This window comes from Caulobacter sp. Root1455 (assembly GCF_001426905.1).
Lineage (GTDB): Bacteria > Pseudomonadota > Alphaproteobacteria > Caulobacterales > Caulobacteraceae > Caulobacter.
This window is the reverse complement of the sequence record NZ_LMFQ01000020.1, coordinates 112,167-556,649: the sequence shown is the minus strand read 5'-3', so window position 1 is coordinate 556,649 and position 444,483 is coordinate 112,167. Positions and strand designations below refer to the sequence as shown.

The window sequence follows — 444,483 nt, the reverse complement described above, 5'->3', positions numbered from 1 at the left end:
GTGGGCGACCGGCGAGGCCAGTTCGATGTGGCCCATGCGCTCGCGACGGACGCGGGCCAGGGTGACTTCAACACCGCACTTTTCGCAGATGATGCCCTTGTACTTCATGCGCTTGTACTTGCCGCACAGGCATTCGTAGTCCTTGGTCGGGCCAAAGATACGGGCGCAGAACAGGCCGTCACGCTCGGGCTTGAACGTGCGGTAGTTGATGGTTTCGGGCTTCTTGATCTCGCCGAACGACCACGAACGGATCTTTTCCGGCGAGGCCAGCGAGATGCGGATCTGGTCGAAGGTCGGAGCGGCCTGGACCGGATTGAAGATGTTCAGGACTTCCTGGTTCATCTTGGTTCCTTCTGCGGGTCTACCCGCGAAAATTCAAAGTTGGAGAGCGGGCTGACGGGGCCCCTCCCCGGCCTTCGGGCCAGGGAGGGAAATCCGGATCAGCTGTTCTCCAGCTCGACGTTCAGGCCGAGCGAGCGCATTTCCTTGACCAGCACGTTGAAGCTTTCCGGGATACCGGCTTCGAACGTGTCGTCGCCGCGGACGATCGACTCGTAGACCTTGGTCCGGCCGGCCACGTCGTCGGACTTCACCGTCAGCATTTCCTGCAGGGTGTAGGCCGCGCCGTAGGCTTCCAGAGCCCACACTTCCATTTCCCCGAAGCGCTGACCGCCGAACTGGGCCTTACCACCCAGCGGCTGTTGCGTGACGAGCGAGTACGGACCGATCGAACGGGCGTGGATCTTGTCGTCGACCAGGTGGTGCAGCTTCAGCATGTAGATGTAGCCGACCGTGACCGGACGCTTGAACTGGTCGCCGGTTTGGCCGTCGAACAGGATCGACTGACCCGACGGATCGACGCCCGCCATGACCAGGTGCTCTTCGATGTCGCCGATGCGCGCGCCGTCGAACACCGGGGTGGCGATCGGAACGCCCTTGCCGAGGTTGCGGGCCAGTTCGACCAGCTCTTCCTCGGTTTCCGGCAGTTCCTCGTCCGGGCCGTAGATCTCGGTCAGACGATCGACCAGGGCCTTCTTCTGGCCGCCGGCCTGCCAGTCTTCCAGCAGGACGGTGATCTGCTTGCCGAGGTTGGCGCAGGCCCAGCCCAGGTGGGTTTCGAAGATCTGGCCGACGTTCATGCGCGAAGGCACGCCCAGCGGGTTCAGAACGACGTCCACATGCGTCCCGTCGGCGAGGAACGGCATGTCCTCGATCGGCAGGATGCGCGAGATGACGCCCTTGTTGCCGTGACGGCCGGCCATCTTGTCGCCCGGCTGAAGCTTGCGCTTCACGGCCACGAAGACCTTGACCATCTTCATCACGCCCGGGGGCAGTTCGTCGCCGCGCTGCAGCTTGTCGACCTTGTCCTCGAAGCGACGGTCCAGGCGCTTGCGGTTCTCGTCGAACAGACGACGCAGGCTTTCCAGTTCGCCCATCGCCTTCTCGTCCTCGAGGGCGATCTGCCACCACAGACCCGGCTGGACTTCAGCCAGGCCCTCGGCGGTGATCGCGCCGCGCGACAGGCCCTTGGGACCCGACAGGGCGACGTTGCCGATCAACAGTTCGCGCAGGCGGCCCGAGATGTTGCGGTTCAGGATCGCGAATTCGTCGTCGCGGTCCTTGCCCAGACGGTCGATCTCGGCGCGTTCGATGGCCAGGGCGCGTTCGTCCTTGTCGACGCCGTGACGGTTGAACACGCGCACGTCGACGATCGTGCCGGCGACGCCCGGGGGCAGGCGCAGGCTGGTGTCGCGGACGTCCGAGGCCTTTTCGCCGAAGATGGCGCGCAGGAGCTTTTCTTCCGGCGTCATCGGGCTTTCGCCCTTCGGGGTGACCTTGCCGACCAGGATGTCGCCCGGCTGGACTTCGGCGCCGATCGCCACGATGCCCGCTTCGTCGAGGTTGCGCAGGGCTTCCTCGCCGACGTTGGGGATGTCGCGGGTGATTTCTTCCGGACCGAGCTTGGTGTCGCGGGCCATGACTTCGAATTCCTCGATGTGGATCGAGGTGAAGACGTCGTCGCGGACGATGCGTTCGGAGATCAGGATCGAGTCTTCGAAGTTGTAGCCGTTCCAGGGCATGAACGCGACGAGCGCGTTGCGGCCCAGGGCCAGTTCGCCCAGCTCGGTCGACGGACCGTCGGCGATGATGTCGCCGGCGCTGATGCGGTCGCCCACCTTCACCAGCGGGCGCTGGTTGATGCAGGTCGACTGGTTGGAACGCTGGAACTTGCTCAGACGGTAGATGTCGACGCCCGAACGGGCGGCGTCGGTCTCTTCCGTGGCGCGGACGACGATACGGGTGCCGTCGATCTGCTCCACGACGCCGGTGCGCTTGGCGATGACCACGGCGCCCGAGTCACGGGCGACCACGGCTTCCATGCCGGTGCCGACCAGCGGGGCGTCGGACTGCACCAGCGGCACGGCCTGACGTTGCATGTTCGAGCCCATCAGGGCGCGGTTGGCGTCGTCGTTTTCCAGGAAGGGGATCAGGGCCGCGGCCACCGACACGACTTGGCGCGGCGACACGTCCATCAGGTCGACTTGCTCCTTCTGGAGCAGGGTCGGTTCGCCGTTGATCCGGCCGGGGACCAGGTCGTCGACGATCTCGCCGTTCAACACCTTGATGTTGGATTGGGCGATGACGTGCTTCGACTCTTCCATGGCCGACATGTAGACGACCTCGTCGAGCGGCTTGCCGTCGGCGACGCGACGGTAGGGGCTCTCGATGAAGCCGTACTTGTTCACGCGGGCATGGGTGGCCAGCGAGTTGATCAGACCGATGTTCGGGCCTTCCGGCGTTTCAATCGGGCAGATGCGGCCGTAGTGGGTCGGGTGAACGTCGCGGACTTCGAAGCCGGCGCGCTCGCGGGTCAGACCGCCCGGGCCAAGCGCCGACAGACGGCGCTTGTGGGTGATCTCCGACAGCGGGTTGGTCTGGTCCATGAACTGCGACAGCTGCGAGCTGCCGAAGAATTCACGCACCGAGGCCGCGGCCGGCTTGGCGTTGATCAGGTCGTGCGGCATCACGGTGTCGATGTCGACGGACGACATGCGTTCCTTGATGGCGCGTTCCATGCGCAGGAGGCCGACGCGGTACTGGTTTTCCAGCAGTTCGCCGACCGAACGCACCCGGCGGTTGCCCAGGTTGTCGATGTCGTCGATTTCGCCGCGGCCGTCGCGCAGGCCGACCAGCAGCTTCAGGACGGCCAGCACGTCTTCCTTGCGGAGCACGCGCATCTCGTCCGAAGCGTCCAGCTCCAGGCGCATGTTCATCTTCACGCGGCCGACGGCCGACAGGTCGTAGCGCTCGGCGTCGAAGAACAGCGACTTGAACATCGCCTCGGCGGCTTCGACGGTCGGCGGCTCGCCCGGACGCATCACGCGGTAGATGTCGAACAGCGCGTCCTCGCGGACGGCGTTCTTGTCCACCCGCAGGGTGTTGCGCATGTAGGCGCCGACCGTGACGTGGTCGATGTCCAGCACGTCGATGGTGCTGAAGCCTTGGTCGGCCAGGGCCTGGATCGAGGTGACGTCCAGCTCGTCGCCGGCTTCGGCGTAGATCTCGCCGTTCTCGAAGTTGACGGCGTCGCGGGCCAGGTAGCGGCCGGTCAGGGCTTCCGGCGCCAGCAGCAGGGTCTTCAGGCCGCCGTCAGCCAGCTTCTTGGCCTGGCGGGCGGTGATCTTGGTGCCGGCCGGAGCCACTTCCTCGCCGGTGTCGGCGTCGATCAGGGCGAATTCCGGCTTCACGCCGCGCCAGCGCTCGGGCTTGTACGGGGTGGCCCAGCCTTCGGCGCCGGCCGCGGTGCGCTTCTCGAAGGGCACGACGTCGTAGAAGGTGGTCAGGATCTCTTCGCCGTCCATGCCCAGGGCATAGAGGAAGGTGGTGGCGGGCAGCTTGCGGCGGCGGTCGATGCGGACATAGACCACGTCCTTGGCGTCGAACTCGAAGTCCAGCCACGAGCCGCGATAGGGGATCACGCGGGCGGCGAACAGCAGCTTGCCCGAGGCGTGGGTCTTGCCCTTGTCGTGGTCGAAGAACACGCCGGGCGAACGGTGCATCTGCGAGACGATGACCCGCTCGGTGCCGTTGACGATGAAGGTGCCCTTGTCGGTCATGAGCGGGATGTCGCCCATGTAGACGTCCTGCTCCTTGATGTCCTTGACGGACCGGGCGCCGGTTTCTTCTTCCGTTTCGAACACGATCAGGCGCAGCTTGACCTTCAGCGGCGCCGCGAAGGTCATGTCGCGCTGGATGCATTCCTCAACGTCGTACTTGGGCTCTTCGAATTCGTACGAGACGTATTCGAGCACCGCGCGCTCGTTGAAATCCTTGATCGGGAAGACGGACTTGAAGACCGCCTCGATGCCCTCGTCCTTGCGCACGCCCGGACGGACTTCGCGCTGGAGGAACTGCTCGTAGGAGGAGCGCTGAACCTCGATCAGGTTCGGCATCTGCACAGCTTCGGGGATGCGGCCGAAAGACTTCCGGATCCGCTTCTTGCCGGTGAAGGATTGCGCCATGTTTTTTCCCTGGGCGCGGACGGACTCCGCGCGTGAATTCGAATGTACCTAGCGTCCACCCTCGCCGCTCTCCATCCAGGAGAACTGCGGACGCTGGAATTCCCCTGTCAGGGCAACCGGGACCGGAAGCCTGACGGGCGCCCCTTCGCGCTGGTCGGAGGGCGGCTGACCGCGCCTCGGGGCGTATCATGCGGACACACGCGTACGCGCTCCGCCGAATATCTTCGTGAGCCGGCGGATATAGGACAACCCGCCGGGGTTGGGAAGGGGGTTTATCCACAAAAGATCGCGCCCGCGCCGGGAACCGGCCGCGCGATCCTCATCTTAGGTCTCGGACCCAGGGCTAGGTCCGGTTCATCGCCTTGCCGACCACCGAGATCGCCAGCCCGACCAGGCAGACGAAGAAGGCGATCTTGGTGATGGCCACGGCCACATGCATGACGAAGCCGAGGATCCCGAACACGATCATCAGGACCAGCAGGATGGCGGCGAGCTTGAGCATGGGCAGATAACTCCGATAGGCGGCAAAGGTTGCCGCGCGCCGCTCGGGATTTGTCCTAGACGCTGAGGTCCACGAAGTTGGGAACGGCCAGGCCGCTCTTGGCCTGGGCCTTGGCGCCGTCCATGGCCTCCTTGATCTTGGCCTTCACGGCCTCGTCGACCTGCTGGAGCGCCGCGGTGCGCTGGTCGGGCGACATGGCCGCCAGGCTCTCCTCGGTCAGGCCCGCGTTCTTCATGGCCTCGGCCTTCCAGGCCTTGAGCTTTTCCTCCCAAGCGTCCTTCTTGGCTTCCTTGGCGAAGGCCACCAGGCCCTTGTCGCGGACCTTGTCCAGGTCGCTGGCGGTTTCGATCGCCGTCGTCGACACGCCGCGCGCCGATGCGGCGCTGAGCGGACTCCACGTCGAATAGCCCCCGCCCGAAATCCCTGAAATCGCCATCGCCAGCTCTCCTTTCGGTTCGCTCGAAGGTTGCAAGTCTCGTGCCAAAACGAGACGGCGACGGGCCAAAAGAAAACGGCCCCGGAGGTTTCCCTCCGGGGCCGTCAACGCGTGCGTCAGAAAACTGACGCCGGCAGGTCCCCCATGCGCCCACCCTTGAAGGCTTGGGCATGGGGACGTGAATTACTTCACGGTGACCTTGGCGCCGGCTTCGGTCAGCTTCTTGGCGACTTCTTCGGCGATTTGCTTCGAAACGTTTTCAACGACGTTCTGCGGAGCGCCTTCGACCAGGTCCTTGGCTTCCTTCAGGCCCAGGTCCGGACGAACGCCGCGGACTTCCTTGATCACGTTGATCTTCTTGTCGCCACCGTCCGTCAGGACGACGGTGAATTCGGTTTGCTCTTCGGCGGCTTCGGCCGGAGCGGCGGCAGCGCCGCCAGCGGCGGCGACGGCGACCGGAGCGGCGGCCGAGACGCCCCACTTTTCTTCGAGCAGCTTGGAGAGCTCAGCGGCTTCCAGGACCGACAGGGTGGACAGTTCTTCAACCAGCTTTTCGAGCTTGGACATGTGTAAGTTCCTTAGAGGATGAGGGATTTATGCGGAGATGACCGTTACGCGGCGTCTTTGGTCGCATAGGCGTTGAAGACGCGAGCCAGTTGGCCAGCCGGGGCCTGCAGGACGCCAGCGATCTTGGTCGCCGGAGCCTGGATGAGGCCGATAAGCTTGCCACGGATCTGGTCGAGCGACGGCAGCGTGGCCAGGGCCCGCACCGCGGTTTCGTCCAGAACGTTCGTCTGGCCCAGGATGCCGCCGACCAGCTTAAGCTTGTCGTTTTCCTTGGCGTACTGGGTGACGATCTTGGCGGCGGAGACAGGATCCTTGCCATAGGCGATGGCGACCGGGCCGGTGAACAGGGCGTCGCCCTTTTCGCCGATCGAGCCGTCGAGCGCCTTCTGGACCAGGGTGTTCTTCACCACCTGGAACGTGCCCTCTTCCTTGCGGAGGCGGGCGCGCAGTTCAGTCATTTCCGCAACGGTCATGCCCGAATAGTGGGTCACGACGACAGCGCCGGCGTCGGCGAACACGCTTTTCAGCGCCTCGATCGACTCCTGCTTTTGAGCGCGGTCCATTGCGGTCTCCTACTCAATTACAGCGGCCGGACCATTCCGGCAGCCAAATGCGCGTCACAAGCGGGATCGCTCCCGCACGCGAGTTGCATCAGCCTGTTCCAAGGAAAGTCAGCCGCGCGTCCCCATCCCGTAGGCGGAAAATAGCGTGGTCTTGTCCATCCCTGTCTCCCGACGGCGAGGAAGGGCTCTTCCTCGATTATGGCGTTGGTGACCCCACGCCCCGCTGTTCACAAACAGGTCTTCGCCGGGCGAACCCGACGGAGAAGGGGCGGCGTATAGACGGTTTGGGGAGGGATTTCAACAGGCCACCTTATCCTTCTCCCCTTGCGGGAGAAGGTGGCCCGCGAAGCAGGTCGGAAGAGAGGTCTCTCAAATCTGGCCACACGGACCGCCACCCTCTCCCGTAAGGGGAGAGGGGAAGCTCTGGCCTCGCCCCTCGTTTCCTGGATAACAAGGAGAACCGCCAAGGGGGATCACCATGAAGCGCACGCTCACCGCCGGCCTCGCCGCCCTGATGCTCGTCTGTCTCGCCGCGCCCGCCCACGCCGAGCCGCGCTTCGCCCCGATCCCCAAGGCGGTGGTGGCCGACCCTCCGCGCGACGCGGCCCACTCCGCCGACATGGCCGCCTTCACGGTCCCGACCGGCGGCGTGCGGGTCAATGCGCTGATGTACCTGGCCTCGGGCGACCAGCCGCATCCGACGATGCTGTTCCTGCACGGCTTCCCGGGCAACGAGACCAATATCGACCTGATGCAGGCCGTGCGCCGGGCCGGCTGGAACGTGCTGAAGATCAACTATCGCGGCTCGTGGGGCAGTCCCGGCAAGTTCTCGTTCGCCAACGCCCGGCTCGACGGCGAGGCGGCCACCGCCTTCCTGTTCGACCCGGCCAACGTCGCCAAGTATCACATCGACACCAGCCGGATCGTGGTGGCCGGCCACAGCATGGGCGGCTTCATGGCCGCCGACGCCTCGGCCGCCGAGCCGCGCGTGGCCGGGACGGTGCTGATCGACGCCTGGGACATCGGCAAGGAGAAGGCCGGGATCACCGACGCCGCCGCCCGCAAGGCCGCGATCAAGGGCATGACGCCCGACACCGTTCCATTGGCTGGGACCAGCGCCACCCTGCTGGTCACGGAGATCGAGACCACGTCCGCCAAGCTGGACCTGGAGGCGCTCAGCGCCCGCATCGCCGACCGGCCTGTGCTGATGATCGGGGCCGAGCACGCCGGCGCCCCCACGACCCGCAAGCTGGCCGCCGCCGCCCGCCAGGCCCGGGCCAAGGCGCTGACCGAAACCTACATGGACACCGACCACAGCTTCTCCGACAGCCGCATCGCGCTGGAGGCCGAGGTGCTGCGGTGGCTGGGCCGGTTCGATCCGGCCTCGGCCAAGCCCGGCACGCCGCAGATCCCGCTGAAGGCCGCCTATGACGAGACCAACCCGTTCGCCCGGATCCTGCGCGGCGAGCTGGTCGTGCCCAAGGTCTACGAAGACGACCAGGTGCTGGCCTTCATGGATCACGCCCCGGCCGAGCCGGGCCACGTGCTGGTGATCTCCAAGACCTCCAAGGCCCGCAACATCCTGGAGATCTCGCCCCAGGATCTGTCGCGGATCATGGCCGTGGCCGCCAGGGTCGGCCAGGCCCAGGTCGACGGCCTGGGCGTCGAGGGCTTCACGATCGTCCAGAACAACGGCGTCGGCCAGAGCGTGCCCCACCTGCACATCCACGTCATTCCGCGCGTGGCCGGCAAACCGCTGATGTTCGTCGAGAACGAGAAGGGCGATCCCAAGGCCATCGAGGCCGTGGCGGCGAAGATCAGAGGGGCGATGAAGTAGGCTGGGCCAGAGCTTTCCCTTTTGATCCGCTCATCCCGGCCAATGCAGGGATGAGCGGATTTTAAGAGAGCTTAGCGATCGCAGCCCGCGCCGCCGCCACGCCCGTCGCGAAACAGGCCTGCAGCAGGTAGCCGCCGGTCGGGGCTTCCCAGTCCAGCATCTCGCCGGCCACGAACACGCCGGGCGCGGCCTTCAGCTCCAGCCCGTCCAGCGCTTCGAACGACAGCCCGCCGGCGCAGGAGATCGCCCGCTCCAGGCCCTGCGCGCCGGTCAGCACGATGGGCGCGGCCTTGATCGCCGCCGCCAGGGCGTCGGGCGCGACCGGCAGGGCCACGCCGTGCGCCTCGCGCAGCAGGCCGATCTCGACCGGCGACAGATGGGCGGCCTTGCGCAGCCAGCTCGACAGCGACTGCCCGCCGCGCGGCCTGGACAGGCGCGCGGTCAGCTGGCCCAGGGAAACGTCCGGCCGCAGGTCGATCTCCAGCCTCGCCGAGCCCCGCGCCTCGATAGCGTCGCGCAGGGCCGCCGACAGGGCGTAGACCGCCCCGCCCTCCAGGCCGTAGCCCGCCGCCAGGGCGTCGCCGCGCGAACCGGCGCCCTCGAAGCTCAGCGCGATGTTCTTCAGGGGCGACCCGGCGAACCGCTCGCGGAACATCTCGGTCCAGGCCACGGTGAACCCGACATTGGCCGGCCGGAACGGCGCCACGGCCGCGCCCCGCGCCGCCAGCCGCGGGGCCCAGGCGCCGTCCGAGCCGAGCCTGGCCCAGCTGGCCCCGCCCAGAGCCAGGATCGTGGCGCGCGGCCGCACGGCGCGCGGCCCGTCGGGCGTGTCGAAGGTCAGGTCGCCCGCCGTGTTCCAGCCGGTCCAGGTCGAGCGGAGGTTCAGCCCCACGCCCCGCTCCTCCAGCCGCGCGATCCAGGCCCGCAGCAGCGGCGAGGCCTTCAGCGCCTTGGGAAACACCCGGCCGCTGGTGCCCACGAAGGTCGCCTGCCCCAGCCCCTGCGCCCAGGCCGTCAGGTCGGCGGGGGTGAACGCCTGCAGCATCGGCCGCAGCCGCTCGCTCGCGCCGCCGTAGCGGCCGACGAAGCGCTCGAAGTCCTCGGAATGAGTCAGGTTCAGCCCGCCGCGCCCGGCCATCAGGAACTTGCGCCCCAGGGTCGGCATCCGCTCGAACACCGCCACCGACAACCCGGCGCCGCTCAGCGCTTCGGCCGCCATCAGCCCGGCCGGCCCGCCGCCGATCACGGCGACGTCGAGAACTTGGGGATCGGTCACGCGGGCTGGATGTCCGTCAGCGAGATGAGGTCGTCGCTCTTATAGACCCCCAAACGCAAAGCGGGCGCTGGATCGCTCCAGCGCCCGCTCGCATGGTCTAGGTCGAAAGGCTTAGGCGTTGATCGAAGCGACGTCGATCTTGAAGCCCGGGCCCATCGTCGAGGACAGGCCGATGCGCTTGACATAGATGCCCTTGGCGCCGGTCGGCTTGGCCTTGTTGAGCGCGTCGACCATGGCCTTCACGTTCAGCAGCAGGGCTTCGTCGGTGAACGAGACCTTGCCGATGCCGGCGTGTACGATGCCCGCCTTCTCGACGCGGAACTCGACGGCGCCGCCCTTGGCGTCCTTCACGGCTTGGCCGACGTTCGGGGTCACGGTGCCGACCTTCGGGTTCGGCATCAGGCCGCGCGGGCCCAGCACCTTACCGAGGCGACCGACCAGGGCCATCATGTCCGGGGTCGCGATGACGCGATCGAAGTCCATGAAGCCGCCGGCGATCTTTTCGTACAGGTCTTCGGCGCCGACGTGTTCAGCGCCGGCCGCGGTGGCTTCGGCCGCCTTGGCGTCCTTGGCGAAGACGGCGACGCGGACGTCGCGGCCGGTGCCCGACGGCAGGTTCACGACGCCGCGGACCTGTTGGTCGGCGTGGCGCGGATCGACGCCGAGGTTGACCGAGATTTCGATCGACTCGTCGAACTTGGCCTTGGCGTTGGCCTTGACCAGGGCGATGGCGTCGGCGACGGCGTGGGCGGCTTCACGATCGCCGGTCCAGGCTTGGATGCGCTTGGGTTGCTTGGCCATGGTCTTAGGCCTCCACGATCTTCAGGCCCATGGCCTTGGCGGAGCCTTCGATGATCTTGGCCGCGGCCTCGAGATCGTTGGCGTTCAGGTCCTTCATCTTCTTTTCGGCGATCTCGCGCAGCTGGGTGCGGGTCACTTCGCCGACGGTCTCGCGACCGGTCAGCTTGGCGCCGGACTTCAGGCCGGTGATCTGCTTCAGATAGTGCGTCGCCGGGGGCGTCTTGGTGACGAAGGTGAACGACTTGTCTTGGTACACGGTGATCACGGTCGGCAGGGGGGTGCCCTTTTCGACGTTCTCGGTGCGCGCGTTGAACTCCTTACAGAAGCCCATGATGTTGACGCCGCGCTGGCCCAGTGCGGGGCCGATGGGCGGTGAAGGCGTGGCGGAGCCGGCCTTCACCTGGAGCTTGATATAGCCCAGGATCTTCTTAGCCATTGTATCCTCTCAAGAAAGCCGAGCTAACGGCCTTCGCTGGTTGGCCGTGGTGCGGGCTTGGCGTCCCTCCCACGGATTTGATCTCGCCATACTCGAACAGATAACGGCGAGCACGCCCCGGGACGGAGTCCTGGAGCGAGGCGGGGCGTGTAGCAGGTGGGGACGGGGGAGTCTAGCGATGGGTCCTCCTCCCGCGAGGAGAAGTCTAGGACTCAGAGCAGCTTCCGATAGACCAGGAACCCCGACTTCTCGGCCACCTGGTCGTAGAGCCGCATCGCCGTGGCGTTGGTCTCGTGCGTCTGCCAGTAGACCCGCGGCGAGCCGGCCGCCTTGGCCGCCGCGTAGACCGCCTCGATCAGCGCCCGACCCACGCCCTTGCCCCGCGCCTGCGCCGTCGTGAACAGGTCCTGCAGGTAGCAGCTGGGCTCGACCGAGATCGTGCTGCGGTGGAACAGATAGTGGGTCAGGCCCAGCAGGCGGCCGTCCTGCTCGGCGACCAGACAGTGGACGGGCTCGTAGGCGTCGAAGAACCGGGACCAGGTCATGGCCGTCGCCGCCGGATCCAGGGCCGTGTCGCCCGAGCGGCCGTAGAAGGCGTTGTAGCCGTCCCAGAGCGGCAGCCATTGCTCGCGGTCCGCGCGGGTGACGGGACGAATCACGATGTCGGCCATGGTCGGGTCCTACGAAGCGGCGGCGGGCGGCCGCATCCTCCCTATTCTCGGAAGCGATGCAATGACGCGGCGCGCGAGACCTTGGCGCGGTCCTCGCGACCGACCGTCTCGGTCAGGTCGAAGACCAGCTTGGAGGCCCCGGCGGCGCCCAGCCACAGGAAGGCCAGGATGCGCAGCAGCGGCGCGGCCTCCGGGTGCTGGGCGGCCAGGACCAGCAGCAGGACGAAACCGCCGACAGCGGCCAGGGCCAAGGCCAGGGAGGCGAGTCTGCAATGGAAGACGGACATCGGACGGATCCCGGACGGAAGACAACACAGCCTTTGTCGCGCCGAACGGCATAAGCGATCCATTCGGGTTCGGGCTCACGACATAAAGCCGGCATAAGGCTTACCGGAGGGGTCGCGCCGGCTAACACTTGCCCCCACCTCGCCGCTTCGCGGCCTGTCCGCCCCCACAGGGGGAGGAGGACGCACGCACCGCGACCCGTAGGGGGCAAGTGATCGAGCGTGCGGCGCTAGCTTTTGAATTCCGGACAGCAAAAACCCCGCGCCGTTTCCGACGCGGGGTTTTCGAAAACTCGGTCAGCCGTGACTGAAAATCAGCTGATCTTCTCGACCTGGCTGTATTCCAGCTCCACCGGAGTGGCGCGGCCGAAGATCGAGACGGTGACGCGCAGGCGGGCCCGCTCCTCGTCGACCTGCTCGACCGAGCCGTTGAAGCTGGCGAACGGACCGTCGGTGACGCGGACGTTCTCGCCGACCTCGAACAGCACCACGGTCTTGGGACGCTCGACGCCCTCTTCGATCGTGCCGATGATGCGCTGGACTTCCTTTTCGGAGACCGGCTGCGGCTTCGACGCGCTGCCCAGGAAGCCCGTGACCTTCGGGGTGTTCTTGATCAGGTGATAGGCTTCGTCCGAGAGGTTCATCTTCACCAACACGTAGCCGGGGAAGAACTTGCGCTCGGCGTTGACCTTGCGGCCGCGACGGATCTCGACGACGTCCTCGGTCGGAACCAGGATCTCGGAAAAGCTGTCTTCCAGACCGTGGCTCTTGGCCTGTTCGCGGATGCTCTCGGCCACCTTCTTCTCGAAGTTCGAGTAGGCGTGGACGATGTACCACTTGTGGTTCGGATTGGACGCGGTGTCGGTGCTCATGATGTTTCTTATCCCGCGGCGATCTTGAGGAGCAGGTTGGCGCCCAGGCCCAGGATCCAGTCGGCGAAGGTGAAGAACAGCGAAGCCAGCACCACCATGATGAAGACCATCACCGAGGTGATCCAGGTCTCCTTGCGGGTGGTCCAGGTGATCTTGCGGGCCTCGGCGCGGACTTCCTGCGCGAAGCGAACCGGATTGATCGGCTTTTTCGGCGGAGCCGGGGCCTTGGCGGCGGCGCCCTTGGCGGCCGGCGCCTGACCGGCGGGCGCGAGCGCCGCTGCCGTCTTCGCGGCGCGGTTCTTGATCGCAGACGGGCTAGAACCCGGTTTCCTGGCCATGACTTAAGAGGCTCGCGACTTTCGATAGGTCAGCCCGAAAACCGGGTGACCGATGACATATAGTGGCAGGAGTGGAGGGACTCGAACCCACGACCCTCGGTTTTGGAGACCGATGCTCTACCAGCTGAGCTACACTCCTGCGGAACCGCGACCCCCTTAACGGAGATTCCGGCTTTCCGACAATGAACATCGCGCCGGTAGGCTCTTTGAAGCCCGCCAGCGCGTTGGTCTCATCGCCAGAGCCGCGTCGTTTAGCAGGGTCGTTCGAGCCCGGCAAGCGGCCGGAGCGCGATCCGCGCTTTCGACGGCTTCGGCCGCGAAGGATCAGCCGTCGCCGCGACGCGTTAGGCCTTGGCGCCAGATCGAAGCCCGGAGGAGACGCGCCATGCCAACGCCCGCCAGCCCGAACCCGAACCGGCCGTCAAACCGAGAGGTGGAGAACGAGAACCAGCGCCCCGCACAGGGCGCCGATGGCCAGGCGCCGCGTCCCGCGACCGAGCCTAGCGGCGCGAAAGGCAGCTCGACTTCACCGAAAACCCGGACGGATCCGGGCTCCGGCGAAGCCTGAGACGATCAGCCGGCCTTTTCCGCTTCCGGCGCGGGCGCCGGGGTAAGGGCGGCGCATTGGATGTTCAGGTACGACCACTTCACGTCCGCGAGCTTGCGGCCGCATTGGGTGTTCTCACCCAGGTCGCGTCCTTGAAGGGAGATCGCCACGCCCTTGGCCGGATCCGGCGCCGGCGCGGCTCCGGAGATGTCGTAGTAGCCGCCGCCTGGGCCGCGAACCACGATGCACGAGGTCGATTCCACCGGCCGGACGCAGCCGGAGGCGGTGACCGCCTTGCCTTCGAGGGAGACTTGTTGAGCTTGCTGACCGGTGGCGCCGGTTTCCTGCCCGCAGGCAGCTACGCTTAACGCTAACAGACTGGCCGCCGCGGCGGCCTTTACGAACCTTACCCGCATACGTTCCTCCGTATCATTGGCCTCCGCGACGTCTTCTGACGCGGAAACAAGAGGAAGAGTGCGCCCCGTTTGGGGAGGCGGCAATCACAATTTTGACACGGTTCAAAAAACACGCGCCCGCCATTTTGACGCTTTTGGGGAAGATTTTCTCAAAGCCCTTTCAGACCACCAAAGTTGACATCCACGCGCCTGTGCTCACATGAGACGCAGTCGCTTCAGGGCCGTGGCGACGCCCTCTTAGAATCTCGCGGTCCGCCGCGCGTCCAGGACTTGAAACGCAGATTATGACGGCCATCGAAACCACCGCCGCCCCGCCCGCCCCCCCGGCCGCCAAGGAAGCCGCCTGGCACACCGAGACCGTGCTGTGGGTCAAGCACTGGACCGATCGCCTGTTCAGTTTCGCGATCACCCGTCCGGCCAGCTTCCGCTTCCGCTCGGGCGAGTTCGTGATGATCGGCCTGCCGCCCCGCGAGGAGCTGGGCGAGAAGAAGCCGATCCTGCGCGCCTATTCGATCGGCTCGCCGCACTTCGCCGAGGAACTGGAGTTCTTCTCGATCAAGGTGCCCGACGGCCCCCTGACCTCGCGCCTGCAGCAGATCAAGGAAGGCGACCAGATCCTGCTGGGCAAGAAGCCGACCGGCACCCTGGTGCTGGACGCCGTCCGCCCCGGCAAGCGCCTGTTCCTGTTCGGCACCGGCACGGGCCTGGCGCCCTGGCTGTCGGTGGCCCGCGACCCCGACGCCTACAGCCGCTTCGAGCAGGTGATCGTCGCCCATGGCGTGCGCGAGGTGAAGGAACTGGCCTATCGCGACCTGTTCACGTCGGAGATCCACGACGACCCGCTGGTCGGCGACGAGGCCAAGGCCCAGCTGGTCTACTATCCCACGGTCACCCGCGAGCCGTTCGAGCGCCAGGGCCGGTTCACCGACCTGATCAATTCGGGCCAGCTGTTCAAGGACCTGGGCCTGGACCAGGTGAAGTTCGATCCCGAGCACGACCGCGCCATGCTGTGCGGCTCGATGGCGATGATCAAGGACACCGCCGCCCTGCTGGAAGCCCACGGCATGAAGGAAGGCTCCAACGCCGAGCCGGGCGACTTCGTGATCGAGCGGGCGTTCGTGGGGTAATCCAAATCCTCCGCTCATCCCGGCGAATGCCGGGACCCAGATCCCTTGGCGGTGGGTCTGACGGGAAGAACTCGGAGCATTCTGGAGCCCGTCCCAGCTTTTCCATCTGGGTCCCGGCATTCGCCGGGATGAGCGGATTTAAGTAGAACTCTGGGCTCATGGTTGCGGGAGTGCGGGCGTGGGCGACGACAAGCTTCAACTGAAGAACCTGACCGTCGTGGAGGCGCGAGGCCGCATGCTGGCCGACGCCGCGCGGCTGGGGATCGAGCAGGTCGCCCTGGCCGAGGCGATCGGCCGGGTGCTGGCCGCGCCGATCGTCGCCGATCGCGACCAGCCGCCGTTCGACGCCTCGGCGATGGACGGCTGGGCGATCCGCCGGGCCGACCTGTCGCCCGACGCGCGGTTCCGGATCGTCGGCGAGAGCGCCGCCGGCCGGGCCCATCTCCGGCCCGTCGAGGCCGGCCAGGCGGTGCGGATCTTCACCGGCGCCCCCGTGCCGCCGGGGGCCGACCTGGTGGTGATCCAGGAGAACGCCGCGCGCGACGGCGACACCGTCAGCTTCACGATCGACCGCGACCCGCCGCCGGGCAACATCCGGCCGGCCGGCGGCGACTTCCGGTCCGGCGACGCCCTGCTGGCGGAAGGCTCGCGGATCGACGCCTGGCGGCTGGCGCTGGCCGCCGCCGCCGGGCGCGCCGACCTGGCCGTGGCGCGCCGCCCCCGCGTCGCCATCCTGGCCACCGGCGACGAGCTGGTCCCGCCCGGCGCGACCCCCGCCCCCGACCAGATCTTCGAGTCCGGTTCGTTCGGCCTGGCGGCCCTGGTCGCGGCCTGGGGCGGCGAGGCGGTCAGGCTGAAGGCCCAGGCCGACGATCTGGACGCCATCGCCCGCGCGGTCGACGCCGCCGAGGCCGACCTGATCGTCACCGTCGGCGGGGCCTCGGTCGGCGACCACGACCTGGTCAAGCCGGCCCTGGCGACCCTGGGCCTGGACCTGCGCGTCCAGACCGTGGCCGTCCGCCCCGGCAAGCCGACCTGGTTCGGGACCCTAAAGGACGGCCGCCGCGTGCTGGGCCTGCCCGGCAACCCGGCCTCGGCCCTGGTCTGCGCCGAGCTTTTCCTGCGCCCGCTGCTGGCCGCCCTGACCGGCGCCGATCCGACCCTGACGATCAGCGCCGGCGCCCTGACCGCCGCCCTGCCCGCCACCGGTCCGCGCGAACACTGGATGCGCGCCGCCCGCGCCGTCGACGTCGAAGGCCGGGTGTGGGTCACCCCCTTCCCCGACCAGGACTCTTCACTGATCGGCGTCTTCTCCCGCGCCGACTGCCTGGTCCTGCGCCCGGCCGGCGCGCCGGCGGTCGCGGCGGGAGATGTGGTGGAACTGCTGCCCTTGCCGCGGGGTTGATGCGCCAGGCCGACAGGGTGGTCGCCACGACTGGCGACGACGCACGCGGAGCGTGCTAAGCCGCGTTCGAAGCGGTTTCCCGACGACCGCGGCGGAGTTTGTGTTCATGGGTCGTATGGGCAAGATCGCGGCGCACATGGTGCTGGCCTTCGTGGCCATGCTGCTGGCTCAGGCGCTGACCACCGGCGCCACGCCCTTCACCCCTTCCAGCCTCGCCCTGTCCGCCCTGGCCCTCGCGGCCCTGTTCGCCGGCTGCGCCCTGCTGGTCGAGATCCTGTTCCAGGTCGAACGCTCGCCGTGGCGGTTCTTCGCGGCCAGCGACGGCCTGCGCCTGGCGCGCTCGGCCCTGCTGGCGGTCCTGACCTTCGCCCTGGTCGCCCGCCTGGCCGACGTGCGTCAGCCGGGCGGCCTGCGCACCCTGGCCGCCGCCTTCCTGCTGCTGACCGCCCTGCTGGCCGGACTGCGCATCGTGCGCCGCGCCCTGCACGAGCAGGTGCTGGTCGACGCCCTGACCCGCCTGCGCCCGGCGCCCGCCTCGGCCGCCCTGCCCCGCCTGCTGATCGTCGGCTCGGCGAGCGAGGCCGAGGCCTTCCTGCGCGCCCCCGCCGCCCTGGGCGAACGCTACGCCCCGGTCGGGGTGCTGACCCCCGAGGCCCGCGAGACCGGCGACGAGCTGGGCGGGGTCTGCATCCTGGGCGCCATCGACGATTTCGACGCGGTCATGGCCCAGCTGCGCGACGGCGGCCTGCAGCCGTCGGCCCTGCTGTTCCTGACCGACGGCCCGCTCAGCGCCTTCGGGACCGAGCGGCTGGGCCGGCTGAAGACCGAGGGCGTGCGCCTGCTGCGCCGCCAGGGCGGGCTTGTCGACATGGGCGCCCCTGGGGCCGGCGGCTCCGCCCTGCGCGAGATCAGCCTGGAGGAGCTGCTCAGCCGCGCGCCCGTCCGCCTGGACCCCGAGCCGGTCCGCGCCCTCGTGGCCGGCAAGCGGGTGCTGGTCACCGGGGCCGGCGGCAGCATCGGCTCGGAACTGGCCCGCCAGATCGCCGCCAGCGGCCCCGCCCAGCTGACCCTGCTGGACGCCGCCGAGGCCAACCTCTTCCATATCGACCGCGAGCTGGGCGAGGCCTGGCCTCAGCTGCCCCGCCGCGACGTGCTGTGCGACGTGCGCGACGCCGCCCGCCTGGACCTGGTGTTCGCCGCCGAGAAGCCCGAACTGATCTTCCACGCCGCCGCCCTCAAACATGTGACCCTGGTCGAGAACCACCCCTGCGAGGGCGTGCGGACCAACGTGCTGGGCAGCCGCAACGTCGCCGCCGCCGCCAAGGCCTGCGGCGCGGCCCACCTGGCGCTGATCTCCACCGACAAGGCCGTCGCTCCCGCCAGCGTGATGGGCGCGACCAAGCGGGTGGCCGAGGCCTTGGTCCGCCAGTTCGCCAGCGGGCCGAACGGCGCCGGCGGCGACACCCGCGTCAGCGTCGTGCGGTTCGGCAACGTGCTCGGCTCGGCCGGATCGGTGGTGCCGATCTTCCAGCACCAGATCGCCCGCGGCGGTCCGGTGACCCTGACCGACGCCGAGGTCGAACGCTATTTCATGACCATTCCCGAGGCCGTGCAGCTGGTTCTGCGCGCCGTGGCCCTGTCGGCCGGCGACGTCGCCCCGCCGACCGGGGTCCTGACGCTTGAAATGGGCGAACCGGTCAAGATCATCGATCTGGCCCGGCGGATGATCGAGCTGCAGGGCCTGGTTCCCGAGCGCGACATCGAGATCAAGATCACCGGCCTGCGCCCCGGCGAAAAGCTGACCGAGGCCCTGGTCGACGTCAACGAAACCGCCCGGCCCAAGGCCGAGGGCGTCACCGAGGCCACGCCGCTGACGCCGCTGACGCCGATCTCGTCCGAAGCCCTGGCCGCCCTGGAAGCCGCCGCCCTGGCCGGCGACGAGTTCAGCGTCCGCGTCCAGCTGTTCGCCCTGGTCGAACAGCTGCGGGCCGTGTCGCCCGACCAGGTCGCGTCCGTCAAGGCGAGCCCTAACAGAGCGAACAGAGGCAAGTCCGCCGCGGCCAAAACCCGGGTCTGATCCGGATTGATTCCCGGCCCTTCGTCTCCAGCCCTTCGCCCGACCCGTCGCCCCAATCCATCGCCTATGAGGCGAGCGCAAAAGCCAGAATCAGCTTCCCATGCTCTGGCTTGCCGCGCTTGCAAGGGCGAGTCGTCTCATCCTTGGGACATCAGTAGCGTCGGCGGGAACCTGGATGTTCGAACAGACGGTGGACGTCACCCGCCTGGACGGGTTCGTTCGATACACGCGCGGCATCGTGCGCGCCCGGCTGGTCCTGGTCGCGGTGTTCGTGGGTCTGCTGGCGCTCTACACCCGGGTGAACCTGGCCCTGTTCGGCGTGGTCGAGCTGGGCATCTATGCGACGCTGTTCCTGGCGACCGAGGCGGCGCTGCGCCATGCCGATCCCGTCGTGGCCTTTCGACAGCTGCGCTGGCGATCGATCAGTCTGGTCTTCCTGCTGTCGCTCAACGCCTGCATCCTGGCCGTCAAGCTGCGGCTCATGGGCGACCCGATCATGCGGATGGAGGCCGCCCTGCTGGCCATCTGCGTGCTGATGTTCGCCGCCCTGCGGGTGCACACCGGCAAGGTCAGCTACGTCACCGCCGCCGGGCCGCCGGTGGCGACGCTGCTGTGGATCGCCTTCGACCGCCACGCGCCGCTGACCGACAACCACTACGCGGCCGCCATGCTGCTGTTCGTCGTCGCCGTCCTGGCCGCCACCTGGCGCCAGCAGACCACCGACCGCGCCCTGGCCCAGGCCCTGCGCGACCTGGCCCGCAGGAACGCCGACCTGACCGAGGCCATCGCCGAGGCCAAGGCCGCCAGCCGCGCCAAGTCCGACCTGTTGACCGTCGCCAGCCACGAAATCCGCACCCCGCTCAACGCCGTGCTCGGTTTCGCCCACGCCCTGCGCCGCGACACCTTCCTGACCCCGACCCAGGCCGACCTGGCCCAGGGCGTGCTGGAGGGCGGTGCCCAGTTGACCCGGCTGCTCGACACCGTGCTGGACCTGACCAAGGTCGAAACCGGCCAGGCGGCGCTGACGCTGACGCCGGTCGACCTTCGACGCCTGGTCCGCGCGGTGGTGCGGGTGTGGAGCGCCCACGCCCAGGCCGTCGGCGTGGTGCTGAGCTTCGAGGACGCCGATCCCGACCTGGCCTACGGCCTGCTGGCCGACGAGGCCAAGCTGGAGCAGACCCTGGTCAATCTGGTCTCCAACGGGCTGAAAGCCTCGCCGTCGGGCGGCGCGGTGGTGGTCCGGCTGGCCGGCGTGGCCAAGGACCAGACGCTGAGCGCCCTGGTCGAGGTGCGCGACACCGGCGCGCCCGTGTCGCCGGAAGACCGCGCGCGGATGTTCGACGCCTTCGAACAGACCGAACGCGGCCGAAACCTGGGCGGCAGCGGGCTGGGCCTGTCGATCTGCGCGGCCAACCTGGCCCTGATGGACGGCGAGATCGGCGTGGACGACCTTCCGGGCGGCGAGGCCCGGAGGGGCCGGAGCGCCCAAGGCAAGAGCATCGGGCGCGGCGCGGTCTTCTGGTTCGCCTTCGAGGCCGCGACCCTGGCGCCGCCCGCCGCGGAACTGGCCGCGGGCTCGCCGGCGGAAGCCAGGGTGATCGCGCCGATCCGGGTGCTGGCGGCCGAGGACAACCCCGCCAACCGCCGGGTGCTGGCCGCCCTGCTGGCCGCCTCGCCGATCGAACTGGTGTTCGCCGAGGACGGGGCCCAGGCGCTGGACGCCTGGCGGGCCGAGGCCTTCGACCTGGTGCTGATGGACGTCAACATGCCGGTGCTCGACGGCGTGGCGGCCCTGGCGCGGATCCGCGAGCTCGAGACCTCGACGCCGCGCCCCCGCACGCCGGTCTGGATGCTGACCGCCAACGTCTTCGACGACGACGTCGCCCGCTACCGGGCCGACGGCGCCGACGGCGTGCTGCGTAAGCCGATCGACACCGTGGCCCTGTTCGCGATGCTGGCGCAGGTGGCGGAGAAGAAGGTTGGGGTTCTGGAAAACACTCCGGTCCTTACCCCCTAGATCCGCTCATCCCGGCGAATGCCGGGACCCAGATCCCAAAGCCGGGTGGCTGATTGGATAAGCTCAGCGCTCTTGGCGTCAGCCTCTAAGCCATTCCATCTGGGTCCCGGCATTCGCCGGGATGAGCGGATGTTGGGGATTCAATGGAAGTCCCGACTCCGCTGCAGCCGTCCGGACGTCCGCATCCGCACCGTCGGGGCCGGGGCCTCGGGGTCCTCCTTCATGCGGGCCAGTTCGGCCGACAGGTCGGTGAAGCCCTCGGCCACCACGTGGATCACCCCGTCGGCGGCCTGGACCTTGCCATGGACGATCAGGAACGAGGCGCTCATCACCGTGCGCCGGTGGGCGTCGAAGCAGTCCTTCCAGACCACCGCGTTGGCCACGCCCGTCTCGTCCTCCAGGGTCAGGAACACCACGCCCTTGGCGGTGCCCGGCCGCTGGCGGATCAGGACCAGGCCGCCGACGCTGACCCTGCGGCCGTCGCGGACGCCCTTCAGCCGCTCGGCCGTCGTGACGTTCAGCCGGTCCAGCATCGGCCGGAAGAACCGCAAGGGGTGCGCCTTCAGCGACAGGCTGGTGGTGCGGTAGTCCTCGGCCACGGCTTGCGGCAGGGCCATGACCGGCAGGGCGACGGCGTCCTCGAACAGCGGCAGGCCGGCCAGCAGCGGCGCCTGGCTGTCGGCCTTGACCTCGCCCTTCAGCCCCTTGACCGCCCACAGGGCGTCGCGTCGGGAGAGGCCCGCGGACGCGAAGGCGTCGGCCTCGGCCAGCAGCTCCAGCCCGCGCTGCGAGACCCCGGCCCGGGCGAAGTCGGCCGGCGACCGGGCCCCGGCGGCGCGGGCCGCGACCAGCAGCGTGGCGTCGTCCTCCTTCAGGCCCTAAAACGACTGTCATCCCGGACGAGCGCGCAGCGCGAAGATCCGGGACCGACGCGTGAACGCATGCGTTTCCGGCGGTCCCGGATCGGCGCCCGGCCGCCGCAAGACGCCCCCTCCGTCACGATGCGTATCCGCATCGCGCCACCTCCCCCGCTTTGCGGGTGAGGAGGAGTGGGCGGGTGAGGAGGAGTGGGCGGGTGAGGAGAAGGCGCGGTCCTCCAGCGTGCAGTCCCAGTCGCTCATCAGCACGTCCGGAGCCCGCACCTGCACCCCGTGCTCACGGGCGTCGCGCACCAGCTGGGCCGGCTGGTAGAAGCCCATCGGCTGGGAATTGATCAGGGCCGCGCAGAACACGTCCGGCCAGGCCCATTTGATCCAGGCCGAGACATAGACCAGCTTGGCGAAGCTGGCCGCGTGGCTTTCCGGGAAGCCGTACGAGCCGAAGCCCTCTATCTGCTTGAAGCAGCGGGTGGCGAAGTCGCGTTCGTAGCCGCGCGAGACCATGCCCTCGACGAACTTGTCGCGGTACTGCCCGGGATCGCCGTCGTGCTTGAAGGTGGCCATGGCCTTGCGCAGGCCGTCGGCCTCGTCGGGCGTGAACTTGGCCGCCTCGATGGCCAGGCTCATGGCCTGCTCCTGGAACAACGGCACGCCGAAGGTGTTGCCCAGGATGCCGAAAAGTTCGTCGGGCGGACCATGCTCCGGCGAGGGCGCGGGCCATTCCACGGGCTCCTGGCCGTTGCGCCGCCGCAGATAGGGATGGACCATGTCGCCCTGGATCGGGCCGGGCCGCACGATCGCCACCTCGATCACCAGGTCGTAGAACCGGTTGGGCCGCAGCCGGGGCAGCATCGACATCTGGGCCCGGCTCTCGACCTGGAACACCCCCACGCTGTCGGCCTTGGACAGCATGTCGTAGACGCCCTTCACCTCGACCGGCACGTCGGCCAGATCGACGATCGGCTGGCCATGCTCGGCCCGCAGCATGCCGAACGCCCGCTGGATGGCGGTCAGCATGCCCAGGGCCAGCACGTCGACCTTCATCAGGCCCAGGCTGTCGATGTCGTCCTTGTCCCACTCGATGAAGGTGCGGTCCTTCATCGCCGCGTTGCCGATCGGCACGGTCTCGTCCAGCCGCCGCTTGGTCAGGACGAAGCCGCCCACGTGCTGCGACAGGTGGCGGGGGTGCTGCAGCAGTTCGGTGGCCAGGGCGATGGCCCGGGCGATCTGCGGGTTGTTCGGATCCAGCCCCGTCTGCCTGATGTGCTCGTCGGGCAGGCCGTCGCCCCAGCTGCCCCAGACGGTGTTGGCCAGGATGGCGGTGATGTCCTCGGTCAGGCCCAGGGCCTTGCCGACGTCGCGGATGGCGCTGCGCGGCCGGTAGTGGATCACCGTGCCGCAGATGGCGGCGTATTCGCGGCCATAGCGCTCGTAGACGTACTGCATCACCTCCTCGCGCCGCTCGTGCTCGAAGTCGACGTCGATGTCCGGCGGCTCGCCGCGGTTCTCGGAGATGAAGCGGGTGAACAGCAGCCGGTGCTCGGTGGGATCGATCGCCGTCACCCCCAGGCAGAAGCAGACCGAGGAATTGGCCGCCGAGCCGCGCCCCTGGCACAGGATGCCCATCTCCCGCGCCTTGTGGACGATGTCGTGCACGGTGATGAAGTAGTTGGGATAGTCCATCTTGGCGATCAGCCGCAGCTCCTCGCGCAGCTGGTCGGCGACCTTGTCGGGAACCCCTTTCGGATAGCGCCAGGCCGCGCCCTGCCAGGTCAGGTCGGTCAGGTGCCGCATGGCCGTCTTGCCGGGCGGCACCGGCTCGTCCGGGTACTGCTCCTTCAGATCCCCCAGATCGAAGCCGATGCGTTCGACGATCTCGAGCGTGCGCTCCACCGCCTGGGGCCAGCGCTCGAACAGCCGGGCCATCTCGGCCGGGGTCTTGAGGTGCCGCTCGGCGTTGGCCTCCAGCCGAAAGCCCGCCTCGGCGATCGAGCAGCCTTCGCGGATGCAGGTCATCACGTCCTGCAGCGGCCGCCGTTCGGGGCCGTGATAGAGCACGTCGTTGGTGGCGACCATCGGGGCGCGGGCGTCGCGCGCCAGCTCGGCCAGCCGCGACAGGCGCTTGAGGTCCTGGGCGGCGTAGGCCCGGCTGGCGGCCAGCCAGACCCGGCCGCGCAGCTCGCCGGCGATGCGGGTCAGGTCGGTCTCGAAGGCCCCGTCCAGTTTCGCCGGCGGCACGATCAGGGCCAGCTGGCCGTCGGCGTGCTCGAGAAAGTCCTTCCAGAACAGGTGGCATTCGCCCTTCTCGGCCCGGCGCTGGCCCACGGTCAGCAGACGGGTCAGGCGGGCGAAGGCCTCGCGGTCGCTGGGGTAGCAAAGCAGGCTGGGCGTACCGTCCATGAAGTCCAGCCGGCAGCCGGTCAGGGCGCGGATCGCCAAACCTTGCTTCTTGAGCTCCTTGGCCGCCGTCCAGGCCCGCACCACCCCGGCCAGGCTGTTGCGGTCGGTCACGCCGACGGCGCTCAGGCCCAGGGCCTGGCCGGTCAGCATCAGCTCCTGGGCGTGGGAGGCCCCGCGCAGGAAGGAGAAGTTGGTGGTGGCCTGGAGCTCGGCGTAGGCGTGGGTTTTCATGGCCAGGCCCTCCCCCTGTGGGGGAGGTGTCGGCGAAGCCGACGGTGGGGGGAGTTTGCTGAGAGGGCCGACCACTCCCCCCGCCGATCGCTGCGCGATCGCCTCCCCCACGGGGGGAGGACCTGGTTAGCCAAACAAGCCATGCAACCACCACTTCGGGACCTTCTCCCCGTCCGCGTACAGCCCCGCCCGGAAGATCCAGAACCGTTCGCCCGCCTCGTCCTCCACCCGGTAATAGTCGCGCACCTTGCCCGGCCCGACCTCGTCGAAGGCCTTGCGCCACCATTCCTGGCCGATCCGTTCGGGGCCCTCGGCCAGGCGCACGCGGCGCGACTTGCCGCGCCAGCGGAACTGGACCGGCGGGTCGTCGGGCAGTTTGGCCAGCACCTCGATTGCCTCGGGGCGGCGCAGCAGGCGGGACGGCCGGGGACGGTCGGGGTCCCAGCCCGTTTCCGGCGCCGGGTCCAGCGGCGCGGCGCGGCGCACCGACCGCTCCGGCACGTGGCTCTGATAGGGATCGGCGCGCCACACCCGGTCCTCGCCCAGGCGGTTGATCAGCCGGTCGACCAGCGGCGCCAGCCCCTCCTCCAGGCTGATCCCGCCGTCGGCGTCCAGGCTTCGCTGGGCGACCGACAGCGGCTCGACGTCGGCCGCCCACAGGGTGACGATCTCGATCCCGAAGCCCGGGTCGACCGTGTCCAGTTTCGGTTTCAGCAGCTTGGCGATCCGGACGGCGTCGCGGCCGGGGCGCGACAGGCCGGCCCGCACCGGCTGATCCTTGCCGTCCAGGCGGTGGAACACCAGCTCGAACCGTCGCGCGCCCTGCCCCTCGGCCTCCAGTCGGGCGCACAGCAGGGCGCAGATGTCGCCGGTCACCCGCTCCAGGTCGGACAGGGCGCTGATCGGTTCGAAGAAGGCCAGGCGGTCGAACCACGGGGTGGCCGGGCGGCGGAAGGCCAGGGCCTCGCGGGCCGCGCCCAGGGCCTGGTCGATGCGCATCACCGCGCCCAGCCCGAACCGCTTGGCCAGCTGGGCGCGCGGCAGGGCCAGCAGCTGGCTGACCTGGAACAGCCCCAGGCGCGGCAGCTGGGCCTGGGCCGCCTCGTCCAGCCGCAGGGCGGCGACCGGCAGCGGGGCCAGCAGCGGGGCCTGGCCGCCGGGCGGGGCGATCGTGCGGTCGGGCGCGTAGCGGGCCAGGGCCCAGGCCGCGCCGGGGGTGTCGGCGATCGCCCCCCGGGCCGGGGCGCCCCAGCGCGCCAGCCGGTCCAGCAGGTCGTCGAGCATCGCCGCCTCGCCGCCCCACAGGTGCGAGACGCCCTCGACGTCGAGCAGCAGGCCGTCCAGCCCGTCCAGGGCCACGGCCGGCGAGAACCGCACGCACCAGTCGCAGAGGATCTCCAGCGCCGCGCGGTCGCCCTCGGGGTCGTGGTCGGCGGTGACCAGGTCGGGGACCAGGGCCGCGGCGTCGGCGGCCTTCTGGCCGACATGCAGGCCCAGGGCGGCGGCCGCGTCGTCGACGGCGGCCAGGCGTCGGGTCCCGCCCTCGGTGGCGATGAGGGCGACGGGGGGAACCGCCGACACAGATCCTCCCCCTGTGGGGGAGGTGTCGCCGCAGGCGACGGAGGGGGGAGTTTTAGGCCGCCGACCACTGGCAGGATCGACCTTCCGATCACTCCCCCCACCGGTCGCTTCGCGACCGCCTCCCCCACGGGGGGAGGGCCTATTCTCAGCCGACGAGCCGAAGTTCGGGTTCGCCCGCCGCCACGTCGTGATCGGCCAGTTGCGACACCAGACGGAAAGGATGCGGGCCATCGGCGGCCTCCGCTTGTTCGAGGATCCAGGCGCCGGGACGGCCGCCCCGGCAGCGTTCGAGCTCGACCCGCCAGCGCGGCGGGCCCAGGCCCGGCTCGCCGGGCGGCGGCTGGCTGGGGGCGGCGGCGATCCGCCAGCGGGTCTGGGCGGCCGAGCCGGAGACCTCTCGCGAGTTGCTCCCCCTTGGTCCGGCCGGTCCGCCATAGGGCCGACGCCGCAGCAGCACCCCGGTCGATCCCCGCCGTTCGCAGGCCAGCTGCAGGCGGCGTCCGGCCTTCAGGTCCGGCGCCTCGGCCTCGCCGATCGCGGCGGCGACTCCCACCGTGGCCAGGGCGTCCTCCAGCACCGACAGCACCTCGGCCTCGTCGCGGGCCCGGACCTGGATCAGGCGCTCGACCGGGAAGCCCAGCCCCATCAGGCCCGGCGCGTGCAGGTCGTCGCGCCGCATCACCCAGACCACCGCGCCCTTGGCGGCCAGCGGCCGCAAGAGCAAGGCCGCGAAAGCGGCGGGGGCCGCGCCCGTCTCCTCCTCCAGGCCGGAACCGCCGACCTCGTGCCAGCCGCCGCGTTGCAGGCCGCCGGCCGGGAAGCAGCCGTCGAGGCGCGGGTCGCCGAACGGCAGGACGGGAGGCGGAGTCCGAGTCCCCGCTTCCAGGGCGGCGATCTGGGCTCTCAAAGCCGAAAGGGCGGGTTTCGCCCCGGGCATGCTCCACACTCCAATGTTCCACTTTTGTTCTGATCTTCTCGGCTTGGAGAGTCAAGCAGAGCCGCTCATGGTGTCCGCCAGGACGCGCGGAGGCCCAAGATGACCGAAGTCGAACTCAGCACCGACGGCCCGGTCTGGACCGTCACGATCAACCGCCCCGAAAAGCGCAACGCGGTGAACCCCGACACCGCCCTGCAACTGCGGGCCGCGTTCGACGCCTTCGAGGCCGATCCGGAGGCCGCCGTCGCCGTGCTGACCGGGGCGGGCGGGACGTTCTGCGCCGGGTTCGACCTGGCCGTCGCGGCGTCCGGCGAGGGCGAGCGCTACGACCCGGTCGGCGAGGGTCCGATGGGGCCGACCCGACGTCTGCTGTCCAAGCCGGTGATCGCCGCCGTCGAGGGCCACGCGGTGGCCGGCGGGCTGGAGCTGGCCCTGTGGTGCGACCTGCGGGTGGCCTCGCAAAGCGCGATCTTCGGGGTGTTCTGCCGGCGCTGGGGCGTGCCGCTGATCGACGGCGGCACGGTGCGGCTGCCGCGCATCGTCGGCCAGGGCCGGGCGCTGGACATGATCCTGACCGGCCGGGCGGTCGAGGCGGCCGAGGCGCTGAGCTGGGGCCTGGCCGACCGCGTCGTGCCGGCGGGCGAGGCGCTGAACGCCGCCCAGGCCCTGGCCGCCCAGATCGCCGCCTTCCCGCAGGTCTGCCTGCGCGCCGACCGCGCCTCGGCCTTCGCCCAGTGGGACGTCTCGCTGGAGGAAGCGCTGAAGGTCGAGGGGATCGGCGGGCTGGAGCCGCTGCGCCGCGAGGCCCGGGCCGGCGCCGCGCGGTTCAAGGACGGCGAGGGGCGCGGGGGAAAGTTCTGAACCCTCCAAATGATCCGCTCATCCCGGCGAATGCCGGGACCCAGATGGAATGGCCGTGGGGATGACGCCAAGCGCGCATCGCCCTTCCAATCAGCCACTCAGCTATAGGATCTGGGTTCCGGCATTCGCCGGGATGAGCGGATTCTTGAGAACTAAAACCGCGCGGCCTTGCGCCACCACTGGCTGACCAGCATCGGCCCGAACGCGGCGCTGATGCCGCAGGCGTCGGCGAACAGGTCGAACCACGAGGCGTCGCGGCCGACCAGGCCCTGCAGGATCTCGATCCCCCCGCCGAACGCCAGGATCACCAGGCCGATGCGGTGCAGCCGGCTCTGCGGCAGGGCCAGGCTGGCCAGGACGCTCAACACATAGAAGACGATGAAGTGCTTGGCCTTGTCCCACGGGATCAGGCCCAGGCTGTCGTCGTCGGGCAGCAAGGCCCGGGCCAGGGCATAGGCCGAGGCGGCCAGGAAGACGATGAAGATCAGGCGGTTGATCTTGCGGGCGCGGATGGACATCAGGGCTCCTGGCTGGGCTCCCTCGCACCTAGCCGGTCCAGCGAGGCTTGAAAATGGCGAGACGGCGTCTTCGTCGCATCGCCTCGTCGGCTGCACGGACTCTGCACCAAGATCCCTCTCCCCTTGCGGGAGAGGGTGGCGTCCCAAGGATGCCGGGTGAGGGGTCGCACCAACACAAACGCCGCGCCCAGCGGTCGGGCTGGACGCGGCGGATGGTTTTGAGAGACCCCTCATCCGGCCCTTCGGGCCACCTTCTCCCGCAAGGGGAGAAGGATCAGAGAGCCCGTCAGAACGTCAGCGCTCGCGCTTCCTTGACGTGCGGCAGGGCCTGGATCTTGGCCAGCAGGGCGTCGTCCGGGGCCTGGTCGACGCCGACCAGGGCGATCGCATCTTCGTCAGCGGAAAGCCGGCCGAGGTTGAAGGTGGCGATGTTGACGCCCGCCTCGCCCAGCAGCATGCCCAGGGCGCCGATGAAGCCCGGCTTGTCCAGGTTGTTGATGTAGAGCATGGCCGGCGAGAAGCCCGCGTCCAGCTCCATGCCCTTGACCTCGACGATGCGCGGCGCGCCGGCGATCACCGTGCCGGCGAAGGCGCGCTTGCCCTTCTCGGTGGTGATGGTCACGCGCATCAGGCTGTCATAGGTGGGGCTGACCTCCTGGCGGCTCTCCGAGACGGTGATGCCGCGCTCCTTGGCCACGGCCGGCGCGGAGACCATGTTGATCTCGGCCAGCATCGGCTTGAGGATTCCGGCCAGGGCCGCCGAGGTCATCGGCTTGACGTTCAGCTTGGAGACCTCGCCCTCGAAGGCGATGTCGATGGCGGAGATGCCGAAGTCGACCATCTGGCCGGCCAGGGCGCCGATCTTCTCGGCCAGGGCCACGAACGGCTTCAGCTTGGGGGCTTCTTCCGCGGTGATCGACGGGCTGTTCAGGGCGTTGGTGACCGCGCCGGTCAGCAGGTAGTCGCTCATCTGCTCGGCGACCTGCAGGGCGACGTTCTCCTGGGCCTCGTTGGTGCTGGCGCCCAGGTGCGGGGTGGCCACGACCTTGTCCGAACCGAACAGCGGGTTTTCCTTGGCCGGCTCGGTGACGAACACGTCGAAGGCCGCGCCGCCCACGTGGCCGTCGTCCAGCAGCTTGCGCAGGGCCGCCTCGTCGACCAGGCCGCCGCGGGCGCAGTTGACGATCAGCACGCCCTTCTTGGTCTTGGCCAGGTTCTCGGCCGACAGGATGTTGCGGGTCTTGTCGGTCAGCGGGGTGTGCAGGGTGATGACGTCGGCGCGGGCCAGCAGGTCCTCCAGCTCGACCTTCTCCACGCCCATCTCGATGGCGCGCTCAGGGCTCAGGAAGGGGTCGTAGGCCACGACCTTCATCTTCAGGCCCAGCGCCCGGTCGGCGACGATGCCGCCGATGTTGCCGGCCCCGATCAGGCCCAGGGTCTTGGCGTACAGCTCCACGCCCATGAAGCGGTTCTTCTCCCACTTGCCGGCCTGGGTGCTGGCGTCGGCCGCCGGCAGCTGGCGGGCCAGGGCGAACATCATGGCGATGGCGTGCTCGGCCGTGGTGATCGAGTTGCCGAACGGGGTGTTCATCACCACCACGCCCTTGGCGGTGGCGGCCGGGATGTCGACATTGTCGACGCCGATGCCGGCCCGGGCGATGACCTTCAGCCGGTTGGCGGCGGCGATCACGTCCTTGTCGAGCTTGGCGCCCGAGCGGATGGCGATGCCGTCATAGTCGCCGATCACGGCGATCAGCTCGTCCTTGGTCAGGCCGGTCTTGATGTCGAAGTCGACGCCGCGGTTTTTGAAGATGTCGACGGCGGCGGGGCTGAGCTTGTCAGCGATGAGGACGCGGGGAGCGGTCATGGAGGTGTTCTCCGATTTCGAGCCCTTCCCCCTTGATGGGGGAAGGGTTGGGATGGGGGTGCGTGCTGAGGTGGCGGGGTTCACCCCCACCCCTGCCCCTCCCCCATCAAGGGGGAGGGAGGGCGCATTGCGAGCTTTAAGCGGCGGCCAGTTCGGCCGAGACCGAGGCGAACGCCCAGTCCAGCCACGGCGTCAGGGCCTCGAGATCCGAGGCCTCGACGGTGGCGCCGCACCAGATGCGCAGGCCGGCCGGGGCGTCGCGATAGCCGCCGATGTCGAGGGCCGCGCCCTCCTTCTCGAGCAGGCCGGCCAGCTTCTTGGCGAAGTCGGCCTGGGCGTCTTCCGGCAGGGCGGCGATCTTGGGATCGACGACCTTCAGGCACACCGAGGTGTTGGAGCGGATCTCCGGCGTGGCCGCCAGGAACTCGACCCACGGGGTGCGCGCGACCCAGTCGGCGATGACCGCCAGGTTCTGGTCGGCGCGGGCCTGCATGGCTTCCAGGCCGCCGATCGAGGCGGCCCACTTCAGGGCGTCCAGCGCATCCTCGACACAGAGCATCGAGGGCGTGTTGATGGTCGCGCCTTCGAAGATGTCGGCGGCGAGCTTGCCGCCCTTGGTCATGCGGAACAGCTTCGGCATCGGCCAGGCGGGGGTGTAGCTCTCCAGGCGGGCCACGGCGCGGGGCGACAGGATCAGCACGCCGTGCGCGCCTTCGCCGCCCAGGGCCTTCTGCCAGGAGAAGGTCACGACATCCAGCTTGGTCCAGTCCAGCTCCTGGGCGAAGGCGGCGCTGGTGGCGTCGCAGATGACGACGCCTTCACGGTCGGCCGAGATGAAGTCGGCGTTCGGGACGCGGACGCCCGAGGTGGTGCCGTTCCAGGTGAAGACCAGGTCCTTGGCCGGATCGACCTTGGAGGTGTCGGGCAGCTGGCCGTAGGGCGCGTCGAGCACCTCGACGTCGGGCAGCTTCAGTTGCTTGGTGACGTCGGTGACCCAGTCCTTGCCGAAGGACTCGAAGGCCAGCAGCTGCACGGGCCTGGCGCCCAGCATCGACCACATCGCCATCTCGACGGCGCCGGTGTCCGAACCGGCGACGATGCCGATCAGGAAGTCGGCGGGGACTTCCAGCACTTCGCGCGTCTGGTCGATGGCGGCCTTCAGGCGGCCCTTGCCCAGCTTCGAGCGGTGCGACCGGCCGAGCACGGCGTTTCTGAGATTTTCGGGGGTCCAGCCTGGGCGCTTGGCGCAGGGGCCGGAAGAGAACTCGGGGCGAGCCGGGCGGATCGCCGGCTTGGCGAGGGTCGTCATATCGATGTCTCCCATCCTTACAGATGGACTGCATCCCGTTGGGGGGATGTGGCCCGCCGGCGAGAAACCTCGTTTCGGCGGCGAAGGCAAGGAGAGATTTTGCCGCGCGGCGGACAAATCGTCCGACCCGGGAAATTATTTTGCGGCGCGGGTTCGGCGGCGCCAGGACGACACGATGCCCAGCAGGATGCAGATCAGCACGCCGATGGAGTTCAGATTGTTGACCATGCCGTAGGTGGTGTCGTGCGGACGTTCGCCGACGATATAGTAGGCGTGCAGGCTGAACTGGATCGCTTGCAGCAACATCGCGCCGCCCAGCCAGGGGCTGGTGTAACGCAGGGCCAACGTCAAGAAGGCGAAACCGTAGATTCCTTCGCACAACAGATTGACGACCGACTGAGAGGCGGGCGGCAGGAACAGTTGGATCAAGGAATAGACGATCGATCCGGCCAACACGATGAGCGAACCCCACCGCTCGGCCGGGCCGCCGCGAATCCAGGCCAAACCGCACACCGCTAAGGTGGCCGTCCATCCCAAAATTGCGACGAGCTGAATATGCATCCCTAGAGTCTCTAGCGCGAATTAGAGACCCTAGGGATTAAACTCTTGCAATATTGCTTAGCTGGCTTCGGCGACGCGCTCGTCGGCGACCTGGGCCGAGCCTTCCATCTTGTCCCAGCCCATCATCTTGGTGCGGACGCCAAGGCGCAGACGGGTTTGATCCAGTTCGGCGTGAGCATCGACCATCGCGGTGCGGGCTTCGGACAGGGCGGCCAGGGCGGACATGACCTTGGCGGTCGTGGTCGCGCCGACGGTCGCGGCCAGGCCCAGATCCTTACGAGCCTGAACCAAATCCGCCATCATTTCAGCGGCCTGCACCATCGCGGCGTCGATCGCCGCTTCCGTTCCATGCAGCTTCGCGGCCACACGTTTGACAACGAAAATCTTTTCCAACGCCCCATCTCCTTAATGAAAGACTAAGGGAAGAGGTAAACGAAAAGTTAAGACGGGCGCAATGAGAAACACGCGTTAGCGTTGTTTTGCGGTCGCAAGGCGGTATCTTGGAAGCGAAGCGTTAGTAAGATTGCGGGAAGATGGACCTCTAGGATTCTCCTGGGACGGGAAATGATCGACGACAGCCGCAGCTCCGGAGCCGCGACGCACGCGCCCTTGCAAGCGCGAATCTCGGCTGTCGCGCTGACCACCACCGTGGCCGCGCTGCTGGCCGCGTGTCTGTGCTTCATGCTCCAGCAGTGGAGCGTCGCCCGCCAGGAATCCCAGGCCAACCACGAGATCCTGGCCCAGATGGTGGCGGCCGGCGCCGCCGCGCCGATGGCCGATCACAATACGGTCGGCGCCTATCGCGCCCTCGAGGCCGTGGCCAAGGCGCCCAACGTCGTGTCCGTGCGGCTGACCGACATGAACGGCCAGGTGGTCGCCCAGGTCGGCGCGGCCAAGGACGCCGAGGTCGACACCCTGGTTCGCCCGATCAAGCTGGGCAACCGGCGGGTCGGCTCGCTGTCCCTGTCGGCCCGCCGCCCCAGCCTGGGCGACATCATGGCCCGCGACCTGGCCCTGACCGGCACCCTGTTCTTCGGCTCGGCCGGCCTGGCGATCCTTCTGGCCAACGGCCTGGCCCGCCGCATGACCAAGCCGATGGAGCGCCTGTCAAACGCCATGCGCGAGGTCGCCGCCGACGGCCGCTTCAAGCCGGTGGAGCAGGCGGCCGACGACGACGTCTTCCAGAGCCTGACCGACAGCTTCAACCACCTGGTCGCGCGGCTGGAGGTCAACGATCACGACCTGCGCGGGGCGATGGCCGAACTGGTCAAGGCGCGCGACGACGCCAACGCCGCCAACGTCCTGAAATCGCACTTCCTGGCCAATATGAGCCACGAGATCCGCACCCCGCTGAACGGCGTGCTGGCTATGACCGAGGTGATGGCCATGGGCGAGCTCTCCGCCGCCCAGCGCGAGCGCCTGTCGGTGATCCGCGAGTCGGGCGGCCTGCTGCTGTCGGTGCTCAACGACGTGCTCGACCTGTCGAAGATCGAGGCCGGCCGGCTGGACCTGATGGAGCGCGACTTCGACCTGGCCAGCCTGGCCCTGTCGATCCGGGAATCCTACGCCACCCAGGCGCGGGCCAAGAACCTGGAGTTCGGGGTCTTCGTCGCGCCGGAAGCGCTGGGTTCGTGGCGCGGCGACGCCGACCGTCTGCGCCAGATCCTGGGCAACCTGGTCTCCAACGCCCTGAAGTTCACGCTGGAGGGCAGCGTCTCGGTGCGCTTCGCCTCGGCCGACGACGGCAGCGGCCTGCGCGTCGACGTCGTCGACACCGGCATCGGCATCGACGCCGAAACCTTGCCGCGCCTGTTCGACAAGTTCGTCCAGGCCGACAGCTCGACCACCCGCCGGTTCGGCGGCTCGGGCCTGGGCCTGTCGATCTGCAACGAGCTGGCCACCCTGATGGGCGGCGGCGTCCATGTGCAGAGCCGCGCGGGCCAGGGCTCGACCTTCACCGTCGTGGTGGCCATGCCCCGCGGCGAGGCCCCCGCCCCCGCGCCGGTCCAGGCCGCCCCGCCGCCGATCGAATCCGAGCGCCGCCTGCGCGTGCTGGCCGCCGACGACAATCCGACCAACCAGAAGGTCATCGCCGCCGTCCTGGCCCCGCTGGGCGCCGAGGTCGAGCTGGTGGCCGACGGCGCGGCCTGCGTCGAGGCCTGGAAGCGCGGCGGCCACGACATCGTGCTGATGGACATCCACATGCCGGTGATGGACGGCGTCGAGGCCGCCCGCACCATCCGCTCGCTCGAGATCAGCGAGAACCGCAAGCGCATCCCGATCGTGGCGGTCACCGCCAACGCCCTGGTCCACCAGGTCGAAGGCTACTTGGCCGCCGGCATGGACGGCCACGTCGCCAAGCCGATCGAGGTCACCAAGCTCTACGACGCGATCGAGACCGCCGTGGCCGCCGCCCGGCGCGACAGCTCGAAGGTCGCGGCGGCTTAGGGGCCGCATCGCTCTCCTTTCAACCGTCATCCTCGGACTTGTTCCGAGGACCCCTGCTTCAGCCGCGAAGAAGGATGATCCGTGGAGCGTTGAGTTCGCGGACCAACCGGCGACGGCTGCTCGGCGGATAGAGGGGTCCTCGGAACAAGTCCGAGGATGACGGGCGGAAAATGGCCCAACAGCCCAGTTCACCTACCTGAACACAACATAACGAGCGGCTCAGAACCGCTTCAGCCTGGGTGTGGTCTCTTGAGGTCAACGTCGTCCCGTCGGGCGTCGGAAAACATTTCGAGAGGAACCGTACCGATGAAAAAGATCCTGCTTTCGATCGCCGCGGCCTCGGCCGTCGCCGCCGTCGTCCCCGCCGTCGCCTCGGCCCAAGCCTATGGCTATGGCCATGATCGCGGCTATGACCGCGGCTACCAGGATGTCGGCGGCGACCGCGTCGCCCGCCTCGACCAACGTATCGACGTGGGCATCCGCAGCGGCGGCCTGACCCGTGGCGAAGCCTGGCGCCTGAAGGGCGACCTGCGTGAAACCGCCCGCCTGGAAGCCCGCTATCGTCGCGGCGGCCTGAGCGGCTGGGAACGCGCCGACCTGGATCGCCGCTACGACCGCATCAGCGCCCAGATCCGCTACGAGCGCCACGACCGCGACTACGGCTACGGCCGTCGCTACTAAGACCCGGACGCCTCGAGAGAGGCCTAGCCGAGCGCCGGCTCCACCCTCAACCGGCTCTCGACCATGGTGAAGCCGCGGCCGCGCAGAAGAACGCGCGCGCCGCGGTTTTCGCACTCCAGGTCCCCGCCCCGGCCGGGATAGGCCTGATGGAACCGCAGGGTCGCCGCGCCCAGCCGATCGCCGAAGAACGGCATGAGAATGCAGTGGGCCGACCCCGTGGCCGGGTCTTCGGGAATGCCGCAGCCCGGCGCGAAGAACCGGCTGACCACGGCGTAGTCCCGGCCCGGATCGGCCCCAGGATCGGCCCCAGGATCGGCCAAGGCGGCGACGATCACCTGCCCCGCCCCGCCCTTGGCCAGGTCCGCCCCGATGGTGTTCAGCAACGCCAGGTCCGGCGACAGCCCCCGCACCGTCGCCTGGTCGGCGACCACGGCCAGCAGATACTGGCCCGCCCAGACCTCCAGCGGCGTCACGCCCAGGGCCCTGGCCAGGTCCGGCCCGGCCTCGACCCGGCGCGGCGGGTCGGCCGGGAAGTCCATCTCCAGCCCCGGCCCGCCGAACACCCCGTCCGCCCGGCGCACCGTCAGGTCACCCGCGAGGGTGTCGAAGGTCAGCAGCGGCGCGTCGACGCCCAGCTCCTCGAACAGGGCGTGGGCGCTGGCCAGGGTGGCGTGGCCGCAGATCGGCGCCTCGACGGTCGGCGTGAACCAGCGCAGGCCAAAGCGCGCCGGATCGGCGGTCTTCAGCAGGAAGGCGGTTTCGGCCTGATTGTTCTCGGCCGCCAGAGCCTGCATCCAGGCCGTGTCCGGCCATCCTTTACCGTCTTGGGCGTCGAACGGCTCGACCACGCAGGCCGGATTGCCCTTGAACGGGCCCGAAGCGAAGGCGTCGATGGTCCACTGGCGCATGGCGAGACTCCGGAAAACGGCGGCTCCCGCGGTCCTAGGGCCAAGGCGTCACAGGATCAAAGGCAACATTGTCTCGGATGACAATGTTTTCCGGACCCTATTGCCCCTCCACCGTGATCTCCGGCCACCGCGCCTGCGCCGAGCCGGTCGTGCGCTCCCAGCCGCCCGCGCCCTTCACCCTCAGGGGATTGGGCCGCAGGCGCATCGCGAACAGGTCCTCCAGCCCGAACGGCGCGAACACCGACAGGCTGTCGTCGGCTTCCATCCGCACGCCCACGCAGAAGGCCGTGGCCACGAAGCGCTTCAAGGCGTCGGCGCTGGTCAGCAGCGGCGGATAGGGCTCGTCGGCTCCGAACTTCTTCTCGAACCACAGGTGCACGCGGGCCTGGTTGCGCACCTCGACCAGACTCTTCAGCGGCTCGTCGAACTGGGCCGCCACGCGCCGGATCACCACGTCCTCGGCCTCGTACGAGATGTCGGAATCGTCGTGATAGGCCACGTCGTAGTCCTTGATCCCGTAGTCGGGTGCCCGGCCGGTCAGGTGGTTCCAGACCGGCTGGTAGACCGCGCCCGAGAAGATCATCCCGTCGGGCAGCTCGAGGTCGCGGACCGTCCGCAGCACCTGCATCGTGGTCGGCACGCCGCGGATGATGTCCACAAGGCGGGAGTCCAGAGCGTTCATTTGCGGGTCATCCAGGCATGGTCCAGCGGTCCGTGACCCGCGCCGAACCCCGGCGCGCGCAGCATGGCCTCGTGGACATAGTTCCAGGCCCGGGCGACCGACTCGGTCAGGCTCATGCCCTGGGCCAGGCCCGTGGCGCAGGCGCTGGCCAGCGTGCAGCCGGTGCCGTGGGTGTGGCGGGTCTCGATCCGCTCGCCCTCGAACGCGGTCTCGCCCAGGCGGGTGATCAGCAGATCCACCACGCGCTCGGCCCCTCTTTCGCTTTTTGGCACGTGCCCGCCCTTCATCAGCACCGCGTGGGCGCCCAGTTCCAGCAGGGCCTCGCCGGCCCGGCGCAGGTCGTCGGTGGTCTCGACGCTCAGGCCCGTCAAGGCGGCGGCCTCGGGAGCGTTGGGGGTCAGCAGGGCGGCGCGGGGGATCAGCAGGCTCTTCAGCGCCCCCACCGCCTGGTCGGTCAGCAGCGAAGCCCCGCCCTTGGCGACCATCACCGGGTCGATGACGGCCGGAACCTCCTTGGCGCTGTCCAGCACCCGGGCCACGACCTCGACCGTGGCGGCGTCGCCCAGCATGCCGGTCTTGAAGGCGTCGGCCCCGATGTCGTCGAGCACGGCGCGAGCCTGGGCCTCGATGACGTCCAGCGGGATCGGGTGGACGCCGGTCACGCCCAGGGTGTTCTGCACGGTGATCGCGGTGATCGCCGTGGCCGCGTAGCCGCCCAGGGCGGTGATGGTCTTGATGTCGGCCTGGATCCCCGCCCCGCCGCCGGAATCCGATCCGGCGAGAACGAGCACCCGGCCCTGGTGTGTTTGAGTCATGAGGGTGGTTCTAGCGGGAAGTGGGGGGTGCGGGGTAGGCGGTTTTAGGCAAGTGGCTCACTCACTTGCCCCCTACGGGTCGCTTCGCGACCGTCTTCCCCCATAGGGGGAAGAGGAGCCGCGGTCTGTCCGCCCCCTATGGGGCGGACAGACCGTGAAGCGGTCAGGTGGGGGCAAGTGGGTGTGATCCCACGTCCCTACTTCGCCCCGCTCTCGAAACTCCCCGCCGCCCCAGGAAACACCACCGGGCTCTCCCAGCCGTCGGCGCTGACCGACGACACGCCGAAGAACCAGTCGTCGATCACCACATTGGTCAGCACCGTCGAGGTCTCGGCCCCGACCGACCGCGCGTGGCTCCAGGTCGGCTCGGTCGTGCCGCGCCACCAGACGCGGTAGCCGGCCGCGCCCGCCGCCGGCGCCCACGAGACCTTGGTGTCGGCGCTGACCGCGCCCTCGATCTTGACGCCCGACGGCGGGGCCGGGGCCGAGGCCAGGGCGGCCAGGGTCACGGCGTTCAGGCGCGTCACCTGGGCCAGGTAGGGGAAGTCGACGCCCTCGACCACGTCGCCATAGGCCCGGCCGTTCTCGACGCGCACGGTCTGGTGCTGGCGGTCATAGTGCTCGGCCGCCTCGGTGACCCGCACCGCCGGATAGCCGGCCTCCAGGATCGGGACCTGGTCGCCGCCCCGGCCGAAGCGGTCGGTGCGATAGACCATCACGACGTCGAGGTCCCGCACATAGCGTTCGGCCAGGCCGTCCATGAACCGGGCCAGGTTGCGCGACGGGCTGTCGACCTCGCCGCCGTTGTAGCGCCGGGCGTCGGCCTGTTCCGGGGTCTCGACCGCCTTGGTGCCCTCTGAGAACACCCGCACGTGGGCGCGGTCGACCGCCCCGCCGATCCCGTGGACATTGCCGACGATGTCGTTGTTCAGGTCGGCCTCGACCTTCCAGCCCTCGGCCTTGGCGGTTTCGGCCAGCAGCTGGCCGCCGTAGAGGCCCTGCTCCTCGCCCGACAGCACCGCGTAGACGATGGTGGCGGGGAACCTGTGCTTGGACAGCACCCGCGCCGCCTCCAGCACCGCGGCCACGCCCGAGGCGTCGTCATTGGCGCCGGGCGCGTCGGTTACGGCGTCCATCACGTCGTTGACCCGGCTGTCGATGTGGCCGGCGATGATCACCACCCGATCGCGGTCGGTGGTCCCGCGCTGGATCCCCAGGACGTCGACGATCTCGACGCCGTTGGGGGCGCGTTTGCCGGTGAAGGTCTTGGTCGGCATCTCCACCGTGATGCAGCCGCCGCAGTCCTTGGAAATCGCCGCGAACCGCGTCGCCGTCCAGCGCCGCGCCGCCCCGATGCCCCGGGTGTCGGACCTGGTGTCCGACAGGGTGTGGCGGGTGCCGAAGCCGACCAGCGCGCGGATCGTCGCCTCCAGCGCCTTGGGATCGACGTCGGCGGCGATGGTCTTCAGGACGGGCTGCGGCTTGGCGGGGCTTGGGGCGGGGCTTGGGGCGGCGGCCGGCGCGGCCACGGCGGGACCGGCCAGGGCCAGGGCGGCGGCGAGGACGAGAACGGAACGCATGGAGTCTCCCCGGACAGACGAGGCAGCTTGGCGGTTCCGCCGCCGGACGCAAGGGCCGGATGGGGGATCAGCCGCGCGGTTCGCGCCACATGGCCGCCAGCGGCGGGGCGCCGGGCGCGGGCGCGAAGACCTCCAGCGTGCGAAAGCCCGCCCCCTGGTACAGCGGGGTGTTGAGCGGATTGCTGTTCTCCAGATAGGCTGGCAGGCCCGCCGCGTCGCAGGCCGCCAGGACCGGAGCCAGCAGCCGCCGGCCCAGGCCCTTGCCGCGCGCGGCGGCCATCACGCCGATGGAGAACAGATAGACGTGCGGCGCCTTGGGCTTGCGCCGCGTCATCTCGGCGTCGACGGCCAGGGCGCGGCCCATGGCCCGGGGGCCGCCGTCGACCAGCAGCCGGGCGGCCGCGCCCAGCAGCGACAGGGGCGGCAGCTCCTTGCTGAGTCCCGGCGGCAGCCACATGGTCGCGCCGACTTCGCTCCCATCGGCGCCGTCCGCCAGATGGCAGACGCCGCGCGGCAGGTAGACGTCGCGCGCCAGGCGCTGGAAGACCGGCCTCAGGCACGGCTTGCCGTCGAAGGTCCAGGTGGCGACCGGGTCCTCGGCGAAGGCCTCGGCGGTGATCGCCCCCAGCGTCCGCCAGTCGTCACGCGCCGCCTGGCGCAGCCCCTCGGCCGGTTCGATCCGAAGCATCAACGAGCCTCCCCCTCTTTTTGGGAAGGCTAGCATGGGCGCGGCGCATGGCCAGGCCGGGATGGGTCGTGAAAGTTATCCACAGGGGTGACCCTCTTGTTCTTTTCGCTTCGTCATCCCGGATCTTGTGCCCGGGATGACGGTGGGGAGGTGGGCGCGAAGGCGTCTATCCCCGCACACCTCGACATAAACCCACGTGAATCCAACCTCTTACACAAAAACGCACGTTTCCGATCCCCACCCTCCAGGACGGCCGCACACTCAGGGCATGACCCAAACCAACATCCCCGCCTGGTGCCAGGCCCTGCAAGCCAAGCTCATGGCCGCCCTCGACGCGGCCTGGGCGATCCTCGAACACAGCGACGACCCCGCCGAGATCCGCCGGGCCCGCGACAAGGCCAAGGCCTGCGGCGAGCTGGCCGCCGTCGCGCGGAAGGTGGCGCTGATCTTGCCGATGGCGCGGGCGGCGCCGGCCATGGCCGCCGCGGCGCCGGCGTTCGCCGACCTCGCCCCCGCCCTCGCCCCCGTCGCCGCTCAAGCCGAACAGGCCCGCCGGGCGTTCGAAAAGCTCAAGGGCGGACGGCGCGGGCGGTTGTGAGGGAGCAAGACTTCGCAGCGGCCCTTCCCTCCCCCTTTGCGGGGAGGGTGGCCCTGGCAGCGCCAGGGTCGGGTGGGGGGCCGCTGAGTCCGCGGTCCAGTCGACCTCCACCACCCTGCACCGCTCCCCACCCGTCGGCTTCGCCGCCACCCTCCCCGCAAGGGGGAGGGAAGCGCCCTTTACGGCAACGCCCGTGACGTTCTCCGCCAGGCCGCCAGAGGCCGCGCCTTGACTCGGTCTGACCCCGGAGCTCCCATCCGCCGAGGCTCTAAAGCGCGGCTCCATCCGGGGCCGGATGCGGGCTTTCGTCCAGCGGACCAGATCGTGATGACCAAGCACCGCCTCTACACGACCAGCTTCGCCAGCGTCTATCCGCTCTATGTCGCCAAGGCGGAGCGGAAGGGGCGCACGAGGGCCGAGGTCGATGAGATCATCCTCTGGCTGACCGGCTTCAGTCGGGCGGAATTCGACGCCCATCTGGCGAAGAAATCGGACTTCGAGACCTTCTTCGCCGAGGCGTCCGAACTGAATCCCGCGCGGACCGAGATCAAGGGTCTGGTCTGCGGCGTTCGCGTCGAGGAGGTGGCCGAGCCGTTGATGCGGGAGATCCGCTACCTGGACAAGCTCGTCGACGAACTCGCCAAGGGCAAGGCGATGGACAAGATCCTGCGACGCCAGGCGCCCGCCTAGGGCCGCGGGCGACCTTGGGCGGCGCCCCCGATCGCGCCCCACACCGCCAAGGCCTGGACCGTCTCGCGCACGTCGTGCGCCCGCACCGCCGCCACGCCCGCCGCCGCGCCGTGCAGATGAGCGGCCAGGGAGCCGCCCAGACGCGCCGTCGGCTCGGCCCCCAACGGGTCCAGCGTCGCGATGAACCGCTTGCGGCTCGCGCCCAGCAGCACCGGATAGCCCAGAGCCACGAAGCGCGGCAGGGCGGCTAGCAGGGCCAGGTTGTGGGCGGGGGTCTTGCCGAAGCCGATGCCCGGGTCCAGCCAGATCTTCTCGCGCTCGACCCCGGCGGCCATGGCCGTGAGGGCCCGGGCCAGCAGGAAGGCCTCGACCTCGGCGACCACGTCGTCGTAGCGCGGATCGTCCTGCATCGTGCCGGGCTCGCCCAGCATGTGCATGAGGATCACCTCGCAGCCCAGCTCGGCGGCGACCTCGGGGGCGCCCATTTCCGAAGTGCCCATCTCCGAAGTCCTCGGGGCGAAGCGCAAGGCGGCGACGTCGTTCCAGATCGTCGCCCCGGCGGCGACGGCGGCGCGGGCCACGGCGGGCTTCATGGTGTCGATCGAGATCGCCACGTCGCTGACGGCGCGGATCGCCGCGATCAGCGGCACGACCCGGGCGATCTCCTCGGCCGCCGGCACGGGCGTCGCGCCGGGCCGGGTGCTTTCGCCGCCGATGTCGAGGATGTCGGCCCCCTCGTCGATCAGCCGCCGCGCCTGGTCCAGGGCCGCGGCGGGATCGAAGAACCGCCCGCCGTCAGAGAAGCTGTCGGGCGTGACGTTGACGATCCCCATGACGCGGGGGCGGACGGGCTGGGCTGTCATGGTTGGGGTTTTAGGCCCGCGACGCCCCCTCCGTCACGATGCGTATTCGCATCGCGCCACCTCCCCCGCTTCGCGGGCGAGGAGGAAGCGGCGGCCTCTCCTCCCCCGTGAAACGGGGGAGGTGGCGGGCGAAGCCCGACGGAGGGGGCGTCTCCAGCCCTACCAGTCGATGAACTTGGTGAAATCCCCGATCATCCCCGTCCAGACGCCGAAGTCGTCATCCAGGCCCGAGATCGTGCGGCCGGCGTTCACATTGACGTCGTACTGGACGTAGGGGTCGCCGTCGTCGTCGAGATAGACCTTCAGATAGCGGTTCTTGCGGTTCCAGGTGTTGGCCTTCTCCAGCGCCAGCGGAGTCTTCAGGTCGAAGCCGGCCGAGAACTGCAAGGCCTTGCAGCGCTTGGCGTCGTTGCAGTCGTAGAAATAGATCTTGAAGGTCTGGCCCTCGGCGGCGCTGTTGATCATCGGATCGCCGCTGCCGTCCTTGGTCAGCTCGGCCTTGTAGCCGCCCTTCTGCAGCCACGCCGACACTTCGGGACCGGTCATGCCGTCCTTGTCGATGCTCTGGGCCTGGGCCGCGCCGGCGCCGGTCGAAAGCGCCATGGCGGCCGCCAGGGCGATCATCACCGTCTTCATCTCAAACCCCTCCCCCGCCGCTCGTCGCGGCCAAGGCGCAGGTTAGCCCCGTCGATGCGGCAGGCAAAGAAAAAGCCGGATCGGCGAACCGGTCCGGCTTTTCCAACGCTGTCTGGACCCAAGCCCTAGGCGGTGACGCCCGTCGACACCGGCACCGAGGCCACCGGCCCGGTCGGCATCTTGTTGCTCTCGTCCTCGATCCGGGTCGGCTGGACGCCCTTCATCACGTTGATGATCTCGTCGCCGCTGAGGGTCTCGAACTCCAGCAGGGCCTTGGCCACCAGGTGCAGCTCGGGGAGCTTCTCGGTCAGGATCTGGCGCGCCTCGTCCTCGCCGCCCTTGACCAGGCGACGGACCTCGCTGTCGATCTTGATCATGGTGTCGGGCGAGACGTTCTGGGTGCGGGCCACCGAGTGGCCCAGGAACACCTCGTCCTGGTTGTCGCCGTAGGCCACGGTGCCCAGCTCGTCGGAGAAGCCCCAGCGGGTGACCATGTTGCGGGCCAGGCTGGTGGCGGCGCTGATGTCGCTGGAGGCGCCCGAGGTGATCTTCTCCTTGCCGAAGATCAGCTCCTCGGCCACCCGGCCGGCCATCATGATGGCCAGACGCGAGGTCATCATGTCGTAGCTCATCGAGTAGCGGTCGCCCTCGGGAAGCTGCATGACCATGCCCAGGGCCCGGCCGCGCGGCACGATGGTGGCCTTGTGGACCGGGTCGGCGATGGCGACGTTGAGGGCCACCAGGGCGTGGCCGCCCTCGTGATAGGCCGTCAGCTTCTTCTCGTCCTCGCTCATGGCCATCGAGCGCCGCTCGGCGCCCATCATCACCTTGTCCTTGGCGTATTCGAAGTCGTGCATGGTGACCATGCGGCGGTTCTTGCGCGCGGCGGTCAGGGCCGCCTCGTTGACCAGGTTGGCCAGGTCCGCGCCCGAGAAGCCGGGGGTGCCGCGGGCCAGGGTCTTGACGTCGACGTCGGCGGCCAGCGGCACGTTCTTCATGTGCACGCGGATGATCTTCTCGCGGCCCATGACGTCCGGATTGGGCACCACGACCTGGCGGTCGAAGCGGCCCGGACGCAGCAGGGCCGGGTCCAGCACGTCGGGACGGTTGGTGGCGGCGATCAGGATGATGCCTTCGTTGGCCTCGAAGCCGTCCATCTCGACCAGCAGCTGGTTGAGGGTCTGCTCGCGCTCGTCGTTGCCGCCGCCCAGGCCGGCGCCTCGATGGCGGCCGACGGCGTCGATTTCGTCGATGAAGATGATGCAGGGGGCGTTCTTCTTGGCCTGCTCGAACATGTCGCGCACGCGGCTGGCGCCGACGCCGACGAACATCTCGACGAAGTCCGAACCGGAGATGGTGAAGAACGGCACGCCGGCCTCGCCGGCGACAGCGCGGGCGATCAGGGTCTTGCCGGTGCCCGGAGGACCGATCAGCAGGGCGCCCTTGGGGATCTTGCCGCCCAGGCGCTGGAACTTGGCCGGGTCCTTCAGGAACTCGACCACTTCCTGCAGCTCTTCCTTGGCCTCGTCGACGCCGGCGACGTCGTCGAACATCACGCGGTTCTTGTTTTCGGTCAGCAGTCGGGCCTTGGACTTGCCGAAGCCCATGGCGCCCTTGGTGCCGCCCTGCATCTGACGCATGAAGAAGATCCACACGCCGATCAGCAGCAGGATCGGCAGCATCTGGAACAGCAGGCCCAGCAGGCTGAAGGTGTTGCGCTGGTAGACGATCACCGAGTTGCGCGCCTCCAGGCGCTTGACCAGATCCTCGGAGTTCGGCGGCACGTTGACCGAATAGGGCTTGCCGGTCTTGGGCTCGACCTTGACGACGTCGCCGCTGATGTCGGCCTTCTTGACCTCGCCGTTGTCGATGTTCTTGAGCAGCTGCGAGTAGCTGACCTCGCCGTTGCCGCCGGGCTTTCCGCCCTGGCTCACGACGGTGTAGGCCATCACCAGCACCACCACGATCGTCGCCCAGATGCCCAGGGTCTTGAAATTCATACGCGTTGTCTTCCCAACGATAGTCTCTGACCTTCCAAGATAGGATGGTCCGGCCGGTTTCGCCACGCGCGGGATATCATGTCGCGGGCTCTTGATCGACACGGCCCGTCGCCGCCTCGAAACGATCCATCACAAGACAACGCGCGCGCGCCGCTTTCGCCTCTGCAAGGATCGGGCAACTGACCGTCCCGTCGGGGGCCAGCACCGCCGGCAGGCTGGGCCGGGCGGCGGCCGGGAGGCCTTGCAGGACCTGGCGTTGCGCGGCGGGCAGGCGGGCGGCGAGGCCTTGCAGGGGGCGAACGGTCAGGCCGGGCTCGGCGGCGGTGATCTCGTAGCGGCCGTCCCAGACGAGAGGTTGACCGGGGATCAAGGCCCTCCCCCCATGGGGGAGGTGATCCGAAGAATCGGTGGGGGCAGACGTCGGGCGCTCGACCACTCCCCCCTCCGTCGGCTTCGCCGACACCTCCCCCACGGGGGGAGGGCCTGGTGCGCGTCTGGCCTCGCCCGGTTCGCGGAAGAAGGACACGACGTCCCCCGCCTCGATCCGCGCCCCGGCCAGGGTGGCGGTGAAGGTCTCGCCGCGTCCGATTCGCTCGACCAGCCGCCGCAGCCGCTCGCCGCGCGGCGGCCGCGACGTGCCGGCCGCGCACAGGCAGGCGGCGGCGACCTGGGCGGCGGGGGCGTCGCGGGGGAGCGTCAGATAGCCCTCTCCTCCCCCGTGAAACGGGGGAGGTGGCGCGGCGCCGATAGGCGACGTGACGGAGGGGGCGTCCGGTGCTGGCGGGCGTCGGCAGGACGCCACCTCCCCCGTTCCGCCGCGCTCCTCGGGGGAGGAGAGCCGTCTCCGCGCCCGCGCCCGCGCCGACCCGGGATCCTCATTGGCGGGATCGTCCAGCCAGGTCTCGCCTCGCGCCGCCAGCCAATCGCGGATCTCGCCGCGTCCGACCGCCAGCAGCGGCCGCAGCACGAACACGCCCCGGCCCTGCGGCCAGGCGGGCGACGGCGACCATTCGCGGGGATCCGGCACCGTCGAGCCCTCGGCCCGCATCAGGGCGGCCTCGGCCAGGTCGTCTTCGGTGTGGCCCAGCAGCAGGACGCGCGCGCCGGCCGCGCGGGCGGCGTCGGCCAGCAGGGCGTGGCGGGCGGCGCGGGCGGCGGCCGACAGGCCCGAGGCGGGCTTGGGTCCGGTCCAGGCCAGGGCGCTGGCGCGCGCGCCGAGCGCGCCGGCCTTGGCGACCGCCCGCGCGGTCCAGGCGGCGCTGGCGGGATTGAGCTGGTGGTCGACGGTCAGGCTGACCACGGCCCGGCCTTGGGCCCGCGCCCAGTCCAGGGCCAGGATCAGCAGGGCCAGGCTGTCGCCGCCGCCCGAGAACCCCACCGCCAGGGGCGTGGCCGCGTCCGGGCGCAGGCGGCGGTCGAGGGCGGCGGTGAAGGCGGGGAAGGTTTCGGTCATGGCCCTCCCCTAATTCCGCTCATCCCGGCGAATGCCGGGACCCAGATCCAAAGGCGCTCGGGCTGGCCGGATAAGCGCTGAGCTCAAGGAACCCGCCACACCGCCATTCCATCTGGGTCCCGGCATTCGCCGGGATGAGCGGATCAATAGATCTAGAACCCTAGCTCGCGCACTTGGCCTGGACGCGCGTCGCCGTGGCCTTGGCGGTGACCGCGTTGGGCGCCTTGGGATAGCGGCGGGACAGCTCGTCCAGGGTCTTGCAGGCGTCGGCGGGCTTCTTCAGGGCCACCAGCGAGCGCGACAGCTTCAGCACCGCGTCGGGCGCCCAGCTGGTCTGCGGCCAGCCGCGCACCGCGCCCAGATAGCTTCCCGCCGCATCGGAATAGGCTTCGCGCACGAACTGGGTCTCGCCCAGCCAGTAGCGGGCCTCCGGCGCCTTGGCGCTGTCGGGGAAGGCCTCGACATAGCCGGCGAAGGCCTGTTCGGCGGCGCCGTAGTCGCCGTCCAGCAGCAGTTGGCGGGCCGATTTGAAGGCCTCGCCCGGATCGGAGGCGGTCGCGGCGGGGGCCGCGGCGACGGCGGCCGCCGCGGCGACCTCCTGGTCGGCGAGACGCTTTTCCAGGGCGGCCAGGCGCTGGTCCAGCGCGTCGGTGCGGGTCTTCTCGCTCTCGTTGGCCCGGCGCGCCTCGTCCAGGTCGTGGGTCAGGGTCTCGTTCTGGCCGTTCAGCTTGGTCAGGGTCTCTTCCAGATCGGTCAGCCTTTCCGACAGCGCCGCGATCTGGGCGTCGGTCTCGGCGGCCTGGACGACGACCGGCTTGCCGGTGTCGCGGCCCTGGAAGACGATCGCGCGCAGTTCGCGGACCACCTTCTCCATCTTGTCCAGCCGTTTGACCGAGCGGTCGTCCAGCGGATCGGGCATGGCGGTCTGGGCCATGGCCTTCGAAGGCAGGGTGATCGAGGTCAGGGCCGGGACCGCGGTCAGGGCCAGGACGGAGGCGAGCAGGGCGGCTTTCAGCATCATGTCGGCGATTATGCCCCGGTTGCGGACAAAAGTGCGGCGCCAAACAACGACGCGCTACCAAAACTCTGTCATCCCGGACGAGCGCGCAGCGCGAAGATCCGGGACCGATGCCCGAGCGCCGAGCTTCCGGCGGTCCCGGATCTTCGCTGCGCTGCGTCCGGGATGACAGCACGAGGATGCGCCCTTCCCCCGTCGAGGGGGAAGGGCGCTTTCCACTTACCGCGCGCCGTCGGTGATGGCGGTGCGGGCGTTGCGGTTCTTGGCCCAAGACTCGTCGCCCGTGCCCGGATCGATCGGGCGCTCCTTGCCGTACGACAGGCTTTCGATGCGCGAGCCCGAGACGCCCTGGCTGACCAGGATTTCGCGGACGGCGTTGGCGCGGCGGGCGCCCAGGGCCAGGTTGTACTCGCGGGTGCCGCGTTCGTCGGCGTTGCCTTCGATGCGCACGCGCACGGCCGGATAGCGGTTCAGCCACTGGGCTTGAGCGGCCAACACCGCCTGGGCGTCGCTGGTGACCTCGTAGCTGTCGGTGGCGAAATAGATCCGCTCGCCGATATTGATCACGAAGTCCTGGACCGTGCCCGGCAGCGGGCCCTGGTTGACCGGCGACCGCGGGGTCTGCGGCGTCTGGGCCGGAGGCATGGGCTGCGTCGGCTGCGTCTGCGGAGCCGCGGGGCCCGCGGGCTTCGGCCGCGAAGCACAGGCGGCGAGCGAGGCGGCCGCAAGACCGATCATCGCCAGTCTAGCAACGCGTTGGGTGTCGAAGCTCATCCAGTTTCTCCTCAAGTCCACGGCCAAGGTTCATACTTCTAGCGCTTGAAGCCTTCGCGGCGCCGCGCCAAATCGTACCTATCGCCTCACAATGGCGTCAGAATGTCGCACACCCACCTGTTTTCACCCGCGGGGTGAACGTCGGATGAACGACTCTAGGGCAACGCGCCTTTACGGTGAAGGTTGCGAGAAAGTCGCGGGGATTAGTCCAGCATTCCATCTCGGTCGTCATCCCGGGCCCTGTGCCCGGGCCCCCTCTGTCCGCCACAGGTGCGGAGGGGTGGCGCGCTGGCGCGCCAATCTATCTCACCGTCGGCTGAACCAGGGGTCCCGGGCACGAGGCCCGGGATGACGGCGCTTATTTGAGAGACGATCGAAGCCGAAACTCGATCATTCCAGCAGCGGCGACCAGGCGGGGTCGGAGGCCGCGCCCTGATAGGCGGCCGGGCGCAGGATCCGGCCGGTGATGTCCACCGTCCACAGACGCGAATTGCCGCTGGAGGCCTCGCGCGAGAACATCAGCACCCGGCCGTTGGGGGCCCAGGTCGGGCCCTCGTCCAGATAGCTGGTGGTCAGCAGGCGCTCGTCGCCGCCGTCGGCGCGCATCACGCCGATGTGGAATTCGCCGCCGGTCTGCTTGGTGAAGGCGATGAAGTCGCCGCGCGGGCTCCACACCGGGGTGGTGTAGCGGCCGCCGCCGTACGAGATGCGCCGCACGCCGCTGCCGTCGAGGTTCATGATGTAGATCTGGGCCTGGCCGCCGCGGTCGGAGTTGAACACGATCCGGCTGCCGTCCGGCGAGAACGAGGGCGAGGTGTCGATGGCCGGGTCGGTGGTGATCCGCGTCGACTGCCGGCTGCGCAGGTCCATCACGTAGATGTCGCTGTTGCCGCCCTTCTCGACCGAGAACGCCACCTTGCTGCCGTCCGGCGAGAAGCGCGGGGCGAAGACCATGCCGGGGAACTTGCCGATGGTCTCGGTGCGGGCCGTCTCCAGGTTGGTCAGGTAGATGCTCGACCCCGTGGGCCGCAGCGCCATGTAGGTGATCTCCTGGCTGGTCGAGGAGAAGCGCGGGGTCATGACGATGTAGGAGCCGTCGGTCAGGTACTGCGGGTTGGCGCCGTCCTGGTCCATGATCGCCAGCTTCTTGACCCGGGCCACCTTGCTGCCGCTCTCGGCGACGAACACCACGCGGGTGTCGAAATAGCCCTTCTCGCCGGTCAGCCGCTCATAGACCGCGTCGCTGATCTTGTGGGCCACGCGCCGCCAGTTCTCGGCGGTCGAGGTGAACTGCAGGCCCAGCAGCTGCTGCTGGCTGAAGGTGTCCCACAGGCGGAAGTCGACGCGCAGCACGCCGTCGGACCCGACCGTGACCTGGCCGTTGATCAGGGCCTGGGCCCCGGTCGCCTGCCAGTCGGGGAAGCGCGGCTGGACGTTCACGTCGGCCAGCTTGTCGGCGACGTTGGCGACGTTCAGCGGCTGGAACAGACCCGAGCGCTCGAGATTGCCGCTGATGACCTGCGAGATGTCGGCGCCGCGCCCGCCGCCCGAGAAGGCGGGGATGGCCACGGGCAGCGGCTTGACCGCGCCTTTGTTGATGTCGACCTCGATCTGGGCGCGGGCCGAGCCCGGCGCGGCGGCGACCATCGAGAGGGCCAGGACGGCGGCGCCAGCCAGGCCGGTGAAGACGGACTTCAGGTTCATGCTCGGTGTCCTCCCTATCGCGCCGCGCAAGCGTCGCGCGCCTTGAAGTTCAAATTGAGTTGCTGGCCATAGTAGTCCGGCGGCAGGCCCTCGAAGGGCGCCGACTGGTAGACCGCGCGGATGGCCCGGTCGGCGGCGGCCTTGACCACCGGATCGGACGAACGCCCGGCGTCGCCGGCGCTGACCTGGCCGACGATGCGGCCGCCGGTGGCCAGCTTGAAGCTGACCTTGACCTGGATGGCGGCCCCGCCCTCGACCTCGCAATTGGGATTCCAGCGCCGCTGGATCTCGTCCTTCATGCCGTTGATGGCGGCGGCCTGCTCGCCGGTCATCGCCCCGGCGCCGGGACGGGCCTGGGTGGCGGTCTCCGGACGGGTCGCCCCCTTGGGCGCGTTGGCCGCCGGCTTGCCGGTCGCCTTGGGCGTCCTGGCCAGGGTCTTCTCCAGCGAGGCGAAGAAGTCGGGCTCGGGCTTGGCCGGCTTGGTCGGGGTGGGCTTGGGCGTGGGCGTGGGCGTGGGCGCGGCGGTCTTGGGCGGCGCGGGGGCCGGGGTCGGAACCGGGGCGGGAACCGGGGCCGGCGGCTGCGGCTCGGCCTCGGGCGTCGGCTCCTCGGTCTGGGCCGACTGGTCGACGAGATCCTCGACCGCCGGGCGGACGTTGGTCGGCCCCTCGGTGACGATGGTCACCGGCACGCTCTCGCCGATGATCACCGGCTTGGACGGCTTCCATGGCCCGATCAGGATCGCGACCACCACCAGGGCGTGGAGGCCGATCGACCCCGCCAGGGCCGGAGAGAAGTTGGTTCTGTCGTCCCGACGGATCACCGCTCGGTCACCTCACTGCGCCGGACGCAGGGCGCCCGCGTCCGAAGCGCCCTCGGCGTCAGCCGCCTGCCGGGCCGCCGCGCCCGACGAGGGGCCGCCGGTGTCGGTCAGCAGGTTGATCTTGGCGAAGCCGGCGTTGGACAGGGCCGCCATCACCTGGGCGACCGTGGCGTAGTTCGCCTTGCCGTCGGCGCGCACGAAGATCGGCTTGTCATAGCCGTCGCCGGCGATCGACGAGATGCGCGGGGCCAGTTCGCCGAACGGGACCTCGCCCTCGCCGATGAACACCGCGCCGTCGGCCTTGATCGAGACGGTGATCGGCTCCTGCTGGTTCTGCAGGGCGGCGGCCTCGGTCTTGGGCAGCTCCAGCGGCACGCCGGCGGTCAGCAGCGGGGCGCTGATCATGAAGATGATCAGCAGCACCAGCATCACGTCGACCAGCGGGGTGACGTTGATCTCGGACAGGGCGCCCTTGCCCCGGCGGCCGCGACGACGGCGACCGCGACGGCCGCCGGTGGCGAAGGCGTCGTTGGCGGACATGGCCATGGGGTCAGACCCGCTCGCTGAGGCGGCGCTGGATGGCCGTCGACAGGTCGTCGGCGAAGTTCTCCAGGCGCCCGGCGTACTTGCCCGCGTCGGTCGAGAACTTGTTGTAGGCGATGTAGGCCGGAATGGCGGCGATCAGGCCGATGGCGGTGGCGAACAGCGCCTCGGCGATCGACGGGGCGACCACGGCCAGCGAGGTGTTCTTCGAGATCGCGATGTTCTGGAAGGCGTGCATGATGCCCCAGACCGTGCCGAACAGGCCGATGAACGGGCTGGCGGTGGCCACGATGGCCAGGCTGCCCAGCCCGTCCTCGGCCTTGCCGGTCTCGCGCGAGATCAGGGTGTCCATCATCCGGTCGATGCGCTGGATCAGGAACGCGGCCTGGGCCTCGCCCATCTGGCCCTTGGCCTTGGCGTCGCGCCATTCCTTCAGGGCGGCCTGCAGCATGCGCGGCAGCGGATGGCGCGGATTGGCCCCGGCCTGGGCCGCGACCTCCTCCAGTCCCTGGCCCGAACCGACCTGGTCCTCGAACCGATTGGCCGCGCTGTTCAGCGCCGAAAAGCGGAACAGCTTGTCGATGATCACCGCCCACGAGCCCAGCGAGGCCAGGATCAGCCCGATCATCACCGCCTTGACCACCCAGTCGGCCTGAAGGAACAGCGAAATGAAGGAAAAGCTCTGCGGGCCTGCGGCGGCGTCCATGCGGGGTCCTGCTCCGTTGGGGCGTCAGTATCGTGGAAGGTTGATAGCGCACCTTCCGGGGTTCCGTTGCGCCCTTACTGACATGAAGCGGGGCAATGGTGAAACTATGACAATCGGCGGGGGAGCGGGTTTTTTGTGGTTGCCGGCCTGAGCTTCACCTGGTTCTCCCTTTCGCTCCCCAAACACCCGTCATCCTCGGACTTGTTCCGAGGACCCCTGCTTCAACCGCGAAGAAGGAGGAAGCGTGGAGCGGTGCGGTCCCGGGCCGCCCCCGACCGACCGCACGGCGGACCTAGGGGTCCTCGGAACAAGTCCGAGGATGACGGACGGTGGGGGAGCGAACTCGAAACTCAAACTTCCAACCACGGCGCCATCATCGCCACCATCTCCGCCGTCGGCTTGCGAACGCGGCCGTCCAGGGTGATGCAGACCGCCTCGCCGGCCGCCTGGGCGATCAGCTCGTCGCCGCGGGTGATCCGCTGGCTGACGAACAGGCGCGGGCCCTTCACCCGGTCGTAGGTGGTGCGCACCAGCAGGGCGTCGTCGATCCTGGCCGCCCGCTTGAAGTCCAGCTCCATGCGGATGATCGCGAAGGCGGTGTCGGCCGCGTGCAGGGCGGTGTGCGAGATCCCGATCATCCGGAAGAAGTCGCTCCGCCCCCGCTCGAAATAGCGCAGGTAGTTGGCGTGATAGACGATGCCGGAGAAGTCGGTGTCTTCGTAGTAGATCCGGACCGGAAGCTGGTGCTCGCGGCCGTCGAAGACGCCAGCGGTGGGCTGAGGAATCTCGGTCATGGCGTTACTCCTCCCCGAACAGCCCGCCCTGCACGATCTTCGGCGCCGAGGCCGGCTCGGTCAGACCCAGGTGCAGATAGGCCTTGCCGCACGCCATCCGCCCGCGCGGAGTGCGCTGGATGAAGCCCTGCTGCATCAGATAGGGCTCGATCACGTCCTCGACCGCGTCGCGGGCCTCGGCGATGGCGTAGGCCATGGTTTCGACGCCGACGGGACCGCCGCCGTAGTTGTCGATCATGGCGCGCAGATAGCGGCGGTCCAGGCTGTCCAGACCGCTCTCGTCGACCTCGAGCCGGGCCAGGGCCAGGCCGGCGGCCTTGCGGTCGATCACGGTCGCCCCGTCGGCGGCGGCGAAGTCGCGCACGCGGCGCAGCAGGCGGCCGGCGACGCGCGGCGTGCCCCGGGCCCGTTTGGCGATCTCGTCGGCCCCGTCGTCCGACAGCGGCGCGCCCATCTTGCGGGCGGCGTGCAGCAGCACGTGGCGCAGCTCGGCCGGGGTGTAGAACTCCAGGCGGATCGGGATGCCGAAGCGGTCGCGCAGCGGCGTGGCCAGCATGCCCGCCCGGGTGGTGGCGGCCACCAGGGTGAACGGCGCCAGGTCGATGCGGATCGAGCGCGCCGAAGGCCCCTCGCCGATCACCAGGTCCAGCACATGGTCCTCCATGGCCGGATAGAGGATCTCCTCCACGGTCGAGGGCAGGCGGTGGATCTCGTCGATGAACAGGACGTCGTTGGCTTCCAGATTGGTCAGGATCGCCGCCAGGTCGCCGGCCTTGTTCAGCACGGGGCCGGAGGTGGCGCGGAAGTTGACGCCCAGCTCGCGGGCGACGATCTGGGCCAGGGTGGTCTTGCCCAGGCCGGGCGGACCGAACAGCAGCACATGGTCCAGGGCCTCGCCCCGGCCCTTGGCCGCCTCGATGAAGATGCGCAGGTTGCCCTTGGCCTGCTCCTGGCCGACGAACTCGGCCAGGGTCTGCGGGCGCATGGCGCGGTCGGAGGCGCCGGGGATCTGTTCGCCGTGTTGCGCTTCGCCGGAGATGATGCGGGTCACCGGCCCAGCTCCTGCAGCCCGGCCTTGATCAGCGCCTGAACGGTCGCCTCGTCGCCCAGCTTGGCGGCGGCGGCTTCGACCACGCGCCGCGCGTTGACCTCGGCCACGCCCAGGCCCATCAGCGCCGCCACGGCGTCGCCGCTCGGCGCCGGCTTGGCGGGCGCGGCGGCCGGGGTCGGGACGCCCATGAACACCGGCCCGTCGGTGATCGGCTTGTCCTTCAGCTCGGTGACGATCCGCAGGGCCAGCTTGGGCCCCACGCCCGACGCCCGCCCGACGGCGGCCTTGTCCTCGCGCGCCACGGCCGAGGCCAGCTCGGCCGGCGACAGCACGTCCAGCACCGCCATGGCCGCCTTGGGGCCGACGCCCTGAATGGCCTGCAGCAGTACGAAGGCCTTGCGGTCCTCGCGCGTGCCGAAGCCGTACAGCCGCAGGCCGGCGCTTTCGCTCCACTGGCTCTCGATATGCAGCAGGGCCTCTTCGCCCAGGGCCGGCAGCCGTTGCAGGGTCCGCGAGCCGCAGCGCACGACATAGCCCACGCCCATCACGTCGATCAGCGCCTCTTCCTCGCCGATCTCGGCGACGGCGCCACGAAGACGCCCAATCATAGCTTTTTGGCGATCATGCCACTCTCCGATTGGCGACGCGCAGGTTGGCGTGAGTGATGGCGACGGCCAGGGCGTCGGCGCAGTCGGCCGTGGTCTTGCCGGCCGTGGGCAGAAGGCGGGCGATCATGAAGCCGATCTGGGCCTTGTCGGCCGCCCCGGTGCCGACCACCGCCTTCTTGACCAGGCGCGTCGAATATTCCGCCACCGGCAGGCCGGCGCGAGCCGGGGCGATCAAGGCGGCGGCGCGGGCGTGGCCCAGCTTCAGGGTCGACTGGGCGTTGGTGTTGAGGAACACCTCCTCGACCGCCGCCTCGTCGGGGCGATGCGCGTCGATGACGGCGCAGATGCCCTCGAACAGGTGCAGCAGGCGCGAGGCGAAATCGGCCTTCTCGTCGGGGACGATGACCCCGTGGGCGACGTGGCTCATGCGCGAGCCCTCGACGCTGAGCACGCCCCAGCCGGTGCGGCGCAGGCCGGGGTCGAGCCCCAGGATTCGGATCGGGATGCGATTCGCGTTCATCATGTGTTCTCGCACCATCGCCGGTTTCGCCCCCAAGGAAAAGGCGCGACTTCGCTAACGAAACCTTAAGATTGGAGCCCGTCAGGCCGGGTTCAGCGCCGCCGCCTGGAACAGCCGGTCCGCCAGTAGGGCCTCGACGGCCGGCGCGTCGACCCAGAGACAGAGCTCGGCGTTCGGCTCGCCGTCGATCCGCTCGATCCGGCCCAGGTGCTCGCCGTCGGTCAGCACCCGCAGGCGCACGGGCTCGAAGGCGAACAGCGACGGGGCCAACAGGCTGGCGGCGACCACGGCGTCGTGCGGGTGGCAGCCGGCCTCCACGCCCCAGGCCCGCCGGTGGAAGGCCATGTACGGCCCCATGGCCTTGTTCAGCCGCGCCGACAGCGGCGAGCCGCAGGCCGCCGAGCCCTCGGCCATGGCCTGGGCGGTCAGGGTGACGCGCGAACTGATGTCCAGCGGCACGAGGCGCGGCATGACCCCGCGCTCCAGCACCCGGGCCAGGGCCTCGGCGTCGCTCCAGCTGTTGAAGTCGGCCCCGCCGCTAGCCTTGCCCTCGACGGTGAAGGCCCCGGCCATGATGGTCGGCCGCCAGGCGCGGAACGCGGCGGGATCCTCCAGCAGGCCGTTGGCCAGGTTGGTCAGCGGGCCCAGGAACAATCCCGCCACCTTGGCCCGGGCCCGGAAGGCCAGCAGGCTGCCGCCTTGCCCCCGGTCCAGCTCGGGCAGCTTCCAGCGTTGGGAGAAGCCGGCGCCGTTCAGGCCGTCGACCCCGTGGGCCGGCCGCATCCGCTCGACCCGCCGTTTGGCCACCCCCGAGCCGGCGCCGATATAGACCTCGGCCGGGCAGCCCGCGAGGCGCAGCACGCCGCGGGCGTTGGCGGCGGCCTGGTCGACATAGGTGTTGCCGAACACCGCCGAGACCGAAACGATCTCCACCAGGTCGCGCGAGCGCGCCAGCATGGCCAGGGCCAGGGCGTCGTCGACGCCGCAGTCGGTATCGATGTGCAAGCGCAGCGGCATGCGGCCAGCATAGCGCGGCCGCCCGGTCGCCGGGAAGCCGCTCCGCCGCCCGGGCCGCCGGTTTTCGCCCCGGCTACGGCCCGCGCGGCCCCAGGATCAGCAAGGCGGGCGGCAGGCAGCAGAACAGGGCCACGGCGAACAGCCAGGTCGCCGTCCGAAACGCCCGGAAGCTGCCCACCGCCAGGCGCCGGTGAAGCCAGCGGGTCTGGACGCACAGGTACCAGGCGACGGCCGCCAGGCCGATCGCCGCGCCCGCCAGCCGGGTCGAGGCGGTCGGCGAGGCGATCAGGATGACGGCGACGGAAAGCGACAGGGCGAACGGCGCGGCGCACAGGCATTGCAGCTCGAACGGCTCGCGCAGGGTCGCGTGGTCGACGGGGCGTCCCTGGCGCCGCAGCGTGCCCACCGCCATCACCAGCGGAAACAGGCTGAAGGCCACCGCGCGGAACAGCAACGGGCCAAGGCCCGAGGACGCCGCCGCCTCGCCCAGTTCGCCGCGCAGGAACAGGTCCAGGGCCTGGGCCAGCAGGATGGAGATCAGCAGGAACAGCGGCGGGCTGATCAGGTCGCCCTCCTCCCGCCCCGCCTGCGACGTGGCCGAGGCCTCGGCGGGCCACAGCAGCACGCGCCAGAGGGTGCGCGGGTAGAACAGCAGCCCGGTCATCAGCTCGTAGAGGATTTCCCCCATCGTGCGAAAGCGAAGGCGTTCCATGACGTTCCCCAACATGCCGGCCCGCGAACCAAACACTCCAGCTTGAGAAATCCGCTCAGGCGCCGGCGTGTCCGGAGACGAAAATCAGGGAAATCCCTGATTTTGAGTCTCCGCAAGGTTGGATTTGGAAATCTGGCACGCGGGGGTTGGTGGGCATTCCCCTCCCCTGTCCCCTTGCGGGCGAGGGTGGCCCGCGAAGCGGGTCGGGCGAGGGGTCGCGTGAACGCAAAAGCCGCGCCCCGCCTTTCGGCTGAGCGCGGCTTTCGATGCCTGAGAGACCCCTCATCAGGCGCTAGGCGCCACCTTCTCCCGCGAGGGGAGAAGGATCAGGTCAGCCCAGCTTGGCGGCGTCCTCGTCGCTGATCTCTTCGTTGGAATAGACGTCCTGGACGTCGTCGTCCTCGTTCAGGGCGTCGAGCAGCTTCATCAGGGTGGCCACGGCGTCGCCGGTGACCGGAACCTGGCTCTTGGGGCGCCAGGCGATCTTGGTGTTGCTGGCCACGCCGAACTTGGCTTCCAGGGCGGCGGCCACGTCGTTGAGGTCCTCGAAGGCGGTGTAGACCGTGTGGCCCTCGCCCTCCTCGTCCATGTCCGACACCACGTCGTCGGCGCCGGCCTCGATGGCGGCCTCCATCATCTCGTCCTCGGACGCGACCTTGGCCGGATAGCTGACCTGGCCGACGCGGTCGTAGTTGAAGGTCACCGAGCCGGTGGCCCCCATGTTGCCGCCCATCTTGGTGAAGTAGGAGCGGACGTTGGCGGCGGCGCGGTTCTTGTTGTCGGTCAGCACCTCGACGATGATTCCGACGCCGCCGGCGGCGACGCCTTCATAGCGGATCTCGGAATAGTCGGCCGCGTCGCCCATCTGCGACTTCTTGATCGCGCGGTCGATGACGTCCTTGGGCAGGCTTTCGGCCTTGGCGTTGTTCACGGCCAGGCGCAGGCGCGGGTTCATGTTCGGGTCGGGCAGGCCCGCCTTGGCCGCCACGGTGATCTCCCGCGACAGCTTGGAGAACAGCTTGGAGCGCGCGGCGTCGGCGCGGCCCTTGCGGTGCATGATGTTCTTGAATTTCGAGTGGCCGGCCATTCGGAGGCTCTTCTCTGATCTGCGAAGTGAAAGTTAGGCGGCGCTTCTAGCGCTTGGCGCCCCGTATTGTCATCCTCCAAGCTGCGAAGCCCGCGCTGGAGACCCTAGATGACCCCGTCCGATTTCCTGTCCGAACCGTTCGACCCGGCTCGCCTCGGGGCTCTCGAGGCGCAGGACCAGGACGCGATCCACGCGGCCCACAAGTCCCCGGCGGCGGCGGGGGTCGTGGCCGCCGGAGCCCTGTCGACGGGCGCGGCCGCGTTGGGCGGCCTGGCGGTCGGGGCGCTGGCGGTCGGGGCCTTGGCCATCGGCGTCCTGGCCATCGGCCGCCTGTCGGTCGGCAAGGCGCGGATTCGCCGGCTGGAGATCGACGAGCTGATCGTGCGACGCGTCTCGCCGGGAAAGCGGCGGCGCCAGGGTTGATCGACATTCTGCCTGGGAAGCGAAAACCTCGTCCTTCGACAAGCTCACGATGAGGTTTTCTAATGCCGAGGCCTCCACAATGGTCCTCATCCTGAGCTTGTGGAAGGACGAGGACCACGCACCGCGTCGACTATCGTGTCCCCTAAGCCACCTTCAGCTCGACCTCGATATTGCCGCGCGTCGCCTTCGAGTACGGGCAGACCTGGTGGGCGGCCTGCAGCAGCTTCTGGGCGGTGTCGGCGTCGAGGTCGGGGGCGTTCAGCGTCAGGCGGGCGCCGATATGGAAGCTGGTGTCGTCCTTGATCAGGTCGACCTCGATGTCGAGGCTGTGCTCGCCCAGCTTGACGCCCTGGCCGCGAGCCACCAGCCCCAGGGCGCCCAGGAAGCAGGCCCCGTAGCCGGCCGCGAACAGCTGCTCGGGATTGGTCCCCTCGCCGTTGCCGCCCATCGACTTGGGATAGCCCAGCTTGACGTCCAGGTGGCCGTCGTCGGTCTTGGCGGTCCCTTCGCGGCCGCCGACGACATGGGCGTGGGCGGTGTAGATGGCGTCGGTCATGGGGGTGCTCCTTCGGAGAGGTTTGGGGTCGCGCGGCGACCTTGTGACCGAAGGTATGACGCGCGCAAGCGCGGCCGGCTTCCTTAGGGGACCCTCTCCCCTCCGGGAGAGGGTTTCAAACCTCCGGCACGGTCTCCTTCAGCCGCCCGCCGACCCGGATCGGCTCGACGCGGACCGCCAGGCCCGTGCGGTCGTCGGTCTCGACGAACACGCCGCAGACCGTGGCCGGACCCGAGGCCGGGGTGTAGCGCCCGCCGCTGATCTTGGTGGTGAACCGCCGCAGCGGCTCTTCCTTCTGGTTGCCGATCACGCTGTCATAGTCGGCGCAGGCCCCGGCGTCGGTCTGGTAGGCGGTGCCGCCGGGCAGGATCTGGGCGTCGGCGGTCGGCACATGGGTGTGGGTGCCCACGACCAGCGAGGCGCGGCCGTCGCAATAGTGGCCCATGGCCATCTTCTCGGACGTGGCCTCGCAGTGCATGTCGACCACCACCGCGTCGGCCACCTGGCCCAGCGGGGCCTTGTCCAGCTCGCGGTCGGCGGCGGCGAACGGGTCGTCCATGGCGTCCATGTGCACCCGGCCCAGCAGGTTGACGACCATGATGGTCCGGCCGCCCTCGGTCTGGAACAGGTGGCTGCCGCGGCCCGGGGCGTCCGACAGGATCGGATAGTTGGCCGGACGGATCAGGCGCGGCTCGCGCACGATGTAGGTCAGGGCCTCGCGCTGGTCCCAGCTGTGGTTGCCCAGGGTCAGGCAGTCGGCGCCGGCCTCGAACAGTTCGCGCGCCGTGTTCTCGGTGATCCCGAAGCCGGCGGCGGCGTTCTCGGCGTTGATGATCACGAACTCCAGCTGCAGCTGGCGGCGCAGGGCGGGCAGATGGTCGGCCAAACCGTCGCGGCCGGATTTGCCGACGACATCGCCGAAGAAAGCAAAACGCATGAATTTCAGTCCTCTTGGACGGCGATATACTCGCTTTCCGTCAGGATGGCGTCCAATCGTTGGTCGTGAGGCTCATCGGGCAGCCCCTGTGTCTCCTGTCCCACATAGGCCAGGCCCAGCATGAACACCGGCCGGCGGGTCCGCAGCGCCGCCAGCGCCCGATCGTAGTAGCCGCCGCCCTGGCCCAGGCGCCGTCCCTGGCGGTCGAAGGCCAGCAGGGGCGCGACCACCAGGTCCGGCTCCAGCATCGGGCTCGACGGGTCGGGGGCGTTCAGGCCGATCTGGTCGTGGACCAGCGGGTCGCCGGGCGTCCACCGGCGGAAGACCATGTGGCCGTCCTCATCCTCGACGCTGGGCAGGGCCAGGGTCCAGCCCTGCTCCAGCAGCCAGTCGGCCAGGGGACGGGTCTCGACCTCCGAGCCCAGGCCGAAATAGACGGCCGCGACCTTGCCGGCCGGCTCCGGGAAGCGCGCGGCCAGGGGTTCGCGGGCGACGTCGACGACCATCCAGCCGGCCTCGGGATGCTCCAGGGCCAGTTCCTTGCGGCGGTTGCGGACGAACATCCGCAGGGCGATCTTGGCGGCGGCGGGATCGGCGATGACCATGGCCTCTCCTGCCATTTCAGGCGGCGAACCGCCAGCCGGTCAGCAGCCAGGGAACCAGCCCCGCCACCACGCCGGGGGCGACGACCAGGAACAGGGCGCTGCCGATCAGGGCCTTGGTCTTTCGCATGCGGATCTCACGCGTCGGAACGCTGGATCGCATCAGAATGGGGGAAGGTGGCGGCGCCGTGAAGAACCGTGAAGACGTTTCAATCCACTCGAACCTGTTTGTTACAGGTGGGCTCCGTGTTCCCGCAGCCACGGCCACGGGAGGGAACAGATCCCGATAGAGAGATTAAGGTCCCTGGGAATAGAAATCTTCGACGAGGGCCACAGCTGACCCGCCGTTGGAGAAGATAGGCGTTCGGGGCCCGCAATACCAGTGGGGTGTTGTCGCACTTGCCCCCTACGGACCGCTTCGCGGTCGTCTTCCCCCACAGGGGGAAGAGGTGCCGCCGCCAGCGCGGTGCGCGTCCTCCGCCCCCTATGGGGGCGGACAGGCGGCGAAGCCGCCAGGTGGGGGCAAGTGGGTGGGCCGCTAACCCTTCACCAGTTCCCCCATCACCGCGCTCCACCCCCGCTGCGCCTCCGCCCCCGCCCGGTCGAACGCCGCCCGCAAATGCCGCGTCTGGGCTTCGGTGAGTTCGGCTTCCAGCTTCCGGCCCTGGGACGTCAGGCGCAGATTCTTGACCCGGCGGTCCTGGGCGCCGGCCTCGGCGCCCACCAGGCCCATCTCCATCAGCTGGCGCAGGGGCGCGTTCAGGGCCTGCTTGCTGACGGCCAGCAGGTCGAGCAGGCCGCGCACCGAGACGTCCGGCCGGCGGCCGATGAAATACAGGATGCGGTGATGCACCCGGCCCAGGCCACGCTTGTCCAGAATTCGGTCAGCACGGTCGGTAAAGCCGCGATAGGCGAAATAGAATTGCTCGATCTCGGCGTGAAGATCGTCCGTCGGGGCAGGATTATCCAGGTCAACCATATTGACACAATAGGCGCCGCCGCCTCATGGTGTCGATAGGTCAAGATCATTGACGCTGTTGGGGAGAGGACGGCGATGGCGCGTCTGTCGATGCGGAGTGCGGACATCAAGCCCTCGCCGGTGCGCGACATGCTCAACGTGTCGCAGCGCCCGGGCATGATCTCGTTCGCCGGCGGCCTGCCCTCGCCCGAGACCTTCGCGGGGCTGGACCTGCCCCCGCCGCCGCGCGACCTGCTGCAGTACGGCCCCACCGAGGGCGAGCCGGCCTTGCGCGCCAGGATCGCCGAGGACCTGGCCGCCCTGGGCCTGGACACCGCGCCCGACCGGGTGATGGTGCTGTCCGGCTCGCAGCAGGGCATCGACCTGGCCGCCAAGCTGGTGGTCGACGCCGGAACCACCCTGGCCGTCGAGTCGCCGGCCTATCTGGCCGCCCTGCAGGTGTTCCGCTTCTACGGCGCCCGGTTCGAGATCATCGACAGAAGCGCCCCCGGGGCCGGCTGGGCCGAGGCGCCGCCCGCGATGGCTTACGTCATCCCCACCTTCCAGAACCCGTCCGGCCACTGCTGGACCGCCGCCGAACGCCGGGCCATGGCCCGGGCCTGCCAGGCCCACGACGTGATCCTGTTCGAGGACGATCCCTACCGCGACCTGGTCTATGAGCCCTCCGACCGCACGCCGGTCTGCGCCGGCATGACGGGCGGCTCGTGGATCTATCAGGGCTCGTTCTCCAAGACCGTCGCCCCGGGCCTGCGACTGGGCTACCTGACCGCCTCGCCCGACCTGTTCCCGCTGCTGGTCCAGCTGAAGCAGGCGGCCGACCTGCACACCAACCGACTGAGCCAGTGGATGGTGCTGCAATATCTGAACGATCCGGGGCGGGCCGAGCGGATGGACCAGGTCACCGCCCTCTATCGCAACAAGCGCGACGCCTTCGCCGACGCCCTGACGCGGCATCTGGGCAACAGGGCGTCGTGGTCGCTGCCGCCGGGCGGGCTGTTCTTCTGGCTGACCCTGGAGGACGGGATCGACGTCGAGGCGCTGCTGAAGCGCTGCGTCGAGCGCGGCGTGCTGTTCACGCCCGGAAGCCACTTCCTGGCCGAGGGCGGCGCCAGTTCGACGATCCGCCTGAACTTCAGCCTGGCCGAGCCGGAGGCGGCCGAGCGCGGGCTGGCGGTGATCGCGGCGGTGTTGCGGGAGATGGGCTGAGCGCTCACCGCCTCAAAGCACCGTCATCCCGGGCCTTGTGCCCGGGGCCTCTGGCTCAGCTGACGGTGAAGCGAAATGGCGCGCTGGCGCGCCACCCCTCCGCACCTGCGACGGACAGAGGGGTCCCGGGCACAAGGCCCGGGATGACGGTGGTCAGGGGGTTTGAGAAGGAGCGCGAACGCCCCTACCCCTGAACCAGCGCCTCGATCTTCTCGGAGGCGGCGTCCAGGGCCTTGATCGCCCGGATCTCGACGCGGGTCTGTTCGGTCTGCAGGCGGGCCAGTTCGGACTGGGCGTGGGCCAGGCGCAGCTTCAGGTCCGACAGCTCGTCGGCCAGCAGCAGGGCGCCCATCAGGAACAGGCGCGTCTCGCCCAGCTGGCCGACGTCCTGGCTGACCTGGCGGACCTGGCGGTCGAACAGGCGGGCGATTTCCAGCAGGTGGGCTTCCTGCCCGTCCTCGCAGCCGACGGTGTAGGGCCGGCCGTTCACCTGGATGGTCAGTTGGGCCATGGATCAGGCCTCCCTTTCCGTCACGCCGTCATCTAAGTCGAACAGGTCGCCGGCTTCGGGCCCCTCGTCGCCGAGGTCTTCCTCTTCGTCGTGCACGCCTTCGGTGATCAGGCTTTCGTCGCCCAGGGCGGCGCGGATCTCGGCGATGGCGCGGCCCAGGGCCTCGGAAGCCTGCTCGCCGGCCTCCTCGAGAGCCTTCTCGCGGGCCCGCGCGGCCTCGAGGTCGGCGACCAGGCGCGCGGCCTTGGACTCGGCCTCGACATCGAACAGGCCGGGATCGCCGGGCGCGGCGCCCGACGACGCCGCGGAAGCGGCGGCCGAGAACGCGGCCAGACGCGCGGTGCGCTCGGCCGTGATCTTCTGTTCCAGCTGGCTGACGGCGCGCTCAAGGCGTCGCGCGGCCAGCTCGAGAGCGTTCCCTTCGCCCGGGGTCATCGGCATCGTCCAATCATGCGGCGCAACATATAGACTGCCGTCCGCTTCGCCACCCGCCATGGCGACAATTGGGCGATGAAACGGCGCGGATAACAATAGGTCATCCAATGTGAGCGCTCGCGGAGGTTTCTTGGGGTTGACTTCCCCGCCCCGCACCGCAAAACGCGCTGCAAAATCAAGGTAACGTCGGTCGCCTGGACCGGACGCTCGTTAGGAGAAAGACCTCATGGCCATTCGCGTCGCCATCAACGGCTTCGGCCGGATCGGACGTCTCGTCCTGCGTTCCATCGCCGAGCACGCGCGCCGCGACATCGAGGTCGTCGCCATCAACGACCTGGGCCCGGTCGAGACCAACGCCCACCTGCTGCGCTACGACAGCGTCCATGGCCGCTTCCCCGGCGTCGTCACCTCGGGCGAGGACTGGATCGACGTCGGCCTGGGCAAGATCAAGGTCACGGCGATCCGCAATCCCGAGGAGCTGCCGCACAAGGACCTGAACGTCGACATCGCGTTCGAGTGCACCGGCATCTTCACCGCCCGCGACAAGGCCGCCCTGCACCTGAAGGCCGGCGCCAAGCGCGTGCTGGTCTCGGCCCCGGCCGACGGCGCCGACAAGACCATCGTCTACAAGGTCAACCACGAGACCCTGACCGCCGACGACATCGTCGTCTCCAACGGCTCGTGCACCACCAACGCCCTGGCCCCGGTGGCCAAGGTGCTGCACGACCTGGTCGGCATCGAGCGTGGCTACATGACCACGATCCACAGCTACACCGGCGACCAGCCGACGCTGGACACCATGCACAAGGACCTCTACCGCGCCCGCGCCGCGGCCCTGAGCATGATCCCGACCTCGACCGGCGCCGCCAAGGCCCTGGGTCTGGTGCTGCCGGCCCTGAAGGGCAAGCTGGACGGCTCGTCCATCCGCGTCCCGACCCCGAACGTCTCGGTCATCGACCTGAAGGTCGTGCCCTCGCGCGACACCACGGTCGACGAGGTCAACGCCGCCCTGAAGGCCGCCGCCGACGGCGACATGAACGGCGTGCTGTTCACCACCACCGAGCCGTTGGTCTCGTCGGACCTGAACCACATCGCCGCCAGCTCGACGGCCGCCCTGCCCCAGACCCAGGTCATCGAGGGCAAGCTGGTCCGCGTGCTCAGCTGGTACGACAACGAATGGGGCTTCGCGACCCGCATGGCCGACACGGCCCTGGTGATGGCGAAGTTCCTCTGATGACGGCGCGGCCCAAGCAAATCCTGCTCTGGGCCGCGACCGGCCTGATCTGGTTGGGCGCCTTTGTCGGCGGCCCAACCTTGATCGCACTCCCGTTCGTTCTGCCCTTGCTGAAGGGGCCCTGGCTCACGCCTTCGGGCATCGACCTTCTCCTGCTCATCGCTTTCTCCGCTCTCTGGTTGGCCGCCCTGATCTGGATCGGGCTTGTCCACCGGGGGAAGGCGCGCCTGGCGCACTTCGTCGTGGCCGGCGTGATCACTGGCGCGATGTTCTTGCCGGGCTTGTTCGCGCGGCCGCAGACCAATCCTACCGCCGAACTCTACCGCGTGCTTTGAGCACCGGGCCTCCTCTAACCACTGAGAAAACCCATGCCCTTCCGCACCCTCGACACCGCCGATCTCGCCGGCAAGCGCGCCCTGGTCCGGGTGGACTTCAACGTGCCCGTCGACGGCGGAGCGATCACCGACGACACCCGCCTGCGCGCGGCCCTGCCGACCATCCACTACCTGTCGACCAAGGGCGCCAAGGTCATCCTGCTGGCCCACTTCGACCGCCCCAAGGGCAAGGTCGTGCCCGAGATGAGCCTGGCCTTCGTCGCCGAGCCGCTGGGCAAGCTGCTGGAGCAGGAGGTGGCCTTCGCCAGCGACTGCGTCGGCCCGGCGGCCGCCGAGGTGGTCAACGCCATGGAGAACGGCGGCGTCGCCCTGCTTGAGAACGTCCGCTTCCACGCCGGCGAGGAAAAGAACGACCCCGACTTCGCCGCCCAGCTGGCCGCCAACGGCGACCTCTATGTCAACGACGCCTTCAGCGCCGCCCACCGCGCCCACGCCTCGACCGAAGCCCTGGCCCGCATCCTGCCCTCCTATCCGGGCCTGGCCATGCAGCGCGAGCTCGACGCCCTCGACGCCGCGCTCGGCAACCCCAAAAAGCCCGTGCTGGGCATCGTCGGCGGCTCCAAGGTCTCGACCAAGCTGGACCTGCTCAACAACCTGGTCGCCAAGCTGGACCGCCTGGCGATCGGCGGCGGCATGGCCAACACGTTCCTGTTCGCCCAGGGCCACGACATCGGCGGCTCGCTCTGCGAGAAGGACCTGGCCGACACCGCCCGCCAGATCATCGCCACGGCGCAGAAGTCGGGCTGCGAACTGCTGCTGCCGATCGATGTGGTCGTGGCCAAGAAGGTCGCGCCCGGCGTCGACGCCGAGACCCGCGAGCTGGCCGACGTCCAGCCCGACGACCTGATCCTGGACGCCGGCCCCAAGAGCGCCCAGCGGCTGATCGAAGCCATGGATTCGAGCAATACCCTGATCTGGAACGGTCCTTTGGGCGTTTTCGAGGTGCCTCCGTTCGACGAAGCGACGGTTTCGGCGGCAAAACACGCCGCGAAACTCGCTAAATCGGGTAAGATCGTCGCCGTGGCCGGCGGCGGTGATACCGTGGCCGCCCTGAACCACGCGGGCGTATCGGGCGATTTCACCTTCGTCTCGACCGCCGGCGGCGCGTTTCTTGAATGGATGGAGGGCAAGACGCTTCCGGGTGTCTCAGCCTTGGAAGCCTAGGAGGAGATACCCGCGTTCATGGCTCGCCCTCGTCCTTCGACAAGCTCAGGATGAGGGCTGAATTGAACGCGACGCCAACTTGAAATCCTCATCCTGAGCTTGTCGAAGGACGAGGATTTCACGCACGACCAGGGCAAAGAACGCATCAGCGTCGGGCCCCAAAAACAAGAAACGACCCAAATCACTCACGCTTGCAGGAGAACACCACGTGGCGAGGATCACGCTAAGACAGTTGCTGGATCATGCGGCGGAGCATGACTACGCGCTGCCGGCCTTCAACATCAACAACATGGAGCAGGGCCTGGCGATCATGGAGGCGGCGGAAGCCGTCAACTCCCCGGTCATCATCCAGGCCTCGCGCGGCGCGCGCAGCTACGCCAACGACATCATGCTGGCCCGGATGATCGACGCCCTGGCCGAGATCTATCCCAACATCCCGGTGTGCATGCACCAGGACCACGGCAACGGCCCGGCCACCTGCGCCACGGCGATCCAGTACGGCTTCACCTCGGTGATGATGGACGGCTCGCTGATGGAGGACGCCAAGACCCCCGCCACCTACGAATACAACGTCGAGGTCACCCGCAAGGTGGTCGAGATGGCCCACGCCTGCGGCGTCTCGGTCGAAGGCGAACTGGGCGTGCTCGGGTCGCTCGAGAGCGGCATGGGCGAGGCCGAGGACGGCCACGGCTTCGAGGGCAAGCTCAGCCACGAGGAGCTGCTGACCGATCCCGACCAGGCGGTCGAGTTCGTCGAGCGGACCGGCGTCGACGCCCTGGCCATCGCCATGGGCACCAGCCACGGAGCCTACAAGTTCACGCGCAAGCCGGACGGCGACGTCCTGGCCATGAACGTGATCGAGGAGATCCACCAGCGCCTGCCCAACACCCACCTGGTGATGCACGGCAGCTCCAGCGTTCCGCAGGATCTGCAGGACATCATCAACCAGTACGGCGGCGCCATTCCCCAGACCTGGGGCGTGCCGGTCGAGGAGATCCAGCGCGGCATCAAGCACGGCGTTCGCAAGGTCAATGTCGACACCGACAACCGCCTGGCCATCACCGGCGCGATCCGCAAGATCCTGACCGAGAAGCCGCACGAGTTCGACCCGCGCGCCTATCTCAAGCCCGCCAAGGAGGCCATGCGCAAGGTCTGCCAGGAGCGCTTCGTGCAGTTCGGCTCGGCCGGCCACGCCGACAAGATCAAGGTCCTGTCGACCGCGACCATGGCCAAGCGCTACAGCGCCGGCGAACTGAACGCCAAGTTCGGCGCGACGGCGAAGAAGGCCGCGGCCGAGTAGGCTAGCGGCTTTCGTGGATGCGAAGAGGCCTTCCGGGGAGACCCGGGAGGCCTTTTCGCATTTCACACCTCACGGCTGTCATCCCGGACCAGCGCGTAGCGCGCAGATCCGGATGACAGATTTCGGTGATGCGATCATCGGAAAGGCCTTTCCGTGCGCCCTGGGGCAACTCCCGTCCTCGCGGGCCGTTAACAGGCCCCATTGGTTCAAGGACACGCACGATGGTACTTCCCAAAGGCGCCCTGGTGGCCGTCGTCGACGGCGAGAAGCTGGTGCTGTTCAAGAACACAGGCGACCACGCCCCCGAACTGACCGCCCTGCCAACGCCGGACCTCAACGGCGGCGGCGGCTCGGGCGGCCATCCGTCCAGCGCGGCCAATCCCGACGACAGCACCCAGGCCGAGGACGGGTACGCCGCCGGCGTCGCGGCCCTGCTGAACCAGCAGGCGCTGACCAACCAGTTCGATGACCTATTCGTCGTCGCTGCCCCCAAGACGCTCGGCGAACTGCGCAAGCATTGGCACAAGGCGCTGCAGGCCAAGCTGGTCGGCGAACTCGCCAAGGACTTGACCGGCCAGCCGACCGACGCGATCGCCACGGCCATCGCCAACGCCTGACCGGTCCGCTTTCGCGACATGTGAAGAGGCCTCCCAGGGCGACCGGGGAGGCCTTTTTCGTTCCGCGCTAGGCCTCGGTCGCCGGCGTCAGGCGCGCCGGCTCGCCGTGCCGGGCCTCCAGCCGCATGGGCCGGCCGCGCACCCAGAGCCGGTCGATCCGGATCGCCTCCCAGCCGGCCGGCAGGACCACCGGGGCCTTGGACCAGGTTTCCGGCTCGCCCTCGCCGGGTTCCAGGCGCGGGAAGCCCAGCACCAGGCTCGACAGGAAGCCGCCCATGTTGGCGAAGAACGGACCGGCCCGCGGCTGTTCCGGGAACCGGTCGGGGCGGTATTCAAGGATCTGGGCGAAGCGGCCGCTCTCGAACCGGGCGTAGCCCTCGTCCAGCAGCTTCAGCGCCAAGGCGCGGTCGCCCGTCCGCGCCGCCCAGGCGCCGTACAGGGCCGACAGCATCGGGCTGCCGACATAGGCGTCGGCCTGGTCGAGATAGAACCTCAGGGTCGCCTGCTGGTCCTCGGGATCCAGTCGGTAGCCGAACGGCCACACCCCCATCAGCGGATCGGGCGTGCCGCCCTTCTCCTCGGTCTTGCGATAGCCGTCGTGCGAGACGACCACCCGATCGCGACGCGGCAGGACCATGCCGTCGGCGACGGCCCGCCAGCGCGGATCGATCGACCGGCCCAGGCGCTCGCCGATCCGCACGGCGTCGTTCAGCACCACCACGGCAGCCATGTTGGTGAAGGCGGCGTTGTCGACCGGCTGTTCGCGTTCGGCGATGCCCATGGACGCGCGGATCTCGTAGCCGTCGGCGGTCTGGTGGGCGCGCGAGACGATCCACTCGGCGACGCCCGCCAGGACCGGCCAGGCCTTCTCGCGCCGGAACTCGCCTTCGCCGGTCGCGTCGGCGAACAGGGCGAAGGCCCGCGCCACGTCCAGCGAGACGTGGTCCTCGTGCCAGCACGCCGTGCCCGGCAAGGGCGCGGCCTCTTCCCCCGCCGACGGCGAGCTCTCCCAGGGAAACTGCGCGCCTTCGCGGCCCATCAGCTGGGCGTTGGTCCGCGCGGACCGCAGGTTGCGGAAGCGATAGTCCAGCAGGGCGTGGGCCGCCTGGGGCTGGAGCAGGGTCAGGACCGGCGCCGCGAAGGCCTCGATGTCCCACATCACGTGGCCGTAATAGTAGTGATAGTCGTGCCAGGTGGCCAAACCGAAGATCGAGGTCGAGGCGCACGACGAGGCGTGGACCGAGGTGTTGAGATAGAAGAACGCCGCGTCGGCCAGGGCCTGCCAGCGGTCGTCGGCGCCTACCAGCCGCACCCGCCCCTTCCACAGCTCGTCCCAGGCCGCGCGGTTCTCGGCGCGGATCGCGTCGAAGCCGTCGTGCCGCGCCTTGGCGGCCATCCGCCCCGCGTGCTCGTCCGGACGGCCGTGCATGGCGCTGGGCACCAGGCTGGTGATCTGCCGCAAGCGATAGGTGGCGCGCGCTCCGCCGCGGAAGGCGTAGGTGGTGATCAGCCCCTGGCCGTCCAGGGCCGGACGCACGGGCTCGACACCCGCCGCCGCGCCGCCGGAGATCTCGGTGACATAGGCCATGCCCAGACGACCCAGGGCGCCGGCCGACTCCCACAGCAGCACGCCGTCGACGTCGGCCTTTCCTTCGCCCGGCGTGTCGCGCAGGAACCGCAGAGCCCGGCCCAGCACGCCGGTGGTCTCGACGCCCGCGCGCACCTGCAGGTCGCAGGCGCCGTCGACCTCCAGCGTGGTCTCCTGGCAGACCAGGGTCGGGTCCTCTCGGCTGGCGAAGGTCAGCACCGTGCAGGTCAGGCGGCGGGCGCCGGCCTGGAAGACGAACCGGCTGGTCAGCTCGCCCGTGGCGAAGTCGTAGGCCTGCTCCAGGTCGCCGACCTGGTGCGGCAGGTCGGACAGCCAGGCCCCGTCGACGGCGATGTCGCCGGCCAGGGGATAGGGCGCGGGCGTCGCGCCCTCGATCCGCCGCTCGGGGTCCTCGCCGGCGTAGCCGCCGACGATGGTCATGCCGGCCTGCAGCGGCTGGCAGCGCACGCGCAGGCCGATCAGGCCGTTGCTGACATAGGCGGGCAGTTCACGGCCGCCCGCGCCGGACACGGATGGCGGATTGATGGGACGAGACACGGCGGACTCCGACGACACCGACCCCGTTTCATGGGTCGGCGTGTCCCAAACACCTCGCTGGCCGGAAGGTTCGGAAAATCCGTTCGGGTCAGGTCTGGCTTGGCGGATAGGCGTGCGCCCCGCCGTTCGGATCCTCGACCTGACCGTCGACCGCCAGATAGTCCGGCCCGATCGGCACCTTGCCGTGGCCGTCGGGGATGTCGAGCACATAGGTCGGCTGGCACAGGCCCGAGAACCGGCCGCGGATGGCGCGCATCAGGGCGCGGCCTTCCTCCACCGTGGTGCGCAGATGGGCCGTGCCCGGCGCGTGGTCGCCGTGGTGCAGGTAGTAGGGCCGCACGCGGTTCTCGACGAAGCCGCGCATCAGGGCGCCCAGGGTCTCGGGATCGTCGTTGACGCCCTTCAGCAGCACGGTCTGGCTCAGCATCGGGATGCCGGCGTCGATGATCCGGGCGACGGCGGCGCGGGCCGCGTCGGTCAGTTCGCGCGGGTGGTTGGCGTGCAGGGCCACATAGACCGTCTTGCCGCCGGCCTTCAGGGCCTGGACCATGTCCTCGGTGATCGCCGCCGGATCGACCACCGGCACGCGGGTGTGGAAGCGCACGACCTTCACGTGGTCGATCCTGGCCAGCCGCTCGCCCAGGTCGCGCAGGCGGCGCGGCGACAGCACCAGCGGGTCGCCGCCGGTGACGATCACCTCCCAGATCTCCGGGTGGGCGGCGATATAGGCGAAGGCGGCGTCCAGCTTCTCGGGCGACAGGTTGGCCAGGCCCTCGGGCCCGACCATCTCGCGGCGGAAGCAGAACCGGCAATAGACCGCGCAGGTGTGGGTGGGTTTCAGCAGCACGCGGTCGGGATAGCGGTGGACGATCCCCTCGACCGGGCTGTGGGTCTCGTCGCCGATCGGGTCGGCGACCTCGCCGGGGCTTTCCAGCAGCTCGGCCTCGTCGGGCAGGAACTGGCGGGCGATCGGGTCGCTCTCGTTGGCCGGGTCGATCAGCGAGGCCATGTCCGGGGTGATCGCCACGGCGTAGCGCGCCGCCACGGCCTCGAGCGCCGGCAGCCGCTCGGGAGCGATCAGGCCGGCTTCGGCCAGGGCGGCGGCGCTGCGGAGGGTGCGGGCGGCGGTCATGAGGCGCGGGATATGGCGGATTAGGCGGCCCGGAGCAATGCGGCGGCTTAGCCGAGATCGTCGACGAACGCCCGGGGCCGCGCCTTGACCGCGCCCTTCAGCAGCCGCCGGAAGGTCGGGCACGCCATGTGGCTGGGCGCGGGACAGGCCGCGGCGTGGCGCAGGCCGTCGCGCAGCGCGGAGAGGCGGCGGATCGTCTGGTCCAGGTCGTCGGCCTTGGCCGAGAGCCGCGCGCGGTCCAGGCGCGGCTTGCCCGCCACGTCGAACATGCCGGCGATCTCGTCCAGCGAAAACCCCGCCGTCTGGGCCAGGGCGATCAGCGACAGGCGCTCGATCACGCCGGCCTCGAACAGCCGCTTCAGCCCCCGCCGGCCGATCGAGACGATCAGGCCCTTTTCCTCGTAGAACCGCAACCGGGAGGCCGCCATGCCCGTTCCCCGAGCCACCTGCGCGATGTCGAGAAGTTTCACGATTGACCTCAAGTCGGCTTGAAGTCGTAGCCTCGTCCATAGCCCGCTTGGAAAGCAAGGAGGACCGCGCGTGACGCAGCCGCAAACCGAGGCCAACAAGGCCCAGACCGAGCTCTGGAACGGCGGGGCCGGCCGCAACTGGGTCGAGCAGAACGCCATGCTCGACCGCCTGTTCGAACCGTTCGAACAGCCGCTGGTCGACGCGATCCGGGAACACGGGGCGCGCGCGGTGCTCGACGTGGGGTGCGGCGCGGGCGCCACCACCTTCGCCGTGGCGCGGAGCCTGAAGGGGCAAGGCCGCTCCACCGGCCTTGACCTGTCCGCGCCGCTGATCGACCTGGCGCGGCGGCGGGCGGCCGAACAGGACGTCGACAACGCCGATTTCGTGGTCGCCGACGCCCAGCAGCACGCCTTCCAGCCCGCGAGCTTCGACGCGGTCATTTCGCGGTTCGGGGTGATGTTCTTCGACGATCCGGTCGCCGCCTTCGCCAATCTGCGGCGGGCCGCGCGTCCCGAAGCGGGCCTGGCCTGCATCGTCTGGCGCGGGACCGACGAGAACCCGTTCATGGCCGCGGCGGAGCGGGCGGCCGGCCCGCTGCTGCCCGAGCTGCCCAAGCGCGCGCCCGACGCCCCGGGCCAGTTCGCCTTCGCCGATCCGGATCGGGTGGGCGGGATCCTGTCGGCGGCGGGATGGCGGGACGCGGACCTCCAGCCGCTGGACGTCGCCTGCGCCGTGCCGGCGGACGACCTGGAAACCTACGCGACGCGCATGGGGCCCGTGGGTCTGATGCTGCCGAGCCTGGAGGCCGGTCGTCGCGCCGCGGTGATCGAGGCCGTGCGGCGGGGCTTCGCGCCCTTTCTGGCCGACGGCGTGGCGCGGTTCACCGCGGCCTGCTGGCTGGTGCGGGCGCGGGGGTAGGGGTTTGTCGACATTCAGGCGCACCCAAAAATCTATCCGTCATTCCCGCCCTTGTGGCGGGAATGACGGGATAAAGGGGGAATGGCTTCGAGAGGGATTGAACGGCCGAAACGCCAAATATTGATCCCTACCCCGCCACCGGCGTCCACAGCACCTGGTCCACCCGCGACGCCCCCGCCGCCAGCATCACCAGGCGGTCGAAGCCCAGGGCCGAGCCCGAAGCGTTCGGCATGATCGCCAGGGCGGCCAGGAAATCCTCGTCCAACGGGTAGCGCTCGCCATAGACCCGGGCCTTCTCGTCCATCTCGGCCTCGAAGCGGCGGCGCTGTTCGCCGGCGTCGGTCAGCTCGCCGAAGGCGTTGGCCAGCTCGACCCCGCAGGCATAGAGCTCGAACCGCTCGGCCACGCGCGGGTCGCCGGGCTTGGGCCGCGCCAGGGCCGCCTCGGCGGTCGGGTATTCGCAGAGGATCGTGGCGCGGCCGATCCCCAGGTTCGGCTCGACCTTCTCGACGATCACCCGGCTGAACACGTCGGCCCAGGTGTCGTCGTCGGCCACCCGTATGCCGGCGGCCTTGGCCGAGGCCGCCAGGACGTCGCGATCCGTCGCCCCCGTCCCGTCGATCGAGGCCAGCAGATCGACGCCCGCGTGCCGCGCGAACGCCTCCGCCACCGTCACCCGCTCGGGGGCGGCGAAAGGATCGCAGTCATGACCGCGAAAGCGGAATTGGAGGGTTCCCACCGTTTCCGCCGAAAGCGCCAGCAACGCCGCGCAGTCGTCCATCAGGGTCTGGTACGGCGCGTCGACCCGGTACCATTCCAGCATGGTGAACTCCGGATGGTGCAGCGCCCCGCGCTCGCGGTTGCGCCAGACCTTGCCGAAATCGAAGATCCGCCGCTCGCCCGCCGCCAGCAGCTTCTTGCACGAGAACTCCGGCGAGGTGTGCAGGTAGAGCGGCGCGCTTTCCCCCGAAAGCGTCAGGGCCTGGGTCTCGAAGGCGTGCAGATGGGCCTCGTTGCCGGGCGAGACCTGCAGGGCCGCGGTCTCGACCTCCAGGAACCCCGCGGCCTCGAACCAGGCCCGGAACGCGGCCTTGATCCTGTTGCGGGCCAGCAGGAACGGCCGCCGGTCGGCGTGGTTTTCAGGCCGCCACCAGGGCGAAGGAGAAGCTGTCGGCACGGGGCGTCCCAGGTCGGGGGGTGGCGAACTTGGCGAGGATCGCTATAGGAGGGCGATATCTAACGCAATTCGCGGCCAAGGCCGCCGCGAGATCCAAGGACGCACTACGTGACCAAAGTCGCCGCCAGCTCGCTGAGGAAGGGTTCCGTCGTCGATATGGACGGCAAGCTCTACGTTGTCCTCAACGCCGAAAACATCCACCCCGGCAAGGGCACGCCGGTCACCCAGCTGAACATGCGCCGCATCTCGGACGGCGTGAAGGTGTCGGAACGCTACCGCACGACCGAGCAGGTCGAGCGCGCCTTCGTCGACCAGCGCGACCACACCTTCCTGTACCAGGACGGCGAGGGCTACCACTTCATGAACCCGGAAACCTTCGACCAGTTGGTCGCCTCCGAGGACGTGATCGGCGACCTGGGCGCCTATCTGCAGGAAAACATGACCGTCGTCCTGTCGACGCACAACGACGTGCCGATCGCCCTGGAACTGCCGCGCACCGTGACCCTCGAGATCGTCGAGACCGAACCCTCGGTGAAGGGCCAGACCGCCAGCTCGTCGTACAAGCCGGCCATCCTCAGCAACGGCGTGCGCACCATGGTGCCGCCGTACATCGCCTCGGGCACCCGGGTGATCATCCTGACCGAGGATGGTTCGTACCAGGAACGCGCGAAGGACTAGGCTTCGCCTAGAGCTTCCAAAAGCCTGTCATCCCGGCCGCGGCGCAGCGGAGAGCCGGGACCGACGCCAGAGCTCAGCGCTTCGGCCCGGTCCCGGATCTTCGCGCTTCGCGCTTCGTCCGGGATGACAGGCTTTTTTGCGTTTTCAGACGTGAAGGGCGCTCACCACCGCAGCGCCCACCGACCCACCAACGCCCCCAGCGCCCCGGTCCCCAGCACGCCCAGGGTGTACCAGGTGCCCACGAACACCATCGTGCTCTCGCCGCAGTGCAGGCCGTAAACCGTGGCCGCCACGCCGCCGGCGAAGGCGCCGGCCGCGAAGCCGGTCAGGGCCGGGCGGGTCGGGGCCATGCCGCGCAGCACCACCAGCGTCGCCGCCAGCCCCGGCAGAGCCAGGGTCAGGATGTAGCGGAAGCAGACCTTCCAGGATCCGCCCATCATCATCGACCGGCGATGCTCCCAGTCGGCGGCCAGCCATTGGCCGAAGCCCATGCCGACGAACAGCGCCAGCACCAGAGCCCCGAACAGCAACGCCTTGCGCGGCGCGCCGTCCGGCCGCGCCAGGCGCTCCAGGGCCCAGAAGCCCGCCACGCCCAGCAGGGCGGTGTAGATCGCCTTCATCCAGAACATCCGGCCGGTCATGGCCTGGGCCAGGTCCTCACGCGTGCCCAGCCAGGCCAGCACCATCACCAAGGCCGCCAGGCCTCCGGCCACGGCCACGCCGACGAACCGACGCTGCACCGCCCCGGCCGGGATGGCGCGCGGTCGCGCCGCCAGCTGATCGATCAGATCATCCGTCCGCACGGCCACGCATCCTTTCTCCGAGACTCTTCAGCGCGCGGTGCAGGGCGACCTTGGCCGCGCCCTCGCTGACGCCGGCCCGATCGCCGGCCTCGGCCAGGCTGAGACCCTCGATCTTGACGTCGCGCACCAGGTTGCGCTGGCGCTCGGGCAGGGTCTCCAGGGCCTTGTCCAGGTCCATGGCCGAGCCGGGTTCCGGCGCATAGGCGGCCAGGACCTCGACATAGTCGTCGATCGGCAGGGTCACCCGCACCTTCCGCCGCCGCCAGTGGTCGATCAGCTTGTAGCGCGCCAGGGCGAAGGCCCAAGGGGTGAACGGCTGGGCGCGATCGTAGGTCGCGCGCCGCGTATGCACCGCCATCAGGGTCTCTTGCACCAGATCCTCCACATCGCCGGAAGCGTCGCGCATGCGGCGCTCGAAATAGACGCGGAGCCGGCCGCCGAGTTGAGACAGCAACAGCCGATAGGCCGGGGCGTCGCCGTCCAGGCTCAACAGCATCAGCGCCTTCAGGGCGGCCTCGGTTTCCGTCACGCCTCCCCCTTGTTCGCGCGAGACGGCCTGATGGTTACACCGCGTCGCGGAAAGCGGGAACCGGGTCTGGCGCTGTCCGGCGTTTTTCGGCGCGCCGCTTTTTTGTTCGGATACCGGTGTAACCTTTCGCGGCGCCCGTCCGTAACTCCCCTTTGACCGCGCAGGACGGGCCGACGAACGGCGCCGGGCTCGGTCGCACCAGACGAAGGAAACGCCTCCATGAACCGCACCCCCGCTCTCGCCCTCGCCGCCGTGTTCGCCCTGAGCGCCGGCGCCGCCATGGCCCGCGACGACGCCAAGCCGGCCAAGATGGAAATGGAAAAGTGCTACGGCATCGCCAAGGCCGGCCACAACGACTGCAAGGCCGGCGCCGGCACCTCGTGCGCGGGCACCTCGAAGGCCGACTATCAGGGCGACGCCTGGAAGAAGGTCGCCAAGGGCACCTGCACCAGCATCAAGACCCCGAACGGCACGGGCTCGCTGACCCCGAAGACCTCGATGTAGGCCACGCCCGCCCCAACGCTGTCATCCCGGACGAGCGCGAAGCGCGAAGATCCGGGACCGACCCAGAGCGCATGCGTTTCCGGCGGTCCCGGATCTGCGCTTCGCTTCGTCCGGGATGACAGGCTCTTGTTGATTTGAAGAACATCCCATGTCCCCCACCGCCGGCCTCGGCCTCAAACCGCAGCACTACGCCGAAGCCCTCGCGGCCGAGGACGCGGGCCTGTGGTTCGAGGTCCATCCCGAGAACTACATGGCCGCCGGCGGGCCGCGCCTGCGCTGGCTGCAGGCCGTCCGCGACAGGCATCCGCTGTCGCTGCACGGGGTGGGCCTGTCCCTGGCCGCCGACGCCGATCCGGACCCCGCCCACCTGCTCGCCCTGAAGGCCCTGGCCGATCGGTTCGAGCCGTTCGTGATCTCCGAGCACCTGGCCTGGAGCACCCATCGCGGCGTCCACCAGCCCGACCTCCTGCCCTTTCCCCGCACCCGCGCGGCCCTCGACCGGATCGCCGGCAACATCGGCCGCACCCAGGACGTCCTTGGACGGACGATCCTGGTCGAGAACCCGTCGCTGTACCTGCCGCTGACCGGTCACGCGCTGGACGAGACCGATTTCCTGATCGACCTGACCCGCCGCACCGGCTGCGGCCTGCTGGTCGACGTCAACAACGTGTTCGTCAGCGCCAGCAACCTGGGCTACGCCGCCGAGACCTATCTGGACGCCCTGCCCGCCGAGGTCATCGGCGAGATCCACCTGGCCGGCCACGGCGCCGATGAGGGCGGCTCAAGCTTGCTGATCGACACTCACGGCGCCCCGGTCGCCGAGCCCGTCTGGACCCTGTACCGCCGCCTGGTCGACCGGATCGGCCCCCGTCCGACCCTGATCGAGCGCGACGACGACATCCCGGCCTTCGACGTGCTGATGGCTGAGCGGAACCGGGCGCATGGGATGCTGGCGAAGCGGGAGCCGGCCCATGTCTGAGCTGGGCCGTTTCCAGGACGCTTTCGCCGCCGCCCTCGCCGAGCGAGCATCCGCGCCGATCGCCGCCTGGCTGCCAAACGGCGAGGGCGACGGCGAGGCCGAGCCCGCCGGCCTGGCCGTCTATCGCAACACCATCGCCAAGGGCTGCGTCGACGCCCTGGCCGCCAACTTCCCGACCGTGGCCAGCCTGGTCGGCGACGACTGGTTCCGCGCCGCCGCGGCCCTGTTCGTCCGCGAGCATCCGCCGACCAGCGCCGCCCTGCTGGCCTATGGCGAGGCCTTCCCGGACTGGCTGGACCGCTTTCCGCCGGCCGACGACCTGCCCTACCTGCCGGCCATGGCCCGGCTGGATCGGATGTGGACCACCGCCCTGTTCGCGCCGGAGGCCCAGCCGCTGGCCGCCGAAGCCTTCGCCCTGGCGCCCGACGCCCTGGCCGCCGCCCGCCCGCGCCTGCATCCCAGCCTGGCCTTCGCCTGGTTCGACAGCGGCCTGCCCGGCCTGTGGCTGGCGGCCCGCGAACCCGAGCCCGGCGAGATGGCGCTGACCGACGACCCGCAGGGCGTCCTGATCGCCCGGCCCGACGACATGGTGCATGGCCGCCTGCTCGACGCCGCCGGCTTCGCCTTCCTGACCGCCGCCCGCGACGGGGCGAGCCTGGGCGAGGCGATCACCGCCGCGGCCCGGGCGAACCCCGCCGCCGACCTCGCAACCCTCTTCGCCGCCCTGATCGCCGACGGTGCGTTCAGCGGCCTCGACCTTGGAGACCTCGCGTGACCGACCAGATGCTCGCCCCCGCCCCCTCGCGTCCCTGGAGCCGTCCGTTCGACGCCCTGGCCGTCCTGGCCCACCGCGCCCTGCCCGACGGGGTCCTGACCCTGGTCGCGCGCCTGGGCGTCGCCTCGGTGTTCTTCCTGTCGGGACGCACCAAGGTCGACGGGATCCTGCACATCACCGACGGGACCTATTCGCTGTTCGCCGACGAATACGCCCTGCCGCTGATCCCTTCGGACGTCGCCGCCCACCTGGCGACCTACAGCGAGCACCTGTTCTCGATCCTGCTGGTGCTGGGCCTGTTCACCCGGATCTCGGCCCTGGCCTTCCTGGGCATGACCCTGGTGATCGAGGTGTTCGTCTATCCCGACGCCTGGAGCACCCACCTGTCCTGGGCCGCGATCCTGCTGTTCCTGGTGGCCAAGGGCGGCGGGAAGTGGAGCTTGGATCGGGTGCTGGGGATTCGCTGAGGCCTCCCAAGACGCCCCCTCCGTCGGGCTTCGCCCGCCACCTCCCCCGTTGCACGGGGGAGGAGAAAGACGCCGCATCCTCCTCACCCGCAAGGCGGGGGAGGTGGCGCGATGCGAATACGCATCGTGACGGAGGGGGCGTCCCGTCGCGTCACCACCCGCCATATCGCGGCCCGAACCGGCGCCGCAACTCGTCCACCTCGCGCTCGGCGTCGCGGGCGGCCCAGTCGGCCCGGCGGCCGTCCTCGACCGCCTGGCGGCGCTCGCTGCGCAGGCGGTTCAGCCGGTCGCGCAGTTCGTGCTTCTGCTCGTCGTTCAGCTGGGGATTCTTCAGTTCGTCCTCGACGCCCCGCGCCTCGCGGTCGCGCTTCTCGGCGCGGTGGTCGGCGCTCTGGCGGTCCGATTCCGCCTGGCTCAGGCGCGACACGGCCGCGTTCACCAGCTGGCCGTCGGCATAGCCGATCAGGAAGCCGCGCTCGGGTCCCTGCGGGCAAACCCCGGCATAGGCGTTGCCGTCGCGCCCTTCGCTGAAGCCGCGGTCCTGGGTGCAATACAGCTTCAGCCCCTGGTCGCGGGCCTGGAAATAGGGCGCGGCGTCGGGAACCACCCCGGCCTTGGCGCAGGCCTTGGCGTGGTCGTCCAGACGGCTTTGCGGACGCCCCGCCTCGCCGTCCTTGAAGCCCACCCCGGCCCAGTCGCCCTGCAGGCAGGCCTCCTTGCTCATGGTGGCGCAGCCGGCCAGCGCGCCGACCGTGACGACCAGTCCCAGAACCCCCAGTTTCCGAACCCAAAGACGACGCATGTGTAAGCTCCCCAAGGCATGGCCCTAAAGCGTGACTTGGGGGGAGCTAAAGCTTGGCCGTCTGAACGGCCGCTGAACGATGGTTTCCTAGTGGCCCGTACTCAATGAACCGTCACGCGGCGCGGACGCTTCCACAGCTCCTCGGTCAGGGCGTTGGCGAAGCCCAGCCAGCCGAGATAGGGGCTGGAAAAGCCCGAGGCCGGGGCCACCAGCTTGCGGGCCTGCAGGGCATAGGCGGCCGAGGCCGCCAGCGACGCGGTCGCCGCGCCAAGTTGTCCCCCGACGCGCTTGGCGCCGAGGGCCAACCAGAGGGCGTTGAAGCCCTGGACCAGGCTCCAGAGGGTGAGAGCCCGGGTGCGCGTGGGGCTGGACGGCGCGTTCCAGATCCGCAGTCCCGAAAGGGTCATGGCGATGAACAGCGGCGGCAGGATCAGGCTGGTCAGGGCCTTGGGCTGATGGGCGACCGGCTCGTGCATCTCGGCGTAGCCGACCGCGTATTCCTCGTCGTCGATCATCTTCTCGTGGCGGCGGCCCAGCAGGGTCGAGGCCAGGATCGCGCCGCCGGCCAGGGCCAGGCCCAGGAGCAGTTGAGCGCCGGCGGTGCTGGGGGTGTCGGCCTTGACGTCAATCTCGAACGACTCGCGACCGGCGTGAGTCCGCCTCCCGTGGGATCGGCCGTTCGGGATGTGCATGGCGGAACTCCTCGCTAAACATGCTTGTAACCCGCCTAGCTGGGCCTTGGTTCCAAGGCGGCGAAACGGTTTGAGGGTTCCCATGCTCGTTTTCCGCCCCGCCCGGCCCGAAGAGATCGAGACGATCCGCGCCCTCGAGCGCGCCTCGGCCCAGCGTTTCGTCGGGTTGATGGACGCCCTGGCCGCCGACGAGCCCACGCCGGCGTCGATCCTGGCCCCGCGGATCGCCGCCGGCGGCCTGGTCGTGGCGGTGGAGGACGAGGCGGTCGTGGCGTTCGTGATGTTCCGGCGGGTCGAGACCCGGGCCTATGTCGAACAGCTCGACGTGCTGCCCGCCTTCGCCGGCCGGCGGATCGGCGCGGCGCTGCTGGACGCGGCGGCCGAATGGGCGCGGACGGCGGGGCTGGACGGCCTGTCGCTGTCGACCTTCCGCGACGTGCCGTGGAACGCGCCGTACTACCGGCGGCTGGGGTTCGTGGAGGTGGCGGCGCTGACGCCGGGGATGGCCGCGATCCGGGAGGAACACCTGGCGCGAGGGCTGGATGAGAGCGCGCGGGTGTTCATGACGCGGGATTTTTGAGGGGACGGACGCCCCCTCCGTCACGATGCGTATTCGCATCGCGCCACCTCCCCCGCGATGCGGGTGAGGAGGATTACGCCCTCACCTTTTCCTCCCCCGAGCAACGGGGGAGGTGGCGGGCGAAGCCCGACGGAGGGGGCGTCCGTCCGCCGCGACCTAAGCCGGCAGTTCGCCCACGGCGCTCTGCAGGTAGTTCTGCTCGCCCAGCGCCTTGACCAGGCCCAGTTGCATCTCGAGGAAGTCGATATGCTCCTCGGTGTCGCTGAGGATCTCGCGCAGCAGTTCGCGGCTGACATAGTCGCGGGCCTGTTCGCACTGGATGATTCCGGGGATCAGGGTCTCACGGCCGCCGACCTCGACCGAGAGGTCGCTGGCCAGGCATTCGGGCACGGTCTCGCCGATCTTCAGCTTGTGCAGGTCCTGCAGGTTGGGCAGCCCCTCCAGGAACAGGATGCGGTTGATCAGCTTGTCGGCGTGTTTCATCTCGCCGATCGACTCGTCGTAGGTGATCTTGCCCAGGCGCTTGAAGCCCCAGTTGTCGTACATCCGCGCGTGCAGGAAGTACTGGTTCACCGCCGTCAGCTCGTTGGTGAGCACCGCGTTCAAGAGCCGGATGATGCCGGGATCGCCTTGCATGGCGGGTCTCCTCAGATTCGAATAGTCGGCGCGTAAAAGGGCTGCCTGAGTCCTTTGGACTCAGGCAGAGGGGGACCCTGAGCCATCGGCCAAGTTGCATCAACCGCTATGTCTGCAAGTGTTTCTCAGCCTCACGGAAAAGCGTGAAACCAGCTCGCGCGGCCTATTCGGCGGCGAAGGCCAGGGCTTCGCGGTTGTCCTGGATCATCTGGCGCATCTCGCAGACGCACTTGGCGCACTGGGCCTGGCAGCCCTTGTGACGGAACACGTCGGCCGGGCGGGTGGCCCCGGCGTCGATGGCGGCGCGGACTTCCCGCTCGCGAATGCCGTTACAGTTGCAGACGTACAAGGGACGCGCCCCATTGAATGATTGTCATTCTCATGTAGCGGAGGCGCGCGCCTTTTGCAACTGACTCGCAGTGCGACAAATAGCTCCTAGATCCTCCCCCTTGTGGGGGAGGTGTCGGCGAAGCCGACGGAGGGGGGAGTGATAGGCAGGCGGCCGGATTCCGGATCGACGATCCCAAAACTCCCCCCACCGGCCTTCGGCCGCCTCCCCCATAGGGGGAGGGTCTTGCCCTCTCGTCCCGCGCTGCAAATCGGCGTAATCCCGCCTGATGACCGACTGCCGCCTCTATCTGATCACCCCGCCGGCCTTGGACGACTTGGCCGCCTTCGGCCACGACCTGGCCGCGGCCCTGGACGGCGGCGACGTGGCCGCCCTGCAGATCCGCCTGAAGGACACCCCGGACGACGTGATCGCCGCCGCCGTCCAGGTGCTCAGCCCCATCGCCCGGTCGCGCGGCGTGGCGGTGATCCTCAACGACCGTCCCGACCTGGCCGCCCGGCTGGGCTGCGACGGGGTCCATGTCGGCCAGGGCGACACGCCCTACAAGGAGGCCCGCAAGATCATGGGGCCGAACGCCATGATCGGCGTCACCTGCCACGACAGCCGCCACCTGGCCATGGAGGCCGCCGAGGCCGGGGCCGACTACGTGGCCTTCGGGGCCTTCTTCCCGACCACCACCAAGGACGCTCCGACCACCGCCGATCCGGAGATCCTGTCGATCTGGCAGGAGACGATGGAAGTGCCCTCGGTGGCCATTGGCGGCATCACCGCCGACAACGCCGCCGGCCTGGCCGCGGCGGGGGCCGACTTCCTGGCCGTCTCGGCCGGGGTCTGGAAGCACCCCCAGGGGCCGGCCGCCGGCGTCGCGGCGATCAACGCCGCCATCGCCGAGGGCCTTGCGGCCCGCTTGGCGGCGCGAGGCGCATAACGCCGTTCGCGGAGCTTGCCGGTCAAGCTTGTCGGGCGTAGCGTCTTCCCAACGATAGAATACGGGGAGGACGTCCATGCGGCGGCTTGGTCTGTGTTTGCTTGGCGTAACCGTCCTGGGCCTGATGGCGACGGCCACCGCGACCCTGGCGGAAAGCTGGAAAGCGTCGCCCGGCGAGGCGAAAACCTTCTACGACGCGGACTTCATGCGGGTGGACCAGACGTCCGGCCTGATCGTGCTGCGCATCGCCGAGGGACGGCCCAACGGCCCCTACCGGAGCTGGCCGGCCGGCAAGGGTCCGATCCTGCTGTTCGCCCTGGACTGCGCGGCCGACAAGTGGATCGACCTGGGCATGGACTTCACCGGCGACCAGGGCCTGCCCAAGGGCTGGCGCAAGGGCGAGAAGATCGACGACATCAAGGGCGCCGCCGGCGGCGCGGGCCGCGTGGCGTGCGAGACCAAGGACACCTTGCCGAAGGTGGCGCTGCCCTAGGGGCACCCTCTCCCGGAGGGGAGAGGGAGGGGCCCACGCGAAGCGTGGGAGGGTGAGGGGTCACGCCCTCAGCCGGAGCGCCGCGCCGATGGCCTCGGCCACCCCTCCGGGATCGGCCAGTACGAATTCATTGTCGAACCGCAAGACGCGATACCCGCAGCGCTCAAGAACTTCGGTGCGAACCAGGTCATGCAGTTCGCGATCCTCGTGCGCCGGTCCATCGAGTTCAACGACGAGCTTGGCGTCCCAACAGGCGAAGTCCGCGAAATAACGATCGATCGGAACTTGGCGGCGAAACTTGAAGCCATCGAGACGGCGGCCGCGCACGATCGCCCAGATCTTTCCTCGGCCTGGGTCTGGCCGCGACGCAGGCGGCGAGCGTTGGGGATCTGGTTCATCTCGCGATGAAGCGGATCAAATCAAGAACGTGGCAAGCAAAGTAATCGGGGTTTCACTTTTGACGGTGTCACCCCTCACCCGCCCTCTCCCCTCCGGGAGAGGGTTTCAAGAATTCAACCGCGCCAGCTTCTCCGGATTGCGCATCGTGTAGACCGCGGCGATGCGGCCGTCGACGATCTCCAGGCCCATGGTCTGGAACACCACGCCGGCGTGGCTGAACACGATGCCGGGAGCGCCGTTGATCCGCGCCAGGCGGGCCACCGTGTCGTCGGGCGCGGGCCATTTCTTCTTGATCCCCAGCATCAGGCGCACGGCCTTCTCCAGCCCGAACACCGGGTTCATGGTCGCCTTGGCGAGGCCCCCGCCGTCGGAATGCATGACCACGTCCCGAGCCAGGACGCCGCGCAGCGCCGTCTCGTCGCCGGTCATCGCCGCGGCCAGGAAGGCGCCGGTCAGGCGCTGCTCCTCCTCGGCGCTGGGGCGGTAGCGCGGCTTGCCGGCCTTGACGTGCTCGCGGGCCCGGGCGGCCAGCTGGCGGCAGGCCGCCTCGGTCCGGCCCAGCGTCTTGGCGACCTCGGCGAAAGGAGCGTCGAACACGTCGTGCAGCAGGAAGGCCGCGCGCTCCAGCGGCGTCAGCCGCTCCAGGGCCAGCAGGAAGGCCACGGACAGGTCCTCGCCCAGGCGTTCGTGATCCTCGTCGACCACCGGCTCGGGCAGCCACTCGCCGACATAGACCTCGCGCCGGGCGCGGGCCGATTTCAGCCGGTCCAGGCACAGGCGGGTGACCACCTTGTTCAGGAAGCCGGCCGGGTTGGCCACTTCGTCGGCGTCGACGTCGCGCCAGCGGATCCAGGCGTCCTGCACCACGTCCTCGGCGTCGGCCCGCGAGCCCAGCATGCGGTAGGCCAGGCCGGTCATCGCCCCGCGGCGGTCCTCGAAGATCGCGTCCCGCCCGTTCTTGCCAAAAGCGCTCATGTCCGCACCGCCACCGCGCGGCCGCCGACCGTGACCTTGGAACAGGCCCTGCCGTAGCCCAGCGCGTATTTCACCGTCGGATAGACCCGCGCCGCCGCCAAGGCCAGGGCGATGGCGGCCAGGCCCTTCTGGCCCCAGCGCGAGACGATCTCCTCACGGAGGTCCTCGCTGCTTTCCAGATCGCGGGCCAGGCTGGCGCGGGCGAAGCCGAAGGCCAGGCCCGCGTCCGGTCCCATGGCCTCGCCGTCGCCGGCCAGGATTGCGGCCAGGATCGCGGGCAATACGCCCCGCTCCTCGGCCCGGCGCACGACGATCTGGGTGCAGGGGCCGCAGTCCTCGTTCAGCGTGCCGGCCAGGGCCGCGGCGGCGATCGCGGCCGGCGGCGCGCCCTCCAGAAAGCCCTGCAGCCGTCCGACGCCCGAAAAGGCGATCAGCGCCCTGGGGCTGGCCGCGGCCAGGGCGCGCAGATAGCTGGCGTCGTAGTCGTAGCGGCGCTCCAGGCGGCGCACGGCGCCCAGCATCAACCAGGTCAGCATGGCCGGGCCTCCGCTCGCATGGCGCGTCGCCGGCACGACCGCACGATCAGCAGGCTGATGATCGCAGGCAGGAACACGCCGGGGAAGTCGCGCAGCAGCAGCGGCCACGGCAGGGTCGTGCCGCAGAACGGCGTGATCAGGTGGATGGCGGCGTGCAGGGTCAGGAAGGTCGCCGAGGCGACCGCCACGCCCAGGCCGCGCGCCGGATCCTTCACCGCCCAGCCCATGGCCAGGGCGCAGGCCAGATAGGCCGCCCCGATGTCGCGCACGAAATGCTCGTTCAGCGGCCCGGTCTCGATCACCCCCGGCACGCGCGGATACCACCAGGCCGGGGCCAGCAGCATCACCGCGCCGTTGATCGCCAGGATGGTCGGCAGGATCCATTTCACCCAACGCATCGTCACCTCCTCCGTGTTTGGAGACAGGACGAGGCAGCGCGGGCGGATGTGACATGGCGCGCTGATTTACTCGGCCCCGAACCAAAATTCCGCTCATCCCGGCGAACGCCGGGACCCAGATGGAATGGCGGTGTGGCTGACGCCATGAGCGTTGAGCCCTTGCCAATCATCCACCCCGCTACGGGATCTGGGTCCCGGCGTTCGCCGGGATGAGCGGAGGTGGGGCGGGCCTGAAAAATCCCCTCGCCTTGCTTTCGGCCGCCCAGGCGACTAGGTATCGCGCCCACTTTCCCGATCTTTCTATCCGCCCGCATGCATATCCCCCGCCGTCATCCTCATGACGCCGCGCAGGGGGAACTATGAGGAACACCCGCCTTGGCCACCGCTTCCGCCCTCCTAAACGTGATGATCGACGCCGCCCGTAAAGCGGCCCGCGGCCTGGCCCGTGACTTCGGCGAAGTCACCGAGCTGCAGGTGTCCAAGAAGGGCCCCGCCGACTTCGTCACCGCCGCCGACCAGAAGGCCGAGCAGGTGATCTTCGAGATCCTCGAAAAGGCCCGTCCCGGCTACGGCTTCCTGGGCGAGGAACGCGGCCTGATCGAGGGCACCGACAAGACCCACACCTGGATCGTCGACCCGCTGGACGGCACCACCAACTTCCTGCACGGCATCCCGCACTTCGCGGTCAACATCGCCCTGCAGCGCGAGGGCGAGGTCGTCGCCGGCGTCACCTACAACCCCATCACCAACGACCTGTTCTGGGTCGAAAAGGGCAAGGGCGCCTATCTGGGCGCCGAGAAGCGCCTGCGCGTGGCGGCCCGCCGCCACCTGGACGAAAGCGTCCTGGCCACCGGCGTGCCGTTCCTGGGCAAGCCCGGCCACGGCCAGTTCCTGAAGGAGCTGCACCAGATCAGCCAGAAGGTCGCCGGCGTGCGCCGCTTCGGTTCGGCCTCGCTGGACCTGGCCTGGGTCGCGGCCGGCCGCTTCGACGGCTACTGGGAACGCAACCTCAAGCCCTGGGACGTGGCGGCCGGCGTGCTGATGGTCACCGAGAGCGGCGGCAAGGTCTCCACGATCGAGGAGCACGGCAACCCGATCGAAGGCGCCTCGATCCTGGCCACCAACCAGGAACTGCACCCGCTGGTGCTGGAGCGCCTGCTGGCGGCGCAGGGCTAACCTCACGACCGTCATCCTCGGACTTGTTCCGAGGACCCCTGCCGGGGCGGACAACTCAAACGAAAAGAAGGGGCGCTGCTGTGATGCAGCGCCCCTTCTTCATTTCGCCTTGCCAGCGGACCGAGGGGTCCTCGGAACAAGTCCGAGGATGACGGTCGTTGGAGGCCTAGCGGCAGACGGTCCGCGTGTACACCGCGTCGCGATAGGGGTCGTAGTCGCGGGTGGTCCAGCAGTCGCGGCCGTAGCCGTAACCGTAGGGGCGGGGGGCGTAGCCGCCGTAGTAGCGCGGGGGTGGCGGCGGCGGGGCGTAGCCGTGGCTGTAGCCGGTGCGATAATGGTTGTTGTTGTTGCCGGCGATCGCCGCGCCCAGGGCCAGGCCGACGATGCCCCCGGCGATGGCGACGCCGACGTCGTTGTCGTGGTGGCCGCGCCCGTGGCCGTAATAGCCGTGGTGACGGTAGGAGTCGGCCGAGGCGGCGGTCGCGCCCGCGACCATGGCCAGGGCCGCGACGCTCGCGGCGACACGGCCGATCGTGGTTTTCAGATGACGAGTCATGACGCTGTTCCTTCGTGGCGACGGCGTTCCGACACGTCCGTCTCCATGCTGGAGATCCTCGGTCCCGGCGGCTGAACGCAGGCTGAACGGGACCGTCAGCTTCACCGGCCGCGCCCGATCCAAATCCTGACGGCAACGCCGATTTATTCACCTTTCCGCGCGAGGGTGGGACCAGACGGCGCTCAGAACGGGCGACACACAGGCTTGAAGGCGACCAGGCGATGTCCAGGAACGTGGCTTACGCGGCCGGCGAGGATCTGCAGATCCTGTCGTTCGAAGTCGGAACCCAGACCTATTGCGTGCCCGTGGGCGCGGTCCGCGAGATCCGCGGCGTCACCCCCGCCACCCCGCTGCCGGACGCGCCGCCCTATGTGCGCGGCGTGATCAATCTGCGCGGCCAGGTGATGCCGGTGATCGACCTGTCCGAACGCCTGGGCAAGGGCGTCGCCGCCGACAGCGCCCGCCAGGTGATCATCGTGGTCGAGCACCACGACGACGTCGCCGGCCTGCTGGTCGACGCGGTCTGCGACAGCTTCATCGTCTCGGCCGACAGCATCAGCCCGCCCCCGCCGCTGGGCGAGGACATCACCTCGAACCTGGTCTCGGCGGTGATCACCACCGAGGCGGCCATGATCGTGCTGCTGTCGGTGGACGCCATCCTGCCCGAGCGCCGGGTCGACCTGGCGGCCTAGGCGCCCTGCCGCATCCTCGTCCTTCGACAAGCTCAGGATGAGGATGAATTCGAACGCGACGTATTGATTGTCCTCATCCTGAGCTTGTCGAAGGACGAGGACATCCACCGCTTCCAAACATTTGTTCGAATAACCCCTTCCTTCGGCCCCCGCCCTCCCGTTAGGGTCTCCCCAACGAACCAGGGAGATCGCCGATGAAGGCCGCCGTTCTGCGCGAAGTGGGCAAGCCGCTCCAGATCGAGGAGGTCTCGATCGGCAAGCCGGGCCCGCGCGAGGTGCTGATCCGCACCAAGGCCGCCGGCGTCTGCCATTCCGACCTGCACTTCGTCGAAGGCTCCTATCCCCATCCCCTGCCCGCCGTGCTGGGCCACGAGAGCGCCGGGATCGTCGAGGCGGTCGGGTCCGAGGTCCGCACCGTCAAGGTCGGCGACCACGTGATCACCTGCCTCAACCCCTATTGCGGCCACTGCGAGGTCTGCCTGACCGGGCACATGAACCTGTGCATCAGCCCGGAAACGCGCCGCGCCAAGGGCGAGGAGCCGCGCCTGTTCCGCGAGGATCTCTCGGGATCCGGCGACACCCGGATGGCCCAGTTCCTGAACCTGTCGTCGTTCGCCGAGATGATGCTGGTGCACGAGCACGCCTGCGTCGCCATTCGCCGCGACATGCCGTTCGACCGCGCCGCCCTGATCGGCTGCTCGGTGATGACCGGCGTGGGGGCGGTGATCCACACCTCCGGCGTCCGTCCGGGCGAGACCGTGGCCGTCATCGGCTGCGGCGGCGTGGGCCTGTCGACGATCAACGGCGCGGTCATGGCCGGCGCCGGCCGGATCATCGCCATCGACCGCATCCCGGGCAAGCTGGAGCTGGCCAAGGCGTTCGGCGCCACGGACGTGATCCAGGCCTCGGACGACACGGTCAAGCAAGTGATCGAGCTGACCGGCGGCGGCGTCCACCACAGCTTCGAGGCCATCGGCCTGAAGGTCACCGCCGAGCAGGCGTTCAAGATGCTGCGCCGGGGCGGCACGGCCAACATCATCGGCATGATCCCGGTGGGCACCATGATCGAGCTGCACGGCCCCGACTTCCTGGGCGAGCGGAAGATCCAGGGCAGCTACATGGGCTCCAACCGCTTCCCGGTCGACATGCCCCGCCTGGTCGACGCCTACATGGCCGGCAAGCTGAAGCTGGACGAACTGATCTCGCGCCGCATCAAGCTCGAGGACGTCAACTCGGCGTTCGACGAGCTGAAGCGCGGCGAGCTGGCGCGGTCGGTGATCGTGTTTGATTGAGGTTCACCCCTCCCCGCCCGTCATCCTCGGACTTGTTCCGAGGACCCCTCTGCCGGCCGCGCTGAAGGGTCCGAGCTTTCCGCCGTCGTTCCGTCCCACCTGCACCGCCACCTAAGCTGAAGCAGGGGTCCTCGGAACAAGTCCGAGGATGACGGCCGTCGGGATCTTCGTGCACTCTCCCCCAAACGGCCCGACGAGGCCCACCCCAGGGAGGAACCATCATGAGCATCGAAGGCGGCTGTCAGTGCGGCGCGATCCGCTACCGGATCGAGGGCGAGTTCATGGGTTCGGGCGCCTGCCACTGCCGATCCTGCCAGTACTCGACCGGCGGCGGGCCCAACTATGTGGGCCTGGCGCCGAGGGACGGGTTCACGGTCACCCGGGGCGAGCCCAAGCGCTACGTGCGGCCGGGCGGCAGCGGGGCGGACGTCGCCCGCGCCTTCTGCGGCGACTGCGGCACGCCGCTGTGGTCGGAGGGCCGCCTGCCCTTCTATCCGGTCAAGGTCGGCAGCCTGGACGATCCGTCGATCCTGGAGCCGGCCATCCATCTCTGGACGAGCGAGGCCCAGCCGTGGCATCGGATCGAGCCGGGCCGCCCGGCCTTTCCCGAGAACCCGCCGCTGCCCTGAGGACCTGAATGGCCGCCCGCTACGACTTCGCTTCGGACAACGTCGCCGGCGCCATGCCGGAAGTCATCGAGGCGATCGTCGCCGCCAACGCCGGGACGGCGTCGGGCTACGGGACCGACCATGTCAGCCAAGCCGCCGCCGACCGCATCCGCGCCCTGCTGGACGCCGACGCGCAGGTGCGGTTCACCGCCTCGGGCACGGCGGCCAACGCCTTCGCCCTGACCTGCCTGGCCCAGCCGCACGAGGCGGTGCTGGCCCACGAGCACGCCCACATCTGCACCGACGAGACCGGCGCGCCGGGCTTCTTCGGCCAGGGCGTGGGTCTGATCGGCCTGCCCGGCGCCTCGGGCAAGATCGCCCTGCCGGGGCTGGAGCTGGCCCTGAACGAGCCGGACGTCTCGTACCGTCAGCCGGCCGCCGCCCTGTCCCTGACCAACGCCACCGAGTACGGCACGGTCTACGGCGCCGACGACCTGGCCGCCCTGATCGCGCCGGTGAAGGCCAAGGGCTATGGTGTGCACCTGGACGGCGCGCGCCTGGCCAACGCCGTGGCGGCGGGTTTCGACCTGAAGGCCGTGCCGAAGATCGGCGTCGACATCCTGGTGATCGGCGGCACCAAGGCCGGCTCGACCCCGACCGAAGCCGTGGTGTTCCTGAACAAGGATCTCGGCCGGCGCCTGGACGCCCGCCTCAAGCACGCCGGCCAGCTGGTCTCCAAGGGCCGGTTCCTCAGCGCCCCCTGGCTGGGCCTGCTGGGCGAGGGCGCCGACGGCGGTCCGTGGGCGGCGCGCGCGGCCCACGCCAACGCCATGGCCCGAAAGCTGGCCGCCCTGATGCCCTTCCCCCTGCGCCACCCGGTCGAGGCCAACGGCCTGTTCGTCGACATGGACGACGCGGCGCTGGAGCGCCTGCGCGAGCGCGGCTGGTTCGTCTATCGCTTCCTGGACGGCACGGCCCGCTTCATGTGCTCGTGGGCGACGACGCCGGAGATGGTCGAGGAACTGGGCGAGGCGCTGAAGGCGGTGGCGTGATTCACGGGAGGGGGACACGCCCTTGCGGCGTGTTCCCAAACCTTGGCTCGGCGCTGGCGGATGGGGACACGCCGCGAGGGCATGTCCCCGACAGCGCTACTCCTCGACCGCCGCTTCCTCCCGCCGCGGTCCGTCCCGCACGATCTTCTCTTCCGCCGTGCGCACCATGCGGCGCTGGTCGTGGAACTTGGCCAGCTGGGCGCAGGCCGTGAAGAAACCGCCGGGGGCGCGAGTGTCGATCCCCTCGGTCAGGGTCAGCAAATGGATCCCGGCCGCCTCGAACCGCGCCAGGACCTCCAGCAGGTCGACCAGGTGGGCGGCGAAGGCGTGCAGGTTGATCACCGCCAGCACGTCGCCGGGCTTGAGGACGGCCAGGGCCGAGTCCAGCCCCGGCTTGTGCACCGCCAGGCCGTAGCAGCGATCATGGAACAGCTGGTCGCAGCCGGCCTCGAACAGGCGCTGGGACTGCGGCCCGTCGATCACCACGCCCCTGACGGGCGGAACTCTGAGATAGCCGACCATGCGCATGAGCCGGTGTGTGGCAAAGGCGAGGGCGCGACGCTAGGGGCGATGGCGGAAAGGTCGGGGATAATTCTGAAACCCTCTCCTTGAGGGAGAGGGAGGGACCCATCGTGAAACGATGGGAGGGTGAGGGGTTACGCCGCCGACGATTTCACTCAGCGCCCTGCCGGCGCGCCGGCTGGCTCGGAACCCCCTCATCCTCCCACGCCTGCGGCGCGGGCCCCGCCTTCTCCCCATGGGAGAAGGTTTCGGTTTGGGAGAAGGTGACGACGGACGCCCTGCCGGCGCTCTGGACCGTCACCCCCAGCATCGCCGCGATCTCGGCGGCCGGCTTGGGGCGGCTGATGAAATAGCCCTGGATCTCGCCGCAGCCCTGGCGGCGCAGTTCGTCCAGCTGCTCCACCGACTCCACCCCCTCGGCCGTCGTCGTGATGCCCAGGCTGGCGCCCAGGTCGAGCACGGCCTTGATGATCGCCAGGGCGTCGGCGTCGTCGAGGATGTCGCGCACGAAGGTCTGGTCGATCTTGATCTTGTCGAACGGGAAGCTGCGCAGATAGCTCAGCGACGAATAGCCGGTGCCGAAGTCGTCCATCGAGATCCGCACGCCCAGGGCCTTCAGGTGGTGCAGGACCGACATGTTGCCGACGCTGTCCTGCAGCAGGACCGACTCGGTGATCTCCAGCTCCAGCCGCTCGGCCGGCAGGCCCGAGACCGCCAGGGCCGAGACCACGATGCCGACCAGGTGCTTGTCGCGGAACTGGGCCGGCGACAGGTTGACGGCCAGGCGCACGTGCTCGGGCCAGCCGGCCGCCTCGCGGCAGGCCTCGCGCAGCACCCACTCGCCCAGCGGATTGATCAGGCCGATCTCCTCGGCGATCGGGATGAAGTCGCCCGGCGAGACCATGCCGCGGCTCGGGTGGTTCCAGCGCAGCAGGGCCTCGCACCCCATCACCTTGTCGGCGCCCAGGTTGAACAGCGGCTGGTAGTAGAGCTCGAACTGGCCCTCGGCCAGGGCCACGCGCAGGTCCAGCTCCAAGGCCCGGCGCGCCTGCAGGGCCTCGTCCATGGCCCGCTCGAAGAAATGGAAGGCCCCGCGCCCGTCGGCCTTGGCGCGATAGAGGGCCATGTCGGCCTTCTTCAGCAGTTCGCCGCTGTCCGACCCGTCGTTGGGCGACACCGCCACCCCGACGCTGCCGCCGATCATCACCTGGTGGCCCTGCAGTTCGAAGGTCTCGGCCAGGGCCTCGACGATGCGGCCGGCCAGACGCGTGGCGCCGGAAAGATCGGTCAGGCCGCACTGGACCACCGCGAACTCGTCGCCGCCCAGGCGCGCGACGGTGTCGCCTTCGCGCACGCAGGCCCGCAGGCGTTCGGCGGCGGTCTTCAGCAGGGCGTCGCCGATCGGATGGCCCAGGGTGTCGTTGACGGTCTTGAAGCGGTCCAGGTCGATGCAGTGCACCGCCACCAGGTCTTCGCGGCGCGCCGCGCGGCTGAGGGCCGCGGCCAGGTCCTTCTGGAACAGCAGCCGGTTGGGAAGATCCGTCAGCGGATCGTAGTGCGCCAGCCGGGCGATCTGGGCCTCGGCCCGCTTGCGCTCGGCGATGTCCTCGGAGACGCCCAGCAGGTATTCGGCCGCGCCGTCGGGGCCGGGAATGGCGATCTTCTTGGTGCGCAGTAGGGCCAGGGAGCCGTCCTTGCGCGGCACGTGGTCCTCCTCGATCACCCGCACCTCGCCCGAGGAGATCACCTCGGCGTCGCGCTCGCGATAGATCGCCGCCTGTTCGGCCGGGTAGAAGTCGGCGTCGGTGCGGCCGATCATGTCGGCGCGGGCGTGGCCCAGGATCTTCTCGCCGGCGCGGTTGAGGAGGACATAGGTGTGGTCGTCCGCCCGCTTGACGAACACCATCGACGGGATGGCCTCGACCACCGCGGTCATGAAGGTGCGGGCCTGCTCGGCGGCGGCCTTCGCCGAAGCCAGGGCCTCGACGCCCCGGCGGTTGGTCTCGTTGGCGGCCTGCAGCAGGCCCAGCACCGTGCCGACGCCCAGATAGCGGCCGCCGTCGGTGACGATGAAGCCGCGCAGCAGGTCGCTGGCCCGGTACGACAGGCTGTCGCTGGTGAAGGCCGCCAGCTCGACGTCGGCCTCGACCACCAGGGGGTCGTTGTCCATCAGCACCGAGATCGGCCGCAGGGCGTAGAGGGCGCGGCCGTATTCGGCGGCCATGCGCAGGAAGAAGGCGTTGCGCTCGACCAGGCCGATCGGCCGGTCGTCGGCGTCGAGCACCGGCACGATCAGGGTGTCGGGCTCCTCGCGGAACCGCTCGTACAGGGTCTTGCCCAGGCTGTCGGCGCGGGCCGGAACCAGGGAAGAAACGGTGTCTCGCAGGGTGAACATAGATACGCCTCCACTCGCGGGTGGAGGGACCATTTCTGACCTAACGACTGGCTAATCTGTGGGCCGAAGCGTTGCTATTTCGCGAAAACTTCACGTTGCTGTCACAGTGTTTGCGGGGGCGTTTACCGTGACCTTGCGCGGCGCTAGACGCCCCCTCCGTCACGATGCTGCGCATCGCGCCACCTCCCCCGCGATGCGGGTGAGGAGGAGGGCGGTCCAGCTTCCTCCTCACCCGTGAAACGGGGGAGGTGGCATGGCGCGAATACGCGACATGACGGAGGGGGCGTTCCGCGTAGCTAGGAGACCATCCCCGCCAACCGCCCGCGGATGATCTCCTCGGCCTCCGACACGATCCGGTCGATCAGCTCGCGCACCGTCGGCACGTCGTGGATCAGGCCCTGGACCATGCCGGCCGACCAGACGCCGTGGTCGGTGTCGCCGCTGATCAGGCCCTCGCGGCCGCGCGCGCCCTTCACCAGATCGGCCACGTCCTCGAACTTGGCGCCGCCGGCCCGCTCGATGGCCACGACCCGCTGGCTGATCGCGTTCCTGGCCACGCGGGCGGTGTTGTGCAGCGTCCGGAAGATCAGGTCGGTGGCCCGCTCGTCGTTGGCGACCATCTGTTGCTTGAAGTTGTCGTGGATCGGCGCCTCCTGCGTGGCGCAGAAGCGGGTGCCCATGTTGACGCCGTCGGCGCCCAGGGCCAGGGCCGCGACCAGGCCGCGCGCGTCGCCGAACCCGCCCGAGGCGATCATCGGGATCTTCACCTTCTCGGCCGCCACCGGGATCAGGATCAGGCCGGGGATGTCGTCCTCGCCGGGGTGGCCGGCGCATTCGAAGCCGTCGATGCTGATGGCGTCCACGCCCATCCGTTCGGCCGACAGGGCGTGGCGGACGGCGGTGCATTTATGGATCACCTTGACGCCGTGGGCCTTGAACTCGTCGACATGCTCCTGCGGCTTGTAGCCGGCCGTCTCGACGATCTTGATCCCCGCCTCGATGATCGCGGCGCGGTACTCGGCGTAGGGCGGCGGCTTGATGGCCGGCAGGATGGTCAGGTTGACGCCGAACGGCTTGTCGGTCAGCTCGCGGGTGCGGGCGATCTCCTTGGACAGGGCCTCGGGCGTGGGCTGGGTCAGGGCGGTCAGGAAGCCCAGGGCCCCGGCGTTGGCCACGGCGCTGACCAGCGGCGCGGTGCCCACCCACTGCATGCCGCCCTGGGCGATCGGATGCTCGACGCCGAACATCTCGGTGAAGCGGGTTTTGATGGCCACGGGCGTGCTCCCTCTGTGTTTCGCGGGAGTATGGCCGGGTGACGTTGGGGACGGGCAAGAGGGGAAAGTTCATCCTCCCGAAGTCCCTCCCCCCGTGGGGGAGGCGGTCCGAAGGACCGGTGGGGGGAGTTTTAGGCTCGTTCGATCCAGACGCGGGCCGACTGCCGATCACTCCCCCCACCGTCCCCTTCGGCGACACCTCCCCCACAGGGGGAGGAATTTAGTGCACCGACACGCCCAGGCGGTTCCACAGGTTGATCATCGCGATCACCGTCGTCAGGGCGCTGGCCTCGACGTCGCTGAAGTGGGTCCGCAGGTCGGCGCGCAGCGGGCCGAGATCGGTGTGGACGGGCAGCTGGGTAAGGGCCTCGGTCCAGGCCAGGGCGGCCTTCTCCTTGGCGGTGAAGTCCGACACGTGGCGCCAGACCACCAGACGGTCCAGCCGCTCGTTGGTCTCGCCGTCGTCGCGGGCTTCCTTGGAGTGCATCTTCACGCAGAAGGCGCACTGGTTCAGCTGCGAGGCGCGCAGCTTGACCAAGTGCACCAGGTGGCCGTCGACCCCGGCGCCCACCGCCGCGGTCTCGGCGGCGATGAAGGCCTGGTAGACGGCCGGAACGTTGACGTCGTGGCGGAAGGGGGCGGTTTCGACGCTCATGGTCTTGTCCTCGATTTGGCCCTGCGATCGGGCTTTCGGAACAAGACGAGGTTAGGCGGCCAGACGTGACATAGGGTCGGCGATTTTATCGGCGCCCGCCGAAAAATCTCTGCCAGGCAACGAAAACCACCGCGCAGAGACCTAGGACGGCGACGATGGGCAGGGCCAGCCAGCCGGCGTTGGACAAGCCCGCGTCGAGACCCGCGCCAAACCAATTATTGTCCGATTGCTTCCGCCGCCCGCCGACTTCCGCTCCGAGCAGAGGGTCGCGCGGGCCTGGATCGAACACTACTGCAGCCCCTCGCGGCCGATCGCGTAGAACCGCGCGGCCCGCTGCTTCTTCAGCTCGGCGGGCGACAGCTTCATCAGCTTCTTCAGTTCGTCCTCGACCGCGTCGCCGACGGCTTCGATGGCGGCGGCCGGGTCGGAATGGGCCCCGCCGGCCGGCTCCTCGACGATGCGGTCGACGATCTTCAGCTGGATCAGGTCCTGGGCGGTGATCTTCATGTTGGCGGCCGCGTCCTTGGCCCGGGCGCCGTCGCGCCACAGGATCGAGGCCGCGCCTTCCGGCGAGATCACCGAATAGATCGAGTGCTCAAGGATCAGCACCTTGTTGGCGCCGGCCAGGGCGATGGCGCCGCCCGAACCGCCTTCGCCGACGATGGTGGCGACCATCGGGGTGCCCAGCACCAGGCCGCGCTCGGTCGAGCGGGCGATGGCCTCGGCCTGGCCGCGCTCCTCGGCGCCCAGGCCCGGATAGGCCCCGGCGGTGTCGACGAAGGTGATGACCGGCAGGTTGAAGCGCTCGGCCATGTCCATCAGGCGGACGGCCTTGCGATAGCCCTCGGGGCGGGCCATGCCGAAATTGTGCTTCAGGCGGGTGGTGGTGTCGTGGCCCTTCTCGTGGCCCATCACGACCACCGGGACGCCGCGGAACCGGCCCAGGCCCCCGACGATCGCCTGGTCGTCGGCGAACTTGCGGTCGCCGCGCAGCTCGACGAACTCGTCGATCAGACCGGCGACATAGTCCTTCAGGTGCGGACGCTCGGGATGGCGGGCGACCATGGTCTTCTGCCAGGCGTCGAGGCCGGCATAGGCTTCTTTCCGAAGCTGCTGGGCGCGATCGCGCAGCGCCTGGATCTCGGTCTCGAACGCGCCGGGACCCGCCGTCTCGGAGAGCCGCGACAGCTCCTCGATCTTGCTTTCCAGATCGGCGATGGGTCGCTCGAAGTCGAGATAATGCGCGGCCATGGGTCTCTAACGTCGCCGTTACGGAAAGGTGGCGAACCTAGAGCGCGATAACCGAAAACGAAACCGCTTTTGGCGGTTCATCGCCTCGAAATCGCCAAACCTCGCTTTGTACGGGACTCACGCCGGACTCATTGGGGTTCCAGAAGAATACGCGGAGCCCTGGCCTGCGACTTGTCGTCGCAGCGACACCATGACTCGGCCGGAACCCCTGCGAGGCTCAGGGATTCGTCTTCGTGAGAGTCCTGTGGAGAGTCTTGTATCGAAACCCGCGCTCTCTGGTTAATCGCCAGGTTCTCACCTATATCCTTCTAGTCGGCTGAGAATCCAGCCGACGCCCGCGGCCCCGCCCATCGAATATGGACCCGGTCCCGCCTGATGCGAACGGATGTTCCCATGCAGGTGTTCACGTTTTTCTGTGTCGAGTCCGATGGCTCGGTGCCGCGTTTCGATGTCACCCCTTGCCCCGACGACCAGGCCGCGCGCCGTCGCGCCGAACAGCTGGTCGGCGTCCATCGCGGCTGCGACACCGTCGAGGTGTGGCGCGGCGCCACCCGCCTGTTCGAGGTGACCTCGCACCAGGTGGCGGCGGCCTAGTTCTTTCTCCCCCTCGAAGACTGTCATCCCGGACGTAGCGCAGCGAAGATCCGGGACCGACGCCTGAGCGCCGGCGCTTCCGGCGGTCCCGGATCGGCGCGCTACGCGCTTGTCCGGGATGACAGCGGAATAGAGCGATAAATCCGTACAAGACGGCCCGGCTTCACGGTAGCAAGTGGAACGCCAGCCGGAGTCCGCCCCATGATCGCCGTCCCCGCCCGCCCTTCCGCCATCGCCGACGACAGCGGCCACGGCGGCGTGCAGATCCTCGTCACCGCCGGCCCCATCCGCTTCGCGGCCGATCTGGCCCCCCTGAACGGCGGGCTCGACATCGGCCCCAATCCCCATGACCTGGTGGCCGCCGGCCTGGCGGCCTGCACCACCCAGACCCTGCGGCTCTACGCCAACCGCAAGGCCTGGTCGCTGGGCGCGGTGCATGTGGAGGTGACCTGGCGGCGCGACCCGTCCTCGCAGCCGGCCGACATCTTCGAGCGCGTGATCACCCTGGGCGGCGACCTCGATGACGCCCAGCGGGCGCGGCTGATGGAGATCGCCGAGGCCTGCCCGATCCACAAGATGCTGGTGGCGGGGTCGCGGGTGGTGACTTCGGCGGCCTGAAACCAGGCCCTCCCCCTGTGGGGGAGGCGATCGCGAAGCGATCGGTGGGGGGAGTTCTAGGGCCTTCGATCCGAACTCGCGGCCAACATCCGACCACGCCCCCCTCCGTCGGCTTCGCCGACACCTCCCCCACAGGGGGAGGACCTAAAACCCATAGAGCGCCGCATACTCCGCATCCTTGGCCGCGATCTGCCTGGCGCAATCGACCATGACCTTGGCCTGTTTCCAAGTCGCGTCGTCCTGCATCTTGCCGTCCAGCATGGCCACGCCAGTGCCGTCCGGCATGGCCTCCAGGATGCGCTTGGCGAAGATCACTTCGTCCGGCGCCGGGCTGAACACCGCCTTGGCGATGGCGATCTGGCTGGGGTGCAGGCTCCAGGCCCCGGCGCAGCCCATCAGGAAGGCGTTGCGGAACTGCTGCTCGCAGGCGACCGGGTCGTCGATGGCCCCGAACGGACCGTAGAACGGCTTGATGCCATGGGCCGCGCAGGCGTCGACCATCTTGGCGAAGGTGTAGTGCCACAGGTCCTGCTGGACGGAGACGCGGGGCGAACCGTCAGCGTGCGGGTCCTCGATCACGCGGTAGCCGGGATGGCCGCCGCCGACCCGGGTGGTCTTCATGGCGCGGCTGGCGGCGAGATCCGCCGGGCCCAGGCTGATGCCCTGCATGCGCGGGCTGGCCCCGGCGATGGCCTCGACGTTCATCACGCCTTCCGCCGTCTCGAGGATGGCGTGCAGCAGGATCGGCCGGGTGACGCCGTGCTTGGCCTCCAGCGAGGCCAGCAGCTGGTCCATGTAGAAGATGTCCCACGGCCCCTCGACCTTGGGGACCATGATCACGTCGATCTGGTTTCCCGCCTTCTCGACCAGGGTGGCCACCTCGTCCAGGTGCCAGGGCGAGTTGAGGCAGTTGATCCGCACCCACAGCCCCACGCCCAGGGCCTTGAAGTCGGTCTCGCGGGCCATGGCGATCGCGCCGGCCAGGGCCGCGCCCTTGGCGTCGGCGGGGATGGCGTCCTCCAAATTGGCCAGGATCACGTCGACAGTCGGGGCGATCTCGGGGACCTTGGCGCGCACCTTGTCCAGGTGCGGCGGCACGAAGTGGATCATCCGTTCGACCCGGGCCGGCGGTTCGCGCCACGGGGTCGGCGCGCCGATGGCCAGGGGTTTGAAAAAGCCTCGGGGGGTCTTCATGCGCGCTTCCCAGTTCGTTTCTTATTTCGCAGTTGCGAGAAGATTGCGGCGGCGCGGTAGCGGGGTCAAGACTGACGCGAAGGGAAGGGTCACGGTCCAACCTCAGGGCTTGCTGGGTGGCCCCTGGACCGGCAGCGGCGGCTCTTCGGGATCCTCGCGCTTGAGATCCTCGGCCGCGTCGTTCTTCGAGGCGTGGGCGGCCTTGGCCTTGGCCTTGCGGCCGGCCCGGGTCTCCAGGCGCAGGGCGGCGCGAGCGTCGTCGCCCTCCTCGCCGAACAGCCCACGCAGGCGCACGTCGCGTTGCGGATAGGGCACCTCGATGCCCGCCCCGCGCAGGGCGTCGTCGATCGCCCAGGTATAGGCCGCGAAGATCGCCGCCGGGCGGCGCACCGAGTCCACGGTCGGCCAGACGATCAGCTCGAACTTCAGCGACGACTCTCCAAACCCCACCAGCCAGACCTGGGCCTTGCGCACGGCGTCGTCGGGGGCGGTGAACGACACCGAGTGGGCCGCCGCCAACACCGCCTCGCGCACCTTCTCCTTGTCGACCCCGAAGGCGGTGACGAACGGCACATGGATGCGGCGCGTGCTGTGGTGCAGGGTCCAGTTGATCACCTGCTCGTTGACCAGCACCGAATTGGGCACGATCAGGTCGGTGCTGTCGTTGGTGCGGATGCGGGTCGAGCGCGGGCCGATCTCGTGAACCACGCCGCGGGAGCCATTCTGCAGTTCGACGAAGTCGCCCACCGCCACCAGGCGCTCGAACATCAGCGACACCCCCGAGGCGAAGTCCTTGACCAGGCCTTGCAGGCCCAGGCCCACGCCGACGCCCAGGGCCCCGGCGAACACCGCCAGCGAGGTCAGGTTCACGCCCATCACCGACAGGGCGACCAGCAGGCCGATCGTCCGCAGGCCGTAGGTGCTGAGCCTTTCGACGATGTACAGCGACGGGGCGGCGACCACCGACCGTTCGCGGAGCCGCCGCAGACCGGCGGCCACCAGCTTCGAGAGGTAGATCGAGGCCACGACGATGACGATCGCCGCCGCCACCCCGCCCAGGGTGATCGTGGTCTTGCCCAGCTTGACCAGTTCGATGGCGTCGGGGCGGTTGAACAGGTTTTCGGCCATGGCGGCGAGTGTGGGGGCGCCCGAGCACGGCGGGCAAGTCCCCAAAACCCTCTCCCATGGGGAGAGGGTGGGGCCCGCGCCGACAGGCGTGGGAGGGTGAGGGGGTGGTGAGTCGACGGCGCGCCGGCAGGGCGCCCGAGCGAAAATCGGTGAGGGCGTAACCCCTCACCCTCCCACCGCTACGCGGCGGGTCCCTCCCTCTCCCTCTGGGAGAGGGTGATCAGCGCCCCACCATCGCCAAGCCGGCTTCGCTGTAGCGCTCGCCTTCGACCGCCGTCTCCGGCACGGCGGCGGCGATCCTGGCCAAGTCGTCGGTGGACAGCACGACGTCCACCGCCCCGACATTCTCCTCCAGCCGGCCGATCTTGGTCGTGCCGGGGATCGGGGCGATATGGTCGCCCTGGTGGAGGATCCAGGCCAGGGCCAGCTGGGCCGGAGTGACGCCCTTGTCGGCGGCGATCTGGGTGAGGGCTTCGACCAGCGACAGGTTCTTGGCCAGGGCCTCGCCCTGGAAGCGCGGCAGGCCGCGGCGGAAATCGTCCTTGGCCAGCGGCGCGTCGGCCTTGATCGCCCCGGTCAGGAAGCCTCGGCCGAGCGGGCTGTAGGGCACTAGGCCGATCCCCAGTTCGGTCAGCACCGGCAGGGTCGTCTTCTCCAGGTCGCGGAACCACAGCGAATACTCGCTCTGCAGAGCGGCCACCGGCTGCACGGCGTGGGCCTTGCGGATGGTCTCGGGACCGGCTTCGGACAGGCCGAAATGCTTGACCTTGCCCTCGGCGATCAGGTCCTTGACCGTGCCGGCCACGTCCTCGATCGGCACGTCGGGGTCGACGCGGTGCTGGTAGAACAGGTCGATCACCTCGACGCCCAGACGCTTCAGCGACGCCTCGGCCACTTCGCGGATATGCGTGGGCCGGCTGTCGGTCCCGCGCATGCGGGCGTAGCCCTCGCCCGCGCCTTCCGGGGCGATGTCGAAGCCGAACTTGGTGGCGATGACGATCTTGTCGCGGAAAGGCTTCAGGCCCTCGCCGACCAGCACCTCGTTCAGATAGGGGCCGTAGACCTCGGCGGTGTCGAAGAAGGTCACGCCCAGCTCGACCGCCCGGGCCAGCACCTTGAAGGCGTCGGCCTTGTCCAGGGCCGTGCCGTAGACCTGGCCCATGCCCATGCAGCCGAGGCCGATGGCCGAGACTTCCAGCCCGTCGCCGAGTTCGCGCGTCTTCATGGGGAGCTCCTGATCTAGGGATGTCGCGTGGGAAGGTCCGCCTTCCACGAGGGAAGACGGGCCACGAAGGAAGATGGGCGCCGATCGCCGCGACGATAAGACCCCCAGATCGACGACGCAGGAATGGGCAAGACGTTCGCCGGATCGGGCAAACGGCCATGGGTCCGCCGAATGGGGGCCTCGATCAGTCGAACGGCGTCGCCAGGAAGGCCGGCGTCGCCTCGGCGCGCGCGGTCAGGGCGACCAGGGCGGGACAGGCCGGCGCCTCGACCGATTCCGGCAGGGTCCGGATCGCGAAGGTCCAGACCACGGCGCTGGTCAGCCCGGCCTGCGACCCCTCCAGCCAGGCCGGCGGCGCGGCGATCTCGGCTTCCAGCAGCCGCCAGGCGTGCGCCAGTTGCCCCCGCACCCGGTCGATCCAGGGGGCGTGCCGCTTCTCGTCGGGGCGCAGGTTGAACTCGTAGACCAGCGACACGGTCTTCTCGCAGGCGGCCAGGGCCAGGCCGAGGATGCGCTGGGCGCGGGCGTGGTCGGCGATGTCGTCCGGCGCCAGGCCTCGCCCCGCCAGCCGCTCCAGGTGCTCGATGATCAGGCCGGAGTCCATCAGCACCACGCCGTCGTCGGTGACCAGGGTCGGCGCCTTGACCACCGGATTGATCGCCGTGAACGCGTCGTAGTGGCGAAACACCGACACCGGCTCGTGCGTGAACGGCAGGCCCAGCAGCCGCGCCGTGATGGCCACGCGCCGCACATAGGGCGAATCCAGCATTCCGATCAGTCGCATCGCCGCTCTCCTGAAGACCCTCTCCCGGAGGGGAGAGGGAGGGGCCCATGCGCAGCATGGGAGGGTGAGGGGTGAAGGCGTCAACCGGCGTGCCGGCAGAGCGCCGTGAGAAATCGGTGAGGGTGTAACCCCTCACCCTCCCACGACTTCGTCGCGGGTCCCTCCCTCTCCCGCTGGGAGAGGGTTTCTTGAGGCGAACCACGGCGTGATCCGCCGCAGGGCCTCCTCGACCTCCGCCGTCGAGACCGCGAAGCTGAAGCGGATGAACCGTCGGCCGTCGACCGGGTCGAAATCGACGCCGGGCGCGGTGGCCACGCCGGTGTCGCGCAGCAGGGCCTCGCAGAAGGCCAGGCTGTCGTCGGTCAGATGGCCGATGTCGGCGTAGATGTAGAAGGCCCCGTCCGGCGGGGCGATCGAGGCCAGGCCCAGGGCCGGCAACGCATCGAGCAGCAGGGCGCGGTTGGCGCGGTAGACGGCCACGTGGCCCTCCAGCTCGTCCAGGCAGTCCATGGCCACCAGCCCCGCGTGCTGGCTCAGCGACGGCGGGGTCAGGAACAGATTGCCCATGAAGGCCCGGGCCCGCTGGATCTGCTCGCTCGGCACGACCGTCCAGCCCAGCCGCCAGGCGGCCATGCTGAAGTACTTCGAGAAGCTGTTGACGATCAGGGCGTCCGGCGCGAACGCCAGCATCGAGCGGGCCGGCTCGCCGTAGCTGAGGCCGTGATAGATCTCGTCGGAGACGACGCGAATCCCGCGCGCGCGGCAGACCTCGGCGATGGCCTCCAGCTCGGCGGCGGGGATGATGGTGCCGGTCGGGTTGGCCGGGCTGGCGATGATCACCCCGGCGGGCGCGGGGTCCAGCGCCGCCAGGTGGGCGGCGGTCAGCTGGAAGCGGCTCTCGGCCCCGCAGGCGATCTCGACCGGGACCAGGTTCAAGGCCTTCAGCGTATTGCGATAGGCCACGTAGCCGGGCCGGGCCAAGGCCACGCGGTCGCCCGGCTGGAAGTTGGACGCCAGGGCCAGCACCAGGGCCGGCGAGGCGCCGCAGGTCAGGATGATCCGCTCGGGATCGACGCTCACCCCGTCCAGCGTGGCGTAGCGCTGGGCGATCGCCGCCTTCAGCCGCGGGCTTTCCCAATAGCCCATGCCGTCGGTGTCCAGCACATGGTGCGCCGTGGCGATCGCCGCCTTGGGCGCGCCGGTCGAGGGCTGGCCGAACTCCATGTGGATGATCGATCGGCCCTCGGCCTTCATCTGGTGGGCCAGACGGCTGATGGCGATGGCGTGGAAGGGTTCGATCTCGGAAGCGGCCATGCAGCGTAACTAGTCGGCGCGGCGTCCGGCCGCAACGACCCGTCTCGAACCTTGTCCATCGCCTCGAACCGCCTTAGCGATCTTGAGTGTTTGGGGAACAGCATGACGATCATTGAGGCTCCGAGGCGGCTGGCGGGCCTCGTCATCGCCGCGACCTGGATGTTCTTCGCCGGACGGCTCCTAACGTTCAGTCTGTTCGGGGCGAATCTAGCATTGCTGGTCGGAAAGCCGCCGGAGGCCTTCCCATACTTAGCCTTCGCCCAAGTCCTGAAGCTTTCAACCAACATCGCCTTGTTCACCCAGGCTGTAGCCGGCGTCCTCGCCCTGATCTGGATTTACCGCGCCAGCCGCAACGCCCAACGCCTAGCGAATTACGGCCTGCCAATGTCAGCCGCTTGGGCGGTCGGCTGGTACTTCGTGCCGATCGCCGCGATCTGGAAACCCTTCGAGGGCATGGAACAGTTGTGGAAGGCTAGCACCGCGGGGACCGCATGGCGCTCGGTCACGACCCCCGCCCTGCTCCGCTGGTGGTGGGGCGCATGGCTGGCGGGCGGCGGCGTCGGCGGCCTGCTCGGCGTCCTCAAGCAGGTCGGCATTCATGACCGCGCGCTGCTCACCGGCATGATCATGCTGGGCGGCCTGGTCGTGATGGCGCAGTGCGTGCTGTTCAATCGGATCGTCCGCCACGTCACCGACCTGCAAGGCCGGGTCACCGACACGAGCGTGTTCGACTAGGACCTCGGCGACATCGGTCGCCCCTGGGCGGCGGTTCGTCGAAAAGCGCGGGCCGATGTCGGAACGGACGTGGCTTGATCGTCCTGGGTTCGACACCCGCTCAACGGAGGACGCCCCCATGCCCAAGATCACACCGTTCCTGTGGTTCGACACCCAGGCCGAGGAGGCCGCGAACTTCTACGTCTCGCTGTTTCCCAATTCGAGGATCACCAGCGTGGCGCGCTATCCCAGCGACTCCCAGCCGCCGGCGGGACCGCCCGGAACCGTCATGACCATCGGTTTCGAGCTGGAGGGCCAGGAATACACCGCCTTGAACGGCGGCCCAATGTTCCCCCTCACCGAGGCGGTGTCGTTCGTCATCCACTGCGCCGACCAGGCCGAGGTCGACCGCTACTGGGACGCCCTGCTCGCCGACGGCGGCCAGGCAAGCGCGTGCGGCTGGCTGAAGGACAAGTTCGGCCTGTCCTGGCAGATCGTGCCGCAGGCGCTGCTCGACCTCTATTCCAGCCCCGACAAGGCCGCCGTCGGCCGGATGTTCGCCGCCATGATGCAGATGGTGAAGCTGGACATGCCCAAGCTGAAGGCGGCGTTCGAGGGGGCATAGGCCTGGGCCCTCCCCCTGTGGGGGAGGCGGCCGAAGGCCGGTGGGGGGAGTTTAGGATCGTCGATCCGGGTTGTGGTCGTCCGCCGATGACGCCCCCTCCGTCGGCTTCGCCGACACCTCCCCCACGGGGGGAGGGACTAGGCGCCCTTAAGCCTTCTTCACGAACTCCACCCGCAGCACCAGGCCGCGCACCTTCTCGACATTGGCCTCGATCTCGTCGGTGTCGCCGGTCAGGCGGATGTTCTTGACCAGGGTCCCGCGCTTGAGCGTCACGCCGCCCGAGCCCTTGACCTTGAGGTCCTTGATCAGGGTGACGTTGTCGCCGTCGGCCAGGATCGTGCCGTTGCTGTCGCGGGTTTCGTCCGACATGTCGTTCTCCTGAAAAGGTGTGGGTGCTTAGCAGCGCGCGCGCCCAATACAAACACTGTCATCCCGGACGAGCGCGCAGCGCGCAGATCCGGGGTGACAAAACTATTTCCGCCCCAGCGGATGCTTGGACTTCACCACCTGGGCCAGGTGATCTCCCGCCACGTGGGTGTAGATCTGGGTGGTGGCGATGTCGGCGTGGCCCAGCAGGGTCTGGATGACGCGCAGGTCGGCGCCGCCCTCCAGCAGGTGGGTGGCGAAGGCGTGGCGCAGGACGTGGGGGCTGACGGTCTCGCGGTCGATGCCGGCGGCGATGGCGGCGTCCTCGAGCAGCTGCGAAACCCGCCGCGCCGTCAGCCGGCCGCCCTTGCCGCGCGAGGGGAACAGCCAGGGGCTCTCCTTGACGCCCTTTGGCAGGAATTGCGGCCTTGCCTCCAAATAGGCCTTCACAGCCGCGCGGGCCGCGTCGTTCAGCGGGGCCAGCCGCTCCTTGCCGCCCTTGCCCTTGACCATCAGGAAGGCCGGGTCGCGGGCGAGGGCCGCCAGCGGCAGGTTCAGCAGTTCGGAGATCCGCAGGCCCGAGGCGTAGAGCAGCTCGATCATGCAGGCCAGGCGCAGGCCCTGCCCCCCGTCCTTGGCGGCCGCCGCCGCGATCAGCCGCAGGACCGCGTCGCGCGACAGCACCTTGGGCAGGGGCCGGCCGGCCTTGGGCGCCTCGACCCGGCGCGAGGGGTCGTCGTCGCGCCAGCCCTCGCCCAGCACGAAGCGGTAGAACTGCCGCAGGGCCGAGCGCCGGCGGGCGGCGGTGGCCGGCGACAGGCCGCGCGCGCCCAGGTCGGCGAAATAGGCCTCGACGGCCTCGGCCGAGGCGGCGTCGAGATCGCCGCGCGAGGCCAGGAACAGCCGGGCGTCGGCCAGGTCCTTCTCATAGGCGGTCAGGGTGTTGCGGGCGGCCGCGCGCTCGACGGCCATCATCTCGAGGAAGGCGTCGATCCAGCCTGATGCCACGCTGCTCATTTCAGCTGCAGCGCCAGCAGCCCCTCCACGGCGAAGGCGCGGGCGTCGGCTTCCAGCCCGGCCTTCAGCAGGGCGCGGACCAGCCGGGCGCGATCGACCGGCCCCGGTCCGGCGGGCCCGGCGTCGGCGGCGATCGACAGGGCCAGCAGCGCCGCCTCGCCCTGGCGGCCGGCGGCGGCGGCGGCGTCCAGCACGATCAGTCGTCCGGCCGGCGCGGCGGACTTGCCCGGGTCGAAGATCGCGAACGACGCGCGGGCCTCGGGGCTCATGGGGCCGCCGAACGCGGCCAGGATCAGGGCGGCCGCCTGGGCGGGCGACTTGACGCCGCCCTGGACGCCGCGCTCGATCAGGCCGTCCAGGATCTGGCTGTCCTTCTTGCCCTCGGCGGCGGCCAGGGTCGCGTCCAGCAGGGCGAGATCCAGAGTGGTCGCGCCCGGGATGGTGTCGCCGGTCAGCTTGCCTCGGATCGCCTGGGCGGTGGCCAGGTCGCCGGCGGCCAGGGCGGCGCGGGCCAGCGGCACGGGGTCCTCCAGCGGCGCGGCGCCCCCGGCCAGGGCGGCGACCGCCGGCAGGGCGGCCTTGGCGGCGTCGGTGAAGGCGACCAGGCCCTTGGCGCCGCGCAGGGCGGCCAGGACCTGGGCCTGGGCGGCGGCCGGGTCGGTCGGCGCGGCCGCGTCGGCGGGCTTGAGCATCGCCTTCAGCGCCGGCGAGGCGCTGGCGACGGCGGCGGCCGACCCCACGTCCAGTCCCAGCTTGCGCGACAGGGCGTAGTTGATCCCGTTGGCCAGGTTGGCCGGCCCCGCCGGCGCGCCGGACAACAGGGCGCTCATCAGCCGGGCGTAATCGGCGTCCTGGCCCTGGGCCAGGCTGAGGGTCAGCTGGGCCGCGGCCTTCTCGCCGGCCAGGGCCTGGCAAAAGGCTCGCAGCCGCAGCCAGTAGGGCCCGCCGCGGTCGACGGTGAGCGCCTCGCCGATCTTGCAGGCCTTGTCGTCGGCGCCGGAAATCAGGGCCGCCTCGGCCGCCGCCAGCGACAGCGGGGCGCTGCCCGCCACGCCGGGCGCGCGGTCCAGCATGGCGTCGGCCCCCTTGGCCTCGCCCAGGGCGATCAGGGCCAGGGCCCTCATCGCGCCCAGTTCGGGGTCGTCGCCGATGCCGGGCGGGGCGTTGGCGCCGGTGGCCAGCACCCGCCGCGCCAGGCCGGTCGCGGCCGGCGACAGCGGCTTGGTCGCCAGCTTGGGCAGGGCTTCCTTGGCGACGCCCGGCGAGGCGTCCTTCCAGAGGTCGCCCGTCAGGTCCGTCTGCGCCGCCGGCGTCGAGAACAGGTCCGGGGCGGCCAGGGGCTGGACCTGCACCTGAGCCAAGGCCTGAACGGGGGTGGACGTGGCCGCGAGCACCGCCGCCAGGACGATGGCCGAAAGGGTCGTGAGTCGCTTGCAAGGAGCCATGGTTCAACTATGCCGCAGGACAGGGGTTGGCGAAACTTTTCGCCCTCCGCGACACCCTGGACGCGGCTTTGGTCCAAACCTTGGCGGGAGGCCTTGCGCTCGTGTAAACCGCGAGCAGGCCATGACCGACGATCCCGCCCCTTCCCGCCCTGACGTCCGAGCCCCTGAATCCCAGGGACCGGACCCGAGGGCCGCCCTGCGCCGCAAGACCATCGTCCTGGTGGGGCTGATGGGCGTGGGCAAGTCCAGCGTCGGCCGCCGCCTGGCCACGGCGCTGGACCTGCCGTTCCGCGACGCCGACAACGAGGTCGAGGCCGCCGCCGGCCGCTCGATCCCCGAGATCTTCGCCGAGATGGGCGAGGCGGCCTTCCGCGACGGCGAGCGGCGGGTGATCGCCCGGCTGCTGGACGAGCCGCCGCACGTGCTGGCCACCGGCGGCGGGGCCTTCGTCAACGCCGAGACCCGCGCCCTGATCAAGTCCAAGGCCGTCGCCGTCTGGCTGAAGGCCGACCTGGAGCTGCTGGCCCGCCGCGTCAGCCGCAAGGAGGGCCGGCCGCTGCTGAAGGGCCGCGACCCGATGGACGTGCTGCGCGAGCACGCCCAACTCCGTTACCCCGCCTATGGCGAGGCCCATCTGACCGTCGAGACCGGCGACACCGCCCATGGCGTGGCGGTCGAGGCCGTGATCCAGGCCCTGCAAAAGTACCTGAAGTCCGAAAGCGAGCTGAAGTGATCACCACCATCCCCGTGGGCCTGGGCGCGCGCGCTTATGACGTCGTGGTCGGAACCGGCCTGATCGATCGGGCGGGCGAGCACATCGCCCCGCTGCTGAAGCGCAAGCGGGTGGCCATCGTCACCGACACCATCGTCGGCGAGCACCATGGCGAGCGGCTGGCCAACGCGCTGGAGCACGCCGGGGTCGCCACCGACGTGATCCTGGTGCCGCCGGGCGAGGAGACCAAGAGCTTCGAGGGCCTGGCCGACCTGAGCGACCGCCTGCTGGCCCTGAACCTGGAGCGCGGCGACATGGTCGTGGCGTTCGGCGGCGGGGTGGTCGGCGACCTGACCGGCTTCGCGGCGGCGATCTACAAGCGCGGCATCGACTTCATCCAGATCCCCACCACCCTGCTGGCCCAGGTGGATTCGTCCGTGGGCGGAAAGACCGCCATCGACACCCCGCGCGGCAAGAACCTGATCGGCGCCTTCCACCAGCCGCGGCTGGTGCTGGCCGACCTCGACATCCTGGCCACCCTGCCGGCCCGCGAGCTGGCCTGCGGCTATGCCGAGATCATCAAGTACGGCCTGCTGGGCGACTTCCCCTTCTTCGAATGGCTGGAGGCCAACGTCCAGGCCGTGCTGGAGCGCGACACCTCGGCCCTGGTCCGCGCCGTCGGGCGCTCGGTCGAGATGAAAGCCGAGATCGTCGCCGAGGACGAGAAGGAAGTCGGCCGCCGGGCCCTGCTGAATCTGGGCCACACCTTCGGCCACGCGGTCGAGGGCGAGATGGGCTTCGGCGACGCGCTCAAGCACGGCGAGGCCGTGGGCCTGGGCATGGCCCAGGCCTTCCGCTTCTCGGCCCGCCAGGGCCTGTGCTCCAGCCAGGACGCCGTCCGCGCCGAGGCCGCGATCAAGGCCGCCGGCCTGCCGACCAGGCTGTCGGACATCCGCCCCGAGCCGTTCAGCGCCGACGCCCTGATCGCCCACAGCGCCCAGGACAAGAAGGCCGAGGGCGGACTTTTGACCTTCATCCTGGTCCGCGGCATCGGCGACGCCTTCGTGGCCAAGGACGTGGATCGGGACGAGCTGCGGGCGTTCCTGATCGAGGAAGGCGCGGTCTAGGGGCCGTCCTGACCTCGCCCCGCCTGAGGTCATGACCTCCGGGGTCATGGTTCCGCTTACGCCGCCATGCCAGCTTGCCCCGTCCGCTCAAGCGTCACGGAGCCCCCCGCCTTGCGCCCTCGTCTCACCCTCTCCGCCATCGCCCTATCACTCGGCCTCGGGTCGCTCGGCCTGGGTCCGCCCGCCGCCCAGGCCGCCGCGCCCGCCCCCGTCGACAAGCTGGACCACGCGCTGCTGTGGGGCCGCGACATCGACCAGGCCTCGGCGGTCCTGGCGGTCAAGCTGGGCTTCCAGGTGCGGCCCGGGCGCAACCCCGGCGGCGTCGCCAACCGCTATGTGCGCCTGGCCGACCAGGGCTATCTGGAGCTGCTGGGCATCACCCGTCCCGATCCGGAGCTGGACCCCGGCATGCAGGCCGACCAGGCCTCGCTGCACGGCGGATCGGGCGCGCGGGCGTTCGGCCTGCACGCCTCGGCGCTCGACCAGGCCCAGGCCGACCTCAAGGCCCAGGGTCTGCCGGTGACCCCGATCTTCACCGCCGCCGCCGACGATCCCGACGGCCAGGGGCCGGGCAAGCCGCCGCGCTGGCGGCTGTTCGCCTTCGACCGCCCGGTGCTGTCCAGCAGCGTCTTCCTGATCGACTACGCCGCGCCCCGGTCCGACCCGGCCAGCGTGGCGGACGACAAGACCGCCCGCCAGCACCCGAACGGCGCGCGGTCGCTGTCGGCGTTCTGGCTGCTGTCGGCCGACGCCGGCGCGGACAAGGCGAAGCTGGAAAAGCTGGGTCTGGCCGGGGCGGTTCCGGTCCGGGTCCCGCAGGTGGCGGCCAAGGGCTACTGCGTGGCGGTGGGTCCGAACGCCCTGCTGGCGCTGGAGCCGGACGGGCCGGGGATCGCCGCGGACGCCCTGCGCGAGGGCGGCCCGCAGGTGCTGGGCGTCAGCCTGGACGTCGCCGATCTGGACGCGGCCAAGCGGCGCGTCGAGCGCGGCTACGAGCAGAGCCTGGCCGGCTATGACGGTCTGTCGGGCGCCGCGTTCCTGGCCCCGACCCGCGCCGATCTGGGCCTGCTGATCGAATTCCACGCGGCGTCCGCCAAGGGGCCGTGCGAGGGGGTGAAGGGCTGAGGTCTATCGACATCCAGTCGCCGTGCTTGGTCCTCGTCCTTCGACAAGCTCAGGATGAGGACCATTGTCTAGGCCTGAGCGGTGGAAGACCTCATCCTGAGCTTGTCGAAGGACGAGGTTTTCGCATCCGGACCAACGCTAGGCGTCCGCCTCGGCCAACCGCGCGCAGACCGCCGCGGTGTGCTCGTCCGCCGGGAAGGCGCATTCGATGCGCATCTCGTCCAGGGTGACGTCGCGCGGCAGGGCGAAGGTGGTGATCGTCTCGAAGAACCGCAGCTCGCCCTCGGGGCTGCGGAACCGCATGGTCTGGATCGGCGACGGGGCCTTGTCGACGTCGCGGAACCGCCAGCGGGTGGGCACGTCCGGATAGCGCAGGATCTCGTCCAGCAGCTGCTGGGCGCGCGGGTCGGCGGGCGAGGCGGCGATCTGGTGATGCAGGTGACCGATGAAGCCCTCGGCCACCTCGTGCCAGTTGGCGATCACGGGGCGGAAGTCGTCGGGGTCGAACACCTGGTGCAGCAGGTTGGTGTGGCGGCTCGGCCGTCCCATCGTCAGCTGGTCGATGCGCGCCGTGGCCCGGTTGATCCGCAGCACGTCGAAATGGCGGTTGATCACGAAGGCGGGGTACGGCTCCTGCTTGGCCAGGATCAGTTCGATCGCCTTCTGCATCTGCTCCAGCTCGGGCGTGTCGAGCGTGGTCTCGGGATATTTCGGCGCGTAGCCGGCGGCGGTCAGCAGGGCGTTGCGCTCGCGCAGCGGCATGGCCAGGGCGTCGGCCAGGCGGGTCAGGATCTCGCGGCTGGCCTGGGCCTTGCCGGTCTCGATGCAGCTGAGGTGGCGGGTCGAGACCCCGGCCTCCATCGCCAGGTCCATCTGGCTGAAGCGCAGCGCCGCCCGCCATTCCCGCAGGAGCCTGCCGATCGGCGGCTGGACGGCCAGAGGACGCGACGCGACGGACGAAACGCTCATTCTGACCCTGTAAGCGAGGAAGAAGGCCTATCCGGCAAGCTGGCTATCCGGTCCATGACCTCCAAGGTCATGACCGGATGATTTGCAGCGTAGTTGAGAAGGCGGGGGCGATCTCCTTACATCGGCTTCATCATCGGTGTGTCGGTCGCGGGGCGTTGGAATGTTGAGGCGTGAGGTGTTGGCGGCCGGCGCGAGCCTGGTCGCCGTGGCGGCCGGTCCGGCTCTGGCCGCGCCGACGGAATGGACGGCCGGCCAGTTCCACGCCGCGCGGCGCTTCGTCGATCTGGAGGTCGGCAAGATCGCCTATGCCGAGCGCGGCCGAGGCCGGGCGGCGATCTTTCTGCACGGCTATCCGCTGAACGGCTTCCAGTGGCGCGGCGCCATGGCCCGGCTGGCCGATCATCGCCGCTGCATCGCCATCGACCTGATGGGCCTGGGCTACAGCGACGTGGCGGAGGACGCCGACCTGTCGCCCCTGGCTCAGGCCGCGATGGTGGTGGCCGCGATGGACAGGCTGGGCCTCCGCGAGGCCGATTTGGTCTCGAACGACAGCGCCACCGGCGTGGCCCAGCTGATCGCCGCCCATCATCCCGAGCGGGTGCGGTCGCTGCTGCTGACCAACGGCGACGTCGACACAAACAGCCCGCCGCCGCCGTTCATGGGCGCCATCGAGGCGGCGCGGAAGGACCAACTGGTCGGCTGGTTCGGCAAGCAGTTGGACGACAACGCCTTCGCGCGATCGCATGACGGCATCGGTCGCGGCTATTCACGGCCCGACCAGGTGTTGACCCCGGCCGTGGTCGAAACCTACCTGCGGCCGCTGGTCGGCCCGGACAAGCGTCGCCGCCAGGGCCAGGACTACGCGATCGCCATGCTGCCCAACCCGTTGCCGGCCGCCGCGCCGGCCCTGCACGGTTTCGACAAGCCGGTGCGGATGGTCTGGGCCCGGAACAACGAGCTGTTCGGCGACGAATGGGCGCTATGGTTGGACCATACGTTCCCCAAGTCGCGCGGCGTGCGCTTCGTCGAGGACGCCAACCTGTTCTTCCCCGAGGAGCGGCCCGATCTGATCGCCGAGGAAGCCCGCAAGCTCTGGGGCGTCTAAAGCTCCACTCCCCCGCCGGGCGCTCTCCCTGATTGGCCAGACGTGGCGTAAGAAGGATCCATGATCCTGACCGCCATCCTCGGCCTCGCGCCGATCATCATCGTCCTGCTGGCCGTCTCGGCGCTGTTCTCGGCCGCCGAGACCTCGCTGACCGCCGCCTCCCGGGCTCGCATGCACCAGCTGGAGCGCGAGGGCGATCGGCCGGCCAAGCGGGTCAACAAGCTGTTGGCCGACCAGGAAACGATGATCGGGGCGGTGTTGCTGGGCAACAACCTGGTCAACATCCTGGCCTCGGCCCTGGCCACCCAGGTGCTGACCGCGGCCATCCCCGGCCCCTGGGGCGTGGCGGCGGCCACCGGCGCGATGACCGTGCTGGTCCTGGTGTTCGCCGAGGTGCTGCCCAAGACCCTGGCCATCCTGAAGTCCGACGACGTGGCCCGCTTCCTATCGGCCCCCACCCTGGTCGTGGTGCGGGTGTTCGGACCGATCATCTACACCATCCAGTGGGTGGTGCGGCGCACGCTGCGGCTGTTCGGCGTCAAGCTGGACATGGGGGTCGACGTGCTGGCCGCCCACGAGGAGATCCGCGGCGCGGTCGAATACCACCACTCCGAAGGCGGGGTCGAAAGCGGCGACCGGCGGATGCTGGGCGGGGTGCTGGACCTGTCGGACATGGATGTCTCGGAGATCATGGTCCACCGCAAGTCGATCACCCTGATCGACGCCGACCTGCCGATCCGCGAGCTGGTGGCCGAGGCCCTGGAGGCTCAGCACACCCGCATCCCGCTCTATCGCGAGAACCCGGACAACATCGTCGGCGTGCTGCACGCCCGCGACCTGCTGCGGGCCCTGGCCGCCGCCAACGGGGCGATCGACGACATCGACGTGGCGACCATCCAGCGCGAGCCGTGGTTCATCCCCGACACCACCAACCTCAAGGACCAGCTGAACGCCTTCCTCAAGCGGCGCAGCCACTTCGCCCTGGTGGTCGACGAGTACGGCGCCTTGCAGGGCCTGGTGACCCTGGAGGACATCCTCGAGGAGATCGTCGGCGAGATCGAGGACGAGCACGACACCAAGGTCGAGGGCCTGCGTCCTCAGGCCGACGGTTCGGTGCATGTCGACGGCCATGTCACCGTCCGCGACCTCAATCGGGCCATGGACTGGCGCCTGCCGGAGGGCGACGCGGTGACGATCGCCGGCCTGGTAATCCACGAGGCCCAGACCATTCCGGAGCCGGGCCAGATCTTCATCTTCCACCACCACCGCTTCCAGGTGCTGCGTCGCCAGCGCAACCAGATCACCGGCCTGCGGATCAGCGGACGGCTGGATGAGAGCGTCCGCTAGCGGCTTTGTCGACAACCCGACGTAACCGCTTGTTTTGACGGCTTTCCGCAACGAACCCCTTTGAGGACGCCGTGGTCCGGCGCAGGATGAGCGCAACGGAACCATCAACGTGGCGGCGCGTTGGTGAGCGCGCACGACAACGGTGACGCTCGGGAGACGGGGGATCAAGGGTTGGTCAAGGCTATGGGCCGTGTCGAGGAGGACGGGTTCGAGAGCCTCGTCGCGCGCCTCGCGGCGGCCGAAGAGGCCTTGGCCGAGGAAGTGCGCCGGTCGCGCGCCCTCAACCGCATCGCCGAGGCCATCGGAGCCGGCCACGACGCCGGGAGCCTGGTCCAGACCGTGGTCGACGGCGGCGTCGAGCTGACCGGCGCCCAGTTCGGCGCGTTCTTCTACAATGTCGTCGACGAGGCGGGCGAAAGCTTCATGCTCTACAGCCTGTCGGGGGCGCCGCGGGCGGCCTTCGAAGCCTTCCCGATGCCGCGCAACACCGCCGTCTTCGCCCCGACCTTCAACGGCGAGGGCGTGGTGCGGTCGGACGACATCACCCAGGACCCGCGCTATGGCCGCAACGCGCCCCGCCGCGGCATGCCCGAGGGGCACCTGCCGGTGCGCAGCTACCTGGCCGTGCCGGTCATCACCCGCGAGGGAACCGTGCTGGGCGGCCTGTTCTTCGGCCATTCCATGACCGGCCGCTTCGACGCGCGGGCCGAGACCCTGCTGGTCGGCCTGGCCGCCCAGGCGGCGGTCTCGATCGAGTCCGTGCGGGCCCAGGAAGCCGCCCGCGCCGAGCTGGCCCAGCGCCGCGACGCCGAGGAGCGCCTGAAGTTCGCCCTGGATTCCGGCGGCCTGGGCTCGTGGGAGCTGGATGTCGAGACCCGCGCCTATCTGGCCTCGGACATCTGCAAGGCCAATTACGGGCGCGGCCCCGACGACGACTTCGGGTTCGCCGACCTGGTGGCCTCGGTGCATCCGGGCGACCGCGCGCGGATGACCGCCGCCATCGAGGACGCCATCCTCCACGGCGCGGAGTACGACATCGAATATCGGGTGCGCACGCCGGACGGCGACACCCGCTGGGTGCACGCGCGAGGCCGCGCCGCCCAGACCGCCGATCACGGCGGGGCGCGGCGCATGGCGGGCGTGTCGCTGGACGTCACCGAGCGCAAGCGCGCCGAGGAACGCCAGAGGCTGCTGGTCAACGAGCTGAACCACCGCGTGAAGAACACCCTGGTCTCGGTGCAGTCGATCGCCAGCCAGACCCTGCGCACCACCGAAACGCCCGAGGCTTTCCGCGACGCCTTCGAGGGCCGGATCATGGCCCTGTCGCACACCCACAACCTGCTGACCGAGCAGAACTGGGAAGGCGCCAGCCTGCGCGAGATCTTCGATTTCGAGCTGGAGGCCTTCGCCGCCCGCGACCGCATCGGTTTCGACTATGTTCGCGACCTCCAGCTGAGCCCCAAGGCGACGGTGGCCCTGGGCATGGCCGTCCACGAACTGGCGACCAACGCGCTGAAATACGGGGCCCTGTCGGTTCCCGACGGCGCGGTGCGGGTGGTCTGGGCGCTCGAGCCGGACGAAACCGGCGACGGACCGCATCTGCGCTTGACCTGGACCGAACAGGGCGGCCCTCCGGTCGCCCCGCCGACGCGCCACGGCTTTGGCGTCCGTCTGCTCGAAAAGGGCCTGGCGGGCGAACTGTCCGCCCAGGTCAACCTAGCCTATGATAGCCTCGGCCTCGTATGCACCATGAGGTTGCCGATCCGTGCTCTGGAGCCCTGAACAATGAAGACCCTCGCCGCCCTTAAGGTTCTGGTGGTCGAAGACGAGGCGCTGGTCTCCATGTTGGTGGAAGACATGCTCAGCGACCTTGGCTGCATCGTCGTCGGCCCCGCCGCCGAGCTGGAGGAAGCCTTGCGCCTGGCCGGCAGCGCCGACATCGACGCCGCCTTGCTGGACGTCAATCTGGGGGGGCGTCCGATCTTCCCGGTCGCCGACGCCCTCAGGGAGCGCGGCGTGCCGTTCGCCTTCGCCAGCGGCTATGGCGAGGCCGGCCTGTCGGAAGGCCACAAGGGCGCGACGGTGCTGCAGAAACCGTTCCGCGAAGCCGACCTGCGCAGGGTTCTGGAAGGCCTGGCCGCCCAGGTCGCCTGACGAGGCGCTCTAGGCGTACCCCAACAGGGCGCGCAGCCCCGGGGCATGAAAATCGACCAGGCGCTTCTGGATGTCCGGCAGGGTCCTGGGAAATTCCGCCGTCAGGTTGAGGTTCTCGCTGGCCGTGCGGCTTTCGCGGCGGTCGGCGCCGGCCTCGACCCGCTCGCGCCAGTCGGCCGGCAGGTCCAGCCCGCAGTCGTTCAGCAGCCGGGTGAAGAACGCCTCGGCGCGCCGGGAGTCCAGGTCGCTCAGGGCGTCGACGATGTCCTCGTAGCGGACGATCACGGCGTGCGTGCCCATCCAGGCCGCGGCGTTGTAGGTGTAGATGTCCAGCAGGGTCGGAACGTGGCCGTTCACCCCCAGGATCATCATGTTCATGACGTCCTCGGGCGCCACGGCGCCGCCCTTGATGTGGTTCAGCGAGCCCTGGAACTCGTCGGACACGTAGAACCGGGCCCGCGCCAGCACCCAGTCATAGGGGTCGCGGACCAGGACGATGTGCCGGACCCGGCGCAGCGCGATCGCCGCCTCGTCCGAGAACAGCAGGTGCCCCCAGCTGAGGAACGGCTTGTCCGGCGAGAACGCCGCCAGGCTGCGGCGCAGCAGGCCGTGCTGGATGTACTCGCTGGGCCAGTGCTGTTCCTTGACCACGAACATCCGCAGGATGTTGCGGATCAGGTGGGTTCCGGCCTTGGGAACGCTGTTGAGCAGGACCGGCTGGCTCAGCGCGGCCCGCTCGAAACGGGCGCCGATGGCGTCGAGATTGTCCGGCTTTCCACGGATGACGGCGTTCACGCGAGACGGATCCTGTGACCTGGCCGCGCCCTCCGGGGATGGAAGGGGCGACCGCAAGAAAAAAGCGGCGGATCGCTCCGCCGCTTGAACCTAGCGCCTGACGATGGACCGCGAAACGCCTTGTTGGCGCCCCGCGGTCCGGCCAGGTCTAGAACTTCGCCGTCATCCGCACGAACAGGCGGCGGCCGACATAGTCGTACTGCGAGGCCAGCACCGAGCGGCCGACCGTGTTGTAGTTGCCCTGGGCCAGGGTCATCTGCGGGGGATCCTCGCCGAACAGGTTGGCCACGCCGCCCAGGAAGGTCCAGCGGTCGAACTCCCGCTGCACCGAAAGGCTGTGATAGGCCGTGAACTCGGTGTGGATCTTGTAGAACGTGGTGCCCGCGGCGTTGTGGTCCGCCTCGGTCTCGGCGTCGGAGGCCTTGCCGATCATGTCCACGCGCCAGTAGCCGGTCCAGTCGCCCTTCTCGAGGGTGAAGCCCAGTTGGCCGGTCCAGTCCGGATCGCCCACGAAGCCGTTGGTGTCCTTCACGTCGTCGGCGAACAGGGCCGTGGTGTCCTCCAGCTGCCAGGTCGATTGCAGCTCGACCGACAGCTTGGTGTCCCACGGCAGGTCGTGCGCGTAGTTGATCGTCAGATCGATGCCGCGGTTCTTCTGCGAGGCGATGTTCAGGTAGTTGTCGGTGACCGTGGTGATCAGGTGCGACGGACCACGCTGGAACAGCGAGCACAGCTTGTCGGTCGGGAAGGTCGTCGAACGATAGCAGCCGCCGATGATCCGGCTCGCGCCCAGCTGGGTGATCTCGTTGTTCACCTCGATGTCGAAATAGTCCAACGCCACGTTCAGGTCGGCGAAGCTGGGGGTCCAGATCACGCCGTAGGTCACCGCGTCCGAGGTCTCGGCCTCGAGCGAGCCCGCGCCGCCGCCCGAGGTGATGGTCGCCGTGGCGCCGGCGCCGGTGTAGGCCGGCGGAATGCCGTCGGCGGCGCAGTTGTCGGCGACGCGCTGGGTGATGTTGCCGGCGGTCAGGTTCGACTGCCAGCGGATGCAGGGGTCGATCGAGCGCTGCGACGCGAAGCTGGTCTCGGCGTTCTTGTAGAGCTCAAACAGGGCCGGGGCCCGGAACGAGGTGCCTTTGGTGGCGCGCAGGCGCAGCGAGGAGATCAGCTGCCAGTTCAGGCCGACCTTGTAGGTCTCATCGCTGCCGTAGGAGTCGACGTCGGTGTAGCGGCCCGACAGCGACAGATCGACCTTCTGGGCCAGCGGCATATCCCTGAAGATCGGCACGCTCAGTTCGCCGTAGATTTCCTTGGTCTTGTCGCTGCCGGCGGTGATGCCGGCTGTCGACGAACCCCAGATGTTGCCCGCCATGGTGATGGGACCGGGGGTGTCGTTGATCTCGTCGCGACGATAGGCGGCCCCGAACGCGGCGCCGACCGGGCCGGCCGGCAGCTTGAACAGGTCGCCCGAAACCGAACCTTCGACGGCCAGCTGCTTGTAGATCGTCCGGCCGGTTTCGGTGTCGAACAGGAACTTCTTTTCGGCGTCGGTGTACTTGCCGGCCAGGAAGTCGGCCGACATCCAGTTCACGTCCACGCAGTCGCGGTTGCTGATCGGCGTCTTGTAGCCGACGCAGGAGGCGGTCGGGCGCGGGATCGAGTTGGCGTTGCCCAGACCGAAACTGCCGAAGTCGCTGCGGCCGTCGGCGCTCTTGACCGCGTCATCCAGGATCACGTCCTGCGAGTACTCGCCCTTGGAGTGGCTGTACTGGGCGAAGATGTCCCAGTCCCAGCCCTTCAGGAAGTCGACGCCGCCGAAGTCGCCGCGCAAGCCGCCGACATAGCGCTGGTAGTCGACCTTCTGACCGTCGCGGTTGAAGTTGGTGACCGGGGTCGGGCTCAGGACGAAGTCGCCGGTGAAGCCGGCGCTGAAGGGATCGCCGAGATCCTCGGTGTAGAGATAGGTCCAGAACTGGCGGTAGCCGTTGGTCTTGCTCGCCCGACGGTTCAGCAGCACCTCGCCATAAGCCTCGACGCTGCTGGTGACGTCGAACGAGCCCTGGGCGAAGATCGTGTTGCGCTCGGTGCGCGGGGTCAGCGACTTGGCCAGGTTGTAGGGGCTGTTGTAGTCCAGCACGCCCATGTCCGGATTGGCCGGGTCCAGGCTGTCGCCGACGATGAAGAAGCCCGGAGGGATGCCCGGATAGCCGCCGTCGACCGGATTGGTCGGCGTCTGCGGGATGAACTGGCCCATCTTGCCGGAATAGTCGTACTGGATCTTGCCGTTCCGGCCGTTGAAGTCCGGGTAGTCATAGAGCCAGACTTGATCGTACAGCAGGTCGCGGCACTGGATCTGGCCGGTGCGCGGATCGATGGTGTCCTTGCGCTTGCCCTGGGCGTCGAAGATGTAGGACTGGCCGCAGCTGGTGTAGTCCCGCTGGCCGTTCGTCTGCTCTTCTTTCTTGTAATAGTCGTAGGTGATGTTGAAGAAGCCGCGCGAGAACGTCTTGCCCCAGTTGGCGCTGGCGTGGAACTCCTCGCCGCCCTTGTCCTGGGGCTGGCTGACGAACATCTCCAGATTGACGCCGTCGGTGTCGCGCTTGGTGATGATGTTGACCACGCCGGCCACGGCGTCGGAGCCGTAGATCGACGAGGCGCCGTCCTTCAGGATTTCGACGCGGTCGATCGACGACAGCGGCAGCACGTTCAGGTCGAAGGCGGACACGCCGCCGCGCACGCCGGCCGGACCGGCGCGACGGCCGTTCAACAGCACCAGGGTGCGGTTGGCGCCCAGGCCCCGCAGCGAGATGGTTTCCGAACCCGGGCCGCCGTCGGTGACGAAGGCGCTGGAGATCGCCGAGGTGATCTGCGGCGAGCCCGACGCGATCGTCGACGACTGCAGCAGGCCCGCGGTGCTGGCGATGCCGGCCAGCTGGCCTTTCTCGGCCGAGATCACCTGGATGGGATCGGGGCTGGTGAATTCATTGCGCTTGATGCGCGACCCGGTGACGACCAGGGCCTCCACCTCGGAATTGTCGGCCGGCGGCGGCTGCGCCGTCGCGGTGGAAGCGGCCTCCTGCGCCAGGGCCGCGGCGGGCGCGCCGATGGCGGCCGCGATCGCCATGCCCGCGAGCACGGTCGTGTTGAGCAGATATTTCCGGCTGACAATCATGAAGCTGTGTCCCCATAACCACGAACATGTGGGGCCGTCCGATCCCCTCAGACCAACGGCAAGTCACAAGCTGACCATGCGTTGATCAAAACACGCAACATTGCTGACGCCGTTTTGTCGCATTTGCGCCAAACTGTGTCGTCCAGCCCTCACTTTAGGCAAAACCCCTGCAAAGCTTGACCTTGTCGGCCGGAGGGAACGCCGTTCGCCCTCTTTCTGGCCGATACAATGCTCGCTAAGGTCGCGCGGGCGTCGCGGGACGCTATTGAGGGCGCCCTCGGTCGGCGGCGTATTCGTGTGGGGCAACAGATGACGATTTCGATAGCCGGCGGCCTGCGCGCCGCGGCCGCGGTGCTCGCGCTGGCGTTTTCGGGCGCGCCGGTGATCGCCCGGGCCGGCGATCCTCCCTCCGCCTTCGCGCTGGTCCGCGCCCCGGCGATCTCGGACGTCAGCATCGCGCCGGACGGCAAGCACCTGGCCGCCCTGACCTCGGCCGACGGCAATGTCGTCACCATCTCGGTGTGGAACACCGACGATCTGAGCAAACCCTTCGCGGTGATCGGCGCGGGCAAGGTCCGCATCCAGGGCGTGCGCTTCCTGAAGAGCGACCGCCTGATGATCGACACGATCCAGGTCTTCACGGAAGGCGACGACCGCGGCCACCTTCGCCGCTCGTTCGTCTCGGACCTGCAGGGCAAGGAATGGACCGGCCTGCTGGCCCCCAGCCACGCCCGCTCGGCGGTCGACGAATACGTCGCCAAGTTCGACAACGCCATCTTGCTGGACAGCCTTCCGCAGGACCCCAGGCACGTCATCGTCCTGGACCGGCGCCTGCGCTCCAGCGGCGACATCCTCAAGCTCGACCTCTACAGCGGTGAGACCACCAAGCTGGAAAGCGCCTCGGAGAAGTACTTCTCGTACCGCGCCGACCTGACCGGCCAGATCCGGGCCCGCCAGTCGGCCGACTTCGAGGACGGCAAGCTCTATGTCGCCCAATGGTTCAAGGACCCGGCCACGGGGCAGTGGAGCGAGCACTTCCGCAACTATGCCAAGAACCGCGAGAACATGGACGTGGTCGGGTTCTCCACCGACCCGAACATCGTCTTCGTCCGCTCGTCCTTGGGGCGCGACAAGGCCGGCGTCTACGAATACGACCTCAAGCAGCGCAAGATCACCGAGCCGCTGTTCGAGCATAAGGTGTTCGAGGCCGGCGGCGTGCTAATCGACCGCACGCCCGCTCGCCTGGGGCAGATCCTGGGCTTCACCTACCAGGGGCCCAGCACCTCCATCTACTGGACCGACGACAAGCTGGCCGCCCTCGACAAGGGCGTGCGCGCGGCCCTGGGGATCAAGACCGTCGCCATGACCTGGACCGATCCGGGCTCGAACGCCCAGGTCAAGATCGGCGTGCCGTCGGGCGCCAACGCCATGGTGATCTCGCGATCGGACGACCTGAAGACCGTGATCGTCGAGAAGAGCGGACCGCGCCAGCCGTCCGAGTTCTACAGGCTCACCGATACGGGCCAGCTGAGCCTGCTGGGCAGGGCCAATCCAGACCTGGACCTGTCCACGCTCGGCGACACCACCCTGGTCGAATATGCGGCGCGGGACGGCCTGATGATCCCGGCCTTCCTGACCAGGCCGCCGGCCGACAAGTTCGGCCCTGGGCCCTATCCCGCCCTGATCGCCCCGCACGGCGGCCCGTGGGCGCGCGACGACCTGGGCTGGGACCCCACCGGCTGGACCCAGTATTTCGCCAGCCGCGGCTACGCGGTGCTGCAACCGCAGTTCCGCGGCTCGACCGGCTGGGGCCAGAAGCTGTGGCGCGCCGGCGACGGCGAGTGGGGCCAGAAGATGCAGGACGACAAGGACGACGGCGCCAAGTGGCTGATCGACCAGAAGATCGCCGCGCCCGACCGTGTCGCCATGTTCGGCTATTCCTACGGCGGCTACGCGGCCCTGGTCGCCGCCATCCGGCCTAACGGCCTGTATCAATGCGCTGTTTCAGGCGCCCCGGGCTCGCTGGCCAGCTTCAAGCGCGAGACCTTCAACAACCGCCAGCTGCGCGAGCTGCAGCGGCCGACGGTCGAGGGCCTGGACGCGGTGGCCCACGCCGGCGAGGTCAAGATTCCCGTGCTGCTGTATCGCGGCGACCGCGACGTCAACCAGGCGGTGTCCGACGGCGGCGAGATGAAGGGCGTGGCCGCCGCCATCAAGGCGGCGGGCAAGCCCTACCGGGCGTTCGAGATCAAGGACATGGGCCACACCCTGGACACCTGGACCCCCGCCATGGCGGTGCAGCAGCTGACCGAGATCGAGAGCTTCCTGGCCAAGGACTGCGGCCCGGGCGGGCTCTAGATCTTTGTTTCGGGCATTTTCTTCACGCGAACCGGAGTCCAATTCGCTTGAAAATGCTCTAGCCGAGGTCGCGGGGCCCGAACGAGTCGGGCAGCAGGCTCCAGAACGGCGTGCGGCGCGTGGCCTTGCCGCCCTGGACCGAGACGATCTCGCAGGCGCCGGTGGCGAATTCGGCGATGCGCTGACGGCAGGCGCCGCAGGGCTGGACCACCGCGTCGGAGCCGGCGGCGATCAGCACCTTGGCGATGCCGCGCCCGCCGGCCGTGACCATCGCCCCGATCGCCGTCTGCTCGGCGCAGGTGCCGGACGGATAGGCGGCGTTCTCGACATTGACCCCCAGGTGGGCGCGGCCGTCCGCGTCGATCACCGCGGCGGCCACCGTGAAGTTCGAATAGCGGGCGTAGGACCGCGCCAGCAGGGCCGGCAAGGCGGCCGCCAGGGCGGCTTCGCTGTCCTGGTCCAAAAAGATCGGGATCGGGGTGGAATTCTCTGTCGCGCTCATGCCGGCCTCGTTCGCCGGCGTTTCCTGCCGTTTTGCAGGGCCGCGCCGGGCGGAGAGGCAATCAGTCGCGGGCCGCCCTGGCAAGCCCGTTTTCGCGCGAAGGGATCAGGCCTCGCCCGGCGCCTTGGCGACGATCGACAGGGCATGGACCGGGCCCGCCATCTCCTCGGCCAGGGCCTGGAAAATCAGCCGCTGGCGGGCCACCCGGGCCTTGCCCGCAAAGGCCTGGGCCTCGATCAGCAGGTTGAAGTGGCTCTCCCCGCCCTCGCGATGCCCGGCATGGCCGTGGTGGCGGTCGCTGTCGTCGACGACCTCCAGCCTGGTGGGCGAAAAAGCGGTGGTCAGTTTGGCGGCGATGGCATCGGCGACGGCGCCCATGATGGCTTCCTTGCTTGTCAATCCTTGAACGGAAATAGCTGCGGCTTACTCTAAGCGCCATGAGCGCCGACTTCGAATATCGCCCCAAGTTTTTCGACATCCGTGTCCGCCCCCCCAAATCGCCTGAGGAGGCGGCTCGGGAGAACGACGTCTTCGCCCTGAAACCGGGCGAAGTGCGCTGCGATCACCCCGAGTGCCGCTCGGCCGCGACGGCCAAGGCGCCCAAGTCGCGCGACATGCCGGGGGTCTACTACAATTTCTGCCAGCGGCACGCGGCCGAGTACAACAAGAACTGGAACTTCTACGCCGGCATGAGCGAGGGCCAGATCCGCTCGCAGCAGGAGCAGGAGAAGATGACCGGCGGCCGACCGACCTGGTCGATGAAGGCCGATTCGCGCTCGCGCGAGGCCGCCGCCGCCGCCGCCCGCGACGCCCGTCACCTCAACGACCCGTTCGGCCTGTTCCGCGCCCAGCAGCGCAAGGCCGAATCGGCCTCGGCCGGTCGCGCCCTGGGCAAGCTGGAACGCCAGGCCCTGGCCGACCTGGATCTGGAAGCCGGCGCCGACGGCGCGGCGATCCGCGCCAAGTACAAGGACCTGCTCAAGCGCTGCCACCCCGACATGAACGGCGGCGACCGCAGCGCCGAGCACAAGCTCCAGCGGGTGATCAAGGCCTACAAGACGCTGCAGAAGTCCGGGCTGGCGAAGTAGGCCGCCCGAACCCGCCGCCGGCTACTCCCCGGCGCGGACGCATTCGACAAGGCGAAATCCGTCGCAGGTCGGATCGGCGCAGATCGCGCCGGTGGCGATGATCACCGTTCTGCCGATGTCCGGTCGCGGCTGAATGTGATCGGCCCGCGCATGGCCTTGCGCTCGACAGAAGGCGTCGGCCGCGGGCTTGCCGCATTCGGCCCCGTAGTCGCGGCACCAGTCCAGAGGGGCGGTTTCTCCCGTGGCGGCGGTGATCTCCGGATTCCGATAGATGACGCCGGTCATCTGGGCGACCGGCACATGGGTCGTGGTCGGCGGCGGCGCGGGCGCGGGCGCGGGGGATGGCGTCGGCGACGGCGTCACCGAGAGCGGCGGGCGAGGCGTGAACACCGATCCCGGGCCGGCCGCCTTGCCGCATTCGATGCTGCGGAAGCCGTCGCAGGTCGGGCCGCAAATGCGACCGTTGGCGATGACCGCCGTCACGCCGATCCGCGAGGCGGGCTCGAACCCCGTCGCCACCAGCTCGTCATGGGCCCGGCAGAAGGCGTTGGCGGCCGCCTGGCCGCAGTTGGTCCCGAACTCGCGGCAGAAATCGAGGCTGACGTCGTCGCCGCTGGCCGTGCGGATGGTCGGGCCGGTGTAGAGCCTGGTCCCATGCTCGGTGTCGCGGCTCGACATCGGGGGCGACGGACCAGGGGCGAACTGGCATTTGAGGTCGACCTCGGCGACATGAGCCCGGCCGACCGCCACCGAGATGCCGATCGCCAGCTCGCGCGGGCCGCAACCGTGGAAGGTCGGTCCCGAACTGGGCGTCGGCGAACCGCCTTGGCCGAACTGCAGGCGGCCGATCTGGACGATGTCGCGCGGCGGCAGGATGGTTCGGCATTGCGGCGCGACATATTGCAGGAACATGTCCTCGCCCTGGGTCACGTGGCGGATCTCGATGCCGCTGACGGCCGAGCCGCGCGGGCAGATCGCCACGCCCTCGCCGCCCCCCGGGACGCCCTGGGTTTGGCCGTTGCGGGTCGGGCCCGCGGTGCTGGTGGCGGGGTTCCAGCTTTGGCAGACCGGGCGGATGGCGTTGATGAAATCCCCGCCGCGGCCGCTGACGCCGACCATGTATTCGCCGGCGCCGCAGGTGGCCGGCGTCAGGCCGATCAAGTTGGCGACCGCGGGCGTGCGCATCAGCACCGCCCCGAGGACGAGCGCCGTCACGAAGACGGCCGTGGCCAGCTTTCGCATCTTCGCGCTCCCGCCGCCGGCGGCCGATCTCGACCAGGAGGGGCGTGAAACCATAACACCATCTTTACGATAGCGTCAGGGCGCGTTCGTCCCACGCGGGGAAATCGCCGGAGCGCCGAACCGCCGCTCCCACGCCCAGGCCGCCACCCAGCAGGCCATGGCCCAGGCCGCGCCCAGGCTCCAGCCGGCCAGCACGTCGCTGGTCCAGTGGACGCCCAGATAGATTCGCGAGGCCCCGACCAGCACGCTGAGCACCACCGCCGCCCCCAGGGCCAGGGCCTTGATCCGCTTGAGGGGCGCGAACCGGGCCGCCAGGGCGCCCAGGGTCAGGAACACCACGGCCGACAGCATGGCGTGGCCCGAGGGGAAGCTGGGATTGGCCGCCTCGACCGCGCGATAGACCAGGTCCGGCCGCTCGCGCCCGAACAGCTGCTTGAGGCCCTGGCTGATCGCCACCCCGCCGCCGGCGCCGACCAGCACCACCAGGGCCTCGCTCCAGCGCTTGAGGCAGAGCATCAAGGCCAGCGCCAGGACCACGATCAGCCCCAGCACCGTCACCGAGCCCAGGGCCGTGATGTCGGTGGCGGCGAGGTGCAGCCATTTGGGCCCGATCAGGCTGTTGGGATCGCCCGGCAGCCGCAGCGCCTTCAGCACCGCCAGGTCGAAGGCGCGGGTGTCGCCCTCGGCCACCTCGTCGGAGACGTGCAGGAAGGCCAGCAGCCCGCCCGCCACGATCAGCAGCGCCGCGACCGCGCCCAGTTCGCTCCGGGCGGCGCTTAGCAGTCGCGGCAAATCCCGGCGAGGCTGAAAGAAGGACAAATTCATCATGTGCAAGTGAACGCACAAAAATCGATTCCGCGCCGCACAAGTATTCCCCGTGGCTCACCAAATGTTGCGGCCCTGAAACAGGATGAACCATTCCTGACCAGCGCCGTTCATGTCCGGTCCAAACCACTCTCGCTAGTGTCGGACTATCGAAGAGGTTCGGCAGTGTCGGACTGCCACACAACAGGAAAGGACCTCGTTATGAAGCGTCTGATCATCACCACCCTCGCGGCGACCCTGCTGGCCGGTACGGCCTTGTCGGGCACGGCCATGGCCGCGGGCCAACGCTATGACGACCGCGGCCGCTACGACCAGCGTCAAGACAGCCGCTACGACCAGCGTCACGACAGCCGCTACGACCACGATCGTCGCGACTATGGCCACGACCGTCGCGACTACAGCCACGATCGCCGCGACGCCCGCCACGAGTATCGCCACTGGCAGCGCGGCCAGCGCCTGGACGCCCGCTACCGCGACCACCGCTACTATGTGACCGACTATCGCCGTCACGGCCTGCGCGCCCCGCCCCGCGGCTATCGCTGGCAGCGCGTGGACGACAGCTACATCCTGGCCGCCGTGGCCACCGGCCTGATCGCCTCGGTGATCATCGCCAACAACTAGGCCCTTTCCCAAGGACCTCATTCGAGCGCCCCGGACGGTTCCGCCGTCCGGGGCGTTTGCATTTTTCAAGCCTGAAAGGGCCCTCGCCCCTTCCCCTCCCCTGGGTCAAGGCGGTAATCCACAAAGCATGCCCGACCTGACCGACAGCCACGCCGCCGATCCCCTGATCACCCTGGCCCCCGACAAGTGGGTCACGCTTCGCGACGCGTTCGGCGTCGACAGCGACATGAAGGTTCCGTACTTCAGCCACAAGGACAGCCACGTCCCCGAGATCGACACGGCCTACAAGTTCGATCCGCAGACGACCAAGGCGATCTGCGCCGGCTTCGCCAACGACCGGCGGGTGATGGTCCAGGGCTATCACGGCACCGGCAAGTCGACCCACATCGAGCAAATCGCCGCCCGGCTGAACTGGCCGCTGGTGCGGGTCAATCTCGACAGCCACGTCTCGCGCATCGACCTGGTCGGCAAGGACGCCATCGTCCTGAAGGACGGCAAGCAGGTCACCGAATTCCGCGAAGGCATCCTGCCCTGGGCCCTGCAGCGCCCGATCGCCCTGGTGTTCGACGAATACGACGCCGGCCGCCCGGACGTGATGTTCGTCATCCAGCGCGTGCTGGAGGCCGGCGGCAAGCTGACCCTGCTCGACCAGAACCGGGTGATCCGCGCCAACCCCTATTTCCGGCTGTTCTCGACGACCAACACCATCGGTCTGGGCGACACCACGGGGCTCTATCACGGCACCCAGCAGATCAACCAAGGCCAGATGGACCGCTGGAGCATCGTCACGACGCTCAACTATCTGGACCACGACGTCGAGGCCGGCATCGTCCTGGCCAAGAACCCGTCGTACGACACCCCGGAAGGCAAGCGCACGATCGCCGCCATGGTCCGTGTCGCCGACATGACCCGCAACGCCTTCATGAACGGCGACATCTCCACCGTCATGAGCCCGCGCACGGTGATCACCTGGGCCCAGAACGCCGAAATCTTCGACAAGGACATCGGCCTGGCGTTCCGCCTGACCTTCCTGAACAAGTGCGACGAACTGGAACGCCCGACCGTGGCCGAGTTCTACCAGCGGGCGTTCGGGACGGATCTGCCGGAGAGCGCGGCGCGGGTGAAGGTGGCTTAGGGTCGCCCTACTAGACGGGCCCTCTCTTCCTTCTCCTCACCCGTGAAACGGGGGAGGTGGCGCGGCGCCATCGGCGACGTGACGGAGGGGGCGTCTCGGGCAGAGGCCGACGCCCCCTCCGTCACGATGCGTATTCGCATCGCGCCACCTCCCCCGCGTTGCGGGTGAGGAGAAGGCCAGCCCCCCTCCCTTCAAGACTTCCCGCTTGGAACCGCGCCCTTCGAGGCGCAGTTTCTCTGAGCAACCCGAACGGAGCCGCGCCCATGACCGACATCACCTACATCATCGTCGAGCACGACGGCGGCTGGGCCTACAAGGTGGGCGACGTGTTCTCCGAGACCTTCCGCACCCACGACGCGGCCCTGCATGCGGCCCAGCGCGCGGCCGGCGAACAGCGGGTGGCGGGCGAGGAGACGGGAATCTCGTACGAGGACGAGCGCGGCCAGTGGCGCGAGGAACTGTCGGCCGGGGACGACCGTCCCACGACCCACGTGGTCGACGGCAAGAAATAGGGCTTCAGCCCGGCGCGACCTCGCCGGTATCCGCGAGGTCGCGGCCGACCGTGAACAGGCGGACATGACCGTCCCAGACCTCGATCCGCGCGCAGCTGCGATGCTCGTCGAGCACCCCGCGGGCGTGGATCGCCGGATCCTCGCCGTTCTCGAACACGCGGATGTCGACAAACGGCGAACGGCCGTCCGCGCTCAAGCCCACGAAGGTGTAGGTCTTCCCCATGCTCGCCCGCCCCGAGCGAAGGGTCCGCCATGCCGACCAGCCATCGCCCGAGCGGAATCTAGCGCGACGGCGGATGCATCGTCGGTCAGCCAGCCGACACTGCCGTCGCGCGGGCCGGCCAGGCGCCCGGCCCATGGGGCGCCGCAAGGTCACACGACATTCGGCCCTAGGGCGCTGAACTGGCTCGCTTAAATCTTTATTCCCCGCACCCTTTCGCGGCGCCCGTATCCTTGTCTCACCTCGACGCAGGGAAAGGGCGCATGGCCAGCGACCGATGCGGCGGCGGGGGGCGATCGAGCGGGAAGCTCTGTCGGCGGTGTTGTCCGCGTGCGTAGGGACAGCATCAAACCTCACGTCTCCAGGGCCGGCCGGGCATGGAACACTAAAACGGCGTGGCGTGAGGGCTGGCTTAGCAACAGNGGGGGCGATCGAGCGGGAAGCTCTGTCGGCGGTGTTGTCCGCGTGCGTAGGGACAGCATCAAACCTCACGTCTCCAGGGCCGGCCGGGCATGGAACACTAAAACGGCGTGGCGTGAGGGCTGACCTAGCAGCAGGCGGACGGTGACACGTTCGCGGTCCGGGACCGGGGTTCGTTGACCTGGCCCGCCCGTCGGAAGCTTCAAGGCGGCGAGGCCCTAACAGGGCTCAGCGCCGCGGGCTTCCGGATAACGATGGCGCGGAGCGATCGGGCTTCGTCGAAACGGTATCTATTCAAAGTTCTCCGGACGGTGTCCGGCGCTCCGCGACCCTTTCCATCTCCTCAGCGGCTTGCCGCGTGAGAACGAGAGATCGTGCCCGCGAACACTTGCCCCAAACCTGACCGCTTCGCGGTCTGTCCGCCCCCAGAGGGGGCGGAGGATTGGGACTTCCCGCGCGATCCGTGCTAAGCGCGCGCCACCGAAGTTCACGAGAGATCCATGGCCCTTAAAGTCGCCATCGTCGGCCTGCCCAATGTCGGCAAGTCCACCCTGTTCAACGCCCTGACCCAGACGGCGTCGGCCCAGGCCGCCAACTATCCGTTCTGCACGATCGAGCCCAACACCGGCGAGGTGGCCGTTCCCGAACCGCGCCTGGACGCCCTGGCCAAGATCGCCGGTTCCAAAGAGATCATCCCGGCCCGGATCACCTTCGTCGACATCGCCGGTCTGGTGCGCGGCGCCAGCAAGGGCGAGGGCCTGGGCAACCAGTTCCTGGCCAACATCCGCGACTGCGACGCCGTGGCCTTCGTGGCCCGCTGCTTCGAGGATGGTGACATCGTCCACGTGGAAGGCCGCATCGACCCGATCAGCGATCTCGACATCATCGAGACCGAACTGATGCTGGCCGACCTGGAGAGCCTGGAAAAGCGCGTTCCCGCCCTGGAGAAGCGCGCCAAGACCGGCGGCGACAAGGACAGCGCCAACACCCTGCGCCTGGCCAACCTGGCCCTGGACCAACTGCGCGAAGGCCGTCCGGCGCGCGTCGCCAAGATCGACGCCGACGACGAGAAGGCCTGGCACATGCTGCAGCTGCTGACCGCCCTGCCGGCGCTCTATGTCTGCAATGTCGATGAAGGCAGCGCCGACAAGGGCAACAAGTACAGCGACCTGGTCGCGGCTCGCGCCGCCCAAGACAACGCCAACAGCGTGGTGATCTCGGCCCAGATCGAGAGCGAGATCGCCCTGCTCGACGCCGACGAGCGCAGCGAGTTCCTCGAGACCCTGGGCCTGGCCGAGCCGGGCCTGAACCGCCTGATCCGCGAGGCCTATAACCTGCTGGGCCTGCAGACCTATTTCACGGTCGGCCCCAAGGAAGCCCGCGCCTGGACCATCCATGTCGGCGACACCGGCCCGCAGGCGGCCGGCGTCATCCACACCGACTTCGAGAAGGGCTACATCCGCGCCGAGACCATCGCCTTCGACGACTTCGTCAAGCTGGGCGGCGAAAGCGGCGCCAAGGAAGCCGGCAAGATGCGGGCCGAAGGCAAGGACTACGTCGTCAAGGACGGCGACGTGATGCACTTCCGGTTCAACGTCTAGCGGCCTGATCCGCCGTCCTCGCCCGCCACGGCGTCGCGAGGACGGCCTCCGCCAGGATCACATCCCCGGGTTTTCCGTCGGCGACGCCCCAGGGCCGGCATTCCGACCTTGAAATCCGGCGCGCGACGAGTCTCGATAGCCGCCAAGCGTGGTGGGAGCCGCGCACGGCACAGTCACCTTGGGGGTTTTCATGAGAGCTTTGATCCTGTCGCTGGCGTTCGCCAGTCTCGCAACCGTGGCCATGGCGCAGGCGCCGGGCCTGCCGACCGCTTCGAACTACACCCAACGCGAGTTCACCGATCCGAACTTCGCCAACAAGATGAACGCCGCCGATGCGGCCGGGAAAGGCTTCCGCGAATCGGCCAACCCGCTGCAGCAGCGCGAAGCCCAGAGCCTGGCGACCGAGGCCGGCGTGGCCTGCGAACTGGTGGACGCCGGGTTGATCATGAACGCCAACCGCGCCGGCGTGCGCACCGTCAGCTACGAGGTCGCTTGCAAGAACGACTTCGGCTGGGTGGTCACCAAGACCGGCGCGGCGTTGACGGCCTATGACTGCGTGGCGCTGCTCTCCTCCGCCAAGGCCCAGAAGGGCCGGGGCCCGAAGCTGACCACCTGCCGCCTGAAGGCCAATGTCGGTTCGACCGACGGCCTGGCCTCGCTGACCAAGAAGGCCGGCCTGGCCTGCAAGCCGACCCAGGGCGCCTATCTGGGCGGCGGCGGCGATCCGGCCATCTCGCGCTACGAAGTGCTGTGCGACGGCGGGTCCGGCTATATCATCGACGCGCCCCAGCCGCGTTCGAAGGCCGGCCTTCAGGCCATGAGCTGCACCGAGGCCAAGGCCGCGGGCCTGGCCTGCTCGCTGAAGCCCGGCAAGGGCTGAAGACGGCCGTCGCGGAGGCTCGGGCCTCCGGAACAGAGACGATTGGTGTAGATCCCGGGGGTCGCGCGTCAGCGTGGCCCCCGATCGGTATCCGGAGCGCTTCCATGGCCCAGACGACGACCCTGACCTCCGCCCTCGACGGCTTTTCGTTCACCGCCGCCCATGCCGAGCCCGAGGGTGAGCGCCGGGGCGGGATCGTGGTGGTCCAGGAGATCTTCGGTCTGGATCAATATGTGCTGGCCGACGTGGCGCGCTGGTCGGCCTTGGGCTTCGAAGTGCTGGCGCCGTCGCTCTTCGACCGCGCCGCCCCCGGCTATGCCGCCGACCACGAGCCGGCCGCCTTCCCGATCGGGATCGGCCACGTTCAGACGATCGGGCTGGACAAGATGCTGTCCGACATCCAGGCCTGCATCGACGCCCTGGCCGCGCGCGGCCCGGTGTTCGCGGTCGGCTACTGTCTGGGCGGTTCGCTGGTCTGGCTGGCCGCTGGCAAGCTGAAGGGCCTGGCGGCGGGGGCGGCCTATTACGGCAGCATGATCGCGGCCAACGCCGAGCTGCCGCTGAACGCGCCGGTGATCGTCCATCTGGGCCGCAAGGACGGCCACATCCCCGCCGAGGCGGTGAAGGCCAAACTCGCCGCGGCCCACCCCGAGGTTCCGGTCCACATCTACGAAAACAGCGGCCACGGCTTCAACAACGACGGCCGGCCAGACTCCGACCTCGAGGACGCCAAGCTGGCCCGCCGACGCAGCCTGGACCTGTTCGCGGCTCACGGAGCGGCCTGACCATGGCCGGCGCCCGCATTGTCCTGACGACCGCCGACGGCGAGGCGGTCTCGGCCTACCACGCCCCGCCCGGCGAGGCGCGGCGGGGCGGGCTGGTGATCCTGCACGCCATCTGGGGGGTCACGCCGCACATCCGCGCCCTGTCCGACAGCCTGGCCGAGCAGGGCTACGAGGTGATCGCCCCCAGCCTGCTGGACGCGGCGGACGCCCCCTTTCCGGCCGACGACCTCGACCCACCGAACCTGGACGCCCGCATGGCCATGGGCCTGGCCAGCGGCTGGGGCGCGGCGGCCCTCCCCCGGGTGCAGGCGGCGATCGACCTGCTGGCGGACAAGGGCAAGGTCTTCGCCATGGGCTTCTGCTTCGGCGGCACGACGGCCTGGCTGGCCTCGGCCCGCTGCACCGGCCTGACGGCGGTGTCGTGCTTCTACGGCGGCGACATCGCGGGTTACGTCGACGAGCAGCCCAAGACCCCGACCATCCTGCACTTCGGCCGGACCGACCCGCTGATCCCGCCCGCCGAGGTCGAGACGATCACCGCCGCCCACCCCGACCTGCCCGTCTGGCTCTATGACGCCGGCCACGCCTTCGTCGCGCCCAACGGCTATCACGCCGACAGCGCCAGCCTGGCGATGCTGCGAACCCTGCAGCTGTTCCAGCGGGCGGGCGGCGCGCGGGGCGAGGCCTAGTTCGGCGGGATCGCGCCCGCCGCCGGCCAATCGCTGTCGCCGATCCGCTTGAGGGTCATCTCGAAGAACGCCATCGGGGGCTGGCCCTCGACCACCCGCTCGCCGACCTCATGCCAGACGCCGTCCTTGGCGGTGATCGTGTAGCGGATCGTCGCCGGCCCGGCCGGGATCGTCCAGACCGCGCCCGTCGGGGTCAGGGTCATCGGGAAGTCGCCGGCCTGGCCCATGGCGTAGGAGCGCATGCTGTAGGCGTCCTTGTCGGGGTCGTAGGAGATGATCCCCAGGGCGTTGAAGCCGGTTGAGCCATCGGCGTTGTAGCCGCGTCCCTCGACCACGTGCACCGCGCCGCCCAGCAGCGGCCCGCTGCGTTCGGTCTGGGTGATCGTGACCTTGACGCCGCCGGGCCGGGTAGTCACCGCCGGACCGCGCCAGACGCCGTCCATCCAGGACAGGGCCTTCATCGCCGCCTGCTGCTTGGCGACCCGCGCCGCCGGGTCGGGCGGGCTCTGGGCCAGGGCGGGCGCGGCCGCCGCGGCCAGGGTCACGGGGAGGACAAGGGCGGACAGGACTCGCATCGGACGACCTCTTGGTTGGAGCGGCTTATACAGATTACTCTGATATACAGAGTCCTCTGAGTCAAGCCTCACACGGATCGCGCGCGGCGGTCGCCCGCCACGCAAACCTTGGCTAGGATCGGATCATGCGTCGCGTCGTCCCCCTGCTGTTCCTGAGCCTGCTGGCGGCGCGCGGCGGCCCCGCCTTGGCGGGCGAGACCGCCTGCTGGTTCGAGAACGGCGCGGTCGTGGCCCCGGCCGCGGTCGGCGAGATCGCCGGCGACTACGTGATCGACCTGTCGGCGCCGCGCACCCTGCTGCACCTCGACGTCGCCCAGGCCGCCGGCCATGTCGAGACCGCCCTGACCCTGCCCGTGCGCCTGGCCGGGCAGCGGGTCGAGACCGCGCCCATCGTGGTCCAGAGCCTGGACTATCGCGCCGTCGGCTTCTCGACTCCGATCGTCGGGGTGATCGGCGCCGACATCCTGGACCGCTATGTGGTGACCCTGGACTTCTCGCCGTGCCGCCTGCGGCTGGAACGCCCTGGAGCGGCCGTGGACGGCCAGAACGGCGGCCTGCCGGTGACCATGGTCGGCGGCGTGCCCACGATCCTCGCGGCGGCCTCGGACGGCCTCAAGGGGGTCTCCGGCCCCTTCGCCCTGGACACGGCCTCGGGCGGCGGGGTGCGGGCTCGTGGGGCCGCCGACGGACCGCGCCAGAAGCCGGCCGGAATCCTGCGCGGCCTGTCGCTGGACGGTGTTCTGCGCCAGGACCTGCCGGCCGTTGTGGCCGGCGACCTGCCCGACGGCGTGGTCGGGGGCCTGGGCGTCCAGACGCTGGCCGGCTATCGCCTGCGGCTGGATCCCCAGGCCCTGCGCCTGTGGCTGACCCCCGCCCCGGCGACCCCGTAGACGGACAAAGAAAAAGGGCCCGGCGTCACCGCCGGGCCCTGATCTCTTCAGACCGTGGAACGGGTCAGTGCGACTCGTTCTTCCAGACCTTGCGGTAGCTGGCGTAGAGCAGGCCCGCGAACAGCAGCAGGTACAGCAGCACGGCGAAACCGGTCTGCTTGCGCTCTTCCAGCTTGGGCTCGGCGGCCCACATCAGGAAGGCCGAGACGTCCTTGGCCTGCTGGTCCAGCGTCGACGGGGTGCCGTCGTCGAAGGTCACCTGGCCGGCCTTGAGCGGCGGCGCCATGGCGATGAAGCCGCCCGGAGGCACGTGCTCGTGGCTGCCCGACCAGTACGAGGTCAGGTCGCCCGCCATGTACGGGTTGTAGTGCGACGTCGGATCGACCTTCAGGCCGGCCGGCGGCGCCACGTAGCCGGTGACGATCGAATAGATGTGGGCCGGACCGGCCTCGCGGGCCTTGGCCAGCAGCGACATGTCCGGCGGCAGGGCGCCGCCGTTGCTGGCGCGGGCCGCGGCCTCGTTCGCGAACGGCGCGGGGAAGCGGTCGGCCGGGGTGGCCGGACGCTTGATCGCGTCGCCGGTCTCGTTGTCGATGTCGGCGACCTCGTAGTCCTTGGCGATCGCCTTGACGTACGGGTTGTCGTTCGAGTTCGGGTACTTCTCGTCGTAGAACGGACCGCCCTTGTCGCCGAGGTTGCGGAAGCTGACCAGGCTCATCGAGTGGCAGGCCGAGCAGACCTCCCGATAGACCTTGTAGCCGCGTTGCAGCTGGGCCTGGTCGAACCTGCCGAACGGACCTTCGAACGACCAGTGGACGTCCTTGGCCTCCAGCGGGCCGTGGCCGGCCAGGGCCGGACCCGCGACGCCGGCCGTCAGGAGACCGGCGACCGCTGCGATGACGGAGAGTTTGCGCAGCATCGGGATCAGCCCTTCATTTCAGGCGCGGCGGTCGCTTCGACCGGCGCGGCGGCCGGATGCGACAGGGCGGGAGAGGCGATGGAGTCCGGCACCGGCAGGGTCTTTTCCGACAGCGGCAGGAACGGCATCACGATCACAAAGAAAGCGAAATAGTAGGCGGCCGCGACACGGCTGAGCCAGACGAAGCTGTTCAGGTCCGATTCCATCACCTTGAACGTGGTCAGGCCAGGAATGATCTGATCGTCCGGCAACTTGGCGCCGCAGACGCCCAGGATGCAGCAGGCCACCACGAAGATGAAGAAGTGGATCCTCGCGGTCGGGCGGTAGCGCATCGAGCGCACCTTCGAGCGGTCCAGCCACGGCAGGGCGAACAGGCAGGCGATGGCGCCGAACATGGCCAGCACGCCCATCAGCTTGTCGGGAACGGCGCGCAGGATCGCGTAGAACGGCAGGAAGTACCATTCCGGAACGATGTGCGACGGCGTCACCAGCGGGTTGGCCGGGATGTAGTTGTCGGCGTGGCCCAGGGCGTTGGGCATGAAGAAGACGAAGAAGGCGAAGAGGATCAGGAAGACGCTCATCGCGAACCCGTCCTTCACCGTCGCGTACGGGGTGAAGGGCACGGTGTCGGCCTTCGACTTCGGCTCGACGCCGGTCGGATTGTTCTGGCCCACCACGTGCAGCGCCCAGATGTGCAGGATCACCACGCCGGCGATCATGAAGGGCAGCAGGTAGTGCAGCGAGAAGAAGCGGTTCAGGGTGGGGTTGTCGACCGCGAAGCCGCCCCACAGCCAGGTGGTGATGCTCTCGCCCACGACCGGCAGGGCGCCGAACAGGTTGGTGATCACGACCGCGCCGTGGAAGCTCATCTGGCCCCAGGGCAGGACGTAGCCCATGAAGGCCGTGGCCATCATCAGCAGGTAGATCACGCAGCCCAGCAGCCACAGCACTTCGCGCGGCGCCTTGTAGGAGCCGTAGTAGAGGCCGCGGAGCATGTGGATGTAGACGGCGATGAAGAACATCGACGCGCCGTTGGCGTGCATGTAGCGGATCAACCAGCCGTAGTTCACGTCGCGCATGATGTGCTCGACGCTGGCGAAGGCGTGGTCGGCGCTCGGCGTGTAGTGCATCACCAGGATGATGCCGGTGATCAGCTGCGAGGCCAGGCACAGCGACAGGATGCCGCCGAAGGTCCACCAGTAGTTCAGGTTACGCGGCGTGGGGTAGTCGACGAAGCTGTCGTAGCCCAGGCGCACGATCGGCAGACGGGCGTCGAGCCAGCGCTCGAAACCGGTCTTGGGTTCGTAGGTCGAATGTCCGCTCATCTCGCTTAACCGATCTTGACCTTGGTGTCGGACAGGAAGGCGTACTCCGGAACGATCAGGTTCTTCGGAGCCGGGCCCTTACGGATGCGACCCGAGGTGTCGTAGACCGAGCCGTGGCACGGGCAGAACCAGCCGCCGTAATCACCGCCGCCGAAGGTCGGGACGCAGCCGAGGTGGGTGCAGTTGCCGCCGACGATCAGCCATTGGGCCTTGCCCGGCTTCACGCGCGCCGAATCCTTTTCGGGATCCTTCATCGACGCATTGTCATCCGCGACCGCCTTGGCGATCTCGGCCTTGGTGCGGTTGCGCACGAACAAGGGCTTGCCGCGCCACTTGACGACGACCTGCTGGCCTTCGCCCACCTTGGTCACGTCGAACTCGATCGAGGCCAAGGCCCGCGTATCGGCGGCGGGGTTCATCTGGTCGATGAACGGCCACGCGATCGCGGCCGCGCCGCCGGCGGCGACCGCCATCGATGCGATGTAGATGAAATCCCGGCGGCTGGGGTCTTCCCCATGCGCCGGATCTGTTTTTGCGCCCACGGCGGTGTCGGCCACCCAAGTCACCCTTCGATGCCGCCGCGCCGCCAAAGACGGCCCGGCCTGGAGAAACGCCTGTCGGCGCATACTGTCTGGACCCGCGAACGGGTCTTCGCCACAAGAGGCAAAAGCGGATCGTCCTATCGGACGCGCGGACGAAGTCCGCAAGCCCTTTCGATTCGCAGCAAATGCCCCTGCTGGCTCTATGGTGGTTCGCTTAGAATGCGGCTCGCGCTTTTTCAACCCGGCATTCCGCAGAACGTTGGGGCGGCGATCCGTTTGGGCGCCTGCCTGGGGGTGGGTCTGGACGTCATCGAGCCCTGCAGTTTCCCCTTGGACGACAAGAGCTTGAAGCGCGCGGCCCTGGATTATGGTCCGTTGACCCACATGATCCGCCACGCCTCGTGGGAAGCGTTTCTCGCCGCGCCGGAACGTCGCGAGGGTCGATTGCTGCTGTTCACCACCAAGGCGACCGCCCCGTTCCATAAGTTCGCGTTCCAGGCAGGCGACACCCTGTTGTTCGGCAACGAGAGCCGCGGCGCGCCACCAGAGGTTCACGAGGCGGCCTTCTCGCGCCTGACGATCCCTCTGCGGCCGGAGGCCCGATCGATGAACCTGGCCACGACGGCGGCCATGGCGCTCGGCGAGGCGCTGCGGCAGACGGACGGGTTTCCGGAGGTCTAAAAGCCCTCCCCCTGGTGGGGGAGGCGGCCGAAGGCCGGTGGGGGAGGTTTGGGATCGAAGATCGTAGGTCTGGCCATCTTCCGAACACTCCCCCCTCCGTCGGCTGGGCCGACACCTCCCCCACGGGGGGAGGACCTGGGACACACGGCTTCGCCGCCTGACGGGATGACCCGAAAGGTGGATGGGGAGGCGCGGAGCGGTCCGGGCCGAGCCCGGATGACCGTGGGTGTTGTGTGTGCGTTTCGGCTAGACCTGACCGCTCCGCCGAACCGTTTTGACCAAGGGACGTCGATTGAGGGCCTGTTTCATCCCGATCGACGTTCCCCCTCGGACGGGCAGGATCAGGTCGCCCGGAAGGGGCCGTCGGCGACTCCGACTGATGGCGGTGCAATTCGTGCTGATCTAACCGTTTTGACCGAGGGACGGCGACTGAGGGCCTGTTTCATCCCGATCGACGTTCCCCCTCGGACGGGCAGGATCAGGTCGCCCGGAAGGGGCCGTCGGCGACTCCGACTGATCCTGGAACAGGCCGGTTTGAACTTTCCAGCCCCGTCGACCCCGGCCGTCCGGCTTGCATCCACCCCGGGCCTTGGATCCTTCTGAGACCCGCTTCCCGCGACGATCCGCCCGCCAGGCCAGCCAGGCCCCGCTCGGTTCGATCTCCATCGCCTGCTTGGGCCGGTACCAAGAGCCCTCCCCCGCGATGGGGACGGGTTTATTGTGCNCCCGCCAGGCCAGCCAGGCCCCGCTCGGTTCGATCTCCATCGCCTGCTTGGGCCGGTACCAAGAGCCCTCCCCCGCGATGGGGACGGGTTTATTGTGCGGGAAGTTTGAACCCTGGCGCGTTGGTGACGCTGATTATTTTCCAGAGCCTTGAAAGAGCTCGGTTTTTTCGCGTCGCTGGCGGGGATGGACGCGGCCGGGTCCCCCTAGACATTCCCAATCCCCCCAGTTGATCGGAAGCAAGGCGCGACGCGGTTGGCCTCTACGCGCTCCTGCGTATTTGCGCCGCGCGCGGCGAACGCTTAATCGGCTTGGCCATGACCGACGCCCTGAACCTCGACCAGAAAAAAGCCACGGCCCGCGCCTGGTTCGAAAGCCTGCGCGACCAGATCTGCGCGGAATTCGAACGGCTGGAGGACGAAGCCCCCGACGACCTCTACGCCGGCGAGCCCGGCCGTTTCGTCCGCAAGCCCTGGGACCGCGAGGCCGGCGGCGGCGGGGTGATGTCGATGATGCACGGCCGCCTGTTCGAGAAGGTCGGCGTCCACGTCTCGACGGTTTTCGGGACCTTCACGCCGGAGATGGCGAAAAACATGCCCGGCGCCGAGGAAGACCCGCGGTTCTTCGCCACCGGCATCAGCCTGATCGCCCACATGACCAATCCGCGTGTGCCGGCCGTGCACATGAACACCCGCTTCATCGCCACCACCAAGACCTGGTTTGGCGGCGGCGGCGACCTGACGCCCCTGCTCGGTTACCAGCGCCGGCAGGACTTTCCCGACGCCGTCGACTTCCACGCCGCCTACCAGCGGGCCTGCGACGCCCATGACCCGACCTGGCACGCCAAGTACAAGGCCTGGTGCGACGAGTACTTCTTCCTGCCTCATCGCAACGAGCCGCGCGGCGTCGGCGGGATCTTCTACGATCACCACGACAGCGGCGACTGGGCCCGCGACTTCGCCTTCACCCAGGATGTCGGCAAGGCGTTCCTGGAAATCTACCCCGAGCTGGTTCGCCGCCGGATGGGCGAGGCCTGGACGCCCGAGGAGCGCGAGCAGCAGCTGGTGCAGCGCGGCCGCTATGTGGAGTTCAATCTGCTCTACGACCGCGGCACGATGTTCGGCCTGAAGACCGGCGGCAACGTCGAGTCGATCCTCAGCTCGATGCCGCCCGCGGTGAAGTGGCCGTAGGGCCCTAGGCCTTAGGACATTTCGCGCCCGTATCGATCCAGGCCTTCACCAGTTCGCCGAACTGGGCCTGCGTCCCCGGCGCGGGCCGGCGGCCGTCGCCTGGATTCCAGGCCCAGCCGACCAGGTGGTCCTGCGCCATGTGGTGATGCAGCTCGGCCAGCGAGCGGCCGCCGTTCTTGGCCGGGTTCTTGATCTGGGCGCAGATCGCGCCCAGCGACTTGCCCTGCCAAGCCATCTCGACCGGGGCCAGGGCCCATTTCGGATCGCCGGGGATCGACTTGATGTCCTGGCCCCAGGTCGCGAAATTGGCCGGGCCGTGGCAGGACGCGCAGGACAGGCCGACGGGTCCGTGACCGCTCTGGCCGGCCACCATCGGCGGGTTGTGCGGATGGCGATTGTCGCCCTGGGTCGGGGCGCGCTGGACCGGATGGCAATTCATGCAGCGCGGGCTGTTGATCACTTTGCCAGCCTCGGTGAACAGGGCCACCGAGCGGGCGGCCGGGTCCTGGATCGAGGTGAAATCGGCGACGCTCTTGAGGGTTTCGACCGGCGCCGCGGGCGGTGCGGCGGGGGCGGCCGCTCCAACGCTGGACAGCAGCGCTCCGCCGACCATCAGCGAACCGGCGGCAAGCACGATGGCGACAGCTCTCATGGTCCTGGTCTCCCGCGTTTCAGCCGGAACGGCTGGCTAGCGGTCCAGGTTGCCTGATTTCAGGCCTCGTGGGCGAGAAAGGCCTCGATCCAGCCGGCGACCCGCGCCCGATCGTCGACGCCGCCCAGGCTGGCGATGGCCGCGTCGGCCTGGGCGTCGGTGAAGCGGCTGCCGCGCCGGGCCTCGATCAGGGCGCGGGCATAGGCCGGGTCGAACTCGGGATGGAACTGCATCGAGATCGCCGGCCGGTCGTCATAGACCAGCACGCCGGCCGGGGTGAAGGCGCTGCCGGCCACGGCCCGGGCCCCCGGCGGGATCTCGACCACCTGGTCCTGGTGCGAGGCGGGGACGGCGACCTTGGCGTCCCCATCCATTCCAAAGTCCATCCAGGGCTGGAACTCGGCGACATCGTAGACGTGCAGGCCAACGCCCCAGCCCTTGTCGGACTTCACCACCTTGCCGCCGAACGCCTCGGCCATGACCTGGTGGCCGAAACAGACTCCGACCAGGGGTCGGTCCCGGACCTCGACCAGGAAGGACTTCAGCGGTTCGATCCACGGCAGGTCGTCATAGACCCCCGCCGACGAGCCAGTGACGATATAGGCCTCGCACTCGGCCGGATCGGCGGGCAGGGCCCCCGCCTGCACGTCGTAGACGACATAGTCGTGACCGGGCCCCAGCAGGTCCTGGAACATCGCGCCATAGCGGCCGAACTCGGGCTGCAGCGCCTCGGGCGGTTCGCCGGTCTCAAGCAAGCCGATCTTCATGGGCATGGGTCTCCACCGGGGCTGACGGGCATTTGTGGTCACGCGCGACCCAGTTCAACCACCCTTTCAGCCGTCATTCCCGCCCTTGTGGCGGGAACCCCTGGTTCAGCCGACGGTGAAGCGCCTTGGCGCGCCGGCGCGCCACCCCCCTGCCCCTGCGACGGATGGAGGGTTTCCCGCCACAAGGGCGGAATGACGGCCCGTGGGAGAGGCTTGATCAGCCCCTCTAGAACGCCATCCCCTGGGCCACGGCCTTCAGCCGCTCGATGGCCGAGAACTTGTCCTCGATGAAGTCCTGGTCGATCCACCAGATCTCGACCTCGCGCATCACCTCGCCGACCATCGGGCCCTTGGGCACGCCGGCCTTGAGAATGTCCTCGCCGCTCAGGGGGAAGGCCGGGGGCGTCCAGCTCTCGCCCAGGGCCAGCAGGCCGCGCCATTGCGGCGTGGTCGCCGACCGGCTGGCGGCCGCCCAGGCCAGCTTGACCCGATCGCTGAAGGTCTTCAGGCCCAGGGCGTAGACCGCGCGGCGGATTTCGCGCGGGCTCATCCAGCTGACGACGCGCGGCGATTTGCCGACCGCCTCGACCAGCCGTTCCTTCAGGGCGTTGGACAGCCGCAGCCGCTCGGCCATCTGCTCGGCGATCTTGGGATCGTCGGGGATCAGGGCCGCCAGGCGCAGCTCGGGATCATTCTCGAACAGTTGCTCGGTCTCGATGGCCATCAGCCCTTCGAAACGGGCCAGGGACTTCACGAACGGCAGGGTCGAGGACAGCACGCCGGTGGCCGCCATCAGCCGCAGGGCGGGGCGCGGATCCTCGGCCGCCAGCAGCTTCAACAGCTCCTTCTGGGTGCGCTCGGCGGCGCGGCCCTCGACCATGCCCTTCAGCGCCTTGCAGGCGGCCAGGGCCTTCTGGTCGGCGTCGCCCTTGCCGTACCAGGCGTGGAAGCGGAAGAAGCGCAGGATGCGCAGATAGTCCTCGCGGATCCGGGTCATCGGATCGCCGACGAACACCACCCGCCCCTCACGCGCGTCGTTCACCCCCTCGCCGGTCGGATCGTAGAGCCGGCCGTGGATGTCGACATAAAGGGCGTTGAAGCGGAAATCGCGGCGCTCGGCGTCCTGGTCCCAGTCCTGGGTGAACGACACCACCGCGCGGCGGCCGTCGGTCGAGACATCGCGGCGCAGGGTGGTGATCTCATAAGGCCGCCCACCCGAGATGGCCGTGACCGTGCCGTGGTCGACGCCGGTCGGGATGGCGCGCAGACCCGCCTCGCCCAGCGCCTCGATCACCTGGTCGGGGGTCAGGGTGGTGGCGATGTCGATGTCGTCGATGGGCTTGCCCATCAGGGTGTTTCGCACGCAGCCGCCCACGAACCGCGCGCAGCCGGGGAAGCCCCGGGCCTCGAGCGCGGCGATCACCGCCTGGGTCTCCGGCAGCGCCATCCACGGCGCCACGCCTATTGTCTCGGTGCTCACGCTAGTCCCCCGCGGTACGCAACATGCCCCGGCATGCGGGGCGAGGCATTTCAGACGATTATCGCGGGCGAACAAGCCCGTTGATAAGCTTAACTATAGATTCTTCCGTGGTTTACGCTGCGGAGGCCTTGGCGGGACTAAGGGGAATCCGGCGTTTCGTCCGGCGCGTGCAGGCGTTCGTACAGCCCCCGCAGCATGCCCGCCGTCGCGCCCCAGATGAACCGCTCGTTCCACGGCATGGCGTAGAAGAACCGCCGCTCGCCGTCCGGCAGGTCGCGGTGCTGGCGCTGGTGGTTGCCCGGATCCATCAGGAACGCGAACGGCGTCTCGAACACGTCGGCCACCTCGTCGGGGCAGGGCTCGAAGGTGGCGGCCGGGTCGATGAAGCCCACCACCGGCGTCACATGGAAGCCGGTCACCGTGCGATAGCCGTGCAGCAGGCCGGCCAGGGTGACGAAGGACGGGTCGAGGTTCACCTCTTCCTGGGCCTCGCGCAGCGCGGTCTCCCACGGCGTCTCGCCGGGATCGCAGCGGCCGCCGGGAAAGGCGATCTGGCCGGTGTGGCTGCGCAGGGTGTCGGACCGGCGGGTCAGCAGCACGGTCATGCCCGCCTCGCGCTCGACCAGCCCGACCAGCACCGCGGCCGGCCGCAGGGCGTGGGGATTGTCGGGCCGCAGGCCGGGATTGAGGTCGAAGTCCGAGCGGGCCGCGTCCAGGCTGGGATCGTAGCCGCCGATCGGATCGAGTTTGCTGACGATCCAGGCCCGACGCTCTTCACGGCTCAGGGTCATCCGCGATGCGCCCCGACCGGGGCGATCGGGAACCAGGCGCCGTTCGAGGTCACGCCCAGGCGCGGCCCGTCCGGCGTGTCGCGCTCGGCGGCCAGCTCGGCCAGCTCGTAGAACACCGGCCGGGCGATCAGCGCCTCCAGCCCGCGCCGCACGTGCAGATAGGGCCGGGGCTCGCCGGTCGCCGGGTCGGTCTCGACCCGGATGGCGTTGTCCGGTCCCGCCTCGACCACGTCGCCGACATTGGTCTCGAAGCGGAGCGTATCGCCCACCCCGTCCTTGCTTGGCAATGCGTCCACGCGAGTGGCGATAAAAGGCGCGTCCTCGACCTGGATCTTCAGCTTCTCGACCGGGGTGACCAGGTGATAGCCGTCCGGATCGAGCCGCAGCACGGTCGAGAACAGCCGCACCAGCGCCTCGCGACCGATCGGCGTGCCCTCGTGGAACCAGACCCCGTCCTTGCGGATGCGGATGTCGATGTCGCCGCAATGGGTCGGATGCCACAGATGCACCGGCGGCAGGCCCCGCTGGCCCGCTTCCTTGGCGGCGGCGGTGACGCCCGCGAGGCCGGAAGATGTGGGATCGACGGTCATGGGGTTCAGGTAGGCCAAGCCGGGCTCGGGCTCAAGGCTCGCTTGCCCTCCCCCGCGGGGGGAGGACCTAGGGAACCTTCAGCGGATGCGGATCGGCCCGACCAGGCCTTGATCCCCGCCCTCGACCAGGGCCTTGACCAGAACCCGGCGCTGGTCGGCCGGTCCGGGCATGACCGCGCGGGCGGCGGGCGCGGCCGAGAAGCCGACGCGGCCGAAATAGGGGGCGTCGCCGACCAGCAGCACCGCGCGCCAGCCGGCCTTGGCGGCGGCCTCGCAGGCGGCCTCGACCAGGGCCTGGCCCAGGCCGTGCTTGCGCTCGTCGGCGTCGACGGCCAGCGGGCCGAGGAAGGCGACGGGCTGGCCGCCCACCGTGACCGGCCAAAGGCGCACGCTGCCGATCACCCGGCCTTCGTGCAGGGCCACGAACGAGCAGTCGTCGAGCTTATGGTTGCCCTCGCGCAGGCGCTCGGAGGACTTGGCGAACCGGCCGGGGCCGAAGGCCCGGTCGACCAGCACCTCGACGGCGCGGGCGTGCTCGGGCCGCTCGATCAGGAGGGAGGGGGCCAGGCCGGGAGGCGGCGGCGAAGAGGCGACGGCGGAAAACGACATGGGCGCTAAACGATCCAAGACACGAAAAGGGGCATAGCCCCGGATCGTGACGCGGCCGAGACGGCCGCTTCCGGGGCGTTCAGACGCGGACTCCGGTCCGCGCGGCGCAGGTTCGTCGCAGGCGTCGCATGGCGGCGCTTCCTTCCGTTGGAGGGGCGCGAAATAGGGCCTGGGGGGCTTGGCGTCAATGAAATCAACCGTCGCATCAAACAATCTCAATTGCGGTGGCGCTCGCCGGAAGACATGGTCCGCCGCGATGACCCACCTCCCCCCCGATCCCGACTCCGTCCCTTCGGCCATCGAAGCGACGGATACGTCCATGCGCGCCCTGCTCAAGCAGACCGACTTCGTGTTCTTCTGGGCCGCGCGCTTCGTCGCCACCCTGGCGGTGCAGATCCAGGCGGTGACGATCGGCTGGCAGGTCTACACCCTGGCCCGGGAGACCGGACACAACGAGGGCCAAGGGGCCTTCCTGCTGGGCATGGTGGGCCTGGCCCAGTTCATCCCGCTGTTCTTCCTGACCCTGACCGCCGGCGAGACCGCCGACCGCCATGACCGCAAGATGATCGTGACCGCCGCGATCGGCGTCGACGTCCTGTGCGCCGCGGGCCTGGGGCTGCTGGCCTGGTCGGGACACACGGCGCTTTGGCCGATCTTCGCCATCGCCGTGCTGTTCGGGGCCGGCCGCGCCTTCCTGTCGCCGGCCTCCAGCGCCATGGGCCCGATGCTGGTGCCGCGCCCGCTGCTGCCGCGCGCCATCGCCTGGAACTCGCTGTCCTGGCAGAGCGCCTCGATCATCGGCCCGGCCCTGGGCGGCCTGCTGTGCGCGATCTCGCCGGCCACGGCCTTCGGGGCGTCGGTGGGCCTGTTCCTGCTGGGCGGCCTGCTGCTGACCTTCATCCGCCAATCGACCAAGCCGGTCGTGCAGCCGGGCTCGCGCTGGACCCTGATCAAGGAGGGCCTGGCCTACACCTGGGACAACAAGATCGTCTTCGGCTCGATCTCGCTGGACCTGTTCGCCGTGCTGCTGGGCGGGGCCACCGCCCTGCTGCCGGTCTTCGCCCGCGACGTGCTGCACGTCGGCGCCGAGGGCTTCGGAATCCTGCGCGCCGCCCCCGCCGTGGGCGCGACCCTGGTGGCGGTCTTCCTGGCCAGCCATCAGATCCGCCGCCGCGCGGGCCTGCTGATGTTCGGCGCCGTGGCCGTGTTCGGCGCGGCGACGGTGGTGTTCGGCCTGTCGAAATGGACCTGGCTGTCGGTGGCCGCCCTGGTCGTGCTGGGCGGGGCCGACATGGTCTCGGTCTATATCCGCCAGACCCTGGTGCAACTGGTCACGCCCGACCCGATGCGCGGCCGCGTCGCCGCCGTCTCGGGCCTGTTCATCAGCGCCTCCAACGAGCTGGGCGAGTTCGAGAGCGGCGTCGCGGCGCGGTTCCTGGGCCCGGTGGGCGCGGCGGTGTTCGGCGGCGTCGGGGCGCTGATCGTGACCGGGGCGTGGGCCAAGATGTTCCCCGAACTGCGCAAGGCGGACCGGCTGGCATAGGGCTAGACCCCCGCCAATCTCCGCAACGCCTCGCCCGTCATCCGCCGCACGATCCAGTCGTCCATCGCCGCCGCGCCCAGGCTGTCATAGAAGGCGATCGACGGGGCGTTCCAGTCCAGCACGGCCCATTCCAGCCGACCCAGCTTCTCGTCCAGGCAGCGTCGGGCCAGGCCGGCCAGCAGGGCCCTGCCCGCGCCGGAGCCTCGCGCCTCGGGGCGCACGAACAGGTCCTCCAGATAGATCCCGTGCCGGCCGACGAAGGTCGAGAAGTTGTAGAACCACAGCGCGAACCCGACAGGCTGGCCGTCGATCTCGGCGATGTCGCAGAAGACCCTGGGCGTTTCGCCGAACAGAGCGGCGGTCACGTCGCCTTCCGTGGCCTCCACCGTACTGAGTAGTTTTTCGTATTCCGCCAGATCGCGAATGAACCGATAGATCAGAGCGCTGTCTGTCGCGACGGCGGGGCGAATGGATACAGGCATGGCGGTCTCTTCGGACTATCTGGATTTCGTGCTCGAACAGCTGGCCCCGGTCGGACCGCTGACCTCGCGCAAGATGTTCGGCGGAGTCGGGCTCTACGCCCAAGGGCTGTTCTTCGCCCTGATCGACGACGACACCCTGTACCTCAAGGGCGACGACGCCCTGCGTCCTGACTTCGAAGCCGCCGGCAGCACCCAGTTCGCGCCGTTCGGCATGAGCCCGATGGCCTACTGGACCGCCCCGGCCGAGGCGCTGGACGATCCGGACCTGATGGTCGACTGGGCGCGGCGGTCGATCGCGGTGGCGGCGGCGCGGAAGACGCGCAAGCCGAAATAGATCCCAAAAAATCCGCTCATCCCGGCGAATGCCGGGACCCAGATCCCATGACGGTGTGGCGGATTGGAAAAGCTCGGCGCTTTTGGCGTCAGCCTTAAAGCCATTCCATCTGGGTCCCGGCATTCGCCGGGATGAGCGGAGAGTGGGTTACCCGATCACCACCCCCGGCGGCGGGACGCTGTCCTCCGGCACGAAGAAGTCGGGCATCAGGGTGGCGGTCGGATCGACGCGGTACGGGTCGAAGTCGCGCACGCCCTCGCCGTACAGGAACGTGTCGTCGATCACGAACTGGCCGGTGAATTCCCGCGACGGCTTGCAGAAGATCGCGTGCGCCGCGTCGGCCATGATCTCGACCGTGCGGCAGTGCTTGAGGCCTTCCTCGCCGGTCAGGGCGAACTGGATGGCGGCGGTGGCGATGGCGGTGCGCGGCCACAGGGCGTTGCAGGCCACGCCGTCGGCGCGGAACTCCTCGGCCATGCCCAGCATGCACAGGCTCATATTGTACTTGGCCATCGAATAGGCGACGTGCGGCGCGAACCAGCGGGGCTTGATGTCCAGCGGCGGCGACAGGGCCAGAATGTGCGGGTTGGCCGCCTTCTTCAGGTGCGGCAGGCAGATCTTCGAGGTCAGGAACGTGCCCCGCCCGTTGATCTGGTGCATCAGGTCGTAGCGCTTCATGTCGGTCGACAGGGTGCCGGTGAGCGAGATCGCCGAGGCGTTGTTCACGCAGATGTCGATGCCGCCGAACGTCTCGACCGCCTTGTCGACGGCCGACTGGACGCTGACCTCCTCGCGCACGTCGACCACCAGCGGCAGGGCCTTGCCGCCGGCCGCCTCGATCTCGGCGGCGGCGGTGTAGATGGTGCCGGGCAGCTTGGGATGGGCCTGCGCCGTCTTGGCGGCGATGACGATATTGGCCCCGTCGCGGGCCGCGCGCAGGGCGATGGCCAGGCCGATGCCGCGCGAGGCGCCGGTGATGAACAGGGTCTTGCCGGAAAGGCTGGTCATGCTTCTGCTCTCGATGCGGTTCTGGCCAGGATGACGCCGGCGGCGACGAAGCCCAGGGCGAAGCACCAGCCGGCCAGGCGATGGGCCAGACCCTGATCCTTCAGCGCCAGACCGGCAAGGCCAATGACGAAGGCGGCGATCCACAGGGCCGCGGGCGCGCGGAACGGTCCCTTCCCGGCCAGCAGCGCCGCCCCGACCACGACCATGCCGATCGACCAGACCGCCGAGGCCACGGTGTAGGACGCCGCGCCCCAGATTCCGGCCGCCGAACTGCGGACCAGCAGGACGCCGCTCACGGCGATCACGAAGCCGACCAGCCCCGGCCAGCCCATGACCCGTCCGGCCACCGACTGCATCCCCAGCATGCCGAACAGCAGCAGCACGTCGATCAGCACATAGGTCGACAGCCGGACCGGCTCGGCCAGGTGCGGATAGAGCAGCGGGCCGAACAGGTCGATCGTCCCGCCCAGGACGGCGGCCAGGCCGGCCAGCCGCCAGATGGTCTGCTGCCGCATCAGGCCCCCGCGCCGGTGGTTTCGACCGACAGGGTCCAGAGGCGTTCGGCCGCCTCGGGGTCCAGGGCGTGGGGCATGACGCCCGCCCAGGGGTGGTCCTTGACCCAGGGAGCGGCCTGGGCCAGGTCCTCCAGATAGAGCCCGCCCCGCCCCTCCAGCTCGTCGCCCACGGCGGCCCAGACGCTGGTCGAGGCGCCTTGCTCGGGGGTCTTGAAGCCCGCGCGCGGCTTGCCGTCATCGTCGAGCCAGCCCATCGCCTTCTGCTCCTCGATCGGCAGGTGGCGCTGCAGCGGGGTGAAGATGCCGCCCGGCATCACCGCGTTGGCGGTGACGCCCTGGTCCTTGAAGCGCCTGTTGAAGCCGACGGCGAAGAGGGCGTTGGCGGTCTTGGCCTGGCCGTAGCTCTCCCATTTCTCGTACGGGTGCGAACGGAAGTGCGGGTCGTCGAAGTTCATCGGCGCGCGGCGATGGCCGATCGACGACAGCGACACCAGGCGCGAGGTCTTGCCCGACTGTCTGGCCCCGGCGACCAGGTTCGGGGCCAGCAGCACCGACAGCAGGAAGTGGCCGAAGTGGTTGGTGCCGATCTGCATCTCCAGCCCGTCCTCGGTATAGGCGAGCGGGCAGGCCATGACCCCGGCGTTGTTGATCAGGATGTTCAGCGGCCGGTCGCCCCAGCGTTCGGCGAAGGCGCGGATCGACTTGAAGCTGGAGAGGTCCAGCATCGACCACGACACCTCGCCCTTCGCGGTCTTCCGGATGTCGGCGACGGCCGCCTCGGCCAGGTCCGGCTTGCGCACGGCGATCACCACCTCGGCCCCGGCCTCGGCCAGGGCGCGGGCGGTCTCGACGCCGATGCCGGTGGCCCCGCCGGTGACGATGGCGACCTTGCCGGTCAGGTCGTGGCCGGCGACGACGGCGCGCGCGTCCGTGAAGGCCCCGAAGGGCGATTTGATGCGGTCGACCATGTGTTCGCTCCCTTTGATTTTATCGTTGTGACCTTGTGGTCGTGACTGGGGCTACAGCTGCAGGATCAGAAGCCCCAGGGCGATCGCCAGGCACAGCGGCCCGTAAGCGCGGCGGTTGAGCGTCGCGAACGGCGTGCCCTCGGCATAGCGGAAGACGGGCGGGACGTAGGTCGCCAGGCCTCGACCGGCGAACACCGCGAACAGCCCCCAGCGCGCGACCTTCAACGCCGTGTCCCACGGGGTCGAAACCAGGGTCGCCGCGACCAGGGCGCCGCCCGCCGCCAGCGCCAGGGCCACCGCGACGCCGGAGGCCAGGCTCGGCGCGCGCATGCCGCGCGTGCGGCCGACGACATGCTCGACCATCGAGGCCTCGTCATGCCCTGGCCACCGTCCGCCGAACGCCCAGTAGAGGTGGATTCCCGCCAAGGCGAACAGCGCCGCCGCCAGGATCAGGGCGAGGGCCAGGGCCACTTCAGCCGACCTTGCTGAAGTCCGGCGCGCGGCGCTCGGCGAAGGCCATGAAGGCCTCGCGGGCCTCGGCGGTCTGCAGACGGGCGGCGAACAGCTCGCCTTCCTTGTCCATCAGGGCCGAGATCGTCTCGGCGTCGCGCATCAGGCTCTTGGTGACGGTCAGGGCGCCCAGCGGACGCTTGGCCAGCTGGTCGGCGGCGGCCCGGGCCCTGGCGCGCAGGTCGGCCAGCGGCACGCAGGCGTTCGCGAGGCCCCAGGCGGCGGCCGTCTCGCCGCTCACCGCCTCGCCCAGAGCGAACATGGCGTAGGCGCGGGCGTGACCGATGCGGGCCGGCAGCAGCAGGCTGGAGGCGGCTTCCGGCACCAGGGCCAGGTTGACGAACGGCACGGTCAGCCTGGCGTCGGGGCTGGTGAACACCAGGTCGCAATGCAGCAGCATGGTCGTGCCCACGCCCACGGCCTGGCCCTGGACGGCGGCGACCAGCGGCCGGGTGGCCTTGGCCAGGTTCTTCAGGAACCGCATCACATGGCGCTCGCCGGTGAAGGCGCCGGTGGCCTGGGCGGTGAAGTCCTGCAGGTCGTTGCCGGCGCTGAAGCTGTCGCCGTCGGCCTGGAACACCACCACCCGCACGGACGGATCGGTCTCGGCCCGCTCCAGGCTGTCGGCCAGCACGCCGTACATGGCGTTGGACAGGGCGTTCTTCTTGTCCGGACGGGCCAAGGTGATGGTCATCACGCCGGCGTCCACGGCGACCTGGACGTAGTCGGTCATGAGGGGTCTCCTTTGGGGAACTTCGATTGCAGGCTGGCCAGCCAGCGCGACACCACGGCGATCTCGTCGTCCGTGAAACCGTCGGTGAGGTGGGCGTTCAGGCCCTCGACCCCCGCCTTGGCCTCCTCGCGGGCCGCCTCGCCGTGGGGCGTCAGGTGCAGGCGGAAGGCGCGGCCGTCCTTGGGGTCGGGCCGGCGCTCGACCAGCTCGGCGCGGACCATGCGGTCGACCAGGCCGGTCATGGCCGAAGGGGCCAGGTCCAGCGCCTCGGCGGCCTCGCCGATCAGGGCGCCGTCCTTCTGGCCCAGCACGAACAGGGCCCCGGACTGGGCGGCGGTCAGCCCGCCCTTGGCGGCCATCTTGGCCTCGACGTAGCGCTGCACCCTGCGGTGCGCGACGTTGAGCAGGAACACCAGGCGGCGGTCGGGAGGCGTGGTCATGGGGCGAGGTTATAATTCGCGCACGAAATATCAAACGAATGTTTCGACTTTGATCGGAAATTATTCAACCGATCGGTTGACTCTCTGACGAGCGCCCTACACATTCAACCACATGGTTGAATTACTCACCCCTCAATTGGACAGCGTCTTCCACGCCCTCGGCGACGCCACCCGCCGCCGGATGCTGCGCGAACTGGCGAACGGCGAACGGACCGTGGGCCAGCTGGCCGAGCCGTTCTCGATCTCGCTGGCGGCCGCCTCCAAGCACATCAAGGCCCTGGAAAGCGCCGGCCTGATCCAGCGCGAGATCCGTGGCCGCACCCACCTGTGCCGCCTCGAACCCGGCCCGCTGGCCGGCGCCCACGAGTGGCTGAACTTCTACGAACACTTCTGGACCAGCCGTCTGGACGTGCTCGACCGGCTCCTTCGCGAGGAGGACGCCCGCAAGACCCCGCCCCCCAGACAAGGAAACGATCAATGACGGAACTCGCCACCCTGGACGCCTATGGCGAACTGATCGAGCCCATGACCCTGCGGATCCAGCGCCTGCTGCCCGGGCCGGTCGATCGCGTCTGGGCGTATCTGACCGAGAGCGAACTGCGCCGCCAATGGCTGGCCGCGGGCCAGATGGACGTGAAGGCCGGCGCGCCGTTCACGTTCACCTGGCGCAATGACGAACTCAGCGACCCGCCCGGCCGCCGGCCCGACGGCTTCGCCGCCGAACACAGCATGGAAAGCCGGATCCTCGACCTGGACCCGGGCCGCAAGCTGACCATCGCCTGGAACACCGGCGAGGTCTCGTTCGAGCTGGAGCCCGCCGGCGACAAGGTCTTGCTGACCGTCACCCACAAACGCGCGCCCGACCGCGCCACCCTGCTCAATGTCAGCGCCGGCTGGCACACGCACCTGGACATCCTGGCCGCGCGGATCGGCGGCAAGCCGCAGACGACGTCCTTCTGGGAGGTCTGGAGGGGGCTCAAGGCGGAATACGACAAGCGCCTGCCGGCCTGAGGCCGTCCGCGACGCCGTCGGGACAGGCGCCTGCGCCTGTCCCCGACTAGCCGGCCGCCCGGTACCAGTTCACCCCGTCGCCGTCGGTCTCGCGCGTGGCCAGCCCCCGGCCGATCAGGCAGTTGAGGTGGGCCAGCGCCTCGCCGGTGGCCATGCCCAGCAGGTCCGGACCGATCGGCCGGGCGAACAGGGCGCCGAACACGTCGACCGCGCGCTTGGGTTCCGACAGCTTGCCCTCCAGCCGTCCCAGGCCGCGCTCATGGCCGCCGATCAGGTGATCGATGCGGGCGTGCAGTCCCCGGAACGGGTCGTTGTGGGCCGGCAGGACCAGCACCGTGTCCGGCACGGCCGCCTTCACCTTGGCCAGCGAGGTGATCCAGTCGGTCAGGGGGTCGGCGTCCGGCTCGGTCGGATGCACCGAGACGTTGGACGAGATGCGCGGCAGCACCTGGTCGCCGGAGATCAGGACGTCCAGGTCCGGACACCACAGACAGGCATGATCGGGCGAGTGGCCCTGGCCGGTCACCACCCGCCAGTCCTGGTCGCCGATGCGGAAGGTCTCGCCGTCGCTCAGGCGGCGATAGCTGTCGGGCATCTGGTAGATCGCCTTGCCGAAGCCGCCGAACCGGGCCTTGTAGTTCTCGATCGCGTCGTCATCCCAGCCGGCGGCGTGGAAGAACCGCACCCCGTCCTCGGGCGCCTCGCGGCCGGTGTCGGCCACCAGCATCCGGCATTGGAAGTATTCCAGCCGGGTCATCCACAGCCGGACGTCGAACTTGCGGGCGATCCAGCCGGCCAAGCCCACATGGTCGGGATGAAGGTGGGTGCAGATCACCCGGGTGACCGGCCGCCCGCCCAGGGCTCCGGCGAACGCCGCCCGCCAGGCCTGCGAGGTCTCCTTGGTCTGAAGGCCGGTGTCGACCACCGCCCAGCCCTCGCCGTCGGCGATCGCCCAGACATTGATGAAGCCCAGCGAGCCGCCCAGCGGCTGGCGCAGCCACAGGACGCCCGGCGCGACCTCGATCGCCTGCCCCGACCCCGTCTCCGGCGCCGCTTCGAACGGATAGACCAGCCGCGGCCTGTGCGTTTTCTCGGGCGGTTCGGGCGCGTCTTCCTCGATCCCGTCTCGCATCTGGTCCTCCGCTCCCGGCCGTCGTCATGATTGCGCCCCCGTCGGACGACATCTTGACCCCCGATGCAAGCGGGCCTTAAGTCCGCGCGAGGAATTTACCCCAGGAGACATACCCCCATGAGGCCCATCGCGATCGGCCTGACGGCCGCCCTCGCGCTCGCCGCGCTCATTCCGGCCGCCGTGATCTCGGCGCCGAAGGAGAAGGCCGCCGCCCCCGCTGTCGACGCCAAATCCCGCGAGGCCGGCATGAAGGCCGCGCCGGATCTGATCAAGACCGCCGGCGTTTCGTGCACCGTCACGGACGCCCGCCTGATCGGCAACGACAAGAAGACCGCCACCGACTATTACGAAGTCGCCTGCCAGCAGGGCCTGGGCTTCGCGGTGCTGGCCAAGAAGGACACGGCTCCGCAGACCTACAGCTGCCTGGAGACCGCCGCGGCGGCCGCCGATGGCAAGCCCAGCGCCCTGGCCTGCATCCTGCCGGGCAACGCCAATCCCAAGGCCGGTCTGGCGCCGTACCTGGCCAAGGCTCAGACTCCTTGCGACATCGAAAACGCCCGGGCCATCGGCGCCGGCGCCAAGAACGCCTATTTCGAGGTCGCCTGTAAGGGCGGCGCCGGCTACATCGTCCAGACCTCGGCCCCGATCAATGTGGACCAGGAAGTCACGGTCAACAGCTGCCTGCTGTACGACGAAGGCGGCAATGTCAGCTGCAAGCTGACCGACAAGGCCACCCAACTGGCCGTCGTCGACACGCTGAACGCCGCCGCGGGCAAGAACTGCGCGATCAAGGACAAGCGCTACATCCTCAGCACCAAGACCGACAACTACTTCGAGGTCGCCTGCCAGGACGGCAAGGGCTACGTGCTGCAACAGGCCGCCGCCGGCGGCGCCTTCGTCAAGGCCATCGACTGCGCCCAAGCCGGCTTCGTCGGCGGCGGCTGCACCCTGAGCGACGCCGTGGCCGCCCAGACCGAGCAGGCCGGCCTCTACACCAAGCTGGCCACCAAGGCCGGCTTCGACTGCAAGGTCGAGAAGTACGGCATGCTGCCCAGCCCCGATCCCCGCAAGGAGATCGTCGAACTGAAGTGCTCCAACCGTCCCGACGGCGGCATCGGCATCTTCACCGCCACCAGCAACACGGTCTACGACTGCATCACCTCGGAAATGAACGGCTACCGCTGCAGCTTCACCAAGCCGGACGCCGCCTTCTCGCGCCTGACCAACGACCTGAAGGGCCTGGGCAAGGGCAGCTGCACCGTCTCGGGCGCTCGCATCATCGGCCAGACCGCCACCGACGGCTATGTCGAGGTGGCTTGCTCGGACGGCCTGCCCGGCTGGGTGATGGCCTATCCGCTCGCCACCACCGCCCCGCACGCCAAGGAAGTGCTGTCCTGCCTGCAGGCCAAGGGCGTGGGCGGCGGCTGCAAGCTGCCGACCAACAAGACCAAGAGCTGATCGGGCGCACAGCCTGAAACAGCAAGCCCGCCGGGAGCGATCCCGGCGGGCTTTTTCTTTGTTTCGAATTTAGAGACCTAGAGCCCCGCCCCGACCTTCTCCAGGCTCGAGGCCATCTGCTTCAGGCGCTTGTCCAGCTCCGCCATGGTGCGGTTCAGGGCGCCCTCGTCGTCACGCCAGACCTGCAGGGTGCGGCCCCAGACGGCCGACATCGCGGCCAGCCGAGCCGGCGTGGCGTCGACGCCGGCGGCTTCCAGTATGGCGCGGGCGGTTTTGGGGAAGCGCAGGGCCGAGATCACCAGGCTCTCGGAGCGGCTGATGGCGATCAGGGCGGCGCGGTGCGGCTCCATCGCCTCGATCCGGGCCATGGCGGCGTCGAACAGGCGGTCGTGGGTGGTGGCGTCCTCGGCCGAGACGGTGGCCAGGGCGGCGCGGTCGAAGCGGGCGGCCAGATGGTTCAGCACCGCGCCCTTGCCGTCGGCGCGCGCATAGAGCTCGGCGAACGGGACCTCGGCCTTCAGGGCGATGTCGCGCAGGCTGATCTGAGTCCACGGCCGGTCGGCGGCCAGGGACAGGGCCGCTGCGGCGGCGCGATCGAGGATGTCTTCGGCGGCGGTCATGGCTGCTGAAATGGCGGGTTTGGAAGACGCTTACAAGAACCCTCTCCCGTGGGGAGAGGGCTTCCTCCTAGCTCCCCAGCTCCACCGACCGCTTCACCGCCGCCTCGAGCGCGCGGGGCAACAGCTCACCGAACCCGCCCTCGCCCATCAGGACGCCCAGCGCCGCGGCCGTCGTGCCGCCCGGGGACGTCACCTGCTTGCGCAGTTCGGCCGGCTCCTCGCCGCCCTGGCCCAGCAGGGCCGCCGCCCCGACGATGGTGGCCCGCGCCAGCTTGGCCGAGGCGGCGGGGTCCAGGCCCTGAGCGGCGCCCGCCGCCTCCAGCGCCTCGATGAAGGCGTAGAGATAGGCAGGGGCAGAGCCGGACACCGCGGTCGCGGCGTGCATCAGCTCCTCGTCGTCGAGATCGACCGTGGTGGCCACCGGGTCGAGCAGGGCATGAGCCCGGGCCCGCGCCTCGGCGGTGTCCGCCACGATGCTGGCCGTGCCCAGGCCGATGGCGACGGCGGTGGTCGGCATCACCCGGGCCACGGCGCGGCCGCCGAACGCGGCGGAAATGTCGGCGGCGCGCACCCCGGCGGCGATCGAGACGATCACCGCGTCGGGCGCCAGGTGCGGGACGACGTCGGCCACGGCCTGCCGCCAGATCTGCGGCTTGACGGCCAGCAGCACGGTCTTGGCGGCGGCGAGGGCTTCGAGCGGCGGATTGACGCTCGCGCCGGGAAAGGCGGCGGCGTCGATTTTGGGATCGCGGACGATCAGGTCGGCGGCGGAAAAGGCCCCGGCCTTGGCCCAGCCCTCGATCAGGGCCCCGCCCATGCGTCCGGCGCCGAGGAGAAGGATGGGGGTCATGGCAGGATCTCCGCTCTACCTGATCCTTCTCCCCCTTGCGGGAGAAGGTGTCGCGAAGCGACGGATGAGGGGTCGCGCGGCGGCAGGCCAGCGACGCAGCTCAAGCGTCCGAGAAACCCCTCATCCGACCTTGCTTCGCAAGGCCACCTTCTCCCGCAAGGGGAGAAGGAAAGTCCAGTCCTAAGCCTGGCCCACGGTCTCGAACATGCACGCGGCCATGGCCTCGTCGGGCGTCTTGGCGCCGTGCAGCAGGAAGTCGAAGGCCGGATAGAAGCGGTCGGCGGCCTCCACGGCGGCGTCGATCATCGAGGCGGCCTGGGCCATGGTCGGGCGCTCGCCCGCCGGCAGGGCCAGGGCGTGGCGGAACACCACCTCGCCGTCGTCGGTCCAGACCTCGAAATGGCCGAGCCAGACGCGCTGGTTGATCATCGACAGCAGCTCATAGGCGCTGGCGCGCTTGGTCTTGGCGGCGCGAAGGTCCAGCGACAGGCACAGCTGCAGGCAGTCGGCCTCGGGCCGCCAGGCGAACCACAGCTCGTAGTCCTTCCAGTCGCCGGTCAGGGCGAAGGCCAGGTCGCCGTCCTCGGTGCGGTCGAACGTCAGGTTCTCGGCCGCCAGGACATGCTCGACGACCTCGAGGGGATCCATCGCCAGCAGGACGTCGTCTTCTTCCGGTTGGGTGTCCATAAGAACCTTTGGCCCCCGGGGAGAGACGGGTCGTGGGACCCGACCAAATCACCCACTCGAGGGAGTCTAATCTGCTTCGCGGGCGGCGTCACAACCGCCTTCACGTCGAACGGGAACGAAACTCGCCTATTCGGCCGCGTTATCGCTGCCAGCGGCGGACTTCTTGGCGGGCGCCTTTTTGGCCTTCAGCTCGGCGACTTCCGCGCGCAGGGCGGCGACCTCGGCCTTCAGGGCCTCGAAATCGTCGCGCCGGATCAGGTCGAATTCGGCGGCCAGGCGGTCGGCCTGGGCCCGCATCGCGGTCTTGGCCTCCTCGCCGGCGGTCTGGGCGATGCCCATGGCGGCCTGGGTCAGCTTGGCGAATTCGTCGAGGAAGGGGTTTTGGCTGTGCATCGAGATTCTCAAGGCGCCTCGGGGGCGCGGCGCGGTTCGTCGCGGCCCTTATATGGGAAAGGAAGGATGAAAGCGAAGAGCGAACGCGGTACAGGTGCGACCATCTGTCCGTCCGGAGCGCTCGCGGCGTGATCTTCCCCGACATCGATCCCATCGTTCACATCGGCAACATACCGCTGCAATGGGGCCCGCTGGCCCTGCGCTGGTACGCCCTGGCCTATGTCGCCGGCATCCTGCTGGGCTGGCAGTACGCGATCCGGTTGGTCCGCGACGCCAAGCTGTGGGGCGGCCGCAAGCCGACCGCCACCCCGGCGCAGATCGACGACCTGGTGCTGTGGATCACGCTGGGCATCATCCTGGGCGGGCGGATCGGCTACGTGCTGTTCTACATGCTGATGAACGACGATCAGCGGGCCGGACTGGCGGAAAACCCGCTGAGCGTCTTCAAGGTCTGGGAGGGCGGCATGTCCTTCCACGGCGGCTTCCTGGGGGTGTGCGCCGCGGTCGTGCTGTTCGCCCGCCAGCAGAAGATCGACATGCTGAAGCTGGGCGACCTGATCGCCCCGGTCGCGCCGATCGGCCTGTTCTTCGGCCGCTGCGCCAACTTCATCAACGGCGAGCTGTGGGGCCGGGTCACCGACCATCCGTTCGGCATGATCTTCTGCAACCACACGATCCAGAAGGCCAACAACGGCTTCTGCCCCGCCGGGCCCGAGCCGCGCCATCCCAGCCAGCTGTACGAGGCGGCGCTGGAGGGCGTGGTGCTGTTCCTGATCCTCAACTTCGCCGCCCACAAGCTGAAGTGGCTGCAGCGCCGGGGCGCGCTCGTGGCGACCTTCCTGATCTGCTACGGCCTGTTCCGCTTCTCGCTGGAAGGCGTGCGCAACCCCGACCGCGGCATGCCGGACTTCCCGCTGGGCCTGACCATGGGGATGATCCTGTCGGCGCCGATGCTGCTGGTCGGCCTCTGGCTTCTGTGGCGCGCCCTGCGCGAGCCGGTTCCCGCGCCGCTCACGGAAGATCATGAGCCTGCTTGACCGCCTGCGGGCCCAGATCGCCCAGGACGGCCCGATCAGCGTCGCCGAGTACTTCACCCGCTGCCTGCACGACCCGCGCGACGGCTACTACGCCACCCGGCCCGCGCTCGGGGAGGGCGGCGACTTCCTGACCGCGCCGGGCGTCAGCCAGATGTTCGGCGAGCTGATCGGCCTGTGGCTCCTGGAGACCTGGACCCGCATGGGCCGACCCTCGCCGGTGCGGCTGGTCGAGATGGGGCCGGGCGACGGGACGCTGATCTCCGACATCCTGCGCGCCGCCCGGCTGTTGCCCGAATTCCTCGAGGCCGCCGACCTGTGGCTGGTCGAGGTGTCGCCGCCGCTGCGCGCGGTCCAGGCCGCGACGCTGGCGAACGCGCCCCTGACGCCGCGCTGGGCCGACCGCCTGGAGGCCGTGCCGGCCGGCGCGCCGCTGCTGCTGGTCGCCAACGAGGTGCTCGACTGCCTGCCGGCCCATCAGTTCGTGCGGACGCAGAGCGGCTGGGCCGAACGCGTGGTGGGATTGGATGCGGCTGGGGCGTTGGCGTTCGGGCTGAAACCCCTGGGCCCTCCCCCTGTCGGGGAGGCGGCCCGAAGGGTCGGGGGAGGGAACCTGCCGAGTCGGCAAAATCCCCCCTCCGTCGATCTTCGATCGACACCTCCCCCACGGGGGGAGGACCTGCCCATTGGAACCCTCGTCGAATCCTCTCCCGCCCAGGCCGCCCTCGGCTCGGAGATCGGCCACCGCGTCGCCCGGGACGGCGGCGCGGCGTTGCTGATCGACTATGGCCGCGACGCGCCCGGGGCGGGCGACACCCTGCAGGCCCTGAAGGCCCACACCAAGGTCTCGCCCCTGGCCGAGCCGGGCCAGGCCGACCTCACCGTCTGGGCCGACTTCCCGGCCGTGCTGGCCGCCGCCGCCGAGGCCGGCGCGGCCGTGGGACCCATTCTGACCCAGGGGGCGTTTCTCGCGGGACTGGGGATCGAGGCCCGCGCCCAGGCCCTGGCCGCCGCCCAGCCCCAGGCAAACCAGGCGGACAAGCTGGCAAGACAGCTTGATCGCCTGACCGGAGCGGCGCAGATGGGGCAGTTGTTCAAGGTCGTCTGCCTGTCCGCGCCCGGCCTTTCTCCTCCGCTGTTCGAGGACCCGTGACGATGCACGACCTGCCCACCGTCCAGTCGCCGCTGCTGGCCGCCGTCGCCGGGGTCCGGCACGCGTTCTTCACGCGCCAGGGCGGCGTCTCGACCGGACTCTATTCCAGTCTCAACGTCGGCCGGGGCAGCAAGGACGAGCCGGCCGACGTCGCGGAAAACCGCGCCCGGGCCGCCGCCTGGTTCGGCGCCGCGCCCGAAGACCTCAACACCTGCTTCCAGATCCACTCGACCATCGCCATCGTCGCCGACGGCTCGTGGGGCGAGGTTCGCCCGGAGGGCGACGCCGTGGTTACGAAGACCCCGGGCGTGGTCTGCGGCGCGCTGCACGCCGACTGCGCCCCGGTGCTGATCGCCGACCCGGTCGCCCGGATCGTCGCCGCCGCCCATGCCGGCTGGCGCGGGGCGCTGGACGGCGTGGTCCAGGCCGCCGTCGACCAGATGACGGCCCTGGGCGCCCAGCCTTCTCGCATGGTCGCCGCCGTCGGCCCCTGCATCGGGCCCCGGTCCTACGAGGTGGGGCTGGAGTTCCTGCACCGCTTCGAGGCCGACAGCCCCGGCTCCGGCCGATTCTTTTCGCCGGGTGAAGCCGACGACAAGCGCCTGTTCGACCTGCCGGCCTTCGTCCTGGACCGTCTGGAAACGGCGGGCGTGGGCCAGAGCGAATGGGTCGGCCGCGACACCCGCGCCGAGCCGGACCTGTTCTTTTCGAACCGCAGGGCCTTCCTGGACGGGGAGTCCGACTACGGACGACTTCTCTCGGCGATCGCGCTTGAGGCATGAGCGGGTCGAATAACGAGACTCAGTGGAAACACGGGGTTGTTCCCGCGCCCGGGACTGCTAGAAGCCCCCGCAACGGCGACACCCCTCTCCGAGACCAAACCATGAAGCTGCTGTCAGGCAATTCGAACCGCACCCTGGCCCAGGCCATCGCGGAGTATCTCGACATGCCGCTGACCCGCGCCCAGGTGCGCCGGTTCGCCGACCTCGAGGTGTTCGTCACGATCGACGAGAACGTCCGGGGCGAGGACGTCTTCGTCATCCAGTCGACCAGCTATCCGGCCAACGACAACCTGATGGAGCTGCTGATCTGCATCGACGCGCTGAAGCGCGCGTCGGGCAAGCGGATCACGGCCGTGCTGCCCTACTTCGGTTATGCCCGCCAGGACCGCAAGACTGGCGGCCGCACGCCGATCTCGGCCAAGCTGGTGGCCAATCTGATCACCCGCTCGGGCGCTGACCGGGTGCTGACGATGGATCTGCACGCCGGCCAGATTCAGGGCTTCTTCGACATCCCGACCGACAACCTGCTGCCCTCGCGCCTGCTCGCCGACGACATCCACAAGCGCTACAAGATGGGCGACGACCTGATGGTCGTCTCGCCCGACGTCGGCGGCGTGGTGCGGGCCCGGGCCCTGGCCAAGCGCCTGAACGACGCCGACCTGGCCATCGTCGACAAGCGCCGCTCGGCCCCCGGCGAGAGCGAGGTGATGAACATCATCGGCGACGTGAAGGACCGTCGCTGCATCCTGTTCGACGACATCGTCGACTCCGCCGGCACCCTGTGCAACGCCGCCGCCGCCCTGATGGCCCACGGCGCCAAGTCGGTCTCGGCCTATGTCACCCACGGGGTGCTGTCGGGCGCGGCCGCCGACCGGGTCGCCGCCTCGGTGCTGACCGAGCTGGTGGTCACCGACTCGATCGAGGCCTCCGACACCGTCAAGGCCTGCAAGAAGATCCGCTACGTCTCCTGCGCGCCGCTGATCGGCGAAGCCATCCGCCGAATCGCCAACGAGGAATCGGTCTCCAAGCTGTTCGACTAGGACGCCCCTGGGAAAGCACCCAATAACGCCTCGGAGGGGAACCATCCGGGCTTCGAGCGCCTTTTCGATGGCGCCGCTTGTCAACAGGGGGTTAACGGGCTGACTGTCACAATCTCGCCCGCGCGCCGGTGCTAATGGCTGGCGCTCTATCATTGGGGATGTTTCCGGGATGCTTTCCACCACGCGTACGCGCGCCGCGCTGACGGCCATCGCCGTGGTCGCCGCCACCTTGCTGGCCAGCTGCGAAACGCCGCCGCCCCCGCCGCCCGTGGTCGCCGCTCCGCCCGCCCCGCCGCCGATCACCCTGTCGTCGAGCATCGTCGAGAAGGCCAGCGCCTTCCGCGGTTACATGCAGCGGGCCGGCGCGATCGGCGCCACCTTCGAGAACGGCGAGCAGATCCAGAGCTCGCTGAAGATCGCCGTCGCCTACGAGCCCAAGCGGTTCCTGTCGGGCGCCACGGCCTACGCCGCCGTCCTGGCGCTGCAGGATCCGACCTATGTGGCCTCGGTGCGCGCGTTCGCCGCCGATCCGACCCAGCGCCAGCAGGTCATCAACCAGATCATCTCCGACCCGGCCTACGCCGTCGGCTTCAAGGGCAGCGACACCGCCGCCGGCCTGATCATCGACACGCTCGGCGCCGACGGCCTGAAGGTCTACACCGCCGGCAAGGCCGTGAAGCAGGCGGCCTATGACGTCCAGCGCTCGAAGTGGTCGACGCTGCCGGTGCTCGACCGCGACGGCCGCCTGGCCTATGCCAAGACCATGTCGGCCACGCCCGGCCTGGCCGACAGCGCCGACATCGCCGTCCTGCAGCAGGCCTCGAGCGGCGCCGTTCCGCTGGTCATCACGCCCCGCTCGGCGCCGCCGCCCTACAAGCCGCTGGTCATCCGCGGCCTGGCCGTCGCGGCCCTGGCCGCGCTCGGCTATGCCGGCGACGACAAGCTGACCCTGATCGACGCGGTGATGGCCGAGCCGGCCAGCGCCATGTGCCTGAACATGGCCAAGCTGAACCTGTACCAGTGCCTGGCCGTGGCCAAGCCGCACTACGAGGACGTGTTCTGCCTGGGCCAGCACATCCTGATCGACACCGGCATGTGCGTGATCAAGGCGTCCGGCGCCGAGATGCCCTACGAGCCGCCGCCGCCGCCGCGCGCGATCCCCGTCAAGGAATCGATCTCGGCGGGCGGCGCGGGCCGCAACTCCAAGAAGGCCAAGGCCGCCGCGGCCAAGCCCGCCGCCAAGAAGGGCTGATCGCCCCACCCAGCGGCCCGCCGTTGCATCGGCGGGCCGTTCTGTGTATTTAGCCCCACCCCAAAACCACCGACCGGGCGAGACAATCCAGTCTTGTGCGGCGGTTTCGCATTTCGAGAGCACGGGGCTCTCCAGAGAGACAAGACATGGCCGAGATCATTCTCAACGTCGAAATTCGTGACCGCGCCGGCACCGGCGGTTCGCGCGAAACCCGCCGCCAGGGCAAGATCCCGGGCGTGCTGTACGGCGGCCCCGAGGCCCCGGTGAACATCGCCGTGAAGGGCAACGAATTCCGCAAGGCGCTCTACACCGGCAAGCTGCTCGGCCACCTGGTGACCCTGCAACACGGCGACAAGAAGCAATCGGTCATCGCCAAGGCCGTGCAATTCCACCCCGTCACCGACGAGCCGCTGCACTTCGACCTGTACCGCGTCGACGAGCACCAGCTGATCAAGATCGAAGTGCCGGTGCACTTCAAGAACCACGACATCTCGGTCGGCCTGAAGAAGGGCGGCACGCTGGAAATCATCCGCCACACCGTCGAGCTGGCCTGCCCGGCCGACAAGATCCCCGAAGAGCTGGTCATCGACCTGGCCTCGCACGACATCGGCGACACCATCCGCATCTCGGAAATCAAGCTGCCGGAAGGCGTGCGTCCGGCCATGGACCGCGACTTCGTGATCGCCAACCTGAAGGCCTCGGCCGCTTCGCAATCGAACGAAGGCGACACGGCCACCACCGAAGCCTAAGCGCTTTGGTCGGGTCTCCGATCTGATAAGCGAGAACGGGCGGGCTTCACGGCCCGCCCGTTTTTCGTTGCCCTGTTCTTCGCCATGGGCGTCCACTCTGGGTCTTACGCGATGCTGATCCTCGCCGGCCTCGGCAATCCCGAGCCGAAATACGAGAAGAACCGCCACAATGTCGGGTTCATGGCGGTCGACGCCCTGGCCCGTAAATGGGGCACGGCGCCGTGGCGTTCGCGCTTCCAGGGCCTGGCCTGCGAAGGTCAGGTTTCGACCCCGAACGGCCCGGTCAAGCTGCTGCTGCTCAAGCCCAAGACCTTCTACAACGAGAGCGGCCGCGCCGTGGGCGAGGCGATGAAGTTCTTCAAGCTGGCCCCGACCGACGTGATCGTCTTCCACGACGAGATCGACATGGCCCCCGGCCGCTTCCGGATGAAGGCCGGCGGCGGGGCGGCGGGCAACAACGGCGTGCGCTCGATCACCAGCCAGATCGGCGACACCTTCCGTCGCGGCCGGATCGGCGTGGGCCATCCGGGCCACAAGGACGCGGTCATGCACTACGTGCTGGGCGACTTCCACAAGGTCGAGCACCAGTGGCTGGACCCGATGCTGGACGCCTTGGCGGACGCCCTGCCCTTCGCGGCGGCCGGCGACGACGAACGCTACCAGGCCGAGGTGCTGCGCCTGGCGCCCGCCCCCAAGGCCGATCCCAAAAAAGCCGCGCGCCAAGCCGAGTAGGTCCGGCCGATTGACGGCGCCGGCTCCAGCCCACACATAGCGCTAAGCTTGGAGCGCCTCTTCCGATGATCCTGTTAGGCCTGTCGCTGATCTTCTCGATCGCCTTGTGCGTCCACGTGGTGCGCACGGGCCAGCAGATGTACTGGCTGATGATCATCCTGCTGTTCCAGCCGCTGGGCGGCCTTGTCTATCTGCTCGCCATCGTCGCGCCGGACTTCCTGGGCGGCGCCAAGGCCCAGAAGGCCCGGCACGCCGCACGGCAGGTCCTCGACCCGCAGCGCGAATACCGCGAGGCCGGCCAGGCCGTCGAGGATGCGCCGACCGTGGCCAATCGCAGCCGCCTGGCCGTGGCCGCGGCCGGTCTGGGCCGGCACGCCGAGGCCGAGCGCCTGTACGCCGAGGCCCTGCAGGGCATGTACGCCGACGATCCGCAGCTGCTGCTGGGCCGCGCCAACGCCCTGATCGAGCTGAACCGTTCGGCCGAGGCCCTGCCGCTGCTGGAGGGCCTGAGCGCCCAATCGCCCGCCGCCCGCACGCCGAACGTCGCCCTGGCCATGGGCCGCGCCTATCACGCCCTGGGCCGCCAGGCGGACGCCGACACCGCCCTGCGCTGGGCGGCGGCGCACCTGCCGGGCTTCGAGGGGATGGCGCGCTACGCGGTGTTCCTGGCCCAGACCGGCCGCAAGGACGAGGCTCGCGAGGCGCTGGTCGAGATCGACAAGCGCCTGGCCAAGACCCACTCGCACTTTCGCAAGGAAGCCCGCGGCTGGCGCGACCTGGCGGCGGCGGCGGTGGGGTGACCCCCAACAATCGTCATCCTCGGACTTGTTCCGAGGGTCCCTGCTTCAACCGCGAAGAAGGTCGATCCGGGAAGCGGTGAGATCGCGGTCCAACCCTCGCCGACAGCTCTACTGATAGAGGGGTCCTCGGAACAAGTCCGAGGATGACGGGCGATGGTTGTTAGGCCCGCTCCCGCCCGTCGCCGATCAGCAGGTGGCCCAGCCAGCTGACCACGCCGACCACCAGCGAGCCGAAGACTCCCGCCCACAGGCCGTCGACCACGAAGCCGTCCAGCATCAGGCCGACCAGGCCCAGCATCGCGGCGTTCACGACCAGCAGGAACAGGCCCAGCGTCACCACGGTGATCGGCAGGGTGAGCACGAAGACAACGGGCCGGACGATGGCGTTGACCAGTCCGAGCAGCACCGCGGCGATCAGCAGGCTCGTCCAGCCGCCCGGCACGGCGATGCCCGGCACGATCTCCGACGCCAGCCACAGGCCCAGAGCGGCGATCAGGGCTCGGATGATGAAGCGCGTCACGGGAAAGCCTCCTTGGCGTCAAGCGCGACCATTAGATGGGCATTGCCCCCATCTGGGCAAGCCCGCCGGGCCGCCTTCGCATGACGTAGCGTCGCAAGGCATTTTGCGCTTGAAATTATGAGAATGAACGTTCATTCTCACTTTCGAAGCGCCAATACCCGAGTCCGGGTGTCGGACATTACAAATACGTTATCGACCTTACCTTAGCCGCAACCCATTCCTATCTGACCCATTCGGTGGGGATGATGGCGCGCGGTTGACGGGCGGGTCCACACCAAGGGGATGGTTTTCCATGGCCGTGAATTCACTATCGGTGATGTCGCCGGATGGCGGCCTGTCGCGTTATCTCACCGAAATCCGCAAGTTCCCGATGCTGGCCAAGGACGAGGAGTTCATGCTCGCCCAACGCTGGAAAGAGCATCAGGATTCCGAAGCCGCCCACAAGATGGTCACCAGCCACCTGCGTCTGGTGGCCAAGATCGCCATGGGCTATCGCGGCTACGGCCTGCCGATCGGCGAGGTGATCTCCGAGGGCAATGTCGGCCTGATGCAGGCCGTCAAGAAATTCGAGCCCGACAAGGGCTTCCGCCTGGCCACCTACGCCATGTGGTGGATCCGCGCCTCGATCCAGGAATACATCCTGCGTTCGTGGTCGCTGGTGAAGATGGGCACGACCGCCGCGCAGAAGAAGCTGTTCTTCAACCTGCGCAAGGCCAAGAGCCAGATCGAGGCCTTCCAGGACGGCGACCTGCGTCCCGACCAGGTCAGCGCCATCGCCACCAAGCTGGGCGTGCTGGACAGCGAGGTCATCTCGATGAACCGCCGCCTGGGCGGTCCCGACGCCTCGCTGAACGCGCCGCTGCGCGCCGACGGCGAGAGCGAGTGGCAGGACTGGCTGGCCGACGAGGACCAGGTTTCGCAAGAGACCGTGGTCGCCGAGAACCAGGAAAAGTCGCTGCGGATGAGCCTGCTCGAGGAGGCCATGGTCGAGCTCACCGATCGTGAGCGCCACATCCTCACCGAGCGGCGCCTGAAGGACGACCCGACCACCCTGGAAGACCTGGCCTCGCAATACGGCGTCAGCCGCGAGCGGGTCCGCCAGATCGAGGTCCGCGCCTTCGAGAAGCTGCAGAAGTCGATGCGCGAAGCCGCCATCGCCAAGAACATGGTCGAAGCCTAGAACGGCTTGAACCCTAAGAACTGGAGCGCCCCGGATCGCAAGGTCCGGGGCGTTTTTCGATGATCGATCCCCGGCCCCAACTCCTGCTCCTGCCCGGCCTGCTGAACGACGCCGAGCTGTGGCGCGACCAGGTCAGCGGCCTGGCCGACGTCGCCCGCTGCCAGGTCCCCGACCTGACGCGCGGCGAGAGCCTCCGCGAACTGGCCGAGCAGGTGCTGGCCGACGCCGAGCCGACCTTCGCCCTGGCCGGGTTCTCTATGGGCGGCTACGTGGCCCAGGAGATCGCCCGCCTCGCGCCCGAGCGCATCGAACGCCTGGCCTTGATCGACACCGCCATCCGCGCCGACACCCCCGAACGCGCCGCCCAGCGCCGGGCCGTCAACGCCGCGGCCGCCCATGAGGGAGCCTTCCTGGGCGTCGCCGACCGGCTGATGGCCAGCTATGTCGACGCCTCGCGGCTCGAAGACAAGGACCTGACCGGCCGCATCCAGGCCATGACCCAGCGGCTGGGCCGCGAGGTGTTCCTGCGCCAGAACGCCCTGCCCCGCGAGGACGGCGCGGCCGCCCTGCGGGCCCTGCGCCGCCCGATCGTCATCATCTGCGGCGAGCACGACGCCATCACCCCGCTGGCCGGCCAGCACGAGATGGCCCACGCCATCGGCTGCTCGCACATGGTGATCATCCCGAACGCGGGCCACATGACGCCGATGGAAGCGCCCGAGGCGGTCAACGCCGCCTTGCGCCGCTGGCTGGCGCGCTAGGGACCGCTTCGGCGCCGGTCGCGCCCAGACTCGCCACGCCCTGGCCGCCCGGACCATCAGGGCACAGATTTCCTCAACCCTCACAAAACCGCAGCAAAAGCTTCAGACAAACATCACTGGAAGCCTAAGCACGGCGAAACTATGCCCCTTCGCGTGAAAACACGCGGACGACCCCGAAATCGGGACGCCGTGAGGGGGATGTCTCGATGAAGAAGACCGCACTGTTCGCCTTGGCCGCGCTCGCGCCCATGACCCTGGCCGCCGGAGTCTCGACGACCGCTTGGGCCGCCGACGCCGACGCGCCGATCGCCACGGCCGCCGAGGCGCCGACCATCGCATCGGAACTGGTCGTCCAGGCCCAGATCGCCTATCGCAACCGCACCGACCAGGCCGCCCCGGTCCTCGACTACGGCCTGGACTACTTCCAGCGCTTCGAGCCCCTGACCGCCGGCGACGCCCTCAAGCGCGTGCCCAGCGTGGCCTTCCTGTCGGACGTGCTGGAATCGGATGGGGTGCGCCTGCGCGGCCTGGACCCCGCCTACACCCAGATCCTGATCAACGGCGAGAAGGTCCCCGGCGCCGGCTCGGGCTCGGGCGCGTTCGGCTCGGGCGCGGACTCGGCCTTCTTCGTCGACCGCATCCCCGCCGAACTGATCGACCGCATCGAGATCGTCCGCAGCGCCTCGGCCAACCGTAGCGGCGACGCCGTGGCCGGCGCGCTGAACATCGTGCTGCGCGACGCCTACGCCCTGGACGGCGGCTTCGTGCGCCTGGGCGCCCTGATGTTCGACGACAAGCGCATCCGCGAAACCGTCGGCGGCGTCTGGGGCGGCCAGGTCGGCCCCGGCCGCCTGCTGGTCGGCGCCAACATCCAGGGCCGCCGCAACCCCAAGAACAAGCTCAGCCTTCGCTATGACGAACCGGGCGCGCCGATCAACAACAGCGAAGTCCAGACGGACGTGCGCAACGGCACCGACTACTCGTTCAACGCCAGCTACCAGACCCCGCTGGCCGGCGGCGACCTGGACCTGAGCGGCTTCTATGTCCACACCGACCGCTACCAGAACGAAGACTCGATCGAGTACAACAAGGGCATCCGCACCAACGCCAACCTATCGACCCTGAACGACAACGACGTCGACATCGATCAGGACAGCTACTCGATCAACGGCAAGTACAGCCACGAGATGGCCGGCGGCACGACCAGCGTGAAGCTGGGCTACGCTTCGTTCAAGGATCAGGAGGCCGAGTTCGAGGACGAAACGGAGTACCTGCGCGACGCTACCCCCTATCCGGACGGCGACCGCATCACTCGCGACAAGTCCAGGACCGACCTGGAGGACACCGAGTTCTCCGCCAAGCTCGAGCACAAGCGCGACCTCTCCGAAGGCGTGCGGCTGCAGTTCGGCGTCCAGTACGAGAAGAAGCAGCGCGACCTGCTGGTCACCGAGGTTCCGCGCAACCGCTACAACCTGCCCAACGCCAATCCGCCGCCCTTCGGCGCCTATGCGGCGATCGACGGCGGCGACGCGGCGTTCGAGCAGACCCGCCTGGACCCTTATGTGATGCTGGACGGCAAGTCGGGCGCGCTGAAGTGGGAAGCCGGCCTGCGCTACGAGACCACCGACGTCAGCCTGCAGGACCGCACGGTCCCCTCGACCACCGACACCGACTACAACGTCCTGCTGCCGTCGGCGTCGTTGCGCTACAACCTCACCGCCGACGATCAGCTCTACGTCTCGGGCGCGCGCACCATCCGCCGTCCCAGCTTCGACTACCTATCCCCGGCCCTGCTGACCGCCGAGCTGGGCGACAATGACTTCATCGGCAATCCGCAACTGAAGCCGGAAACCGCCTGGGGCCTGGACGTCGGTTACGAGCATCGGATGGACAAGCAGGGCGTGGCCGGGGTCAACGTCTTCTACCGCAAGGTCTCGGACCTGATCGAACTGAGCAACACCGGCGCGCAAGGCGACGAGGGTCCCGGCACGTTCGTCTACTCGGCCCGCAACACCGGCGACGGCAAGGTCTGGGGCGTCGAGTTCGACCTGTCGACGCCACTGACGGCGATCGGCCTGGAGAACACCGGCGTGTTCCTGAACTACTCGTGGCTCGACAGCGACGTGAACGACGAGTTCGGCTCACGCAAGTTCAACAGCCAGTCGGACTACGTGCTGAACGTCGGCTTCATCCAGGACATCCCGACGTGGGGCGCGGCGTTCGGGGCCACCTATCGCAAGCAGGGCGAGGCCTACAGCCGCGTCGTGGGCGAGGAAGTGACCACCACCTATGACGGCGACCTGGAGATCTTCCTCGAAAAGCGGATCGGCAAGGACCTGACCATCCGCCTGACCGGCTCCAACCTGCTGGACGCCGAGAAAAAGGAGACCTTCAACAAGTTCACCACCATCGAAGACCAGACCGACCGCGGCTTCGACGAGTACGAAATCGAGCGCGAGAACGCCGGTCCGGTGTTCCAGCTGATCGCCCGCCTGGCTTTCTAACCCGCGGCGCGATCCGGAACGACGAAGGGCGGCGTCCGCGGACGCCGCCCTTTTTCGTGGTCGATCCCCAGGGCGCCGCCGGAATTCTTGGACGGCGTCAGGCGACCTCGAGGGTCGCACGGCCGCTCTTGCCGTCATCGATCAGGAAACCCATCACGACGTCGATGCGCTTGACCAGTTCGACCCGCGCCGTACCGCCGGTCATGCAAGCGCCCAGGGCGGCGGCGGCCTCGACCAGACGCGCGTCCTTCAGCGTTTCCCCGACCTTCTTGAGCTCCACGGCCTGGGCGGCCAGGGCGCGCCGCGCCTGGGCCGGATCGCTGTCCAGCGCCTGGGCGGCCGACTTGACGATGCGCAGAGCCTGCGACAGGCGGGCCGCGGGCGCGCCGCTGGCGTCGGCCTTGCGCTTGCGTGGTCCATTGTACTCGGCCGAGTTGAAGCGGCGGCGATCGGGTCCGACATATTGCACCGCCTCGACCCAGTCGCGAGGCTTCAGCGTCACCGCCTCGAGCCGGCGTTCCAGATCCTTGATCGTGAACGGCTTGCGCATGAACTCGTGGATGCCCGCGTCGCGAGCCCCGAAGATCGCCTCGGCCGTCGCCTCGGCGGTGCACATGATGATCGGGTTCTCGCGGCAGGCCAGATCGCTGCGGCGGATCTTGCGGGCCAGGGCCAGGCCGTCGCAGCCGGAGGAGGCATGCTCGACGAAGAACAGCATCGGGTCGATGGTGCGGGCCATGCCCCAGCCGGCCTCGATGGTCGGGGCGTTGAAGATCTGGATGTGGCCGCCCACGTGGCGCAGATGGTCGGCGAGCAGGCGCCCGGCGGCCGGGTGCGGGTCGACGATCAGCACGCGCTGCATCTTCGCCGCGATACGCTGCAGGGTGCGGATATTGCCGTCGAACACGGGACCCGGGCGCTCCAAAAGTCTTTCGTCCGCATCTTAGGCGGCCGATAGTAAAAATCCGCTTGATGGCGACATGTCGCGCCAGGGCGTTCGTCAGACGGCCAAATTGGCGCTCAGGCCCGAGTCGAAGTCCTGCAGGATATCGAAGGCATCGTCGATGTCGGCGATCAGCGGCGCGCCTTGCGGGAACCGATAGCGCCAGAAGCTGGCGATATGGGCGATCACCCCGACCCGCTCGCCCAGCGACAGGAATCTCTCGGGCGCGCGCTGCAGGAAATCACGGAATCCGTGGGGATTGCCCTCATCGATCAGGCCGTCGAAGGCCCGGTCATAGACGGCCAACGTCCGCATGATCGCCTTGCGCTCGACGATGAGGCCTTGCCTTAGCCGCTTGCGAAGGTCGTCGATGGAGCGCTGGGCGTCGTCGTCGCGGTTGCCGTTGACCTTCAGCCGAGAGATCTCGTCGCCTACGGTCTCAAGTTCCGACCACAGCCGTGTCAGCGTCCATTTGTAGTAGAGGAAGCCCTTCCAGCTGAAGACGCCTTCCTTGAAGCTCTCGCCGTCCATCACCAGGGTCTTGCGCAGCGGCTCCAGCCGCTCGTCGACGTCGGTCGACAGCAGGGCCTCGACCAGGCGGGCGGCATGGGCCCCGGGCGCGACCCGGCCGGCGTGGCGAAAGGCCAGGTCGATGAGTTGCGAGATCTGGACCGACACGAAGCTCTGCATCTGCTCCATGTCCGCGCCCGACAGCGAAAAATAGCTGGGCGCCACCGACAGGCCGTGGCGGCGCAGATGCTCGCGCAGCAGGAACGGGTCCAGGGACGGAAGCTTGTCGATCAGGCGCAGCGTCGCGATATCGCGCGCCATGTCGGTGTGTTCGTTGCAGGCTTCGCGCAGCAGATCCGCCCAGCCGCGCTGCCCCACGAAGAACGACTGGCCGCCCAGGCCCAGGTCGCTGCGCTCGAACGGGATGATGACCTTGGTGGCGTTCGGCCGCACCTCGTCGAACAGGAAGATGTCGTCGGCCCGCAGGCGGTGCTTGACCAGCAGGGCGGAGTTGAGGATGCGGTTGCGGAACAACGGCGCCTCGGCGTGTTCCGGCCGGTGGCCGCTGCGGGTCTCGATGGCCAGCAGGTTGAGCACGCGGCTGGTCGACGCCTCGCGATCAAGCGCCCGCAGGCTGCGCGTCAGCCGATCCGCCTTGTTGGCGGACTTCATTAAACGACGCGCAACGGCCAATGACGGCGGACCTTCCCAAGAGAAGCCGCCGTCATAGGCCCGGGCCTGCTAAGCAATCGCTAATCGGACCCGAAATAGCTGGGCGGATCAGCCCTGGAACGGGTCGCGCATCAGGATGGTGTCGTCCCGCTCGGGGCTGGTCGACAGCAGGGCCACCGGGGCGCCGATCAGTTCCTCGACGCGGCGCACATACTTGATGGCGTTGGCGTTGAGGTCCTTGAACGAGCGGGCGCCGGCGGTGCTTTCGCTCCAGCCTTCCATTTCCTCGTAGATCGGTACCGCCGCGGCCTGGTCGCGCATGCCGGCCGGCAGATAGTCGACCTCGCGGTCGCCGATCCTGTAGCCGACGCAGATCTTCAGGGTCTTCAGGCCGTCCAGCACGTCCAGCTTGGTCAGGGCGATGCCGTCGATGCCGTTGATGGCCACCGACTGGCGCACCAGCACCGCGTCGAACCAGCCGCAGCGACGCGCCCGGCCGGTGTTGACGCCCACTTCGCGGCCCACCGTCGACAGGTGCTTGCCGACCTCGTCGTCCAGCTCACAGGCGAACGGGCCTTCGCCGACCCGGGTGGTGTAGGCCTTGACGATGCCCAGCACATAGCCTGGGCCCTTGGGACCCATGCCCGAACCGGCGGCGGCCTGGCCGGCGACGGTGTTGGACGAGGTGACGAACGGGTAGGTGCCGTGGTCGACGTCCAGCAGCGCGCCTTGGGCGCCTTCGAACAGGATGCGCTTGCCGGCCTTGTGGGCCTGGTCCAGCAGGCGCCAGGCCGGCTGGGCGTAGGCCAGGATCTTCGGCGCGATCTCCATCAGTTGGTCGAACAGCGCCTCGCCGTCGGCCTCCGGCAGGCCCAGGCCCCGGCGCAGGGCGCCGTGGTGGCTGAGCAGGCGTTCGATCTTGGGTTTCAGGGCCTCGGGATCGGCCAGGTCGGCCACACGGATGGCGCGGCGGCCGACCTTGTCCTCGTAGGCCGGACCGATGCCGCGGCCGGTGGTGCCGATCTTCTGGCTGGAGGCGGCCTCACGACCCTGGTCCAGGTCCTTGTGCAGCGGCAGGATCAGGGTGGCGTTGTCGGCCAGCACCAGAAGGTCGGGGCCGATGATCACGCCTTGCTCGGCGATCTTGGCGATCTCGCCCAGCAGGTGCCAGGGATCGACGACCACGCCGTTGCCGATGACCGACAGCTTGCCCTGCACGACGCCCGACGGCAGCAGGGCCAGCTTATAGACCTTGCCGTCGACCACCAGGGTGTGGCCGGCGTTATGGCCGCCCTGGAAACGAACGACGACATCGGCCCGGTTGGACAGCCAGTCGACGATCTTGCCCTTGCCCTCGTCACCCCATTGGGCGCCGACAACGGTCACATTGGCCATGTTCAGATATGCCTTATCACCTGCCGAAAGGCGCCCGCGGCCCTTCGACAGGACTCGGCGGCGGACGTTTCATCTCTTGTGATCGGCGTGACGGCCCGCCTTCGAAGGGGGCCGTCCGGTTCAGAACTTGTAGACCAGCCGGACCCCGGCGTCGTCAAGCCCCTGGTTCTTGCCTTGGTGGAAGACCTGGCCGTTCGACAGGTGGACGTAGCTGAGTTCGCCCGACCAGTGGTCGTTGAAGTCGTAGCCCAGGGCCAGTTCCGGCTCGAACAGCACCTTCGAACCGAAATCGATGCGGGTGTAGTAGAGCTCGGTGCGGCGGGCGCGCTCTTCCGGAGTCAGGTTCGGGGCGTTGGCGGGCGGCAAGCCGGCCTTGCCGTCGGTATAGGCCAGGCCCATGCCCGGACGCAGGTAGAAGCCGCCCGGCTTGCCCAGGTTGATCTTCCAGTCGAAGCCCGCGGCCACGAAGTTGGAGGTGTTCTCGCTGTTGACCGACAGCATGGCGTGCACCTGGGGCTTGCCCAGCCAGCGCAGGCTTTCGATCTTGTTGGTGCGATAGCCCAGATGGACGTCCACGCCGTCCTCGCGGCCCGCGGCGCCCAGGCCGACCGCGTTTCCGACGAAGGTGACGTCGTGCTTGTAGACGCCGATGAAGGCTTCCCCGGCGAAGGCGGGCGCGGCGACGGCCACGGCGGCGCAGGCCGCGGCGGCGAACAAGGCTTTCTTCACGGAAGGCTCCCCAGCGATATCGTGTGTCCTCTTATCCCGTGAACGACGCTGCTCGCAAAGGGTTTCGGCGCCGCTTTGGGGACGGTAGACGTTCCTGCATGAGCATCGACCTTTCCGACATCCAAGCCGCCGCCGCCCGCCTTGAGGGCCGGGCCGTCCGCACTCCGCTGATCGAGAGCCCGGCGCTGAACGAGCGCCTTGGGGGCCGGGTGCTGATCAAGCCCGAGACCCTGCAACGGGCCGGGGCTTTCAAGTTCCGCGGCGCCTACAACCGCCTGTCCCAGCTGAGCGGCGACGAGCGCAAGCGTGGGGTGGTGGCCTTCTCGTCGGGCAACCACGCCCAGGGCGTGGCCCTGGCGGCCCAGCTGCTGGGCTGCCCCGCCCTGATCGTCATGCCGTCCGACTCCCCGAAGGTGAAGGTCGAGGGCACGCGCGGCTTCGGGGCGCAGATCCGGTTCTACGACCGCTTCACCGAGGACCGCGTCGCCATCGCCAAGGAGATCGCCGACGAGCGCGGCTGCGTGGTCGTGCCGTCCTACGACGACCCGCACATCATCGCCGGCCAGGGCACGGCCGGACTGGAGATCGTCGAACAGGCGCGGGCGTTGGGCGTGGCGCTGGACAAGGTGCTCTCGCCCGTCGGCGGCGGCGGGTTGATCGCCGGCGTCTCGACGGCGGTCAAGGCGCTGTCGCCGGCGACGGAAGTCTGGGGCGCCGAGCCGGCCGGCTTCGACGAGACCCGGCGTTCTCTCGCCTCAGGCAAGCGGGAAACCATCGACGAAGGGGCCCGCTCGATCTGCGACGCCCTGCTGACCCCGATCCCCGGCGAGCTGACCTGGCCGATCAACAGCCGTAACCTCAGCGGCGTCGTGGCGGTCACCGACGCCGAGGTGGCCGAGGCGATGCGCTATGCGTTCTCGACACTGAAGTTGGTGATCGAACCCGGCGGCTGCGTGGCCTTGACGGCGGCCCTGACCGGCAAGATCGACCTGAAGGGCCGGACGGCGGCCATCGTCTGCTCGGGCGGCAACGTGGACCCGGCGTTGTACGCGCGCATCCTGAACGGCGAGCTCTAGAGGTCCAACGCGATCCAGGTCGGCGCGTGGTCGCTCGCGTCCTCCTCGCCGCGCGGCCAGCGGTCGACGCCTGCGTCGACCAGTCGCTCGGCAAGGTCCGGCGTCAGCAGCAGGTGGTCCAGGCGCAGGCCTTTGTCGTTGGGCCAGCGGTTGCGCAGATAGGCCCAGAACGTCCACAGCGGCCCGTCGGGATGGACGGCGCGGAGAGCGTCCGTCCAGCCCTGGTCGAGCAGGGCGCGGTAGGCGGCGCGGACTTCCGGCTGCAGCAGGGCGTCGTCCTTCCAGCTGTGCGGCTGGTAGATGTCGGCCTCGGTCGGCACGACATTGTAGTCGCCCGCCAGCACGACCGGCGCGCCCGAGGCGCGCAGGTCGGCGGCGTGAGCGATCAGCCGCGTGAACCAGGCCAGCTTGTAGTCGAACTTCGGACCGGGTCGCGGATTGCCGTTGGGCAGGTAGAGCGAGGCGACCAGCACCCCGTTGACGGCCGCCTCGATATAGCGGGCCTGGCTGTCCTCGCGATCGCCAGGCAAGGCGGTGCGGGTAACGACCGGCTCGGCCCCGCGCGCCAGGATCGCCACGCCGTTCCAGTTGCGCTGCCCCTTCCAGACCGCGTGGTAACCCATCTGGGCCAGCGGCTCGGCGGGAAACCAGCCCTGTTCGGCCTTCAACTCCTGCAGGCAGACCACGTCCGGCTCGGCCTCGGCCAGCCAGGCGACGAGGTTGTCGAGCCGCTTGACGACGTTGTTGATGTTGAAGGTGGCGATCTTCACGGGGTCCAAACGCGGCACGGCGCGGGACGGTCCCTCGCGGCGTTTTCGGACGAAGTCGGAGGATGACGCGCGCGGCGCCTGCGGCTAGGGTCCGCTCCAACGATCAAGATCTGCTCCAAAAGAGAGACCCGATGAAACGCCTGCTGCTCGCGACCGCCCTGTTCGCCGTTCCCATGCTGGCTTACGCGGCCGACGCGCCCAAGATCGACCCCGCCAAGCTGTCGGCCCACGTCAAGGTGCTGTCGTCGGACGCGTTCGAGGGCCGCGGCCCGGCCACGGCCGGCGAGACCAAGTCGGTCGGCTACATCGTCGACCAGATGAAGGCCATCGGGCTGGAGCCGGCCGGCGACCCCCAGAAGGACGGAACCCGCGCCTGGACCCAGGACGTGCCGCTGGCTAAGTTCGACATCAAGGGCCCGGTCGCCGCCCAGTTCACCGTCGGCGGCAAGGCCGTCCCCCTGGCCCAGGGCGAGCAGATCGCCATCCGCGCGGCCATGACCAATGTCGACAGCGTCGCCATCAAGGACGCCCCGATCGTGTTCGTCGGCTATGGGGTGAAGGCTCCGGAGCGCAATTGGGACGACTTCAAGGGCCTGGACGTGAAGGGCAAGATCCTGGTCGTGCTGATCAACGATCCCGACTTCGAAACGGGAACCGGCGACTTCGGCGGCAAGGCCATGACCTATTACGGCCGCTGGACCTACAAGTTCGAGGAAGCCGCCCGCCAGGGCGCCGCCGGGGTGCTGATCGTCCACGAGAGCGCGCCGGCCTCCTACGGCTGGGCGACCGTCAAGAACTCCAACACCAACACGATGTTCGACATCGTCCGCGAGGATCCGGCCAAGAGCCACCCCAGCCTGGAATCGTGGATCCAGCGCGACGTGGCCGTCGACCTCTTCAAGTCGGCCGGACTCGATTTCGACGCGTTGAAGACACAGGCCCAGAGCCGCGACTTCAAGCCGGTGGAGCTGAAGGGCGCGACCTTCTCGGCCGCCTACGCCGTCGACCATTCGGTGATCGTGTCCAAGAACATCGCCGGCCGGATCAAGGGCTCGGCCCGGCCCGACGAGACAGTGATCTACAGCGCCCACTGGGACCACCTGGGCGTCGGCGAGCCGGACGCCAAGGGCGACAAGATCTATAACGGCGCGATCGACAACGCCGACGGGATCGCCGCCATCCTGGAACTGGCCCGCGCCTTCAAGGGCCAGCCGGCTCCGCAGCGCTCGATCCTGTTCCTGGCGGTCACCGCCGAGGAGCGCGGCCTGCTGGGCTCGGAATACTACGCGGCCAACCCGCTGTTCCCGCTGTCCAAGACCGTGAGCGACCTGAACATCGACGCCCTGTCGGCCGCCGGCCCGGCCAAGGACGTCACCACCTCGGGCGACGGCAAGGTCGATCTGCAGGACCTGCTGGTCGCCAAGGCCAAGGCCCACGGCCGCTATTTCACGCCCGATCCCTCGCCCCAGGCCGGCCACTTCTATCGCTCGGACCACTTCCCGTTCGCCAAGCGCGGCGTGCCGGCCATCTCGGTCGGCTCGGGCGAGGATCTGGTCAAGGGCGGCAAGGAAGCCGGCCAGAAGGCGGAAGAGGACTACACCGCCAACCGCTACCACCAGCCGGCCGACGAATGGAGCGCCGACTGGGACCTGACCGGCCAGGCCCAGGACATCGGCCTGTTCTACGAGATCGGCGCCGACCTCGCCAATTCCAAGACCTGGCCGGAATGGCAGGCGGGCTCGGAGTTCAAGGCGCTGCGGGATACGACCAAAGCGGACCGGAAGTAGCTTCTCTGTATTGTCATCCCGGGCGAAGCGAAGCGAAGACCCGGGACCGACGCGTGAACGCATGCGCTTCCGGTGGTCCCGGATCGGCGCGCTTCGCGCTTGTCCGGGATGACAGGATTTGTTGGCGCTCCTCCCCACGCGGGATGAGCGGAGTTTGAAATGACAGCCTCCGTCTTCGATCTGTTCAAGCTGGGCGTTGGCCCGTCGAGCAGCCACACCATGGGGCCGATGACGGCCGCCGGCCGGTTCGTCGGCCGCCTGCGCGAGGCCGGCAAGCTGCCCGACGTCGCCCGGGTCGAGACGCGGCTCTATGCGTCGCTGGCCCTGACCGGCCGCGGCCACGCCACCGACCGGGCGGTGATCCTGGGCCTGATGGGTTTCGTGCCCGCGCGGCTCGATCCCGACGCCGGCGAAGCGGCCCTGGTCGAGGCCGCCGCCAGCCAATGGATCCATCTGGGCGGCGAGAGCGGGATCAAGTTCGACGCCGAGCGCGACATCGTCTGGGCCGGCCACGAACGCCTGCCCCAGCACCCCAACGGGCTCACCTTTACGGCCTTCGACGCCGCTGGCGTCGTCCTCGCCGAGCGCACCTATTTCTCGATCGGCGGCGGCTTCGTGCGCGACGAGAGCGAGATGGGCCGCAACGCCCCGCCGGAGCCGGGTCCCGAGATCCCCCACCCGTTCGAGTCCGGCGCCGACCTGCTGCAGCGGGCCGCCGACGCGGGCCTGTCGATCGCCGGGGTGATGGGCGCCAACGAGCTGGCGCGGATGGACCAGGCCGAGCTGGACGCGGAGCTCGACCGCATCTTCCAGGCCATGGAGGCCTGCATTGATCGTGGGATGCGCGAGACCGGCGTGCTGCCCGGCGGCTTGGCGGTCAAGCGCCGGGCCCGCCAGATCCACCAGACCATCCAAGGCCGCATGGAGCGCCAGATCAGCGATCCGCTGGCGGCCATGGACTACGTCAACCTGTGGGCCATGGCGGTCAACGAGGAGAACGCGGCCGGCGGTCGGGTGGTCACCGCCCCGACCAACGGCGCGGCCGGCCTGATCCCGGCGGTGCTGCGGTTCTACCACCGCTTCCACAACGGCACGCCGCAGGGGGTGCGGGTGTTCCTGCTGACCGCCGCGGCGATCGGCGCGCTCTACAAGCGCAACGCCTCGATCAGCGGAGCCGAGGTCGGCTGCCAGGGCGAGGTGGGGGTGGCCTGCTCGATGGCGGCGGCGGGCCTGTGCGCCGCCCTGGGCGGGACCAACGACCAGATCGAGAACGCCGCCGAGATCGGCATGGAGCACAATCTGGGCCTGACCTGCGACCCGATCGGCGGTCTGGTCCAGATCCCCTGCATCGAGCGCAACGCCATGGGGGCCATCAAGGCCATCGACGCCGCGCGCCTGGCCCTGCTGGGCGACGGGCAACACTCGGTGTCCCTGGACAAGGTGATCGCCACGATGAAGCGCACCGGCGAGGACATGAACGAGATCTACAAGGAGACGTCGCTTGGGGGCCTGGCGGTGGGGCTTTCGGTGAACCGGGTGGAGTGCTGAGGACCTGACCGCCGCAAGGCCCTCCCCCACGGGGGAGGGCCTTTGAACCGGGGGGCGCCTCTAGACGTTAAGCCTCACCATTCCCAACGTCGGAGTCTTCCCATGCGTCTCGCCCTGACCGCCGCCGCCCTCGCCGCCCTCGCCGCCGGCTCGGCCCAGGCCTCGACGCCCGGCTCCTGGAACGACCTACGCGCCCGCTCCGACAAGGCTTGCATCGCCGCCGCCCAGGAACTGCGCAACGTCCGCGTCGCCGCCTATGGCGACACGTTCCAGTCGGTCACCGTCTCCAGCCTCGAAGGCGTCTACAAGCCCCGCCACATGAGGGGCGCGCGTGGCAAGGCCACCTGCGTGTTCGACAAGCGCACCGGCCGCGCCGAGGTGCGGGAACTGCAGGTCCGCCGCTAGCGACCCGCGTTTTCCCGCTTGCCTGTTCTCCCGCGCCTCGCCTAGGGTGCGCGAGAACAGGAAGGGAACACCCATGACCGGAACCATTCGCTGCGGCATCGGCGGCTGGACGTTCGAGCCCTGGCGGGGCGGGCCCTTCTATCCCGACGATCTCAAGCAGAAGGACGAGCTGAAGTACGCCTCGTCAAAGCTGACCAGCATCGAGATCAACGGCACCTACTATTCGACCTTCAAGCCCAACAGCTGGCAGAAGTGGCGCGACGAGACGCCCGACGACTTCGTGTTCGCGGTCAAGGCCAGCCGGTTCTGCACCAACCGCCGGGTGCTCTCCGAGAACAACGACTCGCTGGAGAAATTCCTCGGCCAGGGGCTGGAGGAGCTGGGGCCGAAACTGGGCCCCATCAACTGGCAGTTCATGGCGACCAAGAAGTTCGACCCGGTCGATTTCGAGGGCTTCCTCAAGCTGCTGCCCAAGGAGATCGGTGGTCGGCCGGCGCGTCACGCGCTGGAAGTGCGCAGCCCGACCTTCGCCGACCAGCGGTTCTACGACCTGGCCGCCAAGTACGGGGCGGCCATCGTCTACGCCGTCGACGACGAGGAGCCGACCTGGCCCTGCATCGACGAGCCGACCGCCGACTTCACCTATGCCCGCCTGATGTCCAGCAAGCCGGACGAGCCCACCGGCATGACCTCGGACGAACTGGACGGCATCGCCAAGCAGGCCCAGGCCTGGGCCAAGCGCGGCGACGTCTTCGCCTACTTCATCGCCGGGGCGAAGGTGAGGAACCCAGCCGCCGCCATGGCGCTGATCGAGAAGCTGAAATAGCGCCCCTCAAGGGGTGAGGGCGCACTCCCTCACCCCTCCACCGCCACGCGGCGGGCACCGCCCTGTCGCGCTGGGCGAGGGTTTTCCAAGCACCCCAGCGCCCACAGGCTTGCCCCCACCGCGAAGTCCAGCGGCGTGTGCGGAACCTCCCCCAGGAACGCCTGGAGCTTGCGGTCGTCCAGCACCATCGGTTCGCGCCACAGGTAGCGCATCTCGGCCATCTCGCCGAAGACCCGCACCACCGGCGACAGGGCCACGACCAGCCACCAGGGGAAGCCCATGACCGGCAGCTTGGGCTGCCCGGTCACCCGGCGCACCGAGGCCGCCATCTCGCCCCAGGCCAGCAGGTGGCCGCCGAAGTGAAAGACCTCGAAGGCCGCCAGGCGGTCGGCGCGGTCCAGCAGCCGAGCCATGGTCTCGGCCAGGTCCGGCAGATAGGCCCAGGCGTGGGCCAGCCCCTTGGCGGCGGGTTCGGTCACCGACTTCACCGGCGCGCCCGGCTTGATCACCAGTTGCCCGAACCAGTTGTTGCCGGCGTGCGGCCCGAAGAAGTCGGCGGCCCGGACGATCAGCACCGGCGCGCCCTGCGTCGAAGCCGCCTTCAGCCGCCGCTCCATCTCGACCCGGATCTTGCCCTTGCGGGTGGTCGGGACCTGGGGCGCGGTCTCGTCGATCAGCGGGAAGGTCTCCAGGCCGAAATTGTAGACCGTGCCCGGCAGCAGGATCCGCGCCCCCTCGGCCTTGGCCGCGGCGATGGTGTTGTCGATCATCGGCAGGACCAGCTTGCCCCAGTTCCTGTAGCCGGGCGGATTAGCGGCGTGGACGATCAGGCCGACGCCGCGCGCGGCGCGGGCCACGTCGGCGGCGACCATGGCGTCGCCTTGGATCCATTCGACGCCCGCCAGCTTGGTGTTTTGGGCCGGCTGGGCGCGGCGGGTCAGGGCCCGGACCGTCCAGCCATGGCGGACCAGGGCCGAGGCGGCTTCGCCGCCGATGCCGCCGGTCGCGCCGATCACCAGGGCGATGCGTCGTTCAGTCGTGGTCATGTCGATCTCCGTCGGGTCCGTGAAGGCGGGCTTGATGGCGGGAAGATGCGTCGCGACAAGCCAAACGGGAATTGACGAACCTTCTTGATCTGCCATGCATAAATGCATGAGTGATCCCGACTGGAGCCTGTACCGCGCCTTTCTGGCGGTGATGACCGAAGGCAGCCTGTCGGCCGCCGCCCGGGCCCTGGGCCTGACCCAGCCGACCCTCGGCCGCCAGATCGCCGAGCTGGAGCGCGCCCTGGGCGTGGCGCTGTTCACCCGCTCGCCCCAGGGCCTCAAGCCCACCGACGCCGCCCTCGACCTCGCCCCCCACGCCCAGACCATGGCCGGAGCGGCCAGCGCCCTGGTCCGCGCGGCGTCCGGGGCCGGCGACACCGGGCGCGGCGTGGTCCGCCTGACCGCCAGCGAGATCATCGGCGCCGAAGTGCTGCCGTCGATCCTGGCCGATTTCCGCCCCAAGCACCCCGGCGTGGCGGTCGAGCTGTCGCTGGACAACCAGCAGCAGGATCTGCTGCGCGGGGCGGCCGACATCGCCGTGCGCATGGTGCGCCCCACCCAGGACGCCCTGGTCGCCCGCCGCCTGGCCGACACTCACCTGGGCCTCTACGCCAACCGCCGCTATCTCGAGGCCGAGGGGGTTCCCGGCGCGCTCCATGATCTGAAGGGCCACGCCCTGGTCGGCTTCGACCGCGAGACGCCGTTCCTGCGCGGCCTGATGCAGCGCCTGCCTCTGAACAGGGACGATTTCATCCTGCGGGCCGACAACGACCTGGCCCAGCTGGCCGCCGTCCGCGCCGGATGCGGGGTGGGCTTCATCCAGCACGGCGTGGCCCGCCGCGATCCGGACCTGATCCCCGTCTGTCCCGGTCAGGTCGGCTTTCGCCTGGAGGTCTGGCTGGTCATGCACGAAGACCTGCGCGCCACCCCGCGCATGCGCGCGATGTTCGACCACCTGGCCGAGGGGCTGAGCGCGTTCCTGGCGACGTCGCAGCCCTGAGCGCCATGATCCGCGGCGCGACTGGACGTCGAGGACCGGATCACGCCACTAAGCCAGCCAAGGCGCCACGGGGCGTGGTCCGTCGGGGGAAACGGAATGAAGGTTTCGCGCGCGCTTGCGATGCTGCTGTCGTTGACGGCCGGATCGGCCTTGGCGCAGGACGCGCCGCCCGTCCAGCTTCCCGCCCAGGTGAAGGCGCTGGCGGGATGTTGGGGCGGCGCGGGAGAAGTGATGGGCAAGCCGGTCACGATCGTCCTGTCGGCCAAGCCGATCGTCGAAGGCGCGATGTTCCAGATCGAGGCGGAGAGCCAAGCCAAGGCCGATCCGGCCGACCGCTACGCCGCCCACCTGGTGATCGGAGCCCGCGCGCCCAAGGGGGCCTTTCCGGCGACGCTGACGGGCTATTGGGCCGACAGCTTCGGCGGCGACTACACGGCGACCGGCGCGGGCGCGGTCCGCGAGGACGGCTTCGAGATCGCCTATCCCTATCCGCCCTCCAGCTTTCTGAACCGCTGGACCCTGGCGGGGGACCGGCTGGACTGGCGGATCACCGCGCGCGAGGGCGACAAGGAAGAGCCCTTCGCCCACTACGAGGCGACGCGCATAACGTGCCCCTCGGCCCAAAAACATGGTTAACCGAACCTCAACGCCGTCCCGCTAAACCCCTCACATGCGCCGCGCCCTCGCCAGCCTGCTGATCCTCGCCGCCCTGGCCGGCTCCGCCACGGCCCAGCCGGCCAAGCCCGCGCGCCTGTCGCCCGCGTCCGGCGGCGCCCCCGCCCAGAGCGACAGCCCCGCCCTGCCGCCGCCGTTGATCCCGTTGACCGGCGCATCCCCGAGCCGCGATCCGGACCAGTGCCGCTCGTCCTGCAACCGCACCTATTTCTTCTGCAAGGCCAACGGCGACGACGACGGTTGCCCGACCCAATGGATGCAATGCAAGTCACGCTGCACGGCGACCTATTCGCCGCGCGCCAACTGATCGCCCCGCTGACCCAACGGCAGTTTGACGCCTCGCATAACGCTGATACGTTCACCTGAACAACGATAAGTCAGGGAGCAGGCGATGACCTCGGCATTGCCAAAGGTCTGCATCATCGGCGCGGGCTGCAGCGGCTTCACCACCGCCAAGCGGCTGAAGGACGCCGGCGTCCCCTATGACTGCTTCGAGGCCTCCGACGACATCGGCGGCAACTGGTACTACAAGAACCCCAACGGGCTGTCGGCCTGCTACGAGAGCCTGCACATCGACACCTCCAAGTGGCGGCTGGCCTTCGAGGACTTTCCGGTTCCTCCCGACTGGCCCGACTTTCCGCACCACAGCCAGGTCCTGGCCTACTTCAAGGACTACGTGGCCCATTTCGGCCTGCGCGAGACCATCACCTTCAACACCAAGGTGCTGCGCGCCGAGCGCACCCAGGGCGGACTTTGGTCGGTGACCCTGTGGACCGGCGAGACGCGGCTCTACGACGTGCTGATCGTCGCCAACGGGCACCACTGGGACCCGCGCGTGCCCGAGTATCCCGGGACCTTCGACGGCGTCGCCTTCCACGCCCACGCCTATAGCGACCCGTTCGACCCGGTCGACATGCGCGGCAAGACCGTCGTCGTGGTCGGCATGGGCAATTCGGCCATGGATATCGCGAGTGAACTCGCCCAGCGCCCGATCGCCGGCAAGCTGATCGTCTCGGCCCGGCGCGGGGTCTGGGTGTTCCCGAAATATCTGAACGGCAAGCCGTCGGACAAGTCGGCCATGCCGCCGTGGATGCCGCGCGGACTGGGCCTGAAGATCGTCCGCTCGCTGATCCGCAAGCACGTCGGCAGGATGGAGGACTACGGTCTGCCCAAGCCCGACCACGAGCCGCTGGAGGCCCACCCCTCGGTCAGCGGCGAGTTCCTGACCCGGGCCGGTTGCGGCGACATCACCTTCAAGCCGGCGATCAAGGCGCTGGAGGGCAGGAACGTCCGCTTCGCCGACGACAGCGTCCTGCCCGTCGACGTGATCGTCTTCGCCACCGGCTACAAGATCAGCTTCCCGTTCCTGGACGACCCGGCCCTGGTCCCCGACGCGCACCACCGCCTGCCGCTGTTCAAGCGGATGATGAAGCCCGGCGTGCCCGATCTCTTCTATATGGGCCTGGCCCAGGCCCTGCCGACCCTGGTCAATTTCGCCGAGCAGCAGTCCAAGCTGGTGGCCGCCTATCTGACCGGCCGCTACGCCCCGCCGCCGGTCGCCGAGATGGCGAAGATCACCGCCAGGGACGAGGAGCGCCACACCGGCCAGTATTACGCCTCGGCGCGCCACACCATCCAGGTCGACTTCGGGGTCTATTGCGCCGATCTCAAGAAGGAGATCGCCGCCGGCCAGAAGCGGGCGCGGGCGTCTGGCGGCGTCTTGCCGGTTTCGGCGCGCGCGTCGGAATCCTTGCCTCTGGCGGCGGAATGAGGCTGAAATCGTGACGGGGCGTCATCTGGGCCTCGCCACGAGTCGCGTCCGATGTCGAACATCGCCTATTTCCCCGTCCGCCCGACCACCGACGACGCCCGCCCCGGCAAGCGCGAGCGCACCAAGGTCGCCAACCGCCAGGCGATCCTCGACGCGGCGCGCGCGGTGTTCGGCGAGCTGGGCTACGAGGCCGCCACGGTGCGCGACATCATCCGCCGCACGGGTTTGGCCTCGGGCACCTTCTACAACTACTACAAGTCCAAGGAAGAAGTGTTCGACGCCCTGGCCGACGACGGCGCGCGGCGCTTCCGGCCGATCCTGCGGGCCGAGTCCGACAAGGCGATCGACTTCGAAAGCTTCCTGCGCGGCGCCATCCGGGCCTATTTCGACTTCCTGGAGGGCGAGCACGAGAGCTGGCGGATCAACCGGCCGGCCGGCGAGGTCTTCCCCCACGCCCGCGCCACGCCCGAGATCCAGGCGGTGTTCGACGAGGTCCACGCCGCCTTCGCCAAGGTGCTGGAGCACGACCACGCCCCGGCCGTCGATCTCGACTACTTCGCCGCCGCCTGCATCGCCGTGGCCCGCGAGGTCGGCGACAAGATGCTGGAGCGCCGGCCGATCGACGTCGACGGCGCGGCCGACTTCGCCGTCCGGATGATCCTGGGCGGCCTGCCCGCCCTGCCTCGCCCCTAGACCTTCCGCAAGAACAAGAAAGAGCCCGAATGGCCGACCCCGCCGTCCAGAAGTTCATCCTCAAGGTCCTGCTGTCGCTGCCCAGCCCGGTGCTGCGGATGATGTCGGGGGGCGGGACGGTCTATCGCGGCGGGCGGACCCTGGATCCTCGCTTCCAGTTCCTGGCCGCGGCCGCCGCCAAGATGCCGTCCCTGACCAGCCTGGCGCCCGACGAGGCCCGGGCCGCCAGCGCCCGGGGCCTGACCGCCATGAGCGGTCCGCCCGAGCCGGGCGTGCGCAACGAGAGCCTGTCGATCGACGGTCCTAACGGGGCGATCAAGGCTCGAGCCTATCGTCCGGCCGACCAGGACAGCAGCGCGCCCCTGATCGTCTTCGCCCACTTCGGCGGCGGCGTGATCGGCGACCTGGAGACCTGCCACGCCTTCTGCGGGATCCTGGCCCGGATCGCCCGCACGGCGGTGATCTCGGTCGACTACCGCCTGGCGCCGGACCACCGGTTCCCGGCCGGCCTCGACGACGTCCTGGCCGCCTTCCGCTGGGCCCGCGACAACGCCGCCCGATTCGGGGCCGCGCCGGGCGTGGCCGCCATCGGCGGCGACTCGATGGGCGGCAACTTCTCGGCCATCGTCGCCCAGGAGATGAAGCGCCTGGGCGAGACCCAGCCGGCCCTGCAGCTGCTGATCTATCCCGCTGTCGACGTGGCCAGCGAGACGCCGTCGATGACCACCTACGGCGACGCCTATCCGCTGAGCCGGCCGATCATGGACTGGTTCATGGGCCACTATATGGGCCCCGACGCCGACCCGGCCGATCCGCGCCTGTCGCCGGACAAGACCGCCGACCTGTCGGGCCTGGCCCCCGCCGTGGTGATCACCGCCGGCTTCGACCCGCTGGTCGACCAGGGCGAGGCCTACGCCAAGCGACTGATCGCGGCCGGGGTGCCGACCACCTATCGCTGTTACGACAGCCTGGCCCACGGCTTCACGGCCTTCACCGGCGCGGTGCCGGCGGCCGACGCGGCCTGCCGCGAGATCGCCGGGCTGGTGCGGGCGGCGTTCGACGCACGGACCTGATTTTTAGGTCCGCTTGGCGGGATTCATGACCGACACCATGCGCGCCCTCGTCGTCGAAGAGCTCATCCCCGACTTCGCCGGCTGCGCGGTCCGCGACGTGCCCATGCCGCGAGCCGGCCCCGGCCAGGTGCTGGTCCGCGTGCGCGCCGCCAGCGTCAACTTCCCCGACCTGCTGATGACGAGGGGCGAGTACCAGTTCAAACCGCCCCTGCCCTTCACCCCGGGGCTGGATCTGGCCGGCGAGGTCGCGGCGCTGGGCGAGGGCGTGACGGGCTGGAGCGTCGGCGACGCCGTGGTCGGCGGGGCGCGGCTGGGCGGGTTCGCGGAGTATACGGTGCTGGACGCCGAAGCCCTCAAGCCCAAGCCCGCGCGACTGTCGTTCGCCGAGGCGGCGGCCTATGGCGCGGCCTATCTGACCGCCTATGTCGCCCTGGTCCGCCGAGCGCGGCTGGAGCCGGGCGAGTGGGTGCTGGTCCACGGCGCGGCCGGCGGGGTGGGCCTGGCGGCCGTCGACCTGGCCAAGGCCCTGGGCGCTCGGGTGATCGCCGCCTCGGCCTCGGACGAGAAGCTGGCGGCGATCCAGCGCCTCTACACCCCCGACGCCGTGGTCAACGTGACCGGCGGCTTCCGTGAGCGCGTGAAGGAGATCACCGGCGGAAACGGCGCCGACGTGATCTACGACCCGGTCGGCGGCGACGTGTTCGACGAGAGCGTCCGCTGCATCGCCTTCGACGGCCGGCTGCTGGTGATCGGCTTCACCTCGGGCCGCATCCCGACCGTCTCGGTCAACATGCCGCTGATCAAGGGCTTCTCGGTGATGGGCGTGCGGGCGGGGGAGTACGGCCGGCGGTTTCCGGAGAAGGGGCGGGAGAACACCGAGGCGGTGTGGAAGATGGCCGACGAGGGGACGATCCGGCCGCACGTGCATGCGGAGCTGGGCCTTGACCGTTGGCGCGAGGCGTTCGATCTGCTGGCCAATCGGCAAGTGATCGGCAAGGCTATCATTCGGCCAGATCTATAGCGGCGAGCACTTGCCCCCTACCGGTCGCTCCGCGGCTCCTCTTCGTCCTAGGCCCCCTATGGGGACGGACAGGCGGCGAAGGCGCCAGGTGGGGCAGGTTCGCACAAGCCCTTGGTTCGACTCATGTTGACAGCGACCGCCCCTTCCCTTATCCACCGCCCCTCACTCGCGGCGGCCCTCCGGCTGCCGCGTCCCATTATTATCGGAGCCACCTCGTGAAGCGGACATTCCAGCCGTCGAAGCTCGTGCGAGCCCGCCGTCACGGCTACCGCGCGCGTATGGCCACCAAGAACGGCCAAAAGATCGTCGCGCGTCGCCGCGCCAAGGGCCGCAAGCGCCTGACGGCCTAACAGCCTTCTACCCCGCTTCTTCGCAAGAACGGCGCGGGATAAAGACCATGATGGAAGCCGCCCTTTCCTCGAACCAGGCTCTGCGCCTGCGCCGGAAAGGGCGGCTTTTTTCATGACCGAAGCCCCCATCCCTTCTGGGCAGGTCATTCCCGTGAAGATCGAGCGGCTGAAGAAGCGCCCGGACTTCCTGAAGGCCGCCAAGGCGCCCAACCTGGCGCGCGGCGCGGTGTTCATGCAGATGCGCCCCCGCCACGACGACGACCCGCTGATCCGGGTCGGATTCACCGCCACCAAGAAGATCGGCGGCTCGGTCGAGCGAAATCGCGCGAAAAGACGCCTGCGCGAGGCCGCCAGACTGCTTCTCCCCCTTCATGGCCGTCCCAGTTGCGACTATGTGTTCATCGCCCGCGGCGGAACCGGCCAGCGGCCATGGGGGCGTTTGCTTGACGATGTTAAAACCGCGCTGATAAGCCTCGCCGCCGACCTCGATCGCGCGGGCCCGGGCCCTGAACCCGCTCCGCACGCCCCCGCCGCGTCCGATTCCTCCGTTTCTGGTTAAGTCATCTCATGCAGCCGAACGACTCCAACAAAAACACGCTGATGTTCCTCGTCTGCGCGTTCGCGATCCTGATCGGTTACCAGGTCTTCTACATGGGCCCGCAGCAGAAGAAGGCCGAGGCCGAGCTGCGCGCCAAGAAGATCGCCGAGGCCCAGGTCGCCGCCCAGCCGGGCATGACCCTCGGCGCCGACGGCCTGCCCCAGCCGCTGAAGCTGTCGCGCGACGAAGCCAAGGCCCAGAGCCCGCGCATCGCCGTCGACACCCCGGCCCTGGCGGGCTCGATCGCCCTGAAGGGCGCGCGGATCGACGATCTGTGGCTCAAGCGCTTCACCCAGACGGCCGACAAGAGCTCGCCGCCGGTCGAGCTGTTCCGCCCCGAGGGCGCCGAGCATGCCTGGTTCGCCGACTTCACATGGGCGGGCCCCGCCGGCATGACCGGCCTGCCCACGCCCCAGACCGTGTGGACCGCCGCCCCCGGCCAGGTTCTGCGTCCCAACACTCCGGTCGTGCTGACCTACGACAACGGCCAGGGCTTGGTGTTCACCCGCACCATCTCGGTCGACGCCGACGCCATGTTCACCGTCGCCGACACCGTCCGCAACCAAGGCGGCGCGGCCGTAACCCTGGCCCCCTTCGCTTCGGTTCAGCGCCAAGGCATCCCGACCGAAGGCCCGCACGGCCTGGGCAGGACCCAGATCGTCTATGAAGGGGGCATCGGCGTCTTGGGCGGCATCGAAGGCGTCAAGGACGGCAAGTACCTGCTGCAGGATCAGGCCAAGTATCCCAAGTGGAAGAAGGACAAGCCGATCCAGGACAATCTCGCCTCCAAGGGCGGATGGATCGGCATGACCGACAAGTATTGGCTGGCTGCCTTGGTTCCCGAGCAGTCCGAGCTGATCACGGGTCGCTTCCGGGTTACGCCGATCAAGGGCATCGATGTTTATGAGTCAGCCTTCCAAGGCTCGGCCCGCTCGGTCGCGCCCGGCGCCACCGCCACCAACTCCACCCGTCTGTTCGCCGGCGCCAAGACCGTGCCGCTGCTGACCCGCTATCAGTACGGCGGCAAGCCGGTGGTCTGGTGGCAGTTCTGGAACCGTCCGACCAGCGTGATCCCCAGCTTCGACAAGGCCGTCGACTGGGGCATGTTCTGGTTCCTCACCCGGCCGATCTTCAACATCCTGGAGATCTTCTACAAGCTGGTGGGCAACTTCGGCGTGGCCATCATGCTGCTGACCGTGACCCTGAAGCTGATCCTCTTCCCGCTGGCCGACAAGAGCTACGAGTCGATGGCGAAGATGAAGAAGATCGCCCCCGAGGTCGAGAAGCTGAAGGCCAAGTTCAAGGACGATCCGGCCAAGCAGCAGCAGGAGATGATGGGCCTGTACGCCAAGGAGAAGATCAACCCGATGATGGGCTGCGTGCCCATGCTCATCCAGATCCCGGTCTTCTACTCGCTGTACAAGGTGCTGACGGTGACCATCGAGATGCGGCACGCGCCGTTCTTCGGCTGGATCGTCGACCTCTCGGCGCCGGAGCCGACCACCCTGTTCAACCTGTTCGGCGCGATCCCCTGGGATCCGGCCACCCTGCCGTTCCTGGGCGCCTCGATCGCCCACCTGGGCGTCTGGCCGCTGCTGTACGGCTTCACCATGTGGCTGACCACGTCGATGAACCCGCCGGCCGGCGACCCGATCCAGCAGAAGATCTTCCAGTTCTTCCCGATCATCTTCACCTTCACCCTGTCGGGCTTCGCCGTGGGCCTGGTGATCTACTGGTGCTGGAGCAACGTGCTGACCATCATCCAGCAGTACATCATCATGCACCGCTACAAGGTCGAGAACCCGATCGACAAGCTGATCGCCCGGCTGAGCGGCAAGACCGTCGGGGCCACCTGATGGACGAACTGGCCTATAGCGAAGAGGACATCGAAGCCGCCCGCGTGCTGTTCGCCCAGCCGGCGACCTTCATGATGGGCGCGGTCAAGATGGACGGCATGCCCGCGCCGAGCCTGCCCGAAGTCGCCTTCGCCGGCCGCTCGAACGTCGGCAAGTCCAGCCTGATCAACGGGCTGGTCGGCCAGAACCACCTGGCGCGCGCCTCGAACTCGCCGGGGCGCACGCGGGAGGTCAACTTCTTCGTGCTGGCCGAGAAGCTGCGCCTGGTCGACCTGCCGGGCTACGGCTTCGCGCGGGTGTCCAAGAGCGTGGCCGACAAGTTTCAGGACCTGGGCCGCGCCTATCTGCGGGGTCGGGTGAACCTCAAGCGGGTCTATCTGCTGATCGACGCCCGCCACGGGCTGAAGTCGGTGGACACCGAGGCCCTGGACGCCCTGGACGTCGCGGCGGTCTCCTACCAGATCGTCCTGACCAAGGCCGACAAGATCAAGCAGGCCGAGCTCGACGCCACGATCGACAAGACCCTCAAGGCCATCGCCAAGCGCCCGGCGGCCTTCCCGAAGGTCCTGGCGACCTCGTCGGAGAAAGGCTACGGCCTGCCCGAACTGCGCGCCGAGATCGCGCGGACCTGCCTGACCTAGGGGCCGCCCTCGTCCTTCGACAAGCTCAGGATGAGGGCTAATTTCGACCCCGAAGCGGCTGTAGAAATCCTCATCCTGAGCTTGTCGAAGGACGAGGATTTCAGCACCGTCGGCTCAATCCGATCCACAACATTCCATCCAGGCCTTAACCTTCCAGCCCGAACTGCCGGCCAAGGCCACGCCTCCCGTTTCCGAGAATCTCCCCATGACCCGTCACGAACTGAAGACCTGGCCCCAGTATTTCGCCGCCGTGCGGTCGGGCAAGAAGCGCTTCGAGATCCGCCGCAACGACCGCGAGTTCGCGGTCGGCGACGTGCTGGTGCTGCGCGAGTTCGACCCGGAGCAGGACGCCTATACCGGCCAGGTCGAGGAGCGGCAGATCACCTTCCTGCTGTCGGAGGAAGACTACGGCGTGATCCACGGCTTCGTGGCCATCGGCTTTGGCGAAGTGGTCCATCACGGCGACCTGCCGGTCGACGGCGCGCTGACAGCGGAGAAGTTGGCCCACTGGCACGAGACCACCTCGGACAACGCCGCCCTGCGCGCCCAGGACGCCCGCAAGGTGGCCCAGAGCTACGCCGCCCCGACCACCGGCCGCGCGGCCATGCCGGTCGCCGCCGACCGCCACAACGCCGTGGCCGACGCCGCCGAGGCCGAGGCCGTCTTCCACGCCGCCGCCGCGAAGCTCGTGCGGGGGAAGTAGATCGGTTGGGGACGCTGAATCAAAAGGGGCGGACCTCGCGGCCCGCCCCTTTTTCGTTTCGCTCTGAAGCGCGACCTACGCCGCCTGGCTGACCTGGGCGGGGAAGACGTCGTCCATGCGCAGATAGGTGATCAGGCGGCTGTCCAGCGAGATGATCGCCTGGATGAAGCGCAGCTCGTCGGCCCCCAGGTCCGGGGTCGGCTGCAGGTGGTCGCGCGACACGGTGAAGGTCTCGCTGACCGCGTCGACCAGGATGCCGGCCAGGCGGTCCTGGCACTCGACCACGACGATGACGTGGCGGGTCTCCGGAACGGTGACGCCCAGGCCCAGGCGGTTGCGCAGATCGATGACCGGCATGATCGCGCCGCGCAGGTTGATCACGCCCTTAAGGAAGGACGGGGCGTGCGGGATCGGGGTGGCCGGGGTCCAGCCGCGGATCTCGCGGACCGTCTTGACGTCGATGCAGAACTCCTGCTCGCCGATGCAGAACGAGATCAGCTCCAGGGCGGGTTCGGCGTGGTCGGTCATGGTCGGGTCCCGAGGCTCAAAAGGTCTTGCGGCGAACGCCGAAAGCCGGTTTCGCGTCACCTGTCACAAGAGCTCGACCGCCGTTTAATAACGGTTAATGCAAAGCTTACCGGACGGCGTCGAATTGTCGCGTCCGCCTGATCTTCACCCTGCGGGGGAGGATCAGGGCTCCGACGCCCCGACATCGCCCTCGTCGGTCAGGTTGAACTCGTACCAGACGCCGTTCAGCACCCCGAAGGCCAGCGCCAGGCCCAGGCCGAGGATCCAGGTAAAATACCACATCGCGAGATCTCCTCAGTACGGGCCGTTTTCAGTAGAGAGCGGGGTCGGTCTTCAGGGCCGCCGTGCTGGTCCGGCCCCACAGCACCTTGAACACCCAGGCGGTGTAGAGCAGCACGACCGGCAGCAGCACCACGACGACGACCAGCATGATGAACAGGGTCATGTGGCTGGACGAGGCGTTCCACACCGTCAGGCTGGAATGGGCGTCTATCGTGCTGGGCAGGATGAACGGGAACATCGACAGCCCCACCGTGGCGATGATCCCCGCCGCCGACGCCGACGAGCCGCCGAACGCCAGGGGCGCGGATCGCCGCCACAGGCCCAGCAGGGCCACGATCGCCCCGCCGAAGCCCAGCACCGGCGCGATCAGCATCCAGGGATAGCGGCCGAAATTGTCGAACCAGGCCCCCGGCGCGGCGACGGTCGCCGTCCGCAGCGGATTGGACGGCGCGGCGGGATCGAACGCGCCCTCGACGCGGAAGCCCAGGCGCATGGCCAGCAGACCGCCGACCAGAAACAGCAGCAGAGTGGCGACGCCGGCGCCCGTGCCGAACCTGCGGGCCCGGTCCTGGACCGCGCCGCCCTCCTCGGCCTTCACCCCCAGCCAGGCCGCCCCGTGCAGCACCAGCATGGCCACGGACAGCAGGCCGCAGACCAGGGTGAAGGGCGTGAACAGGGCGAAGAAAGCGCCGTGATAGGTGCTGCGCAGGTCGCCATCCAGCTTGAACGGCGCGCCTTGCAGCACGTTGCCCACGGCCACGCCGAAGACCAGCACCGGCACGAAGCCGCCGGTGAACAGCGCCCAGTCCCAGAACGCGCGCCAGCGCGGGTCCGGCCGCTTGGATCGGTACTTGAAGCCGACAGGCCGCAGGATCATCGCCACCAGCACCAGAAAGATGGCCAGGTAGAAGCCCGAGAAGCTGACGCCGTAGACCAGCGGCCAGGCCGCGAAGATCGCGGCCCCGCCGGTGATGAACCACACCTGGTTGCCTTCCCAGGTGGCGCCGACGGTGTTGATCACCATGCGGCGCTCCTCGTCGGTCCTGGCGACGAAGGGCAGCAGGGCGCCCACGCCCATGTCGTAGCCGTCGGTCAGGGCGAAGCCGATCAGCAGCACGCCCAGCAGGCCCCACCAGATCAGGCGAAGCGTCGGATAGTCGAGGGGGAGTTCCATGATCCGGTTTCTCCTAGGCCACGGCTTCGCCGGCGGGGGCGAGCGGTCCGGACGGGAAGGTTTCCTGTTCGGCGAAGGGGCCCTTCTTGATGGTCTTCAGGATCAGCCCGACCTCGACCACCGCCAGGGCGCCGTAGAGCAGGGTGAAGACCACGATGCTGGTCAGGATCTGGGCCACGCTCAGCGACGAGGGCGCCAGGAAGGTCGGCAGAACGCCCTCCACCGCCCAGGGTTGACGCCCGACCTCGGCCAGCACCCAGCCCAGCTCGGTCGAGATCCAGGGCAGCGGAATGGCCGCCACCGCGATCATCAGGAACCAGCGGGTGTTCTGCTTGCGCAGGCTCACCAGCACGAAGGCCGTGGCGAACAGGGCGATCATCAGGAAGCCGATTCCGGCCATGATCCGGAACGACCAGAACATCACCGGCACGTTGGGCACGGTGTCCCAGGCGGTCTTCTGGATCAGCGCCTTGTCGGCCGTTCGCGGGTCGGCGACGTGGCGCTTGAGCAGCAGGGCGTAGCCGAGGTCGCGACGGTGCGTCTCGAACACGCCGCGCGCCGCCAGGTCGGTTGGATTGGCCTTCAGGGTCTCCAGCGCGTCGTAGGCGACCACGCCGCTCTCGATCCGCGTTTCGGCCTGGGCCACCAGTTCGAAGATGCCGGCGACGGGCCGGTCGAAGCTGCGGGTGGCGATCAGGCCCAGGACGTAGGGCACCTTGATCTCGGCGTGGGTCTTGCGGTCCTTCAGGTCGGGGATGCCGAAGGCGGTCAGGCCGGCGGGCGCGGGCTCGGTCTCCCACATGGCCTCGAGGGCCGCGAGTTTCATTTTCTGGTTGTCGGTCAGGGCGTAGCCGCTCTCGTCGCCCAGCACGACCACCGACAGGGACGAGGCCAGGCCGAAGGCGGCCGCGACGGTCAGCGATCGCTTGGCGACGCTGACATACCGGCCCTTCAGCAGATACCAGGCGCTGATCCCCAGAACGAAGACCGCGGCGATGGTGTAGCCGGCGCTGACCGTGTGCACGAACTTGGCCTGAGCCACGGGATTGAAGATGACGGCTTTGAAGTCGACCACTTCCATCCGCATCGTGTCGGGATTGAAGGCCGCGCCGACCGGGTTCTGCATCCAGCCGTTGGCGACCAGGATCCACAGGGCCGACAGGTTGGTGCCCAAGGCCACCAGGAAGGTGACAAAAAGGTGGGTCACGGGCTTGAGCTTGTCCCAGCCGAAGAACATCAGCCCCACGAAGGTGGCCTCGAGGAAGAAGGCCATCAGCCCCTCGATGGCCAGCGGCGCGCCGAAGATGTCGCCGACATAGTGCGAGTAGTAGGACCAGTTCATGCCGAACTGGAACTCCATGGTCAGGCCGGTGGCGACGCCGAGCACGAAATTGATCCCGAACAGCGTGCCCCAGAACCGGGTGGTGGTCCGCCAGATCGGCCGCTTTGTCATCACATAGACGCTCTCCATGATCACCAGCATGAAGGAGAGGCCCAGGGTCAGGGGCACGAACAGGAAGTGGTACAGGGCCGTCAGGGCGAACTGCAGGCGGGAGAGGTCGACGACGGCGGGATCCATGCAGCGCTCCGGTTGTCGTTGGCGATCGGTCGCCTCAAGGACCCTCCACCTCTAGACGCGTCCTGGCTAGGGTGCGTTGATCCCAATCAAGGATTTCCCGTTCGCCGAGTCTAAACACGGCCGATGACAGTCAGTTTCACCGCCGAGCTCGACGCCGTCGCGCGACCCTGGCTGAAGACCCTGGGCAAGGCCGGCGGGACAGACGCCAGGACGGCCCCGCTGTGGCTGCTGGCCGATGTTCCGGCCGCGATCGCCTTCGCCGCCGGCCTGGCCCTGGCCCTCGACGCCCTGCCGCGCGGCCTGGCCGCCGCCGCGCCGTGGCTGATCGTGCTCGCCCTGGCCGCCGCCGCGCGCGGACTGCTGGCCAAGCGCGCCGCCGAAGTCGGGGCCCAGGCCGCCGCCGGGGTGAAGGCCAAGGCGCGCGGCGACGCCGTCGCCTCGGTGCTGGGCGGCGCCCTGGCCAACGGCCGCGCCACCGGCGGCGAGGCCCTGTCGGCCGTGGTCGAGGGGATCGAGGCCCTGGACGGCCATGTCGCCCGTTTCACGCCGGCCCGACTAGCCTCCGCGGTCGCGCCCCTGCTGGTCATCGCCGCTGTCGCCGTCGCCACGCCCGTGGCGGCCGGGATCCTTCTGGCGACCCTGGTCCCGTTCGGCTTGGTCATGGCCCTGGCCGGCGGCGCCGCGGCGGAGGAGTCGCGGCGGCAGTTCCTGGCCTTGGAGCGGCTCTCCGGCCTGTTCCTCGACCGGGTTCGCGCCCTGCCTTTGGTGCTGGCGTTCCAGGCCGAGGGCGCGGTGACCCGCGACCTCGCCCTGGCCGCCGACGACCTGGCGCGGCGGACGATCCGTGTGCTGAGGGTCGCCTTCCTGTCGTCGGGGGCGCTGGAGTTCTTCGCCGCCCTGTCGGTGGCCCTGGTGGCGGTCTATTGCGGCTTCAACCTGCTGCGCCTGCTCCCCTTCCCCGTTCCCGAACAGCTGGATCTCAAGCGCGCCTTCTTCGCCCTGGCCCTGGCGCCGGAGGTCTATGTCCCACTGCGCCGTCTGGCCGCCGCCTATCACGATCGCCAGGCCGCCGAGGCCGCCGCCCTGACCCTGGCCGCCCTGCCCGCCCCCGCGCCCGCCCCGCCGGCCGTGATCTTCGCCGCGCCGCCGCCCATTCGCTTCCAGGCGGTGACCGTGACCTATGATCCCGGCGAGACCGCCGTGTTCGAAGGCTTCGATCTCGACGTCGCGCCGGGCGAGGTCGTCGCCCTGCTGGGGCCCAGCGGCAGCGGCAAGACCACCTTGCTGAACCTGTTGCTCGGCCTGGCGCCCCTGAGCGGCGGCGAGGTGTCGGTCGGCGACCAGCGCCTGTCGCATCTCGGCTCGATCGCGACATCGGTCGCCTGGGCCGGACAGTCGCCGGTGGTTCTGCCGGGAACCTTGGCCGACAACCTGGCCCTGGCCCATCCCGGCGCGACACGGGACGCTCTGGAACAGACGGCCCGCGCCGTCGGTCTGGCGGACGTGCTGGACGGCCGGGGCGGCTTGGACGCTCGGCTCGACGAGCGCGGCGCCGGCCTGTCCGGCGGCGAGCGACGCCGGCTGGGCCTGGCCCGGGCCATGCTCAAGCCCGCGCCCATCCTGCTGCTGGACGAGCCGACCGCCGATCTCGACGCGGCATCGGAGCAGGCCCTGCTGCCGATCCTTCGCCAAGCGGCGGCCGGCCGCACCACCCTGATCGCCACCCATTCCGAGGCCGTCGCCGCGCTGGCCGACCGGGTGGTGCGGCTGTGAGCTCCAGTCCCCTCGCCGTTCTGATCCGCCAACAGCGAAAACGCCACGCGGCCGGCCTGCGCCTGGCCGCCATCTCGGCCGCGGTCGTCGGGGCCGGATCGGTGCTGCTGCTGGGCCTGTCGGGCTGGTTCCTGACCGGCGCGGCGATCGCCGGCCTGGGCGGACTGGCGGCGGCCCAGGCCTTCAACGTGCTGCTGCCCAGCGCCGGCATCCGCCTGCTGGCCATCCTGCGCACCGCCTTCCGCTACCTGGAGCGCTTGTCGAGCCACGCCGCCGCCCTCAAGGCGCTGGCCGCCATCCGCCCGGCCCTCTACGCGTCCCTGGCCGCCGCCCCGCCCGCCCAGGCCCTGGCCCTGTCCCGCGGCGAGGCCTCGGCCCGGCTGGTGCAGGACGTCGACGCGGTCGAGACCCGGCTGATCCGCCTCTCCGCCCCCTGGGGCGCCGGGGCGGCGGTCACCGCCGGCCTGGCCATGACCGCGCCCGCCGGTTGGGGTCCGGCCCTGGTCGTCGCCGTGGCCGCGGCCGGCGCCGTGCTGAGCGGCCGCGCCCTGGCCCGCCGCCTGACCGCCCGCACCGGCCCCGCGATCCAGCAGGCGGCCGGCGACCTGAAGGACGCCCTGGCCGCCTACGCCGCCGCCGCGCCCGAGCTGCGGGTCTATGGCGTGCAAGACCGAGCGGCCGCCGAGATCGCCGCCAAGGGCGCGCGCCTGGACGCCCTCAGGCGCGAGGCCGTGGCGGCCGCCGGCTGGCTGATCGCGCTGCAGGGCGCGATCCTCGGCCTCGCCGTCGCCCTGGTCCTGGCCTTGGCCCGCGATGCCGCCACGCCCCTGGCGGCCATGGCCGGCCTGGCGACCGCCATGGCGCTGGAAGGCCTGGCCGGAGTCGGCAAGGCGTTCGAGCAGGACGCCGGAGCGGACGCGGCGGCCAAGCGGCTGGATACGATTTTGGTCCATGGACCGAACGCGGCGCGCGCCCAGGCCCCGCCGGATCGCCCCAGCCTCGACTTCGGCGGCCTCACCCTGACGGCGGGTTCGCGGCTGGTCCTGACCGGCCCCTCGGGTTGCGGCAAGACCACGGTGCTCGAACGGCTGCTGGGCCTGCGCGCTCCCCCAACAGCCGCTCATCCCGGCGAAAGCCGGGACAAACGGTTGTCATGCGGAGGCCAGGAGCCCGACGCACGAACCCGCGCCGCTTTCGCCCACGCCCCGCAGGACGCGGCGATGATCGCCGGGACCGTCCGCGCCAATCTCGCCCTCGCCGGAACCCGCGCCGACGAGGCCCTGTGGGACGCGCTGGCCGACGCCGCGCTGGAGGCCCGGGTCCGCGCCCTGCCCCAGGGCCTGGACACCTGGATCGGCGAGAACGGCGAGCGGCTGTCGGGGGGCGAGCGGCGGCGGCTGTCCCTGGCCCGGGCCCTGCTGCGGGACGCCCCCTGGCTGCTGCTCGACGAGCCTACAGAGGGGCTGGACGCCGCGACCGAGGCCCTGATCGTCGAGCGCCTGGACGCTCGCCTCAAGCGCACCGGCCAGGGCCTGATCCTGGTCAGCCACCGTCCCGCGCCGCGCGCCTTGTGCGATCTGAGACTGCCAATCGCCGCGCCAACGGCTATAGGGTAGCCGACCTTGCGCAGCGGAGACCGCTATCACGTGATGACCACGGTTTCGGCCGGCACGCTGCACAGCGATCTGCGGCCCCGGGCCTATCTGGCGGCCATGGCCACGGTCCTGGCCTGCGCCCTGATCCAGCTGGCCTTGCCCCCCGGCTTCACCGCCCCCTCGGCCTTCCTGTTGTTCGTGCCGGCCGTGCTGATCAGCGCCGCGGTCGGCGGCCTGGCGCCGGGCCTGTTCGCCACCGTGCTGGCGGCCGGAGCGGTCTGGCTGCTGAAGGTGCGCGGAACGCCCGACCAGGCCACGGCTCTGTCCAGCCTGGTGTTCGTGATGATCGGCTTCGGCATGTCGGTCGGCGGCGGCTGGTTTCACGCCGCCCGCTCGCGCGCCGCCGCCATGACCCATCACCTGCAGTCGATCCTCGACTCCGCCCCCGACGCGGTGATCGTCATCGACCCGGCCGGGGTGATGACCTCGTTCAGCCCCGCCGCCGAGCGGCTGTTCGGCTGGGCTTCGTCCGAGGCGATCGGCCAGAACGTCAGCCTGCTGATGCCCGAGCCGGACCGCGCCGGCCACGACGGCTTCCTGGCCAATTACAGCCGCAGCGGCGAGAAGCGGATCATCGGCACCGGCCGCGTGGTGGTCGGCAGGCGCAAGGACGGCACGACTTTCCCGATGGAGCTGGCGGTCGGCGAGACCCGGGGCTCCCAGCCGTTCTACACCGGCTTCATTCGCGACCTGACCGAGCGCCAGCACACCGAGGCGCGACTGCGCGACCTGCAGACCGAGCTGGTCCACGTCTCGCGCCTGACCGCCATGGGCGAGATGGCCTCGACGCTGGCCCACGAGCTGAACCAGCCGCTGTCGGCGATCGCCAACCTGCTGACCGGCTCGCGCCGCCTGCTCGACCGCGGCCGCCCCGAAGACCAGGCCAAGGTCCGCGACGCGGTCGACAAGGCTTCGGCCCAGGCCCTGCGAGCCGGCGACGTGATCCACCGCATGCGCGAGTTCGTGCGGCGCGGGGCCAGCGAACGCGCGCCCGAGAGTCTGTCCAAGGTGGTCGAGGACGCCGCCGCCCTGGCCCTGATCGGGGCGCGGGAGCATCTGGTGACCACCCGCCTGCAACTGGACCCCGCCGCCGACGCGGTCTATGCCGACCGCGTGCAGATCCAGCAGGTGCTGGTGAATCTGATCCGCAACGCCGTCGACGCCATGGCCGACTCCCCGCGACGCGAACTGACCATATCGAGCCAGCGGCTCGACAACGGTTCCGTTCAAGTCAGCGTCACCGACACCGGTTCGGGCATTAGCGACGATTTCCGCGAGCGGCTGTTCCAGCCGTTCATGACCACCAAGGCCGAGGGCATGGGTGTGGGTCTGTCGATCTCGCGCTCGATCATCGAGGCGCATGGCGGTCGGATCTGGGCGGACCCGAACCCAAAGGGCGGGACGGTGTTTCACTTCATTCTGCCGCCCAGACGAGACAACGAGGACGTGATCGATGAGTGAAGCCGTGGTCCACGTGGTCGACGACGACGAGAGCGCCCGCGAGTCCCTGGCCTTCCTGCTGGAGGCCGCCGACTTCGAGGTGGTCAGCCACGCCTCGGCCCTGGCCCTGCTGGAGGCCCTGCCCCTGGACGGGGCCGGCTGCGTGATCACCGACATGCGCATGCCCGACATGACGGGCCTGGAGCTGGTGCGCGAGCTGAACGCCCGAGGCTCCCGCGTGCCGATCATCATGATCACCGGCCATGGCGACATTCCCCTGGCCGTCGAGGCCATGCGGGCCGGGGTGGCCGACTTCATCGAAAAGCCGTTCGGCGAAAGCCGCATGCTCGACGCCCTGAACCGCGCTCTGGAAGCGGGCCCGCGGCCGGAGGCCGCCAAGGCTTCCGACGAGGCGGCCGTGGTCCGCCAACGGCTGGAGACCCTGTCGGAGCGCGAGCGTCAGGTGCTGGACGGCGTCGTCGACGGCCAGCCCAACAAGGTGATCGCCCGCGAGTTGGGGATCAGTCCGCGCACGGTCGAGATCTATCGCGCCAAGCTGATGGCCAAGATGCACGCCGACAACCTGGCGGCCCTGGTGCGGATGACGCTTTCGGCCAGGCGCGGCTAGCCGCGCGGGACGATCGCGTCGTGCAAACCGTCCTAGGTAGTCCTCCTTAGGCGTAGGTCCCGACTGTACCGCTTGGCTCCGGCGAAGGAGATTGGGCGGGAGAGAGATCGGAGACCTTGATGCTGTCCGTGGCCCAGACTCCCGCGCCCACCGCCCGCCAGCCGGCGGCGATCGTGCTCGACGGCCTGCACCACACCTATGGTCGCGGCGAGACGATCTTCGATGAGGGCGAACCGGCCGATCGAATCTACCAGCTGATCTCCGGATCGTTGCGCACCTGCCGGATCCTGCGCGACGGCCGGCGGCAGATCGAGGCGTTCCACTTCGCCGGCGACGTGTTCGGCCTGGAGAGCGGCGAGACCTATCGCGTGGCGGCCGAGACGCTGAGCCCGACCATAGTGCGGGTGATGCCCCGCTCGGCCCTGGAAGCCCTGGCCTGCGAGCGCGGCGACGTCGCCCGACGCCTGCTGGAACTGACCACCGACAGCCTGCGCCGCGCCCAGGACCACGTGCTGATGCTGGGCGGCCGCGCCGCCTGCGAGCGCGTCGCCGCCCTGTTGCTGGACCTGGCCGAGCGCACGGGTGCGCGGGCCCTGCTCGACGTGCCCATGACCCGCCAGGACATGGCCGACTATCTGGGCCTGACCATCGAGACCGTGTCGCGCACCTTCACCCAGTTCCAGCACGACGGCCTGATCGCCCTGCCCACCACCCGCAAGGTGCTGCTGCGCGACCGCAGCGCCCTGGAAGCGATGGTGGACTGAGCCTAATCCTCGGCCGTCTTCACGATCACGGCGTGGCCGTTCAGATTGTGCAAAGTCAGCGCGCCCCGCTGGGCCATGCGGTCGTTCACCAGCTGGGTGACCCCCGTGCAGGACGAAAAGCCGTAGTCGTCGAACACCACCACGCCGCCCACCGGCATGCGCGGCCAGACCCACTCCAGGACGTGCAGGGCGGAGTCGTAGACGTCGACGTCGATGTGGCAGAGGCAGAACCGCCGGTCGGCGACCTGGTCTCCGGTGTCGTCGGGGAAGATCCCCGTCAGCAGGCTGACGTTGGAAAGCCCGAGCTGGTCGGCGAGGTCCAGGACGATCCGCTGGGAGGTGTCGGCGTGCTCCCCGCCCTTGTAGTACCGGTCGGCCGGCCCGGCCTTCACCACGCCCGCGAACGTGTCGCAGAGATAGACCTTGGCGCTCGATCCCAGCGCCTGGACACGCTTGGCCATCAGGCAGCCGGTGCCGCCGCGCCAAACGCCCACCTCCAGGATGTCGCCCGGGACCTTCAACGCCTGATCGACCAGGCGCCACAGCTCGAAAGCCCGCATGTGGTCCACCAGGGTGTTGGGTTGGACGGTCTTGTAGACGGCCAGGAAATCGGGATCGTCCAGCCACGGCGCGTAGGTCGCCATGGGATGAATCGGTTCGTATCCAAACTGCATCGACCCAATCCTCGAAGCTGAACTCTCCTCCAATGCGGGCGCTCGCCGGGCGGCGTCAACCCGGATGGAGGCCGGTCTATGAGGACGCCACGTTCATCCACACCGACGCCGTCTCGCCCGGCGCCAGGATTCGGATGCCGCTGTCCTCGCCGTTGAACGGATCGGGGCGGTTGGCGACCGGCTCGGCGCAGACGAAATCGGCGCCCGGCGGCGAATAGACATGCAGCCAGCGGCAGTCCGGCGAGGCGGTCAGGGTCGTGCCGGCGCCGCCCGGCGCCGACAGGGTCGCGACGCCGTTCCAGCCCGTGTAGCAATTGTCGATCAGGGCCGAGACCGCCGTCGGCGCGCCCGCCGCCCAGTCCGAGCGCCATGGGCCCGCGACCTGGGCGGTGGGCAGGCAGTCGTCGTCGATCAGCCAGACGCCGCTCACCCCGGCCCGCAGGCGCTCGCCGTCACGGGTCGGGAAATAGGGATGGAAGCCCAGGCCGGCGGGCATCGGCTCGTTCCCGGTGTTGGTCACCGACAGCGCCTGGCGCAGGCCGTGGTCGCCCAGGGTGAAGCGCTGCTCGGCGCGATAGGCCCAGGGCCATTCGCCAGGCGCGTGGTCGAAGGCCAGCACCGCCTCGGTCTCGCCGGCCGACACCACGCGCCAGGCTCCGCGCCAGGCCTGGCCGTGCAGGGCGTGCGGATGGTCGCCCAGGTTCGGCGACAAGGCCACGTCGTGACCGCCGAAGCTGAAGCGCCCGTCACGGATGCGGTTGCAGAACGGGACCAGGGCGAAATTTCCCGTGTCCAGCACCTCGGTCGCCCCGGCCGGCGCCGGCCGCAGCACGTCACGGCCGTCCCAGACGAACCGGCCGACCGAACCGCCCAGGGCGGGCAACAGCTCGACACGAGCGCGGGCGGTTTGCAGGACGACGGTCATGGGGGCCTCGAAGCAATAGCGCTGACGCGGCCTGCCTACGCACATCGTCCCCCTGAAACAAGCGCCCTTCCCCAACGTCGCCCTAGGCGCGACGGGACGCCCGTCGCATCATCCGTCCGAATAGAGGCGGAGCGGATGAACAGACCCCTGGACGGCGTGCGCATCGTGGCGGTCGAGCAGTACGCCGCCGGGCCCTACGGCACCCAGCTGCTGAGCGAGCTGGGCGCGCGGGTGATCAAGATCGAGGCTCCGTCCCTGGGCGGCGACATCAGCCGGAGCCTGGGCCCCTACTTCCTGGGCGACCAGGACAGCCAGTTTTTCCAGACCTTCTCGCGCGGCAAGCAATCGGTGGCGCTGGAGATCAAGACGCCCGAGGGGCGGGCCGAGTTCGAGCGGCTGGCGGCCGGCGCCGACGCCGTGGTCAACAACCTGCGCGGCGACCAGCCCGAGAAGCTGGCGATCCGCTACGAGGACCTCAAGCACATCAATCCCGCCGTTGTCTGCGCCCATCTGTCCGCCTACGGACGAGGCAACAGCCGCGAGGCCTGGCCGGGCTACGACTATCTGATGCAGGCCGAGGCGGGGTTCATGACCCTGACCGGCGAGCCGGACGGGCCGCCGGTGCGCTTCGGCCTGTCGATGGTCGACTTCATGACCGGCTCGGTGTTCGCGCTCGGGATCGTCTCGGCGATCCTCGGGGCGCGGACCACCGGAGTGGGCTGCGACGTCGACGTGTCGCTGTTCGACGTGGCCCTGCACCAGACCTCCTATCCGGCGGTGTGGGCGATGAACGAGGGCCACCAGGTCGGCCGTCCGCCACGCGGGGCGCATCCCTCGATCAGCCCCTCGCAACGGGTGAAGACGAAGGACGGCTGGGGCATGCTGATGTGCCAGACCCAGCGCTTCTGGGAGGTCTGGTGCGGCCTGGTGGGCCGGCCTGAACTGAAGACCGATCCGCGCTTCCTCGACATGCCGGCCCGCCGCGCCCATCTGGACGCCCTGACCCCGATCCTCGACGCGATCATGGAGCAGCGGACCGGGGCCGAGTGGATGGCCTATCTGGGCGGCCGCGTGCCGTTCTCGCCGATCGCCGATCTGGCCGACGCCTTGGATAACCCGTTCGTCGCCGAGGTGGCCATGCGCGACCGCATCGACCATCCGGCCCGGCCCCAGGGCCTGGACATGCTGGCCTGCCCGATCAAGGTCGACGGCCAACGAATGCCCGCCGCCCGCGCCCCTGCGATGGGCGAGCACAACCACCTGCTGCTCGGACGGCCAAAAAGGCGGGAGGGAGCATGAAGCTCGACGGCGTCAAGGTTCTGGACCTGTCCCTGTTCCTGCCCGGTCCGATGCTGACCCTGATGATGGCCGACCACGGGGCCGACGTGATCAAGGTCGAGCCGGTCGGCGAGGGCGAGCCCAGTCGTCATATCGGCCTGTCGACAAACGATCTGACCGTCTGGTTCCGCAACACCCATCGTGGCAAGCGCTCGGTGCAGCTGGACCTGAAGAGCGCCGAGGGCCAGGCGGCGTTCTGGGCCCTGGCCGGCGAGGCCGACGTGCTGGTCGAGGCCTTCCGCCCGGGCGTGGTCGACCGGCTGGGCGTCGGCTACGAGGCCGTGAAGGCGGTCAATCCGGGCATTGTCTACTGCTCGATCAGCGCCTTCGGTCAGACCGGCCCCTATCGCGACCGTCCGGCCCACGACCTGGCCGTCGAGGCCCTGGCGGGGCTGGTGGCGCTGAACGAGGGCCAGGACGGCAAGCCGGCCATGCCCGGCCTGATGGCCGCCGACGCCCTGGCCTCGCTGACCGCCTTGTCCGGCGTGCTGATGGCCCTGCTGCGGCGGGAGAAGACCGGCCAGGGCGATCATCTCGACGTCGCCATGCTCGACAGCCTGATGGCCTGGACTCCCAACGCCACCGGCCCGGTGTTCGCCGAGGGCCGCGCCAACCTCCCCAAGGCCGAACGCTCGTGGGGCGGGGCCGCGATGTTCAATCTCTATGAATGCGCGGACGGCCGCTGGATCGTGCTGGGCGGCTCGGAGGTGAAGTTCGCGGCCAATCTGTTGGAGGCTCTGGGGCGGCTGGACCTGCTAGACTACGCCAAGCTGTCGCCGGGCCCGGGTCAGGAGCCGCTGCGGGCCTTCTTTCGCGAGACCTTCCGCACACGGAGCCAAGCCGAGTGGGAAAGCTGGTTCGAGGGCCGCGACATCTGTTTCGCGCCGGTCCGCAGCCTGAAGGCCGCCTTCGATGATCCGGCCGTGGCGGCGCGCGGGATGATCGCGCGGGACGCCGATGGAAACGCCGTGGTGGGCACGCCCCTGGTGTTTCGCGAGGAACCCGGGCACGTGGATCCCAGGGCGCCGGACCTGGACGAACATGCCGGCCAGGGATGGCATGCCGCCCGCCCGCGTCCGCCTGGATCGTGACAAGGCTGTCAGCGACAGTAGCGCGACGGCCGAACGCGGGGCACAACAGCGAGGCTTACGATTCCGGCGCCAGGAGCTTCGCCCGTGAACCCAGACTTCCCGATGACCCGTCGCGGCGCGGCCGCCTCGCTCCTCGCCCTCGCGGCCGCCCCCGCCCTGGCCCCGGGCTCGGCCAAGGCGGCGATGCAATCCTACACCGTCGTCGGCAAGGTCGAGCGCCTCGACCCGGCCCTGGACGCCCTGATCGACGCCGACGCGCCGGTCGAGCAGGTGCTGGACGGCTTCACCTGGAGCGAGGGCCCCGTCTGGGTCGGCGGCAAGGACGGCTTCCTGCTGGTCTCCGACGTGCCGGCCAACAAGATCATGAGCTGGTCGCCGGCGCGCGGCGGCGCGGTCTGGCTGTCGCCCTCGGGCTATGCGGGTCCTGAAACGATCAGCCTGCGCGAGGCCGGCTCGAACGGCCTGATCCTGGCGCGCGGCGGCCTGGTGATCGGCGACAGCGGCAATCGCTGCGTCTCGTTCATCGACCTGAAGACCCAGAAGAAGACGGTCCTGGCCTCCAGCTTCGACGGCAAGCGCCTCAACAGCCCCAACGACCTGGTCCTGGCCCGCGACGGAGCGATCTACTTCACCGATCCGCCCTGGGGCCTGAAGGGCGACTGGAGCTCGCCCTATCGCCAGACGGAGTATTCGGGCGTCTATCGCCTGGGGACCGACAACGTCCTGACAATGATCGACAAGACGATCGAGCCCAACGGGGTCGGCCTGTCGCCCGACGGCCGGACGCTGTACGCCACCGACCGCAAGTCGGGCTGGGTCGCCTGGGACCTGGACGCCAAGGGCGCGCCCACCGCCCGCCGACAGCTCGTCGACCGCGCCGCGACCGGCATCGACGGCGGCGACGGCCTGAAGGTCGACCGCGCCGGCAACCTATGGGCCTCGAGCAAGGACGGGATCTCCATCTTCACCCCGGCCGGCAAACGGATCGGAATCATCCGGGCCGACGACGTGATCTCCAACTGCGAGCTGGCCGCCGACGGCCACCTCTACATGTCGTCCAACCACCGCGTGATCCGGATCAAGGTGAAGGCCAGGAAGCTGGCGGCCTGAGTCCCGTCGCCGCCCTTCGGCCTATTGCTGCACCTCGCGGCGCCAGGCCGCCGGGCTGGCGCCGACCTCGCGGGTGAAGACCCGGGTCAGGTGGCTCTGATCGGCGAAGCCGCAGCTGAGCGCCACGTTCGACAGTGGCATGCGGCACGAGCGGATTAGATCCTTGGCCGCGTCCAGTCGCCGCTGGACCAGCCATTGGTGCGGCGTGGTGCCGAACGAGCGCCGGAACGATCGCGAGAAGTGGCCCACCGACAGACCGCACTGGCGGGCGACCTCGGTCAGCGGGACCGCGCCGTCGAGATTGGCGGCGAGGATCTCCTTCGCCCGGCGGGTTTGCCAGGGGGCGAGCCCGCCGCGCGCGCTCCGCGACATCGCGACCATGCCGCCGTAGCGGGTCGCCACATGGGTGGCCACGGCCAGGATCAGGTGGTCGACGAACAGTCGATTATGGACCGCGCCGTCCCGGGCGTTGGCCAGGATCGAAGCGCCAAGGCCGGCGATCGTCGGATCCACCAGGCCGACCCCCGGCGTGTAGTCGAGATCGCCGATCGGGACGGCGTTGCATTCCGCGGCGATCGCTTCGAAGGCGGCGCGAGGGATGTGGACGTGCAACGCGTGATAGGGCTGGTCCAACAACAGCCGAGGATCGCGCCGCAGGTCGTGGAACAGAACCTCGCCCGCCGCCACGTCGCGAACCGGGGCCGCCACGCCGCCCTCCCAGCACCGTTGCCTGGGGTAGTCGCTCAGCTGCAGGCGTACCACCAGGGTGTCGGTCCGCGGGGCGGGGGACGAGACGTCCTGTGTCGGCCGCAGCCGGACCTCCGCCGCGGCGACCTTCCACTTGCCCACGCCGGGCGGGGCGACAAAGAGGCCGGCGAGCTCGGATCCAGCCATTTCCGCGACGCTACGGACAATCATGACGCGCTCCCAACACTGTTCGGACGTGGCCAGACGATCGGCCGAACATTGGCGCCGGTAAATCCCGGATGGGTAGGCGTCGGACGCCCGATCGGGTGGTTGCCCTAGTCGTCAAGCCGGATCACGCGCCGGCCGAACAGCCGCGCATCCAGCGAATAGGCGCCGCCCCCGGTCAGCACGAGTCCGACGATATGCAAGGCGTTGAGCGCCAGCACCGCGGAAAGCGTCCCGTCCGCCTTGGCCGCGCCGAACATCACCAGGACCGCGCAGGCCGCCGCCGCGAAGCGGGTCAGCAGCCCCGCCGTCAGGGCGGCCGCCACGAGGAGGAAGGGCAGGGTCGACCAGGGCGCTTCCAGCGCGGGACCGCCCAGCGCGAATATCAGCACGGCCGCGGCGGCCAGGCGCCCGATCAGGAGCGCCACGCCGATCAGACCGCCCGGAAACATGGCGCCGAGAAACATGAGAAGCGTCCTGTTCGAAGCCACAGCGCTATCTCGATCGACACCCTTTCGTTAAGCTTCCAACGGGGGAGCCGCGCGTCACTCTTTCGAGATTTCGCGTGGGCTTGGCTCGTGAAAGCAAGGCTCGAACGTTCGCGGCCGGCGGAGACGATCAAGCATGAAGACGGCGGCCAGACTTCTGTTCGCGATCGCCGTTCTCCTGGGCCTGGCGCTGGGCGGTCCGGCCCGGGCCCTGGACCCGGCCCGGACGATCCCCCAGTTCAAGCACACCAGTTGGACGGCGGAGGACGGGGCGCCGACCAACATCTGGGCCTTGGCCCAATCGGCCGACGGCTATCTGTGGCTGGGCGCGGCCAGCGGCCTTTATCGGTTCGACGGCGTGACGTTCGAAGCCATCCCGCTGGCCGACGACCACTATTCGCACTCCCATCACATCAACGCCCTGCTGGTCACCCGATCGGGCGAGCTCTGGGCCGGTTATCGTCGGGGCGGCGTCGCGATCTTTCGCGATGGCAAGCTGCGGGAATTTCCGCAAGCCGGCAGCGAAGGAATATTGACCATGACCGAGGACCAGGACGGCGCCGTCTGGGCCGCGTTCAGCACGCCCAAGCACAATCTGGCGCGGTTCGTCGGCGGCAAGCAGCAGGACGTGGACGCGTCGTGGAACCTGCCCGAAGGTTACATCATGGACCTGAGGGTCACCCGCGACGGCACCTTGTGGGTGGCGATCGACGGCAGCCTCTCCTTCCTGCGGCGCGGTGCGAGACGCTTTGAACGCACCGATGTGGTGATGGGGGCCGGCGCCGGTCTGACGGAAGACGCGGGCGGGCGTCTGTGGGTCTCGGATTCCCTCGGGGCCCGCCCCCTCCCGAATGTCGCCAAGGGCGAAACGGCCAGGCGCGGCGCGCCGGCGGGCTATATCGTGTCGGACTCCGCCCGGTACGCCCGCATCCTGTTCGACCGCGACGGCAGCCTCTGGGGCACGACCTTCTCGACCGGCGCCTTTCGCGTCGCCAAGCCGGACGTCGCCTTCGCGACCAACGAACGGACATCAAGGCCGCGCGCCGAAACCTACGAGGCCAAGGACGGGCTGAGCTCCAACAAGGCCGTGCCGATCCTGGAGGATCACGAAGGCAACATCTGGATCGGCACCTCCGCGGGCCTCGACCGCCTGCGCACGGCCAACGTCGTGGTCGAGCCCGGGATCGCCCGGTCCTCACGCTTCGGCTACATGCAGTTCGTCGACCGTGACGGCGCGATCTGGACGGCCGACAGCGACACGGTCTACCGGGCCTCGCCCGGCCAGGCGCCCAGAATGATCCGCGACCGCCTCGACAATCCGACGGCGCTTTGCCAGGACAAGGCTGGCGCGATGTGGCTCGGCGCGAACAACAGCCTGACGCGGCTGGGCGGCCGGCCGCGAACGGTCAAGCCGCCCGTCGCCCGAGACGATCCCTACTCCGGATGCGTGGTGGACGACCGCGGAGACCTCTGGCTGGCCCTGTTCGCGACGGGCTATGGCCGGCTTGACGCCAGGGGCCGATGGACCGTGTTTCCGCCGCTGGCCCCCGAGCTGGTCCACAGCAATATCACGATCGATCGTCAGGGCCGCCTGCTGCTGCCGACGCCGAGGACGCTGTCGCGGGTGGCCGCGGACGGCGCCGTTCAGACCCTTCGCCCCTCGCCCAAGCTTGCCGTGGGCGGCCTGCGCGCGATCTATCAGGGGCCGAAAGACCTGCTGATCGGTTGCGAATTCGGATTGCTGCGCCTGACCGGCGACCGGTTCCAGGCCCTGCAGGTCGCCCGCTTTCCCTGGGCCAAGGGCGTCCAGGGCGTCGTTCAGACCCCAAACGGCGAAACCTGGATCCTCGGCGCGCTCGGCGTCGTCCAGATACGGACGAAAGACCTCGCGCGGGCGTTCGACGATCCCGCGCGACCGCTGAACTACCGGCTGTTCGATCTGAGGGACGGGCTGCCTGGCCCGCCCCAGCAAAACGGGGTCAGGGACGTCGTCATGGGCGGCGACGGACGCATCTGGATCCTGACGCTCGAAGGCGTGGCCTGGATCGATCCGGCCCACATCGCCCGCAACGCCCTGCCGCCGCCCGTCTCGATCCGCTCCCTGACGGTCGACGGCCGCGTCTATCGCGACCCCCGCGACCTGACCCTGCCCAAGGGCGCGTCCAAGCTGCAGATCGACTATACGGCCCTGAGCTTGGGCATCCCCGAACGCGTGCGCTTCCGCTACCGGTTGGAGGGCGTCGACAAGGACTGGGTCGATGTCGGCGGCCGGCGGCAGGCCTTCTACACCAACCTCAAGCCCGGCCGGTATCGCTTCCAGGTCGTGGCGGCCAACAATGACGGGGTGTGGAACGACCAGGGCGCGGCCCTCGCGATCGAGATTCCGCCGACCTTCATTCAGACCAATCTGTTCCGGGCCCTTTGCATCCTGGCTTTGATCGGCCTGCTCTGGGGCCTCTACGCCTTGCGGCTGCGGCAAGTGTCCGATCGCATCCATGGTCGGCTGCAGGTTCGGATGGCCGAGCGCGAACGCATCGCCCGCGAGCTGCATGACACCCTGCTGCAGGGCATCCAGGGCCTGATGCTGCGCCTGCAGTCGGTCGTCGATCAGATCCCCGCCGACCTCCCGGCCCGCCAGGCGCTCGAGGGCGCGCTCGACCGCGCCGACGACGTCATCGTCGAGGGCCGCGACCGGGTGAAGAGCCTGCGCGCCGACAAGGCCGGCGACTTGCACGACATCCTGGCCGAACTGGTCGAGCGGCTCGGCCTGGAGCCGGCGATCAAGGTCCGCATGGTGGTCGAGGGCACGCCCCGCCGCCTGCACCCCCTGGTCCGCGAGGAGATCGAGCTGATCGCCTCCGAGGCCCTGTTCAACGCCCAGCGCCACGCCCAGGCCCGCGCGGTCGAGATCGACGTCGGCTATGGCCGCGGCGCCCTGAACGTGCGCTTCCGCGACGACGGGGTCGGCCTCGACCAGGCCGTGCTCGACAGCGGCGGGCGCGAAGGCCATTTCGGCCTGACGGGGATGGGCGAACGGGCTCGCAAGATCCAGGCGGAGTTCGAGATCCGCAGCCGTCCGGGCGCCGGCGCGGAGATCGAGTTGACCATCCCGGCCGGCGTCGCCTACCTCAGTCTCGGTCGCCGCGCATGGCCCTTCGCCGCGCGCCGCGCCCTGACAAGCGAGCGCTGACATGACCGCCGCCCCCGCCGGCCAGCCGATCCGCGTCTTGGTCGTCGACGACCACCCGATGCTGCGCGAAGGCGTCGCGGCGGTCCTGGCCCTGCAGCCGGACATGGTGCTGGTCGGGGAGGCCGAGAACGGCGCCGAGGCCTTGGCGCGCTACCGGGACCTGCGGCCCGATGTGACGTTGATGGACCTGCAGATGCCGGGAATGAGCGGCCTGGAGGCCATCGAAGCCATCCGCGCCGAGTTCCCGGCCGCCCGGATCGTGGTGCTGACCACCTATGCCGGCGACGTCCAGGCCCTGCGCGCCCTGAAGGCCGGCGCCACCGGCTATCTGCTCAAGGGCGCCCTGCGACGCGAACTGCTGGACACGATCCGAAACATCCACGCCGGCCGGCGCCACCTGCAGCCCGAGGTCGCCCACGAGATCGCCATCCACGCGATCGACGAGACCCTGAGCGAGCGCGAGATCCACGTGCTGCGCCTGGTCGCCGCGGGTCGGGCCAACAAGCAGATCGCCTGGGACCTGTCGCTGTCGGAAGACACGGTGAAGGCCCACCTGAAGAGCATCTTCGCTAAACTCGACGTCGCCGACCGCACCCACGCCGTCACCGTGGCGGCCAGACGCGGCGTCATTGAAATCTAACTCCAGACAAACCTGGGCCGGGCTAGTGTAAAATCCGGGGGCGAATTGAGAATTCTCCCGATTGGTTCGCGGCCCTTCCAGGCTCAGCTTGACGGGCACACGCGGAGAGACGCCATGGCCCGATCGTCCACGAAGTCCTGCTTCCTGACGTCGGGGGCGGCGGTCGGAGCAGCCTTCGTCGCCTTCGCCTCTTCCGCCCATGCCCAGGCCCTGGACGATCGCTATTGGTTGCAGGCCCAGGCCTTCTGGCCCGACATCGACACCACGGTCGCCGTGTCGAACAAGACCGGGACCATCGGCACGAAGATCGACCTGGAATCCGACCTCAAGCTGAGCGATCGAAAGTCCCTTCCGGCCTTCTTCGCCGGAGCCAGGATCGGCGATCGCTGGTCGGTCGTCGGTGAATATTACGCCCTCAACCGCAGCGCCTCCGCCACCGCCGGCCGGGACCTCACCTTCGACGACGTCACCTATCCGGCCGGGGTGACCATCGCCAGCGAGTTCAAGACCGATGTCTATCGGGTGGCGGTCGGCTATGCCTTCGTCCGCAACGACAAGCTCGATCTGGGTGGGGTGGTCGGGCTTCACGTCACCCAGTTCACGGTCGGACTGGAGGGCCAGGGCCATGTCGGAAACGCCGCGGTCCAGACCGAGGCCCGCCAGCGCGACGCCCTCGCCCCCCTGCCGACGCTCGGCGCCTACGGAATCTACCAGGCGACGCCCAAGCTGACCGTGGGCGGGCGGATCGACTATCTGTCGCTGAAGGTCTCGGACTATGACGGCCGCCTGATCAACGCCCAGGCCAGCGTCTCGTATCGCGTGTTCGAGAATGTCGGGATCGGCGTGATGTACCGCTATGTCGACTACGAGCTGGGCATCGAGAAGGAACGCTGGGACGGCGACGTGGCCTACACCTTCAAGGGCCCCGCCCTCTTCCTGCAGGCCGCCTTCTAGCCCGCCACGCCCTCAAGCAAAGTAGACACCGGTTCGCGTGAAGACCTAGAGTCCCGGCCTGATGCAATCGGGTCGGGGGAGGCTCTAGCGTCCGGCCCGCGGTCGCGCGTTGAGCGCCACGCTGGCGTCCATCCGCGCCAATTGCTCGGGCGTCGCCGGCATCTGGTGGCGCGCCTTCCATTCCGATTGCGGCATGCCGTAGATCGCCTCGCGGGCCTGATCCCGGCTCAGCGCGCCCTCCGAGGCCTCGCTCACCCAGTCCCCCAGGCAGTTGCGGCAAAAGCCCGCCACGCCCATCAGATCGACGTTCTGGACATCGGTCCGCAGACGTAGATGCTCGACAAGCCTGCGAAAGGCGGCGGCGGCGAGATGGTCGTCGATCGGAAGGGTCATGGCGGCTCGCTTGGATTGTCCTGCGCCACCATTTGGCGGCTCACGGCCAGATCGGCAATCGCAGCCGACATCGCACGCCCAATGGAGCGGGATCCGTTTTCGATTTCCTGGAGGAAAGATGGCGCGCCCGGAACGATTCGAACGTCCGACCCTCAGATTCGTAGTCTGATGCTCTATCCAGCTGAGCTACGGGCGCGCACTGCCTTTCGGCGAGGCGGGGGAGATAGCCCGGACGATCCCGGGACGCAAGCGGCTTTTGATGCAGAATGCGCGAAGTTTGTGGAGAAGGGCTTGCGGGCCTTGACCCGCGAGGCTCCGCTCCCTTCTTGAGGAAGAGGGTCTGGCCGAGCGGGGATCGCGACGGCAAGCTCCCCGTTTCCGTGCCAAGCCTCCCATGACCGGGGTCCTTCGTCGAAAGTTCGCCATGCGCCTGATTGCTCCGCTGCTCCTCGCCCTGCTCGCCGGCTGCGCGCCGCTTTCGGCGGAGGCCCGACCTCCGGCCGCGGTTGCGGCGGCGGCCTACAAGCCGAGCGGCATGGTGGCGGCGGCCAATCCGCTGGCGGTGGAGGCCGGCCTGCGCGTGCTGCGCGACGGCGGCACGGCGGTGGACGCGGCCGTGGCGGTGCAGGCCGTGCTGGGCCTGGTCGAGCCGCAGAGCTCGGGCCTGGGCGGCGGTTCGTTCCTGATGTTCTACGACGCCAAGACCGGCAAGGTGACCGCCTATGACGGCCGCGAGAAGGCGCCGCAAGGGGCGACCCCGCAGCTGTTCATGGGTCCCGACGGCAAGCCGCTGAGCTTCGTGGCCGCCGTTCTTTCAGGTCGCTCGACGGGCGTGCCGGGGGCCGTGGGCATGCTGGCCCAGGCCCAGAAGGAGCACGGCAAGGCCGCCTGGAGCACGTTGTTCAAGGACGCCGAGGGCCTGGCCGACAACGGCTTCACGGTCAGCCCGCGCCTGGCGGGCATGATCAACAGCACCCGCATCCCGCAGGGCCAGGCGCCCGACGCGGTCGCCTATTTCACCAAGCCGAACGGCCAGCGTTACCAGGCCGGCGACACGCTGAGGAATCCGGCCTACGCCGCCACCCTGCGCGGCCTGGCCAGCAAGGGTCCCAGCGCCCTCTACGAGGGCCCGTTGGCCCAGAAGATCGTCGACCGGCTGCACCAGGGCGAACTGGCCTCCGCCATGACCCTGGCGGACCTGAAGGCCTACAAGCCGCGCTCGGCCGACGCCCTGTGCCGGCCGTGGAAGGTCTACACCGTCTGCGTGCCCAATCCGCAGTCGAGCGGGGTGGCGGTGATCCAGGCCCTGATGATGCTGGAGCACACCGACATCGCCCAGCGCGGGCCGAACGATCCGGTCGCCTGGACCCTGTTGGCGCAGGCCGAACGGGTGATGTACGCCGACCGCGACCGCTATGTCGGCGACCCCTCGTTCGTGAAGGTGCCCGTCGAAGGCCTGCTGGACCCGGCCTATGTCGCCGAGCGCGCCAAGCTGATCGGGCAGACCGCCGGTCCGGCCCCGAGCTTCGGCCAGCCCAAGGGCGCGCCGGTCGTCGGCCCCGACAAGACCCAGGAGCCGGCGGGCACGACCCACATGGTCATCGTCGATCCGATGGGCAACGTGGTGTCGATGACCACCACGGTCGAGAGCGTGTTCGGCTCGGGCCGGATGGTCGGCGGCTTCTTCCTCAACAACCAGCTGACCGACTTCAACTTCGACCCGCATGACGGCGACGGCGCGCCGGCCGCCAACGCGGTGGCCGGCGGCAAGCGGCCGCGTTCGTCGATGGTCCCGATCGTCGTCCTCGACAAGGACGGCAAGTTCCTGGCCGCGCTGGGCTCGCCCGGCGGCTCGGCGATCCTGTCCTATAATCTGAAGGCCATGGTCGGGGTGTTCGACTGGGGCCTGACGATGCAGCAGGCCGTGGCCTTGCCCAACCTGGTGGCGCGCGGCGACAGCTTCTCGGGCGACGTCGAGAAGTTCGGTCCGCAGATGACCGCGGCCCTGCAGGCGCGGGGCGTGGCGCTGAGGACCGGCCAGAACGAGAACTCAGGCCTGCACGGCGTGATCGTGCGGCCGGGCGGGGTTCTGGAAGGCGGGGCCGATCCCCGACGCGAGGGGGTTGCGAAGGGGCTGTAGTTCTTACATCCGCTCATCCCCGGCATTCGCCGGGATGAGCGGTGATCTAGATGCCTAGGGCTTGGACTTGGCCTTGGGCTTCACCGGCTCGGGCGGCGCTTCCGGCAGCGGCTCGGGCGTCCCCGCCAGCGTCAGGTCGAACACCGAACCGCCCGGTCCGGTCTCGACCAGGGCTAGGTCGCCGCCGTGGCCCTGGGCCAGCTCGCGGGCGATGGCTAGGCCAAGACCCGTGCCGCCGCGCCGCACCGAGCCCACGAACGGCTGGAACAGATTGTTGCGCGCCTTCTCCGGCACGCCCGGACCGTCGTCGGACAGCCGCAGGACGCTCATGCCCTCGGCCCGGCGCAGCTCGACGAACACCCGGCCCTTGCCGCCCCGGTCGGGCGCGCCCTCGATGGCCTCGCGGGCGTTGCGCAGCAGGTTGGTGAGGATGCGGTGCAGCTGGTCCGGATCGGCGATCACCTGCTCACGGCTGTCGATCACGGTCTCCAGGGCCACGCCGGAGGGCAGCAGGCCGGCGTCCTCGGCGGCCATGTCGAGGGCGGCGCGCAACGGCGTGGTGCGCAAGGCCGGGGCCGGCTCCTTGGATTTGCCGTAGGCCATCACGTCGCTGGCCAGGGTGATGGCGCGGTCCAGGGCGCGTTCCAGGCGCGGCAGGGCCTGGGCCACCTTGGGATCGCCCAGGGCGGCCAGGCGGTCGGACGCCATCTGGGCGCTGGTCAGCATGTTGCGCAGGTCGTGATTGATCTTGGCCACCGCCTCGCCCAGGGCCGCCAGGCGGGCCTTGGCCTGCAGGGCGGTGATCAGGTCGGACTGCATCATGTCCAGCTCGCGCTCGGCCCGGCCGATCTCGTCGCGGCGACGCGAGACCACGACCCGGGCGGCCGGATCCTCGGGATCGGCGCGGAACCGCTCCATGGCCTGGGTGATGCGTTGCATGGGCCGCACCAGCAGGAAGTTCAGCGACAGATAGATCAACCCGCCGGCCAGGCCCGCCACGAACAGCGTCACGGCGGCCAGGCGCCCCAGGGTGGCGACCAACTGCGCCTTCAGCTGGGCGTCAGGCAGGACGATCTCGACGAACTCGGCCTCCTGGCGGAAGCGCGGCTCGGCCATCACCCGCACCATGCTGCCCGGCGCGCTCTTCAGCGTGAAGAACGGGGCGGCCAGCCACGAGCCGGGGTTCTGGCGGCGCAGATCGACCAGATAGGGCGGCTTGATCTTCAGGCCGCGCGGTTCGGACGGCAGGACAAGGCGGCGGGCGCCGTCGACCTCCAGCGCCACGATCACCACCCCGGCCTGGTCCAGCAGCTGCTGGGAGACCTTGTCGGTCACCCGCCGCTCGGGATCGGCGTCGGCGATGGTCGAGGCCAGTTCGGCGGCTCGCACGCGGTCCAGCAGCCACTGCTCCTCGAAATAGGCCAGGGCGGGGGGCAGGATGACGGCGCCGGCCAGGGCCACGAACAGTGCGGTGAGCAGCAGCAGACGCGCCGACAGGCCGCCGGGCCATGGGAAGCGACGCCCTGGCTTGGCTTTTTCCGGAACGGACGGCGTGACCGGCTCGGTCATCTGTCTGGGTTACTTCAGGTCTGGGGCTTCGGCAACGCGTCGGCGTCGCCAATAGCGCCATAGCGGCGGCAAGAGAGCCAGGGCGCCCATCGCCGCGATCGGCAGATAGATGCGCGGCGAGAACAGGGTGTGCATCGTCACCGGCTCGCCGCTGGCGAAGATATGGCCCAGGCCCGCGCCGATGCCGGCATAGACGAACGAGCTGGGGATCATCCCCAGGAACGAGGCCAAGAGGTAGGTGCGCACGGGGATGTTCATCAGGCCCGAGGCGACGTTGACCAGCAGCAGGGGAAAGGCCGGAATCAGGCGCAGGGTCAGAAGATAGGAGAAGGCGTCGGCCTTGAACCCCTCCTCGACCCGGGCCAGCAAGGCGCCGGGCTTGCGGCGCAGGAAGTTGCCGAAGGCCGACCGGCTGACCAGATAGACCACGGTCGAGCCGCCGGTCGCGCCGGTCACCGCCGCCGCCCCGCCGCCGATCGGTCCGAACAGGAAGCCGCCGGTCAGGGACAGGATCAGCGCGCCGGGCAGCGAGATCGAGACGGTGGCGACATAGAGCAGGATGTAGATCGCGGCGGTCTTCAGCGGGTTCACCGCGGCGTAGTCCTGCAAGGCCTGGCCCTGGGCCTGCAGGGTCTCGAGGTTCAGCTTGCCCGCCAGGCCGGTGGCCAGGGCCACGACCAGCAGGATAAGCAAAGCGGCCAACGGCCCGAAGCGCCGCAGCCAGGCCAGGGTGGTGTCGGGCGTCATCCCGCGCCGACCGCGTCGGTCACCGAGGCGAAGCCCTCGGCGCGCAGCCGGGCGGCCAGGTCGGTCTTGATCCGCTGGACCAGGCCCGGCCCGCCATAGACCAGGGCCGAATAGAGCTGCACGGCGCAGGCTCCGGCGCGGATCTTGGCCAGGGCGTCGGCCCCGCTGGCGATCCCGCCCGCGCCGATCAGCGCCAGATGTCCGCGGTTGGCCGCGTGGAAGCGGGCCAGCATGGCGGTGGAGGCGCTCAGCAGCGGCTTGCCGGAAAGACCGCCGCCTTCGCCCTTGTGGGGCGAGACCAGGTCGGCGGGGCGGGCGATGGTGGTGTTGCTGACGATGACGCCGTTCAGGCCGTTGGCCGTGACCGTCTCGACAATGGCCTCGACCTCGCCGTCCTCCAGGTCGGGCGCGACCTTCAGGAAGATCGGATAGTCGACCGTGCCGGCCGCCTTCAGCAGACCGCGCGCCTCGGCGATCCTGCCCAGCAGCTCCTCCAGCGCCGCCTTGGTCTGCAGGGCGCGCAGGCCGGGCGTATTGGGCGAGGAGATGTTGACGGTGAAGTAGTCCGACAGGCCCCACAGCCGCGTCAGGCCGGTGACATAATCGGCGATCCGGTCCGTGGCGTCCTTGTTGGCCCCGATGTTGGCGCCGACGACCACGCCCCCAGCCCGCCGGGCTTTCAGGGCCGACAGGCGAGCGGCGAACGGCTCCAGGCCCTCATTGTTGAAGCCCATGCGGTTGATCACCGCCTGGTCTTCGGTCAGCCGGAAGAGGCGCGGGCGCGGATTGCCGGCCTGGGCGAGGGGCGTGACGGTGCCGCATTCGACGAAGCCGAAGCCGGCCTGGGACATGGCGGCGGGGACCTCGGCGTTCTTGTCGAAGCCGGCGGCCAGGCCCACGCAGTTGGACAACGGCAAGCCTGCGACCGTGCAGGCCAGGATGGGGTCGTCGACGTCCATCTGGCGCGGACCCAAACCCATCTTCAGGCCCTTGATCGCCCAGCCGTGGGCGTCCTCGGGGTCGAGCGCGTGCAGGGCGCGCGAGGCGATGTCGTGAAGGCTCATGCGGCAAGCTCGCCCAGCATCGGCACGCCGTCGGCGTCGAGTTCGAGCGCCCGCTCGGCGATCACCTCGTCCGCGTTCAGGTCGCGGAACAGGTGCGGAAACAGGGCCCCGCCGCGCGAGGCCTCCCATTTCAGGGCCTCGCCCAGGTCGTCGGCCTCTACGGTCAGCAGCATCAGGCCGGCCTGGTCCTTGAAGTAGAGCTCGGCGGTTCGCTGAGCGGTGTCCGGACCGGAGAAGTGGATGAAGCCGTCGGCCAGATCGACCGCCGAACCGGCGAAGGCCCCCGCGGCGCGGGCGGCGTCCCACTCGGCTTTTGGAAGGATCTTGTAGATCTTGCTCATTCGCCGCCGTGCCCGCCGTTTTCCGAAGCATAGAACAGGTGGCTCAAGGTCGGGGCTCCGTCGGGATCGATCGAAAACACCGCGACGGTCGCGGTGGGAAACTTGCCGCGCAGCTGGGCCAGCTTGGCGGGGTCGGCCGGGCCGCCCATGGCCAGGCGCAGGGCCAGTTCGTGCAGGCCGGGATTGTGGCCCACGACCATGACGGTTCCGGTATCGGGCGCGTCGTCGCGAATCGCCGCCAGCACGTCCTGGGGCTCGGCGTGATAGAGATCGCGGCGGGTCTCGACCCGCGCCTTGGAAAAGGCCGGCGCGGCCGCCTCCCAGGTCTCCCGGGTGCGGCGGGCCGAGGAGACCAGGGCGAGGTCAGGCGACAGGCCCGCCTTGGCCAGGACCTTGCCCATCAGGGCGGCGTCGTTCTGGCCGCGCGGCGCCAGGGCGCGTTCGAAATCGCCGCCCGAAGCGGCGTGCTGCTCGGCCTTGCCGTGGCGCATGAGGATCAGTCGGTCCATGATCCTCCATAGCCTTCACCGGAGCGCTCCGGAAGCGCGCGGTTGACACGGAAGGCGCCAAGCGGTCCAAGGCGGGCATGGCAAATCTCGATTTCGCCGGGGCTGTGCTGTCGGAGGGCGGAACCTGGCGGTTCCCGCCCCACCAGCCCTTGCGGCTCGACTCCGGCGCTCATCTGGAAAACCTGGAGATCGCCTACCGCACCTGGGGCACGCTGAACCCGGACGGCACGAACGCCATCCTGATCTGCCACGCCCTGACCGGCGACCAGCATGTGGCCGGAACCCACCCGGTCAGCGGCAAACCCGGCTGGTGGACCCGTCTGGTCGGCCCGGGCAAGCCGATCGACCCGGCCAAGCACTTCATCATCTGCTCGAACGTGGTCGGCGGCTGCATGGGCTCGACCGGCCCGGCTTCGATCAACCCGGCCACCGGCCAGCCCTACGGCCTGACCTTCCCGGTGATCACCATCGCCGACATGGTGCGCGGCCAGGCCATGCTCGTCGAAGCGCTGGGGGTGGAAACCCTGCTGGCCGTGGTCGGCGGCTCGATGGGCGGCATGCAGGTCCAGCAGTGGGCGGCCGACTACCCGGACAAGCTGTTCAGCGCGGTGATCGTCGCCTCGGCCTCGCGCCACTCGGCCCAGAACATCGCCTTCCACGAGGTGGGCCGCCAGGCGATCATGGCCGACCCCGACTGGAAGGCCGGGGCCTACGCCCAGGGCAAGTCGCGTCCGGAAAAGGGCCTGGCCGTCGCGCGGATGGCCGCCCACATCACCTATCTGTCCGAACCGGCCCTGCAGCGGAAGTTCGGCCGCGAACTGCAGCGCGACGGCCTGTCCTGGGGCTTCGACGCCGACTTCCAGGTGGAGAGCTACCTGCGCCACCAGGGGGCGACTTTCGTCGACCGCTTCGACGCCAACTCCTACCTCTACATCACCCGGGCGATGGACTATTTCGACCTGGCCGCCAGCCATGGCGGGGTGCTGGCCCAGGCCTTCGCCAAGGCGCGCCACGTGCGCTTCTGCGTGCTGTCGTTCACCAGCGACTGGCTCTATCCGACCGCCGAGAACCGCCACATCGTCCGCGCCCTGACCGCCGCCGGCTGCCGCGCGGCCTTCGTCGAGATCGAGAGCGACAAGGGCCACGACGCCTTCCTGCTGGACGAGCCGGTGATGGACGCGGCGCTGCAGGGCTTCCTGAGCTCGGTGGAACGGGAAAGAGGACTGTGATGGTTCGCGTGAACCAGGCCCTCCCCCTGTGGGGGAGGCGGCCGAAGGCCGGTGGGGGGAGTCTTCGGATCGTCGATCCGGGTTCCGATCACCTGCCGATCACTCCCCCCTCCGTCGGCTGCGCCGACACCTCCCCCATGGGGGGAGGAGCTTGATGATCCGCGAAGACTTCAAGGAGATCCTGCGCCTTGTCCGTCCGGGCTCCCGCGTGCTGGATGTCGGCTGCGGCGAGGGCGTGCTGCTGGACCTGCTGACGAAGGAAAAGCAGGTCGACGGCCGGGGGCTGGAGATCAGCGCCGAGGGCGTGGCCGCCTGCATGTCGCGCGGCCTGTCGGTGGTGCAGGGCGACGCCGACCAGGACCTGGACCACTTCCCCGACCGCACCTTCGACTACGCGGTGCTGTCCCAGACCCTGCAGGCCACGCGCCGGCCGCGTCACGTGCTGGACGAGCTGCTGCGGATCGCCGACCGGGCCGTGGTGTCGTTCCCGAATTTCGGCCACTGGCGCGTGCGCTGGTCGCTGCTGCATCGCGGGCGGATGCCCGAGACCGAGGCCCTGCCCCTGCCCTGGTGGGCGACGCCCAACATCCACCTGTGCACCCTGGCCGACTTCCTGGCCCTGACCGAGGACCTCGGCGTCCGCATCGACGCCTGCGCCGCCTTCGCGGGCAAGGGTCCGGCCCGGCAGATCGACCCGACCAAGGCCCTCGAGAACTGGCGGGCGGAAACCTGCCTGTTCATGCTCAGCCGCAATCCCGAGCCCGCCCAGCCTTTGTCATCGGCGGAACCTCCAGCGCCTTCAGGCGATCTCTTCGACGGATGAAGCTTCGTCTCATGACCTACAATGTCCACCGTTGCGTGGGCACGGACCGCAAGCTCGATGTCGAGCGGGTGGCCGAGGTCATCGCTGCGGAAAACGCCGACGTGGTGGCGCTTCAGGAGCTGGACGTCCGCCGGGCCCGCACCAAGGGCGTGGACCAGGCTCACCGCCTGGCCGAGCTGCTGAAGATGCGCTCGCACTTCCATCCGGCCATGGCGGTGGAGGAAGAGCTCTACGGCGACGCCATCCTGACCGCCCTGCCCGAGCGCAAGGTCAGGGCCGGCGGCCTGCCGCTGTATCCGCTCATTCCTGGCCTGGAGCCGCGCGGCGCGATCTGGGTCACCGTCGACGTCGGCGGCACGCCCGTGCAGATCATCAACACCCACCTGGGCCTGGTGCCCCAGGAGCAGAAGCGTCAGGCCGCGGCCTTGCTGGGCGAACAATGGATGGCGCACGAGGACTGGAAGGCTCCGGGCATCCTGCTGGGCGACTTCAACGCCACGCCCTATTCGGCCACCTACCGCTTGCTGAAGACCGTCCTGCGCGACGCTCAGACCCGGAGCGCGTCCTGGACCCGGACGCCGACCGCGACCTTCCCCTCGAACTTCCCGTTCATGCGCATCGACCACGTCTTCCTGACCAAGGGCGTGGAGACGGTGGGGGTGCGCTCGCCCTACGGCGCCCTGGCGCGGACCGCCTCGGACCATCTGCCGCTGGTGATCGACCTGGAGATCAGTCCTGCAGGTGACCCGGCAGCAGCGGCGACTGATGACCGTCCATCAGGCGGTGCAGCTCGCGCTTGAGGCGCTTGCGGCGGCCCCAGGGCCGCCAGGCGTCGATGGGCGAGATGGCGTCGCCCAGGCTCCAGTCGGCGATGAACTGCTGCACGCCGGTCAGCGCCTTGATCGGCACCGGGGCCAGGCGGCGCGGCGCCCCGCCCTTGCGATCCAGTTCGTTGATCGTCGCCGCCAGGCCGCCCAGGCGATCGTAGGTCTCGAGCACGTGCTCGGTCTCGTGGTCGAGGAAGTGGCCGATCAGCCGTCCCAGGAAGGCGCGAATCGCGGCGCGGCTGGTCTCGTCGGTTCCCTCGAAGGCGATGTCGCATTCGGTGTCGAGCCCGATCGAGCGGTTGTTGAGGTTGGCCGAGCCCAGCCGCAGCAAGCGGTCGTCGATGATCGTCACCTTGGAATGGACGATGATCGCCCCCCCTTTGGGCGTGCGGGCGCTGAAGGCCGAGAAGCGGCCGTGGGCGTCGACCTCGCGTAGGCGATTGATCGCCGAGGTGCGGGCGCTGTCCATGGTCATCTGGTCGAAATAGCTAGGGCTTTGAGCCGGCCCCACGGTCACCACCTCGGGGCCGTCCGGCTCGGCCAGGCGATCGGCCAGGGCTTCGACGATGATCGGCGAGGTCAGGTACTGGTTCTCCAGATAGATCAGGCGCTTGGCCGACCTGATGCTGGCCAGGTGCATCAGCATCGACTCGTTGATCTCCGGATCGCTCTTCCAGGCCGGCTGGGTGCGGCAGACGCCGACGGGCGCGTTGCGCAGGTCGGGGACCAGATAGTCCGGCCAGGGCGTCTCCTCGGGCTTTTCCGACCGCTCAAGCGCCTCGCCGGTCGAACGGTTCCAGCGGGCGATGAACAGGTCGCCCAGGGCCTCGGCCGCCTTGCCGTCGACCAGGGCCGCCACTTCGTGGCGAGCAGGATAATGATGGCCCGTGGGAAGGCGACGTCGCGGGTCGTTGTCCAGGTGCTGGGTGGTGTCCCAGCGGTCGACGCCGATGTCGCCGCCGCTGACCAGGGCCACCGAGCCGTCGACCACGACCACCTTCTGGTGATGGCAGGCGCTGGCCGGCAGGGTGTTGTCCAGGTGGTACTTGACCCGCGAGCCGGTGAAGAACACCTGGCCGCGATGCGGGCCGAACAGCTGCGAGGCGGCGATCGGGAACGGCATGTCCCAGACCAGGATCCGCACGTCCAGCGCCGGGTTCAGCGCCGCCTGCCGGCGCAGCAACAGGCCGATGCGGTCGACATGGGCCGGGTCGCGGCTCTTCCTGACCCGATCGGGGTCCAGTCGGGTCAGCGGGTCGAACACCCAGGCCAGGATCCAGATCGACTTCCTGGCCGACAACAGGATGGCCTTCAGGGCGTCGAACGCCTCGTCGTTGTCGATGAACAGCGCCAGCCGGTCGGCCTGCTCCACGCGCCAGCAGGTGGCGCCCGGTCGGAGCAGCGTAACGGAAGTCAGCGAGGATGCGTCGTCGGCCATATCGCCCCTTGTGCCATGGAAATTCGTCAACGCGCGGACCCATGTTATGGCTCCGCTTGGATAGAAGTCTCCCGCATGTTTGTTGGACGCCCATGACAACCCAGACGCCCGCCCACCACGTCCTCGCCGACCGCCAGCGCCTGTGGGCCTTCTGGCTGGGCTGCCTGGTGGTCACCACGGGCGTCGTCCTGCACGTGCCGATGTACCTGATGGGCGCCGACATCGGCTACCAGCTGTCCGGGATGAAGATGGACCTGGGCATGACCGTGGGCATGCTGATCATTCCGCCCGGCTGCGCCTTGGCGGGCTGGGGCCTGCTGCCTCGGCGCGGGATCGACCACCACCTGGAGCACACGATCGAGGTCACCCCGCCGGAGGACGCCCCGCTGGGACTGGCCCACTGGAGGTTGATGCTGGTGCTGGTCGTGGCCCTGATCATCGACATCATGAAGCCGGCCAGCCTGGGCTTCGTGGTGCCCGGCATGATCAAGGAATACGGGGTCAGCAAGGCCATGGTCGCCTGGCTGCCCTTCGCCGCCCTGACCGGCACGGTGACCGGATCGATCATCTGGGGCGCCCTGGCCGACGTCTTCGGGCGGCGGGCCTCGATCCTGCTGTCGGCGGTGATGTTCGTCGGCACCTCGATCTGCGGCGCCATGCCCGATTTCTGGTGGAACGTGATCATGTGCTTCATGATGGGCGCGGCGGCCGGAGGGCTGCTGCCGGTGGTCTACGCCCTTCTGGCCGAGACCATGCCCTCCAAGCATCGCGGCTGGGCCCTCGTGCTGGTCGGCGGGCTGGGCGCGGTGGGCGGCTACCTGGCCTCGTCCGGCTGTTCGGCCTGGCTGCAGCCGGAGTTCGGCTGGCGGATCATGTGGTTCCTCAACCTGCCGACCGGCCTGATCCTGATCGCCCTGTCCGGCGCGATCCCGGAATCGGCCAAGTTCCTGGTCACGATCGGCCGAACCGACGCCGCCCACGCGGTGATGAAGCGGTTTGGCTCGGTGGTCCGCGAGAAGGCCGACAACCCCGAGGATCATCATCACGTCCTGACGCCGCCGCCGGTCGAGCGGCGCTTCATCGGCAAGACGGTGGCGCTGAGCATCGCGGCGGTGGCCTGGGGCCTGGTCAATTTCGGCCTGCTGCTGTGGCTGCCGGCCGAGCTGGTCGCCGAGGGCCACAGCGTCGGCGTCTCAAGCCAGCTGCTGGCCAAGTCGGCCCTGATCGCCTTTCCGACCGTCTTCGTCTGCGCCTTCCTCTACAGCCGCTGGAGCACCAAGTGGGCGCTGGCGACGACCATCGCGATCAGCGCCCTGGGCGTGGCCGGGGTGCTGACCATCGGCCCCGGCGTCAGCCCGGTGCTGCCGGTCGCCCTGATGATCATCGGCACCAACGGCCTGCTGGCCATCCTGCTGCCCTATACGGCCGAGAGCTTCCCGCTGCGGATTCGCGGCCGGGCCACCGGCTGGGTGGCGGCGTGCAGCAAGTCGGGCGGGCTGATCGCCCAACTTCTGGGCATCCTGGCGGCGGTGCCGCCCCTGAAGATCGCCGCCCTGATGATCATCGCGCCGCTGGCGCTCGCCCTGGCGCTGGTCTCATGGTTCGGGACCGAGACGCGCGGACGGGACCTTCGGGAGCTGGAGGGGTAGGGGTAGGGGCTAGCCCGCGATCGCCGCGGCGTCGCGTTCGCCGGTGCGGATGCGCAGGGCCTGTTCCAGGTCCATGACGAACACCTTGCCGTCGCCGATCTTGCCGGTGTTGGCGGTGCGCTGCAGGGCCTCGACCACCGGCTCGACCACGTCGTTGGCCACGGCGATCTCCAGCTTGACCTTGGGCAGCAGCTTCACCTCGTACTCGGCGCCGCGGTAGACCTCCGTCTTGCCCTTCTGTCGGCCATAGCCGCGCACCTCGGTGACCGTCAGACCCGAGGCGCCCGCCTCGGTGACCGCCTCAAGCACGGCGTCCAGACGACTGGGCTTGATTACGGCGACGATCATCTTCATGGCGCGGCTCCCGCTGACGACGGCTTATTCTACGACCTGAGGCTAGGCCCGGGAATCGATGGCTCCAAGGGCTTTGCGGCATTTAGATTACGCGGCGCCTTTCGAACAGGCGCCGGACCGCCCGGCGAGGGCGAAAGCACGCCGGGCGCGAACACCCGCACCCGTTCACGGCTGCCGCGCGGCTTGACCGCGAAGGTTTGCTTGACCGCCTCCATCAGGATCAGGCCGGCGAAACGCGGCCACAGGCGGGCGCCCACCTGTTCGAACCCTTCGGCCCAGCGGGCCGCCACCGGCATGGGCGGGGCGTAGAGGGCTCTCGTCCAGCCGGCGGGCTCCAGGTCCGCCTCGCGCAGCAGGGCCTCCAGCTGATGGCGGCTGAACGGCCGGCCGTGGCCGAAGGGCGTGCTCTCGGCCCCGGCCCACAGGCCGTCGCGCGAGGCCACGGCGACGATCAGCCGGCCCGAGGGCGCCATGACCCGCCAGATCTCGCGCAGGACCGCGGCCGGGTCGTCGGCCTCCTCCAGGGCGTGGACGGCCAGGATGCGGTCGAACATGGCGTTGGCGAACGGCAGGGCGGTCTCTTCGACCAGCGTCGCGGCGTTGGCGCCGCCGCTGGGCCAGACCTCGACGCCCTGGGTGGCCGGCATGGCCGCCACCGCCCGGCGGGCCTGGGTGCGGGCCTTCTCCAGGAAGGGCGTGGCGTAGCCCAGGCCAAGGACGTCCAGCCCGCGCGCGTCGCCCCAGGCCTCCTCGACCTTGCGGCCCAGCATCTCGCGGGCCGCGCGTCCGAGCGGACTGGCGTAGAAGGCTCTGAGATCGAGCACGTCGCGGCGCATTGAGTCTCCCGATCGATCGCTTCATCTATGTAGGCGGGCCCGCCCTTCGCGTCACGCCCAACACTAAAGAGCATGGCTGCCCCTAGTTCGGAGTCGAGAGCATGTCGCTGACCGTCCACCAGTTCGCCTGCCTGTCGGACAATTACGGCTTTCTCGTGCGCGACGACGCCACCGGAACCACGGCGACGATCGACACGCCCGACGCCGACGCCATCCTGGCGCAGTTGGCCAAGCTGGGCTGGAAACTGGACCTGATCCTCAACACCCACTGGCACCCGGACCACGCCGGCGGCAACGCGGCCGTGCAGGCGGCGACCGGGGCGACGATCGTCGGCCCGCCGGAGGTGACCCGCATCGCGCCGCTGGACCGCGCCGTCGGCCAGGGCGACACGGTGATGCTGGGCGACACGCCCCTGGCGGTGATCGACACCGGCGGCCACACCCTGGGGCACATCGCCTATCACGACGCCCAGGATCATATCGCCTTCGTCGGCGACACCCTGTTCGCCCTGGGCTGCGGCCGATTGTTCGAGGGCACGGCCGAACAGATGTGGGGCTCGCTGTCCAAGCTGGCCGCCCTGCCCGACGACACCACCGTCTATTGCGCCCACGAGTACACCGCCTCGAACGCCCGCTTCGCCCTGTCGGTGGACGACGACCCGGCGCTCAAGGATCGCGCGGAGGCCGTGTTCGCCGCCCGCGAGCGCGGCGAACCGACCGTGCCGACCACCATCGGCCTGGAAAAGGCGACAAATCCGTTCTTGCGCGCGCCCCTCCTGCGTCCCCATCTGGCGCCCGCGGAGGCGTTCGGCGAGATTCGCGCCGCCAAGGACAGCTTCAAGGGGTGAGCATGTTGTCGGAAATCTCCAACGACCTGAGCGGCAACGAGATCATTCGCCTGCTGGACCTGCAGCCGCACCCCGAGGGCGGGTGGTACCGGCAGACCTTCAAGGACATGCCCGCCGAAGAGGGCCGCCCGTCCTCGACCGCGATCTACTACATGCTGCAGGCCGAGGAGCGGTCGGCCTGGCACAAGATCGACGCGGTGGAGGTCTGGCACTATTACGCGGGCGCGCCCCTGTCGCTCACCCTGTCGCCCCCCGACGGCCAGGCCGCGGCCAGCCACATCCTGGGTCCCGACCTGCGAGCCGGCGCCCGCCCGCAGATCGTGGTGCCGACCGGCTGGTGGCAGACCGCGGCCAGCCTCGGAGCCTGGACCCTGGTCGGCTGCACCGTCGCCCCGGGGTTCGATTTCGACGGCTTCGAACTGGCGCCCAAGGACTGGCACCCCCACTCCCAGAAGCCGCGACGTCCCTAGGTTGGCGCGGCTCTAGGGGCAGGCGCAGATCAGCGGATAGTTGGTCGTGTCGGCGATTGTGGTCATGCCGTAGTAGTCGACCAGCACCGACTCCGCCGTGCAGAACGCCCCCTCCACCCAGGCCTGGTCATTGGAATAGGCCTCGCCGATGATGAACAGGTTGGCGGCCGGGGCGCCGTCCACCAGGCCGGTGGGCTGGCGAATCCGCTGCATCACGTCGCAGATGTCGTAGTGCGCCGCCCAGGCGTGGTAGCCGGCTCCGAACGGGTTGAACGAGAAGTCGTTGTACACCGCCGAGACCGGATACGGGATCTTGTAGGCGTCGTCGGGGCTGCCGTAGTGCACCTTGGCCAGCTCCAGCAGCACCATGCGGATCATGGTCTCGTTGGCCGGCGCCGGCGCGTGCAGGACCTGGTAGTCCTCTTCCAGCGGAATGGTGCGGCGCTCGTCGACGTGAAGCTCCAGCTCCTGCCAGAACTGCACGTATTGCATGTCGTCGTACGAGGCGAGCACGCCGTAGACCGGGTTGGGATTGCCGTCGCTGTTGTCGCCAAAATAGTAGACCTGGCGCAGGGGCAGGTCGGTGATGGTCGGGCCGAACGTGTTGGGCAGGCCGTCGCTGGTCAGGTCCGGCGGATAGGGGCAGTCCAGCCACCAGGGGCTGTCGAAGAACAGCATCACCCGCATCGAAGGCTGGCGGATCACCCCGTCCATATAGAGCTGCACCGGCCGGGCGTTCATGACGTCCAGCGTGCCCTCCGGCAGGTCGGCGTAGCGCGTGGCCTCGGCCACCAGGTCCAGCGAGGCCGGCGGCATGGCCAGGAAGGCGTTGGGCGTGGTCAGGGTCGCCCCGCCCTTGAACGGGTCGGCGGCGCTGGCCAGGCGGTAGCTTATCACGCCGTCGGCCAGCCAAACCGAGTGCAACCGCGTATTGGCCTGCAGCGAGAACGCGACGCCGGCCGCCTGGGCCGCGGTCCGGGTCTGCTGGAACAGCTGGACGAAGACCTGGGAATAGCCGCCCTGCACGGTCTTGAACTGGCCGCCGGGCGCGAACTCGCTGTTGTAGACCGCGGCGTTGGCGGCGTTCCAGTTGATGACGTTGGACGTGTAGCCGCCGGCGTCGGAGGCGTATTCGTAGCCCTCGTTGCCGGCCTGGTCGTAGAAGATGTTCCAGTAGCCGATGTTGCCCGCGGTCGAGCCCGGCGCATAGACGAACGAGTTGAAGGTCGAGGGCAGGGTCCCGTCGCCATAGAAGGCGCACTGGGCCGTGCGGGTCGAGGGGGCCGGGACGCCGGTGATCAGGTTGGAGATGTTGGCGAACAGCGTCGCGGCCGGGGCGGCGTTGTTGCCCGGCGTGTTGTAGGGCGCGTTCTGGGTGGCCAGGTTCTTCTGGTAGATGTGCTCGCCGCGCAGATAGAGCAGCGGGTCGGTGGTGGTGTTGAACGGCACCACCTTGGGCGTCAGGCCCAGCATGTTGATCGTCAGGGTGACCAGCTGGTGGCCCTGGGTCCCGTCCCACTCGATGAACCGCATGCCGCCGGCCTCGACATAGGACTGGGTCGGGTCGTCGTCGCAGAAATGGGTCACGATCCGTCCGGCCGGCAGGCGGGTGCCCGAGCCCGGACCGTCGAAGGCGTAGTCGCCCCACTCGATCAGCTCGACGCTGTCGCCCGCCACGGCCTTGCCGCCGGTGATCAGCCGCCAGGCCGTGTAGAGGCCCGCCGGCCCCGCGCCGAAGATGGTGTAGGTGGTTCCCATGACGCCCTCCCGAGACGGCGGCTTCGCGCCGCTGAAGTCGACCCTAGCGTGCGCTGGCGAACATTTCGCGTCAACTTGGAGCTTGGGCGTCGGGCTTGAAAAAGGCCCCGGATCACTCCGGGGCCTTCGTCGTTAGGGGGCGATCGAGGCCGGCCCAGCGGCCGGCTCGGGGTTGGTGTCGTCCGAGCCGTGCGACCATTTCTTGAGGATCGGCGACAGGGCCAGGAACAGCACGCCGATGCCGATCGAGATCAGGCCGATGATCTTGAACACCAGCAGCGACTGGATCATGGCCGCGCCCGGATCCAGCACCTGGCCGCCGATGGTCTCGGACGAGGCGATCGCCGCGATCCAGCTGCCGAACAGGTTGGCCATGGCCAGCGCCATGTACCAGACCGCCATCACGAACGAGACGATCGACAGCGGCGACAGCTTGGTCATCTGCGACAGGCCGACCGGCGACATGAACATCTCGCCCGAGGTGTGCAGCATGTACATGACGACCAGGAAGATCAGCGGCATGCGGAACGCGCCGTCGGCGAAGTGGGCGCCGAGCAGCAGGATCAGGAAGCCCGCGCCGACCTGGATCAGCGACAGGCCGAACTTGATCATCGGGCCCGGATTGCGGCCACGTTTGCCGAGGACAGTCCAGAGGGCTGCGAAGACGGGGGCGAAAATCAGGATCCAGCCGGCGTTGATCGCCTGGGTCTGGGCGGCGTTGAACGAGGTGTTGACCCACAGCTTGCCGGACGTGCTCCAGCCCGCCGCGGCCAGTTGCTCGGGCGCGCCCAGCACGACCGCGCCGCCGAACCACTGAACCGGATGCGACAGCAGGACCAGGTTGACGTTGGTCGCCGCGAACAGGTTCAGCGACGAGCCGGCCTGCTCGAACAGGGTCCAGAACACCACCGCGCCCAGCACCAGCACCGTGGCCAGCAGCAGCCGCTCGCGCTCGACCTTCTCGCACTTGGCGAAGGCGAACCACAGGATGTAGCCCAGCGAGCCGAACATGCCGGCGATCAGGGTGACGTTCACCACGGGGGTGAATTGAACCAGGAAGAAGATCAGTCCGACCACGCCCAGCGAGGCGGCGTAGATCAGGCCCTCGCGATTGATCGGGCCCAGCACCGGGGCCTTCAGCTTGCCCATTTCCGGCGGCTCGCCCTTGCCCAGCAGCCAGGGCTTGCCCAGCACGAAGATGACGAAGCCGGCCAGCATGCCGATCCCGGCCATGCCGAAGCCCGCCGCCCAGCCCAGGTTGACGCCCAGCAGGCCGCAGAGGATGGCCGCCCAGAACGAACCCAGGTTGATGCCGTAGTAGTAGAGGGTGAAGCCCGGATCGCGGCGCGGGTCGCCCTGCGGATAGAGCTGGCCCACCAGGGTGGCGACATTGGCCTTCATGAAGCCCACCCCGACGATGATCAGCGACAGGGCCAGCCAGAAGATGTTCAGGTACAGCGGATCGCGGTCCTTCACGCCCAGCTTGTACTGGCCCTTGGCCAGGACGGCGGGCAAGGCGGCCTGGGCTGGCAGGTTCTTGATCTCGAAGTCGCCCTTGTCGTTGGCGGCGACCTCATAGGGCTTGTCGTCCACGACGATCCGGGCGACGCGGGCCTCGCCGCGGCCCTCGACCTGGAACTCGTAGGTCTGGTTGGCGTAGGTCAGCGTCTGGGTCGCCGGACGGCCCTCGACCGCCATGGCCAGGTGTCCCGCCACCAGCAGGATGGCGCCGAAGGCCACGGCCTTGCGGGTGCCCAGGTAACGGTCGGCCAGGAAGCCGCCGAGCAGCGGCACGATATAGACCAGCGAGGTGTAGGAGCCGTAGTGGCCGCTGGCGACCTTGGGGTCGAACAGGAAATGCTGCGTCAGATAGAAGATCAGCAGCCCGCGCATGCCGTAGTAGGAAAAGCGCTCCCACATCTCGGCCAGGAAGCAGATGATCAGGCCGCGCGGATGGCCCCGCAGCAGCTGAATAAGCACGGGAATACCGGTCACGAGGGTGACCAGGATGCCGGCGGCGACAACGATATTCATTCACGAACCTTGAAACGTACAAGTGGTCGGGCGACCGACAGGTGGTTTCGCCCTCCCCTCCCCAATTGGCGGGGAGAAGATCACGGCGCTTTGCGTTTCACAAGCAATGGCTTGCCGCTTCGGACCCGGGCTCCCCCGCCGCGCGTTTCCTAGGCGACGCCCCTGTCAGGCGGGAGATTCATCATGACCAATCCGACCCAGGACCATCCCATCACCTGCTCGCGCGAAGACGGGCGGGTGGAGGTGCTTTTCGAGGGCCACGAGATCGCCGACAGCGGCGATGTGCTGGTGCTCAAGGAGGCCGACTACGCCCCGGTGCGCTACTTCCCGCGCGCCGACGTGGCCATGGACTTCCTGCGGAAGACCGACAAGGTCACCTACTGCCCCCACAAGGGCCAGGCCAGCTACTACACGATCCATCGCGACGCCCAGATCATCGAGAACGCGGTCTGGTCGTACGAGAACCCCCTGCCCGGCGTCAGCCAGATCGCCGGTCGCCTGGCCTTCTATCCCGAGCATGTGGACTTCAAGCGCGCCGGCCTGACCGCGGCAGAAACCAAGGCCATCGACGTCAACGAGGTGGTCCGCCACACCGACAGCGGCTCCGGCGCCAGCCAGGCCGAGCACTGGGAGGCCAACGTCTCGATGCCCGACGACCAGGCCTGGGAGGGCGACGACATCCGCGAGGACGGACCCGGGACGGTGGCGCGGCCCTACGAGGGAACCGGATCGATCTGAGCCACGTTCCACCACCTGCAACTGTAAAGTGTTCGTTAACCTTTCAAGCGCTGCAATGGCCTGAACGCTGAAGCGTGAAGCCTCCCGCAGAGAGGCGCCCTGGGAGAAACGTCGTGGCTTACGTCGGTTATGATTCCGGTTTGCGGCCGTCGTCCGGCACGCTGTCACGCCCCGCTCGCGCGAAGCTGGCCTGGGGCCGGCTGGCGGTGGTGTTGACCAGCGTCCTGGCGTGGGTCGGGATCATCGCGGCGGTCCGCGCGATCTTCTGACCGCCGGGGCGCGCTCCCCGCGCCTCAGTACGCGAAGTCCTCGAACACCCGGTTGATGTCGCCGTTCCAGGCGCCGTTGTAGAGCGACAGCAGCCGCTCGGCCGGAGTGATGCCGCTGGCGGCGATCTCTTCGAGGTCGCCCAGATAGATCGCCTCGTCCAGGAAGCCGCCATTCAGCTGGGCGCGCGACTTCAGGCCCGACTTGGCGATGGCCACGAAATCCTTGGCCACGTCCTGGGCCGTGCGGCCGGCCACCACGGCCTTCAAGCCCAGTTTCGGCACGTCGCGGCGCAGGCCGGCGCGGTCCTCGGCCGTCCAATGCTTGCAGAGGTCCCAGGCCGCGGCCAGGGCCGCGTCGTCGTAGAACACGCCCGTCCACAGGGCCGGCAGGGCGCAGAGACGGCTCCACGGCCCGGCGTCGGCGCCGCGCATCTCCAGATAGGTCTTCAACCGCACTTCGGGGAACAGGGTGGTGGTGTGGTCGGCCCAGTCCTTGATCGAGGCGTGCTCGCCCGGCAGTTCGGGGATCTTGCCGTCGATGAAGTCGCGGAAGTTGCGGCCCGCCAGGTCGATGTACCTGTCGCCGCGCTTGGCGAAGTACATCGGCACGTCCAGCGCGTAGCGGGCGTAGCGCTCGAAATCGAAACCGTCCTCGAACACGAAGTCCAGCAAGCCCGTGCGGTCGGCGTCGGTGTCGGTCCAGACGTTGGCGCGGGCCGACAGGAAGCCATTGGGCTTGCCCTCGGTGAACGGCGAATTGGCGAACAGGGCCGTGGCAATCGGCTGCAGGGCCAGGCTCATGCGGAACTTGGCGACCATGTCGGCTTCGCTGGAGAAGTCCAGATTGGCCTGCACCGTGCAGGTGCGCAGCATCATGTCCAGGCCCAGCCCGCCGACCTTGGGCATGTAGTTGCGCATGATGACGTACCGCCCCTTGGGCATCACCGGCACGTCTTCGCGCTTCCACACCGGCGAGAAGCCCAGCCCCAGGAAGCCCAGGCCCAGTTCGTCGGCCACGGCCTTGACCTCGTCCAGGTGCTGGCCGGTCTCCTCGCAGATGTCGTGCATGGTCTTGAGCGGCGCGCCGCTGAGCTCGAACTGGCCGCCCGGCTCCAGGCTGACATTGGCGCCGTTGCGCTCAAGCCCGATGATCGTCGGACCTTCCATCACCGGCTTCCAACCGAAGCGCTGCAGGCCGGTCAGCAGAGCGTGCACGCCCTTGTCGCCCTCGTAGGGAACCGGCGCGTGCGAGCCCAGGTAGAAGCCGAACTTCTCGTGTTCGGCGCCCACGCGGAACTGGTCCTTGGGCTTGGAGCCCTGTGCGAAATAGGCGGTCAGATCGTCCAGCGTCAGCGGACGCTCCTGGCTCATGGCTTCGGCCATCGGCTTCCCTCCCAAACACGCTTCAAGAAGGGAGGGGACGTCCCTCCGACCAGGCCGCGAACTATCGTGCTGCGCAGTTGGGCGTTTTCTTAGCGAACCTCAAGGGGGCCGCCCAGCCTTTCGCAACAGACCCTGCTACCGCCAATCCCCGACCGCCGCCTGCCACAAGGTCATGGCGGCGATGGCGGCGGTGTCGGCGCGCAGGATGCGAGGGCCCAAGGACACCGGGATGACGAAGGGCAGCGACCGCAGGCGCTCGCGCTCCTCCGGCGCGAAGCCGCCTTCCGGACCGATCAGGATCGCGGCGGGAGCCGACGTCCCGGCCAGGGCCTCGATCATGCCCTTGGCGTCGCCGCCCTCGTCGCAGAAGACCAGGCGGCGGGCCGGATCCCAGGTATCGAGGATCTTGTCCAGCTTCATGGGGTCGTCGATGGTCGGCACGTCCAGGCGGCCCGTCTGTTCGGCGGCCTCGATGGCGATGGCGTCCAGGCGGCCCAGCTTGAGGAAGTCGACATTGGTCCGCCGCGTCTGGGTCAGGCGCACCCGGCGCGCGCCCAGCTCGGCGGCCTTTTCGACGATGGTCTCGACACGACCGCGCTTGACCATGGCGATCACCAGGTCGAGGTCGGGGGCGTGGTCCTGCGCGCGGGTCTGGGCCTCGCAGCGCAGCAGGCATCCGCGCTTGCCGGCCTCGGTCAGGCTGCAGCGCCATTCGCCGTCCTGGCCGTTGAACACCAGGATCTCGTCGCCGACATTGAGCCGCATCACGGCGGTCAGGTAACGCGACTGGTCGACGGTGGGCGCGACGCCGGCGCCGGCCTTGAGCGGATGGGGAACGAAAAGACGGATCATGCCGCTCTTCTAGCGCAACTGAACCGTCCGGGGGTAGGCTCGCGCCATGAGCAAGTCCGAAGACTACGAAGCCGAGCTCCGCGATCTGCAGCTGGCGCTGATCGGCCTGCAGCGGCAGGCGATCAAGGAGGGCTGGAAGACGGTGACCCTGTTCGAGGGCCGCGACGCCGCCGGCAAGGACGGGGCCATCGCCCGGGTGACCGAACACGCCCACCGCCGCGCCACCCGCGTGATGTCGCTGCCCGCGCCCAGCGACCGCGAGCGAAGCGAGTGGTACTTCCAGCGCTATGTCCGCCACCTGCCCGCCGCCGGCGAGGCCGTGGTGTTCAACCGCTCCTGGTACAACCGCGCCGGGGTCGAGCGGGTGATGGGCTTTTCCACGCCCCAGGAGCAGGAGCAGTTCCTGCGCGACGCACCGGCCTTCGAGCTGATGCTGGTGGAGAACGGGGTCAGGATGACCAAGTTCTGGCTCGACATCGACCAGGAGACCCAGGCCAAGCGTCTGAAGGCCCGCCGCGAGGAGCCGCTGAAGGCCTTCAAGGTCAGCGACCTGGACGCCGTGGCCCAGGCCAAGTGGGACGACTATACGGCGGCCCGCGACGAGATGCTGATGCGCACCCACTCCACGCCGGTCCCGTGGATCTGCGTGCGCGCCAACCACAAGAAGGCCGCGCGGCTGAACATCCTGCGCTGGATCCTGCATGTCGCGGCGCCCAAGAAGCTGCTGAAGGGCGTCAAGTCACCGGACCCGGAGGTGATCTTCAGCTTCGAGCCGACGGCGCTGACGGACGGACGACTGGCGCGGTAGATCCTTCCCCTCTGGTCGAGGGCCTCAATCCACGTCCCACGCGAACGCCGGATCCAGCCAGTTTCCCAGCCGCCCGTCCGGCCGGGCCAGGGCGAAGATCCGCGCCATCTCGGCGTCCGACAGGGCGAAGTCGAAGATGTCGAAGTTCTCGGCCAGGCGGGCCGGGTTGCGGGTCCGCGGGATGGTCGCGACGCGCTGCTGGACCTGCCAGCGCAGGGTCACCTGGCCCGGGGTCTTGCCGTGGGCCTCGCCGATCTCGATCAGCACCGGGTCGGTCGCCACCTTGCCCTGGGCCAGGGGCGACCAGGCGGTGATCGTCGAGCCCATCGCCTTGGCCTTGGCCAGCAAGGTCTTCTGCGACAGGTAGGGATGGTACTCGACCTGGTTGGTGGCGATCGGCGCTTCCGAGGCCGCCTGGGCCTTGGCCATCAGGACCGAGGGAAAGTTCGACAGGCCGATGGCGCGGGCCAGGCCGCGGGCGTGGACGTCGTTCAGCGCCGCCATGGTCTCGGCCAGGGCCGGCTTGGGCTTGGGCCAGTGCAGCAGCAGCAGGTCGACCTGCGGCGCCCTCAGGCGCTTGAGGCTCCCCTCGACCGACCGCTGCAGGTCGCCCTGGGCGAACTGGTCGACCCAGACCTTGGTGGTCAGGAAGATCTGGTCGCGCGGCACGCCGGTCGCCGCCAGGGCCGCCCCGACGTCCTGCTCGTTGCGATAGGCCTGGGCGGTGTCGATGTGGCGGTAGCCCAGCTCCAGCGCCTTCTCGACGATCGGCTGGGCGGCGCCATCGTCAAGCTGCCAGGTGCCCAGGCCGATGACCGGCATGGCCACGTCGCCCGCGCGGATGTCGGGGATGGAATGGGGCATGACGGATCTTCCAAGGGCGAGGGAGGAGGAGGTCTGCCGATATAGGCGCTCGCGCCTTCCGCGTCAGCCGCCCTTCGTCGCGTCCCGGGCCGCGTCGTAGGCCGCGAGCACCTTCTTCGGCGCCCGATCGCGCCACTGTCGCTCGAGGAACCGCTCCACCGTGGCGGCGTCGACCCGCGACAGGCGGATCAGCACATAGGGATAGCTCCGGTAGTGGTCGGTGACGAAAAAGGTCTCGGGCTCGGCCTCGATCAGCATCTCGCGCTCGTCGAACGTGACCCCCGGGCAGACCAGGGTGTCGCCATCATCCCACACGCGGGTCAGGAACTTGCCGTGCGCCTTCAGGCACGGATGGCCGTAGGCCGTCCCGTCGGCCACGCCGGGCAGTTTGAAGGCGAAGGCGCGAACATCATCGAAGGTCATGACCAAAGTCCTGGGTCGCCGCTTGCGGCGCGACTATAGGGGAAAGATGGACGCTGAAACCCTCCCCTCCCCTTCCGGCCTGACCTCGCCCGTCCTGGTTCTGGGGGCCACCAGCCTGATCGGCGAGTTCCTGCTGGCGCGGCTGAACGCCGTGGGGATCACGCCCATCTCGCTGAGCCGACGGCCGCCCAGCGACGACGTCTGCTGGGTGGACGGCGACCTGGCCGACCCGAACCTGGCCGGCGAGCTGCCGCCGATCGCCACGGTGTTCTCGCTGTCGCCGATCTGGCTGCTGCCCCAGGCCCTGCCCGCCTTGAAGGCGCGCGGCATGACAAGGCTGGTCGCCTTCTCCTCGACCAGCCGCTTCACCAAGCAGGATTCGTCGGAGGCCTCCGAGCGGGCCGTCGCCAAGGCCCTGGCCGAGTCCGAGGCCAAGGTCGAGACGTTCTGCGCCGAGCACGGCGTGGCCTGGACCATCCTGCGGCCGACCCTGATCTATCTCGAAGGGCGCGACGCCAATGTCAGCCGCCTGGCCGGCCTGATCCGCCGCTTCAAGGTGCTGCCGCTGTCGGGCAAGGGCGAGGGTCTGCGCCAGCCGGTGCACGCCGACGACCTGGCCGGAGGCGCGATCGCCGCCGCCAAGGCCCCGGCCGCGCGGGACAAGGCCTATGACCTGGTCGGCGGCGAGACCCTGACCTACCGGACGATGGCCGAGCGGATCTATGCGGGCCTCGGCCGTCGGCCGGCGATCCTGCCCCTGCCGGCCTGGCTGTTTCGCCTGCTGCTGACCCTGGCCAAGCCGTTCTATCCCGGCGCCACGGCGACCATGGGCGACCGCATGGCCCAGGACCTGACCTTCGACGACGCCCCGGCGCGAAACGACTTCGGCTGGGCGCCGCGGGAGTTCAGGCCGAAGTTCTGAGGGGGCGATTGCGAGAAGTCGCCCCTCACGGTTGTCATCCCGGAAGCCTCGTAGAGGCTGTCCGGGACCTAGGGGGCTGGGTGCGGTGGGGTTCACCTGGGTCCCGGACAAGCGCCGCGCGCTTTCCGGGATGACAACCCAAGAAGCTAGGAGGCTTCCGCCGCCTCTACGTCGCTCAGCACCATGGCGAACGGGACCTTGTCGCCGTCCTTGTCGACATAGCCGCTGACCAGCTTGTGGTCGGGATTGAGCACGCCCAGGTCGACGTCCTCGGTGGGGAACATCACCACCCGGCGGTCGCCGATGCAGATCAGCAGCTCGTAGCCTTCATAGGCCCGCTGCGACATGGCCTTGAGCCGCGAATAGTAGGGCTCGCGCCGCCACGACGCCGGCTTGCCCGGATCGACCACCACGTTCAGCCGCTTGCCGTCGCGGTCGGGGTACATCAGGAAGCCGGCCTTGTCGGGCCGCCAGGCGGCGTCCAGCCTTTCCGAGGTCAGCCACAGGCAGTGGAAGCTCCGGCAGGCCTGGGGCCGGCCCTCGTAGTCGCCGCAGCCCGCGCCCTTGCGGAACACGCCGCACCACTGGCCGGCCGGCTTGTCCAGCTCGCTGATGTGCAGGACCTTGCAACACATCCCGCAGTCGCCGCAGGTTCTGGCTTGCGTCGCCTCGCCCACCGTCCGCCACCCCATAAACATCCGGAGACGGATTTATCGCGGTTTCGTGACGGTTTTTCTGTTGCCCTCAATACCGCTCATCCCGGCGAATGCCGGGACCCAGATCCTATCGCGGTGTGGCTGATGGGAAGAGCGCTGAGCTCATGGCGTCAGCCTCAAAGCCAATCCATCTGGGTCCCGGCATTCGCCGGGATGAGCGGGTTTTAAGTCTCGCTCCACACCGCCAGCTCGTTGCCGGACGGGTCGTTGAAGTGGAAGCGGCGGCCGCCGGGGAAGCTGAAGATCGGCTTGGTGATCACCGCCCCCGCCGCCGTGACCTTGGCCAGCATCGCCTCGATGTCGTGGGCGTAGAGCACGACCAGCGGCCGGTCGGTCGAGCCTTCCTGCGGCGTGCAGAAGCCGCCGTCGGCGCCCTGCCCCTCGAAGGCCGCGTAGTCGGGGCCGTAATCGACGAAGCTCCAGCCGAAGACGGCGGTGTAGAAAGCCTTGGTGGCCGGCAGGTCGCCGGCGGGCCATTCGATATAGTCGATCTTGCCGTCTTCGCGCATGGTCGCGCCTCCCGGTTTGTTCTTATTATGTTCTAGAACGCCGTCAGGGCAGAGTCCAGACGCTGGTGCGCTTGACGGCCATGTCCTCCAGCTCCCGGGTGGTCGGCACCTGGTATTCGGCCAGCTTCACCAGCCCGTCCTTGGGGAAGTAGGTGCGGCCGGGATCGCCGATCAGCACGGTGGCCCCCGCCGCCCGGCCCTGGGCCAGCCAGGCCATCACGGCCTCGGCCATCGGCCGCTCGTAGCAGATGTCGCCGGCCAGCAGCACTTCGGCGCCAGAGGGGGGACCGACGGGCGGCGGGGCGCCCAGCAGGTCGACCTCGGTGAAAGCCGTCGCCACGCCGTTGGCCGCCGCGTTCAGGCCGATGGCCGCTTCGCAGAACACGTCGATGTCGGCCGCCAGCACGCTGGCCGCGCCGGCCTTCATCGCGGCGATGGCCACCAGGCCCGAGCCGCTGGCGAAGTCGATCACCCGCTTTCCGGAAACGATCGCGGGATTGTCGAGGATATAGCGCGCCAGGGCCTGGCCGCCGGCCCAGGCGAAGGCCCAGAACGGCGGCGGCAGGCCGATCTCGGCCAGGGCCTCCTCGGTCAGCCGCCAGATCGGGGTGATTTCATCGGCCAGATGCAGCACCAGTTCGGGCGTGTGCGGCGGGGCCTGGAGCCTTGTGTTCTCCAGGATAAAGGCTCGGCGGCCGGTCAGGGTCTGGTCGATATTCTGCGCTTTCAAAAACACCGGCTCAATCGAAGCTTGACGTAGTTCGACAACCCTATAGCGAAGGTTGTTAACCGTCCCATGGGCGGCCATTCGGGGGGAATATCATGAAGAAAATTTGCGTCGCGGTGCTTTGCGCATCGCTTGTGTCTGCCTGCGCGACTGCGCCGGATAAGATTTCCGCGAGCTACACATCTCCTCTTCAGTATGGTGGTTATGATTGCGATCAAATTCGCGAGGAAATGGTGCGAGTCTCGGCGAAAGTTCGCGAGGTTGCCGGCGTTCAACAGCGGCAAGCAAAGAATGACAAGTGGGCAATGGGTGTTGGATTGGTGCTTTTCTGGCCAGCGCTATTCTTTTTGGTTGGGAGCGACAAGAAGGAAGAGTTGAGCCATCTGAAAGGTGATTACGACGCACTCCAACAGGCCGCGATCCAAAAAAAGTGCCCCGTTGCTCAAGAGATTGAAGCGGCGAAATTGGCTCAGCCCGCTGGGAAATAAGCCCTCTTAGGCGGCGGCCGGCGCCTTGCCGGACGCCGCCTTCAGCACCGACAGATAGCCGGGCGCTGTCAGCATGCCGCCCGTCAGGCCCTTCTTCTCCAGCAGACGATGCGCCTTGGGCAGGTTCCAGCACGGCATGTGCATGAACAGGTGATGCTCGGCGTGGAAGTTGACGTGGTAGGGCGCGATCAGGGCCCGTTCGATCCAGTTGGCCTGGGTCGTCCGCGCGTGGCGGAACGGGTCGGGCTCGTCCTTGGCCACCAGGGCGTGTTCGGCGATGTTGCGCAGCCGGGTGACCAGCGGGAACCAGGTCGCCATCGGCACGATCCACAGCGCCAGCCAGGCCCACCACAGGCCCGCCGCGCTCAGCACGATCAGCAGGCCCAGATTCCACAACAGGAACGGCTTCTGCCGCGCCGCCTCGCCGGCGAACACCGCGCTTGCGGAGATTTTGGCCGACTGGCCGTCCGCCCGCCCCTTCAGCTTGCCCAGCAGCGGACCGAACCGCTGCTTGAAGAAGGTCTGGCCGGTCAGGTCGCGGACGATCTTGCGGCGCAAGCTGGCGCGGGTGGTGGGGAACGGCGCCGACAGCACCAAGTCCGGATCCTCGGCCTGCTGGGCGTATTTGTGATGGGTCAGGTGGTAGGGCCGGTACTTGGCCAGGGACGCGCCGGTCGGGGCGGCGCACAGCCACTCGCCGACCCAGTCGTTGATCTTGAGGTTTGGATGCAGGCCTCCATGCGCGGCCTCGTGCATCAGGATCGCCAGGCCCAGCTGGCGGGCCCCGATCAGCATCACCGCCAGGACGTAGGTCAGTGGGTTGGGCCAGATCACGAACACCGCGCCGGCCGCGACGATCACCGCCCAGGCGTGGGCGACCATCAGCAGGCCCTTCCAGGACGAGCGCGCCGACAAGGGCGCCCATTCGTCGGGCGTGAACAGTTCCTGCGGCTTGATCCGGGACGCGACGGCCATGGAACCATCATGCCACATTCACCTTCCGGCTTACAGAATGACCCGACGTCACGCTCTTTCGGAGACCGCCATGCGCCTGCTTCTGTCCGCCCTCGTCCTGGCCTTGGCCGCCCCCATGGCCGCGCACGCCGCCAGCTTCGATTGCAACAGGGCCCGCGCTCCGGACGAGAAGGCGATCTGCGCCAACCTGCCCCTGAACGACAAGGATGTGCGGATGGCGCTGCTCTACGACATCAACAAGCACACCCTGGCCATGGGCGGCCGCGGCGCGCTGATGGACGATCAGCAACAGTGGCTGCGAGACCGCCGCAGGTGCGGGGCGAACCGCGCGTGTCTGAACCGCGCTTATGACCGCCGGCTGGGAGAGCTGGAACGGAGCATGGAGCGGATCTATCGCAACGGGCCGTTCTGAGGCCGTGCGTCCTTCGAGGCCCGCTGCGCGGGCGCCTCAGGATGAGGAACCTTGTTGCTGAGTTCCTCATCCTGAGGTGCGAGCCCTTGGCGAGCCTCGAAGGACGCACGACGCCTAAAGCCCCGGCGGTTGCCACATCCCCGCCGCCAGGGCCAGGAACAGCACGAAGCCGGCCTGGGTGTTGGACTTGAACAGCGCCAGGGCCAGGGTCGGGTCGTCGGTCCGCAGCCGGGCCGCCTGACGCGACAGGTGGACGGCGAACAGGGCGGCCAGGGGCAGGAACAGCGGTCCCAGGCCGCCGACCCAGGCCGCCGCGATCACCAGCACGAAACAGGCGATGTAGAAGGCCAGCACCCCGATCTGCGTGTGCTCGCCCAGCCGCCGCGCCGACGACTTGACCCCGGCCAGGGCGTCGTCCTCGAGGTCCTGCACGGCGTAGATCGTGTCGTAGCCCAGGGTCCAGAAGAGGCCGGAGGCGTAGAGCAGCGCCGCCGACCAATCCAGCCGGTGCGTGGCCGCCGCGTAGCCCAGCAGCGCCCCCCAGTTGAAGGTCAGGCCCAGCCAGGCCTGCGGCCACCAGGTGATGCGTTTCATGAACGGATAGGCCGCGACGAGGGCCAGCGAGGCCACGCCCAGGCCGATGGCCAGCCAGCCCAGGCACACCAGGATCCCGAAACTGACCAGGCAGCAGCCGATCACGAACGCCCAGGCCTGCCTGACGCTGATCAGGCCGGCCGGGATCGGGCGCATGGCCGTGCGGCTGACCTGGGCGTCGAAGTCGCGGTCGACGATGTCGTTGAAGGCGCAACCGGCCGCCCGCATCAGGGCCGCCCCGACGAAGAAGGCGATCAGCAGCCACGGATTGGGCCACTGGCCCTTGCCGGCCGCCGCCAGGGCGACGCCCTGCCAGCCGGGCAGCATCAGCAGCCAGATCCCCGCCGGCCGGTCGAACCGGCCCAGCTTCAGCCACGGCCGCAGGGCCGGCGGCGCATGGCGGTCGACCCAGTTGCCGGCGGCGGCGTCGGGCAGGATGGCGGTGTGGGGCAAACTCATGAGGAAGGCTTAGCCCCCGCCTCCCGCCTCGCGCAACGGGATCGTGTCCCCGCCTGCCCCCCCGCCTAGCTCGGCGCCGCGACCGGCAGGACCAGGGCCAGGGCCAGCATCAGCAGACAGGCTAGCAGGAAAGCCGCCAGATAGGCGGCGACGACGATCCTCGCGGTCGCGGAACGCTCGATCCTCATGGGCCTCGGCTCCCGCCAGCAGGACAGTGGACGCCGGCAGGTTGATACCGGTCACGACAGCTCCACCATCAGGAGTTCCCTGGTTTTTCTCGGGTAAAACCCTGAGACGCCGGCGCGCGGCTTCGCCGCCTCACGCGGAAACCCGCTGGGCGAATGGGGAAGGTGCGAAGCGCCCGGGCCTCGCCCGGAAGAGCTTTTATGTAAGTACCGTTTCGACGAAGTTCAGGCGCTTCGCGTGGAACCGTTATTCGGAAGCCTTCGGATCGCGGATTTTTAACCCGCTCCGATGGAGGCCCCCGACGGGCGGGACGTTGGCGCGTCCCGGACCGCCTGGGCGATTTCAGCCCAGGCCTGCCGCGTTCGCCGATCCCTCGCCGCCAGGGCTTTGTCCCGTGTTGCAGGGAACCTGACCTGGACCGTCGCGAAGGTGGTCACTGAAGACCCCCGACGAACGCTTCCCGCTCGTCCACCGCCGAAAGCCGCATCGGTCGCCGTACGTGCGCCCTCCCCGTGCTTTCAGGTGGGATCATTATGGGGGCGGTCAAAAGGGGTGAGGACCAAATCAGGTCGAGAAAATTTAGAGCGTTGAAAACACGGGACTTTGCTCGCTATGCGCCGAGCACAAACCCCTTCCCTCCCCCTCGTGGGGAGGGTGGCCCTGGCAGCGCCAGGGTCGGGTGGGGGGCTGCTGAGTCAGCAGGCAAGCCCCGCGTCCGACACCCTGCACCGATCCCCCACCCGTCGGCTTCGCCGCCACCCTCCCCGCAAGGGGGAGGGACTGGGCCTTTTCCGGAAACGCCCCTGACGATCCGGCCGCCCAGACCGCGAAAAGGGGGGTGGCGGCCGGCGCGTGCAGCCGCCACATTCCCCTTGATGACCGACGCCCCTCGTTCGCCCCGCAAGCGCCTGTCCCGCCCGGTCCACTGGGTGCTGGACGGCCTGGGCGTCGCGCTGCTGGCCACCGGGGCGGTCGGGGCGTTCGTGCCCGGCATGCCGACCACGGTGTTCTGGATCGGGGCGGTGATGTGCTTCCTGAAGACCCGGCCCCACGCGGTGCGGCCGCTGCTGCGCACCCCGATCATCGGGCCGGCCATCCGCTGGTACCTGCGCTGGCGGCCGTTCGGCGGAGCGCGGCGCCGGAGCAACACCTCCCCGAAGGCTTGAGAGCCGCCGCTCGCCTCCAGGACGTCGAGCGCCTATCTACCCCCCACCATGACCGACGCGGCTGACCAAGATGAACACGGCGAACCTCGCCGCGCCCTGAGCAACGCCAGGGTGCTGGGCTTCATCGCGCGCTTCTGGCTGCGTCGGAAAGGCCTGTTCGTGGCCGGGGTGAGCCTGACCCTGGCGGCCATCGGCTTCGACCTGGCCCTGCCCTGGGCCTCGGGCCAATTGATCGACACCGTCACGAAAGGCCCGTCGGCCATCGACGCGGCCTGGGTCGCCTGGGCGGCCTTCGTCGGCGTCTATCTGGGCTTCTCGCTGATCCGCAACCTGGCCATGCGGTTCTGGATCCCGCTGGCCGCCCGCAACATGGAGGAGATGACCAACGAGGGTTACGCCCGCGTCCAGGCCTTCTCGTCCGACTGGCACGCCGACAGCTTCGCCGGGGCCACGGTGCGCAAGCTGACCCGCGCGATGTGGGGCTATGACAGCGTGACCGACGCGGTGACCATTTGGCTGGCGCCCAGCCTGATCGTGCTGGTCGGCCTGTCGGTGATGCTCCTGCTGCGCCAGCCCCTCGCGGGGGCCGTCGCCCTGGTGGTGGTCGCCGCCTACATCGCCGTGAACCTGGTGGTCACCACCGCCTATGTCCGCCCCGCCAACCTGAAGTCCAACGCCCTGGACTCCAGGATCGGCGGCAGCCTGGCCGACGCCGTCACCTCCAACCCGACGGTCAAGAGCTTCGGCGCCGAGGCCCGCGAGAGCGCCCGCGTGGCCGAGGTCACCGCCGCCTGGCGCGAGGCGGTGATGGTCACCTGGCACAAGTTCACCAATGTCTGGCTAGGCCAGAACCTGCTGCTGGTCCTGCTGCAGGGTGGGCTGACGGCGGCGATGATCCAGGCCTGGGCCAAGGGGACCGCGACCCCCGGCGACGTGGCCTTCGCCATCACCGCCTTCATGCTGATGAGCGGCTATCTGCGCAACATGGGCGAGAACATCCGCATGCTGCAGAAGGGCCTGGACGACACCGAGGACCTGGCCGCCTGGGAAGGCCTGGCCCCGCAGATCGCCGACGCCCCGAACGCGCCGGCGTTCAAGCGCGGCCTGGGCGCCATCGCCTTCGAGGACGTGACCTTCCGCTACAAGTCGGCCGGCGCGCCGCTGTACGACCATTTCTCGCTGAAGATCGCGCCGGGCGAGCGCGTGGCCCTGGTCGGGCCGACGGGCTCGGGCAAGTCGACCTTCGTCAAGCTGGTCCAGCGCCTGCACGACCTGCAGGGCGGACGGATCGTCATCGACGGCCAGGACGTCGCCCACGTGACCCAAGGGTCGCTCCGCCGCGCCATCGCCGTGGTGCCGCAGGACCCGGCCCTGTTCCACCGCACCCTGCGCGACAACATCGCCTACGGCCGCCCCGACGCCACCGAGGACGAGATCGTCTCGGCGGCGAAGAAGGCCCGCGCCCACGAGTTCATCCTGCGCCTGCCCCAGGGCTACGAGACCCTGGTGGGCGAGCGCGGGGTCAAGCTGTCGGGCGGCGAGCGCCAGCGCGTGGCCATCGCCCGCGCCTTCCTGACCGACGCGCCCATCCTGGTGCTGGACGAGGCCACCTCCTCGCTCGACGTCGAGACCGAGGGCCAGGTCCAGGAGGCCGCCGAGGCCCTGATGCACGGCCGCACGACCATCGTCATCGCCCACCGCCTGTCGACCGTGCGCGGCGCCGACCGCATCCTGGTCTTCCAGAACGGCCGCGTCGTCGAGGAAGGCCGCCACGGCGAGCTGAAGGCGGCCGGCGGGGTCTATGCGCGGCTGAACGCGGTCAGCGAGGGCGTTTAGTCGACGGGCCGCCCCGGCGTTCCGGCGGCGGCTGGACCTCCAGGTCGTCCTCGAACGCCTCGAGATCCTCGATCGGAATCTCGACCAGCAGTTCGCCCAGCTTGACGCCGGCCCCAGTCTTCTTGGGCGGGATCTTGGGCGCCGGGGTCTTCGGCGCGGTCTCGGGCGGCGGCGCGGGCGTCGACGGGGCGGGGCGCGCCTCGGTCTTGGGACGGACGATCAGCTCGATCAGCTTCTCCAGGTCGCCCGGGGTCAGGGGCCGCATGCCGGTGCGGATCAGATCGAGCAGGCGCGCGCGGAACACCTCGTCGACATTCGTGCCGCAGCACTTGTTCTTCAGCACGAAGTCGGCGGCCTCGGCCTCGCAGAAATCGACCACCTGGTTGCCGTCGAAGTCCTGGACGGTGATCACGAAGATCACCGTGCCGCCGTTCTTGAAGATCTCGGTGCAGGGCACGTCGATCGTGAACTGGACGTCGTAGCTGGCGTCCACCTCCTGGTCGTCGCGCTTGGGGAGCTTCGAGCCGGGATCGCCCGCCATGGTGATGCGCGGATAGGCCTGGGAGCCGGCCGGTCCCATGCTCTGCACCTGGATGAACCGGATCGGCTCTTCCTGGCAGACGACCTTCAATGAGAGCGTGAACTGGACGCTGTCGCCCTTGCATTCGGGCCGCAGGTTGTCGGTGACGAAGACGTCGGGGGCCAGGTCCTCGACCAGGTCTAACACGTCCTTCGGATGGCGGACGATCTTGCTGTACTTGTGCCCGCCCTGGTGCTCGGTCCGGTAGCGCTCTCCGCCGCCGACGAAGCGCTCGATCAGCCGGGCCAGAAGGTCGCGGGCCAGCGGGCCCAGCAGCTCCAGCAACAGCTTCAGCAGGTCGGGATCCAGGCCGGTGGCCCCGCCGGCCACGCCGCCGCCGAACTTGCCCAGGATGCGGCCCAGGGCGGCCGCGATATCGTCGGGGGTCGCACCGGCGCCGCCCGCCGGGTTCGCGCCGCCCGGTGGGTTGACGGCCTTCTTGAGGGTCTCGATCAGGTCCTCGACGGTGTCTTCGTCGAAGCCTTCCTTGAGCTTGGCGGCGATGGTGTCCCAGTCCATGGCTGTCCTCCCGGGGGTCGAACGCGCACGCTTCACCGGCCCCGCCGATGGCCGGGCCATTTCAAAGAACAGTGTTATCTTAACACAACCCGGACGCGCGGCTAGACGTCGAATCCCGCGAAGAGGGAGCCGAGGCGGCCAACGGCGAGCCTAAGCCGGCGCGGTCGGCGAGAGTCTTGGCTAGCGCTTGACGCCGCTCATGATCACCGCGTCTGTCCGGCCGCCGTCCTTGGCGCATGAGGGCGAAGGATCGATCCTCATCGACTTGCCGCCGATGACCAGGTCCTGGGCCGGCGCGGATGGCGCGACATGGACGTCGCCCGTCTCGAGCGCCTTGTCGAGGTCCCCGCAGAACATCGAGGTCTCGGCCGTCTTGGTCCAAACGCCGGCCGCATCGGCCTTGAAGATCTCGAAGGTCTGGCCGTAGGACAGCAGCACCTCGGCCACGCCGTCGCCGTCGGTGTCGGTCAACAGCGCCCGGCAGTCGAGATAGCCCGCGAGACAGGTGGGTTCATCCCCGCCGTTCCAGGTCTGGTCGACGAAGCCCTTGGGCAAGGCCTGGCCCTTCGGATAGATCTTGGTCTTCTTGAAACGGTCGGGGGCCGCGGTCAGCAAGGACGCATAGGGCTTGTTGTCGAGCTTGCCGACCTCGAGAGCCTTGGCCCTGATCGCCGGATTGGGATCACGCTCAAGGCTCTCCAAGGCCTTCCGGCCAAAGCGGCCGTCGTCGAAGCGCAGGGCGACGTAGTCGAATTGGTCGGCCGTGACCTTGCCGCTCTTCAGCCGCGCCACCTGGTCATTCACCGACAGCCGCCGGGGATCGGCGATCGGGGTGAACAGAGCCAGCAGCACGGCGATCACCACGAAGGCCATGGCGATGTTGACGGCTTCCAAGGTCTTCATCCAGGCGCCGGGCCGCACCGCGGCGATCCCGTAGCCCAGGGCGTAGCCCGCCGCGACCAGCACGCAGGCGGCGGCGACGATCCGGTCGGGGCTGAGGCCGTACTGGCCGATCCGCAAGCTCAGGCCATAGGCCGCCAGCACGGTGATCGGGATCAGCAGCAGGCCGGCCAGCCGCGCGGCCCATTTCAGGACCACCGCGGTCTTCTCGGTTCCGTCCTGGTAGGCGGCGTTGGCCAGCAGGATCAGGAAGGCGTCGGCGGTCAGCAGGATGGCCGTGGCGCTCTTGGTCTTCCACAGCGGCTCCAGGCCGGTGAAGGGCAGGGTCAGCAGGAAGGCCGCGGCGATCAGCGCCATCAGCGGCAGCAGCCAGGCCAGCAGGGTCAGGGCGACCGTGCGCACGCCGCGCACCAGGTTGGCCCGCACGTCGGTCAGCTGCACGGCGGCGGCGAACATCAGGGTGGTGGCGGGGTAGGCGAACCACTCGTGCCGGATCAGCTTCTGGATGGCGTCGACGCCGATCAGCTTGAACAGGGCCGCGGCCAGGAACAGCAGCAGCCAGAAGGCGCCGGTGAAGCCCAGCGACAGCACCGCCTGCACCCCGTGCTTCCAGGTGACGTCGAAATAGGTCGGGTAGCGGGCGATGCGCCGCCGCTCCATGTCGGCCGGCTGGACTAGGTGGTGGCCGATGAAGACCAGGGCCGCGATCGCCAGGAAGGTCTGCGGCCCCAGGCCGTCGACGCCCTGGACGGCGGGATCTCCGCTCCAGACCCCATAGGCGCCCAGGCCGGCGGCGAGGATCGCGGCCACGACCTTCCAGACCGCCAGGGTGCGCAGACGCAGGGCCGAGACCCCGGCCAGCCCCACGAACGGCACGAACAGGACGACCATCAGGAAGGCGGCATAGACCTCGTGCTGGGTGGCCGGCCAGACCTTGGACTTGTCGGCCTGCCAGAGGCCGTACAGCAGCAGGCCCTGGATCAGGCCGGTGGCCAGGCGGAGGATCGTCGCCTGCCGCACGGCGCGGGAATCGATGGTGTCGAGCGGGGCGCTGGAGGAAGCATCGGTCATCGTCGGACTCTTTCAACCTGAGCTGTCGGGGTGGACAGGATCACGTCGCGCGGGCGGCGCCTAGGGTTAAGCTTGCGGGGCCGCGCTTGCCGCGACGCGGGGCGGCCTCTAGGTTCCGCCGCGTTCAGGAGTTCCCCGGCATGGCCTATCGCTCGCTTCGCGAATTCATCGACGTCCTCGAGGCGAAGGGCGAGCTGGTGCGGGTGACCGAGCCGGTGTCGACCGTGCTGGAGATGACCGAGATCCAGACCCGGCTGCTGGCCACGGGCGGGCCGGCGGTGCTGTTCGAGAACGTGATCCTGCCCGACGGCACGCGCTCGCCGATGCCCGCGCTGGCCAACCTGTTCGGCACGGTCAAGCGGGTGGCCATGGGCGTCACCCTGGGCGGCGAGCCGCGCACCACGGCGGGCGAGCTGCGCGAGGTGGGCGAACTGCTGGCCTTCCTGCGCCAGCCCCAGCCGCCCAAGGGGCTGAAGGACGCCCTGGACATGCTGCCCCTGGCCAAGACCGTCATGGCCATGCGGCCGGGCACGGTGAAGAAGGCCCCGGTGCAGGAGGTGGTGCTGACCGGCGACGACATCGACCTGACCAAGCTGCCGGTCCAGACCTGCTGGCCGGGCGAGCCGGCCCCGCTGATCACCTGGCCGCTGGTGGTCACCAAGGGCCCGGGCAAGGACCGCGAGGACGACTTCAACCTGGGCATCTACCGCATGCAGGTCCTGTCCAAGGACCGCTGCATCATGCGCTGGCTGGCCCATCGCGGCGGGGCTCAGCACTATGCCCGCCACAAGAAGGCCGGAAAGCGCGAGCCCCTGCCCGCCTGCGCCGTGCTGGGCGCCGATCCCGGCACGATCCTGGCCGCCGTAACCCCGGTGCCCGACACCCTGTCCGAGTACCAGTTCGCCGGCCTGCTGCGCGGGGCCAAGGTCGACCTGGTCCCGGCCAAGACCGTGCCGCTGATGGTGCCGGCCCATGCCGAGATCGTCATCGAAGGCCACGTCCTGCTCGACGAGTACGCGGACGAGGGCCCCTACGGCGACCACACCGGCTACTACAACAGCGTCGAGAAGTTCCCGGTCTTCCAGGTGACGGCGATCACCATGAGGAAGGACCCGATCTACCTGACCACCTTCACCGGCCGGCCGCCGGACGAGCCGTCCGTGCTCGGCGAGGCGCTGAACGAGGTGTTCATCCCGCTGATCCGCCAGCAGTTCCCCGAGATCGTCGACTTCTGGCTGCCGCCCGAGGGCTGCAGCTACCGGATCGCCGTGGTGTCGATGAAGAAGGCCTATCCGGGCCACGCCAAGCGGGTGATGCTGGGCGTCTGGAGCTATCTGCGCCAGTTCATGTACACCAAGTGGGTGATCGTCGTGGACCACGACATCAACGCCCGCGACTGGAAGGACGTGATGTGGGCGATCAGCACCAAGATGGACCCCGCGCGGGACATCACGGTGATCGAGAACACCCCGATCGACTATCTCGACTTCGCCAGCCCCGAGAGCGGCCTGGGGTCGAAGATCGGCCTCGACGCCACCGACAAGCTGCCGCCCGAGACCCACCGCGAGTGGGGTAACGAGATCCGCATGGACCAGGCGGTGATCGACGCGGTCAGCGAGAAGTGGGCGCGGCTGGGGCTGCCGGGCGACGGCAAGCCGATCTGGAAGTAGCGGCCAGAAAATGTTATAACTCCGTTCTAACGGAGACGGCGTCATGCGATCCTCGGTGCGCAAGATCGGCAATTCGGCGGGGGTGATCCTGCCCAAGCCCTTCCTGGCCAGCATCGGCGCGGAAGCCGGCGACGCCGTGGACGTGACGATGGAGGACGACCGCATCATCATCGTCGCCGCGCCGAAGAAGCATCCTCGTGAAGGCTGGGAGGAAGAGGCCCGCGCCATGGCCGAAGCCGGGGCTGACGGGCTCGTCTGGCCTGAGTTCGGCAATGATTTCGATGTCGAGGAATGGGACGGCGAATGGTGACGCGCGGAGAGGTCTGGCTTGCCGACCTTGATCCGACCGTGGGCCACGAGATCCAGAAGACTCGGCCCTGCGTCATCATCTCGCCGGACGAACTCAATAAGGTCGTGCGGACCGTCCTCATCGCGCCGATGACCACCGGCGGCTGGACCACATCGTTTCGCGTGCCGGTCGTGTTCCAGGACCGGGACGGCCTGATCGTTCCCGACCAGATGCGATCCATCGATCGCCGGCGCCTGCGCAAGAAGTTGGGAATGCTGCCTGAAGACGACCTCCAGGCCTTGCTCGGCGTGATCCGGACCATCTTCGAAAACTAGTCGCATCCTGCCGTCCTCGGCCGATGCACCGCCGTCACCAGCACGTAGCTGAGCAGCATCAGCAGATACCAGGCCCCCAGCTTGCCGATCGGCACCATCGTCCAGCCGTGGCGCTGGCTGGGATAGACCCAGGCGCCGGCCAGGGTGCCGAGGTTCTCGGCGAACCAGATGAACAGGGCCACCAGCAGGCCGCCCAGCAGGAACGGCATGCGTCGCGCGACGCGGTCGGGCGTGAACAGGAACCAGGTCCGGCCGAAGATCACGACCGACAGCGCGAACAGGCCCAGGCGGATGTCGGGCCCGTAGTGGTGGGTGAAGAAGTTGGCGTAGGCCAGGATCGCCAGCACCCAGGTGGTCCAGATCGGCGGGTAGCGGACATAGGTCACGTCGAACAATCGCCAGATCCGCGCGATGTAGCTGCCGATGCAGGCGTACATGAAGCCGCTGAACAGCGGCACGCCGGCGATCTTCAGCAGGCCCGGCTCGGGATAGATCCACGAGCCGTGGGCGGTCTTGAACACCTCCATGATCGTGCCGACCCCGTGGAAGACGCCGATCACCGCCGCCTCGTCCCAACGTTCCAGCTTCAGGGCCAGCAGCGAGGCCTGGATGGCGACCGAGGCGATGACGAGAAAGTCGTAGCGCGCCAGCGGCGCGCCAGCGGGCCACCAAAGATGCGTGCCGACGATCAGCGCCAGCATCAGCCCGCCGAACAGACAGGCCCAGGCCTGCTTGAGGCCGAACAGCAGGAACTCGTAGGCCCAGCCGTTCAGCCGACCGCGCTCGGCCCAGGGCCGCGCCCAGGCGTCCAGCGCCGCGACCCGTTCCTTGATCCACGCTTTGACGCCCGGCGAGGGGGCGCCATATGTGCGTCCATGACCACCTCCTCGATCTTCCCGCCCGCCGCCGACAAGACCGCCCTGGAGCGCGGCGCCGCCATCGCTCCCCGCTTTGATGGAAGCGGCCTGGTCGCCGCCATCGCCCAGCACGCCGACACCGGCGAGATCCTGATGTTCGCCTGGATGAACGACGAGGCCCTGAAGCTGACCCTCGACACCGGGATCGCCCACTATTTCAGCCGTTCGCGGGGCAGCCTCTGGAAGAAGGGCGAGACCAGCGGCCAGTTGCAGATCGTCACCGAGCTGCGCATCGACTGCGACCAGGACGCGGTGCTGATCAAGGTCCGCCCGCAAGGCGACGGGGGCGCCTGCCACGTGGGTTTCCGCTCCTGCTTCTACCGCGTTTGGGAGAACGGGGCGCTGGTCGAGCGCGAGGCGTAGGGCTCTTCTCATCCCGCCAGCCTGCCCCGCCCGCGTGAAGCCGGCGGCCAGGGCGTGTGCAGGCGGCGTCAAGACCCCCTGGAGAACGCCGGTCGACCAAAGTTGCGAACGAGCGGATTTGTGTCATCGTCCTTCGGGGTTTCGAGGGGGCGACACATGGCCGAAGCGGCTTTGCAGACCGATGCGCGGACGAACGTCTCGCGCCAATTCTATTTCGCGATGGCGCTGACCTGCCTGATCATCGCCGTGCTCGGCTTCATGCCGACCTATTTCGTGCCGATGGTCGAGGGCAAGTTCAAGGGCCCGCCGCTGGTCCACATCCACGGCCTCGTGCTGTTCGCCTGGATGGCGTTTTTCTGCACCCAGACCTGGCTGGTGGCGCGGGGCAAGACCCTGGCCCACCGCACCTGGGGCGTGCTGGGCGTGTCCATCGCCACCGCCATGGTGTTCGTGGTCACCGCTATTGTCTCGCTGCGGATCTCCCAGGCCTCGCTGCCCGGCCAGCCGGAGGGATTGGCGCACGGGGTGCGGGCCTTCGCCTGGGTGAGCATCGGCGGCATCGGCTTCTTCATCGGCGCGTTCGCCCTGGCGATCATCGAGGTCAGGCGGCCGGAGACGCACAAGCGCCTGCTGCTGCTGGCCACGATCTCGCTGCTGGGCGCGCCGATCGCGCGGTGGTTCCTGACGCTGCTCGCGCCGTCGGCCCCGCCGCCGCCGGCCCCGCCGCCCGGATTGCCCGCGGTGTTCGCGCCGCCGGTTTTCGTCGCCGTTCCTCCCGCCCTGATCGGCGACATTCTGCTGTTCGTCGCCATGTGGGTGGACTGGCGCACCCGGGGGCGGCCTCATCCGGTCTACCTGATCGGCGGAGGGCTGATGCTGCTGCTCCACATCACCCAGGTTCAGGTCGCGGAATCGCCGGCCTGGCAGGCGATCGCCGCCGCCATCGGCCACATCACCGGCTGACGGGCCAGGGCGGCCAAGTCCGGCTTGCGCCCGCCGGCCGGACGACGCACAGGATCGACATGACCACCGCCCAGGCCCTGATCGCCTTCGCCCTCGCCGCCGGCCTGCTGACCATCACGCCGGGACTGGACACCGCCCTGGTGCTGCGCACGGCCGCCGCCGAGGGCTGGCGGCGCGCGACCGCCGTGGCGGTGGGGATCGGGCTGGGGTGCCTGGCCTGGGGCGCGGCGGCGGCGTTCGGAGCCGGGGCCCTGCTGGTGGCCTCACACACCGCCTACACGATCCTGAAATGGGCCGGCGCGGCCTATCTGGTCTGGCTGGGCCTGAACCTGCTGCGCAAGCCGCGCGCCGCCTTCGACGCGGACGCGGGCGCGGCCCCGCCTTCCAGAGGACTGGCCGCGGCGCTGGCCAAGGGTTTCTGGAACAACCTGCTGAACCCCAAGGTCGGGGTGTTCTACGTATCGTTCCTGCCGCAATTCATCCCGACCGGCGCCGGCCCCGCCGCCTTCGGCCTGCTGCTGGCGTCGATCCACGTGGTCATGGGCCTGGCCTGGGCCGGCGGCCTGATCCTGGCCACCGCGCCGATCGCCCGGGCGCTGAGGAAGCCGGGCGTGGTCAAGTGGCTGGACCGGGTGACCGGCGGGGTGTTCGTCGCGTTCGGCGTGCGGATCGCGCTGGAGCGGCGGTAGGGGGACGCCCCCTCCGTCGGGCTTCGCCCGCCACCTCCCCCGGTTCACGGGGGAGGAAAGGAACGCGGCATCCTCCTCACCCGCAAAGCGGGGGAGGTGGCGCGATGCGAATACGCATCGTGACGGAGGGGGCGTCCAACGTGGGAACTACCCCTCCGCCAGCGCCTTCACCCCGCCCTCGTCGCCCGGCGTGACCACGAACCGCTTCAGCACCCGGGTCTGGTACTTGGTGTCCAGGATCGTCGAGACGGCGACCAGCTCGCCCGTCGCCCGGCCGTGCTCGAGGGTCAGCAGCAGGAAGCCCTTGGCGCCCTGGTCGGTGAACTTCACCTCCTTGTTGCGCGCCACATAGGCCTGGTCCAGCGGCGCGCCCGGCAGGTAGTCGCTGTAGCCCGGCGAGGTCACCGAGGTGACGCCGAACTCGGCGGCCACCCGCGTCGTCCCCGCGTCGTCCCACAGCTCGTTGGCCCAGAAGGCGTGGCTGTCGCCGGCCAGCACGATCGGCCGCGCCTTGCCGGCCTTGAAGATGTCGTAGACCCGCGAGCGGTCGGCCGGATAGCCGTCCCAGGCGTCCAGGTTGCCGGGCGCGCCGGCCAGGGACAGGCCCCGGCTCTGCTCGACCGGCTTGGCGACATAGTCGGGCAGCTTGGCCAGCAGGGCCGCATAGGCCGCGTCGCCCATGGCCGCCTTCAGGTCGGGCGGGATCACCCGGGCCATGACCACCTGGTTGCCCAGCACCTGCCAGGCGGTGTCGGCCTTCATCGAGGCGTCGACCTCGCGGGCCAACCACTGCTCCTGGCCCTGGCCCATCATCCGCCGGGCCGGGTCGGCCAGCTTGACGGCGAAGGCCGCGAAGTCGGGCTTGCCGTCCTTCACCGGCAGGTCGCTGCCATAGTCCAGCTGGTGGCTGCGCGCCGTCAGCCGGGTCTCGGTCATCAGCAGGGTGGCGACGTCGCCGAACTGGAAGCGCCGCCAGGACGCCTCGGGCAGGGTCCCGGCCGCCGGCTCGCGGATCGGCATCCACTCGTAATAGGCCTTGATCCCGGCCGCCTTGCGCTTGGCCCAGTCGCCCTCGGTCTTGGGCTGATGGTTCTCGGCCCCGCCGATCCAGCTGTTGTCGGCGGTCTCGTGGTCGTCCCAGACCACGATCCACGGCGCGCGGGCGTGGGCGGCCTGCAGGGCGGGGTCGGTCTTGTACAGAGCATGGCGGCGGCGATAGTCCTCCAGGGAGAGGAGTTCGCGCGGCGGGTCCGGCACGCGGGTCTTGGCGGTGGGCGAGGCCATGCCGTAGTCGTCGGGCGCGGCGCCGTACTCGTAGATGTAGTCGCCCAGATGCAGGACGGCGTCGACGCGCGGCAGCCTGGCGATCGCGTCATAGGCGTTGAAATAGCCGTTCGGATACAGGCTGCACGAGGCCACCGCGAGGACGACGTCGCGGGTCGGGCCCTTGGGCAGGGTGCGGGTGCGGCCGCTCACGCCCTTGCCGGACGGCTTGCCGTTCTTCACGTGCCGGAAGCGGTAGAAATAGTCGGTCGCCGGCTTGAGACCCGTGACGTCGACCTTGACCGTGTGGTCGCGGGCGGCGACGGCCGTGGCCTGGCCCTGGCGGACGATGGTCTTGAAGGCCGGGTCGGCGGCCACATCCCAGCGCACGGCGATCGGGGCCGTCGTCGCCTCGGCCGTCGCCCGCGTCCACAGCACCACCCGGTCGTCCAGCGGGTCGCCCGAAGCGACGCCGTGAATGAACGCGACCCGGCCGGCGAACGGCGCCCGGGGCGTCGCCGCCATCGCCTCGCCGGCCGCGCCCGCGCCCCCCAGGCCAAAGAGGGCCAGGGCCCTGCGTCTGTCGATGGTCATGCTCAACTCCCCGGAAGGCTCACGGCGCCGCTTGGTCTTCTCGTGCGTTAGCCCCTAGAGACAACAGTAGGATGACAATGCATGTCCAGCGAAGGACTCCATGTCCCGCGAGAAAAGCTGCGCGGCAAGACGCTCAACCAGCACTACGCCATCACGTCGCTGATCGAGGAGTTGGAGGCGGTGGACTGGTATCGCCAGCGGGCCGACGACTGCGATGACCCGGAGCTGCGCAAGATCCTGCTGCACAACGCCCGCGAGGAGCTGGAGCACGCGGCCATGGTGCTGGAATGGCTGCGCCGCAGCGATCCGGAGACCGACGCGCAGCTGAAGGAATATCTGTTCACGGACGGATCGATCACCGGCCGCGAGGAAGAGGCGGAGACGTAGGGCTACGAACGGGGACACGCACTCATCCCACGATCCGCGCCCTAATCGCAGGGCGTCGAGTATGAGTGCGTGTCCCCGACGGAGCCCTACCGCCGCAGCGAGAACGTCACGCCGTAGTAGCGCGGGTTGCCGGCGATGAAGGTTGGGATGCCGAAGCCGTCGCCGGTGTTGCCCGCGTCCTTGACGTACTTCTCGTCGGTGGCGTTGGTCACGAAGGCCCCGACCGTCCAGTGGGCGAACGACGGCTGGTACTGCAGGCGCAGGTCCAGCAGGCCGTAGCTCTTCTGGAACTCGTCCTGCACCAGGTCGGGGATCAGATTGTTCTTCTGCAGGGCCGGGATGTCGTTGTCGTCGTCGAAGAACACCTTGGACTGCCAGGCGTAGATCGGCGTGAAGGTGAAGCGGCCGTTCAGCAGGTCGGCGTGCAGGCTGGTCCCCAGCGAGACCTTGTTGTCCGGCGACAGGCGGAAGCGGTTGCCGTCGCGGATGCCGGCCTTGAAGCGCCCGTGGTTGTAGCCGTAGGTCGCGAACACCTCGGCGAAGCTGGCCGCCTGCCAGGTGGCCTGGCCCTCGAAACCGTAGCTTTCGGCCTTGCCGGCGTTGGTGGTGATGATCTGGGCCCCTTCCTGCACCGACGTCTGGAAGTTGTCGTAGGTGTAGTAGTAGACCGCGCCCTCGACATAGAGCGCGCCGCCCAGCAGCCGGCTCTTGGCGCCGGCCTCGTAGCTGTCGACGGTCTCGGCCGAGACCGGGGTGAACTTGCCCGGCGACATCGGCGCGGCGGGCGCGGCCGAGGACAGCACCTTGGGGCGGCGGCCGCGGGCGTAGGACGCGTAGAGGCTGGCCTCGGGCGTGACCTCGTAGCGGCCCACCAGGCGCCAGGTCAGGCCGTCGTCGGTGAAGTCCTGGGTCGAGATCTGGCCGTTGCCGGTGGTCGGCTGGGCGAACAGGCCGAACATCGGAATCGGATAGCCGACCGAGGTCGGGATGTTGGCCGCGCCCGGAACGGCCAGGGCGCCGAGAATGGCCTGCCGCGTCGCCGCCGGCTGGCTGAGCGCGCCGATCGTTCCGCCCAGGATCGAGCGCTGGCTGACCCGGGACGCGATCCCGCTGGACTTGTCGTCATTGGTGTAGCGCAGGCCGGCCGACAGCTCGAAGCGGTCGCTCACATGCCAGGTGGCGTCGCCATAGACGTCCCACGACCGGGTCGTGCCGTAGTTGGTGAACTGCTCGGTGTGGACGCCCAGATTGTTGGCGATGCCCAGGGCCGTGGGACCACTGGCCGCGCCGCCGGTCAGGCCGGTGACCAGAGCCGCCAGGAAGGTGGTGTTGGTCAGCACCGCCGTCGGCTGCGGATTGGGCTTGCTGAGTTGTCTGGTCAGCAGGGCCAGGGCGTAGCGCTCGTCGAACTGCAGCGGCACGCGAGTCCGGGCGTCCTCGTCGAAATAGCTGACGCCGCCGAACCAGCTGATCTTGCCGCCGTTGTCGTGGTTCAGGCGCAGCTCCTGGCTGTACTGCGTGCCGCGCGCGTCCTCGGCGAACACGAACATCGGCAGCGAGAAGCCGTCCGGGTCGAACACCTCGTCGCTGGCGAAGTGGCGGGCCGCGGTGATCGACGACAGGGTCCAGGCGTCGTTGAAGCGATAGTCGACCAGGGCCGTCGCGCCCTGAACGAAGCGCTTGAGGCCCAGCGGCGCGCCGCCCTCGAAGCCGTAGCCGCTGGACAGGCCCGCCGGGCTGTTGGGGTCGCGGTCGCCCAGGGCCTGGCCCGTGGCGGTGTTGGTCGGGTTGAAGGCGTTGGACTTGAACGAGGTGCCCGTCGGATGGTCGGCCTCGTAGTTGAGGATCAGGTCGGCGTCGAGCTTGTCGGTCGGGGTCCAGCGGAACGACAGGCGGGCCGCGCCGGTGTCGGTCGAACCCAGGTTCCTGCCGCCCAGCACGTTCTCGATCGCGCCGTCGCGCTCCTTGTAGCGGCCGGCGAAACGGACCGCGAAGGTGTCGCTCAGCGGCACGTTGGCCATGCCCTCGAACAGGCCGTAGCCGTGGTCGCCCAGCTCGGCCCCCACGCGCCAGTCCAGGGCGTGCACGTCGGCCTTGTTCTGGATGATGTTGACCGCCCCGATCATCGCGCCGCGCCCGAACAGGGTCGACTGCGGGCCCTTGGCCACCTCGATGCGCTGGACGTCGAACAGCTCGACGTACGAACCGCGCGACTTGGAGATCGACACGCCGTCCTGGAACACCGAGACGCGCGGCTCGACCGTGGCCTCGCCGCTGTCGGAGGTGATGCCGCGCATCACGAAGCCGGGGTTGTTGGGCGACTGGTTCTGGACCTGGAAGCCCGGCACGAAGGCCGACAGCTTGTCGAACTCCTGCACGCCCAGCCGGTCGAGCATGGCGCCCGAATAGGCCGTCAGGGCGATCGGCACGTCCAGGGCCCGCTGTTCGCGCTTCTGGGCGGTGACGATCAGCGCCTCGACCTGTTCCGGGGCGGTGGCGTCCGGCTCGGCCGCGTGGGCGACGCCGGCGGCCAATCCGGCGCAGAGCGCCAGACCGCTGACGGCGGTCATGAGCAAGGTGGTGCGGATCGCGCGCATCGACTATCCCCTTCGGACGCTAGGCTTGAACCTGAGCCGTTAGGCGCGGGCGATGTCCCCGATACGACATAGCCATGACGGAGCCGTGAAGACGCCTTGATCCAGCCGCCCGACCCGAGCGAGACGCTGATCGACGACGAGATCGACGATCTGGGCGCCCCCGAAGCGGACGCCCGCGGCGACGTCGTGCGGATCGAGCTGGGCGCCGGCCTGGCCGGCCAGCGGCTGGACAAGGCCCTGGCCGCCGCCGCGCCGGACCTGTCGCGGGCTCGCCTGCAGGCCCTGATCGCCGCCGGCCAGGTGTCGCTGGTCGTCGAGGGCCGCGCACCGCGGGCCATGACCGACGGCAAGGCCAAGGCTCCGGCCGGCGTCTACGAGGTGCTGATCCCGCCCCCGGTCGCCGCCGAACCCGAGCCGGAGAACATCCCGCTCAGCGTGCTCTATGAGGACGCCTACCTGATCGTCATCGACAAGCCGCCGGGTATGGCCGCCCATCCGGCCCCGGGCTGCGAGACCGGCACCCTGGTCAACGCCCTGCTGTTCCACTGCGGCGACAGTCTGTCCGGCATCGGCGGCGTCGCCCGGCCCGGCATCGTCCATCGCCTGGACAAGGAAACCTCCGGCGTGATGGTGGCGGCCAAGACCGACGCCGCCCACCAGGGGCTGTCGGCGCTGTTCGCCAAGCACGACATCGACCGGATGTACGTCGCCCTGACCCGCGGCGCGCCGCATCCGGCGGTCGGGACGATCGTCACCCAGCTGGGCCGCTCGCCCGGCGACCGCAAGAAGATGGCCGTCTTGAAGTCCGGCGGCCGCGAGGCGATCACCCACTATCGCGTCGAGAAGACCTTCGGGTCGTCGGGCAAGGCCCAGAACGCTCCCCTGGCCGCCCGCGTCGCCTGCCGGCTGGAGACCGGCCGCACCCACCAGATCCGCGTGCACATGGCCAGCAAGGGCAGTCCCTGCCTGGGCGACCCGGTCTACGGCGCCGGCGCCCCGGCCGCCCCGGTCAAGGCGGCCCTGACCGAGATCGGCTTCTCCCGCCAGGCCCTGCACGCGGCCGTGCTGGGCTTCGTCCACCCGATCACCGGAGAGACCCTGCGCTTCGAGACCCCCCTGCCCCCGGACATGGCGGCGCTGGAAGCCGCGCTTGAGGCGCTGTGACGCCGCGAGCTTCGGCTCGCGCCCTCCTTGTCTTGCTTAAGCGATACATTCAGGCCCTAATTCGGTTGCAGACCGAGCCCACTGTGGCGGGGTCGGAGGTTTCGTCCATGTTCGCGTCCCGCATCGCCCTCGCCGCCCTACTGGCCTTGCCGCTGGCCCTGCCCGGCGCGGCGCTCGCCCGTTCGGCCGACGACGAGGTGGTGACCACCGCCGCCGCCCGCGCCACCCGCCCGCCGACCGAGGCCGAACTGGCCAAGGCCAAGGCCGACGCCCAGGCCCGCGACGCGGCCGAACGCGCCAAGCCGGCCGTCGTCGACCCGCTCTCCGCCTGGATGGCCGACGCTCCGCCGATCCAGGGGGGGCCGATCGACTACGCCCCGCGCGCCGACCTCGACGTCAACGGCTACCCCCTGGACAAGGACGGCAAGCGCCAGGTCCACGGCGAGATGGGCGTCAGCGTCGGCACCGGTGGCTATCGCAGCGGCTATGTCTCGAGCCTGATCCCGATCGGCGAGACCGGAACCCTGGGCGTCGCCGTCGGCAAGACCGACTACGGCAAGCACGGCGGCTACGGTTACGGTGGTTACGGTGGTTACGGCTATGGCGGCGGCTATGGCTATGGCTGGGGACCGCGCGGCGGATCCTCCCAATCCCTGGCCCTGTCGCTGGACATGCGCGGCGGCGGCAAGTCCGGCAAGTCCGACACGCCGGACGGCTGCGCCCCCGGATTCCGCGACGGCGACCGCTATGTCGAGCCCGTGTGGGTCACCGAAATGCGCGGCGACAAGGGCTGCGCGGCGGCCGCGGAACGCCCATAGGTCTCACCCCTGAGACGAATCGCCTCGGGGGCGAGCAGGCTGGTCTTGTTCGCCGATACTTAAGAGCTTCCGGTCAAGGTGCCCGCCTCAGGGCGTCATCGGACCGATCTATGCAGCCGGAAATCACCGCTTTCCACCACCCCGCCACCGGACGGGTCACCTATCTGATCGCCGATCCGGCCACCCTGCTCTGCGCGTTCGTCGACCCCGTCCTCGACTACGATCCGCTGACCCAGGCGGTCGACACCCGCTTCATCGACGCCATCATCGCCGACGTCCGCGCCAAGGACCTGGGCCCGACCTGGATCCTGGAGACCGGGCTGCATACCGACCACCTGTCGGCGGCCGGCCACGTGAAATACGAGACCGGCGCCTCGATCTGCATCGGCGCTTCGGTGCTGGACAGCCTCAAGCGCCTGGTCCCCGTGCTCGGCGGCGACGGCGTCGACCTGGACGGCTGGGACTTCGACAAGCTGGCCCAGGACGGCGAGGCCCTGCCGATGGGCGGGATCGAGATCACCGCCATCGCCCTGCCCGGCCGCCTGCCCGGCGCCACGGCGTATCAGGTCGGCGACGTGGTCTTCGCCGGCTCGGCCATCCTGCCGCCGGACCAGGGCCTGGACGACAGCGCCGCCCCCGGCGCCGACCCCGCCGGCCTGCACGCCGCCGCCCGCCGCCTGCTGAACCTGCCGCCGGCGACCCGGATCCTCGTCGGCTGGACCGGCGACGTCATCGACGCCTGGAGCACCACGGTCGCCGAGCAGAAGGCCCGCAACATCGACGCCGGCGACGCCGTCTCGGCGCAGGCCTTCGTCGCCCGCCGCGCCGCCGTGGCGGCCGCGCCCGGTCCGCTGGCCGCCCCGGCCCTGCAGGTCGGAATCCGCGCCTTCCGCCTGCCGCCGGAGGGCGAGGACGGCAAGCGGTTCCAGCCCGTCGATATCAGTTCTATTTAAAAACGGACTTGCCTCGACCCGTCCCGGCGCGTAGATGCTTCGCACGCGAAGAACTGGGCACGCGAAGGAGACGCCCCATGGCCGAAGACAACAGCGCCGCCCCATCCCCGCTCGAAGCCGCGCGGAACCTCGGCGACGGCGATCGCAGCGCCGCTCTGACAGCCGGCCAGAAGGGCCACCTGCCCGATCTGCTGGGCCTGGAATGGCTGGAAGCGGCGCCCGGCCGCGTGCGCGGGCGCATGACCGTGACCCAGCGCCACATGGCCCCCAACGGCTTCCTGCACGCCGCCAGCGTCATCGCCCTGGCCGACAGCGCCAGCGGCTACGGCTGCGTGGTCTCGCTGCCCGAGGGGGCCAGCGGCTTCACCACCATCGAGCTGAAGTCCAACTTCCTGGGCACGGTGCGCGAGGGCGGCGGCGTGGCCTGCGAGGCGACCCTGGTCCACGGCGGCCGCAACACCCAGGTCTGGGACGCCCTCGTCACCGCCGAAGCCACCGGCAAGACCATCGCGCTTTTCCGCTGCACCCAGATGGTTCTCTATCCCAAGGCCTAGGCCGGGCCCGCCCCGCGACGGGAAACCGCGCCCCGCGACACAAAAGCTTGTCACAGGCCCTTGCACTCTTTCGGCGGCGCCGCTAGGTATCCCGCCCTCACTCAAGGCCAGCCCCCGGGCAGGCCCCGAAGACCCCCTGGAGAGGTGGCAGAGTGGTCGAATGTACCGCACTCGAAATGCGGCGTGCCTGGAAGGGCACCGTGGGTTCGAATCCCACCCTCTCCGCCACCACCCCATCCCAGTCAGTGCCAGAACGCCCCCGGGCGTCCCGCAAATCCCTGAGCCATAAGGGATAATCGCGAAAACGTGTTTCGACACGTCTCACGCGATCCAACACGCTCCGAGTCTCATTTGTGGGACGAAGTGTGGGACAAAATGGCCCGACTTTGGGAACGCCTGACGGCGCTGCAGGTCAAAAGGACGACACGGCCGGGAATGCACCCGGACGGCGGCGGCCTCTATCTGATGGTCCAGAAGGGCGGCGGTAAGTCCTGGGTCTATCGCTACATGCTCCAGGGCCGCGCCCGCGAGATGGGGCTAGGTCCGGCCCATACGATCAGCTTGTCGGAAGCGCGCGCGATGGCGCGCGACGCCCGCCGCCTGAAGTTCGACGGCATCGACCCGATTGAACAACGTCAACTGGCTCGCACACGCTCAACGTTGGAAGCCGCCAAGGGCTTCACGTTCAAGCAGGCGGCGTCCGCCTATATCCGCGCGAACAAGGCCGGTTGGCGCAACGAGAAGCACGCCCAGCAATGGGAGAGCACCCTGACGACCTACGCCGATCCGATCTTCGGAAATCGCGGCGTCTCGGACATCGACACAGGGCTGGTGCTGGCCGTCCTGGAGCCGATCTGGTCCACCAAGCCCGAGACCGCCAGCCGCGTGCGAGGGCGCGTTGAGGCGGTGCTCGATTGGGCGACCGCCAGAGGGCTGCGCGAAGGCGAGAACCCGGCGCGCTGGAAGGGGCACCTTGAAAAGCTGCTGCCGGCGAAATCGCGCGTCCACAAGGTCGAGCATCACGCCGCCCTGCCCTACGCCGAGTTGAGCGCATTCATGGCTGCGCTGAAGGACCAACCCGGCACCGGGGCGCGAGCTCTTGAGTTCACGATCCTTACCGCCACCCGCACCGGAGAAGTCATCGGCGCCGAATGGAACGAGATCGATTTAGCCGCCCGTGTCTGGACCATCCCGGCCGACCGAATGAAAGGGCGCAAGGAACACCGCATCCCACTCACGGCGCCCTTGATAGAGATCCTTGAAGGGCGGAAGGCCGACTACGCCGCCGTGATCCGGCGCGTTCTCGAATCCAAAAGGCAGCCCATTCCAGATGATATACCACCCGTCGGCCCCCTCTTCTGGGGCACCCTGTTTGGCAAGAAGCTGAGCAACATGGCGATGCTGGCGGTGCTGAAGCGAATGAAGCGCGAAGACCTCACCGCCCATGGCTTTCGCAGCACCTTCCGCGATTGGGCGGCTGAGACCACCGAGTATCGAAGCGAGATTGTGGAAATGGCGCTCGCCCACACGATCGGGAACAAGGTCGAGGCCGCTTACCGGCGCGGCGACCTATTCGAGAAGCGTAAGTTGCTCATGGAGGACTGGGCAGTCGCCGCAGGCTGCGCGCAGCTGGCGGCAAAGCCTGCTCCAGACGCATATGATACGCCTGAAGCTCGCCCGATCTGATCCAGTACCGCACTATTCGGCACGGTAGGCCGACGGATCTGCGATCCAACGATTGATCGCGGATTCTCTCCATCCGGCACCATGCACGCTGATTGGCACCTGCCGTGGAAATGAACCTTCACCGATCTTACGGTAGAGGGTTGAGCGGCTCAGACCCGTGCGTAGCAGCACGGTTCGGATACGCAGAATACGATCAGGTTCAGCCATCGCGACAAGCTCCACAGACTGGGATCTCGGGGCATTCGATGGACCAGAATTGGATCGGCGGAAGAACACCGCAAGGGAGCGCGGGGCCAAAGCGTACTAAGGCGTGGAAAGACAGGCTCTGGGCGCCCTCTAGCGTAGGCTCACCGTGCCTGCGGTGGGTTCTGCACGGGCGAGGCCGTAGCTGGCCGTGGCTAGACCGGGCCGGTTAAGCCCTACTTCTTCAAGCGCACGCCTGGGCCAGCCGTATCGTCGGCCATCTGAAAGATGACACCGGCCGCCTCCAGCGCACGCTGTACGGCTTCCACGTTATCGACCGAACTACGACCAGGTCCAACGGCGCTTTCCATTCGGCGGATCGTCGGCAAGGACAGGCCCGCCGCCTCCGCGAGCTTGGGTCCGCTCCAATCGACAAGCGCCCGCGCCGCCCGGATTTGCGACGCCGTCAGCATGGCATTTTACTATTAGTAAAGTTCACGATACTTTTCGCTTGTCGAAAGAGGTCGTCGATGATACTAAAGGAGTAATACACACTCAGGATGACGAGTCATGAGCTCACGTCGAAAGGCGGGAAGCGCGCCTGCGCGCTTGCCTGAACCATCGAGGCGCACCGTACTGGCCGGAGCGTCGGCGGTGCCTCTGATCAGTGGCCTTGGGCCACATACCGTCAGAAGCGATCCCGACCTTGCCATCTGTCAGCAATGGATCGCCATGGACGTTGAGCATCGCCAACTTCTAGCCGAATGGGGCACCCTCGAAGGTTGGTTGATCAAAAACCGCCGATGGTTTCGCCTGTCGCCTGACGAGCGGGCCGCAGTCCCAGAGGGCGCGCGGTTTTCGCAGATCGAGGCGCGGCTCGATGAGTTGGAGACCGAAAGCCACGTACTTCTCAAGGCTATGCGCCCAGCCCCGGCCAAGAGCGTCGAAGCGGTCATTGCCAACCTCTCGGTGGCGGGGCGTCTAATCTTCGAGGAAGATCACCCAGAGGCGCACGGGCTGATCGTCCGGGCCGTCCGTGACCTCGCCAAACTCAGCGCGCCAAAATGAGCCGCCGGGCGCCCAGACGACGCGGCGGCGCCGATTGGCTGTTGGCGTACACCTTCCTCCGCAACGCAGCGGGCTTTCACGAGGCCGCCGAGACGGCGCAGGATCGCCACCCGGAGGTGACCCGCTACTTCCTCGCCATCGCGATCGAATTGGCGCTCAAGGCCTATCTGCTCGATCGCGGGATGAGCGACGACTGGAATCGGATTCACATCCGCCACGACCTGACCAAGGCGCTGAAGTGCGCTCGGCGCGCCGGCTTCATCGGCGCGCCTTTGGGGCTCTCCGCGCTCGCCGCGCTTCTCAGCCCTTACTACAAGGTCCACGCCGTTTCGGCGATGACGCCAGAGGCCGTCGCGTCGGTGTCCTGGCCCGAGGCCTGCGAAACGGTCCGGGACCTCATTGCCGGCGTAAGCGCCACCATCGACCGCGAGGCGTTAGACGACGAGCCCAGTCTGATGAACATGGAGGGCGAATGATGCGCCGCCATGGGAAGCTTTGGCTGCTCGATCCGACGCAGTGGTGGCGTTGCCGACACCGACGCCTGTGGCGCGGCAGCGGCTTTGATCCTCATAACAGCCAGCAAGTGACGTCCTACGCCGTGATGAACCTTCGTGGCGACACGCGAGACGTATTCCTGCTGTGCTGTGTCCAGGCGCTCGATTACGGGCTGATCGGCCGTCAATTGGGCCTCCCGGTTCAAGCGGTCGAGGCGCACATGGCGACGGCGCTTTGTCAGCTCACCTCAACCCTTGATCTCATTGAGCGCGTCCGGCCCCGACGCATCGCCGAATCCAGCCCGGAGGCTCGCCATGTCTGACAACAAGGATGACCCCTTCACCGTCTCCCGCCGGGTCTTGATCGGGGTGGCCAGCGCCACGCCGATTCTAGCCAATGTTGGTCCCGTTTCGCCGTCAGATGACGTCACGGCGCGGTGCGATGCATGGCTAGCACTCGACGCCGAGATCGACCGGCTGTTGTCGCGCTGGTCGGATCTGGAGAACGTGCTCGTCAAGGAAAGGCGGTGGCGCGAGATGACACCCGACCAGCGTGAGGCCTTGTCGCCGACCGAAGAAATGGACGCCATCGACAAGCAGGTGAAGGGGCTGTTTGAGCAGAGACGCCAAGGGCTCGACGCCCTCCCGGCCCTGGCCGCGCGTGACATGCGAGGTGTCGCCAGCAAGCTTCGGGTCGCCGTAAAGGTCATGGACCATGAACGCGGCGACGGCTTTGAGTTGTTTAAGGGCGCGGTGGCCGAGATGCAGCACGTCCGATGCGCTCATTGCGGCGCGCCGATTGTTGGAACCTAGCAGCGCCGAGATTGAGGTTTACGGGCCTTTCGCCCACACGACCTTTCCCTGTCATCAGGCACTGGGCTTTCGCCTGTAAAGACGCTGCAATAGATGCAGAGAATGTCCTCGATTTCGCGATAGCTCAGTCCATGGAACTCGGGGGGCAACCGCTCACGAGAAATAGAGCGGACGTTGCCGCCGAGACCATCAATCAGCGCCTGGGCACCTCGGCGTGTCCCGTTGTGGAGGTAGATCGCCTCTGGCTCACGTCGAAGACACAGCCCAATCCGATCGGCGGCGTCATAGTCGAGCATCTCTCCGGCGCCACGGACTGGATCAAGCGTCATTTCGACTTGGCTTAAAAGGGCGTCGAACGAGTTGGTGCCGCGCAGTCGTTCCTGATCTGCCAGCAATTTCGCGCGGCTGGCCAACAACACGGCAGGCGGTAATAATTGCTGGTGACTATGCTTCCCCCAAGGCGTCTCTAGCCCCACCGATCGATGGATGGCTTCGGCTAAGTCCTCTCCTGCCCGCCAGTAACTGTCCTCCTCGGCACGCTCGTCGGCTCGCAGTCGATAGTGCCGGACGATGGCGCGCAAAACGGCAGACGACGGGACAGCGGCCATAGTCACGCTCCAAGGCAATGCGAGAGCGACACGGTTTCAACCGTTAAACCAAACGTCAACGCGTCTTGCGTCGGAGACGTACCGCCTCGCCCGATTGCGTACCTGCTCGCGGGAGCTAGGACCGAAACGGTCGGTGCTCGCCCTGGAGCGCTTGGAGAGCCTCTGCCGGGCGGGCTGGTGCGGGTCAAGGGCGGCTTCGCCGTCGCTTCGCGATGCGCCCCGCAGGGCGCACCCTTGACGCGCGCCAGCCCGTCCGGCCCTTGTTCCACCAAGCGATCCAGGGCGGATTGTCTCCGAACGAAGGTTGGGGATAGCCGGAACGTCGGTTCAGATCTCCACACAATGCACTTCGACGCCGGTGATTTTTTCCAGATGCGTTACGCGGCCAAAAGGGAAGTTGGGGGCGTAGAAAAACGCGTAGCGATAAGTCTCAGCCGCGCCGGCCAATTTTTTAAGATCCTTCACCAGCTTGCCATTGTTGTTGGGGCTGACCGCCGCAAACGATTCAGCGCCAACCAAACCCGGCTCGACGCTCATTATGTCGAGGGGTTGGGCAAAGCTTGCTCCGGGCGCAAGGTGAAAACCGCCCGCGTCTGGATGGCGGTGAAGCAGCCACTCGGTCGCCTTCAGGGCCACCATGAACGTGAAGGTCTGATTGATCTGCTCTATCAAGTTCAGGGGCTGATGACTGATTGGATGAAAGCCGATCGGCTCGAATTTCATTCTCCTCAGGACCTCGCGCGGAGTTACGGCAGCCCGTAGCACCGTCATCGCCTTGGCCGTGGCGTCGTCTAGCGTCGCGAGATGCGCATTTAATTCGTCACTGGTATGGATAGTCAAAATCACCGCGCGTTCCCCCGCCGACAACTTCCGATGATCCACCGTCAAATGGATGCGAAGGCTATGAGGTAGGCGAAGATCTGGTCGGTTACGACTCTTCAAAGGCCCGCTTTCCGCCGCGTCGCCAGAGCGCCAGGGTATGTTCGCGGTCCTCGCCTTGGAGCATCATCGCCAGCGTCAGGAACGCGCCGTAGAGCGCGGCGCGGTCGTCGCCGGTCAGATCGACGAGGCCGGCCTTCTGCACCAGGCCGCCGAGTTCGATCAGGTGATGCGTCCGCTCGCGCCGCTGCATCACCCAGGTCCGCGTGTCCGTCCTGGCCCGCCGCGCCTCAAGCCTGTGTCGCGCCGCGTTGATTCGACGGACGGCGTCATTGTTCGCCGCCAGCAGCGCGCGCAGGTTCTGCCTTCCCGCTGCGAAAGAACCCCGCCCCGCGCTTGCGCCACTCCGCCTTGCGGGCAGCGTCCTTCGTCTCGACTAGGCCCAGCAGCCCGCCCGCCAAGGTCTCGACATCCAGCGCGTCGGCCCCTGTGGCGATCACCAGTTCGCCGAGCTGTTTGATCTTCCGCTCCTTCAGCGTTCTGGCCTTGTCTTCCAGCGTCTTCAGCTCTGCATCAAAGTCTCGGGGCTTGCGCATCGCAGTCTCCATGAGTGCGGGATGCGAAGAGGATAAAACAACGGCGCTCGGAAGGCTGTAAGGTCGGCGGAACACATTGGGACGGTCCGGTCCCTCCCGAGATTTTAATCTTGGAGGGCGCGCTTATACGTCGTGCCGACGTGCGCTCAGGATAGTAAGTGGTCTGTCGCCATGGCGATCTTCCACTTCTCCGTCAAAGTCATCAGCCGCGCCACCGGGGCCAGCGCCGTGGCCTCGGCCGCCTATCGCTCCGCCTCGCGGCTGCACGACGAGCGGTTGGATCGCGATCACGACTTCACCAACAAAAGCGGCGTCGTCCATTCCGAAGTGATGCTGCCGGACGGCGCGCCCGACCATCTGACCGACCGCGCGACACTGTGGAACACCGTCGAGGCCGGCGAGAAGCGCAAGGACGCCCAGCTCTCCCGCGAGGTCGAGTTCGCCATCCCCCGCGAGATGGACCAGGCCCAAGGCATCGAGCTGGCCCGCGACTTCGTCCAGCGCGAGATGGTCGATCGCGGGATGGTCGCCGATCTCAATGTGCATTGGGATATCGGCCCCGATGGCCTGGCCAAGCCCCATGCCCACGTTATGTTGTCGATGCGCGAGGTCGGCGACGACGGGTTCGGCGCCAAGGTCCGCAACTGGAACCGTACCGAACTGGTCGAGCATTGGCGCGAGGCCTGGGCCGATCACGTCAATGAGCGGCTGGCGCAGATCGACATCGACGCGCGGATCGATCACCGCAGCCTGGAACACCAGGGCATCGAGCTTGAGCCGCAGAACAAGATCGGCCCGGCCGCCGGGCGCAGGGCCGACGAGGGCCTGGAGGCCGATCGGCTCGACGAACACCACGAGATCGCACGGGCCAATGGCGAGCGGATCATCGCCGATCCTCGCATTGCCCTAGACGCCATCACCAAGCAGCAAGCCACCTTCACCCGCCGTGACCTGGCGATGTTCATGCACCGTCATTCGGATGGGAAGGAGCAGTTCGACCGGGCCATGGGCGCCGTGCAGGCCTCGCCCGAGCTGGTGGCCTTGGGCCAGGACGGACGCGGCCAGGATCGGTTCACCAGCCGCGAGATGATCGCGGTCGAGGACCGCCTGCACCGCGCCGCCGCCGTGATGGCCGAGCGTCGGGCGCATCGGGTCAGCGAACTGGATCAGCGCCGCGCTTTGGCGCTCGCGGAGCAGCGCGGTCTCGTCCTCTCTGGCGAGCAGAAGGCCGCGTTTGAGCATGTCACCCAGGCCCGCGATCTGGGCGTGGTGGTCGGCTACGCCGGCACCGGCAAGTCGGCGCTTCTTGGCGTGGCGCGGGAGGCCTGGGAAGACGCCGGCTATCGCGTTCAGGGCTTGGCGCTGGCGGGTATCGCCGCCGAGAACCTGGAGGGCGGCTCTGGCATCGCGTCCCGCACAATCGCCAGCCTGGAGCATCAGTGGAGCCAGGGGCGCGAGCTGCTCGACGCCCGCGACGTGCTGGTGATCGACGAGGCCGGGATGATTGGTTCGCGACAGATGGAGCGGCTGTTGTCGGCGGCCGAGAAGGCCGGGGCGAAGGTGGTGTTGGTCGGCGATCCCGAGCAGCTTCAGGCCATCGAGGCCGGAGCGGCGTTCCGGTCGATCGCCGAGCGTCATTCTCACGTCGAGATCACTCAGGTTCGGCGGCAGCATGAGGACTGGCAGCGCGACGCCACGCGGCATCTGGCCACCGGTCGGACGGGCGAGGCGCTGGCATCTTACGAGGCGCGTGGCATGGTCCACGCCGCCGAGACCCGCGACAAGGCGCGGGAGGATTTGGTCGAGCGTTGGGATCGCGACCGCGTGGCCGAGCCCGGCAAGAGCCGGATCATCCTGACCCACACCAATGACGAGGTGCGCGATCTCAACCTGACGGCCCGCGAGCGGCTGCGCCAGGCCGGCGCCTTGGGCGAGGACGTGACGGTCAAGGCCGAGCGCGGCGAGCGCGCATTCGCGGCCGGCGATCGGCTGATGTTCCTGAAGAACGATCGCGGGCTGGGGGTGAAGAACGGCATGCTCGGTGAGATCGAGCAGGTATCGGCCACCCACATAACCGTGCGTCTCGACGCCGGGCGTCCCGACGCAGGGCGCTCGGTCGCCTTCGACCTGAAGGATTACGCCCAGGTCGATCACGGCTACGCGGCCACCATCCATAAGAGCCAGGGCGTCACGGTCGATCGGACCCATGTGCTGGCGACGCCGGGGATGGATCGCCACGGCGCCTATGTCGCCCTGTCGCGGCATCGTGACAGCCTGCAGGTTCACTATGGCCGCGACGAGTTCGAGGATTTCGGCAAGCTGACCCGCGTGCTGTCGCGCGAGCAGGCCAAGGACATGGCCAGCGACTTCGCCGAGCGGCGCGACATTCATGTGCCGGCGTCGATGCGGCCCAAGGAGCCGCCGCAACGCGAGCGCGGGATGTTCGCCGGATTCCGCCCGGCCAGCCCCCCGCATCAACCGACGGCGCCGGCGCGTGATGACGATCAGGTTGTTCAGAGCCGGGTGATCGAGCGCCACGCGCGCGCCGCGGCCGACGTCATGCGTATGAACGACCGCGGCTTGCCGGTGCTCGCTCATCAGCGGCAGGCCCTGGAGCAGGCGCGCGAGGCCGTGGGGAAGATCGGTCGGTACGCCGCCAAGGATCTGGAGCGGGCCTACGTCCGCGATCCAGGCTTGGCCGGGGAGACTGCGTCGGGGCGCACTCAGCGAGCGATCCGCGTCCTTCAGCTTGAGGCCGAGGTCAGGGCAGATCCGCGTCTGCGCGCCGACCGCTTCGTCGAGCGCTGGCAGGGCCTGGAGCGCCAGCGCTCAGCCCTGCATCGCGCGGGCGACATGACCGGGGCCGGCCAGGTCCAGGACCGCATGGGCGCGATGGCCAAGAGCCTGGAGCGCGACCCGCAGGTGGAGTCGCTGCTGCGCGCCCGCAGGCCCGAGCTATGGCTCCCGGCCGAGATGGGGCGCAGCGTCGGCCAGGGACTCTCGGACTACCTCGGCATCGGGCGCGGCCGAGGACTTGGCATCTGAAAGCAGGAGGTTGGGATGGATCAGGATATCGGATCAGAAGCGCCGGTAGATCCGGCGGCGGTGGCGTTCGAGGCGTTGCGGCGGGAAGTGGCCTTGTTGAATGTCGCTCTGGCAGGGCTCGCCGCCGAACGAGCATCGGTCCCAGATTACAGCGAGACGCTGGGCGAGATCGCTCAAGGCGTGAGGGTCGCGGTTGGGCGGATAGGGAAGTTGGCGACGAGTCCGGCGTTGGCGGCTACGCCCGCTGAGATCGCGCAGCAGATTGCGGCGGCCGGTGATGAGGCCCGGCGACAGGACCGCGCGACGTTGCATCAGGCCCAGGAGATGCTTCAACGAGCGGCCGGCGATCTTCGCGGCTGGGTCGATACCGCGCGATTGGCCAGCGTGCAGAACTGGCGGCTTTTGCAGGCGGCGTTGGCCGGTGTGGTCGGCGGCGCGGTTCTCGGCGCGAGCTTTCCAGTCATCGTTGCGCAGGCGGCTCCAGAACAATGGGCTTGGCTCGAGAGGAGGGCGGCCCGCGTGCTTCACCGCGATATGTGGCCGGCTGGTGAGCGACTGCTGGCTGTCGCTGACCCGCAGCGTTGGCAGGAGATACAAACCGCGCGGCGGATCGTCGAGCAAAACCGTGATGTGCTGGCTCGGTGCGTAGCTGCCGCTCAAAAGGCCAAGGGCGCAAAGCGCTGTCTGATCAGCGTGGACTCCCTGAGCGCGTCATGATGCACGTGCTCTCGCCATTGAATTGGATAGCACTAAGTGCTACATATTTCTCATGACCGAGGCCAACGACGTCGCGCGGGTCTTCAAGACGGCTTGGTTCACCAAGGCGGCCAAGAAAGCGCTGATCAAGGACAGCGAGCTTTGCGCGGCGGTTGCGGCGGCCATGGCAGGCCAGGCCGATGATCTGGGTGGCGGGGTGTTCAAGAAGCGCCTCGACAAGAACCGTAGCCGCAGCATCATCCTGGCCAAAGGTCGAAGGTATTGGGTTTACGCCTATCTGTTCGCCAAGAAGGACAGGGCAAATATCGACGACGACGAATTGAAGGCCTTTCGTAAGTTGGCCGATCTCTACGCCGAAAAGACCGACGTGGAGATCGCCAAGGAGCTACGGGCCAAGGCGATTTTGGAGATCTGTCATGACCAAGCGCAAGTTTAAGAGCGACGCCTTCGAGGCGATCCATGACAACGTCGCTGGGATGTACCGGGCCGGCACGATCGACAAGGCCACGATGCGCGACTTCGACGCCACGTGCCTCACCGTGCCGCCGATGATCGAGCCCGCGCAGATCAAACAGCTCCGCGAGAGCAACCATGTCAGCCAGCCGGTCTTTGCCCGCTATCTCAACACCAGTGAGAGCACCGTGGAGAAGTGGGAGGCCGGGGCCAAGAAGCCCAGCGGGGCGGCGCTCAAGCTGCTGGCAATTGTCCAGAAGCACGGCTTGCAGATCCTCGTTTAACGGCGAGGGGTTTCGCTTCAGAACGCATCGCTACTTGTCGCGATTGACGTTGTCTTTCGTCGAGCTGTCGGGGTTGTCGCGAGCATATTCGCGCCCGTTAATCCTCACCGTGTGAGCGCCAGGGTGCTCGCCACGCTTAATTTCGGCCACAACGTTTCTGCGCGGAACGTTGGTCCTCGAACCAATGTCGTAGTGTTCGTTCCGCCCGCCCGGACCATCATTGCGCCCTCGGATCTTTGTCATCAGTTTTCTTCCCAAGCTGAAAGCCAGCTTCGCCATATGTACCTCAATCCGGGGGCGGTGAAAATCCGATACGGTTGACAAAATGAGAGATATTTCGGAAAAGGTTGCTGCGGAGTGGCAGGCGCAGGACTTAAGGACCCCACGTGGATCAGGCTGAAGCATTTCTTTTTGACCAGGTGCCGCCGAGCCGGCGGGCCTTGATACCCACGGCGCTTAAGACGGCTTACGCCGCCGCTGCCGCTCACATAGACGACACCCCGTTCCTCAAAGTGCCGAGCGTTCAGCGTGGGCGGATTGTGCAATGGGCAGTCGATTACGGCCTGGCTGGGCTGATCCAGAGCGGCCAGTGGGATGCGGACTTTCGGTGGCGGTATTTCGAGAAGCCGACCGGCCAATATCTCGAAGTTCTATTGTCGCACTCGGTTGTCACCGTGAGTCAGGTGGCCGAGCCCGAAAAGCAACCACGCGACGTTCGGTTTCGTGCTAACCGGCGGCTGAGGAACCAAGGCTGGCTGAAGGGACTTCCCGATCCATCTGGCAAGGTCGAAACGCTGGGCGTCCCGCACATCCTCCTGGTCCATGGTCATCAGGATCTGAACTTTGCGCATCTAGGCTTGCCGAACGAGGACCATGCGAAGGGTTATTTGTACCGGACGCCGAACTTGATGCAGATGCCGCATGAAGTCGCCGCGCCTTTGTATCCCATCGAGGATACGGACGTCGAAGCGGTGATGACACTGAAGGAAGAGATCGATAAGTGGCGTAGGGACAATGCCAACGACGCCTGACAACATTATCGCGTTCCCCGCCGCCGCCCGCGCTCTCACAGCCGGGCGGCGATTGATTCCGTCGCGCCTTCAGGACGGGCGCCGGGCGGTGCGGCTGACGCAGACCGAACTTGCCGAGCGCATCGGCGTTACTCGGCAATCGGTTTCGGCTTATGAACGAGGGGACAAATCCCCCGAAAGCGATACGTTCGCGAAGATCTGCGAGGCCCTTGGTCAGCCGCCGGCATTCTTCACCGCTGAGGACGCGCCTGACTTTGGCCGCTACAGCGTCCGCTTTTTTCGAAAGGTCGGGCCTGACACTCTTCGCCGAAATGAAGCTTGTGCGGTCCTGACCACTTGGTTCGCTCAGACCGCGCGCTACCTCGACGGCTTCGTCAACTATCCTGCCGTAGATATTCCGCAAGCGGCGCCGGCCGACCCATCCGGTCGCTACTCCGAAGACGAAATTGAAGCGATCGCTGAGGATTGCCGTCGCCAATGGGGCCTTGGCTTGGGTCCTATCTCCAATGTTGCAGCATTGATCGAGAGCAAGGGCGTGGCGCTCTGCCGTTATGAGATCGAGGGCGAGCGCATCGACGCCTTCTCATTTTGGAATGGCGATCGTCCCTTCGTGTTTATGGCCGCTGAGAAGGAGTCCGGCGCGCGTGTGAGGTTCGATCTCGCCCACGAACTGGGTCACCTAATCCTTCATCGTTGGATTGAAGCCGAAGAGATCGCCGACCCCAAAACCCTTAAGATCATTGAGCGCGAGGCAGATCGCTTTGCGGGTGCGTTTTTGCTGCCGCGACGCTCTTTCCCTAGCGAAGTATATTCCATTCGATTGGATGCGTTCTTAGAGCTTAAAAGGCGGTGGCGCGTTTCTGTCCAGGCGATGATCTATAGATCTAGCGATCTGGGCGTCATCGACGAAAACCAGTTTACCAACCTGTATAAGCAACTGTCCTTTCGGAAGTGGCGCACTAAGGAGCCACTTGACGATCCGAGGCAAATTGCGATCGAGCAACCTAAACTAATGCGCCGAGCAATGGAGCTTATCTTGGATGGTGGCAGGGTTCATCCGGACGAGATACTGGCCGACCTTGCGCTGAGCCCGCGCATAATTGAGAGATTTTGCGGCCTGCCGGATGGCTCGTTGGCGCGCGAGGGGGGAGAAGCCCCGGATCTCACTCTTAAATAATGCGCAGCGGCGAGCGGTAAGCCTCCCAGGCGGAGCATGTTACAACGCTTGTGGCATTACGTATTGGCGACATTTCCGATCAATGTTGCGGATGTCGGATCGTAGGTAAATTGAGTAATCGACCCATCCCTTACCTTCGCAACCGCCTCATCAATAGCTGCCAGGGGGACTAGATACCACTCTTTCGGTTGCACGGCTCGACCGAAGCGATCCTCTATTGTGAGGTCGATCCGAGCTGGCGCGAACACCCGATGAAGCAAGTTCTCTAGCTTGCCGCGATTAATATTGAACAGCTTGTAGGTCGCCACTATTTCGACCTCCGCCAGTAGATACGTGGCGTCGTTCACTGCCTGCGAAATCCGAGTTTCGACGGAGCCGCCGGTTACCCCAATCTTGTGGATTAGGTTCCGGTGGGCGGCAACATCTGGATGGTTAGATTTGCTTCGTAGAACATAAATCGTGCCGCTCTCGAGGTCTTCGCCCTCGCTTGACGCGCCGAAGAGCGGGCCGGCCGACGGCACCGTAATTCGCCGGCCAGTCTCGTCCTTGTAGAGCGCCCGTTGCAGCGACCGCCGTAGAAGGTTGCTTTGGGTTCCGTTGGCGAAAATGACACGTAAGCGCGCGTCTGATTCTCCATTGGGCGCCTTGATGGCCTCGCCCATGTCGGCGACGTAAACGACCTGCCCACTGAGAATGAAGAAGTCGCCCTGGGCCACACTCGGATCGCGACCGAACTCACGCGCCTCTCTGACGCCGGCCGCCAACTCAGCCTGCATCTGATCGAACAGTGGCTTGAACTGATCGAAATCCTCGCAGCGTTCGCGTTGGGCGATCTCCTCTGCGGCGCGGACTTCGTCACGTGACTTAACATGCCTCAGAACCGTGATGTCCACCTCGGCGGGCGGAACGACGCCGAGTTCCGCGAGTAAGCTCGCATCATCTTTAAATTCGGCCTGGCCTTCCGCAACGCCGACACCTCCAGAGAGTAGGCCGTGTGTATCCAAGTGGGCAACCAACTGTTGGCAATCGGCCTGGGCACGTATGCGCTCAAGTCGGACGGCACAAAGCCGCTCAAAAATATCCCGGTCCTCAGTAGGCTGCGGAGCGCGGCCGTGTTTATCGACGAATTTCAAGATGTCCTCGAAGCCCGCGATGATCCGTTCCTCGCGCGGCGTTCTGATCGCAACCGCCTTGGTTTCGACGGCGACGCCGAGCTCTTCGAGTAGCTCACGATCACTTAGCTCAGCCATTGGCGGACTGTGCCACGTGGCGAGCGAGGACAGCCACGCCTTCGGCCATACGCTGTTCCCAGGCGTCTTGTGACTTGATATCCGGTAGCCGGCCGCGCTCCTGTTTGAACTTCCGCGCGCGAAGCGCCAGATCCCGCGCCTCTTCCAGCGGGATGCCGGCACGCTTGCCAGCGATGGCCACTTCGACTTGCTTGAGCATCTGTTCGTTCATCGATTTGGCTAGCACCGCATAGGCCGCCTCAAAAGGATTAATCCCATCGATTAGGTCGATGTCTAGCTCGCGCACGCTGAGAGCAAACTTGCGCACACCATCGACGAAAGCGGTGCTCCCCCTCAGCTCGTCATTCCCCACTCCACCTGCCACCGCGTTGGCCTTCTGCGTTAGATTCAGCGCGGCAATAGCGTGTTGACGTACGGCCTCTTGATCCTCGTCGCTCAGTTCGGGGAAGCGGTCCCTCACGATCTTGCCCATACGCAGTTGGGTCAACTCCTGCGGCGCCGTCTCGTCGTCGAAAATACCTCGTTCAACAATGGTCTTGTCCTGCACGAAGGCAGTGATGATCTCGTTTAGATCTTCCTGGCAGATGCGCTTCGCCTCAAGACTTTTTGGCGCAACTAACCCCTTGATTTCCATGTGAATCTGGCCAGTCGCTTCGTTGACTCCGACGTTAGCACCACCTTCGTGATAGCCGTCAGGTCCATAGTCGAAGCCCTCTTTGGGGCCGAGATCTTTAGGGGTGAAGTCAAAGCGCGGAGCCAAGACCTGTTCCATGAGTAGGCTGGCCGCGATGGCTTTCAACGTGTCATTCAACGCATCGACCACCAGCTCCTGACTGGCATCGGGCTCGGCTATCAGGTTTGTGAACCTCGCCACCGCCTTACCCGGCGCGTCACGGGTGGCACGGCCAATAATTTGAATGATCTCAGTTAGGCTGGAGCGATAGCCAACGGTCAGGGCGTGCTCGCACCAAATCCAGTCGAACCCCTCCTTGGCCATACCCAAGGCGATGACGATATCCACATGGTCGCGGTCGGCCCGATGCATTGGGTTCTTCAACGCGCTGATAACCCGATCCCGCCTAGCGCTGTCATCATCCACAAGGTCAGCCACCTTCAGCAGGCGCCCATCCGCCCGGCGGATGAGATGAAAGCCGGTCACGGGGTCCTCGCCCTCCCAATCACCGAGGGCGCTCATGATCTCGTTGGCTTCCTTGATCTTGTCGGCGGTGCTCTCCCGAGAGTTGACGTTCGGAATGTGGACGATTGTCTTTAAGTCGGCATCCAAGACCTTCATGATGCTGTCAAGGTAACTTCCCGAATAGAAGAAGTAACTTATATCCAATGTCTTAAGATGATCGTAGCCGTTGAGTTGCTCGTGGTAGGTATAAGTCACAGTCACGAACCGCGCCTCGTCACCGGGGCTTAGAACTGCCTCGGCGTCACCTCGAAAATACGAGCCAGTCATCGCCACAATGTGCGCCTTGTCGCGGCTGATAAACTGCGCAAGTTGCGCGCCCAGCCGGTTGTCCGGGTTGGCACTGACATGATGGAATTCGTCCACTGCGATTAGGCAGTTATCGAATGCCTCAACGCCCAGTTCATCAACCGCGAAACGGAATGTCGCGTGCGTGCAGACCAAAATAGGGTCCGCGCTCGCGAGAAACTCACCCACTGCTTTGACTTTCGACTTGGCGACGCGCGGTTCATCGATGCCGGGCGCATTACAAAGGTTCCATTGGGGCTGGACCGTCCAGTCCCAATAGAAGCCATAGGTGGCGAGTGGCTCGTCAGCGAAGCTGCCGCCAATCGAGCGTTCGGGCACTACAATGATGGCCTTGTGGACGCCTTGGTTGTGAAGCTTGTCCAGAGCGATGAACATTAGCGCTCGCGACTTGCCCGACGCCGGCGGCGACTTGATAAGCAGATACTGCTCACCCCGCCTGTCATAGGCCCGCTCTTGCATGGCACGCATGCCCAGCTCATTGGCCTTCGTCGAGGCCCCGGTGCGGCCGGCAGTGAAGGCGACCGCAGGGATGGGCTTAGCTGTCGTCACGAGCAGCGCTCTTCAAAGTTCAAATCGACCATCAAAAAACCCCCCAATCACGGCCGCCATTCATTTCGAAGTATCCACCAATAGCTTTGCTTTTGCTTGTCCAGCGTGCCTTGTCGCCGGCGTTTGCTAAGGTGAGATGAATCCTATCCGGCTGCACGCGTTCCAACAATATCACGGCTTGATCATATGTATTTGGCCCCCCGTCACCCGGAATGGGGAGTGTCAACTTATCCATTTTATTATTACTGTAATATAACGTACAATCTTTGTATTCTTGACCTTCGTAGGAAATGGCGAAATGCCCCAGCATTGTATCAACTGGAACGTCAATTGCCGGCGCACCAAAGAATACACGAGTCATTCTCTTCAGCATCAACTGATTTCCAGGCACGTTTTTTCCACGGGTTTTCCCAATGTTACCCGCTGAAATCCACAAACGGCGAGCGGCCCTAATCTTCATCAGATCTGACAGAGAAAGCGCAGTCGCGCTTTTACTAGCGGGCAGAACGTCGTCGTCCGTTAAAGCCGGCGCTTCAAGGTTTTCTCTTTTGTCGTACTGCACCTTATAGCGAGCCAGGAGATTGGCATCCAAGGTGTCAGACGCTTTCCAAAGGCCGTCGAACCATTTGAAATAGCCATCAACTGACGGAGCGACCGGTGCCTTCCCGTTTGCATCCGTGACCAAGAATCCGGCCTCATGACCCCGCACAAGGCCGGAATAGGAGAGATTTCCGGAGCCGGACAATACCCGTTGCTGCCCCACACCCTTGAACATAAATACTTTCGGGTGAAACGGAACGCTAGGCATGCAGCTCGTTCCAAGAGCCTGAATACCACCAAATATGCGAATGCGGTCAGCGTGTAGATCAAGGAGGCGGCTCAAGCATGCAGGGTCGGTCCGCCTATAGTCGAAAGACGTAATCCATCTTATTGGAAATTTGTTCAGGCCACCGTCCAGTTCACGCTCGAACATGTTAAGCAAATTGAGGAGCCCGCTCGATGTAATGTAGGCTACCGCGACATCCGCCTGATCTGCAAATTTTGCAGCAACGCACGCCCTAAGTGTCTCCAAGGTTGAGTGAGCCCCTGGCTGCAAAACATGATCAACATTCATGCGGTTTTCCCCAAGACGACTTTACCGGTACTCTTGTCTGCATACATCTGGAATAGCTTCTCTAGACGCTCAGTATCGTTCTTGAATTTCCTCCCGATGTAGACTCGCTCCACGGTCTCGTCGTTAGCCTCGTGGGCTTTGCGCAAGTCTGATGGCATCTTGTCGGGATCATAGAGTTCGCCCACAGTTGCTGGAAAGTGCGCCTCACGCGCCAGCAGGATATTCTCTGCGGCCAGGGTCAGGGCGGCTCGATTCTGAGCAGTCAAAAATGGAACTGGGAAGGTATTCCAGCCAATTGTATTAGAATACCGGTAGTCCGTTTTGATTTTTCCGCAGACTGCTGCGACCCAAATAAGGTGAAGCTTCGACAATAAGATCGCGATGTTCCACAGCTCTGCGTCGTAGATCGCAAGAGCGCTATCGGCGACGATCACGTCGCTGTCGATCAATCCCACTGGGAGATACTCGCGGCGCTCGGATGAGTGGCGAGGAACGATGATGGCGCTACGTTGTGCGACACCCTGGATCTGCACGAAGCGATAGGGTTTGGCTGCGAAGGACCGGGTGGACTCGGCGTTAGATTCCAAACGCGTACGCTTCACCCCGTCGAAGCGCGCCGCCAATTCCGGTATCGCCGATGCCTCGGCGAAGCCTTTCTCGTCGACCCAAACGCACGCGCGATGCCGGCCAGATATGAAGTCATCCGCGCCTTGAAACCACTTGAGGTACTGGCCTGAGGCCGGATTTGTTCGGATTAGCTCTCGCCGCTCATCGTCATCCATTAGCAGGTAACCCGCGTCGCGGGGCATATTACCAAAGACCATTGGTGAGAGTGAATTGAGCGGCAACCTCGCAGCGTCAATCACAATGTTGGGAGCGGGTATAAGGTAGGCATTGATGTTATCGACTTGGCGCTCAACAAGCTCTCCGTCTGGCTGCATTTCAAACAACTTGCAGACGTCAATGTCGGCGTGAGTCATACCAACCACTACCACCGTGACTACAGCGTTGTGGCTCGCAAGATTTGCCCATTTGAACGAGTTGTATGCAAAGTGAATTCGTGCGCCCGTCTCCAAAATGGCCGGCCATAGCACTGGCACCAGCTGGCCTTGGCATATCGAGTTCGTGCTGACGAGGGCCGTAGCCCCTACGGTGTGTCTGCCGTAATCGGCCGCCTTCATGAACCAGCCCGCGACATAGTCCAGCGACTTCCAGCTTGAGATCCTGTGAGCAAAAATGGACGCGAGATCGGATTTTTGTTCGTCGGATTGCCACTTGCTGCCGAGATATGGTGGGTTTCCGCATATATAGGTTTCGCCGCCTTCATTTTCAAAATCGATTTGAGCTTGATCGAGCGGCGTCTCGAAAAGGTCGCTGGCGAGCAGTTTGACCCGTGTGCCCGTAGGCGGCCAAAGGCTAAGCCAGTCCAACCTTAGGGCATTGCCACAGGTGATCCAGTTCTGGGTATCCAGCGGCAGAAACGCGGCCAAGGCTTCCTGTTGACCGCGATAGACGACGTCGGATTGGTATTCTGCGATGATGAGAGCTAGTCGCGCAATTTCGGCCGGGAAGTCGCGCAGCTCGATGCCCCGGAAATTGGTGAGACGAATCTCCGTGCGTCGGTCGGCCTCGCCGCGACGCCGGTTGATCTCCGCTTCAATGGCCCGCATCTGCTTGTAGGCAATAACCAGGAAATTTCCGGAACCGCAGGCTGGGTCGAACACCCGGATTTTTGCAATTCGTTTGCGCAAGTTGAGTAACGAGCGTGCGTTGTCGCCTGCTTGCTCCAAATGAACGCGCAGATCATCAAGGAATAGTGGGTTGAGTACCTTCAGGATGTTCGGCACGCTGGTGTAGTGCATTCCGAGGGCTCCGCGCTCCTCCTCGTCCGCCACGGCCTGAATCATGGAGCCAAAGATGTCAGGATTGATCTCCTGCCAGTTCAGCGCCGCCGCACGCAGAAGGTAAGATCGCGCGATTTTACTGAATTTTGGGCAGTCGGCCGATCCGGAAAACAAACCGCCGTTGACGTAGGGCATCGCGTCCGCCCAAGGGCGAAAATTGGATGTCGCGCGCTCATCGAGCTTCGTGTTCATTGAGCGGAACAGCTCTGAGATGACTTCGTGGGTGTTGCTCGATTGACCGTCGCTCATACGCTCGACAGTCGCGGAGAACAGGCTGTTACCGAGAAAAATCCCCGTGTCCTCCGCAAACAGGCAGAAAATCAATCGGGCCATAAAGTGATTGAGGTCGTGGCGACGCTCTGCGCCAGCCCAGTCGGGATTGTCCTTTAGGAGCTCAATGTAGAGTTTGTTCAGGCGCCCGGTCGCCTTGATATCGACCGGATTGTCCTTGATTTGCTTGATCGTTGAGATCCCTGCCAGGGGCAGGAAAAACGCGAAATGGTCTGAAAACTTTGGATAGGCACAAGCTAGCGCCTCCCCCGTCATCAGCTCTTCAGCCTCGAACATGACGCCATCAGTTGCCAAGATAAACTTGACCTTGTTGATCGCTGTCTTTGGGCTGGTGCGCAGCGCGGAAAGAGTTTCGCTCACTCGGCCTTCCGCGCACACTGCCATGTGGATGTTGTTGCGTTGGAGGACACCACCCACGACGTCCGAAGCGTTACCCGATCCGGCTCGCAAGCGCTGGACCGTCACTTGTCGGTTTCCGAACGCGGCGAGAAAGGCAAACGGGAACTCAGCGGCGTCGAATGAGACGCTTGCAAGCTCCGATACGGCTTCTTCGATCTCGACGGCGTTCATAAGCGACCATGGTTTAAAACTGGTGCGTCGGTTCTAGCGGAGTCGATCCCGCCCGGCCATCGCCGGTCCTACATGGCTACGCCCCACGACAGTAGCTTCGGGAAAAATTTTTCTAGAAGCGCATTCTCGGCTCTTTGAGTTTGGCTATTATTTTAGTGTTTGCGGATCGATTTGTGGGACGAAATCCGCCGAAAATCGCTCTAACGCTTTGTAAAGTTGGGCAATTGACGACATGATCGCGTCCACCCTCTCCGCCACCCCCTTGTTTGCAGATGTTCGTAGACGGCCGTAGCCGTCTCGAAATCCGCTTGCCTGCAAAGGCCTCGCGGCGGCCTCCAGCCGATGGCGCCGATCAACGCGGTTCGCGGGCGGCGTCGGGGCCGAAGACGCCAGGCCGGACTCGGTCTTCCCGACTGACGAGAGGCACGACGCCTTGCGCGCCCCCGCCGGGGGCGGCCCGCATCGCCGACCATGGGCTGAACCTGGGTTCGACGTGACGCCGGCCTCAGCATTTCACCCTATGCCCCGTCCCAGCTAAAAATCGGACCGTCCACGCTCTTGAAGCCTTCGAAAGGTTCGGGGTGATGGCAAGCGACGTCGCGTCAGAAAATTCCAGTCCGGTTCCGCGATTGGACATGCGCGAACCTCCGGCCGGATCAGAGCGTCGCGCCTTCATGACGCGCGGCGCCAGGACCTTGTCGACCGGAGCCCTGACCGCCAAGGCCTCCCGAGGCGGTCTCGCCGTCTCCGTCAGGCTCGGCTGAGGCGGCGATGGCGCGACCGATCGCCAGTTCGGGGCAGGAGCCCGGGTCGCGCGATCGCCGCGGACGACGTCGCGCGCGCCTCGGGCTTTCCATCGCGGTCGGCGCCCTGACGACGATGGTCGCGACCGCCGCCCATGCGCAGGCGCCCGCGCGGCCGGCCACGCCCGCCGAACTGGAACAGCAGGTCACGGCGGTGCGAGAGCAGCTTCGCGCCATGCAGGAACAGCAAAAGGCGCTGACCGAGACGCTCGACCGGCTGGAGCAACAGTTGGACAGGCAGGCCGCGCCGGCGGCCGCGCAACCCGTCCCGCCGCCTGTCGCGGCCGCGGCGCCCGCGACAGCGCCGCTCCAGGTGGCGGCCTCGGCGCCGCCCGCCGCGACGGAACCGGAAGATTCAGTCACGCGGAAGCTTGTCGACCGCTACCAGGACGGCATCGTCATCTGGGAGAACCCCGACGATGCCAAGGTCCCGTTCCTGCTGAAGTTCAACGTCAACACCCAGGTCCGGTACCTCAACACCACCTCGACCGACGAAACCTTCACCGATCATCTGGGCGTCGTTCGCACCGTCAATCCGCGCAACGACATCACCGTCAACCGCTCGATGTTCATCCTGGGCGGCTACATTTTCGACCGGAGACTGCGCTACAGCTCCACCGTGTGGACGTCCGCCGGGTCGGCCTCGATCGTCGTGGCGGGGAACATCGGCTGGCAATTCAACAAGGCCTTCACGCTCTGGGGCGGCTATACGGGCGTTCCCGGCAGCCGTTCGTTGGTGAACACCTTCCCGTTCTTCCAGTCGACCGACCGCACCATGGCGGACAACTTCTTCCGTCCCGGTTTCACCCAGGGGATATGGGCCAACGGGGACCTCCCGCACGGCCTGCACTACCTGGCGTTCGTCGGCAACGGGCTCAACACGCTGAACATCTCGGCCGCCAAGATCGACACCAATCTGATGGGCTCGGGCAGCGTCTGGTGGGAACCGCTCGGCGACTACGGCCCGCCGGGCAAGTCGCGCAACATGTACGATGACTATTACGCCTCGTCGGATCTGCGCATTCGCCTGGGCACGTCGTACACGCGGTCGAGGGAAGACCGCTTCACCAACCTCGACCAGTCGAGCCCCGAGAACACGTCGATGTACAACTCGGACGGCGTGCTGACCTTCAGCACCGGGGCCTTCGCGCCGGGCGTGACCGTGGACAAGGCCACCTACGAAATGTGGGCGATCGACGGGGGCGTCAAACGGAACGGGTGGTCGCTCAACGGCCAGTACTACTTCCGCTGGGTGGATGACTTCGAGGCCGACGGTCCGATTCCCATCAAGCACATGTTCGATCACGGCTTCGAGCTGTCGGCGGCCACGTTCATCGCTCCCCAGAAGCTGATGGTGTACGGCCGCGGCTCGAGGGTGTTCGGAGAGTTCCGCGACTCCTGGGAGGCGGGCGTGGGCCTGAAGTGGTACTTCGTCCCGACCGAGCGCATGTGGCTGTCCGCGGAGCTGATGCGGACGGTCAACGTGCCCTATAGCGGCACCTTCACCCCCTACACGGCCGGCATGACGGCCTGGGTCCCGATGGTCCAGGCCATCATCGCGTTCTGATAACGGAAGGCGGCCGGCCCCCTCTGACCTCGGCGTCGAAATCGGTTAGCGTCGCCCGGGCCAGGCCTGGGAGAGACCGTTCGTGCGCGATGACCAACCGACACCGACCGCCGACCCAGCCCTCGGGCGCCCCTGGTGGAAGGACGCGGTCGTCTATCAGATCTATCCCCGCTCGTTCCTCGACACCGACGGCGACGGGGTGGGCGACCTGCCGGGGATCACGGCGAAGCTGGACTATCTGAAGGCTCTGGGCGTCGACGTGGTCTGGCTGTCGCCCCACTTCGACAGCCCCAACGCCGACAACGGCTACGATATCCGCGACTACCGCAAGGTGATGGCCCAGTTCGGGACCATGGCCGACTTCGACGCCATGCTGGCCGGCATGAGCGCGCGCGGCATGCGGCTGATCATCGACCTGGTGGTCAACCACAGCAGCGACGAACACGCCTGGTTCGTCGAGAGCCGCAAGGGACGCGATAATCCGTATAGGGATTATTATATCTGGCGTGACGGTCGCGACGCCAGTTTGGGTGGGGGCCCGCCCAACAACTACAGCGCCTTCTTCGGCGGGCCCGCCTGGACCTTCGATCAAAGCACCGGCCAGTACTACCTGCACTATTTCGCCGCCAAGCAGCCCGACCTGAACTGGGAGAACCCCAAGGTCCGCGAGGAAGTCCACGACCTGATGCGGTTCTGGCTCGACAAGGGGGTGTCGGGCTTCCGGATGGACGTGATCCCGTTCATTTCGAAACAGCCGGGCCTGCCGGACCTGACGCCCGCGGAGCGCCGCGCGCCGCAGTTCGTCTACGCCGCCGGCCCCAAGCTGCACGACTATCTGCGCGAGATGCGCCGCGAGGTCCTGGACCGCTACGACACCATGACCGTCGGCGAGGCGTTCGGCCTGCGGCCCGAGGACGCCCGCGACCTGATCGACAGCCGCCGCCGCGAGCTGGACCTGGTGATCAATTTCGACATCGTGCGGATGGACATCGACGGCTGGCGCAAGACCTCCTGGACCCTGCCCCGGCTGAAGGCCCTCTACACCGAACTGGACCAGGCCGCCGGGCCGTTCGGCTGGAACACCCAGTTCCTGTCCAACCACGACAATCCGCGCTCGGTCTCGCATTTCGGCGACGACGATCCGGCCTGGGTCGAGCGCTCGGCCAAGGTGCTCAACACCCTGATCCTGACCCAGCGCGGCACGCCGTTCCTCTATCAGGGCGAGGAGCTGGGCATGACCAACTATCCGTTCCAGACCCTGGACGACTTCGACGACCTGGAGGTCTGGGGCCGTTGGCGCGACGTGAAGCACCGGGTGTCGGAAGCGGAATACCTGGCCAACGCCCGCGCGATGGGCCGCGACAATTCCCGCACGCCGATGCAGTGGACGTCCGGGCCGAACGGCGGCTTCACGAGCGGCAAGCCCTGGCTGCCGGTCAATCCGAACGCGTCGACGATCAATGCCGAAGACCAGGCGGCGCGGCCGGGCTCGGTGCTGGCCCACACGCGCGCGCTGATCGCCTTCCGGCGCGGATCGGCCGACCTGCGCGAGGGCGGCTACCGCGACATCGACCCCGACCACGAACAGGTCTTCGCCTATCGCCGGGGCGAGCGCCTGCTGGTGCTGCTGAACTTCGGCCGCGAGACGGTGCGCTATGCGCTGCCCGACGGCCTGACGGTCGAGGGCGCGGCGTTCGGGGCCGCCGAGGTCGAAGGCCAGGTCGTGACGCTGGCGGGTTGGGCCTCGGTGATCCTGGCGGTTCGAGACGTCTAGCCGCGAAAACAAGGGGCGTATCGACATTCAAGCGCCGTGCACGACCTCGTCCTTCGACAAGCTCAGGACGAGGTCGAACTTAGAGCGCCTCGCTCCGTTGCAAGGCGTCCGCCATTCTCCTCATCCTGAGCCTGTCGAAGGACGAGGAGAACGCACGAAGCTTGAGGTTCGCCCCCCGCCCTAGGCCTTGATCCAGGCCAGCAGGTCCGGGTTCACGACCTCCGGATGGGTCGTGCACATGCCGTGAGGCAGGCCCGGATAGGTCTTCAGCGTGCCCTTCTTCAACAGCTTGATGCCGATCAGGGCCGAGTCGGCGATCGGCACGATCTGATCGTCCTCGCCGTGCATCAGCAGCACCGGCACGTCGACCGACTTGAGATCTTCGGTGAAGTCGGTCTCCGAGAAGGCCTTGATGCAGTCGTAGTGGGCCTTGGTCCCGCCCATCATGCCCTGGCGCCACCAGTTCTCGACCGTGGCCGGCGACACCTTCGCGCCCGGACGGTTGAAGCCGTAGAACGGGCCGGCCGCGACGTCGTGGAAGAACTGGGCGCGATTGGCGACCTGGGCGGCGCGGAACCCGTCGAACACCTCGATCGGCAGGCCGCCCGGGTTCTTGGCGGACTTGACCATGATCGGCGGCACCGCGCCGATCAGCACGGCCTTGGCCACGCGGCCCGGCTTGGCGCGGGCCACATAGTGGATGACCTCGCCGCCGCCGGTGGAGTGGCCGACATGGACGGCGTTCTTCAGGTCCAGGTGGTCGGCCAGGGCGATGACGTCGGCCGCGTAGGTGTCCATCTCGTTGCCGGTGTCGGTCTGGGTCGACCGGCCGTGGCCGCGACGGTCGTGGGCGATGACCCGGAAGCCCTCGGCCAGGAAGAACATCATCTGGTTGTCCCAGTCGTCGGCGCTCAGCGGCCAGCCGTGGTGGAACACGATCGGCTGGGCGGTCTTGGGACCCCAGTCCTTGTAGAAGATCTGCGTGCCGTCCTTGGTGGTGACGAAGCCGCTGCTCATGATGCTGTCTCCTGGAAGTTTGGGCGAGGCCTTGGGAGTCGCCGCCGACGATGTGGACGCGGAGAGGGACGGAAGCGCGCTCATCAGAGCCAGGCTCAGGCCGCTGGTGACCACGTGGCGCCGCGACGCCCCGTCTCGTTCACCCGGACCCTGTTCGCCGAAGCCCTGCTCGCGCGGACCCTGTTCACCGGAGGATGTGGCCATGCGTTCGCCTCGCTGTCGATCCGGCGCGTGTCGCCAAAATCCGTTGGAAGCTAGGCGTTTTCGCCAGCCCGGGCTTGGACATGCTTGCGGTGACTTGAAGGTTCCGCACGCCGGAGCGCCGCACGCCGCAGGTTCATGCAGACGCGCGCGATTAGGCTGGCGGTCAGGCGATCTCGAAGCGGAAGAAGGTGTTGGCCGTCAGCCGTCCGCGACGCGGGTCGAGGCTGACGGGGCGGTCGGGCAGCACACCGGCGTGCAGCAGGTTGCTGGCGTAGACGATGATGCGATTGAAGGCCGCCGCGACCACGCCGGTCTGTTCGTAGAGGGCGTTGGACGCGACGATGTAGCCGCCGCCGTCGGTGGCCGGCGCGGCCTGCATCTCCTGGCGCAGGGCGGCGAAATAGGCCTCGCCACGTTCGGGGCCGACCGCCTCGAAGCCGGTGGCGCGATGGCGATAGAAGGCTGTGCCGCCGTGATCGGGGCCGCACAGATAGTGCAGGATCGCCAGTTGACTGGGCGCGGTGGTGTCGATGTGCGGCAGGCGCTGGGCCAGGCCGGCCTGGTCGGCCGGCAGGGTGGCCATCGACAGGGCGCAGGTGAGGTGGGCCTTGCCGCCGGCGGGCGCGCCGAACGTCTCCGACAGATAGGGTCGCAGGGCCGTGATCAGCGCCGGCGCATAGCCCGGCGGCGCGGGGGCGCGAACGCCGGGATAGAAGTTGGCGGCGGCCCTGACCGGGGCCAGGACGGCCGTGTCGGCGGCGTAGTCGACCAGGCTTTCCGCGCCGGTCAGCAAGCCGTCGAGGATCAGCACCGGATGGGCCTCACGGCCGATACGCAGCAGCTCGACGCGCGGGTCGGGGCCGGGCGAGAAGGCGCTCACCGCCGGGGCGCCTCGCCGGCCTCGGCCGCGGCCAGGTCGGGAGCCTTGGTCGAGAAGCCCTTCGTATAGACGTCGGTCAGCAGGGCGCGATGGTCGGGCAGGCTGGCGGCGGCGCGCAGCCCCGCCTCGCGCACCCGGCCGAAGTCGGCCCGCGCCAGGTCGCCGTGGACGTGGGCGGCCGGATCGACCGTCGTTTCGAAGCCCATACCGTACAGAATGTACTGGTAATTGAAGTACTTGAAGCTCTCGTGCAGGTTCGGGAAGTCGAACACGTTGGGCGGCCGGTGCTTCCACATCGCCAGGTGGTCCTGGAGACTTTCGGGGATCGAGGCCGGGTCGGCGTTGTCGGTCCAGAAGCCGTTGTCGGTGCGTTGGCTGAGGCAGTAGTGCAGCTTGATGAAGTCGATGGCCCGCAGGTAACGGTCGGTCATCGCCGTGTTGAATTGGCGGGCCGCAGCCTCCATGCCGCCCCGGCGCGGCAGGTTGCGGGCCAGCATGTAGGCGGCGGCCTCGATCAGCACGATGCCGGTGGACTCCAGCGGCTCCAGGAAGCCGCCGGACAGGCCCACGGCCACGCAGTTCTTGATCCAGTGCCGGTCGCGGTGGCCGACCTTCAGCTTCAGCAGGCGCGGGTTCAGCCCCTCGCCCGCCTTGCCGACATAGCCGCGGAGGATCTGCTCGGCGCGATCGTCCGTGGTGTGACGACTGGAATAGACATAGCCCGTGCCCCGCCGTTCGGGCAGGCCGATGTCCCAGGTCCAGCCGGCCTCGTGGGCGGTCGAGATGGTGGTGGCGGCCACGGGGGCGTCGGGGCGGTCGTAGGGGACCTGCAGGGCCAGGGCGCGGTCGACGAACAGGGTGTCGCCCTTGTCGATCCAGGCCGAACCCATGGCCTCGCCGATCAGAGCCCCGGCGAAACCGGTGCAGTCGATATAGAGGTCGGCGACCAGGTCGCCGTGCTCGCGGGTCGTCACCGAGGCGATCGATCCGTCGTCTGTCTTGTTGACGCTCAGCACGTTGCCCAGCACGTGCTTGACGCCGGTGGCCTTGCCGACGTCGCGCAGCAGGCCCGCCAGCTTGCCGGCGTCGAAATGGTAGGCGTAGGTCATCGGCCCGCCGTACTGCGGATCGTCCAGCCGCTTGGGCCCGCGCATCGCGTCGCAGACCTTGTCCTGTAGGGTGACGGCGTCGGAGAACGGGATGTTCCCCGCCTCGCCCATCAGCCAGTAGGGCGCCAGGTCCAGGCCGCCGTTCAGCAGCCGGGGTTGGGCGAACGGGTGGTAGTAGTGGCTGTGGACCCCGTCCTGGGGCGCGGTCTTCCAGTCGACGAACTTGATGCCCTGCTTGAAGGCCGCCCCGGCCTCGCGCATGAACCGCGCCTCGTCGACGCCGATCGTCCGCATGGTGTTCTGGATGGTCGGGAAGGTGCCCTCGCCCACCCCGATGATGCCGATCTCGCTGGACTCGATCAGGGTGATGCGCACGCCGTCCGGCCGCATCGCGCCCAGGCGGCGAGCCAGGTAGGCGGCGGTCATCCAGCCGGCCGTGCCGCCGCCGACGATCAGGATGTGGTCGATCGACGGCGCGTCGCTCATCGCGCCGCCGCTCCCAGAGGGGTGGGACGCCGGAAACCGCTGCGGTAGATCTCGTCCAGCAGGGTCCGATGGTCGGGCATGGCCGCCGCCGCCCGTCCCGCCGCGTTCTTCAGCCGCGCGAACTCGCGCCGCGCCGCCTCCAGGTGCGGATAGGCGGAAAGATTGGCCGAGAGGTCGGTCTTGAAGCCCATGCCGTAGAGAACATACTGGTAGTTGAAGACCTCGAAACTGTCATGGACGGTGCCGAAGTCGAAAGGGTCGGGGGCGCGGGTCTTCCACATCTCCAGCAGGGCCCGCAGAGAGTCCGGGATGCTTTCGGGCCGCGCATTGTCGATCCAGAAGTCGTTGTCGGTGCGCTGGGTCAGGCAGTAGTGCAGCTTGATGAAGTCCAGTACGCCCTTGTAGCGCAGGCCCATCGCCTCGTTGAACTGGGCGGCGGTCGGCTCCAGTTCGCCCGAACGCGGGAACAACCGGCCCAGCATCCAGGCGGCCGCCTCGATCAGCATGATGCCCGTCGCCTCCAGCGGCTCCAGGAAGCCGCCGGACAGGCCGATGGCGACGCAGTTCTTGACCCACAGCTTCTGGCGATGGCCGATCGGCAGCTTCAGCTGGCGGGCGTTCAGCCCCTCGGCGGCCGGGCCGACATAGGCGCGCAGGACTTCCTCGGCGCGGTCGTCGCTGGTGTGGTTGTTGGAATAGACATAGCCGACGCCCCGCCGCTCAGGCAGGCCGATGTCCCAGGTCCAGCCGGCTTCGCGAGCGGTCGAGATGGTGGTGGTGGCCACGGGCGCGTCGGCCCGGTCGTAGGGGACCTGGATGGCCACCGCGCGGTTGACGAACAGCGTGTCGCTATCGTCGACGAACGCCACGCCCATCGCCTCGCCGATCAGCTTGGCCGAAAAGCCGCTGCAGTCGACATAGAGACCGGCGGTCAGCTCGCCGTGCTCGCGGGTGACGATCGCGGCGATCGCGCCGGTCTCATCCAGTCGCGCGCCCTCGACATTGCCGATCAGGTGGCGCACGCCCAGTTCCTTGCCGACGTCGCGCATCAGCGTCGCCAGCTTGCCGGCGTCGAAGTGGTAGGCGTAGCCGAGCGGGCTGGAATATTGCGGGTCGTCGATCAGCTTGGGGCCCTTGCCCGCCTCGCAGACCGTGTCCTGCAGGGTCACGGCCTCGGAGAACGGCGCATCGCCCGCGCAGCCCAGCATCCAGTAGGGGGCCAGGTCGAGGCCGCCCAACGTGTGGGGTCGGCTGAACGAGTGATAATAGTGACTGTGCGCACCGCCGACCGGCGCCGTGGTCCAGTCGACGAACTTGATGCCCTGCTTGAAGGTCGCGCCAGCCCCGCGCATGAATCGGGCCTCGTCGATCCCGATTTCGCGCATCGTCGTCTGGATGGTGGGGATGGTGCCCTCGCCCACCCCGATGATGCCGATCTCGCTGGACTCGATCAGGGTGATCTTCACCCCGTCGGGACGGTTGGCGCCCAGCTTGCGGGCCAGGTAGGCGGCGGTGATCCAGCCGGCCGTACCGCCGCCGACGATCAGGACTTCATTGATCGGCTTTGTCACGCCTTCCCCCCAAAGTGGCGCCGCTTCCATCAACCCGGCAGCAGGCAGCGCACAGCGTCGCAGATTCGCTCGGCGTCGGGACCCAGCACCACGTGCACGGACCGCTCACCGACCCGAACCACGCCGCGCGAGTCCAGCGCCGCCAGCGCCGCCTCGTCGACGATGGCGTTGTCGCGGACCACCAGACGCAGGCGGCTGGAGCAGGCCCCCACCGCCTCGACATTGGTCGAGCCGCCCAGGGCGAGAACCAGGGCCTCGGCCCTGCTGTCGTCGACGGCGGTCGGCAAGGCGGCGGCCTTGACCGCGACGGCGACCGGCTTGGCTGCTGGAGCCGGCGCACCCATGGCCGCGCGGATTTCGCCGGCCACGCCGTCCGCGATCGGGCCCAGCACCACCTGCAGGGCCTTGTCCGACGGCTTGACCACCCCGCGCGCGCCCAGGGCCTTCAGGGCCGGCTCGCTGACCGCGCCCTGGTCGACGACGATCAGGCGCAGGCGGGTGGTGCAGGCGTCGACCGACACCAGGTTGGCCGCCCCGCCGAGCGCCAGAACGAAGTCGGCCCCGCGGCCGCCGCCGGTCGTGGCGGCCTCGGCGGTGATCGCGTCGTCCGTCTCGCGGCCCGGCGTCTTCAGGTCGAACTTGACGATGAAGAACCGGAACAGGCCGTAATAGACGCCGGCGTACAGCGCCCCCAGCGGCAGCAGCCACAGCGGGTGGGTCGCCTTGCCGAAGTTCAGGACGTAGTCGAACAGGCCGGCCGAGAAGGTGAAGCCCAGCTTGATGTCCAGGGCGTTCATCGCCGCCATGGCCACGCCGGTCAGCACCGCGTGCACCGCGTAGAGCAGCGGGGCCAGGAACATGAAGCTGAACTCGATCGGCTCGGTCACGCCGGTCAGGAAGGAGGTCAGGGCCAGCGAGGTCAGCATGCCGCCGACCGCCTTTTTCTTCTCCGGACGGGCCGTGTGGTACATGGCCAGGCAGGCGGCGGGCAGGCCGAACATCATCACCGGGAAGAAGCCGCTCATGAAGCCGCCGGCGCTGGGGTCGTCGGCGAAGAACCGCCGCAGGTCGCCGGTGGCGCCGTGATAGTCGCCGATCACGAACCAGGCGATGTTGTTGAGGATGTGGTGCAGGCCGGTGACGATCAGGATCCGGTTCAGGAAGCCGTAGACTAGCAGCCCCAGCTCGCCCGAGCCGACGATGGCCCGGCTGGCCCCGTCGACCGCGCCGTTGATCCCGTCATAGCCCAGGCCGATCAGCACGGCGATCAGCAGACCGGCCACGCCGCTGATGATCGGCACGAAGCGCCGGCCGCTGAAGAAGGCCAGGTATTCGGGCAGCTTGAAGGTCGAGAAGCGGTTGTAGAACACTCCCCCTACAAGACCAGAAGCGATGCCGATCGGCACGCTGAGCTTGGCCAGGGCCTTGGCCTTGTAGGCGGCCGACGCGAGATCCGCATGGGCCTTGATCAGGCCGGCCGTGACGTCCGGCGGCACGTGCAACAGGGCCTTGGCGCCCTCGGTGGCGATCAGGAAACAGACCACGCCCGCCAGACCCGCCGCGCCGTTGTTCTCCTTGGCGAAGCCCACCGCCACGCCGATGGCGAACAGCAGGCCCAGGTTGGAGAAGATCGCGTCGCCGGCCGCGGCCATGAAGGCGATGTTCAGCAGGTCCGGCTGGCCCAGCCGCAGCAGCAGTCCCGCCACCGGCAGGACGGCGATCGGCAGCATCAGGGCGCGGCCCAGGGGCTGGAGGAATTCGAGCGGGGACTTCATCGCTTAGGCTCCAACCTTCAGGATTTGGGCCGCGAAGGCTTTGCAGAGATCTCGGACGGCCTCGGGCGAGGTCTGGTCCAGCGCCTGGCGCGCCAGGGCCCGGCAGGCCTCGACGTTCAGCGTCCGGACCAGGGCCTTGACCTCCGGCACGGTCGCGGCCGTGGCCGACAGTTCGGTGACGCCCAGCCCGATCAGCACCGGCACGGCGACGAGGTCGGAGGCCAGGCCCCCGCAGACGCCGACCCAGCGCCGATGCCTGGCCGCGCCGGCGCAGGTCTGGGCGATCATCCGCAGCACGGCCGGGTGCAGGGCGTCGATGCGGCCGGCCAGCTCCGGATTGCCCCGGTCCATGGCCAGCACGTACTGGGTCAGGTCGTTGGTGCCGATCGACAGGAAGTCGGCCTCGGCGGCCAGCAGGTCGGCGGTGACGGCGGCGGCCGGGGTCTCGATCATCACCCCCAGCTCGACGCGCTCCGTGACGCCCATCTCCCGCTTGGCCTCCTCGAGCACCGCGCGGACGGCGCGCAGCTCGTCGAGGCTGGCGATCATTGGGACCATGATCTTGCACTGGCCCAGCGGCTTCACACGAAGGATGGCCCGCAGCTGCGTCTTCAGCAGGTGCGGCCGCCACAGCGACACGCGCACGCCGCGCAGGCCCAGGGCCGGGTTCTCCTCGGCCGGGATCGGCAGGTAGGGCGCGGCCTTGTCGCCGCCGACGTCCAGGGTGCGGATGATCAGCGGGCGGCCGTCCAGGGCCGAGGCGATGGCCTGGTACTGGCGGGCCTGCTCGTCCTCGTCGGGCGGGGTCTCGCGCTCCAGGAACAGGAACTCGGTGCGCAGCAGGCCGCTGCCCTCCGCGCCGTTGGCGGCGGCGGCCAGGGCGTCGTTCAGCGAGCCGACATTACCGAACACCTCGATGCGGGCGCCGTCGGCGGTGCGGCTCTCCTGATGGGCGGCGGCCTTGGCGGCGGCCTTGCGCTCGTGGCGGGCGGCGATAGCGGTCTGGGCGCTGGCCAGCTGGGCGGCGTCGGGGCCGACGCGCAACGTGCCGTTCTCGGCGTCGAGGATCAGGCCCGCGCCCTCGGTGACGTCCAGCACGCCCGGGCCGGCGGCGACGACCGCCGGGATGCCCATGGCGGCGGCCAGGATGGCCACGTGCGAGGTCGGCCCGCCCTTGGCGGTGCAGAAGCCCGCGACCTGGCCGGCCTCCAGGCCCATCAGTTGCGAGGGCAACAGCTCGTCGGCCAGCAGGATGGCGCCGACCGGCAGGGTCCGGGCCTCGTCCTCCTCGCCGCTGAGGGCGCGCAGCACCTGGCGCTCCAGGTCGATCAGGTCGTCGACGCGCTCGGCCAGGCGGCGGTCGCCCAGGCCGCGCAGGGCCTCGACATAGCCGCCCACGGCGCGTCGCCAGGCGAAGCCGGCGCTCTTGCCGTCGGCGATCAGCCGGTGGGCCGAGGCGGTCAGTTCGGGGTCTTCCAGGAAGGCCAGGTGGGCGCCCAGGATGGCCTTGCGGGCGGTGTCGCCCTTTCCGGCGGCCTTCTCGATCCTGGCGCTCACCTGGGCCAGGGCGTCCTCCAGCGCGGCGCGTTCATGCCCGGCGCCCGCTCCGGCCTCGGTCACGACGATGTCGCTGGAGACGAAGCGCACGGCCTGGCCGATCGCCAGGCCCGGAGCGGCCATCACGCCGCGCAGCAGGCCGGGCTCGCTGGGCGGCGCCGCGCGGACGGCCTCGACCACGGCGGCCGGCGTGGCGGTCGGCGGCAAAGCCGCGCTCTCGCCCATGCCGCTCTCGATCAGCTCGACGATGGCGGCCACGGCGAAGTCGGCGTCCGGACCCGAGGCCACGACGCTGATGCGGTCGCCGTGGCGGATGGCCAGGGACATCACGCCGACCGGGCTCTTGGCGCTGGCCCGGCGGTTGACCGCGACCAGGGCCACCTCGGCGGCGAACTTGCGGGCGCTTTCGGCGATGCGGGCCGCCGGACGGGCGTGGACGCCATGCTGCAGGGGAACAATGACCTCGCGCGACACCTCGCCCTCGGCGATCGCCAGGACCGCGCCCGCGCCGCCCACCGGGGCCAGCTCCATCAGGAAGTCGCCGACGCAGGCGGCGTGGTCCTGCTCGCGCCGGACGATCTGGAAGGCGTCGGGATTGGTGATCACCACCGGGGTGATCAGGCTCTTGGCGCGCTGCGACAGCAGGTCCAGGTCGAAGCTGATCAGCGTGTCGCCGGCCTTCACCGCGTCGCCGTCCTTGACGTGGACCTCGAAGCCCTCGCCGCCCAGGCCGACGGTCTCCAGGCCCACATGCATCAGGATCTCGGCGCCGTTGTCGGCCCGCAGGGTGACGGCGTGGCGGGTGGCGTGCACGGCGATCACCCGGGCGTCGCAGGGGGCGTGCAGGGTCGAGCCCAGCGGATCGATGGCCAGGCCGTCGCCCAGCATGCGCTCGGCGAACACCGCGTCGGGCGCCTCGTCGAGCGGGGCGATCCAGCCCTTGAGCGGCGAGGACAGTACGAGATTGGCCACCGGTACGCTTCCTGCTTCCTGGAATTCTAGGTCTTGGTCTTGGTCGGGGTCAGCGTGACCTGGTCCAGAACCAGCGTCGGCTCGACCGTGCGCGCTGTAAAGGTCAGGCAGAGGTCATGGACGCCGCCCTGTTTGGGCAGCACGCCCGCCACCGTGGCCAGGCCCGGTCCGCGGGCGGCGGCGCCCAGCGGGATGGCGGCGATCCGCTGGCCCCCGCAGCCGTCGATCCGCACCTCCAGCTCCCCCTCGGGCGTGGCCGGGGCGCGCAGCGGGATCTTGGCCTTGTCGGCGCCGATCTGGAAGTTGAACGGGACCTGGCCGATGCGGGCGGTCAGGGTCAGGGGCGAGGACAGGTCCGCGCCCTTCCACACCCAGCAGGCGTTCATCAGGTTGACCGCGAACACGGCGCGAGGCCCGTTCAACGGCGCGTCGTCTTCAAGCGACAGGTTGATGCCGTCGCCGCAGAGCTCCAGTTGGTGGCTGTTGCGGGTGTTGGCCGCCAGCAGGCTGACGGGGTAGTCGCGGATCCGACCCAGGGCGTCGTCGCCCAGGAACGTCCGAGCCCGGACGGTCTTGCCCGGCGCGACGGCCAGGGCCGTTTCGTAGAGGCCGGACGCCTTGGTCGGGGCCTTGCCGTCGAGGGTGTAGCGGATCTCGCCCAGGCCCAGGCCAGAGGCCAGGGCGACGGAGACCCGGCCGCCGTCGGCGGGGCGCAGGGTGGCCTGAGGTTCGTAGGGCACGGTGTCGTGAGCCACGCCCAGCACGTCCAGCCGCGCGGTCTCGGCCGGCAGGCGGTCGGAGAAGCTCTTCCAGTCGCGCCTGGCCTCCGGCGTCCAGCCGTTCTCGGCCACGGCGATCAGGCGGGGGAAGGTCATCGTCTCCAGCCGCTCGTCGGTGCGCATGTGCTCGGTGAACGCGGTGGCCTGCAGGCCCAGGATGTGGGCGCGCTGGGCCTCCGTGAGCGCGGCGGGGGCGGCGTCGAAGTCGTAGACGTCCTTGAGGCTGACGATCTTGATCCGGCCGGGCGGCTCGTCGGCCGAGGCGCTCTGGCGGCGGTCCATGTAGAGCGTGCTGTCAGGCGCCAGCACCGCGTCGTGGCCCTGCGAGGCGGCGGCCACCGCCCCCTCGACGCCGCGCCAGGACATCACCGTGGCGTTGGGGGCCAGGCCGCCCTCCAGGATCTCGTCCCAGCCGATCATGCGGCGACCGCGGGCGTTGATGTGCTTCTCGGCCCGCTGGATGAACCAGCTCTGCAGGCCGTGCTCGTCCTTGACGCCCAGGGCCTGGATCTGGGCCTGGACCTCGGGGCTGGCCTTCCACTGGTCCTTGACGGCCTCGTCGCCGCCGACGTGGATGTAGGGCGAGGGGAACAGGTCCATGACCTCGTCGAGCACGTCGTTGAGGAAGCCGAACGTCTCGTCGCTGGGCTTGTAGAGGTAGGGGAACACGCCCCAGTCGCCCATGCTTTCGCGCGGCGGAGTCTTGGTCATGCCGAACTGGGGATAGGCGACCAAGGGCGCCAGGGCGTGGCCGGGCATCTCGATCTCGGGGACGATGGTGATCCCGCGCGCCGCGGCGTAGGCGACCAGGTCGCGCACCTGGTCCTGGGTGTAGAAGCCCTGGTACCGGATCGGCTTGCCGGTCTTGGGATCACGCCCCGCCGCCCCGGCCGGGACGCGCCAGGCGCCCTCGCTGGTCAGCTTCGGGTACTTCCTGATCTCCAGCCGCCAGCCCTGGTCGTCGACCAGGTGCCAGTGCAGGACGTTCAGCTTGTGGGCGGCCATGGCGTCGAGGATCGCCTTGATCGTATCGACGCTCTGGAAGTGGCGGGCGCTGTCCAGCATGAAGCCGCGCCAGGCGAAGCGCGGGGCGTCGTCGATGGCGACGGCGGGCAGTTGGGCGGGACCCTTGGCGGCGTCCTGCACGGCCAGCTGCCAGACGCTGACCGCGCCGTAGAACAGGCCGGCGCGCTTGGCGGCGGTGACGGTGACGCCGGTCGGGGCGACGCTCAGGGCGTAGGCTTCGGCCTTGTCGCTTGAGGTCGCGCCGCGCGCCAGGACGATGGCGGCCTCGCCGGCGGGCGGCGCGCCCTCCACTACGGCGGGCTTCAGGCCCCGGGCCTTCAGCAGCATGTCGGAGAGCTGGCCGGCCACGACGCGGGCCTCGACATCGCCCTTGGCGACGAAGATCCGGGTCCTGGCGGTCAGGGCGAAGGTCCCCTGCCCCATCGTCGCCTGGGCCGGCGCCGGGGTGAGGGTCAGGTCCGGTCCGTTCGTCGCGGGGGAAGCCGCGAACGCCGCGGACGCCAGGGTCAGCGCGGCGACGGACGCCGAAAGGACCGCCAAGGCTCTCAGGGCGCGCCCCCTGACGGTCGTCGGAGCGCATGGGGTCGGAAAGGTCATGAGGGATCGCTCACCCGCTGGCCGGCGGCAAAAAGCGGGCGGAGCGTTTGACCGCTCCGCCCCAGCTCCGTGCTTGCAGTCAGGAGGACTTTGGCTGCGATCGGCGGCGAGCAGGTCATGAGGTGATCCTGAACCATGCCGCCTCCGATGCAACGATCTCGGGAGGAAGGACGGGGCCTCCGGCGCGAACGCCGAAGGCCCCGGTACGCGGACTAGAACTTGAACCGGACGCCGCCGAAGACCATGCGGCCGTTCTTGTAGATACGGGCCGGACGGTTCTTGTCGTTGTCGTAGCTCTCGGTCAGCTTCTCGTCGGTCAGGTTGATCGCGTCGACGCTGAGCGAGATGTTCTCGGTCAGGTTGACGCTGGCCGAGGCGTCCAGCGACTTGATCGAGTCCGACCACAGCTCGCGGAAACCGCGCTCGGCGTCGTAGTCGACGAAGAATTTGGACCGGTAGTTGTACGAGAGGCGGGCGCTGAAACGCTCGTTCTCGTAGTAGCCGCTGACGTTGAAGATGTTCTTCGAGTTCGAAGGCACCGGCACGCCCGACGAGGACGAAGCGTCCGAGTAGGTGTAGTTGGCCAGCACGCCGAAGCCGTTCCAGACGGGCATCTGGAAGTTGATTTCGACGCCCTTGTTCTCGCCGCCGGCCACGTTGATCGGACGGCCGATGCGGTAGTTGCAGGTGTAAAGGTTGGTTCCGGTCAGCACGCAGTTGTTGGCCGGGTTGGTGATCCGCGCATCGGTCGGGTCGTTCAGCTGGAGCGGCTGGCGCTCCACGAACGCGCCCTGGACGATGTAGGTCGAGATGTCCTTGTAGTACAAACCGACCGCCAGGATCGACTGCGGCGCGAAGTACCATTCCACCGACGCGTCGTACTGGTTGGCGCGGTACGGATCGAGGTTCGGGTTGCCGCCGCTGCCGGTCAGCAGGGACTCGGTCAGCGAGGTGAACGCGGCCATCTGGGCGTAGTCCGGGCGCGACAAGGTGCGGCCAGCGGCCAGACGCAGGACCAGGTCGTCGCGCAGGTCGAACGAGAAGTTCGCGCTCGGCAGGACGTCCGTATACTCTTGGCCAGCGTCCACCGGAGCGATCAGGCCGAACGGGTTGTTGACCGCGCCCGGCGTGCCCGTCGGAACGCCGACCTTCCAGGCCGAGGTCTCGACCTTGGTCTGCACGACGCGCAGGCCAACGTTGCCGCGCCAGTTCTCGCCCTTGAGCTTGCCGAGGACATAACCGCCAACGGTCTTCTCGTTGAACGTGAAGCTTTCCAGCGGGCCGAAGTGGTCGCAGTTCAGCAGGCCGTCGCAGCCGGCGGCCTGGGTGGCGCCGATCGCGGAGTTCCACACCGCCGCCTTGGGCAGCGCGGCGTAGATCGCCTCGATCTTGTTCCTGTCGGCGGTCAGGTAACTGCTGATGACGCCCGGACCCTTGATGCCCTCCAGATAGTCGCTGGGGGTCAGGCCGCCTTGAACGTCGGCGAGCGAGCAGGGATGGCCGCCGCAAGCGGTGGCGCCCGGAGCGGTCCAGGGCAGGAGAGCGCGCCGCTGGCCATAGGTCTGGTCCACGTCGCGATCGTGGTCGGTGTATTTCAGGCCGAACTTGACCGAGGTGAAGACGCTGCCTTCGATGAACTTCTCGCCGTCGACGAAGGTGTAGAATTCGTTGTCGTCGTTGGCGGTGGTGTTGGCCGAGGCCCAGCCCAGTTCCATCTCATCATCGGCGGTGGCCGGATTGATGCTGCTGAACGACACCTTGGGCAGGCCGCCCGAGAGGTCGTAGCTGACGCCGGTGGCCGCGCTGGTTTCCCAGAACGGCTGCAGGTCGGTGGCGCCCTCGGCGTCGGTGTAGCCAACGCGAGCGTGGAACGTCCAGTCGTCGGCCGGACGATAGGTGGTGTCTAGGTCGATCGAGCGGACCTGGGTGTGGGCGATGCGGTCGATGGCGTCGAACACAACGCCCTGGCCACCGATCGCGTTGAACGTGCCCTTGGTCGCGGTGCCGTTGCTCAGTTGCTGGATGTTGAAGTTGGCCCCGGCGGCGCCCAGGCCCGAGATCTTGTTGGTGATCCAGGCCATGTAGTTCTGGTTGATGTTGTCGGCGTCCATCTTCGAATAGAGGCCGGTCAAATTCACGTCGAGCTTGTCGGTCGGCGACCACTGGACACCGATGTTCGCGCCCTTACGCTCGCGCGTCTGCTTGAAGTAGGACGAACCGATCAGGCTGGGGGTCACCGCCGTTTGGCCGGCGGGCAGGCCCGTGACGTTGCCCGAGGCGTTGGTGACGTTCTCGTAGCCCAGCACCTCGATGCCGTCGCGGCGGATCTCGCGCTTGTCGTAGATCAGGCCGCCCAGAACGCCGAAGGTCTTGGCGTCGTTGTGCCAGCTGAGCATGGCCGAGGCGCTCGGGGTGGTCTTGTCCGACTTCTCGTCCCACACGCCCTGGACCGAACCCGAGATCGAGATCGGCGCCAGGTCCAACGGATTGCGGGTATGCACGTTGACGGTTGCGCCCACGCCGCCTTCGTCGATGTCGGCGACCGGGCTCTTGAAGACCTCGACCTTGCCGACGATTTCCGACGGCAGCATCAGATAGTTGAAGCTGCGGCTGGCCTTGAACTGGTCGAGAATGAACCAGTCGGCGGTGGCGACCGCGTGGCCGTTCAGCAGGGTGCGGTTGAGGGTCGGGGCGGTGCCGCGAACCGAAATGCGCTCGCCTTCGCCGAACTCGCGCTGGATGGTGACGCCGGGAACGCGCTGCAGAGACTCAGCGACGTTCTTGTCCGGGAACTTGCCGATGTCTTCGGCGGTGATCACGTCGATCACGGCGTCGGCGTTGCGCTTGGCGTCGACCGAAGCCTGCAGCGAAGCACGAATGCCGGTGACGACGACTTCATCGACGGTGGTGGGCTTATCCTGCGCGAACGCGGGCGCGGCCGCCATCACCGCCAAAACGCTGGCGGACGCTGTTAGAATGGTCTTGTGGAAATTTCGCATACCCGGCTTCTCCCCTTTTTCCGGACCCTTGGGCCCGGAGCCGAACCCCAAGCCCAATCTGATACCAATTATCTGCGGACATCCGTAGAATGCGGTACTTCTCGGGCCTCGGAAGGCGACTGTGACGGAAATTTATCGGATGACAAGGCCAAAAAAGAACCAATTACAGACCATGTTCTTATTGGTACGAAAATGGTCATATGCTATCCCGGTGGTCATGGGGTGGCGCGGATTTGCGCGGGGGTGCCGAATTGACGATGTTTTCTGAACGGATCGGAGGGCTGGACCCGCAGGGCCAGGATCACGCGCCGCTCTACAAGCAGCTGCAGCGCGCGCTGCGCGAAGCCATCCAGAAGAAGATCCTCGCGCCCGACGACGCCCTGCCCGCCGAACGCGACATGGCCGAGGAGTTCAGCATCTCGCGCATCACCGTGCGCAAGGCCCTGGACGGCCTGGTCAGCGAGGGCCTGCTGACTCGTCGCCAGGGCGCGGGCACGTTCGTCGCCGCCCGGGTCGAGAAGAGCTTTTCCAAGCTGTCGTCCTTCACCGAGGACATGATCTCGCGCGGACGCACGCCGCGCAGCGAATGGATCAGCAAGGCCGAGGGCTCGGTCACCCCCGAGGAGTCGCTGACCCTGGGCCTGTCGCCCGGCACGCCCGTCTTCCGCTTCGCCCGCATCCGCTACGCCGACGGCGCGCCGATGGCCTTGGAGTACTCCACGATCGCCGGCTTCGCCCTGCCCTCGGCCGAGGTGGTGGGCGTCTCCCTCTACGAGGCGCTGGAAGCCACCGGCCACCGGCCCGCGCGCGCCCTGCAACGGCTGCGCGCGGTGCTGTTCACCGCCGAGCAGGCCGCTCTACTGGGCGTGCCGGTCAAGGACGCCGGCCTGCTGATCGAGCGCCGGAGCTTCCTGCCTGACGGCCGCACGGTGGAGGTCACTCAATCCTATTACAGGGGCGACGCCTACGACTTCGTCGCCGAGCTGAACGCCCTCTCCTGAGGGCCGCACTGAACGGGGTCCGCCCCGCGCGCTTATGTGAAGGAACGCGTCTTGGAGGCCAACGTCTTGACCCGACCCGCACCCCCCGCCGAACCCTCTTCCGGGCGTGGGCGGCTGACGGCGGAATCGACCCGCATGTTCCTCGAGGCCGGCCAGGCCTCGCAAGCTGTCGCCGCCCAGCTGAGCGCCAACGCCGCCCGCGCCGCCAAGATCGCCCAGCGCCTGCGCGCCAATCCGCCCCGCGCCGTCGTCACCTGCGCGCGCGGCAGCTCCGACCACGCCGCCACCTTCGCCAAGTATCTGGTCGAGACCCGCACCGGCGTTCTGACCTCCTCGGCCGCCCTGTCAGTCGCTTCCGTCTACGCCGCCCATCAGGACCTGGGCGACGTGCTTTATCTGGCCATTTCGCAGTCGGGCAAGAGCCCCGACCTGCTGGCCGCGGTGCAGGCCGCCAAGGCGGCCGGCGCCTTCGTCATCGCCCTGGTCAACGACACCGGCTCGCCCCTGGCCGCCCTGGCCGACGAAGTGCTGCCGCTGCACGCCGGCCCCGAGCTGAGCGTCGCGGCGACCAAGTCCTACATCGCCGCCCTGGCCGCCATCGTCCAGCTGGTCGCCGCCTGGACCCAGGACGACGACCTGACCGCCGCCCTGTCCACCCTGCCCGCCCTGCTCGCCGAAGCCTGGGCCCTGGACTGGACGCCGGCCGTCGAACGCTTGAAACTGGCCCGCAATCTGTATGTGCTAGGACGCGGCGTCGGCTTCGGCGTCGCCCAGGAGGCGGCCCTGAAGTTCAAGGAAACCTGCGGCCTGCACGCCGAGGCCTTCAGCGCCGCCGAGGTGCTGCACGGCCCGATGGCGCTGGTGAAGACGGGTTTCCCGGTGCTGGTCTTCGCCCAGAACGACGAGAGCCGCGACAGCGTCGACGCCATGGCCAAGGGCGTGACCGAGCGGGGCGGCGACGTCCTGCTGGCCGGCGCCGGAGAAACAGGCGCCGGCGTGCTGCCCGCCCTGGCCGCCCACCCCGTGATCGAGCCGATCCTGATGATCCAGAGCTTCTATCGCATGGCCAACGCCCTGTCGGTGGCGCGCGGCTATGATCCCGACAGCCCGCCGCACCTCAACAAGGTCACAGAAACCGTCTGATGCAGTCTGTTCTCGTCAATGGCCGCATCCTGACGCCGGAAGGGATCGTCGACGGCAAGGCCGTGGCGATCCGCGACGGACGGATCGACGGCGTCATGGACAGCGCTGACACGCCGCCAGGGTCGTTTGGCGGCGCCCCGCGCCACGACCTGGGCGGCGGCCTGCTGGTCCCCGGCTTCATCGACACCCAGGTCAACGGCGGCGGCGGGGTGCTGTTCAACGATTCGCCCACCGTCGCGGCGATCGCCGCCATCGGCGCCGCCCATCGGCCCTACGGCACGACGGGCTTCCTGCCGACCCTGATCAGCGACGACCTGGCCGTGGTCGACGCGGCCATGCGCGCGACCGAACAGGCCATCGAGGCCGGCGTGCCCGGCGTGCTGGGCGTCCATATCGAAGGCCCGTTCCTCAATGTGAAGCGCAAGGGCATCCACGATTCCAGCAAGTTCCGGACCCTCGACGACGAGGCCGTGACCCTGCTGAGCTCGCTCAAGCGCGGCAGGACCCTGGTGACCCTGGCGCCGGAGACCACCACGCCCGAGATGGTCCGTCGTCTGACGGTCGCCGGAGTGCGCGTCGCCGCGGGCCACACCAACGCCGCCTACGCCACGGTGCGCAAGGCGCTGGACGCCGGCCTGACCGGCTTCACCCATCTGTTCAACGCCATGTCGCCGCTGGCCAGCCGCGAGCCCGGCGTGGTCGGCGCGGCCCTGGAAAACCAGACCGCCTGGTGCGGGATCATCGTCGACGGCCGCCACGTGGATCCGGCCGTGCTGCGCATCGCCCTGCGCACCCGTCCGTTGGACCGGTTCATGCTGGTGAGCGACGCCATGCCGACGGTTGGCATGATCGACAAGAGCTTCGATCTTCAGGGTCGGCATATCCGGGTGGTCGACGGGGTCTGCGTCGACGATCACGGCACCTTGGCCGGCTCGGACCTCGACATGATCGGCGCGGTGCGCAACGCCATGTCGATGCTGGGCCTGTCGCTGGAGAAGGCCGTGTCGATCGCCTCGGCGACGCCCGCCGCCTTTCTGGGTCTGGCGGGCCAGCGCGGGACCATCCGCGCCGGCCTGGCGGCCGATCTGGTGCTGCTGGACGACGACCTCCAGGTGCGCCGGACCTGGATCGACGGCGTCTCCAACACCTAGGATTGCCGCCTGTCCGGCGAACGCCGGGATCGGCGGATCCAGAGAAGACAAAAAAGAAGGGCGCTGGTTTTCACCAGCGCCCTTTGGTCGTTTCGGGGAGGAAATGCGACCTAGAACTTGTACTTCACGCCCAGATAGTACTGGCGACCGAAGTGCACGTACTCTTCCGAGATGCGGCGGACCGAGTCGTCCAGCTTGCTGTCGGCCTGGTCGGTGAGGTTGATGCCCTCGAAGGTGACCGTGAACTTGCCGAACTCGTAGCTGACCTGCGTGTCGACGTTCATGGTGTCTTCCTTGATCCGAACATCGTTGTTGTTCGTGGCCGCCGGGGCGACCTGGATCAGGTACTCGTCGCGATACGACGCCGAGACGCGGGCCTTGAACGGACCATTCTCGTAGTAGAGCGTGGCGTTGTAGGCGTTGGGCGACAGGTTCACCAGCGGCTGGGTGAGCAGCACCGCCGGGGCGGTCTGGACACGGGGCGTGCCGCCGTACGTCGGGTTCTTGATGACGTACTGGATGTCGCTCTTGACGTGGGTGTAGTTCAGGATGCCGCCGAACTTGTCGAACGGCGCCGGCAGGAAGGTGAACGGACGCTGGATGCTCAGCTCGTAACCCTTCAGCTTGCCGCCGGGGGTGTTGATCTGGGTCGTGACCGTGAACGGCGTGTCAGCCGTGTTGCCGTTCGACAGCAGGCTGTCGGGCAGCTCGGTTTCCGACCACGGCATGACGACGGCCGAAGTCTGGATGTAGGACTTGATGTCCTTCTGGAAGAAGCCCGCCGACAGCAGGGTTTCCTTGTCCGGATACCATTCGAAGCTGAGGTCCAGGTTGTTGGACAGCATCGGGTCCAGCTCGGGGTTGCCGCGCGTCAGGGTCTGGTTGGACTGGCTGATGCCGGTGTAGCCTGGGGTCAGGTTCTGCAGCTGCGGACGGGTCATCGTCTTGGCGGCCGAGAAGCGGATGAAGAAGTTCTCCAGCGGCTGAGCCGAGATGTTCAGCGACGGCAGGGTGTTGGTGTATTCGCGCGACGTGGTCTGGACCGCGTCGACGGGCACGGTTTCGTTGATCACCGTGCCGTTGCCGAGCGTGACGGGGACCGGCGCCGTGCTGCCCTTGTTGTAGTGGCCCAGGGCGTCCTGCTGGGTCTTCACGTAGCGCACGCCGAAGTTGCCGCGCACGGGAATGTTGAACAGATCCTGGTCGAAGTCGGCCTGCAGGTAGAAGGCGTTGTCCTTCTCGGTGATTTCGCGCAAGGCGCCCAGCTGGTTCAGGACGCTCAGGCGGAAGTCGCCGTAGTTGTTGATGCAGTCGCAGTTGTAGCCGTAGACCGACTGCAGCTTGGCCAGGTCGGGGGCGATCCACGAGGTCGGGGTGCCGGCCGGCAGATCCAGACCGCGGCCGAAGCCGGTGATCAGGCGCGAGACGTCGGCCACCGTGGCGCCGCCCGGCAGAGCGAAGCCCGCCTCGGCGGTGTAGGTGCTGCCGGTCGCGGCCAGGTTACGCGAATAGAGGCGCTTTTCCCACGAGTTGAAGCCGAATTCCTTCCAGGCCGCGCCGGCGCGCAGCTTCCAGCCGTCCATGACTTCGTAGTCGACGTCGGCGCGGAACGTCTTGAAGGTGTTGACCGCCTTGCTGGGACGCATGCGCAGCAGCGAAGCGTCGCCCTTGGCGGTGCTGTTGCTGTACTGGAAGTTGGCGGGATTGGTCGGATCGAAGCCGTAGTTGAACGACGGCAGCTTGTCGTTGGCCGAGTAGTCGTAGCTGTAGCCGTCGCTGTCGTAGCGGTCGAACGAGAAGGTCGTCTGGACCGGGTTGTCCTGGATCGAACGCGACTGGCCGTAGATGGCGCTGAAGTGGCCGCGATCACCGAACCGGGTGTCGTAGGTCAGGGTGAACTGGTTGAACTCGGTCGACAGATCGTCGTGGCGATACTCGACGCGGGCGTCGACGTCGTCGAACGTGCCCTTGATCAGGTTGCCCTTGTTGTCGCCCGCGAAGTTGACCACGTCGGTCTGGGGCAGACCCTGGCCGCTGCGGCTGAACGAGATGATTTCCAGATAGGTTTCGTCGCGGTCGTTGGTGAACTTGGCCAGCAGGGCGTCCAAGGTCAGGGTCGAGTTCTCGGTCGGACGCCATTGCAGCGAACCGGTCACGCCCAGGCGCTTTTGGTTGTACTCCAGGCGGCCGTAACGCGGAATGCGGGGGTGCCACAGATTGTTGGCGGTGCCAGTTTCAGCCGCGTCGGTGACAGTGGTGCCGCCGGTGACGCCGCCGATCTGGGCGCAGGTCAGCGGCGGGCCGCTGACGGGATTATAATTGCCGTTGTTGTTGCAGACCGTCGGCGTGCCGGCCCCCGTCGAGCCGGCAGGGCCGGGGAACATGGTCGAGGAGTTGCTGCTGACGCTGGGGTTTTCCCAACGGCCGGTCGAGGAGCCTTCTTCCAGCGTCTTGCGCTCGGCGTAGGCCACCGAGATCAGGGCGCCGATTTCACCGATGCCGGTGTCCCAGCGGTTGCTGGCCAGGAAGGTGAAGCGGGGATCGGTCTTCCGCGACAGATCGTTCCAGCCGAGCTTGGCGCCCATGCTCATGGCCGGGCCGCTGAAGTCGAACGGGCGCGAGGCCTGCAGGTCGATGATCGCGCCCAGCGAGCCTTCTTCGTTCGAGGCCGAGGTCGACTTGCGCACGGTGACGCTGTTGAACAGTTCCGAGGCGAAGATGCTGAAGTCGAACTGACGGCTGCGGTTGGCGCCGCCGGAGCCGTCCTTGCCGCCCGTGGTGGCCAGGGCTTCCAGGCCGTTCAGGCGCACGACGGTGAAGTCGGCGTTCAGGCCACGGACGGTGATGGTGCGGCCTTCGCCGCCGTCACGGTCGATCGACACGCCCGGCACGCGTTGCAGCGATTCCGCCAGGTTCAGGTCGGGGAAGTCGGCGATGTCTTGCGCCTTGATGACGTCGACGAGGTCGTTTTCGCGACGCTTCACGTCAAGGGCGTTGGCCAGGCTGGCCCGGAAGCCCGTGACCACGACCGCCTCGACGGTGTCGTCGGCGGGCGCGGGCGCGGGCGTTTCCTGCGCGGCGGCGGCTCCGGCCATCGCCAGCGCCATGAGCATGGCGCCGCTGGAAGCACCGAGCTTCAGCGCGCGAACGCGCTGCTTAGAGACCTGAGACAATGTATCCTCCTCCCGTGACCACGTTTCTTTTGAACGACGCTCTCGCATCGCCCGGCCGAGGGTGCGTACGCGCTTCACTTCCCGCGCGACCGCCCCCAGGCCGTCATTTTGACACCGGTGTCACATCTCTGTGAGATGTTGTCCTGACACCGGTAGCAATGTCAGCGGTATCAAATGAAACCGGTATTCACAAGATGGCTGAAGCGTGGCGAAACGTAGCGGGTCCGCGATCGTGTCGTTTCGGTCACATTCAGGCCAAGCTTGGCCCCCGGCCTAAAGCCCCTCGGACGCCTTCGACCCGCGCTGGCTGACCTTGTTGAGCCCCTCGATCACCGCGCGCCGCTGGTCGGGACCCAGATCGGCCGTCCGCAAAAGCCGAAGCGCGTTGATGTGGACGTCGACGGCGTCCCAGCGCCAGGCGTCGGCCTCCGCGCAGTTGTCGACCAGCGCGCAGAACGAGATCGCCGCCTGATCGACGCAGGACCCCGGCAGGAAGCCCGACACGTCGATGATCCGCAGGGCCAGGGTGTAGAGGTCCTGATAGACGCCGGCGGCGCGGGTGGCCGCCGCCGACTTGCCGAACCGGCTCTCGATCTCGGCCAGGGCGGCGTCGAGCACCGCCAGCGATTCGGCGCGCAACGGCTCCAGCGCCGCGTCGGCGGCCGCCAGGGCGTCCTTGGCCATCACGCCGCCGTCGGCCCGGACCAGCATCGACAGCCGGTTGGGCGCTCGGAATTTGCGGACGGTGTTCATGGTTTCACTTTCTCGGGGTCGGCCCCGCCCTGGGCCTGCGCGCCCGGCGGCCGGAGCGCCTGCGGGGGATCCTCGCGACGGCGCCCCTTGGCGCCGGGCGGGGGCCCGTCGTTCTTGAACCGCCGGTCGGGGCCCAGATAGGTCGCGCATTCGATGAACTGGCGATCTTCCTTGGCCGCCCACAGGATGCGTTCCAGCACGATCTTGGGCGTGATCGGCTTGGCGATCGTGAAGTTCGCGCCGGCGTCGCGCGCCTTGAACACGTGCGACGGCGGGGTGTGGCCGGAAACCAGGATCACCGCCAGGTAGCGGTTGGCCTCCAGGGCGCCGCGGCGCAGCCATTTGACCAGTTCGTAACCGTCGACCCCGGCCATGTTGGTGGCGCTGATGACCAGGTCGAAGGTGCGTTCGCGCAGCAGGGTCTGGGCCGCCTTGGCGCTGTCGGCGCGCGTCAGGTTGGTGACGCCGAAGCCGACCAGCACCTGGGCCAGCAGGTTCAGGGACGGGACGCTGTCGTCGACGAGCAGCAGCTCGACCTTTTCGAGATTGATGCGGGTCGAAGCGTGAAGCGGTTCGCGCATGGTCTAGAAGAAGTCGAGTTCGCCGGCCTCGGCGTCCCAGCCCGAATGGTTTTCGGCGTCGCGAAGACGCACCACCAGATCAGCCAGGCCAAGCCCTTCGAGCAGCGGCTCGACGGCCATGCTCCATTCCCCGGAAGCATGCTGGCCGATGCGGGTCAGGACGTCCGACAGGCCGTGCAGGCGCTGGCTCAACTCGTCCAGGGCCTGCAGACGCGACAGGTTCTCCAACGCCGCGCCGCCGCCGGCCAGATCGCCGGCGATGTGTTCGCAGTCGCGGCAGATCGCCGCCGCCGCCATCAGTTCCGCCGCCAGCCGACGCGACAGCTCGCCCACCCGCAGTTGCCCGGGGGTCTCGTCAGCATGAGGCAAGGCGCGCGGCTGGGCGGTCATAGGATCAGAACAGCTCCAGTTCGCCGCTGTGGGCGGCGGGGACGGGCATGGGCGCGGGACGACGGACTTCCATCGGCGCGTTGTCGACGGCGACCAGGCGCTGGCGAACCCGGCCGGAAGCCGGCCAGAACTCGACGCGCCGGGCCGACAGGCCGCCGGTGCTGGACGAGACGATCGGAATCCCTTCGTCGCGCAGGAAGCGCTCGGCGAACGCGGCGTTGCTGGCGCCCACGTCCGAAAGGCCGTCGAACAGCTTGCCGCCGCCGAAGATCTTGGCCTCGAGTCGGTCGCGGCGCGCGCCCTTCTTCAGCAGGCCGTTGATCAGCAACTCCATGGCGTAGGCGCCGTAGCGGACGGCGTCGCCATTGTCGTTGTTGGCGCGGCCGCCGGTGTCGGGCAGCAGGAAGTGGTTCATGCCGCCGATGCCGGTGGTCGGATCGCGCAGGCAGGCGGCGATGCACGATCCCAGCACCGTGGTCATCACCACGCTGGGGTCGGCCGACACATGGCTCTCGCCCTGAGTGACGTGAACCTTGATCGCCGGACCCGCTTCGTCGGGGTGGGGATCTCGATGGATCATGTCAGCTGGCCAAAGACCTGTTCGATCTTTTCCTTCAGACCCTGAACAGTGAACGGCTTGACGCAGTAGTTGTTGACGCCGAACTGCACCGCGCGCTGCACGAGCTCGCGGTCGGCCCGGCCGGTCAGCATGACGAAGGCCGTCTGGCGGATCGGCGGGTGCGAGCGCACCGCGCGCAGCAGCGCCAGCCCATCCATCTTCGGCATGTTGAAGTCCGAGATGACCAGGTTGGCCGGCTTGGCCAGCAGGTTCTTCAGAGCCTCCTCGCCGTCGGGAGCCTCGCGGATGTCCTTGAAGCCGATCTGCTGCAAGGCGTTGCGGATCAACGCCCGCATGGTCAGCTGGTCATCGACGACGAGAACGGAAATGGTGCTTGCTTGGGGCATGGGTTCATCGCCTCGCGGAGGCCAGATCGAGAATGGTTTGGCCCATGGAGGACAGGGTGACCTGTTTCTCCACCGCGCCGAGTTCAAAAGCCGTACGAGGCATGCCGTAGACGACGCAACTCTGCTCGTCCTGGCCGATCGTGCGGGCGCCGGCCTTGCGCATGGCCAGAAGTCCCTGCGCGCCGTCGCGGCCCATGCCGGTCAGGATGGCGCCGACCGCCTTGTCTCCGACGGCCTGGGCCACCGAATTGAAGAGCACGTCGACCGAAGGCCGGTGACCGCTGACGGGGTCGCCCTGGGTCAGGCGGCAGCGCAGCCCGGCCGAGCGCACGACTTCCAGGTGGGTCGCGCCGCCCGGAGCGACATAGACCTTGCCCGGCTCCAGCAGGGCGCCGTCGACGGCTTCCTGCACCTTGGCGCCGCTGGCCCGGTCGAGCCGGGCGGCGAAGCTGGCGGTGAAGGTGGCCGGCATGTGCTGGGTGATCACCGTCGGCGGGCCGGTCTCGGGGTACTGGCTGAGGATCGACAGCAGGGCTTCCACCCCGCCGGTCGACGAGCCGATCGCCACGATGTCGCCCGAGGGCAGGTAGTTCTGACGGCGCGGCGTCGCCGGCGCGGCGTCGGCCTTGGTCCGCACCGAGGCGCGGGCGGCGGCCTTGACCTTGTCGGTCACCTCGGCCAGCGCCTCGGCCGTGCCGGTCGCCGTCGTGGGCTTGCCCACGCAGTCGACCGCGCCCAGCTCCAGCGCGCGCAGGGTCATCTCGGCCCCGGCCTGGGTGAGGCTCGAGACCATGACCACCGGCATCGGCCGCAGGCGCATGATCTTCTCGAGGAACTCGATGCCGTTCATGTTCGGCATCTCGATGTCGAGGGTGACGACGTCGGGGTTCAGGGCCTTGATCATGCCCCGGGCCTCGAACGGATCGCCGGCGGCGCCGACCACCTCGATCTCGGGGTCGCGGGTCAGGGCGGCCGTGATCAGGCCCCGCATGGTGGCGGAGTCGTCGACGACGAGAACGCGAATCTTGGCCATCAGCGACCTCCCACCTTGCGATAGGCGGTCAGGCCGGCGCTTTCGAACGCCGTGACCGACGCGCCCACGCGTTCGGAGTGGCCGACATAGAGCTTGCCGCCCGGCGACACCAGCGGCGCGAAGCGCTGCCAGACCCGTTCCTGGGTGGGTTCGTCGAAATAGATCACGACGTTGCGGCAGAAGATGGCGTCGAACGGGCCCTTCATCGGCCAGCTGGGGCCGTTCAGGTTCAGCTCGCGGAACGCCACCATCTGGCGGGCGGCCTCGCAGACCCGGAAGCTGCGACGGTCATCGGCGTCACGCTCGAAATACTGGCCGCGCATGTTGGGGGGGATGCCTTCGAGGAGTTGCTCCTCGTAGACAGCCGTCCGGCCGGTGGCCAGCACGTTGGTGTCGATGTCGGTGCCCAGGATCCGGATGTCCAGATCGGCGGCGTTCGGCCACACCGACAGCACGGTGAAGGCCATCGAATAGGGTTCCTGGCCCGACGAGCAGGCCGCCGACCACAGGCGCAGGCGCCCGCCGGCCCGCACCTTGTCGACCATGGGCTCCAGGATGTTGGCGCGCAGGTCGTCGAAGTGATGCGGCTCGCGGAAGAACCGGGTGACGTTGGTCGTCAGCGCCCGGAGCATGTTCTGCTGCTCTTCGACATTGCCGTCCTGCGCGACGAACGTGCAGTACTCGGCGAAGGTCTTCAGGCCCAGGGTGCGCAGGCGCTTGGCCAGGCGCGAATAGACCAGCGTCGCCTTGCTGTCGGGCAGGCTGATGCCGGCCTGATCGTACAGCAGGGCCGCGATCCGCTTGAAGTCGGCGCTCGTGAAGGCGAACTCGCCATCGACGAGGGCCTCGCGGCGATCCGTGAAGGAGGCTGAGGGTGTGGTCATCTTAAGCGGCCAGGGCCTCGCGCTCGGGGAGCAGGCGATCCAGCGAGATTTCGCTGATCATTCGCCCTTCGATGGAAATGATGCCGCGCACGAAGTGACGAACGTTTTCGCACGCGATGTCCGGGGTCGGCTGGCACATCTCGTCGGTGATCGACAGGATGTCGGACACCGCGTCGACCAGCAGGCCGACCGTGCGGTCGCCGGCCTGGACGACGATGAACACGCTGCGCACGTTCGGCTCGGTGGTCTGCATGCCGATCCGGCACGCCAGGTCCATGATCGGCAGGACCGCGCCGCGCAGGTTGATCACGCCCCGCATGTAGGCGGGCGACTGCGGCAGGGTGGTCGCCGGGCTCCAGCCGCGAATCTCGCGGACGGCCATGATGTCCACGCAGTATTCCTGCTCACCCACGCGGAACGAGATCAGTTCGCGGGTTTCTTTGCTGGCGATGTGTGTGGGTTCGTTCATCGGGCTATTCCGCGGCGATGAGAGTGGGATCGGACGGAAGCGGCGGGCCGCGGCGGCGCAGATTGATCACCGCGTCGACGTCGAGGATCAGGGCCACCCGGCCGTCGCCCAGGATGGTCGCGGCGGCGACGCCCTCGACCTGCTGGTAGTTTTGCTCCAGCGACTTGATGACCACCTGGCGCTGGCCGTGGATGGCGTCGGCCACCAGGGCGGCGCGCGAGCCGTCCTCGCCCTCGACCAGCAGCACCACGCCGTCGGTCGCCGGCGGCGAGGTCGTGCGGTAGTTCAGGGTCAGGCCGACATCGATCAGCGGCACGAAGCTGTCGCGCACGGCCAGGACCGAGCCCGTCGGGCCCAGCGGCCGGATTTCCTCGGCCTTGGGGCGCAGGCTTTCGACGATGCAGGCCAGGGGAATGACCAGGGTCTCGCCGGCCACGTCGACCACCATGCCGTCCAGTACGGCCAGGGTCAGCGGCAGGCTGAGGGTGAAGGTCGAGCCCAGGCCCGGACGCGAGGTGATCGAGATGCGGCCGCCCAGGGCCTGCACCGAACGCTTGACCACGTCCATGCCGACGCCGCGGCCCGAGACGTCCGAGATCTTGTCCGCGGTCGAGAAGCCGGGGAGGAAGATCAGGTTGTCGATCTCTTCGTCGGTCAGGGTCAGGTCGGGCGAGATCAGGCCCTTCTTGACGGCGATCGACAGCACCCGCTCGCGGTTGATGCCCTTGCCGTCGTCCTGGACCTCGATGACGATCCGGCCGCTGCGGTGCAGGGCGGCCAGGCGCACGACGCCTTCCGGATTCTTGCCGGCCGCCTTGCGCTCCTCGGGGCTTTCCAGCCCGTGGTCGATGGCGTTGCGCAGCATGTGGGTGATCGGATCGGCCAGACGCTCGATGACCGTCTTGTCGACCTCGGTGTTCTCGCCGTCCATCACCAGGCGGGCCTGCTTGCCCGTCATGTTGGCGACTTCGCGGACCAGGCGCGGCATGCGCTGGAACACCGACTTCACCGGCTGGGCGCGGATGGCCATCACGCTGTCCTGGATCTGCCGGGTGAGCTGCTCCAGCTCATCCAGACCCATGGCCAGGTTCGAGGACGGGGCGATGCCGTATTCGCCGACCCGCTGGGCCAGCATGGCCTGGTTGATGACCAGCTCGCCGACCAGGTCGATCAGGTGGTCGATGCGCTCGGGATCGACGCGGATCACCGACTGGCCTGGACCGGGGACGTCGATCTGCGCGGGCTTCGCCGCCGGGGCGGCCGGAGCGTTGGCGGCGACCGGCGGCGCGGCGGGGGCCGGAGCCGTGACGGGAGCCGGAGCGGCGGCCTCGACCACCGGAGCGAGCGCTTCGACGGGGGCTTCGATCAGGGCCGTTTCCGGCGCCGACGCGGTTTCGAAGGCCGTTTCGGGTTCGGGCGCCGGAGCGGCGACATTCAGCAGGCTCGCCAGCACGTCGGCCACCGGGGCCTCGCCGCGGGTGATCTCCAGATCGCAGTCGCCGTCGACGAATTCGAAGACTTCGCGGATGGCCTCTTCGCCCTGCTCGGTCTCGAGCCGGACGCTCCAGGTGACGTAGGCGGCTTCGGGGTCGAGGAATTCCAGGGCCGGCAGGGCGCTGTCGTCCAGCGTCGCCTGGACCGGACCCAGCCGGCTCAGCTCGCGCAACAGCAGGGCGGTCTCGTTGGCCTTGCGATAGAGGTCCGATTTCGGACGGATCGACACGGTCCAGACGTTGTCCTCGAGCACGGCGGCGTCTTCGGCCTGCGCGTCGAGGCTGATGGTCATCGGCTGGAAGTCGAAGCCCAGATCGTCGTCGTCCATGCCGTCGTCGTCAGCGCCGATGACGATCGGCGCGGCGTCGACATACTGGGAGGTTTCGACCGGCGCGGCGGCGGCGGGCGCCGGAGCGGCGTTGGGATCGGTCCAGATCTTCAGTTCGGCGGCCATGGCGGCCGAGGCGGCCATGTCGACCGTGCCCAGTCCGCGGGCGGCGCTGACATGGTCGGCCAGCACGTCCGAAGCGCGCAGCAGGACCGCGGTCAGGTCCGGCGTGCTGGGGATCTCATTGGAACGCAGCGCGTCGAGCAGGGTCTCGAACACGTGGGCGAAGCGCACCAGCGGTTCCAGGCCGAAGGCTCCCGCCCCGCCCTTGATCGAGTGCACGGCCCGGAAAACGGCGTTGACGGTGTCGCCATCGTCGTTGCCGTCCTGCATGGCCAAGAGCCCGCCTTCAAGATCCGCGAGGAGTTCCTCGCATTCCTGAAAGAAGGTGACCTTGATGGCCTCTAGCTCGTCCATTCCCCGACTTCCTACAAAGCGTCTTCAAAGTACCTAGAGCACTCGTGCGATCAGGCCGCGACGCGGCGGATCGCCTCAACGAGCTTTTCCGGGTTGAACGGCTTGACGATCCAGCCCGTCGCGCCGGCTTCCCGAGCCCGCTGCTTCTTGCTGGGATCGCTTTCCGTGGTCAGCACCAGGATCGGGATGGCGCGATAATCGTCGTCGATCCGCACCGCCTCGATGAAGCCGAAGCCGTCGAGCTTGGGCATGTTGATGTCGGTGATGATCACGTCCGGGCGATGGGCGGACAGAACTTCCAGCCCATGTTCGCCGTCGACGGCTTCGACGACGTTGAATCCGGCGCCGGACAGGGCCATGCGCAGCATGTCCCGCATCGTACGCGAGTCATCGACCGTGAGGACAGTACGCGTCACGATGCAGCTCCTTGGATGTCAGTCTGAAGCAAAGCCCCTTCGGCCCCGAACAGACGGATGGTTTCCACGAACGCCTCGGAAGGCGCGGTGATCAGAAAGGGTTTGCCGTCCTCGTCCCACGCCTTGCGGGCGGCGAGCAGGACCTGAAGGCACAGGCCGCCGAGACGGCGGACCTGGTCGGCATGGACTTCGATGTTCTGGCCGCGGCGTTCGACGAACGCCTGCTTGAGCGGCGCCGACGCTTTCAGATCAAGGGTTTCAGGCAGAGCGATCGCGGTCGACATCAAAACTCCTCCCAGCCATCGGCGGCGGGGGCGGTCGCGGCCCCGCCACGCCCGGGACGGGCGAAGGCGTTGAGGCGAGCGCGTTGTTCAGCCACCGGATTGGCGGCGGGGGCGTGCTGGGCGGGATCGGCCATCTGCGGACGCTCGTACGAGGCCGTCTGCTGGCGGCCGTCGCCGACCCGGAAGCGGCCGATCAGGCGCACCAGCTCGCCGGTCTCGCCCTTCAGCGAGTGGGTGGCGGCGGTCGACTGCTCGACCATGGCGGCGTTCTGCTGAGTGACCTGGTCCATCTGGTTGACGGCGGTGTTCACTTCGTTGAGGCCGGTCGCCTGTTCGGCGGCCGAGGCGGCGATCTCGGTGACCAGGGCGTCGATCTCGCCGACCTTGACCACGATCCGCTGCAGGGCCTCGCCGGTCTGGCCGACCAGGCTGACGCCTTGGCTGACCTGCTGGGTCGAGGACGAGATCAGCGTCTTGATCTCCTTGGCCGCTTCGGCGGAACGCTGGGCCAGGGCCCGGACTTCCTGGGCCACGACCGCGAAGCCGCGGCCGGCGTCACCGGCGCGAGCCGCTTCGACGCCGGCGTTCAGGGCCAGCAGGTTGGTCTGGAAGGCGATCTCGTCGATCACGCCGATGATCTGGTTGATCTGCTTGGACGAGTCCTCGATGGCGCCCATGGCCGAGACGGCCTCGTGCACGACCTGGCCCGAATGGGTGGCTTCGCCGCGGGTGCTGGAGACCACTTCCGAGGCCTGCTTGGCGCCGCTGGCGGTGCGGCGCACCGTGGCGGTCAGCTCGTCCAGGGCGGCGGCGGTCTCTTCCAGCGAGGCGGCTTGCTGCTCGGTGCGGCGCGACAGATCGTCCGAGGCGTGGGCGATCTCGTCGGCGCCGGTGCGCAGGCCGTCCGTCGAGGCCGCGATGACCTTGATGGTTTCCTGCAGCTGGGTGATGGCGGCGTTGAAGTCGTCCTTCAGCTTGCGGTAGTCGCCCGGGAAGTCGGCCTGGACGCGGAACGTCAGGTCGCCCTTGGCCAGGTGCTCCAGGGCCTCGGCCAGCGACGACACCACCAGGGCGTTCTCGCGGGCCGCGGCGGCGGCGGACTCTTCCTTGGCGCGACGCTCGTCGGCGGTCAGGGCGGCGTTCTTTTCCTGCTCGGCGCGCATCTGCTCGAGGTGGACCTGATTGTCGCGGAAGACCTTCAGCGAGCGGACGATGGCGCCCAGCTCGTCGCCGCGGGTCATCTTCTCCAGGTCGATCGTATTGTCGCCCTTCGACAGACGCTCGGTGGCGCCGGCGATGTCGCCGATCGACTTGCGGGTGGTCATGACGGTCATGAAGGCCAGGCCGGCGACCGCCAGCAGGGTGATCACCGACAGGACGATCGTGGCGCTCATCGCGGCGGCGGCTTCGGCCTGACGCTTGGCGGCCTGGGTCGTGGCGCGGGCGGCGGCGTCGTCGACGACCTTCTGCAGTTGGGCGGCCATCTTGACGTAGGTGTCTTCGAAGCTGCCGGCGAAGCTGTTGGCCATGCCGATGTCGACGTCGATCATGCCGCTGACCGTGTCGATGGCGCTGCGGCATTCGTCGAGCGACTTGACCAGGGACTCGATCTTCGGACGCTCCGAGGCGGGCAGCTTGGACGAGAGGCCCTTGGTTTCCTTGCCCAGGGCGTCGAACTCGGCCAGCAGCTCGGTGATGCGGGGTCCGGCCGGCGGGGCCATCGGATCGGCCTTCGAGGCCAGGATCTGATAGAGCGTGCCGTGCGCCTTGGTGATGCGGCGCGACAGCGACTGGATCTCGCTGTTGATCCGCATGTCCTGTTCGACGACCTGCTTGAGCGCCGCGGACTGGCTCTTCTGGACGACGATCGCCCCTCCGGCCATCAGGGCCAGCATGAGCAGGGCGAACGCCGGCGCGAAGCCGATTTTGATGATCAATGGAAGATCGACGAGCCGGAATCGCTTCATCGGATTGGTCCCCTCTAGCGGTGGTCCGTGCGCACGGATCACCAACGTCGAGGGGGATCATCACGACATATTCCTAATAGTTCCTGACTTTGGTTAAGAGCCTTTGCCGCAGGGCCTGTCGCACCCCCCGGAATTTCCCGCCGTTCGCCGTCCTCCAAGCCCTCCTGGCTCCGGGAATCTGGAATGAGCCCGCGCGCGCGCGTGAGTCCCGCTCGCGGGGGAGCGGAGTCTTAAAAGGCGAAATCAGAGTCTAGTTTCGAGTGAAACGAGCGTATTCGCCAAATAATCGTGGTTATCAATGAGTAAATAAAGCCATCTTTCGATGACTCAGAATATTTTAACTCGCTTATGCGAAAAAGCTCAGGCGTCCGGACGACGCGACCGTCCGAAGGGCGAGACAACACTACTAGGAGCAGCGGGATGAAATATCCGATCGCTATTGCCGCGGGAATCGCAGGCAGCTTTTTCGTCGCCCAAGCCGCCTCGGCGGCTGGTGGTTTCGAAGACCAAATGGGCCGTTGCCTGCAGCAATTCGCGAACACCCGCGACGCCGCTCAGGTGATGCTGGAATGCACCGCCGACGCGGGCAAGCTCACGGAATGCAAGGTCGTGGACAACAGCGCCGCGGGCAAGGGTTTCGACAAGGCCGCCATGTGCATCGCTGAAAAGCTGCCGATGGGCGCCAAGACCGGCACCGTGAAGGTGCCCTTCCGCTTCCCGGGCGGCGCGTAAGTTTTAAAGCTCCTTTCCCAGGCCTTGCCTGGGGGGACCTGAACACGCCTCCGCTGGCTCCGCCGGAGCGTCCTTACAGGGGACGTTCCGGCTAGGGGCCAGCGGGGGCGTTTTGCGTTTGGGGACCCCATCGGCGCCGATGGGGCGCGGCGAACGCTCGCCGGGCCGCCCGCCATTCGGCCGGGGAGAGTCCCCCGGCCGGACAAACGGGCGGTCGCGGTCTAGAATTCCTGCCACTCCTGTTTGACCGCGGTGTTGCCGGCCCGAGCCGCCGGGCGCGCCGTCGCGCCCGGGCGGGCCGTCGGTCGGATCGGCGCCGGTGATCGCGCCGCGGGCCGCCGCGCGGGGCTGGCCTCGGCCCGCTGGCCCACCGTGAACGCTCCGATCAGATTGACCAGCTCGGCCGTTTGACCCTTCAGGGAATGGGTCGCGGCGGTCGTCTGCTCGACCATGGCGGCGTTCTGCTGGGTGACCTGGTCCATCTGATTGACCGCGGTGTTGACCTGGGCCAGGCCCGTGGCCTGTTCCTGGGCCGAGGCCGAGATCTGCAGGATCAGGGTGTCGATCTCCGCCACCTTGTCGACGATCCCGCGCAGGGCTTCGCCCGTCTGCCCCACCAGGCCGACCCCGGCGGCCACCTGGGCGGTCGAGGCGCCGATCAGGGTCTTGATCTCCCGCGCCGCGTCGGCCGAGCGCTGGGCCAGGGCCCGCACCTCCTGGGCGACGACCGCGAAGCCGCGGCCGGCGTCGCCCGCACGAGCGGCTTCCACCCCCGCGTTCAGAGCCAGCAGGTTGGTCTGGAAGGCGATCTCGTCGATGACGCCGATGATGTTGCTAATCTCCCGCGACGAGGTCTCGATCCCGCCCATGGCCGCCACCGCCTGGTCGACGACGACACCCGAACGTTCGGCCTCGGTCTTGGCGCCGGCGACCACTTCGGAGACCTGCTTGGCGTCGGCCGCCGAGCGGCGGACGGTGGCCGTGATCTGGTCCAGCGCCGCGGCGGTCTCCTCCAGGCTGGCGGCCTGCTGTTCGGTGCGGCGCGACAGGTCGTCGGCGGCGGCGCCGATCTCTTCCGAGCCCGCCTGGATGCCGCCCGTCGCCGCGGTCACGCGGGACATCGCCACCTCGAGCGTATCGATCGCCGTGTTGAAATCGTCCTTCAGCTTCTGGAACTGCGGCTTCACCTCGGCCGTCATGCGGCCGACCAGGTCGCCCGCCGCCAGGCGCTCCAGGGCGCCGGCGAGCGCGTCGACCAGCGCCGTCTGGCTAGCCTCGTTCTCAAGCCGCGCCGCATCGAGTTTCTGGCGCTCGGTCTCGATGGCCTCGAGATAGGTCGAGATGGCGAAGTCCATGTCGAGCAGGGCCGCCTTCACAAGCGCGCCGACAGCCTCGCCAGCCTTGCTGGAATCGCCCTTCGACATCAGCCCCCGCGGCCAGAACGACTGGATCGTCGCCCGGATCAGGTGATCGACGACCACCGCGTAGCCGCCGATATACCAGCGCGGCTCCAGCCCGATCCGGGCGTGGACCTCGCCGACCGTGCGGACGGCCTGGATGTAGGAGTCGCTGAAATCGGCCTCGGCGATGGCGCCCCAGTGGTCTTGCTGGCGATCCTTGGCCGAGTCCATGTGGCGCTCGTCCTTGAAGAACGCGCGGGTCTCCGGCGTGTTCTGGACCTTGGCGTAGAACGCGGCGAGGGCCGGGCCGACCTCCTTCTGGATCAGCGGGCGAAGATCCCGCAACGCGGTCCTCGCCTTGTCGTCCAGGCCGATGAACGCAACCCTTTCACTGATCGTCCGGTCGTGCGTCATCGTCGGTCGTTCCCGTGCAAATTGGCGTGGGAGGAACCTCGGTCAGCATGGATAACGAGGTCTTAAGAATTCTCGCCACGCGCGCGGCAAGTCGACGCATTCACGAAAAGGTCGCGGCCGCACGGAGATCGGACCAGCCTACCCGCCCCGCTTGATCGTTTCCCGGGCGATGACCAGTTGCTGGATCTGGCTGGTGCCCTCGTAGATCCGGAAGATCCGCACGTCGCGATACAGGCGCTCGATGCCGTAATCGGCTACATAGCCGGCCCCGCCGAAGATCTGCACCGCCCGGTCGGCGACCCGGCCGACCATTTCCGAGGCGAACAGCTTGGCGGCCGCGGCCTCCAGGGTCACGCCCTCGCCGGCGTCGCGCTTGCGGGCGGTCTCCAGGACCAGCGCCCGGGCCGCCAGGGCCTCGGTCTTGCTGTCGGCGATCATCGCCTGGATCAGCTGGAAGCTGGCGATCGGCTGGCCGAACTGCTTGCGCTCGCTGGCATAGGCCACGCAGTCGACCAGCAGCCGCTCGGCCACCCCGACGCAGACGCTGGCGATGTGCAGCCGCCCCCGGTCCAGCACCTGCATGGCCACCTTGAAGCCCTCGCCCTCCTCGCCCAGCCGGTTCCAGGCCGGCACGCGGACATTGTCGAAGGTCACGTCGTGGATGTGGGCGCCCTGCTGGCCCATCTTCTTCTCGGGCTTGCTGACCGACAGACCGGGCAGATCGCGCGGCACCAGGAAGGCCGAGACGCCCGAACCGCCCTTGGCCTCGGGATTGGTGCGGGCCATCACCGTGAACAGCGAGGCCTTGCCGGCGTTGGTGATGTAGCGCTTGGAGCCGTTCAGCACGTAGTCGTCGCCGTCCAGCACGGCCCGGGTCTGGACCGCGGCGCTGTCGGACCCGGCCTCCGGCTCGGTCAGGGCGAACGAGGTGACGATCTCGCCCGAGGCGATGCCGGGCAGCCACTTGGCCTTCTGGTCGTCCGTGCCGAACATCACCAGCCCCTGGCTGCCGATGCCGACATTGGTGCCGAACGCCGAGCGGAAGGCCGGCGAGGCCCGCCCCAGCTCGATCCCGACCAGGCATTCCTCCTCCATGTTCAGGCCCAGGCCGCCGAAGTCCTCGGGGATGGACAGGCCGAACAGTCCCAGCCCCTTCATCTCCTCGATGATCTCGGCAGGCACGGCGTCGTCCTCGGCGACCTTGGCCTCGATCGGGCGCAGCCGCTCGGCGACGAACCGGCGCACCGTGTCGATCAGCTGCTCGCGGGTCTCGAGGTCCAGGGCCATGGCGTTCCTTCCGCTTCAAACACTTGTTTTGAGCAGACTGTAGCGGCGGAACGCCGGAAGGAAAGAGGTTAGGGCGGGTTCATCGCCAAGAAGCCGAACCCGCCCTGGCTTCTTGTTTGGCGCGGTTCCTCAAGCGAACCGGCGTCCACTTCGCTCGAAACGCCTCAGAACCGCGATCGCCAGGTCGCCAAGGCCCCGACCTCCGGCGCCGCATCGGCCTGGTGACCCGGCTGCAGGGCCAGGCTGGTGCGCACCACCAGCGAGCGCCAGGGGCCGAAGGCGCGCTCCAGGCCCAGGCTCAGATCGATCTCGCGACCGTCGGGCGCGGCGCTGAACCGGCGAGTCGAGAAGGTCAGCGGGTCGTCATAGGCCAGCGGCACGTCGGCCAGCATGGCCTGGAACCTGCCGCTTTCGATGCGCAGGGGCTGGGAGACGCCGAAGGTCAGGCGCGAGCAGGCCCAGCCGACCAGCCGGCAGTCGGCGCCGGCTTCCAGCCGCCAGGCGCTGCTGATGGCGCTGTCCAGCGACAGCAGGCCGCCCTCCACCCCCGTGCGGCCGATCGACAGGTCGGCGTGCAGCGTCAGGCCGGGGCGCGGATAGAGGTCCAGCGCCGCCGCCCCGAGCCGGGTCTTGGCCGGCAAGGCCAAGGTGGTGCCGGGCGTCAGGTATGAGCCCAGCGGCCCCAGCGGCTCGTCCAGCGCGCCGCCGGTCAGGCTGATCAGGGCGTCGCCGACCTCCATCATGCCCGTGGCCGAGGCGTAGCTGGAGCCCTCGATCTCGACGATCTGCAGCGGCCGGCGCGGATGGGCCGAGCCCTGTTCGGCCAGCAGGGCGAACCGGCCCAGGCGTACGGCGGCCTGGGTGCTGCGGTCGGGCTGGGCGATGGTCTGGAACGCGTCGCGGCCCGCCGGACCGGCCGGGGCCGCCGCCCCGCCCTCGCCGCTCCAGCTGGACAGGCTCAGGCGGCCATAGGCGACCTGCATCCGCATCGACCGCATCGGTTGGGGACCCAGGGTCAGCGACGGCTCGGGCTCGTGGGCGCGCTCGTCGAAGATCGGCCCCTCGACCGACACCGCCAGGTTCAGCCCGCCCAGGGCCGGTCCGCCCAGCACCACCTGGCTGGAGGCCTGGATCGGCGGCGGGGTCAGCAGGGCGCCGCGCCGGTCGCCCGGCAGGCCGTCGGCCAGGTTGACCGAGAACAGGCGATTGTAGTCGTCGTGGATCACCGTGCGCAGGCCGTCGGCGCGCCGCAGGGCCGAGCCGAAGGCCGAGGCGACATTGCCGCCCACGCCGGGGGCGGTCAGGGCCGTCGCGCCGCCGTCGGGCAGGGACAGGCTGCTGGTCCCCACCGGCGCGAAGGCGCGGGCCAGGTCCAGGCCGCCCCGGCCGTAGGTGGAGTCGGTTCCCGCCGTCCCCAGATCGCTGGCGGTGCGCAGCAGGATGTCGACCGCGTCGCGTCCCGAGAGATTGGGGAAAGCCTGCAGCAGCAGGGCCAGGGCGCCGGACACCTGGGGCGCGGCGTAAGAGGTGCCGGACACCAGCGAGCACCCCGAACCGTCGCATTCGGTCTGGATGTCGTCGCCGGGCGCGGCCAGATAGCCGTTGGCCGTCACGCCGGCCCGGTTGGAATAGCTGGCCATCGCCCCGGTCGAGGTCAGGGCGCCGACCGCGATCACCGAGCCGGCGTAGCGTGGATCGACGGCGTAGCGGGCCGGCCACTCCGGATCGGCGGCCCCGTCATTGCCCGACGAGACGGCGACCACGGTCCCGGCGGCGGCGGCCCGGGTCAGGGCCCCCTCGAACTTCGGCCCCTCCGGACCATCGCCCCCGAGCGACAGGTTGACCACCTTGGCGCCCTTGGCCACGGCGTAGTCCAGGGCGTCGGCCAGGTCGTCGGAATCGAAGACGCAGTCGGGGCAGCCGGGGGTGGAGTTGCGGCTGTCGTCGGCCCGGATCGACAGGATGGTCGAACCGTAGGCGACCCCCACGGTGCCGGCCCCGTTGAAGCGCGCGGCGATGATGTCGGCCACCCGCGTGCCGTGGCGGCTGGAGCCGACCAGGGCGCCGCGCCCGATGATGTCGGTGGAGTCCGGCGACACCGCGCCGACCAGATCGGGCTGGGTCGCGTCCACGCCGGTGTCGATGACCGCCACGGTGATCCCCTGGCCGCTGGCGCCCTTGGCGTAGGCGACGTCGGCGTGGATCGCCGAGAGGTTCCAGCCGCGCTGGTACTCGGCGGTTCCGGCGGTGGGATAGGTCGGCGGCGGCGGAGGCGGCGGGGGTGGTGGCGGTGGCGGCGGGGGAGGCGGTGTGACGACGCCCGGGGACGGTCCCGAACCCCCGCCGCCGCCTCCGCCGCACGCGACCAGCGGAATCGCGGCGAGCAGCACCCAGACGCTGGGCCGCCAGATCCTGGGGCGATACAGTCGAGACCAAATCAAGCGTCGCAAAATCACCCCCCGGGGTCTGTCGCGAGCAGCCTACCCCTTGCCGGCCTCGGCCCGCGCCAGGGCGCTGCGTCGCACCCCGTAGAGGAAATACACCGCCGCCCCGATCAGGTGGGCGTACAGGAAGTAGCGCTGGGTCTTGGCCGGCAGACTGTAGAACAGATAGAGACAGCCCAGGATGGCGCCGGGCGCCACCAATTGCCACAGCGGCGTGGCGAACACCCGCGGCCGGCTGGGATCGCGCACCCGCAGGACGATCACCGACAGGCCCACGGCGATGAAGGCCGCCAGGGTGCCGGCGTTGGCCAGCTCGGCGATGTCCTTCAGCGACAGCAGGCCCGACAGCAACGCCGACAAGGCCCCGGTCAGCAGGGTCATCAGCACCGGGGTGCCGGTCTTGGCGTTCACCCGCGACAGGGCCGGCGGCAGCAGGCCGTCGCGGGCCATCACGAAGAAGATCCGGCTCTGGCCGTACATGAAGGCCAGGATCACGGTCGGCAGGGCGACCACCGCGGCCAGGGCCACCAGCTGCGCCATCTTCGGATGCTGAAGGGTCTCCAGGATGAACACCAGCGGCGCCTCGCTCTTGGAGAACACCTCGGCCCGCGAGGCGCCGATCGCGACGGCGGCGACCAGCATGTAGATCAGGGTGCAGATCAGCATCGAGCCGACGATGCCGATCGTCAGGTCGCGCTTGGGGTTCTTGGTCTCCTCGGCGGCGGTCGAGACCGCGTCGAAGCCGTAGAAGGCGAAGAAGATCAGGCTGGCGGCGGCCATCACCCCGACCTTGATCGCGTCCGGTCCAGCCGCCCCCGCGACGGTATGGGCGGCGAAGCCCTGGGGCATGAACGGCGTGAAGTGGCCGGCGTCGAAGGCCGGCAGGCACAGGACCACGAACAGGCCCAGGGCCGCGATCTTGATCACCACCAGCACCATGTTGACCGTGGCGCTTTCCTTGGTCCCCAGGGCCAGCAGCCCGGCCACGGCGAACGAGATGATCACGGCCGGCAGGTTGACCAGGCCATGCGTGCCGTCGGCGAACTCGACGTGCGGTCCGGCCAGCAGGAATTCGGGAAAGCCGGCCATGCGGAACAGGCCGGTGGCGTGGGCCGACCAGCCCACCGCCACGGCGGCGCAGACCAGGGTGTATTCGAGGATCAGGCTCCAGCCGACGAACCAGGCGACCGGCTCGCCCATGGCCACGTAGCTGTAGGTGTAGGCGCTGCCCGAGGCCGGGATCATCGTCGACAGCTCGGCGTAACACAGGGCCGCGCAGGCGCAGACCGCCCCGGCGATCAGGAACGACAGCATCACGCCCGGCCCGGCCAGGCCCGCCCCGACGCCGGTCAGGGTGTAGATGCCCGTGCCGACGATGGCGCCGACGCCCAGCGCGATCAGGTGATACCAGCTCAGGGTCTTTTTCAGCGCGTGGGCGGGATCGCCGGCGGCGGTGTCGATCGCCTTGCGGCGATTCCAGAAACTCATCAAGTCCTCCCCGACTCCGGAGCGTGGCGGCCGAAAGCGGATGCCGGTTTCGGCGCCCGCCACGCTCTGAATGTTTGATTCGCGTCTGTCCCCTAGGGACAGGCACGGGCGGGGACGATGGGCTAGGCGCGCCGCGTCGCCAAGGGGGAGAATTTGCTCCGCCGACGACGTTTTCTGACAAGCTTGTACAGCTGACGCTCACATCGGGGTCGGAAGCCGCCTCTCGATCGAGGCGGCGTCAGGTTGATGTCGATCAAGGCCTCGATCGCGGCGGCGCGCACCGTCAGTCCCATCCAGCTCGCAAGACTGTTGGAAATCAAACAGGAGGACGTCCAATGCGCGTTTCCAAAATCGCCACCGGGGCGGCGATCGCCATGGCCCTGGCCGTGGCGGGCCTCGCCATCGCCCAATCCGGACCCGGCCTGGGCGCCGGGACTGGGGGCATGATGGGCCGCGGCATGATGGGTCCCGGCATGATGGGGCGCGGCATGATGGGTCCCGGCATGATGATGCACAACGGGACCTGGTGCGCCGGTTGCGGCTACATGGGCCCCGGCTGGGGCGCTCGCCAATCAAGCCTGAACCTCGGCGCGGCCGACGTGAAGGCCTACATGGAGAGCTACCTCCAGTACCAGGCCAATCCCCGTGTCAAGCTGGACGCCGTCAAGGAGACCGACGCCGACTCCATCACCGCCGACGTCGTGACGACGGAAGGCGGCGTTCTCGTGCAGCGCTACATCTTCGATCGCCGCACGGGGGCCTATCGTCCGGGCTAGCGGCGCCGCCTGAGCTCAGATCACCGCGTCGAAGGCCGCCCAGTTGGGAACCGGCGCGTCGGTCCCGGCCGACTTGCGGCCGCGATTGGCGATGCGGGTGTGGAGCAGCTTCACGCAGCGGCTGCCCGTGGTCTCGAACAGGAACGGGAAGATCCCGTGGACGAAACAGGCCAGGCCGCCCAGCAGCATCGGAAAGGCGAAGCTCCAGGCCACGGCCATGTGCTCGCCATAGGTCTCGTCGACCGAACGCGGATGGCGGGTGAAGGCGTCGAGCATCAGCATCCTCGGATTTGCGCCTTTCCATGATGCCGCGCTTCGAGAGAATGACATGGTCTGAAACACGGCTTCGTGGCAATTAGGGAGAATTGAATTCTCCAAATGGGCCGTGATATAGAATGATCTCGCTCGACCAGATCGACCGCCGCCTGTTGGCGATTCTGCAGCAGGACGCCACCGTCCCGATCGCCGAGTTGGCCGAACGGGTGGGCCTGTCCCAGACCCCGTGCTGGAAGCGGGTCAAGCGGCTGCAGGATAGCGGCGTGATCACCGCCCGCGTCGCCCTGATCGACCGCGAGGCCCTGGACCTGCCGCTGACGGTGTTCGTGGCCGTCAAGACCGGCCGCCACGACGAGGAGTGGCTTGCGACCTTCGCGGCCGGCGCCAAGGCCCTGCCCGAGGTGGTCGAGTTCTACCGGATGAGCGGCGACGTCGACTATCTGCTCAAGGTCGTGGTCCGCGACATCGCCGCCTATGACCGCTTCTATCGCCGCCTGATCGCCACCGCTCCGCTGACCGACGTGTCGTCGAGCTTCGCGATGGAGCAGATCAAGTTCACGACGGCCCTGCCGATCGCGATGGGGTGAGGCGCGACCTTGTTACCGCCGACAACCCGGCTGAACGAGGGGTTCGGAACAAGTCCGAGGATGACGGCTCCAAAAATGGAGGCGCAAGCGCGCGAGCGGATGCGAAGCGGCTGCTCTGGATTAGCGGGCGCGCCGGTAATGCATGGCGACGACGCCGTTACGGAGCGGCGTGGCCGAGATCAGCTCGAGCCGTCGCGTGCCGGGCAGCCCGCTCTGGTGGAGGGTTGGACCGTGGCCGGCGATCCGGGGGTGGACGAGGAACTTGTACTCGTCGATCAGATCCAGCTGGTCCAGCTCGGTCGCGAGCTTGCCGCTGCCCAGGAGCACGCCGGCCGGGGTCGCGTCCTTGAGCCTCTGCACGCCCGTGCGCAGGTCGCCGGCGATGTGGCGGCTGTTGGTCCACGGGAAGGCCGTTCGCGTCGACGACACCACGTACTTCGGCTTGGCCTCCAGCTTGACCGCCCACTCGCGTATCGCCGGCGGCGCCTCCACGTCGCCGCGGGCGACCGCCGGCCAGTAGCTCTCCATCATCTCGTAAGTGACGCGACCCCACAGCATCGCCCCGCCCTCGTCCATGAGGCGGGTGAAGAAGGCGTGCGTCTCGTCGTCGGCGATCCCCTCCCGGTGGTCGACGCAGCCGTCCAGGGTGAGGTTGAGGCTGAAGGTCAATAGTCCCATGCGGCGAGTCTAAGCCATGCCATGGCGTACGCCAATTGCTCGGGGTCGATGTTGAACGTCCGCAACGGGTCGAAAGCAGTCCCCGGCCCCTGCCCCGAAACAGACCTCCCGCCCCAGCTCAGTCCGGCCAAAGATCCTGCACATCCCCCTTGCGGTTCAGCATGTGCGTGGCCCGCTTGATCAGCATCAGCAGGCGCTCGCGCCGCCCGTCGCTGTCGTAGGTCAGGGTCGTCCGCGCCAGGCCTTCCAGCATGAACCGCGCCAGGTCCCGGCTGGCCTGGAACCGAGGGCCCGCCCCGGCGTGGAGGATCTTCAGGAAGTGGTCGCCGGCCTGGGCGCGATCGAACTCGGCCTGTGCCGGGGCCAGCAGGGCCTGGACGGCCGGGTCGGTGCGGCCGGCGGCCTCCAGCTCGGCGAAGGCCAGGAACGGCACCGAATGCAGCAGGTCCCAGTAGCTGTCGATCGCGTGCTCGGTGACGTCGGCGCCCGGCGGCAGGGTGTCGGCGGCGGCGCGGAACAGGGCCGAGCGCTCGGCCTGGACGTGGGCCACGGCCGCCTCGACCAGCGCCTCGCGGGTGGGGAAGTGGTAGAGCATCGCCCCGCGCGTCAGGCCGGCGGCGTCGGCGATCACCGGATTGGCCGCGGCGTGATAGCCGATCTCGGCGATCAGCCGCATCGCGCAGTCGAGAATGCGCGCCCGGGTCTTCAGCGACTTGGGCGTATCCTTGGCGAGGCGAGCGGCGTCCATGACCCTGATCTAGTCAATGCGATGTTGCGCCGCAACAGCACAGCGCCGGTAAAGCTTTGCCTTGCTCCCCATGATTTATCCAATGGTGAAATTTCGGGCGTTGGTGCGGCGCAGCGTCGCGCCTGGACGGGGGTGGGGGCGCGGAACGTCGTTTCACGAAAGCGACATGCAATCAGCTTAATCGCGGCCCATGCGCCCCCGACGGGACTTGGGGTCACCGCCGGTCCGGGGGGACCGGCGTCTAACGCCGACCAGAACCGCCGGAGGGGCTAGCATGGTCACCGAAACCGACACCGAGATCCGCGGCTACCGCTCGATCTTCATCAGCGACGTGCACCTGGGCACGCGCGGCTGCCAGGCCGAGCTGCTGCTGGACTTCATCCGCCACGTCGAATGCGACAAGCTGTACCTGGTGGGCGACATCATCGACGGCTGGAAGCTGCGCAGCGGCTGGTACTGGCCCCAGAGCCACAACGACGTGGTGCAGAAGATCCTGCGCCTGGCGCGAAAGGGCGTCGAGGTGATCTATGTGCCCGGCAACCACGACGACCGGGTCCGCGACTTCTGCGGCGTGCATTTCGGCGGCGTGGTGGTGGCCCGCGACGTGATCCACGAGGCCGCCGACGGCAAGCGCTACCTGGTGGTCCACGGCGACGAATTCGACGGGGTGGTGCAGCACGCCAAGTGGCTCGCCTTCCTGGGCGATTGGTCCTATAGGACCATCCTGATGCTGAACACCTTGCTCAACCGCGCGCGTCGGAAGCTGGGGTTCGGCTACTGGAGTCTTTCGGCCTATCTGAAGGTCAAGGTGAAGAACGCGCTGCAGTTCATCGAGAATTTCGAAGCCGCGGTCGCCGACGAGGCGCGCCGGCGCGGCGTCGACGGCGTGATCTGCGGCCACATCCACAAGGCCGAGATGCGCGAGATCGACGGCGTGCTCTATGTGAACGACGGCGATTGGGTGGAAAGCTGCACCGCGCTCGTGGAACATATGGACGGACGGCTCGAAATCCTGGAATGGTCCAAGCTTAGGTCCTGGTCGGTGATCGACCGGGCAAGGGCGCTCACCATCGAGCCCCCCATTGCGGAGCCTGCCGCCGCCTGATGCGGATACTACTCGCCACCGATGCATGGGAACCGCAGGTCAACGGCGTGGTTCGGACCCTCACCAAGGTGATGGCCGAGCTGAAAGCCATGGGCCATGAGGTCGATGTCGTCAGCCCCGACCAGTTCCCCACCTTCCCGCTTCCGACCTATCCGGAGATCAAGCTGGCCATCGGCGCCTACGAGCCGGTGATGGAGCGCTTCAAGTCGTTCGAGCCCGAGGCGATCCACATCGCCACCGAGGGTCCGATCGGCCTGGCCGCCCGCCGCATCTGCCTGGAATGGAAGCTGCCGTTCACGACCAGCTACCACACGCGCTTTCCGGAATACGTCTCGGCCCGCCTGCCGCTGCCGCTGTCGGCCGGCTACACCTACATGCGCTGGTTCCACAAGCCGTCGGGTCGGCTGATGGTCGCCACCCCGACCATGCGCGACGAGCTGATCCGCCACGGCTTCCGCAACATCTCGCCCTGGACGCGCGGCGTCGACACCGACGTGTTCAAGCCCCGCGCGGAGGGCGACGCCGACGTGTTCGCGGGCCTGGCCCGGCCGATCTTCCTCAATGTCGGCCGCGTGGCCGTCGAGAAGAACATCGAGGCCTTCGCCAGCCTGGACCTGCCCGGCACCAAGGTCATCGTCGGCGACGGCCCGCAACGCGAGGAGCTGGCCGAGAAGTACCCGGACGTGGTGTTCGCCGGCGCCAAGTTCGGCGAGGAGCTGGCCCGCTATTTCGCCTGCGCCGACGTCTTCTGCTTCCCGTCCCTGACCGACACCTTCGGCCTGGTGATTCTGGAGGCCATGGCCGCCGGCGTGCCGGTGGCGGCGTTCTCGGCCCCGGGGCCGATCGACATCATCCCGGGCTCCGGCGCCGGCGCCCTGGCCCCCGGCCAGACCGACGGCCTGCGCGAGGCCTGCCTGGCGTGCCTGGACATCGACCACGTCGTGGTCCGCAAATTCGCCGAGGGCTTCTCGTGGCGCGCCTGCGCCGAGGAGTTCTACAAGAACCTGCAGCCCTATCCCGAGCCGGAAAAGACCCGATTCTGGCGGCGGCTGCGGCGGCTGGCGCGGCTTAGGCGCAAGCCGGCGGCTTAGCACCGGCTAGCACTTGCCCCCTACGGGTCGCTTCGCGACCGTCTTCCCCCACGGGGGGAAGAGGAGCCCCGCGCGCGTCCTCCGCCCCCTATGGGGGCGGACAGACCGCGAAGCGGTCAGGTGGGGGCAAGTGGGTGAGCCACCGTTCCCAATCCGTCTCACCACCGAGACACCGCCCCCTGGCCGACCTACGCGCCTTCGCCTAGTCTGAGCCGTTCAGGGGTGAGCATCTCCACGTGTTGAACACGGCCGAACAGGAAGCCTGGAGCTTTCTCAGCAAGGCGCCGCACTACGCCGCGCCCGACGAGGTCGAGGCCCATTTCGGCCGGGCGATCGCGGCGTTCGGCTATGACCGCTTCTGCGCCACCCTGATCAACGCCGAGCAGCTGGGCCGCGAGCCGCCCACCCTGGCCCGCCGCGACTTCGACGTCTGGGACGCCCGCTACTGGGGCGAGCGCCACGTGGTCCACGATCCGTGCATCAAGCTGCTGCGGAAATCCGGCCGCAGCTTCGCCTGGACCGACGCCAAGCCGCTGGGCGACAACCGGGCCCGGGCGATGTGGGGCGAGGCCTCGGAATTCGGCATGAACGACGGCTATGTGGTGCGGGTGTTCGGCCCGGCCGGCCACGAGGTGCTGATCCGCATGGCGACGGAGGCGACGACCACCGACCCCACCGCCCGCGCCGTGCTGGAAAGCCTGGCCACGGTGTTCGGCACCATCATGCTCAAGCACTGGGAGCTGCAGGACGACAACCCCGACTACGGGGTGATCTCCCAGCGCCAAGCCCAGTGCCTGTACTGGGCCAGCCGGGGCAAGACCGACTGGGAGATCGGCGCGATCCTCGCCCTCTCGCCCCGCACAGTCCACCACCACATCGAGGCCGCCAAGAAACGCCTGGGCGTGGTCAAGCGGCAGGAGGCGGTGATGAAGGCCGGGGAGCTGGGGCTGCTGGTGAGGGTGGGATGAGCGGACGGGGACATGCCCTTGCGGCGTGTCCCCAAGTCTTGCTCCGTGGATGCCGATGGGGACACGCCGCAAGGGCATGTCCCCGGCTCAGTTCGCCAACCCCTTGCTCCCCGACACCGTAAACCGCGCCTCGACGCCCGCCGGCTTGTCCAGCCCCGGCCGCGCCACGGGCTGGCCGCCGCCGATCCACAGGCTGACCGGTCCGGACGCGATCGACCGCGAACCGTCGGCCGCCACCACGCTCATCGCCGCGCCGTCGAGCTGGAAGCTCACGCGGCGCGTCTCGCCGGCCTTCAGGCGCACCCGCTGGAAGCCGTGCAGCGACCGCACCGGCGCGCCGGTCACGTCGCGCGAGACGTACAGCTGCACCACCTCGTCGCCGTCGCGCGCGCCGCTGTTGGTGACGGCGACCGAGACGCTCTGGCTGTCGCCCGCCTTGACCGCCGCCCGCGCCAGCACCGGCTTGCCGTAGGCGAACCGCGTGTAGCTGAGGCCATGGCCGAACGGATACAGCGCCTCGCCGGCGAAATAGCGATAGGTGCGGCCGGCCATGCCGTAGTCCTTGAAGGCCGGCAACTGGTCGGCCGAGCGGTAGAAGGTCACCGGCAGGCGGCCCGCGGGGCTGAAGTCGCCCGCCAGCAGGCCGGCGACGGCGCGGCCGCCCTCGCCGCCCGGATACCAGGCCTCGACGATGGCCGGCAGGTGGGCGTCGGCCCAGTTCACGCTCATCGCCGAGCCGTTCATCAGCACAAGGACGACCGGCTTTCCGGTGGTCCGCAGGCGCTCCAGCAGCCCCTCCTGGGGCGCGGGCAGATCCAGGCTGGTGCGGTCGCCGCCGACGAAGCCGGGGGCCCGCACCGACATCTCCTCGCCCTCGAGCTTGGCGGTCAGCCCGCCGACGAAGACCACCAGGTCGGCGTCCTTGGCGGCGGCCACCGCGGCGTCGGCGCCGCGGCTGGGCCGGCTCCACTGCAGGCGCAGCTCGCCCCGCTCGCCCAACTGGTTGGCCTCGACGACGATGGCGCTGGCCTTGCCGGCCGTCAGGGCGACCTCGCCGTCCGGCGCGGAGTCCCTGGCCCGGGTCCAGGCGTCGACGACCGTCCTGCCGTCGACGATCACCCGGTAGCCGCCCTCGCCGCTGACTGTGAACCGGTGGACGCCGGTCTCGGTCGGGGTCAGCACGCCGGTCCAGCGCATCGACGTCGTTCGCGCCTGGCGCTGGGGCCGGCCCCAGCTGAAGCTGGCGTTGGCCGCCGCCTCGGCGGCGCTGGCCGGTCCGGCCAGGTCCAGCCCCTGGAAGGTCTCGACCTTGAGGTCCTTCAGCACCGCGTCCGGCACGTCCTCGCGCGGGGCGGCGGTCCAGCCCGTGCCCTCGACGAAGTCGATCCTGGCGTCGGGGAAGCGCTCGCGCAGCCCGGCCAGCACGGTGACCGGCTTGGACGGCGTGCCGTTATAGTTGCCCACCAGGGCGTCCAGGCTGTCGGCGTTGGGGCCGATCACCGCGATGCGGGCGGGCGCGGCCTTCAGCGGCAGCAGGCCGTCGTTCTTCAGCAGCACCATCGAGGCCTTGGCGGCCTCCAGCGACAGGGCGCGGTGGGCGGGCGTGTCGTTGTCGGCGGCGGTGATCTTGAAGTAAGGGACCTTGGCGGGCGGGTCGAACAGGCCCAGGCGCAGGCGGGCGACGAACAGGCGCTCGACGGCCTGGTCCAGTTCGCCCTGGCTGAGCAGGCCGTGGCGAACGGCGTCGACGATCGGCGCGATGTCGCTGCTCTTGTTGGGTCCGAACTCGGCGCAGAACAGGTCTGTCCCGGCCTTGATGCTGACGGCGGCGGCTTCCTCGGCGGTCTTCACATAGCCGTGCGAGGTGGGTTGGAAGACGTCGGCGATCGCCGCGCAGTCCGACACCACGTGGCCGGAAAAGCCCCAGTCGCGCCGCAGCCGGTCGACCAGCAGAGGCCTGTTGGCGCAGGCGGGCGCGCCGTCGACGGCATTGTAGGCGCACATCACCGACTCGACCTTGGCCCGGGTCACCAGCGCCTTGAAGGCCGGCAGGTAGGTGTCTTCCAGGTCGTGAGCCGAGGGGTGGATGTCGTCGCGGTGACGATCCGCCTCGGGGCCGCTGTGGACCGCGAAGTGCTTGGCCGTGGCCACGGTCTTGTAATAGGTCGGGTCGTCGCCCTGCAGGCCGGTGGCGAAGGCCACGCCCATCTCGGCCGTCAGGTGCGGGTCCTCGCCCCAGGTCTCCTGGCCCCGGCCCCAGCGCGGGTCGCGGAAGATGTTGATGTTGGGCGACCAGACGGTCAGGCCGCGATACTGGGCCGAGCCGCCGTCGGGGGCGCGTTTCTCGACATATTTGGCGCGGAACTCGGTGGCGATGGTGTCGGCGATCCCATGGATCATCGGCGCGTCCCAGGTGGCGGCCATGCCGATCGCCTGCGGGAAGACCGTCGCCTCCCCCGCCCGGGCCACGCCGTGCAGGCCTTCGCTCCACCAGTTGTAGGCCGGCACGCCCAGGCGCGGGATGGCGGGGGCGGCGTGCTTCAGCTGGCCGGCCTTCTCCTCCAGCGTCATGGCCGAGACCAGGGCGGCGGCGCGGGCCCGCGGCGTCAGGGACGGGTCGAGGAACGCCGTCGGGGCCTGGGCGCGGGCGCTGGAGGCCATGCCGGCGGCCGCCAGGGTCAGGGCCCAACCGGCGGCGATGACGAGCGCGCGGCTCGACGGATGGATCGCTGAAGCCTTCACGCGTTTCCCCTTGCCTCGCGACCCTTGCAGGGTCGTCTCTACCGGCGAGACACCGGTGTCAGGGACATCTTAGACACAAGCCGCGCCTTGGGGACAGCGAAAAGGTACCGGTACCTTTAGGGTGAAGGCAGAGCCATGTCCGCGCCGCGTCCAGGCGCCCTTTGGGACCTTCGGCTCATCGGCGCATCGGCCGCCTTGGCCGCCGTGGCCGTCACACGGAAGAGACCGGCTCCTCTTCGCCCAGGGTGACCTTTTCCCGCTTTCCGGTGTTCGGATCCGTCCGGTGAAGATGGAAGGTCCGTCCCTTGAAGGGGCCGTTGATCAGGTCGAGCAACATGATCTGGGTCAGCTTGTTCTCGGGCGTGGCGAACGGCGAGATCAGCTCGACGAGCCAGGTCCGGTCTCCAGAGGTCCAGTCGGCGGGCGCCAGGGGCTCGCCCGCCTCGAGCTTGGCCTCGGCGGCTTGCGACAAGCTGGCCCAGATCGCCACGCCCAGCGGCATGGCCTCGAGACCCTCCCGCGTCAGGCCGAACTGGGCGAACGAGGCCGGATCGGCGTCGCTCAGGCCCGGCGTCGGTCCGAACCGGAAGATCCGGAACTGTTCGCTGACCACGGCCGGCATGAACGACGATTCCAGAGCCTTGATCTTCAGCTCGCGGTGGAGGGACGACTGGCTGAGCAGCCAGACGATCTGGCCTATGGCTTCGGCGACCGTGCGCGGGGCGCCGTCGTGCTGAGCCGCGGAGGAAAAACTCGTCATTGTCGTCCTCGAATGTCAGGCGACGCCGTCAGCGGCGCCGGAGATTGGGCAGGGCCGCGCCAGGGAGCGTCGGGATCGAAATCACGGTCATGTCGATCTCCCTTATGGCTGTCCAGCAGCGTGGAAAATTTAGTCAGCAGGGTCATAAGCGTGGGCGTCAAAGACGACCTTCACGGACAAGTGCTCGTTCTCAACCTCCAGGGACGCCCCCGAACCGCGCCGCGGGGGGCCAGCGCGGAGCCCGCCCCTACCGCTCCCTGCCCGCCTCCTTGACCCGACGCGCCAGGGGCGACAGCAGGAACCCGATGATCCGGCGCTCGCCTGTCTTGATTTCGACCGTGGCCGACAGGCCCGGCGCCAAGGCGAGCCGGCGCCCATCCACGAGTATCCAGGGCTGGGTCAACTTCACCATCGCGGGAAAGACAAGCCCCTCCTTCTCGTCCTCGACCGCGTCGCGGCTGATATGTTCGATCACCCCGTGGACCACGCCGTAGCGGGTGAACGGATAGGCCTCGAGCTTGATCTCGACGGGCTGGCCCTCGTGGACGAAGCCGGCGTCGCGGTTCTGGACGCGGGCCTCGATGATCAGCTCGCCGCCGCGCGGCACCAGCACCATCAGGGGGTCGGCCGGCTTGACCACGCCGCCCAGGGTGTGGACCTGCATCTGCTGGATCACGCCGTCCATGGGGGCGGTCAGGACGGTGAGCCCGGCCTTGTCGCTGGCCTTGGACAGCTCCTCGCCGCGCAGGCGCTGGTTGGCCTGGGCTTCGGTCAGGGCGTCCAGCACCTCGCGCGAGAACTCGCCCTGAGCCTTGGCGATCTGCTGGTCGACCCCGGCCACGGCGGCCTCGGCCTTCAGGCGCTCGTCGCGGCGGATGGCCAGGTCCTGGCGCATGCCGACCACCTGCTGCTCCAGCTCCGAGACCTTCATGCGCGGCGCGTAGCCCTTGACGACCAGTTCGCGCATGCCCTTGAGCCGCTCCTCGGCCAGGGGGATCTGCTGGCTGAGCTTGACGATCTCGTTCTCGATCATGCCCAGCTCGCCCTGGCGCTGGAGGCGGTCCTGCTTCAGCCCGGCCAGGGTGGCGGCCTGTTCGCGGCGCTTGGCCTCGACGAAGGCGCGCTGGGTGGCCACCGAGGCGCGGTCGGCGCCCTGGGGAGCGCGGAACGCCGCGCCGCGACCGCCGGCGTAGTCGACCAGGGCGGTGGCGCGGGCCGCGTCGATGTCGGCGCTGAGCAGGGCCTGGCGGGCCTGGGCGACGTCGGCCGCGGTGGCGGTGGGATCGAGATCGACCAGGGGCTGGCCGGCCCGCACCGTCTGCCCCTCGACCACGTGCAGGGCCCGCACCACGCCGTAGTCGGCGGCCTGGATCAGCTTGACGTTGCCGCGCGGGATGATCTTGCCCGGCGCGGCGGCGACCATGTCGACCTTGCCGAGGATCGACCAGGCCAGGGCCAGGACGATGAAGCCCAGAATGGCCCAGAGAACGGCGCGGCCCAGCGGGTTGGGCGGGGTCTCCAGCACTTCCAGGGCGGCGGGCAGGAAGGCGGTCTCGTCGCGCGGCGTGCGATCGCGCTCGGCCGCCCGCTGCAAGCGCCAGCTCTCGACGAGAACGTCCCAGTGGCGACCCCAGTCGCGCCCCAAGTCGCGCAAGGCGGTGGCGATCATGCCCGCACTCCCATCTGCTTGGCGTAGAGCTGGGCGTAGCGGCCGCCCTGGCGCATCAGGGTCGCGTGCGTGCCCTGCTCGGTGATCCGGCCGCGTTCGATGGTGATGATCCGGTCGGCCTGGCGGACGGCCGACAATCGGTGGGCGATGATGATCACCGTGCGGCCGGCGGTCATGGCCTTCAGATTGTTCTGGATGATCTCTTCGCTCTCGGCGTCGAGGGCCGAGGTGGCCTCGTCGAAGATCAGCACCTTGGGCCGCCCGGCCAGGGCGCGGGCGATGGCCAGCCGCTGGCGCTGGCCGCCCGACAGGTTGCCGCCGCGTTCGTCGATCTGGGTGTCGTAGGCCTCGGGCAGCTCCAGGATGAACTCGTGCGCTCCGGCCATCTTGGCGGCGGCGACCACGGTCTCCATCGGCATGGCCGGATCGGTCAGGGCGATGTTCTCACGGACCGTGCGGTTGAACAGGATGTTCTCCTGCAGCACCACCCCGACCTGGCGCCGCAGCCAGGCCGGATCGACCACGGCCAGGTCGACGCCGTCGACCAGCACGCGTCCGCGCTCGGGCACGTGCAGGCGCTGGATCAGCTTGGTCAGGGTCGACTTGCCCGAGCCGGACGGGCCCACGACGCCCAGCACCTCGCCCGGCTCGACCACCAGGTCGATCTCGGACAGGACTTCCGGGCCGTCGATCTTGTAGCGGAAGCCGACCTTCTCCAGGGCGATGCGGCCGACGATGTCGGGCAGGGCCGAGCGCGATGGCGAGGACGACGGTTCGGTCGGGCTGTTGAGGATGTCGCCCAGCCGGGCCACCGAGATCTGGGCCTGCTGGAAATCCTGGGCCAGCTGAGCCAGGCGCAGGACGGGGCCGGCGACCTGGCCGGCCAGCATGTTGAAGGCCACCAGTTCGCCGACCGTCAGCTTGTCGCCGACCACCAGGCGGGCCCCGAAGAACAGCAGCGCCACCCCGCCCAGCTTGTTGATCAGCTGGATGGCCTGCGAGCCCCAGTTAGCCAGCATCCGGGCGTCGAAACTGGCCTTGATGTAGCCCGCCAGCTGGCGCTCCCAGCGCCCCTGCATCTGCGGCTCGACGGCCAGGGCCTTGAGGGTTTCGACGCCCGTCACCGCCTCGACCAGGAACGACTGGTTCTCGGCCCCGCGGGCGAACTTCTCGTCGAGCTTGCGGCGCAAGGCCGGCCCGACCAGCAGCACCACCAGGGCGTACAGCGGCAGGGTGATCAGCACGATCAGCAGCAGCCAGGGACTATAGAGCCACATCACCGCCAGGAAGATCCCGGCGAACAGCAGGTCGAGCACCGCGGTCAGGGCCGAAGAGGTCAGGAACTCGCGGATATTCTCCAGCTCGCGCACCCGGGCCACGGAGTCGCCCACCCGGCGGGCCTGGAAATAGGCCATCGGCAGCTGGGTCAGGTGCGCGAACAGCTTGGAGCCCAGCTCGGCGTCGACGCGGCTGGTGGTGTGCGAGAACAGGTAGGTGCGCAGGCCGCCCATGGCGACCTCGAACAGCGACACCACCAGCAGGCCGACGGCCAGGATCTCCAGCGTGGTCAGTCCCTTGTGGACCAGCACCTTGTCGATCACCACCTGGAAGAACAGCGGGGTGATCAGGCCCAGGACCTGCAGGAACAGGGAGGCGACGAGGACGTCGCGCAGCAGGTGGCGGTACTTGACCAGGGCCGGGATGAACCAGGTCACGTCGAAAGCGCGGGCCGCGCCGGCGACATGCTCGCGGGTGGTCATCAGCAACAGCTGGCCGGTGTGGACGGCGGCGAACTGCTCGATCGTCAGGGCGCGCGGGCGCTGCTCGCCGGGGTCGAACACCAGCACCCGGTCGGCGGCGGCCTGCAGGACGATCAGCCAGCCCCCGGTCACGCGGGCCATGGCCGGCAGCGGCTGGCGATGCAGCAGGGCCGGCGCGGCCTGAACCGCCTTGGCGCGCACCTGCAGGCGCTTGGCCAGCCTCAGCAGATCGTCGGCCGAGGCCTCTTCGGAGCCCAGCCCCAGGTCGTGACGGAGGTGATCCGGATCGGCCGGCTTGCCAAGAAAGCCCAGCATGGCGGCGAAGCAGATGAGCGCCGGCGCGCCCATCGGCGGCTCGCTGGCCGAGCCCATGGAGAGGTCGCCGTCAGCCCCCATGACGCGCGATCAGGTTCGCCGAACAGCTCACGGGCGGGAACGGGCGCCATACGGCGAAGACGATCGCCGCCTGGAAAACGGCTCGTCGACGCACTCTGTCGATACGCACTGAAACACACCCCCGAAGCCACCGACCCCATGTTGCAAATCGGAAATGACCGCCGCAACCACAATCTGACGATGATCGACGATAAGCTGTGCAATTCGCCCAACGAGCGAGTCCGCGCGGAGCCAATGGTCCGGGCGGGCGCGATGGCGGTTCGGGCGTGTCGCCGAACGTGCGGCGGAGGCTCGCCGAGCCATCCGGAAGCCGCTAGCCCGCCAGCCAGGCCGCGGCCCGCCGAAGCATGGCGACCAGACCCGCTCCGAACACCGCCAGCAGCACCCCGGCCGGAACCAGCAGCAGCAGGTTTCCCCAGTGCAGCCCGCCGCCGGTGCCGGTGGCGATCAAGGCCAGGGTCAGCAGCAGGGCGGCCACGCCCACCGCGGCCCATAGGCCCAGCCGCGCGCCGCCGGCCCGGCGCGGGACGCCTTGCCAACGCACGAGACCTCCGGTCCCGCGACCGCTCGTGATCCGCCTGCCCCCCTCGCCCGAGGCCCGCCGCCGTCGTCGTCCAGCCGAGGCGGTCATCGATGGTGCATGTCGATGACCCGGCAGCGAACGCTCCAGCCGTCGCCGCCGCGGTCGGTGAAGTCGGTGACCACCAGCTCGTAGACTTCGCCGTCCTGGCTGAGCGTGCAGACGTCGCCCACCCGCATCGGCCGGGCGTCGCGCGAGCGGATGTGGGCCTCGCGCAGGGTGACCAGGTTCTCGCACAGCAGTTCGTAGTCCTGCGACCCGAACGGCGAGACTGGAACGGGCGCGCGTTTGGCCATCAGCGGCGAGACTTGCGGGCCGCGTATTTGGCGTCGCGCTTGTCCTTGGCCTCGGCCTCGGTCGGGACCTTGGCGCGTTTGCGTTCGGCGCGCTGGCCGGCCACGGCGGCCGCGTCGGCGGCGGCCGCCGTGGCCGCCTCCTTCTTGACCGCCCTGACCGCCTGGCGTTCGGCGCGCACGGCCTTCAGCTCGACGGCTTCCTCGACGCCACGCTCGGCGAACAGCGGGTCGACCACCGCCGGCTTCGGCTTGAACTTGGCGAGCAGCGCCTGCTTGGCCTGCGCGGCGGTCTTCAGCCGATCGGCCAGCTTGGCGCCTTTGGTCTCGTTCATGGCGCGCTCTTAGGTCTTGGTGCCGCGCAGGGCGTCGGGATCGATCGGCCGGGGCCGCGAGGGCTGGCCGCCGGTCGAGCGGGGATCGTTCAGGCCCTTGGGGCCCGAAGGCCGGGTGCCGGGATAGGTCTTCATGGGGCTATTTCTTCTTGACGGACAGCGGGGACAGCAGGGTCGGCGCGGCGGCGGCGATCACCTTGGGCTTGGCGGTCTTGGGCTTGCGGACTTCGCGATTGCCTTTGGACAAGGGGCGTTCCTTCAGGGGGAGGACGCGCGCGATCAGGCGCTCGGGCCAGGCGGCCCGGCGCAACGCGCGCGGTGGAAGGCGATATCAGGTCCGTGAAGGGCGCTGGTCGTGGCGACTGACGGTCATGCGACCCCTTTCCGGGGTGCGTCGAGACGGCCCGCCAAGCGGACCGGCACTCGTCGACGGCGCGTCCTAGCGCCTTGGATTGACCCTATCACATCCGGAGGTCCGACCGGTGGAAATACGGCGGGGCCGCCCTACCCCCGCTTGAACAGCGTCGTGCGCTTGGCCATGAACGCCGCCACCGCCTCGCGGTGGTCGGCGCTGGCCACCAGGGCTGGCAGCTCCTTGTCGACCTGGGACCGGCCGTCGACCACCCGCTTGGTGGCCTCCACCGCCAGGGGCGCGCGCGAGGCGATCCATTCGGCCAGGTGGAAGGCTTCCGGCAGGAGCCGCTCGGGCGTGTGGACCGCCGTGACGATCCCGTCGGCCAGGGCCCGCTCGGGGCCGAACTGGGCGCCGGTCAGCAGATGGGCCTTGGCCCGCGCCACGCCGATCAGCCGGGGCAGGCGGACGACCGAGGCCATCAGCCCGATATTGACCCCCGAGGCGGCGAACACCGCCCGGTCGCTAGCCAGGCGGATGTCGCAGGCCAGGGCCAGCTCCAGTCCGCCGCCGAAGCACCAGCCGTCGATGGCGGCGATGGTCGGCACGCGCAGGGCCTCGATCCAGTCCATCAGCTGGTTGAAGTTCTCCACCGCCGCCAGGGCCTTGTCGGCCGGCCGGCCGTGCGCCTCGCGCAGGTCGTCGCCGGCGCAGAACACCCCGCCCCGGCCGGTCAGCACCACCGCGCGCGTGTCGCTGTCGCCGGCGATCTCGTCGAGGATCCGCGCCAGTTCGGCCCTCAGGGGCAGGCCCAGGGCGTTGGCCGGCGGGGCGTCCAGCTCCAGCAGCAGGATCGAGCCGGTGGGACGGCTGACGTGGATCATCGCGCTCATCGCGCGAACGTGGCCGATGACGGCGGGAATGGAAAGCTGAGCCACGGCGGGCGCCACCGTCGCGACACCGGTCGTTTCACGCGCAACCATGCTGCGATGCAACAACTTTCCCCTTGCCAGAGTTAAACACTTGTCACAGCTTAGGCGGCCTTCGGGACGGAATTTCCGCCGCGGAGCCCAAAACGATGGATCGACGCCGGGTTTCGACCCGCGCTGAACGGTCCACGGAGCGCAGAGAGCCAATCCGGCGTTTGTGTTGCAGCGCCGAAGACCCCGGGGAGTGAGATGAGCACAGCCACGCTGCAGAAGACCGAGTTGAAGGACCTGTACGAGATCGGCGAGATCCCGCCGGCCTTCCACGTGCCGAAAAACATGTACGCCTGGGCGATCCGCAAGGAGCGCCACGGCAAGCCGTCGGTCGCCATGCAGGTCGAGGTCGTGCCCACCTGGGAGATCGGCGAGGACGAGGTTCTGGTCCTCGTGATGGCCGCCGGCGTCAACTACAACGGCGTCTGGGCCGCCCTGGGCGAGCCGGTCAGCACGCTGGACGTCCACAAGCAGCCCTATCACGTGGCCGGGTCCGACGCCTCGGGCATCGTCTGGAAGGTCGGCGCCAAGGTCAAACGCTGGAAGCTGGGCGACGAGGTCGTCATCCACTGCAATCAGGACGACGGCGACGACGAAGAGTGCAACGGCGGCGACCCAATGTTCTCGGCCAGCCAGCGGATCTGGGGCTACGAGACCCCGGACGGCAGCTTCGCCCAGTTCTGCCGGGTGCAGTCGCGCCAGCTGATGATGCGCCCCAAGCACCTGACCTGGGAAGAGGCCGCCTGCTACACCCTGACCCTGGCCACCGCCTACCGCATGCTGTTCGGCCACAAGCCGCATGAGCTGAAGCCCGGCCAGAACGTGCTGGTCTGGGGCGCCTCGGGCGGTCTGGGCGTGTTCGCCGTGCAGCTGGCCGCCGTGGTCGGGGCCAACGCCATCGGCGTGGTCAGCGACGACGACAAGATCGACTATGTGAAGAGCATGGGCGCCAAGGCGGTGCTGAACCGCAAGGAGTTCAACTGCTGGGGCCAGTTGCCCAAGGTCAACGGCCCCGAGTTCAACGACTACATGAAGGAAAGCCGCAAGTTCGGCAAAGCCATCTGGCAGGTCACCGGCAACAAGGACGTCGACCTGGTGTTCGAGCACCCGGGCGAGGCGACCTTCCCGGTCTCGGTGTTCGTGGTCAAGCGCGGCGGCATGGTCGCCATCTGCGCCGGCACCAGCGGCTTCAACCTGACCATGGACGCCCGCTTCCTGTGGATGCGCCAGAAGCGCGTCCAGGGCAGCCACTTCGCCAACCTGATGCAGGCCAGCGCCGCCAACCAGCTGGTCATCGACCGCCGCGTCGACCCCTGTCTGTCGGAAGTTTTCCCCTGGGAAGACATCCCCGCCGCCCACGAGAAGATGCTGGCCAACCAGCATCTGCCAGGGAACATGGCCGTGCTGGTCTGCGCGCAACGGCCGGGCCTGCGGACGTTCGAGGAAGTGGTGGAGATCAGCGAGGGGCAATAGCGCCTGTCCCTCCCCACAAGGGGGGGGAAGGCCTAGGATGGTTTTGGGAACACCGTCAGCAGTCCCGCCACCGCGCCCGCCACGATCACCACCGGGACAAGGGCCCCGACCACCGCCGCGCCGCTGGCCCCGCCGCCGATCAGCTGGGCGGCGGCCAGGGGACCGAGGATCGAGCCCACGCGGCCGGCGGCCACGGCCGCGCCCACGCCGGTGGAGCGCACCGTGGCCGGGTAGTAGGGCGGGGTCAGGCCGTAGAGCGTGAACTGTCCGCCCATCAGCAGGAAGCCGGCGGCGAAGGCCAGGGCCGCGATCACCGGCTCGCCGCTCGCGCCGGCCAGCAGCACCAGCGCCACGGCCAGCCCCGCGAAGCCGGCCAACAGCGGCCAGCGCGCGCCCGACCGGTCGACGACCAGGCCGAACGCCAGGCCGCCGCTCATCCCGCCCAGATTGAACAGCGCCGAGACCAGGAAAGCCGAAGCCGGCGGCAAGCCGCGCGCCACCAGCAGGGTCGGCAGCCAGTTGAGCAGCAGGTGCAGGGTCAGGGCGACCAGGGCGTAGCTGAGCCAAAGGCAGGCCGTGGCCGGCCAGCGCCCGGCTCCGAACAGGGCGCGGGCCGCGTCGCCGCTCTGGTGGGCGGCGCGGTCGGGCCGCCCGACCGGCAGCACCAGATACAGCAGCGGCGCGACGACCAGGGGGACCAGGCCGCCGACCAGGAAGATGGTCCGCCAGTCGTCCAGGGCCATCGGCGTGCGGGCCACCAGACCGGCCACCGCCCCGCCCAATGGCATGCCGCCGGCGATCAGGGCCACCATGGTCGCCTTGCGGGCCGGGCTGGCCTGCTCCGAGGCCAGGGCGATCAGCATCGGCATGGCGCCGCCCAGGCCCAGGCCGGTCAGGAACCGCACGGCCAGCAGCGGCGCGAAGCCGGTCGCCAGGGCCGTAAGCAGCGAGAACACCCCGAACGCCGCCACCGAGGCGGTCAGCACGGGCCGCCGCCCGACCCGGTCGGCGATCACCCCGCCGAAGCTGGCCCCGACCATCAGCCCGATCAGGCTGGCGCTGAACGCCCACCCGGCCTGGCCCGGCGTCAGGTGCAGGGCCGGCAGCATGCGCGGCGCCGCCACCCCCATCGACTGGATGTCGAACCCCTCGATCATCGCCGCCAGCAGGCAGACGAGCCACACGGGCCAAGTCCTGGATGTCGTCATGAGCGCCCCTCTGATGGGAAGGTACGCCGTACGGCCACCGTCTTCTAGACGGTGGGTTCAGTGGCCGCCTTCGGCTGTTTGAGCGACGCGCAACTGGGCAGCGGCCGCACGGAGGTGTCGCCAGCGACGGCCAGATTCACGCCGACCCAGCCGCCAGCGTAGCTGCTTTCCGTAGGTCGGGGCCAAGCCATGTTGCGCACCGTGTCGGGGGTCACCTGATCCAGAATCGGGTTGCCGGAACTGACCACCACGACGGCCTCTTGGACATGATCCGGATCTTCGCCCCAGCGAATGCAGACGCCGACCGTCCCCTTCAGTGGATCCGGCTGAGGTTTTGGAGCCTGACCGGCCGGACCGGCGAGGAGGATCAAGGTCGCGAGCGTGGCGAGGGCGGGCATGGGCCGAGCCTGATGCATGCGTCGAAGAGCGGCAATAGGCGACCGTGCGTGTCGCCTTCTACCGCCTCATCTCGTCCGCCACCGTCCGGGCCAGGGCCTCGTCGAAATCGGTGACCTCGCAATAGCCCAGCCGGCGGCGGATCTTGGCGTTGTCGGCGAACAGCGGGTAGCTGAGGTCGAGCCCCGACACCGCCTTGGCCAGGGCGCCGCGCGCCACGTCGGGGTGGGCCAGCTGGACGTCGCCGGGCCAGTTCAGGTGCTCGGCGAAGCTGGCGGCCCAGGCCAGGTTGGTCGGGGTGTTGGAGCGGCCCAGGTTGTAGATCTCGCCGCCGGCCCGGGGGTGCGTGGCGGCCAGGGCGATGCCGGCGGCCACGTCGTCGACATAGCCGAAGGTCGCCCGCCAGCTGGCCCACGGGTGGGGGATCACGAAGCGCGGCCGGCCCTGGACCATCGGCCGGATCGCCCACGAGAACCGCCGCTGGCGGTCGCCGGGTCCGAACACCATCGGCAGGCGCAGGATGGTGGTTTCGAGCCCACCGGCGGCGCGAGCCGCCTCCTCAAGAGGTATCTTGTCGTAGTCGTCCATCCAGGCCTGGGGGTCGCTCGCGGCGCGCGGCTTGGCCAGTCGGTAGGGGAAGCGGCTGGCGCGTAGGGGCGCGTCCTCGGTCAGCCGGTCCCAGATCGGCGTCGGCCGGCCCTTGCGGTGCAGGCCCTCGTAGTTGCGGTAGACGTCGACCGAGCTGACCAGCACGTAGCGGGCGATCCGGCCCGACAGGGCGTCGAGCAGCGGCAGGGTGTCGGCCTGGGTGTAGGCGATCAGGTCGATCACCGTGTCGGCGCCCAGGTCCTTCACCGCCGCGAGCACGGCCGCGGGATCGCGGCGGTCCAGCACCACCGAGGCCGCCCCAGCCGGAACGGTGCGCGCGCCGTGATGCCCGACCGCCGTCTCGACGCCGTCGGCCAGCAGCCGCGCCACCGTCGGCCCGCCGATGAAACCCGTCCCTCCGAGCACCAGGACGCTCATGCCGCTCTCGCAAACTCCAGGTCGAATCGCAGGCGTCAGGCTATGCGGGAGGCGGGGTCACAAGGCAATGGAAGGACAGCCATGCCCAAGCACGACGGAGAGGTCTGGATCGCCCGGCGCACGGCCGAGTCCCGCGCCATGGTCGCCGACGTCCAACGGGCGATGCGCCTCACCCCGGTCCTCAACCGCCTGACCTTCGACGACGCGGACGAAATCCGGCGGCTGGTGGGCGAGCTGACCGGCCGGGACCTGGACGACCAGTTCCGCCTGCTGCCGCCGTTCTACACGACCTGCGGCAAGAACATCGCCATCGGCCGCAACGTGTTCATCAACCAGAACTGCACGTTCTACGACCTGGCGCCGATAAGCCTCGGCGACGACGTCCTGATCGGCCCCAATGTCAGCCTCATCACCGAGGGACACCCCGTCGCCCCGTCGCGGCGGCGTGACGGCGTCCTGGCGCGGCCCATCGTCATCGAGCGGAACGTGTGGATCGCGGCGGGGGTCACCATCATCGGCGGCGTCACGGTGGGCGAGAATTCCGTCGTCGCGGCCGGTTCGGTCGTCACCAAGGACGTTCCCGCCAATACGCTGGCCGGCGGAAACCCGGCCAGGGTCATCCGCTCCATCGCGGAGGAGTGAGCCCGCGCCGCATTCCCGCTTTTGGGATTGGCAGGGCCGCGATCGCATCGCACAGTCCCGCCAAACAAGCGTTCGCCTTAAGACGTCTCGGGGGAGTGAACCATGGGCTGGAAGAGCAAGACGGCGTTGACGGCCCTGGGCCTGGTCCTGGCGGTCGGGGCCGTGGTGGCGGTGAGGACGGCCACGTTCAAGGCGCCGGCGGCGGTCGACACCTCCAGCATCCGCCTGGCCTCGGCCCGTCCCTTCGACGCCGACCTGGCCGCCCGGCATCTGGGCGAGGCCGTGCGCTTCCAGACCGTCAGCCACCAGGACCCGGCCGAGGACCAGCCGGCCGAATGGGACAAGCTGCACGCCTGGCTGCAGGCGACCTATCCCGACGCCCACCGGGCGATGACCCGCGAGGTCGTGGCCGGCCACGCCCTGGTCTACACCTGGAAAGGAACCGACCCGTCCCTGGCCCCGATCGTGCTGATGGCCCACCAGGATGTCGTGCCGGTGACGCCGGGCAGCGAGGGCGCGTGGACCCATCCGCCGTTCGACGGCGTGATCGCCGACGGCGCGGTCTGGGGTCGCGGTTCGATCGACGACAAGGGCAGCCTGGTCACCCTGTTCGAGGCCCTGGACGGGCTGGCCAAGGCCGGCTTTGTTCCCCGGCGCACGGTGATCCTGGTCAGCGGCCATGACGAGGAGGTTCGCGGCGGCGGCGCGCGGGCCGCGGCGGCCCTGCTGAAGGCGCGCGGCGTCAAGGCCCAGTTCGTGCTCGACGAGGGCATGGTGGTGGTCGAGGACCATCCGGTGACGAAGGGCAAGGTCGCCCTGATCGCCACGGCCGAGAAGGGCTACGCCACCCTGACCGTCACCGCCCCGGCGGTCGGCGGCCACTCCTCGGCCCCTCCGGCCCAGACCGGGGTGACCACCCTGGCCAAGGCCGTGCTGGCCATCGCCGACCACCCGTTCCCGATGAAGTTCTCCGGCCCCGGCGCCGACATGCTGAAGAGCCTGGCCCCGCACAGCTCGACGACCATCAGGATGGCGGCGGCCAACACCTGGCTGTTCTCGCCGCTGCTGATCAGCCAGACCGCCAAGACCCCGGCGGGCGCGGCCATGCTGCACACCACCATCGCCCCGACAATGCTGAAGGGCTCGCCCAAGGAAAACGTCCTGCCGCAGGACGCCGAGGCCTGGATCAACTACCGCATCGCCCCCGGCGACACCTCGGCCGACGTGATGGCCCGGGCCAAGGACGCGGTCGGCGACCTGCCGGTCAAGCTGGCCTGGGTGAAGACGCCGGACGAGCCCAGCAAGGTCTCCTCGACCACCTCGGACGGCTGGAAGACCCTGGCCGCCCTGGCCGGCGACGAGAGCCGCGCGCCCGTCGCCCCGGCCCTGATGACCGCCGCCAGCGACAGCCGCTACATGGGACCGATCGCCGACGACATCTACCGCTTCCAGCCCCTGCTGCTGTCGGTCGACGCCACCAAGATGATCCACGGCACCGACGAGCACATCTCGGTGGCCAATGTCGAGCGCATGGTGCGGTTCTATCAGCGGCTGGTGGAGACGGCGGCGCGATAGGTTTTTCAGGCGCCACAAACTCTTCACGCAACGCAGGCGGGCGTTTGCTGGACGGCAGCTTCACAATGAGGCCTAGTGAGCCCCGGGGAGCAGCTTGTCGCGAAATCCTGATCCGGGGGCCGCCTTCGGGCGGGGACGGATTTTGCGCGAACAGGCTGTAAAGTCGGACGACTTACATGGCTGACGACGCGCAACTGCTGGCCTCGCGGCCGGCGCCGAAAGCCGTGAAATTCGGCGAAGGCTTCGTCATGGACGCCTGGTACGTGGCGGCCCTGTCGCTCGAGCTGAAGCCGGGCAAGATGGAAAGCCGCGAATATCTTGGCGAGCCGGTCCTGATCGGCCGCACCAGGGCCGGGGCCGTCTACGCCCTGCGCGACGTCTGCCCGCACCGCGCCGCCAAGCTGTCGGCCGGCAAGGTCCGCGCCGACGCCGACGGCCACGAAACGGTGGAATGCCCCTATCACGGCTGGCGGTTCCACACCGACGGGGCCTGCGCCAAGATCCCGTCCCTGACCGCCGACAACCCGCTGGACGTTTCAAAAGTCCGTGTACGGAACTATCCGCTGGTCGAGGCCCAGGGCCTGGTGTGGATCTGGATGTCGGCCGACCCGCGCTTCGACGGCGTTCCGCCCGAGCCGCCGCCGACGATCCCCGGCGTGGTCGGCGGCAAGCCCAAGCTGGTCGACCATCTGGACTACGACATCCATATCGACCACGCGGTGCTGGGCCTGATCGACCCGGCCCACGGCCCCTATGTGCACCAGCAGTGGTGGTGGCGCACCAGCGCCAGCCAGCACGAGAAGCGCAAGGCCTTCGCGCCGTCCGAGGCGGGCTTCACCATGGTGCGGCACGAGCCCAGCAAGAACTCCAAGGCCTACGCCATCCTCGGCGGCGAGCCGCTGACCGAGATCACCTTCCGCCTGCCGGGGCTGCGCTGGGAGCATGTGAAGGTCGGCGACCGGCAAGTGCTGGCCCTGTCGGCCATGACCCCGATCAACCCCGGCAAGACCCGGATGAACCAGATCATCTGGTCCGACCACCCGGCCTTCAGCCTGCTCTATCCGGTGATCCGCATGGCGGCCCGCGCCTTCCTGCGCCAGGACGGCAGGATCGTCGAGGCCCAGACCCGGGGCCTGCGGGACAATCCGGCCCTGATGTGGGTGGGCGACGCCGACCAGCAGGGCCGCTGGTACCATCAGCTCAAGCGCGAATGGAACGCCAGCCGGCGGGAACGGCGGGCGTTCAGCAATCCGGTGGAGGAGACGACGCTGAGATGGCGGACGTAGGGGCTTTCCCGGAGCCTCCCCACCTTTCAGGCGTCATTCCCGCCCTTGTGGCGGGAACCCCTCTCTCCACCGCAAGGGCGGAGGTGTGGCGCGCCAGCGCGCCAAGGCGCTTCACCATCAGCTGAACCAGGGGTTCCCGCCACAAGGGCGGGAATGACGGCGGGTATGGGAGTGACGAACCCGCCCGCAGCGGCGAGGCCGCGCCTTGAAACCTTGATGGCGAGCCTGCTCTGGCGTCTGGCCGTGTCAAGGACGGCGCGTCGCGCCGCCGCGACGCGGCCGCCAGGGGCGGTCCTTGACACGGCCAGACGCCAGAGCTCCGATCCACCAAGGCTTTAAGGCGTGGCCCCATCCGGGGCGGATGGGGCTATCTAACTATTGCCCGACCACGGTGCACGACCGGTAATTCGCAAAATTCCCCATGAAGCCAGACGGCCAATAAAGTGGCCGATCACCAATACCGCGGCGAGCACCAAAGCGCTCATCCAGAGAGGCATCCACTCCCTCCGAAGCGCTGGATCCCGCAAGCTCGTCCAACTGTTCCCCACGATGATGACGACGCCTACACCCCGCCATACGTAGGAAAACACGAGCGCACAGTACGCATTTATCGCGTAGTACTGACGCCGCCATCCAGTCGGCTTGATGTCCGATCGCGGACGGCGCCAAGCCCGTTCGATCTCCTCCATCGTCGGCTCGCGTGATGCGCTTTCGAGATCGTCAGCCGCCACCCCCTAATCTTTCCGTACGCACCGCAAGATCAGCTTGTCGATCCGCGAGCCGTCCATGTCGACGACCTCCGCGTCAAACCCGCCCAGCTCGACGATCTCGCCTTCGCGGGGGATGCGGCCCAGGCGGTCGAGGACCAGGCCGGCCACGGTGTGGTAGCCGCCCTCGGCCTCGAAGTTCTCGCCCAGGGCGTCGTTCAGCTCCTGGATGTCCAGGCGGGCGTCGACCAGCCAGGTGCCGTCCTCGCGGCGGAGGATACGGCTGTCGCTCTCGTCGTGGTCCTCGGGGAAGTCGCCGGCGATCATTTCCAGCAGGTCCAGCGGGGTGATCGCCCCCTGGATCGAGCCGAACTCGTCGACCACCAGGGCCATGTGCAGCGGCGTCTGCTTGAACACCGCCATGGCCCTGAGCAGCGACATGGTCTCCGGAATGGCGATCGGCTGCTGGACGTGGCTCTTGATGTCGATGACCTCGCCGCCCAGGCAGGCGTCCAGCAGGTCCTTCTTGAGGATCACCCCGATGTCGCCGTCCAGGTCGCCCTCGCTGGCCACCACGATGCGCGAATAGGGACAGTCGCGGATTTCCTGGAGGATTTCCTCCTGGTTGTCGGTCAGCGAAATCCAGAACAGGTCGCGGCGCGGGGTCATGGCCACCCGCACGGGGCGGTCGCCCAGGCGCAGCACCTCCTGGATCATCGAGCGCTCCTCCGGCTCGATCAGGCCGGCGTCGGCCCCCTCGGCCAGGACGATCTCGACCTCCTCGGCGGTGATGTCGTTGGTCCGCTCGTCGCGGATGCCCATCAGCTTGAGAATGGTGGCGGTCGAGACCGTCAGCAGCGTCACGAACGGGCGCAGGACCACGGCGACCACCGCCAGGAACGGGGCCATGCGGCGGGCGATGGCGTCGGGGAACAGCAGGGCCAGGCGCTTGGGCACCAGCTCGCCCAGGATCACCGAGACATAGGTCAGGCCGATGACGACGACGATGGTGGCGATCGCCTCGGAATGGGCGCCCAGCACCGGCTTGTCCTTGAGCCAGACGTCCAGGGCGGCGGCGAGCGTCGCCTGGCCGTAGGCGCCGGCCAGGATGCCGATCAGGGTGATGCCCACCTGCACCGCCGACAGGAACCGCGTCGGGTGCTCGGCCATGGCCAGGGCCAGCTTGGCGCCCTTGTCGCCCTTGTCGGCATAGGTCTGGAGCCGGGCGCGGCGGGCCGAGACCACCGCCAGTTCGGACATGGAGAACACCCCGTTCAACAGAACGAGGAGCAAGACGACGACGAGCGCGAGGAGGATCATGGCCCTTCAGGGTTGGCGCGGCCCAGCGGGCGCGGTTGGGCCACTATACAAAAGAAAACGCCGCGGCCCACCAGGGACCGCGGCGTCGTCTTGTCGAAGCGGTGTTCGGCTTACTGAGCCGGACGCGCCATCGCCGTCTTGTTGGCGGCGATTTGCTTCTGAGCGTCGTGCTGGCCGGGGGGCAGCGGGATCAGGCCGCGGCCTTGCAGGTAGCCGCCACGACCGCTCGCCGCGTCCGAGGTGAACTCGGAGACGAACTCGGCCAGGCCCGGCGTCACGCCGATATTGGCCTTCTTGACGTAGATGAACAGCGAGCGCGACAGCGGGTAGGAGCCGTCGGCGATCGTCTGGGCCGAGGGCTTCACGCCGTTGATCGAGGCGCCCTTGATCTTGTCCATGTTCTCTTCGAGGTAGGACCAGCCGAAAACGCCCAGCGAGCCGGGGGTCTTGGTCAGGGTGCCGACAATGGCGTTATCGTTCTCGCCGGCGTCGATCCAGCCGTCGTTACGCAGCGGATCGACCAGCGACTTGAACTTCTTTTCGTTGTCCGAACGGATGGCGTCGGCGGTCGGGAACTTGCGGGCGCCTTCCTCGATGGCCAGTTCCACGAAGGCGTCGCGGGTGCCCGAGGTGGGCGGCGGGCCGTAGACGTTGATGCGGTTGCCCGGCAGGCCCGAACCGACCTCGTCCCAGGTCTTGTAAGGGTTGGCCACGAACTGGCCGCCCTTCAGGACCTGCTTGGACAGGCCCAGATACAGGTGTTCGCGCTTGAAGTTGTAGTCAGCGCCGTCCTTGTCGGTGGCCACGACGATGCCGTCGAAGCCGATCTTGATGGCGACGATGTCCTTGACGCCCTTGGCGGCGCAGGCGTCGAATTCCGACTTCTTCATCGGACGCGAGGCGTTGGCGATGTCGGGGAAGCCTTCGCCCGTGCCCGAGCAGAACAGCTTGATGCCGCCGCCGGTGCCGAGGCTTTCAACCTTCGGGGCCTTCTTGCCGGACTTCTTGGCGAAGTTTTCGGCGGTGCGGGTGGCGAACGGGAACACGGTCGAGGAACCGGCGGCCCAGACATAGTCGCGGGCGGCGTGGGCGGGGGCGGCGGCGAGGCCCGAGAGGGCGACGGCGGCGGCCGCGCAGGAAAGAAGCTTCTTCATGGAGGACTCCTGGAGTCTCTGGGAGCGTTGAAAGAAGAATCCGGGCCGATCCCGAAGATCGGCCCGGAAGGGTCTTAGAAGTCCATCTGCGCGCGCAGTTGGAACTGCTTGACGTCGTAGTCTTGGTTCAAGCCGATGTTGTCGACCTTGCCGTCGGTATAGTTCGCCTGGAAGCGGACATAACCGGTCAGGTAGTAGTTCGCGCCCAGGGTCCAGGCGGTGTATTCGCCGGCCTGCGAGGTCGCCGGCTTTACCTTCAGGGTGTCGTAGGCGTCGTTCAGGTCGGCGAAGTCGTAGCGGACGGCCAGTTCCAGACCGCCCCAGCCGCCGGCCGTGATAGGGTTCAGGATCTTCGGACGGCCGAACTCGCCGGTGACGCTGTTGTAGTTACGGGTTTCGCCCGTCGGCCAGAAGCTGACGAAGGCGTAGCCGACCTTCACGGTCGGATCGCTGCCCGCCGTGCCGGCGCGGGTCACGTCGATGCTCGAATATTCGCCTTGCACCGAGAACGGACCGTGCATCCAGGCGCCTTCGAGGGCCCAGGTGTTGTCACGGTTGCCGATGCCGCCGGTCGTGTACAGCGTGCCGTTGCTGTAGGCGGTGTTGGTGCGGCCGGTATAGGCGAACATGCCTTCGTCGCCGCGGTTGCGGTAGCGGTACGAAGCGCCCAGGTGGACCTTGTCGGTGTCGGTGACGATCGGCGCCCAGTGGCCGCGACCGGTGATGACCAGACGTTCCTTGGCGTCGGCGTTGGCGGCCGTCACGTCGGCGTTGTTGAGGCTGCCGCCCTGCACGCCCAGAGTGGCGCTGTAGTTCGGGCCGACATACTTGCCCACGACGCCCAGCTGGTAGCTGTCGACGCCGAAGTCACCGTACGGGCCGCGGTCCATGAAGGTGGTGAAGCGGGTCGAGGTCAGGTTTTCCAGGCCGGCGACCTTGACGTTGCCGAACAGCAGGCTGGTGAATTCGGTCGGCTTGACTTCGAGGACCACGTCGTCCCAGCCCCAGGCTCCGCCGTTCACCGCGCCGCCTTCGACCTTATAGGCCACGTAGTTGTTCAGCTTGCCCTCGACGCCGATGAAGGCTTGGCGGCCGCGAACGTTGCTGGTCTTGTAGTCACCGGCTGAACCGCCGTCCTTATCCACGTCTTGGAAAACGGCGTCGAGCAGGATCCGGCCGCGGACCTTGAAGTAGACGTCGTCGTTGGTCCATTGCGGCGCGCCTTTCCAGGCGACCGTGGTGTCTTGCGCGTGAGCCGCGACGCCGAGGCCGCAGGCGAGCATGACGCCCAGCGCCGCGCCGCTGACCAGCGAGGTCTTGTTCCGCATGTGAGAATTCCCCTTAAGGCTTTGCCCCCTGCCCGTTGGTCCGGATCAGGTAGAAGCGCTTTACGGGGGTCCCGTGACGGTTCCGCCACCCTTTGATGACAGACCGATGACAAGCCTTTTCAAGGTGTTAATTGTGGCCCGGAGGCCACATAAATGCACCTCAGAGGAGACGTGTGCGGATGATCTGTGAAAGCAGGTCGATCAGCGAGACGGCCACCACGATGACCAGGACGATGCAGCCGGTCTGGTCGTACTGAAAGCCGTTGATGGAATCGAGCAGCACCTGGCCGACGCCGCCGGCCCCGATCAGGCCAAGGACGGTGGCCGATCGGCTGGACGACTCGAAGCGGTAGAGCGCGTAGCTGGTCCATAGGGGCGCGACCTGCGGGATCACCCCCCAGACCACTTCCTGCAGCTTGACGGCTCCGGTGGCGCGCACGCCCTCGACCGGGCCCTTGTCGATCGACTCGACGGCCTCGGCGAACAGCTTGGCCAGAACGCCGCCGGTGTTGAACATCAGGGCCATGACCCCGGCGAACGGGCCCAGGCCCACGGCGGTGATGAAGATCAGCGCCACCACCAGGTCGGGCAGCGAGCGGATGATGTCCAGCACCCGGCGCACGGGCTGCTGGATCCACCACGGGGTGATGTTGCGCGCGCCCAACAGGCCCAGGGGGATCGCCACCAGGATGGCCAGGGCCGTGCCCCACAGCGCCATCTGGATCGTCTGCCACATCTTGCCGATGTAGAGCGGCCAGTCGGCGGCCATGAACGCCTTGGGATCGGTGAACGGCGAGAAGAAGCCGCGGCCGAACTCCTGCATCTTGCCGGCCTCGGTGACCAGCTGCGGGAACTTGTCGATCTCGGCCGGCTTGAAGCTGATCACCAGCAGAGCGATCACCCCGCCCCACAGCAGAAGATCGAAGGCGCGCGCCGAGATCGGCTTGCTGGGCGGGGGCGGAATGACGTCGTTCATGGCGGGTCGGTCGTGGCGGGTCAGTTGACCGGCGCGGCGAGGCCGGCCTTGCCTTCGGCGGCCACGCGCTCGGCCTTGATGCCGGCCAGGGCCGTCTCGGCCGCCGCCAGCTTGGCCGCATCGCCGGACTCGCGGGCCAGGCCCACGTGCTCCAGGGCCTCCATCTCGCGCACCACCAGCAGGTGGGTGTCGTCGGCGGCCTTGAAGCCGCCCATCGACAGGCGCTTGAGGTTGGCGCGCTGCTGGGCCGCGACCGGGGTGTCGCCCTGGCCGTAGGTCAGGAAGAACTGACGCACCTTTTCCTTGACCACCGGATCCAGGTCCTTGCGCCAGACGATCGGATCCTCGGGCAGGGTCGGCGATTCCCAGATCACCTTGACCTTGTCGGCCTGGGCGCCGCCCTTGGCCAGGCGGTTGAGGCTGAGGGCCGTGGAGTTGTTGGTCGCCGCGTCCAGCTTGTGGTTGGCCACCGCGAACAGGTTGGCGTCATGGCTGGCGCTGAGCACGGTCTTGAAGCAGGTCTCGGGCTTCTTGTCGGCCGGGATGAACAGGTAGGTCATCGGGGCCAGGGTGCCCGAGGTCGACTTCTTGTCGCCGATGCCGAAATCCAGGGTCTTGTCGCACTTGAGCAGGCCCTCGACCGTCAGCTTGCTGTCGGCCGGCACGATGATCACCGACTTGTAGCCGTCGGTCCCCGACGGATCGAAGGTGCGGGCGAAGACCTCGCCGCCCGAACGGCGCACGGCCTCCAGGCCCGAGGCGTTGGAGAACCAGCCCACGTCGGTCTGCTTGGCGCCCATGGCCACGATCAGCGACGAGTAGTTGGACGAGAAGAACGGCTTCACCTTCATGCCGGTCGACGTCTCCATGTCGGCCAGGATGGGCTTCCAGTAGCTCTCCATGTTCTGGGCCGACTCGGTCGACAGGATCGAGAACACGATGGTGTCCTTGGCGGCCGGCGCGGCGGCCTTCTTCTCTCCGCACGCGGCGAGCGTCAGGGCGGCGACGAGGCCGAGACCGGCGACCACTCGGCGCGAGATTGGGGTGCGGCGGATCATTGCGGAGCTCCTTCCCAGAATACGTCCTCGAATTCCGGGCCGTAGATGTCGATGAGTTTGTCGCGGCCCAGGCCGTTGGTCGGGCCGTCATAGACCTTCTTGCCGGCCTTCAGCGCCACCACCCGGGCGCAATAGCGCAGGGCGTAGTCGACCTGGTGCAGGGTGACGACCACGGTCAGGCCGTCGGTCTTGTTCAGATCACGGAGGATCTCCATGACCTTGCGCGCCGAGACGGGATCGAGCGAGGCGACCGGCTCGTCGGCGAGGATGATCTTGGCCTTCTGGACCAGGGCGCGGGCGATGGCGCCGCGCTGCTGCTGGCCGCCCGACAGCGTATTGGCGCGCTGGGCGGCGTAGTCGGCCACGCCGACCCGATGCAGGGCGGCCATGACCGCGCCGCGGGTCTCGGCCGGCCAGGCGCCGAACAGGCCGCGCGCGAAACCGATCCGGCCCAGCGAGCCGAGGGCGACGTTGGTGAACAGGGTCAGGCGGCCGACCAGGTTGAACTGCTGGGCGATGAAGCCGATGCGGACGCGCGCCTTGCGCACCTGGTCGCTGACCTTGCCCTTGGCCTGGACCGGACCGCCGAAGGCCGTGATCGTGCCTTCACCACCCTTCTCCTGGGCTGGCGCGTCGATGGTCTGCAGGCCGTCGATCGAGCGCAGCAGGGTGGATTTGCCCGAACCCGAGGGACCGATGAGCGCGATCATCTCGCCGCGACCCACGTCGAGCGAAACGGCGTCCAGCGCCCTGCGCGACCCGAAGGTCTTGGAGGCGGCGCGGATCGAGAGAACTGGGTCCGACTTCATGGTCGGGGCGAATCCTTAACGTGGTTTCGAGTGCTGGGAAATGCGTTCGTCGGTTTGGGGCACGGACGCAACGGATTTGTGACGGATGTTGGATCGATTTCCCCGCCCGCGCCGACCGACGGGGAACGCGAACCGCGCCGGAAGCTTGGCCGGGACACGGTTCGCGCCCCCGCGGGAACCCCGGATCCAAAAGACTCTTTACATCCTCGGGGTATGCCCCTATCTCGCTCGCTCCGGCGGACCCGAAGTCCTCATAAGCGCTGCTAACGCCGGCCTGGGTTTAACTTCTGCAGGGGTCTACGTGAATTGCACACGTACCATACTCCCCTGGACCTGGTCCGTGAGCGGTCACCGGAACGTCCCGTCGCACTCGTGCGGCCCGACGCGGTTTCCGTAGCGGCGCGCTGGTTCCAGGCTGAATTCAAAGGCGACGTCTTTTACGCGGTGAAGGCCAACCCTTCGCCGTGGGTGATCCGCGAGCTCGCGGACGCCGGCGTGCGCTCCTTCGACGTGGCGTCGCTGAACGAGGTCGAGCTGGTCGCCCAGCACGCCCCCGGTTCGCGGATGGCCTTCATGCACCCGGTGAAAAGCCGCGTGGCGATTTCGGCCGCCTATTTCGATCACGGCGTGCGGACGTTCTCGTTCGACACCCATGAGGAACTGGCCAAGATCCTGGACGCCACCGGCCAGGCCAAGGACCTGAACCTGATCGTCCGCATGGGCGTGCAGGCCGAGGGCGCGGCCTATTCGCTGTCGGGCAAGTTCGGCGTCGAGCCGCACAACGCCCCGGCCCTGCTGCTGGCCGCCCGCCGCGCCACCCAGGACCTGATGGGCGTCAGCTTCCACGTCGGCAGCCAGTGCATGCGCCCCACCGCCTACCAGGCGGCGATGGCCCAGGCCTCGCGCGCCCTGGTGCGGGCCGGCGTGCTGGCCGACGTCGTCGACGTGGGCGGCGGCTTCCCGTCGATCTATCCGGGCATGGCCCCGCCCGAGCTGTCGGAATACCTGGCCGCCATCGACCGGGGCTTCAACGACATGATGGTCCACGAGACCACCGAGCTGTGGTGCGAACCCGGCCGGGCTCTGGTGGCCGAGGCCTCGTCCCTGCTGGTCAAGGTCGAGCTGAAGAAGGGCGACGCGCTCTATCTGAACGACGGCTCGTACGGCTCGCTGTTCGACGCGGCCCACATGAAATGGCCATTCCCGGTCAAGTTGTTCCGCAAGAACGGCGAAGTGGTGGAAGAGGGTCTGCGCCCGTTCCGCTTCTACGGCCCGACCTGCGACAGCGTCGACCACATGCCCGGCCCGTTCTACCTGCCGGAAAGCGTCGACGAGGGCGACTATATCGAGATCGGCATGCTGGGCGCCTATGGCGTGGCGATGTCGACCCGCTTCAACGGCTTTGGCGACACCGAAGCCGTCGAGGTCCAGGACGCCCCGATGGCCTCGATGTACGGCTTGGCCAAGCGCTCGATCCCAACCCCGCGGCCCGAGGCCGAGGAGCGCAAGATCGTCCGCTTCTCGCGTCCCAAGGGCGCGGCCGGCAAGAAGCGCCGTCGTCGGTAATGAACCTGGAAGGGCGGAGGACAAAATCCCCGCCCTTCGACAGGCTCAGGGTGAGGATTTTGACTGAACCGCCGCTGCAATAGCCCTCATCCTGAGCTTGTCGAAGGACGAGGGCGAGCCCACGACGTCAAAACGTCACTAAGCACCGTGACAAATCTGAGTTAAACCGCGCGCCGCATCCATCGCTTCAGCGTTTGGATACGAACCGCATTCCCCATCGCCCCCGTCGGTCGCTCCGTCCTGACGAAGGGTTTGTTTTCACGACGGGCGTCCAAAGTCAGGGAAACCGAAGCGATGAACGCTCCCGTTCCGAACAACACCAAGGCCGAGCTGCTGCAGAACGTCGTCGAGCACATCGACATCACGTCGTTCGACGCCCGCCCGATCATCGACGCCATGCGCAAGATGTCGTTCAGCTCGCGCGACACCGCCCGCGCCGCCGACATCTTCAACATGGCGCTGGAGGACAAGTCCTGCTCGCCGTGGCTGATCCTGGCCGGCTCGACCTCGGCCGGCGGCTGCATGCACGTCTACCGCGACATGGTGAAGAACGGCATGATCGACGCCGTGGTCGCCACCGGCGCCTCGATCGTCGACATGGACTTCTTCGAGGCCCTGGGCTTCAAGCACTACCAGGCCGCCGGCCCGGTCGACGACAACGTGCTGCGCGACAACTACATCGACCGCATCTACGACACCTATATCGACGAGGAAGAGCTCCAGAACTGCGATCACACGATCCTGGAGATCTGCAACCGCCTGGAGCCGCGCGCCTATTCCTCGCGCGAGTTCATCTGGGAAATGGGCAAGTGGCTCTCCGAAGGCAACGCCAAGAAGCCCGGCTCGCTGATCCAGACCGCCTACGAGGAAGGCGTGCCGATCTTCTGCCCGGCCTTCGTCGACAGCTCGGCCGGCTTCGGCCTGGTCAAGCACCAGAAGGAACGCATCGCGGCCAAGCAGCCCTATCTGATGATCGACGCGGTCGCGGACTTCCGTGAACTGACGGACATCAAGATCGCGGCCGGCACCACGGGCCTGTTCATGGTCGGCGGCGGCGTGCCCAAGAACTTCGCCCAGGACACCGTGGTCTGCGCCGAGATCCTCGGCGTCGAAGCCGACATGCACAAGTACGCCATCCAGATCACCGTGGCCGACGTGCGCGACGGCGCCTGCAGCTCCTCGACGCTGAAGGAGGCCGCCAGCTGGGGCAAGGTCAACACCACCCACGAGCAGATGGTGTTCGCCGAAGCGACCACCGTGGTGCCGCTGATCGCCTCGGACGCCTATCACCGCGAAGCCTGGAAGGGCCGCGAAAAGCCGCGCTGGCAAAAGCTGTTCGCCAAGTAAGGCGTCTTGATACGGATGCTTTGAAAATGCAGGGTCCCCGGAGTGCTTCCGGGGACCTTTTTTCATGCGCGCATCATGGATTGTCGCGGCGGCGGGTCTGGTGTTGGCGGGTTGCGCCGGTCTTGGCGGCGACGCCTACCTCGCCAAGGGCGCCTATGACGGGCGCCAGGTCGTGCCGCCGCCGCCCGTCCGGGGCTCGGCCGTCGACGATCAGGACCGCCGGACGTTCCTGGAAACCCGAAAGCTCAAGGACAGCCCGCGCTGGTCCCTGGCCAAGCAGGACGCCCATGAGGCCCGGATCATGGACGCCTACAGCTGCGCCCTCGGCGTCACGCCCAGCCGCCAGACCACGCCCCGGCTGGCGGCCATGCTGCGCCGGGTCGGCCGCGACGTGCGGCCGGCCATCGCCGGTCCCAAGCGGCTGTACGACCGCAGGCGCCCCTACCAAGTGGACCGCGGCCCGATCTGCGCCCGCAGCGGCATGATCGTGGCCCTGACCCCGGACTACCCTTCCGGCCACGCCACCTGGGGCTGGACCGTCGGCCTGCTCCTGGCCAAGGCCCAGCCGCAGCGCGCCGACGCCATTCTCGAGCGCGCCCGGGCCTATGGCGAGAGCCGCGTGGTCTGCGGCGTGCACAACGCCTCCTCGGTGGACGCCGGCCGGATCAACGCCGCGGCCCTGGTCGACGCCCTGAGCGCCTCGTCGGCTTTCCAGGCCGACCTGGCGGCGGTCGGCGCCGAGCTGGACGCCGCGCGGGCGGCGGGCCCCGCCCCGGGCAAGGCCCGATGCGAGACCGAGGCCGCGCTGCTGGCCCAGCCGCTGCCCTGAAACCCTCCCCCTGTGGGGGAGGCGATCGCGCGGCGATCGGTGGGGGGAGTTTTAGGATCGTGGATCGCAGATCCGGCCATCGCCTCATCACTCCCCCCACCGTCGTCCCGTGCCAAGTCCGGGACGACACCTCCCCCACAGGGGGAGGAACGGTTGCGCGAGGCCTTCCCGCCCTCTACCTCTTGGCCATGGCCCATCACGCCGCTTGCGATCACGATCACCACAACCACGGCGTCGCCGGCTCGGCGCTTGCGGCCGAACTCGCCGCCGCCGAGGCGCGCTGCGGGGCGGCCGAGCAACGCCTGACCGCGCCCCGCCGCCGGGTGCTGGAACTGCTGCTGCAAGCCGGCCAGCCGGTGAAGGCCTACGACCTGATCGCCAGCTTCGCCATTGATGGTCCGCCCGCGAAGCCGCCCACCGTCTACCGGGCCCTGGACTTTCTCGAGAAGCAGGGCTTCGCCCACCGCATCGAGAGCCTCAACGCCTATGTCGCCTGCCGCAAGGAGGCCGACGGCCACGCCGCCGCCTTCCTGATCTGCGACTGCTGCGGCGCCACGCGCGAGATCGAGCCCAAGGCCAGCGCCGAGATCATCGCCGCCGGCGCCTCGGCGGGCTACACCCTGACCGGCGTGACGATCGAGGCGCACGGGCTGTGCGCCGATTGCCGCGACGCCTAAGCGCCTAGGCGCCCTCGCCAAAGTCTGTACACTTTTAACGATCGAAGACCCGCCTCACCGCCTTTTGGGAGAGCGAGATGACCGATCGTGAACCGGCCAAGACGCACTGGTGGCACAGCGCGCCCGTCGTGCTGAGCGCCATCGCCGGCCTGCTCACGGCGATCACGGGCCTGGTCGTCGGCCTGCACCAGGCCGGCGTGATCGGCGGCGGCGGTGCGGAACGGTCGGCCGCGGCGGCGGCCGCGCCAGCCGCCACGCCCTCGACGGCGACGCCCGCCGCCACCCTGGCCGCGCCCGCTCCGTCCGTCGCCGCCGCGCCGCCGAGCGGACCGCCCCTGACCGGACCGCCCGGCCGAAACCTGCTGTCGCCGCAGAATGGCGGGCGCCTGGTCGCGGCGCCGACCAAGGCCTGGTCGTCGGCCAATGATGATGTCCTGGCGGAAGGCACGACCATCACCTTCGTCGACGCCTTCGCCATCTTCGGCTTTCAGGACGACCGGCCCGCCACCTTCGACCGCTTCGGCATCCTGGTCCCCAAGGCCGATGAAAATCCCGCCACCATCGAGATCGCCGTCGGCGACGCCATGACCGGTCCGTTCCGGCCGCTGGCCAAGGTGCAGATCCTGAACCTGTACGTCGCGGCGAATGACGGCTGGCAGTATTTCGACCTGCCCAAGACCACCGCCCGCTATGTCAGGATCACGACCAGCGAACGGCCCGACCATGGCGTCATGGGTTATCTCAGCGAGCTCAGCCTCGACGAGAAACCCACGCTCGACGAGAAGCCCCGGACGAGGTCCAAGGACTGGCGCTAGGCGGCCGGGGACATGCCCTCGCGGCGTGTCCCCATCACTGGCAAGGCGTCGGGGGTGTCTCTGGGGACACGCCGCGAGGGCATGTCCCCGGCGGAGATTGCGAACCTCGTACGAACCCCGGTAGACTCGAACGACCGTTCAACCCTCCCCGGAACCGCCGCCATGACGACCCAAGAAGCCGTCTTCCCCGGCGTCGAGATCTGGCGCGGCGGGGTGAACACCTGGGACTGCGACGAGATGGGGCACATGAACGTGCGCTTCTACGTCGTGCGGGCCATGGAGGGCCTGGCGGGGCTGGCGGCCGAGCTGGGCCTGCCGCACGCCTTCTCGCCCTACGCCAACGCCACCGTGGTGGTCCGCGAACAGCACATCCGCTTCCTGCGCGAGGCCCATGCCGGGGCGACCCTGCACATGCTGGGCGGGGTGATCGAGATTTCCGACACCGAGGCGCGGGTGCTGCAGCTGCTGGTCCACACCGCCACCGGCCAGCTGGCGGCCACCTTCCAGACCGCCATCGCCCACGTCACCCCGCGCGAGGGCGAGGCCTTCCCGTGGCCGCGCGTCGTGCACGCGCGGGCGGCGGCGCTGAAGGTCGAGGTTCCCGAGCAGGCCCGGGCCCGCAGCCTGGACCTGTCGCCGTTCGAAACGACGGCCAGCCTGGAGCGGGCCGACGCCCTGGGCCTGAAGCGGATCGGCCTGGGCGCCCTGTCGCCGACCGATTGCGACGTGTTCGGACGAATGCGCGCCGAGCAGTTCATCGGCCGGGTCTCGGACGGCATCGGCGCCTTCATCGGCCCGTTCCGCGACACCGTGGTCGCCCATGCCGAGGTCAAGCCGGCGCGGGTCGGCGGCGCGGTGCTGGAATACCGCCTTGTCCAACTGGCCTGGCCCCGGACCGGCGACCGGGTCGAGCTTCGCTCGGGCCTGGTCGGGACGCAGGGTCAGGCCATGCGCGTGGTGCACTGGATGCTGGACCCGACCACCGGCAAGGCCTGGGGCACCTCGGAGGCCGTGGCCATCACCTTCGACCTCGACGCGCGGAAAGTGGCGCCGATCTCGGACGCCGCGCGGGCCGAGCTGGCGAAGTCGGCGGTGGCGGGGCTGACGCTCTAGGAACCCCCTCTCTCTAGGAGAGAGTGTCTTGCCCCGCCGCCATCTCGAAGATCGCTTCCCGCGCCAGGTCCGGACGCTCCATCGGCAGGAAGTGGCTGGCGCCCGCCACCGTCTCGACGCGGATCAGGGGATGGCGGCGCATCAGGCCGGCCCCGTCGCCGACGTGGGTGGTCGAGCCCTTCTCGGCCTTGAGGATGCGCGCCGGGCAGCGTATGCGGCCCATGGCCCGCCAGGGATCGTGGGCCTGGGCGCTGTAGTTGGACGCTTCCCAGGCCGGGGCGCAGGCCAGTTCGACCTTGCCGTCGTCGCGATCCCGGAAGCCGCCGCCGACATAGTCGGCCAGCATCGTCTCGGGCCAGGTGCGAAACGCCCCGCGCCCGCGATAGGCGGTGAAGGCGGCCTCGCGGCTTTCGAACACGGCGCGGCGGCGCAGCGCGCCCTGCACCATCGGCAGGCGCCTCCACAGCGCGCCGGAGGTCCAGGGCATGTGGGCGTAGAAGGCCATGAGCCGGGGCATGATCACCGGGTCCAGCAGCACCAGGCCGCGCACGGCGTCGGGCGCCGCGGCGGCGGCCAGCAGGCTGACGGTGCCGCCCATCGAGTGGCCGGCCAGCACCACGGGCTGCGTCTGGTCCAGGGCGGCCAGCAGGGCCAGCAGGTCGTCGCGCAGGTCCAGCCAGTTGCGCCGGTGATCGGGGTCGGCCGCCAGGCGGCTGGAGCCGTGGCCGCGCTGATCGACCGCCAGGATCCGCAGGCCGGCCGACAGCGGGGCCAGCAAGGCGCGGTAGGTCTGGCCGTTGAAGCCGTTGGCGTGGACGAAGACCACGTCGACCGGGCGGTCGGTGGGCCCGAACTCCAGCACCGCCATCTCGCCGGCCCCGGCGCGGCTGGCGATCGGGATGAAGCGTCGGCGAGGGTCACGGAAGACGGCCGCGTCCATGGCGAGATGCTCCTGCTGCGGCCACTGGCTCCTAAGGTAGGCGCGCGGCGTTACCTCGTCCATGGAGAGCCCCATGAAACCGCCCGCAAGCCCGCCCCCTGGCCCCGTGGCCACCATCGGCTACGAGACCGACACCCTGGACGGCGTGATCGCCCGCCTGAAGGCCGCCGGGGTCGAGACGGTCGTCGACGTCCGCGCCGTGGCCGCCTCGCGCCGGCCCGGCTTTTCGAAGACCCTGCTGGGAAACAGCCTGAAGGCCGAGGGCATCGACTATGTCCACCTGCGGCCGTTGGGCACGCCCAAGGCCGGGCGCGAGGCGGCGCGGCGGGGCCGCACCGACGAGATGCGCCGCATCTTCCACGCCCACCTCGCCGAGCCGACGGCCCAGGTGGCGCTGGGCCAGGCGACCGCCCTGGCGGGCGAGAAGCGGATCGCCCTGCTCTGCTACGAGACCGACGCCCGGTGTTGCCACCGGGCGATCGTGGCCGACGAGATCCGGGCGCGGCTCAAGTGCGAGGTGGTGGATCTCTGAAGCCGTGCGGTGAACACTTGCCCCCACCTGGCCGCTTCGCGGCCTGTCCGCCCCCATAGGGGGCGGAGGACGCGCGCTCGGTTCCTCTTCCCCCTCTGGGGGAAGACGGTCGCGAAGCGACCCGTAGGGGGCAAGTGTTCGCTGACCTGATCTCGCCGAACTTACGCCGGCGTCAGCTGCCACTCGCCCTTGGTGTCCTTGCAGGCGCTGTAGCGCTCGCTGGTGGGCGCCGCGCCCTGGGTGCTGATCGAGGCCTTGATGATCCGGCAGCTGGGGGCCGGGCCGTAGCCGCTCTGGCTGAGCAGCCCGGCCGAGACGTAGCCGACGCCATAGCCGTCGCGGCCGATCAGCAGCCAGTTGCTGTTCGGCGCGCCGCCCAGCACCTGGACCCGATCGCCGGCCGCCAGCTTGCCGACCACCTTGCCGCTGGTCGAGGGACCCGAGCGCAGATTGGCGGTGGAACGGGCGGTGTAGTCGCCGCCGACGGCGTCGTAGCGGGGCAGCACCGTCACGCCGCGCCCGAAGCGCAGGCCGTCGCCGCTGATCGGCGGGCCGTACGAGGACGACACCACGTCGATGCGGCCCGAGGCGCCGGTGCGCGAATTGCTCCAGGTCTCCGACTGGCCGTTGTCGAGGGCCTTCTTGGTGGCCTGCTGGGCCATGGCTTGGTCGGTCGACTGCATGCGGCAGCCGATATAGGCCCCCGCCGCCGCCCCGGCCGCCGCGCCCAGCACCGTGCCGAGCGTCTTTTCGTTCTTGCTGACCTGGCGTCCCAGCAGGGCGCCGACCCCGGCTCCGATCAAGGCCCCGCCTTCCTGCTTCTTGCCCGAGCCCTCGCAGGCGAACAGCCCGCCGATACCTTTGGACTGGGCGGCCATCGCCGGCATCGGCGCGGCGATCATCGAGGCGAGAACGGCGCCGATCGAAAGGCTGGTGGCGATCGAATGTTTGACCATGGGGGAAGGTCTCCTTCGCAAGACTTAGAGCCCTCGGTTGAAGGCCCGTTGGCGCCCGACGCGCCCGTGATACAAAGTGATCAACGATAAGGGAGAAACGCGCGTGCAGGACAAGCCAGACTATAGCTGCTTCGATGTCGAGATCGAGACAGGCGTGGCGCATCTGCGCCTTAAGCGCCCGGAAGCCCTCAACACCATGACCCGGGCGTTCTGGAACGAGCTGCCGGCGATCATCCGCGACATCAACGATAACGCCCGGGCCCGCTGCATCGTCATCTCCTCGACCGGCAAGCATTTCTGCGCCGGCATGGACCTGTCGGTGTTCACCGACGGCGAGGGCGTGACCGGCGGCGAGCCGGCCGACCGCTTCGTGGCCGCCGAGAGCTTCCGACGCCATGTCCACCACCTGCAAGACACCTTCAGCTGCCTGGACGAGGCGCGCATGCCGGTGATCGCCGCCATCCAGGGCGGCTGCATCGGCGGGGCGGTCGACTTCACCAGCGCCTGCGACATCCGCTACGCCAGCGCCGACGCCTTCTTCACGATCCACGAGATCAATATCGGCATGACCGCCGACGTCGGCACCTTCCCGCGCCTGTGCAAGCTGATTCCGGAGGGCTGGGTGCGCGAGCTGGCCTACACCGGTCGCCGCCTGCCCGCCGCCCGGGCGCGCGACATCGGCCTGGTCAACGAGGTGTTCGCCACCCACGAGGAGGTGGTCGCCCACGCCCTGGCGACCGCCCGCGAGATCGCGTCCAAGTCGCCGCTGGCCGTGGCCGGCAGCAAGGTGATGATCAACTACGCCCGCGACCACACCATCAAGGACGGCCTGGACTACATCGCCACCTGGCAGACCGGCATGTTCTCGCCGCCGCACATGATGGAGGCCTTCCAGGCCAAGGCCCAGGGCCGCGAGCCGGCCTATCCGGACCTGGCGCCGCTGAAGAAGCGGATGTAGCGGGCGGGGCGCAGGTTCGTTTCGCCCCGCCTCCCTTCAAACCTTGTCCATAGTCGACGAAGCCTATCCACGGGTTTGCCCGCATTGGCGGGGCCCGCCGCACGGCTGACGCTTCCAGCGTCAAGGAGGCTAGGCCGTGCTCCGTTCCACCGCTGGCGCGCGCCAGGTTTCGAGAAACAGCGGCTTCGCCCGCTCTTCAGCGGCGGCGATCGCGGCGGCCTTCGCGCTGTCCGCGGCGCCCGCCGACGCGCAGGTTTCGGACGTGGCGGACGCCACCGTCCTGGGCTGGTCGCTGAGCAACCTGCGCATCGGCCTGCGCTTCGCGCCCGATTACATGGGCTCGGACGACTATCGCCTGCGGCCAAGCGGCAGCATCAACATTTCGCGGCGGGGGCGACAGCCCACCTTCGGCGCTCCGGACGACGGCGTGAGCCTTGGTCTGTTCGGCGGCCAGGACTGGTCGGCCGGCCTGTCAGGGCGCTGGCGCTCCGGGCGCGACGACGACGGCGACCTGAAAGGCTTCGCGAAGATCGATGGAACGGTCGAAGCCGGCGCCTTCGTGAACTACTGGCCCAAGGATTGGCTGCGCCTTCGCGGCGAGGCCCGTCACGGATTCGGCGGCCACGGCGCATGGGTGACCGACCTGGGCGCCGACTTCATCTGGCGCGAGGCGCCGCTCGTCGTGTCGGTCGGGCCACGGCTGTCCTGGGGCGAGGACAAATTCATCCGCACCTATTTCAGCGTCGATCCGGCCGACGCCGCCCGCAGTCCGTTCGGGATCACGCCCTACGCGCCTGACGGCGCCGCCTGGACCGCCGGCCTCGTGGTCAGCGCGGAGCGCCGCGTGAGCCGCCATTGGAGCGTGGCGGCCGTCGGTCAATATCGTCGGCTGCTCGGCGACGCGGCCGACAGCCCGATCGTCGCCGACCTGGGCTCGCCGGATCAGTTCAGCGCGACCCTCGGCGTCCGCTACACGCTGGGAAGGTGAGGGACCCGCATCGAGGGCGGATCCTAGACCTCGAACCCTTCCGGCAATTCGGCGCTGGTCAGGTCGCAGCCGTCGAGCTTGCACCGGGTCAGGTCCGCGTCGATCAGACGGACGCGGCGGGCGCCGGCGCCGGTCAGGTCGGCGCCGCGCAGCACGGCGCGGCTGAGGTCGGTGCGCAGGACGCGGCCCGGGGCGATGGCCAGCGGCCCCAGCTTGGCCCCGGAGAGGTCGGCCCGCGACAGCTGGGCGCCGACCAGCCGGGCGCCGCGCAAGTCGGCCCCGCGCAGATTGACCCCGCGCAGGTCGGCGTCGGCCAGGTTGGCCCCCTGCAGCTCGACGTTCTCCAGGTCCATGCCGAAGAAGATCGCCCCCGGGGCGGACAGGCCGGCCAGCCGTCGCTTGCGCAAGCGCTTCAGCGGCCGGAAGTCGACCATCGGGATCTTGGCGATCGCGCCGTCGGCGCCCTCGCTGGTCACATAGAGCTCGTGCGCCTCGAGCACCTCGTGCAGGGGCGCGTCGTCGACATAGATCAGCGGCGGCGGGGCGCGCAGCACCTCGGTCAGGTCGGCGCCGTCGAAGGTGGTTCCGGCTAGGTCGGCGCCGGTCAGCACCGCCCGGCGCAGCGACGCGCCGCTGAGGTCGGCGTTGTGGAGGTTGGCCTGGGTGAGGTTGGCGCCGTTCAAGGTCGCCCGGTTCAGCCGCGCGCCCTGCAGGCTGACCCCGGACAGATCCGCGTCGGTCAGGTCGGCGACCTGGGCGAAGCCCCCGCCCACCTGAGCGCCGTCCAGCTTGGCCCCGCGGATCACGGCATGGCCCAGCTCGCCGCGGCGGGCCCGGTGCTGCAGGATCTTGAAGCCTTCGACGCTGTCCTGGGTGGCGGTGACGCCCTCGCGCAGGTCGCAGCCGGAAAGGTCGGCGCCGCTCAGATTGGCCCCGCGCAGACAGACGCCGCGCAGGTCGCAGCGCGCGAGGTTGGCCTCGCGCAGGTCGGCGTCGCGCAGGTCGGCCCCGTAGAGCGTGGCCCGGGCCAGGACGGCGCGCGCCAGCAGGGCGCCGGACAGGCGGGCGCCGGTCAGGTCGGCCTCGGAAAGGTCGACGCCCTCCAGATTGACGTTGTCGAGATCGACATAGGAGAGGTTGGCCCGAGTCCCGGCCGGCAACCCCTTGAGGTAGCGGGCGTGCGCCTCGATCGCGGCCTTCAGCGCTTTGGGCGGAAGCGAACGGATCAGGCTCTGCGGGGTGGAGGGGACGGCGGACATGCGAAGGGCTCTATTTTCAGCGAGCCTGGCAGCACAGCTTTAAGGAAAGGTTCGGTTTGTCCCGAAAAGTCAAAGCCATCCGCGTCTTTTGAACCATAGCAGCGGCCCGGCCGCGGCGATGATCATCAGAAGCAGGGCGAACGGGTAGCCGTGCAGCCAGGCCAGCTCGGGCATGTGGACGAAGTTCATGCCGTAGATGCCGGCCACCAGGGTCGGCGGCAGGAACATCACCGAGAACACCGAGAAGATCTTGAAGATGGCGTTCTGCTCGATGTTGATCAGGCCCAGGGCCGCGTCGAGCAGGAAGGTGATGTTGCCCGACAGATAGCCCGAATGGTCGGTGATCGACACGACGTCGCGCTGCAGCGATTTGAGATGGTCGCGCAGTTCCTTTTCGCCGGCGAACTGGTCGGCCAGGGCGGCGAAGCTGAGCAAGCGAGCCAGGCTGACCAGGCTGTCGCGGGCCTTGGAATTGATGATCTGAGCTCGACCCAGGCGGTTGAGGATCGCCTCGAACGCCGTGCCGCGCGGCCGGCTGAAGATGATCCGCGACTGGGCCTCGACCTCGGCGGAGGTGCGCTCGAGGATGTCGGCGGTGCGGTCGATCATCGCGTCCAGCAGCCCCAGGAACGTCTGGGCGCCGCTGGGGCACAGGCTGGGCTGGCGCTCCGCCTGGGCGGCGAACACCGCGAAGGCCTTGGGCTCGACATAGCGGATGGTGACCAGTCGCTGGCCGGTCAGCACGAAGGTCACCGGCGCGGCCGTGGGCAGGTCGCCGTCGGCGTTGACCAGCACCGTGGCGGTCATGAACGTGCCGCCGTCTTCCTGGTAGAGGCGCGAGGAGGCCTCGATCTCGGACATTTCCTCGCGGGTGGGCAGCAGCAGGCCGATCGATTTTTCGACCGCCACCTCCTCGGCGCGGGTCGGATCGACCAGCTCGATCCACACCGCGTCGGCGGGCAGCGCCCAGTCGGGCGTCAAGCCGCCGGGCTCGAAACCCGGCGCGCCGTGGCGCAGCACCCTCAGCATATGGAAATGGCCTTGCTCACGCGCTGGGCATGGCCCAGAGCGCGCACGGCGTCAACGCGCGGCTTGCGGCTTGTCGGTGTCTTGTGACGACGACTGGGATTGCGACTGCGCGATCAGGGCGGCGATGCGGTCGGTCGAGTCGGCGGCCTGGTTGATCATGTCCAGCGGCGAGCTGGCGCGGACCGAAGCGGCGACCTGGTTGGCGGCCGACTTGGCCAGCGAGACCGCGGCGTTCTGGGCCAGGGCCAGCTTGCTGGTCGCGGCGGCGATCGTGACCGCCTGGTTGTTCTGGTAGATGAAGCCGTGGGTCGGATAGACCGTGGTGCCCAGGTCGCGGATCGGATCGTACCAGACCTTGACCTCGCTCCAGTCGCCGGCCGGCGAGACGTCGACCACGGTGACGTCCTGCTCGACCTGGCCGCGGCCGCCGTCGATGATCGACCAGTTGGCGTGGGTCACCTGGATCACGCGGTCGGTCAGCACCTGGCTGACGAAGGCGACGTGGCCGAGGTTCATGCGGGCCGTGGGCTTGAAGCAGAGGACGGCCCCGGCGCGGGGGACGAAACCAGTGTCGTACTTGCCGACGGCCTGGCTCCACCAGGTGCGGGCGTCACCGAAGATCTGGATTCCCGACATCAGACGCGCGAACGGAACGCACTGCCAATACCCGTCAGCGACCGCGCCGGACATCGGCACAAGGCTGATCATGGCGGCAGCGGCCAGGGAACCCCAGAGGGCTCTCGTCCGTTTCGTCATGCTGTGGGTACTCCCCGCGTCACTAGGGTTAAGGGATAACCCTCGCAGGGAAAGATGAAAAGTCTGTTTATCCGACTTTCGCCGTGGCAGGTCGTCGCTCCCGCCAGCCGTTAGCCCAAGATTTCATTCGTTCTCGCGCCGGTTTCTCGACCAGATGGTACGAGATCGCCGACAGCGGAACGAGTGCAGCCACCACCACCAGCCAAGCATAGAGCGGAAGCTGATCGCCCTCGATCTTCAAAAGCTTGAGCGCTGCATTGACCGCCAGGATCTTCCACGGGATGCAGATCATGTAGGTCGAGTAGCTGATCTCGCCCAGATACACGAGCGGGGCCTGAGTCGCGACGCGCGACCCGGTCGCGGCCAGGCCGGCCAGGGTCACGATCAGCCCGCCCAGCGTCATGACGATCACTTGATCGGGCGCGTTGAAGTGCACGGCCAGCAGCACGGCGGCGCCCGCCAAGCAGGCGCCCACCCCCGAAAAGCGGCCGGTGACCGCGCCCGAGCGCCACAGGGCGTGCAGGGCGCAGCCATAGGCGAAGCACGGCACGATCCGCAGGAAGCCCCAGCGGATGGTCGCCTCGGTCAGCGGAAAGCCCGCCAGGGTCTGAAAGACGGGATAGAGGATCGCGATCAAGGCCAGGGCCAGGCCGACGGCAAGGCGCGGCCGCGCCCGCAGCCGCCAGGCGGCCCAGCCGAAGGCCGGGAAGCAGAGATAGGCGAACCACTCGGCCGAGATCGACCACGACGGATGGTTCCAACCCGAGACCGGCGCGAAGCCCCAGGCCTGGACCAGCAGCAGATTGGCCGGCAGGGCGCTCCAGGCCAGCATGTTGCGGTCGACGGCGAGCCCGGCTAGGCCCGCGGCGGCGGCCATCAGCCCCACCCCCGCCAGGGTGACCAGGTGCAGCGGATAGACCCGCGCCAACCGGTTCCACAGGAAGTCGCCATAGCGGAACCGCCCGTTCCCGACGCCCTGCAGATAGACGTGGCAGAGGATGAAGCCCGACAGGGTGAAGAACGCCTCGACGCCCAGATAGCCCTTGCCGATCATCGCCGGCGGGACCGCCGCCGAGAGGTTTGGCCAATAATGGAACATCACCACCCAGAAGGCGGCGAAGAACCGAAGGGCCGTCAGGGGCTTGATATTGGCGGCGTCGGGCATCATGTCGACTCTCGGTTTGGCGAAGCCTGGGGGCTTCCGTCGCGTTCCTTGCATGAACGGCGCCTATCGAGGGGATAGGCGATGACGCGTTTTCCGAACCCGAACTTAGATCGGTCCGATGAACGAACTCCTTCTTCTCGCCGCGAGCCCAGCCGCCTGGGCCGCCCTGGTCACCCTGATCGTCATGGAAGTCGTGCTCGGCATCGACAACCTGGTGTTCATCTCCATCCTCTCCAACAAGCTGCCGCCCGAACATCGACAGAGGGTTCGCCGGATCGGCATCTCCCTGGCCCTGATCATGCGGCTGGTCCTGCTGTCGACCATCGCCTTCATCGTCGGCCTGACCGCCCCGGTGTTCGACCTGGGGATCGCCGGCCCGCTGTCGCACGGCGAACCCAGCTTCGAGACGGCCTTCTCGTGGCGTGACCTGATCCTGATCGCCGGCGGCATCTTCCTGATCTGGAAGGCGACCAAGGAGATCCATCACAGCGTCGATCCCAACGCCGACGAGTCCGCGCCGGACGTCAAGACGGCGGCGATCTCCAATGTCGGCGGGGCGATCTTCCAGATCATCCTGCTGGACATCGTGTTCTCGATCGACTCGATCCTGACGGCCGTGGGCATGACCGATCACCTGGCGATCATGATCGTGGCGGTGATCGTCGCGGTCGGCGTGATGCTGCTGGCCGCCGACCCGCTGGCCAACTTCATCAACGCCAACCCGACCGTGGTCATGCTGGCCCTGGGCTTCCTGCTGATGATCGGCACGGTGCTGATCGCCGAGGGCTTCGGGGTGCATGTGCCCAAGGGCTACATCTACGCCGCCATGGCCTTCTCGGCCGGGGTCGAGGGCCTGAACATGATGTCACGCCGCAAGGGCGGGAAGAAGGGCCACTAGGGAGCGTCGCCCCTCCCCCTGTCGGGGAGGCGATCGCGAAGCGATCGGTGGGGGGAGTTTTGGGATCGTCGATCCGGGCGGCGGCCGACTGCCGACCACTCCCCCCTCCGTCGGCCGCGCCGACACCTCCCCCACGGGGGGAGGGCCGTTCCGGCTTGCGAACCGCCAAGCTCGCCCGCATGAAGCGGCCCAGTGACGTAAGTGGGAACAGCATGACCGCCCAGACCTTCACCGACACCGAGCGCCGGCTGACCCTGGTCGGGCTGATGATCGTCTTCCTGCTCAGCGCCCTGGACCAGACGGTGGTCTCCACGGCCATGCCGCGGATCATCGCCGAACTGAATGGCCTGACCCTCTACGCCTGGGTGACCACCGCCTATCTGCTGACCTCGACGGTGATGGTGCCGATCTGGGGCAAGCTGGGCGACATCTACGGCCGCAAGCCGGTGCTGCTGGCCGGCATCGCCATCTTCCTGGCCGGCTCGTGGCTGTCGGGCCTGTCGGGCGAGTTCGGGACGGTGCTGGGCATGAGCGGCATGGTCCAGCTGATCGTGTTCCGCGCCCTGCAGGGGATCGGCGGCGGGGCGCTGTTCACCACCGCCTTCGCGATCATCGCCGACCTGTATCCGCCGCGCGAGCGGGGCAAGTTCGCCGGCATCTTCGGCTCGGTGTTCGGCTTGGCCAGCGTGCTGGGCCCGCTGATCGGCGGCTATTTCACCGACCACGGGACGGTGCACCTGGGCGGCCACGTGATCGCCGGCTGGCGCTGGGTATTTTACGTCAACCTGCCGCTCAGCCTGCTGTCGCTGTTCATGATCCTGGTGAAAATGCCGCCGCTGGAGCACCGGCGGACCGGCGCGGTCGACTATGTCGGCGCGATCCTGCTGGTCGCCGCCTTCGTGCCGCTGCTGCTGGCCCTCAGCCAGGGCGGGCACGACTTCGCCTGGAGCTCGCCCCAGAGCCTGGGCCTGTTCGCCTTCTCGGCCGTGGCGCTGGCTCTGTTCCTCTACGCCCAGACCAAGGTCAGCAACCCGCTGGTGCCGCTGCGCCTGTTCCGCAACACGGTGTTCGCCACCTCCAACCTGGCGGGCTTCCTGATCTCCATGGCCTTCCTGGGCGTGGTGACCTACCTGCCGCTCTACATGCAGCTGGGCCTGGGCGTGAACGCCACGACCAGCGGTCTGGCCATCCTGCCGCTGATGGGCGGGCTGATCGTCGCCTCGACCGCCGCCGGCCAGGTGGTCAGCAAGACCGGCCGCTACAAGCCGCTGATGATCGGCGGGGCGGTGCTGCTGCTTGTGGGGATCGGGCTGCTGACCCGGGTGACCGTCCACACCAGCCTGCCCGACCTGTGCTGGCGGATGGCCATCGTCGGCCTGGGGCTGGGGCCTGGCCAGAGCATGTTCAACATCGCCACCCAGAACGCCGTCGAGGTGCGCGACATCGGCGTGGCCACCAGCTCCAACCAGTTCTTCCGCCAGATCGGCTCGACGATCGGGGTGGCGCTGTTCGGCGCCCTGCTGACCCATCGCTTGGCCGACGAGGGCCAGGGCTTCGACCTCGGCTCCCTGCAGGGCCTGGCGCTGAAGGCCACAGCCCCCATTGGCGCCGGGGGCGCGGCCCGTCAGGCCGACGCGGGCCTGGCCCAGGCCCTGACCCACGCCATCACCGGCGTGTTCGCCGCCGGGTTGTTGGTGATCGCCCTGGGGCTGGTGGTGATCTTCCTGATCCCGGAGCTGCCGCTGCGCGGGCGTCAGCCGGGACCGGAGCCGGTGCTGGAGAAGGAACCGGTTTAGGCCGGAGACGCGACTGGAGACAGGCGCGGTGCTTAGAGAAAACTGTACGGGTCCACGTCGAACACCACCCGCACCGAGTTGGGGACCTTGGCCCGCGCCCGCCAGGCGGCCAGGAAGCCCTGCAGGTCCACCGACCGATCCGCCCGCACCAGGAAGCGCTTCCTCCGCCGGCCGCGCACCAGGGCCAGGGGCGCGTCGGCGGGGCCGAACACCTCCACCCCCTCGGCATTGGGCGTCGCGGCCGCCAGGGCGTTGCAATAGGCCTCCAGCGCCGCAGGATCGGGGCCGGTGGCGATCACCGCCGCCAGCCGTCCGAACGGCGGCAGGCCGGCTTCCTGGCGCATGGCCATCTCGGCCTCGACGAAGGCGTCGCGGTCCTGGGCCTTCAGGGCCTGCAGCACCCCGTGCTCGGGGGCGTAGGTCTGGAGCAGCGCCCGGCCCGGCTTCTCGTGCCGCCCGGCCCGGCCCGCCGCCTGAGCCAACAGCTGGAACGTCCGCTCCCCGGCCCGCAGATCGCCGCCGCGCAGGGAAAGGTCGGCGTCGACCACGCCCACCAGGGTCAGGTTCGGGAAGTTGTGGCCCTTGGCGGCGGCCTGGGTGGCCACCAGGATGTCGATCTCGCCGGCCGCCATGCTCTCGACCAGGGCCCGCGCGCCCGCCGCGTCGAACACCGTGTCGGACGAGAACACCGCCACCCGGGCGTCAGGGAACAGGTGGCGCGCCTCCTCCTCGACCCGCTCCACCCCGGGTCCGATCGAGGTCAGGCTGTCCTTGGCCCCGCAGTGCGGGCAGGCGTCTGGCTTCTTCATCGAGAAGCCGGTCAGGTGGCAGACCAGGCGCCCGGTATAGCGGTGCTCGACCAGCCAGCTGTCGGTGTCGGGCGACTTCATCTTCTCGCCGCAGGCCTTGCACAGCACCAGCGGCGCATAGCCCCGGCGGTTCAGGAACAAGAGCGACTGCTCGCCGCGCGACAGCGCCACCGACACCGCCTTGACCAACGGCGGCGACAGCCAGCGGCCGGGCTCCGGCGGGGTCTCGCGCATGTCGATCAGGTCGATGTCGGGCAGTTGGGCCGCGCCGTGGCGGGCGCTGAGCCGCAGCCAGCGATAGCGGCCCTGCTGGGCGTTCCACAGGCTTTCCAGCGACGGGGTGGCCGAGGCCAGCACCACCAGCGCCCCCTCGATCTTGGCGCGGGCCACGGCCAGGTCGCGGGCCTGGTAGATGAAGCCCTCCTCCTGCTTGAACGAGCCGTCGTGCTCCTCGTCGACGACAACCAGCCGCAGCTTGCGGAAGGGCAGGAACAGGGCCGAGCGGGCCCCGACCACGATCCGCGCCGCGCCGGTGGCCACGCCCTCCCAGGCCCTGCGGCGTTTGGGCGGCGAGACGCCCGAATGCCACTCGACCGGAGCCGCGCCGAACCGGCTCTCGAAGCGGGCCATCACCGCCTGGGTCAGGGCGATCTCGGGCAGCAGGATCAGCACCTGGCTTTCGGGATCGGCGGCCAGGGCGGCGGCCACGGCCTCCAGATAGACCTCGGTCTTGCCCGAGCCGGTCACCCCGTCCAGCAGGGCCGCCTGGAAGCCGCCGTCGCCCAGCATCTGCGTCAGCACGTCGGCCGAGGCCCGCTGGCTGGGATTGAGGGTCTGGGGCGGCAGGGACGGGTCGGGCTGGGGGAAGCTGGTGTCCGGTTCGATCCAGGTGACGGCCAGCACGCCCTCGTCGACCAGCCCCTTGACGACGCCCGTCGAGACGCCGGCGGCGGTCGCCAGGGCGCCGGACGCCATCGGGCCATGCTCGGCGGCCGCCAGCACCTTCAGCCGCGCCGGCGTCATCTTGGCCGGCTGGGCTCCGGTCAGGGCCAGGGCCTTGTCGGGCTTGGCGGGCGGATGGCGCAGGCCGCGCAGGGCCATGGCCAGGGGCCAGCCGGGGATGTCGACCGAATAGCGCGCCGCCCACTCGATGAAGGTCAGGACGCCCGGCGGCAGCGGCGGGTCGTCCACCCGCTCCAGCACCGGCTTCAGCGGCCGGTTGCCGCCCGTCCCATCGCGCAGGGCGGTGACCACGCCGCGAATCACGCGCGGCCCCAGCGGCACGGTCACGTGGTCGCCGACTTCCAGCCCCAGGCCTTCCGGCTCGGCGTAGTCGAACGCCTCGGGCAGCGGCATGGGCAGCAGGACGGAGGCTATGCGGGGCATGGGACCTGACACGAAGGGACTTGGGTTCTGCCTCGGAAAGATCCCCAGGTCGAGAGGAGCCGTCGCCGCCCTATCAAGCGGCTGTTAACCGAACTGGGGCTTCATCGACCCCGTCCCCGGCTGTGACCGCATATGGGGACGAAGTGTGAACGGAGTAGGCCCGCCCCATGACCGACGCGACGCAAGCCAGGCAGCCCCTGCCGGTCGATCCCGCGATCATCCGTGACTTCCTGCTGGCCGAGCCCGACTTCCTGCACGGCGATCCCGACCTGCTCAGCGACCTGGGCCTGCGTCCAGACGCCAGCAACATCGTCGACTTCGGTCCCGCCGCCTTGGCCCGGGTCTCGGCCGCCCACGAGCGCGAGGCCCTGGTCCGCCGCCAGATCGAGGCCACCGCCCGCGCCAACTTCTCGGCCCAGGCCCAGACCCACGCCGCGGTGATCGACCTGCTGGACGCCCGCAACCATTCCGACCTGGCCCGCCGGGTCGACGAGATGGCCATCCTGCGCTTCGGCCTGGCCGCCGGCGTCGTCGTTCTGGAAGGCCCGGGCCGGGTGCCCGCCGGCTGGCACGGCCTGATCGCCGGCCAGATCGACATGACCATGGGCGACCACGGCGTGGCCCGCATGGGCTTCCACGCCCCCGCGCTGGGCCTGTTCGGCGAGCGCATCGAAGAGATCAAGAGCATGGCCCTGGTCCGCATGGCCCTGTGGGAGCCGTCGCGCCAGGGCCTGCTGGCCTTCGGCTCGGCCGATCCCGAAGGCTTCACGGCCGACATGGGTTCGGACCTGGTGGCCTTCCTGGCCCGCGTCGTCGAGCGCACGGCCGAGCGCTGGCCGATCCTGTGAGGTTGCTCCTCCCCCGAGAAACGGGGGAGGTGGCGCGTCGCTATCAGCGACGCGACGGAGGGGGCGTCCGCGCCTCCAACCCTCCTGCCCGCCCACGCCCCCTCCGTCACGATGCGTATTCGCATCGCGCCACCTCCCCCGCTTTGCGGGTGAGGAGATGAACGCCCGCGCCGCCCTGACCGCCTGGCTGGACCACCTGGCCAACGAGCGGCGCGCCTCGCCGCGCACCGTGCGGGCCTATGGCGACAACGTCCTGGCCTATCTGAACTTCCTGGAGCGCCATCGCGGCGAGTCCCTGTCGGTGGCCGACATGGGCGGGATCACCGCCGCCGAGCTGCGCGCCTATCTGGCCTTCCGCCGTGAGCCCTCCTCCTCGAAGACCGACGACGGCCTCTCGCCGCGCTCGCTGTCGCAGAGCCTGTCGTCGATCCGCGCCTTCCACCGCTATCTCGACCACCGGCTGGACACCCCCAACGCCGCCATCGGTCTGGTGCGCGGCCCGCGCATCAAGGTCGGCGCGCCGCGGCCGGTGTCCGAGGACCAGGCCCACGGCCTGATCGCCGAGCTGGCGCTGGATCCCGACCGCGAGGACTGGGAGGTGGCCCGCGACGAAGCGGTGCTGACCCTGCTGTGGGGCTGCGGCCTGCGGATTTCCGAGGGTCTGTCCCTGACCCGTCGCGACGCCCCCTTGGTCGAAAGCCTGCGGATCACCGGCAAGGGCGGCAAGACCCGGATCGTGCCGGTGCTCGATATCGTCCGCGAGCGAATCGACGCCTATCTGGCCGCCCTGTCCTTCACGCTGGATCCCGACGATCCGCTGTTCCGCGCCAAGCGCGGCGGCCCGCTGTCGCCGCGCCACGTGCAGGCGACCATGCAGAACCTCAGGAGCCGCCTGGGCCTGTCGGACCGCGCCACGCCCCATGCCCTGCGTCACTCGTTCGCCACCCACCTGCTGGGCGCGGGCGCGGACCTGCGCTCGATCCAGGACCTGCTGGGCCACGCCTCGCTGTCGACCACCCAGCGCTACACCCAGGTGGACGCGGCCGGCTTGCTGGCGGCCTATGGCAAGGCCCATCCGCGGGCTTGAGCCTTTAGATCCGGGGTTGAGCGGCGTTTAGAGATCCCGCGCTTCCAGCTCCGCCAGCAGAACCGCCAGCCGATCAGCCTCGGCCTGGACCTTGGCCGCCACGAACGGTGACGGCAGGTCGGGCCGCGCGGTGGGCGGCGACCGCTTCACCTCGACCAGATTGACCGCCTCGTTGGGATCCAGGCGCAGGTCGTACATCTCCCATTCCTGATCCGCCTGGCCGGACGGATCGAAATAGCGGTTGAGCTTGTGGCGCGCGGTTCGCACCGAACGCACGTGGTTGGGCTGGCGCACCGAGCTGGGCCCCAGGTTCACGGCGGGATGGTCAAGGTTCACCTGCTCGACCACCAGGTTATAGACCTCGAACTCCTTGTCGCACTTGAGGTTGGCGGGATCGTCGTTCGAGGGCGAGGGGGCGGTGATCTCGTCGTCGGTGATGAACAGCACGCCCTGTCGCTCGCGGCCGTCCGGCTCGACCACCGTATCGGTCCGGCCCTTCAGCAGGCCCGACAAGTCCACGCCCGGCAGCGGCGGAACGGGGCGGTGACGGCCCAGGGTCTCGGCGATGGTCGTCCGCTGCTCGGGCGTGACCCCGGCCAGGCCCAGCACCGTGGGCAGGATGTCGATGTGGCTGGTCAGGGCGTCGATCTGGCGCGGGGTGAAGCCCAGCGGCCCGTCGGCCGCGCCGGGCTCGGACGGAACCTGAATCGAGGGCGGGAACCGCACGATCACCGGCACGTGCAGGGCCTCCTGATAGGCCGTGTGCCACTTCTCGATCATCATGCCGTGCGCGGCGCCGTATTCTCCGTGGTCGGCCAGGAAGATGACGATGGTGTTGGCGGCCTGGCCGGTGTCCTCCAGCGTCTTCAGGACGGCGGCCACGTGAGTGTCGACCACGGCGTGCAGCCAGGCATAGAGCTGCAGGAACTCCAGAGCGTAGCGTTCCGGCTGGTCGCTCAGTTGGAAGGGGATCGTGCCCTTCAGGGCCAGCTTGGCCGCGTTCTCCAAGGCCCGCTCGTCGTTGTCGGGCAGACGGGGGAACTTGGCCTCCAACTGGGAGCGGGCGCCGTTGACGATGTTGAAGCCGGTCTTGGCGTTCAACGCCAGGCCCACCTTGTAGGCGTAGTCGTGCTGGCAGCTGGGCTTGTCGGCCAGGGACTCGTTCTGGGTGGGCGACGGCAGGGCGCAGTCCTGCGGGAAGCCCAGGGCGTTCAGGGCGATCTGGATCGTGCCGGCGGTCGGCGGCGGGCTCAACTGCCCCTGCAGCGGCACCGTCAGCGGACCGAAGATCGACTGCGTGCCCGAATTGTCGGGGGTCGGCAGAGCCTGGGCGATCACCGCGGGATAGGTGGCGATGTCGTGGGGGTTGGTGAACGAGGCCACCGCGAACCACGGCGGGATGTCGCCGGGATCGGGTCCGTTGGCGTAGGGATCCTGGGCCTGCTCGGTCGCGGTCGCGCGGTTATAGTTCAGCGCCAGGGCCTTGCGGCGGATGAACGCGCAGGCCTGATCGGTGAAGCCTGCGTCGCGATAGACGCCCAGATTGTTGATCGCCGCCCCGTGGGGCTCGGGATAGGATTCCTCCCAGTCGTCGAAGCCGTAGCGGTCCAGCGAATGCTCGGGCGGATTGCTGACGTGCCACTTGCCGAAATAGTGGGTGGAGTAGCCCGCCGCGCGCATCCAGGTCCCCAGGGTGGGAATCCCGTCGGCGGCCAGCCAGGGGAAGTTGTAGGAGTCCCCGCTCTTGAACAGGCCGTCGGTCTGGGTGACGCCGGTCTTGGTTCCGTACTGGCCGGTGTAGATCGTCGCCCGGCTGGGCGTGCAGGCGCTGGCGGCGATGGTGTGATTGCGCAGCAACGCCGCGTTCTGACGCAGGGCCAGCAAGCCGGGGAAGAACTTGGCGTAGGGATTGTCGCCGTCGTCCTCGCGCTGGAAACCGAGGATCCGTTTCAGCGGCTCGGCGAATCCCGCCTCGGGTCCGTAGGAGAACCGCGGAAATCGGTATTGGTCGCAAGTGATCAGCAGGATGTTGGGCCGGGTCGCGTCGGTCATGTCCGTCTCCCCCAAAGGGCTTCCCAGGTCGGGCGGCGCGCTCGGCGCGGCTCGGCCTGATCATGCACTATTAGGTTGAAAGATGGATGTCGCAACCATCTATGGACGCAACTTGAGACCCCGCGCGCCGCCCCGACTGTGACATTCCGTCGCTCGTGGTCGGCCAAAGCCTTGCAGTTAACTGCGTTTTTACGGCGTTGGCGGCTTCTGGCCTCAAGACCGGCCCCCGCCTCCTCTTGGCGAGCGCTCCGGACATGGGGTTTGCGATGAAGTTCGACGATCTGAAGATTTCCACCAAGGTGGCCCTGCCGGCCGTCATCCTGACCGTGGTCGCCCTGGCCATCACGGGCCTCGGCGCCTGGCAATCGAAGGTGTCGGAGGCCGCCACCAAGGTGCTCGTCGAGCAGCGCGCCCCCGCCGAGCTGGAAGGCTCGCGGTTCAACCGGCGCGTCGCGACCATCGGCTACGCCGCCTATCGCACGATCGCCAACGACGCCGCCTCGCCGGAGGCCAAGCAGGCCAGCGACGAGATCGACAACGCCTACAAGGAGGGCAAGGTCGCCCTGGGCAAGATCAAGGCCGTCGACCCGACCGCCGCCAAGAAGGTGGCCGACTTCCAGGTTCGCCTGGACCGCATCTATTCCAGCGCCCGCCAAGGCGCGGACCTGGGCCTGCAGAGCGCCCCCGACGCGGCCAAGATGGTCATGGGCGTGATCGACCCGGACATCGCCAGCCTCAGCAAGGACGTCTCGACCTACACCAACACCCATAACGACCAGACCAAGGCCATGGTGGCCAAGGCCGCCAAGCGGGCCGCCGCCGGCACGATGATGTCGATGGCCTTCGGCCTGATCGTCTCGGCCGCCGCCCTGGTCTTCGCCCTTTGGATCGGCCGCTCGAAGATCTCGGCTCCGCTGAGCGGCCTGTCGCGCACCATGGAGGTCCTGGCCCAGGGCTCGGTGGACGTCGAGGTGGTCGGCGCTCAGCGCAAGGACGAGGTCGGCGCCATGGCCCGCTCGGTCCAGGTGTTCAAGGACAACGCCCTGGCCCTGCGCACCGCCGAGGCCGCCCAGCAGCGCGCCAGCGCCGAGACCGAGGCCGAACGCGCGCGCAACCAGGAGGCCGCCGAGGCCGCCGCCCGCGAGCAGGCCTTCGTCATGGAGCACATCGCCACGGGCCTGACCCGCCTGGCCGAGGGCGACCTGACCTATCGCGTCGACGCCGACTTCCCGCAGGCCTACCAGCGTCTGCAGAGCGACTTCAACGGCGCCATCACCCAGATGGAAGAGGCGATGCGCACCATCGTCCACGCCGCCAACAGCATCGGTTCGGGTTCGGACGAAATCGCCTCGGCCGCCGACGACCTGTCGCGCCGCAGCGAGCAGCAGGCCGCGAGCCTGGAAGAGACCGCCGCCGCCCTGGACGAGATCACCGCCACGGTGAAGCGTTCGTCGGCCGGCGCCGTCGAAGCCTCGCGCGTCGTCACCTCGACCCGTTCGGACGCCGAACGCTCGGCCGTGGTCGTCCGCAGCGCCGTCGAGGCCATGAACCAGATCGAGAAGTCGTCGCAGTCGATCAGCCAGATCATCGGCGTCATCGACGAGATCGCCTTCCAGACCAACCTGCTGGCCCTGAACGCCGGCGTCGAAGCGGCTCGGGCTGGTGACGCCGGCCGCGGCTTCGCGGTCGTGGCCCAGGAAGTCCGGGCCCTGGCCCAGCGCTCGGCCGACGCCGCCAAGGAGATCAAGACCCTGATCTCGACCTCCTCGCAGCAGGTCAGCCAGGGCGTGTCGATGGTCGGCCAGACGGGCGACGCCCTGCAGGCCATCGTCGGCAAGGTCAGCGAGATCGACGGCCTGGTCAGCGAGATCGCCGCCTCCGGCGCCGAGCAGGCCACCGGCCTCAACGAGGTCAACGCCGCCGTCAACCAGATGGACCAGACCGTCCAGCAGAACGCCGCCATGGTCGAGCAGTCGACCGCCGCCAGCCATGCCCTGAAGGGCGAGGCCAACGGCCTGATGCAGATGATCGGCCGCTTCCAGGTCAACGGCGCCGCCATCGGCCAGACCGCGACGACCCGTCGCGCCGCGCCGCCGCCCTCGATGTCACGTCCGGCGCCGCGTCCGTCCCTCGCCCCGGCCACCTCGGCCAACCGCCCCGGCGCCAACCCGGTGCGCGCGGCCCAGGCCAAGCTGGCCGCCTTCGCCGGCTCGGCCCAGCCGGTCTCGGAAGAGTGGGAAGAATTCTAGGGTTTTAGTAAGCGTACCGCTCTCGCGTGACTGAGGGCGTCTCCTCCCCCTCGAGGACCTAGGAAGCCCCGCCGGTTGCCCCCGGCGGGGCTTTTTCGTGGGCGCGGCTGGTGGAGCCGGGAACAGGCCCATAGGCCTGTCCCCAATCAATCCGTCACCGCCCGGCCGGGCGATCCACGTTGTAGCGGACAGTCGACGACACCGGGCAGCCGTCGACGCTGCGCAGCACGGTCAGGGTGTGGTTGGCCGGCGGCAGGTCGCCGAGCTTCTTCACCTCGGCTCGGGTCGCGGGCTCGGTGTTGACCGCCAGCTCGACGCCCGACGTCCGGCAGGCCGCTCGCACCTTGATGGCGTCGCGAACCTCTTCCATGGAACGATCGAATGTCGTCTGGCCCGCGGCGCCCTGGTCGCCCAACGCGGACGGGTCCGGCGTCGGCGCGGCTTGAATGGCGGCGGCCAGCAGCAGGGCGGACAAAAGCATGGCGGGGCTCCGTTCTCGAAACCCCGCCACGCTACGCCGGATTGCGCCGAAGCGCTTGTTAACTCTCGGACAGAGGCCTTAGGCCTGCATCGTCCAGCCTTCGACGCCCATCGCGGCCTGGCGGAACGCCTCCGAGCGGGTGGGGTGCGGGTGGCAGGTGCGGGCGACGTCTTCCGACGAACCGCCGAACTCCATGGCCACGCAGATCTCGGCGATCATGTCGCCGACGTTCGGGCCGACGGCGTGGGCGCCCAGGATGCGGTCGGTCTTGGCGTCGGCCAGCACCTTCACGAAGCCGTCGGTCTCGTGGTTGATCTTGGCGCGGCTGTTGGCCAGGAACGGGAACTTGCCGACCTTGTAGGCGACGCCCGCGGCCTTCAGGTCCTCCTCGGTCTTACCGACCGTGGCGACTTCCGGCTTGGTGTAGATCACGCCCGGAATGATGTCGTAGTTCACGTGACCGGCCTTGCCGGCGATCAGCTCCATGCAGGCCACGCCCTCGTCCTCGGCCTTGTGGGCCAGCATCGGGCCGCTGGTGACGTCGCCGACCACCCAGACGCCCGGGGCGGTGGTCTTGAAGTGGTCGTTGGCGATCATGCCGCGCTTGTCGGGAACAACGCCGACTGTCTCCAGGCCCAGGCCCTGGGTGAACGGGCGACGGCCGATGGCCACCAGCACGTAGTCGGCCTCGAGGGTTTCGGCGGGGCCGCCGGCGACCGGCTCGACGCTCAGCTTGACGCCCTTGGCCGAGGCGGTCGCGCCGGTGACCTTGGAGGCCAGCTTGAACTTGAAGCCCTGCTTGCCGAGGATCTTCTGGAAGGCGTTGGCCACTTCGGTGTCGGTGCCCGGCAGGATGCGGTCCAGGAACTCGACCACGGTCACCTCGGCGCCCAGGCGCTTCCAGACCGAGCCCAGCTCCAGGCCGATGACGCCGGCCCCGACCACGATCAGGCTCTTGGGGGCCTCGGGCAGGCTCAGGGCGCCGGTCGAGTCGACGATGCGCTTGTTGTCGACGGTCACGCCCGGCAACGGGGTGGGCTCCGAGCCGGTGGCGATGACGATGTTCTTGGTCTCGAGCACGGTTTCCGCGCCGTCTTCACCTTTGACGACAACACGCCCCGGGCCATCGATGCGGCCCCAGCCCTTGATGTAGTCGACCTTGTTCTTCTTCATCAGGAACTCGACGCCCTTGGTCAGGGCTTCGACGCTCTCGGCCTTCTGGGCCATCATCTGCACCAGGTTCAGCTTCGGCTTGACCTCGATGCCCAGCTTGGCGAACTCGCCGCCGCTGGCGGCTTCGAACATCTCCGAGGCGTGCAGCAGGGCCTTGGACGGCATGCAGCCGACGTTCAGGCAGGTGCCGCCCAGCTTGCCGCGTCCTTCGACGATGGCGGTCTTCAGACCCAGCTGCCCGGCGCGGATCGCGCCATTGTAGCCGCCGGGACCGCCCCCGATGATGACGACGTCGTATTGAGCCATGGGTCTTCGCCTTGAGACGCGCCGCGTTCGGCGCCGGACAGAAAATGGGACCTGTCCCCCGGTTTCCCAAGGGTGACTTGCTTGGGAGGGTGACTGGGCGCGGGTACTCCTAGCGCCTCTGCCTTAAGGATCAACCCAAGAGCAGCGTTAAAGGCTCAGTTCGTGGCGGTCTTGCCTGATACCGACCTCAAGGATGCGGCGGCGAGCCCCCGTGGCGGGCCGCGAGAACGCGGGTGATCGGGCCTTCATTGGTGGCGAACCACAGGCCGTTCGCTTGCTGGAGGTCGCCGTCGCGCAGGTCCGGGTGGGCGAACGGCGCGGCCAGGATCAGGGTCGGCAGATTCTGATGCGCCTCGCCCAGCAGGTCGACCACCGGATGGCGCGGGCGCGCGTGGGGCAGGTAGGCGATGTCGAGCGCGTCGCGCACCGCCGGGTAGTAGCCGAGGAAGCCCTCCACCGCCGCGCAGGCCATGCAGAACCACGGCCGGTCCTGGTCGATCCAGTCGGGGCGGAGGAGGAAGAGGCGGTCACGAACGGTGGCGGTCATGGCTGGCTCCAGTCCTGGATCTCAAGACCCTCGACCCGCGCGAACTCGGCGGCGTTCGACGTGACCAGGGTCCAGCCCCGCGCCAGGGCCTGTCCGGCGATCAGCACGTCATAGGGTCCGACCGGGCTTCCGCGCGGCTTGAGCTTGGCCCTGACAAGGGCGGCGGCTGTCACGTCGTCTTCGTTCAGCGGCTCGATGATGACTTCTTCCAGGACCTCGGCCACGTTCAGGGCTTCCCCGGCCGGATCGCGGCTTAGCGCCACGCCGAACTGAAGCTCATGATAGACGATCAGCGAGGTCACCAGGCCTTCACCCGCCAAGATCGCCTTGTCCCGGCGCTGACGAATGATCGCCTTGCGTCCCCGAATGAGGTCGACAAAGACGTTGGTGTCCAACGCCAGAGTCACCAGAACTCCCGTTCCTGCTCGGGCGGCTGTTCGCGGTCGGGAAAATCGGCGCCGCCTCGCGCGTCGATGCGCGCCCACATGGCGTCGAGATCGGCTTGCGTGCGGGGCCGCTTGGCGGCGACCGGCTCGAGGATCACCGCATCGCCCTCGCGGCGAACGGTCACCTCAACGCCTTCGAACCGGAAAGCCTTGGGCAGTCGGACAGCTTGGCTGCCGCCATGTGTGAAGAGCTTGGCGCGGGGCAGCTGGATATCGAGCTTGGTCATCGCGACCTCTTGTATCTACGTCATATAGATACATCAAAGGCGCCTTCGCTTCAACTTAGCGGCCCGCACGAAAAAGGGGGCCGCTCGCGCGGCCCCCCTTCCGTATTCATTCGATCGCTTGGAGCGACTAGAGCTCCAGCAGCAGGCGCTGCGGATCTTCCAGGGCTTCCTTGACCTTGACCAGGAAGGTCACCGCGCCCTGACCGTCGACCACGCGGTGGTCGTAGCTCAGCGCCAAGTACATCATCGGGCGGACCTCGATCTTGCCGCCGACCACCATGGCCCGCTCCTTGATCGCGTGCATGCCCAGGATGCCCGACTGCGGCGCGTTGAGGATCGGGGTCGACATCAGCGAGCCATAGATGCCGCCGTTGGTGATGGTGAAGGTGCCGCCCTGCATGTCCTCGATGGCCAGCTGGCCGTCGCGGGCCTTCTTGCCCAGGGCGCCGATCGCCTTCTCGATCTCGGCCAGGCTCAGCACGTCGGCGTCGCGCACGACCGGAACGACCAGGCCTTTGTCGGTGCCGACGGCCACGCCGATGTCGTAGTGGTTCTTGTAGACGATGTCCTGGCCGTCGATCTCGGCGTTGACGTCCGGCACGGCCTTCAGGGCGGCGACCACCGCCTTGGTGAAGAACGACATGAAGCCCAGCTTCACGCCGTGCTTCTTCTCGAACACGTCCTTGTAGGCATTGCGCAGCGCCATCACCGCGCTCATGTCGACCTCGTTGAAGGTCGTCAGCATGGCGGCGTTGTTCTGGGCTTCCTTCAGGCGGCGGGCGATCGTCTGACGCAGGCGCGTCATCTTCACGCGCTCTTCGCGCTCGTGGATCGGACGCGGCGCGGCCGGGGCGGCGACCGGCGCGGGAGCATTGGCGCGGGCTTCCAGGGCGGCCAGGGCGTCGCCCTTGGTCACCCGGCCGTCCTTGCCGGTGCCCGCGACCTTCGAGAGGTCCAGGTTGTTCTCGGCGGCGATGCGGGCCGGGGCCGGGCTGACCGGCGCGGCGGCGGCCGGAGCCGGAGCCGGAGCCGCGGCGGGCGCGGGAGCCGGGGCCGGGGCGGCGGCGGGCGCCGGCGCGGCCTTGGCGGGCTCGGCGGCCTTCGGGGCGGCCGGAGCGGCGGCCGCGCCGCCTTCGGTCACCACGCCCAGCACGGTGCCCGGAACCACGGTCGCGCCTTCTTCGGCGGCGATCGAGGCCAGGACGCCGTCGGCGGGCGCCACGACTTCAAGGCTGACCTTGTCGGTTTCCAGCTCGACGAGCAGTTCGTCCTTCTTCACCGCCTCCCCGGCCTTCTTGGTCCAGCGGGCCACCGTCGCTTCGGTGACGGATTCGCCGAGGGCGGGGGTCATGATGTCGGCCATGTGGGGTTCCGATGTCTCTGTTTGGTCCGGGCGGGTAGGAGCGCCATTCGATCCGATCGGACCGGATGGCGCTCCAGCTCATTTTCTTAGCGCATTTTCGGACGACGAACCGATGTCCGCTTCGTCCGAAAATGCTTGGGCTCTGGACGAAGCGATCAGGCGAAGGCTTCGTTCAGGAAGGTCTCGAGTTCTCTCATGTGGCGGCTCATCATGCCGGCGGCCGTGGAGGCCGAGGCCGGACGGCCGACATAGCGGGCGCGCTTGGCCTTGACGTTCAGCTTGGCCAGGCTCAGCTCCAGCCACGGATCGACGAAGGTCCAGCCGCCCATGTTCTTGGGTTCTTCCTGACACCAGACCAGCTCGGCGTTCTTGAACCGGCCGAGCACGGCCAGCACCGACTTCAGCGGCCACGGATAGAACTGCTCCAGGCGCACGATGTAGATGTCGTCGCGGCCGGCCTTGGCCCGGGCGTCGATCAGATCGAAATAGACCTTGCCCGAGCAGGCGATGACGCGGGTGATCTTGTCGTCGCTCTTCAGCTTGACGCCGCCGACGTCGCAACCGGCTTCGGCGCCGTCGATCATCACGCGGTGGAAGCTGGAGCCCTCGGCCATGTCGGCCAGGTTCGAGACCGCCTTCTTGTGGCGCAGCAGGCTCTTGGGCGTCATGACGATCAAGGGCTTGCGGAACTCGCGGTGCATCTGGCGACGCAGGGCGTGGAAGTAGTTGGCCGGGGTGGTGCAGTTGACCACCTGCATGTTGTCTTCGGCGCACGACTGCAGGAAGCGCTCGAGACGGGCCGAGCTGTGCTCGGGGCCCTGGCCTTCGTAGCCGTGCGGCAACAGCATGGTCAGGCCGCTCATCCTCAGCCACTTGCGCTCGCCCGAGCTGATGAACTGGTCGATGACCACCTGGGCGCCGTTCACGAAGTCGCCGAACTGGCCTTCCCACAGGGTCATGGTGTTGGGGTCGGCCAGCGAGAAGCCGTACTCGAAGCCCAGCACCGCCTCTTCCGACAGGGCCGAGTCGATGACCTCATAGTGGGCCTGGCCGGGGCGGATGTTGTTGAGCGGCGTGTAGTGCTCTTCGGTCGTCTGGTCGATGATGTCCGAATGGCGCTGGGTGAAGGTGCCGCGCACGCTGTCCTGGCCGGACAGGCGGACGGGGAAGCCCTCGTCGAGCAGGGTGGCGAAGGCCAGGTGCTCGGCGGTCCCCCAGTCGATGTTCTCGCCCTTCTCGATCGCCTCGCGGCGGTTCTCGATCACGCGCTTGACGGTCTTGTGGGCGTTGATGCGGTCCGGAATGGTCGTGATCTGACGGCCGATCTCCAGCAGCTTGGTCTTGGCGACGTCGGTCTTGCCCTTGCGCTCTTCGTCGCCGGGCAGGGCCAAGCCCTTCCACTTGCCGTCCAGCCAGTCGGCCTTGTTGGCCTTGTAGCTCTTGCCGGCCTCGAACTCGTTGTCGAGGAAGGTCTCGAACTCGGTGACCCAGCCGTCGACCTCGGCCTGCGTGGCCACGCCCTCGCCGACCAGGCGCTGGCTGTAGAGTTCGCGGGTCGAGATGTGGTCCTTGATCTTGGCGTACATCAAGGGCGAGGTCATCGTCGGGTCGTCACCTTCGTTGTGACCGAACCGGCGATAGCAGAACATGTCGATGACCACGTCCTTGCCGAACATCTGGCGATATTCGGTGGAGACCTTGGCCGCGAAGACCACGGCTTCGGGATCGTCGCCGTTGACGTGGAAGATCGGGGCTTCGACCATCAGCGCCACGTCCGACGGATAGGGCGAGCTGCGCGAATAACGCGGGCTGGTCGTGAAGCCGATCTGGTTGTTGACGATGAAGTGGATGGTGCCGCCCGTGCGGTAGCCCTTCAGGCCCGACAGGGTGAAGCACTCGGCCACCACGCCCTGGCCCGCGAAGGCCGCGTCGCCGTGCAGCAGCAGCGGCAGCACATGGCCGCGGCCGGCGTCGGGCTGTTCGCGCAGGGTGAACGCCTGCTTGGCGCGGGCCTTGCCGATCACCACCGGGTTGACGATTTCCAGGTGCGAGGGGTTGGCGGTCAGCGACAGGTGGACCTTGTTGTCGTCGAACTCGCGGTCCGACGAAGCGCCCATGTGGTACTTCACGTCGCCCGAACCCTCGATGTCCGAGGGGACGGACGAGCCGCCTTGGAATTCGTGGAAGATCACGTGGTAGGGTTTGCCCATCACGGCGGCCAGCACGTTCAGGCGGCCGCGGTGCGGCATGCCCAGGACGATGTCCTTCACGCCCAGGGCGCCGCCGCGCTTGATGATCTGCTCCAGCGCCGGGATGCAGGCCTCGCCGCCGTCCAGGCCGAAGCGCTTGGTGCCGGGGAAACGCTTGTGCAGGAAGCGCTCGAAGCCCTCGGCCTCGATCAGCTTCTTGAGGATGGCGACCTTGCCCTCCTTGGAGAACACGATCTCCTTGTCGCGGCCCTCGATGCGCTCCTGCAGCCAGGCCTTCTCGGTCGGGTCGGAGATGTGCATGTACTGCACGCCGACATTGTCGCAGTAGGTGCGGCGCAGGATCGACAGGATCTCGCGGATCGACGAGGTCTCCAGACCCAGCACGAAGTCCAGGAAGATCGGACGGTCGTAGTCGGCTTCCGAGAAGCCGTAGGTCGACGGATCCAGCTCGGGGGCCGCGGCCTTGGGCTCCAGGCCCAGCGGATCGAGGTTGGCGGCCAGGTGGCCGCGCATCCGGTAGGCCCGGATCATCATGATGGCGCGCAGGCTGTCCAGCGTGGCGGCGCGGACGGCTTCGGCGGAGGAGCCGGGAGCCTTGGCCTCGATGGCCTTGGTCATCTTGGCTTCGACGGCGGGGGCCACGGTCGGCCACTGGCCGTCGATGGCTGACAGCCACTCGGGACGAACGGCCGGCGCCTGGCGCGGCGTCCAGGCCGGATCCTGCGCGGCGCGCTTGACCTGGTCGGCCTGGTCCGAGAGCGTGGCGAAGAAGGCGCCCCAAGAAGGTTCGACCGATCCAGGGTTCTCCGCCCACCGGGCATAGAGATCTTCCACGAACGCCGCATTGGCGCCGTAGAGGAACGAGGTCTCGGTCAAGACCTGATTGATGATGCCTGCGTCGTCCGCCATCGTCTTTGCCTTACGATCCTTTTACGCCACCGCTAACCGCGTTGCGTAAATATAGTCTCTCAATCACCGGACGCCCGTATAACGAACGGGGCCCAGGTGATTTTTTCGGATCGTCGACTGGCGGTCGCAAAAAACCTGGGCCCCGCGCGGGGCGGGGTTTCGGTGTCGTGATTAGCCCTTGAGCACCTCGAGCAGGGTTTCGCCCAGCTTGGCCGGAGACGGCGAGACGCGGATGCCCGCAGCTTCCATCGCCGCGATCTTGTCTTCCGCGCCGCCCTTGCCGCCCGAAATGATCGCGCCGGCGTGACCCATGTGGCGGCCCGGAGGGGCCGTGCGGCCGGCGATGAAGCCGACCATGGGCTTCTTGCGGCCGCGCTTGGCTTCGTCGGCGATGAACTGGGCGGCTTCCTCTTCGGCCGAGCCGCCGATCTCGCCGATCATGACGATCGACTTGGTGGCTTCGTCGGCCAGGAACAGCTCGAGGATGTCGATGAACTCGGTGCCCTTGACCGGGTCGCCGCCGATGCCGACGGCGGTCGTCTGGCCCAGGCCCGCATTGGTGGTCTGGAACACGGCTTCGTAGGTCAGGGTGCCCGAGCGCGAGACGACGCCGACCGAGCCGGCCGAGAAGATCGAGCCCGGCATGATGCCGATCTTGCACTGGTTCGGGGTCAGGACGCCGGGGCAGTTCGGGCCGATCAGGCGCGACTTGCTGCCTTGCAGGGCCTTCTTGACCTTGACCATGTCCAGCACCGGGATGCCCTCGGTGATGCAGACGATCAGCGGGATTTCCGCGTCGATGGCTTCCAGGATCGAGTCGGCCGCGAAGGGCGGCGGGACGTAGATCACCGAGGCGTCGGCGCCGGTGGCTTCCCTGGCTTCGCCGACCGTGTCGAACACCGGCAGGCCGATGTGGGTCTGGCCGCCTTTGCCCGGGGTGACGCCGCCGACCATCTTGGTGCCGTAGGCGATCGCCTGTTCGGAGTGGAACGTGCCCTGGGCGCCGGTGATGCCCTGGCAGATGACCTTGGTTTCAGAACCGATGAGGATGGACATGAGAGTTACGCAGCCCCTTTGACAGCGGCGACGATCTTCTCGGCCCCGTCCGACAGGTCGTTGGCGGCGATGACGTTCAGGCCGCTTTCCGAAATGATTTTCTTGCCGAGCTCGACGTTGGTGCCTTCCAGGCGCACGACGAGCGGCACCTTCAGGCCCACCTCCTTCACCGCGGCGATGACGCCCTCGGCGATGATGTCGCAGCGCATGATGCCGCCGAAGATGTTGACCAGGATGCCTTTGACGGCCGGGTCGGCGGTGATGATCTTGAAGGCCGCGGTGACCTTCTCGGTGGTGGCGCCGCCGCCGACATCCAGGAAGTTGGCCGGCTCGGCGCCGTACAGCTTGATGATGTCCATGGTCGCCATGGCCAGGCCCGCGCCGTTGACCATGCAGCCGATCTCGCCGTCCAGGGCGATATAGGCCAGGTCATACTTCGAGGCTTCGATTTCCTTGGGGTCTTCTTCGCTCTCGTCGCGCAGGGCGCGGATGTCCGGGTGGCGGAACAGCGAGTTGCCGTCGAACGACAGCTTGGCGTCCAGGACCCGCAAGTGGTCGTCGGCGGTGACGATCAGCGGGTTGATCTCCAGCATGGCCATGTCCTTGGCCAGGAACGCCGTGTAGAGCTGACCCAGCAGGGTCGCGGCTTCCTTGGCCAGGGCGCCGGTCAGGCCCAGGGCCTTGGCCAGGGCGCGGGCGTGGGTCGGCCAAACGCCGGTCGCCGGGTCGATCGAGAAGCTATGGATCTTTTCCGGGGTGGCGTGGGCCACGTCCTCGATGTCCATGCCGCCTTCGGTCGAGGCGACCACCGAAACCATCGAGGTCTCGCGGTCGACCAGCAGCGACAGGTAGAATTCCTTGGCGATCGCCGCGCCTTCCTCGATGTAGAGGCGGTTGACCTGCTTGCCCTTGGGGCCGGTCTGGTGGGTCACCAGCACGCGGCCGAGCATCTCGGCGGCGTTGGTCTTGACCTCTTCCACCGACTTGACGACGCGGACGCCGCCCTTGGCGTCGGGGCCCAGGCCCTCGAACTTGCCCTTGCCGCGCCCGCCGGCGTGGATCTGGGATTTCACGACGAACACCGGACCGCCCAGCTTTTCGGCGGCGGCGACGGCCTCCTCGACGGTGAAGGCGGGATAGCCGCGCGGAACTGGAGCGCCGAACTCAGCGAGGACGGCTTTGGCTTGGTGTTCGTGGATGTTCATGAGGGACCGGTCTCAACGACGGCTTCTGAAATTGTGGCCGGGTTATAGGAGCGTGATTTCGCAGGCGCAACCGCGCTTGGACCGATTGTTCGGCCTATCTGAAAAAGTGGGCCCAACTGGCGCAAGCCCGGAACTCCTTGGGCTTTTTCACCGAACAAGGAGTTCCCAAGGGTCAAGCTGACCCTTGGTCATGACGAAAAAAGGTACCGCTACCACTCGCAATCGCGAATGACAGCCTTGTCATACCCCGGGCCTGACCGTCGCGGTCGCCCGGCGTTCGAGTTTTCCCCACCCCACGCGCCCGCCGCGCGCGGCGGTCAGCACCGATTTGACCACCACGTAGTACATCAGCTGGCGGTAGCCGAAACGCTGGACGGGCAGGTACGGCAGGTCGGCCCACGGCGCGCGCTTCTCCAGGGCCATGCCCAGGGCGCCGGCCGACAGGTCGACCAGGATGAACACCGCCCAGTAGAGCAGGCCGCGGATCGTGTCGTCGGGCGACCACTCCATCGGATGGGCGATCGCGCCGTAGAGGCCCGAGATCAGGCTCCAGACCACCGCCAGGTCGACCAGGGGCGCGGCGACCGCCAGCAGGATTTGGAACAGCCAGATCTGCGGCAGGGCCACGAAGCCGAGCGCGGGCGTTTTGGGGTTGAACAGGGCCGCGCGGTGCTTCCAGACGCATTGCAGGGTGCCGAACGACCAGCGGAAACGCTGCTTGAGCAGGCCGTTCACGGTGTCGGGAGCCTCGGTGAAGGCCTGGGCCGAGGGGTCGAAGGCCACCTTCCAACCCGCCCGCTGACAGGCGATGGTCAGGTCTTGATCCTCGGCCAGGGTGTCGGCCGGATAACCGCCCAGCTCGTCCAGCACGCTCTTGCGCCAAGCGCCGACCGCGCCGGGCACCACGGTCACCGCGCCGAGGGCCGCCAGGGCCCGACGCTCCAGGTTCTGAGCTGTGACATATTCCAGAGCCTGCCAGCGGGTGACCATGTTGATCCGGTTGCCGACGATGGCGTTGCCGGCCACCGCCCCGATCCGGGGGTCCTGGAACCAGCGTACGAGGCGCCCAATGGTCTTCGGCGGAAAAAGCGTGTCGGCGTCCAGGGCCACGACATAATCGCCCTTGGCCACGGCCAGGCCGCGATTGACCGCCCGCGCCTTGCCGCCGTTCTCGAAGCTGAGCAGGGTCACGCGCGGATTGTCGCCGTGGGTCCGGCGGACCTCGTCGGCAGTGGCGTCCGTGGACCCGTCATCGAGGACCAGGACCTCGATGTTCCTCCACTCCGACTCCAGGATCCGCGCCACCGAGGCGGCGATCACCTTCTCCTCGTTGAAGCAGGGGATCAGCACGCTGACCAGCGGTCCGGTCTCGGAATCCAGGTTCTCGGGGCTCTCGTGCGTCCAGCGATGGACCAGGGCCAGCCCCGCCAGGAACACCAGCCGCGCCAGGCCCAGGGCGATGGCGGTCAGGAACAGGGTGGTCAGCAGAACCTTCACGCCGCGGAACAGGCCAAAACCCACCCGGTCCAGACCCAGGGCCACCGGATCGCGGCCGCTGACCGGCATCGCCTGGGCCGGGCTCATGCCGGCCAGCTCGCCGACGGTGACCAGCCGGTAGCCCCGCGCCCGGATGGCGTCGATCAGGCCCGGCAGGGCCGCGACCGTGCGCGAGCGGTCGCCGCCCGCGTCGTGCAGCAGCACCACCTGCCCCGGCCGGTCGCCCGGATGGTCCAGACGCTGGAGGGTGCGGTCGATGATCGTCTGGGGCGTGGGCTTCTGCCAGTCGTCGGGGTCGATCCGCAGGCCGACGACCATGTAACCAAGGGTCTGGGCGATCACCAGCGGGGCCACCTCGTGCGGGGTCGACGGCTCGGCGTCGCCGAAGAAGGGGGGGCGGAACAGCCGCATCGAGCGGCCGGTGATCACCTCGAACAGCCGCTGGGTGGCGTTCAGCTCGACGTCGGTCTGGGCGATCGGCGTCTCGCCGATATTGGGATGGGTCCAGGTGTGGCTGCCGACGTCATGGCCCTCGGCGACCTCGCGCTTCACCAGGTCGGGCCGGGCCTGCATGTTCTCACCGATCACGAAGAAGGTGGCCGGAGCATTCTTCTTCTTGAGGATGTCGAGGATCTTCGGCGTCCAGCGCGCGTCGGGGCCGTCGTCGAAGGTCAGGGCCACCAGGCCCGGCTTCTGGCCATAGCGCTCGATCACGTAGGAGCTGGGCAGGACGTCGTAGGTCTGGTCGGCGATCAGGCCGGTGTCGGGGTCGAACGCCAGGGTCCGCTTGCCGGGCGTGGGCAGGGCCGAGACGCGCAGCACTTCGCCGCCGCCGTCGAAGTCGACGCTCGCACCGCTCGGGATGCGGGCCAAGCCGGCCGCCGAGGCCCGGCCGTAGGGCTTGCCCAGCACGCTCCAGACGCCCGGATCCTCCATGCCCATCCGCCACAGGCCATAGCCGCGCGGCTTCCAGGCGTCGGTGACCTTGACCTGGTTGAACAAGGTGGCGGCGTCCAGGAACCAGACCTCGTGGCCGTCGCCGCTGTCGTCGACATAGTCGTAGGTCGGGTTCAGCGCGTCGTCGTCCATGTCGATGGTCGCGCCGGCGTCCTGGGCGTTGCGGATCGCCTCGTGGAAGGTCGCCGGCGAGCCGGCGACGGCCTTGCCGGCCTTGTTCAGCGTCCAGTCATAGCCGTAGGCGCCCAGGGCCAGGACCGTGCGGCCCGGATCGAGCTTGGCGAAGCGCTTGGCCAGCTCGCTCTCGTACCAGTCCTGGCCGGCGTTGGGCCCAGGATCGCCGCCGGCGTAGTGCTGGTCGTAGGCCATCAGGACCAGGGTGTCGGAGGCGGCCTGCAAGGCCTTCAGCGGCCAGCCCTGCGCGTCGAACGGCGCGGTGACCCAGACCTCGCGGCCCTGCGCCTTGAGGACCGCCCGGGCCTCGTTCAGCAGCTTGGAATAGTTCGCCAGGCCCTTCGGCGACAGGTTCTCCAGGTCGAAGACATAGCCGCCGTAGCCGCGCTTGACCGCCAGGTCGGCCAGACCGGCGATCAACTTGGCCCGGGCCTTCGGATCGGCCAGCAGGGCGTCGGCCAGCGGTCCGTTGAAGGCGGCGTTGGCCGAGTTGTGGACCAGGGGCAGCACGGCCGGATGGTTGGGGGCGGCGGCGATCCGGGCCACGCCCTGGGGATCGTCGTCGAGGGCGACGTCGCCGTCGGAACCCCTCAGCGCCACCCATTGCGGCGAGACCACGTCCAGCTTGTCGATGTTGCGGCGCAGGGACTCGCGGGAGTCCTCGTCCCAGCTGACATAGAAGCCGACGCTGATCGGCCGCACCTGGGCCGCGCCCTCGCCTTGGGCGGCGGCGGTCGGCCGCGGAACCTTGCGCCAGGCCAGCTCGGGCTTCAGCCTGTGGGCCGACTCCTTGTGCAGCGAGGACAGGACATGCGGGTCCCGCAAGGTCACCGACGGCAGGCGCGGCGCGAAGGCCAGGGTGGCCAGGAAGGCCGCGACGATGGCGGCCAGGGCCGACAGGATGATCCCCAGGATCAACCGCATCCCCCGGTCGCGCCGTCCGGTGGGGTCGTGGAAGATATGCCGCTCGTCACTGCCCATGGTCGCGGTCCCGCGTTCGTCAGCGGGCTCTTGAAACCTGAACGTGTCGGAACGGTGGCGTTTTCGGCGGCGGGTCTATTCGAACCCCGGCTCACTCCACCCAGTCGCGCGCCAGGCGGCGCGAGGCCAGGAAGAACAGCAGGGCCGCGACCAGGTAGAAGCCCATGCCGGTATAGATCGACCACCGCAGGGATTCCTGGCCGAACGCCGGCTTCAGCAGGTCCGAGACCAGGCCGAAATAATAGGTGCCGACCGCGATTCCCAAGAGGTTGTTGATCAGCAGGAACAGGGCCGAGGCCGTGGTGCGCATCGGCGCGGGGGCCAGATGCTGCACGGCCGCCGTGATCGGTCCCAGCCACGCCAGGTTCAGCCCCGTGGGGATCAGGAAGATCGCGAAGGCCAGGGCCAGGGCCGCGACGCCGCCCCCCTGGCCACCCAAGCCGCCGACCAGCGACCCGCTGTTCATCGCCAGCAGGAAGCAGGGCACCGAGATCAGGAAGGCGACGGCCGGGGTCAGCGGATAGCCGGCCTTGGACTTGGCTCCCAGCCGGTCGGCCACAGCTCCGCCCAGCCAGATGCCCATCAGCCCGCCGAAGAAGGCGATGCCGGAATAGTACCAGGCCGTCTCGCGCAGGGTCAGGCCCAGGCTGCGCATGAAGAACGAGGGCAGCCACAGGGCCACCCCGTAGCCGCAGACCGAGGATGAGGCCGCCCCGAACGCCAGCAGCCAGAAGCTGGGCTTGGCGGCCAGCACGCGAACCACCTCGCCCAGCGGCGCGGCTGGGGCCTGGACGGTGGTGGTGTCGCCGGCGGCCATGTCGGCCCCGCCGCGGCGCGGGTCGCGCACGACCAGGCGGAAGATCGGGGCCAGGGCCACGCCCAGCAGGCCCACCACGATGAAGGCCGTGCGCCAACCGAAATGCACGGCCAGCAGGCCGCCCACCAAGGTCCCGGCCGCCGTGCCCAGGGGGATGCCGAAGGCGTAGGCCGCCAGGGCCCGGGCCCGCTGAGACTTGGGGAAATAGTCCGACAGCATCGAATAGGCCGGGGCCACCCCGCCCGCCTCGCCAATGCCCACGCCCATCCGGGCCAGGAACAGCTGCGGGAACCCGCCGGCGAAGCCGCACAGGGCGGTGAAGCCGCTCCACAGGGTCAGGGCCGTGGTCATGATCCACACCCGGCTGAAGCGGTCGGCCAGCCAGGCGATCGGTATGGCCAGGGTGGTGTAGAGCAGGGCGAAGGCCAGGCCGCTCATCAGGCCGAACTGACCGTCGGTCAGGCCGAACTCCTCCTTGATGGGCTTGGCCAGGATGCCGAGGATCTGCCGGTCCAGAAAGTTGAGCGTGTAGACCAGGATCAGCATGGCCAGCACGACGTAGCGGTAGCGCGAGCCGCCGGCGGCTTGGATCTTGGTGTCGCTCATCGGGGTCCCGCCGAGATTCGTAAGGTGGACAAAGAAACGGCGGCGGCTCGTTTCAGCAAGCCGCCGCCGGTCAGTCGAGGGGTGGAAAGGATCTAGAACTTGACCTCGAGCGAGGCCGAGTAGGTGCGCGGCGGGCCGTAGAAGCCGATCACCGAGTTGTTGTAGGTCGCGCCGGCGAAGTTGTAGCCGCCGATCCGATAGCGCTCGTCGGTCAGGTTCTTGCCGGCCACCGAGATGCGGTAGCGACCGCTCTCGGGCGCCCAGCTGGCGGTCAGGTCGATCAGGGTGAAGGCCTTCTGGTCGAGCAGCGGCAGGGGCAGTTCGAACTGCTGGTAGCTGTCGCGATAGCTGACCATCGGCGTGACCGTCAGCTCGCCGCCGGCGAGGGCCCCGCGCCAGCTCAAGCTGACATTGCCCGTCCATTCCGGGGTGTTCTGGAAGCCGTAGAGATCGGCCACGTTCACGACCTGCCCGCCGGCCGGGATCGTCTGCGACGGGTCGATGGGATTGGGCGCGCCGGCCGGAACGAAGCGGTTGAAGGTGTCGTACTTGGCGTGGATGTAGCCCAGGGCCACCGTGCCCGAGAAGTGCTGGTCGAACACCGCCTTGGCTTCGAACTCGGCGCCGTAGAGCGTCGAGGCGCCGGCGTTGTCGACCGAGCTGGCGATGCCCGAGGGCACGACCACCTGGGTGGTGACCTGCTGGTCCTTGTACTTCGACAGGAAGATGGCCGAGGCGAACGACACCCGGCGGTCGAACAGGTTGCCCTTCAGGCCCGCCTCGTAGGCGTCGACCGTTTCGGGATTGTAGCCGTTGACGGTCTGGGGGGTCAGGAAGGCGTCGCCGCGCATGTCCCAGCCGCCGGACTTGTAGCCCTTCGAATAGGAGACATAGCTGTTCAGCTCGTCGGTCAGCTCGTACGAGGCCGACAGGCGCGGGGTGAATTCCGAAAAGGTCTTCTCGGCGCTGTAGTTGGTGCGCACCTGCAGGATCGGCCGCGGCGTGCCGCCCTGGAAAGGCGTGCGCGTGGCGCCCAGGTAGTAGTAGCGGAAGGTGTTGCTGCGCTTGTGGTCGCGCGTGCCGCGGGCGCCTAGCGAGATCTTGAAGCGCTCGGTGAAGTTGGCGCTGACGTCGAAGAAGGCCGCGAAGCTCTGGGTGCTGACCTTGCCGCCGTCGGCGATCGCCACGCCCAGATTGCCGGCGATGGTGTCGAACTCGCCCGAGGCCTGGCTGTTCATGTAGTAGAGGCCAAACACCCCCTGGACGGTCTCGTCCGAATAGACCGCCTGCAGTTCCTGCGAGAACGAGCGGTCGTCATAGGTGCCCGGAACGTCGAGGGTGTTCACCGGCGTGCCGTCGAAGTCGATGACGGTGTCGGTGTGGCCCTTGCGGCTGGCGGTGATCGACTTGAAGGTCAGGCTCTCGCTGGCGTGATATTCGCCGGTCAGCGCCACGCCCTCGGTCTCGACCGAGTTGTCGTCGCCAAAGCCGGCCTGGGTGTCGTAGACGTCCAGCACCTTGTATCCGCCGACCAGGGCCGGCACTTCGCGGTGGCCGTGGCGGGGATTGGAGTCGTCCTCCACCTTGTCATAGGCCAGGCGGAAGAACAGGTCCTCGGTGGGCTTGTATTCGGCGCTCAGACGGATGGCCTGGACGTCCTTGTTGTAGTGCTCGGCGCCGGTGGTCAGGTTCTTGCCGTAGCCGTCGCGCTTGTAGAGGGCGTAGGCGCCGCCCACCGACAGACCGCCGGCGACCGGGGTGTGGCCCTCGACCAGCAGGTCGGTCTGATTGTAGCTGCCGTAGGTGGCGCGAACCTTGCCGCCGGCCTCGTCGCCCAGGCGATTGGTCACGTATTTGATCGCGCCGCCGATGGTGTTGCGGCCGTACAGCGTGCCCTGCGGGCCGCGCAGCACCTCGATCCGCGAGACGTCGAACACGTCCAGCACCGCGCCCTGCGGACGATAGATGTAGACGTCGTCGACATAGAGGCCGACGCCGGGCTCGTAGCCCCACAGCGGATCCTGCTGGCCGATGCCGCGGATGTAGGAGATCAGGGTCGAGTTCGAGCCGCGCGCGGTCTGCACGGTGATGTTCGGCGTCGTCTGCGACAGGGTGGTGATGTCGTTGGCGGCCTGGCGCTCCAGGGTCTCGGCGCTGAAGGCCGAAACGGCGACCGGCACGTCCTTGAGGGTTTCCTCGCGGCGACGGGCGGTGACGATCAGTTCCTCGACCTGCGCGGCCCCAGCGCTGGTTGGGGCGCCGGCGGGCGCTTCTTGAGCGACCACGGTGGTCGCGGCGGCCGACCAGGCCGCGCCAGCCAGCAACGCCAGCTTGAGCATCGTTTTCATTGGGTTTCCCCTCCCCTATGCGTTCCGTCCCGTGCCGGATCGGCCCGTTGAACGGACGCATTTCCCGGCCTCCGCGAATTCATTTGTCCGCGAATTGGATAACACTGTCACCCAGACCGGAGCTTTGCGCCAGCTTTTTTTCATCATCTGATGAAATCAAGACGCAAGGCTGTTCAAGCTTTTGGAAAGGTTGAGAAATCAGCCCTGCGGCGCGCGGGCGATCACCGCCTCGAAGCCGGCGGCGCAGTAGGCGAACAGCCGGGCCCGCACCGCGGGGAGGTCGCTGGAATGGCACAACCCCTCCGACAGGGAGTCGATGCGGCCGGTCTCCGACAGGGCCAGCATCATCGAGCCGGTCAGGAACTGGTAGCTCCAGTAGAGGTCGCGATATTCCGCGTCCGGACGCACCACCTTCAGGGTCTCGACCAGGCGGTGGACGACGGGGTCGAAGAACCGCGCCATGGTCTCGCCGCCCCAGGCCGGGGTGTTGTTCACCTGGGCCACCAGGGCGAAATAGCTCTTCCACCCTTGGCCGCCGTCCTGGGAGATGCGCAGCAGCGGCTCGATGAAGGCTTCGATCACCCCCTCGACGGTCATCGTCCCGGCGTGGCTCTTCTCGTAGGCGTCCATCGACAGGCCGCGGGCGGTGTTGAGGATCTCGGCCCGACGCAGGAACACCGAGTCGAACAGCTCGCGCTTGGCGCCGAAATAGTAGTGGATCAGGGCGGTGTCGACGCCGGCCTCGGCGGCGACCTGGCGGATGGTGACGCCGTGGAAGCCGTGGCGCGCGAACAGCCCCTCGGCGGCGTCGAGGATGGTCTCCTTCAGGTCCCGCCCGGTGGCCTTGGAGGGTCGGCCGCGTCCGGCCGGCTTGGCGGTAAGGGCCGCTTGGGCGCGAGGGGCTCGAACTTGCGACGTCATGCTCTGTGGTCCGCGCATTGCTTGACCGTTCGTAGGCCTCCTATCGCGGACCTGGCAAGCGCGGCGCGTCCCGGCCGCCCATTGGACCTCTAGCCGAACACGACCTGCCACATCAGCCGGCCCGGCAGGAAGGCGAAGGCGCCGGCGATCAGCAGGCCGCCGACGAACAGCCCGGTCATCGTCCGACCGTGCAGGCGGACCTTGTGCTTGCGGGCGGCGAACACGCCCATGGGCAGGGCGATCAGGGTCCAGCCCGCGAACAGGTGCAGGAAGCTGAAGCTTCCGGCGTTGGCGCGATGGATGAACAGCGACGAGATCGCCGCCGTCGCCATCGCCGTCACCCAGATCCAGCCGAGCGTGCGATGAACCGTATTGCCCTTCAGGCCCAGCATCAGGACGATCCCGATGGCCAGGGCCGTGGACACCGCCGCGACGTGAATCTTGATCTGGATCGGCGCGACCGCCAGCAGCCCGAAGTTTGGGGTGTGAAGTTGTCCCTTGAGATGCAGGAAGCCGGCCAGCATCGCGGCCGGCCCGTGACCTCGGGCCGCTCCCGCCGCCAGGATCAGGCCCACGGTGACGGCCAGGCCGACGACCACCATGCGCAGAAAGCGGGCCGGACCGATTGACAGGCTGGTGTCGGACATCTTGTTTCTCCCGAAGCGATCGCGCCGTGCTAGGGCGATCAAGGTCAGATCCGGCTTAGGATCGACGGCGGCAGGGGTCATCCGAAGGTGCGTGAGAAAGCGTCGGCAGTTCGTGAACGGCGGGCCGCCGCCAGTGGCGAAGCGCCAACGAACACGTCGGTCCCGGCCTTTCTGCAGATCTATGTCCGCCCGCTGGCCGTCGCCGTGGTCGCCGGCGCCTTCCTGGCGCTGATCGGCGCGCTGGGCACCCTCGACATGCCGCTGGGTCCGCGGCTGGCCTACTGGATCGGCCTGTCGGTCCTGGGCGCGGTGCTGGGCGCGACGACGGCCCAGATCGTCGGCCGCGTCTGGCCCGGCCTGGGCTCGACCTGGTGGCGGGCCCTGGTCATCGTGGCGGTGCTGACGCCGCTGTTCACGGCGCTGGTCTGGTTCGCCGGCGGCCACGCGCGCCTGACGCCGCGCGTGCTGGCGACCTATTTCGGCGTCACCCTGGTGATGACCAGCGGCATGACGGCCCTGATGACCCTGGCCACCCGTCGCCCGATCGAAACCCACGCCGCGCCGCCGGAGGCCCCGCCGCCGCGCTTCCTGGAGCGCCTGCCCCCGCGCCTGCGCGGCGGCGAGATCTACGCGGTCGAGGCCGAGGACCACTATCTGCGCCTGCACACCTCCAAGGGCCAGGACCTGATCCTGCTGCGGCTGTCGGACGCCGTGGCCGAGCTGGAGGGCATCGAGGGCGCCCAGACCCACCGCTCGTGGTGGGTGGCCAAGGCGGCGGTCCGCGACGCCAAACGCGGCGACGGCCGCGCCACCCTGACCCTGGCCAACGGCGTCGAGGCGCCGGTCAGCCGGGCCTATGCCCGGACGCTGCGCGAAGCGGGCTGGTACTGAGATAGGAAAAAGGCCCCCCGAGGGACATCGGGGAGCCTTCCGTCATCCGATCGTCGAGGGGACGCCGATCAGAATTCTTGCCACTCGTTGGCCTTGACCGCGGTCGCGGCGCCGCCCGACCTGCCGGGGCGTACGAAGGTCGCGGGCCGGGCGTGGGCCGAACGAGCGGCGGGCGGGCGCTTGGCCGGGGCCGCGGCGGACGCCTCGCCGACCTGGAAGCGGTCGACCAGGGCCGCCAGTTGGCTGGCCTCGTTCTTCAGCGAGTGGCTGGCCGCCGTCGCCTCCTCGACCATGGCGGCGTTCTGCTGCACCACCTGGTCCATCTGGTTGACGGCGTTGTTGACCTCCTGCAGGCCCGTCGACTGCTCGACGGCCGAGGCGGCGATCTCGGTGACCAGCTCGTCGATCGAGGCCACCTGGATGACGATGCGCTGCAGGGCGTCGCCAGTCTGGCCGACCAGGTCGACCCCGGCCCCGACCTGCTGGGTGGAGGTCGAGATCAGGGTCTTGATCTCCCGGGCCGCCTCGGCCGAGCGCTGGGCCAGGGCCCGGACCTCCTGGGCGACGACCGCGAAGCCGCGGCCGGCGTCACCGGCCCGGGCCGCCTCGACCCCGGCGTTCAGGGCCAGAAGGTTGGTCTGGAAGGCGATTTCGTCGATCACCCCGATGATCTGGCTGACCTGGGCCGAAGAGGTTTCGATCTCGGTCATGGCCTGAACGGCCTGGGCGACGATCCGCCCCGACCTCTCCGCGTCGGTGCGGGCGGTGGCGACCACGGTGGAGGCCTCCTTGGCGCCCGATGCGGTCTTACGCACCGTGGCCGTGATCTCGTCCAGCGCCGCGGCGGTCTCCTCCAGGCTGGCCGCCTGCTGTTCGGTGCGGCGCGCCAGGCTGTCGGAGGCGTCGGCGATTTCGTCGGAACCGCTGCGGACTCCGTTGGTGGAGACGATGATCGCCTCCATGGCTTCACGCAGCTTGACGACCGCCAGGTTGAAGTCCTCGCGCAGCTGGCGGTAGCGGCCGGTGAATTCGGCGTCGATGCTGCAGGTCAGGTCGCCCTGGGCCAGCCGCGCCAGGTTCGAGGCCAGCACGTCGACCACGGCGGTCTGCTCGGCGGCGACCAGGCGTCGCTCGTCGTCATTGGCGGCGCGCTCGCCTTCGGCCGCCAGGCGGGTCTCCTCGGCGGCGGCTTCCAGGCGGATCTTGGCCAGGGCGGCTTCCTTGAAGGTGACCACCGCGGCGGCCATCTGGCCGATCTCGTCCTTGCGGTCGGTCGCCGGAACGTCCACCCCGTTGTCGCCCGAGGCCAGGCGGCGCATGGCCGCCGTCATGGCCGACACCGGCGCGGCGATGAAGCCCGACAGCAGCAAGCCGCCGCCGAAGGCGATGGCGATGGCGATGGCGGTCCCGATCAGCAGAGTCAGGCGCGCTTCCAGCGACGACTTCTTCTGGGCGGCGGCTTCGGCGGCGACGACGGCTTCCGAGGTGTTGACGATCGCCTCGATGGCGTCCTCGACCACCGAGACCGCCTGGTCGGCGACGCCGTCATGCTTGACCAGGTCGACGGCCTGCTGATGGGTGGCCGGATCGCGGGCCAGGGTCTCGCCCGGCTCGATGGCCAGCTTGCGGTAGTTGGCGTAGCCGTCCTCGACGGCGGCGATCCGGGCCAGCTGAGCCTCGTCGCCGGCGGCCAGGGTCCGCAGTTGGTCGACGGCGGCCAGGAACTTGGGCTTGTGAGCCTCTTCCAGCCGCTTGACGTAGTACTCGTCGCCCGAGAGCAGGAAGCCTCGCAGCGAGTTTTCCTGGCGGGTCAGGCGGAAGGCGGCGGTGTCGGCGGCGCGCAGCGCCTGGTGCGCGCGCTCCGTGCGCTGGACCGAGCCTTCGTATTCCATCTGGTTGACGAAGAGCACCACGCCCATCACCGCGATGGTCGCAAGCATCACGGCGAAAACCGCCAGCAGCTTATGCGGAATTTTCAGGTCGCCGAACTTCATGGCCGCGCTCCAGATTGGACCGCGACGCAAACTTGATGGACCACGAATTTTTAAGCCGCAGCCAGAAGCAAGCGTCGCACGGTTAACCAGTGAAGGCGGCGAGGTTTCCGCGACATTAACCGTGCTGTGGCGCAACGTCGCACCTGCGGAATCTATTCCTCAATAATAACAACGTTCTGCGAGTAACACTCACCCAAGATTGCACAGAGTCGGGGATAGAGCGCCTTCTCTCGCGCGATCCAACCTCAAGTCGCGCATGTCGCCGGGACGAAAAATTTCGACCCAGCGAGACTCGTCAGTGGGCCTCGTCCCAGTTGGCGGCGGCTCGGGCCTCGACCGTCAACGGCACGGTGATGGCCACCGCCGGTTCGGCCGCGGTCTCCATGACCTGGCGGGCGACGGCGCAGGTGGCCTCGGCTTCGGCCTCGGGCGCCTCGAAAACCAGTTCGTCGTGCACCTGCAGCAGCATGCGCGACGACAGGCCGGCCGCCTTCAGCGCGCCCGGCATGCGGACCATGGCCCGGCGCATCACGTCGGCCGCCGCGCCCTGGATCGGGGCGTTGATCGCCGCCCGCTCGGCGAACTGCCGGTGGGCCACCGACTTGCCGCCGATGTCGGGGATGTTGATCTTCCGCCCGAAGATGGTGGTGACATAGCCGTGCTCGCGCACGAAGGCCTTGGTCGCCTCCATATAGGCCTGGATCCCCGGGAAGCGCTCGAAATAGGTCTTGATGTAAGCGCCCGCCTCGCCCTGCGGGATCGACAGCTGGTTGGCCAGACCAAACGCGCTGATGCCGTAGACGATGCCGAAATTGATCGCCTTGGCCCGGCGGCGCACCTCGCTGGGCATGCCCTCGATCGGCACGTTGAACATCTCCGACGCGGTCATGGCGTGGATGTCCAGCCCCTCCTGGAAGGCCTTCTTCAGCTGGGGGATGTCGCCGATGTGGGCCAGCAGGCGCAACTCGATCTGGCTGTAGTCGGCGCTGATCAACACCTTGCCCGGCGCGGCGATGAAGGCCTTGCGGATCTTGCGGCCTTCCTCGGTGCGGATCGGGATGTTCTGCAGGTTGGGGTCGGACGACGACAGCCGGCCCGTGGTGGTCGAGGCCAGGGCGTAGGAGGTGTGCACCCGGTTGCCGCCGCCCGGCGCGATCGCCGCGATCAGGTTTTCGGTATAGGTCCCCTTCAGCTTGGACAGCTGGCGCCAGTCGAGCAGCACGCGCGGCAGCTCGTGCTCCAGGGCCAGGGCCTCCAGCACGTCGCTGTCGGTCGACCACTGGCCGGTGGCGGTTTTCTTGCCGCCCTTCAGCGCCATCTCGCCGAACAGCACGTCGCCGATCTGCTTGGGGCTGCCCAGGTTGAACGGCCGGCCGACCAGTTCCTGCGCCCGGGCCTCGTACTGGACCATGCGCATCGAGAACTCGTTGGACAGCCGGCGCAGGGTCTCGGGATCGACGCGGATGCCGTCGTTCTCCATCGCCGCCAGCACGGCCGGCAGCGGGCGCTCCAGGGTCTCGTAGACCGTCAGCAGACCCTCGCGGGCCAGGCGCGGCTTGAGCACGTTGTAGAGCCGCAGGGTGACGTCGGCGTCCTCGGCGGCATAGGCGGTCGCCTCGTTCAGGCCCACGTGCTTGAAGCTGATCTGCGCCTTGCCGGTCCCGGCCACTTGCTTGAACGGAATGGGCTTGTGGCCCAGCCACAGCTCCGACAGCTCGTCCATGCCGTGGCCGTGCAGTCCGGCCTCCAGCACGTAGCTGATCAGCATGGTGTCCTCGATCGGACCCACATCGATCCCGTGACGGGCCAGGACGGCGATGTCGTACTTGGCGTTCTGGGCCACCTTCAGCACCGCCGGATCCTCCAGCAGCAGCTTCAGGGCGGCGATCGCCTCTTCCAGAGGAATCTGGACGAGGTCGGCGGCGGCCTCCAGGGCCAGGCCGTCCTTCTCGCAGTGGCCGACCGGGATGTAGCAGGCCTCGCCCGGCGCGATGGCCAGCGACACGCCGCACAGGCCGGCCGTGGCCGACGAGAGCGCGTCGGTCTCGGTGTCGAAAGCCACGATCCCCTTGGCCGTCGCCTTGGCGACCCAGGCGTTCAGGGTCTCGATGTCCTGGATGCGGACGTAGGAGGCGGTGTCGACGTTGGCCGGTTCGGCCACCGGATTGGCCGCCGCCCGGGCCGCGGCGCCCATGTAGGACACGCCGAGCACCGGCGCGGTCGGGGCGCTGGGCGGGCGATCGAGGGTGCGCGGCGCGGCGGCGGCGTTGCCGTCGCCGACCCGACGGGCCAGGGAGCGGAACTCCATCAGCTCCAGGAAGTCGGCCAGCACCTGCTTGTCCGGCTCGCGCACGACCAGGTCATCGATCGGCTCGGGCAGCGGGGTGTCGCAGTCCAGCTGGACCAGCTGGCGCGACAGGCGGATCTGGTCGGCGAATTCGATCAGGGTCTCGCGGCGCTTGGGCTGCTTGATCTCGCCGGCCCGGGCCAGCAGAGTGTCGAGGTCGCCGTATTCGTTGATCAGCTGAGCGGCGGTCTTGATACCGATGCCCGGGGCGCCGGGCACGTTGTCGACGCTGTCGCCGCACAGCGACTGCACGTCGACCACCCGCTCGGGATAGACGCCGAACTTCTCGAACACCTGCTCGCGGTCAATGCGCGCGCCCTTCATCGGGTCGAACATCGACACGCCCTCGCCGACCAGCTGCATCAGGTCCTTGTCGGACGAGACGATCACCGCCTCGCCGCCCAGGTCGCGGACCCTGCAGGCATAGGCGGCGATCAGGTCGTCGGCCTCGTAGCCGGGCAGCTCGATGGCCGGCACGCCGAAGGCGCGGGTCGCCTCGCGCACCAGCGGGAACTGCGGGATCAGGTCCTCGGGCGGCGGCGGGCGATGGGCCTTGTACTTGTCATAGAGATTGTTGCGGAACGTCTTTTCCGAATGGTCCCAGATCACCGCCAGGTGGGTGGGCGCGTCGCCCTGCATGTCGCGCATCAGCTTCCACAGCATGTTGCAGAAGCCCTGGACCGCGCCCACCGGCAGGCCGTCGCTCTTGCGGGTCAGCGGCGGCAGAGCGTGGTAGGCGCGGAACAGATAGGCCGAGCCGTCGACCAGGAACAGCCGCACGGCGGGGCCGTCCTGGGTCAGCGGACGGTCTGCTTCTGGCGGAGCGGCGGAATCGGGCGCGAGCGTGTCGGTCATGGTCGGGAAGATAGGCGGTCAGGAGCGAGGCGGGAACACCCGAGACGTACGTTGCCATACTGGCGCTCGCGACCGAGCCCCTTTAAACACGACCATGAGTTGGGAAGTCGCCTCGCGGGGTGCGTCGGAGCGCTGTGCGTTTGGGGGAATGATGCGGATTTGGATTCTGGCGGCGGTCGCGACGGCTGGAGCGAGCGGCGCGGCGATGGCCGAAGAGAGGGTCATGGCGCAGACGGCCCGCAAAGTGACCGACGCCGAACGCCAGGCGGCCTACCCCAAGGCCGCCTTCGACCAAAAGATTTCCGGCTCGGTCAGACTGGACTGCACGGCCGACGGGGAGGGCCGTGAGGTCGATTGCAAGGTCGCTGAGGAAGACCCCGTCGGCATGGGCTTCGGCGAGGCCGCCCTGACGCTGGTGACCAAGGAACGGGTCAAGACCCGCGACGCCATGGGCGTTTCGATCGTGGGCAAGCGGTTCGACAGCTGGTTCTCGTTCTTGGCGCCGGGCGATTCCAACGCCGATTGGGCGACCAAGCCCACGGCTTCGCAGCTGATGGGCGTCTATCCGGTCGCGGCGCGAAACAGGCCGCCGGCGAACGCCCGAGCCGAGATCAAGTGCAAGGTGAACGAAGAGGGCTTTCTGCGCGATTGTCAGGTCACTCTACAGTCGCCGGAGAACATGGGCTTCGGCGCCGCGGCCTTGGCGCTTTCGCCGCTGTTCCGCATGACGCCGAAGATCCGGGGCGGCAAGCCCGTGGAAGGCGAGGTCACCATCCCCGTCCACTGGGACGGCTTCGAAAACGCGCCCATGCCTAACGGCCCGGTGAACAGCCTAGTTCTGGATCCGCCGTGGACCAGCACTCCGACTAGCGCGCAGGTCCGCGCTGCCTGGCCCATCGAGGCCACGGGCGTCGCCAACGGTCAAGTGACGCTGCGTTGTGAACTGAACAGGACGGGCGGTCTGAAGTTCTGCCGGACCCTGTCCGAAATCCCGGCGGACAAGGGCTTCGGCAAGGCGGCGCGCTCCCTGGCGCCTGCCTTCGGGGTCGCCTTCGCCCCAGATCAGGTCAAGACCCTGAGCAGCTACACCGTCGATGTGCCCTTCCATTTCCGGGATCCGGCGGGTCCCGACACCCGCAAGATCACCAAGCCGAAATGGACTCGCACCATGACCGCCGAGGGCATGGCCCTGGCCTATCCCAAGGCGGCGCTGAAGGCCGGAGTCAGGACCGGCACGGGCGTGGTCGCCTGCGTCGTCGACATCCGGGGCGAGCTGACCGACTGCCAGGTTCGGCGCGAGGATCCTGTCGGCCTGGACTTCGGGGCGGCGGCCATGGAGGCGGCCAAGCTGATGGCGATGAACCCCTGGAGCAAGGAGGGCGAACCGCTGGACGGCCTGCCGATCGTGCTGCCGATCCGGTTCAACTGGCAGGACCCGCCCGCTGACGCGCCCTCAACCCCGCCCGCGCCCTCCGCCAAGCCTTAGCCGAACCGGTCGTTGAGGTCGGGCAGGTCCTTGCCCGAGGCCGCGAAACCGGTGGTGTCGCCGTCCTCCAGATAGGTCCGGGTCGCCGCCAGCATCGCGCCGTAGGCGGCGCGGAACGGGCCGGTGGCCGAGCTCAGGCGGCGCACGCCCAGCCGCGCCAGGCGGCTGGCCGAGGGCATGCCCGGGCGGCCCATGGCGTTGACCGGCAGGGCGATGCCGGCCGCCAGCTTCGACAGCAGGTCCTCCTCGACCGGCATCGGCACGAAGATGCCGCTGGCGCCGGCCTCGGCGTAGAGCGCCGCGCGGCGCAGAGTCTCGGCCAGGGCCGCCTCGCCCCCGGCCAGCCCCTTCAGATAGACGTCGGTGCGGGCGTTGATGAACAGGTTCACGCCCGCCTGGCCGGCGGCGGTTCGGGCGGTCTCGACCTTGCGGGCGTGAAGCGTCGGATCGCGGAGGCCGTCTTCCAGGTTGACGCCGACCGCCCCGGCCCCGACCACCGCCTTGATGGTCTCCGCCAGGGTCGGCAGGTCGTCGGTGTAGCCGCCCTCGATGTCGGCGGTCAGCGGAACCTTGATCACCCGGGCGATCCCGGCGACCACGTCGATCAGGACCGAGACCGGCAGGGCGTCGCCGTCGGCATAGCCCCGGCCCCAGGCCACGGCGGCGCTGGAGGTGGCGACCGCCCGGGCCCCGGCGTCCTCCATCAGTGCGGCGCTGGCCGCGTCCCAGGCGTTGGGCAGGACCAGCACGTCAGGACCGGCGTGCAGGGCGTGAAAGCGATCGGCGGTCGTGGTCATGACGGCGGCTCCCAGGGGATCAGGCGGCCGGATTATTGAGCAATCCAGCCCTAGTCGTCTCGCGGAAATCGGACCTTGATGACCCGCTGCTGACATCCGTTGGCGGCGGCTGCTCGCGAAGACGGCGTTCGGCGAAATGCGGCGAACGCGTCGTATTGCCGCCTTGGCGAGGTCGATTGCTTCACCTAGAGGCAGAGCGTCCGCCAGGGCTGAAAAACGGGAACCTCCTCCTCTCCCGGGCTTTGGTTTGGGCAACCAGAAAACAGCAGGATGTCCGTTTCCCATGGTTTCATGGAAGAAGATCCGTGTCGGTACGGCGCTCGTCGCCGCCACCCTGACCACCGCCGCCGTGCTGGCCGTGGCCCCCGTGCATCACGTCGCGCCGCCCGCGGACATGACCAGCGAGCCGGTCAAGCTGACCCCGCCGCTGATGCCCGCCGAGGCCGGCAAACCCCTGCCCAAAACCATCCTGACCTAGATTGCTCTAACTAGATTTTTGGCGGCTTTGGGCGCTATGGAGCGCCCATGCCGTTCACCGCCACCGTCCTGACCATGTTCCCCGAGGCCTTTCCCGGCCCGCTCGGCGTCTCGCTGATCGGCACGTCGTGGAAGGAGCAGGACCTGTGGCGATTGGAAACACTGGACATTCGGGGGTTTTCCAAGGATAAGCGCGGCTTCCTCGACGACACCCCCGCGGGTGGCGGCGTGGGAGCGGTGCTAAAAGCGGACGTCATCGCCGCCGCGCTCGACAGCGTGGAGGTCGGTGGGCGGCCGCTTTTGTACATGAGCGCCCGGGGTCGGCCCCTGACCCAGGCGCGCGTCAAGGAATGGGCCAAGGCTCCGGGCGTCATCGTCCTGTGCGGCCGTTTCGAGGGGGTGGACCAGCGGGTGCTCGACGCCCGGGGGTTCGAGGAAGTCTCGGTCGGAGACGCCGTTCTAGCCGGTGGCGAGGCGGCGGCGATGGTCGTGATCGAGGCGTGCGTTCGATTGGCTCCAGGGGTTCTGGGCAATTTCGAGAGCACGCAGGAAGAAAGCTTCGAGGACGGCCTCCTCGAGCATCCGCAGTACACGCGACCGCGGACGTTCGAAGGTTTGAATATCCCCGAGGTGCTGCTGTCGGGCGACCACAAGAAGGTGGCCCAGTGGCGGACCAGCATGCGTGAAGAAACCACCCGCGAGCGGCGTCCAGATCTCTGGGAAGCGCATCTCGCCAATCAACAGGCAAAAGGCGGCCCGAAAACGGGTAAGCCCAAAGGAGACTAGAGTTATGGCGATCAACATCATCAAGGAACTCGAGCGCGAAGAAGCCCAGCGTCTGCTGGCCGCCCGCGCCATCCCCGAGTTCGAGCCGGGCGACACCCTGCGCGTCAACGTCCGCATCAAGGAAGGCGAGCGCGAGCGCGTCCAGGCCTACGAGGGCGTCTGCATCGCCCGTTCGGGCGGCGGCGTGCACGAGAGCTTCACTGTCCGCAAGATCTCGTTCGGCGAAGGCGTGGAACGTCTGTTCCCGCTGCTCTCGCCGAGCATCGAAAGCATCGAAGTCAAGCGTCGCGGCGTCGTCCGTCGCGCCAAGCTGTACTACCTGCGCGACCGTCGCGGTAAGTCGGCCCGCATCGCCGAGCGTTCGAACGTCCGCAAGACCGAGGCCGCCGAATAGGGCTCGCTTCCAGCGAATTGAACGAGGCCCTGGCGGAAACGCCGGGGCCTTTTTCTTTGGGCGGTTTTTCGGCGAGCAGCCGGGGTTTGCATGGTCAAGCTTCAGTGCAACCGCACGAATATATTGACAAAACATCGTTCTTTGGTGTTTGGTGAATGCACCCCCACCGCTCTGCGACGGGCTTATAGACCGCCCCCTTGCAAGGGAGTGGCCCTCTTCAGAAACGGCGTCATGGCCACTGAAGGAAATTTGATATGAGGGCGCGCCACAGAGCGCGCCCTCTTTCCATTTCAGGCCCCGTGGCGGTGTTCAGAGGCAAGAAACTGCGTCAAAACGTCCGCATGCGGCGCCCTTGGGGCAGGATTGATCGCGTCACCGGCCGGTGAACGTGAATTTTCGGCGTTCCTCGCTTTACGCGCCCGTCCCCAGGGCCTAGATGCGCGGGTATCATGACCCGCGCACGCAAGACCCTCTACGACAAGATCTGGGACGCCCACGTCGTCAGCGAAACCAACGGCGAGGCGATCCTCTATATCGACCTGCACCTCATCCATGAGGTCACCACCCCGCAGGCCTTCGCCGGGCTTCGCGCGGCCGGCCGCAAGGTGCGCCGGCCCGACCGCACGCTCGCCGTGGCCGACCACAACATCCCGACCGAGGGCCAGGCCCTGGGCGTCGACGCGGTGGCGGACGAGGAAGCGCGCCTGCAGCTGAAGACCCTGGCCCGCAACGTCCAGGACAACGGCATCGAGTTCTTCCCCATGGGCGACATCCGCAACGGGATCGTCCACGTGGTCGGTCCCGAGCAGGGCCGCACCCAGCCGGGCATGACCATCGTCTGCGGCGACAGCCACACCTCGACCCACGGCGCCTTCGGGGCCCTGGCCCACGGCATCGGCACGTCCGAGGTCGAGCACGTCCTGGCCACCCAGACCCTGCGCCAGGAGAAGGCCCGGAACATGCTGGTCCGCGTCGACGGCCGGCTGGGCCCCGGCGTCACCGCCAAGGACGTGGCCCTGGCCGTGATCGGCGAGATCGGCACGGCCGGCGGCACCGGTTATGTCATCGAGTTCGCCGGCGACGTGGTCCGCGACCTGTCGATGGAAGGCCGTATGACCCTCTGCAACCTGACCATCGAGGGCGGCGCCAAGGCGGGCCTGGTCGCGCCGGACGACAAGACCTTCGCCTATATCCAGGGCAAGCCCTCGGCTCCCAAGGGCGCGGCCTGGGACATGGCGCTTTCCTACTGGAAGAGCTTCGTCAGCGACGAGGACGCCCATTTCGACCGCACCGTGGTGATCGACGGCTCGGCCCTGGTTCCGATGGTCACCTGGGGCACCTCGCCCGAGGACGTCATCCCGGTGACCGGCAACGTCCCCGATCCGGAAAGCTTCGCCACCCCGGACAAGCGCGCCGCCGCCCACCGGGCGCTCGATTATATGGGCCTGACCGCCGGCCAGCCGATCTCGGAAGCCCGTATCGACCGGGTCTTCATCGGCTCGTGCACCAACAGCCGGATCGAGGACATGCGCGCCGCCGCCGCCGTGGTGCAGGAAGCCTTCCTGCATGGCCGCCTGGTGGCCCCGCACGTCAAGGCCATGGTCGTGCCGGGCTCGGGCCTGGTCAAGGAACAGGCCGAGGAAGAGGGCCTGGACGCCATCTTCAAGGCCGCCGGCTTCGACTGGCGCGAGCCGGGCTGCTCGATGTGCCTGGCCATGAACCCCGACAAGCTGCAGCCGCAAGAGCGCTGCGCCTCGACCAGCAACCGCAACTTCGAGGGCCGCCAGGGCCGTGCCGGCCGCACCCACCTGGTCTCGCCGGCCATGGCGGCGGCGGCGGCGATCGCCGGCCACCTGGTCGATGTGCGCACCCTGCTCGAGGAGACTGTCTGATGCAGGCCTTCACCCGTCTCGACGGCCGCGCCGCGCCCCTGTCGCTGGCCAATATCGACACCGACCAGATCATCCCCAAGCAGTTCCTCAAGACGGTCGAGCGCGAGGGCCTGGCCAAGGGCCTGTTCTACGATTTCCGCTTCGACGGCGAGGGCAAGGAGAACGCCGACTTCGTGCTCAATCGGCCGGAGTACAAGGGCTCGTCCGTATTGATCGCCGGCGACAACTTCGGCTGCGGGTCGTCGCGCGAGCACGCCCCGTGGGCGCTGATGGATTTCGGGATCATGTGCGTGATCTCGACCAGCTTCGCCGACATCTTCAACAACAACTGCTTCAACAACGGCCTGCTGCCGGTGGTGCTGAAGCCCGAGGAAGTCGCCCAGCTGATGGACGAGGCCAAGGGCGGCAACCACATGGTCAGCATCGACCTGGAAGCCCAGACCGTGATCTCGCCCTCGGGCAAGAGCTTCCACTTCGACATCGATCCCGTGCGCAAGGACAAGATGCTCAAGGGCCTGGACTTCATCGGCGAGACGCTGATGCACGGCGCCGACATCGACGTCTATGAGAGCAAGCGGGCGCTGGATCGTCCCTGGCTGGAAGCCTGATGACCCTCATCCTGGCCGGAACCATCCGCGTCGCGCCCGAACGCCTGGCCGACCTGCGTCCGCACTTGAAGGCCCAGGTCGAGGGCAGCCGGGGCGAGCCGGGCTGCCTGGACTACGCCCTCAGCGAGGATCCCCTGGACCCTGGCCTGATCCGGGTGTTCGAGCACTTCGTCGACGAGGCGGCACTGGCCTTCCATCGCGCCAGCCCGCACATGGCCGCCTGGCGCGCCTGCTTCCCCGAACTGGGCGTCCACGACCGCCGCATGGCGTCGTATGACGTCTCCGACTACCGCGAAATCTAAAGAGAGCCTTCCGATGTCCACGCTCCTGCTCCTGCCCGGCGACGGGATCGGCCCCGAGGTCTGCGCCCAGGTGCGGCGGGTGGCTGCCGCCCTCACGCCCGACCTGAACCTTGAGGAGCGGATCTATGGCGGCGTCAGCTACGACGCTCACGGAACGCCGCTGACCGACGAGGTCCGCGACGCGGCCCTGGCCAGCGACGCGGTGCTGATGGGCGCGGTCGGCGGCCCGCAATGGGCCAACGCCCCGCGCCACCTGCGCCCGGAGGCCGGCCTGCTGAACCTGCGCAAGGCGATGGACGTCTACGCCAACCTGCGCCCGGCCTATTGCTTCGAGGCCCTGGCCGACGCCTCCAGCCTCAAGCGCGAGCTGGTCTCCGGCCTGGACATCATGTTCGTCCGTGAACTGACGGGCGGCGTCTATTTCGGCCAGCCCCGGGGAATCGAAGACCTCGGCAACGGCCAGAAGCGCGGCGTCGACACCCAGGTCTACACCACCGCCGAGATCGAGCGCGTGGCCCGGGTGGCCTTCGAGCTGGCCCGCGGCCGCGGCAACCGCGTCGCCTCGGCCGAGAAGTCGAACGTCATGGAAAGCGGCCTGCTCTGGAAGCAGGTGGTCACCGACCTGCACGCCCGCGACTACGCCGACGTCCAGCTGGAGCACATCCTGGCCGACAACTGCGCCATGCAGCTGGTCCGCGCCCCCAAGCAGTTCGACGTCATCGTCACCGACAACCTGTTCGGCGACATCCTGTCCGACGCCGCCGCCATGCTGACCGGCTCGCTGGGCATGCTGCCCTCGGCGGCGCTGGGCGCGGCGGGCAAGCCGGGCCTCTACGAGCCCATCCACGGCTCGGCCCCCGACATCGCCGGCAAGGGCGTGGCCAATCCGCTGGCCGCCATCCTGTCGTTCGAAATGGCCCTGCGCTGGTCGCTGAACCGCGCCGACGCCGCCGACGCCCTGCTGGCGGCGGTCAAGGCGGCGCTGGACGGCGGAGCCCGCACCCGCGACCTCGGCGGCTCGCTGACGACGGTCCAGATGGGCGACGCGGTGCTGAAGGGGCTGTAAGCCCCTTCCCCAACAGCCGTTCGAAGCCCTAGGCTCCTCCCAACAAGAAAAGGGAGAGGCGCCCATGATCCCGGGCCTGATGCAGACCGCACCGCTGCTGATCAGCGGCATCCTGCGCTATGCGGCCGCCGCCCACGGCGGGCGCGAGGTCGTGTCCCGGCTGATCGACGAGCCCGTCTGGCGCTACGACTATGCGGGCCTGGCCCGCCGCGCGGCCCAGGCCGCCAACGCCCTGACCCGGCTGGGGGTGAAGTCCGGCGACCGGGTCACGTCCCTGGCCTGGAACACCCATCGGCACCTGGAGCTGTTCTACGCCGTGCCCGGCCTGGGCGCGGTGCTGCACACCGCCAATCCCCGGCTGTCGGACGAGCAGATCATCTTCACGATCAACCACGCGGCCAGCGGGGTGCTGCTGTTCGACCGTAATTTCGCCGAGCTGGTGGCCCGCCTCGCCCCCCGCCTAACCACGGTGAAGACCTTCGTCATGCTTTCGGACGCCGAGCGGACCCATGACGCGGGGGTCGGGGCGACCTCGTACGAGACCCTGATCGCCGGGGAGGCCGAGACCTTCGACTGGCCCGGGCTGGACAAGGCGGGGCTGGACGAGAACGCCGGGGCCTTCCTCTGCTACACCTCGGGCACCACAGGGGACCCCAAGGGGGTGCTCTATTCGCACCGCGCCGTGGTGCTGCACGCCATGGCCGGAGGCCTGGCCAGCGCGTTCGGCCTGACCGCCTTCGACGTGGTGATGCCCTGCTCCAGCCTCTACCACGCCACCGCCTGGGGCGTGCCGTTCACCGCGCCGATCTGCGGCTCCAAGCTGGTGCTGCCGGCCGACAAGATGGACGGCGCCTCGCTGCATGAGCTGATCCAGGGCGAGGGCGTCACCTTCACCGGCGGGGTGCCGACGATCTGGACCATGTACCTGGCCTGGCTGGAGCAGACCGGCCAGCGGCCGGACAGTCTCAAGCGGGTTGTGATCGGCGGCAGCGCCGTGCCGCGCGCCATGGCCGAGACCTTCAAGACGAAGTACGGCGTCGACGTGCTGCAGATCTGGGGCATGACCGAGACCTGCCCGATCGGCGTGGTCGCCACGCCGACCCCGTCCCTGGCCGCCCTGGGCGAGGACGCGATGAACGAGGCGATCTGGACCCGCCAGGGCCGGCTGCAGTTCGGCATCGAGCTGCGGGTCGAGACCGAGGACGGGGCCGAGGCGCCGCGCGACGGCGAGACCTCGGGCGCCCTGAAGGTGCGCGGCCCCTGGGTGGTGCGCCGCTACTACCGCCAGGACGCCGACGCCGCCCAGGACGACGGCTGGTTCGACACCGGCGACATCGCCACCCTGGACGAGCACGGCTTCATGCGCATCACCGACCGCCAGAAGGATGTCATCAAGTCGGGCGGCGAATGGATCAGCTCGATCGACCTGGAAAACATCGCCGCCGGCTGTCCGGGCGTGAAGATCGCCGCCGTCGTGGGCGTGCCGCATCCCAAGTGGGAGGAACGGCCGCTGCTGGTCATTGAGGTCCACGAGGGGGCCGAGGTCGGCAAGGCGGATGTGTTGGCCTATCTGGCGCCTCGGATCGTCAAGTGGTGGACGCCCGATGACGTGGTGTTCGCGCCGGTTCCGCTGACGGCGACGGGCAAGATCGACAAGAAGGTGCTGCGGGGGGCTTGGCGGGAGCACCTCATGGGCTAGCGCGGCTGGCGCTTGCCCCCTACGGATCGCTTCGCGATCGTCTTCCCCCACAGGGGGAAGAGGCGCCGCGTGGGCGTCCTCCGCCCCCTATGGGGGCGGACAGACCGCGAGGCGGTCAGGTGGGAGCAAGTGCGTGCGCCCCTAAGCCAGCGTCCGCACCTTGGGCTCCCGATCCCAGAACCGCTTGGCCGCCGCCGCGATGAAGTCCGCGCCCAGGCCGACCACGCCTTCGTCCGGCTCGACGCCCGCCTTGTCCAGCAGCGGCTTGGCCGCATCGGTGGCGCCGATCGCCTTCAGATGCCCGAAGGCGTCCATCACGAACTGCACGGCCGCCGCCTCCTTCAGCAACGCCGCGCAGCCGGTGTCGGACAGCACCACGGCGATGGCGTCCACGGTCACCGAGGGCGTCCCGGCCAGTTGGCCGTCGGCCGGGATCAAGACCCCGTCCGCGCCTTTGGCTCCGCCGATTTTCGGGGCGATGACCTTGGACACGGCGCCGGCCTTGCTGATCGCGGCCTTCAGCTTGTCGACCGCCGCGCCGTCCGAACCGTCGGCGATCAGGATCCCGATCACGTGGCCCTTGATGTCCTTGGGCGCGCGCGGGCCGTTGACGATCCGCAGGGCCGGAGAGGGGTCCAGGTCCTGCACCGGCGCCGCCGACTTCGAGGCCTTGGGCACGGGCATGTTCAGGCCCGCCCCGACTCGCGTGGCCAGGTCCGGATCGACATTGACCAGGTTGGACATCATCCGCGTGCGCACCGCCTCGATGCCGACCTTCGAAAGCTCGAACACCAGGGCCGAGGCCAAGTGGGCCTGCTCGGCCGGATCCAGCGAGCGGAAGAACAATCGCGCCTGGCTGTAGTGGTCGGCGAAACTTTCGGGCCGGATCCGCAACTTGTCGCCCTGCTCGCTGGGGCCGTCGGCCGTCTGGAAGGTCGTGAACCCCGTCATCGGGCATTCGCGCGGCCCGGTCACCTCGCCCGCCGTCTCGGCCAGGCTGTTGGGCTCGTAATTGGCGCGGCCCTTGGGCTGCAGCATCTGCATCTGCCCATCGCGCTGGAAGTTCATCACCGGGCACTTGGGCGCGTTGATCGGGATCTGGTGGAAATTAGCCGTGCCCAGCCGGCTCTTCTGGGTGTCCAGATAGGAAAACAGCCGACCCTGCAGCAGCGGGTCGTTGGTGAAGTCGACGCCCGGCACGATGTTGGCCGGGCAGTAGGCCACCTGTTCGGTCTCGGCGAAGAAGTTGTCGGGCCAGCGGTCCAGCACCATGCGGCCGACGATCCGCACCGGCAGCACCTCCTCCGGAATGATCTTGGTGGGGTCCAGCACGTCGAACGGCAGGCCGTCGGCGAAGGCCTGGTCGAAGGTCTGGATGCCCAGCTCCCATTCGGGAAAGTCGCCGCGCTGGATGGCCTCGAACAGGTCGCGGCGCTGGAAGTCCGGGTCAGCGCCGGCCAGCTTCACCGCCTCGTCCCAGATCGTCGAGGCCACGCCCTGCTTGGGCTTCCAGTGGAACTTGACGAAGGTCGACCTGCCGGCCGCGCTTACGAACCGAAACGTGTGGACGCCGAAGCCTTCCATGGTCCGCAAGGACCGGGGGATGGTCCGATCGCTCATCGCCCACATGATCATGTGGGTGCTTTCCGGCATCAGGCTGATGAAGTCCCAGAAGGTGTCGTGGGCGGTGGCGGACTGCGGATAGCCGCGGTCGGCCTCCATCTTCACCGAATGGACCAGGTCGGGGAACTTGATGGCGTCCTGGATGAAGAACACCGGGATGTTGTTGCCGACGAGGTCCCAGTTGCCCTCCTTGGTGTAGAACTTCACCGCGAAGCCGCGCACGTCGCGCGGGGTGTCGACGCTGCCGGCCCCGCCGGCCACGGTGGAGAAGCGGGTGAACAGCGGGGTCTTCTCGCCGGCCCGCTGGAAGAGGTCGGCCTTGGTCAGGTCCGACAGCGACTCGTAGAGCTCGAAGAAGCCGTGGGCGGCCGAACCGCGGGCATGGACGATCCGTTCGGGGATCCGCTCGTGGTCGAAGTGGAAGATTTTTTCGCGAAGGACGAAGTCCTCCAGCAGCACCGGACCGCGCTCGCCGGACTTCAGCTGGTTCTGGTTGTCGGAGATCCGGATGCCCTGGTTGGTGGTCAGGTGGCCTTCGGGATCATGAGGCCCCTTTTCCGGCACGTGCTGGTGGGTCTCGCCGCCGTTGCCGACGTCGGTCTTGAAGCTGTCCATGTCCGCCACTCCTGATGCGCCCGGGGTGACGGCCAAACCCGGCTCGGAGCGGATCGTTCCAATGTCGGAAAGTCGAAGGAAGGCGCGATCTTAGGACAGCCGCAGCCGCCAGGTCTCGGAGATCAGGCCGTCGCCGAAGCCGTCATAGGGCCAGGTTTCCTCCAGCACGAAACCGGCGCGTTCGTAGAGACGGCGGGCGGGCAGCAGGTTGTTCTGTGTCCAGAGCACGACCTCGGCATAGCCGGCCAGCCGGGCGAAACCGACACATTCGGTCACCAGTTTCTCGCCGACGCCCAGTCCCCGCGCCGAGGGCTCGACCAGCAGCAGGCGGAGGCGCCCGACCGTGTCGCCTTCGCGGGCCAGCATGATCGAGCCGACCGGCCGCCCCCCATGTCCGTCATCGTGTTCGGCGATCCAGCAGGCCTCGCGGGCCGGGTCGAAGGTCTTGATAAAGTCTGAGACGACCCCGGCCACCACGCCTTCGAACCGGGCGTCCCATCCCTGTTCCTCCGCATACAGAACACCGTGCCGCTGAACGATCCAGCCGAAGTCGCCAGGGCGGGGTCCTCGGAGGGTGATCATGCTTCCAGCAAAGCCTTCAGTCTCGCCAGGTCCTGGGCGACCATGCCCTGGTCGCGCTCGAACGCCGCGTCGTCCATGCCCGGCGGGCGGAACAGGGTCAGGGTCACCTCGGCTCCGTCGCCGTTGGCCACGACCCGCAGCGGGATCGACAGCTCCGTCCCGTCCGGCGGGGTCACCCAATGATCGAGGACGCCGTGGACATTCTCGGGCGAGAACCGCACCTGGACGTCGCCGTCCAGGCCGTGGGCGATCCAGCGGTCGCCGTCGCGGGTCAGGCCCGCGCCGAGGCCGGCGGCCCACTTGGGAAAACTCTCGGGCCGCCGAGCGAAGGCATAGACCTCGGCGGCCGGGCGGGCGATCGATACGGTGATCGGACGGGTCTCGAACAGGGTCATGGCGGCGGCCTACGAAGCGTCCACCAGATCAATCGTCCGCGCCGAGCTTGGCCAGGAAGGTCTTGGCCTCGTCCTTGTGGCGCGGCTTGATGTTCTTGCCGAGGATGGCGATCAAGGCCGCGATGACGGCCGCGTCGTCCGTGAAGCCGATGGCCGGCAGCACGTCGGGAATGGCGTCGGTGGGCAGGACGAAATAGGCCAGGGCCGCCAACATCATGCCCTTGGCGGCGGTCGGAGTGGTCGGGTCCTTGGCGCACCACCACAGCGACAGGGCGTCGGCCGCGAACGGGATCTTGGACGCCACCTTGCGGATCTTCGGCCAGAAGCCGCGCGCCACTCGTTGCTCGTTGACCCGCACCGCGGCCGGCACGAGCGCCTTCTTCGGATCCAGCACCTCGCGGGCGTTGGCTTCGGGGTTGACGTCAGGGGATGGTTTGGCGTCGGCGCTCATCGGGTTAAACCGCTCCTCAAGGTTCAATTAAACGCAAGTCGTGAGGAAACGTCCATGAAACTCGATAGCACCGTCGCCGCCGTGGTCACTGGAGGCGCCTCGGGCCTCGGCGAAGCCACCGCCCGCGCCTTGGCCGCCCAGGGCGTCAAGGTCGCGATCTTCGACATGAACGAGGCCAAGGGCGAAGACGTGGCCAAGGCGATCGGCGGGGTGTTCTGCAAGGTCAACGTGACGTCGGACGCCGACGTCGACGCCGGCTTCGAGAAGGCCCGCGCCGCCCACGGCCAGGAGCGGATCCTGGTCAACTGCGCCGGCACCGGCAACGCCATCAAGACCGCCAGCCGCGACAAGACCACCGGCGAGGCCAAGCACTTCCCGCTCGACGCCTTCAACATGATCATCCAGATCAACCTGGTCGGCACGTTCCGCTGCATCGCCAAGTCGGCCAAGGGCATGCTGGACCTGGAGCCGCTGGCCGACGGCGAGCGCGGCGCGATCGTCAACACCGCCAGCGTGGCGGGCGAGGACGGCCAGGTCGGCCAGGCCGCCTATTCGGCGTCCAAGGGCGGCGTCATCGGCATGACCCTGCCGATCGCCCGCGACCTGATGAACGACGGCATCCGCGTCAACACCATCCTGCCGGGCATCTTCAACACCCCGCTGATGAACGGCGCGCCCGAGAATGTGAAGGCCGCCCTGGCCGCCTCGGTGCCGTTCCCCAAGCGCCTGGGCAATCCGGAAGAATACGCCCAACTGGCCCTGACGATGATCACCTGCGGCTATTTCAACGGCGAGGACGTGCGCCTGGACGGCGGCATCCGCATGGCCCCGCGCTAAAAGCGAAAAGGGCCTCCCCGCGAGGGGAGGCCCAAGATCGCGCGGTTCGAACTCGATCAGCCCGCCGGCGGGACCGGACGCAGGATCGTCGGAGCCAGATTGGTCATGATCTCGCGAGCGTCGTAGGCGCGCGGGTCCCCAGCGGGCTTGGGGCCCTTGTGGAGCAGGATCTCGGCGCTGGCCTGGAACTTCTCGATCGTGCGGATCTCGGTGGTCCCGCCCCAGAACGGGTCGCCCCACGGACCCCAATAGCCGCCGTAACCGCCGTAGTAGCCCCGCCAGGCCGGGCGCCAGTAGCCGTACGGATAGCCGCCGTAGCCATAGCCGTAACCGCCCCAGCCGTAGCCGAAGTTGTCGATCACGGCGCGGGCCGAGCGGTCGGTGCGGCGGTCGGCGGTCTCGAACCAGTCATAGCCCGCCTGCACGGTGACCTCGGCCGCCCGGTAGAGCAGGTAGCGCTCGACGGTTTCACGCGAGGTCACGCTGTTGCCGGCGAAATTGACCTGATAGCGGTCGCTCTCCAACCGCCTGTCGGAGAAGCCGCCGGCGGCCTTCTGACCGGCGACGTTCGGCTGGTAGGGAGTAGCGGTGGCGCAGGCCGTCAGGAGGGCGGCGAGCGCCAAGGCAGCGACCAACCCGGCCTTGCCGGCGATCGTCTTGCGAATAATCATGGCGCATCCCTTCACTAGGAAACTTGGCGAAAAGAGCCGTTTCGTCCCATCAGTATAAATGCATGGCGCAGCTTTGTGGTTTCGCCAAGGCCCTTGCGTTTCAACCTTGTGATCAACCGCGCGAGACGATCAGCCCGGCGGCGGTGATCAGCAGCACGCCGACGACAATCGCGAAGCCCTTCCGGAAGCCCGGCTCGTTCATCCGCGAGGCCAGCGCGGCGCCGCCCAGACCGTAGCTGCTCATGCTGATTAGATCCATGCCGATGGTGGCGGCGGCGAACATCACTAGCTGCGGGGCCAGCGGCCGATGCACGTCGATGAACGGCGGCAGGACCGCGGTGAAGAACAGCAGAATCTTGGGGTTGGCGATCTGCACGGCGAAACCGTCGCGGAACGCCGAGCGGCCCATGCGGAACGACCGGTGGGTTTCGCCCGCGCCGCCCTTGTCCTGTATTCCCGCGCGGATCGATTTGACGCCTAGCCAGACCAGATAGACCGCGCCGGCCAGGGCCAGCAGGTGGAAGGCTTTCGGGAAGGCGATGATCAGCGCGCCCAGGCCCAGGGCCGAACAGGCGAACCAGACCAGGGTGGCGACGTTCATGCCAGCCACGCCCAGCAGAGCCGCGCCCCTGCCCTTCTGCATGCCGGTGGCGATGGCGAACAGGTTGGCCGGCCCCGGCGTGATGGCCATGACGAACATCGTCACCAGGAAGGCGCTGTAGCGGGCGGGATCGACGGGCAGGGTCATGTCTGGCGTCATAGCCAAGCCTCGCCCGTCGGGCCAGCGCAAGCGTGACAGCCGAAAGTGGATGCCGGTTTCGGCTGTCACGCTCCAAGGAAGGTTCAGGCGCCGAGCGTCGCCAGCATCCAGATGACGCGGCCAAGGGCGCCGAACAGCAGGATCGCCGTCGCCAGGGCCTGAATGATGAAGCCGGCCTCGCGCTTGCCCGGATCGGCCACGTAGCCGAGGGCGTAGATGATCCGCCCGGCGATCCAGACCACGCCGAGGATGGTGGCGGCCAGGTCGCTCCAGTAGATCGCGAACAGCCACAGCGACGGCAGGAACAGCGGCAGCCATTCCAGGGTGTTGGCCTGAACGCGGACATGACGCTCGAGGACGGGGTCCCCGGTCATGGTCGGCGCGTCGATCCCGCATTTGCGGCGCGCCCCGACGACGCCAAGCGCCATCCAGACATAGACGAGCAGGGCGATCAGCGTGACGACGGCGACCCAGGAATGCGGTTGCATGTGCGTTTCTCCCCCGGCTCCCGTGAAGCGGAGCCTTTCGCATCCGCGACTACAGCGCTGTTCGCGCGAGATTGCACCCTAAACAGGCGCCTGACGGGCCCCGGGGAACCGGCCAAGGCGGATACGCGCTTTTCCGTCTGAAACCGATCCTCATGCGGAGGCTTTCAGCCATGCGTGTCGACTCCACGGCGATCCGCCAAATCGACTACGAGCCCGAGCACGGCAAGCTCTACGTGACGTTCCACGACGGCGACGAATACGTCTATGTCGGGGTGCCGCCCCGGGTGACCGAGGCCTTCGAGCGCGCGCCGTCCAAGGGTCGGTTCTTTCAGCGGATGATCCGCGACCGGTATCCGTACAATCGGGTCTGACCGGGAACGGGCCGCTTCGCCGCCGCGTTCGGGCGGCATGGCCGCGACGGGAACCCACAACAGCTCGACCATGGTCGTCTACGCGGCCCTGGCCGGCAATCTGGCCATCGCCGTCACCAAGTTCGTCGCCTTCGCCCTCACCGGCTCCTCGGCCATGCTGACCGAAGCGATTCACTCCAGCGTCGACACGGGCAACCAGGGCCTGCTGCTGCTGGGCCTGGCCAGGGCCCGCAAGCCGCCCAGCGAAACCCATCCGTTCGGCTACGGCATGGAGGTCTATTTCTGGGCCTTCGTCGTGGCCTTGCTGATCTTCGCCCTGGGCGGGGCCTTCTCGATCTACGAGGGCGTGCTCAAGATTTTCCGACCCGAGCCCATCGAACGCGCCTGGATCAATTTCCTGGTCGTCGGCCTGGCGACCCTGTTCGAGGGCGGCTCGTTCCTGGTGGCCTGGAAGGAGTTCAGGGTCCTGACCCGCGGCACGCCTCTCCTGCGCGCCATCCGCCGCAGCAAGGACCCCTCGGTCTTCGCCGTGCTGCTGGAGGACGGCGCCGCCCTGGCCGGCCTGGCGATCGCGGCGCTGGGCGTGGCGGGTTCGGCGGTGTTCGGGATCCCCTGGGCCGACGGCGCGGCCTCGGTGGCGATCGGCGTCCTGCTGGTGCTGGTGGCGATCTTCCTGGCCAACGAGACCCGCAGCCTGCTGACCGGCGAGTCGGCCTCGCCGCGCATCGTCGAAGAGGTGCGCCAGATGCTGGCCGCCGACCCGCGCGTCGACACCGTGGCCGAGGTGCTGAGCATGCATCTGGGGCCGCAGGAGATCCTGCTGGGCGTGACCCTGGACTTCCACGACGACCTGACCGCCGGCGAGATCGAGGACGCCGCCGACGACTTCGCGGTGCGCATCCGGACCATCGACGAGAGGATCACGCGGGTGTTCGTGCGCTCGGGCCGGGCCCGGGCGGCCTATGCGCGGCCGTTGGGAGCTTGAGCCCGCCGCGCCCTCCATTCGTCCGCGGTCTGCCCCCACAGGTGGATCTCGACGTCCTGGTAAGGCTCGGGCAGGTTTCCGGCTTCCAAGAAGCGCGAACCGATCCGTTGGGCCACCTTGATCGACGGCGTGTTGGCCGGGTCGATGCAGTGGACCAGCCGCGTCCAGCCCAGATGGTCGACGGCCCAGTCCATGGTCGCCGTCGTCGCCTCGACCGCATAGCCCTTGCCGTGGGCGCGGGGATGCAGGCTCCAGCCCACCTCGGTCCCCGGCCAGCCTTCGGGGCGCCACGGGCCCACGCGGCCGACCCATAGGCCGGTGTCCTTCTCGATCAGCGAGAACATGCCAAAGCCGTTCAGCGCCCAGGACCCGGCCATGGTCGCCATCATTCGCCAGGTCTGGGACCGGCTCATCTGCCCGCCGATGAAGCGCGCGGCGTCCGCATCGGCCATCAGCTCCGCCCAGCCGTCGAGATCCTCCGTGGCGGGAGGGCGCAGGATCAGCCGCTTGGTTTCCAGGGTCGGTCCGGGAGCGATCATGGCCTGTCCTTCCGCAAAACCTGTCATCCCGGACAAGCGCGTAGCGCGCCGATCCGGGATGACAACCGAAACTAAGCCACGCAGGCCGCCAGGCCGTCGCGGCGCACAGCGCCCGAAGCCTTGCCGATCCGGCTGGAGCGCTTCTTCACATAGCGTCCCGGATTGACCGCCTTCCACTTCAGGGGGCTGGGCAGGATCGCCGCCAGCCGCGACGACTGCTGCTGGGTCAACCTGTCGGCCCCGACCTTGAAATAGGTCCGCGACGCGGCTTCCGCGCCATAGATGCCGGGGCCGTATTCGATGGAGTTCAGATAGACCTCCATGATCCGCTTCTTGCCCCAGAACGTCTCGATCAGCACCGTGAACCAGGCCTCCAGTCCCTTGCGGAAATAGGAGCGGCCCTGCCACAGGAAGACGTTCTTGGCGGTCTGCTGGCTGATGGTCGAGCCGCCGCGGATCTTTTTTCCCTTGCCGTTGTTCTCGTAGGCCTTCTGCAGGGCCTCGAAGTCGAAGCCGTGGTGGTCGCAGAACCGGGCGTCCTCGGCGGCGATCAGGGCGCGCGGCAGGGCTGGCGAGACCTCGCCGATCGGCCGCCAATGGTGGTTCCAGCCCTTGCCCTCGGCCAGGCGGATGACCATCAGCGGCGTCGCGGGCGGCGGCACGAAGCGATAGACGATCACCGTCAGCACCGGCCCGGCGACCAGCACGATGAACAGCGCGACCAGGATGTTACGCAGCAGAACCCGCACGAAATCTCTCGCTTGCCTTGACGTTGCGGCCGGATGCTAACCAAGCCTCTGTCGCGGGGATAGCCGCGCATCCGTTAGCGAGGCCTTGATGACCGACTTCCGCACCGTGTCCAAAGCCGTCGAACGCCGGATGTCGGTTCGCGCCTTCAGGCCCGACCCGGTGCCCGGCGCGGTGGTGCGCGAACTGCTCGAGGCCGCCGCCCGCGCCCCGTCGGGCGGGAACCTCCAGCCCTGGGTGGTGCACGCCCTGGCCGGCGAGCCGCTGAAGGAGTTCAAGGCCCTGGTCGCCTCGCGGCTGATGGACCGCGACGAGCCGGAATACCACGTCTATCCGCCCAACCTGTGGGAGCCCCTGCGCACCCGCCGCTACCAAGTCGGCGAGGATCTCTACGGCGCGCTGAACATCCCGCGCGAGAACAAGCTGGGCCGACTGCAGCAGTTCGCCCAGAACGCCGAGTTCTTCGGCGCGCCGGCGGCCCTGTTCTTCTCGGTCCACCGTGACTGCGGCCCGCCGCAGTGGTCGGACATCGGCATGTACATGCAGACCCTGATGCTGCTGGCGGTCGAAAGGGGGCTGGACACCTGCGCCCAGGAGTTCTGGTCGGTCTACGGCAAGCTGGTGGCGACGTTCATCGACCTGCCGGCCGACCACATGCTGTTCTGCGGCATGGCCCTTGGCTATCGCGACGAGACCGCGGCCGTGAACAACTGGCGCTCGCGGCGAGAGCCGTTTGGGGAGTGGGGGACCATGCGGGGATTTGAGTAACGGCCCTCCCTGGGCGCAACCTATCCACGCCCGAGGCCGCCCGGCCTCTAAGGCCAAGCTCTGCGGCGTTCTGTCGCCAATTTTGCGTAACGTCGTTCAGCGCCCCTGATCCTATAAATCCAAACGGTTGTTGGACGGGCGGAACGACATGCGAGCTGCGCAAATAGGGGATCGACTCCGAAGCGACCCCATCAAGCTCGCGCTGATCGGACACGCGCATCGCAACGCCTCGGCGACGATGGCGGTGCAGGCCGCCGCCGCGATCGGCGTCTGCGCGGTCGCGCAGCCCGCGGAGCGACCCTTCCGACTGGTCTGGCTGGCGGTGGTCCTGACCCTGCTGGCGGCTCGCCTCGTGACCGACCGGCTGCTGGGTGGAGCGCTTCGCGGGCGCTTCCTGGCCGACCACCTTTCGCTTCTGGCTCAAGTCCACAGCCTGGGCCTGATCCTCAGCGCGGGATTGTGGGCCTTGCTGGCCTGCGTGAGGATTCCCCTGGACAGCGTCGACGCGCGCTACGTGCTGATCATCGTGCTGTCCGCCCTGGCCGGCGGCGCGACGGGCGTCCTGTCGCCTCTGAAGTGGACCGGCCGGATCTATGTTTCCCTGATCCTTCTGCCCGCCTCCCTGACCCTGATCAGCGTGCGCGGCGTGGACGCCACCCTGGGCGTTCTCGGCGTCATCTTCTGGGTGGTCATGATGCTGGGCCATCGCAACAACCACGCCCTGCTGGTCGACGCCCTGCGCTTGCGCGACGAGAACCGCGAACTGCTCGAGGACATCGCACGCCGCAACCACCAGACCAACTGCCTCAATCAGAACCTCGAAAGCAGCGTCCGGGCCCGCACGATCGAGCTGGAGCGCATGACCGAGGAAGCCCAGGTCGCCAACCGCGCCAAGTCGCAGTTCCTGGCCACGGTGAGCCACGAAATGCGCACGCCGTTGAACGCCATTCTCGGCGAGGGCCAATTGCTGGCCCGGGAGGATCTCACCCCGCCGCAGAGAACCCGTGTCGCGAGCATCCAGACGGCGTCTCGGGTCATGCGGCAGCTGATCGACGACATTCTCGACATTTCGCAGATCGAAGCCGGCGCGCTGCAGCTGCGGCCGAACGTGTTCGCGCTCGAGACGTTCGTGAACGATCTTCGGCAGATCTTCCAACCCCTGGCCGACGCCCGTGGCCTTTCGTTCCTGGTCACCGTGCAGCCGGACATGGCGCCGTTCCGGCGCGGCGACCCGGATCGGCTTCGCCAGATCATCGGCAACCTCATCGCCAACGCCTTGAAGTTCACGCGCCAGGGCGGCGTGACCGTCAAGATCGGCGGCGACGACGAACATCTCACGGTCTCGGTCATCGACACGGGGATCGGCATCGCCGCCAAGGATCACGAGACGATCTTCCAGCGCTTCGTTCAGGTCGACAGTTCATCGACGCGCGAGGTCGGCGGCATCGGCCTCGGCCTGGCCATCGGCCGCGAGCTCGCCGAACAGATGGGGGGCTCGCTGCGCGTGGCGTCGGCGCGGGGCATCGGGGCGCGGTTCGACTTCAGCGCGCCGATTCCGGCCGTGGTCGGCTCCGCCCCGCTCGTCGAAGTCGAGGACGTCGTGGCCCAGGAGGGCGCGCCGGCCTCGCTGCTGGTGGTGGACGACAACCCGGTGAACCGTCGCATCCTCGCCGCCCTGATGGAGCCCTTCGGCGTCGAATGCGGCTTCGCGGCCAGCGGCAGGGAAGCGGTCGAGGCCTGGCGTCGCCAGTCCTGGGACGCGATTTTCATGGACATCCACATGCCCGACATGGACGGCGTCGAAGCCACCCGGACGATCCGCGCCGAAGAGACGGCCGCCGGCCGCGACAGGACGCCCATCATCGCCGTCACCGCCAGCGTGCTCACCCATGAGGTGGAGGCCTATCGGCAAGCCGGCATGGATGACGTCCTGCCCAAACCTATCGAGGCGTCGGCCCTGGCCGACATGTTGTCGCGCGGCGTGGCGGCCTAGACAGCCTCAGTAGAAGCTCTCCCCCGCCACCAGGCGGTCCTGCCGCGTCGCGTCGCACAGGGCGTAGCTGAAGCCCTTCTGGATCGACCAGGCCCCGACCTCGCCGGTCTTGCTCAGCGCCAGGAACCCCACCTGGACGTCCTTGGCCCACGGCTTCTTTTTCAGGATCCGCGCCACGGCTTCCTTGCAGGCGTCCCGAGGCGAGCGGCCCTGGCGCATCAGTTCCACGACCAGGAAGCTGCCGACGTTGCGGATCACCTCCTCGCCGACGCCGGTGGAGGTGGCCGCGCCGACCTCGTTGTCGACATAGAGCCCGGCTCCGACGATCGGACTGTCGCCGACCCGACCGCGCAGTTTCCAGGCCATGCCGCTGGTGGTGCAGGCGCCCGACAGGTTCCCGTGGGCGTCGAGGGCCAACATGCCGATGGTGTCGTGATTGCCCTTGCCGCCGGGCGTGCCCAACTGGCCCGAGGTCTTGCCGTAGTCGCCGATCTCGCTATTGGCCTTGGGCGCGTATTTGGCCTCCTTGCGCCAAGCCTCCCAGGCGGCGCGGGATTCCGGCGTCAGCAGTTCTTCGCGCGGAAAACCCTGCTCCTGAGCGAACTGCAGGGCGCCGGGCCCGACCAGCAGGACGTGCGGGGTCTTCTCCATCACCGCCCGAGCCACAGAGATCGGATGGGCGATGTGCTCCAGGGCGGCGACCGCGCCGCAATTGCCCTGCTCGTCCATGATGCTGGCGTCCAGCGAGACGTGCCCGTCGCGGTCGGGATAGCCGGCGCGGCCGACGCTGTGGTTCTTCAGGTCCTGCTCGGGAATGCGAGCTCCGGCCTCCACCGCGTCCAGCGCCCGGCCGCCCTTGCTCAGGATCGCCCAGGCCGCCTGGTTGGCCGGCACGCCGAAGTCCCAGGTGGAGATCACGCAGGGCTTGGTCAGTTGGATGCCGCCCGCTTCATCGGCGGCGATCGCCGCGCCCGCGCCGATGATGGCCGGTCCGGCAAGGGACGCGCCGATTAGGCCTCTGCGATTCAGCATGGGTGTGCTCCAAGAACGCCGTTTCCGAATCCCTAGCATGAGCATCGGAGAGGCGAAGATGTCCGACCGCGTGATCCTGGAAGTCTGTGTCGATACGCCCGCCGGACTGGCGGCGGCGATCGCCGGTGGCGCGGATCGCATCGAACTCTGCTCGGCCCTGGCCCTGCAGGGCCTGACCCCGGCGCCCGGGCTGATGACCCTCGCCGCCGAGGCGGCGATCCCGATCTTTCCGATGATCCGGCCGCGCAACGGCGACTTCGTCTATGACGCCGGCGACCTGGACGCGATCTTCCGCGACATCGACGCCACGCGCGAGGCGGGGCTGGCCGGGGTGGTGATCGGCGCCAATCTACCTACAGGGGAACTGGACGCAGACGTCTTGTCGATGCTGGTGGCCCATGCCGAGGGCCTGGGCGTCACCCTGCACCGGGCCTTCGATCTGACGCCCGATCCGTTCGCGGCGCTGGAAGCCGCCATCGACCTGGGCTTCGAACGTATCCTGACTTCGGGCTGCGCCCTGAACGCCATGGCCGGGGCCGAGACGATCGCGGCGCTGGTCGAGAAGGCCGACGGGCGCATCGCCATCTTGGCCGGCGGCGGGGTCAATCCGTCGAACGTGGCCGAACTGGTGACGCGGACCGGGGTTCGCGAGGTGCACGGCTCGTGCAGCGGGCCGATGGCCTATGGCCTGGGCCAGGGCCACGAGGACCGAGCCTACAAGCTGGGCTTCGTGCAGGACGGGCTGCGCGACACGGACGAAGAGACGGTGGCGGCGGTGGTGAAGGTGCTGAGCGCCCTCTAACGTCACCCCGCCTTCTGGAGCGTGAAGTCTAGAACCGCGTGTCCATCGCCGGGATCGCGATGATCCCCGCCTCGCCGTCCTCGTCGCCCCAGGCCAGACGCGCGCCATCCGGCGAGACCGCCAGCGCACTGATCGCCGCGCCTTTTTCGGCCTTCAGGGTCTCGATGCGGCCGGACCGCATGTGGGCGCCCCAGATCTTGCCGTTGTCCTGGCCGGCGATGGCGACCGGCAGGGCCTCGACGCCGGCCACCCGCACCACCATCGAGTCGCGGGAGAAGCCGATCTCGGCGGCTTCCTTGCCCATCGGACCGTTGGCCCCGGCGAACGGCCAGACCACCGCGCCGTTGGCGCCGGCCGTGACCATCAGATTGCCCTTGTCGAAGAAGCCGAAGCTTTTGATCTTGGAGGGGTAGCCGCCCATCCGCATGTCCTTGCCGTCGGCCAGGCGCCAGCCGTGCAGTTGGTTCTCCTGCATCGACGAGACCAGGAACTTGCCGTCGGGGCTGAACATCACGGCGATGTGGCTGCCGGCCCACTTCATGACCTGCGGCTTCTGCCCTTCGATCTTGGCCCACCACAGGCTGACGCCGCCGTAGCCGGCCGCGGCCAGACGGCGGCCTTTCGGGTCGAAGGCCAAGCCCGAGACGGTCTTGTCGTGGGCGAAGACGCGCAGGAACTTGGGATCGGCCGCGTCGCGGACATGGGCCTCCTTGCCGGCGGTGAAGGCGATCAGGCCGGAGGCGGCGCTGGCGGCCACGTGCTCGATCCAGCGGCCCTTGACCTCGGCGATCAGGGTGGCGGCGACCTCGTCGCCCTCGAGCCGGCTCCAGACCACGCGGCCGTCGTCGCCGCCGGTGACGATCCCGCGGCCCGACGGGTGGACGGCGGCGGCCAGGACGGCGCCTTGGTGGGCCTCGACGGTGACGAAACCGGGCTCTGCGCCGATGGCGGCCTCGAATCGGACCGTGCCGTCGCCCAGCGCGAAAGCGGCGCGGCCGGCGCGGTCGAACAGGGCGGCGGTGACATAGGCGTCGAAGGAATAGATCATCCGCGCGCCATACCGCGCCCCGATGCGGGCGCCTAGTCGCGCGTCAGTTCTCGCGGGGCGCGAGCCGAGATGGAAGAACCCGTCATCCGAACGCCGTTCCGCTAAAAAGACTCACAAAAGGGGTTGCCATCGCGCCGCGTCGTCGGGCTTTACTTCCGCGCCCGTCTGAGCCAGACGTGGCGATCTAACATTTTCGGGACCGCGACGGACGCGGCCCTTAGGAGACAGTCAGGCAATGGCGGCTAAACTCTCCGGCGGTGGCGGCAGCAAATACTCGCTGGGCCAGAATGCCGACATCAACGTCACGCCCTTCGTCGACATTCTGCTCGTGCTGCTGATCATCTTCATGGTCGCCGTGCCGATGGCGACCGTGGCGATCAAGGTGGACCTGCCGCCGGCGGTCCCGCCGCCGCCGAACGCGCCGAAGCCGAAGGAGCCGGTGTTCATCTCGATCCAGGAATCGGGCGCGCTGTACGTCGCTGACAAGCAGACCAGCCTGGACAACCTGCAGTTCGACCTGGAGGCCAAGTTCGTGGCCAACGACCAGGCCGGCCCGAAGGACGACCAGCGCATCATGGTCCGCGCCGACGCCGACGTGACCTATGCCGACTTCATGGGCGTGCTGAACGCCCTGCAGACCGCCGGCTGGTACAAGGTCGGCCTGATCAACGAAGACATCCACTAAGGGTCTTCGGCGATCGCCGGAAAATCAGGGGCCGGACGCTAGCGTCCGGCCCCTTTTTCGCGCCCGCGACTTGGCGCTTTACAAATGTAAGAAAGCTCGCAAACTACGCCTGTAACTTCAATCAACCCCAAGGGTTCGAAGAGGAGACAGGCGATGGGGGCTAAACTCGCGGGCAACAGCGGCGGGCGCTATGCGATCCAGCAGAACGCGGACATCAACGTCACCCCGTTCGTCGACATCCTGCTGGTGCTGCTGATCATCTTCATGGTCGCCGTGCCGATCGCCACCACCTCGATCAAGCTCGACATGCCGCCGGCTTCGGACAAGGTCGCGCCGAAGGAGCCGGTGTTCATCTCGATCCAGAACTCGGGCGCTCTGTTCCTGGCGGGCCAGCCCACCAGCCTGAAGACCCTGGCCCAGGACCTGAACGCCAAGTTCGCCGCCAACGGCCAGAAGGGCCCTCGCAAGGACCAGCGGCTGATGGTCAGCGCCCAGGCCGACGTGCCCTACGAGGCGCTGATGGGCGTGATCGACCGGGTTCACACCGAAGGCTGGACCCAGATCGGGATCATCAACGAGGATCTTCACTAGGGGCCTTTTAGGCCCTCTCCCACGGGGGGAGGGCCTGCGCCCCTAAGCCGCCGTCGCCTCGAAGCCGGCCTTCAGCTCGGCCTCGTCCAGATCGCGGCCGATGAACACCATGCGGCTGTAGCGGTTGTCCTTGTCGGTCCACGGGCGCTGGAAGTCGCCCTCCAGGATCATGTGCACGGCCTGGAAGACCAGGCGGCGCTCCTCGCCCTTGACGTCGATGATGCCCTTGGCGCGCAGGATGTCCGGGCCGCGACGGGCCAGCAGGTCGTTGAGCCAGACGGTGATCTTCTGGCCGTCGACCGGCCTGTCCAGGGTCAGGGAGATCCCCTTCACGCCGTCGTCGTGGATGGCGCTCTTGGCGTCGTGATGATGATCGTGACCGCAGTGTTCGTCATGCACGTGGCCATGGTCGTGGTCGTGGCCATGGTGATGATGGTCGTGGCCGCAGTGTTCGTCGTGCACGTGGCCGGCCTCGCCGTGGGCCGGGTTCAGGAACGCCGGCTCCAGCTCGGTGATCCGCTCCAGGTCGAAGCTGTGCTTGCCGATGATCGCCTCGAGCGGGACGTTCGAGCGCTGGGCGCGGTGGATCGGGGCCAGCGGGTTGATCCGCCGGATGCGGGCCTCGACGTGGCGCAGGTCGTCCTCCGAGACCAGGTCGGTCTTGTTCAGCACGATCTGGTCGGCGAAGGCGATCTGCTCGACCGCTTCCTTGCTGTCGCCCAGGCGCAGGAGGATGTGCTTGGCGTCGACCACGGCGGTCACCGAGTCCAGATAGGTGCGGGCCTTGACGTCGTCGTCGACGAAGAAGGTCTGGGCCACCGGGCCCGGATCGGCCAGGCCCGTGGTCTCGACCACGATGGCGTCGAAGCCGCCCTTGCGCTTCATCAGGCCCTGCAGAACCCGGATCAGGTCGCCGCGCACCGTGCAGCAGACGCAGCCGTTGTTCATCTCGAACACTTCCTCGTCGGCCCCGACCACCAGGTCGTTGTCGATGCCCACCTCGCCGAACTCGTTGACGATCACGGCGTATTTCTTGCCGTGCTCCTCGGTGAGGATGCGGTTGAGCAGGGTGGTCTTGCCGGCGCCGAGATAGCCGGTCAGCACGGTGACGGGGATCTTGCCATTTGCGGCAGGCGATGAGGCGGGAGCGGTGTTGGTCATGGGCGCTATTTAGGGCTGATGGGCCCTCTGTGAAAGCACCCCCTAAAAGAGCGCTCTCAGGTCTTCAGGAAAGCCACCGCCGCGCCGATGAAGATCAGGGCCGCGCCGAGGATCAGTTCCTCGTACTGCTCCAGCCGGTCCAGACCCAGGCGGCTGAACCCGGCCAGGCTCAGGCCGGTGAAGATCAACATGCCCGCCGAGGTCGCGGTCAGCAGCACGGCGCTCAAGGTGACGAAGCCGATCACCCCGTGCTCCATGCCCGCCAGATAATAGGGAAGGAACGCCTCGCACGGCGACAGGGTCAGCAGCACCACCAGGGCGGTGATCGCCGCCTTGTCCGAGGTGAACTTGCGGGTCCCGTCCATCGTCGCGTGCCGGTGGCGGCCGCGCACCAGATAGAAGACGCCGATCGCCGCCATCAGCCCGCCGACGATCCAATGGAAGGAACCGCCCACATGCGGCTGGGCCACCAGGCCCGCGGCCACCACCGCCAGGCCCAGCAGGATCGTCAGGCCCACATGGCCCAGGCCCGCCAGCAGGGTGACGCCCAGGGTGCGCACGGTCGTCCACTTCTGGGCGCGGCCCACCAGCACGAACGGCAGCCAATGCGTGGGCAGGGCCGCGTGCAGGAAGGCCACGGCGAAACCCGTGGCGGCGACGGAGGCGAAGAAGGTCGTGTTCACGCCCGACCCTTAGACTGTTATAGTGTAACACGCCAGCCCCGATATGACTCGCAAAGGTTGCCGGAAAGCCGCATCCGGCCGTTGACTCACAGGGCTTGGCCTGTATAAGTCCGCCCCCTCGCCCGCTGGGTTTCCTCGCGGGCGTTCCCTATTTTGCGAACGCACGTTTCTTAAGGCGCTAACCTATGTACGCGGTGATCAAAACCGGCGGCAAGCAGTACCGGGTCCAAGCCGGCGACCTGCTGGTTGTCGAAAAGCTCGACGGTGAACCGGGCTCGGAAGTCGCTTTCGGCGAAGTCCTCATGCTTGGCGAAGGCGAGGCCGTGACGATCGGCGCGCCCCTGATTGAAGGCGCGGTCGTGACCGGCGCCCTGCTCGAAACCCGCAAGGGCGAGAAGGTCAAGATCTTCAAGAAGATCCGCCGTCAGGGCTATCGCCGCACCCGCGGCCACCGCCAGACCGAGTCGGTCGTGCGCGTGACCTCGGTGGCCGGCGGGGGCAAGGAAACCAAGTGGGAAGGCGTCATCGACCTGACCCCGAAGGTGATCCTGAACGCCCGCGCCCGCGGCCTGGGTGACGCCGCCGTCCCGGCGACGATCCCGAGCATGCCGGTGAAGGCCGAAACCGCCGCTCCGAAGAAGAAGGCCGCGCCGAAAAAGGCCGCGACCGAAGCTGCTCCGGAAGCCGAAGCCTGAGACCCTCGCGGGGCTCAACGAACGATTAGCTCGATCCAGGTCTCTTAAGAGAAACCGGGTCTAGGAACTAGGAGGCCACTATGGCTCACAAGAAATCTGGCGGCTCGTCCAGCAACGGTCGCGACTCGGCCGGCCGCCGCCTTGGCGTGAAGAAGTTCGGTGGCCAGAAGGTCGCCGCCGGCAACATCATCATCCGCCAGCGCGGCACCAAGTTCTATCCCGGCGTGAACGTCGGCATGGGCAAGGACCACACCCTGTTCGCCCTCATCGAGGGCGCGGTGGCTTTTGTCACCAAGCGCAACAACCGTACCTACGTGAACGTAGCCGCTCCGGCCCAGGCCGCCGAATAGCGCGAACCTCGTAGAAACCGGGTCGCGCTTTCCTCAAGAAAGACGATCCGGACAGACGAACCTAAGCGGGGAGTCCGGAACGCCGGGCTCCCCGCTTTTGTTTTGTCCGCTCGAAATTTCTCGGCCGCAAAAGAACCCCAGGCCTGAAATCCGAGCGTCACGGTCCCCACCTAGAAGGACCGAGAACGGGAGGCGCGCGATGTGCGTGATCGAGAAGAGTCCGATCATCGAGACGCGGCGGCTGACGCTGCGGGCTCCCAGGGTCGATGACGCGTCGCGGATCGCGGCGCTGTGCGGCGACTACGCGATCGCCAAGATGACCACCCGCATGCCCTGGCCCTACAGCCAGAGCGACGCCGACGGCTTCGTCGCCCGTTGCCAGGTCCAGGACAGGCGCAAGGACTCCACCTTCGTGATCGACCTGGAGGACGAGGGCGTGGTCGGGGTGCTGGGCTTCTTCACCCCGCCCGACGGTCATCTGGAGATCGGCTACTGGGTCGGCCGGCCCTATTGGGGCCGCGGCCTGGCGACGGAAGCCGCCCAGGGCGCCCTGGCCTGGGCCAAGTCCGACTGGCGCAAGAAGCTGGTCGTCGCCGGCCACTTCGCCGACAACCCCGCCTCGGGCCAGGTGCTGGTCAAGGCCGGCTTCCTCTATACGGGCGTCGTCGAGCACAAGCCGTCGACCGCCCGGGGCGAACCCGTGCCGACGCGGATGATGGTGTGGCTGGCTTGATCTGGCGCCCTTCCCTCCCCCTTGTGGGGAGGGAAGGAAGACGTCAGGCCGCGCGGTGCGTGGCGACGACCTTTTGCGGGCCTTCGCGGAAGCGCTTCTCGGCGACGATGATCCGCTCGCACAGGGCGTCCAGGTCGCTGAGCAGCGAATAGGTCGCGTAGATCGGGATTTCCATCATCGCCACCTGGGCGCGCGGCATGAACTCGCAGTACTTCTTCCACGAGACATTGCTGTCGCGGGCGTTCATGGCCCGCTGGCCCAGCGGATTCCACAGGTTCAGGCCCATCAGCTCGTCCCGGCACTCCTTCATCACCGGCAGGGCGATGTAGAGGAACAGGAAGGTCGGGGTGGCGGCGCGGGCGAACTGCGGCTGCACCTGCATGTGCCAGATGCGGAAGGCCTCGAAGAAGTTGGCCTTGCGGGTCGGGTCCGGCGGCAGCCACTGCAGATTGGGATTGATCAGCTCCTGGGCCGAGCCCGAGCGCTTGATCAGTTCGTCGGCCGAGCGGCCCTCGGCCATGGTCTTGTTCAGGGCGTTGATCGGGATCGCCAGGCGCTTGGCCACTTCGGTATAGGCGACCTGGCGGCCGGCCATCGGCGTCCACTGACCGAAGTTCTGGGCGTTCGGGGCCTGGGCGCGCTTCATCGCCGCGGCCTGGTGCATCAGCTGGTGGGTTTCGCGGCTCTTGGCGGCCTGCTGACGGTCGAACTCTTCCTCGTGGGCGGCCTGTTCCTCGGCCGTCATCCAGCGGACCTTTCCGGGTCCGTAGGTGCGTTCGTTGCGGTTGAGCAGGATGAAGTTGTGTTCTTCGGTCGGGCGGCGGCCGATGGCGGTCAGGAAGGCGCGGAAGTCGCGCCACTCCGGGGCCAGGCCCGTGCCCCGGCTCATCAGCATGTTCCGATGGAGCGACGCCTCGTGGGTGTACTTGCGACACAGGGTCGGCAGCGTCAGATCCTGGAGGTCATGCGCAAATTCGGCGTCAGAAATCGTCGTCAACGCCAACCCTCCCCGCGCAATGGTCCTGTCGGTTTCCTCATGGGATCCAATGTCACATGATCTGTTTTAACATTTCGTCACGACGCCAAACGCGGTTAAGCGCGGCAAAGCGACGCCCTCACCACCGGATTCAGGCCTCCAGACTCCTGTAACGCTTGGCTTCCGGCCGGTTTCGGCTCGACGCGAAAGCCGCCTTGCGACAAAAGACGCTCATGAAATTCTTGGACCAGTGCAAAATCTATGTCCGCTCCGGCAACGGCGGCGGCGGCGCGGTCTCGTTCCGACGCGAGAAGTACATCGAATACGGCGGCCCCGACGGCGGGGACGGCGGCCGAGGCGGCGACGTATGGATCGAGGCGGTCGAGGGCCTCAACACCCTGATCGACTACCGCTACCAGCAACACTTCAAGGCCGGGACGGGCGTCCACGGCATGGGCCGGGCGCGCCATGGCGCGGCGGGCGACGACGTGGTCCTGAAGGTTCCCGTCGGCACCCAGGTGCTGGAGGAGGACAAGGAGACCCTGATCGCCGACCTCGACACCGTCGGCATGACCCTGCGCCTGGCCAAGGGCGGCAACGGGGGCTGGGGCAACCTGCACTTCAAGGGTCCGGTCAACCAGGCTCCGAAGTACGCCAATCCGGGCCAGGAGGGCGAGGAGCTGTGGGTCTGGCTGCGGCTGAAGCTGATCGCCGACGTCGGCCTGGTCGGCCTGCCCAACGCCGGAAAGTCGACCTTCCTGGCCGCCGCCAGCGCCGCCAAGCCCAAGATCGCCGACTATCCGTTCACCACCCTGACGCCCAATCTCGGCGTGGTCGACCTGTCGACCAGCGAGCGGTTCGTGCTGGCCGACATTCCCGGCCTGATCGAAGGCGCCAGCGAGGGCGCGGGCCTGGGCACCCGCTTCCTGGGCCACGTCGAGCGCTCGGCGGTGCTGATCCACCTGGTGGACGCCACGCAGGAGGACATCGCCGGCGCCTGGACCACGATCCGCGGCGAGCTGGAAGCCTATGGCGACGAGCTGGCCGACAAATCCGAGATCCTGGCCTTGAACAAGGTCGACGCCCTGGACGACGAGACCCGCGCAGCCAAGGCCGCCGAGCTCGAGGCCGTGGCGGGGATCAAGCCGATGCTGGTCTCCGGAGTTTCCGGCGAAGGCGTCACCGAGCTGCTGCGCGCCGCCTACAGCCAGGTGCGCATCCGCCGGGGCGACGCGATCGAGGAGATCGAGGACGACGAGGACCACGTCGAGGAGACCCCCGGGGGCTGGAACCCGTAATGAGCGCTTCGGGGGGAGCGCTTACACGCGCCAAACGCATCGTCTTCAAGGTCGGCTCGGCCCTGCTGGTCGACGCCGCCACCGGCGCGGCCGACCGGGCCTGGCTGGACGCCTTCTGCGCCGACCTCGCTCGCCTGCGGGCCCGGGGACAGCAGGTGATCGTGGTGTCGTCCGGGGCCGTGGCCCTGGGTCGCCGGCGTCTCGGCCTGACCGGACGCAAGTCGCTCACCCTGCCCGAGAAGCAGGCCGCCGCCGCCGCCGGCCAATCGGTGCTGATGCGGGCCTGGGAAGAGGCGCTGGAGCCGCACGGCGTCGGCGCCGCCCAGATCCTGCTGACCCGGGACGACACCGAGGTGCGCCGCCGCTGGCTGAACGCCCGCGCCACCGCCGAGACCCTGATCGCCCTGAACGTCGTGCCCGTGGTCAACGAGAACGACACGGTGGTGACCGAGGAGATCCGCTACGGCGACAACGACCGCCTGGCCGCCCGCGTAGCCCAGATGGTCGGCGCCGACCTGCTGGTGCTGCTGTCGGACATCGACGGCCTCTACACCGCCGATCCGCGCCGCGATCCGTCGGCGACCCATATCGAGCGGGTCAGCGAGATCACGCCGAAGATCGCCGCCATGGCCGAGGGGGCCAACGCCTCGGCCGGGGTCGGCACCGGCGGCATGGCCACCAAGATCGCCGCCGCCCGCATCGCCAGGGCCGCCGGTTGCGCCACCCTGATCACCCTGGGCTCGCGCCCCGCCCCGCTGCGGGCCATCGAGGACGGGGCCCTGGCCACCGTGATCGAGGCCGGCGCCTCGCCGGCCGCCGCCTACAAGGCCTGGATCGCCGGATCGCTGGCCCCGCAAGGCTGGCTGACCGTCGACGCCGGGGCCGCCGCCGCCCTGGTCAACGGCAAGAGCCTGCTCTGCGCCGGGGTGCGCGCCGTGGAGGGTCCGTTCGACAAGGGCGACGCCGTCCGTGTCCGAGACGAGACCGGCCGCGAGGTCGCCCGGGGCCTGGTCCGCTACGACAGCGCCGACGCCCACCGCATCGCCGGCCTGCGCTCGGACGCCATCGAGGCCGAGCTGGGCTTCACCGAGGGCCCGATGATCCACGCCGACGACCTGGCGGTGGGAGGCTAGGATGCGAGCCGCGCTGCTGCCCCTGCTGGCCGGCGCGACCCTGCTCACCGGTTGCGCCAGCCTGGCGACGGCGACCTGTCCGGCGGGCCAGAACCCCGGCCGCGCCGTGGAGCTGCTTTTCGGCCGCAAGATCGGCGACCAGGTCGGCGTCTCCGAGGTCGACTTCGCCCGTTTCGTCGACGAGGAGCTGACCCCGCGCTTTCCCGACGGCCTGACCGTGCTCGACGCCGCCGGCCAGTGGCGCTCCAACGCCGGCCCGATCCTCCGCGAGCCGTCGAAGGTGGTGATCCTGGCCCTGCCCGGCCGCGCCGGCGGCGAGGACCGGCTGGACGCCGTGCGCGCCGCCTACCGCCAGCGGTTCTCGCAAGAGGCCGTGCTGGTGATCACCCAGCCGGCGTGCTTGGGATTCTAGGCGTCCGGCCAGCCTCTCCCGCTGGAAAATCGCCCGCTGATCAAACTTTTCGGCGAGCACTCTTCAAAACACAACCAAAGGACGCTATCGTCTCCCGACACAAGGGGAGGGCGACATGCTCGACAGACGCAAGATGCTGGGCGCGGGTCTCGCCGCGGCCGGAGTTTCCACGGGCTTGGCCGCGGGTCTGGGCGCCGATCAGGCGCGGGCCCAGTCGGTTCGCACGCGGGTCTCCTGGGCGCAGTTCGTGACGACGCCGTCCTACGCCAAGTTCGTCGCCGCCGTGAAGACGATGCGGGCCAACACCAACCCCAACGACCCCAACAGCTGGTTCTACTGGGCCAACATCCACCAGAACTTCTGCCCGCACGGCCAGCCCTATTTCCTGACCTGGCATCGCGGCTACATCTACCGGTTCGAGCAGCAGATCCGGGCGATCTCGGGCGACCAGGCCTTCAACCTTCCCTATTGGGACTACTTCGCCAACGCCAACCTGCCCAAGGAATTCACCACGCCGGGGGACGCCAGCAACCCGCTGTGGACCCAGCGCAAGAACACCAACGTGGCCGCCGCCCTGGGCTACGGCTTCACCCAGCCGCAATACGTCAACTTCCCGCGCAACTGGCCCTCGCCGATGGAGCCGCAGATCGAGAGCGTGCCGCACAATCCGGTGCACAACATCATCGGCGGCTTCATGCCCACCCTGCAGTCGCCGCAAGATCCGATCTTCTGGGTCCACCACGGCAATATCGACCGGCTGTGGGCCGCCTGGATCACCGCCGGCGGCGGGCGGACCATGCCGGCGACCAACGATCCCTACTGGAACGGGTCCTTCAACTACGGGGCCACCCCCGGCATGGCCAAGATCCAGACGCGGGACACCACCACGACCCTCGGCTACGTCTATGACAACCAGCGCCTGCCCCGGCCGCCCGCCCTCAAGACCCCGGCCCGGCCGCTGCTGCGCGCCGTGCCGATGAACGGCGAGAAGGCGATCGACGGGGTGATCTCGCTGGGCGACAGCCAGGGCGCCCTGACCCTGGACGATCGCTCCTTCAGCGTCAGCGTGCCCCTGGGCCCGCAAGGCAAGCTGAAGGCCGGGGCCCTGGCCGCCGCGCCGCCTCGCGCGCAGGCCCCCGCCGAGCTGAACGTGGTGCTCGACGAGGTCGCCCTGACCGAGGTCGGCAAGGACGGCGGCTATTTCTACAAGGTCTATGTCAACCTGCCGGCGGCGGGTGGCGCGCCCGAGGAACGCCACCTGATCGGCACGGTCGGGGCCTTCGAAATCGCCGGAGCCCTGCATCACGCCGACGGCGGGGACCAGGCGGATCACGGCGATCACGGCGGCAAGGCCAAGCTGGTCCTGCCCGCCACCGACGTCCTTCGCGGCCTCTCGGCGGGCCAGCTCAGCCAACTGGTGGTGTCCTTCGTCCGGGTCGACGGCGCCAACGCGCCCAAGGGCCCGGCGATCACCATCGGCGACTTCAGCGTCCAGGCGGTCACGCCGGCGCGCTGAGGGCGGGCGCCCTTCCCTTGTCCCCACGGAGGAAGGGCGCCTACTTCCCATAGGCGGTCATCGACATCGGCCGGTCCTTCGCCGCCGACGCCCAGGTCTTGTTCGGCGTGGCGCTCATCGTGAAGACCAGCTCGCCGCCGGCCCGGATCTCGGCGTCGCGCAGGAAGCTCCGCGTCAGCGGCTTGCCGTTCAGGGTGACCGCGCCGAGGTAGGGCTTGTCGTCCGACAATCCCACCGCCCGCACCGTGAACCGCTTGCCGCCCTCCAGGTTCAGCACGGCGCGCTCCACGAACGGCCGGCCGATCACATATTCGTTCGAGCCCGGCGCGACCGGGTAGAAGCCCAGCGACGTGAACACCAGCCAGGCCGACATCTGGCCCAGGTCGTCATTGCCCGACAGGCCGTCCGGCGTGGGCTTGTACTGGCTCTTCACGATCTGGGTCAGCCGGGCCTGGGTGCGCCAGGGGGCGCCGGCGTAGTCGTACATGTAGGCCACGTGGTGGCTGGGCTCGTTGCCGTGGATGTACTGGCCGATCAGGCCGGCGATGTCCTCGGCGTGGGAGTAGTCGAGCTTGGAGTTGTCGAAGTCGAACATGGCGTCCAGCTTCTTCACCGTCGCCGCGTCGCCGCCCATCAGGCCGACCAGCCCGCCCAGGTCCTGCGGCGCGAACCACGAATATTGCCAGGCGTTGCCCTCGGTGTAGTCGCTGCCGTAGTTGATGGCGGTCGGATCGAACGGCGTGCGGAACGTCCCGTCGCTCTTGCGGGCCCGCAGGAAGCCGGTCTTGACGTCGAAGCTGTTCCTCCAGTTGCCGGCCCGCTTCTCAAAGGTCGCGGCGACGTCGGCCCTGCCCATGGCCTTGGCCATGCGGGCGATGGTCCAGTCGTCATAGGCGTATTCGACGGTCTTGGAGGCGGCCTCCGGCTCCTTGTCGATCGGCACGTAGCCGAGCGCCGTGTAGTCGCCGAGACCGCCGTAGGGGGCGTAGGCGGCGCTCTTGACCATGGCGTCCAGGGCCGCGGTCTCGTCGAAGCCCCGGATGCCCTTCAGGTAGGCGTCGGCGATCACCGGCACGGCGTGGTAGCCGATCATCGTCCAGGTCTCCTGGCCGTGGAACTGCCAGACCGGCAGGATCCCGTACGGGCTCTCCTGTTGCGAGGCGATCAGCGAATTGACCACGTCGCTGGTGCGCTTTTCCGGCTGGACCAGGGTCAGCAGCGGATGTTCGGCGCGGAAGGTGTCCCACAGCGAGAAGGTCGAGTGGAAGGTGAAGCCCTTCCCCCCTGAAGTTTGGGCGGTATGCACTTCGTTGTCCGGCCCGCGATAGCGGCCGTCGACGTCGCTGAACACGCTGGGGGCCAGCAGGGTGTGGTAGA

At 68.5% G+C, this 444,483-nt stretch carries 433 protein-coding genes, 3 tRNA genes and 5 pseudogenes (2 of these 441 running past the window's edge); 191 read left to right on the top strand and 250 right to left on the bottom strand.

What is annotated here, in order from left to right; all coding sequences use genetic code 11:
- The 6 genes from rpoC to rplJ all read right to left on the bottom strand — a co-directional run.
- Nucleotides 1-342, bottom strand: partial view of a DNA-directed RNA polymerase subunit beta' gene (gene rpoC / locus ASD21_RS12115; RefSeq protein WP_056441064.1) — the start only. The gene continues 3,849 nt to the left of window position 1, outside the view; only the first 342 of its 4,191 coding nucleotides appear in the window; the start codon lies at nt 340-342; the stop codon falls past the left edge of the window.
- A gap of 98 nt (nt 343-440) precedes the next feature.
- The gene (gene rpoB / locus ASD21_RS12110; RefSeq protein WP_056441061.1) at nt 441-4,523 is read right to left on the bottom strand and encodes a DNA-directed RNA polymerase subunit beta; all 4,083 of its coding nucleotides are present in this window, start codon (nt 4,521-4,523) and stop codon (nt 441-443) included.
- A 343-nt stretch (nt 4,524-4,866) separates the two neighbouring features.
- Complete coding sequence (locus ASD21_RS24440) at nt 4,867-5,025, bottom strand: hypothetical protein (protein ID WP_200941426.1); 159 nt, start codon at nt 5,023-5,025, stop codon at nt 4,867-4,869.
- 55 nt (nt 5,026-5,080) lie between these two features.
- A complete protein-coding gene (locus tag ASD21_RS12105) occupies nt 5,081-5,461 on the bottom strand; it encodes a hypothetical protein (protein WP_056441058.1) in 381 nt (126 codons plus the stop codon).
- 183 nt (nt 5,462-5,644) lie between these two features.
- Nucleotides 5,645-6,028 (bottom strand): 50S ribosomal protein L7/L12, encoded by a 384-nt coding sequence (gene rplL, locus ASD21_RS12100; protein WP_056441056.1) that lies wholly within the window; start codon nt 6,026-6,028, stop codon nt 5,645-5,647.
- A 44-nt stretch (nt 6,029-6,072) separates the two neighbouring features.
- Nucleotides 6,073-6,591, bottom strand: a complete 519-nt coding sequence (gene rplJ / locus ASD21_RS12095; protein ID WP_056441053.1) for a 50S ribosomal protein L10 — start codon at nt 6,589-6,591, stop codon at nt 6,073-6,075.
- Nucleotides 6,592-7,069: 478 nt separating this feature from the next.
- Between rplJ and ASD21_RS12090 the strand changes: the two genes are divergently transcribed.
- A complete protein-coding gene (locus ASD21_RS12090; protein ID WP_056441050.1) occupies nt 7,070-8,428 on the top strand; it encodes an alpha/beta fold hydrolase in 1,359 nt (452 codons plus the stop codon).
- A gap of 61 nt (nt 8,429-8,489) precedes the next feature.
- Here the strand turns inward: ASD21_RS12090 and ASD21_RS12085 are convergent, their stop codons facing one another.
- The 9 genes from ASD21_RS12085 to ASD21_RS12045 all read right to left on the bottom strand — a co-directional run bounded on the left by ASD21_RS12085 (nt 8,490) and on the right by ASD21_RS12045 (nt 14,069).
- Entirely contained in the window at nt 8,490-9,704 is a 1,215-nt protein-coding gene (locus ASD21_RS12085; RefSeq protein ID WP_056441048.1) for an NAD(P)/FAD-dependent oxidoreductase, read from the bottom strand.
- Between the two features lie 111 nt (nt 9,705-9,815).
- Entirely contained in the window at nt 9,816-10,505 is a 690-nt protein-coding gene (gene rplA, locus ASD21_RS12080; RefSeq protein WP_056441045.1) for a 50S ribosomal protein L1, read from the bottom strand.
- 4 nt (nt 10,506-10,509) lie between these two features.
- The gene (gene rplK, locus ASD21_RS12075; protein ID WP_007661528.1) at nt 10,510-10,941 is read right to left on the bottom strand and encodes a 50S ribosomal protein L11; all 432 of its coding nucleotides are present in this window, start codon (nt 10,939-10,941) and stop codon (nt 10,510-10,512) included.
- Between the two features lie 212 nt (nt 10,942-11,153).
- Nucleotides 11,154-11,612, bottom strand: a complete 459-nt coding sequence (locus tag ASD21_RS12070; protein ID WP_056441042.1) for a GNAT family N-acetyltransferase — start codon at nt 11,610-11,612, stop codon at nt 11,154-11,156.
- A 41-nt stretch (nt 11,613-11,653) separates the two neighbouring features.
- Nucleotides 11,654-11,899, bottom strand: coding sequence for a hypothetical protein (locus ASD21_RS12065; RefSeq protein ID WP_056441040.1), 246 nt, complete (start codon nt 11,897-11,899; stop codon nt 11,654-11,656).
- A 311-nt stretch (nt 11,900-12,210) separates the two neighbouring features.
- Nucleotides 12,211-12,768, bottom strand: a complete 558-nt coding sequence (nusG, locus tag ASD21_RS12060) for a transcription termination/antitermination protein NusG (protein ID WP_056441038.1) — start codon at nt 12,766-12,768, stop codon at nt 12,211-12,213.
- An 8-nt stretch (nt 12,769-12,776) separates the two neighbouring features.
- Nucleotides 12,777-13,106 (bottom strand): preprotein translocase subunit SecE, encoded by a 330-nt coding sequence (gene secE / locus ASD21_RS12055; RefSeq protein ID WP_056441035.1) that lies wholly within the window; start codon nt 13,104-13,106, stop codon nt 12,777-12,779.
- Between the two features lie 63 nt (nt 13,107-13,169).
- A tRNA-Trp gene (locus ASD21_RS12050) sits at nt 13,170-13,245 on the bottom strand.
- 434 nt (nt 13,246-13,679) lie between these two features.
- Nucleotides 13,680-14,069 (bottom strand): hypothetical protein, encoded by a 390-nt coding sequence (locus tag ASD21_RS12045; protein WP_056441032.1) that lies wholly within the window; start codon nt 14,067-14,069, stop codon nt 13,680-13,682.
- A 284-nt stretch (nt 14,070-14,353) separates the two neighbouring features.
- On the opposite strand from ASD21_RS12045, the gene ASD21_RS12040 reads away from it, so the two are divergent.
- From ASD21_RS12040 to ASD21_RS12025, 4 genes are all read left to right on the top strand, one after another.
- Nucleotides 14,354-15,196: a ferredoxin--NADP reductase gene (locus tag ASD21_RS12040; RefSeq protein ID WP_056441029.1), complete on the top strand. Its 843-nt coding sequence runs from the start codon at nt 14,354-14,356 to the stop codon at nt 15,194-15,196.
- A gap of 178 nt (nt 15,197-15,374) precedes the next feature.
- Nucleotides 15,375-16,601, top strand: coding sequence for a molybdopterin molybdotransferase MoeA (locus ASD21_RS12035; RefSeq protein ID WP_268761081.1), 1,227 nt, complete (start codon nt 15,375-15,377; stop codon nt 16,599-16,601).
- 106 nt (nt 16,602-16,707) lie between these two features.
- Entirely contained in the window at nt 16,708-18,678 is a 1,971-nt protein-coding gene (locus tag ASD21_RS12030) for a nucleoside-diphosphate sugar epimerase/dehydratase (RefSeq protein ID WP_056441026.1), read from the top strand.
- Between the two features lie 175 nt (nt 18,679-18,853).
- Nucleotides 18,854-20,695: a response regulator gene (locus tag ASD21_RS12025; RefSeq protein ID WP_056441023.1), complete on the top strand. Its 1,842-nt coding sequence runs from the start codon at nt 18,854-18,856 to the stop codon at nt 20,693-20,695.
- Between the two features lie 140 nt (nt 20,696-20,835).
- Here the strand turns inward: ASD21_RS12025 and ASD21_RS12020 are convergent.
- The 3 genes and pseudogenes from ASD21_RS12020 to ASD21_RS12010 form a co-directional block, all read right to left on the bottom strand.
- Nucleotides 20,836-24,204, bottom strand: a pseudogene (locus ASD21_RS12020) (error-prone DNA polymerase).
- A 126-nt stretch (nt 24,205-24,330) separates the two neighbouring features.
- Nucleotides 24,331-25,758, bottom strand: coding sequence for a Y-family DNA polymerase (locus ASD21_RS12015; RefSeq protein ID WP_156398367.1), 1,428 nt, complete (start codon nt 25,756-25,758; stop codon nt 24,331-24,333).
- A gap of 172 nt (nt 25,759-25,930) precedes the next feature.
- Complete coding sequence (locus tag ASD21_RS12010; RefSeq protein WP_056441020.1) at nt 25,931-26,722, bottom strand: ImuA family protein; 792 nt, start codon at nt 26,720-26,722, stop codon at nt 25,931-25,933.
- 99 nt (nt 26,723-26,821) lie between these two features.
- Between ASD21_RS12010 and ASD21_RS12005 the strand changes: the two genes are divergently transcribed.
- Nucleotides 26,822-27,583 carry a crotonase/enoyl-CoA hydratase family protein gene (locus ASD21_RS12005; RefSeq protein WP_056441017.1) on the top strand — a complete coding sequence of 254 codons (762 nt, stop codon included), beginning with the start codon at nt 26,822-26,824 and terminating at the stop codon, nt 27,581-27,583.
- A gap of 152 nt (nt 27,584-27,735) precedes the next feature.
- On the opposite strand, the gene ASD21_RS12000 is transcribed toward ASD21_RS12005, so the two are convergent.
- The 5 genes from ASD21_RS12000 to ASD21_RS11980 form a co-directional block, all read right to left on the bottom strand.
- Nucleotides 27,736-28,101, bottom strand: coding sequence for a VanZ family protein (locus tag ASD21_RS12000; RefSeq protein WP_056441014.1), 366 nt, complete (start codon nt 28,099-28,101; stop codon nt 27,736-27,738).
- 286 nt (nt 28,102-28,387) lie between these two features.
- The gene (gene serA, locus ASD21_RS11995; RefSeq protein ID WP_056441011.1) at nt 28,388-29,968 is read right to left on the bottom strand and encodes a phosphoglycerate dehydrogenase; all 1,581 of its coding nucleotides are present in this window, start codon (nt 29,966-29,968) and stop codon (nt 28,388-28,390) included.
- 136 nt (nt 29,969-30,104) lie between these two features.
- Nucleotides 30,105-31,277 carry a phosphoserine transaminase gene (locus ASD21_RS11990; RefSeq protein WP_056441006.1) on the bottom strand — a complete coding sequence of 391 codons (1,173 nt, stop codon included), beginning with the start codon at nt 31,275-31,277 and terminating at the stop codon, nt 30,105-30,107.
- Between the two features lie 135 nt (nt 31,278-31,412).
- The gene (locus ASD21_RS11985) at nt 31,413-31,838 is read right to left on the bottom strand and encodes a hypothetical protein (protein WP_056441003.1); all 426 of its coding nucleotides are present in this window, start codon (nt 31,836-31,838) and stop codon (nt 31,413-31,415) included.
- A 57-nt stretch (nt 31,839-31,895) separates the two neighbouring features.
- Nucleotides 31,896-32,231, bottom strand: coding sequence for a hypothetical protein (locus ASD21_RS11980; protein ID WP_056441000.1), 336 nt, complete (start codon nt 32,229-32,231; stop codon nt 31,896-31,898).
- Nucleotides 32,232-32,402: 171 nt separating this feature from the next.
- Here ASD21_RS11980 and ASD21_RS11975 point away from each other — a divergent pair, with 171 nt between their 5' ends.
- Nucleotides 32,403-34,286: an ATP-binding protein gene (locus ASD21_RS11975; protein ID WP_056440997.1), complete on the top strand. Its 1,884-nt coding sequence runs from the start codon at nt 32,403-32,405 to the stop codon at nt 34,284-34,286.
- Nucleotides 34,287-34,592: 306 nt separating this feature from the next.
- Nucleotides 34,593-34,967 (top strand): hypothetical protein, encoded by a 375-nt coding sequence (locus ASD21_RS11970; protein WP_056440994.1) that lies wholly within the window; start codon nt 34,593-34,595, stop codon nt 34,965-34,967.
- Between the two features lie 23 nt (nt 34,968-34,990).
- Here the strand turns inward: ASD21_RS11970 and ASD21_RS11965 are convergent, their stop codons facing one another.
- The 5 genes from ASD21_RS11965 to ASD21_RS11945 form a co-directional block, all read right to left on the bottom strand.
- The gene (locus tag ASD21_RS11965; protein ID WP_056440991.1) at nt 34,991-35,875 is read right to left on the bottom strand and encodes a PhzF family phenazine biosynthesis protein; all 885 of its coding nucleotides are present in this window, start codon (nt 35,873-35,875) and stop codon (nt 34,991-34,993) included.
- Nucleotides 35,876-35,972: 97 nt separating this feature from the next.
- Nucleotides 35,973-36,557 (bottom strand): nucleotidyltransferase family protein, encoded by a 585-nt coding sequence (locus ASD21_RS11960; protein WP_056440986.1) that lies wholly within the window; start codon nt 36,555-36,557, stop codon nt 35,973-35,975.
- Nucleotides 36,554-37,372 (bottom strand): bifunctional hydroxymethylpyrimidine kinase/phosphomethylpyrimidine kinase, encoded by an 819-nt coding sequence (gene thiD / locus ASD21_RS11955; RefSeq protein ID WP_056440984.1) that lies wholly within the window; start codon nt 37,370-37,372, stop codon nt 36,554-36,556. Before thiD ends, ASD21_RS11960 begins: the two co-directional genes overlap by 4 nt.
- A gap of 197 nt (nt 37,373-37,569) precedes the next feature.
- A complete protein-coding gene (locus ASD21_RS11950) occupies nt 37,570-38,952 on the bottom strand; it encodes a M20/M25/M40 family metallo-hydrolase (RefSeq protein WP_056440981.1) in 1,383 nt (460 codons plus the stop codon).
- A gap of 67 nt (nt 38,953-39,019) precedes the next feature.
- Nucleotides 39,020-39,640 (bottom strand): GNAT family N-acetyltransferase, encoded by a 621-nt coding sequence (locus ASD21_RS11945; protein ID WP_056440978.1) that lies wholly within the window; start codon nt 39,638-39,640, stop codon nt 39,020-39,022.
- 268 nt (nt 39,641-39,908) lie between these two features.
- Here ASD21_RS11945 and ASD21_RS11940 point away from each other — a divergent pair, with 268 nt between their 5' ends.
- Nucleotides 39,909-40,238 (top strand): hypothetical protein, encoded by a 330-nt coding sequence (locus ASD21_RS11940; protein ID WP_056440975.1) that lies wholly within the window; start codon nt 39,909-39,911, stop codon nt 40,236-40,238.
- Nucleotides 40,239-40,565: 327 nt separating this feature from the next.
- Complete coding sequence (locus tag ASD21_RS11935; RefSeq protein ID WP_056440974.1) at nt 40,566-40,928, top strand: DUF2200 domain-containing protein; 363 nt, start codon at nt 40,566-40,568, stop codon at nt 40,926-40,928.
- Here the strand turns inward: ASD21_RS11935 and folP are convergent.
- The 17 genes from folP to ASD21_RS11850 form a co-directional block, all read right to left on the bottom strand.
- On the bottom strand, nt 40,925-41,791 hold the full coding sequence (gene folP, locus ASD21_RS11930; protein WP_056440971.1) for a dihydropteroate synthase: 867 nt from the start codon (nt 41,789-41,791) through the stop codon (nt 40,925-40,927). The two genes, ASD21_RS11935 and folP, sit on opposite strands and share 4 nt — an antisense overlap.
- 159 nt (nt 41,792-41,950) lie before the next feature.
- Complete coding sequence (locus ASD21_RS11925; RefSeq protein WP_056440968.1) at nt 41,951-42,427, bottom strand: YbjN domain-containing protein; 477 nt, start codon at nt 42,425-42,427, stop codon at nt 41,951-41,953.
- A 125-nt stretch (nt 42,428-42,552) separates the two neighbouring features.
- Nucleotides 42,553-44,427: an ATP-dependent zinc metalloprotease FtsH gene (gene ftsH, locus ASD21_RS11920; protein ID WP_056440965.1), complete on the bottom strand. Its 1,875-nt coding sequence runs from the start codon at nt 44,425-44,427 to the stop codon at nt 42,553-42,555.
- A gap of 76 nt (nt 44,428-44,503) precedes the next feature.
- The gene (tilS, locus tag ASD21_RS11915; RefSeq protein ID WP_056440962.1) at nt 44,504-45,880 is read right to left on the bottom strand and encodes a tRNA lysidine(34) synthetase TilS; all 1,377 of its coding nucleotides are present in this window, start codon (nt 45,878-45,880) and stop codon (nt 44,504-44,506) included.
- A 160-nt stretch (nt 45,881-46,040) separates the two neighbouring features.
- Nucleotides 46,041-46,901: a tol-pal system protein YbgF gene (gene ybgF, locus ASD21_RS11910; protein ID WP_056440959.1), complete on the bottom strand. Its 861-nt coding sequence runs from the start codon at nt 46,899-46,901 to the stop codon at nt 46,041-46,043.
- Between the two features lie 216 nt (nt 46,902-47,117).
- A complete protein-coding gene (gene pal / locus ASD21_RS11905) occupies nt 47,118-47,672 on the bottom strand; it encodes a peptidoglycan-associated lipoprotein Pal (RefSeq protein ID WP_156398358.1) in 555 nt (184 codons plus the stop codon).
- 390 nt (nt 47,673-48,062) lie between these two features.
- Nucleotides 48,063-49,376, bottom strand: a complete 1,314-nt coding sequence (tolB, locus tag ASD21_RS11900) for a Tol-Pal system beta propeller repeat protein TolB (RefSeq protein ID WP_056440953.1) — start codon at nt 49,374-49,376, stop codon at nt 48,063-48,065.
- Between the two features lie 14 nt (nt 49,377-49,390).
- Nucleotides 49,391-50,200 (bottom strand): hypothetical protein, encoded by an 810-nt coding sequence (locus tag ASD21_RS11895; protein WP_056440949.1) that lies wholly within the window; start codon nt 50,198-50,200, stop codon nt 49,391-49,393.
- A 12-nt stretch (nt 50,201-50,212) separates the two neighbouring features.
- The gene (locus ASD21_RS11890) at nt 50,213-50,746 is read right to left on the bottom strand and encodes an ExbD/TolR family protein (RefSeq protein WP_056440946.1); all 534 of its coding nucleotides are present in this window, start codon (nt 50,744-50,746) and stop codon (nt 50,213-50,215) included.
- 4 nt (nt 50,747-50,750) lie between these two features.
- Complete coding sequence (tolQ, locus tag ASD21_RS11885; protein WP_056440942.1) at nt 50,751-51,449, bottom strand: protein TolQ; 699 nt, start codon at nt 51,447-51,449, stop codon at nt 50,751-50,753.
- A 350-nt stretch (nt 51,450-51,799) separates the two neighbouring features.
- Nucleotides 51,800-52,243 (bottom strand): YbgC/FadM family acyl-CoA thioesterase, encoded by a 444-nt coding sequence (locus ASD21_RS11880; RefSeq protein WP_156398357.1) that lies wholly within the window; start codon nt 52,241-52,243, stop codon nt 51,800-51,802.
- Between the two features lie 4 nt (nt 52,244-52,247).
- Nucleotides 52,248-53,294 carry a Holliday junction branch migration DNA helicase RuvB gene (gene ruvB, locus ASD21_RS11875; protein WP_056440939.1) on the bottom strand — a complete coding sequence of 349 codons (1,047 nt, stop codon included), beginning with the start codon at nt 53,292-53,294 and terminating at the stop codon, nt 52,248-52,250.
- Nucleotides 53,291-53,902 (bottom strand): Holliday junction branch migration protein RuvA, encoded by a 612-nt coding sequence (gene ruvA, locus ASD21_RS11870; protein WP_056440936.1) that lies wholly within the window; start codon nt 53,900-53,902, stop codon nt 53,291-53,293. Before ruvA ends, ruvB begins: the two co-directional genes overlap by 4 nt.
- Before the next feature lie 13 nt (nt 53,903-53,915).
- Nucleotides 53,916-54,437 carry a crossover junction endodeoxyribonuclease RuvC gene (gene ruvC, locus ASD21_RS11865; RefSeq protein WP_200941428.1) on the bottom strand — a complete coding sequence of 174 codons (522 nt, stop codon included), beginning with the start codon at nt 54,435-54,437 and terminating at the stop codon, nt 53,916-53,918.
- A 66-nt stretch (nt 54,438-54,503) separates the two neighbouring features.
- Nucleotides 54,504-55,439, bottom strand: a complete 936-nt coding sequence (locus ASD21_RS11860) for a nucleoside hydrolase (protein ID WP_056440930.1) — start codon at nt 55,437-55,439, stop codon at nt 54,504-54,506.
- A gap of 73 nt (nt 55,440-55,512) precedes the next feature.
- The gene (locus tag ASD21_RS11855) at nt 55,513-56,151 is read right to left on the bottom strand and encodes a hypothetical protein (protein WP_156390655.1); all 639 of its coding nucleotides are present in this window, start codon (nt 56,149-56,151) and stop codon (nt 55,513-55,515) included.
- Nucleotides 56,152-56,482: 331 nt separating this feature from the next.
- Nucleotides 56,483-57,238 (bottom strand): YebC/PmpR family DNA-binding transcriptional regulator, encoded by a 756-nt coding sequence (locus ASD21_RS11850; RefSeq protein ID WP_056440925.1) that lies wholly within the window; start codon nt 57,236-57,238, stop codon nt 56,483-56,485.
- Nucleotides 57,239-57,346: 108 nt separating this feature from the next.
- On the opposite strand from ASD21_RS11850, the gene ASD21_RS11845 reads away from it, so the two are divergent.
- Nucleotides 57,347-57,661 carry a hypothetical protein gene (locus ASD21_RS11845; protein WP_200941425.1) on the top strand — a complete coding sequence of 105 codons (315 nt, stop codon included), beginning with the start codon at nt 57,347-57,349 and terminating at the stop codon, nt 57,659-57,661.
- A 142-nt stretch (nt 57,662-57,803) separates the two neighbouring features.
- Here the strand turns inward: ASD21_RS11845 and ASD21_RS11840 are convergent, their stop codons facing one another.
- The 4 genes from ASD21_RS11840 to ASD21_RS11825 form a co-directional block, all read right to left on the bottom strand.
- Nucleotides 57,804-58,217: an organic hydroperoxide resistance protein gene (locus ASD21_RS11840; RefSeq protein ID WP_056440922.1), complete on the bottom strand. Its 414-nt coding sequence runs from the start codon at nt 58,215-58,217 to the stop codon at nt 57,804-57,806.
- Nucleotides 58,218-58,332: 115 nt separating this feature from the next.
- Entirely contained in the window at nt 58,333-59,154 is an 822-nt protein-coding gene (locus ASD21_RS11835) for a TIGR00282 family metallophosphoesterase (RefSeq protein ID WP_056440919.1), read from the bottom strand.
- A gap of 5 nt (nt 59,155-59,159) precedes the next feature.
- Nucleotides 59,160-59,759 (bottom strand): 5-formyltetrahydrofolate cyclo-ligase, encoded by a 600-nt coding sequence (locus tag ASD21_RS11830; protein WP_082554728.1) that lies wholly within the window; start codon nt 59,757-59,759, stop codon nt 59,160-59,162.
- Between the two features lie 535 nt (nt 59,760-60,294).
- Entirely contained in the window at nt 60,295-60,735 is a 441-nt protein-coding gene (locus ASD21_RS11825; RefSeq protein WP_056440913.1) for a MarR family winged helix-turn-helix transcriptional regulator, read from the bottom strand.
- Between the two features lie 75 nt (nt 60,736-60,810).
- On the opposite strand from ASD21_RS11825, the gene ASD21_RS11820 reads away from it, so the two are divergent.
- Nucleotides 60,811-61,941 carry an aminotransferase-like domain-containing protein gene (locus tag ASD21_RS11820; RefSeq protein ID WP_056440910.1) on the top strand — a complete coding sequence of 377 codons (1,131 nt, stop codon included), beginning with the start codon at nt 60,811-60,813 and terminating at the stop codon, nt 61,939-61,941.
- Nucleotides 61,942-62,125: 184 nt separating this feature from the next.
- On the opposite strand, the gene ASD21_RS11815 is transcribed toward ASD21_RS11820, so the two are convergent.
- Both ASD21_RS11815 and ASD21_RS11810 read right to left on the bottom strand, forming a co-directional pair.
- Complete coding sequence (locus ASD21_RS11815) at nt 62,126-62,452, bottom strand: cell division protein ZapA (RefSeq protein ID WP_012284839.1); 327 nt, start codon at nt 62,450-62,452, stop codon at nt 62,126-62,128.
- A 3-nt stretch (nt 62,453-62,455) separates the two neighbouring features.
- Complete coding sequence (locus tag ASD21_RS11810) at nt 62,456-62,887, bottom strand: hypothetical protein (protein WP_056440908.1); 432 nt, start codon at nt 62,885-62,887, stop codon at nt 62,456-62,458.
- A gap of 226 nt (nt 62,888-63,113) precedes the next feature.
- Here ASD21_RS11810 and gap point away from each other — a divergent pair, with 226 nt between their 5' ends.
- From gap to ASD21_RS11785, 5 genes are all read left to right on the top strand, one after another.
- Nucleotides 63,114-64,121, top strand: coding sequence for a type I glyceraldehyde-3-phosphate dehydrogenase (gene gap / locus ASD21_RS11805; protein WP_056440905.1), 1,008 nt, complete (start codon nt 63,114-63,116; stop codon nt 64,119-64,121).
- The gene (locus tag ASD21_RS11800; RefSeq protein WP_056440902.1) at nt 64,121-64,456 is read left to right on the top strand and encodes a hypothetical protein; all 336 of its coding nucleotides are present in this window, start codon (nt 64,121-64,123) and stop codon (nt 64,454-64,456) included. Before gap ends, ASD21_RS11800 begins: the two co-directional genes overlap by 1 nt.
- 33 nt (nt 64,457-64,489) lie before the next feature.
- Complete coding sequence (locus ASD21_RS11795) at nt 64,490-65,680, top strand: phosphoglycerate kinase (protein ID WP_056440900.1); 1,191 nt, start codon at nt 64,490-64,492, stop codon at nt 65,678-65,680.
- A 208-nt stretch (nt 65,681-65,888) separates the two neighbouring features.
- Nucleotides 65,889-66,980 carry a class II fructose-bisphosphate aldolase gene (gene fba, locus ASD21_RS11790; RefSeq protein WP_056440897.1) on the top strand — a complete coding sequence of 364 codons (1,092 nt, stop codon included), beginning with the start codon at nt 65,889-65,891 and terminating at the stop codon, nt 66,978-66,980.
- A 221-nt stretch (nt 66,981-67,201) separates the two neighbouring features.
- A complete protein-coding gene (locus tag ASD21_RS11785) occupies nt 67,202-67,597 on the top strand; it encodes a host attachment family protein (protein WP_056440894.1) in 396 nt (131 codons plus the stop codon).
- 67 nt (nt 67,598-67,664) lie between these two features.
- Here ASD21_RS11785 and ASD21_RS11780 read toward each other — a convergent pair whose 3' ends face one another.
- From ASD21_RS11780 to ASD21_RS11770, 3 genes are all read right to left on the bottom strand, one after another.
- Complete coding sequence (locus ASD21_RS11780) at nt 67,665-69,743, bottom strand: glycoside hydrolase family 65 protein (RefSeq protein ID WP_200941429.1); 2,079 nt, start codon at nt 69,741-69,743, stop codon at nt 67,665-67,667.
- Nucleotides 69,744-69,831: 88 nt separating this feature from the next.
- On the bottom strand, nt 69,832-70,875 hold the full coding sequence (locus ASD21_RS11775; protein WP_056440888.1) for a lysine-2,3-aminomutase-like protein: 1,044 nt from the start codon (nt 70,873-70,875) through the stop codon (nt 69,832-69,834).
- A gap of 47 nt (nt 70,876-70,922) precedes the next feature.
- Nucleotides 70,923-71,345: a helix-turn-helix domain-containing protein gene (locus ASD21_RS11770; RefSeq protein ID WP_200941424.1), complete on the bottom strand. Its 423-nt coding sequence runs from the start codon at nt 71,343-71,345 to the stop codon at nt 70,923-70,925.
- Nucleotides 71,346-71,415: 70 nt separating this feature from the next.
- Between ASD21_RS11770 and ASD21_RS11765 the strand changes: the two genes are divergently transcribed.
- Nucleotides 71,416-72,264 (top strand): class I SAM-dependent methyltransferase, encoded by an 849-nt coding sequence (locus ASD21_RS11765; RefSeq protein WP_056440882.1) that lies wholly within the window; start codon nt 71,416-71,418, stop codon nt 72,262-72,264.
- 127 nt (nt 72,265-72,391) lie between these two features.
- On the opposite strand, the gene epmA is transcribed toward ASD21_RS11765, so the two are convergent.
- On the bottom strand, nt 72,392-73,441 hold the full coding sequence (gene epmA / locus ASD21_RS11760) for an EF-P lysine aminoacylase EpmA (protein ID WP_056440881.1): 1,050 nt from the start codon (nt 73,439-73,441) through the stop codon (nt 72,392-72,394).
- Between the two features lie 108 nt (nt 73,442-73,549).
- Here epmA and efp point away from each other — a divergent pair, with 108 nt between their 5' ends.
- A complete protein-coding gene (gene efp / locus ASD21_RS11755) occupies nt 73,550-74,119 on the top strand; it encodes an elongation factor P (RefSeq protein WP_082554725.1) in 570 nt (189 codons plus the stop codon).
- Between the two features lie 161 nt (nt 74,120-74,280).
- On the opposite strand, the gene ASD21_RS11750 is transcribed toward efp, so the two are convergent.
- Both ASD21_RS11750 and ASD21_RS11745 read right to left on the bottom strand, forming a co-directional pair.
- Nucleotides 74,281-74,922: an NrsF family protein gene (locus ASD21_RS11750; protein WP_056441190.1), complete on the bottom strand. Its 642-nt coding sequence runs from the start codon at nt 74,920-74,922 to the stop codon at nt 74,281-74,283.
- On the bottom strand, nt 74,909-75,451 hold the full coding sequence (locus ASD21_RS11745) for a sigma-70 family RNA polymerase sigma factor (protein WP_056440878.1): 543 nt from the start codon (nt 75,449-75,451) through the stop codon (nt 74,909-74,911). The genes ASD21_RS11750 and ASD21_RS11745 overlap by 14 nt, the downstream gene beginning before the upstream one ends.
- 219 nt (nt 75,452-75,670) lie before the next feature.
- Here ASD21_RS11745 and ASD21_RS11740 point away from each other — a divergent pair, with 219 nt between their 5' ends.
- From ASD21_RS11740 to ASD21_RS11725, 4 genes are all read left to right on the top strand, one after another.
- Entirely contained in the window at nt 75,671-75,955 is a 285-nt protein-coding gene (locus tag ASD21_RS11740) for a BufA1 family periplasmic bufferin-type metallophore (protein ID WP_056440877.1), read from the top strand.
- Nucleotides 75,956-76,103: 148 nt separating this feature from the next.
- Nucleotides 76,104-76,934, top strand: coding sequence for an MNIO family bufferin maturase (gene bufB / locus ASD21_RS11735; RefSeq protein ID WP_056440876.1), 831 nt, complete (start codon nt 76,104-76,106; stop codon nt 76,932-76,934).
- The gene (locus tag ASD21_RS11730) at nt 76,927-77,709 is read left to right on the top strand and encodes an HvfC/BufC N-terminal domain-containing protein (RefSeq protein ID WP_056440875.1); all 783 of its coding nucleotides are present in this window, start codon (nt 76,927-76,929) and stop codon (nt 77,707-77,709) included. The genes bufB and ASD21_RS11730 overlap by 8 nt, the downstream gene beginning before the upstream one ends.
- An 8-nt stretch (nt 77,710-77,717) precedes the next feature.
- The gene (locus tag ASD21_RS11725; RefSeq protein WP_056441187.1) at nt 77,718-78,176 is read left to right on the top strand and encodes a DoxX family protein; all 459 of its coding nucleotides are present in this window, start codon (nt 77,718-77,720) and stop codon (nt 78,174-78,176) included.
- Nucleotides 78,177-78,255: 79 nt separating this feature from the next.
- Here ASD21_RS11725 and ASD21_RS24735 read toward each other — a convergent pair.
- From ASD21_RS24735 to ASD21_RS11715, 3 genes and pseudogenes are all read right to left on the bottom strand, one after another.
- A pseudogene (locus tag ASD21_RS24735) lies at nt 78,256-78,321 on the bottom strand (hypothetical protein); the annotation flags it as partial.
- A gap of 6 nt (nt 78,322-78,327) precedes the next feature.
- The gene (locus tag ASD21_RS11720; protein WP_056440872.1) at nt 78,328-78,978 is read right to left on the bottom strand and encodes a DUF2799 domain-containing protein; all 651 of its coding nucleotides are present in this window, start codon (nt 78,976-78,978) and stop codon (nt 78,328-78,330) included.
- Nucleotides 78,979-79,079: 101 nt separating this feature from the next.
- The gene (locus ASD21_RS11715; RefSeq protein WP_056440869.1) at nt 79,080-79,670 is read right to left on the bottom strand and encodes a tryptophan-rich sensory protein; all 591 of its coding nucleotides are present in this window, start codon (nt 79,668-79,670) and stop codon (nt 79,080-79,082) included.
- 82 nt (nt 79,671-79,752) lie between these two features.
- Between ASD21_RS11715 and ASD21_RS11710 the strand changes: the two genes are divergently transcribed.
- Complete coding sequence (locus ASD21_RS11710; protein ID WP_056440865.1) at nt 79,753-80,250, top strand: GNAT family N-acetyltransferase; 498 nt, start codon at nt 79,753-79,755, stop codon at nt 80,248-80,250.
- A gap of 156 nt (nt 80,251-80,406) precedes the next feature.
- Here ASD21_RS11710 and bfr read toward each other — a convergent pair whose 3' ends face one another.
- Both bfr and ASD21_RS11700 read right to left on the bottom strand, forming a co-directional pair.
- Nucleotides 80,407-80,886, bottom strand: a complete 480-nt coding sequence (bfr, locus tag ASD21_RS11705; RefSeq protein ID WP_056440859.1) for a bacterioferritin — start codon at nt 80,884-80,886, stop codon at nt 80,407-80,409.
- Between the two features lie 163 nt (nt 80,887-81,049).
- On the bottom strand, nt 81,050-81,235 hold the full coding sequence (locus ASD21_RS11700; protein WP_056440858.1) for a (2Fe-2S)-binding protein: 186 nt from the start codon (nt 81,233-81,235) through the stop codon (nt 81,050-81,052).
- Nucleotides 81,236-81,500: 265 nt separating this feature from the next.
- On the opposite strand from ASD21_RS11700, the gene thiE reads away from it, so the two are divergent.
- Both thiE and ASD21_RS11690 read left to right on the top strand, forming a co-directional pair.
- Entirely contained in the window at nt 81,501-82,163 is a 663-nt protein-coding gene (gene thiE, locus ASD21_RS11695) for a thiamine phosphate synthase (protein ID WP_156390658.1), read from the top strand.
- 76 nt (nt 82,164-82,239) lie between these two features.
- The gene (locus ASD21_RS11690; RefSeq protein ID WP_056440852.1) at nt 82,240-82,656 is read left to right on the top strand and encodes a hypothetical protein; all 417 of its coding nucleotides are present in this window, start codon (nt 82,240-82,242) and stop codon (nt 82,654-82,656) included.
- Between the two features lie 60 nt (nt 82,657-82,716).
- Here the strand turns inward: ASD21_RS11690 and ASD21_RS11685 are convergent, their stop codons facing one another.
- From ASD21_RS11685 to ASD21_RS11670, 4 genes are all read right to left on the bottom strand, one after another.
- Complete coding sequence (locus ASD21_RS11685; RefSeq protein WP_442856967.1) at nt 82,717-82,983, bottom strand: DUF559 domain-containing protein; 267 nt, start codon at nt 82,981-82,983, stop codon at nt 82,717-82,719.
- Between the two features lie 177 nt (nt 82,984-83,160).
- A complete protein-coding gene (locus tag ASD21_RS11680) occupies nt 83,161-84,030 on the bottom strand; it encodes a sigma-70 family RNA polymerase sigma factor (RefSeq protein ID WP_056440848.1) in 870 nt (289 codons plus the stop codon).
- Nucleotides 84,027-84,566 carry a hypothetical protein gene (locus ASD21_RS11675; RefSeq protein WP_056440845.1) on the bottom strand — a complete coding sequence of 180 codons (540 nt, stop codon included), beginning with the start codon at nt 84,564-84,566 and terminating at the stop codon, nt 84,027-84,029. Before ASD21_RS11675 ends, ASD21_RS11680 begins: the two co-directional genes overlap by 4 nt.
- The gene (locus tag ASD21_RS11670; protein WP_056440842.1) at nt 84,560-84,964 is read right to left on the bottom strand and encodes a hypothetical protein; all 405 of its coding nucleotides are present in this window, start codon (nt 84,962-84,964) and stop codon (nt 84,560-84,562) included. Before ASD21_RS11670 ends, ASD21_RS11675 begins: the two co-directional genes overlap by 7 nt.
- A gap of 375 nt (nt 84,965-85,339) precedes the next feature.
- Here ASD21_RS11670 and ASD21_RS11665 point away from each other — a divergent pair, with 375 nt between their 5' ends.
- Nucleotides 85,340-86,140: an inositol monophosphatase family protein gene (locus ASD21_RS11665; protein WP_056440840.1), complete on the top strand. Its 801-nt coding sequence runs from the start codon at nt 85,340-85,342 to the stop codon at nt 86,138-86,140.
- Nucleotides 86,141-86,306: 166 nt separating this feature from the next.
- Here ASD21_RS11665 and ASD21_RS23930 read toward each other — a convergent pair whose 3' ends face one another.
- A complete protein-coding gene (locus tag ASD21_RS23930) occupies nt 86,307-86,696 on the bottom strand; it encodes a hypothetical protein (RefSeq protein WP_056440837.1) in 390 nt (129 codons plus the stop codon).
- A gap of 221 nt (nt 86,697-86,917) precedes the next feature.
- Between ASD21_RS23930 and ASD21_RS11655 the strand changes: the two genes are divergently transcribed.
- From ASD21_RS11655 to ASD21_RS11640, 5 genes and pseudogenes are all read left to right on the top strand, one after another.
- Entirely contained in the window at nt 86,918-87,388 is a 471-nt protein-coding gene (locus ASD21_RS11655; protein WP_056440832.1) for a chemotaxis protein CheW, read from the top strand.
- A gap of 12 nt (nt 87,389-87,400) precedes the next feature.
- A pseudogene (locus ASD21_RS25240) lies at nt 87,401-87,489 on the top strand (hypothetical protein); the annotation flags it as partial.
- A 93-nt stretch (nt 87,490-87,582) separates the two neighbouring features.
- The gene (locus ASD21_RS11650; protein WP_056440829.1) at nt 87,583-88,680 is read left to right on the top strand and encodes a Zn-dependent alcohol dehydrogenase; all 1,098 of its coding nucleotides are present in this window, start codon (nt 87,583-87,585) and stop codon (nt 88,678-88,680) included.
- A gap of 221 nt (nt 88,681-88,901) precedes the next feature.
- Nucleotides 88,902-89,309, top strand: coding sequence for a GFA family protein (locus ASD21_RS11645; RefSeq protein ID WP_056440826.1), 408 nt, complete (start codon nt 88,902-88,904; stop codon nt 89,307-89,309).
- An 8-nt stretch (nt 89,310-89,317) separates the two neighbouring features.
- Nucleotides 89,318-90,340 carry a beta-eliminating lyase-related protein gene (locus ASD21_RS11640; protein WP_056440823.1) on the top strand — a complete coding sequence of 341 codons (1,023 nt, stop codon included), beginning with the start codon at nt 89,318-89,320 and terminating at the stop codon, nt 90,338-90,340.
- A 96-nt stretch (nt 90,341-90,436) separates the two neighbouring features.
- Here ASD21_RS11640 and ASD21_RS11635 read toward each other — a convergent pair whose 3' ends face one another.
- The 5 genes and pseudogenes from ASD21_RS11635 to ASD21_RS11615 form a co-directional block, all read right to left on the bottom strand.
- A complete protein-coding gene (locus tag ASD21_RS11635) occupies nt 90,437-90,862 on the bottom strand; it encodes a recombinase family protein (protein WP_162250232.1) in 426 nt (141 codons plus the stop codon).
- A 228-nt stretch (nt 90,863-91,090) separates the two neighbouring features.
- Nucleotides 91,091-93,257, bottom strand: a pseudogene (locus ASD21_RS11630) (putative bifunctional diguanylate cyclase/phosphodiesterase); the annotation flags it as partial.
- A gap of 296 nt (nt 93,258-93,553) precedes the next feature.
- A complete protein-coding gene (locus ASD21_RS11625; protein ID WP_056440814.1) occupies nt 93,554-94,531 on the bottom strand; it encodes an NAD(P)H-dependent flavin oxidoreductase in 978 nt (325 codons plus the stop codon).
- Between the two features lie 220 nt (nt 94,532-94,751).
- Entirely contained in the window at nt 94,752-95,186 is a 435-nt protein-coding gene (locus tag ASD21_RS11620) for a carboxymuconolactone decarboxylase family protein (RefSeq protein ID WP_056440812.1), read from the bottom strand.
- Nucleotides 95,187-95,474: 288 nt separating this feature from the next.
- Nucleotides 95,475-96,437 (bottom strand): acetyl-CoA carboxylase carboxyltransferase subunit alpha, encoded by a 963-nt coding sequence (locus ASD21_RS11615; RefSeq protein WP_056440809.1) that lies wholly within the window; start codon nt 96,435-96,437, stop codon nt 95,475-95,477.
- Nucleotides 96,438-96,872: 435 nt separating this feature from the next.
- On the opposite strand from ASD21_RS11615, the gene ASD21_RS11610 reads away from it, so the two are divergent.
- On the top strand, nt 96,873-97,031 hold the full coding sequence (locus ASD21_RS11610) for a hypothetical protein (protein WP_235523815.1): 159 nt from the start codon (nt 96,873-96,875) through the stop codon (nt 97,029-97,031).
- Between the two features lie 201 nt (nt 97,032-97,232).
- Nucleotides 97,233-97,649 (top strand): OsmC family protein, encoded by a 417-nt coding sequence (locus ASD21_RS11605; protein WP_056440804.1) that lies wholly within the window; start codon nt 97,233-97,235, stop codon nt 97,647-97,649.
- A gap of 144 nt (nt 97,650-97,793) precedes the next feature.
- Here ASD21_RS11605 and ASD21_RS11600 read toward each other — a convergent pair whose 3' ends face one another.
- The 5 genes from ASD21_RS11600 to ASD21_RS11580 form a co-directional block, all read right to left on the bottom strand.
- On the bottom strand, nt 97,794-98,843 hold the full coding sequence (locus ASD21_RS11600; RefSeq protein WP_056440801.1) for an HpcH/HpaI aldolase/citrate lyase family protein: 1,050 nt from the start codon (nt 98,841-98,843) through the stop codon (nt 97,794-97,796).
- A gap of 102 nt (nt 98,844-98,945) precedes the next feature.
- A complete protein-coding gene (locus ASD21_RS11595) occupies nt 98,946-99,971 on the bottom strand; it encodes a mechanosensitive ion channel family protein (RefSeq protein WP_056440798.1) in 1,026 nt (341 codons plus the stop codon).
- Between the two features lie 220 nt (nt 99,972-100,191).
- Nucleotides 100,192-101,196 carry an aldo/keto reductase gene (locus tag ASD21_RS11590; protein WP_056440797.1) on the bottom strand — a complete coding sequence of 335 codons (1,005 nt, stop codon included), beginning with the start codon at nt 101,194-101,196 and terminating at the stop codon, nt 100,192-100,194.
- A gap of 184 nt (nt 101,197-101,380) precedes the next feature.
- Nucleotides 101,381-101,980 (bottom strand): glutathione S-transferase family protein, encoded by a 600-nt coding sequence (locus ASD21_RS11585; RefSeq protein WP_056440795.1) that lies wholly within the window; start codon nt 101,978-101,980, stop codon nt 101,381-101,383.
- Nucleotides 101,981-102,112: 132 nt separating this feature from the next.
- Nucleotides 102,113-103,294 carry an aminotransferase class I/II-fold pyridoxal phosphate-dependent enzyme gene (locus tag ASD21_RS11580; protein ID WP_056440788.1) on the bottom strand — a complete coding sequence of 394 codons (1,182 nt, stop codon included), beginning with the start codon at nt 103,292-103,294 and terminating at the stop codon, nt 102,113-102,115.
- Between the two features lie 102 nt (nt 103,295-103,396).
- Here ASD21_RS11580 and ASD21_RS11575 point away from each other — a divergent pair, with 102 nt between their 5' ends.
- Both ASD21_RS11575 and ASD21_RS11570 read left to right on the top strand, forming a co-directional pair.
- A complete protein-coding gene (locus ASD21_RS11575; protein WP_056440783.1) occupies nt 103,397-104,029 on the top strand; it encodes a DUF4328 domain-containing protein in 633 nt (210 codons plus the stop codon).
- 118 nt (nt 104,030-104,147) lie between these two features.
- Nucleotides 104,148-104,633 carry a VOC family protein gene (locus ASD21_RS11570; RefSeq protein WP_056440780.1) on the top strand — a complete coding sequence of 162 codons (486 nt, stop codon included), beginning with the start codon at nt 104,148-104,150 and terminating at the stop codon, nt 104,631-104,633.
- Between the two features lie 147 nt (nt 104,634-104,780).
- On the opposite strand, the gene ASD21_RS11565 is transcribed toward ASD21_RS11570, so the two are convergent.
- The 3 genes from ASD21_RS11565 to ASD21_RS11555 all read right to left on the bottom strand — a co-directional run bounded on the left by ASD21_RS11565 (nt 104,781) and on the right by ASD21_RS11555 (nt 107,461).
- Nucleotides 104,781-105,002 (bottom strand): alkylphosphonate utilization protein, encoded by a 222-nt coding sequence (locus ASD21_RS11565; RefSeq protein WP_056440777.1) that lies wholly within the window; start codon nt 105,000-105,002, stop codon nt 104,781-104,783.
- 102 nt (nt 105,003-105,104) lie between these two features.
- Nucleotides 105,105-106,016, bottom strand: a complete 912-nt coding sequence (locus tag ASD21_RS11560; protein WP_056440771.1) for a site-specific tyrosine recombinase XerD — start codon at nt 106,014-106,016, stop codon at nt 105,105-105,107.
- A complete protein-coding gene (locus ASD21_RS11555) occupies nt 106,013-107,461 on the bottom strand; it encodes a hypothetical protein (protein WP_056440768.1) in 1,449 nt (482 codons plus the stop codon). Before ASD21_RS11555 ends, ASD21_RS11560 begins: the two co-directional genes overlap by 4 nt.
- Before the next feature lie 121 nt (nt 107,462-107,582).
- On the opposite strand from ASD21_RS11555, the gene ASD21_RS11550 reads away from it, so the two are divergent.
- From ASD21_RS11550 to ASD21_RS25065, 3 genes are all read left to right on the top strand, one after another.
- Nucleotides 107,583-108,194: a shikimate kinase gene (locus ASD21_RS11550; RefSeq protein ID WP_056440767.1), complete on the top strand. Its 612-nt coding sequence runs from the start codon at nt 107,583-107,585 to the stop codon at nt 108,192-108,194.
- Entirely contained in the window at nt 108,191-109,300 is a 1,110-nt protein-coding gene (gene aroB / locus ASD21_RS11545) for a 3-dehydroquinate synthase (protein WP_056440766.1), read from the top strand. The genes ASD21_RS11550 and aroB overlap by 4 nt, the downstream gene beginning before the upstream one ends.
- 111 nt (nt 109,301-109,411) lie before the next feature.
- Nucleotides 109,412-110,425, top strand: coding sequence for a VOC family protein (locus ASD21_RS25065; protein WP_056440765.1), 1,014 nt, complete (start codon nt 109,412-109,414; stop codon nt 110,423-110,425).
- A 138-nt stretch (nt 110,426-110,563) separates the two neighbouring features.
- On the opposite strand, the gene ASD21_RS11535 is transcribed toward ASD21_RS25065, so the two are convergent.
- Nucleotides 110,564-111,394 (bottom strand): helix-turn-helix domain-containing protein, encoded by an 831-nt coding sequence (locus ASD21_RS11535; protein WP_056440764.1) that lies wholly within the window; start codon nt 111,392-111,394, stop codon nt 110,564-110,566.
- A 160-nt stretch (nt 111,395-111,554) separates the two neighbouring features.
- Here ASD21_RS11535 and ASD21_RS11530 point away from each other — a divergent pair, with 160 nt between their 5' ends.
- From ASD21_RS11530 to ASD21_RS11515, 4 genes are all read left to right on the top strand, one after another.
- Nucleotides 111,555-112,499, top strand: a complete 945-nt coding sequence (locus ASD21_RS11530) for an alpha/beta fold hydrolase (RefSeq protein WP_082554723.1) — start codon at nt 111,555-111,557, stop codon at nt 112,497-112,499.
- A 63-nt stretch (nt 112,500-112,562) separates the two neighbouring features.
- Nucleotides 112,563-113,846, top strand: coding sequence for an HlyC/CorC family transporter (locus ASD21_RS11525; protein ID WP_156390724.1), 1,284 nt, complete (start codon nt 112,563-112,565; stop codon nt 113,844-113,846).
- Nucleotides 113,847-114,017: 171 nt separating this feature from the next.
- Nucleotides 114,018-115,628 (top strand): sensor histidine kinase, encoded by a 1,611-nt coding sequence (locus tag ASD21_RS11520; RefSeq protein WP_235524875.1) that lies wholly within the window; start codon nt 114,018-114,020, stop codon nt 115,626-115,628.
- Between the two features lie 3 nt (nt 115,629-115,631).
- Nucleotides 115,632-116,000, top strand: a complete 369-nt coding sequence (locus ASD21_RS11515) for a response regulator (RefSeq protein ID WP_056440754.1) — start codon at nt 115,632-115,634, stop codon at nt 115,998-116,000.
- A gap of 9 nt (nt 116,001-116,009) precedes the next feature.
- Here the strand turns inward: ASD21_RS11515 and ASD21_RS11510 are convergent, their stop codons facing one another.
- The gene (locus ASD21_RS11510) at nt 116,010-116,795 is read right to left on the bottom strand and encodes a hypothetical protein (RefSeq protein ID WP_056440751.1); all 786 of its coding nucleotides are present in this window, start codon (nt 116,793-116,795) and stop codon (nt 116,010-116,012) included.
- Nucleotides 116,796-116,943: 148 nt separating this feature from the next.
- Nucleotides 116,944-119,967: a TonB-dependent receptor plug domain-containing protein gene (locus tag ASD21_RS11505; RefSeq protein ID WP_082554722.1), complete on the bottom strand. Its 3,024-nt coding sequence runs from the start codon at nt 119,965-119,967 to the stop codon at nt 116,944-116,946.
- A gap of 309 nt (nt 119,968-120,276) precedes the next feature.
- Between ASD21_RS11505 and ASD21_RS11500 the strand changes: the two genes are divergently transcribed.
- Nucleotides 120,277-122,325, top strand: a complete 2,049-nt coding sequence (locus ASD21_RS11500) for an alpha/beta hydrolase family protein (RefSeq protein WP_056440748.1) — start codon at nt 120,277-120,279, stop codon at nt 122,323-122,325.
- Between the two features lie 58 nt (nt 122,326-122,383).
- Here ASD21_RS11500 and cdd read toward each other — a convergent pair whose 3' ends face one another.
- Both cdd and ASD21_RS11490 read right to left on the bottom strand, forming a co-directional pair.
- Nucleotides 122,384-122,827, bottom strand: a complete 444-nt coding sequence (cdd, locus tag ASD21_RS11495; RefSeq protein WP_056440744.1) for a cytidine deaminase — start codon at nt 122,825-122,827, stop codon at nt 122,384-122,386.
- A 105-nt stretch (nt 122,828-122,932) separates the two neighbouring features.
- Nucleotides 122,933-123,205 carry a BolA family protein gene (locus tag ASD21_RS11490; protein WP_056441183.1) on the bottom strand — a complete coding sequence of 91 codons (273 nt, stop codon included), beginning with the start codon at nt 123,203-123,205 and terminating at the stop codon, nt 122,933-122,935.
- A 59-nt stretch (nt 123,206-123,264) separates the two neighbouring features.
- Here ASD21_RS11490 and ASD21_RS11485 point away from each other — a divergent pair, with 59 nt between their 5' ends.
- Nucleotides 123,265-123,915: a J domain-containing protein gene (locus ASD21_RS11485; RefSeq protein ID WP_056440742.1), complete on the top strand. Its 651-nt coding sequence runs from the start codon at nt 123,265-123,267 to the stop codon at nt 123,913-123,915.
- A gap of 21 nt (nt 123,916-123,936) precedes the next feature.
- On the opposite strand, the gene ASD21_RS11480 is transcribed toward ASD21_RS11485, so the two are convergent.
- Nucleotides 123,937-125,157, bottom strand: a complete 1,221-nt coding sequence (locus ASD21_RS11480) for a hypothetical protein (RefSeq protein WP_056440739.1) — start codon at nt 125,155-125,157, stop codon at nt 123,937-123,939.
- Between the two features lie 75 nt (nt 125,158-125,232).
- Entirely contained in the window at nt 125,233-125,949 is a 717-nt protein-coding gene (locus ASD21_RS11475) for a phosphatase PAP2 family protein (protein WP_442856965.1), read from the bottom strand.
- 234 nt (nt 125,950-126,183) lie between these two features.
- Between ASD21_RS11475 and ASD21_RS11470 the strand changes: the two genes are divergently transcribed.
- The 3 genes from ASD21_RS11470 (at nt 126,184) to ASD21_RS11460 (ending at nt 128,250) form a co-directional block, all read left to right on the top strand.
- Nucleotides 126,184-126,603: an RcnB family protein gene (locus ASD21_RS11470; protein WP_056440736.1), complete on the top strand. Its 420-nt coding sequence runs from the start codon at nt 126,184-126,186 to the stop codon at nt 126,601-126,603.
- A gap of 127 nt (nt 126,604-126,730) precedes the next feature.
- Nucleotides 126,731-127,738, top strand: coding sequence for a cobaltochelatase subunit CobS (cobS, locus tag ASD21_RS11465; protein WP_056440733.1), 1,008 nt, complete (start codon nt 126,731-126,733; stop codon nt 127,736-127,738).
- A gap of 263 nt (nt 127,739-128,001) precedes the next feature.
- A complete protein-coding gene (locus tag ASD21_RS11460) occupies nt 128,002-128,250 on the top strand; it encodes a DUF2188 domain-containing protein (RefSeq protein ID WP_056440728.1) in 249 nt (82 codons plus the stop codon).
- 4 nt (nt 128,251-128,254) lie between these two features.
- Here the strand turns inward: ASD21_RS11460 and ASD21_RS11455 are convergent, their stop codons facing one another.
- Nucleotides 128,255-128,473, bottom strand: coding sequence for a hypothetical protein (locus ASD21_RS11455; RefSeq protein WP_056440727.1), 219 nt, complete (start codon nt 128,471-128,473; stop codon nt 128,255-128,257).
- 917 nt (nt 128,474-129,390) lie between these two features.
- Between ASD21_RS11455 and ychF the strand changes: the two genes are divergently transcribed.
- The 4 genes from ychF to ASD21_RS11435 all read left to right on the top strand — a co-directional run bounded on the left by ychF (nt 129,391) and on the right by ASD21_RS11435 (nt 132,845).
- Nucleotides 129,391-130,491, top strand: coding sequence for a redox-regulated ATPase YchF (gene ychF, locus ASD21_RS11450; protein WP_056440725.1), 1,101 nt, complete (start codon nt 129,391-129,393; stop codon nt 130,489-130,491).
- 190 nt (nt 130,492-130,681) lie between these two features.
- Nucleotides 130,682-131,371, top strand: coding sequence for a hypothetical protein (locus ASD21_RS11445; protein WP_156390659.1), 690 nt, complete (start codon nt 130,682-130,684; stop codon nt 131,369-131,371).
- A 104-nt stretch (nt 131,372-131,475) separates the two neighbouring features.
- On the top strand, nt 131,476-132,156 hold the full coding sequence (locus tag ASD21_RS11440; RefSeq protein WP_056440720.1) for a dienelactone hydrolase family protein: 681 nt from the start codon (nt 131,476-131,478) through the stop codon (nt 132,154-132,156).
- Nucleotides 132,157-132,158: 2 nt separating this feature from the next.
- A complete protein-coding gene (locus tag ASD21_RS11435) occupies nt 132,159-132,845 on the top strand; it encodes a dienelactone hydrolase family protein (RefSeq protein ID WP_056440717.1) in 687 nt (228 codons plus the stop codon).
- Here the strand turns inward: ASD21_RS11435 and ASD21_RS11430 are convergent.
- Nucleotides 132,842-133,420: a hypothetical protein gene (locus tag ASD21_RS11430; RefSeq protein WP_056440716.1), complete on the bottom strand. Its 579-nt coding sequence runs from the start codon at nt 133,418-133,420 to the stop codon at nt 132,842-132,844. The genes ASD21_RS11435 and ASD21_RS11430 overlap by 4 nt on opposite strands.
- A 125-nt stretch (nt 133,421-133,545) precedes the next feature.
- On the opposite strand from ASD21_RS11430, the gene ASD21_RS11425 reads away from it, so the two are divergent.
- Nucleotides 133,546-134,310, top strand: a complete 765-nt coding sequence (locus ASD21_RS11425; protein ID WP_056440713.1) for a hypothetical protein — start codon at nt 133,546-133,548, stop codon at nt 134,308-134,310.
- Between the two features lie 64 nt (nt 134,311-134,374).
- Here the strand turns inward: ASD21_RS11425 and ASD21_RS11420 are convergent, their stop codons facing one another.
- From ASD21_RS11420 to petA, 3 genes are read right to left on the bottom strand one after another with little or no spacing between them, the layout of a single operon-like run.
- Nucleotides 134,375-135,229, bottom strand: a complete 855-nt coding sequence (locus ASD21_RS11420; RefSeq protein WP_056440711.1) for a cytochrome c1 — start codon at nt 135,227-135,229, stop codon at nt 134,375-134,377.
- Between the two features lie 5 nt (nt 135,230-135,234).
- A complete protein-coding gene (locus ASD21_RS11415; RefSeq protein ID WP_056440709.1) occupies nt 135,235-136,554 on the bottom strand; it encodes a cytochrome b in 1,320 nt (439 codons plus the stop codon).
- A 5-nt stretch (nt 136,555-136,559) separates the two neighbouring features.
- A complete protein-coding gene (gene petA / locus ASD21_RS11410) occupies nt 136,560-137,111 on the bottom strand; it encodes a ubiquinol-cytochrome c reductase iron-sulfur subunit (protein WP_056440707.1) in 552 nt (183 codons plus the stop codon).
- Between the two features lie 204 nt (nt 137,112-137,315).
- On the opposite strand from petA, the gene ASD21_RS11405 reads away from it, so the two are divergent.
- The gene (locus ASD21_RS11405) at nt 137,316-137,777 is read left to right on the top strand and encodes a tRNA (cytidine(34)-2'-O)-methyltransferase (RefSeq protein WP_056440705.1); all 462 of its coding nucleotides are present in this window, start codon (nt 137,316-137,318) and stop codon (nt 137,775-137,777) included.
- A gap of 1,040 nt (nt 137,778-138,817) precedes the next feature.
- The gene (gene hemF / locus ASD21_RS11400) at nt 138,818-139,690 is read left to right on the top strand and encodes an oxygen-dependent coproporphyrinogen oxidase (RefSeq protein WP_056440703.1); all 873 of its coding nucleotides are present in this window, start codon (nt 138,818-138,820) and stop codon (nt 139,688-139,690) included.
- A 4-nt stretch (nt 139,691-139,694) separates the two neighbouring features.
- Here hemF and ASD21_RS11395 read toward each other — a convergent pair whose 3' ends face one another.
- The 6 genes from ASD21_RS11395 to ASD21_RS11370 all read right to left on the bottom strand — a co-directional run bounded on the left by ASD21_RS11395 (nt 139,695) and on the right by ASD21_RS11370 (nt 144,579).
- Nucleotides 139,695-140,342, bottom strand: coding sequence for a hypothetical protein (locus ASD21_RS11395; protein ID WP_056440701.1), 648 nt, complete (start codon nt 140,340-140,342; stop codon nt 139,695-139,697).
- A 59-nt stretch (nt 140,343-140,401) separates the two neighbouring features.
- On the bottom strand, nt 140,402-141,109 hold the full coding sequence (locus ASD21_RS11390; protein ID WP_056440700.1) for a glutamine amidotransferase-related protein: 708 nt from the start codon (nt 141,107-141,109) through the stop codon (nt 140,402-140,404).
- A gap of 226 nt (nt 141,110-141,335) precedes the next feature.
- A complete protein-coding gene (locus ASD21_RS11385; protein ID WP_156398352.1) occupies nt 141,336-142,589 on the bottom strand; it encodes a CCA tRNA nucleotidyltransferase in 1,254 nt (417 codons plus the stop codon).
- Between the two features lie 137 nt (nt 142,590-142,726).
- Nucleotides 142,727-143,374, bottom strand: a complete 648-nt coding sequence (locus ASD21_RS11380; RefSeq protein ID WP_056441180.1) for a CoA pyrophosphatase — start codon at nt 143,372-143,374, stop codon at nt 142,727-142,729.
- Between the two features lie 2 nt (nt 143,375-143,376).
- On the bottom strand, nt 143,377-143,970 hold the full coding sequence (locus ASD21_RS11375; RefSeq protein ID WP_056441177.1) for a DUF1285 domain-containing protein: 594 nt from the start codon (nt 143,968-143,970) through the stop codon (nt 143,377-143,379).
- Between the two features lie 78 nt (nt 143,971-144,048).
- Complete coding sequence (locus ASD21_RS11370; RefSeq protein ID WP_056440691.1) at nt 144,049-144,579, bottom strand: GNAT family N-acetyltransferase; 531 nt, start codon at nt 144,577-144,579, stop codon at nt 144,049-144,051.
- Nucleotides 144,580-144,835: 256 nt separating this feature from the next.
- Here ASD21_RS11370 and ASD21_RS11365 point away from each other — a divergent pair, with 256 nt between their 5' ends.
- Nucleotides 144,836-146,122, top strand: a complete 1,287-nt coding sequence (locus ASD21_RS11365) for an MFS transporter (protein ID WP_056440689.1) — start codon at nt 144,836-144,838, stop codon at nt 146,120-146,122.
- 2 nt (nt 146,123-146,124) lie between these two features.
- Here the strand turns inward: ASD21_RS11365 and ASD21_RS11360 are convergent, their stop codons facing one another.
- Nucleotides 146,125-146,604: a GNAT family N-acetyltransferase gene (locus ASD21_RS11360; protein WP_056440687.1), complete on the bottom strand. Its 480-nt coding sequence runs from the start codon at nt 146,602-146,604 to the stop codon at nt 146,125-146,127.
- Here ASD21_RS11360 and ASD21_RS11355 point away from each other — a divergent pair.
- On the top strand, nt 146,603-146,938 hold the full coding sequence (locus ASD21_RS11355) for a TfoX/Sxy family protein (RefSeq protein WP_082554720.1): 336 nt from the start codon (nt 146,603-146,605) through the stop codon (nt 146,936-146,938). The genes ASD21_RS11360 and ASD21_RS11355 overlap by 2 nt on opposite strands.
- Before the next feature lie 147 nt (nt 146,939-147,085).
- Here the strand turns inward: ASD21_RS11355 and ASD21_RS11350 are convergent, their stop codons facing one another.
- From ASD21_RS11350 to ASD21_RS11325, 6 genes are read right to left on the bottom strand one after another with little or no spacing between them, the layout of a single operon-like run.
- Nucleotides 147,086-147,946 (bottom strand): SDR family oxidoreductase, encoded by an 861-nt coding sequence (locus ASD21_RS11350; protein WP_056440683.1) that lies wholly within the window; start codon nt 147,944-147,946, stop codon nt 147,086-147,088.
- Nucleotides 147,943-148,461, bottom strand: coding sequence for a hypothetical protein (locus tag ASD21_RS11345; protein ID WP_056440681.1), 519 nt, complete (start codon nt 148,459-148,461; stop codon nt 147,943-147,945). Before ASD21_RS11345 ends, ASD21_RS11350 begins: the two co-directional genes overlap by 4 nt.
- Nucleotides 148,461-149,429, bottom strand: coding sequence for an SDR family NAD(P)-dependent oxidoreductase (locus ASD21_RS11340; RefSeq protein ID WP_056440679.1), 969 nt, complete (start codon nt 149,427-149,429; stop codon nt 148,461-148,463). The genes ASD21_RS11345 and ASD21_RS11340 overlap by 1 nt, the downstream gene beginning before the upstream one ends.
- A 51-nt stretch (nt 149,430-149,480) precedes the next feature.
- The gene (locus ASD21_RS11335) at nt 149,481-149,900 is read right to left on the bottom strand and encodes a DUF3995 domain-containing protein (protein WP_235523818.1); all 420 of its coding nucleotides are present in this window, start codon (nt 149,898-149,900) and stop codon (nt 149,481-149,483) included.
- A 1-nt stretch (nt 149,901) separates the two neighbouring features.
- The gene (locus ASD21_RS11330; RefSeq protein ID WP_056440677.1) at nt 149,902-150,672 is read right to left on the bottom strand and encodes an enoyl-CoA hydratase; all 771 of its coding nucleotides are present in this window, start codon (nt 150,670-150,672) and stop codon (nt 149,902-149,904) included.
- Entirely contained in the window at nt 150,669-151,112 is a 444-nt protein-coding gene (locus ASD21_RS11325) for a MarR family winged helix-turn-helix transcriptional regulator (protein ID WP_056440675.1), read from the bottom strand. The genes ASD21_RS11330 and ASD21_RS11325 overlap by 4 nt, the downstream gene beginning before the upstream one ends.
- Before the next feature lie 136 nt (nt 151,113-151,248).
- On the opposite strand from ASD21_RS11325, the gene ASD21_RS11320 reads away from it, so the two are divergent.
- Nucleotides 151,249-151,593 carry an ArsR/SmtB family transcription factor gene (locus tag ASD21_RS11320; protein ID WP_235524874.1) on the top strand — a complete coding sequence of 115 codons (345 nt, stop codon included), beginning with the start codon at nt 151,249-151,251 and terminating at the stop codon, nt 151,591-151,593.
- Entirely contained in the window at nt 151,590-152,123 is a 534-nt protein-coding gene (locus ASD21_RS11315; RefSeq protein ID WP_056440671.1) for an SRPBCC family protein, read from the top strand. The genes ASD21_RS11320 and ASD21_RS11315 overlap by 4 nt, the downstream gene beginning before the upstream one ends.
- 46 nt (nt 152,124-152,169) lie before the next feature.
- Here the strand turns inward: ASD21_RS11315 and ASD21_RS11310 are convergent, their stop codons facing one another.
- Nucleotides 152,170-153,255, bottom strand: coding sequence for an MBL fold metallo-hydrolase (locus ASD21_RS11310; RefSeq protein WP_056440669.1), 1,086 nt, complete (start codon nt 153,253-153,255; stop codon nt 152,170-152,172).
- A 117-nt stretch (nt 153,256-153,372) separates the two neighbouring features.
- Between ASD21_RS11310 and ASD21_RS11305 the strand changes: the two genes are divergently transcribed.
- Nucleotides 153,373-154,713, top strand: a complete 1,341-nt coding sequence (locus tag ASD21_RS11305; protein ID WP_056440667.1) for a hypothetical protein — start codon at nt 153,373-153,375, stop codon at nt 154,711-154,713.
- A 77-nt stretch (nt 154,714-154,790) separates the two neighbouring features.
- On the opposite strand, the gene ASD21_RS11300 is transcribed toward ASD21_RS11305, so the two are convergent.
- From ASD21_RS11300 to ASD21_RS11285, 4 genes are all read right to left on the bottom strand, one after another.
- Entirely contained in the window at nt 154,791-155,333 is a 543-nt protein-coding gene (locus ASD21_RS11300) for a hypothetical protein (RefSeq protein WP_056440666.1), read from the bottom strand.
- A 67-nt stretch (nt 155,334-155,400) separates the two neighbouring features.
- Nucleotides 155,401-156,183, bottom strand: coding sequence for a pyrroline-5-carboxylate reductase (gene proC, locus ASD21_RS11295; RefSeq protein WP_056440664.1), 783 nt, complete (start codon nt 156,181-156,183; stop codon nt 155,401-155,403).
- A 180-nt stretch (nt 156,184-156,363) separates the two neighbouring features.
- The gene (locus ASD21_RS11290) at nt 156,364-156,870 is read right to left on the bottom strand and encodes a YbjN domain-containing protein (protein WP_056440661.1); all 507 of its coding nucleotides are present in this window, start codon (nt 156,868-156,870) and stop codon (nt 156,364-156,366) included.
- Between the two features lie 126 nt (nt 156,871-156,996).
- Nucleotides 156,997-157,263: an accessory factor UbiK family protein gene (locus ASD21_RS11285; RefSeq protein ID WP_056440659.1), complete on the bottom strand. Its 267-nt coding sequence runs from the start codon at nt 157,261-157,263 to the stop codon at nt 156,997-156,999.
- A gap of 128 nt (nt 157,264-157,391) precedes the next feature.
- On the opposite strand from ASD21_RS11285, the gene lgt reads away from it, so the two are divergent.
- The 8 genes from lgt to ASD21_RS11245 all read left to right on the top strand — a co-directional run bounded on the left by lgt (nt 157,392) and on the right by ASD21_RS11245 (nt 164,805).
- Nucleotides 157,392-158,300: a prolipoprotein diacylglyceryl transferase gene (gene lgt / locus ASD21_RS11280; RefSeq protein ID WP_056440657.1), complete on the top strand. Its 909-nt coding sequence runs from the start codon at nt 157,392-157,394 to the stop codon at nt 158,298-158,300.
- Nucleotides 158,287-159,450, top strand: a complete 1,164-nt coding sequence (locus ASD21_RS11275) for a class I SAM-dependent methyltransferase (RefSeq protein ID WP_056440655.1) — start codon at nt 158,287-158,289, stop codon at nt 159,448-159,450. The genes lgt and ASD21_RS11275 overlap by 14 nt, the downstream gene beginning before the upstream one ends.
- A gap of 2 nt (nt 159,451-159,452) precedes the next feature.
- Entirely contained in the window at nt 159,453-160,232 is a 780-nt protein-coding gene (gene pgeF, locus ASD21_RS11270) for a peptidoglycan editing factor PgeF (RefSeq protein WP_056440653.1), read from the top strand.
- A gap of 101 nt (nt 160,233-160,333) precedes the next feature.
- A complete protein-coding gene (locus ASD21_RS11265) occupies nt 160,334-161,272 on the top strand; it encodes a ribose-phosphate pyrophosphokinase (protein WP_056440652.1) in 939 nt (312 codons plus the stop codon).
- 169 nt (nt 161,273-161,441) lie between these two features.
- Complete coding sequence (locus tag ASD21_RS11260; RefSeq protein WP_056440650.1) at nt 161,442-162,524, top strand: hypothetical protein; 1,083 nt, start codon at nt 161,442-161,444, stop codon at nt 162,522-162,524.
- Between the two features lie 146 nt (nt 162,525-162,670).
- The gene (locus ASD21_RS11255) at nt 162,671-163,273 is read left to right on the top strand and encodes a 50S ribosomal protein L25/general stress protein Ctc (RefSeq protein ID WP_056440648.1); all 603 of its coding nucleotides are present in this window, start codon (nt 162,671-162,673) and stop codon (nt 163,271-163,273) included.
- A 111-nt stretch (nt 163,274-163,384) separates the two neighbouring features.
- Entirely contained in the window at nt 163,385-164,005 is a 621-nt protein-coding gene (gene pth / locus ASD21_RS11250) for an aminoacyl-tRNA hydrolase (protein ID WP_056440646.1), read from the top strand.
- A gap of 65 nt (nt 164,006-164,070) precedes the next feature.
- Nucleotides 164,071-164,805: a tetratricopeptide repeat protein gene (locus ASD21_RS11245; protein WP_056440644.1), complete on the top strand. Its 735-nt coding sequence runs from the start codon at nt 164,071-164,073 to the stop codon at nt 164,803-164,805.
- A 160-nt stretch (nt 164,806-164,965) separates the two neighbouring features.
- On the opposite strand, the gene ASD21_RS11240 is transcribed toward ASD21_RS11245, so the two are convergent.
- The gene (locus ASD21_RS11240; RefSeq protein ID WP_056440642.1) at nt 164,966-165,325 is read right to left on the bottom strand and encodes a phage holin family protein; all 360 of its coding nucleotides are present in this window, start codon (nt 165,323-165,325) and stop codon (nt 164,966-164,968) included.
- 292 nt (nt 165,326-165,617) lie between these two features.
- Here ASD21_RS11240 and rpoH point away from each other — a divergent pair, with 292 nt between their 5' ends.
- The 3 genes from rpoH to ASD21_RS11225 all read left to right on the top strand — a co-directional run bounded on the left by rpoH (nt 165,618) and on the right by ASD21_RS11225 (nt 169,770).
- Nucleotides 165,618-166,505 (top strand): RNA polymerase sigma factor RpoH, encoded by an 888-nt coding sequence (gene rpoH, locus ASD21_RS11235; RefSeq protein WP_056440637.1) that lies wholly within the window; start codon nt 165,618-165,620, stop codon nt 166,503-166,505.
- A 59-nt stretch (nt 166,506-166,564) separates the two neighbouring features.
- Nucleotides 166,565-167,266, top strand: a complete 702-nt coding sequence (locus tag ASD21_RS11230; RefSeq protein WP_056440634.1) for an alpha/beta fold hydrolase — start codon at nt 166,565-166,567, stop codon at nt 167,264-167,266.
- Nucleotides 167,267-167,472: 206 nt separating this feature from the next.
- The gene (locus ASD21_RS11225; protein WP_056440632.1) at nt 167,473-169,770 is read left to right on the top strand and encodes a TonB-dependent receptor plug domain-containing protein; all 2,298 of its coding nucleotides are present in this window, start codon (nt 167,473-167,475) and stop codon (nt 169,768-169,770) included.
- Between the two features lie 97 nt (nt 169,771-169,867).
- Here ASD21_RS11225 and ASD21_RS11220 read toward each other — a convergent pair whose 3' ends face one another.
- The 4 genes from ASD21_RS11220 to ASD21_RS11205 all read right to left on the bottom strand — a co-directional run bounded on the left by ASD21_RS11220 (nt 169,868) and on the right by ASD21_RS11205 (nt 174,019).
- Nucleotides 169,868-170,677 (bottom strand): response regulator transcription factor, encoded by an 810-nt coding sequence (locus ASD21_RS11220; protein WP_156398351.1) that lies wholly within the window; start codon nt 170,675-170,677, stop codon nt 169,868-169,870.
- Nucleotides 170,678-170,770: 93 nt separating this feature from the next.
- Nucleotides 170,771-171,895, bottom strand: coding sequence for a hypothetical protein (locus ASD21_RS11215; RefSeq protein WP_056440629.1), 1,125 nt, complete (start codon nt 171,893-171,895; stop codon nt 170,771-170,773).
- A 108-nt stretch (nt 171,896-172,003) separates the two neighbouring features.
- The gene (locus ASD21_RS11210) at nt 172,004-173,290 is read right to left on the bottom strand and encodes an adenylosuccinate synthase (protein WP_056440627.1); all 1,287 of its coding nucleotides are present in this window, start codon (nt 173,288-173,290) and stop codon (nt 172,004-172,006) included.
- A gap of 120 nt (nt 173,291-173,410) precedes the next feature.
- Entirely contained in the window at nt 173,411-174,019 is a 609-nt protein-coding gene (locus tag ASD21_RS11205) for an acyloxyacyl hydrolase (RefSeq protein ID WP_056440625.1), read from the bottom strand.
- Nucleotides 174,020-174,117: 98 nt separating this feature from the next.
- Here ASD21_RS11205 and ASD21_RS11200 point away from each other — a divergent pair, with 98 nt between their 5' ends.
- Nucleotides 174,118-175,095, top strand: coding sequence for a threonine ammonia-lyase (locus ASD21_RS11200; protein ID WP_056440623.1), 978 nt, complete (start codon nt 174,118-174,120; stop codon nt 175,093-175,095).
- Here the strand turns inward: ASD21_RS11200 and xth are convergent.
- Nucleotides 175,092-175,865, bottom strand: a complete 774-nt coding sequence (xth, locus tag ASD21_RS11195; RefSeq protein WP_200941423.1) for an exodeoxyribonuclease III — start codon at nt 175,863-175,865, stop codon at nt 175,092-175,094. The two genes, ASD21_RS11200 and xth, sit on opposite strands and share 4 nt — an antisense overlap.
- Before the next feature lie 131 nt (nt 175,866-175,996).
- Between xth and ASD21_RS11190 the strand changes: the two genes are divergently transcribed.
- The 4 genes from ASD21_RS11190 to ASD21_RS11175 all read left to right on the top strand — a co-directional run bounded on the left by ASD21_RS11190 (nt 175,997) and on the right by ASD21_RS11175 (nt 180,431).
- Nucleotides 175,997-177,652 carry a M28 family metallopeptidase gene (locus ASD21_RS11190; RefSeq protein ID WP_056440619.1) on the top strand — a complete coding sequence of 552 codons (1,656 nt, stop codon included), beginning with the start codon at nt 175,997-175,999 and terminating at the stop codon, nt 177,650-177,652.
- 159 nt (nt 177,653-177,811) lie between these two features.
- Nucleotides 177,812-179,200, top strand: coding sequence for an L-serine ammonia-lyase (locus ASD21_RS11185; RefSeq protein ID WP_056440618.1), 1,389 nt, complete (start codon nt 177,812-177,814; stop codon nt 179,198-179,200).
- A gap of 102 nt (nt 179,201-179,302) precedes the next feature.
- On the top strand, nt 179,303-179,605 hold the full coding sequence (locus tag ASD21_RS11180) for a hypothetical protein (RefSeq protein ID WP_056440616.1): 303 nt from the start codon (nt 179,303-179,305) through the stop codon (nt 179,603-179,605).
- A 73-nt stretch (nt 179,606-179,678) separates the two neighbouring features.
- The gene (locus ASD21_RS11175; protein ID WP_056440614.1) at nt 179,679-180,431 is read left to right on the top strand and encodes a DUF72 domain-containing protein; all 753 of its coding nucleotides are present in this window, start codon (nt 179,679-179,681) and stop codon (nt 180,429-180,431) included.
- A gap of 29 nt (nt 180,432-180,460) precedes the next feature.
- Here the strand turns inward: ASD21_RS11175 and ASD21_RS11170 are convergent, their stop codons facing one another.
- Nucleotides 180,461-181,477 (bottom strand): NAD-dependent epimerase/dehydratase family protein, encoded by a 1,017-nt coding sequence (locus ASD21_RS11170; protein WP_056440612.1) that lies wholly within the window; start codon nt 181,475-181,477, stop codon nt 180,461-180,463.
- A 106-nt stretch (nt 181,478-181,583) separates the two neighbouring features.
- Between ASD21_RS11170 and ASD21_RS11165 the strand changes: the two genes are divergently transcribed.
- From ASD21_RS11165 to yihA, 11 genes are all read left to right on the top strand, one after another.
- Nucleotides 181,584-182,477: a LysR family transcriptional regulator gene (locus ASD21_RS11165; protein ID WP_056440610.1), complete on the top strand. Its 894-nt coding sequence runs from the start codon at nt 181,584-181,586 to the stop codon at nt 182,475-182,477.
- 96 nt (nt 182,478-182,573) lie between these two features.
- Complete coding sequence (locus tag ASD21_RS11160; protein ID WP_056440608.1) at nt 182,574-183,113, top strand: hypothetical protein; 540 nt, start codon at nt 182,574-182,576, stop codon at nt 183,111-183,113.
- 34 nt (nt 183,114-183,147) lie between these two features.
- Entirely contained in the window at nt 183,148-183,459 is a 312-nt protein-coding gene (locus ASD21_RS11155) for a hypothetical protein (protein WP_056440607.1), read from the top strand.
- Between the two features lie 84 nt (nt 183,460-183,543).
- A complete protein-coding gene (locus ASD21_RS11150; RefSeq protein ID WP_056440605.1) occupies nt 183,544-184,923 on the top strand; it encodes a flavin-containing monooxygenase in 1,380 nt (459 codons plus the stop codon).
- A 51-nt stretch (nt 184,924-184,974) separates the two neighbouring features.
- A complete protein-coding gene (locus ASD21_RS11145; RefSeq protein ID WP_056440603.1) occupies nt 184,975-185,616 on the top strand; it encodes a TetR/AcrR family transcriptional regulator in 642 nt (213 codons plus the stop codon).
- Nucleotides 185,617-185,645: 29 nt separating this feature from the next.
- A complete protein-coding gene (locus tag ASD21_RS11140) occupies nt 185,646-186,689 on the top strand; it encodes an alpha/beta hydrolase (protein WP_056440599.1) in 1,044 nt (347 codons plus the stop codon).
- 25 nt (nt 186,690-186,714) lie between these two features.
- Complete coding sequence (locus tag ASD21_RS11135) at nt 186,715-187,710, top strand: NADPH:quinone oxidoreductase family protein (RefSeq protein ID WP_056440597.1); 996 nt, start codon at nt 186,715-186,717, stop codon at nt 187,708-187,710.
- A gap of 215 nt (nt 187,711-187,925) precedes the next feature.
- A complete protein-coding gene (gene rpmH / locus ASD21_RS11130) occupies nt 187,926-188,060 on the top strand; it encodes a 50S ribosomal protein L34 (protein WP_012284717.1) in 135 nt (44 codons plus the stop codon).
- A 112-nt stretch (nt 188,061-188,172) separates the two neighbouring features.
- Nucleotides 188,173-188,619 carry a ribonuclease P protein component gene (gene rnpA, locus ASD21_RS11125; protein WP_056440595.1) on the top strand — a complete coding sequence of 149 codons (447 nt, stop codon included), beginning with the start codon at nt 188,173-188,175 and terminating at the stop codon, nt 188,617-188,619.
- An 8-nt stretch (nt 188,620-188,627) separates the two neighbouring features.
- Entirely contained in the window at nt 188,628-190,514 is a 1,887-nt protein-coding gene (yidC, locus tag ASD21_RS11120; RefSeq protein ID WP_056440593.1) for a membrane protein insertase YidC, read from the top strand.
- Complete coding sequence (gene yihA, locus ASD21_RS11115) at nt 190,514-191,155, top strand: ribosome biogenesis GTP-binding protein YihA/YsxC (RefSeq protein WP_082554719.1); 642 nt, start codon at nt 190,514-190,516, stop codon at nt 191,153-191,155. The genes yidC and yihA overlap by 1 nt, the downstream gene beginning before the upstream one ends.
- Here the strand turns inward: yihA and ASD21_RS24720 are convergent.
- Nucleotides 191,153-191,254, bottom strand: a pseudogene (locus ASD21_RS24720) (hypothetical protein); the annotation flags it as partial. The gene yihA and the pseudogene ASD21_RS24720 overlap by 3 nt on opposite strands.
- Before the next feature lie 106 nt (nt 191,255-191,360).
- Here ASD21_RS24720 and ASD21_RS11110 point away from each other — a divergent pair.
- Nucleotides 191,361-191,858, top strand: a complete 498-nt coding sequence (locus ASD21_RS11110; protein WP_056440589.1) for an ASCH/PUA domain-containing protein — start codon at nt 191,361-191,363, stop codon at nt 191,856-191,858.
- Between the two features lie 75 nt (nt 191,859-191,933).
- On the opposite strand, the gene ASD21_RS11105 is transcribed toward ASD21_RS11110, so the two are convergent.
- The 4 genes from ASD21_RS11105 to ASD21_RS11090 form a co-directional block, all read right to left on the bottom strand.
- Entirely contained in the window at nt 191,934-192,386 is a 453-nt protein-coding gene (locus ASD21_RS11105) for a chemotaxis protein CheW (protein ID WP_056440587.1), read from the bottom strand.
- A 162-nt stretch (nt 192,387-192,548) separates the two neighbouring features.
- The gene (gene cydX, locus ASD21_RS11100) at nt 192,549-192,668 is read right to left on the bottom strand and encodes a cytochrome bd-I oxidase subunit CydX (RefSeq protein ID WP_056440585.1); all 120 of its coding nucleotides are present in this window, start codon (nt 192,666-192,668) and stop codon (nt 192,549-192,551) included.
- A 28-nt stretch (nt 192,669-192,696) separates the two neighbouring features.
- The gene (gene cydB / locus ASD21_RS11095) at nt 192,697-193,842 is read right to left on the bottom strand and encodes a cytochrome d ubiquinol oxidase subunit II (protein ID WP_056440584.1); all 1,146 of its coding nucleotides are present in this window, start codon (nt 193,840-193,842) and stop codon (nt 192,697-192,699) included.
- A gap of 13 nt (nt 193,843-193,855) precedes the next feature.
- Entirely contained in the window at nt 193,856-195,421 is a 1,566-nt protein-coding gene (locus ASD21_RS11090) for a cytochrome ubiquinol oxidase subunit I (RefSeq protein WP_056440582.1), read from the bottom strand.
- A gap of 123 nt (nt 195,422-195,544) precedes the next feature.
- Between ASD21_RS11090 and cydD the strand changes: the two genes are divergently transcribed.
- From cydD to fixK, 5 genes are all read left to right on the top strand, one after another.
- Nucleotides 195,545-197,194, top strand: coding sequence for a thiol reductant ABC exporter subunit CydD (cydD, locus tag ASD21_RS11085; protein ID WP_056440579.1), 1,650 nt, complete (start codon nt 195,545-195,547; stop codon nt 197,192-197,194).
- Nucleotides 197,191-198,810, top strand: a complete 1,620-nt coding sequence (locus ASD21_RS11080; RefSeq protein ID WP_082554718.1) for an ATP-binding cassette domain-containing protein — start codon at nt 197,191-197,193, stop codon at nt 198,808-198,810. Before cydD ends, ASD21_RS11080 begins: the two co-directional genes overlap by 4 nt.
- A 33-nt stretch (nt 198,811-198,843) precedes the next feature.
- A complete protein-coding gene (locus tag ASD21_RS11075) occupies nt 198,844-200,310 on the top strand; it encodes a PAS domain S-box protein (protein ID WP_235524873.1) in 1,467 nt (488 codons plus the stop codon).
- Nucleotides 200,303-200,917, top strand: coding sequence for a response regulator FixJ (gene fixJ, locus ASD21_RS11070; RefSeq protein ID WP_056440575.1), 615 nt, complete (start codon nt 200,303-200,305; stop codon nt 200,915-200,917). Before ASD21_RS11075 ends, fixJ begins: the two co-directional genes overlap by 8 nt.
- Before the next feature lie 119 nt (nt 200,918-201,036).
- The gene (gene fixK, locus ASD21_RS11065; protein ID WP_056440573.1) at nt 201,037-201,681 is read left to right on the top strand and encodes a transcriptional regulator FixK; all 645 of its coding nucleotides are present in this window, start codon (nt 201,037-201,039) and stop codon (nt 201,679-201,681) included.
- Between the two features lie 2 nt (nt 201,682-201,683).
- On the opposite strand, the gene ASD21_RS11060 is transcribed toward fixK, so the two are convergent.
- Both ASD21_RS11060 and ASD21_RS11055 read right to left on the bottom strand, forming a co-directional pair.
- Nucleotides 201,684-202,325 carry a TylF/MycF/NovP-related O-methyltransferase gene (locus ASD21_RS11060; protein WP_162250231.1) on the bottom strand — a complete coding sequence of 214 codons (642 nt, stop codon included), beginning with the start codon at nt 202,323-202,325 and terminating at the stop codon, nt 201,684-201,686.
- Between the two features lie 106 nt (nt 202,326-202,431).
- Nucleotides 202,432-203,280 carry an aldose 1-epimerase gene (locus ASD21_RS11055; RefSeq protein WP_056440569.1) on the bottom strand — a complete coding sequence of 283 codons (849 nt, stop codon included), beginning with the start codon at nt 203,278-203,280 and terminating at the stop codon, nt 202,432-202,434.
- Nucleotides 203,281-203,415: 135 nt separating this feature from the next.
- On the opposite strand from ASD21_RS11055, the gene ASD21_RS11050 reads away from it, so the two are divergent.
- The 3 genes from ASD21_RS11050 to ASD21_RS11040 all read left to right on the top strand — a co-directional run bounded on the left by ASD21_RS11050 (nt 203,416) and on the right by ASD21_RS11040 (nt 206,819).
- On the top strand, nt 203,416-204,579 hold the full coding sequence (locus ASD21_RS11050) for a CaiB/BaiF CoA transferase family protein (RefSeq protein ID WP_056440567.1): 1,164 nt from the start codon (nt 203,416-203,418) through the stop codon (nt 204,577-204,579).
- Nucleotides 204,576-205,709 carry a CaiB/BaiF CoA transferase family protein gene (locus tag ASD21_RS11045; RefSeq protein ID WP_056440565.1) on the top strand — a complete coding sequence of 378 codons (1,134 nt, stop codon included), beginning with the start codon at nt 204,576-204,578 and terminating at the stop codon, nt 205,707-205,709. The genes ASD21_RS11050 and ASD21_RS11045 overlap by 4 nt, the downstream gene beginning before the upstream one ends.
- An 84-nt stretch (nt 205,710-205,793) precedes the next feature.
- Entirely contained in the window at nt 205,794-206,819 is a 1,026-nt protein-coding gene (locus ASD21_RS11040) for an SMP-30/gluconolactonase/LRE family protein (protein WP_056440563.1), read from the top strand.
- 21 nt (nt 206,820-206,840) lie between these two features.
- Here ASD21_RS11040 and ASD21_RS11035 read toward each other — a convergent pair whose 3' ends face one another.
- Nucleotides 206,841-207,737 carry a helix-turn-helix domain-containing protein gene (locus tag ASD21_RS11035; protein WP_200941422.1) on the bottom strand — a complete coding sequence of 299 codons (897 nt, stop codon included), beginning with the start codon at nt 207,735-207,737 and terminating at the stop codon, nt 206,841-206,843.
- A gap of 104 nt (nt 207,738-207,841) precedes the next feature.
- The gene (locus ASD21_RS11030; protein WP_056440558.1) at nt 207,842-208,198 is read right to left on the bottom strand and encodes a hypothetical protein; all 357 of its coding nucleotides are present in this window, start codon (nt 208,196-208,198) and stop codon (nt 207,842-207,844) included.
- Nucleotides 208,199-208,355: 157 nt separating this feature from the next.
- On the opposite strand from ASD21_RS11030, the gene ASD21_RS11025 reads away from it, so the two are divergent.
- The 3 genes from ASD21_RS11025 (at nt 208,356) to ASD21_RS11015 (ending at nt 213,003) form a co-directional block, all read left to right on the top strand.
- Entirely contained in the window at nt 208,356-211,409 is a 3,054-nt protein-coding gene (locus ASD21_RS11025) for a sensor histidine kinase (protein ID WP_056440556.1), read from the top strand.
- A 1-nt stretch (nt 211,410) separates the two neighbouring features.
- Complete coding sequence (locus ASD21_RS11020) at nt 211,411-212,049, top strand: response regulator (protein ID WP_056440554.1); 639 nt, start codon at nt 211,411-211,413, stop codon at nt 212,047-212,049.
- Nucleotides 212,050-212,163: 114 nt separating this feature from the next.
- Nucleotides 212,164-213,003, top strand: a complete 840-nt coding sequence (locus ASD21_RS11015; protein WP_056440552.1) for an outer membrane beta-barrel protein — start codon at nt 212,164-212,166, stop codon at nt 213,001-213,003.
- Nucleotides 213,004-213,087: 84 nt separating this feature from the next.
- Here ASD21_RS11015 and ASD21_RS11010 read toward each other — a convergent pair whose 3' ends face one another.
- Together ASD21_RS11010 and ASD21_RS11005 are read right to left on the bottom strand one after the other, a co-directional pair.
- The gene (locus ASD21_RS11010; RefSeq protein WP_056440550.1) at nt 213,088-213,396 is read right to left on the bottom strand and encodes a DUF1244 domain-containing protein; all 309 of its coding nucleotides are present in this window, start codon (nt 213,394-213,396) and stop codon (nt 213,088-213,090) included.
- 119 nt (nt 213,397-213,515) lie between these two features.
- Nucleotides 213,516-213,592, bottom strand: a tRNA-Arg gene (locus tag ASD21_RS11005).
- Between the two features lie 198 nt (nt 213,593-213,790).
- On the opposite strand from ASD21_RS11005, the gene ggt reads away from it, so the two are divergent.
- Nucleotides 213,791-215,536 (top strand): gamma-glutamyltransferase, encoded by a 1,746-nt coding sequence (gene ggt, locus ASD21_RS11000; protein WP_442856962.1) that lies wholly within the window; start codon nt 213,791-213,793, stop codon nt 215,534-215,536.
- A 54-nt stretch (nt 215,537-215,590) separates the two neighbouring features.
- Here ggt and ASD21_RS10995 read toward each other — a convergent pair whose 3' ends face one another.
- From ASD21_RS10995 to ASD21_RS10975, 5 genes are read right to left on the bottom strand one after another with little or no spacing between them, the layout of a single operon-like run.
- Nucleotides 215,591-217,105, bottom strand: a complete 1,515-nt coding sequence (locus ASD21_RS10995) for a sensor histidine kinase (protein WP_056440546.1) — start codon at nt 217,103-217,105, stop codon at nt 215,591-215,593.
- Nucleotides 217,106-217,114: 9 nt separating this feature from the next.
- Entirely contained in the window at nt 217,115-217,852 is a 738-nt protein-coding gene (locus ASD21_RS10990) for a TVP38/TMEM64 family protein (protein ID WP_056440544.1), read from the bottom strand.
- Nucleotides 217,849-218,916 (bottom strand): quinone-dependent dihydroorotate dehydrogenase, encoded by a 1,068-nt coding sequence (locus ASD21_RS10985; protein ID WP_056440542.1) that lies wholly within the window; start codon nt 218,914-218,916, stop codon nt 217,849-217,851. The genes ASD21_RS10990 and ASD21_RS10985 overlap by 4 nt, the downstream gene beginning before the upstream one ends.
- Complete coding sequence (locus ASD21_RS10980) at nt 218,913-219,257, bottom strand: DUF952 domain-containing protein (protein ID WP_056440540.1); 345 nt, start codon at nt 219,255-219,257, stop codon at nt 218,913-218,915. Before ASD21_RS10980 ends, ASD21_RS10985 begins: the two co-directional genes overlap by 4 nt.
- Nucleotides 219,254-219,766, bottom strand: coding sequence for a SixA phosphatase family protein (locus ASD21_RS10975; protein ID WP_056440538.1), 513 nt, complete (start codon nt 219,764-219,766; stop codon nt 219,254-219,256). Before ASD21_RS10975 ends, ASD21_RS10980 begins: the two co-directional genes overlap by 4 nt.
- Nucleotides 219,767-219,843: 77 nt before the next feature.
- Between ASD21_RS10975 and metX the strand changes: the two genes are divergently transcribed.
- The 3 genes from metX to ASD21_RS10960 all read left to right on the top strand — a co-directional run bounded on the left by metX (nt 219,844) and on the right by ASD21_RS10960 (nt 222,618).
- A complete protein-coding gene (metX, locus tag ASD21_RS10970; RefSeq protein WP_056440536.1) occupies nt 219,844-220,995 on the top strand; it encodes a homoserine O-acetyltransferase MetX in 1,152 nt (383 codons plus the stop codon).
- Between the two features lie 154 nt (nt 220,996-221,149).
- A complete protein-coding gene (gene metW / locus ASD21_RS10965; protein ID WP_056440534.1) occupies nt 221,150-221,818 on the top strand; it encodes a methionine biosynthesis protein MetW in 669 nt (222 codons plus the stop codon).
- Entirely contained in the window at nt 221,815-222,618 is an 804-nt protein-coding gene (locus tag ASD21_RS10960; protein ID WP_056440533.1) for an endonuclease/exonuclease/phosphatase family protein, read from the top strand. The genes metW and ASD21_RS10960 overlap by 4 nt, the downstream gene beginning before the upstream one ends.
- Here ASD21_RS10960 and ASD21_RS10955 read toward each other — a convergent pair.
- Nucleotides 222,548-224,083, bottom strand: a complete 1,536-nt coding sequence (locus tag ASD21_RS10955; RefSeq protein WP_056440531.1) for a phospholipase D-like domain-containing protein — start codon at nt 224,081-224,083, stop codon at nt 222,548-222,550. The two genes, ASD21_RS10960 and ASD21_RS10955, sit on opposite strands and share 71 nt — an antisense overlap.
- Nucleotides 224,084-224,175: 92 nt before the next feature.
- Between ASD21_RS10955 and ASD21_RS10950 the strand changes: the two genes are divergently transcribed.
- Nucleotides 224,176-225,732, top strand: coding sequence for an MFS transporter (locus tag ASD21_RS10950; RefSeq protein ID WP_056440529.1), 1,557 nt, complete (start codon nt 224,176-224,178; stop codon nt 225,730-225,732).
- 9 nt (nt 225,733-225,741) lie between these two features.
- On the opposite strand, the gene ASD21_RS10945 is transcribed toward ASD21_RS10950, so the two are convergent.
- Nucleotides 225,742-226,086: a P-II family nitrogen regulator gene (locus ASD21_RS10945; RefSeq protein WP_012284474.1), complete on the bottom strand. Its 345-nt coding sequence runs from the start codon at nt 226,084-226,086 to the stop codon at nt 225,742-225,744.
- 29 nt (nt 226,087-226,115) lie between these two features.
- Complete coding sequence (locus tag ASD21_RS10940; RefSeq protein WP_056440528.1) at nt 226,116-226,922, bottom strand: class I SAM-dependent methyltransferase; 807 nt, start codon at nt 226,920-226,922, stop codon at nt 226,116-226,118.
- A 101-nt stretch (nt 226,923-227,023) separates the two neighbouring features.
- On the opposite strand from ASD21_RS10940, the gene gloB reads away from it, so the two are divergent.
- Complete coding sequence (gene gloB, locus ASD21_RS10935; protein WP_056440526.1) at nt 227,024-227,770, top strand: hydroxyacylglutathione hydrolase; 747 nt, start codon at nt 227,024-227,026, stop codon at nt 227,768-227,770.
- Between the two features lie 2 nt (nt 227,771-227,772).
- A complete protein-coding gene (locus ASD21_RS10930) occupies nt 227,773-228,240 on the top strand; it encodes a cupin domain-containing protein (protein WP_056440524.1) in 468 nt (155 codons plus the stop codon).
- 12 nt (nt 228,241-228,252) lie between these two features.
- Here ASD21_RS10930 and ASD21_RS10925 read toward each other — a convergent pair whose 3' ends face one another.
- Together ASD21_RS10925 and ASD21_RS10920 are read right to left on the bottom strand one after the other, a co-directional pair.
- Nucleotides 228,253-229,998, bottom strand: a complete 1,746-nt coding sequence (locus tag ASD21_RS10925; RefSeq protein WP_056440522.1) for a flavin monoamine oxidase family protein — start codon at nt 229,996-229,998, stop codon at nt 228,253-228,255.
- A 132-nt stretch (nt 229,999-230,130) separates the two neighbouring features.
- Complete coding sequence (locus ASD21_RS10920) at nt 230,131-232,032, bottom strand: peptide MFS transporter (protein ID WP_056440520.1); 1,902 nt, start codon at nt 232,030-232,032, stop codon at nt 230,131-230,133.
- 183 nt (nt 232,033-232,215) lie between these two features.
- Here ASD21_RS10920 and ASD21_RS10915 point away from each other — a divergent pair, with 183 nt between their 5' ends.
- On the top strand, nt 232,216-232,770 hold the full coding sequence (locus ASD21_RS10915) for a DUF427 domain-containing protein (protein ID WP_056440519.1): 555 nt from the start codon (nt 232,216-232,218) through the stop codon (nt 232,768-232,770).
- 113 nt (nt 232,771-232,883) lie between these two features.
- Nucleotides 232,884-233,039, top strand: a complete 156-nt coding sequence (locus tag ASD21_RS23925; RefSeq protein WP_156390662.1) for a hypothetical protein — start codon at nt 232,884-232,886, stop codon at nt 233,037-233,039.
- A gap of 24 nt (nt 233,040-233,063) precedes the next feature.
- On the opposite strand, the gene ASD21_RS10910 is transcribed toward ASD21_RS23925, so the two are convergent.
- Together ASD21_RS10910 and ASD21_RS10905 are read right to left on the bottom strand one after the other, a co-directional pair.
- Nucleotides 233,064-234,422, bottom strand: a complete 1,359-nt coding sequence (locus tag ASD21_RS10910) for a glutamate--cysteine ligase (protein WP_056440517.1) — start codon at nt 234,420-234,422, stop codon at nt 233,064-233,066.
- Nucleotides 234,423-234,557: 135 nt separating this feature from the next.
- A complete protein-coding gene (locus ASD21_RS10905; RefSeq protein ID WP_056440515.1) occupies nt 234,558-235,274 on the bottom strand; it encodes a 16S rRNA (uracil(1498)-N(3))-methyltransferase in 717 nt (238 codons plus the stop codon).
- A gap of 46 nt (nt 235,275-235,320) precedes the next feature.
- Between ASD21_RS10905 and ppk2 the strand changes: the two genes are divergently transcribed.
- Nucleotides 235,321-236,082: a polyphosphate kinase 2 gene (gene ppk2, locus ASD21_RS10900; RefSeq protein WP_056440512.1), complete on the top strand. Its 762-nt coding sequence runs from the start codon at nt 235,321-235,323 to the stop codon at nt 236,080-236,082.
- Between the two features lie 24 nt (nt 236,083-236,106).
- On the opposite strand, the gene ASD21_RS10895 is transcribed toward ppk2, so the two are convergent.
- Nucleotides 236,107-236,946 (bottom strand): aldo/keto reductase, encoded by an 840-nt coding sequence (locus ASD21_RS10895; RefSeq protein ID WP_056440510.1) that lies wholly within the window; start codon nt 236,944-236,946, stop codon nt 236,107-236,109.
- Between the two features lie 63 nt (nt 236,947-237,009).
- Nucleotides 237,010-237,369 (bottom strand): MmcQ/YjbR family DNA-binding protein, encoded by a 360-nt coding sequence (locus ASD21_RS10890; protein WP_156390663.1) that lies wholly within the window; start codon nt 237,367-237,369, stop codon nt 237,010-237,012.
- A 46-nt stretch (nt 237,370-237,415) separates the two neighbouring features.
- Here ASD21_RS10890 and ASD21_RS10885 point away from each other — a divergent pair, with 46 nt between their 5' ends.
- On the top strand, nt 237,416-238,291 hold the full coding sequence (locus ASD21_RS10885) for an NAD-dependent epimerase/dehydratase family protein (RefSeq protein ID WP_056440506.1): 876 nt from the start codon (nt 237,416-237,418) through the stop codon (nt 238,289-238,291).
- A gap of 146 nt (nt 238,292-238,437) precedes the next feature.
- On the opposite strand, the gene ASD21_RS10880 is transcribed toward ASD21_RS10885, so the two are convergent.
- The 3 genes from ASD21_RS10880 to ASD21_RS10870 form a co-directional block, all read right to left on the bottom strand.
- Complete coding sequence (locus ASD21_RS10880; RefSeq protein ID WP_235524872.1) at nt 238,438-238,926, bottom strand: YkgJ family cysteine cluster protein; 489 nt, start codon at nt 238,924-238,926, stop codon at nt 238,438-238,440.
- Between the two features lie 245 nt (nt 238,927-239,171).
- Nucleotides 239,172-239,516 (bottom strand): VOC family protein, encoded by a 345-nt coding sequence (locus ASD21_RS10875; RefSeq protein WP_056440502.1) that lies wholly within the window; start codon nt 239,514-239,516, stop codon nt 239,172-239,174.
- A 43-nt stretch (nt 239,517-239,559) separates the two neighbouring features.
- On the bottom strand, nt 239,560-240,231 hold the full coding sequence (locus ASD21_RS10870) for a class I SAM-dependent methyltransferase (RefSeq protein ID WP_056441162.1): 672 nt from the start codon (nt 240,229-240,231) through the stop codon (nt 239,560-239,562).
- A 107-nt stretch (nt 240,232-240,338) separates the two neighbouring features.
- Here ASD21_RS10870 and ASD21_RS23920 point away from each other — a divergent pair, with 107 nt between their 5' ends.
- Complete coding sequence (locus tag ASD21_RS23920) at nt 240,339-240,731, top strand: hypothetical protein (protein ID WP_156398350.1); 393 nt, start codon at nt 240,339-240,341, stop codon at nt 240,729-240,731.
- Between the two features lie 6 nt (nt 240,732-240,737).
- Here the strand turns inward: ASD21_RS23920 and ASD21_RS10865 are convergent, their stop codons facing one another.
- Nucleotides 240,738-241,706: a fatty acid desaturase family protein gene (locus ASD21_RS10865; protein ID WP_056440500.1), complete on the bottom strand. Its 969-nt coding sequence runs from the start codon at nt 241,704-241,706 to the stop codon at nt 240,738-240,740.
- Nucleotides 241,707-241,776: 70 nt separating this feature from the next.
- Between ASD21_RS10865 and ASD21_RS10860 the strand changes: the two genes are divergently transcribed.
- A complete protein-coding gene (locus ASD21_RS10860) occupies nt 241,777-242,118 on the top strand; it encodes a lysozyme inhibitor LprI family protein (protein WP_056440498.1) in 342 nt (113 codons plus the stop codon).
- Between the two features lie 114 nt (nt 242,119-242,232).
- Here ASD21_RS10860 and ubiA read toward each other — a convergent pair whose 3' ends face one another.
- The gene (ubiA, locus tag ASD21_RS10855) at nt 242,233-243,171 is read right to left on the bottom strand and encodes a 4-hydroxybenzoate octaprenyltransferase (protein WP_056440497.1); all 939 of its coding nucleotides are present in this window, start codon (nt 243,169-243,171) and stop codon (nt 242,233-242,235) included.
- Between the two features lie 65 nt (nt 243,172-243,236).
- Entirely contained in the window at nt 243,237-243,359 is a 123-nt protein-coding gene (locus ASD21_RS25060) for a hypothetical protein (RefSeq protein ID WP_268761080.1), read from the bottom strand.
- A gap of 873 nt (nt 243,360-244,232) precedes the next feature.
- On the opposite strand from ASD21_RS25060, the gene ASD21_RS10850 reads away from it, so the two are divergent.
- Both ASD21_RS10850 and ASD21_RS10845 read left to right on the top strand, forming a co-directional pair.
- Complete coding sequence (locus ASD21_RS10850) at nt 244,233-244,523, top strand: DUF454 family protein (RefSeq protein WP_056440495.1); 291 nt, start codon at nt 244,233-244,235, stop codon at nt 244,521-244,523.
- Between the two features lie 48 nt (nt 244,524-244,571).
- On the top strand, nt 244,572-246,359 hold the full coding sequence (locus tag ASD21_RS10845) for an ABC transporter ATP-binding protein (protein WP_056440493.1): 1,788 nt from the start codon (nt 244,572-244,574) through the stop codon (nt 246,357-246,359).
- Here the strand turns inward: ASD21_RS10845 and ASD21_RS10840 are convergent.
- Together ASD21_RS10840 and ASD21_RS10835 are read right to left on the bottom strand one after the other, a co-directional pair.
- Nucleotides 246,343-247,458 (bottom strand): hypothetical protein, encoded by a 1,116-nt coding sequence (locus ASD21_RS10840; RefSeq protein ID WP_056440491.1) that lies wholly within the window; start codon nt 247,456-247,458, stop codon nt 246,343-246,345. The two genes, ASD21_RS10845 and ASD21_RS10840, sit on opposite strands and share 17 nt — an antisense overlap.
- A 180-nt stretch (nt 247,459-247,638) precedes the next feature.
- Nucleotides 247,639-249,429 carry a DUF4153 domain-containing protein gene (locus ASD21_RS10835; RefSeq protein WP_156398349.1) on the bottom strand — a complete coding sequence of 597 codons (1,791 nt, stop codon included), beginning with the start codon at nt 249,427-249,429 and terminating at the stop codon, nt 247,639-247,641.
- A gap of 140 nt (nt 249,430-249,569) precedes the next feature.
- Between ASD21_RS10835 and ASD21_RS10830 the strand changes: the two genes are divergently transcribed.
- The 3 genes from ASD21_RS10830 to ASD21_RS10820 are packed head-to-tail and all read left to right on the top strand — an operon-like array spanning nt 249,570 to nt 251,723.
- Nucleotides 249,570-251,099 (top strand): UbiD family decarboxylase, encoded by a 1,530-nt coding sequence (locus ASD21_RS10830; protein ID WP_056440488.1) that lies wholly within the window; start codon nt 249,570-249,572, stop codon nt 251,097-251,099.
- A 43-nt stretch (nt 251,100-251,142) separates the two neighbouring features.
- Complete coding sequence (locus ASD21_RS10825; RefSeq protein ID WP_056440486.1) at nt 251,143-251,409, top strand: AbrB/MazE/SpoVT family DNA-binding domain-containing protein; 267 nt, start codon at nt 251,143-251,145, stop codon at nt 251,407-251,409.
- A complete protein-coding gene (locus ASD21_RS10820) occupies nt 251,403-251,723 on the top strand; it encodes a type II toxin-antitoxin system PemK/MazF family toxin (RefSeq protein WP_056440484.1) in 321 nt (106 codons plus the stop codon). The genes ASD21_RS10825 and ASD21_RS10820 overlap by 7 nt, the downstream gene beginning before the upstream one ends.
- Here the strand turns inward: ASD21_RS10820 and ASD21_RS10815 are convergent.
- Entirely contained in the window at nt 251,720-252,556 is an 837-nt protein-coding gene (locus ASD21_RS10815) for a DUF817 domain-containing protein (RefSeq protein ID WP_056441157.1), read from the bottom strand. The genes ASD21_RS10820 and ASD21_RS10815 overlap by 4 nt on opposite strands.
- A 42-nt stretch (nt 252,557-252,598) precedes the next feature.
- On the opposite strand from ASD21_RS10815, the gene hisI reads away from it, so the two are divergent.
- From hisI to ASD21_RS10800, 3 genes are all read left to right on the top strand, one after another.
- Nucleotides 252,599-253,003 carry a phosphoribosyl-AMP cyclohydrolase gene (gene hisI, locus ASD21_RS10810; RefSeq protein WP_056440482.1) on the top strand — a complete coding sequence of 135 codons (405 nt, stop codon included), beginning with the start codon at nt 252,599-252,601 and terminating at the stop codon, nt 253,001-253,003.
- Nucleotides 253,004-253,159: 156 nt separating this feature from the next.
- Nucleotides 253,160-253,966, top strand: a complete 807-nt coding sequence (locus tag ASD21_RS10805) for a hypothetical protein (protein ID WP_056440481.1) — start codon at nt 253,160-253,162, stop codon at nt 253,964-253,966.
- Nucleotides 253,967-254,025: 59 nt separating this feature from the next.
- The gene (locus ASD21_RS10800) at nt 254,026-254,655 is read left to right on the top strand and encodes a LysE family translocator (RefSeq protein ID WP_056440479.1); all 630 of its coding nucleotides are present in this window, start codon (nt 254,026-254,028) and stop codon (nt 254,653-254,655) included.
- A 147-nt stretch (nt 254,656-254,802) separates the two neighbouring features.
- On the opposite strand, the gene ASD21_RS10795 is transcribed toward ASD21_RS10800, so the two are convergent.
- Nucleotides 254,803-256,512: an alkaline phosphatase D family protein gene (locus ASD21_RS10795; RefSeq protein WP_056441155.1), complete on the bottom strand. Its 1,710-nt coding sequence runs from the start codon at nt 256,510-256,512 to the stop codon at nt 254,803-254,805.
- 81 nt (nt 256,513-256,593) lie between these two features.
- On the opposite strand from ASD21_RS10795, the gene ASD21_RS10790 reads away from it, so the two are divergent.
- Complete coding sequence (locus ASD21_RS10790) at nt 256,594-256,899, top strand: ferritin family protein (RefSeq protein ID WP_056440478.1); 306 nt, start codon at nt 256,594-256,596, stop codon at nt 256,897-256,899.
- 86 nt (nt 256,900-256,985) lie between these two features.
- Here the strand turns inward: ASD21_RS10790 and ASD21_RS10785 are convergent, their stop codons facing one another.
- Nucleotides 256,986-259,496, bottom strand: coding sequence for a TonB-dependent receptor (locus ASD21_RS10785; protein WP_082554716.1), 2,511 nt, complete (start codon nt 259,494-259,496; stop codon nt 256,986-256,988).
- A 96-nt stretch (nt 259,497-259,592) separates the two neighbouring features.
- On the opposite strand from ASD21_RS10785, the gene ASD21_RS10780 reads away from it, so the two are divergent.
- The 6 genes from ASD21_RS10780 (at nt 259,593) to ASD21_RS10755 (ending at nt 264,671) form a co-directional block, all read left to right on the top strand.
- Nucleotides 259,593-260,660: an RluA family pseudouridine synthase gene (locus ASD21_RS10780; protein ID WP_082554715.1), complete on the top strand. Its 1,068-nt coding sequence runs from the start codon at nt 259,593-259,595 to the stop codon at nt 260,658-260,660.
- A gap of 107 nt (nt 260,661-260,767) precedes the next feature.
- Nucleotides 260,768-261,478 carry a hypothetical protein gene (locus ASD21_RS10775; protein ID WP_056440476.1) on the top strand — a complete coding sequence of 237 codons (711 nt, stop codon included), beginning with the start codon at nt 260,768-260,770 and terminating at the stop codon, nt 261,476-261,478.
- A 110-nt stretch (nt 261,479-261,588) separates the two neighbouring features.
- Nucleotides 261,589-262,431: an MBL fold metallo-hydrolase gene (locus ASD21_RS10770; RefSeq protein WP_056440474.1), complete on the top strand. Its 843-nt coding sequence runs from the start codon at nt 261,589-261,591 to the stop codon at nt 262,429-262,431.
- A gap of 77 nt (nt 262,432-262,508) precedes the next feature.
- Entirely contained in the window at nt 262,509-262,985 is a 477-nt protein-coding gene (locus ASD21_RS10765; RefSeq protein ID WP_056440472.1) for a PaaI family thioesterase, read from the top strand.
- Between the two features lie 138 nt (nt 262,986-263,123).
- Nucleotides 263,124-263,213: transfer RNA gene (locus tag ASD21_RS10760), tRNA-Ser, on the top strand.
- Between the two features lie 123 nt (nt 263,214-263,336).
- The gene (locus ASD21_RS10755) at nt 263,337-264,671 is read left to right on the top strand and encodes a tyrosine-type recombinase/integrase (RefSeq protein ID WP_235524871.1); all 1,335 of its coding nucleotides are present in this window, start codon (nt 263,337-263,339) and stop codon (nt 264,669-264,671) included.
- A 12-nt stretch (nt 264,672-264,683) separates the two neighbouring features.
- On the opposite strand, the gene ASD21_RS23320 is transcribed toward ASD21_RS10755, so the two are convergent.
- The gene (locus tag ASD21_RS23320) at nt 264,684-264,878 is read right to left on the bottom strand and encodes a helix-turn-helix transcriptional regulator (protein ID WP_082554714.1); all 195 of its coding nucleotides are present in this window, start codon (nt 264,876-264,878) and stop codon (nt 264,684-264,686) included.
- Between the two features lie 212 nt (nt 264,879-265,090).
- The gene (locus tag ASD21_RS10750; protein WP_056440467.1) at nt 265,091-265,327 is read right to left on the bottom strand and encodes a helix-turn-helix domain-containing protein; all 237 of its coding nucleotides are present in this window, start codon (nt 265,325-265,327) and stop codon (nt 265,091-265,093) included.
- Nucleotides 265,328-265,508: 181 nt separating this feature from the next.
- Between ASD21_RS10750 and ASD21_RS23315 the strand changes: the two genes are divergently transcribed.
- The 4 genes from ASD21_RS23315 to ASD21_RS10730 are packed head-to-tail and all read left to right on the top strand — an operon-like array spanning nt 265,509 to nt 267,229.
- The gene (locus ASD21_RS23315; RefSeq protein WP_235524870.1) at nt 265,509-265,922 is read left to right on the top strand and encodes a hypothetical protein; all 414 of its coding nucleotides are present in this window, start codon (nt 265,509-265,511) and stop codon (nt 265,920-265,922) included.
- 41 nt (nt 265,923-265,963) lie between these two features.
- Entirely contained in the window at nt 265,964-266,398 is a 435-nt protein-coding gene (locus ASD21_RS10740) for a hypothetical protein (RefSeq protein WP_056440464.1), read from the top strand.
- A complete protein-coding gene (locus tag ASD21_RS10735) occupies nt 266,395-266,739 on the top strand; it encodes a hypothetical protein (RefSeq protein ID WP_056440462.1) in 345 nt (114 codons plus the stop codon). The genes ASD21_RS10740 and ASD21_RS10735 overlap by 4 nt, the downstream gene beginning before the upstream one ends.
- Entirely contained in the window at nt 266,732-267,229 is a 498-nt protein-coding gene (locus ASD21_RS10730) for a hypothetical protein (protein ID WP_056440460.1), read from the top strand. Before ASD21_RS10735 ends, ASD21_RS10730 begins: the two co-directional genes overlap by 8 nt.
- On the opposite strand, the gene ASD21_RS23915 is transcribed toward ASD21_RS10730, so the two are convergent.
- From ASD21_RS23915 to ASD21_RS10710, 4 genes are all read right to left on the bottom strand, one after another.
- Nucleotides 267,226-267,837, bottom strand: coding sequence for a hypothetical protein (locus tag ASD21_RS23915; protein ID WP_156398348.1), 612 nt, complete (start codon nt 267,835-267,837; stop codon nt 267,226-267,228). The genes ASD21_RS10730 and ASD21_RS23915 overlap by 4 nt on opposite strands.
- Nucleotides 267,838-268,164: 327 nt before the next feature.
- Complete coding sequence (locus tag ASD21_RS10720) at nt 268,165-268,683, bottom strand: hypothetical protein (RefSeq protein WP_056440456.1); 519 nt, start codon at nt 268,681-268,683, stop codon at nt 268,165-268,167.
- Nucleotides 268,684-268,765: 82 nt separating this feature from the next.
- Complete coding sequence (locus ASD21_RS10715; RefSeq protein ID WP_056440454.1) at nt 268,766-268,969, bottom strand: conjugal transfer protein TraD; 204 nt, start codon at nt 268,967-268,969, stop codon at nt 268,766-268,768.
- A gap of 76 nt (nt 268,970-269,045) precedes the next feature.
- Entirely contained in the window at nt 269,046-269,312 is a 267-nt protein-coding gene (locus tag ASD21_RS10710; RefSeq protein ID WP_156398347.1) for a conjugal transfer protein TraD, read from the bottom strand.
- A 171-nt stretch (nt 269,313-269,483) separates the two neighbouring features.
- Here ASD21_RS10710 and traA point away from each other — a divergent pair, with 171 nt between their 5' ends.
- Genes traA through ASD21_RS10690 form a run of 4 tightly spaced genes read left to right on the top strand, consistent with a single transcriptional unit; the run spans nt 269,484 to nt 273,811 of the window.
- The gene (traA, locus tag ASD21_RS10705) at nt 269,484-272,357 is read left to right on the top strand and encodes a Ti-type conjugative transfer relaxase TraA (protein ID WP_056440450.1); all 2,874 of its coding nucleotides are present in this window, start codon (nt 269,484-269,486) and stop codon (nt 272,355-272,357) included.
- Nucleotides 272,358-272,372: 15 nt separating this feature from the next.
- Nucleotides 272,373-273,074 carry a DUF6118 family protein gene (locus ASD21_RS10700; protein WP_056440448.1) on the top strand — a complete coding sequence of 234 codons (702 nt, stop codon included), beginning with the start codon at nt 272,373-272,375 and terminating at the stop codon, nt 273,072-273,074.
- Nucleotides 273,075-273,126: 52 nt separating this feature from the next.
- Nucleotides 273,127-273,510, top strand: coding sequence for a type II toxin-antitoxin system RelE/ParE family toxin (locus tag ASD21_RS10695; protein WP_056440447.1), 384 nt, complete (start codon nt 273,127-273,129; stop codon nt 273,508-273,510).
- Nucleotides 273,491-273,811, top strand: a complete 321-nt coding sequence (locus tag ASD21_RS10690; protein WP_056440444.1) for a helix-turn-helix domain-containing protein — start codon at nt 273,491-273,493, stop codon at nt 273,809-273,811. Before ASD21_RS10695 ends, ASD21_RS10690 begins: the two co-directional genes overlap by 20 nt.
- 30 nt (nt 273,812-273,841) lie before the next feature.
- Here ASD21_RS10690 and ASD21_RS23310 read toward each other — a convergent pair whose 3' ends face one another.
- On the bottom strand, nt 273,842-274,090 hold the full coding sequence (locus tag ASD21_RS23310) for a hypothetical protein (RefSeq protein ID WP_200941420.1): 249 nt from the start codon (nt 274,088-274,090) through the stop codon (nt 273,842-273,844).
- A 107-nt stretch (nt 274,091-274,197) separates the two neighbouring features.
- Here ASD21_RS23310 and ASD21_RS10685 point away from each other — a divergent pair, with 107 nt between their 5' ends.
- Both ASD21_RS10685 and ASD21_RS10680 read left to right on the top strand, forming a co-directional pair.
- Complete coding sequence (locus ASD21_RS10685) at nt 274,198-274,842, top strand: hypothetical protein (protein WP_056440442.1); 645 nt, start codon at nt 274,198-274,200, stop codon at nt 274,840-274,842.
- On the top strand, nt 274,826-276,019 hold the full coding sequence (locus ASD21_RS10680) for a helix-turn-helix domain-containing protein (protein ID WP_056440440.1): 1,194 nt from the start codon (nt 274,826-274,828) through the stop codon (nt 276,017-276,019). Before ASD21_RS10685 ends, ASD21_RS10680 begins: the two co-directional genes overlap by 17 nt.
- A 56-nt stretch (nt 276,020-276,075) precedes the next feature.
- Here the strand turns inward: ASD21_RS10680 and ASD21_RS10675 are convergent, their stop codons facing one another.
- The 4 genes from ASD21_RS10675 to ASD21_RS10665 are packed head-to-tail and all read right to left on the bottom strand — an operon-like array spanning nt 276,076 to nt 283,201.
- Nucleotides 276,076-277,269 (bottom strand): GIY-YIG nuclease family protein, encoded by a 1,194-nt coding sequence (locus ASD21_RS10675; protein ID WP_056440438.1) that lies wholly within the window; start codon nt 277,267-277,269, stop codon nt 276,076-276,078.
- Nucleotides 277,262-279,322 (bottom strand): DEAD/DEAH box helicase, encoded by a 2,061-nt coding sequence (locus ASD21_RS10670; protein WP_056440436.1) that lies wholly within the window; start codon nt 279,320-279,322, stop codon nt 277,262-277,264. Before ASD21_RS10670 ends, ASD21_RS10675 begins: the two co-directional genes overlap by 8 nt.
- Nucleotides 279,323-279,353: 31 nt before the next feature.
- The gene (locus tag ASD21_RS23910) at nt 279,354-280,436 is read right to left on the bottom strand and encodes a hypothetical protein (RefSeq protein WP_156398346.1); all 1,083 of its coding nucleotides are present in this window, start codon (nt 280,434-280,436) and stop codon (nt 279,354-279,356) included.
- Complete coding sequence (locus ASD21_RS10665; RefSeq protein ID WP_056440435.1) at nt 280,433-283,201, bottom strand: class I SAM-dependent DNA methyltransferase; 2,769 nt, start codon at nt 283,199-283,201, stop codon at nt 280,433-280,435. Before ASD21_RS10665 ends, ASD21_RS23910 begins: the two co-directional genes overlap by 4 nt.
- A 771-nt stretch (nt 283,202-283,972) precedes the next feature.
- Here ASD21_RS10665 and ASD21_RS10660 point away from each other — a divergent pair.
- Together ASD21_RS10660 and ASD21_RS10655 are read left to right on the top strand one after the other, a co-directional pair.
- Nucleotides 283,973-285,571, top strand: a complete 1,599-nt coding sequence (locus ASD21_RS10660; protein ID WP_056440434.1) for a hypothetical protein — start codon at nt 283,973-283,975, stop codon at nt 285,569-285,571.
- Between the two features lie 82 nt (nt 285,572-285,653).
- Complete coding sequence (locus ASD21_RS10655; RefSeq protein ID WP_056440432.1) at nt 285,654-287,345, top strand: alpha-glucosidase; 1,692 nt, start codon at nt 285,654-285,656, stop codon at nt 287,343-287,345.
- Nucleotides 287,346-287,525: 180 nt separating this feature from the next.
- On the opposite strand, the gene ASD21_RS10650 is transcribed toward ASD21_RS10655, so the two are convergent.
- The 8 genes from ASD21_RS10650 to ASD21_RS10615 form a co-directional block, all read right to left on the bottom strand.
- Complete coding sequence (locus ASD21_RS10650; protein ID WP_056440430.1) at nt 287,526-288,362, bottom strand: alpha/beta fold hydrolase; 837 nt, start codon at nt 288,360-288,362, stop codon at nt 287,526-287,528.
- Between the two features lie 367 nt (nt 288,363-288,729).
- Nucleotides 288,730-289,446 (bottom strand): DUF6445 family protein, encoded by a 717-nt coding sequence (locus tag ASD21_RS10645; protein ID WP_056440428.1) that lies wholly within the window; start codon nt 289,444-289,446, stop codon nt 288,730-288,732.
- Complete coding sequence (locus tag ASD21_RS10640) at nt 289,443-291,041, bottom strand: tryptophan halogenase family protein (protein ID WP_056440426.1); 1,599 nt, start codon at nt 291,039-291,041, stop codon at nt 289,443-289,445. The genes ASD21_RS10645 and ASD21_RS10640 overlap by 4 nt, the downstream gene beginning before the upstream one ends.
- Nucleotides 291,038-292,612 carry a tryptophan halogenase family protein gene (locus tag ASD21_RS10635; RefSeq protein WP_056440424.1) on the bottom strand — a complete coding sequence of 525 codons (1,575 nt, stop codon included), beginning with the start codon at nt 292,610-292,612 and terminating at the stop codon, nt 291,038-291,040. Before ASD21_RS10635 ends, ASD21_RS10640 begins: the two co-directional genes overlap by 4 nt.
- A gap of 29 nt (nt 292,613-292,641) precedes the next feature.
- The gene (gene nagE / locus ASD21_RS10630; protein ID WP_056440422.1) at nt 292,642-294,387 is read right to left on the bottom strand and encodes an N-acetylglucosamine-specific PTS transporter subunit IIBC; all 1,746 of its coding nucleotides are present in this window, start codon (nt 294,385-294,387) and stop codon (nt 292,642-292,644) included.
- 3 nt (nt 294,388-294,390) lie between these two features.
- Nucleotides 294,391-296,916 carry a phosphoenolpyruvate--protein phosphotransferase gene (gene ptsP / locus ASD21_RS10625; protein ID WP_056440420.1) on the bottom strand — a complete coding sequence of 842 codons (2,526 nt, stop codon included), beginning with the start codon at nt 296,914-296,916 and terminating at the stop codon, nt 294,391-294,393.
- 26 nt (nt 296,917-296,942) lie between these two features.
- Nucleotides 296,943-299,261 carry a family 20 glycosylhydrolase gene (locus tag ASD21_RS10620; RefSeq protein ID WP_235524869.1) on the bottom strand — a complete coding sequence of 773 codons (2,319 nt, stop codon included), beginning with the start codon at nt 299,259-299,261 and terminating at the stop codon, nt 296,943-296,945.
- 269 nt (nt 299,262-299,530) lie between these two features.
- Nucleotides 299,531-302,317, bottom strand: a complete 2,787-nt coding sequence (locus tag ASD21_RS10615; protein WP_056440417.1) for a TonB-dependent receptor — start codon at nt 302,315-302,317, stop codon at nt 299,531-299,533.
- A gap of 257 nt (nt 302,318-302,574) precedes the next feature.
- Between ASD21_RS10615 and ASD21_RS10610 the strand changes: the two genes are divergently transcribed.
- Genes ASD21_RS10610 through nagA form a run of 3 tightly spaced genes read left to right on the top strand, consistent with a single transcriptional unit; the run spans nt 302,575 to nt 305,612 of the window.
- The gene (locus tag ASD21_RS10610; RefSeq protein WP_056440415.1) at nt 302,575-303,318 is read left to right on the top strand and encodes a GntR family transcriptional regulator; all 744 of its coding nucleotides are present in this window, start codon (nt 302,575-302,577) and stop codon (nt 303,316-303,318) included.
- Between the two features lie 51 nt (nt 303,319-303,369).
- Entirely contained in the window at nt 303,370-304,461 is a 1,092-nt protein-coding gene (locus ASD21_RS10605) for an SIS domain-containing protein (protein ID WP_056440414.1), read from the top strand.
- Nucleotides 304,461-305,612, top strand: coding sequence for an N-acetylglucosamine-6-phosphate deacetylase (nagA, locus tag ASD21_RS10600; protein WP_056440412.1), 1,152 nt, complete (start codon nt 304,461-304,463; stop codon nt 305,610-305,612). Before ASD21_RS10605 ends, nagA begins: the two co-directional genes overlap by 1 nt.
- Nucleotides 305,613-305,722: 110 nt before the next feature.
- On the opposite strand, the gene ASD21_RS10595 is transcribed toward nagA, so the two are convergent.
- The 13 genes from ASD21_RS10595 to ASD21_RS10535 form a co-directional block, all read right to left on the bottom strand.
- The gene (locus ASD21_RS10595) at nt 305,723-308,725 is read right to left on the bottom strand and encodes a TonB-dependent receptor (protein ID WP_442856970.1); all 3,003 of its coding nucleotides are present in this window, start codon (nt 308,723-308,725) and stop codon (nt 305,723-305,725) included.
- Nucleotides 308,726-309,058: 333 nt separating this feature from the next.
- Entirely contained in the window at nt 309,059-309,538 is a 480-nt protein-coding gene (locus ASD21_RS10590; protein ID WP_056440409.1) for a hypothetical protein, read from the bottom strand.
- Nucleotides 309,535-310,119, bottom strand: a complete 585-nt coding sequence (locus ASD21_RS10585) for a response regulator (RefSeq protein WP_056440407.1) — start codon at nt 310,117-310,119, stop codon at nt 309,535-309,537. Before ASD21_RS10585 ends, ASD21_RS10590 begins: the two co-directional genes overlap by 4 nt.
- Before the next feature lie 3 nt (nt 310,120-310,122).
- Nucleotides 310,123-310,509, bottom strand: a complete 387-nt coding sequence (locus ASD21_RS10580) for a hypothetical protein (protein ID WP_056440405.1) — start codon at nt 310,507-310,509, stop codon at nt 310,123-310,125.
- A gap of 4 nt (nt 310,510-310,513) precedes the next feature.
- The gene (locus ASD21_RS10575) at nt 310,514-311,089 is read right to left on the bottom strand and encodes a chemotaxis protein CheD (RefSeq protein ID WP_056440404.1); all 576 of its coding nucleotides are present in this window, start codon (nt 311,087-311,089) and stop codon (nt 310,514-310,516) included.
- A complete protein-coding gene (locus ASD21_RS10570; protein ID WP_010918325.1) occupies nt 311,086-311,475 on the bottom strand; it encodes a response regulator in 390 nt (129 codons plus the stop codon). Before ASD21_RS10570 ends, ASD21_RS10575 begins: the two co-directional genes overlap by 4 nt.
- A 4-nt stretch (nt 311,476-311,479) precedes the next feature.
- A complete protein-coding gene (locus tag ASD21_RS10565; RefSeq protein ID WP_056440402.1) occupies nt 311,480-312,508 on the bottom strand; it encodes a protein-glutamate methylesterase/protein-glutamine glutaminase in 1,029 nt (342 codons plus the stop codon).
- Nucleotides 312,508-313,392: a CheR family methyltransferase gene (locus ASD21_RS10560; RefSeq protein ID WP_056440400.1), complete on the bottom strand. Its 885-nt coding sequence runs from the start codon at nt 313,390-313,392 to the stop codon at nt 312,508-312,510. Before ASD21_RS10560 ends, ASD21_RS10565 begins: the two co-directional genes overlap by 1 nt.
- Nucleotide 313,393: 1 nt before the next feature.
- A complete protein-coding gene (locus ASD21_RS10555; RefSeq protein ID WP_056440398.1) occupies nt 313,394-313,861 on the bottom strand; it encodes a chemotaxis protein CheW in 468 nt (155 codons plus the stop codon).
- Between the two features lie 4 nt (nt 313,862-313,865).
- Entirely contained in the window at nt 313,866-316,160 is a 2,295-nt protein-coding gene (locus ASD21_RS10550; RefSeq protein WP_056440396.1) for a chemotaxis protein CheA, read from the bottom strand.
- Nucleotides 316,161-316,210: 50 nt separating this feature from the next.
- Nucleotides 316,211-316,576, bottom strand: coding sequence for a response regulator (locus tag ASD21_RS10545; protein WP_056440394.1), 366 nt, complete (start codon nt 316,574-316,576; stop codon nt 316,211-316,213).
- Nucleotides 316,573-316,860 (bottom strand): STAS domain-containing protein, encoded by a 288-nt coding sequence (locus ASD21_RS10540; protein WP_056440392.1) that lies wholly within the window; start codon nt 316,858-316,860, stop codon nt 316,573-316,575. Before ASD21_RS10540 ends, ASD21_RS10545 begins: the two co-directional genes overlap by 4 nt.
- A complete protein-coding gene (locus ASD21_RS10535) occupies nt 316,860-318,827 on the bottom strand; it encodes a methyl-accepting chemotaxis protein (protein WP_056440390.1) in 1,968 nt (655 codons plus the stop codon). Before ASD21_RS10535 ends, ASD21_RS10540 begins: the two co-directional genes overlap by 1 nt.
- Before the next feature lie 420 nt (nt 318,828-319,247).
- Between ASD21_RS10535 and ASD21_RS10530 the strand changes: the two genes are divergently transcribed.
- Nucleotides 319,248-319,559 carry a hypothetical protein gene (locus tag ASD21_RS10530; RefSeq protein ID WP_012284370.1) on the top strand — a complete coding sequence of 104 codons (312 nt, stop codon included), beginning with the start codon at nt 319,248-319,250 and terminating at the stop codon, nt 319,557-319,559.
- A 221-nt stretch (nt 319,560-319,780) separates the two neighbouring features.
- Here ASD21_RS10530 and ASD21_RS10525 read toward each other — a convergent pair whose 3' ends face one another.
- The 4 genes from ASD21_RS10525 to ASD21_RS10510 all read right to left on the bottom strand — a co-directional run bounded on the left by ASD21_RS10525 (nt 319,781) and on the right by ASD21_RS10510 (nt 326,592).
- Nucleotides 319,781-321,373, bottom strand: a complete 1,593-nt coding sequence (locus ASD21_RS10525) for a globin-coupled sensor protein (RefSeq protein WP_056440388.1) — start codon at nt 321,371-321,373, stop codon at nt 319,781-319,783.
- Between the two features lie 138 nt (nt 321,374-321,511).
- Nucleotides 321,512-322,660: an acyl-CoA dehydrogenase family protein gene (locus tag ASD21_RS10520; protein ID WP_056440386.1), complete on the bottom strand. Its 1,149-nt coding sequence runs from the start codon at nt 322,658-322,660 to the stop codon at nt 321,512-321,514.
- 164 nt (nt 322,661-322,824) lie between these two features.
- Nucleotides 322,825-325,101: a S8 family peptidase gene (locus ASD21_RS10515; protein ID WP_056440384.1), complete on the bottom strand. Its 2,277-nt coding sequence runs from the start codon at nt 325,099-325,101 to the stop codon at nt 322,825-322,827.
- Between the two features lie 39 nt (nt 325,102-325,140).
- Nucleotides 325,141-326,592 (bottom strand): amino acid permease, encoded by a 1,452-nt coding sequence (locus tag ASD21_RS10510; RefSeq protein ID WP_156398344.1) that lies wholly within the window; start codon nt 326,590-326,592, stop codon nt 325,141-325,143.
- Between the two features lie 335 nt (nt 326,593-326,927).
- On the opposite strand from ASD21_RS10510, the gene ASD21_RS10505 reads away from it, so the two are divergent.
- Entirely contained in the window at nt 326,928-327,368 is a 441-nt protein-coding gene (locus tag ASD21_RS10505) for a hypothetical protein (protein WP_056440379.1), read from the top strand.
- Nucleotides 327,369-327,383: 15 nt separating this feature from the next.
- Here ASD21_RS10505 and ASD21_RS10500 read toward each other — a convergent pair whose 3' ends face one another.
- Nucleotides 327,384-327,644 carry a DUF6356 family protein gene (locus ASD21_RS10500; protein WP_056441146.1) on the bottom strand — a complete coding sequence of 87 codons (261 nt, stop codon included), beginning with the start codon at nt 327,642-327,644 and terminating at the stop codon, nt 327,384-327,386.
- A gap of 119 nt (nt 327,645-327,763) precedes the next feature.
- Here ASD21_RS10500 and ASD21_RS10495 point away from each other — a divergent pair, with 119 nt between their 5' ends.
- Nucleotides 327,764-328,231, top strand: coding sequence for an Lrp/AsnC family transcriptional regulator (locus ASD21_RS10495; RefSeq protein WP_056440377.1), 468 nt, complete (start codon nt 327,764-327,766; stop codon nt 328,229-328,231).
- Nucleotides 328,232-328,351: 120 nt separating this feature from the next.
- Here the strand turns inward: ASD21_RS10495 and ASD21_RS10490 are convergent, their stop codons facing one another.
- Both ASD21_RS10490 and ASD21_RS10485 read right to left on the bottom strand, forming a co-directional pair.
- The gene (locus tag ASD21_RS10490) at nt 328,352-328,909 is read right to left on the bottom strand and encodes a dihydrofolate reductase family protein (protein ID WP_056440374.1); all 558 of its coding nucleotides are present in this window, start codon (nt 328,907-328,909) and stop codon (nt 328,352-328,354) included.
- A 118-nt stretch (nt 328,910-329,027) separates the two neighbouring features.
- Nucleotides 329,028-329,657 carry a TetR/AcrR family transcriptional regulator gene (locus tag ASD21_RS10485; RefSeq protein WP_056440372.1) on the bottom strand — a complete coding sequence of 210 codons (630 nt, stop codon included), beginning with the start codon at nt 329,655-329,657 and terminating at the stop codon, nt 329,028-329,030.
- A gap of 274 nt (nt 329,658-329,931) precedes the next feature.
- Here ASD21_RS10485 and ASD21_RS10480 point away from each other — a divergent pair, with 274 nt between their 5' ends.
- From ASD21_RS10480 to ASD21_RS10470, 3 genes are all read left to right on the top strand, one after another.
- Nucleotides 329,932-330,762: a UDP-2,3-diacylglucosamine diphosphatase gene (locus ASD21_RS10480; protein WP_056440371.1), complete on the top strand. Its 831-nt coding sequence runs from the start codon at nt 329,932-329,934 to the stop codon at nt 330,760-330,762.
- Nucleotides 330,762-331,853: a glycosyltransferase family 4 protein gene (locus ASD21_RS10475; protein WP_056440370.1), complete on the top strand. Its 1,092-nt coding sequence runs from the start codon at nt 330,762-330,764 to the stop codon at nt 331,851-331,853. The genes ASD21_RS10480 and ASD21_RS10475 overlap by 1 nt, the downstream gene beginning before the upstream one ends.
- Nucleotides 331,854-332,089: 236 nt before the next feature.
- Nucleotides 332,090-332,821 carry a helix-turn-helix transcriptional regulator gene (locus tag ASD21_RS10470; RefSeq protein ID WP_056440367.1) on the top strand — a complete coding sequence of 244 codons (732 nt, stop codon included), beginning with the start codon at nt 332,090-332,092 and terminating at the stop codon, nt 332,819-332,821.
- A gap of 87 nt (nt 332,822-332,908) precedes the next feature.
- On the opposite strand, the gene ASD21_RS10465 is transcribed toward ASD21_RS10470, so the two are convergent.
- The 9 genes from ASD21_RS10465 to ASD21_RS10430 form a co-directional block, all read right to left on the bottom strand.
- Nucleotides 332,909-335,563 (bottom strand): glycoside hydrolase family 3 C-terminal domain-containing protein, encoded by a 2,655-nt coding sequence (locus ASD21_RS10465; protein WP_056440366.1) that lies wholly within the window; start codon nt 335,561-335,563, stop codon nt 332,909-332,911.
- 211 nt (nt 335,564-335,774) lie between these two features.
- Nucleotides 335,775-336,323 carry a toxin-activating lysine-acyltransferase gene (locus ASD21_RS10460; RefSeq protein WP_056440363.1) on the bottom strand — a complete coding sequence of 183 codons (549 nt, stop codon included), beginning with the start codon at nt 336,321-336,323 and terminating at the stop codon, nt 335,775-335,777.
- Between the two features lie 247 nt (nt 336,324-336,570).
- Nucleotides 336,571-337,992: an HlyD family type I secretion periplasmic adaptor subunit gene (locus ASD21_RS10455; protein WP_056440361.1), complete on the bottom strand. Its 1,422-nt coding sequence runs from the start codon at nt 337,990-337,992 to the stop codon at nt 336,571-336,573.
- The gene (locus ASD21_RS10450; protein ID WP_082554712.1) at nt 337,989-340,148 is read right to left on the bottom strand and encodes a type I secretion system permease/ATPase; all 2,160 of its coding nucleotides are present in this window, start codon (nt 340,146-340,148) and stop codon (nt 337,989-337,991) included. Before ASD21_RS10450 ends, ASD21_RS10455 begins: the two co-directional genes overlap by 4 nt.
- A gap of 313 nt (nt 340,149-340,461) precedes the next feature.
- Complete coding sequence (locus ASD21_RS10445) at nt 340,462-340,692, bottom strand: hypothetical protein (RefSeq protein WP_056440358.1); 231 nt, start codon at nt 340,690-340,692, stop codon at nt 340,462-340,464.
- A gap of 83 nt (nt 340,693-340,775) precedes the next feature.
- Nucleotides 340,776-341,024 (bottom strand): hypothetical protein, encoded by a 249-nt coding sequence (locus tag ASD21_RS10440; RefSeq protein ID WP_056440356.1) that lies wholly within the window; start codon nt 341,022-341,024, stop codon nt 340,776-340,778.
- On the bottom strand, nt 341,024-341,356 hold the full coding sequence (locus ASD21_RS10435; RefSeq protein WP_056440355.1) for a DUF6481 family protein: 333 nt from the start codon (nt 341,354-341,356) through the stop codon (nt 341,024-341,026). Before ASD21_RS10435 ends, ASD21_RS10440 begins: the two co-directional genes overlap by 1 nt.
- A 9-nt stretch (nt 341,357-341,365) precedes the next feature.
- Nucleotides 341,366-341,491 carry a hypothetical protein gene (locus ASD21_RS23905; RefSeq protein WP_156390673.1) on the bottom strand — a complete coding sequence of 42 codons (126 nt, stop codon included), beginning with the start codon at nt 341,489-341,491 and terminating at the stop codon, nt 341,366-341,368.
- A gap of 369 nt (nt 341,492-341,860) precedes the next feature.
- On the bottom strand, nt 341,861-342,592 hold the full coding sequence (locus ASD21_RS10430; RefSeq protein WP_056441140.1) for an enoyl-CoA hydratase/isomerase family protein: 732 nt from the start codon (nt 342,590-342,592) through the stop codon (nt 341,861-341,863).
- Between the two features lie 294 nt (nt 342,593-342,886).
- Here ASD21_RS10430 and ccrA point away from each other — a divergent pair, with 294 nt between their 5' ends.
- Nucleotides 342,887-344,161: a crotonyl-CoA carboxylase/reductase gene (gene ccrA, locus ASD21_RS10425; RefSeq protein WP_056440354.1), complete on the top strand. Its 1,275-nt coding sequence runs from the start codon at nt 342,887-342,889 to the stop codon at nt 344,159-344,161.
- Between the two features lie 32 nt (nt 344,162-344,193).
- Here ccrA and ASD21_RS10420 read toward each other — a convergent pair whose 3' ends face one another.
- From ASD21_RS10420 to ASD21_RS10410, 3 genes are all read right to left on the bottom strand, one after another.
- Nucleotides 344,194-345,345, bottom strand: coding sequence for an MFS transporter (locus ASD21_RS10420; protein WP_200941419.1), 1,152 nt, complete (start codon nt 345,343-345,345; stop codon nt 344,194-344,196).
- Between the two features lie 68 nt (nt 345,346-345,413).
- Nucleotides 345,414-345,767: a hypothetical protein gene (locus ASD21_RS10415; protein ID WP_056440350.1), complete on the bottom strand. Its 354-nt coding sequence runs from the start codon at nt 345,765-345,767 to the stop codon at nt 345,414-345,416.
- A 58-nt stretch (nt 345,768-345,825) separates the two neighbouring features.
- Nucleotides 345,826-346,791, bottom strand: a complete 966-nt coding sequence (locus ASD21_RS10410) for an NAD-dependent epimerase/dehydratase family protein (RefSeq protein ID WP_056440348.1) — start codon at nt 346,789-346,791, stop codon at nt 345,826-345,828.
- A gap of 81 nt (nt 346,792-346,872) precedes the next feature.
- Here ASD21_RS10410 and ASD21_RS10405 point away from each other — a divergent pair, with 81 nt between their 5' ends.
- From ASD21_RS10405 to ASD21_RS10395, 3 genes are all read left to right on the top strand, one after another.
- Nucleotides 346,873-347,433 carry a sugar O-acetyltransferase gene (locus tag ASD21_RS10405; RefSeq protein ID WP_056440342.1) on the top strand — a complete coding sequence of 187 codons (561 nt, stop codon included), beginning with the start codon at nt 346,873-346,875 and terminating at the stop codon, nt 347,431-347,433.
- A gap of 102 nt (nt 347,434-347,535) precedes the next feature.
- On the top strand, nt 347,536-349,008 hold the full coding sequence (locus ASD21_RS10400) for a M20 family peptidase (RefSeq protein WP_056440340.1): 1,473 nt from the start codon (nt 347,536-347,538) through the stop codon (nt 349,006-349,008).
- A gap of 176 nt (nt 349,009-349,184) precedes the next feature.
- Complete coding sequence (locus tag ASD21_RS10395) at nt 349,185-350,294, top strand: aromatic ring-hydroxylating oxygenase subunit alpha (protein ID WP_056440338.1); 1,110 nt, start codon at nt 349,185-349,187, stop codon at nt 350,292-350,294.
- Nucleotides 350,295-351,028: 734 nt separating this feature from the next.
- Here the strand turns inward: ASD21_RS10395 and ASD21_RS10390 are convergent.
- From ASD21_RS10390 to ASD21_RS10365, 6 genes are all read right to left on the bottom strand, one after another.
- Nucleotides 351,029-352,321 (bottom strand): hemolysin family protein, encoded by a 1,293-nt coding sequence (locus ASD21_RS10390; protein WP_056440336.1) that lies wholly within the window; start codon nt 352,319-352,321, stop codon nt 351,029-351,031.
- A gap of 110 nt (nt 352,322-352,431) precedes the next feature.
- Nucleotides 352,432-353,475 carry a substrate-binding domain-containing protein gene (locus ASD21_RS10385; RefSeq protein WP_056440333.1) on the bottom strand — a complete coding sequence of 348 codons (1,044 nt, stop codon included), beginning with the start codon at nt 353,473-353,475 and terminating at the stop codon, nt 352,432-352,434.
- 74 nt (nt 353,476-353,549) lie between these two features.
- The gene (locus tag ASD21_RS10380; protein WP_056440331.1) at nt 353,550-354,803 is read right to left on the bottom strand and encodes an OprO/OprP family phosphate-selective porin; all 1,254 of its coding nucleotides are present in this window, start codon (nt 354,801-354,803) and stop codon (nt 353,550-353,552) included.
- A gap of 160 nt (nt 354,804-354,963) precedes the next feature.
- A complete protein-coding gene (phnE, locus tag ASD21_RS10375) occupies nt 354,964-355,779 on the bottom strand; it encodes a phosphonate ABC transporter, permease protein PhnE (RefSeq protein WP_056440329.1) in 816 nt (271 codons plus the stop codon).
- A 20-nt stretch (nt 355,780-355,799) separates the two neighbouring features.
- Nucleotides 355,800-356,837, bottom strand: coding sequence for a phosphate/phosphite/phosphonate ABC transporter substrate-binding protein (gene phnD / locus ASD21_RS10370; protein ID WP_056440327.1), 1,038 nt, complete (start codon nt 356,835-356,837; stop codon nt 355,800-355,802).
- Nucleotides 356,834-357,646: a phosphonate ABC transporter ATP-binding protein gene (locus ASD21_RS10365; protein ID WP_056440325.1), complete on the bottom strand. Its 813-nt coding sequence runs from the start codon at nt 357,644-357,646 to the stop codon at nt 356,834-356,836. The genes phnD and ASD21_RS10365 overlap by 4 nt, the downstream gene beginning before the upstream one ends.
- Before the next feature lie 306 nt (nt 357,647-357,952).
- Here ASD21_RS10365 and ASD21_RS10360 point away from each other — a divergent pair, with 306 nt between their 5' ends.
- From ASD21_RS10360 to ASD21_RS10335, 6 genes are all read left to right on the top strand, one after another.
- Nucleotides 357,953-359,212, top strand: a complete 1,260-nt coding sequence (locus ASD21_RS10360; RefSeq protein ID WP_056440322.1) for a type III PLP-dependent enzyme — start codon at nt 357,953-357,955, stop codon at nt 359,210-359,212.
- 294 nt (nt 359,213-359,506) lie between these two features.
- Complete coding sequence (locus ASD21_RS10355) at nt 359,507-360,559, top strand: 1,9-bis(guanidino)-5-aza-nonane synthase (RefSeq protein WP_056440320.1); 1,053 nt, start codon at nt 359,507-359,509, stop codon at nt 360,557-360,559.
- A 64-nt stretch (nt 360,560-360,623) separates the two neighbouring features.
- Nucleotides 360,624-361,388 carry an acid phosphatase gene (locus ASD21_RS10350; RefSeq protein ID WP_056440319.1) on the top strand — a complete coding sequence of 255 codons (765 nt, stop codon included), beginning with the start codon at nt 360,624-360,626 and terminating at the stop codon, nt 361,386-361,388.
- Between the two features lie 188 nt (nt 361,389-361,576).
- Nucleotides 361,577-362,065 carry a Fur family transcriptional regulator gene (locus ASD21_RS10345; protein ID WP_156390675.1) on the top strand — a complete coding sequence of 163 codons (489 nt, stop codon included), beginning with the start codon at nt 361,577-361,579 and terminating at the stop codon, nt 362,063-362,065.
- Nucleotides 362,066-362,142: 77 nt separating this feature from the next.
- Nucleotides 362,143-362,880, top strand: coding sequence for a hypothetical protein (locus ASD21_RS10340; protein ID WP_056440315.1), 738 nt, complete (start codon nt 362,143-362,145; stop codon nt 362,878-362,880).
- A 162-nt stretch (nt 362,881-363,042) separates the two neighbouring features.
- Nucleotides 363,043-363,993, top strand: a complete 951-nt coding sequence (locus ASD21_RS10335; protein ID WP_056440312.1) for a thioesterase family protein — start codon at nt 363,043-363,045, stop codon at nt 363,991-363,993.
- Between the two features lie 13 nt (nt 363,994-364,006).
- Here ASD21_RS10335 and ASD21_RS10330 read toward each other — a convergent pair whose 3' ends face one another.
- The gene (locus tag ASD21_RS10330; protein ID WP_056440310.1) at nt 364,007-364,933 is read right to left on the bottom strand and encodes an alpha/beta fold hydrolase; all 927 of its coding nucleotides are present in this window, start codon (nt 364,931-364,933) and stop codon (nt 364,007-364,009) included.
- 73 nt (nt 364,934-365,006) lie between these two features.
- Here ASD21_RS10330 and ASD21_RS10325 point away from each other — a divergent pair, with 73 nt between their 5' ends.
- Nucleotides 365,007-365,465 (top strand): DUF488 domain-containing protein, encoded by a 459-nt coding sequence (locus ASD21_RS10325; protein WP_056440308.1) that lies wholly within the window; start codon nt 365,007-365,009, stop codon nt 365,463-365,465.
- Between the two features lie 161 nt (nt 365,466-365,626).
- Here the strand turns inward: ASD21_RS10325 and ASD21_RS10320 are convergent, their stop codons facing one another.
- Nucleotides 365,627-366,421 carry an SH3 domain-containing protein gene (locus tag ASD21_RS10320; protein ID WP_056440307.1) on the bottom strand — a complete coding sequence of 265 codons (795 nt, stop codon included), beginning with the start codon at nt 366,419-366,421 and terminating at the stop codon, nt 365,627-365,629.
- 103 nt (nt 366,422-366,524) lie between these two features.
- Between ASD21_RS10320 and ASD21_RS10315 the strand changes: the two genes are divergently transcribed.
- Together ASD21_RS10315 and ASD21_RS10310 are read left to right on the top strand one after the other, a co-directional pair.
- Nucleotides 366,525-367,379 carry a crotonase/enoyl-CoA hydratase family protein gene (locus ASD21_RS10315; RefSeq protein ID WP_056441136.1) on the top strand — a complete coding sequence of 285 codons (855 nt, stop codon included), beginning with the start codon at nt 366,525-366,527 and terminating at the stop codon, nt 367,377-367,379.
- A gap of 136 nt (nt 367,380-367,515) precedes the next feature.
- Nucleotides 367,516-368,367, top strand: coding sequence for a MipA/OmpV family protein (locus ASD21_RS10310; RefSeq protein ID WP_056440305.1), 852 nt, complete (start codon nt 367,516-367,518; stop codon nt 368,365-368,367).
- A gap of 23 nt (nt 368,368-368,390) precedes the next feature.
- Here ASD21_RS10310 and ASD21_RS10305 read toward each other — a convergent pair whose 3' ends face one another.
- The 4 genes from ASD21_RS10305 to ASD21_RS10290 form a co-directional block, all read right to left on the bottom strand.
- Complete coding sequence (locus ASD21_RS10305; RefSeq protein WP_056440303.1) at nt 368,391-369,626, bottom strand: pentapeptide repeat-containing protein; 1,236 nt, start codon at nt 369,624-369,626, stop codon at nt 368,391-368,393.
- Between the two features lie 69 nt (nt 369,627-369,695).
- A complete protein-coding gene (locus ASD21_RS10300) occupies nt 369,696-370,655 on the bottom strand; it encodes a magnesium transporter CorA family protein (protein WP_056440302.1) in 960 nt (319 codons plus the stop codon).
- Nucleotides 370,656-370,706: 51 nt separating this feature from the next.
- The gene (locus ASD21_RS10295; protein WP_156390677.1) at nt 370,707-371,411 is read right to left on the bottom strand and encodes a CHAP domain-containing protein; all 705 of its coding nucleotides are present in this window, start codon (nt 371,409-371,411) and stop codon (nt 370,707-370,709) included.
- Between the two features lie 67 nt (nt 371,412-371,478).
- Nucleotides 371,479-372,576 carry an acyltransferase family protein gene (locus ASD21_RS10290; RefSeq protein WP_056441132.1) on the bottom strand — a complete coding sequence of 366 codons (1,098 nt, stop codon included), beginning with the start codon at nt 372,574-372,576 and terminating at the stop codon, nt 371,479-371,481.
- A gap of 118 nt (nt 372,577-372,694) precedes the next feature.
- Here ASD21_RS10290 and ASD21_RS10285 point away from each other — a divergent pair, with 118 nt between their 5' ends.
- Nucleotides 372,695-373,474, top strand: coding sequence for a TerC family protein (locus ASD21_RS10285; protein ID WP_056440298.1), 780 nt, complete (start codon nt 372,695-372,697; stop codon nt 373,472-373,474).
- A 212-nt stretch (nt 373,475-373,686) separates the two neighbouring features.
- Nucleotides 373,687-375,270: an MDR family MFS transporter gene (locus ASD21_RS10280; protein WP_056440296.1), complete on the top strand. Its 1,584-nt coding sequence runs from the start codon at nt 373,687-373,689 to the stop codon at nt 375,268-375,270.
- 32 nt (nt 375,271-375,302) lie between these two features.
- Here ASD21_RS10280 and ASD21_RS10275 read toward each other — a convergent pair whose 3' ends face one another.
- The gene (locus tag ASD21_RS10275) at nt 375,303-377,465 is read right to left on the bottom strand and encodes a primosomal protein N' (protein ID WP_056440294.1); all 2,163 of its coding nucleotides are present in this window, start codon (nt 377,463-377,465) and stop codon (nt 375,303-375,305) included.
- 167 nt (nt 377,466-377,632) lie between these two features.
- Between ASD21_RS10275 and ASD21_RS10270 the strand changes: the two genes are divergently transcribed.
- Together ASD21_RS10270 and ASD21_RS10265 are read left to right on the top strand one after the other, a co-directional pair.
- Entirely contained in the window at nt 377,633-378,313 is a 681-nt protein-coding gene (locus tag ASD21_RS10270) for a DUF484 family protein (RefSeq protein ID WP_056440292.1), read from the top strand.
- Between the two features lie 157 nt (nt 378,314-378,470).
- Nucleotides 378,471-379,400, top strand: coding sequence for a tyrosine recombinase XerC (locus ASD21_RS10265; RefSeq protein ID WP_056440290.1), 930 nt, complete (start codon nt 378,471-378,473; stop codon nt 379,398-379,400).
- Between the two features lie 27 nt (nt 379,401-379,427).
- On the opposite strand, the gene ASD21_RS10260 is transcribed toward ASD21_RS10265, so the two are convergent.
- Complete coding sequence (locus tag ASD21_RS10260; RefSeq protein WP_056440287.1) at nt 379,428-381,452, bottom strand: sulfatase-like hydrolase/transferase; 2,025 nt, start codon at nt 381,450-381,452, stop codon at nt 379,428-379,430.
- A gap of 266 nt (nt 381,453-381,718) precedes the next feature.
- Between ASD21_RS10260 and ASD21_RS10255 the strand changes: the two genes are divergently transcribed.
- On the top strand, nt 381,719-383,701 hold the full coding sequence (locus tag ASD21_RS10255; RefSeq protein WP_056440285.1) for a methyl-accepting chemotaxis protein: 1,983 nt from the start codon (nt 381,719-381,721) through the stop codon (nt 383,699-383,701).
- A 154-nt stretch (nt 383,702-383,855) separates the two neighbouring features.
- Here the strand turns inward: ASD21_RS10255 and ASD21_RS10250 are convergent, their stop codons facing one another.
- From ASD21_RS10250 to ASD21_RS10185, 14 genes are all read right to left on the bottom strand, one after another.
- Entirely contained in the window at nt 383,856-384,182 is a 327-nt protein-coding gene (locus ASD21_RS10250) for a hypothetical protein (RefSeq protein WP_056440284.1), read from the bottom strand.
- A 78-nt stretch (nt 384,183-384,260) separates the two neighbouring features.
- Nucleotides 384,261-385,661: a dihydrolipoyl dehydrogenase gene (lpdA, locus tag ASD21_RS10245; protein WP_056440283.1), complete on the bottom strand. Its 1,401-nt coding sequence runs from the start codon at nt 385,659-385,661 to the stop codon at nt 384,261-384,263.
- Between the two features lie 187 nt (nt 385,662-385,848).
- The gene (locus tag ASD21_RS10240; RefSeq protein WP_056440281.1) at nt 385,849-386,208 is read right to left on the bottom strand and encodes a DUF3088 family protein; all 360 of its coding nucleotides are present in this window, start codon (nt 386,206-386,208) and stop codon (nt 385,849-385,851) included.
- The gene (locus tag ASD21_RS10235) at nt 386,205-386,615 is read right to left on the bottom strand and encodes a PIN domain-containing protein (protein WP_200941418.1); all 411 of its coding nucleotides are present in this window, start codon (nt 386,613-386,615) and stop codon (nt 386,205-386,207) included. The genes ASD21_RS10240 and ASD21_RS10235 overlap by 4 nt, the downstream gene beginning before the upstream one ends.
- Nucleotides 386,612-386,881, bottom strand: coding sequence for an antitoxin (locus tag ASD21_RS10230; protein ID WP_056440278.1), 270 nt, complete (start codon nt 386,879-386,881; stop codon nt 386,612-386,614). The genes ASD21_RS10235 and ASD21_RS10230 overlap by 4 nt, the downstream gene beginning before the upstream one ends.
- Nucleotides 386,882-387,008: 127 nt before the next feature.
- Nucleotides 387,009-388,244, bottom strand: a complete 1,236-nt coding sequence (gene odhB / locus ASD21_RS10225; protein ID WP_056440276.1) for a 2-oxoglutarate dehydrogenase complex dihydrolipoyllysine-residue succinyltransferase — start codon at nt 388,242-388,244, stop codon at nt 387,009-387,011.
- 155 nt (nt 388,245-388,399) lie between these two features.
- Nucleotides 388,400-391,363, bottom strand: coding sequence for a 2-oxoglutarate dehydrogenase E1 component (locus ASD21_RS10220; protein WP_056440274.1), 2,964 nt, complete (start codon nt 391,361-391,363; stop codon nt 388,400-388,402).
- Nucleotides 391,364-391,534: 171 nt separating this feature from the next.
- Nucleotides 391,535-392,419 (bottom strand): succinate--CoA ligase subunit alpha, encoded by an 885-nt coding sequence (gene sucD, locus ASD21_RS10215; RefSeq protein ID WP_056440272.1) that lies wholly within the window; start codon nt 392,417-392,419, stop codon nt 391,535-391,537.
- Between the two features lie 5 nt (nt 392,420-392,424).
- The gene (sucC, locus tag ASD21_RS10210; protein WP_056440270.1) at nt 392,425-393,624 is read right to left on the bottom strand and encodes an ADP-forming succinate--CoA ligase subunit beta; all 1,200 of its coding nucleotides are present in this window, start codon (nt 393,622-393,624) and stop codon (nt 392,425-392,427) included.
- Between the two features lie 240 nt (nt 393,625-393,864).
- Nucleotides 393,865-397,233: a glycosyltransferase gene (locus ASD21_RS10205; protein WP_056440268.1), complete on the bottom strand. Its 3,369-nt coding sequence runs from the start codon at nt 397,231-397,233 to the stop codon at nt 393,865-393,867.
- 91 nt (nt 397,234-397,324) lie between these two features.
- Nucleotides 397,325-398,656: a spinster family MFS transporter gene (locus tag ASD21_RS10200; RefSeq protein ID WP_056440266.1), complete on the bottom strand. Its 1,332-nt coding sequence runs from the start codon at nt 398,654-398,656 to the stop codon at nt 397,325-397,327.
- A gap of 92 nt (nt 398,657-398,748) precedes the next feature.
- On the bottom strand, nt 398,749-401,004 hold the full coding sequence (locus ASD21_RS10195) for a TonB-dependent receptor (protein ID WP_056440264.1): 2,256 nt from the start codon (nt 401,002-401,004) through the stop codon (nt 398,749-398,751).
- Nucleotides 401,005-401,202: 198 nt separating this feature from the next.
- On the bottom strand, nt 401,203-401,925 hold the full coding sequence (locus ASD21_RS10190) for a TetR/AcrR family transcriptional regulator (protein WP_056440262.1): 723 nt from the start codon (nt 401,923-401,925) through the stop codon (nt 401,203-401,205).
- An 89-nt stretch (nt 401,926-402,014) separates the two neighbouring features.
- Nucleotides 402,015-402,572: a DUF2306 domain-containing protein gene (locus ASD21_RS10185; RefSeq protein ID WP_056440260.1), complete on the bottom strand. Its 558-nt coding sequence runs from the start codon at nt 402,570-402,572 to the stop codon at nt 402,015-402,017.
- 87 nt (nt 402,573-402,659) lie between these two features.
- Between ASD21_RS10185 and ASD21_RS10180 the strand changes: the two genes are divergently transcribed.
- A complete protein-coding gene (locus tag ASD21_RS10180; protein ID WP_082554711.1) occupies nt 402,660-403,463 on the top strand; it encodes a LytTR family DNA-binding domain-containing protein in 804 nt (267 codons plus the stop codon).
- Between the two features lie 68 nt (nt 403,464-403,531).
- Here the strand turns inward: ASD21_RS10180 and ASD21_RS10175 are convergent, their stop codons facing one another.
- Nucleotides 403,532-405,457, bottom strand: a complete 1,926-nt coding sequence (locus tag ASD21_RS10175) for a methyl-accepting chemotaxis protein (protein ID WP_056440258.1) — start codon at nt 405,455-405,457, stop codon at nt 403,532-403,534.
- 295 nt (nt 405,458-405,752) lie between these two features.
- A complete protein-coding gene (gene polA / locus ASD21_RS10170) occupies nt 405,753-408,659 on the bottom strand; it encodes a DNA polymerase I (protein ID WP_156398343.1) in 2,907 nt (968 codons plus the stop codon).
- Nucleotides 408,660-408,882: 223 nt separating this feature from the next.
- Here polA and ASD21_RS10165 point away from each other — a divergent pair, with 223 nt between their 5' ends.
- Nucleotides 408,883-410,145 (top strand): TonB family protein, encoded by a 1,263-nt coding sequence (locus ASD21_RS10165; RefSeq protein ID WP_162250230.1) that lies wholly within the window; start codon nt 408,883-408,885, stop codon nt 410,143-410,145.
- Here the strand turns inward: ASD21_RS10165 and ASD21_RS10160 are convergent.
- Entirely contained in the window at nt 410,142-410,942 is an 801-nt protein-coding gene (locus ASD21_RS10160) for an isocitrate lyase/PEP mutase family protein (protein ID WP_056440252.1), read from the bottom strand. The genes ASD21_RS10165 and ASD21_RS10160 overlap by 4 nt on opposite strands.
- A 283-nt stretch (nt 410,943-411,225) precedes the next feature.
- On the opposite strand from ASD21_RS10160, the gene ASD21_RS10155 reads away from it, so the two are divergent.
- The 8 genes from ASD21_RS10155 to ASD21_RS10120 all read left to right on the top strand — a co-directional run bounded on the left by ASD21_RS10155 (nt 411,226) and on the right by ASD21_RS10120 (nt 418,166).
- A complete protein-coding gene (locus tag ASD21_RS10155) occupies nt 411,226-411,420 on the top strand; it encodes a hypothetical protein (RefSeq protein WP_056440250.1) in 195 nt (64 codons plus the stop codon).
- A gap of 47 nt (nt 411,421-411,467) precedes the next feature.
- Complete coding sequence (gene trmD, locus ASD21_RS10150; protein WP_056440249.1) at nt 411,468-412,205, top strand: tRNA (guanosine(37)-N1)-methyltransferase TrmD; 738 nt, start codon at nt 411,468-411,470, stop codon at nt 412,203-412,205.
- A 4-nt stretch (nt 412,206-412,209) separates the two neighbouring features.
- Nucleotides 412,210-412,599 (top strand): 50S ribosomal protein L19, encoded by a 390-nt coding sequence (rplS, locus tag ASD21_RS10145; RefSeq protein ID WP_156390679.1) that lies wholly within the window; start codon nt 412,210-412,212, stop codon nt 412,597-412,599.
- Nucleotides 412,600-413,048: 449 nt separating this feature from the next.
- A complete protein-coding gene (gene leuC, locus ASD21_RS10140; protein ID WP_056440247.1) occupies nt 413,049-414,491 on the top strand; it encodes a 3-isopropylmalate dehydratase large subunit in 1,443 nt (480 codons plus the stop codon).
- Nucleotides 414,491-415,099: a 3-isopropylmalate dehydratase small subunit gene (gene leuD, locus ASD21_RS10135; RefSeq protein WP_056440245.1), complete on the top strand. Its 609-nt coding sequence runs from the start codon at nt 414,491-414,493 to the stop codon at nt 415,097-415,099. The genes leuC and leuD overlap by 1 nt, the downstream gene beginning before the upstream one ends.
- The gene (locus tag ASD21_RS10130) at nt 415,099-415,401 is read left to right on the top strand and encodes a putative quinol monooxygenase (RefSeq protein WP_056440241.1); all 303 of its coding nucleotides are present in this window, start codon (nt 415,099-415,101) and stop codon (nt 415,399-415,401) included. The genes leuD and ASD21_RS10130 overlap by 1 nt, the downstream gene beginning before the upstream one ends.
- Nucleotides 415,402-415,414: 13 nt before the next feature.
- Nucleotides 415,415-416,467 (top strand): 3-isopropylmalate dehydrogenase, encoded by a 1,053-nt coding sequence (leuB, locus tag ASD21_RS10125; protein ID WP_056440239.1) that lies wholly within the window; start codon nt 415,415-415,417, stop codon nt 416,465-416,467.
- Between the two features lie 64 nt (nt 416,468-416,531).
- Nucleotides 416,532-418,166, top strand: coding sequence for a long-chain fatty acid--CoA ligase (locus ASD21_RS10120; RefSeq protein ID WP_056440237.1), 1,635 nt, complete (start codon nt 416,532-416,534; stop codon nt 418,164-418,166).
- A gap of 141 nt (nt 418,167-418,307) precedes the next feature.
- On the opposite strand, the gene ASD21_RS10115 is transcribed toward ASD21_RS10120, so the two are convergent.
- From ASD21_RS10115 to ASD21_RS10100, 4 genes are all read right to left on the bottom strand, one after another.
- A complete protein-coding gene (locus ASD21_RS10115; RefSeq protein WP_056440235.1) occupies nt 418,308-420,404 on the bottom strand; it encodes a catalase in 2,097 nt (698 codons plus the stop codon).
- Nucleotides 420,405-420,494: 90 nt separating this feature from the next.
- Complete coding sequence (locus ASD21_RS10110) at nt 420,495-420,986, bottom strand: GNAT family N-acetyltransferase (RefSeq protein WP_056440233.1); 492 nt, start codon at nt 420,984-420,986, stop codon at nt 420,495-420,497.
- Nucleotides 420,983-421,381 (bottom strand): SRPBCC family protein, encoded by a 399-nt coding sequence (locus ASD21_RS10105; RefSeq protein ID WP_056440231.1) that lies wholly within the window; start codon nt 421,379-421,381, stop codon nt 420,983-420,985. Before ASD21_RS10105 ends, ASD21_RS10110 begins: the two co-directional genes overlap by 4 nt.
- A gap of 28 nt (nt 421,382-421,409) precedes the next feature.
- The gene (locus tag ASD21_RS10100) at nt 421,410-421,832 is read right to left on the bottom strand and encodes a YkvA family protein (RefSeq protein WP_056440229.1); all 423 of its coding nucleotides are present in this window, start codon (nt 421,830-421,832) and stop codon (nt 421,410-421,412) included.
- Between the two features lie 54 nt (nt 421,833-421,886).
- On the opposite strand from ASD21_RS10100, the gene ASD21_RS10095 reads away from it, so the two are divergent.
- Nucleotides 421,887-422,669 (top strand): SDR family NAD(P)-dependent oxidoreductase, encoded by a 783-nt coding sequence (locus ASD21_RS10095; RefSeq protein WP_056440227.1) that lies wholly within the window; start codon nt 421,887-421,889, stop codon nt 422,667-422,669.
- A gap of 56 nt (nt 422,670-422,725) precedes the next feature.
- Here the strand turns inward: ASD21_RS10095 and ASD21_RS10090 are convergent, their stop codons facing one another.
- The 3 genes from ASD21_RS10090 to ASD21_RS10080 all read right to left on the bottom strand — a co-directional run bounded on the left by ASD21_RS10090 (nt 422,726) and on the right by ASD21_RS10080 (nt 424,588).
- Nucleotides 422,726-423,340, bottom strand: a complete 615-nt coding sequence (locus tag ASD21_RS10090; RefSeq protein ID WP_056440225.1) for a CC0125/CC1285 family lipoprotein — start codon at nt 423,338-423,340, stop codon at nt 422,726-422,728.
- Nucleotides 423,341-423,452: 112 nt separating this feature from the next.
- Nucleotides 423,453-424,100, bottom strand: coding sequence for a LysE family translocator (locus tag ASD21_RS10085; protein ID WP_082554708.1), 648 nt, complete (start codon nt 424,098-424,100; stop codon nt 423,453-423,455).
- 83 nt (nt 424,101-424,183) lie between these two features.
- Nucleotides 424,184-424,588 carry an MAPEG family protein gene (locus ASD21_RS10080; protein WP_056440221.1) on the bottom strand — a complete coding sequence of 135 codons (405 nt, stop codon included), beginning with the start codon at nt 424,586-424,588 and terminating at the stop codon, nt 424,184-424,186.
- Nucleotides 424,589-424,758: 170 nt separating this feature from the next.
- On the opposite strand from ASD21_RS10080, the gene ASD21_RS10075 reads away from it, so the two are divergent.
- Nucleotides 424,759-424,959 (top strand): KTSC domain-containing protein, encoded by a 201-nt coding sequence (locus ASD21_RS10075; protein WP_056440219.1) that lies wholly within the window; start codon nt 424,759-424,761, stop codon nt 424,957-424,959.
- Nucleotides 424,960-424,996: 37 nt separating this feature from the next.
- A complete protein-coding gene (locus ASD21_RS10070; protein ID WP_056440217.1) occupies nt 424,997-425,944 on the top strand; it encodes a cation diffusion facilitator family transporter in 948 nt (315 codons plus the stop codon).
- Here ASD21_RS10070 and ASD21_RS10065 read toward each other — a convergent pair.
- Both ASD21_RS10065 and mtgA read right to left on the bottom strand, forming a co-directional pair.
- A complete protein-coding gene (locus ASD21_RS10065) occupies nt 425,920-426,483 on the bottom strand; it encodes a GNAT family N-acetyltransferase (RefSeq protein ID WP_056440215.1) in 564 nt (187 codons plus the stop codon). The two genes, ASD21_RS10070 and ASD21_RS10065, sit on opposite strands and share 25 nt — an antisense overlap.
- 71 nt (nt 426,484-426,554) lie before the next feature.
- Nucleotides 426,555-427,232 carry a monofunctional biosynthetic peptidoglycan transglycosylase gene (gene mtgA, locus ASD21_RS10060; protein WP_056440213.1) on the bottom strand — a complete coding sequence of 226 codons (678 nt, stop codon included), beginning with the start codon at nt 427,230-427,232 and terminating at the stop codon, nt 426,555-426,557.
- An 88-nt stretch (nt 427,233-427,320) separates the two neighbouring features.
- On the opposite strand from mtgA, the gene ASD21_RS10055 reads away from it, so the two are divergent.
- Nucleotides 427,321-427,998: a nitroreductase gene (locus ASD21_RS10055; protein WP_056440211.1), complete on the top strand. Its 678-nt coding sequence runs from the start codon at nt 427,321-427,323 to the stop codon at nt 427,996-427,998.
- Nucleotides 427,999-428,236: 238 nt separating this feature from the next.
- Nucleotides 428,237-429,991, top strand: a complete 1,755-nt coding sequence (locus ASD21_RS10050) for an ATP-binding protein (protein WP_235524868.1) — start codon at nt 428,237-428,239, stop codon at nt 429,989-429,991.
- A gap of 6 nt (nt 429,992-429,997) precedes the next feature.
- On the opposite strand, the gene ASD21_RS10045 is transcribed toward ASD21_RS10050, so the two are convergent.
- On the bottom strand, nt 429,998-431,023 hold the full coding sequence (locus tag ASD21_RS10045; protein ID WP_056440209.1) for a N(4)-(beta-N-acetylglucosaminyl)-L-asparaginase: 1,026 nt from the start codon (nt 431,021-431,023) through the stop codon (nt 429,998-430,000).
- Between the two features lie 58 nt (nt 431,024-431,081).
- Between ASD21_RS10045 and ASD21_RS10040 the strand changes: the two genes are divergently transcribed.
- Nucleotides 431,082-431,825 (top strand): copper homeostasis protein CutC, encoded by a 744-nt coding sequence (locus ASD21_RS10040; protein ID WP_056441119.1) that lies wholly within the window; start codon nt 431,082-431,084, stop codon nt 431,823-431,825.
- Between the two features lie 28 nt (nt 431,826-431,853).
- On the opposite strand, the gene ASD21_RS10035 is transcribed toward ASD21_RS10040, so the two are convergent.
- Nucleotides 431,854-432,873 carry a WD40 repeat domain-containing protein gene (locus tag ASD21_RS10035; protein ID WP_056440206.1) on the bottom strand — a complete coding sequence of 340 codons (1,020 nt, stop codon included), beginning with the start codon at nt 432,871-432,873 and terminating at the stop codon, nt 431,854-431,856.
- 235 nt (nt 432,874-433,108) lie between these two features.
- Here ASD21_RS10035 and ASD21_RS10030 point away from each other — a divergent pair, with 235 nt between their 5' ends.
- The gene (locus tag ASD21_RS10030) at nt 433,109-433,558 is read left to right on the top strand and encodes a biopolymer transporter ExbD (protein ID WP_056440204.1); all 450 of its coding nucleotides are present in this window, start codon (nt 433,109-433,111) and stop codon (nt 433,556-433,558) included.
- Nucleotides 433,559-433,711: 153 nt separating this feature from the next.
- Nucleotides 433,712-434,149, top strand: a complete 438-nt coding sequence (locus ASD21_RS10025; RefSeq protein WP_056440203.1) for a biopolymer transporter ExbD — start codon at nt 433,712-433,714, stop codon at nt 434,147-434,149.
- Nucleotides 434,150-434,191: 42 nt separating this feature from the next.
- Here the strand turns inward: ASD21_RS10025 and ASD21_RS10020 are convergent, their stop codons facing one another.
- Together ASD21_RS10020 and ASD21_RS10015 are read right to left on the bottom strand one after the other, a co-directional pair.
- Nucleotides 434,192-435,310, bottom strand: coding sequence for a CobW family GTP-binding protein (locus ASD21_RS10020; protein ID WP_056440201.1), 1,119 nt, complete (start codon nt 435,308-435,310; stop codon nt 434,192-434,194).
- A gap of 56 nt (nt 435,311-435,366) precedes the next feature.
- Nucleotides 435,367-435,993: a hypothetical protein gene (locus ASD21_RS10015; RefSeq protein WP_056440199.1), complete on the bottom strand. Its 627-nt coding sequence runs from the start codon at nt 435,991-435,993 to the stop codon at nt 435,367-435,369.
- A 185-nt stretch (nt 435,994-436,178) separates the two neighbouring features.
- On the opposite strand from ASD21_RS10015, the gene rplU reads away from it, so the two are divergent.
- The 3 genes from rplU to ASD21_RS10000 all read left to right on the top strand — a co-directional run bounded on the left by rplU (nt 436,179) and on the right by ASD21_RS10000 (nt 437,771).
- Nucleotides 436,179-436,688: a 50S ribosomal protein L21 gene (gene rplU / locus ASD21_RS10010; protein WP_056440197.1), complete on the top strand. Its 510-nt coding sequence runs from the start codon at nt 436,179-436,181 to the stop codon at nt 436,686-436,688.
- An 80-nt stretch (nt 436,689-436,768) separates the two neighbouring features.
- Nucleotides 436,769-437,038, top strand: coding sequence for a 50S ribosomal protein L27 (gene rpmA, locus ASD21_RS10005; RefSeq protein WP_056440196.1), 270 nt, complete (start codon nt 436,769-436,771; stop codon nt 437,036-437,038).
- Between the two features lie 199 nt (nt 437,039-437,237).
- A complete protein-coding gene (locus ASD21_RS10000) occupies nt 437,238-437,771 on the top strand; it encodes a GNAT family N-acetyltransferase (protein WP_056440194.1) in 534 nt (177 codons plus the stop codon).
- A 43-nt stretch (nt 437,772-437,814) separates the two neighbouring features.
- Here the strand turns inward: ASD21_RS10000 and ASD21_RS09995 are convergent, their stop codons facing one another.
- Nucleotides 437,815-438,768, bottom strand: coding sequence for a hypothetical protein (locus ASD21_RS09995; protein ID WP_235523826.1), 954 nt, complete (start codon nt 438,766-438,768; stop codon nt 437,815-437,817).
- A 212-nt stretch (nt 438,769-438,980) separates the two neighbouring features.
- Between ASD21_RS09995 and obgE the strand changes: the two genes are divergently transcribed.
- The 4 genes from obgE to ASD21_RS09975 all read left to right on the top strand — a co-directional run bounded on the left by obgE (nt 438,981) and on the right by ASD21_RS09975 (nt 443,106).
- A complete protein-coding gene (gene obgE, locus ASD21_RS09990) occupies nt 438,981-440,045 on the top strand; it encodes a GTPase ObgE (protein ID WP_056440190.1) in 1,065 nt (354 codons plus the stop codon).
- Complete coding sequence (proB, locus tag ASD21_RS09985) at nt 440,045-441,178, top strand: glutamate 5-kinase (protein WP_056440188.1); 1,134 nt, start codon at nt 440,045-440,047, stop codon at nt 441,176-441,178. Before obgE ends, proB begins: the two co-directional genes overlap by 1 nt.
- A gap of 1 nt (nt 441,179) precedes the next feature.
- Nucleotides 441,180-441,590 carry a DUF3574 domain-containing protein gene (locus ASD21_RS09980; RefSeq protein ID WP_056440186.1) on the top strand — a complete coding sequence of 137 codons (411 nt, stop codon included), beginning with the start codon at nt 441,180-441,182 and terminating at the stop codon, nt 441,588-441,590.
- Nucleotides 441,591-441,705: 115 nt separating this feature from the next.
- Entirely contained in the window at nt 441,706-443,106 is a 1,401-nt protein-coding gene (locus ASD21_RS09975) for a tyrosinase family protein (RefSeq protein WP_056440184.1), read from the top strand.
- 40 nt (nt 443,107-443,146) lie between these two features.
- Here the strand turns inward: ASD21_RS09975 and ASD21_RS09970 are convergent, their stop codons facing one another.
- A protein-coding gene (locus ASD21_RS09970; RefSeq protein WP_056440182.1) for a GH92 family glycosyl hydrolase crosses the window boundary here: on the bottom strand, nt 443,147-444,483 show its 3' portion. It continues 1,000 nt past the right edge of the window; the window shows 1,337 of its 2,337 coding nt (coding positions 1,001-2,337); the start codon falls outside the window, past its right edge; the stop codon is at nt 443,147-443,149.

Coding starts and splice junctions, on each gene's coding strand:
- sucD (WP_056440272.1), bottom strand. CDS start 392,419: ATGTCCATCCTCATCGGTTCTGAAACCAAGGTCATCTGCCAGGGCATC.
- ASD21_RS11500 (WP_056440748.1), top strand. CDS start 120,277: ATGACGATTTCGATAGCCGGCGGCCTGCGCGCCGCGGCCGCGGTGCTC.
- ASD21_RS10925 (WP_056440522.1), bottom strand. CDS start 229,998: ATGGGAACCACCTACACCATCTTCGGCGCGGGGCCGGCGGGCCTCTAC.
- ASD21_RS11845 (WP_200941425.1), top strand. CDS start 57,347: ATGACCCCGTCCGATTTCCTGTCCGAACCGTTCGACCCGGCTCGCCTC.
- ASD21_RS10950 (WP_056440529.1), top strand. CDS start 224,176: ATGACAACCCAGACGCCCGCCCACCACGTCCTCGCCGACCGCCAGCGC.
- ASD21_RS11675 (WP_056440845.1), bottom strand. CDS start 84,566: ATGCTGACCTGGTTGATGCTGGGCGCCGTGCGCCGCCTGGAGCGCCGC.
- ASD21_RS10220 (WP_056440274.1), bottom strand. CDS start 391,363: ATGGCGGACGACGCAGGCATCATCAATCAGGTCTTGACCGAGACCTCG.
- ASD21_RS10595 (WP_442856970.1), bottom strand. CDS start 308,725: ATGCTCATGGCGCTGGCGATGGCCGGAGCCGCCGCCGCGCAGGAAACG.
- ASD21_RS10355 (WP_056440320.1), top strand. CDS start 359,507: ATGAACGCTCCCGTTCCGAACAACACCAAGGCCGAGCTGCTGCAGAAC.
- ASD21_RS10050 (WP_235524868.1), top strand. CDS start 428,237: ATGGCGGTGCAGGCCGCCGCCGCGATCGGCGTCTGCGCGGTCGCGCAG.
- ASD21_RS12045 (WP_056441032.1), bottom strand. CDS start 14,069: ATGCGGGTAAGGTTCGTAAAGGCCGCCGCGGCGGCCAGTCTGTTAGCG.
- ASD21_RS11060 (WP_162250231.1), bottom strand. CDS start 202,325: ATGGCGACCTACGCGCCGTGGCTGGACGATCCCGATTTCCTGGCCGTC.
- ASD21_RS10910 (WP_056440517.1), bottom strand. CDS start 234,422: ATGGCCGAAGCCATGAGCCAGGAGCGTCCGCTGACGCTGGACGATCTG.
- ASD21_RS10540 (WP_056440392.1), bottom strand. CDS start 316,860: ATGTCGACCGCGATCGCTCTGCCTGAAACCCTTGATCTGAAAGCGTCG.
- ASD21_RS11440 (WP_056440720.1), top strand. CDS start 131,476: ATGGCCCAGACGACGACCCTGACCTCCGCCCTCGACGGCTTTTCGTTC.
- ASD21_RS11615 (WP_056440809.1), bottom strand. CDS start 96,437: ATGGCCGCGCATTATCTCGACTTCGAGCGACCCATCGCCGATCTGGAA.
- ASD21_RS11340 (WP_056440679.1), bottom strand. CDS start 149,429: ATGGTCGACCGCATCAAATCGCCCTTCGGGGCCTTCACGGACGCGCGC.
- ASD21_RS11640 (WP_056440823.1), top strand. CDS start 89,318: ATGGCCGCCCGCTACGACTTCGCTTCGGACAACGTCGCCGGCGCCATG.
- ASD21_RS10105 (WP_056440231.1), bottom strand. CDS start 421,381: ATGACCCTGTTCGAGACCCGTCCGATCACCGTATCGATCGCCCGCCCG.
- ASD21_RS11230 (WP_056440634.1), top strand. CDS start 166,565: ATGATCGATCCCCGGCCCCAACTCCTGCTCCTGCCCGGCCTGCTGAAC.
- ASD21_RS10255 (WP_056440285.1), top strand. CDS start 381,719: ATGAAGTTCGACGATCTGAAGATTTCCACCAAGGTGGCCCTGCCGGCC.
- ASD21_RS12005 (WP_056441017.1), top strand. CDS start 26,822: ATGACCGAAGTCGAACTCAGCACCGACGGCCCGGTCTGGACCGTCACG.
- proC (WP_056440664.1), bottom strand. CDS start 156,183: ATGACCCCCATCCTTCTCCTCGGCGCCGGACGCATGGGCGGGGCCCTG.
- ASD21_RS10520 (WP_056440386.1), bottom strand. CDS start 322,660: ATGGCCCTGGACCTCGAGACCCGCGAGCAGCTGATCGACACGGTGCGC.
- ASD21_RS10585 (WP_056440407.1), bottom strand. CDS start 310,119: ATGCGCGAACCGCTTCACGCTTCGACCCGCATCAATCTCGAAAAGGTC.
- ASD21_RS11485 (WP_056440742.1), top strand. CDS start 123,265: ATGAGCGCCGACTTCGAATATCGCCCCAAGTTTTTCGACATCCGTGTC.
- ASD21_RS10555 (WP_056440398.1), bottom strand. CDS start 313,861: ATGAACGAACCCACACACATCGCCAGCAAAGAAACCCGCGAACTGATC.
- ASD21_RS11550 (WP_056440767.1), top strand. CDS start 107,583: ATGACCGACGATCCCGCCCCTTCCCGCCCTGACGTCCGAGCCCCTGAA.
- ASD21_RS24440 (WP_200941426.1), bottom strand. CDS start 5,025: ATGCTCAAGCTCGCCGCCATCCTGCTGGTCCTGATGATCGTGTTCGGG.
- ASD21_RS11690 (WP_056440852.1), top strand. CDS start 82,240: ATGCGGCGGCTTGGTCTGTGTTTGCTTGGCGTAACCGTCCTGGGCCTG.
- ASD21_RS10895 (WP_056440510.1), bottom strand. CDS start 236,946: ATGCCCCATTCCATCCCCGACATCCGCGCGGGCGACGTGGCCATGCCG.
- ASD21_RS10195 (WP_056440264.1), bottom strand. CDS start 401,004: ATGAAAACGATGCTCAAGCTGGCGTTGCTGGCTGGCGCGGCCTGGTCG.
- yihA (WP_082554719.1), top strand. CDS start 190,514: ATGGACGAACTGGCCTATAGCGAAGAGGACATCGAAGCCGCCCGCGTG.
- ASD21_RS10795 (WP_056441155.1), bottom strand. CDS start 256,512: ATGACCATCGACAGACGCAGGGCCCTGGCCCTCTTTGGCCTGGGGGGC.
- ASD21_RS11345 (WP_056440681.1), bottom strand. CDS start 148,461: ATGCGGCAGCAGACCATCTGGCGGCTGGCCGGCCTGGCCGCCGTCCTG.
- ASD21_RS11515 (WP_056440754.1), top strand. CDS start 115,632: ATGAAGACCCTCGCCGCCCTTAAGGTTCTGGTGGTCGAAGACGAGGCG.
- bfr (WP_056440859.1), bottom strand. CDS start 80,886: ATGCAAGGCGATCCCGGCATCATCCGGCTCTTGAACGCGGTGCTCACC.
- ASD21_RS10270 (WP_056440292.1), top strand. CDS start 377,633: ATGACCGACGCGACGCAAGCCAGGCAGCCCCTGCCGGTCGATCCCGCG.
- ASD21_RS10505 (WP_056440379.1), top strand. CDS start 326,928: ATGCGCGTTTCCAAAATCGCCACCGGGGCGGCGATCGCCATGGCCCTG.
- ASD21_RS12105 (WP_056441058.1), bottom strand. CDS start 5,461: ATGGCGATTTCAGGGATTTCGGGCGGGGGCTATTCGACGTGGAGTCCG.
- ASD21_RS10985 (WP_056440542.1), bottom strand. CDS start 218,916: ATGAGCCTTCACGACATCGCCTCGCGCGCCCTGCACGCGCTCGACCCC.
- ASD21_RS12010 (WP_056441020.1), bottom strand. CDS start 26,722: ATGCCCGGGGCGAAACCCGCCCTTTCGGCTTTGAGAGCCCAGATCGCC.
- leuB (WP_056440239.1), top strand. CDS start 415,415: ATGTCCACGCTCCTGCTCCTGCCCGGCGACGGGATCGGCCCCGAGGTC.
- ASD21_RS11150 (WP_056440605.1), top strand. CDS start 183,544: ATGACCTCGGCATTGCCAAAGGTCTGCATCATCGGCGCGGGCTGCAGC.
- ASD21_RS11470 (WP_056440736.1), top strand. CDS start 126,184: ATGAAGCGTCTGATCATCACCACCCTCGCGGCGACCCTGCTGGCCGGT.
- ASD21_RS10885 (WP_056440506.1), top strand. CDS start 237,416: ATGGACGCTGAAACCCTCCCCTCCCCTTCCGGCCTGACCTCGCCCGTC.
- ASD21_RS10480 (WP_056440371.1), top strand. CDS start 329,932: ATGGTCACCGAAACCGACACCGAGATCCGCGGCTACCGCTCGATCTTC.
- ASD21_RS11140 (WP_056440599.1), top strand. CDS start 185,646: ATGGCCGACCCCGCCGTCCAGAAGTTCATCCTCAAGGTCCTGCTGTCG.
- obgE (WP_056440190.1), top strand. CDS start 438,981: ATGAAATTCTTGGACCAGTGCAAAATCTATGTCCGCTCCGGCAACGGC.
- ccrA (WP_056440354.1), top strand. CDS start 342,887: ATGAGCACAGCCACGCTGCAGAAGACCGAGTTGAAGGACCTGTACGAG.
- ASD21_RS10410 (WP_056440348.1), bottom strand. CDS start 346,791: ATGAGCGTCCTGGTGCTCGGAGGGACGGGTTTCATCGGCGGGCCGACG.
- ASD21_RS10570 (WP_010918325.1), bottom strand. CDS start 311,475: ATGCCCCAAGCAAGCACCATTTCCGTTCTCGTCGTCGATGACCAGCTG.
- ASD21_RS11815 (WP_012284839.1), bottom strand. CDS start 62,452: ATGGCCCAACTGACCATCCAGGTGAACGGCCGGCCCTACACCGTCGGC.
- ASD21_RS23910 (WP_156398346.1), bottom strand. CDS start 280,436: ATGAATGTTGATCATGTTTTGCAGCCAGGGGCTCACTCAACCTTGGAG.
- ASD21_RS11840 (WP_056440922.1), bottom strand. CDS start 58,217: ATGACCGACGCCATCTACACCGCCCACGCCCATGTCGTCGGCGGCCGC.
- ASD21_RS10835 (WP_156398349.1), bottom strand. CDS start 249,429: ATGACCGATGCTTCCTCCAGCGCCCCGCTCGACACCATCGATTCCCGC.
- ASD21_RS10475 (WP_056440370.1), top strand. CDS start 330,762: ATGCGGATACTACTCGCCACCGATGCATGGGAACCGCAGGTCAACGGC.
- ASD21_RS11405 (WP_056440705.1), top strand. CDS start 137,316: ATGCGGCTCGCGCTTTTTCAACCCGGCATTCCGCAGAACGTTGGGGCG.
- ASD21_RS11200 (WP_056440623.1), top strand. CDS start 174,118: ATGAGCATCGACCTTTCCGACATCCAAGCCGCCGCCGCCCGCCTTGAG.
- ASD21_RS11970 (WP_056440994.1), top strand. CDS start 34,593: ATGAAAAAGATCCTGCTTTCGATCGCCGCGGCCTCGGCCGTCGCCGCC.
- ASD21_RS10915 (WP_056440519.1), top strand. CDS start 232,216: ATGACCAATCCGACCCAGGACCATCCCATCACCTGCTCGCGCGAAGAC.
- metW (WP_056440534.1), top strand. CDS start 221,150: ATGATCCGCGAAGACTTCAAGGAGATCCTGCGCCTTGTCCGTCCGGGC.
- ASD21_RS10295 (WP_156390677.1), bottom strand. CDS start 371,411: ATGACGAAACGGACGAGAGCCCTCTGGGGTTCCCTGGCCGCTGCCGCC.
- ASD21_RS10960 (WP_056440533.1), top strand. CDS start 221,815: ATGAAGCTTCGTCTCATGACCTACAATGTCCACCGTTGCGTGGGCACG.
- sucC (WP_056440270.1), bottom strand. CDS start 393,624: ATGAACATCCACGAACACCAAGCCAAAGCCGTCCTCGCTGAGTTCGGC.
- ASD21_RS10165 (WP_162250230.1), top strand. CDS start 408,883: ATGGCGCAGACGGCCCGCAAAGTGACCGACGCCGAACGCCAGGCGGCC.
- ASD21_RS11950 (WP_056440981.1), bottom strand. CDS start 38,952: ATGCGTTCCGTTCTCGTCCTCGCCGCCGCCCTGGCCCTGGCCGGTCCC.
- ASD21_RS11190 (WP_056440619.1), top strand. CDS start 175,997: ATGAAACGCCTGCTGCTCGCGACCGCCCTGTTCGCCGTTCCCATGCTG.
- ASD21_RS10805 (WP_056440481.1), top strand. CDS start 253,160: ATGGCCGAAGCGGCTTTGCAGACCGATGCGCGGACGAACGTCTCGCGC.
- ASD21_RS10450 (WP_082554712.1), bottom strand. CDS start 340,148: ATGGGGGCTGACGGCGACCTCTCCATGGGCTCGGCCAGCGAGCCGCCG.
- pal (WP_156398358.1), bottom strand. CDS start 47,672: ATGAGCTTCGACACCCAACGCGTTGCTAGACTGGCGATGATCGGTCTT.
- pgeF (WP_056440653.1), top strand. CDS start 159,453: ATGCACGACCTGCCCACCGTCCAGTCGCCGCTGCTGGCCGCCGTCGCC.
- ASD21_RS12090 (WP_056441050.1), top strand. CDS start 7,070: ATGAAGCGCACGCTCACCGCCGGCCTCGCCGCCCTGATGCTCGTCTGT.
- ASD21_RS11160 (WP_056440608.1), top strand. CDS start 182,574: ATGAAGGTTTCGCGCGCGCTTGCGATGCTGCTGTCGTTGACGGCCGGA.
- ASD21_RS10945 (WP_012284474.1), bottom strand. CDS start 226,086: ATGAAGATGATCGTCGCCGTAATCAAGCCCAGTCGTCTGGACGCCGTG.
- ASD21_RS11255 (WP_056440648.1), top strand. CDS start 162,671: ATGGCCGAGATCATTCTCAACGTCGAAATTCGTGACCGCGCCGGCACC.
- ASD21_RS10240 (WP_056440281.1), bottom strand. CDS start 386,208: ATGACCGCCACCGTTCGTGACCGCCTCTTCCTCCTCCGCCCCGACTGG.
- ASD21_RS10405 (WP_056440342.1), top strand. CDS start 346,873: ATGCCCAAGCACGACGGAGAGGTCTGGATCGCCCGGCGCACGGCCGAG.
- ASD21_RS10650 (WP_056440430.1), bottom strand. CDS start 288,362: ATGAGCAGCGGCTTCGTCACCACCAAGGACGGCACGCAGATCTTCTAC.
- ASD21_RS11330 (WP_056440677.1), bottom strand. CDS start 150,672: ATGACCGACTACGTCCAGGTCGCCGTGGACGCCGGCGTGATGACCATC.
- ASD21_RS10590 (WP_056440409.1), bottom strand. CDS start 309,538: ATGAACACCGTCCGCAAATTCCGAGCGCCCAACCGGCTGTCGATGCTG.
- ASD21_RS11530 (WP_082554723.1), top strand. CDS start 111,555: ATGTTGAGGCGTGAGGTGTTGGCGGCCGGCGCGAGCCTGGTCGCCGTG.
- ASD21_RS10455 (WP_056440361.1), bottom strand. CDS start 337,992: ATGATCGCCACCGCCTTGCGCGACTTGGGGCGCGACTGGGGTCGCCAC.
- ASD21_RS11325 (WP_056440675.1), bottom strand. CDS start 151,112: ATGACCACGCCTCCCGACCGCCGCCTGGTGTTCCTGCTCAACGTCGCG.
- nagE (WP_056440422.1), bottom strand. CDS start 294,387: ATGAAGTCCCCGCTCGAATTCCTCCAGCCCCTGGGCCGCGCCCTGATG.
- ASD21_RS11480 (WP_056440739.1), bottom strand. CDS start 125,157: ATGCGAAAGCTGGCCACGGCCGTCTTCGTGACGGCGCTCGTCCTCGGG.
- ASD21_RS10460 (WP_056440363.1), bottom strand. CDS start 336,323: ATGACGAGTTTTTCCTCCGCGGCTCAGCACGACGGCGCCCCGCGCACG.
- ASD21_RS11460 (WP_056440728.1), top strand. CDS start 128,002: ATGACCGACATCACCTACATCATCGTCGAGCACGACGGCGGCTGGGCC.
- ASD21_RS11945 (WP_056440978.1), bottom strand. CDS start 39,640: ATGCTTCGGATCGAACCGGCCGAGGGGCTGCGCCAGGCGGCGCGTGAC.
- ASD21_RS11575 (WP_056440783.1), top strand. CDS start 103,397: ATGACGATCATTGAGGCTCCGAGGCGGCTGGCGGGCCTCGTCATCGCC.
- ASD21_RS11425 (WP_056440713.1), top strand. CDS start 133,546: ATGCGTCGCGTCGTCCCCCTGCTGTTCCTGAGCCTGCTGGCGGCGCGC.
- cydX (WP_056440585.1), bottom strand. CDS start 192,668: ATGTGGTATTTTACCTGGATCCTCGGCCTGGGCCTGGCGCTGGCCTTC.
- phnE (WP_056440329.1), bottom strand. CDS start 355,779: ATGAACGACGTCATTCCGCCCCCGCCCAGCAAGCCGATCTCGGCGCGC.
- fixK (WP_056440573.1), top strand. CDS start 201,037: ATGCTGTCCGTGGCCCAGACTCCCGCGCCCACCGCCCGCCAGCCGGCG.
- polA (WP_156398343.1), bottom strand. CDS start 408,659: ATGACCGACACGCTCGCGCCCGATTCCGCCGCTCCGCCAGAAGCAGAC.
- ASD21_RS10395 (WP_056440338.1), top strand. CDS start 349,185: ATGGCTGACGACGCGCAACTGCTGGCCTCGCGGCCGGCGCCGAAAGCC.
- gloB (WP_056440526.1), top strand. CDS start 227,024: ATGTCGCTGACCGTCCACCAGTTCGCCTGCCTGTCGGACAATTACGGC.
- ASD21_RS10300 (WP_056440302.1), bottom strand. CDS start 370,655: ATGCTGAGGGTGCTGCGCCACGGCGCGCCGGGTTTCGAGCCCGGCGGC.
- ASD21_RS11245 (WP_056440644.1), top strand. CDS start 164,071: ATGATCCTGTTAGGCCTGTCGCTGATCTTCTCGATCGCCTTGTGCGTC.
- ASD21_RS10890 (WP_156390663.1), bottom strand. CDS start 237,369: ATGACCTTCGATGATGTTCGCGCCTTCGCCTTCAAACTGCCCGGCGTG.
- leuC (WP_056440247.1), top strand. CDS start 413,049: ATGACCCGCGCACGCAAGACCCTCTACGACAAGATCTGGGACGCCCAC.
- hisI (WP_056440482.1), top strand. CDS start 252,599: ATGACCACCTCCTCGATCTTCCCGCCCGCCGCCGACAAGACCGCCCTG.
- ASD21_RS11990 (WP_056441006.1), bottom strand. CDS start 31,277: ATGACGACCCTCGCCAAGCCGGCGATCCGCCCGGCTCGCCCCGAGTTC.
- cobS (WP_056440733.1), top strand. CDS start 126,731: ATGCCCGACCTGACCGACAGCCACGCCGCCGATCCCCTGATCACCCTG.
- ASD21_RS12065 (WP_056441040.1), bottom strand. CDS start 11,899: ATGTCCGTCTTCCATTGCAGACTCGCCTCCCTGGCCTTGGCCCTGGCC.
- ASD21_RS10750 (WP_056440467.1), bottom strand. CDS start 265,327: ATGCTGACGGCGTCGCAAATCCGGGCGGCGCGGGCGCTTGTCGATTGG.
- ASD21_RS11185 (WP_056440618.1), top strand. CDS start 177,812: ATGACAGCCTCCGTCTTCGATCTGTTCAAGCTGGGCGTTGGCCCGTCG.
- rpoH (WP_056440637.1), top strand. CDS start 165,618: ATGGCCGTGAATTCACTATCGGTGATGTCGCCGGATGGCGGCCTGTCG.
- ASD21_RS10485 (WP_056440372.1), bottom strand. CDS start 329,657: ATGGACGCCGCTCGCCTCGCCAAGGATACGCCCAAGTCGCTGAAGACC.
- ASD21_RS11015 (WP_056440552.1), top strand. CDS start 212,164: ATGGCCCGATCGTCCACGAAGTCCTGCTTCCTGACGTCGGGGGCGGCG.
- ASD21_RS11395 (WP_056440701.1), bottom strand. CDS start 140,342: ATGAGAGCTGTCGCCATCGTGCTTGCCGCCGGTTCGCTGATGGTCGGC.
- ASD21_RS23920 (WP_156398350.1), top strand. CDS start 240,339: ATGAAGAAAATTTGCGTCGCGGTGCTTTGCGCATCGCTTGTGTCTGCC.
- rpmA (WP_056440196.1), top strand. CDS start 436,769: ATGGCTCACAAGAAATCTGGCGGCTCGTCCAGCAACGGTCGCGACTCG.
- ASD21_RS10185 (WP_056440260.1), bottom strand. CDS start 402,572: ATGTCCGACACCAGCCTGTCAATCGGTCCGGCCCGCTTTCTGCGCATG.
- rnpA (WP_056440595.1), top strand. CDS start 188,173: ATGACCGAAGCCCCCATCCCTTCTGGGCAGGTCATTCCCGTGAAGATC.
- ASD21_RS10385 (WP_056440333.1), bottom strand. CDS start 353,475: ATGAAGAAGCTTCTTTCCTGCGCGGCCGCCGCCGTCGCCCTCTCGGGC.
- ASD21_RS11965 (WP_056440991.1), bottom strand. CDS start 35,875: ATGCGCCAGTGGACCATCGACGCCTTCGCTTCGGGCCCGTTCAAGGGC.
- ASD21_RS10040 (WP_056441119.1), top strand. CDS start 431,082: ATGTCCGACCGCGTGATCCTGGAAGTCTGTGTCGATACGCCCGCCGGA.
- odhB (WP_056440276.1), bottom strand. CDS start 388,244: ATGGCCGACATCATGACCCCCGCCCTCGGCGAATCCGTCACCGAAGCG.
- ASD21_RS10275 (WP_056440294.1), bottom strand. CDS start 377,465: ATGCCCCGCATAGCCTCCGTCCTGCTGCCCATGCCGCTGCCCGAGGCG.
- ASD21_RS10065 (WP_056440215.1), bottom strand. CDS start 426,483: ATGATCGCTCCCGGACCGACCCTGGAAACCAAGCGGCTGATCCTGCGC.
- ASD21_RS11600 (WP_056440801.1), bottom strand. CDS start 98,843: ATGAAGACCCCCCGAGGCTTTTTCAAACCCCTGGCCATCGGCGCGCCG.
- ASD21_RS10680 (WP_056440440.1), top strand. CDS start 274,826: ATGCCAACGACGCCTGACAACATTATCGCGTTCCCCGCCGCCGCCCGC.
- ASD21_RS10055 (WP_056440211.1), top strand. CDS start 427,321: ATGACCGACTTCCGCACCGTGTCCAAAGCCGTCGAACGCCGGATGTCG.
- ASD21_RS11055 (WP_056440569.1), bottom strand. CDS start 203,280: ATGACCGTCGTCCTGCAAACCGCCCGCGCTCGTGTCGAGCTGTTGCCC.
- ASD21_RS11975 (WP_056440997.1), top strand. CDS start 32,403: ATGATCGACGACAGCCGCAGCTCCGGAGCCGCGACGCACGCGCCCTTG.
- ASD21_RS10695 (WP_056440447.1), top strand. CDS start 273,127: ATGACCGAGGCCAACGACGTCGCGCGGGTCTTCAAGACGGCTTGGTTC.
- ASD21_RS10730 (WP_056440460.1), top strand. CDS start 266,732: ATGTCTGACAACAAGGATGACCCCTTCACCGTCTCCCGCCGGGTCTTG.
- ASD21_RS10800 (WP_056440479.1), top strand. CDS start 254,026: ATGACCACCGCCCAGGCCCTGATCGCCTTCGCCCTCGCCGCCGGCCTG.
- tolB (WP_056440953.1), bottom strand. CDS start 49,376: ATGAACCTGAAGTCCGTCTTCACCGGCCTGGCTGGCGCCGCCGTCCTG.
- ASD21_RS10500 (WP_056441146.1), bottom strand. CDS start 327,644: ATGCTCGACGCCTTCACCCGCCATCCGCGTTCGGTCGACGAGACCTAT.
- ASD21_RS12030 (WP_056441026.1), top strand. CDS start 16,708: ATGGGTCGTATGGGCAAGATCGCGGCGCACATGGTGCTGGCCTTCGTG.
- ASD21_RS23905 (WP_156390673.1), bottom strand. CDS start 341,491: ATGAAGACCTATCCCGGCACCCGGCCTTCGGGCCCCAAGGGCCTGAAC.
- ASD21_RS10260 (WP_056440287.1), bottom strand. CDS start 381,452: ATGACCGACGCGACCCGGCCCAACATCCTGCTGATCACTTGCGACCAA.
- ASD21_RS11455 (WP_056440727.1), bottom strand. CDS start 128,473: ATGGGGAAGACCTACACCTTCGTGGGCTTGAGCGCGGACGGCCGTTCG.
- ASD21_RS12040 (WP_056441029.1), top strand. CDS start 14,354: ATGACGGCCATCGAAACCACCGCCGCCCCGCCCGCCCCCCCGGCCGCC.
- ASD21_RS10770 (WP_056440474.1), top strand. CDS start 261,589: ATGCAGCCGGAAATCACCGCTTTCCACCACCCCGCCACCGGACGGGTC.
- ASD21_RS11585 (WP_056440795.1), bottom strand. CDS start 101,980: ATGCGACTGATCGGAATGCTGGATTCGCCCTATGTGCGGCGCGTGGCC.
- ASD21_RS11645 (WP_056440826.1), top strand. CDS start 88,902: ATGAGCATCGAAGGCGGCTGTCAGTGCGGCGCGATCCGCTACCGGATC.
- ASD21_RS10930 (WP_056440524.1), top strand. CDS start 227,773: ATGTTGTCGGAAATCTCCAACGACCTGAGCGGCAACGAGATCATTCGC.
- ASD21_RS11795 (WP_056440900.1), top strand. CDS start 64,490: ATGCCCTTCCGCACCCTCGACACCGCCGATCTCGCCGGCAAGCGCGCC.
- ASD21_RS10955 (WP_056440531.1), bottom strand. CDS start 224,083: ATGGCCGACGACGCATCCTCGCTGACTTCCGTTACGCTGCTCCGACCG.
- trmD (WP_056440249.1), top strand. CDS start 411,468: ATGCCGTTCACCGCCACCGTCCTGACCATGTTCCCCGAGGCCTTTCCC.
- fixJ (WP_056440575.1), top strand. CDS start 200,303: ATGAGTGAAGCCGTGGTCCACGTGGTCGACGACGACGAGAGCGCCCGC.
- ppk2 (WP_056440512.1), top strand. CDS start 235,321: ATGAGCAAGTCCGAAGACTACGAAGCCGAGCTCCGCGATCTGCAGCTG.
- ASD21_RS10660 (WP_056440434.1), top strand. CDS start 283,973: ATGGCGCGACCGATCGCCAGTTCGGGGCAGGAGCCCGGGTCGCGCGAT.
- ASD21_RS11810 (WP_056440908.1), bottom strand. CDS start 62,887: ATGACCCCGGGCGAAGGGAACGCTCTCGAGCTGGCCGCGCGACGCCTT.
- ASD21_RS11535 (WP_056440764.1), bottom strand. CDS start 111,394: ATGAGCGTTTCGTCCGTCGCGTCGCGTCCTCTGGCCGTCCAGCCGCCG.
- rplK (WP_007661528.1), bottom strand. CDS start 10,941: ATGGCTAAGAAGATCCTGGGCTATATCAAGCTCCAGGTGAAGGCCGGC.
- ASD21_RS10325 (WP_056440308.1), top strand. CDS start 365,007: ATGAAACCGCCCGCAAGCCCGCCCCCTGGCCCCGTGGCCACCATCGGC.
- ASD21_RS10160 (WP_056440252.1), bottom strand. CDS start 410,942: ATGACCACGACCGCCGATCGCTTTCACGCCCTGCACGCCGGTCCTGAC.
- ASD21_RS11180 (WP_056440616.1), top strand. CDS start 179,303: ATGCGTCTCGCCCTGACCGCCGCCGCCCTCGCCGCCCTCGCCGCCGGC.
- ASD21_RS11560 (WP_056440771.1), bottom strand. CDS start 106,016: ATGAGCAGCGTGGCATCAGGCTGGATCGACGCCTTCCTCGAGATGATG.
- ASD21_RS10580 (WP_056440405.1), bottom strand. CDS start 310,509: ATGACCGCCCAGCCGCGCGCCTTGCCTCATGCTGACGAGACCCCCGGG.
- ASD21_RS11215 (WP_056440629.1), bottom strand. CDS start 171,895: ATGAAGTCCGCCAACAAGGCGGATCGGCTGACGCGCAGCCTGCGGGCG.
- ASD21_RS10845 (WP_056440493.1), top strand. CDS start 244,572: ATGACCGACGCGGCTGACCAAGATGAACACGGCGAACCTCGCCGCGCC.
- ASD21_RS11415 (WP_056440709.1), bottom strand. CDS start 136,554: ATGAGCGGACATTCGACCTACGAACCCAAGACCGGTTTCGAGCGCTGG.
- ASD21_RS11050 (WP_056440567.1), top strand. CDS start 203,416: ATGAACAGACCCCTGGACGGCGTGCGCATCGTGGCGGTCGAGCAGTAC.
- ASD21_RS11715 (WP_056440869.1), bottom strand. CDS start 79,670: ATGCACATCCCGAACGGCCGATCCCACGGGAGGCGGACTCACGCCGGT.
- ASD21_RS11435 (WP_056440717.1), top strand. CDS start 132,159: ATGGCCGGCGCCCGCATTGTCCTGACGACCGCCGACGGCGAGGCGGTC.
- secE (WP_056441035.1), bottom strand. CDS start 13,106: ATGGCCAGGAAACCGGGTTCTAGCCCGTCTGCGATCAAGAACCGCGCC.
- ASD21_RS11940 (WP_056440975.1), top strand. CDS start 39,909: ATGACCCAAACCAACATCCCCGCCTGGTGCCAGGCCCTGCAAGCCAAG.
- ASD21_RS10320 (WP_056440307.1), bottom strand. CDS start 366,421: ATGGTCAAACATTCGATCGCCACCAGCCTTTCGATCGGCGCCGTTCTC.
- ASD21_RS10030 (WP_056440204.1), top strand. CDS start 433,109: ATGGCGGCTAAACTCTCCGGCGGTGGCGGCAGCAAATACTCGCTGGGC.
- ASD21_RS10100 (WP_056440229.1), bottom strand. CDS start 421,832: ATGAGCGCCGACGCCAAACCATCCCCTGACGTCAACCCCGAAGCCAAC.
- tolQ (WP_056440942.1), bottom strand. CDS start 51,449: ATGGACGCCGCCGCAGGCCCGCAGAGCTTTTCCTTCATTTCGCTGTTC.
- ASD21_RS11355 (WP_082554720.1), top strand. CDS start 146,603: ATGGCGGTCTCTTCGGACTATCTGGATTTCGTGCTCGAACAGCTGGCC.
- ASD21_RS10490 (WP_056440374.1), bottom strand. CDS start 328,909: ATGGGACTATTGACCTTCAGCCTCAACCTCACCCTGGACGGCTGCGTC.
- ASD21_RS11275 (WP_056440655.1), top strand. CDS start 158,287: ATGAGCCTGCTTGACCGCCTGCGGGCCCAGATCGCCCAGGACGGCCCG.
- ASD21_RS10020 (WP_056440201.1), bottom strand. CDS start 435,310: ATGACCAACACCGCTCCCGCCTCATCGCCTGCCGCAAATGGCAAGATC.
- ASD21_RS12000 (WP_056441014.1), bottom strand. CDS start 28,101: ATGTCCATCCGCGCCCGCAAGATCAACCGCCTGATCTTCATCGTCTTC.
- ASD21_RS11740 (WP_056440877.1), top strand. CDS start 75,671: ATGAACCGCACCCCCGCTCTCGCCCTCGCCGCCGTGTTCGCCCTGAGC.
- ftsH (WP_056440965.1), bottom strand. CDS start 44,427: ATGAATTTCAAGACCCTGGGCATCTGGGCGACGATCGTGGTGGTGCTG.
- ASD21_RS10085 (WP_082554708.1), bottom strand. CDS start 424,100: ATGACGCCAGACATGACCCTGCCCGTCGATCCCGCCCGCTACAGCGCC.
- ASD21_RS10610 (WP_056440415.1), top strand. CDS start 302,575: ATGTTTTCTGAACGGATCGGAGGGCTGGACCCGCAGGGCCAGGATCAC.
- ASD21_RS10365 (WP_056440325.1), bottom strand. CDS start 357,646: ATGAAGTCGGACCCAGTTCTCTCGATCCGCGCCGCCTCCAAGACCTTC.
- ASD21_RS10095 (WP_056440227.1), top strand. CDS start 421,887: ATGAAACTCGATAGCACCGTCGCCGCCGTGGTCACTGGAGGCGCCTCG.
- ASD21_RS11835 (WP_056440919.1), bottom strand. CDS start 59,154: ATGCGTTTTGCTTTCTTCGGCGATGTCGTCGGCAAATCCGGCCGCGAC.
- ASD21_RS11135 (WP_056440597.1), top strand. CDS start 186,715: ATGACCGACACCATGCGCGCCCTCGTCGTCGAAGAGCTCATCCCCGAC.
- ASD21_RS11800 (WP_056440902.1), top strand. CDS start 64,121: ATGACGGCGCGGCCCAAGCAAATCCTGCTCTGGGCCGCGACCGGCCTG.
- ASD21_RS10735 (WP_056440462.1), top strand. CDS start 266,395: ATGATGCGCCGCCATGGGAAGCTTTGGCTGCTCGATCCGACGCAGTGG.
- ASD21_RS11890 (WP_056440946.1), bottom strand. CDS start 50,746: ATGGCCATGTCCGCCAACGACGCCTTCGCCACCGGCGGCCGTCGCGGT.
- ASD21_RS11045 (WP_056440565.1), top strand. CDS start 204,576: ATGAAGCTCGACGGCGTCAAGGTTCTGGACCTGTCCCTGTTCCTGCCC.
- ASD21_RS11880 (WP_156398357.1), bottom strand. CDS start 52,243: ATGACCGAGATTCCTCAGCCCACCGCTGGCGTCTTCGACGGCCGCGAG.
- ASD21_RS10850 (WP_056440495.1), top strand. CDS start 244,233: ATGACCGACGCCCCTCGTTCGCCCCGCAAGCGCCTGTCCCGCCCGGTC.
- ASD21_RS10530 (WP_012284370.1), top strand. CDS start 319,248: ATGAAATATCCGATCGCTATTGCCGCGGGAATCGCAGGCAGCTTTTTC.
- ASD21_RS10980 (WP_056440540.1), bottom strand. CDS start 219,257: ATGAGCAAGATCTACAAGATCCTTCCAAAAGCCGAGTGGGACGCCGCC.
- ASD21_RS10510 (WP_156398344.1), bottom strand. CDS start 326,592: ATGAGTTTCTGGAATCGCCGCAAGGCGATCGACACCGCCGCCGGCGAT.
- rplJ (WP_056441053.1), bottom strand. CDS start 6,591: ATGGACCGCGCTCAAAAGCAGGAGTCGATCGAGGCGCTGAAAAGCGTG.
- ASD21_RS11265 (WP_056440652.1), top strand. CDS start 160,334: ATGAAGCTGCTGTCAGGCAATTCGAACCGCACCCTGGCCCAGGCCATC.
- ASD21_RS10865 (WP_056440500.1), bottom strand. CDS start 241,706: ATGGCCGTCGCGTCCCGGATCAAGCCGCAGGAACTGTTCACGCCCGAC.
- ASD21_RS12070 (WP_056441042.1), bottom strand. CDS start 11,612: ATGGCCGACATCGTGATTCGTCCCGTCACCCGCGCGGACCGCGAGCAA.
- rplL (WP_056441056.1), bottom strand. CDS start 6,028: ATGTCCAAGCTCGAAAAGCTGGTTGAAGAACTGTCCACCCTGTCGGTC.
- rpoB (WP_056441061.1), bottom strand. CDS start 4,523: ATGGCGCAATCCTTCACCGGCAAGAAGCGGATCCGGAAGTCTTTCGGC.
- ASD21_RS11350 (WP_056440683.1), bottom strand. CDS start 147,946: ATGACCAGCCTTTCCGGCAAGACCCTGTTCATCACCGGCGCCTCGCGC.
- ASD21_RS10640 (WP_056440426.1), bottom strand. CDS start 291,041: ATGAGCGACGCGCCGTCGATCGACCACATCCTGATCGTCGGCGGCGGC.
- ASD21_RS11590 (WP_056440797.1), bottom strand. CDS start 101,196: ATGAAGACGCGCGAACTCGGCGACGGGCTGGAAGTCTCGGCCATCGGC.
- nusG (WP_056441038.1), bottom strand. CDS start 12,768: ATGAGCACCGACACCGCGTCCAATCCGAACCACAAGTGGTACATCGTC.
- ASD21_RS10035 (WP_056440206.1), bottom strand. CDS start 432,873: ATGATCTATTCCTTCGACGCCTATGTCACCGCCGCCCTGTTCGACCGC.
- ASD21_RS11225 (WP_056440632.1), top strand. CDS start 167,473: ATGAAGAAGACCGCACTGTTCGCCTTGGCCGCGCTCGCGCCCATGACC.
- ASD21_RS11925 (WP_056440968.1), bottom strand. CDS start 42,427: ATGAAGACGGTGATGATCGCCCTGGCGGCCGCCATGGCGCTTTCGACC.
- ASD21_RS11785 (WP_056440894.1), top strand. CDS start 67,202: ATGGTACTTCCCAAAGGCGCCCTGGTGGCCGTCGTCGACGGCGAGAAG.
- ASD21_RS10700 (WP_056440448.1), top strand. CDS start 272,373: ATGGATCAGGATATCGGATCAGAAGCGCCGGTAGATCCGGCGGCGGTG.
- rplA (WP_056441045.1), bottom strand. CDS start 10,505: ATGGCCAAGCAACCCAAGCGCATCCAAGCCTGGACCGGCGATCGTGAA.
- yidC (WP_056440593.1), top strand. CDS start 188,628: ATGCAGCCGAACGACTCCAACAAAAACACGCTGATGTTCCTCGTCTGC.
- ASD21_RS10070 (WP_056440217.1), top strand. CDS start 424,997: ATGGCCGCGACGGGAACCCACAACAGCTCGACCATGGTCGTCTACGCG.
- ASD21_RS11300 (WP_056440666.1), bottom strand. CDS start 155,333: ATGACCGCCGCCGAAGACATCCTCGATCGCGCCGCCGCAGCGGCCCTG.
- ASD21_RS10880 (WP_235524872.1), bottom strand. CDS start 238,926: ATGTGTTGCAAGGTCCTGCACATCAGCGAGCTGGACAAGCCGGCCGGC.
- ASD21_RS10380 (WP_056440331.1), bottom strand. CDS start 354,803: ATGCGGAACAAGACCTCGCTGGTCAGCGGCGCGGCGCTGGGCGTCATG.
- traA (WP_056440450.1), top strand. CDS start 269,484: ATGGCGATCTTCCACTTCTCCGTCAAAGTCATCAGCCGCGCCACCGGG.
- ASD21_RS12025 (WP_056441023.1), top strand. CDS start 18,854: ATGTTCGAACAGACGGTGGACGTCACCCGCCTGGACGGGTTCGTTCGA.
- ASD21_RS11850 (WP_056440925.1), bottom strand. CDS start 57,238: ATGGCCGGCCACTCGAAATTCAAGAACATCATGCACCGCAAGGGCCGC.
- phnD (WP_056440327.1), bottom strand. CDS start 356,837: ATGATCCGCCGCACCCCAATCTCGCGCCGAGTGGTCGCCGGTCTCGGC.
- tilS (WP_056440962.1), bottom strand. CDS start 45,880: ATGACCGAAACCTTCCCCGCCTTCACCGCCGCCCTCGACCGCCGCCTG.
- ASD21_RS11445 (WP_156390659.1), top strand. CDS start 130,682: ATGAGAGCTTTGATCCTGTCGCTGGCGTTCGCCAGTCTCGCAACCGTG.
- hemF (WP_056440703.1), top strand. CDS start 138,818: ATGACCGACGCCCTGAACCTCGACCAGAAAAAAGCCACGGCCCGCGCC.
- ASD21_RS11635 (WP_162250232.1), bottom strand. CDS start 90,862: ATGGTCGGCTATCTCAGAGTTCCGCCCGTCAGGGGCGTGGTGATCGAC.
- pth (WP_056440646.1), top strand. CDS start 163,385: ATGCTGATCCTCGCCGGCCTCGGCAATCCCGAGCCGAAATACGAGAAG.
- ASD21_RS11580 (WP_056440788.1), bottom strand. CDS start 103,294: ATGGCCGCTTCCGAGATCGAACCCTTCCACGCCATCGCCATCAGCCGT.
- ASD21_RS11985 (WP_056441003.1), bottom strand. CDS start 31,838: ATGCATATTCAGCTCGTCGCAATTTTGGGATGGACGGCCACCTTAGCG.
- ASD21_RS11260 (WP_056440650.1), top strand. CDS start 161,442: ATGCTTTCCACCACGCGTACGCGCGCCGCGCTGACGGCCATCGCCGTG.
- ASD21_RS10200 (WP_056440266.1), bottom strand. CDS start 398,656: ATGAGCGACACCAAGATCCAAGCCGCCGGCGGCTCGCGCTACCGCTAC.
- ASD21_RS10090 (WP_056440225.1), bottom strand. CDS start 423,340: ATGATTATTCGCAAGACGATCGCCGGCAAGGCCGGGTTGGTCGCTGCC.
- rplS (WP_156390679.1), top strand. CDS start 412,210: ATGGCGATCAACATCATCAAGGAACTCGAGCGCGAAGAAGCCCAGCGT.
- rplU (WP_056440197.1), top strand. CDS start 436,179: ATGTACGCGGTGATCAAAACCGGCGGCAAGCAGTACCGGGTCCAAGCC.
- ASD21_RS11155 (WP_056440607.1), top strand. CDS start 183,148: ATGCGCCGCGCCCTCGCCAGCCTGCTGATCCTCGCCGCCCTGGCCGGC.
- ASD21_RS10830 (WP_056440488.1), top strand. CDS start 249,570: ATGGCCTATCGCTCGCTTCGCGAATTCATCGACGTCCTCGAGGCGAAG.
- ASD21_RS11650 (WP_056440829.1), top strand. CDS start 87,583: ATGAAGGCCGCCGTTCTGCGCGAAGTGGGCAAGCCGCTCCAGATCGAG.
- ASD21_RS11110 (WP_056440589.1), top strand. CDS start 191,361: ATGACCCGTCACGAACTGAAGACCTGGCCCCAGTATTTCGCCGCCGTG.
- ASD21_RS25060 (WP_268761080.1), bottom strand. CDS start 243,359: ATGAGGATCGAGCGTTCCGCGACCGCGAGGATCGTCGTCGCCGCCTAT.
- bufB (WP_056440876.1), top strand. CDS start 76,104: ATGTCCCCCACCGCCGGCCTCGGCCTCAAACCGCAGCACTACGCCGAA.
- ASD21_RS10115 (WP_056440235.1), bottom strand. CDS start 420,404: ATGGACAGCTTCAAGACCGACGTCGGCAACGGCGGCGAGACCCACCAG.
- ASD21_RS10080 (WP_056440221.1), bottom strand. CDS start 424,588: ATGCAACCGCATTCCTGGGTCGCCGTCGTCACGCTGATCGCCCTGCTC.
- ASD21_RS10280 (WP_056440296.1), top strand. CDS start 373,687: ATGACCGCCCAGACCTTCACCGACACCGAGCGCCGGCTGACCCTGGTC.
- ASD21_RS11075 (WP_235524873.1), top strand. CDS start 198,844: ATGACCACGGTTTCGGCCGGCACGCTGCACAGCGATCTGCGGCCCCGG.
- ASD21_RS11595 (WP_056440798.1), bottom strand. CDS start 99,971: ATGGCCGAAAACCTGTTCAACCGCCCCGACGCCATCGAACTGGTCAAG.
- ASD21_RS10435 (WP_056440355.1), bottom strand. CDS start 341,356: ATGAACGAGACCAAAGGCGCCAAGCTGGCCGATCGGCTGAAGACCGCC.
- ASD21_RS11505 (WP_082554722.1), bottom strand. CDS start 119,967: ATGATTGTCAGCCGGAAATATCTGCTCAACACGACCGTGCTCGCGGGC.
- ASD21_RS10305 (WP_056440303.1), bottom strand. CDS start 369,626: ATGTCCGCCGTCCCCTCCACCCCGCAGAGCCTGATCCGTTCGCTTCCG.
- ASD21_RS11090 (WP_056440582.1), bottom strand. CDS start 195,421: ATGGATCCCGCCGTCGTCGACCTCTCCCGCCTGCAGTTCGCCCTGACG.
- ASD21_RS11010 (WP_056440550.1), bottom strand. CDS start 213,396: ATGACCCTTCCGATCGACGACCATCTCGCCGCCGCCGCCTTTCGCAGG.
- ASD21_RS11360 (WP_056440687.1), bottom strand. CDS start 146,604: ATGCCTGTATCCATTCGCCCCGCCGTCGCGACAGACAGCGCTCTGATC.
- ASD21_RS10190 (WP_056440262.1), bottom strand. CDS start 401,925: ATGACGTCGCAAGTTCGAGCCCCTCGCGCCCAAGCGGCCCTTACCGCC.
- ASD21_RS10825 (WP_056440486.1), top strand. CDS start 251,143: ATGCGATCCTCGGTGCGCAAGATCGGCAATTCGGCGGGGGTGATCCTG.
- ASD21_RS11310 (WP_056440669.1), bottom strand. CDS start 153,255: ATGCGAGACGGGATCGAGGAAGACGCGCCCGAACCGCCCGAGAAAACG.
- ASD21_RS10290 (WP_056441132.1), bottom strand. CDS start 372,576: ATGCCCGACGCCGCCAATATCAAGCCCCTGACGGCCCTTCGGTTCTTC.
- lpdA (WP_056440283.1), bottom strand. CDS start 385,661: ATGGCTCAATACGACGTCGTCATCATCGGGGGCGGTCCCGGCGGCTAC.
- cydB (WP_056440584.1), bottom strand. CDS start 193,842: ATGGAACTCCCCCTCGACTATCCGACGCTTCGCCTGATCTGGTGGGGC.
- ASD21_RS11285 (WP_056440659.1), bottom strand. CDS start 157,263: ATGCACAGCCAAAACCCCTTCCTCGACGAATTCGCCAAGCTGACCCAG.
- ASD21_RS11305 (WP_056440667.1), top strand. CDS start 153,373: ATGAGGCCCATCGCGATCGGCCTGACGGCCGCCCTCGCGCTCGCCGCG.
- ASD21_RS11020 (WP_056440554.1), top strand. CDS start 211,411: ATGACCGCCGCCCCCGCCGGCCAGCCGATCCGCGTCTTGGTCGTCGAC.
- ASD21_RS10940 (WP_056440528.1), bottom strand. CDS start 226,922: ATGCGCCGCGACGTGCTCGATCTCAGAGCCTTCTACGCCAGTCCGCTC.
- ASD21_RS10665 (WP_056440435.1), bottom strand. CDS start 283,201: ATGAACGCCGTCGAGATCGAAGAAGCCGTATCGGAGCTTGCAAGCGTC.
- ASD21_RS10250 (WP_056440284.1), bottom strand. CDS start 384,182: ATGCTTTTGTCCGCCCTGCTGCTGGCCGCCGCCATTCAAGCCGCGCCG.
- ASD21_RS11025 (WP_056440556.1), top strand. CDS start 208,356: ATGAAGACGGCGGCCAGACTTCTGTTCGCGATCGCCGTTCTCCTGGGC.
- thiD (WP_056440984.1), bottom strand. CDS start 37,372: ATGACTCAAACACACCAGGGCCGGGTGCTCGTTCTCGCCGGATCGGAT.
- ASD21_RS10415 (WP_056440350.1), bottom strand. CDS start 345,767: ATGCCCGCCCTCGCCACGCTCGCGACCTTGATCCTCCTCGCCGGTCCG.
- ASD21_RS10230 (WP_056440278.1), bottom strand. CDS start 386,881: ATGACCAAGCTCGATATCCAGCTGCCCCGCGCCAAGCTCTTCACACAT.
- ASD21_RS11390 (WP_056440700.1), bottom strand. CDS start 141,109: ATGAAGATCGGCTTGCTTGAGACCGGCGAACCGCCCGAGGCGCTGCAG.
- ASD21_RS10025 (WP_056440203.1), top strand. CDS start 433,712: ATGGGGGCTAAACTCGCGGGCAACAGCGGCGGGCGCTATGCGATCCAG.
- ASD21_RS11725 (WP_056441187.1), top strand. CDS start 77,718: ATGCTCGCCCCCGCCCCCTCGCGTCCCTGGAGCCGTCCGTTCGACGCC.
- ASD21_RS10715 (WP_056440454.1), bottom strand. CDS start 268,969: ATGCAGCGGCGCGAGCGGACGCATCACCTGATCGAACTCGGCGGCCTG.
- ASD21_RS11430 (WP_056440716.1), bottom strand. CDS start 133,420: ATGCGAGTCCTGTCCGCCCTTGTCCTCCCCGTGACCCTGGCCGCGGCG.
- ASD21_RS10120 (WP_056440237.1), top strand. CDS start 416,532: ATGATCCCGGGCCTGATGCAGACCGCACCGCTGCTGATCAGCGGCATC.
- ASD21_RS11775 (WP_056440888.1), bottom strand. CDS start 70,875: ATGACCGCCGCCCGCACCCTCCGCAGCGCCGCCGCCCTGGCCGAAGCC.
- ASD21_RS11860 (WP_056440930.1), bottom strand. CDS start 55,439: ATGCCGCTGCGCTTGCACATCGATACCGACTGCGGCGTCGACGACGCC.
- ASD21_RS10345 (WP_156390675.1), top strand. CDS start 361,577: ATGGCCCATCACGCCGCTTGCGATCACGATCACCACAACCACGGCGTC.
- ASD21_RS10990 (WP_056440544.1), bottom strand. CDS start 217,852: ATGACGCCCGACACCACCCTGGCCTGGCTGCGGCGCTTCGGGCCGTTG.
- cdd (WP_056440744.1), bottom strand. CDS start 122,827: ATGAGCGCGACAGAGAATTCCACCCCGATCCCGATCTTTTTGGACCAG.
- ASD21_RS10975 (WP_056440538.1), bottom strand. CDS start 219,766: ATGGACCGACTGATCCTCATGCGCCACGGCAAGGCCGAGCAGCACGCC.
- ASD21_RS10675 (WP_056440438.1), bottom strand. CDS start 277,269: ATGGCTGAGCTAAGTGATCGTGAGCTACTCGAAGAGCTCGGCGTCGCC.
- ASD21_RS10840 (WP_056440491.1), bottom strand. CDS start 247,458: ATGGACTGGGACACCATCGCCGCCAAGCTCAAGGAAGGCTTCGACGAA.
- ASD21_RS11620 (WP_056440812.1), bottom strand. CDS start 95,186: ATGAGCGTCGAAACCGCCCCCTTCCGCCACGACGTCAACGTTCCGGCC.
- ASD21_RS10350 (WP_056440319.1), top strand. CDS start 360,624: ATGCGCGCATCATGGATTGTCGCGGCGGCGGGTCTGGTGTTGGCGGGT.
- ASD21_RS10205 (WP_056440268.1), bottom strand. CDS start 397,233: ATGGGCAGTGACGAGCGGCATATCTTCCACGACCCCACCGGACGGCGC.
- ASD21_RS09975 (WP_056440184.1), top strand. CDS start 441,706: ATGCTCGACAGACGCAAGATGCTGGGCGCGGGTCTCGCCGCGGCCGGA.
- ASD21_RS10440 (WP_056440356.1), bottom strand. CDS start 341,024: ATGGCCAAACGCGCGCCCGTTCCAGTCTCGCCGTTCGGGTCGCAGGAC.
- ASD21_RS10175 (WP_056440258.1), bottom strand. CDS start 405,457: ATGAAGTTCGGCGACCTGAAAATTCCGCATAAGCTGCTGGCGGTTTTC.
- ASD21_RS11565 (WP_056440777.1), bottom strand. CDS start 105,002: ATGTCGGACGAAACCCGCGACAGCAACGGCACGATCCTGGCCGACGGC.
- ybgF (WP_056440959.1), bottom strand. CDS start 46,901: ATGATGCTGAAAGCCGCCCTGCTCGCCTCCGTCCTGGCCCTGACCGCG.
- ASD21_RS10495 (WP_056440377.1), top strand. CDS start 327,764: ATGATCTCGCTCGACCAGATCGACCGCCGCCTGTTGGCGATTCTGCAG.
- ASD21_RS11605 (WP_056440804.1), top strand. CDS start 97,233: ATGATCGCCGTCCCCGCCCGCCCTTCCGCCATCGCCGACGACAGCGGC.
- ASD21_RS09980 (WP_056440186.1), top strand. CDS start 441,180: ATGCGAGCCGCGCTGCTGCCCCTGCTGGCCGGCGCGACCCTGCTCACC.
- ASD21_RS11030 (WP_056440558.1), bottom strand. CDS start 208,198: ATGTTTCTCGGCGCCATGTTTCCGGGCGGTCTGATCGGCGTGGCGCTC.
- ASD21_RS23310 (WP_200941420.1), bottom strand. CDS start 274,090: ATGGCGAAGCTGGCTTTCAGCTTGGGAAGAAAACTGATGACAAAGATC.
- ASD21_RS10875 (WP_056440502.1), bottom strand. CDS start 239,516: ATGCGCGAAGACGGCAAGATCGACTATATCGAATGGCCCGCCGGCGAC.
- ASD21_RS10335 (WP_056440312.1), top strand. CDS start 363,043: ATGACGACCCAAGAAGCCGTCTTCCCCGGCGTCGAGATCTGGCGCGGC.
- ASD21_RS11210 (WP_056440627.1), bottom strand. CDS start 173,290: ATGGCCAATGTGACCGTTGTCGGCGCCCAATGGGGTGACGAGGGCAAG.
- ASD21_RS11680 (WP_056440848.1), bottom strand. CDS start 84,030: ATGAGCGCTTTTGGCAAGAACGGGCGGGACGCGATCTTCGAGGACCGC.
- ASD21_RS10390 (WP_056440336.1), bottom strand. CDS start 352,321: ATGATCCTCCTCGCGCTCGTCGTCGTCTTGCTCCTCGTTCTGTTGAAC.
- nagA (WP_056440412.1), top strand. CDS start 304,461: ATGCAGTCTGTTCTCGTCAATGGCCGCATCCTGACGCCGGAAGGGATC.
- ASD21_RS11570 (WP_056440780.1), top strand. CDS start 104,148: ATGCCCAAGATCACACCGTTCCTGTGGTTCGACACCCAGGCCGAGGAG.
- ASD21_RS11420 (WP_056440711.1), bottom strand. CDS start 135,229: ATGCTGCGCAAACTCTCCGTCATCGCAGCGGTCGCCGGTCTCCTGACG.
- ASD21_RS10785 (WP_082554716.1), bottom strand. CDS start 259,496: ATGCGCGCGATCCGCACCACCTTGCTCATGACCGCCGTCAGCGGTCTG.
- ASD21_RS10690 (WP_056440444.1), top strand. CDS start 273,491: ATGACCAAGCGCAAGTTTAAGAGCGACGCCTTCGAGGCGATCCATGAC.
- ASD21_RS10615 (WP_056440417.1), bottom strand. CDS start 302,317: ATGCGAAATTTCCACAAGACCATTCTAACAGCGTCCGCCAGCGTTTTG.
- ASD21_RS11105 (WP_056440587.1), bottom strand. CDS start 192,386: ATGACCGACCACGCCGAACCCGCCCTGGAGCTGATCTCGTTCTGCATC.
- ASD21_RS10330 (WP_056440310.1), bottom strand. CDS start 364,933: ATGGACGCGGCCGTCTTCCGTGACCCTCGCCGACGCTTCATCCCGATC.
- proB (WP_056440188.1), top strand. CDS start 440,045: ATGAGCGCTTCGGGGGGAGCGCTTACACGCGCCAAACGCATCGTCTTC.
- ASD21_RS11370 (WP_056440691.1), bottom strand. CDS start 144,579: ATGTCGTTTTCCGCCGTCGCCTCTTCGCCGCCGCCTCCCGGCCTGGCC.
- ASD21_RS11170 (WP_056440612.1), bottom strand. CDS start 181,477: ATGACCACGACTGAACGACGCATCGCCCTGGTGATCGGCGCGACCGGC.
- ASD21_RS10285 (WP_056440298.1), top strand. CDS start 372,695: ATGAACGAACTCCTTCTTCTCGCCGCGAGCCCAGCCGCCTGGGCCGCC.
- ASD21_RS23930 (WP_056440837.1), bottom strand. CDS start 86,696: ATGACTCGTCATCTGAAAACCACGATCGGCCGTGTCGCCGCGAGCGTC.
- ASD21_RS10110 (WP_056440233.1), bottom strand. CDS start 420,986: ATGATCACCCTCCGAGGACCCCGCCCTGGCGACTTCGGCTGGATCGTT.
- ASD21_RS11035 (WP_200941422.1), bottom strand. CDS start 207,737: ATGATTGTCCGTAGCGTCGCGGAAATGGCTGGATCCGAGCTCGCCGGC.
- ASD21_RS10525 (WP_056440388.1), bottom strand. CDS start 321,373: ATGACGCACGACCGGACGATCAGTGAAAGGGTTGCGTTCATCGGCCTG.
- ASD21_RS11730 (WP_056440875.1), top strand. CDS start 76,927: ATGTCTGAGCTGGGCCGTTTCCAGGACGCTTTCGCCGCCGCCCTCGCC.
- leuD (WP_056440245.1), top strand. CDS start 414,491: ATGCAGGCCTTCACCCGTCTCGACGGCCGCGCCGCGCCCCTGTCGCTG.
- ASD21_RS10575 (WP_056440404.1), bottom strand. CDS start 311,089: ATGATCCATCGAGATCCCCACCCCGACGAAGCGGGTCCGGCGATCAAG.
- ASD21_RS10400 (WP_056440340.1), top strand. CDS start 347,536: ATGGGCTGGAAGAGCAAGACGGCGTTGACGGCCCTGGGCCTGGTCCTG.
- ASD21_RS11820 (WP_056440910.1), top strand. CDS start 60,811: ATGGCGCGTCTGTCGATGCGGAGTGCGGACATCAAGCCCTCGCCGGTG.
- ASD21_RS10820 (WP_056440484.1), top strand. CDS start 251,403: ATGGTGACGCGCGGAGAGGTCTGGCTTGCCGACCTTGATCCGACCGTG.
- ASD21_RS11960 (WP_056440986.1), bottom strand. CDS start 36,557: ATGAACGCTCTGGACTCCCGCCTTGTGGACATCATCCGCGGCGTGCCG.
- ubiA (WP_056440497.1), bottom strand. CDS start 243,171: ATGAGTTTGCCCCACACCGCCATCCTGCCCGACGCCGCCGCCGGCAAC.
- folP (WP_056440971.1), bottom strand. CDS start 41,791: ATGACAGCCCAGCCCGTCCGCCCCCGCGTCATGGGGATCGTCAACGTC.
- ASD21_RS10765 (WP_056440472.1), top strand. CDS start 262,509: ATGGCCGAAGACAACAGCGCCGCCCCATCCCCGCTCGAAGCCGCGCGG.
- ASD21_RS10775 (WP_056440476.1), top strand. CDS start 260,768: ATGTTCGCGTCCCGCATCGCCCTCGCCGCCCTACTGGCCTTGCCGCTG.
- ychF (WP_056440725.1), top strand. CDS start 129,391: ATGGCCCTTAAAGTCGCCATCGTCGGCCTGCCCAATGTCGGCAAGTCC.
- ASD21_RS10565 (WP_056440402.1), bottom strand. CDS start 312,508: ATGGCCAAGATTCGCGTTCTCGTCGTCGACGACTCCGCCACCATGCGG.
- ASD21_RS11670 (WP_056440842.1), bottom strand. CDS start 84,964: ATGCGTTGGGTGAAATGGATCCTGCCGACCATCCTGGCGATCAACGGC.
- ASD21_RS10155 (WP_056440250.1), top strand. CDS start 411,226: ATGGTTTCATGGAAGAAGATCCGTGTCGGTACGGCGCTCGTCGCCGCC.
- ASD21_RS10550 (WP_056440396.1), bottom strand. CDS start 316,160: ATGGACGAGCTAGAGGCCATCAAGGTCACCTTCTTTCAGGAATGCGAG.
- ASD21_RS11555 (WP_056440768.1), bottom strand. CDS start 107,461: ATGGCTCCTTGCAAGCGACTCACGACCCTTTCGGCCATCGTCCTGGCG.
- ASD21_RS11825 (WP_056440913.1), bottom strand. CDS start 60,735: ATGGTTGACCTGGATAATCCTGCCCCGACGGACGATCTTCACGCCGAG.
- ASD21_RS11315 (WP_056440671.1), top strand. CDS start 151,590: ATGACGGAACTCGCCACCCTGGACGCCTATGGCGAACTGATCGAGCCC.
- ASD21_RS11145 (WP_056440603.1), top strand. CDS start 184,975: ATGTCGAACATCGCCTATTTCCCCGTCCGCCCGACCACCGACGACGCC.
- ASD21_RS11720 (WP_056440872.1), bottom strand. CDS start 78,978: ATGCGTCGTCTTTGGGTTCGGAAACTGGGGGTTCTGGGACTGGTCGTC.
- ASD21_RS23320 (WP_082554714.1), bottom strand. CDS start 264,878: ATGGCTGAACCTGATCGTATTCTGCGTATCCGAACCGTGCTGCTACGC.
- ASD21_RS11165 (WP_056440610.1), top strand. CDS start 181,584: ATGAGTGATCCCGACTGGAGCCTGTACCGCGCCTTTCTGGCGGTGATG.
- ASD21_RS10905 (WP_056440515.1), bottom strand. CDS start 235,274: ATGATCCGTCTTTTCGTTCCCCATCCGCTCAAGGCCGGCGCCGGCGTC.
- ASD21_RS11290 (WP_056440661.1), bottom strand. CDS start 156,870: ATGGACACCCAACCGGAAGAAGACGACGTCCTGCTGGCGATGGATCCC.
- ASD21_RS10340 (WP_056440315.1), top strand. CDS start 362,143: ATGACCGATCGTGAACCGGCCAAGACGCACTGGTGGCACAGCGCGCCC.
- ASD21_RS11655 (WP_056440832.1), top strand. CDS start 86,918: ATGTCCAGGAACGTGGCTTACGCGGCCGGCGAGGATCTGCAGATCCTG.
- serA (WP_056441011.1), bottom strand. CDS start 29,968: ATGACCGCTCCCCGCGTCCTCATCGCTGACAAGCTCAGCCCCGCCGCC.
- metX (WP_056440536.1), top strand. CDS start 219,844: ATGGCAAATCTCGATTTCGCCGGGGCTGTGCTGTCGGAGGGCGGAACC.
- ASD21_RS10045 (WP_056440209.1), bottom strand. CDS start 431,023: ATGCTGAATCGCAGAGGCCTAATCGGCGCGTCCCTTGCCGGACCGGCC.
- ASD21_RS10430 (WP_056441140.1), bottom strand. CDS start 342,592: ATGATCCACGTCAGCCGTCCCACCGGCTCGATCCTGCTGCTGGAGCTG.
- ASD21_RS10000 (WP_056440194.1), top strand. CDS start 437,238: ATGTGCGTGATCGAGAAGAGTCCGATCATCGAGACGCGGCGGCTGACG.
- ASD21_RS10920 (WP_056440520.1), bottom strand. CDS start 232,032: ATGAATATCGTTGTCGCCGCCGGCATCCTGGTCACCCTCGTGACCGGT.
- ASD21_RS23915 (WP_156398348.1), bottom strand. CDS start 267,837: ATGGCCGCTGTCCCGTCGTCTGCCGTTTTGCGCGCCATCGTCCGGCAC.
- ASD21_RS11175 (WP_056440614.1), top strand. CDS start 179,679: ATGACCGGAACCATTCGCTGCGGCATCGGCGGCTGGACGTTCGAGCCC.
- gap (WP_056440905.1), top strand. CDS start 63,114: ATGGCCATTCGCGTCGCCATCAACGGCTTCGGCCGGATCGGACGTCTC.
- ASD21_RS10265 (WP_056440290.1), top strand. CDS start 378,471: ATGAACGCCCGCGCCGCCCTGACCGCCTGGCTGGACCACCTGGCCAAC.
- ASD21_RS11365 (WP_056440689.1), top strand. CDS start 144,836: ATGACCCACCTCCCCCCCGATCCCGACTCCGTCCCTTCGGCCATCGAA.
- ASD21_RS10130 (WP_056440241.1), top strand. CDS start 415,099: ATGACCCTCATCCTGGCCGGAACCATCCGCGTCGCGCCCGAACGCCTG.
- cydD (WP_056440579.1), top strand. CDS start 195,545: ATGACAGTCAGTTTCACCGCCGAGCTCGACGCCGTCGCGCGACCCTGG.
- ASD21_RS10995 (WP_056440546.1), bottom strand. CDS start 217,105: ATGACCGAGCCGGTCACGCCGTCCGTTCCGGAAAAAGCCAAGCCAGGG.
- ASD21_RS10860 (WP_056440498.1), top strand. CDS start 241,777: ATGCGCCTGCTTCTGTCCGCCCTCGTCCTGGCCTTGGCCGCCCCCATG.
- ASD21_RS11830 (WP_082554728.1), bottom strand. CDS start 59,759: ATGGTCATCGCCGATCCCGCCGCCGCCAAGATCGCCCTGCGGATGTTC.
- ggt (WP_442856962.1), top strand. CDS start 213,791: ATGACCGGGGTCCTTCGTCGAAAGTTCGCCATGCGCCTGATTGCTCCG.
- ASD21_RS10790 (WP_056440478.1), top strand. CDS start 256,594: ATGTCCAGCGAAGGACTCCATGTCCCGCGAGAAAAGCTGCGCGGCAAG.
- ASD21_RS11490 (WP_056441183.1), bottom strand. CDS start 123,205: ATGGGCGCCGTCGCCGATGCCATCGCCGCCAAACTGACCACCGCTTTT.
- ASD21_RS11710 (WP_056440865.1), top strand. CDS start 79,753: ATGCTCGTTTTCCGCCCCGCCCGGCCCGAAGAGATCGAGACGATCCGC.
- ASD21_RS10075 (WP_056440219.1), top strand. CDS start 424,759: ATGCGTGTCGACTCCACGGCGATCCGCCAAATCGACTACGAGCCCGAG.
- ASD21_RS10560 (WP_056440400.1), bottom strand. CDS start 313,392: ATGACCACACCCTCAGCCTCCTTCACGGATCGCCGCGAGGCCCTCGTC.
- ASD21_RS11375 (WP_056441177.1), bottom strand. CDS start 143,970: ATGACCGTCGATCCCACATCTTCCGGCCTCGCGGGCGTCACCGCCGCC.
- ASD21_RS11935 (WP_056440974.1), top strand. CDS start 40,566: ATGACCAAGCACCGCCTCTACACGACCAGCTTCGCCAGCGTCTATCCG.
- ASD21_RS10535 (WP_056440390.1), bottom strand. CDS start 318,827: ATGAAGCGATTCCGGCTCGTCGATCTTCCATTGATCATCAAAATCGGC.
- ruvA (WP_056440936.1), bottom strand. CDS start 53,902: ATGATTGGGCGTCTTCGTGGCGCCGTCGCCGAGATCGGCGAGGAAGAG.
- ASD21_RS11855 (WP_156390655.1), bottom strand. CDS start 56,151: ATGGAACGCCTTCGCTTTCGCACGATGGGGGAAATCCTCTACGAGCTG.
- ASD21_RS10710 (WP_156398347.1), bottom strand. CDS start 269,312: ATGCGCAAGCCCCGAGACTTTGATGCAGAGCTGAAGACGCTGGAAGAC.